Source organism: Polaromonas sp. JS666 (genome assembly GCF_000013865.1).
Classification (GTDB): domain Bacteria; phylum Pseudomonadota; class Gammaproteobacteria; order Burkholderiales; family Burkholderiaceae_C; genus Polaromonas.
Genome location: NC_007948.1, coordinates 4,683,245 through 5,140,212 on the forward strand (window position 1 = coordinate 4,683,245; position 456,968 = coordinate 5,140,212).

Consider the following 456,968-nt stretch of genomic DNA (forward strand, 5'->3'; position numbering starts at 1 on the left):
CGTTCCGGCTTGAGCAAAAAACGCGATTCGCCGGCACTCGCAATCACCTGGCCTGACGCGCTCCAGAGCACCACATCGCTGGCCGTGAGCTGGTCACGCAGGCGCTCCAGCGCCAGGCCGGCCATGGCATCGGGGGTTTCTGACAGTTGCGTGGCGGCCTGCTTCGTCTTGTTGGCCAGGTCGGCCGCCAGGGTGTCCAGCGTGACACGGCCCAGGTTCAGGCCGGCCGCCAGCGCCCCTTCGACCTCCACGTCAAACCAGCTCTCGATGGAACGGGACACGAACTGGTAGGACACAACATAAATCATCAGGCCAGGCAGCAGGCCCACCAGCGCGAAGATGGCCGCCAGCTTGACGAGCAGGCGGCTGCCGAAACGGCCACGGTGCAGCCGCAGCGCCAGGCGCAGCACGATCCAGCCGATCACCAGCAGCAGCAGCACGGCCACGGCCACGTTCAGGACAAAAAGCAGCGCGTAATTGCGTTCGTAGAGCTCGCGATTGCCGGTGGCCTGGGTCAGCAGGAACATCAACACCAAACCGAGGGCGGCCATGGTTCCCACACCCACGCCCACGGTCCAGCGGAAGGCCTTGCTGCTTTTGATCGAATCCACGTTGCGCGGACCGCTCACTTGGCGACCTCGGTGCTGCCGGCTGCGGGTGCCGCCGGCTCCAGCCTCAGCCTTTCCTTGAGTTGCGCGGAAACAGCCCACTCGCGTTGGCCGGCCACGCCGATCTGGAAGGGGCGTGGCAGCTGCGACAGGTCGAGCCGGAAGCTGAATTCGAGCTTGTGCGTGGCATCGAGATCGACATCGGAGGTCTCGGCGATTTTCCAGCGGGCCACGCGCTGGATGGCCGACAGGGCTTCGGGCAGGGTGTCGTAGTTCTGGTTCAGCGTAGCGCGCAGGCCGGCCGAGTTGCTGATCAGGCCCGAAGCCATGTTGACGCGCCAGCGCCGGGTCAGGGGCTGGTAGGCCAGGCGTATGGTGCGGGCAGCGCTGGCCACCCGCGGATCCGTCCAGTACCAGCGATCACGGTAGATGTCGGCCTCGAGCACAAAAAACATCGGGATACCCTTGAGCAGGGCGTCTTCCACCACCGGTGGTATGTCAAACCGGACCAGCGCCGACAGGTGGATGCCGTTATCGGCGCGTTCGACGCGCAGTTGGGATATCTCGGTGGCCGACGCCGCCCCTGCCCCGCAGGCCAGCAGCGCGCACAGGCAAAAACCCAGCAGGAAGCGCGCAACGGTGCTAAGGGTTGCGTTTTTCAAGAATGGCGTAATAAAAACCGTCGTGCTCACGCATCAAATTGTCCGGGAAGACTGTCGCTTCGGCCCCACTTTGGGGCAGCAAATGCCCTGGCGATGGCATTAATAAAGCATCTGTGTGGTGTGCAACAAACGTTTGTATCTGGTTGTCGCCTTCCGCCCGGAAAACCGAGCAGGTGCAATACAACAGCCGGCCACCCGGCTTGAGCAGCGGCCACAGCGCCTGGAGCAAATGCGCCTGGATGCCGGCCAGCTGGGCAATGTCGGTCGGCCGGCGCAGCCAGCGCACGTCGGGATGGCGCCGCACAATGCCCGAGGCAGTACAAGGCGCGTCGAGCAGGATGCCGTCGTAAGGCTGGCCGTCCCACCAGTCCTGCGGGCGGCCTGCATCGGCCACCTCGATGTGCGCCTGCAGGCCCAGGCGCCCCAGGTTTTGTGCGATGCGCGTGCAACGGCGGGCGTCGATGTCGAGCGCGGTGACCTCGCAGTCGGCCAGCTCCAGCAGGTGGGCGGTTTTACCGCCGGGCGCGGCGCAGGCGTCCAGGATCCTCGGGCGCGCCCCCTGCCCGTCGCCGGTGTTCAGCCCCTCGAGCAACAGCGGCGCGGCGAGCTGCGCAGCGGCATCCTGTACCGAAAAATGCCCCTCGGCAAAACCCGGCAGCGACGGCACAGGCTGGGCGCTGGCCAGGATCACACCCTGTTTTCCCACCGGGGTCGCTGCAATATTCACAGCAGACAGTGCCAGCAAATACTGGGCTTGCGTCGTCTTTCGTTCGTTGACCCGCAGAATCAGCGGTGCCCGGGAGTTGTTGGCCTGCAGGATGGCCTGCCATTGGCCGGGGTGATCCTTGCGCACCCGGTCTATCCACCACTGCGGGTGGTTCCAGACGGCCTGGGGACTTTTTTCGCTGCGCGCCACCAGGTCGTCCCGCTCGCGCAGGAAGCGCCGCAGGCAGCCATTGATGAAACTGGCCTGGTGCTGCGTGGCGTCGCCGCGCTTGGCCGCTTCCACCGCCTGGTCAACCAGGGTGTGCGCGGTGTAGGGCGCATCGTGCTCCGTCCAGATCAGCGCCAGGGCCACGCACAGCAAGGCATCGGCCTCGGGTGGCGGTGGGCGTTTGGCCAGTTGCTGGCGCAGCGCTTCGGCGCGGCCCAGCCAGCGCAGCGTGTGAAAGCCCAGCGACTGGACGCCGGGCCGCAGTGCGGCATCGACGTCTTCAAGCGCGGCTGTCATGGACTGGCCATCGCGCACGGCCATCAAAAGGGAAGCAGCCCCCTGAAGCTGGCGCCACAGGGGAATTGGGGTCGGGTTGTCTTGCATCGGGGTATTAGACCAGCCCCCACGGTTGCTCACTGCGTGTAGCGCCCTGCCCCCCGAGGGGGCCGCCCGCCTGTGGCCCGGCAAAGCCGGTTCCACGGCTCATGCTGGGTTTAAGAGTTCAGGGGACACTACCAGCGGGGGCCGCGGGACTGGCTCTGCCAGACCGCAGGCGCCGCCCCCTTGAGGGGGGAACAGGCTACACGCAGTGAGCCTGGACGGGGTGCCTTATATACATGCCTGCGGCCCGGCGAAGCCGGTTCCGCGGCCCCTGCTTGCACTTCGGGAGAGCCCCTCGGGAGCCGGTCTCAGGCCAAGGTATCTGCCCAGATATTGCTGGCCCAGCTCAGCGCGTAAACGCCTTCAAGCTCGGTAGGCCCGGCGCTGACACCGCCGGAGCCGGCCACGATTTTGAAGGTTTTTTCAGCGGCCACATACTCGTGCACGCTGGCCACGTGGATCACATTCTTGTTGTCGACGAAGCTGTAGCAGGTGTTGGTGAGCATGGGCGCGGGGTTCACGTCCCAGCCGGAGAGCTGCGCCACAATCGCGGCGGCAGCCACCTTGCCATGGTTGTTGGCCATGTGGCCGCTCTTGGGCATGGCAGGCGCCACCTGGATGGCGTCACCCAGCACGTGCACGTCTTTCGCAGCGGTCGACTCAAAGCTCAGGTAATTGACGCCGCACCAGCGGTTGTTGGCCTGGTTGTTGAGCCCCGCCAGCACGGCAATCGCGCCTGCACGCATGGGCGGCAACACGTTCAGCACGTTGGCCTTGACATCGTCCTGCACATCAAACTTGATGAGGCCCGCCTTCGCATCGACCGCAGTGACCTTGTGCTGGCCGCGGTACTCGACCATGCCCTTGTACTGCTCGGCCCAGACCTTCTTGAACAGGGGGCCCTTGGAAGTGACATCGGGGTTGGCGTCCAGGATCAGCACCTTGCTGCGCGGCTTGGCGGCCTTGAAGTAGCCGGCAATGACCGACGCACGCTCATACGGCCCGGGCGGGCAGCGGTAGGGAGCTTCGGGAATCGTGATGGCATACACGCCGCCGTCGGGCATGGCTTCGAGTTGCCGGCGCAGCGCCACGGTTTCGGCGCCGGCCTTCCAGGCCTGAAGAATCTGGCCGGAGGCATTGGCTTCCTTCAGGCCTTGCACGCTGCCCAGCAACAGCTCCACACCGGGCGAGACGACCAGCTTGTCATAGGCGATGGTGGCGCCGCTCCCAAGCGTGACGGTCTTGCGGACGGTATCGATGGCGCTAGCGTAATCCTTGACGACAGTGATGCCGTGGTTTCTGGACAGGCCCGTGTAGGGCGTCGTGAGGTCACCGAGCTGCTTGCCGCCGCTGAGCACCAGGTTGGAGATGGGGCAAGAGATGAAGACGTCCTGCGGCTCGATCAGCACCACATCAATCTTGTTGGCCGACAGCAGGCGCACATACTTGGCGGCCGTGGCCCCGCCGTAGCCGCCGCCAATCACCACCACCCGGGCTTTGGAAGGAGTGCCGGAGGTGCTGGCGCAGCCGGCCAGGCCCAGCAGCCCCACTGCGGCCGTCGATTGCAGGAAGGAACGGCGTTTGAAATGAGAGGTATTCATGGTGTTCGGTCCTGGCTGGCTTATTTCTTCCGGGCGGCGAAGTAGGCCGCCAGCGACTCGATCTGCGCATCGCTATAGCCTTTGCTGATCTGGTGCATCACGGTGGCCGGGCGGGTGCCTGCCTGGAAGGCCTTCAGCTGGGCAGTGATGTAATTCCTGTCGAGCCCCGCCAGTGAGGTGACGCTGGAGCCGTCGACCACCTTGCCGTTGGTGCCGTGGCAGTTGGCACAGGTCGCGGCCAGGCTCGCGGCGTACAGCGCCTCCTGGGGGCCGGGAGCCTGCGCCCACGCGCTTCCCGGCGGGCAGAACGCAAGGCACAGCAGGGACATCGTGAGGCTTGTGGCGGTTTTATTTTTCATGGCTTCTCCTGACGTTGCGACCAGCTGACAATTTAACGCGGTACCACCCGCACCCTATAGGGAGTATCCAGTACCTGGTGCGGTGTACACGCCCCGCATTCGAATCATGGGCCGCGTGCACATTCACAAGTCATGGCTTGTACTGGCCGGATTCAGAAGATGGCGTCGGGCCGCGTGACCGCCTCATCGTCACACCGCGCCGGCAGCGCGACCATGGGGCGGCCATAGATGCGGAGAATGCGCTCGGACAGAGGCGGGTGGGTGGCAAACCAGCGGGTCTGCGGGTTCGCGTTGATCAACAGCATGTGCTGTACCGCCGGGTGCAGACTGCGCCGCATGCCCAGGCCCTGCGCCTGCTCGCCCGCCACCTTGCGCAGCACGCCGCCCAGGCCATCTCTGCTGCGCGTGAACTGCACGGCCCGCGCATCGGCCAGATACTCGCGCTGACGCGACACCGCGGCCTTCAGCATCCGCCCCGCCAGCCAGCCGAGGGAGCCGGTGGCCATGATCGCGAAGCCCGGCAAGGCCATGAAGGAACGGCGGCCGTCGTCATCGGTCTCGCACATGCTGCGGCCCAGATTGAAAATCATCTCCAGCCCGAACACCATGCCGCCCAGCCGCATGTTCAGTCGGGTATCACCCTCGCGCAGGTGGCTGAATTCGTGGGCCACCAGACCCTGCAGTTCATCACGCGTCAGCTTGTCGAGGGCGCCGCGCGTGACGGCCACGACCGCGTCGTCCTCGTCCCAGCCGGTGGCAAAGGCGTTGATGCCCTCTTCCCGGTCCAGCACCATGGGCACCGGCGGCTTCATGCTGGCGGCAATCGCCAGTTCGCTGACGATGTTGCACAGCTTCTGTTCTGCCGCGCGGCTGGACGGCCAGGCCTCGCGCGCACCGGCGCGGCGTGCCAGCTTTTCACCGCCGCCCTGCAAGGCCGAGGTCTCCAGCCACCAGCCGCCCAGCACGAACAGCAGGGTCATGCCGGTGTTGACGGCAAAGAAATAGGCCGGGTAGCCACTGAAGCCCGGCGTCACCAGCCGCCAGCTCAGGGCCAGCGCGGCATTGACAGCCAGCACCAGCGCCAGCACCGTCAGGCCAAAGAGCAGCAGCAGCCGCGTGGTCTGCGCGCGGGCTGCTTCCTGCCGTTCAAAGAAACGCATTCATATTCCCACGGGTCACCTCACCCTTCGATACCTCAAGGCGATCGGGGAGACCTACGGAGGCTCCAAACCAGCCAGGGCCGCGGGAGCTACACGCAGTGAGCGAGCGTGGGGGCTCTTCATCCCAGCAGGGGCCGCGGGACTGGCTTTGCCAGACCGCAGGCGCAGCGGCCCCCGAGGGGCTGGAGCCCGCGGCTCCAAAGCTGCCTGCGCAGCTTTGGACGGGCGACAGAAGCGAAGCGTCTCGCGAGCCGCGGCCTGCAAGGCCTCGCGCAGTACGCGAAGCGACAAGCGTGGGGGCCATAACTACATCTGGATGCGGACGGCCTGGCGCTCGGCCGCGCTCTCCGTCGCGCGCAGCATGGCCGAAGGCGCAAAACCAAACACGCGGGCGATCAGCACGGCCGGGAATTGCCCCTGTGCGTTGTTGTAGTCCAGCACCGCATCGTTATAGGCCTGCCGCGCAAAGCCGACCTTGTTCTCGGTACTGGTGAGTTCTTCGCTCAGGTCGCGGATGGTCTGGTCGGCTTTCAGCTCGGGGTAGGCCTCGGCCACCGCGAACAGCTGCCCGAGGCTGCTGTCCAGGGCCTGCTCGGCGGCGGCCAGCGTGGTCACGGCGGCGGCATTGGCCGGGCGGCTTCGTACCGCATCGCTGGCGGTACGTGCCTGGTTGCGCGCGGCCATCACCGCCTCCAGCGTACTCTGCTCGTGCTGCAGGTATTTTTTGGCGGCCTCCACCAGATTGGGAATGAGGTCATAGCGCCGCTTGAGTTGCACGTCGATCTGGCCGAAGGCGTTGGCGATGAGATTCTTCAGGCGCACCAGTCGGTTGTACGCCCCCACCGCCCAGCAGACCAGCAGGGCGAGCACGGCGATGGACACCAGGTTACTGAGGGACATGGATCTTCCTTGAAGCAGAGTGATGGGTAGGCGAACCCGGGGGCCAGGCCAGCGCTTGCCGCGAGGTTACCTGTTTTTTCCTGGATCGGCAGAACCTCTGTCGTTGCCATCCTTTTACTATCATTTTTATAGCGAATTACCAGGGAAATATTTGAGCAAAAGCCTGCTTTCCCCTGAATGATTGACAAACCAACCACCCCATGATTCCCTGGCCTTCAGCGGGGCGGTGCAAGCCGAGGCGGCCAAAAAAAACCCCCTACCCTTGTGAGGTGGGGGGCATGATGCTTTTCGGGGCATCAGGGCTTGTGCAGCTTACTCGGTTGCAGGACTGTCGCCGCCCGCATCGGCAGGTGCCGTGGCTGTCGCAGCCTCCAGTTCAGCGGCTTCAGCTTCGGCAATGGCACGGCGCTCGGCGTCGTCCATCAGGTCCTTGGCTTTGCGTGCCTCGTGGTAGGCCATGCCGGTACCGGCTGGAATCAGGCGGCCGACGATCACGTTTTCCTTCAGACCGCGCAGCTCGTCGCGCTTGCCCATGATGGCAGCCTCGGTGAGCACGCGGGTGGTTTCCTGGAAGGAAGCCGCGGAAATGAACGAATCGGTCGACAGCGAGGCCTTGGTGATACCGAGCAGCAGGTTGCTGAAGGTTGCCGGGATCTTGCCCTCGGCGCGCAAGGCGTCGTTGGCATCCAGCATGGCCGAACGCTCAACCTGCTCACCGGCGATGTAGCTGGAGTCGCCCACGTTTTCGACGACGACACGGCGCAGCATCTGGCGAACAATCACTTCGATGTGCTTGTCGTTGATCTTCACGCCCTGCAGGCGGTAAACGTCCTGCACTTCGTCGACGATGTAGCGGGCCAGCTCTTCCATGCCCAGCAAACGCAGGATGTCTTGCGGGTCGGCCGGGCCGTCCACAATCGACTCGCCCTTGTTCACCACCTGGCCTTCGTGCACGAGAATGTTCTTCTCCTTGGGCACGAGGTCTTCCCAGACTTTGCCGTCCGGATCGGTGATCTGCAGGCGAACCTTGCCTTTGGTCTCTTTACCGAACGACACGGTACCGGTCATCTCGGCCAGCGTGCCCTTGTCTTTCGGCGTACGGGCTTCGAACAGCTCGGCCACGCGCGGCAGACCGCCGGTAATGTCGCGGGTCTTCTGGCCTTCGACCGGGATACGGGCCAGCACTTCGCCGGGGCCCACGTCCTGGCCGTCGCGCACCTGAACCAGCGCACCCACCTGGAAGCCGATCGTCACCGAGTGATCGGTGCCGGGGATCTTGACTTCGTTGCCGGTCGCGTCGATCAGTTTGACCTGGGGACGAATCACCTTGGTCGCGCCGCGGCGTTTCGGATCGATCACCACCAGGGTGGACAGACCCGTCACATCGTCAACCTGCTTGGCCACGGTGACGCCTTCTTCCACATTCTCGAACAGCACCTTGCCGGCGAATTCGGTAATGATGGGGCGCGTCAGCGGATCCCAGTTGGCCAGGATGGCGCCAGCCTTGATGGTCTGGTCGGCCTTGACCGTCAATGTGGCACCGTACGGCACCTTGTGACGCTCACGCTCGCGGCCGTGCTCGTCATGGATGACGATCTCGCCGGAACGGGCAATCACCACCAGTTCGCCCTTGCCGTTGGTCACATAACGCATCGGGGCATTGAAACCGATCACGCCGTTGGACTTGGCTTCGACGCTGGAGGCAATCGCCGCACGCGACGCAGCACCGCCGATGTGGAAGGTACGCATGGTCAGCTGCGTGCCGGGCTCACCAATCGACTGGGCGGCGATGATACCGACCGCCTCACCGATGTTGATCAGGCCACCGCGGCCCAGATCGCGGCCGTAGCACTTGGCGCACAGGCCGAAGCGGGTTTCGCAGGTCAGGGCCGTGCGCACTTTCACTTCGTCGACGCCGGCCGCTTCGAGTTCGTCGATCAGGTCTTCGTCCAGCATGGCACCGGCTTTGGCCAGAACCGAGCGGTTCTCGGGATGCAGCACATCTTCCACCGCGGTGCGGCCGAGGATACGTTCGCGCAGCGATTCGATCACCTCACCACCCTCGACGATGGCGCGCATCAGCGAGCCCTCTTGCGTGCCGCAGTCGTCTTCGGTCACCACCAGATCCTGCACCACGTCGCACAGGCGACGCGTCAGGTAGCCGGAGTTGGCCGTTTTCAGCGCGGTGTCAGCCAAACCCTTACGGGCACCGTGGGTGGAGATGAAGTACTCCAGCACGTTCAGGCCTTCGCGGAAGTTCGCGGTAATCGGCGTCTCGATGATGGAGCCGTCAGGCTTGGCCATCAGACCCCGCATACCGGCCACCTGGCGAATCTGCGCGGCAGAACCGCGGGCGCCGGAGTCGGCCATCATGTAGATGGAGTTGAAGGATTCCTGCTCGACTTCCTTGCCGTGGCGGTCGATGACTTTTTCTTTCGAAAGCTGGGCCATCATGACCTTGGAGACTTCGTCGCCGGACTTGCCCCAGATGTCAACCACCTTGTTGTAGCGCTCGCCGGATGTCACCAGGCCCGAGACATACTGCTGCTCGATCTCTTTGACTTCCTTCTGGGCACGCGAAATGATGTCGTGCTTTTCCTTGGGCACCAGCATGTCGTCGATACAGATGGAGATGCCGGCCTTGGTGGCCAGGCGGAAGCCCGACTGCAGCAGCTTGTCGGCAAACACCACCGTCTCTTTCAGGCCGCACTTGCGGAAAGACACGTTGATCAGCTTGGAGATTTCCTTTTTCTTCAACGCCTTGTTGATGTTAGAGAAAGGCAGGCCCTTGGGCAGGATTTCAGACAGCAGCGCACGGCCACCGGTGGTTTCCCACAGCTTGGTCGACGGGATGAACTCGCCGGTCTCCTTGTTCTTGGTCCATTCGGTCAGGCGCACGCTGATCCTGGCGTTCAGGTCCAGTTCGCCCGCATCGAATGCACGGCGCACCTCACCGGTGTCCGAGAACACGAGGCCTTCACCCTTGCCGTTGGTACGGTCGCGGGTCGTGTAGTACAGGCCCAGCACCACGTCTTGCGACGGAACAATGGAGGGCTCGCCGTTGGCCGGGAACAGGATGTTGTTCGAAGCCAGCATCAGCGTGCGGGCTTCCATCTGCGCTTCCACCGACAGCGGCACGTGAACGGCCATCTGGTCACCGTCAAAGTCGGCGTTGAAGGCCGAGCAGACGAGCGGGTGCAGCTGGATGGCCTTGCCTTCGATCAGGATGGGTTCAAAGGCCTGGATACCGAGACGGTGCAGCGTAGGCGCACGGTTCAGCATCACGGGGTGCTCCTTGATAACCTCTTCCAGGATGTCCCACACCACTGGCGTGCCGGATTCGACTTCCTTCTTGGCCGCCTTGATGGTGGTCGCGATGCCCATGGCTTCGAGACGCGAGAAGATGAAAGGCTTGAACAGCTCGAGCGCCATCAGCTTGGGCAAGCCGCACTGGTGCAGCTTGAGCGTCGGGCCCATGGTGATCACGGAACGGCCGGAGTAGTCGACGCGCTTGCCCAGCAAGTTCTGGCGGAAACGGCCTGACTTGCCCTTGATCATGTCGGCCAGCGACTTCAGCGCGCGCTTGTTGGCGCCCGTCATGGCCTTGCCACGGCGGCCGTTGTCCAGCAGCGAATCCACCGCTTCCTGCAGCATGCGCTTTTCATTGCGGGCAATGATCTCGGGAGCCTTGAGCTCCAGCAGACGGCGCAGGCGGCTGTTGCGGTTGATGACGCGGCGGTACAGGTCGTTCAGGTCGGAGGTCGCGAAGCGGCCGCCGTCCAGCGGCACCAGCGGACGCAGGTCCGGCGGCAGCACAGGCAGCACGTCCAGCACCATCCACTCGGGCTTGATGCCGGACTTCTTGAACGCTTCCATCAATTTCAAACGCTTGGCGTTTTTCTTGATCTTGATTTCGGAACCGGTCAGGTCGTTGCGCAGCTTGTCGATCTCGACGTCGAGGTCGAGCCCTTCGAGCAGGTCCTTGATGCCTTCGGCGCCCATCTTGGCGACGTACTCATCACCGTATTCCTTGCGCTTGGCGTCGTAGTCGTCTTCCGACATGATGCTGAATTTCTTCAGCGGGGTCATGCCGGGGTCGGTCACCACGTAAGCTTCGAAGTACAGCACGCGCTCGATGTCGCGCAGCGTCATGTCGAGCACCAGGCCCAGACGCGACGGCAGCGACTTCAGGAACCAGATGTGCGCGCAGGGAGCGGCCAGGTCGATGTGACCCATGCGCTCACGGCGGACCTTGGTCTGCGTGACTTCAACGCCGCACTTCTCGCAGATGACGCCGCGGTGCTTGAGGCGCTTGTACTTGCCGCACAGGCATTCGTAGTCCTTGATGGGGCCAAAGATCTTGGCGCAAAAAAGACCGTCGCGCTCTGGCTTGAAGGTGCGGTAGTTGATGGTTTCAGGCTTTTTGACTTCGCCGAAAGACCACGAACGGATCTTCTCGGGCGAGGCCATGCCGATCTTGATGGCATCGAAATGCTCATCCGGCGTGAATTGCTTGAACAGGTCGAGTAATGATTTCATGAGTTAAATCCTTTTCTTTCCTGTAATTAGCTGCGTTCCAGCTCGATGTCGATACCGAGCGAACGGATCTCCTTGACCAGCACGTTGAACGACTCGGGCATGCCTGCCGTGATCGCGTGCTCGCCCTTGACGATGCTCTCGTACACCTTGGTACGGCCCTGCACGTCGTCGGACTTGACGGTGAGCATTTCCTGCAGCGTGTAGGAAGCGCCATAGGCTTCCAGCGCCCAGACCTCCATCTCGCCGAAACGCTGTCCACCAAACTGCGCCTTGCCGCCCAGCGGCTGCTGGGTAACCAGGGAGTACGGTCCGGTTGAGCGCGCGTGCATCTTGTCGTCCACCAGGTGGTGAAGCTTCAGCACGTGCATGTAGCCGACCGTCGTCGTGCGCTCGAACTGGTCGCCGGTGCGCCCGTCATACAGCTGGGCCTGGGTACGCGTCGCCGTCAGGCCCTTGGCCTTGGCGATGTCGTCCGGATACGCCAGCTTCAGCATGGTCATGATGTCCTCTTCCGAGGCGCCATCGAACACCGGCGTCGCAAAGGGAACACCGGTCGTCAGGTTGCGGGCCATCTCGAGCACATCGGTATCGGACAGATTGGCCAGGTCCTCGACGCGGCCCGACTTGTTGTACAGGGTGTCCATGAACTTGCGCAGCTCGGCCACCTTGGCTTCGGCTTGCAGCATGTCGCCGATGCGCTGGCCCAGACCCTTGGCGGCCCAGCCCAAATGCACCTCGAGCACCTGGCCGACGTTCATGCGCGAAGGCACGCCCAGCGGGTTGAGCACGATGTCGCACGGCGTGCCGTCGGCCATGTAGGGCATGTCTTCGACCGGAACGATCTTGGACACCACGCCCTTGTTGCCGTGGCGACCGGCCATCTTGTCGCCGGGCTGCAGGCGGCGCTTGACGGCCAGGTAGACCTTGACCATCTTGAGCACGCCGGCCGGCAGTTCGTCGCCCTGCGTGAGCTTTTTGCGCTTCTCTTCGAAAGCCAGGTCGAAGCTGTGGCGCGTCTGCTCCATCGCGTTCTTGATGCTTTCCAGCTGCGAAGCCACTTCGTCGTCCGCCGGGCGGATGTCGAACCAGTGGTACTTCTCGACGTCGGCCAGGTAGGCCTTGTCGATCTTGGTGCCTTTGGCCAGCTTTTTCGGGCCGCCGTTGGCAACCTTGCCATTCAGCAGCTTTTCGATGCGGTCAAATGCATCGGCTTCCACAATGCGCAGCTGGTCGTTCAGGTCCAGGCGGAAACGCTTGAGCTCGTCGTCAATGATCTGCTGGGCGCGCTTGTCGCGCACAATGCCTTCGCGAGTGAAGACCTGCACGTCGATCACGGTACCTTGCGAACCCTGGCTCACGCGCAGCGAGGTGTCTTTCACGTCGCTGGCTTTTTCGCCGAAGATGGCGCGCAGCAGTTTTTCTTCCGGCGTCAGCGTGGTCTCGCCTTTTGGCGTGACCTTGCCCACCAGGGTGTCGCCCGGCTGGACTTCAGCGCCGACATAAATAATGCCGGATTCGTCGAGACGGTTGAGCTGCTGCTCGGACAGGTTCGGGATGTCGCGGGTGATCTCTTCAGAGCCCAGCTTGGTGTCACGCGCCATCACCACGAGTTCTTCGATGTGAATCGAGGTGTAGCGGTCTTCGGCCACCACGCGCTCGGAAATCAGGATCGAATCCTCGAAGTTATAGCCGTTCCAGGGCATGAACGCCACCAGCATGTTCTGGCCCAGGGCCAGCTCGCCGATGTCCGTCGATGCTCCGTCGGCGATCACGTCGCCCTTGGCCAGCTTGTCGCCGATCTTGACGATGGGGCGCTGATGGATGTTGGTGTTCTGGTTGGAACGCTGGTACTTGATCAGGTTGTAGATGTCCACACCGACTTCGCCGGCGAGGGCTTCCGCATCATTGACACGCACCACGATGCGGGTGGCATCGACGTAATCGACCACACCGCCGCGGTTGGCCGTCACCACCGTGCCGGAGTCCACTGCGGACACGCGCTCGATGCCAGTACCGACAAAGGCTTTTTCAGGGCGCAGCACAGGCACGGCCTGGCGCTGCATGTTGGCACCCATCAGTGCGCGGTTGGCGTCATCGTGCTCCAGGAAGGGCACGAGCGAGGCGGCCACCGAGACGATCTGCGCGGGCGACACGTCCATGTACTGGATGCGCTCTGCGCCGACCAGCACGGATTCGCCGTTCTCGCGCGCTGACACGAGGTCGCCGGTCAGTGTGCCGGAATCATCGAGCAGTGCGTTGGCCTGGGCAATCACGTACTTGCCTTCCTCAATGGCCGACAGGTAATCGATCTGGTCGGTGATCTTGCTGTCCACCACACGGCGGTACGGTGTTTCGATGAAACCGTACTCGTTGAGGCGGGCATACAGGGCCAGCGAGTTGATCAGGCCGATGTTCGGACCTTCAGGCGTTTCAATCGGGCAGACGCGGCCGTAATGGGTCACGTGCACGTCCCGCACTTCGAAGCCGGCGCGCTCGCGGGTCAAGCCACCGGGGCCAAGGGCCGAAACACGGCGCTTGTGGGTGATCTCGGACAGCGGGTTGGTCTGGTCCATGAACTGCGACAGCTGCGACGCACCGAAGAATTCCTTCAGGGCGGCGGAAATCGGCTTGCTGTTGATCAGGTCATGCGGCATCAGCGGCTCTTGCTCCGCCTGGCCCAGACGCTCTTTCACGGCCTTCTCGATACGGGCCAGACCGGTGCGGTACTGGTTTTCCGCGAGTTCGCCGACGCAGCGCACACGGCGGTTGCCGAGGTGGTCAATGTCGTCGACTTCGCCGTTGCCGTTGCGCAGGTCCACCAGGATCTTGACGACCGCGAGGATGTCCTCGTTGGTCATGACCATGGGGCCGGTGGAGTCGTCACGGCCCACGCGGGCGTTGAACTTCATGCGGCCGACCTTGGACAGGTCGTAGGTGTCCGGGTTGTAGAACAGGCGCTGGAACAGTGCCTGCACAGCGTCTTCCGTCGGCGGCTCGCCGGGACGCATCATGCGGTAGATGGCCACGCGGGCCGCAAACTCGTCAGCCGTTTCATCGGCGCGCAGGGTTTGCGAAATGTAGGCCCCCTGGTCGAGTTCGTTGGTGTACAGCACCTGCAGGTCCTGCACGCCGGCCAGGCGCAGCTTTTTCAGCAGCAGTTCGGTCAGCTCGTCGTTGGCCTTGGCGATGATTTCGCCGGTTTCGGCGTCGACGATGTTCTTGGCGACCACACGGCCGACCAGGAAGTCTTCAGGTACGCTGATGGTGGTGGTGCCGCTTTGCTCCAGCTCGCGGGTATGGCGAACCGTGATGCGCTTGTCTTTGGCCACGACGACCTTGCCGCTCTTGTCGGTAATGTCGAAACGGGCCACTTCGCCACGCATGCGCTCGGCGACAAACTCCATCTGCGCGCCGCTGTCCATCAGGCGGAAGTGGTCGAACACGAAGAAGTTGGCGAGGATGGATTCCGGGTTCAGGCCGATGGCCTTGAGCAGGATCGTGACCGGCATCTTGCGGCGACGGTCGACACGGAAGTACAGCACGTCTTTCGGGTCGAACTCGAAGTCGAGCCAGGAGCCGCGATAGGGAATGATGCGGGCCGAGAACAGCAGTTTGCCCGAGCTGTGGGTTTTGCCCTTGTCGTGTTCAAAGAACACGCCAGGGGAGCGGTGCAGCTGGGACACGATCACGCGCTCGGTCCCGTTGATGACGAAAGAGCCCTTGTCGGTCATGAGCGGCACTTCGCCCATGTAGACTTCCTGCTCCTTGACCTCCTTGACGACCTTGGACTGCGATGTGGATGACTCGCGGTCATAGATGATCAGCTGGACTTTGGCGCGGACGGCCGATGCAAAGGTCAGTCCACGGGTCTGGCATTCGCGCACGTCGAAGGCGGGCTTGGCCAGGTTGTATTCGATGAATTTCATCTCGACAAAACCGTTGTGCGAGACGATGGGAAATGCGTTTTCAAACGCTGCCTGCAGACCTTCTACAGTGCGCTTCTGGGGCGCACGATCGGCTTGCAGGAACGCCGTGTACGCGTCTTTCTGCATTTGCAGCAAATAGGGAACAGTCAACACGCTCTCGCGGTTGCCGAAGCTTTTGCGGATGCGTTTGCGTTCGGTATAGGAATAGGCCATGAGTTCTCCGCTTTGATGGGCTCTGGCGACTCTCGTGCCCGAATACACCACGTATTCAGGCAGGCTTGGTGGTTGGCCACTACCAACCATGGCGGACGGTGACGCATTGCACGTCACCCGAACCAAGGCGTTTTCTGCAGTCGGGGTTCAGAAAACACTGGAAAAAGGACTGATCTCAATCATTTTTCCAGTGTTTCTACGGGTACACCGAAAATGGCTTTAGCCGCTTTCAATGCACCGGGAGCATCGCAAAATCAGCTTTTTTACCTGCCTTGCGGCGTACTCCTTGAAACACGAAAGGCTGGAAGCCCGACGGGGTCTTCCAGCCTTTGCAAACACAAGCAATTACTTGAGTTCGACTTTCGCGCCAGCGTCTTCGAGCTTCTTCTTGGCAGCGTCTGCGTCAGCCTTGGGTGCGGCTTCCTTGACGTTCTTCGGAGCGCCGTCCACCAGGTCCTTGGCTTCTTTCAGGCCCAGACCGGTGATTTCGCGAACCGCTTTAATCACGGACACCTTGTTGGCGCCAGCTTCGAGCAGAACGACGTTGAATTCGGTCTTCTCTTCAGCAGCAGCAGCGGCACCGCCACCACCAGCAGCAGCGGGAGCGGCCATGGCGGCAGCGCTCACACCAAATTTCTCTTCGATGGCTTTCACCAGGTCGTTGAGTTCGAGGACCGTCATGCTATCCAGCGCGGTCAAAAATGCGTCTTTATCGAATGCCATTTTGATTTCCTAAAAAAGTTGGGTACAAATTACGCTGCTACAGCTTCTGCTGGCGCTGGGGTTTCGGCTGCGCCGCCACCCTTTTTCGCCGCCAGCGCGCCCAGCACAACGGCCGTACGCGACATGGGCGACATCAGCAAGCCACACACCTGGGCCAGCAACACTTCCTTGGAAGGAATGTTGGCCAGTTGCTTCACGCCGTTCACGTCCAGGAATTTGCCAGCAAATGCACCACCGCGAATCACCAGCTTGTCGTTGGTTTTCGCGAAGTCAGCCACTACTTTTGCAGCAGCTACAGCATCTGTGGAAAAGCCGTAGATCAGCGGTCCGGTCATCTGGTCGGACACGACTTCAAATGCGCTACCAGCCACGGCACGGCGAGCCAGGGTGTTCTTCAGAACACTCAGGTTCACGCCTTTGTCGCGGGCTTGGCTGCGCAGCTTGGTCATGTCAGCGACCGTGATGCCACGGTATTCCGCCATCACGAGCGTTTGAGCTTTAGCGGCGAGGCCGGTCACTTCATCAATGACGGCTTGTTTCTCACTGCGGTTGAGACTCAAGGTCTACTCCTTAAAAATGTGCTTTCAGGTTTTCAGCTTGCGCTGTCGGCCGTTCAGCACGCTCATATTCAGCGACCAACTGTTTCAGATTCTTTTCAAACCATCTGCAGCGGGACCGCCATCTGCGTTGGCTGTCTTTCGATTAAGTGCCAGCCTTACAGCCGACACACCAACGGTCTTGGATGACCTGCCGGAGCCCGAGAACTCCGGCAGCCCACCACATTGAACCGCCCTTGCGGGCCGTTCAAATTTTTGCGATTACGCCGCGATGGTTTGCGTGTCGACGCGAACGCCCACACCCATCGTTGACGAAACCGCGACTTTCTTCAAATACACGCCTTTGCTCGAAGCAGGCTTGGCTTTTTGCAGCGCATCGATCAATGCAGCCAGGTTGCCTTGCAGCTTGGCGGTATCAAACGAACGGCGGCCAATGGTGCCGTGCACGATACCGGCCTTGTCGACACGGAACTGGACCTGGCCGGCTTTCGCGTTTTTCACGGCGGTCGCCACATCGGGCGTCACGGTGCCAACCTTGGGGTTGGGCATCAGGCCGCGCGGGCCCAGGATCTGGCCCAGCGTACCCACGATGCGCATCGCATCGGGGGAGGCAATCACCACGTCAAAGTCCATCTTGCCGGCCTTGATTTCGGCGGCAAGGTCGTCCATGCCGACGATGTCTGCGCCGGCTGCCTTGGCCTCTTCAGCCTTGGCGCCCTGGGCAAACACGGCCACACGCTTGGTTTTGCCGGTGCCGTTAGGTAACACGACGGCGCCGCGAACGACCTGGTCGGATTTCTTGGCATCAATGCCGAGCTGCACAGCCACGTCGATGGACTCATCGAACTTGGCGACGGCGAATTCCTTCACGAGACCGATGGCGTCGGACAGGGCGTACAGCTTGTTGCTGTCGATCTTGTCACCGATGGTTTTTTGGCGCTTGGTCAGCTTGCTCATACAACACCCTCCACCGTCACACCCATGGAGCGGGCGGAACCGGCAATAGTACGGACGGCGGCGTCGAGATCGGCGGCCGTCATGTCTTTCATTTTGGTCTTGGCAATTTCTTCCAGCTGGGCGCGGGTGATCTTGCCGACTTTCGCGGTATGCGGCGTGGCAGAGCCCTTGTCGAGCTTGATGGCCTTCTTGATCAGCGTGACAGCCGGAGGCGTCTTGATGATGAAGGTGAAGCTTTTGTCTGCGTACGCGGTGATCACCACGGGCAATGGCAGGCCTGGCTCAACACCCTGGGTCTGGGCATTGAATGCCTTGCAGAATTCCATGATGTTCAAGCCGCGCTGACCCAGTGCCGGGCCGATCGGGGGGGACGGGTTGGCCTTGCCAGCTGGTACTTGCAGCTTGACGAAGCCGACGATTTTTTTCGCCATACTTTTCTCCTTGCGGGTCATAACGCCGGAGCACTGTCAACAACAGGCCCAGGCTCCCCGGGGGTTACACAACTCAATCAAGACTCCGAAGAACCTTCCGCGCCGAGTTGCAAAGCGCAGGACTTTTAAGGCCGACCGAAATTCAGGTTTTTTCGATCTGGCTGAATTCCAGCTCAACCGGCGTCGCGCGGCCGAAAATCGTGACCGAGACGCGCACCTTGTTCTTGTCGTAGTTGACCTCTTCCACCGTGCCATTGAAGTCGGTGAACGGACCATCCTTGACGCGGACATATTCGCCCGTTTCAAACTCAACCTTGTGACGCGGCTTCTCGGTACCGACCTGCATCTGGCTGACGATCTTCTGGACGTCTTCCTCGGAAATCGGGGCCGGGCGGTTCTTGGCGCCGCCGACAAAACCGGTGACCTTGTTGGTGTGCTTCACCAAGTGCCAGGTCTCGTCATCCATGACCATTTCGACCAGCACATAGCCCGGAAAGAAACGGCGCTCTGTGGTTTTCTTCTGGCCGTTCTTGATCTCGACCACTTCTTCAGTGGGCACCAGGAAACGGCCGAACTTGGCCTGCATGCCGGCGCGATTGATACGCTCCAGAATGTTGCGCTCGACCGCCTTTTCCATACCGGAATAGGCATGCACGACATACCACTGCATGCCGGGGGTCGGCGTGAGGGACGTACCCGCCGCCACTTCGCTGACTACCGTGCCGTTCATATCGCTCATCATCTTTTCCATCCCAGGATCAGGTCGTAAAACACCCATTCGAGCGTTTTGTCAGTCAACCACAAAAACAACGCCATCACCACCACGAAGCCGAACACGTAGGCCGTCATCTGAATGGCCTCCTTGCGGGCCGGCCAGACGACTTTTTTGACTTCGCGCCAGGAATCACGCCCAAAGGCCACAAACTGCTTGCCGGGCTCCGAGGTCAGAAACACCACTACCGCCGCAACCAGACCCGCGACCAGAGCACCCCACTGGGCGACCTGACCCTGCTTGCTCAACAGGTAAAAACCCGCCAGCGACGCCAGAACCAGGGCGACGGCCAAGCCCAGCTTGGCTTTGTCGGCGGTGGTGCTAACGGTTTCAACTTGAGAAGAGGCCATGGTTGCCGGATTTCCTGTTCAATCTTCATGCGTCTTTGCAGACGCTTAAGCCCACCGGGAGTTTTTGACTCCTGGCGGGCCTTGTTTGCTATCTTTTCAAACCACCTGCGGCTTCACATCTCTACGCATCAGCCGGGTGGCAGGGGCAGTAGGAATCGAACCTACAACCTTCGGTTTTGGAGACCGACGCTCTGCCAATTGAGCTATACCCCTCCATCAAACCTTCAAAACTCAGGCAATGATCTTGGCCACAACGCCAGCACCAACGGTCTTGCCGCCTTCGCGGATGGCAAAGCGCAGGCCCTCTTCCATGGCGATCGGGTTGATCAGCTTGACGGTGATCGACACGTTGTCGCCTGGCATGACCATTTCCTTGCCTTCTGGCAACTCGATCGCGCCGGTCACGTCCGTCGTGCGGAAGTAAAACTGGGGGCGGTAGTTGTTGAAGAAGGGCGTGTGGCGGCCGCCTTCGTCCTTGCTCAGCACGTAGATCTCGCCGGTGAAGTGGGTATGCGGCTTGATCGAGCCGGGCTTGCACAGCACCTGGCCGCGCTGCACGTCTTCGCGCTTGGTGCCGCGCAGCAAAATACCGACGTTGTCGCCGGCCTGGCCCTGATCGAGCAGCTTCCTGAACATCTCGACGCCGGTGCAGGTGGTCTTTTGCGTGTCGGCAATACCGACGATCTCGATCTCTTCGCCGACCTTGATCACGCCGCGCTCGACACGGCCGGTCACGACGGTGCCGCGGCCGGAGATGGAGAACACGTCTTCGACGGGCATCAGGAAGGCGCCGTCGACTGCGCGCTCGGGCAGGGGAATGTAGGTGTCCAGGGCGTCGGCCAGCTTCATGATGGCCTGCTCGCCCAGGGGACCCTTGTCGCCTTCCATGGCGAGCTTGGCGGAGCCGTGGATGATGGGGGTCTTGTCGCCAGGGAAATCGTACTTGTCGAGCAGCTCGCGCACTTCCATCTCGACGAGTTCGAGCAGTTCGGCGTCGTCGACCATGTCGCACTTGTTCAGGAACACGATGATGTAGGGCACGCCGACCTGGCGGGCCAGCAGGATGTGCTCGCGGGTCTGGGGCATGGGGCCGTCAGCAGCCGAACAAACGAGAATGGCGCCGTCCATCTGGGCCGCGCCGGTGATCATGTTCTTGACGTAGTCGGCGTGGCCGGGGCAGTCAACGTGGGCGTAGTGGCGATTGGCCGTCTCGTACTCGACGTGGGCGGTGTTAATCGTAATGCCGCGGGCCTTTTCTTCGGGGGCCGCGTCAATCTGGTCGTAACCTTTGGCTTCGCCGCCGAACTTGGATGCCAGCACGGTCGTGATCGCCGCCGTCAGGGTCGTCTTGCCATGGTCCACGTGGCCAATCGTGCCGACGTTGACGTGCGGCTTGGTCCGCTCAAATTTGCCTTTTGCCATTTTCAACTCCGAAAAGTTACAAAACCAGTTAACGCCTACAGCCGGCAACCGCGCACAGCGCGCCGCGCCGACTCAAAATGTGGTGCCCTTTGCGGGAATCGGACCCGCGACCTCTCCCTTACCAAGGGAGTGCTCTACCACTGAGCCAAAAGGGCTGAACTCAATCTATCTATCACTGCAACTCGCCACAAGACCGACCGGCCGAACCATAAAAAAGCTTTATGGAGCGGGAGACGGGAATCGAACCCGCGTCATTAGCTTGGAAGGCTAGGGTTCTACCATTGAACTACTCCCGCGCAGCTCTGCCAAATCGACTCGCACCCAAACATTGCAACAAATCCCACAACACAAAGCATGCTTTACAGCACTTGCCCCGCATCGGCCCGCTTGCCAAAAATCAACAAAAATCTGGTGGATGAGGCTGGATTCGAACCAGCGTAGGCGTTAGCCAACAGATTTACAGTCTGCCCCCTTTAGCCACTCGGGCACCCATCCATCAAGCGAACCTCGGATTATGCCACGGTTTTATGTCGCCGGGAATCCCGAGTGACTGCAAAAACCTTCAAAAAGCACCGTCTGCCCCGCCTTGAATGCGCTGGCAGGTTGCAGGCTACCAGTATCCGCCCTCTTTCAAACATCTGCAGCAATGAGGGTCAGAACGCTCACCCGACAGTGTGCACCAACTTATAAAACCCCATCACCGAAAAGTTGCTGCGAGTCAGATCACCGTCCAAGGCAGCCCGCCCCCATCGAGCCCGCCAACCGCCTGCGAAAAATGCCCGCAGCCGATAAAAGGCAATGGCGGCCGCAGCGCCGACAACGGTGACGGGTGGTTGGCCACCAGCACCTTGTGGCGGCCAACGTCGATCAGCGCACGCTTGCTTTGGGCATGCGCCCCCCACAGCATGAACACCACCGGATGGTCGCCCTGCGAAACCTGCCGGATCACCGCATCCGTCAGGACCTCCCAGCCGCGCCCCGCATGGCTGGCCGGCAGCCCCTCCTCCACCGTCAGGCAGGTGTTGAGCAGCAGCACGCCGTGGGTCGCCCAACGCACCAGGCTGCCGCCGGGCACCGGAAACGCCGGCGGTGGCGTGCCCAGGTCGCGCTGCAGCTCCTTGAAGATATTGCGTAATGACGGCGGCAGGGGCACGCCCGGCGCCACCGAAAAGGCCAGCCCTTCCGCCTGGCCGCGGCCGTGATAGGGGTCCTGGCCGAGGATGACCACGCGCACCTGCTCCGGCGACGTGAGTTCCAGCGCGCGCAGCGGCCGGGGGGGGAAGATCACGACGCCGTCCGCCAGCCGGCCACGCAGAAAATCCAGCAGCTTCTGGCCGGTCGCGCTGGAAAAAAACGCCTTGGTGACAGGCTCCCACCCGGGCGCTACCGGCCAGGCCAAGGGGTCCGCGCTGGTCAGGCGGTCCGCGACGCCCAGCGCCGACGCCTCATCCAGAAACAGGTCCGTCATGGCCGGCGCCAGTCAGTCCAGCCCGAAAAGTTGAGCCAGCGCGACGCCGGGATCTTCTGCCCGCATGAAGGCTTCGCCGACCAGGAAGGCGTTGACCCTGGCCTCACGCAAGCGCTTGACGTCGGCCGGGGTGGAAATGCCGGATTCCGTGACCAGCAGGCGGTCTGCCGGTACTTTGCCGAGCAGACTCAGGGTATTGTCCAGCGAGACCTCAAAGGTCTTGAGGTTGCGGTTGTTGATGCCGACCAGCGGTGTCCTGAGCTTCAGCGCCCGCTCCAGCTCGGCCTCGTCGTGCACCTCGACCAGCACCGCCATGTCCAGCGAGAACGCCAGCGCTTCCAGCGCCTTCATCTGCGCGTCGTCCAGGCAGGCGACAATCAGCAAAATGCAGTCGGCCCCCATCACGCGGGCCTCGTACACCTGGTAGGCGTCGACCATGAAATCCTTGCGCAGCACCGGCAGGGCGCACGAGGCCCGGGCCTGTTTCAGGTAGTCCACACTGCCCTGGAAAAACTGCCGGTCGGTGAGCACGGACAGGCAGGCCGCGCCATGCTCCGCATAGCTTTGCGCAATGTCGGCCGGAATGAAGTCGGCCCGCAGCACGCCCTTGGACGGGCTGGCCTTTTTGACTTCGGCAATCACCGCCGGCTTGCCCGCCGAGATTTTGGCGCGCAGCGCGCCGACAAAGTCCCGCGTGAGCACACGCGATTCGGCGTCTTCGCGCACCACGGCCAGCGGCTTGCGTTTGATGGCCTGCGCGATTTCTTCGCGCTTGACGGCAATGATCTTGTCGAGGATGTCGGACATGGTGTTCAGGCTGCCAGGGTTTGGGTGATGGAAACAAGCTGCGCGAGGCGGGCCTTGGCCGCACCGGACTCGAGCGCGGCACGCGCCTTGACGATGCCCTCCTGCATCGAGGAGGCCACATTGGCGGCATACAGCGCCGCGCCGGCATTGAGGATCACGATGTCGCGCGCCGCGCCCGGCTGGTTGTCCAGCACGCCCAGCAGCATGGCTTTGGACTGCTCTGGCGTTTCGACGCGCAGCGCGCGGTTGCTGGCCATGGTCATGCTGAAGTCCTCGGGGTGGATTTCGTATTCAGTGATCTCGCCGTTTTTCAGCTCCCCCACGATGGTGGCGGCGCCCAGGCTGACCTCGTCCATGCCGTCCTTGCCATACACCACCAGCGCATGCTCGGCGCCCAGGCGCTGCAGCGCACGGATCTGGATGCCCACCAGGTCGGGGTGGAACACGCCCATCAGGATGTTCGGGGCGCTGGCCGGGTTGGTGAGCGGCCCGAGGATGTTGAAAATGGTGCGCACGCCCAGCTCCTTGCGGATGGGCGCGACGTTTTTCATCGCCGGGTGGTGGTTGGGCGCAAACATGAAGCCCACGCCGGCTTCTTCAATGCATTTCGCAATCGCCTCGGGCATCAGGTTGATGTTGATGCCCAGGGCTTCCATGACATCGGCGCTGCCCGACTTGCTGCTGACGCTGCGCCCGCCGTGCTTGCTGACCTTGGCGCCCGCCGCCGCCGCCACAAACATCGAGCAGGTCGAAATGTTGAAGGTGTGCGAGCCGTCGCCACCCGTGCCAACGATGTCCACCAGGTGAGTTTTGTCGGCCACATGGACCTTGGTCGAAAACTCGCGCATCACCTGCGCGGCAGCGGTGATCTCACCGATGGTTTCCTTCTTGACGCGCAGGCCGGTGATCAGCGCCGCCATCATGACCGGCGACATCTCGCCGCTCATGATTAGCCGCATGATGTGCAGCATCTCGTCGTGAAAGATCTCGCGGTGCTCGATGGTGCGTTGCAGGGCTTCCTGCGGGGTGATTTTGTGGGTGTGGGGCATGACGCGTCTCGTTTCTTTACTCTGGGACTGGAGGGGACGACTCAGTCCGTTGGATTATCGGTAAGGGCCAGCTTGAGGCCAAACCCGATGAACATGACGCCGGCTGCGCGGTCCAGCCAGTGCATGCCGCGCTGCACGGCATCACGCCGGGCCATCCAGGCAGCTGCCAGGGCCCAGCCCGAATTGACCGGGATGGCGTTCAAATTGAACAGCACGCCCAGCAGCACAAAGGCCAGGGCCTTGTTGTCGGTGTCCGGTGCGATGAACTGCGGCACGAAAGCCAGGAAGAAAATCGCGACCTTGGGGTTCAGCACATTGGTCCAGAAGCCTCCCATGAAAACCACGTTCAGGCGCCGTGCCGGCTGTGCGGCAGCCGCCGCGACGAGGTCGGTGGTGGCCTGCGGCGCTTTGGACAACAGGATCTTCGCGCCTATCCACAGCAGGTAAGCCGCCCCTGTCCACTTGAGCACGGTAAAGGCGATGGCCGAAGTGGCCAGCAACGCGCCGACGCCTACAGCCGCCGCAAAAATATGGAGAAAACAGCCAGCCGTGATGCCGAGGCCCGCAACAATCCCGGCGCGCGCACCCGAGCGCAGCGAGTTGGTCACGATGTAAAGCACGTCGGGGCCCGGCGTCAGATTAAGCAACCAACCGGCCGCGATAAAAAGCAACAGGTGTTGAAAGTCAGGCATGGCTTTATCCTTGTTTATCCTTTGAGATGGAAGAACTGCCGGATCGCGGCCACGGCGCGGTCCACACCGGCAGCGTCCACATCGAGGTGCGTGACAAAACGCAGGCGATACAGGCCCGTGGCCTGAATGCCGTGATCGGCCAGGTACTTGAGCAGGGCGGCAGATTTGTCGCGGGCCGCGCCGCTCAGGTCGACAAAGAGGATATTGGTCTCGGGCGCTTCCACGTGCAAGCCCTCAATCCCCGCCAGACCGTCGGCCAGTTGCCGGGCCAGCGCATGGTCCTGCGCCAGGCGTTCAATGTGATGGTCCAGCGCGTAGCTGGCGGCGGCCGCCAGCATGCCGGACTGGCGCATCGCGCCGCCGGCCATCTTGCGGACGCGGCGCGCCCGCGCAATGAACTCGCGCGAGCCGCACAGCGCGGAGCCCACGGGCGCGCCCAGCCCCTTGCTGAAACACACCGACACGCTGTCGAAACACTGGGCGATGCGCCTGGCTTCGGCGACGGCACTGTCGCGGGTAACTTCCGTTCGCACTGAGCCTGTCGAAGTGCCTGCAGCGGCTTCGACAAGCTCAGCCCGAACGGACAGTGCGGCTTGCGCCACGGCGGCGTTGAACAGCCGCGCGCCGTCCAGATGGCGGCTCAGGCCTTTGGCCTGCGCCAACTGCGTGGCCTGCTGCACATAGCCAAACGGCAACAGCTTGCCGCCCAGCGTGTTTTCCAGTGCCAGCAGTCGGGTGATCGCAAAATGCGGGTCATCGGGCTTGATGGCAGCTTCGATCTCGGCGACCGCCAGCGTGCCGTCGGGCTGGTGGTTCAGCGGCTGCGGCTGCACGCTGCCAAACACCGCCGCACCGCCGCCTTCCCAGCGGTAGCAGTGCGCCATCTGGCCGACGATGTATTCGTCGCCGCGCTGGCAGTGGCTCAAGATCGCGCAGAGGTTGCTCTGCGTGCCGGTGGGTACAAACAGCGCGGCCTCAAAGCCCAGCATGCCGGCAATTTTCTCCTGCAGCGCGTTGACGCTGGGGTCGTCGCCAAACACGTCGTCGCCCAGCGGCGCGGCCTGCATGGCTGCACGCATCGCGGCGCTGGGCTGGGTGACGGTGTCGCTGCGCAGATCAACAACCATTTCGGCCTCCCTTCCAATAAATTGGCGAGCTTTCAGCTATCAAATTCAGGGCAAACGAGGTCATGCCCGCTGCTCCAGGAAGTTCTTCAGCATGGCATGGCCGTGCTCGGTCAGGATGGATTCGGGGTGGAATTGCACGCCCTGAATGGGCAGCTCCTTGTGGCGCACGCCCATGATCTCGCCGTCGTCCGTCCACGCCGTGACGGCCAGCACGTCCGGGCAGGACGACTTCTCGATGGCCAGCGAGTGGTAGCGGTTCACGACAAACTGCTCCGGCAGTTCGGCGAACACACCTTGCTGCGTGGTGGTGATCACGCTGGTCTTGCCGTGCATGAGCTGCCGGGCCCGGATGATCTTGCCGCCAAACGCCGCGCCAATGCTCTGGTGGCCCAGGCAGACGCCCAGGATGGGCAGCTTGCCGGCGAAGTGCTGGATCGCCGCCACCGAAATACCGGCCTCGGCCGGCGAGCAAGGCCCGGGCGACACCACCAGGAGATCAGGCGCGCGCGCGGCGATGCCCTCCAGCGTGATCTCGTCGTTGCGAAAGACTTCAACCTCGGCGCCCAGCTCACCAAAGTACTGGACGATGTTGTAGGTGAAGCTGTCGTAGTTGTCGATCATCAGGAGTTTCATGATCCTGCCCCTTCTTTCAGGCGTGCGAATTCGCCCTGCTCAAACTCGATGAATGCGGCAATCATGGCGCGGTAGGTCGCCTCCATGACGGCCTCGGGGGCACCGGCCTGCCTGGCCTGCGCACGCACGCGGTCGATGATGAAATCGATGCGCGCCTGGTCGTAAACCTGATCCGCGCGCTGCTTGATGCGCGCGGCCTGGGCCACATAGCCGCTGCGCTCGGCCAGCAGGGCCACGATGCGGTCATCGAGCGCATCGATGTGCCGGCGCACGTCGGCCATGGTGTCGCAATGTTGGACGACTACCGTGCTCATTCCAGGCCCTCCTCGACCAGTTCGCTGGCGCGCAGCAAGGCGCGCGCCTTGGCTTCGGTTTCTTTCCATTCCAGCTCGGGCACCGAGTCAGCCACCACGCCGGCCGCCGCCTGCACATACAGGGTCTGGTCCTTGATGATGCCGGTGCGGATCGCAATGGCCACGTCCATGTCGCCCGCATAACTGAGGTAACCGCAGGCGCCGCCATACAGGCCGCGCTTGGTGGGCTCCAGCTGGTCGATCAGTTCCATCGCATGCACCTTGGGCGCGCCGGTCAGCGTGCCGGCCGGGAAGGTCGCCTTGAGCACATCCATGCTGGTCATGCCATCGAGCAAGACGCCTTCGACGTTGCTCACGATGTGCATCACATGGCTGTAGCGCTCCACCGCAAAGGCTTCGGTCACCTTGACGGTGCCGGTTTTGGCGATGCGGCCGATGTCGTTGCGCGCCAGGTCGATCAGCATCACGTGCTCGGCGCGCTCCTTCGGGTCATTGACCAGCTCCTGCTCGACCGCCTTGTCAGCCTCGATGGACGAAGCGCGCGGGCGGGTGCCGGCCAGGGGCCGGATCGTGATCTTCTGCTCGAACTGGGCCCCCACGCTCGTCACTGGCGTGTACTCGCTGCCCCCCGAGGGGGCGTTCGCGTCTTGGGGCGGCCCGGCGACGCGAGCCACCTGCTCCTGCCGCACCAGAATCTCAGGCGACGCCCCCACCACATGGAAGTCGCCAAAGTGGTAGTAGTACATGTAGGGCGAGGGGTTGAGCGCGCGCAGCGCCCGGTACAGGCTCAGCGGCGACTCGGTGTAGCGCTTCTTGATGCGCTGGCCCACCTGCACCTGCATGAAATCGCCGGCCTCGATCAGCCGCTTGGCGCGCTCTACCGCGGCAATGTAGTCGGCCTTGGCAAAGTCACGCTCGGCCGGATAGCCCTGCGAGGGCTTGACGACCGGCGCGCTGACGGAGTATTTGAGCTGCTCCTTGAGCTCACGCAGGCGCTTCTTGGCGTTGGCAAAGGCCTCGGGCTGGGCCGGATCCGCGTACACGATCAGGTAGAGCTTGCCCGAGAGGTTGTCGATCACGGCCAGTTCTTCGCACTGCAGCAGCATGATGTCGGGGCAGCCCAGCGTGTCCGGCGGGCAGGAGGCTTCGAGTTTTTTCTCGATGTAGCGCACCGTGTCATAGCCAAAGTAACCGGCCAGTCCGCCGCAAAAGCGCGGCAGGCCGGGCCTGAGCGCGACCTTGAACCGTTTTTGGTAGTCACTGATGAAATCCAGCGGATTGACTCGCGAGGTTTCGATGACCCGGCCGTCCTTCACCACCTCGGTGAGCATGTCGGCCCCGAAGCCCGAGCAGCGTATCAGCGTACGCGCGGGCAAGCCAATAAAGCTGTAGCGGCCAAAACGCTCGCCACCCACCACCGACTCCAGCAAAAAGCTGAACTTGCCGCCGTCTTTGGCGTTGGCAAGCTTGAGGTAGAGCGACAGCGGGGTTTCGAGATCGGCAAACGCCTCCAGCATCAGCGGAATGCGGTTGTAGCCCTGGCTGGCCAGGCTTTTAAATTCGAGTTCAGTAATCACTGTGGGTCCTTCATCAGGGCGGCGCGTTGTGGACGCCTGCGCCTGTCATTCAAAACGCCCCGAAGTCCGGGGCCGGGATGCTCGTTGCGTGGCGCACGAGCGCATCAATTCAGGAGGGTGCGGAGCCTGCAGCAAAGGCACGGTCAGGCTATACGGCTGACACGTCTGCGCCTCAGGCGTGCGCGAGATGACAGGTACGCCAGGGCCAGGCTCCCCGGCCTGCACAACCTGTTTGAATGATGCGATGAATGAACATGTAGCCCAAAGTGTAGCAAAGAAGACCCTGACCGAAAGGGCCATCGTGGCAATTCGGGGAGTCCGGGAAATTTCGGTAAATGGGCAGACTCCCCTAATCAGCAGCAGGCAGCCCCACCCATCTGGCAAACCCTATAGCCGCCAGCGCGTCGCGGGCTTGAAAATAGCCCCACAAAAAAGAACGACCGTTCTATTTAACCCCGTTGGAGACTTTCATGACTTTGCCTTTGTCTTTGTATAAGCAGTGCATCACCGGCCTGGCCGGGCTGGTGCTGTCACTTGGCGTGCTGGCCGCGCCGGTGGAAATTTCGGGGGTCAAACTGGAGGACGCGCTGGACCTTCAGGGCACGAAACTCCAGCTCAATGGCGCGGGCATCCGCTACAAGGCGGTGTTCAAGGTCTATGTGGCGGGCCTGTACCTGGGCAAGAAGGCCGCCACGCCGGAAGAGGTGTACGCGGCACCGGGCCCCAAGCGCCTGAGCATCACGCTGCTGCGCGAGATTGATTCCAACGAGCTTGGCAAGGCATTCACCAAGGGCATTGAAGACAACACGCCCAAGGGCGAGATGTCCAGGCTGATCCCGGGCCTGATCAGGATGGGCCAGATCTTTGCCGACCAGAAAAAGCTGCTGCCCGGCGAAAATTTCACCATTGACTGGATTCCCGGCACGGGCACGGTGCTCACCGTCAAGGGCAAGCAGCAGGGCGAGCCGTTCCGGGAAATTGAATTTTTCAATGCCCTGATGCGCATCTGGCTGGGCCCGCAACCCGCAGACTGGAGGCTGAAAGAGGCCCTGCTGAGTAAAGGCTGAAAGCGATGTGCTGACCGCCTCCCGGTCGGCACACCTCTTCAGCGACCGGCTTGACGCCCGACGCTTAAATCGCGACACCCGCGGTGCTCGCCAGGTATTTCTCCAGCACACCCAGCTCTTCCGCCGTGGGCGCGCCTTTGCCGCTGATGACGGCATAGATGTTTCCCCGGAAGCCGTCGCGCGGGTAGTAGCTGAGGTAACCCCAGCCGATCAGCATCTGGTTGAAGGCGCTTGGCGAGAAACTTGCACTCGCGCCCGCCACCAGGGCAGAGTTCACACGCAGCTTTTGCGAGCCGGGCGCGCAGGTGAACGACACCACGGACGGCACATTGACGGGCAGCTTGGTGGAGCTGGCCAGTTGCACGGTCTGCCCGCTGGCATCCACCCATTTCGCGCCAGGGCAGCTGTTGGTGAAATTGAGCTCTGACGTGAAGCGGGCCTCGGCCTGTGACGCCTGAAACAGCACACCGGTGTTGTACTGGCCGGGCACGCTCACCGCCGCGATGACAAAGTGCGAATCCTCCAGGTTGTACGGCACCCGGTTTCTGGGGTTGGGCTGGATGCCTTGCATCTTGAGCGACTTCTTGCACCAGAAACCCCAGGTGTTGTAGACCGCATGGTCCGAGTTCTTTTTGCCGTTGGTCACGCGCATCACGGGCACCGACATCGCGCCCATGCCGCCATTGGCCTTGTTGACCCAGTTGATCATTTCCATGGCGTTGCCGGCGCTGGAGCCAAAGCCGGAGTCGGAGATGGCGCGCACCGGCTCGCCGGCGGCGGCGGGGGCGCCCTGCAGGTAGTCGGTGTACCCGTCGGCGAGATCCCATTTGGCGGCGCTGTATTTCGCCAGGATCGCCATCGCGGCGCCCGGCAGGCTGGTGGCCGCATAGGCGACCGGGTCATTGAGCGAATAGATTTTGCGCTGGGGCGGAACCTGGCCTGACAGCTGGCCATCGCTGGTATAGGTCAGCGTCGCGATGCGGTTGGACTCGGGCACGTAGGTGAACGTGTCCTGGCCGTTCGCGCCGGCGGGAATGATCAGCACCGTTTTGCTGAACGTGCCGCCGTTGTTCGACGACACCCCAATGCTCACGGGCGCCGCCAGATTCCCGCGGGCATAGACCGTGATGGTGATGGACGTGCCCGCCAGCGCATAACCCGGCCCGTCGTCAAACAGCACGGCTTTGGCGATCCCGGCGGACGCCTTCAGCGGGCCCGAGACCGACGGCTCCAGCGTCTTGTTCTGGTGCCAGCCCGGCACATGGTTGATCGCGTAATTGCGGATGGGCCAGTGGTTGCCACCCATCCAGCTGTAGATTTCGCAACCGGCTGCACGTGCATAGCTCACGGCCCTGGAGAACATGGCCTGCCACCGCAGGTCATCGATCGGCATGCCCGTTTCGGTCAAGGCCAACTTGACACCGTTGGCCTTGGCCCAGTCCGTGGCAATCTTGATGCGGTCGGCGCCAGTCGACTCCGTGATGGAGCCCACGCCAAAGCCTGCGCTGTAGTTCTTGGCCACTTCGGTGTCATAGTCAAAGGCAGCGCCATTGCTGTATGCATCCAGGTACATGTGGACTTCGTAGATGAGGTTGCGGCCCATCAGCGGGAAACCCGGATTCTTGATTCCGACGAACATCGCCGAGTCCCACAGATTCCCCGCCACATAGATGGGATTGGCGGCGTCGATGGTGCGAATCGCATTGATGGCGGCCTGCGCAAAGGCCGGCCAGATCGTCAGGTCTTCGGCGGTTTTGACGGCGTCTTCATTCCAAGCCACGATGCCGCCGGGCTGAGGCATGTCGTGCGGTTCGTTCATCAGGCCGTAACCGCCAAAACCGGGGTGGCTGCCCCACTTGGCCGCAACACGTGTCCAGAAATCCGTGAAGTGGGCTCGCGTGAGTGTGGCACCCGCGGCCAGCGCAAAAATCCGCTTGCGTACCTGCGTGTTGTCGGTCGTGTACGGCCTGATCAGCGGATCCGACGGAACCGTCAGACCAATCACGGAGCCATCGGCCTGGTACTTGAAGTCCTGGTAGCGGCAGTAGTTGTGGTTGTCGATGATGCATTTGGTGCCCGCTGCCGCATGCGCGTCCAGCACGCCGGTGATGTAGGACTCGTACCCCGCATGAAACGCGCCCGGGTTGCCGATGGCAGCGATGGCCGCGGCATTGGCATAGGTATCGGGCAGCATGGGCTGCAACAGCTCCCACTGGATGGGCAGGCGGTTCTTGGCGTAGCCATTGGCCGCCAGGTAAGCGACGTCCTGCGCACGGGGCACGGTGAAGTTCAGGTTGGGCGCCGTGCTCATGCCGTAGCGCAAACCAGGCTTGGCCCACTCCATGCCGGAGAGATTGGTGCCCATGGGCACGCCCGAAATCGTGGTCGTTGGAGGGGGCGTGGTGGTCCCGCCCGGGACGGTCTTGATGGGGCGGCCGGCCGAGGCCACGCCGAGGCCTCCGAGAGCGGCGACGGCAACGGCGGCCTTTGAAAATTCACGTCTTTGCATGGAAATCCTTAAATTTGCGGAACGGATGGGCGCTTCCTGCGCCAGGGGCCGGCCTGACAAATGGGTAAATCGACAAGTCAGCAAATTCACGCTTGTTACAGCGGGCCGGTGTACTGTGCAGCCATTCGCGCAAGCTCAGCAGTTGTGTGTGCTGGCGCACACTATTTGTAAGAATCCGCCTACGCGCGTTAAGGTCGTTTTGGCTTTGGTCGCGCGCCAGGTTGTAGGAGCATTCCTACGGCCCGTTTGAAGCTTTCGTGCTCGTTTTACAGTGGCGAACTTCTTCCATTCACCATAAAGTTCACGAATTCCGGAAAAATCTTTGTAGGAACAATCCTACAAACCATCTGGCACCGCAAACACTTGGGCGACACCGTGGATGTAGGACGAAACTTACAGACAATGAGCCACCGCAAGCTCATCAATAAAGTGCCGATAAACGAGCCAAATTCAGGAAAAGAAGGCCGGATTTGGGCTGGAAGCAACAGCCAAAATGTTATCAACCACAGATTTACGCAACATAACGTAATGAGTTCATTACAGTTTTAAAAGCTTTGTCACCCAAGCTGACCACTTTCCGGGGTCGGCCGGTGGAATGCGCGCCGCAAGGGCTTCAAGCAAGGCGTTAAATGCGGGGCTGAATTCCCCGCCTCGTTCAGGCCGAGGCCGCCCCCGCCACGGCGGCCATTGCAAACTGCAGTTGCGCCAGCGAGTCGATAAACCCATCCGCATCCACAGCGCGCACCGGCTCGCCGTGGTTGTAGCCGTAGGTGACCAGCACCACGGGACAACCGGCCGCGCGGGCCGCCTGGGCATCATTGCTGGAGTCGCCAATCACCAAGGTGCGGTCCGGGCGGGTTCCCAGGGCCTCGCAGGTTTTCAGCAGAGGCAGCGGATCAGGCTTCTTGCGCTCGAACGAATCCCCGCCAAACACCTCGGTGAAAAAACCGTCCAGCCCCTTGAGTTCGATCAGCGCGCGCGCAAAGGCAGCCGGTTTGTTGGTCACGCAGGCCAGCTTGAGCCCGGCCCGCTGCAGCACCCGCAGCCCTTCCGGCACACCGGGGTAAACCGCCGAGTGCAGGCCATTGATGCGGTCATAGTGCCCTTGGTAGCCGGCATAGGCGCGGTCGCAGTTTTCTGCTGAATTAACAGGGGGTGACATCCCGCTGTCCTGGGCCTGGAGGTGATTCAATACGGACCGGATCAGATGCTCAGAGCCCTTGCCGACCATGGAGCCCACCGTGGCGGCATCAACCCGACGGGTTTCGCCGCCCGGGACCGGCAGATCGGCCAGCATCAGGTTGAGCGCGGCCACAAAGTCTCCCACGGTGTCCACCATGGTGCCGTCCAGATCGACAATCGCGGCGTCAAAAGCACCGGGGTCCAGGTGAAAAGCGCGGTCGGCCATCAAAGAGAGTCCTTTCATTGGCGGGCTCGCCCGCTCCTGACGGCCCGGCGCAGGCAGTCGAGCATGTGCTGCTCATCGAGCGGCTTTTCCAGCCAGTCGGAAATCTCCAGCGCCCGCCGCTCGGCGCGCAACTGCACCTCTTCCGGCGTCACCGACAGCACCACGACGGGCAAGCCGGCGGTGCGTTTGTCCCGGCGCAACTCGGCAATCAGATCCAGACCATTTTCATGGGGCAGTTTGATGTCAACGGTCATTGCCGCATAGGACTCCATCTTGAGGTAGTCGCGTGCCTGCGCCGCCGTGTGGGCCACATCCGCATCAAAACCGCCTTTGTCCAGCATCATGCCAATCAGCTTTGCAACATCCGGATCGTCCTCACACACCAGAATCCGGGGCCGGGCCACCGCATCGAGGCTCATCGGGGCCGTCACGGGCGGCGCCTCCTTCCATTCCGGCAATTCGAAAAAGAAAGTCGTTCCCACGTTCTGCTCCGTCGTGAAGCCAATGCTGCCTTCCATGCGCTCCAGCATGGCCTTGGAAATGCTGAGGCCCAGGCCGGTTCCGCCCCGCTGGCGCGTGTCAGACGCGTCAGCCTGGGAAAACTTCTGGAAGATGTGCTGGCGAAACTCTTCAGGTATGCCAGGTCCCTTGTCGCTGATCTCGACGCGTACGCGCCCCGCCCCACTGCGCAGCAGAACCTGCACCGTACCTTCCGCCGGGGAGAACTTGATGGCGTTCGACAGCAGGTTGGTCACCACCTGGGTCAGGCGATCGCTGTCCACGTTGACGAGCACCGGACGACGGCCGGTACGCAGCACCAGCTTCACCTGGTGCTGCGCGGCGAAGCCCTCGTTCGCGGCAAGCACCTGCTCCAGCAGGGGATCCAGCTCCACCGGCTGCATCTCAAAGCGCATTTTTCCGGACTCGATTTTCTCGCTATCAAGAATGTCGTTGATCAGGCGTATGAGCCGTTCACAGTTGTTCTTGGCAATGCCCACCAGCGCTTTCGCCTTCTCCGGCAACTCGCCGGTGACGCCGCCCCAGACCAGCCCCAGCGAGCCGCGTATGGACGTGAGGGGGGTACGCAATTCGTGGCTGACGGTGGAGACGAACTCGCTTTTCATGCGGTCAATGCGCTTGAGTTCGGTGACATCGTTGCCCAGCGCGAAGAATCCGATGGCCTGGTCCCACGCCTTGCCCTCACCGTAGCGCGGAAAATAATTCATCACGTATTCGCGGCGCCCGCCGCCCACGCTCACCTGCTCACGCTCATACCGCACCGAATAACCCGCCAGCGCTTCCGCGACGTGGTCTTTCACCCCTGCGTAAAACTCCTCCCCCATCACCTCCAGCAGGGTTTTCTGGTGAATTTGCTCGTGTGTCAGGCCAAATGCCTCTTCATAGGCCTTGTTGTGGAACTGGAGGCGCTGGTCTTTGTCCACATAGGCAATCAGCGCAGGAACGGTATCCGTCAGCTGGCGCAGCTGCGCTTCGCTGTCGCGCAATGCCTGGCTGATCCGCCTGCTTTCGGTGATGTCGCGAATGATGGCCGTAAACAGCCGCTGCCCGCCCACATGGACATCTCCGAAAGACACATGGACCGGAAATTCGGTGCCGTCGCGGCGCACCCCGCTGACTTCGGTGCCGGACTCCCTGAAACCGCGGGGGCGGCTGGCCAGGGCCTCATAGAACGCGGTGAAATCAGACTGGTAGCGCGCCGGCAGCAGCGTAGCCACCTGGCGACCGATCAGGTCGTCAAGCGTGTAGCCGAAGAGAGTTCTCGCGGCGCTGTTGGCACCGACAATGACACCTTGCGGGGTGGCCGTCATCACCCCTTCCGCCATGCTCTCGGTGATGGCCCGGCTCATGGCTTCGCTGTCGGAGAGCCTCGCCTCCACAAGACGGCGCTGGGCCTGAAAACGGCCGATCATCTGGATGGCCCATGCCAGGACGGCGAGCGAGAGCACGCCACCTGACAGGATCAACCACTCGACAGTCTGGGCGCTCTGCCGGGCTTCTTCTTTTGAGCGCCCCAGCGTCAGGGTCTCAGCGCTTTTGATGCGCTGCGCCAAACCGTCAATCTCCTGGTGAAGCTGACGGTTCAGGTCACTGCCGACCAGGGCCGCGGCAGCCTCCAGCCCCGCCTGTTGCCGGGCCGCGATGGTCTGCTCCATCAGTTCAACCCGACGGGCGATCAGGTTTTTCAGCGCGAGCATATCCTGCCACTGACCCGTTGGCGTTTGCCCGGAGGACACGCGCAGCAGCACCTGTTGGATACCGGCCCGGGCCTGCCGGTACGTCATCAGGTCATTTGCCGTATGGGTGAGGAGGTAGCGCCGCTGCAGGGACTCCGCGGTTTTGAACTGGGAAACGACTTCCTCCAGAAGCAGTACTGTTTCCCGGGTTTGCGTCTCCTGCTGTGCATCACTGATCAGCGCATTGATCGTGAGGTACGACACCGCCGTGCTCAGGACGATCAGGGCCAGCCCCATGCCCAGGGCCAGGTTGACGGTTACGCGAAAGGGTAGCTTCATGGGTTTCGACCTGGTGATGGGACTCAATCAGCCAGGGGGTCGGTGACCGCGGAGCCCCCCCGAGCCGGCTCATCGGGACCGCGTTGTGCATCCGGCTGGATGCACCACCGCATCAAACGATGCATCGGCTGTTTATACACGTGTTATTCAGCTCATCAGGCCGATGGTGCTGGCGTCGGTCGCCGATCGCCCGGCGCCTGCATTACTGCGGCCCTACCACCGTCCGCACAGCCTCCAGCAGGGAATCGATCTCGACGGGCTTGGTGACATAGCCATTGGCGCCCCCCGCCAGGCCTTTCAGAACAGACTCCCGGGTTGCCTTGGCTGTCAGCATGATGACGGGCACATCCTTGAGTGCCGGGTGCGCACGAATCCTGAGCAGAATGTCAAAGCCATCGGCATCGGGAAGCATCACATCGAGAAGAACGAGATCGGGCCTCGGCGGTTTACGAAACTCGGCCACGACCTCGGCACGAGACCCGGCGACCCGCACATCAAACCCTTCAAAAGTCAGATACTGGCTCAGGAAGCTGGACAGAAGCGGGTCGTCATCCACAACAATGGCCGATAAGCGCTGCCCCGGAGCGCGCGGGGGAGGCAACGCGCGCTTGTGCGCAATCCGGACGTAGTAGCTGGAGTTCTTGAGTGACGCGGCGCAGGCATCGGCTTCAGCGTTGGCCCGGGTCAACGCCATGGCGCTGAACCGGAACTGCCGCGACGCGGCAAAGGAATCCGGATGGACCACCGCCGCAAGGTTCTTGAAGACCAGCATCCGGAGCGTGTCATCGAATGTCTCGAGAGCCGCCGCACTCATGCCCTGCCGAATCTGCGCCAGCGTCAAAACACCGTCAAGTCGCACCAGCAATTCGACCTCGGGCGGTGAAATGGTGGTGACCGAACCACGCAGCTCCTGTTCGCCTTTCGAAGTAACCCCGTAAACATCGGTGTAGTCCAAGGTAGTGGCTCCTATCGTGACATACGGCGTGACATGCGCCTGAGTGCTGTCAAATTCTGGTGCTTGAGGGCCCGCCCATTCGCAAGCGACTCCCCAAAGCACGCCCGCAGGTTCTGGCGTACCAGCGTCTGCATATTACCCCGACCCCGGCGTCGGAATGATCAGGGCGCGGCGGCTTCGGGCGGCAGCCCGGCATGCAGTGCGGCAATCAATTCCCCAAGAGACACCTCCAGCGCTGCCAGCCGCCCATCAATGGCTTCACGCGGCTGGCTGCCCCCCAGGGCCTGCTCAAGCGCTTCGGCATCATGCGGCACGCGCGTTGCACCAATCTGCCCTGCCACCCCGCGCAACGAGTGGCTCAGCAGCTCTGCCGTTTTCAGCTCGCCGTCTTCCAGCGCCTGGCGGATGCGCGCGATCGTTTCCTGGTGGCTTTGCTGGAAGCGGCGGAGCATCGAGACGTACAGCGGGTTGAGCCCCATCGCGCGAGACAGTCCCAACGCCAGGTCCAACCCCGCCATGTGTTCGGGCAATGAAACATCGGCCGCATCCGCTGCCGCGGGTTCGGGCACAGCGGCGGCATCGGGCAACGCTTCCAGGCTCACAAGCGCCTTGCGAATCTGGACGGCTGCTTGCGTCCGCTCTGCGCCTGTCAGCCGGCCCAGGTCGATGTCCATGCGCAGTCCCGGCCTGTCACACCGGATGATGCTGGCGTCGCCGTCCCCTTCCATCGCGGCTTTATCAACGGCATAGATGGCAATGGGCTCGGCAAAACCCTTGGCCAGCAAGGGCTCCCGCGCATCAGCCAGGATTTCGCCCCGCACCAGGGCATAGGTTTCACTGGAGATCAGTATCTCGCCGGGCTCGGCGGCCTGCTCAAGCCTGGCCGCGAGATTCACCTCACGCCCGATGATGGTGTATTCCATGCGCAGCGCACTGCCGAAATTGCCCACGTCGCAGAAGCCGGAATTGATACCGATACGTATCTCGAACGTCTTGCTGATGTCCATGCTGCGCCAGCGCCGCTGCAAATCCTGCATGCGCCTTTGCATCGCCACCGCCATCCTCACGCACTGCAAGGCATCCCGGCGCGGCCCCAGGCTGTGCGGGTCGCCAAAAAATATGACGATGGCGTCGCCGATGAATTTGTCCAGCGTTGCGCCGTATTCCGCAGCGATCTGCGACATCTCGGCGAAATAGCTGTTCAGCAGCAGCGTGACTTCTTCGGGCTGCCATTGCGCCGTCGAGGCGGTGAAGTTCTTGATATCGGAAAAAAACACCGTCAGCCGCTTGCGCTGCGTCTGAATTTCAGCCTGGCGGGAACCATCGAACAGCGACTGGTAGACCTGCGGCGCCAGGTAGCGCGACAGCTGCTCTGACAAATCCTTCAGGCGCCTGGCATTGGCGCTGCGCTCCAGATGAAGCCTAACGCGGGCCAGCAGAATGGGCGGACTGATCGGCTTGGTGATGTAGTCGGTGGCACCCAGATCCAGCCCTTTTTGCTCATCCGCCACGCTGCCAAGGGCCGTGAGGAAAATGACCGGAATCTCCGCCGTGCGCGGGTCCTTGGCCAGCTGGCGCATGACTTCATAGCCGTCCATGTCCGGCATCATGACGTCCAGCAGGATGATCTCGGGGCGGGGTTCGCCCGTCGCCATCTGCAGGCCGGTCTCGCCAGCAGAAGCTGCGGCGACCTCGTATTGATCCTTCAGCAGGGTTTCGAGGAAGTAGCGGATATCAGCCGTGTCTTCAACGATAAGGACGCGGGAACGGCGCTGCACGGGTGCACGCATGGCACCGGCGCTGGAATGGAGCGGCTCGCCCGCTCCCGGCCTCGCTACGTCATCCATGGTCCGGCTCTTCCATTAAAACCAGGCGCCTCGGCTTCGCGATGGCGGCCCGGCACGCGGCTTCAGCTCGCCAGCGCAGTCCGCATCGCGTCAATCACCGCCTTGTAGTCGGGCTTGCCAAAAATGGCGCTGCCGGCCACAAAGGTATCGGCCCCGGCAGCGGCCACGCGCGCGATGTTGTCGGTCTTGATGCCGCCGTCGACTTCCAGGCGAATGTCCCTGCCCGACGCATCAATGCGTTTTCGTGCCTGCTCGATCTTGCGCAGGGCAGAATCGATGAAACTCTGCCCGCCAAAGCCGGGGTTGACGCTCATGATCAGGATCAGGTCGATGTCGTCGATGACCCAGTCCAGCACATCCATGGACGAGGCCGGATTGAACACCAGCCCGGCCTTGCAGCCCCTGGCCTTGATGGCCTGCACGCTGCGGTGCACATGGCCGGATGCTTCAGGGTGAAAACTGATCAGGTCGGCGCCTGCATCGGCAAACGCGGCGGCCAGCGCATCGACCGGCTGCACCATCAGGTGCACATCGATCGGCACTGCGGAGCCATCGGCCTTTTTGGCATGGGGCTTCAGCGCCTGGCAAATCATGGGCCCGAAGGTCAGGTTGGGCACGTAGTGGTTGTCCATCACGTCGAAGTGGATCCAGTCGGCCCCCGCTGCGATGACGGTCTCAAGTTCAGCACCGAGGCGGGCGAAGTCGGCGGACAAAATGGAGGGAGCAATCCGGTAGGTGGGCGGTGTGGTTTTACTCATGGGATGATTGTCGCAGCAAGCCGGCCCCGCTGCCGCAGGATCGTTACACCGGCACGGGGTGAGGCGGTTAACATGGACGCCCACAGCTTTTCCAGCCATGTCCAAATACCATTTTTCCTGCGAAGTCATACCCCAGTACCAGCCTGGCCAGTCAGCGCCCGAGGACGGGATTTACGGGTTTTCCTACACCGTCACGCTCACCAATACCGGCGATGTGGCCGCCCAACTGATTTCCCGCCACTGGCTCATCAGTGACGCCAACGGCCACACCGAAGAAGTCAAGGGACTGGGCGTCGTGGGGCATCAGCCGCTGCTCAAGCCGGGCGAATCCTTCCAGTACACCAGCGGCTCGCGCCTGCGCACGCCCAGCGGCACCATGCACGGCAGTTATTTTTGTGTGGCGGAAGACGGCACGCGGTTTGAGGTCGCCATCCCCATGTTTGTGCTGGAGGCACACCAGGGGGGCAATCCGGCCGGCCGCGTCCTGCATTGAACCGGCTGATGAAAGACCTGCCCACCCTGCTCGGTGCGCTGGACCCTGAGGCCGACCTGACCGGGCGCCACGTGTGGCTGATCAGCCTGTTCGCGTGGATCCGCGGTGACCAGACGTCCGTCGCGGCCGCGGTGGCGCGGGTTCAGGCCTTTCTGGAGGCGGTCGAGGCCCAGCCGGAATTTCAGCGGCGCCTGCAGGCCTGGTGGCAACAACTGATACAGACCCTGGACATCACCACCTTGCTGGCGGACTTTGGCTTTGCGCCCCGCACGGCTTTTGTCAGCGAACTCGGCGAGCGCCTGCGCCGCAAGATGCTGCCAGGCACGCCGGAAACCTCCGACGCGTCGGAGTTGTTCCCGCTGGTGGCATCGCGGCGTTTTGATGCCCAGTGGATGGCTGCCCTGGAAGAGCCGCAAATCGAGCGGCTGGCCCGCCTGCTCTCGGCCAACCCTCAACTGGACACACTGCACTGGCAGTACAGCCTGGTGGACGCCCTGACCTACTGCACGGCGCAGATCCGTGCCACCGGTTTCGCGCCGGAATTGCGGCTGCGCATGGACCGGGCTACGCCCCACGCGCGGGCTTTTCATGCCTTGCCTTCCGACGTCGAGGAACTGCGCAGCATTTTTTTCAGACCCGAACGCGACGAGGCGCAACTTCAGGCCGCGCTCACGCAGTACCGCGGACGGCTCGACGCCTGCCGCCAGGCGGTCAACAGCGTCTATGCGCACATCGAGGAGAACGGCATCTCGGTCGGCATGGTGTTCCGGCTGCGCCAGCTGCGCGAGCGCATGATGCGCGTGCGGGAACTGCTGGACGCCCTGCTCTCGCCCAAGCCGGCCATGGCCGCGCTCAAGCTGCTGGTGCGGCGGGTGATCATCGGACACGACAGTAAAAGCATAGGCGCGCTGATCAGCGCCAATTCCACCTTGCTGTCCGCCAAGATGGCCGAGCGCAGCGCCGAGACCGGCGAGCGCTACATCACGCGCAACCGCGAGGAATACCGCGAGATGCTGGGCAAGGCGATGGGCGGCGGTGCGGTCACGGCCTTCACCACGCTGCTCAAATTCATGGTGGTGGGCATCGGACTGTCGGCTTTCTGGAGCGGCTTCTGGGCCAGCGTGGCCTACGCCGGCACCTTCGTCATGATCCAGCTGCTGCATTTCACGCTGGCCACCAAGCAACCGGCGATGACAGCGCCCGCCATGGCCGCCAAGCTCAAGGACATCGGATCGGCCGAGGCCACGAATGCCGTGGAGGATTTTGTCGATGAGGTGACGCACCTGGTGCGCTCGCAGGTAGCGGCCGTGTTCGGCAATGTGTTCATGGTCGTGCCGGCCGTGCTGCTGATCAACGCGCTGATCCTGCTGCTGCTGGGCCATCCGATGATCAGCCACGATGAGGCCCGCCATATCCTGGCCACGCTGACCCTGCTGGGCCCGACGCTGCTCTGGGCGGCCTTCACCGGTGTGCTGCTGTTTTCCGCCAGCATGATCGCCGGCTGGGCCGAGAACTGGTTTGTACTGCACCGCCTCGACTCGGCGATGCGCCACAATCCGCGCTTCACCAGCGCGCTGGGCACCGAACGGGCCGCCCGCTGGTCTGCCTTTATGCGCGAGAACATCTCCGGCTTTGCCTCCAACATCGCGCTGGGCTTCATGCTGGGACTGATCCCGGCGTTCACCGGCTTCTTCGGCGTCGAGCTCGAAGCACGCCACGTCACCCTGTCCACGGGGCAGCTCGCGGCAGCCGGCGCCTCGCTCGGTCTTGAGGCCTTCAGGTTCCCGGCGATCTGGTGGTGCATGGCCGCGATTCCCCTGATTGGCGCATTGAACCTCGGCGTGAGCTTCTACCTCGCCTTCCGCCTGGCCCTGCAGGCGCACAACGTCAGCGGTGTGGACCGCGCCCGCATCCGCGCAGCCATCTGGGCCCGCTGGCGCACCCATCCGCGCAGCTTTTTCATGCCAGCGCAGTACCGTTGACAGCAAACCGGCAACTACCCGCCAGCCACCCGGCGATTTCAGGTCTTGTCCTACAGGACAGGCGCCATGACACCTGTAAATTAGTGCAACGCATCGTTGCCTCCCGGGTAACGAACGGGCTTCAAGCTATAACTGCTGGCCAACCAACGCGCACCCGCCTTGCCCTTCACCGGGCGGGCGTGGCTGCAGAGTCCTGACCAGAGTGGAGACCCTCCCGCATGAATGAAATCCTGGCTATCTGGGCCGAGTGGATCAAGCCATCGGCTGGATTGCCTACCGTGCAGTGGTCCATCCTGCTGGCCCTGGCGGCAGCTTCCGGTCATCTGGTGAACCGTTACACCGGTCTGCCCAAGGTCATTGGCTATTCAGTCATCGGCGGCTTTGCCGGTTTCGCCGGATTCACGGGTGCGGCCTGGCCGTTACAGGGTATCGGGCTCTTCCTGCTGGAGCTGGGCGTTGCGGTGGTGCTGTTTGAAGCGGGCGGCCGCATTTCCCTGCGCTGGTTTCGCCACAACCCCATGGTGCTGGTGCAAAGCCTGGTCGAATCTGCACTGACCTACCTGCTGGTTCACTGGGTGCTGGGCCAGATGGAGGTGCGGGGCATGGTGGCCGAATCGCTCTCCCTGCTGGCCATGGCCGCCTCGCCGGCCGTGCTGTCACGCGTGGCCAGCGACACGCGGGCCGCCGGCCCGGTTACGGAACGCGCGCTGGTGCTGTCCACCCTCAGCACCTTGTATGCCCTGACGCTTTGCAGCGCCCGCGCGGGGATGATGCCGCGGGTCGAAGCCGACCTGACGAACACGCTCTACCCGGTGCTCGTCGTGCTCGGGCTGTCGGTGGTGGTCGGCGCCGTGCTGGCGCTCACGCTGCGCACCGCGCTGCGCGTGATGAGCCCCACCAGTGAGAACACGGCCATCTTGCTGCTCGCGCTGATTGCGGCCGGCGCCGCCCTGGCCGCCAACTTTGGCGGTTCCGCGCCGCTGGCGGCGCTGCTGGGCGGCATGCTGCTCAAGCAGCTCAATCCGCGGCCCTGGTCCTGGCCGCGGCAAATGGGCACGGCATCTTCCATGCTCACCATGCTGATGTTTGTGCTGGTGTCCGTGGTGGCGGCCCAGGCCGACTGGAGCAGGGCGGTAGCGGGCCTGGTGCTGGCACTGGTCGCGGCGCGCATGCTGGCCAAAATTGCCGGCGTGGCGCTGGGCAATGCTGGCAGTGGTGCCAGCTGGAAGCAGGCGCTGTGGGTCGGCTGCGCCATGTCCCCGATGTCCTCGGTGGCGCTGCTGCTGGTGTCACAGTATGTCGTGGCATCAGGCCCGCTCGGTCGGCAGATTGCGGGCGTGGCCCTGCCAGCCATTTTGCTGATGGAGGTGTTCGGTGCCATTTTGGCCACGGTGTCCATCTACCGCGCCGGGGAAAGTTCAACCCCCTGGCCGCCGCTTCGGCGCAGCCCCCCTGCAGGAGTCCAGCATGAGCCTTGAAGTCTTCCATAAATCCGCCGCCCTGTCGCTCGGCGTGGAGCTTGAGCTGCAGCTCGTGAACACCCACGACTACGACCTGGCCCCCTATGCCGAAGACATGCTGCGCCTGATGCACAAGATCCCGCTACCTGGCAGCGTGGTGCCCGAGATGACCTCGAGCATGATTGAAATCTCCACCGGGGTCTGCAGTTCGTCGTCGGAAGTCCTGGGCCAGTTGTCGCAGATTCGCGATGCCCTCGTGAAGAGCGCCGACAAGCTCAATATCGCCGTGGTCGGCGGCGGCACGCACCCGTTCCAGCAGTGGCATGAGCGCCGCATTTACGACAAGCCACGTTTTCGCGAGTTGTCCGAGCTCTATGGCTACCTCTCCAAGCAGTTCACGATTTTCGGCCAGCATGTGCATGTGGGCTGCCCCAATGCAGACAGCGCGCTGCTCACGCTGCACCGCATGTCACGCTACATCCCCCATTTCATCGCGCTGTCGGCCTCGTCACCCTATGTGCAGGGCCAGGACACGGCGTTTGACTCGGCACGGCTCAATTCGGTGTTTGCCTTTCCGCTGTCGGGCCGCGCCCCGTTTGCGCTCACCTGGGACGACTTCAAGGTTTACTTCGACAAGATGACACGCACCGGCGTGGTCAAGAGCATGAAGGACTTTTACTGGGACATCCGTCCCAAGCCGGAATTCGGCACCATCGAGATCCGGGTGTTCGACACACCGCTCACGGTGGAGCGTGCCACCGCGCTGGCGGGCTTCGTGCAGTCGCTGGCCTCGTGGTTCATGAACGAGCAGCCCTTCATGCCGACGGAAGACGACTACCTGGTCTACACCTACAACCGCTTCCAGGCCTGCCGCTTCGGTCTGGACGCCGTCTATGTGGACCCGGCCACCGGCGGCCACATGCCGCTGCGCGAACACATCCTGATGACCATGGAGCGGATTGCTCGCCATGCCGGCGCGGTGGGCGCCGGCGCTTCGCTGCACCTGCTGCAGACCAGCGTGGAGCGGAGCGACAACGACGCCCGCTGGCTGCGCGAGAAGCAGGGCGAGGAGCGCCTGCTGGCCGAGGTCATCCGGCAGGCCGCCCAGCGCTTTCGCGGCGGCGTGACGCATACCCAGCTGCCCTGACCAGGCTGGCGTACTGCCTGTATGCTTGGCCCCATGGGTGAGTTTGATCTGATTGCACGCTACTTCACACGACCTGCACGCCGCGCCGTGCTTGGCGTGGGCGACGACTGCGCGCTGCTGCAGCCTGCACCGGGCACGCAACTGGCCATTTCCTGCGACATGCTGGTCGAAGGCCGGCACTTTTTCCCGGATGTCGATCCTTTCAGGCTGGGCCACAAGGCGCTGGCGGTCAACCTGAGCGACCTGGCCGCCTGCGGCGCGACGCCGCTGGCCTTCACGCTGGCGCTCGCGCTGCCGCGCGCCGACGACGCCTGGCTGGAGCCCTTTTCGCGCGGCCTGCTGCGCCTGGCCGATGCGCACGGCTGCGAGCTGGTCGGCGGCGACACCACACAAGGGCCACTCAATATCTGCATCACGGTGTTCGGCGAAGTGCCTGTGGTGGGCGGCAAGGGCCAGGCCCTGCTGCGCTCGGGCGCCAGGGCCGGGGACGACCTGTATGTGAGCGGCACGCTGGGCGATGCGCGGCTGGCCCTCGAAGCCCTGCGCGGCGCCCTGCCGCTGCCCGCCGAGGCACTGGCGCAGGCCCGCACCCGCCTGGAGCAGCCGACGCCCAGGGTAGCGCTGGGTCAGGCCTTGCGCGGCATCGCCAGCGCCGCCATCGATGTGAGCGACGGCCTGCTGGGCGACCTGCGCCACATCCTGGCGGCATCGCGGGTCGGCGCCACCATCCAGACCGAACTCGCTACCAGTTTGATAGCCTCTGGCTCCCGTTCGGCAGGGGAAAGCGCCCACATTTCCGCGGATAAGCAGCTGGAACTCATACTCTCGGGCGGAGACGATTACGAGCTGGCCTTCACAGCGCCCGCGTCCGCCCGTGACGCAGTGGAGGCGGCTTCACAGCAGGCGCAAACGCCCGTCACACGCATCGGCAGCATCGAGACCGACCCCGGCCTGCGGCTGCTCAATGCCCAGGGGCAACTCATGCCCGGCAGGTTCGCTTCATTTGATCACTTTGCCTGATACGGCAGCAGCCCTTATTGGCTCAAAAATAGCTGCCACCAGCCTCTCCGGGCAGCAAGCCAGCGCTACCGCGCCCCCGCCTCGCAGTTACTTCGCATCCACCAGCGCGCGAATGTCCAGCAGGGTCAGCTCGTTGTCATCGGGCTTGCCGATCACACGGCCTGACGAGTACGGGAAGTTGTTGTCGTTGCCCAGCACGATGTGCGTAGCATCGACAATCGCCAGCCCTTCGGGGCCCAGGTGCGGCAGCACAAAATTGGCCTCATTCGGGCCCAGGCGGGCAAGCCGATTCGGGTTGGCGATACGGGTCAGGTCAATGTAGGCGACCTTGCGCACCAAGCCGTCGGCATCCACAGCCGTCAAGTCAATCTTGTAAACACGCTTGAAACGCGCCGGGCGGGTAAAACAGTCGGTGCGTGCTTCGTTGGGGCAAGCCGGCGCCTGGCCTTCGGTGGCGTCGTCGCGTTCAATCACCAGGCCGGTGGTGGCGTCCAGCATCTGGAAATCAGCGGCCACGTTACCCACATCTTCCAGCAGGTATTTCCACTGCTTGCCGGTGTAGCGGCGCGAGGCCACGTCGACTTCATTGATGCGTACATAGGTTTTGTCGCCCAGCTTCTCCACGCTTTTGGCCGCGGCATCGAACAGCGGGCCTTCAAACATGGGGTAGAGCTTGCTGCCATCGGGCGACTTGGCCATGGCTTCAAAACCATTGGAGCGGCGCACTTCAAACAATGCCTCGCCGGGCAGGTTGGGTAGTCGGCCCTGCATGTAGTGATCAGGGGAAGCCAGCAGCTTGCCATTGACGACCGTCTCGATCACACCCAGCACGCGGCCCTGAAAGTCGGTGCGCAGGATGTAAGAACCTGTTTACGATCTAAACGGGGCCGCGCAAGCACCTTCTCGGGATGGGATGCAAGGCGCGGCGCTTGCCCATAGCTTGGGCTATGGGCAAGCGCCGCAACGCCGCAAACCGCCCGAGAAGGCGCTTGCCCTTCGGGTTGGGGTGACGCAAACGCGGTCGCGTTTGCATCCCAACGCGGCCTCGTTTAGATCGTAAACAGGTTCTAAGGGCCGAACTCGTCGCCAATCCACCATTCATTGCCCACCACCTGGATCGACTCGGGATCGAAATCGATACCGGTGAGGTAGCGGCGCTGCGTGTTTTCATTCTGGATGTGAAAAGGCACGCGTTTATGGGGGTCGCTCAAAAAGATGGTGCCGCGGCGCACCACTTGACCCTTGCCCCAGTTCACCGACATCTGGTGCACCATCAGCAGCGCATCCTGCGAATTGACCTTGTTGCCAAAACCGTTGTCGGTCAGCACCAGAAATTCGCCCTTCCCCACCGACACAATGCCGGAAAAGCCCTGCACCGACTGGCCTTTCATCGGCAGCGTGCCGCCCGAGGCGCGCGGGTATTTGGCATCCCCCACAAAAGTGTTGGCCGCCTCAGAGCCCAGTTGCTCGTTGCGCTGGCGCCTGGCATTGGCAAATTTGCCGGCCGTCGCAAAAAAAGCACCGGCATCGCCCGGCGCTTTCACCGCGCCGGTGGCGGGGAGGGTGGCATGGCCCGCCAGGACGGCCTCCACTGCTGGCGCGGGCGCAAGCTCGGCACGGCTGCCGCCCGAGGCCAGGCACAGTGCACAGGCGGCCGCAATGGTCAACGCATTCATTTGTTTCAACACCGACATGCTCACCCTCCATTTAGTGGCTGAACTGTGCCGGGTCTGTGTGAAACCGGTATGACAAAAGGGCAACCAGCATCACGCCTGGTCGGTCTGTCTTTCAGGCCTCCGGCCGGTGCTCGGGCGCGACGCGACGCAGCAGCCACCAGGCGCTACGGCGCGCAGCTTGCAGCACTCGCACGGCGGCCCGGCCTGTCCCGCTCCAGAATTCCTCGCTCGCCTGGCGCCGCAACTGCTGAGCCTGAAGTTTGGCCGCATCCATCAGGCGGCCGTATTCGGCTGGATTGATCTTGCTGTTCATGACGCTTCCTTTCGCTGCGATGGGGATGAAGCCACTTTAGGCAAGGGCTGCCCTCCGGGAAACGGCAGGCGGCGCAAATGGGTTTTGCATCCACTGCAAAGCCGCTGGAGGCGTGCTGGTTACCATTGACCCATGCGCCACCTCGACTTCGACGACATGCACCTGTTCGCCCGCGTGGCCGAGCTGGGCACGCTCTCGGCCGTGGCGCGCGAGCGCGAAGTGCCAGTCAGTCAGGTCTCGCGCACCTTGGCGCGCATTGAAAAAGCCTGCGGCGCGCGGCTGATCCACCGCTCCACCCACGGCCTGGCGCCCACGGCCGAGGGTGAAACCTTTTTGCAGTACTGCCGCCGCATAATTGGCACGCTCGACGAGCTGGAAGGCGAATTTGCCCAGCAGACCCAGCAAGCCAGCGGCTGGGTGCGCGTGGCCGCCAGCACCGTGATGGCCGAATACCTGCTGGTGCCCAGCCTCGCAAGCCTGCACCAGCGCCACCCGCGGCTGTGCGTGGAGTTCCAGGTGGAAGACCGGCTGGTGGACATGGCGCACGACGGCATCGATATCGCCATCCGCACCGGTGTGCCACCCACTGACACCGTGGTAGCGCGGCAAATCGGCGCGCTGGGCCGCAGGCTGTATGCCACGCCGGGCTACCTGCAGGCGCATGGCACGCCCAGGCATCCCGATGAGCTGCGCCGCCACGAGCTGATCACAAACAGCGCCGTACCCATGCTCAACCGCTGGCCGTTCCAGAGCAAGGGCCAATCCAGCATGATCGCGGCCGAAGCCTGCTGGCGCTCGGACAGCACGGGCATCACCACCAAGCTCGCCCTGCACGGCCTGGGTATCTCGCGCATGGCCACCCTGGTGGCCGAGCCGCTGGTGCGCCAGGGCCTGCTGGTGCCGGTGCTGGCGGACTTCGTCGATGACCAGCCCAGCCCCGTTTACGCGGTTACTCTTACCAGCCGCCACCGCCTGCCCAAAATCAGGGCCTGCATCGACCACTGGACCGAATGGTTTGAAAAAACCAGAACTACCCCATGACCACCATGAGCGATCCCCCCCCTCCGCCAGAGCCCCTCAACCCGCCCGGAACCCGGCCCAACGCCCGGTTTCTGCTGGCGCATCCGGCGCATTTCATCGCCCTGGGTTTTGGCTCTGGCCTCAGCCCGGTGGCGCCCGGCACGGCCGGCACCCTGTGGGCCTGGCTATCATTTCTGGTGCTGCAGCGCTGGCTGGCGCCCGCAGAGATGGGCTGGCTGATTGCCGCCTCTGCGCTGGTGGGCTGGTGGGCCTGCACGGTGACCGCTAAAAACATGCGGGTGCTAGACCCCGGCAGCATCGTCTGGGACGAAGTGGTGGCTTTCTGGCTGGTGCTGTGGCTGGTGATGCCCGCGGGTTTCTGGGGCCAGCTGGTGGCATTTGGCCTGTTCCGGTTTTTTGATGCGGTCAAGCCGGGCCCCGTGGCCTGGGCCGACCGGCACTTCAAGGGCCTGGGTGCCCGTGGCGGCTTTGGCATCCTGTTCGACGACATCGTCGCCGCGTTCTGCACCCTGCTGGTGATTGCCCTCTGGAGATTCTGGTGAGCAGCGAATTGCCATCAAAAGATGAGCCATCTACCCTGGCACTGGTTGGGCTGGTGGCCGATTTACTGCTGAAAAAGCAATGGATGATGGCCACTGCCGAAAGCTGCACCGGCGGCATGATTTCCGCCGCGTGCACGGATCTTTCCGGCTCCAGCAACTGGTTTGAACGCGGCTTTGTGACTTATTCCGACGCCGCCAAAACCGAGTTGCTGGGGGTGGACGCGGCGCTGATCAAGAAACACGGCGCCGTCAGCGACGAGGTAGCCCGCGCCATGGCGCAGGGCGCCATCGCCCACGCCAGGGCGCAGGTGGCCGTGGCTGTGACGGGAGTTGCCGGGCCCACCGGCGGCAGCAAGGCCAAACCGGTGGGCACAGTCTGGTTTGGCTTTATGGTGGGTGGCCAGCTCATCAGCGAAATGAAATGCTTTGACGGCGACCGCGCGGCGGTGCGCACAGCCACGCTGAAGCATGCCTTGCAGCGGCTGGCGCAGTTGCTGGCTTGACCCCGACAAGGACGGGACGGCGGCGCCGGGTCGCCTGTGCTGTCAGGTTTATCCCAACTCCCTGCAGGTAATTCTTGCTCTGCGCAAACCCCGACGGCATCGACACGTGAAGTTTTTATGTCGATGTTTTTGAATTTAATCGACACAACTTGACCCTGCGTCGATAGCATCACCTCTTTAAGCGCCCGTCTTTCATATATGGAATCGCTATTTCTTGCTCACAAGGCCCCGCTGAAGGCACATGGCGAGCGGGCGACGGGCCAACTACCGCCAGGGGTATAAAGTCCTTGCACAACAGCAAAATACCCGCAACAAGCCGCATGCACCCCAACCAGACCACCCTTGAGAACTTCTACGCGGCTTTTGCGCGGCTCGACTCGGAAGCCATGGCCGTCTGCTATGCGCCCGATGCGCAGTTTGATGACGAGGTGTTTTCCCTGCGCGGCCGCTCACAGGTCACCGGCATGTGGCACATGCTCTGTGACGTGACCCAGGCCAAGGGGGCCGATGTCTGGAAGCTGGTGTACAACGGCATTGAAGCCGATGCGCGCAGCGGCAAGGCCCACTGGGAGGCCCAATACCGTTTCAGCGCCACGGGGCGCATGGTGCACAACGTCATCGACGGTGTCTTTGAATTCAATGAACAGGGCCTGATCACCCGCCACCACGACCGCTTTGACTTCTGGGCCTGGTCGCGCCAGGCCTTGGGCCTGCCCGGCCTGCTGCTGGGCTGGACAGCGTTTCTGCGCCGCAAAGTCAGGGCCCAGGCGGCGGCAAATCTGCAAAAATACCTGACATCACACGGGAGTTGAACATGACCTGGTTTGACGGCTTTGAGTCGCGCAGCTTCGAAGTCAACGGGGCCTCCATCCAGGCGCGCTTCTCCAGGGTGGCGCTCGGCGATGCGCCGCGCCCGGCGCTGCTGCTGATCCACGGCTTTCCGCAGTCGCATGTGATGTGGCACCGGGTCGCGCAGCGCCTCGCCCAGCACTACTTCCTGGTGATGCCCGACCTGCGCGGCTACGGCGACTCGTCCAAAACACCGGGCCTGCCCGACCACAGCAACTACAGCAAGCGCAACATGGCCCACGACATGGTGGCGGTGATGAGCGCCCTCGGTGTGGACCGCTTTTTTCTGTGCGGCCACGACCGCGGCGCGCGGGTGGCGCACCGGTTGGCGCTGGACCATGCAGCCCGCGTGATAAAACTCTGCGTCATCGACGTTGCCCCGACGCTGGACATGTACGAGGGCCGCGGCATGACCGAGCCCTACATGGCGTTTGCCCAAGCCTACTACCACTGGTTTCACATGCTGCAGCCGGCCCCGCTGCCGGAAATCATGATGGGCGCCAACCACCTGGAAACAGCCAAAGCCTATCTGCACGCCAAACTGGGCGGCTGGGGCAGCTCCGGACTCGGCTACATAGAACCGGAGGCGCTGGCCGAATACGAGCGCTGCTTCTGCAACGCCGAAGCGCTGCACACGGCCTGCGAAGACTACCGCGCCAGCGCCCGCATCGACCTGGAGCACGACCGTGAAAGCCGCGCGCACGGCCTCAAGGTGGCCTGCGACATGCTGGTGCTCAGCGGTGAACGCGGCGTGGTGCACCGGCTCTTCAACCCGATGGCGCTGTGGCAGGAGCAATGCAGCGGCATCGTGGCCGGGCATACCCTGCAGGCGGGGCATTTCATTCCCGAAGAGCAGCCCCAGGCGGTGGCGCAGGCCCTGCTGGAGTTCTTTGCTTTGCCTGAGCTGGATCGGGTTTGAACATGGCTCACTACACCGCAGAAGTTTTATGGTTGCGCAACGACGGCGATTTTCTGGGCAACCACTACAGCCGCCGCCATTTGCTGCGTTTTGACGGCGGCCTGCAGGTGCCGGGCTCCTCGTCGCCGCATGTGGTGCCGCTGCCGATGTCGGATGCGTCAGCGCTGGATCCCGAGGAAGCCTTTGTGGCCTCGCTGTCGAGCTGCCACATGCTCTGGTTTTTGTCGATTGCCGCCAAACGCAAATTTTGCGTCGACCGCTACTTTGATGCGGCCACCGGCATCATGGACAGGAATGCCGACGGGAAGATGGCCATGACCGTTGTCACGCTGAGGCCCGATGTGGCGTTTTCGGGTGAGCGCCTGCCGACACGCGAAGAGCTGGACAGGCTGCACCACGAAGCGCACGAGGCCTGCTTCATTGCCAACTCGGTCAAGACTGAGGTGCGCTGCGAGCCGGTGTACCCGGCTTGATCTGCCCTCAACTTATGCAAACGTCATATCTGATTTAGCCGCAGTGCCCTTCATGACCAGGCCGGGGGTCGCCCCGGCAGGCGAGTTACTTTTCTTTGTCTCGCCAAAGAAATCTAACGAAAAGAAAGGCGACCCTGCTGTCTGCGACCCTTCGCTGCGCTACGGGCACCCTGCGGTGCTCAGTCCAACCAGGGTCTCGCTCGAACTCGCTTCGCTCAGACAATCGCGAGCCCTGATCCGTCTGGACTTCCGCTCCTCGGCGCATACAGAAGGGGTGGGGGAAACACATACCAACAGCCAAATTCCGCAGAACGCGCTTTGCGCGTTCTGCTCCCCGATACCAATTTCTTTTGCTCCCAACCCGTCCTGGCTGGGCTGAGCAGCGCAGGAGGGAACGGATAAAAATTTTAGATGTCCGAAGGCGGCGAAGCCGACAAGTTTCTAAAATTTCCGTCCACTCCGAGCAGCGCAAGGTGCCCGGAGCGAAGCGCAGGGACCCAGACTGCGGGTCGCCTTTTGGTATTCGCGTAACTTCGCGTTGCGAAGTGAGCGAATCCCCACTGCGTGAACTTTGGGTACTTTCTTTTGGCGAAGCAAAAGTAAAGTGCCTCGCCCGCCGGGGCGAGTCCCGGCATGCTCGCTAAGAACATGGCGCTCAAATCAATGAAGGCCTCTACAGGTTCCTGCGGTAATAATGAACGTTATGCCCCCCGACTAGTGGACTGTAACGATTGAATCGGAAGCACTCTACACAGGGAAAAGTTCACTCTCTTTTCTCCGTTACAGGTCACTAGGTGAATCGATGAAAAGTTTGACCTTTCCATCGGGCACTTTGATGCCGTAAACCGCAAGTCTCACGACCTGCGGCTCGCTCGGGACGGGGAAGTCCCACATAGCATCTTTCATTCGTTGGGCCGCAAGGACACCGTCTTTATGACAACACGGAAAACCGATCGTGATTGGAAGCTGAACCTTCGCTATGGCAAGACTGCGACTGAGTTCCAGCATTTCTCCACAATCGCCGAAGGCTTGGCCGGAAACCTTGTCGAAGGCTTCACTTGCCCCACCGGACCCGCATTTATGGGCATGAAGGCGTGGGCATCCTCTGCGGAGGAGGCGGCAGACATGACTCGTTCGATAGGCGGTCAAATCGGATTCACGGTCACCGGGCGGATTCAAACTTACAAGACAGAACCGGCACAGCCTCCGAGAGAGAATCCGCATGGATATGACATCAACTTCACTCCCTTCACGAAAGAGTGAAGGCGTGCGGCCCAACGAGGCGCTTCCGCCCTTTAACAGCGGTCCCCAGTCGCTGCAAAATCAGAAGCACTCAGACCGGATCTTCAGGCGACCCCTTCCCATCACCCCGCCCCATGGCACTTCTTGTACTTCTTGCCACTGCCGCAATAGCAAAGATCATTGCGGCCAGGCGTGACTTCCTTGCGCACCGTCTCCACCTTGGGGCCCAAGGTCTTCCACAGTTCACGCAGGTCATACACCGCCCAGATCGCCTCGCCAAACGCATTGAGTCGGGCAATGCTGGTGCTGTGCGCACCGTCTTCGCTCAGGGGTGACACTTCGGGCGCGGCCTCGTCATCTTCGGTCATGGCCACCACGGCCTGCAGGGCGCCGTCCAGCCATTTGGCGGCGTCCTTGTCGCGCGGCGCGGCCCATTCCTCGGGCCAGCTTTCCACGGCAAACATGAAACCCAGCGCCCAGACCTGGGCAAAGGCGGGCAGCTCTTCGCCCTTGAAGGCGGCTCGCTCCTCGGGCGGCATGTCGGCCACGGCACCCCGAACGTCCATCACTTCAGGGTGGTAGCAGTTGTCGTCTTCCAGCGAGTCCACTTCGGTGTCGAGCGCCGTGGCCACTTCGTTCCAGCGCTGGTTCCAGAGTGTGAGAAAGCGCTCGCGCTGCGCCTCGCTGGCAAATGAGCCGCCTTCGGCGTCGGGCGCTTCGCCCTCGGCCGGCGTGGCCAGCAACACCGGCAGGTATTCATCGGCAGCAATCGGGCGGCGCGAACAAATCACCGCGGCCATGAAGCCTTCACAAAACTCCCACTGCGGCGTTTCGTCATAGCGGGTGCGCAGGTCGTCCAGGATGGTGTCGAGTTCGTCAAACGCCTCGGCTTCCAGCCAGGGCGTGGCGGGCGTTGTGGAGGCGGGGGGTGTGGAGGAGGTTTTCATGAAAAAAGTCTTGCGCTGGATGGAGGGCTCTTATAAGGCAAAGTGTATCTGCCGCGTCTTGCCTGGCTTGAGTTTCCTAGCCGCGCTGCGGCGCGGCAAATACCTCAGGGGCAGTGGAAATGGGAATGGGGATGGAGACGGAAATGGGTCAGCCTCAAATCACTCAAATTCGTCAAATCAGCCGAAAAGCGACAAATCCAGAATTTACGCCGATTCGCTCTGCATCAGATAGCTGCCTGCGCCCGTACACCATGGGCCAGAAGCCTTTTTGCCATGGAAATGACAGCCCGGTCCTTGCTCAGCAGCAGGGCTTCGCTGGCCACCGCGAGGTCGATGAATTTCTGGTCGTCCGCGTCGCTGCAGGTCACGCTGGCCTTGCCAGGCACCTCCCGCAGGCGCGCATGCCGGTCAAATGCGGCCAGCACGTCGTCGGCGCTCAATTGGTAAAACGCCAGGCGCGGCACGATTTGCGGGTAGGCCAGCACACGCGCCAGTTCATCGCGCATGGGCTGGGTGGCCAGCCAGTCGAGCTCGCCGGCTTCCAGCGCCTGCCTGACCGGAAGCGCCGCCGCGTCGTTGAAGACAAACACATCGAGCACGATGTTGGTGTCCAGGACGATGGATTGAGTGCTCATGCGCTGAAGGCCATGGGGCGCTTGGAGGCAAGCCTGTGATGCACCACCCTCACCCCGGCCCTCTCCCGGCGGGAGAGGGAGTAGAACCGGACGCGGGCTTGCCGCGTGCCGAGCCGGCCACCATGTCAAAGCGGAACAGCCGGCATTCGATCGGGCCGTTCCACATCGGCACGCGGCGCGATTCCTTCAGGCGCATCTTGCCGGGCAATTTCAGGTCGGGCGTGAGCACATGGGCCGTCCAGCCGGCGTAGTTCTTCTTCCAGTGCGCGGCCAGCCGGGGAAAGAAGTCGGAGGCTTCTTCGCCGGTTTCTGTCTGTGCCTGCTCGCGCCCCGGGTTGGCCGAGCGGTCGCGCGAACTGCCAGCCGGGCCGGCTTCGGATGCATCACGCGGCAGCGGCTGGCCAAACTCGTCGATGGCCTGGGTGCCGTCCCAGGCGCCGCTGATGCCAGTGTTCTGCTGGCGCCGCTGGTCGCGCCCCTGCACGCCGGTGATGCCTGCGACGCCGGCCACGTCAATGCGCTCGCCATACGGTGGGTTCACCAGCATCACACCCGATGGCGCAGGCGGCATGCGCTGCAGCGCATCGCCGCCGCGCAGTTGCACGGCGTTGGCCACGCCCGCGCGCTCGGCATTGCGCTCGGCAAAATCCACCATACGGAACGACACATCGCTGCCAAACACCGGTGCCGTCGGCTCCGTGATGGCGGCCTCGGCCTGGTCGAGCAGCCCCTCCCACACGTGGGCCTGGAAGGGCAAATACTTCTGGAAGGCGAAGCGGCGGTTGATGCCGGGCGCGATGTTGCAGGCAATCTGCGCCGCCTCGATCACGATGGTGCCGGAGCCGCAGCACGGGTCGTACAGCGGCACGCCCTCCTTGCACTGCTGGTCCCAGCCACTGGCGGCAATCATGGCGGCGGCCAGTGTTTCCTTCAGGGGCGCATCGCCCTTGTCTTCGCGCCAGCCGCGCTTGAAGAGCGGCTCGCCCGAGGTGTCGATATAGATGGTCACCGTGTCCGTCGTCAGGTGCGCATACACGCGCACGTCGGGCCAGCGCGTGTCCACATCGGGCCGCACATCAAACTTGGCACGGAAGCGGTCGGCAATGGCGTCCTTGATCTTGAGCGCCGCAAAGTTCAGGCTGGTCAGTGGGCTGTGCTGCGCGGTGATCTCGACCTTGAAGGTCTGCTTGGGCGTGAACCAGATTTCCCAGGCGACGCTGGCTGCCGCGTTGTAGAGGTCCTGCTCGCTGCGGTACTGGTTGTGCTGCAGCTCGATCAGCACGCGCTGGGCCAGGCGGCTGTGCAGGTTGAGCTGCAGGGCATCGCGCCACGAGCCCTGCAGCTGCACGCCGGCGCGCCAGGCCTTGCCGTCGATGCCGGTGATGCGTTTGACCTCGCTGGCCAGCAGGGCCTCGACGCCGGCGGCACAAGGTAAAAAGAGTTGAAGTTGGTTCATGAATGAAGACTCACGGCTGGCTGGGTGACGGTTCTTTTTCAAGCAGGGGCCGCGGAACCGGCTTTGCCGGGCCGCAGGCGCAGCGGCCCCCTCGGGGGGCAGGGAGCCACACGCAGTGGGCGACCGTGGGGGCTACTTTCAAAGCGATTTGCGCAGGTTGGCAGGCGCGATGCGCAAAGCTTCGCGGTACTTGGCCACGGTGCGGCGCGCGCATTCAATGCCCTGCTCCTTGAGCATTTCGGAAATCTGGTTGTCGCTGAGCGGTTTTTTCAGGCTCTCGGACGAGACAAACTGCTTGATCAGTGCGCGCACCGCGGTGCTGGATGCGTTACCACCAGTCTCGGTGCCCAGCGCGGAGCCGAAAAAGTACTTGAGCTCGAAGGTGCCGAACGGCGTGCTCATGTACTTGGCCGTGGTGACGCGCGAGATGGTGGACTCGTGCAGGCCCAGTTCGTCGGCAATTTCGCGCAGCACCAGCGGACGCATGGCCAGCTCGCCGTGGGTGAAGAAATTCTTTTGCCGCTCCACAATCGCGCTGCTCACGCGCAGGATGGTGTCAAAGCGCTGCTGGATGTTCTTGATGAACCAGCGCGCTTCCTGCAAGCGCTGCTGCAAGGCCTGCCCGTTCTGGCCCTTGTGCTGCTTCAGCGCATTGGCATAGATGTCGTGCACGCGCAGGCGGGGCATGACCTCGCTGTTGAGGGAGACCTTGAAGCCGCGGCCCGACTTGACGACGATCACGTCGGGCACGATGAGGTTGCGCTCGACGTTGACAAACCGCCGCCCGGGCTTGGGATCCAGCCGGCCGATCACGGCGATGGCGCCCCTGATCACGCTGTCCGGAAACCCGCACAGGTAGGACAGGCGCTTGACGTCCCGCTTGGCCAGCAGCTCCATGGGCTGCTTGCACATGGCGATCGCTGCGCGGGTCTCGTCGCAGTCCTTGCAGTCGAGCAGTTGCAGGCCGAGGCACTCGGCCAGGTTGCGGGCGCCGACACCGGCCGGCTCCATGTGCTGCAGCAGCTTCAGGGCCATGGCAAAGTGCTGTTCCAGCTCTTCGGCCTGCTCAAGGTCGTCGCCCGCCAGGCCAGCGGCCAGTGACGCGAGACTGTCTTCAAGGTAGCCGTCGTCATTGAGCGACTCGATCAGGAAATGCAGTGCCGCCTGGTCTTCCTCCGACAGGCGCAGGCCGAGCGACTGGCGATGCAAATGGTCCTGCAGCGACTCATGGCTGCGGGCCAGGTCGGAAGCCTCGGCCTCGCTGTCGTCCGCATTGCTCTTGCGGGCCGGCGCGTCGCCGCCCCATTCGCTGTCGTCAGGCGAGGACTCCACCGAGCCGTCGCCCTCCCAGCTTTCCTCCAGCTTGGCCTCGGAACTGACCTCGGGGCCAATGTCGGCATCATTTTGGCCTGCAGCCCTCGATTCATCGCCATTGACAGCTACTGAATCTGCAGCAAATTCGAACTCCCGGCTGTCCTGGCTGACCGGCGTGTCGGTCTGTTCCAGGCCAAATTCCTCGCGCGGGGCGGCTTCTTCAGACACCTCCAGAAACGGATTTTCATCGAGCATCTGCTCGACTTCCTGGCTCAGCTCAAGCGTGGACAGCTGCAGCAGGCGAATCGACTGCTGCAGCTGCGGCGTGAGCGCGAGATGCTGCGAGACGCGGAGAGAAAGCCCTTGCTTCACAACCCCTCCAGGTATCCACAAAAGCTGGGCGGGGTGGATTTTTCAAGCATGGGCCGCGGAACCGGCTCTGCCGGGCCGCAGGCGCAGCCCCCTTGAGGGGGGAGGGTGCTACACGAAGTGAGCAAACAACGGGGGGGAGCCATTACATCCTGAAATGTTCACCGAGATAAACGCGGCGCACATCGGCGTTGTTCACAATCTCGGAGGGGGCGCCGGCAGCCAGCACATGGCCGTCACTGATGATGTAGGCATGGTCGCAAATGCCCAGCGTTTCGCGCACATTGTGGTCGGTGATCAGCACGCCAATGCCGCGCGACTTCAGGAAACCGATGATGCGCTGGATTTCGATCACGGCGATCGGGTCGATGCCGGCAAAGGGCTCGTCGAGCAGGATGAAGCGCGGCTGGGTCGCCAGGGCTCGCGCGATCTCGACGCGGCGGCGCTCGCCCCCTGACAGCGCCGGCGCCGGCGAGTCGCGCAAATGATCGACCCGCAGGTCCTGCAGCAGCGCATCGAGACGCGCTTCAAGGTCTGCGCGGCGCAGCGGCTTGCCGGTGGCGTCCCGCTGCAGTTCCAGCACGGCGCGCACATTTTCTTCCACGGTGAGCTTGCGGAAAATCGATGCTTCCTGCGGCAGGTAGCTCAGGCCGAGGCGGGCGCGCAGGTGGATCGGCATGTGCTCCACCGACTGGCCGTCGATGGAGATTTCGCCCGCATCGGCACGCACCAGGCCCACGATCATGTAGAACGACGTGGTTTTGCCCGCGCCGTTGGGGCCCAGCAGGCCCACCACCTCGCCTTTTTGCACGGACAGCGAGACGTCCTGGACCACCTTGCGGCTGCCATAGGATTTCTGCAGCCCCTGGGCCACCAGACGGCTGGGCGGCTGGGTGTGGGTTGCCGGCGCGTCAGTCACCACATTCGCGGTTGGATTGTCCATTCTGTCCATGTTGGGAGTTTCGTCATTGCCCCAGCGTGGTGCTGGGACGCAGACTGGGCGCGGGCGCGGGCGCGGCGGCCGGCTGCGGTGCCGAGGCGGCACCGCGCGGCGACAGCATGGCGCGAATCCGCCCGGTGGGGTTGACGGCGGTGCGGTTTTGTGCGCCTCCGTCGACCGTGAACACATCGGTGTTGTTGTCGTAAACAATCAGGGAGCCGGTCGTTTCGTCGACCAGGGTCGCGCCGTTGTAGCGGCGCACCACGGCCTGCTTGATGAATTTGACGGTATCGGCACGGCTGTCGTATTCGATCCGCTCGCCCTCGCCTTCGATGTACTCGTCCACCCCGTCGCGCTTTTTCCGGTAAAAGGCCAGCTTGCCCGGTGCCGCCACGGCCAGGGCCTGCTGGTAGCCCTGGGGATCCTGGCTGACATCCACCCGCTCGCCCCGGACAATGGTGGTGCCCTTGGTGATCACCACATTGCCGGTGAACACGCTGGTCTGTTTCAGGTCGTCATAACGCAGGGCATCGGCCTCCGCGTTCATCGGCTTGTCGCGGTCAGCCCGCTCGGCAGCGACGGGAAACACGGCCCCGACCGCCAGTGCGGCCAGCACGATCAAGGAAAAAAAGGGGTGTTTCATAAAGGCACGAATCTTGCTGCTAAGGGTTTGGAGTGATTGTAGCCATGCCAGCCCCGGGATTGCCGGCGCCGGCAAATGGGCCCATAAAAAAACCCGCCACGGCTGGGCGGGTTTTTCGGCTGGTGGCGGGCGCCGGCGCCTGGCCTCACCCTTGCCGGGGGGTCACTTGGCCTTGCGCGATTGTCCGATCAGGTAGTCGGTGACCTGGAGCGCGCGGTCCATGTTCTGGGCCAGCTGGCCAGACGTGTAGAAACGCCCGCCGATGCCCAGGGCCGGCACGCCGTCCACCGCATAGGTATCCTGCAACTGGGTGGCCTTGCGGGCCTTGGTACTGACGGAAAACGAGTTGTACATCTCGACAAACCTGGCCTTGTTCAGGCCCTGCTTTTCCGCCCAGGCCGCGACCTGATCCCCGGTGTTCAGCGCCTGACGCTCCACATGGATTGCGTTGAACACCTTTTTGTGCAGGTCATTGAGCTTGCCCATGCCTTCGAGCACATAAAAAAGACGCTGCTGCGGCTCGAAGTCGGGACGGAAAGCCACCGGCACGCGCCGCACGGTCACGTCTTTGGGGGCTTTCTGGATCCAGGCCTCCAGCGCTGGCTCGAACGCATTGCAATGCGGGCAGCTGTACCAGAAGAATTCCACCACTTCGACCTGGCCGGCAGGCACGTCGGTGGGGGCGGGCTTGCCCAGCGTCAAATAATCCGATCCCTCCTTGAAGGCGCGGGCCTGGGCCTGCGCCGCCGTGGGCAGCGCAACGCCCCCCCAGGTGGCGGCGGCTGCCACGGTAGCGGCTGAAAGCGAAAACTCACGTCGTTGCATCAATTTTTCTCCTGATATGTCTGGGGGTTGCAAGGCAGCCGGTCTTTCCATGCGATGGCCACCGGCCGGCGATGTCGTGCAGGGGTTGGTACACCGCCGCCCGTAAAAGTTCACCCGGGCTAGCGCTGCACCCTGACGAGGGCTGTTTCTATCGAATTGCTGTCCAGCCGCTCCTTGACCTTGTCGGCGTCGTCCTTTTTGTCAAACGGGCCGACGCGCACGCGGTACACCGTGCGGCCCGACTGCTCGCGCTCACTTACCTTGGCCTGCACGCCCAGCAGCATGAGCTTGGCGCGCTGCTGCTCGGCGTCTTCCGGCGTGCGGAAGGCGCCAGCCTGGACAAAGTAACTGAAGGGATCCACCCCCGAAACGGCGGGCGCGGCATCCGCCCGGGCCTTGGCCAGATCGCCCAGGGGATCCGCCGACACAGCGGGCCTGGCGGGGGCCGACGGACCCGCCCTGGGCGCGGTCGCAGTGGCCGGGGCGGGCATATTGCCCACGTCGCCGGACGCGGCAGGGAGCGGCTTCACGGGCGTTTTCCCGGCCAGCGGGGCATTCGGATTCCAGTCCCGGTTCTTTTTGGCTTCCGCGGCGTCGCTGTCGGGATTGCGCGACTGGCTCTTGTTCATGAAAGGCACCGGCACCTTGGTGATATAGACCGCCACGGCCAGCGCGGCGCCCAATCCGATCAGCGCGCCAATAACCAAACCCAGCAGGGTTCCGCCTCGTTGTTTTCTCATGCCTTGCCCAATTTTCTTGCCTGTCTCTGAATCCAGCTCTGAATCCCGCTGCGTGTGCTTCATGGTTGCCTACATTTTGTGGGGCGCACTGACGCCCAGCACCTTGAGGCCATTGTGCAACACCTGCGCCGTCGCGGCGACCAGCGCCAGGCGCGCCAGCTTGATGGCTTCGTCGTCCACCAGAATCCGTTCGGCGTCGTAATAGCTGTGGTAGCAGGCGGCCAGCTCGCGCAGGTAAAAGGCCACGTCGTGCGGCGCCAGCCCGGCGGCGGCATTGCTGAGCATGTCGGGGTACTTGGCCAGCAGCAGCATGAGTGCCTGGGCCTGCGGGCCGTCCAGCGCTGACAGATCCACGCTTTTCAGCTGGCTCGCATCACCGCCCTGGGCAGCCCAGGTGCCGAGAATCGAGCAGATGCGGGCATGGGCGTATTGCACGTAGTACACCGGGTTTTCATTGTTTTTGGCCAGTGCCAGGTCAATGTCAAACACGTACTCGGTGTCGGGCTTGCGGCTGAGCAGGAAGAAGCGCACGGCATCCGCGCTGGTCCACTCGATCAGGTCGCGCAGCGTGACGTAGCTGCCGGCGCGCTTGGAGATCTTGACCTCTTCGCCATGGCGCACGACGCGCACCATGGTGTGCAGCACGTAGTCGGGGTAGCCCTGCGGAATGCCGGCGCTGGCGGCCTGCAGCCCGGCGCGCACGCGGGCAATCGTGCCGTGGTGGTCCATGCCCTGGATGTTGATGGCCTTGCTGAAACCGCGCTCCCATTTGGCCAGGTGGTAGGCCACGTCAGGCACAAAATAGGTGTAGCTGCCGTCGCCCTTTTTCATCACGCGGTCTTTGTCGTCGCCGTAATCGGTCGACTTGAGCCACAGCGCGCCGTCCTGCTCGTAGGTTTTGCCGGCGTCCTTGAGTTTTTGCACCGCGCTGTCGACCCGGCCCGAGCTGTACAGGCTGGACTCGAGGTAGTAGTTGTCAAACCGGACCGAGAAGGCCCGCAGGTCCAGGTCCTGCTCATGGCGCAAATAGGCCACGGCAAACTGGCGGATGGCATCGATGTCTTCGACGTCACCGCTGGCGGTGAACTCCCGGTCGTCGGATTTGACGGTCTTTTTGGCCAGAAAATCATTGGCAATGTCGGCAATGTAGTCACCGTTGTAGGCAGGCTCGGGCCAGCCGGCATCGCCCGGTTTGAGGCCTTTGGCGCGCGCCTGCGTGCTGGTGGCCAGGGTCTGGATCTGCACGCCGGCGTCGTTGTAATAAAACTCGCGCCACACATCCCAGCCCTGCGTGTCAAACAGGTTGCAGATCGCGTCGCCCAGCGCCGCCTGGCGGCCATGGCCCACGTGCAGCGGCCCGGTCGGGTTGGCCGAGACGAACTCCACAACCATGCGGTGCGGGCTGTCGGCCAATTGCATGCCGTACTGGTCTGCACCCTGCAGCACTTCCCGCACCACCTGCTGCTTGGCTTCGGGCTTGAGCCGGATATTGAGAAAACCCGGGCCGGCGATTTCAATCGCGTCCACCCAGCGCGCAAACGCGGGCGCCTGGAGCAGCAGCCCGCGCAGGTTTTCCGCCACCTGGCGGGGGTTGAGCTTGAGCGGTTTGGCCAGCTGCATGGCCGCGGTGGAGGCGAAATCACCGTGCGCCGCCACCTTGGGCGACTCGAACACGGCCGCCACGCCACTGTCAGGCGCCATGGTTTTGAGGGCCTGGCCCAGCGCGTCCAGCAAGTCTTGTTTGATTTGAAGCATGGGGAGATTTTAGGGGCGCGGCACTCACCCTTTTCCCTGTGTGACAAGCGCCGCCCCTTTGGCCGGACAGAAGCGGGGGCAGCGAGAGGAGCGCGCCATGGTTTCCATGGCCTCCTCCAGGGGCAGCCCTGCAGACATGCCATGCGCTGGCCGGTGCGCTACACCCGCGGGAAGAGCGTCGGGGCCCCAAGAACCCGGGCGGCCTCTTTCACCGCCCGCGTGAGCCGCTGGGCCGGCACGGGCTCGCGGGTCCAGTGCTGCCAGTACAGCGCCACATCGACCGTTTTGCCGGGCAGCACCTCGGCCAGCGGCGGGCGGTGCGCGCGCGCTGCCAGATGCTGCTCGGGCACCATGCCCCAGCCCAGGCCCAGCTCCAGCGCCAGTTCAAAGGCATCGACGGCGGGCACAAAGTGACGCGGATACAGCGCGTCGCGCAAATTGAAATGCTGCGCCAGGAAGGCGTCCTGCAGCGCGTCCTTGCGGTTGAAGATGACGGCCGGGCTGGCCAGCAGGCGCTGCGCTGCCACGGTTTCCTTGCCGGTGCGCCACTTGGCCACCAGCGCCGGTGCCGCCACACAGTGGTAGCGCATGACGCCCAGCGGCTCGGCCACACAGCCCCGCATCGACTGCGCCAGCGTCGTCACGCAGCCGCTCACATCGCCATTTTTAAGCGCGTCATGCGTGTGGTCCTGGTCATCCACCACGATGTCGAGCAGCAGCCGGTGTTTTTCAAGCGCCGGGGCCACGCCGGCCAGGAACCAGCCGGTCAGCGAGTCGGCATTGACGGCCACGCTCAGGCTTTGCAGCGGCACCGCCTTTGCGCCCGGACGGCGCCCTCCCTGCAGGTGGGCCAGCAGGTCCGCCTCCTGCAGCCTGAGCTGTTTGACATGCCCCAGCAGCGCCTGGCCCGCCGGCGTGGGGTGCAGCTGCTTGCCGCGCACCAGCAGGCGCTGGCCCAAAGCGTCCTCCAGCGACTTGATGCGCAGCGACACGGCGGCCAGCGTCAGGCTCAGGGCCTTGGCGGCTGCGCCAAAACTGCCGTGTTCGATCACGGCGGCGAGGGCATCGAGTTGGCGGGCATCCAGCATCGCAGGGTGTTCCTTGTTTGCTTTTATCAAGTATTTATTGACCAACACCAATTTAACTTAAATTCATTTAACTCAAGGCGATTTTCCGGAACACTTGGTGGATCCTTCCCCGAAGAGAACAGAAAATCACCATGTCCGCCTTCCCGACCCTCATCGTCCCGGCCCCGGCTTTCGTCGCCGGGCTGGCGCTCAGCCTGTCGCTGATCATGGCCATCGGCCCGCAAAACGTGCATGTGATGCGCATGGGCCTGCTGCGCCAGCATCTGTGGCTGACCATTGCGGTCTGCATCGCGACCGACGTGGTACTGATTGCGGTCGGCGTGCTGGGGCTGGCGCATCTGGGTGGCCTGTCGGACAAACTGCAGGGCGCCATGGTGGGCGCGGGCGCGGCGGTGCTGATCGCCTACGGAGGCCAGGCCATGCAGCGCTTTCTCAGGCCTGCCGCAGCGGCGGCAGTCATGGCCACCCCGGGCCAGCCGTTGAACCCGCCCGTCGGCACAGGCGTGTCACGCGGCCGAGCCATCACGCTGGCGCTCGCCCTGTCGTGGCTCAACCCACATGCCTGGCTGGACACCGCCGTATTGATTGGCTCAGCCTCGCTGGCCTACGCGCAACCCGAAAACGCGCTGTTTGGCCTGGGCGCGGCCGCGGGCTCGCTGCTGTGGTTCACCGCGCTCGGCCTGGCGATGTGGTGGCTGGGCCAGCGGCTCAACTCATCGCGCCTCTGGCGCGCGCTCGATGGCCTGGTGGCGCTGATGATGTGGGGCACGGCCGGCTGGCTGCTGATCGGCCTGCTTTAAGCTGGCGAACACAAAGCGCCCAAGCGGACTACGCGGGCGAGGCCGCCGCCGAGCGCCAGAAATCCGGCTGGCTGTAATGGTGCTTCAGGAAGTCTATCCAGAGGCGCACGCGCAGCGGCAAATGCTTGCGCTGCGGAAAGACGGCGTAGATGCCGTTGGGCGGCGCCGCAAACGCTTCCAGCACGGCCACCAGGTGGCCGCTGGCGATTTCCGATTCGACCTCCCAGGTGCTGCGCCAGGCAATGCCGTAGTCGGCCAGGCACCAGTCGTGCAGTACCTGACCGTCCGAGCAGTCCAGCGGCCCGCCGGGTTTCAGGTGTATCAGCTCGCCGTTGACCTGGAAGGCCCAGCCACGGGTTTGGGACGCGTCGCTGGACAGGGTGAGGCAGTCAAACCGGGCCAGCTCGGCGGGATGCTGCGGCGTGCCGTGGCGCTGGAGGTAGCGCGGCGTCGCGACACACAGGCGCCGGTTGTCGGCCATGCGCACGCTGACCAGCGACGAATCGGGCAGGTCGCCCACGCGCACCGCGCAGTCAAAACCCTCGCCCGCCAGGTCCACCACGCGGTCGCTCAGGTTCAGCGAAATCGTGACGTCCAGATGCTGCTCGCGAAACTTCGTCACCAGCGGCGCCACATGGCGCCGGCCAAAACCGGCAGGCGCGGTGATGCGCAAATGGCCACTGGCTTTCACCCCACCCGCCGACACGCTGGCCTCGGCGTTGGCCAGGTCGGCCAGCAGGCGCTGGCAATCCTCGAGGAAAGCGCTGCCTTCGTGGGTGAGCGTGATGCGCCGCGTGGTGCGCACCAGCAGCTTCACGCCCAGCCGCTCCTCCAGCGCATCCAGCCGCCGGCCCATGATGGCCGGGGCCACCCCCTCCGCCTTGGCCGCCGCCGTCAGACTGCCGCGCGCGACCACCGCCACAAATGATTCCAGTTGCTTGAGTTTGTCCATCCCATATTATGTATATAAATGTTCTGAATAGGACATTTTTTGAAGCTCATTAAAGCGTTTTTTGAGCGGCAAGTTACATGACGGGTACGGGACATTTGCGCTGCGGCGCGCAGGCGGATGGCGCAAGTGCGCGAGCGGCGCGAACCCGGTATTCAGCCCGAAGCGACCGGGTTCTCCCAGGGCGTTTGTTTACACTGGAACCATCTGAACACACCGAGAGACTGCGCATGGCAAGGGGCATCAAGGCCATTATTTTCGACTGCGATGGCACGCTGGTAGACAGTGAGACGCCGGGGCTGGATGTGCTGTATGAGGAGGCGGTCAAACTGGGCGTGGACCTGTCGCGCGAGGAGGTCCATGCCGAGTTTCGCGGCAAGCGCATGGCGCTGTGCATCGAGGCGATCGGCCGGCGCCTGGCACAGCGGCCCGCCAGCTTCGAGGCCGACTTCACCGCCCATGTGCGCCAGGCCATGGCGTTGCGCTTCAACGAAGGCCTGAACCCGATACTGGGCGCACTGGCGCTGGTGTCGCGCCTGCAGCAGCCGTTTTGCGTGGCCACCAATGGGCCGCGTGAAAAAGCAGAACTCACCTTGGGCCTGACCGGCCTGCTGCCTTACTTCGAGAACCGGATTTTTTCCGCTTACGACGTGGGTTTCTGGAAGCCTTCACCCGAGCTGTTTCTGCACGCGGCGCGAGCCTTCAGCGTCGAGCCGCGGCACTGCGCGGTGGTGGAAGACAGCCTGCCGGGCATTGAGGCGGGACTGGCGGCGGGCATGCAGGTGTATTCACTGTGCCAGCCCGAGACAGTGCCGCCGGAACTCGCTGGCCGGATCGAGCAGATCAGCAGCCTGGCCATGCTGGACCGGGTGCTGCACGGGTAGGGCTTTGGCACTCTGAGTGCATCCTCAGACTGATTACTGATTACCTGCTACAGATAACTCATAGTCTCTCCAAGCCCCTGGATCACGATCTCAACAGGGCCTGGCTTCCGGCGCGTTCCGGAACGAGCTGTAACGCACGGCCATATAGCCGGCCGCCATGATCAGGTAGATCGGCCCGGTGACAGAAAGTATTTGCAGCATGGGTGAAGGCGTGCCCTTGCCCTGTTTGCAGCGATGTTGCCCTGGGCCGTCATGATGGCGAATCCGTCAGCGCCTGCCATTCGCCATGGCCTGCTGCGCGCGGATGACGCTGCGCGCCCGGACGCCGCATGATGGTCAGTAACTGAGTTTCGCCACGGAACGCAGCACCTCGGGCGTGGTGGTCGGGAAGCCAAAAAATTCAAGATAGGCCGGGATCTGCTCGAACAGCATGTCCGAACCCACCTGGATGGGGCAGCCGCGTGCCTCCGCAGCATTGAGGAAAGCGGTCATCTCTGTCTTCATCACGACTTCGCCGACAAAGGTGGTCGGCGCGATGCGCGCAATGTCCATGGGCATCGGGTCGCCCTCGTTCATTCCCATGGGCGTGGCATTGACCACCAGGTCGTGGCCGGCCGGGTCATTGGACATGGTGCTGACCTGCAACCTGGGGTAGTGCTTTCTCAGCCGCGCGCCCAGGCCTTCGCAGGACGCGGTGTTCACGTCATGCAGGCTGATGGCGCCAATACCGGCCGCCGCCAGCGATGCGGCAATCGCCGATCCCACGCCACCGCTGCCGACCACCAGCACCCGGGCACCGTCCAGCGTCAGGCCCTTGCGCTGCACACCGCGCACAAAGCCTTCGCCATCGAACATGTCGCCTTCGAGCTTGCCATCGGCGCCGCGCCGCACGGCGTTGCACGAGCCCGCCACCGACACGGTGGGCGTGGCGCGGTCGAGCAGGTCCACCGTGGTGACCTTGTGCGGCATGGTGATCAGGGCGCCCCGAATGTTGGTCAGCGTGAACACCGCGCGCAGAAAGGCCGGGTAGTCAGCGCTCTGGCAGCCCATGGGCATCACCCGGGCATTGACGCCGATGTGGTCAAAGTAGGGGTTGTAGATCATCGGCGCCTTGAACGAATGCGTGGGGTAACCGATGTGGGCAATGAGTTCGGTGTTGCCGTTGATCATGTGCGTGTCCTGATGGTGAGTGGGGTGAGTGCGCCGGGGTGTCGCTGGGGCGTCGTTATCGGATTGGGTTGGATGGTGACCGCTGGATGATTCGGGTTGCGCGTGGTCAGGGCCGATCCTGGGACTCGCCCCGTGTCTGGCGCCACAATGCCATCGCTGCCAGGCGCGCCGGGGCATTCGGCGCACCGTAACCGGTGTAGCCGCCACGCCGCTCGGTCAGCTCGAAATGGAAGCGGTCGTCAAACGGCGTGAGGTACAGGTGCAGGAACTCGCCACCATTGGCTTCGCGGTCATACAGGATGCCCAGCTCGCGCATAGCCGCCAGCTCAGCGGCGTCGATGTCGTATTTGGCGGCCAGGTCGTCGTAGTAATTGGCCGGTACCGGCAACAGCGGCGCACCCGCGGCCTTGAGCGCGCGCGCCGTGGCAATCAGGTCACTCACGGCCAGCGCGATCTGCTGCATGCCGGCACCCCGGAAGCTGGACACGGCGCGAGACACCGAGGTGTTGTCGCGTTCGGAAACGGTGATCGACACGCGCACCGCGCGGTCGGCTGATTCAATCTCGCGGCTCCTGATCACGCCATAGGGGTCATGCAGCACCACGTTGCGCTCAGGCACCAGGCCCAGCACCGCGCGATGGAACAACACCCAGGGCTCGACCTGCCCTGCCGGCACGGCCTGTACCAGGTGGTCGATGCGCGCGGAGTCACCGAGCGCCCCACCGTGCAGCGCGGCTTCATCCATCACAAAATCGGCCTCGAACGGGTAGCGGCCACTCTGAGCCGTCTCGCAGAAATAAACGAGGCTGCCGTCCGGCGCGCGCACCGCCGGGATGGTCAACTCGTGCTGGCCCACGCGGCCGAGCACGCGCGGGCACTGCAGCGCCTCGGCACGCGCCAGCGCACCGGCCACATCCGGCGTGGCCAGCGCGACGGCGCAGACCGAAGTGCCGTGCAATTCGAAATGGCTGCGGGCGAAGGAATCCTCTTCCAGGTTGACGATGATGCGGACTTCGCCCTGGCCGTACAGGTCCACATTCTTGGACCGGTGGTGGCCGATGCACTGAAAGCCGCAGGCCCGAAGCCACGCGGCCAGACGCGCGCCGGCGGCCGGATCGACGGCGAACTCGATGAACGCCCACCCGGTGAAGGTCGGCGGGGCCGGCGGCGTGAACAGCGGCACCTTGTAAGGCTGTGCGTCCCTGGCGCGGCCCAGTTGCACCTGCTCTTCCAGCCACAGCAGCGAGCGCATGGCATCGACGGCGTTCGCTCGGGCCGGCGCGGCGCGGAATTCGTCGTTGAAAATTTCCAGCGACAGCGGGCCGCTGTAACCGGCATCGAGCACGGCCGCGGTGAACTTCGCCATCTCGAATTCGCCTTGGCCGGGAAAGCAGCGGTAGTGCCGGCTGTGGGTCAGCACGTCGGTATTGATCCAGGGGGCATCGGCCAGCTGGACGAAAAAGATTTTCTCGCCCGGCAGCTGGGCAATGCCGCTCGGGTCATCGCGCAGCGACAGCGTATGAAAGCTATCGAGCGCCAGGCCCAGATGCGGATGGCTGACCCGCTCGACCACGGCCCAGGCCTGCGACCAGAGCCTGACCTTGCTGCCCCAGGCCAGCGCCTCGTAGGCAATGCGCATGCCGCGCCGCCCGGCATGTTCGGCCAGCTGCTGGAACTGCTCGGCAAGCCGGTCGACATCACTCAGTGCGTCGGGCTGCACATTGGAACACACCAGGATCAACTGGGTCCCAAGCTCCTGCATCACGTCGAACTTGCGTTCGGCGCGTTCCAGGTTGCGCGCCAGTTGCGCGGGCGTGGTGCCGTCAAAGTCGCGGAAGGGCTGGAACATGTCGATGCTCAGCCCGAGGTCTTCGGCCATGAGGCGCACCTCGCGCGGCGACCCCGGGAACTGCAACAGGTCGTTCTCGAAGATCTCGACGCCATCGAAGTGCGCCGCAGCAGCGGCCTGCAGCTTCTCGCGCAGCATGCCGGAAAGGGAAACCGTGGCGATGGAACGGCGCATGGCTGGCTCCGTCAGATGGCTCAGGGCGTCAAGCCTTCGGGGCGGACTGGACAGCCGAGACCGCAGCACGCAGGCCCAGCAGGTAGCTGTCAGCACCAAAGCCGCAGATCTGGCCCTTCACGATTTCGGCAAACACCGACACGTGACGGAAGGCCTCACGGGCGTGAATGTTGGACATGTGCAGCTCGACCACCGGGCAGGTCAGGATGGCCAGCGCATCGCGGATGCCGTAGCTGTAGTGGGTCCAGGCGCCGGCGTTGATCAGCACGGCATCGACGCCATCGTGGTAGCCCTGGTGGATGCGTTCGCACATTTCGGCTTCGCTGTTGGTCTGAAAGCACTCCACCTCCGCACCCAATTCCTTGCCCAAAGTAGTCAGGCGGGCATTGATCTCGTCCAGCGTGATGGTGCCGTATTGCTTGGGGTCGCGCTTGCCGAACATGTTGAGGTTGATGCCGTTGAGCATGAGAACTTTCATGGGAGATCCTTGTGTGGTTGGGAAATTAGGAAATTAGGAAATTAGGAAATTAGGAAATTAGGAAATTAGGAAACTGTCAGGTTGCTAGTTTGTCAGGTGGACGATCTGGCCCGTCCTGGCCGCTTCGGCAATGGCTTCGGTGATGCGCAGGTTGAGCAGGCCGTCGCGCGCGCTGACCAGCGGCTGCGCCTCGCCGCGCACCACGGCGCCGAAGTGCTCGATCTGTTGCTTGAGCGGGTCGTCACGCACCATGCCGACCACGCCGACTTCGAATTCTTTCCACCAGGACCGGTCTTGCGGCCTCAGGTAGGTTTTCAGGCGCATGGTGGGCACCGACAGGCTGCCGTTGGTGCCGGAAATGACGTAGCAGTCCTCGTCGTCGTAGGTCGGGTAGGCCTTGTTTTCCTGGCTGGTCTGCTCCCAGCTGCGCGGGCAGGCGGCGGTGTCGGACAGCATGAAGGTGCCCAGCGCGCCACTGGCAAAGCGCAGGTTGATCGCCACAGTGTCTTCCACCGGAAAACCGCGGGTGGCGCTGGACGCAAAGGCCTGCACGGCGACGATGTCGCCGCACAGCATGCGCAGGTTGTGCACCTCGTGGATCATGTTCAGCAGGATGGGGCCGCCGCCGATCTCGCGGCGCCACGTTGCGTCGGCGTAGTACTGATCCGGTTTGAAAAAGGTGGCACTGCCCATCACCGCCACCAGCTTGCCCAGTTTGCCGGAGTCCACCACCTCTTTGGCCTTGGCCATGATGGGGCTGTGCGCGCGGTGGTGACCGATCAGCACCCTGGCGCCAGTCTCATCCACCACCTTGACCAGCTGCTCGCCCTCCGCCACCGTGGTGGCAATCGGCTTTTCCAGCAGGATGGGCAGGCCGGCAGCGATGCACTGCAGCGCTTGTGGCACGTGCAGCTGATTGGGCGTGGCCAAAACCAGGCCGTCGGGGCGGTCATTGGCCAGCAGTTCTTCCATCGAGGTGTACAGCGCCACGCCCGCCTTGGCCGCCACTTCGGCGGCGGCGGGCGACGGGTCAACGATGGCGGACAGCGCACAGGTCGGGCTGGCCAGCGCCACGCCCATGTGGGCCTGGCCGATGTAGCCGGCGCCGGCGACTGCGATGCGGGTTTTGCTCATGTCGGGAAAGCTCCAATGAATGGACAGCAGGAATTCAGATCGCAGATCGCACTCGGTATGGGTTGCCATCCCGGCGAAGGCCGGGATGGCAGAGTTTCGTTTCAGTCCTTGTTGAAAATCAAAATTACTTGCTGCGGGCCTTGGCCAGCTCGCCTTGCATTTCCGTGACGGTCTCCTGGCCGACGGATACGGCGTACTTGGCAATCACCGGGCGCATCTTGTCGCGCAGCTTGTCCATTTCGGGCGCGGGCAGCTCGTTGACCTGCATGCCGGCCTTCTTCAGTGCCGCCAGCGCAGTGCCCGAGGCTTCCCGCGCGACCTGGCGCTGGTATTTGCCGGCTTCCACGGCAGCGTCGCCCAGCAGTTTTTTCTCGACGCCGCTCAGCGTGTCCCAGAACTTCTTGCTGATGATGACGGACTGCGGGTTGTAGACGTGGTTGGTCACCGTCAGGTACTTCTGGACCTCATTGAGTTTGTTGGCCTGGATCACGGTGAACGGGTTTTCCTGTCCGTCCAGCGCCTTGGCTTCCAGAGCGCCATAGACTTCGGGGAAGGCCATGGGCGTGGGGTTGGCATCCAGCGCCTTGACCCAGTCCAGATTGATCGGGTTGGGGATCACGCGGATCTTCAGGCCGGCGAAGTCTTCCACCTTGTTGAGGGGGCGCTTGCCGTTGGTCATATTGCGAAAGCCCAGTTCCCAATAGGTCAGGCCCACAATGCCCTTTTCCCGCAGCTTGTCGTGCATTTTCCTGCCGAACGGGCCATCAACCACGGCATCGGCTTCCTTGCTGTTGGCAAACAGGAAGGGGAAGTCAAAAATGGCAAATTCCTTGACCTGGCTGGCCAGAATGCCCGAGTTCATGGACACCATTTCAATGGTGCCGCCCTGCAGCGCCGAGACGTTGGGTGCATCGCCACCAAGCACACCGCCGGGGAACAGGTTGACCTTGATCTTGCCGCCGGATTTGGCGGCAACGATCTCGGCGAATTTTTCCATGCCCGTCACGATCGGATGACCCTTGGGGTTCTGGGTGGCGAACTTGATGTTGCGCTCCTTGATGTCCTGTGCGCTGGCCATGCCGAAAGCGGTCAGTGCGGCAACGGCCACCACGGTCTTGATCATCAGACGTTTCATGCTTGTCTCCTAGTAAAAATCCAGTACGCAAACGATTGAGGTGCGGAGCTTGGCGTACCAGACACGCCCCACACCATGGAAATCAGGACTGGCGCCGGGCCGCCCCGAGCAAGTTCAGCCCCTTCCTTTGATGAATGGGGCAGCGCTACGCCGAGGGCACACGCAGTGAAAAGCGTGCGGGCCATAGTCCTAGCCATAGAACCAGCGTGCGGGCACCATGACCAGCTGCGGGAACAGCACCATCAGGAACATGATGGCGAACTGCGCGATCATGAACGGCCAGACGCCCTTGGTCACCTCGTCCATGCTAACCTTGCCCACGCCTGCGACGGTGTTGAGCACGGTTCCGACCGGTGGCGTGATCAGGCCGATCGCGTTGTTGATGATGAACAGCACGCCAAAGTACACCGGGTCAATCCCTGCCGCTTTCACGATCGGCATCAGCACCGGGGTGAGAATCAGGATAGTGGGGGTCATGTCCATCGCCGCACCCACCACCATCACCAGCACCATGATGGCCAGCATCAGCAGCTTCGGGCTGTCCAGCAGCGGTTGCAGCAGCGTGACCACCTGCGCCGGCAATTGCGCCACCGTGATTAGCCAGGCCGAGACCATCGCCGCGGCAACGAGGAACATGATCACCGCCGTCGTCTTGGCCGCCGCCAGAAACAGGCCGTACAACTGGTTGAGCTTGAGCTCCCTGTAGACCAGCGTCGAGATCAACAGCGCGTAAACCGCAGCCACCACCGCCGCCTCGGTGGGCGTGAACACGCCAAACTTCAGACCCACCACCACGATCACCGGCAAGACCATCGCAAAGGTGGTGTCCTTGAAGGCGGCGATCACGTCCGCACGTGACTTGCGGGGGGGCACCGCGACGGTTTCCTTGCGTGCGACATACCACCACGTGAACCACAAGGCGACCCCGAGCATGACGCCGGGCGCAATGCCGGCCATGAATAGCTTGGAAATCGAGACATTGGCCGCCACGCCGAAGATCACGAAGCCGATGCTGGGCGGAATAACGGGAGCGATGATGCTGGCCGATGCCAGCAGGCCGGCGGAGCGCGCCTTGTCGTGGCCGGCGGCCACCATCATGGGCAGCAACAGGGCCGACAGGGCGGCGGCATCTGCCACGGCGGAGCCGGACAGGGCGGCCATCAGCACGGCCGCCACAATGGCCACATAGCCCAGCCCGCCCTTGATGTGCCCCACCAGCGTCATGGCAAAGTTGACGATACGGCGCGACAGGCCGCCGGCGTTCATGATTTCCCCAGCCAGCATGAAAAACGGTACCGCCAGCAGCGGGAAGCTGTCAGCACCGTTGATCACGTTCTGCGCCAGAATTTGCGCATCGAACATATCCAGGTGCCACATCAATGCGGCACCGCACAGCAACAGGGAAAATGAAATGGGAATGCCCAGCGCCATGGCGGCGAGCAGGGAGCCCAGGAAAACTGCGATGGTCATGATAGTCGGTCCGGAGGGTTTAACGGGGAGGTTTGTGCGCCTGGTGCGGGAGATCCTCGGACTCCTGAACGCCGACCAGCTCATCGTCCGAAAGTTGCCCCGTGATCAGGCGCCAGAAGTCATTGAGCAGAATCACGGCGCCGGAGACGGCGAACACCAGGCCGCAGCCGTAGAAGATGGCCATCGACGTTTCCATCGCGGCGCTGGTGGAGTCCCAGTTGATCCTGACCTGGGCCAGCGTGCCCTTGAAGAGCAGCCAGCAGATGAACAGCATGAGCAGATGGCCCAGCGCCAGGCAGACCTTCTTGCCCCGCACCGACAGTCGGGCAACCACGGTGTCGGTGCCCAGATGGGTCCCCTCATTCAGGGCAACGATGCCGCCCAGAAAGGTCAGCCAGACGAACAACCAGCGCGACAGTTCCTCCGACACCGCAATGCCGGAGTTGGCTGCGTAGCGCAACACCACGTTGGTGAACACCAGCACCACCATCAACGCCAGGCTGGCGACCATCAGCCAGGACAGGGCCTGGCAGTACCTGTCGATCAGTTTTTGAACCATGGTTTTGTCTCCTTTATGGGCTACGGCTCATAATGTACGAACTAGTTAGTTTTCTACATATAGTAGTTACCCTAGGTCCTCCTTGACATAACGCCACCTTGCCCCCGGATGGCCGCGGGAGTCGATATTGAACCGTTCGCCATTCCGGCGATCAGTTGCCCGGGAGTCGCTCGCTAGGCGCGGACGAATCGCACAATCATTTCGACGATGTTCTGGCGACGCGTGGCAATCGTCTGCGGGGCATGCATGTCGTGCTTGAAGATCAGCCCGAAGGTGTGCTGGTTGGACACATTGAAAAATGTCAGCGCAGAGATGGACGCATGAATGTCCACCGGATCCAGCCCGGGCCGGAACACGCCGGAAGCCACGCCGCGTTCGTACAGGTTGCGGATGGCCTGGATCGCCGGGACGTTGAGCTCCTGGATGCTCTTGCTTTGCGCCAGGTAGGCGCCGCGCTCCATGTTCTCGGTCATTACCAGACGGATGTAGTCCGGATTGCCCAGATGGTGATCGAAGGTGAACTCCACCAGCCGGCGCAGGGCCTGTTCGGGCGGCAGGTCCTCGAGGTGCAAGCCGGCCTCGATGCTGCGCATGCGGCGGTAGGACTCTTCCAGTACCGCGACGTACAAGCCTTCCTTGCTGCCGAAGTAGTAGTAAATCATGCGCTTGCTGGTGCGCGTGGCCGCCGCAATTTCGTCGATGCGCGCGCCGCTCAGGCCCTTGTTGGCGAATTCCGCGGTCGCCACCTCCAGAATGCCCGCCATGGTGCGGGCCGGGTCGTTGGTGCGGGGGACGGGCGAGGTCTTCGCCGCCGTTCTGGTCGCAGCCTTGCCCGCCGGCCTGGTTGCTGTTTTGATTGCTGTTTTGGCCTTGGGGACGGAATGTACTAACTCGTTCATTCCCGAAGTATAGAGGGCCGGTGCAGCACATGGAAGGGGTCATCCGGAAGGGTTGGACAGCGCACGACAGCCGGTTATTTACACCAGCGGAACCGTCAGCTTCCCGATCACCGCAAGGGTGTCGGGACGCACGCCACGCCACCAGGCAAAAGCTTCGGCGGCCTGCTCGGCCAGCATGCCCACACCGTCGGCCAGCTGTTTGACGCCAGCGTTTTGCGCCAGGCGCAGGAAGGGCGTCAGGCCCTTGCCATACGCCAGCTCATACGCCAGGGCGCAATTGGAAAATACGCCGGCCGGTACCGGCGGCAGCTCGGCACGCAGGCTGGCCGAGGTGGCGTTGAACACCACATCAAAGGTTTGCCCGACCAGGTCGGTGTAGGCACAGCCCCGCACCTTACCTCTGGCCGCGCCAATTTTTGCCAGCTCCAGTGCCTTGTCCACGCTGCGGTTGGCGATCACCAGCTCTGCCGGTGCCTGCTCCAGGAGGGGCAGCAGCGCGCCTCGGGCTGCGCCACCAGCACCCAGCAGCAACACGCGTTTGCCCTTCAGCGGGCAGCCCAGGTTATGGGTCACGTCGCGCACCAGGCCGACACCGTCGAAGTTCTCGGCCAGCACGCGGTCTCCGTCAAATTTCAAGGCATTGACGGCACCGGCGAGCTGCGCCCGCGCGGAGCGTTCGGTGGCGTAGGCAAAGGCGTCGAGCTTGAATGGCGCAGTGATGTTCAGGCCCAGGCCGCCCGCAGCGCGGAAAGCATCGACAGCACCCGCGAAGCCACCCGATGGCCCCTCGATCGCGGTGTATTCAATGTCTTGCCCTGTGGCTTGCGCAAACATGCCGTGGATCAGCGGCGATTTGCTCTGCTGGATGGGGTTGCCAATGACGGCATAAAGAGATGTGGCCCCCACGCTTTTCGCTTCGCGTAATACGCTGCCCCTATCATTGGAAAAAGGGGCCGTGCCTTGCTTGGGGCGGCCCGGCGCTGCGGCAGTAGTCATGTTTGTGACTCCGAATACAGAACGCCGTCGCGTTCCATGGCGTCGATCTCGACCGAACTGAAGCCCACGCTCGCCGCGATCTCGCGATTGTGCTGACCCAGCAGTGGCGCCGGATAGCTGAGCGAGGTGTCGCATTCGGAGAAGCGAAAGGGCAGATTGGGCAGCCTGATCTTGCCCAGCACCGGGTGATCTTGCTCCACCACCATGCCCCGCGCAATGGTTTGCGGGTCGCTGAGCACCTGGTCAATGGTTTGCACGGGCGCGGCCGGAACACCGGCAGCGTCCAGCGCCGCGCAACAGGCCTGAACCGAATGGGCCTTCGTCCAGGTTGTCACCCTGGCCAGGATGGCCTCGCGGTTGGCATTGCGCCCGGCCTGGTCGTGCAGGCGGGTGTCCGCCGCATAGTCCTCGCCGCCTATCAGCCGGGCCAGGCTCTTCCAGGTGTCTGTCATCTGCGCAGCAATCACCAGATAACCATCGTTGGCGGAAAACGCGCCATACACCGTGCTCTGCGGCAGGTCGTGGCCGGTCTGCACCGGCAACTCCTTGCCGCCGCTCATCAAATAACTCTGGGCGGCGAAGTCGTGCATGGAGATCATGCAGTCGTACAGGGCAATGTCAATGTGCTGCCCGCGGCCGCTGTTCACGCGGCCAAACAGCGCGGCGCAAATCGCCGACACACCATGCATGCCGGCATACATGTCGGCGATCGGCATGCGAAACAGCGGCGGCGGCTCGCCCGGCACACCGATCAGCGACATGGCGCCGCTCTTGGCTTCGGCGATCAAACCGAAGCCGGGTCGGTGAGAGTCTGGCCCTGTGTGCCCATAGGCCGAGACCGAGCAATAGACGAGTTTGGGGTTGCGCCCGGAAAGCTCTTCATACCCCAAGCCCAGTTTGTTCAATGCACCGGGGCGGTAGTTCTCGACAAACACGTCGGCGCTGTCGGTGAGCTTGTGCATCATGTCCAGGCCGCGCGGGTCACGCAGGTTGATGCACAGGCCCTGCTTGCCCGTGTTCTGCTGCATGAAGTAGCCGCTCTGCCCCTGGACGATGGTCGGGCTGGCACGCCCGGCATCGCCCGCCACGGGCCGCTCGACCTTGATGACCTCGGCACCCATCGCGCTCAGGCAACGCGACATGTGCGGGCCGGCCAGAAAGTGGCTGTAGTCGATGACGCGTATGCCTGCCAGCGGCAGCGCTTGCGCGGGTTGGGTGGGTGATGGTTCAGTCATTTAAAAGTCCTCTCGGCCCAAATGGAGCGGGCGCAATAAGCTATTTGTGATGGTGTTGGTGGTGTTGATGGCGATTGAAGGGGGTTCAGGAAGCCGCTGCGCCGGGCCGGCGCGGCACCATCAGCCGGTGTTCGCCCTTTTGCACCACCTGGCCGTGCTGGTTGATCAGCTCGGCCGGCAGCACCACGATGCCCCAGCCAGGCTTGCTTTTGGAGGGGCGCATGCTCTCGACCCGAAACCGCACCTGCAGCACGTCGTTGATCTTGATCGGCAGCACAAAGTCCCAGGTCCAGCCCAGCGACATGCCGGGCAGAAAGCGGTACTCGCACTGCGTCTTCAGGCCGTCGGCGACCGACAGGCCCATCAGGCCGTGCGCCACGCGGCAGCCAAAGTGCGAAGCGTTGGCGTACTCCTCGTCCACATGCACGGGCGTGAAGTCGCCGGTGAGTTCGGCATAGGCGTCGATGCGCTCGGCGGTGACGGTGTAGGTCGGGCTGGTGCATTCGTCACCGATCTTGGCGTCGTCCCAGTATTTTTCCGGGGTGCTGAACTGGATGTCGGGTTTTGGCATGGGAGTTTCTTTCAGTCTGTTTGTCTGTCAAATCGGATCAGCCGCGCGGACTTCATGCTCTCGGGTTCACCGCAAGGGCCTCGGCCACGCTGTTGCCGCGGGCCTGGATCAGCTCGATCGCCAGGCCATCGGGCAGCTGCAGCCAGTTGCGGCCCTGCGGCAGTTCTTTCACGCCCCAGCGTTGAGCCGCATTCAGCGCGCCGTCGAGGTCGGCCACCATGATGCCTAGATGCGCCAGCCAGCCCGCGTCGTTGGAGGGCGGCGCCTCGAAGCCGGGCGTGCTCATCAGCTGCATGCCGCCTATCGTCCAGTACTGGTTCGGTGCGTCGACGGGGCCGTCGATCTCGCGCACATCCATGCCCAACACTTCGTAGAAGAAGTTGATGTACCACTGGATGTCCCTGACGCGCACCGCGACATGCTCGACATATGCCTGGTTCGAATATGCCATGACTCGTTATTTCCCTTGTTGGTTAGTGCGACGATGAACCGGGCAAGCCCAGCTCAATGCCCTTGATGCAGGCCACCAGCGCCTGGTTGACCGGCGTGGGCACGCCGCATTTGGCGCCCCAGCGCACCACCGAGCCGTTGACAAAATCGATCTCGGTGACCGAGCCCTTTTCCAGGCTCTGCAGCATCGAGGTCTTGAATTCATCCGGCAGGCCGGCACCGGCCTTGAGCCAGGCATCGCGCGGGTCGGTGATGCTGAGGCGGATGCCGCTGGCTTCTGCCACCGTCATGGCCTCGGCCACGGCCGCCACGCCACAGGCCTCGAGCTCGGGTTGCCGGTACAGCTGGCCATACGTCAGGCGCGTGATGCCGGTGAGTGCACCGGTCGCCACGTTGATCAGCAGCTTGTCCCAGATCGTGCCCATGATGTTGTCACTGACGGTGGTGTCCAGCCCGGCACGGTTGAAGGTGTCGGCAATGCGCTGCACGCGCCCGGTGATGCGGCCGTCCAGCTCGCCAATGTGGGTGTCTTTGCCGCGGGTGCCGACGATGACATGGCCAGCGGCCAGCTGCGTGCCGCCCACATAGGTCTTGCCGGCGAGCACGCGTTCGCGGCCCACGATCTCCGCCAGAATGCCTTCATGCCCGAGGCCGTTTTGCAGCGACAGCACGGCGGTGTCCGGCCCGAGCAAAGAGGTCGCCGCTTCCATGGCCTGGCGCGTATGGAAGGACTTGACCAGCACGATCACCAGGTCCACGGCGCCCGTGTCCATGTTCACGCCCTGGGCGGTGGTGGCGGCATGCACCTGCACGGCGCGGTCGGCACCGTCGTCGCGCAGGATCAGCCCGCGGCTGTTCATGGCGTCGACCTGCTCCGCATTACGGTTGATCAGCCACACCTCATGGCCGGCCTCGGTCAACACACCGCCGATGGCGCAACCCAGCGCGCCGGCGCCCAGAACACAAATCTTCACCGCGACTCCTTCTTGATCCAGGCGTGAATTCTGGACAGACCCATCCATGTTGTCCATGCAGTAGCACCAATAGATTCCATTACGCATCACAATAAAGGTATGAGCAAAGATCTCGAACTTCTGGACATCAGGCTGCTGCGGTTGCTGGACCAGCTGTATGCCACCCACAGCGTCACGCGTGCCGCCGAAGCGCTGGGGCAAAGCCAGCCCACGGTCAGCATCTGGCTGGCCCGGCTGCGCAAGCAGCTGAACGACCCGCTGTTTGTGCGCACGGCCGAAGGCATGCTGCCGACGCCGCGCACCGATGCGCTGATGGGCACAGTGCGCGAGGTGCTGGCCGGCTTGAAGCGGCTGTCCGAGTCGGGCACCGCATTTGACCCGGCCACGGTGCAGCGGCGCTTCTCCATCTGCATGACGGACGCCAGCCACATCACCCTGTTGCCGCGGCTGCTGGCGCATGTGCGGGCACTCGCACCCGGTGTGGCGCTGGAGGCGAGTCGTATTGATACCAACCTGGCGCACGCCCTGCAGGCGGGCGAGGCCCACCTGGCCGTGGGGTTTCTGCCCTGGCTGGACGCCGGCTTTTACCAGCAGACCCTGTACGCGCAGGACTGGATTTGCCTGGCCAATGCACAGCATCCGCGTGTCATCGACGAAACCCGGGCGAACTGGAACCTCGCGGTGTATCAGGCCGAAGCGCACATCGGCATCAGTTCCGGCACGGGCTACCAGCTGCTCGACAACACCGTGGCGTCACAGCGCATCACACGCCAGATACGGCTGGAGCTGCCCGGTTTTCTGGGCCTGTCGGCCATTCTCTCGACCAGCGACCTGATCGCCACCCTGCCCCGCCACATCGGCGAAACCCTGGCCCACGCCGCCGGACTGCGCGTGCTGCCCTGTCCGTTCGAGATTCCGGGCTTCACCGTCAAGCAATACTGGCATGCCCGGTACCACCACGACGCAGCCTGCCGCTGGCTGCGCGGCGTCTGCGCCGAATTGTTCATGAAAAATGCCTGACCCCAGACAATGCGGGTGTAAGCGGCTATTTCAAAAAATGCGATGACAAAAAGTCGGGTGAAATACAGGCAATGATGGCGCACGCGTCCATGCCATCGGGAACATGGCATACATTGCGAAACGACATAGGCCCATCTCCCCCATGACATGGACGACATGACCCCCATCACCCACTGAAAACTTCCTTACTTGCATCAAACATGAGCCCCTCCGTTTTCAACCGCAGCACCGAAGACGTCGGCAACATCGTCGAGTTCGGTCACGTCAATGTCCGCGTGCCAGACCAGCAGCAGGCGATCATCTTCTACATCATGGGCCTGGGCCTCACCCGCGACCCCTACCTGATGACCGGTGTGGACAACGCCTGGATCAATGTCGGCACCTGCCAGTTCCACTTGCCGGTTGGGCCGGCGCAGGTGCTGCGCGGCGTGACCGGTCTCGTCCTGCCCGATCCGGACGCTTTGGTCGCACGGCTGACGCAGGTGGCGCCCCGGCTGAAAGGCACGAAGTTTGCCTTTGCCCGCACCGGCGAATGCGTGGATGTCACCTGTCCCTGGGGCAACCGCATCCGCGTGCACGCGCCAGACCCCTCACGTTTTGGCCGCATGACGCTGGGCATGCCCTATGTGGAGATTGACAGCGCCCCCGGCACCGCCGCAGGTATCACCCGCTTCTACCGCGAGATCCTTGCGGCGCCGGCCCACCGTGGCCACGACGCCGGCGGCGTTTTCGTGCGCATTCCCATCGGCCTCGGCGAGAGTCTGGTGTTTCGCGACACCGCACGCGCGCTGCCGCCCTTCGACGGCCATCACGTGCAGATCGCCGTCGCCGATTTTTCGGGCGTGCACCGGCGTCTGCTCGAACGCGACCTGATCACCGAGGAAAGCAACCAGAGCCAGTACCGCTTTCAGGACATCACCGACCTGGACACCGGCGAGGTGCTGGCCACCCTCGAGCACGAGGTACGCAGCATGCGCCACCCCCTGTACGCACGCCCCCTGGTCAATCGAAGCGCATAAGCAGCGCAGACAACACCCCCACGCAGGCGCCATCAGGAAGCGGCCCGTTCCGGCCTTGCGCCCGACTTGCCGCAGTTGTCGAAGTTGGTGCCGCCGGTAGCGCGCGGCCTATCCCGATCGCTCGCCCAAACCCGTGAACTGCGGATGTTGACAGCGGTTTGTTTAACAGCAAACCGCAAAAGAAACGATGCGTAAAAAGCGGGCAAATGGCCGGGCACTACGCTCACGCCCTGTCCGGTCATGCGCCTACGTCCGACGGACCGGCTGCCAGTTACAAAGGAGTAACTTCATCCGTAAAGGTTGGCCATGCGAGTTCACCGCTTTCTTTCATTCCTCGCTCCGTTGCTGGCCGTCGGCTTCATCGCCACGGCGCCGCAGCCTGCAGGTGCGCAGCCCAAGGCGCGCTTTGCGCCGGAGATCAGCAGCTTCCAGGTCGACGTGACCGACCAGCTTGCACCCGGCAGCGACCTCAGCTTCACGCTGGAAGGCTCGCCGCGCGGGCAGGCCAGCGTCCGGCTGAGCGGCATCAACAAAAACATCGTGCTGCGCGAAGTCGAGCGCGGTGTTTATGAAGGCTCCTACACGTTGAGCCGGCGCGACCGGCTCGGCCCGCAGCCGACCGCGACCGCCACCCTGCGTGTGCGTAATGCCTCCAAGGTCGTGACCCAGGCCTTGGCCGCAGGCCCGCCCCCGGTGGCCAGCCCGCCGCCGCCTCCCGCCGCCCCACCCCTGGCGATCGAACGCTTCACCGTCACACCGGTGGCCCGCATCGAGCCCGGCGCCGAACTGCGCTTTGCCGCTGTCGGTACACCCGGCGCGCGCGCCACGCTGAGCATCGACGGCGTGGTGCAGGGCGTGCCCATGCAGGAGGTGCGCCCGGGCCGCTATGAAGGCGCCTACACCATACGCCGCAACGACAACTTCCCGCCCTCGCTCAACATCGTCGCCACCCTGGAGGGCAACGGCCAGACGATCCGCTCGCGGCTGAACCAGGCGCTGCTGGTGGACGCCCGCCCGCCCACCGTGCGAAACCTTGCACCGCAAAACAATGAGACCGTCGCAAGCGGCCCGGTGTCGGTGTCCGCAACGTTTGATGACAGCGGCGGTGTCGGCGTGGACCCCAAGACCGTGAAGATCATGATCGGCGGCCAGGACGTGACGCGCAATGCCAGCATCACGCCCCAGTTCCTGACCTGGCGCGGCGATTTGCGGCCCGGCGCCCACTCGGTGGAAGTCACCGCTGCCGACATGGCCGGCAATGCCGTGCGCCAGACCTGGGTGTTCAATGTGGCCAGCCCGCAAACCCCGCCGCCGGCCGCCATGCTGCCCCTGCAGATCACCAGCCACGCCAACAATGCACAGATCAGCAGCGGCACCGTCGAGGTACGCGGGCGCACCGCCCCGGATACCAAGGTGGAGGTGCAGGTCCAGGTGATCGCCTCGGTGGCCGGCTTTTTCGGCATCAACCAGCAGGTGCTGAACCAGACCCTGCGTTCGGATGCCGGCGGCAACTTTGTTTTCAGCTTCAAGCCGCAAGTGACCGTACCCGGCGCGCGCTACGAAGCCACCATCACGGCGACCAGAGGCGACCAGCACAACGAGACCCGGCTGGTGCTGTTCCAGCAACGTTGAGATCAAGGAATTTGCAGCGGAAGCAGGCCCTGCGCGGGCCGTTCCGGGCAAACAGGGAAGCGGGGTGACGTGCGCCGTCGAACGGAACCGCATGCGGATAGCGTATTTTTGACATGCAACGCGGGACGGCCACTCGCCTGTTCAGACGGGCAGCCCGCCGCAAACAACCCAAAGGAATTTTCATGAACTACTCCATCATTTTTTCAGCCGCATTGACGGCCCTGGCCCTGACCGCATGCGAGAGGCCGACTACTGTCGTGACTCCTGCGGCTCCTCCGGCAGTAGTCACGGTTCCCGGACCCGCTGGCCCGACAGGCGCGACAGGCGCGACTGGCTCCACGGGCTCCGCTGGCTCGACCGGATCAACCGGGTACACCGGCGCAACGGGTTCCACGGGCTCCACTGGCTCGACCGGGTACACCGGTGCAACTGGAGACACTGGCGCAACGGGTGATACCGGGGCCCAAGGCCAGCGCGGCAAAACCGGTGATACCGTGGTCATCGTTCCGGCTCCGGCGAAATGAGTTCCCGATACGCCCGGACGGTATCGGGCGAAGCTATCGGGCCATGGACAGTGCGGTCTTCGCGCAGATGACCCGACTGCACATCCCCGCCACAGCCCAGGTTGTGGCGGGGATTTTTGCTTTTGGCTTCACCCTGAATACAAAGGCGCTCCCGACGCCGGCAAATCCGCCATCAGCAGCGTGCCGGTGGCCGACTCGGTCATCACGATCTGGTGGGTCCCGGGGCGATAGGCCAGATTGGTCACCGTGCTGCCGGTCGGGCTGCGCACGAAATGGGTGACCTCGCCGCGGGCGTTAAGCACAAAGGCGCCGCCCAGGCTGGCATGCGCCACGACCAGCCGTCCCTCGACATCGACCGCCATCCCGTCCGGACCGCTGGTGCCAAAGAAAGTCTGGAACGCCCCCATTTTCGACAGGGAACCGTCGGGCAGCAGCGGGGCGCGCCACACCGCGTTGCCGCGTGTCACGGCGACAAACAAGACCCGGCCATCAGGGCTCAAGGCAATTCCGTTGGGGCTGGGCGCATTGTTCAACAGCAGGTCGAGCTGGCCGTTGTCGCGCAGCCGGTAGACGCGCCCAGTGGGGTCATGCAGTCCGCTCTGCCCCTGATCGGTGAAGTAGCAGTGACCCTGCGCGTCGAAGGTCAGATCATTCACGCCCTTGAAGGACTCGCTGTTGCGGTGGCCCAGCACGGTGCTGACCTGCCCGGTGGACGGATCCAGCCGCAGCAGGCCGCAGCGGTAATCGGCAATCCACAGCGAGCCGTCTGCATGCAGCGCGGTGCCATTGGGCCAACCGTCGTACTCGGCGACCAACTGCCACTCCAGCGCGGGATCGATACGAAAGATGCGGCCATGCGGAATGTCGGTCACATACAGGTTGCCGGCGCGATCGAAGGACGGGCCTTCGAGAAAGCAGTCAACGATGTGGCCGGGCTTGTTGGCATCGGACCAGTCGCTGCGTTGCGGCCGGCGCAGCACGTCGGGCAGGCGCGTCAGCACGCGGGCTTCAATGAGTTCGGGAGGCGTGAAGGACAAGTTCCACATGATGAAGGTGCCGTGTTGAGTGCCTGCTGCGGTGCCAGCTTACTCGGGCTTGACGCTCGCCAGCTTCGCGACGGCACTCCAGATGACGGTTTCCTGCTTGATGAAGGCCGCAAAATCGGCAGGGCTCATGCCGCCAGGCTGTGCGCCCTGCTGGGCAAAGCGCTCACGCAAGGCCGGATCGGCCAAGGCCTTTTTTATCTCGGCCTGCAGCTTGTCCACGATGGCGGGAGGCGTTCCCCTCGGGGCTGCCAGGCCAAACCAGTTGGTGACCGTGTAGCCGCGCAAGCCCGCTTCCTTGAAGGTCGGCACATCGGGCAGGCTGGGCAGGCGTTTGTCGCCGGTGACGGCCAGTGCGCGCACCTTGCCACCCCTGATCTGCGGAATCGCCGTGGGGCTGGCGGTGATAAGCAGGTCCACCTGGCCGGACATCACGCCCAGCATAGCGTCGCCGGCCCCCTTGTAAGGGATGTGTGTGATGAAAAGCCTGCCTTCCTTCTTGAGCAGTTCCGCCGAAAGGTGGGTGGAGCTGCCCGCGCCGCCCGAGCCAAAGTTGAGCTTTCCCGGATTTTTTTGTGCATGGGCAACCAGTTCGGCCAGCGTTTTAAAAGGCGAGGCGTTGCCCACCACCAGCACTACCGGCGTCTGCGCGATGGTGGTCACGGGCACCAGGCCGTTGGCGTGATCCCAAGGCAGTTTGGCAAACAGCGAAGGCAGCATCGCGTACGTGGTGTCGTTGGTCAGCAGCGTGTAGCCGTCGGGCGCCGCCTTGGCCACCAGGTCGGTGCCTATGGTGCCGCTGGCACCAGCCTTGTTCTCGACATAGAAGGACTGCCGGGTCTGCTCCGTCAGCTTTTGCGCTATTTGACGGGCGGCGTAGTCCGTCGTTCCGCCCGGTGCATAAGGCACCACAATGCGCACCGGCTTGTCGGGCCAGGCCTGTCCTGAGCTTGTCGAAGCGGCGGTTTGGGCGGTGGCCGCGCCGTTCAGGCTGGCCAGGCCAGACAGTGCCGCCGTCATCAGGGTCGTGGTCATCAGGGTGCGTCGTTTGAAGTTCAAGGGTGTGTCTCCGGGTGTGGTTTCTTGGGGGTGGGGGTCTGGGGTTTAACGGTTGCTTTGAGCGATGCTTTCGGCGGAATTCTGGAAAGCCTGGATGGCGTCTTCGCCATAGCCCAGCTCCAGCAGCAATTCGCGGCTGTGCTCGCCCAGCAGCGGCGGCTGCAGCCGGATACCGGGCCGTTTGCCGCCCAGCGTGAAGGGCATCAGCGGCACTTTGGACTGGCTGCCGTCGTTCATCCGGACGGGCGCCAGGCCACCGGTCGCGTTCAGGTGCGGATCCCCAAAAAGCTCTTCAGGCCGCACGATGGGTGCAAAAGGCAATTCGTTGGCTTCAAACACCGCGCGGAGTTCAGCCGCGCTGCGCTCGGCCAGGTGCGAGCGCAGGATGGGCATCATCCACTCCCGGGCGCGCACGCGGTCGTTGTTGGTTTTGAGGCGCGGGTCGACCAGCAGCTCGTCCAGCCCAAAGGCCTTGCAGAAAATCGCCCATTGCTTGTCGCTGACGGCCGCCAGAAAAATCTGTTCGCCGTCTTTCACGGTGAACACGTCGTACACCGCCCACGCCGAAATGCGGCTGGGCATGGGCGCGGCGGCATGGCCGGTGGCGGCGAACTGCATCATGTGCTGGCCCACCAGGAACACATTGTTTTCAAACAAGGCCGACTGCACCTCCGTGCCCAGCCCGGTGCGTTCGCGCTGGCGCAAGGCGGCCATCGCCCCTATGGCGCCAAACATGCCGCCCATGATGTCGTTGACGCTGGTGCCTGCGCGCAGGGGGTCGCCGCTGCGGCCCGTCATGTAGGCCAGCCCGCCCATCATCTGCACCACTTCATCCAGGGCGGTGCGATGCTCGTAAGGCCCGGGCAAAAAACCCTTGTGACTGACATAGATCAGGCGCGGGTGGCGCTGCTTCAGCGTCTCGTAGTCCAGACCCAGCTTCTTCATGGTGCCGGGTTTGAAGTTCTCGCTGACGATGTCTGCCGTGGCAATCAGGCGCAGCGCGGCCTCCACGCCTTCGGGCGTCTTCAGGTCGAGCGCAATGCTTTTCTTGTTGCGGTTGAAGGTCGGGAAAAATCCGGCGCCCGAGCCCAGCAGGCGGCGCGTGCTGTCGCCCTCGACCGGCTCCACCTTGATGACCTCGGCGCCCAGGTCGCCCAGCAGCAGGCCGCAGGTCGGGCCCATCACCATGTGGGTGAATTCGACGACGCGGATGCCGGCGTAGGGCAGCGGTGTGTCGCTGATCTCGCTGTTGCTGCTGTTGTTGCTTTCGTCAGGGATGGGTGTGGCAGTTGCCGTCATGCGTGCGCCCTGGACAAAGCCCCTGGGCAGGCCGGCCTCGGGTGTCATGCCATACACCGGCTCGCCCGGCAGCCCGGCCATCAGCGGCGCGCGCGCGGCCATGAGTTTTTCGAGATCAATGCCGGTCGGCACGCCCATGGCCTCGAACATGAAAACCAGGTCTTCGGTGACGACGTTGCCCGACGCGCCCGGCGCATAGGGGCAGCCGCCCAGGCCACCGAGCGACGCGTCGAAGGTGCGAACGCCTTCGTCATACGCGGCCAGGCAATTGGCCAGGCCCAGGCCGCGGGTGTTGTGCATGTGGGCCGCGCCGGCGTGGCGGCCGATTTCGGCACGCAGGCGCCGGAACAGGCGGCGCACCTGCGCCGGGTTGGCATAGCCGACGGTGTCCGACAGGCCCGACTCGTCGGCACCGGCCGCAATGCATTGCGCGGCCAGCCGGATCACGTCGTCTTCGGGCACCTCGCCCTGCAGCGTGCAACCGAAGGCGGTGGAAATGGCGGCTTCGAGCCTGACGTGAGGCGCGAGATCGCGGCGCAGGTCAGAGATGGCGCGCACTTCCTCGACCATCTCTTCGCGCGTCTTGCGCACATTGGCCAGCGAATGCGCGGCACTGGCCGACACCGGCATCGTCAGCTTGTGCACGCCGGCCGCCAGCGCCGCCTCCGCGCCGCGGCGGTTGGGCACCAGCGCCATCACCGTGAGGCCGGGCAGCGTGATCGCATGGCGCACCACCTCAGCGGCATCGGCCATCTGCGGCAGCAGCCGGGCCGGCACGAAGGAAGCCACTTCAATTTCGCGCACGCCGGCTTTGTAAAGCGCGTCAATCCAGCGCAGCTTGTCGGCTGTCGGCATGGTGGCCTTGACCGATTGCAGACCGTCGCGGGGGCCGACTTCACTGATCAATACGTGAGAATTTGACATGGTTGCATTCATTAAATAATTCTGTAAGATAGAACGTCGTTCTTTCTGTTGAAATAATCACTGAAGCTCGGACGCTTGTCAAGCGTCCAGCGGCAAGGTCCGCTTCATGATCAGGAGTTACCGATGCCCCGCAAAGCCCACACCGAATCCCTGGCCGACAGCCATGCCGCGCCCGGTGGCGCCGCGGCGGTAGACCGCGCGCTGACCCTGCTGTGCGCTTTTCAGCAGGGCGATACCGCCTTGAGCCTGGCCGAACTGGCCAGCCGCACCCAGCTCTACAAGAGCACGGCGCTGCGTTTGTTGGCCTCGCTGGAACACGCGCGGCTGATTCAAAAACTGGAGGACGGCCGCTACGGGCTGGGCAGCGAGGTGGCGCGGCTCAATGCGATTTACGCCGCCTCCTTTTCACTGGATCGCGTGGTGCTGCCCGTGATGCGGGCGCTGGTGGCGGCCACCCGCGAGAGCGCCGCCTACCATGTGGCGCAGGGCGATGCGCGGCTGTGCCTGTACCGGGTGGATTCACCCCACCCGATCCGCGACCACATCAAGGCCGGTGACGTGCTGCCGCTGGACCGCGGCACGGGCGGCCGGGTGCTGATGGCCTTTGGCCCCCGGCGCACCACCGGCCTCAGCGCCAAAGACAAAAACCTCCATGCCCGCATCCGGGAGCAGGGTTACTTCTCGGCCATGGGCGACCGCCTGGCCGGCGTGGCCGGCATTTCGGCGCCGGTGTTCAAGGCCGACGGCAGCCTGGCGGCAGCCTTGACGCTGACCATGCCGACAGAGCGCTATGACGAACGCCACGTTCAGAAGGTGCTGGAGGCCGCCCGCAAGCTGAGCGGCCAGGTTTGAGCCGCACGAACAAAAAAACCACCAGACACTACTTTTCAATAGCAGCAGGACCCGCAATACCGTGGATTGGCGGCGACTGTTTCTTCATCGAGGTGTTGACGAGCCGGGCTGGCAGGTCACTCTGGCTGCGCATACCCCCTGCACAGACTCATCAAGAACGAGTTAAATAGCACTGAATGAGCCTTGAATTTCTTCAGACACTCCATCAAACTACCCGGATAAAAGTCACAAATAAAACGATATTCAGTTAATTAATAACCAGCCTTGTATCAAATAAAGTAGAGCCTATGGAAAAACCCCGTGCGCTCGCCCCTGTCCCGATCCGGGGCGTGCTGTTTGATGCCTATGGCACGCTGTTCGACGTCTACAGCGTGGGCCTGCTCGCGGAGCAGCTCTTTCCGGGCCAGGGGCAAACCTTGGGGCTGCTGTGGCGCGACAAGCAGATCGAGTACACACGCCTGGTCACCACCTGCAATGACGGTGCGCATTACCAGCCTTTCTGGGACCTGACCCGCTCCAGCCTGCGCTATGTCTGCAAGCGCCTGGCGCTGGACCTCACGCCCGAGCGCGAGCAGCGGCTCATGAACCAGTACCGGCACCTGTCGGCCTTTCCGGAAAACAAGGGCGTGCTGCAGGCGCTGAAAAAGCGCGGCATCGTCACCGGCATCCTGTCCAACGGCGATCCGTCGATGCTCGACGTGGCCGTGAAATCCGGCGGACTGGAAGGCCTGCTGGACCACGTGATCAGCGTGGACAGCATCCGCAAATACAAGACGCACCCCGATGCCTATGCCTTGGGCCCGCAACACACCGGGCTGGACGTGCGGCAGATCGCTTTTGTCAGCTGCAACGGCTGGGACGCGCTGGCCGCCACCTGGTATGGCTACCAGACGCTCTGGATCAACCGCTACCAGTTGCCGTTTGAAGAGCTTGGCACCGCGCCCACGTACACCGGCAGCAGCCTGCGCGACGTGCTGACACTGCCGGGCATGAACCTGCCTGGCGCTGCGGCATGACACCGCCTTCATACCCTCCAACGTTTTATTTTTTACAAGGGACGACCCACCATGACCACCACGACCACTGAACGCACGCCCGCCCACCGCCTCCAGGTGGCCACCGGCCTCTACCGCTTTATTGAAGACAAGGTGCTGCCCGGCACCGGCGTTGACAGCGCGGCCTTCTGGCAGGGCTTTGACGCCATCGTGGCCGACCTGGCGCCCAAAAACATTGCCTTGCTGGCCGAGCGCGATCGCCTGCAAAGCGAGATCGACAGCTGGCATCAGGCCCATCCCGGCCCCATCACCGACATGCCGGCCTACCGCGCCTTTCTGGAACAGATCGGCTACCTGGTGGCGCAGCCCGCCAACGTGACCACCACCACCGCTGATGTCGACGCCGAACTGGCCGAGCAGGCCGGCCCGCAACTCGTGGTGCCCATCCTGAATGCCCGCTACGCGCTGAACGCGGCCAATGCCCGCTGGGGCTCGCTCTATGACGCGCTGTATGGCACGGACGCCATCTCCGAATCCGGCGGCGCCGAGAAGGGCAAGGCCTACAACCCGCTACGCGGCGCCAGGGTGATCGAGTTCGCGCGCACCTTCCTCGACCAGGCCGCCCCGCTGGAGGCTGTGTCGCACAAGGAGTCGGCGGGCTACACCGTCGTGGACGGCAAGCTGGTTGTGACGCTGACGAACGGCGGCCGCAGCAGCCTGCAGGACAACACCCAGCTCATCGGCTACCAGGGCGACGCTGGCGCCCCCTCGTCGGTGCTGCTCAAGCACAACGGCATCCACATTGACATCCAGATCGACCGCAGCACACCGATTGGCCAGAGCGATGCGGCCGGCGTCAGCGACCTGGTGCTGGAGTCCGCGCTGTCCACCATCCTGGACCTGGAAGACTCGGTCGCCGTGGTGGATGCCGAAGACAAGGTGCTGGCCTACAGCAACTGGCTGGGCATCCTGCAGGGCACGCTGACCGAAGAAGTCAGCAAGGGCGGCAAGACCTTCACGCGCGGCCTGAACCCGGACCGCCGATACACCGGCGCGCAGGGCGGTGAAGTCACGCTGCACGGCCGCTCGCTGATGTTTGTGCGCAATGTTGGCCACCTGATGACCAACCCGGCCATCCTGTATGAAGGCGGCAGGGAAATTCCCGAGGGCATCATGGACGCGGTCATCACCACGACCATTGCCATGCACGACCTCAAGCGCAAAGGCCAGCCCGGCATCAGGAACTCGCGCGCCGGCTCGGTCTACATCGTCAAGCCCAAGATGCATGGCCCCCAGGAGGTCGCGTTTGCATCCGAGCTGTTCAGCCGCGTCGAGGCACTGCTGGGCCTGCCCGAGAACACCGTGAAGCTCGGCATCATGGACGAAGAGCGCCGCACCAGTGTCAACCTGAAGGCCTGCATTGCCGCGGCCGGCGCCCGCGTGGCTTTCATCAACACCGGCTTCCTGGACCGCACCGGCGACGAGATGCACACCGCCATGCTGGCTGGCCCCATGATCCGCAAGGGCGATATGAAGACCAGCGCCTGGATTGGCGCCTATGAAAAGAACAACGTGCTGGTGGGCCTGTCCTGCGGCCTGCGCGGCAAGGCGCAGATCGGCAAGGGCATGTGGGCCATGCCCGACCTGATGGCCGCCATGCTGGAGCAAAAGATTGCGCACCCCCGCGCCGGCGCCAACACCGCCTGGGTGCCCTCACCGACTGCCGCCACCCTGCACGCGCTGCACTACCACCAGGTGCTGGTGTCGGATGTGCAGAAGGAACTCGAGAAGATCGATGCCAATGCGGAACGCGACAACATCCTGAATGGCCTGCTGCAAATTCCGGTGGTCGCCGAAGCCAGGTGGCCGGCGACGGAAAAGCAGCAGGAGCTGGACAACAATGCACAGGGCATCCTGGGCTACGTGGTGCGCTGGATCGACCAGGGCGTGGGCTGCTCCAAGGTGCCCGACATCCACAACGTCGCGCTGATGGAAGACCGCGCCACGCTGCGCATTTCGAGCCAGCACATCGCCAACTGGCTGCACCATGGCGTGGTGACGAAGGATCAAGTCATCGAAACCTTCCAGCGCATGGCCGCCGTGGTCGACAAGCAGAACGCCAGCGACCCGCTCTACCAAAACATGGCGGGCCACTTCGACACCTCAGCGGCTTACAAGGCCGCCTGCGACCTGGTGTTCAAGGGGCTGGAACAGCCGAGTGGCTACACCGAGCCGCTGCTGCATGCCTGGCGGTTGAAAGTCAAGGCGGGTACGGCTTCGGCTTGACGACGCCATCTTCCCGATAGCGATAGCTAACGGCGAGTTGGGGCGAGTTGGCCGTTGATCATTTCGCCAGCTTGCGGTAGAGCGTTGCGCGACCGATATTAAGCAAGGCAGCCGCGGCGGTGACGTTGCCGCCGGTTTGCCGCAGCGCCGCATCGATGGCCTGCTGTTGCGTCTGCCGCCAACTCAACCCGTCGTCGGGTGCACCGGTGCGCGGACGAGCAGAAGGCACTCCCAGGCTGGATTCATGGTCGGGTTCATGGTCGGGAAAATGACTCAGGGTGAGCGCTTCATCGGCTTCCAGCAGCGCCAGTGCCAGTCGAAGCGCATGGCGCAATTGGCGCACGTTGCCCGGCCAGCGTCTGCTTTTTAGCGCCCGGCGCAGCCCGGCGTCGAGCAGCCGCGGCGCGCAGCCCTGCTCCGCCAGCAAGGCGTCAAGGACTGCGTTGAAATCACTTCTCATGCGTAGCGGTGGTATCTGCAACTGAAAACCACTGATGCGGTAATAGAGATCCTCGCGAAAGAGCCCCGAAGCCACCAGCGCGCGCAGATCGCGGTGGGTCGCGCAGACGAAGCGCACGTCCACCCGCACCGCCCGGGTCGCACCGACGCGCAGGACTTCGCCACTGTCGAGCATGCGCAGCAGGCCGACCTGCAACTCAAGCGGCATGTCGCCGATTTCGTCAAGCAGCAAGGTGCCGCCTTGGGCCGCTTCGATTTTGCCGGCGCTGCCGCCACGCCGGGCGCCAGTGAAGGCGCCTTCGACATGGCCGAACAGCTCGGCGGCCATCAACTGGGGAGCGATGGCGCCGCAGTTGATCGCTATTAACGGGCCGTCGTGGCGATGACTCACTTCGTGCAGGGCGCGGGCTGCGACTTCCTTGCCAGCACCGGTTTCGCCCGTTACCAAAACCGGCAAACCGGCATTGAAGGCGCGCAGCGCGCGTTCAAAGTCGGCGGCAAAGGACACATCGCCGAACTCAGGCCTCGGCGCGGTGCGCGGCGGCGCTGAACGGTTGGGCGTGGCAACGGATCGCGCCATGGGCGGCACGCCCGAGGCGCGGGCGCGCAGCTGCACCCCGCCACGCAGACGCAGGCTCAGTTCGCCGCTCGCCTGGCTTGCCGCAGCGGCGAGCGTATCGAAACGGCCGTCAAACAGGTCGCTGAAGCCCAGCCCCTGCGGAACGAAAGGGACATCGATCAGATGGCGCGCGGCGATGTTGGCCGCCAGCAGGCCGCCATCGCGGTTGAAGGCGAGCCAGGCTTCATCGCTCGCATCCTGCGTCTCCAGCCGCAGCCGCACGAATGCCGGGAGCGCCTCGAAAAGCTTGCGCTCGATGCGGCGGGCGCAGCGCTGGGTCAACGCCACGGCACCGGCCGCCAGGCCCGGCATGTCGCGCGAGATATCAACCGCGCCGACCACGCGCCCCTGCGGGTCAAACACGGGTGCAGCGCAACAGTGAAAGATCTGGTTGTCGGCAAAAAAATGCTCGGGCCCGAGCACGCGGACCACCCGCTGCTCGGTCATCGCCGACGACATCGCGTTGGTGCCAATCACCGCCTCAGACAGGTCTACCCCGGGACGAAAGGCTTGCCGTAGCGGCTCGCTACGGCGGTCGGTGCAACCCTCGACCGCCAAGGCTCGTCCCTGGACATCGGTCAGCAGCACGGCATAGCCGGCGTCCGACACCGCGCGGGCGAGCGCATCCAGCTCGGGGCGTGCCGCCTCCAGCAATGTGCGCTGGGCCTCCAGCAAACGGGCCAGTGCGAGACGGTCCACGGGATCGAATTCCACCTGTTCCGAGGCGCCGCGACCCTGACCCCGGCAGCGTTGCCATGAACGCAGCACTGGGTCGTCAATCAGGCCCGCAGGCGCGCTGCCGTCGTCAAAGAAGGCCCGACGCGCTTGCCAGATGCGTTCGGGAGCGTAGAGGTTCGGCTCAAAAGTAATCGCTTGTTGCACAGGTTGTCTCCAGGGCTGCCAGCACGTATGCGTTTCTCTGGTCGTCTCGATTTGAGACCCCTCGTCTCGTTTTGAGGCGGTATCCCGGTGGGTCGACATGCAGTTTAGTTCATGAAAATACCGCCCAACATGGTAATTACCCGGACGACACCACCACTTTATGCAGTTAACTGCCTTTGTGGCACGCCCCTTGCGGAAGAGGCTGCGTTGGACGGCAGCACTGGTGGCGCCGAACAGCCGGCAAATCCATCAAAAAACACAAGCATTGGAGACAAACACATGGACACCCTTCTTTATCCGCCGCCGAACTCAGGGCACTGGACGGGAAAGATTTACAGCGACGGTTGGGTCGCGGCGCAAGGCGGCACCGCTGCGGTGATGGAGCCTGCCACCGGCGGCACGCTGGGCCAGATCGGTATCGCCTCGACCGCAGACGTTGACCGTGCCGCGCGGAGTGCCCAATCGGCCCGCGCCGCGTGGGCCGCGACCCCCTTTGACCAACGCGCGGCCGTGATGCGCGAGGCCGCGCGGCTGCTGAAGGAGCGCGCCGGCGAAATCAACGGCTGGAATGTGCGCGAATGCGGCTCCATCATGCCCAAAGCCGAATGGGAGCTGAGCGCCACCTACGAACAAATGCTGATGGCCGCCGCGCTGCCGATGCAGGCCAACGGGCAGATGTTCCCCTCGACCATGCCCGGGCGAACCAACTTGTGGCGGCGCGTGCCGATCGGCACGGTGGGCGTGATTGCCCCGTGGAACTTCCCGCTGCTGCTCGCCATGCGCTCGGTGGCGCCGGCGCTGGCGCTGGGCAACGCGGTGCTGCTCAAGCCCGATGCGCAGTCCGCCGTCACGGGTGGCATGTTGATCGCCCAGGTGTTTGCCGACGCCGACCTGCCGGCGGGCGTTTTGCATGTGCTGCCGGGCGGCCCCGCCACGGGCGATGCAGTCGTGCGGCACCCGGCGGTCAACATGATCTCCTTCACCGGCTCGACGGCGGTGGGGCGGCAAATTGGCGAAGTATGCGGTGGCTTGCTCAAAAAGGTGGCGCTCGAGTTGGGCGGCAACAACGCCATCGTCGTGCTGGACGATGCCGACCTGGACGCCGCCAGTTCCTGTGGCGCCTGGGGCGCTTTTTTGCATCAGGGGCAAATCTGCATGCAGGCGGGCCGCCACCTGGTGCACCGCAGCGTGGCCGAGGCCTATTCCCAGCGACTGAAGCAGCGCGCCGAGGCGCTGCATGTGGGCAACCCGCACGCCGGCCCCGCACATTTGGGACCTGTCATCAACGCCAAACAGCGCGACCGCATTGACCAGATCGTGCAGGCCTCGGTGGCGCAAGGCGCGCGCGTGGTGACTGGCGGCACCTACGAGGGCTTGCTCTACCGCCCGACCGTGCTCACCGAGGTGCAGCCGGAGATGCCGGCGTTCACCGATGAAATTTTTGGCCCGGTCGCCCCCATCACCGTATTCGACACCGACGAGGAGGCGGCGGCGCTGGTCAACGCCTCGGCCTACGGTCTGGCGGCGGCCATCCACAGCAGCAACATTTCGCGCGCCATGGCGCTGGCCAACCGCTTGCACACCGGAATGATTCACATCAACGACCAGACGGTGAACAACGAATTCCACGTGCCCTTTGGCGGCATGGGCGCCTCGGGCAATGGCGGGCGCTTTGGCGGTCCGGCCAACCTGGAGGAGTTCACCCAAAGCCAGTGGGTCAGCGTGATGGACAAGCCCATCGTGTACCCGTTCTGATCCCTTTCCTGAGCCCTTTCCCATCGACAACATACCCCCAGGAGACATAAATGAATATCCCCAAAATTTCCCATCGCACCCTCGGCACCTTGCTGATCGGCGCCAGCCTCACCATCGTGGCCGGTGCGGCCCGGGCTATTGACATTGACGCTGGCGACTACACCGCCTTGCCAGAGGGCACCAACGTGGGCTTGCTCTACATGCAGCACGCCAAGCGCAACAGCCTGTACGCCAACGGGCAACAAGTCCCCGGCAACAACGGGCTGGACTCGGACATTGGCATCCTGCGCCTGATCCACTTCACCAAAATTGGCGGCTATGTGGTCGATCCCCAACTGCTGCTGCCTTTCGGCCACCTCAAAGCCACGGGTGCGCTTGGCCCGGTGCTGGGCAAGGGTTCAGGCACGGGCGACCTGATCCTGGCCGCCACGGTGTGGACCATCAATGAGCCCGAGAACAAGCGCTATTTGGGCATCACACCTTTCCTGTTTGCCCCCACGGGCACTTATGACGCGGCCAAGGCGCTGAACCTGGGTGAGAACCGCTGGAAATACGCGCTGCAGGTGGGCTACATCCAGGGAGTCGGCGACAAGCTGACTTTCGATCTGGCCGCCGATGTGACGGCTTATGGCCACAATGACCGCGCCAACCCGGCGGGCCAAACGCTCACGCAGGCACCCAGTTACCAGGTGCAAGGGTTTATGCGCTACGCACTGAGCCCCGGCTGGGACCTGCGGGCCGGTCTCTCGCGAACCCGCACCGGCGAAACCAAGCTCGATGGCAACAGCAGGGCAGACGCCTCGACCATTGACAAACTGCAACTGGGCACGGCAGTCTTCCTGACCCCGAAGACGCAATTGCTGGCCACCTGGGGACGTGACCTGTCCGTCAGCAATGGCTTCAAGGAAGCCTCGCGGGTGAACCTGCGCCTGCTGCAAGTATTCTGAGCATTCCTCACTTCCATACCCCCTCCAAGGAGACAAGAGATGCCCTCCATGCAACACCAGGCCGCAGGCCCAGGCGATGCCTTCCTGCCCGCCATCAACGCCCTGCGGGGACTGTCACGGCGCGACTTTTTGCGTTTCTCCGGCGCCGGCGCCGCCGCTGCGCTGGCGGGCGGTGCCAGCTTCGCGGCACTGCCCGCCGGCGTGAAGTTCATCAACGAAGCAGAAGCCGCCATCTTCACGCGGCTGGCCCAAGTAGTGCTGCCGGTGGCCGGTAGTCCACTGGTCCCGTGGACGCCTGACGGCTTGCTGCAAACGCTGGACGGCGCGCTGCTGGCCACCATGGCGCCACATATTTTGACGGGCCTCAAAGGCGGCATGCAGTACTTCAACGACGGCCCCGTGGCCCTGTACAAAAAGCGTTTCACCGCGCTCGACGACGCCGAAGCCACGCAGTTCTGCGATGCCTGGGGCAATTCCAATCTGCCGCCGCAGCGCGGCCTGACGATGGGGCTGAAGAAGTTGATTCAACTGTCGTACTGGGCCAACCCGGCAAGCTGGGAACCCTTGGGTTACGACGGACCAATGACCAAGCGCCTGGGCCTGAAGTCCCTGGGCAACGCACCGCTGCCGACACGCTGAACATCACCATTCGAGGACACACCACATGAAAAAATCCATTCCCGTGAAGCTCGCCAAGCAGGGCCTCAAGGTCACGCAGGCCGGTGACATCACGCAGGAAAAACTGCACCTGAAGGCCGATGCGGTGATCATCGGTTCGGGCGCTGGCGGGGCCATCGCCGCCTACGAACTGGCGCGCGCGGGCAAGACGGTCATCGTGCTGGAGGCCGGTCCGTACATCCCGTCGGAGAAGTTCACCGAGATGCTGGCCGTCTCGATGGGAACGCTCTACCAGGACCACGGCGGGCAGTCCAACATGCATGGCGATATTGCCATCCTGCAAGGCGCCTGTGTTGGCGGCTCCACGGTGGTCAATGCGGCGCTGTGCTTTCGCACGCCCGATTACTACCTGAAGCTGTGGGCCAAAGAGTTCGGCCTGAGCAACCTCACCAAGGCGGTGATGACGCCGTACTTTGAGAAGATAGAGCGCAACCTGCACATCCGCACCGTCGCCTCGCACGAGACCAGCCCCGGCGCGGAACTCATCGGCATTGGCATGCGCAAGCTCGGCTACCCGCCAGGCAAGGCGCGGCGCAACATCAAGGACTGCGCACTCACCGGCGCCTGTTTCAGCGGCTGCACTTCCGACCGCAAGCAATCCATGCTGGTGACCTACCTGCCCTGGGCCGTGGCGCATGGCGCGACCATCTTCGCCGACACGCGTGTCACGCAAGTGCTGGCCGAGGGTGGCAAGGCCAGTGGCGTGCTGGCCGAGGTCATCGACCCGGCTACCGGAAAGAAGAAGGCCGATGTGCGCGTTGATGCCCCCATCGTCGTGCTGGCGGCCGGGCCGATCCAGACGCCGCTGCTGCTGCTCAAAAGCGGGCTGGCCAATAGCAGCGCACAAGTGGGCAAGAACTTCGCCTGCCACCCGACCTTGTCGGTCACCGCTGAATTTCCCCACGAGGTCAACGACTTCCACGGCGCCACCCACTCGCTTTATATGGACCAGCACACACTGCCCGAGAAAGGCGGCTACCTGTTGCTCAACGCGATCCAGGAGCCGGTGGAGGCTGGCTTTCAGGCCGAGCCCGGCACCGGCAAGCCCTACGTGGCCTACATGACGGGCTACAAAAATACGATCCGCCTGATCAGCCTGATCCACGACAAGAATGTAGGCGAGGTGCGCTGGGAGAACGGTCAGAAGCAGATCCATTACACGGTAGACAACGATGACTTCGATGCGATGAAGAAAGGGCTGGTCGCCACGGCGCGCATTTTGTTTGCCTCCGGGGCGAGCAAGCTTTACCTGCCGTCATCCAACAAGGCGGTGGTCGAGAGCGCCGATCAGGTGGAAAGCGTGATCGGCGCGTTGAAGAACGAACCGGCACGCTACAAATACACCTCCTTCCATCCGCAGGGCACCTGCCGCATGGGGCGCAACCCGAAGACCACCGTAGTCAACCCCTACGGCGAAACGCACGACGTGAAAAACCTGTACGTGGCCGACGCCAGCCTGCTGCCGACCTCGATCGGCTACAACCCCTCGGAGACGGTGTACGCACTGGCAAGCTACATCAGCGACCGCATCGTCAAGGCGCACGCGTAAGCATCTGTTGTGACTCTACTTTTCGTTACTGCCTGCACCATGACGTGCTCATCGAAGCGCAGGTCAATGCAACTTTTGAATGCATGGCGGCTGTGTTGGACAGCCGCAACGCAGGCGATCCGCCCTATCAGCCGATGGCAATCAGCGACGGCGTGAAGGTCTGCAATTGGCTTGATTCAATAGCTATTGGCGTAATACTGGCAGAGACTACTGACCAAATTAACTTGAAGAGTTAATGGAAAAAAGAACGGCGCCCTCGGGCGCCGTTCTTTCAGGGCACTGCGGCTTGTTCACACCAGAAAGCGTTGCGCCAGCAGCACCCAGTAGGCCGCGCCCACGGGCAGGTTGGCATCGTTGAAGTCGTAGCCTGGGTTGTGCACCATACAGGCGCCGGCGCTGTCGCCATCGCCGTTGCCGATAAACAGATAACTGCCGGGCACGCGCTCCAGCATGAAGGCGAAGTCTTCACTGCCGGACACGGCCGGGCCCTGCAGGGTCACGCGCCCGGCGCCGACCAGCTCCAGCGCCACCTCGCGGGCAAAGGCGGTTTCGCCGGGTGTGTTGACCAGCACCGCGTAACCGGGCCGCCAGGCTATCTGCGCCTGCACCTCAAAGCTTTCGGCCTGCGCGGCGATCAACGCCCTGATGCGCTGCTCCAGCTTGCTGCGCACCTCTCGGTCCAGCGCGCGCACGCTGAGCTCCAGCGTCGCGCTTTGCGGGATCACGTTGTTGGCCTTGCCGGCGTGCAGCGCGCCCACCGTGACCACCGCCATCTGCAGCGGGTCGATGTTGCGCGAGACGATGGTCTGCAGCGCCATCACGATGCTGGCGGCCGCCACAACGGGGTCGGCCGCGCGGTGCGGCATGGCGCCATGACCACCCACGCCGGTCAGCGTGACGGTGGCGTAGTCTGACGAGGCCATGGCCGGGCCTTCGCGCAGCACCAGCCGGCCCTGCGGTATGCCGGGCATGTTGTGCATGGCGAAGACCGCATCGCAGGGGTACTTCTCGAACAGGCCGTCGTCCATCATGTGCAGCGCGCCGCCGCCGCCTTCTTCGGCCGGCTGGAAGATCAGGTTCAAGGTGCCGGAAAAGCGCCCATGCTCGGCGAGGTGGCGCGCGGCGGCCAGCAGCATGGCGGTGTGGCCGTCGTGGCCGCAGGCGTGCATCACGCCCGCATGGCAACTGGCGTGCGGCAGGCCGGTGGCCTCGTGGATGGGCAGGGCGTCCATGTCGGCGCGCAGCCCGAGCCGGCGCTGGCCGTCGCCACGCACCAGCCGGCCGACCAAGCCGGTGCCGCCCAGGCCGCGCTCGACCGCGTAGCCCCAGCCTTGCAGCTTCTCGGCCACCAGGGCCGAGGTGCGGTGCTCGTCGAAGGCCAGTTCGGGGTGGCGGTGGATGTCGCGCCGCAGGCCGATGAACTCATCGGCCTGCGCGTGCAGTTCTTCAAGCAAGGGGCTCATGGGCGTGCCTCACTGCGGCTGCAGATTGATCGATTTGGCGATACTGCGGTAGCGCGCGGTCTCGGCCTCGAAGAACTTCGCCGATTCGGCCAGCGACAGGGGCGGCGATACCTGGGCCGCCTGCGCCTCCAGTTGCGTGCGCACAGAGGTATCTTTCAGCGTCTCGCCGATGGCCTTGTGCAGCCGCTGCACCACGCTTTCCGGCGTGTTCCTCGGCACCATGAGGCCGCTCCAGATCTTGTACGAGAAGTTCTTCAGCTCCTTGCCTTCGCTGGCGGCCGGCACGTTCTTCAGCAGCTCGGACCGCTGCGCGCCCAGCTGGCCTATCACCTTGAGCCGGCCCTGCTCGGCCAGCGCGCCCATGCCGGCGCTGTACACCAGCACGGCGAAGTCGACCTGGCCGCCGCCGATGTCCTGCAGCAGCGGCGCATTGCCCTTGTACGGCGCATGCGTGAGCTTGATGCCGGCGACTTGCTGCACGTTCTCGAGGATCAGGTGGTACAGCGAGCCTATACCCACGCTGCCGTAGGTCAGCGGCTTGTCGCCCGACTTGCGCGCCAGCGCGATCAATTCGTCAACGCTGTTGGCCGGCAGGTCCTTGCGCGCGACGAACACCATCACCGACTCGGCCACCGGATGCACCAGGCGGAAGTCTTCGGCCTTGAGTTTGACGGCCGCGTTGGCCAGCGGCGAAAGAATCACCTCGTTCGGCGACCCCTGGAACAGGTAGTAGCCGTCTGCGGGCGCCGCCAGCACCTTCTGCGCGGCCAGCGCGCCGGCGACGCCGCCCAGGTTTTCCACGATCACCTGCTGGCCCAGCTCCTTGCCCAGCGGCACGGTGAAGATACGCGCGATCGCATCGGATGGCCCGCCCGCCGGGTAGGGCACCATCAGGTTGACCGGCTTGGTCGGGTAGGTTTGGGCGAGGGCGCCGCCGGTGGCCAGCAGCAGACCTGCCAGCAGGGCGCCGAATTTCTTGAATGTGTTCACGGGATGTCTCCTTGGAATGAGTGCATGGGGGATGCACTTGAGGATGCTAGACATCCCGAACTAATGTGTCCAATGCATTATTTTTGTGATTAGTATTCGTATTACTCATTCAATTCGCCTGCACCATGAACCTCCAACACCTCGAACACCTGCTCGCCGTGGCCGAGACCGGTTCTTTCAGCCGCGCTGCCGAGCAGCAGCATCTGACGCAGTCGGCCCTGAGCCGCAGCATCCAGACCCTGGAAGGCGACCTGGGCGCGCGCCTGATCGACCGCACTGGCAAGCGCAACGAGCTCACGCCGCTGGGCCAGGCCGTCGCCGTGCGCGCCCGGCGCATGGTGTTCGAGGCGGCCGAGCTGCGCCGCAGTGCCGAGCTGCTCAAGCAAGGCGACCTGGGCGCCATCCGCATCGGCCTAGGTTCGGGGCCGGGCGTGATGCTGATGACGCCGTTTCTCGTATACATGGCCCAGCACCATCCGGGCGTGCAGGTCAGCGTGTCGCCGGGCGCGACGGAGTTGCAGCTGATGCTGCTGCGCCAGCGCACACTTGACGCGCTGGTCATCGACGTTCGCCGCATCGCGCCGGCACCCGACCTGGCCATCGAGAACCTGACCGAACTGCGCGCAGGCTTTGTCTGCCGCAGCGGCCACCCCTTGCTGCAGGCCGGCAGGCCCGTGTCTTTTGACGAGATGCTGCGCTACCCGCTGGCCTCGACGCCGCTCAGCGCGGAAGTGGCGCATAGGCTGGTCAACCGCTTCGGGCCGCGGGCCGACCCGCAGCAGGCCGTGAGCCTGCGTTGCGACGACATCACGAGCCTGATCGAAACGGTCAAGGCCTCGGACGCGATCTACCAGGGCATCGTGGCGGCTGCACGCGCCGGCATCGAGGCTGGACAGCTGGCCGAACTGGCGACCGAGCCGCCGTTGGCCATTGGCGCGCGCTTTGCGTTCGTCACGCTGGCCGGGCGCACCGAGGCGCCGTCGATGGGTTTGTTTCGCCAGTTTGTGGCTGAGCGGCTGCGCGACTGAATGTCAGCAGACATCCGATCAGGTGCAACCCAGCGGCAGCATCGGGCCGCTGCTGCATGCATGGCACCGAGTCCCGGCGCGGTTCCCGTATCAGCTTGCTGTCGCGCCGGACTTCTTCACGAGCTCGGCCCAGCGCGCGATCTCGGACTTCATGTGCGCCGCGAGTTCTTCGGGCGAGCTGCCCACGATCTCCATGCCGAGCTGGTCGGTCAGCTTGGCCGCCACGTCCGGCATCTTCAGGATTTTGACAATCTCGACATTGAGCCGCTGCACGATGGGCTGCGGTGTTCCCTTGGGCGCATACACCGCCTGCCACGAGGCCATCTGGAAGTTCTTGATGCCCGCTTCCATCATGGTGGGCAGGCTGGGTGCCAGCGCCATGCGTTTGGGGGTGGTCACCGCGAGCAGCTTGAGCCGGCCGGCCTGGGCCAGCGACACGGCGGCCGTCATCTGGTCAAACATGAAGGTCACCTGGCCGGACGAGACATCCAGCATGGCGGGCGGTGTGCCTTTGTAGGCGATGTGGGTGAGCGGCACGCCAATCAGGTCGGCAAACATCTCGCCGGCCAGATGGGTCGAAGTGCCCGCGCCCGAGGAGGCGAAGTTGCGCCGGGACGGTTCGCGCTTGAGCAAGGCCACCAGGTCCGCCACCGAATTGATGCCCAGGTTGGGGTTGACGATCAACACATTGGGCAGCATGGCGACCAGTGCCACCGGCTCAAAGTCCTTCACGGGGTCGTACGGCAGGTTTTTGTAGAGGCTGGCATTGATGGCGTGCGTGCTGATGGTGCCACCCAGCAGCGTGTGGCCATCCGCCCTGGCCTTGGCCACGTAGGTCGCGCCCACGGCACCGGCGGCCCCCGGCTTGTTGTCGACGATCACCGGCTGGCCCAGTATTTCGGCCAGCTTCTGCGACAGCGTCCGGCCAATCACGTCGGTGGAACCACCCGGCGTGAACGGAACAACATAGGTGATGGGCTTTGAGGGCCAGCCCGGGGTGGGGAGGTCCGCGGCGCTCACCGTGGCCGGCAATGGGAGCAAACCGCCCAGGCCCAGGCCACCCAAACCAAGAACGGCCTTGCGGCGAGAGAGATGTGTCGTCATCACGGTTTCCTTATGAAGAGCGTTGCATACAGGCAACAAGATAGATGCGCCGAAAAACAGAATGTTAGCGCTAACAATTTATTATAAAACACGAACCTGGCGCACTCAGGTCAGGCGCTGCCTCTTTGGATGATGGAAAACCCGATATCGCGCACCGGGGGGCCGACATCGCGGTTTGCCACCCGGTCCAGAATGAAGTTGGCGGCCTGCCGGCCGATGGCGGTGCCGTCGATGCTTACGGTGCTCAGTTGCGGATAGGTGAAGGCGGCGAACGGCAGGTCGCCAAAGCCCATCACGGCGATATCTTCCGGCACGCGCAGCCCGGTGGCGTGGGCCTCGGTGATGACGCCATGGGCAATCACGTCGGAGCTGCAAAACACCACGTCAAGGCCGGGATGGCTGGCGCGCAGCTCGGCAAATCCGGCCCGCCCGTTGCCAAGCGAAGACGGCGACGGCACCACACACGCCGGAATGCCCGGCACACCCAGCTCGGCAAAACGCTGCTCGAATCCGACCCGGCGCCGCGTCGCGCGCTCATCGCTGGCACTGACGATGCCGGGCCGGTGAAAGCCTCGCCCATGAAGGTAATCGGCCACCGCGGCGCCCACTTTCTCGTGGGAAAATCCCACAATCATGTCGAGCGGCGTGGGCGTGATGTCCCAGGTTTCAACCACAGGTATGCCGGACGCCAGCAGGCGCCGCCGCCCTTCGGCGGAGTGCATGATGCCGATCAGCACGATGCCGTCGGGCCGGCGCCCGATGATGGCGTCCAGCAGGGCGTCTTCCCGCGCGCCGCCATAGCCGCTCTGGCCCAGCATCAGCTGGCAGCCAGCCTCGGCGAGGGCATCGGTCAGCGCCTGGATGGTTTCCAGAAACACCGGTCCGGCGATCGTCGGCACCAGCGCAGCCACCAGCCGGCTCCGGTTCGATGCCAGTCCGCCCGCGACAAGATTGGGCACATAACCGCTGCGCGCGATCGCGCCGCGCACGCGCTCCAGCGTGTCGGGCGACACGGCGGCGGGCGTGTTGAGGGCGCGCGAAACGGTAATGGCCGACACGCCGGCAAGCTTGGCCACATCATTGAGCGTGATGCCGCCCGTGCCTGGCCTGGCGGCCCGGCCTGGCTTTTTCAGGGAATCCATGCGCTGATGTTAACGCTAACTTGCACGGACCTTGACTGCTGGCCCAGCGCCAGGGGAGATACGTGGCGCAGGCGGTGACGGCAACCCTGAACATGCCGCAAGGGGATATCCGGCAAGGAAAAAAGAGAGGCCGGTTAAGAGAGGCCGGTTTGTCTGTGTAAAGTAGAAACCAATTGAAACACTTTGCAAGTGTCGCAATGAATTGGCCGTTGCCCTTTAACCTCGGAGCTCTCCGTTCAGGCATTGGCGGTTGCAACCAGCCCGGCTGAGTGTCATTATCCAAAAAATTTTCCCGCAAACCCGCTCTAGATGGCCTCGCAACCTGAAGTTCTTCAATCCTGCATAGAGGAAGCCGCAAAAGCAGCCAAGCCGGCACTGGAACGCTGCATCGAGGATGCAGTTGCAGCGCTGGAGCTCGCGCAAAGTCAAAGTGCCAGTGCGGCAGAGCGCGAGGAACTCACTGCAGCCTGCCGCGCCTTGCTGGAACACAAGACAAACTGGAGCACGCAGTACAGGGCCGACCTGCTTGTGGTTTTCAGGACCCAGGCCGCAGAGGCAGCGCAAGCGACCTTGACGCCGGCCGGTGTATCGCCGCGCAGCCCGGGCGTCGCCTCGACAAGCTCGCTCTCCTCCATCGAAGCGTTTTCGCTGGTCGAGGACGCCGATGTGTCCCTGGCGATTGAGTCGTCGCGGCTGCTGCAGCTGGTTTTACCGGCGGTAGAGCAAAGCCTCGCTGAACTCAACACGCTGATCAGCGCCGTACAAGGCCTGCCCAATGTGCGGCCTGAACTCAACCCGCTGCGGCCGGAGGTCTTTGCGCAGACGCTTCAGCAAATGATTTTTGCGGCGCCCGTCGATCGGGCCGTCTGCACACTGTGGATCAAATACCTGGCCGCCCCGCTCGGGCGCGAACTCAAGCTGGTGTATGAACGCCTGATCAACCAGCTTGAGCTGGCCAATGTACAGGGCGCTGGCTACCGCGTGCTGCAAACACCTGCCAGTGGCGGCAGCAAAAGCAGGGGCAACCCGCAGACAGGGACCGGCCAGGGCGCTGGCCGCGCAGAGGAGTCGTTCCGCCCCCCGCCGGTCGGCTATGTGTCTGACGAGCCCCTGCGGCCCTCGCAGTTTGCCGACCTGACCGACCCCGAGGTCAAGAGCGACCTGTTCCATGATTTCCTGTTCAATGGCGCAAGCAACGCCCAGCGCGGCCTGGCACCCGCCTACTACGACAGCATTGAAGAAGAACTGAAGGCGCTGAAAGCAGCGCGCGAGACGGCACAGGCTCCGCTGGAGTCACGCTCTGCACCGCTTTCCGGCTATCAGAAAGTGCCGGCCGTCGACCGCCCCCAGCGGGTGGTCGATGAACGCAGCCAGCTGAGCCAGCAGGTCTGGGGCGCTTATGGGCGCCCCAGGGAACGCGACATTGTCCGGACCCAGCTGAAGAAGGAAGCCAGGCAGGTCGGCCAGGTGATGGGGCTGGAGGTGGTGCGCAAGCTGGTCAGCCATGTGGCACAGGACCCGCGCCTGCTGGCGCCGGTACGCGAGGCCATCGTGGCGCTTGAGCCGTCGCTGATGCGACTGGCCATGGTGGATCCGCATTTTTTCAGCGACGAGGACCATCCCGGCCGGCGCCTGATGGAGCGCGTGGCCCAACGCAGCTTCAGCTACAACGACGAGTTCAGTACAGAGTTCTCGGAGTTTCTCCAGCCGGTCATACGCGCCTTCAACAAACTCAACGGACGGGACATCCAGGACGCCCAGCCTTTCGACTCCGCGCTGGCCACACTGGCCCAGCACTGGGACGAACAGGACCAGTTCGAAGCCAAAAACCGCGACAACCTGCTGCAGGCCCTGCGATTTGCGGAGGAACGCCAAACCCTCGCCGATGAGATTGCCCTGGAGCTGAGCAGGCGTTCGGACCTGGGGGATGTACCGGCTCTGGTACTGGACTTCCTGTTCGAGTCCTGGGCGCTCGCCATGGCCCATGCCCGGCTCACCGACACGCGCAATCAGGTCGACCCGGAAGGTTTTGGTTCGGTGGTGCCCGACCTGCTGTGGAGCGTCAAACGGGAAGTGACCCTGAAGCGCCCCGCCAAACTGTTCGAGATGCTGCCGGGCCTGCTGGGCAAACTTCACGCCGGGCTGGCCTTGCTGGGCCAGGACCCGCGCGAAAGCGAGACATTCTTTGAAGAGCTGATGAAGCTGCACCGGCCGGTACTCAAGCTGCGCCGGCTCAAGAGCCAGCGTGACGCGGAGGAGTCCGGTGCCATGCCGCTGGAGCCTGAAGAAGCCCCGGCCCCCACATTCATCACCGACACCAGCACCGAACCCCGCCAGGCCCGATCAGCCGCGCCCCCCTGGCTGGGCCGCGATGACCTGGATGCTGCCGGATTTGAGGATACGCTGCCCACCGCGCCCGGAGAACTCGCGCCGCTGGAAGACGACACCCCTGCCGTGGCCGAGTCAGCGACAACCGACGATCCGGCCGGGACCCCAGAAACACAGCCGGCGCAGCAGCAGGGCGTTCCATCTCCAGCAACCGGCCCAGCCATCGCCCCGGCCGAAGCCGAGCGCCTGCTGCGCGGCCTGCAGGCGGGCCACTGGGTCGACCTGTATTCCAAGCACCGCTGGCTGCGCGCCCAGCTGATCTGGGCCGGCACCAAGGGCACGCTCTTCATGTTTGTGAGCCATGGCGGGCAACCCCATTCCATGACACGGCGAAGCTGCGAGCGACTGATCCGGGACCGCCTGCTGCGGCCCGTCGATACCCAAGGCGTGGTCGGCCAGGCGCTCGACGCGCTGGCCCTGGAGGCGGATGCCTCCGCCGGCGCGCCCGGGGATGTCTCGGCACCAGCAGACCTCATGAACGCTTGAGCGCCTGAGCACTTAAGCTCGCAAGCGCTTTTTCCTGGTCCGCCAACCCGCAAGGTTGCGGTATGGTCGGCGCTAACGACCTCGACCGGCATGCAGGGGCCAGGGTTTCCTGAAACAATTTCAGGTGTAACGCCCCTGAACTTGTCACAATAATTCCTCTCTGATCGAATCAGATCGAATCATGAAGTCCAGCCACCCACGGCCCCCACCCTTGCCCGGCGGCCCACCGGTCGATGATCCCGACGAGCCGCCCAGCCTGCCGGTGCAGCCTGACGACAGGGACCTGCCCGCGCCGGGCATCCCCGACGACGAAGATCCGGTCCGCAAGACGCCACTTTGAGCCTGACGGAGACATCCGCCACGGCGTGTCCACCCGCTGCCTGTCCGCCCGCTCCTTGGTTCCGCGGAGCAGGATACACATGGATGCAGATCGCAGCGATAACTTCCAGTTCCCATCGATGGAAAGGCCTAGACTGGGGCTGCCGACGGCTTTCCGTGAGAGCCAGCAGGAGGTAGCTCGTTGCTTCAAAAAGATCTGTCTCTGGCCAACCGGCTGATCTCAGCACTGCCAGCGTACGAACGCGCGATGTTTATCGAACATAGCGAACTGGTGGAACTCAAACCCCAAACCGTGCTGACAGAAGCTGGCCAGTTGTCCGAGCACGCCTACTTTCCTGTGGAAGGCTTTGTGTCGATCATCCTGCCCGTGGAACAAGCCCACGCCCCGGGCCTTGGCATTGCCCTAGTGGGCAACGAGGGCATGTGCCACACCTCGCTGACGCTTGGCGTGGAAATCTCTTCGTTTACCAGTCTGGTGCAAGGCGCAGGGCGGGCCTTCAAGATCCACCGTAATGCATTGCGGCTGCGGCGCACTGAAGATGCCTGCCTGCGGACTGTCCTGCACCGCTACGTCGACGTTTTTGCAAGCCTCATGGCACAGCAGGCGGCCTGCCTGCACTACCACACGGTACCGCAACGCCTGGCGCGCTGGCTGCTGATGACACGTGACCGGGGCCATTCCCGGGAGCTCTTTCTCACCCATGAAACGCTGGGCCTGATGGTGGGCGTGCGGCGCGAGAGCGTGTCGCAGGCAGCCAGCATGTTCCAGAACAATGGACTGATCAGCTACAGCCGGGGCTACCTGATGCTGCTCGATGAGGCCAGGCTGGAAGCACAAGCCTGCCCCTGCTACCGGGCCGACCTGATGGCCTACGATCGCAAACTGACGCAGCCGCTGAAGGCGCTTGAGGACAATTTTCCGGGTGGCCCGCCCCGGGCAGGCGCGGCCCTTTTCTAGTGTGGTGTTGCATGCTTGATGGCGGATGCAGCGCAACGCTCCCGACTCACGGAGCAGCAGGCGCGGTGACCAACTGGCGTTCAAGCCTGCCAGACGCCATAGCCGGACTCCCGCAAACCAATGCCCAGTTCGACCTCCATGTCACGTGCACCTTCGTATGGCATGGGGTTGTACATGGCGTACAGCTCGGGCATCAGGCGCACACCAAAATCGCGCACAAAGCGGTTCGACTGGATGCCTGCCTTGTGTTTGTCAAAGCGTACGTCCGGATCCAGCCCGGTCATGCCGACATACACAAAGGGCCTGCCCAGCTGGTAGTCGGGGTTGGCGCGGCGAAACCGGGCTGCATCCCAGACCTTGGGCGCCAGCTCGATCACATACACGCTGTAATGGTGGCCACGTGGCTTGCCGGGCATGGAAGATGGAAACAGTGTGGGCACACTGTAACGCATGCTGCGGCCGTCCCGTCAGCTGCCCGAGGTCACCACCAGGTGGATGAAATGCAGTTTTCCCACCACATTAAGGGGCAACGCAAATGGATAGAAGTCGGGCTGACCCATGCTGCGCGACATTTCGTTGAGCATGGTGGTGAGCCGCGTCCAGTGGTTCAGGAATGCCAGGAACTGCCCCGCCTCGGGATGCTCCGGCTGATACAGGGCGTCAAGGGTGAAGGGCGTGAACTCCAGGTCGAAGCGGTCCACGCTCAGGCCAAAGCTCAGTGCGGTGTCAATCGCATCGCGCATGTGCAGGTAGTGAGCCCAGCATTCGGCCCAGTCTTCCCACGGGTGGGCGCTGGCATAGGCGCTCACGAAATGCATGGGCCAATCCGGCGGCGGACCTTCGTCGTAGTTGCGCTGCAGGCTGGCCAGGTAATCCAGGGACTCATCGCCAAAGAGCCGGCAAAAGCCCTCATGCCAATGCGTGCCGGCGATCAGGCGGCCCCAGTAGTAGTGGCCGACCTCATGGCGCAAGTGCCCCAGCAGCGTCCGGTAGGGTTCGCGCAGGGCTTTGCGCACCGCCTCCCGTTGGGCATCATCGGCTTCGTCAATGTTGAGCGTGATGAGGCCGGTGTCGTGGCCGGTCACGATGTGCGGGCCGTTCATGGGTGAGCGCAAAAAATCAAACATCAGGCCGTGCGCGGGGTCCTCGCTCATGCGCGACGCCACGGGCAGCTTCAGGAGGATCAGCGACGACACCAGGCGGCGCTTGGCCAGCTCCACCTGGCCCCACAGATAGCCGTTGTCCGGCAGGGCCGGATCGGTGAGGTCAGGGATGGTGCGGTTCAGCCTGCAGGCCCTGCACATGTTGTGCGGGTCTTCGACGGCGATCAGCCAGTTGCAGGAAGCCGGTGTCGAGAGATTCAGACAGCGCTTGTACACCGGCGAACCCGTTCCATCCGACACGGTCCTGGGAATGCGTTGCCCAGGCGCCACCGTTTCGGGTCTGGCGGATTCCTGCCCCGGGATGTCCTGCAGCAACGGCGGGTGCGCGTCGTCGGGCGGCGGCGCTACCGGCGCGGCCTGCGCCTGCCACTCCCGCCAGCTGCCTTCCCAGGGCCCCGGCATGAGGGGCAGCAACATGCCGCGCTCAGGGTCATAGCCCAGCGGGGTCCCGCAAGCCAGGCATTTGCTGTTGCGGAAAAAGACCGGCTGGCCACATTGACAGCGGTAGTTACGCCCGGCCCGCAGGGGCAGGGGTTGATCCGCAGTGTTTGAAAACGTATTGAATGACAAGGACATTGCCCGCTAACGAGAATGGGGAGGTGCAGGGAAGTACAGGGCCCTGCGCTTCAACCGCATCCAGTGTCCCACGTTTGCTTGCGGCGGCCTGAGGCCGAGGGCCTTGTGCGCGTGTAAGCGCCTGCTGACATAAGCGATAAGCGATAAGCGGCATTGAGCACATTCCAGGCACAAACCAAAGCACAACGGTCGAATCCCGAGACCGTTCCTGTTTTTTTTTATTTCCCCGATGTCTGCAGGCGCGGCATTTTCCGCAGACTTCCGCCTGCCGGCCTGCCCTTGCTTTTATCATCTACCCATCCTCCACTACCACCCAAGGAACCCATGCCCACATACCATGTAGAAATGATGGAAGGCCGCACCGTTGAGCAAAAGAAAAAGCTGGTGGATGCCATCACCCGCGTCAGCGTCGAGATTCTCGGCGGCCAGCCCGATTCGGTCGACATCATCATCACCGACATCAAGCGCGAGAACTGGGCCACCGGCGGCAAGCTCTGGTCCGAACCCAGAAGCTGAGCGTCAGGAAATTTTCAAGTCCGTCCGTATCCCCTGCCTCGCTCGCCGACCGGCAGACGCGCTGCGGCCGGCATGCAAGTTAGTCGCTTAATAGCTTGCAGCGCCCATCTCGCCCGGGCTAGGGCCCGATTGATGCCTTGACCCGGTAACCCAGCCGCAGCGACACATCCGCCGCCGCCTGGCGCACGGCGCGGGCGATATCGGAGTCCCAGTTCGCTGGAAAATTGTCCTCATGCCCCAATGCCGTGATCACCAGTACGGCTTTGCCCTCGTGATCAAAGGCGGCGGCGCTGAAGGCATTGACGCCGGGAATCGGACGACCTGCGGCGCGCACCACGCCATGCTGGCGCAGTTCCGCCTGAATATCCTGGATTTCCTGGGCCACGTCTTTTACGGCGCTGCGGTCGAGCCGCCGTGGGCCATCGCCGAAAGCGCCCTGCATGGCTTGCTCCAGTTGATGCCGGGGCAGCGTGGCGGCAAAGGCCCGTCCAGTAGCCGTGCCCAGGATGGACATGACCGTTCCCATGCGCATGCTGACATGCAGCGGCTGGCTGGCCTCGATATAGCGCACGATCGTCGGGCCGAAATTGGCCCACACCGCGATGGCCACCGTCTGGTCGATGGCCAGCGCCAGCGCCTCGGCAATCGGCGTGGCGGCTTTCAGAGGATCGAGCTGATGCAGGCAGCTCAGGCCCACCTGCAGCGCCGCCGCGCCCAGCGCGTAGCGGCCCGTGACCGCATCCTGCTCGATCAAGCGCAGCCTGCCAAAACTCACCAGATAAGTGTGCGCGCGCGACGCCGGCAGGCCGGCCTTGGCCGCCAGATCCTTGAGCGTCATGGGGCCCGGGTGCTCGGCCAGCGCCAGCAGCAATCGCCCGCCGATCTCGACCGACTGCACGGCCCGCTGTTCTTTATGTTCTTTCTGGTGATCGTGTTCGTCCTTGTCCATGACTGGCTTCCCGGTTGAGGTGGTGAAGGGGTGGCTGGCGGCCACAAGCGCCAATCATTTCACAAATGGATTTGACAATAGCAAACTTTTGCATAAAATTAACAAATTGATTTGCAATGGACAAACTCTAATCCTGCCCGCCAACTCCGGAGATCTCATGAGCAGCCCCAAGAAATTCGCCTCCCAAGCCGACCTCGACGAGAAACAGGTCACCTTCACCAGGCTTTCGGACAACGCCTATGCCTATACGGCCGAAGGCGACCCCAACACCGGCATCGTCATCGGCGACGACTGCGTGCTGGTGGCCGACACCCAGGCCACACCGGCCATGGCGGCCGACGTGGTGCGCCGCATCCGCGAGGTGACCGACAAGCCCATCAAGTACGTGGTACTGACGCATTACCACGCGGTGCGTGTGCTGGGCGCCAGCGGCTACCAGCCCGAGCACATCCTGGCCAGCCAGGACACCTACGAGCTGATCGTCGAACGCGGCGAGCAGGACAAGGCCAGCGAGATCGGCCGCTTCCCGCGCCTGTTCCGCGATGTGGAATCAGTGCCGCCCGGCCTGACCTGGCCGACCCTGACGTTCACCGGAAAAATGACGCTGTGGCTGGGCCAGCTCGAAGTGCAACTGATCCAGCTCGGGCGCGGCCACACCAAGGGGGACACAGTGGTCTGGCTGCCCAAGGACAAGATCCTGTTTTCGGGCGACCTGGTCGAGTTCGACGCGACGCCCTATGCCGGCGACGCCTACTTCAAGGACTGGCCGAAGACGCTGGACAAGCTGGCGGCGCTCAAGCCGGCGGCACTGGTGCCCGGCCGCGGCGCGGCGCTCACTACCCCCGAGGAAGTGCAGAAGGGTCTGGCCGGCACGCGCGATTTCATTGCCGACGTGTACGCCAGCGTCCAGGCCGGCGTGAAAGCCGGGAAGGACCTCAACGCGGTCTACAAGGAAACCTACGCCAGGCTCAAGCCCAAGTACGGCCACTGGGTGATCTTTGACCACTGCATGCCCTTCGACGTGACCCGCTGCTACGACGAGGCGACACAGTACCCCGACCCGCGCATCTGGACGGCCGAGCGCGACCAGCAGATGTGGGAAACGCTGGAAGGTTGACCCCCTGAGGAGACAAAGATGAAACTGCAAGAACTGCAAGAACTTCCAAACACCCGGGGTCGCGGCGTTGATTACCAGAAGCTGGCGTTCGACTTTGAGCGTCATGCCGACCAGGACGCCCACCCGCCCGCGCGCCACCCGGTGGTGGTGGTCGGTGCCGGTCCGGTGGGCCTGGCGCTGGCCATCGACCTGGCACAGCAGAACGTGCCGGTAGTGCTGCTCGACAACGACTGCACGCTCTCGACCGGCTCGCGCGCCATCTGCTTTGCCAAACGCACGCTCGAGGTGTTCGACCGCCTCGGCTGCGGCCAGCGCATGACGGACAAGGGCGTGTCGTGGAATGTCGGCAAGGTGTTCTTCAAGAACGATCAGATCTACAGCTTCAACCTGCTGCCCGAAGCGGGCCATGAACGGCCCGCCTTCATCAACCTGCAGCAGTACTACGTCGAGGGCTACCTGGCCGAACGCGCGGCTGGGCTGCCGCTGATCGACCTGCGCTGGAACAACAAGGTGGTGGGCATCGAGCAGCAGGCCGACCATGCCTTACTGAGCATCGAAACGCCCGAGGGCAACTACCAAATCGCCGCCGGCTACGTCGCCGCCTGCGACGGCTCGCGTTCTTCGGTGCGCCAGCTCATCGGGCAGGAGAGCAAGGGCCGAGTCTTCAAGGACCGTTTTCTCATTGCCGACGTGAAGATGAAGCTGGACCGGCCAGCCGAACGCTGGTTCTGGTTCGACCCCGAGTTTCATCCGAACCAGAGCGTGCTGCTGCACATGCAGCCCGACAACGTCTGGCGCATCGACTTCCAGCTCGGCTGGGATGCCGATCCCGAGCACGAGAAAAAGCCCGAGAACATCATTCCGCGCGTCAAGGCCCTGCTGGCCAGGTCGGCGATGAAGGACGCGCAGTTCGAGCTCGAATGGGCCAGCGTCTACACCTTCGCCTGCCTGCGCATGGACAGTTTCCGCCATGGCCGCGTGCTGTTCGCCGGCGACTCGGCGCACGGCGTGTCGCCCTTCGGCGCCCGCGGCGCCAACTCGGGCGTGCAGGACGCCGAGAATCTGGCGTGGAAACTGGCGGCGGTCGTGCATGGTGACGCGCCCGATGCGCTGCTCGACAGCTACGCCAGCGAGCGCGAATACGCGGCCGACGAGAACATCCGCAATTCCACCCGCGCCACCGACTTCATCACGCCCAAGAGCGAGATCAGCCGGCTGTTCCGCGACGCGGTGCTCGAACTGGCCAAGCGCCACGGCTTTGCGCGCACGCTGGTCAACAGCGGCCGGCTCTCGGTGCCGTCCACGCTGCACGGCTCCGTGCTGAACACTGCCGATACCGACGTCTTCGACAGCCAGCTGGTGCCCGGCGCACCGGCCGCCGACGCGCCTGTCGCTTGCACCGACGGCAGCGCCGGCTGGCTGCTGCGCGAACTGAACCCAGCCGGTTTCAGTGCACTGGTGTTCGGTGACGACAGTGGTGGCGGTGATCTGGCCGAGCGCAGCGTGCGCGCGGTCACCAAGGCCGACCCAAGCGTGAAGGTGGTGCGCATCGCGTTGAACAAAAGTCATGCACTCGCCGCGCAGCGCTACGACGCGCGGCCCGGCACCGTCTACCTGCTGCGGCCCGACCAGCATGTTTGTGCGCGCTGGCGGCGGCCCAGCGCACAAGCCATCCGCGCCGCACTGGACCACGCACTCGCCAAGGCATGAAGGAGCCCGCCATGAATCTGATCACCTCCCCGAACCTCGACGCGCCCGACGATTTTTACGAAGCGCTGATCGAAGCGAACCAGGGACTCTCGACCGAAGAGAGCCATGCCTTCAACGCGCGCCTTGTGCTGGTGCTGGCCAATCACATCGGCGCGCTGTCCGTACTGCGCGAGGCCTTCACCGCGGCGCAGCGCGCCTGATTCCTGCACCCCAACCCCAAGGAGACATTCATGAAATTCACTTCCCGCATTCTCGCCCTGGCCCTGTCGTTCACCGCCTTCGCGGCCCCGGCGCAAGACAGCAAACCGATCGAATGGGTGGTCGGCTATGCGGCCGGCGGCGGCTCGGACGCGGTGGCACGCGCCACCGCCGAAGCCATGTCAAAGAACCTCGGCCAGACCATCATCATCAACAACAAGCCCGGCGCGGCGACCAACATCGCAGCCGACTATGTGGCACGCTCGAAAGACTATGGCCATATGCTGTTTACGGCCGACTTCGCCACGCTCGCGGCCAACCCATTTTTGTTTTCCAGGCTCAGCTACAACGCCGAGAAGGACCTGATGCCGGTCGGCCTGCTGGCGCGCTTTCCGCTGGTACTGGTGGTGGGTGCGAACGTGCCGGTGAAAAACTTCAAGGAGTTCCTGGCCTGGGCCAAGGCGCAGCCGAACGGCATCAACTACGCCTCGGCGGGCGCGGGCAGTCCGCACCACCTGGCGACCGAAATGCTGCGCGAGAAAACCGGCCTCAAGATGACGCACGTACCCTACCGTGGCGCGGCGCCGGCGATGCAGGACATCCTGGGCGGCGTTGTCCCCTTCATGCTGGTCGACACCGCGAGCGGCAACCAGTTCGTGCTGTCCGGCAAGGTCAAGGCCATCGGTGTGGCAAGCGCCCAGCGCATCGCCACGCTGCCTGACGTGCCGACGCTCGCCGAGCAGGGGCTGACCGGCTTCGAGGCCTATGCCTGGCAAGGTCTTTCGGTGCCCGCCGGCACGCCGCCCGAGGCAGTCAACAAGCTCAACAAGGCGCTGGTTGACGCGCTGAACTCGACCACGGTCAAAGCACGCTTTCAGGCGCTCGGTGTCGAGAGCCTGCCCGGCACGCCGGCGCAGATGGCCAGCTACGTCAAGAGCGAGCGCGAGCGCTGGGGACGGTTGATCCGCGACAACGGCATCAAGGTTGACTGAACATACGGAAATAGCTCTGCGGCTCCTATCCTGATTGCGCATCCGGGCCTGGAAATACCAGCCGTTCCAGCCCTTCCGCGCGAAGTTCGAGCGCGCCCGCGCCAGGCGCGTCGGGCCGGGCGAAGTCAGCGAATCGGTGCTGGGCCAAGGCCGTACCCATGACATAAGAGTCGCAGGCCTCCTCCGTCCCGGAACCCGGACAGCGACGCAGGCAGCTGGCACAATCGGCTGGCATACATCCGACGGATCTTTTTGTGACCGCCCCCGCCGCCCCCTCCTCGCTCGCCGACATGCAGGCGCGCTACGGCCCGCGTTACCGCTGGCTGTTGCTGCTGTCGGTGATGATAGGCACCATGGCCTCGATCATGTCGTCGACCATCGTCAATGTGGCGATTCCCGACATGAGCCAGCATTTCACGCTGGGGCAGGAGCGTGCGCAATGGGTCAGTTCCGGCTTCATGGCGGCCATGACGGTCTCCATGCTCACCACGCCGTGGCTGCTGGCGCGCTATGGCTACCGCCGCACCTACGCCGGCACCATGCTGCTGCTGATGGCCGGCGGCATGGTCGGCGGCCTGGCCAACAGCTTTGGCCTGGTGCTGGGTGCGCGCGTGGCCGAGGGGCTGGCCGCCGGCATCGTGCAGCCGATTCCGGCCATCATCATCATGCGCGCCTTCGGTCCGCACGAGCAGGGCCGCGCCAGCGGCCTCTTCGGCATGGGCGTGGTGCTGGCCCCGGCCCTGGGGCCCAGCATCGGCGGCATCCTCGTCGACCTGTTTGGCTGGCGCTCGATTTTCTTCATGGTGGTGCCGCTGTGCCTGGTGTCGCTGTGGATGGCCTGGCGCTATGTGCCGGTCACCGCACCCGGCGGCGTGGCGGCCAACCGCAACGGCGTCATGATTGACTGGCGCGGCCTGCTGCTGGCCGCCGTCGGCACGCTGAGCCTGCTCAACGGCATGGTGGAACTGCATGGCGGCAACCGGCTGGCGGCGCTGGGGCTGCTGGGCGCAGCCGCAGCCGCGCTGCTGGTATTTGTGGGGTGGCAGCGCCGCCTGGCCGCCGCGGGCGGCGCGCCGCTGATGAACCTGGCCCTCTTCGGCTACCGCCCCTTCGCCATGGGCAGCATCGTGGCCTTTATTTACGGCACGGCGCTGTTCGGCTCCACCTACCTGCTGCCGGTATACATGCAGCTGGGCCTGAACCTGTCGGCCTCGCATGTGGGCACCATCCTGTTGCCCGCCGGCCTGGTGCTGGCCGCCACCATCGCCGGCGTGGGCCGGCTGGCCGACCGGCACCCGACCTGGCTGCTGGTCAGCATCGGTCTGGCGCTGCTGGCTGCGTCGTTCGCGCTGATGCTGAGCGTGACCCTGGCGTCGGCGCTGTGGCTGCTGATGCTCTGGGCAACACTGGGGCGCATCGGGCTGGGCTTCATCCTGCCCTCGCTGAACCTCGGCTCGCTGCGGCCCCTGCATGAACACCTGCTGTCCCAGGGTGCCAGCGCCATCAATTTCCTGCGCATGCTGGGCGGTGCGATCGGCGTGAGCCTGTGCGGCATTGTGCTGGAGTCGCGGCTGGCCGCGCATGGCGATTCACTGGCCAACCCAGTCGGCAGCGCCGCGCGACTGGCGGCCTTTAACGAGGCATTCCTGATGCTGGCTGCCCTGTGCGCGCTGGCCATGGTGGCGGCCTGGCAACTCAAGGCGCCGGCACCTGTGCCAGCGCCCTTGCCCCAGCCCTCGAAGGCGGATTGACCATGTGCCAATTGCTGGGAATGAACTGCAACACGCCGACGGACGTGACCTTCAGCTTTCGTGGTTTTGCGCAGCGTGGCGGGCACACCGACCAGCACGCCGACGGCTGGGGCATTGCATTTTTTGAAGGCTCGGGCAGTGCAGACAGTGACAAGGGCCTGCGCCATTTCGTCGACCACCAGCCGGCCTGCGAGTCGCCGGTGGCAGACCTGATTCGCCGCTACCCGATCAAAAGCCGCAACGTCATCGCGCACATCCGCAAGGCCACGCAGGGCCGGGTGGCGCTGGAAAACTGCCACCCCTTTGTGCGCGAGTTGTGGGGCCGCTACTGGGTGTTTGCGCACAATGGCGACCTGAAAGATTTTGCGCCGCGGCTGCATGGCAGTTTCCGGCCCGTCGGCACCACCGATAGCGAACGGGCTTTTTGCTGGATCATGCAGGAGTTGGCCAAGTCCCATGCCGGCGTGCCCAGCGTGCGGGAGCTGAGCATCACGCTGCGCGAGCTGGCGGCGCAGATTGCGCCGCACGGCACCTTCAATTTCCTGATGAGCAACGGCCAGGCGCTGTGGGCCCATGCGTCGACCAGTCTGTGCTACGTGGAGCGCCGCCACCCGTTTACCCATGCCACCCTGAGCGACGAAGACGTGAGCGTCAACTTTGCCGAGCAAACCAGCCCGAACGACCGGGTGGCCGTGGTCGTCACGGCGCCGCTCACCACCAACGAAAACTGGACGGCTTTTGCCCCCGGCGAACTCAAGGTGTTCGAGGACGGCGCTCTGATCAACGCCTGATCAACGCCTGATCAGCGCCGGCAAGGGGTTGCCGGTCAACTTTTCAGCGCCTGCTCCAGGGCGTCGATAAACATTGCCGGGACGTCAAAGCCGGTCTGGTCGTGGATTTCCTGGAAGCAGGTGGGACTGGTGACGTTGATCTCGGTCACATAGTCGCCAATCACGTCCACGCCGGCCAGCAGCAGGCCGCGCGCAGCGAGCACCGGACCCAGCGCATTGGCAATTTCAAAGTCGCGCGCGGACAGGGGCTGCGCCACCCCCAGGCCGCCGGCGGCCAGGTTGCCGCGCACCTCGCTGCCCTGCGGAATGCGCGCCAGGCTGAAGGGCACCGGTTTGCCGCCAATCACCAGCACGCGCTTGTCGCCCTTGGCGATCTCGGGCAGGAACTTCTGCACCATCACGCTTTGCGCGCCGTTTTTGTTCAGCGTCTCGGTGATGCTGCCCAGGTTCAGGCCGTCTTCCTTCACGCGGAAGATGCCCATGCCGCCCATGCCGTCGAGCGGCTTGAGGATGATGTCCTGGTGCTCAGTGTGAAAGCGCTTGATGTCCGACGCGCTGCGCGTGACCAGCGTCGGCCCGCTGAACTGCGCGAACTCCAGGATGGCGAGCTTTTCAGGGTGGTCGCGCAGGGCACGCGGCTTGTTGAAAACTTTCGCCCCTTCGCGCTCGGCCTGCTCCAGCAGGTGCGTGCTATAGAAATACTCGCTGTCAAACGGTGGGTCCTTGCGCATCACCACGGCATCAAAAGCCGCCACAGCCTCGCGTCGGTCGGGCCGTGCCGCATCCTGCACAAACCAGATATCGGCGTCGCCGGTCAGCCTGATGTGGCGCACCTGGGCCGTCACCCGGTCGCCGGTTTGCCAGCTCATGTCCTGCGGCTCGCAGGCGCTGATGCGGTGCCCGCGCCGCTGCGCCTCCCGCATCATGGCAAACGTGGTGTCTTTGTAGATCTTGAAAGATGCCAGCGAATCGGCAACAAAAAGTATGTTCATGGCATGGAGATGGTCGGTGAATCTGTTGCGGGGTGCGGCAAGGGCGCACGGCGCGCTTGCCCGTATTGTTGTACAAACAGCGCCATCGCGCCGGCGACCACACCCCAGAAGGCCGAGCCGACGCCCGCGATGACCACGCCCGACAGCGTCGCGAGAAATGTGATAAGCGCCGCTTCACGATGGGACTCTTCCCGGACCGCGGCCGCCACCAGCTCCTTGGGAAAGGCGGTCAGCAAACCGGTGATGGCCGCGAGATTGAGGTCTTTGAAAAACTGCATTCCTGGAATTCTGGCAGGGTTGGGGGATGGGTGCCGGCTCACCCGGTTCAGGTCGAGGTGATTCCGGGCGCACCGCTGTGTCTTGCCCAGGTAGCAGGCCGCGAGACAACCCGCCCGCCAGATCTCAGAAAAGCTCTCAGCCCAACCAGTACGAGTACGGAATACGACGGTCGCAACCGGCGATTTTGTTTACAGCGAAATCAACAATCGCTCAACAATCACATGGGCGTAATGGCGCGCCACTTCCTTCACAAAGCGCGGAAAATCGACGTGAGCGCTGTCGTCTGCACGGTCTGAAATCGTGCGGACTGCGGCAAACGGCACGCCATAGTCATGGCAAACCTGTGCCACGGCCGCCCCCTCCATCTCCACCGCCAGCACCTCATGGCCGGCAGCGGCCAGCGCCGCGCGCAATGCGCCGGATTCCTGGGCGCCTGAGACAAACCGGTCACCACTGGCCAGCAGGCCCCGGTGGACGCGGGCACCCGGAAATGCCTGGCTGGCGTGGCCACTTGCCAGCGCCGTGCGGGCGGCATCGAACAGCAGGGCCGTCAAGGCGGGGTCGCCTTCGAAACGGGTCTTGCCGTACAGCGGCACCTCGTAGCGCGGAAAGAGCGGCGAGGCATCCAGGTCATGCTGTACAAAATCGGTAGCGACCACGACATCACCCACGTTAACGCCGTTACCCAGGCCGCCCGCCACGCCGGTAAACACGATACGGCTGACCGCGAAGCGTTCGATCAGGGCTGTGGCGGTGGTAGCGGCGGCTACCTTGCCAATTTTGGACAGGGCCAGTACCACCGGCCGGCCGTGCAGGTCGCCCAACCAGAAGTCACGTCCCGCGTGGGTCACCTTGTGCGGTTGCTGCAGCAACTCCATGAGGCCGTGCTGCTCCTCAAGCAGTGCACTGAGGATGGCAATCGGTACGGCGGGAGGGAGGGCGTTGAGCGGCATGGGCAGATTTTGCACACAAAGGCCGGGGTAAAACCGCGCAGGCATAAAAAGGGGCGACTTGCGCCGCCCCGTAGAAAACCTTTGCAGGCTCTAAAACTTGTTCGCGCCGCTCACTTTTTGTCGCGCAGCTCGCGGCGAAGGATTTTGCCAACCGGCGTCTTGGGCAGGTCGGCCCGAAACTCAACCACCTTGGGCTGCTTGTAGCCGGTAAGGTTGGCCTTGCAGTATTCGCGCACCTGGGCTTCCGTCAGTTCAGGGTTTTTCTTGACGATCACCAGCTTGACGGCTTCACCCGATTTTTCGTCGGCCACCCCCACGCAGGCGCACTCCATCACGCCATCGAGCCTGGCAACGACGTCCTCGATCTCGTTGGGGTAGACATTGAAACCGCTCACCAGGATCATGTCTTTCTTGCGGTCAACGATCTTGAAGAAGCCATTTTCATCAAGCACGCCGATGTCACCGGATTTGAAGTAACCGTCGGGCGTCATGACCTTGGCGGTCTCGTCCGGACGCTGCCAGTAGCCAGCCATCACCTGCGGCCCCTTGATGGCAATCTCGCCGGGCTGGCCGGGCGGCACTTCATTGCCGTCGTCGTCGATGAGCTTGAACCAGGTGCTGGGAATCGGCACGCCGATGGTGCCGGTAAAGGCCTTGCTGTTCGTCGGGTTGCAGCTGGCAGATGGCGAGGTTTCGGACAGGCCGTAACCTTCGCAGATGGGGCAACCGGTTTTTTCCAGCCACAGCTTGGCCACCGAGCTTTGCACGGCCATGCCGCCGCCGACCGAAATCTTCAGGTGGGACCAGTCGACGGTGTTGAAGTCGGGGTGGTTGGCCAGGCCGTTGAACAGTGTGTTGACAGCAGGAAAGCTGTTGATCGTGTGCTTGGAGAGCTCCTTGAGCACGGCCGGCAGATCGCGCGGATTGGGGATCAGGATGTTTTTGGCGCCGGTGCGCATGCCCAGCATCATGTTCACCGTGAAGGCGAAGATGTGGTACAGCGGCAGCGCGCAGACATAGGTGGGCTGCTCGCCCGCGGGCAGGCTGGCCATGGCCGGGCCATTCCAGGCTTCGGACTGCAGCACGTTGGCAATCACATTGCGGTGCAGCAGCACCGCACCCTTGGAAACGCCGGTGGTGCCGCCGGTGTACTGCAGCACGGCCACATCGTCGGGCTTGATGTCCGGGCGCTTGAGCGTGCCACGCGTGCCCTGGGCCACGGCGTCGTTGAAGCGCACGGCGCCGGGCAGGTTGAAGGCGGGCACCATCTTCTTGACGTTGCGCACCACATAGTTGACCAGCGCGCCCTTGAGCATGCCCAGCTGGTCGCCCATGGCGCACAGCACCACGTGCTTGATTGGCGTGGTGGCGATGCACTGCTCCAGCACGTGGGCAAAGTTCTCGATGATGACGATGGCCTTGGCACCGGAGTCCTTGAGCTGGTGCTCCAGTTCGCGCGGCGTGTAGAGCGGATTGACGTTGACCACCACATAGCCAGCGCGCAGGATGGCGGCCACAGCGACCGGATACTGCGGCACATTGGGCATCATGATGGCGATGCGGTCACCCTTGAGCAGGCCCAGGCCCTGCAGATAGACAGCGAAGGCGACAGACAGGCTGTCCGTCTGGCCGAAGGTGACATCTTTGCCCATGAAGCTGTAAGCCACACGGCTGCCATACTTCTGGAAGCTTTCCTCCATCAAGGCCACCAGCGACGGGTATTGCGAACTGTCAATGTCCGCAGGCACGCCCGCCGGGTAGGCTTTGAGCCACGGGCGATCAAGGGTCGCTGCATTCATGCTTGTCTTCTCCATCACGGTTGTCTGTGCCACGAATTCTCATGGCCCGCCCTCTTCGTGGCTAGTGCGTTTTCCCTAGGAAACCGGAGAAATCAGAAGGGGAAGCCCTCTAATCCGGGGGCCTTGGCGCCCTTCATCCAGCGGGTGGGAAGGAGGAACCCTCGCTGTCCGGGAGCCGGCATGGATGGCCCCCGGTGCGGCCACAGCCCGCTTTTACTCGCCCGTTTCCGTTTACTCGCCTGTTTACTCGATCGCCTTGCCCATGTCCTCAATCACCTTTTTGGCATCGCCAAACACCATCATGGTTTTGTCCATGTAGAACAACTCGTTGTCCAGGCCCGCGTAGCCGGCCGCCATGGAGCGTTTGTTGACGATGACGGTCTTGGCCCGGTACGCCTCGAGAATCGGCATGCCGTAGATCGGGCTGCCCTTGGTGAGCGCGGCCGGATTCACCACGTCGTTGGCACCCAGAATGATCGCCACGTCGGCCTGCCCAAACTCACCGTTGATGTCTTCCATCTCGAACACCTGGTCGTAGGGCACCTCGGCCTCGGCCAGCAGCACGTTCATGTGGCCCGGCATGCGGCCGGCCACCGGGTGGATGGCGTACTTCACGTTGACGCCGCGGTGAATGAGTTTTTCGGCCAGCTCGTTCACCGCATGCTGCGCGCGCGCCACCGCCAGGCCGTAGCCGGGAACGATGATCACGGTTTCGGCGTTGCCCAGGATGTAGGCGGCGTCATCGGCCGAGCCGGACTTGACCGGGCGCTGCTCTTTCGTGCCGGCCACGGCAGTGCCCGCCTCGCCGCCGAAGCCGCCCAGGATCACGTTGAAGAAGGAGCGGTTCATCGCCTTGCACATGATGTACGAGAGAATCGCACCCGACGAGCCGACCAGCGAGCCAGCAATGATCAGCATCGAGTTGTTCAGGGAAAAACCGATGCCGGCCGCGGCCCAGCCCGAATAGCTGTTGAGCATGGACACCACCACCGGCATGTCGGCGCCACCGATCGGGATGATGATGAGCACGCCCATCACGAAGCTCAGCGCCAGCATCGCGAAAAAGGCTGGCCAGCTGCCCGTGAACATGAACACCAGCCCCAGGCCGATGGTCAGCAGGCCCAGGATCAGGTTGAGCTTGTGCTGGCCGGCAAACTGCACCGGCGCGCCCTGGAACAGGCGGAACTTGTAAGTGCCCGAGAGTTTGCCGAAGGCGATCACCGAGCCGCTGAAGGTGATGGCGCCAATGGCCGCGCCGAGGAACAGCTCCAGCCGGTTGCCGGTGGGGATGGGGCTGCCTTTGGCCGCGATGCCAAAGGCGTAGGGCTCGGCGACGGCGGCCACGGCGATGAAGACCGCGGCCAAGCCAATCATGCTGTGGAAGAAGGCGACCAGCTCGGGCATCTTGGTCATTTCGACCGTCTTGGCGCGCCAGGCGCCATAGCCCCCGCCGACCACCAGGCCCACCAGTACATAAGCCATGCCGAGGGCCTTGCCGCCCGAGATTTCGACGATCAGCGCGGCCGTGGTCAGCATGGCAATGGCCATGCCGACCATGCCGAACAGGTTGCCGCGGATGGAGCTGGTGGGGTGCGACAGGCCCTTGAGCGCCTGAATGAAGCAAACAGAGGCCACCAGGTACAGCAGCGTGACGAGGTTCATGCTCATTTGGCGGCTCCTTCAGCGGGCGCGGCCACTTTCTTTTCTTTCTTGCGGAACATCTCCAGCATCCGGCGCGTCACCAGAAAGCCGCCGAAGATGTTGACGGCCGCCAGCGCCACGGCCAGTACGCCCATGGTTTTGCCCAGCGGCGTTTCGGTCAGTGCAGCGGCCAGCATGGCGCCGACGATCACGATCGCCGAGATGGCATTGGTGACGGCCATCAGCGGCGTGTGCAGGGCGGGCGTCACGGTCCAGACCACGTGGTAACCCACGTAGATGGCCAGAACGAAAATAATCAGGTTGATGATGGTGGGTGACACTGCATCCATGGTCTTCTCCGTGAGGTGGCGGTAGCGGTAGCGGGCTTGAGACTGGTGTGGCCCGGCTGGCCCGATTGATTCCGAAATGGTTTTGTTTCTTGCTGGCGTTGCCGCCAGAGCCTACTTGCGCTTGACTTCACCGCCCTGCGTCATCAGGCAGGCCGCCACGATGTCGTCTTCCAGGTCGACATTCAGGGCGCCCTCTTTCGTGATGATGAGCTTGAGGAAGTCGATCAGGTTGCGGGCGTAGAGCGCGCTGGCGTCGGCCGCCACGAGTGCCGGCACATTGGTCTGGCCAACCAGCGTGACGCCGTGCTTGATGACGGTCTGGCCGGGCTCGGTCAGCGGGCAGTTGCCGCCCTGCGGCGCTGCCAGATCGACGATCACGCTGCCGGGCTTCATGGCTTTGACCATCTCTTCGGTCACCAGCACGGGGGCGGGGCGGCCTGGAATCAGGGCGGTGGTGATGACCACGTCGGCCTGGGCCACGCGTTTGGCCACTTCGGCCTTTTGCCGCTCCAGCCAGCTGGGCGGCATGGGTTTGGCATAGCCGCCCACGCCGACGGCGGCCTCGCGTTCCTCGTCGGTTTCATAGGGAACGTCGATGAATTTGGCGCCGAGTGACTCGACCTGTTCTTTCACGCTGGGGCGCACGTCGCTGGCCTCGATCACGGCGCCCAGGCGCTTGGCCGTGGCAATCGCCTGCAGCCCGGCGACACCGACGCCCAGGATCACCACGCGAGCCGCCTTGACCGTGCCGGCCGCGGTCATCAGCATGGGAAAAAACCGCTGGTACTGTTCAGCCGCCATCATCACGGCCTTGTAGCCGGCAATGTTGGCCTGCGAAGACAGCACGTCCATGCTTTGGGCCCGGCTGGTGCGCGGCGCCGCTTCCAGGGCAAAGGAGGTCAGCCCCGCGGCGGCCAGCCGCTGCAGGCCGGTCGCATCAAAGGGGTTGAGCATGCCGACCAACACGCCGCCGGCCTTGGCATGCGCCATTTCGCCGTCCACCGGGCAGCGCACCTTGAGCACGATGTCCGCCGCATAGGCACCCGCGGCGTCGGTGATCTCGACCCCCACCGCGGTGTAGGCATCGTCTGGAACGCTGGCGGCGACGCCGGCGCCGGACTGGACGCGAACGGTGTGCCCCTGAGCCTTGAGCTTTTTGGCCGTTTCCGGCGTGATGGCAACGCGAGTCTCTCCGGCCGTGATTTCGGCAGGTACCCCAATCAGCATGGGTCTCTCCTCAGTGGATTAGTTTTTTTGGCGCGATTATTTACTTCAGCTCACCCAGGAGCCTGACAGGGAATTTAAACCTGTCGGCAAGCTTACATGAGATTTCTGAAAATTTGGCCCGGGCAGTCTACAGTTTTTTGATGCGGCGACGCCACACCCCATGTCCACCAGACCCATCGGACAAACGGGTGCGGGGGCCGGGCCCGCACCCTTGAGAGAACTGGTTTGGCGGCCACGCAGAGGCAGACGTGCAGAGACACGTCTGCGCCACCTGCCGGCTTATTTGGCGGTCGGCATCACAAACTCGGCGCCCTTGCCAATGCTCTCGGGCCAGCGCTGCATGATGGACTTCTGCTTGGTGTAAAAGCGCACACCTTCTTCCCCGTAAGCGTGCATGTCGCCAAACAGGCTCTTCTTCCAGCCACCAAAGCCGTGCCAGGCCATGGGCACCGGAATCGGCACGTTGATGCCCACCATGCCAACCTGGATGCGCCGGCTGAACTCGCGCGCCACGTGGCCGTCGCGCGTAAAGCAGCTCACGCCGTTGCCAAACTCATGGGCGTTGATCAGGTTGACCGCCTCGCCAAAATCCTTCACGCGCACGCAGCCCAGCACCGGGCCGAAGATTTCTTCCTTGTAGATGCGCATGTCGGGTGTCACATGGTCAAACAGCGTGCCACCCATCCAGAAGCCCTGGTCACACCCGGGCCCCGCGCTGGCGCCGGTGAACGTGCGCCCATCCACCAGCAGTTTGGCGCCTTCCTTGACACCCTGGTCGATGTAGCCGGTGATGCGCTGGTGCGCCGCGGCCGTGACGATGGGGCCCATTTCCGCATCAAGGTTCACGCCATTCTTGACGACCAGTGTTTTGGCGCGCGCCTGCAGCATGGGAATGAGCTTGTCGGCCACGTTGCCGACCAGCACCGCCACGGAAATCGCCATGCAGCGCTCGCCGGCCGAGCCGTAGCCCGCACCGATCAGCGCGTCCACCGCCTGTTCCAGGTCCGCATCCGGCATCACCACCATGTGGTTCTTGGCACCGCCCAATGCCTGCACGCGTTTGCCATGGCGGGCGCCGGTTTCATAGATGTAGTTGGCAATCGGCGTCGAGCCGACGAAGGACACGGCCTTGACATCCGGGTGCACCAGCAAGGCATCGACCGCCTCCTTGTCGCCCTGGACCACATTGAATACGCCGTCCGGCAGGCCCGCCTGCTTGAGCAGCTCGGCCATGAAGAGGCTGGGGCTGGGGTCGATCGGGCTGGGCTTGAGGATGAAGCTGTTGCCAGCGGCAATGGCCACCGGGAACATCCACATGGGCACCATCACCGGGAAGTTGAACGGCGTGATGCCGGCCACCACACCCAGCGGCTGGCGCAGCGTCCAGTTGTCGATGCCGGTAGAGACCTGGTCGGTGAAGTCGCCTTTCAGGAGCTGCGGGATGCCGCAGGCGAATTCCACGATGTCGATGCCGCGCGAGACTTCGCCCTGGGCATCGGTGAACACCTTGCCGTGTTCGGCGGTGATCATGTGGGCCAGCTTGTCCTTGTTCGCGTTGAGCAACTCAAGAAACCGGAACATGACGCGGGCACGGCGTATCGGCGGCGTGTCGGCCCAAGCGGGAAAGGCAGCCTGCGCGGCGGCGACTGCCGTGTCCACATCCGCCGGGCTGGCCAGCGCCACGTGGCCCGACACGGCGCCCGTGGCAGGGTTGAAGACTTCCTGGCTGCGACCGGACGCGCCCGCGGTGATGCGTCCGTTGAGGTAGTGGCCAATCGCCTGAGGAGCGCTTGCTGAAGGAGATAAAGACATGTGCAATCCTTTAAGGCCTGATTCGGCCAAGTCTGGGCGTTGATGGGAGGCTTGAACCAAGTCTAAGACTCTCCGCCCAATTTGATAATGCCCTGTTTACTGATTACATTGTTCATATTCCTGAACAATGCCAGATACTGGAGCCTCGCCATGTCGTCAGACCAGCTCTCCCCGCTTGTGGCCGACCTTCACCTCCTGACGGTCCTAGCGGCCACCCGCAGCTTCACCGAGGCGGCACGCCGCCTGGGCGTCTCCAAGGCCTCGGCCAGCACGCGCATCAGCGAGCTGGAGCGCGCCGCCGGCGTTTCGCTGGTACGCCGGACCACGCGCTCCGTCGGCCTGACCGAGGCGGGCCAGCAGCTGGTCAATGAGATGCAGCCGGCATTCAACCGGATCAGCGAGAGCTACACCGCGGTCCGGGACCTCGTCGGCACGCCGCGCGGCCTGATCCGGGTCACCGCGCCGGTGGCACTGGGCCGCCAGCACCTGGCACCCTGCGTAGCCGCCTTCCTGAAGCGCTTTCCCGATATCCACATCGAGCTGGAACTGACCGACCGCTTCGTCAACCTGGCCAACGAAGGCTTTGACCTGGCCATCCGGCACACCAACACGCCGCCCGAGACGCATGTGGCCTGGGTGCTGTGCGAAACCCGTTCCTTCCTGCTCGCCAGCCCCGACTACCTGCAGCGCCGGGGCACGCCGTCGCACCCGTCCGAGCTGACCTCGCACGACTGCCTGCTGTACCTGGGCGGCAGCCATGCCGGCAGCTGGACGTTTGTGCGCAACAGCAAACGCAAATCGGGCGAACGGGTGGGCGTGACCATCACCGGCACGCTCAAGGCGAACAACAGTGAAGTGCTGCGGGACGCCCTGCTGGCAGGCCTGGGCATAGGCCTGCTGCCCGACTTCAGCCTGCCGGAAGGATGTGCCCCCACGCTTTTCACTTCGTGTAATACGCTGCCCCCCGAGGGGGCTGCGCTTGCTCGGGGCGGCCCAGCGCGGCGCGCGGCCCGCGAAAAACACCCACCGCTGGTGCAGGTGCTGCCTGACTGGCAGGCGCAGGGATTCTTTGGCGAACGCATTTATGCCCTGCGGCCCTGGTCGCCGCAGGTGCCGAAGGCCGTCCAGTGCTTTGTCGAACACCTGCGCCAGAGTTTTGCCCAGGGGTTTGCCGGCGTGGCGGGTGGCCAGCCTCCGGCCAGAAGCTGATCCGGAGCAGCTTGCCGGCCAGGGGTTCACCGCGGCGGGACGGGAACACGGGGGGGGGGGGTACGGGCGACACGGATAATCACCCCATGAACAAACGATGGAAACCCAGCGTCACGGTCGCTGCGGTGATTGAACGCGATTTCGGCGGCGCCCGGAAATTCCTGCTCGTGGAAGAGCAGACCCGGGACGGCCTGCGGCTGAACAATCCGGCGGGCCACCTGGACCCCGGGGAGAGCCCCGAGCAGGCCTGCGCCCGCGAAACCCTGGAAGAGACCGCCTTTCATTTCAAGCCCACGGCCATCGTCGGCATCTACCTTTCGCGCTTTGAGCAGGCCTCGGCCGGACGGGCCTCGCCGCTGGACATCACCTACCTGCGCTTTGCCTTCTGCGGAGAACTCGGCGAGCATGTGCCCGGCCAGGCGCTGGACGAAGGCATTGTGCGCACGGTGTGGCTCACCGCCGACGAGATCCGGGCCTGCGCCCACCTGCACCGCAGCCCCCTGCTGCTGACCTGCATGGAGGACTATCTGGCCGGACGGCGTTACCCGCTGGACCTGATCACCACGGACTCCTCGGTATTGCTACAGTATTCATAGCTTCCCGTACCCGCCCCATAATGGCTACAGGTCAGTTCAATTTCTTACTCCGGGCGCTTCCAACACAGCAAGCCCATGCGCTCAGCGCCGCGCCTTGAGCGCGGCGCGCAGGTAGTCGTGGAACATGGCCGCCGGCGCGCGCAGGGCCGCGCCGCGGCGGGTGGCCAGACCCAGCACGCGGGACACCGACGGCCGGCGCAGTGCGATGCCGACCAGCGCCGGATGCGCGGGCGGCAGCGCCAGGCGCGGCACCGCGGCCAGGCCCAGCCCCGCCTCCACCATGCCGAGCAGCGTGGCGATATGGCTGACTTCAAAGTGGTAGGACGGATTGATGCCGGCCTTGGCCAGCGCATCGTCCAGCAGCTGGCGGTTGCCGCTGGAGCGCGCCACGGCAATCAGCCGCTCGCTCTCCAGCTCCGCCCAGGCCAGGGTTTTGCGCGCCGCCAGCGGGTGCTCGCAGCACAAAGCCTGCACGCCGGGCACCGGGCTGCCCATAAAGCTGACCACCTCACCACCGTCCATGCGCGTTGATTGGTGCACGCGACGCACCAATATATTCAAAAAATGCAATTTACAACGCAGCACCACTTGCGAACAATGCACCTGTCATCAACGCCCTTGTGCGTGCCCGCCGTAGTGGCAATGCAATTGGCGACACCCTTCACCTGAAACGCCGGGAGCATCAGGCCCAGCCATACAAAGGAAACCAGATGTTGAAACCAATCGCCGCTTTTAAATGCCGGTGGCCCCAAGACCCGCCATGCTGAACCGAAAAATACCCTGCGTCCTGATGCGCGCCGGGACCTCGCGCGGCCCCTTCTTTTTGCGGGAATGGCTGCCCGAGGGCGATGAAGCCCGCGACCAGGCCCTGATTGGCGCGATAGGCGCATCGGACCCGTTGCAACTCGACGGTTTGGGGGGCGGCAGCACGCTCAACAGCAAGGTCGCCATCGTGTCACGCTCCAGCCAGCCCGGTTGCGATCTGGACTACCTGTTTGCCCAGGTTGGTGTCGGCCACCAGTCGGTGGACACCCGGCCCAACTGCGGCAACATGTTGTCCGGTGTCGCCCCGTTTGCCATAGAACAGGGCTTGATCCCGGCACAGGACGGCCACACCACGGCGCGAATTTTCAATGTCAACACGGGCGCCCGCATTGACGTCACCGTCTGCACGCCGGGCGGACGGGTCAGCTACGAGGGCGATGCTCGGATTGATGGCGTGGCCGGGACCGCCGCCCCGATTTTGCTGAACTTTCTGGATGCCTGGGGCGCCATCACCGGCAAGCTGTTCCCGACCGGGCAGCGCATTGATGTGATCGACGGACTGGAACTCACCTGCATCGACGCGGCCATGCCCTTGATGATCCTGCGTGCCAGCGACCTGGGCCTGACGGGCCGCGAGCGGCCTGCACAACTCGATTCCAATACGGCACTGCTGGAGCGAATCGAGGCCCTGCGCCGCATTGCCGGTGCCCGCATGGGCCTGGGTGATGTGTCAGACAGCGTGATCCCCAAACCGGTGCTGGTCAGCGCCGGCGACGGCCCGCTCAGCATCACTTCGCGCTACTTCACCCCCAGGCGCTGCCATGCGTCGCATGCCGTCACCGGTGCTATCGGCGTGGCGACCGCCTTTGCCTTGCCCGGCACCGTCGCCAGCGGCATGAACCGGCCGCCTGGCAAACACCCGCTGACGGTGTTGCACCCGGCCGGGCAAATTGACATTGAAGTCGAGCTGGAAGGCCAAGGGCAGGACGCCACGATACAGCGTGCCGCGCTGGTGCGCACCGCCCGGAAAATCATGCAGGGCGAACTGCACCTGCCCGACTATGTGTTTCCCCGGTCCAGCCCGGAGCCCACAGCAAGCGTCGAGGTGGCCAGGCCATTCCCCAGCAAAGACATCCTCATCATCGTGCCCACCAGCGCCGGTGGCGGCAACGACACCATGGCCCGCACGCTGACACGCAAACTCGGCCCCTTGCTGGGCCAGGCCGTGACGGTGGACAACCGCGCCGGGGCCAATGGCAGCATTGCCAGCGAATATGTGGCGCATGCCCAACCCGACGGCCATACCCTGATGTTTGGCTACATTGCCACCCATGGCATCAACCCGGCGTTGCAGGCGCTGCGTTATGACCCGGTGGCCGATTTCTCGCCGGTCGGCCTGGTCGGCCACTCGCCCACGCTGCTGGTCGTCCATGCAGACCTTCCGGCGCGTAGCGTGGCGGAGCTGATTGCCCTGATTCAGGCCCAGCCCGGCCGCTTCAGCTATGCCTCGGCCGGCGAAGGCACGGCACCTCACCTGGCCGCCGAATTGTTCAAACTCCACACCGGCATCACGCTGCCCGGCATGGGCTATGCCGGCGCTGCGCCCGCCATTGCCGACACCGTACGCGGCAACGCCCAACTGATGTTCCCCAGCCTCTTTACCGCCCAGCCTTATTTGCGCAGCGGCAAGCTCCGGGCGCTGGCGGTGGCCGGGCCGGCGCGCCTGTCCAGCCTGCCCGACCTGCCCACATTGGCCGAGGCGGGGGTCGCAGGGGTCGAGTTGACACAGTGGTATGCCTTGTTTGCGCCGGCCAAAACGCCAGCGCCGGTGCTGGCGCAGTTGAACCACGCGCTCAACACCGTGTTGCAAGACCCGGAAATCATGGCCCGCTTCGACGCTGACGGTGCCCATGTGCAGACCAGCACCCCGGCGGAGTTGCACAGCCTGCTGCTCACCGAACGGCATAAGTGGCGGCAGGTTGTCCAGCAGACGGGTCTGCGGATGGAAACGCAGATGGTCGAGTAGCCAGCAGATTGCCCCCTGCTGCGCATGCAGCTTTAAACGGTGCTACACGGTCCCAGCCCTCAGGCCGGATCGGCAGTGGCCGATTTACGGGTCTTCAGTGCCCTGCGCAGATGCTGGTGAAACATCTCGGCTGCTGGCCGCAGCTTGACGCCGTGGCGTGTCAGCAGACCCACCCTGCGCACGGTTTGTGGCTGACGCAAGGGCAGCCCCACCAGAGTGGCGTGCGTGCTTGCCAGCGCCATGCGTGGCACTGCCGCCAAACCCAGGCCAGCCTCCACCATGCCCAGCAAGGTCGCAACGTGGCTGACCTCGAACGCGAAGCTCGGGTTCAAACCTGCCTTGGTCAGTGAATCATCCAGCAGCTGGCGGTTGCCGCTGCTGCGGGCCACGGCAATCAGGCTCTCCTTCTCCACATCCGCCCAGTTCACCGACTTGTGCCTGGCCAGCGGATGTTCACGCCGCATCGCCAGCACAAATGGATCGTTGTGGATGGACTCGAAGGCGATCTCGGGCACCAGCGTATTCATGAAGCCGATGCCAAAGTCGGATTCGCCTGACAGCACGCTTTGCAGCACCTGGTTCATCGTCTCATCCACCACCCGTACCCGGATGCCGGGATAGTGCTGAGAAAAATTGCTCACCACCGTCGGTAAAAAGTACAAGGCGGCCGACGGCACGCAGGCTACCGTCACGCGCCCACCCCGGTGAGTGGCGATGTCGGCAATACCGAGCATGGCCGATTCCAGGTCGTCCAGCGCGGTGCGCGCGCGCTCCAGGAACACCCGGCCCAGCGGCGTGAGTTCAACCTCGCGCGTGGTGCGGTTGAACAGGCGCGCCCCCAGGATGGTTTCGAGTTTGTCGATGCGCCGGCTCAGCGCCGGGGACGACAGGTTGATGTGCTCGGCCGCCGCGCGAAAGCTGCCCCGCTCGGCCACGGCCACAAAACCCTGCAATTGCTGCAAATCAAAATTAATGCGTGCCATGCAGCAATCGTAGCAAAAATTGCAATTTACACGCAAGCAGGATAACCGGATGATTAAGTCCAAAGCACGGGTCAACCTCCTGACCCGAAGCCCAACCGAAGGAGACTCACATGCCGCATCCACACATCGCCCTGCCCCTCTCATTGACGCCTTCCAGGCAATCAATGCCCTTCACGCCCTGGTTGACCGGGCTTTCCATGGCGCTTCTCGCCACGGCTTCCGGCCAGGTGCTGGCACAAGCCTGGCCCGAAAAAACCGTCACCATTGTGGTGCCCACCGCCGCCGGTGGCGCCAATGACGCGATGGCGCGCATCATTGGACAAGGCCTCAGCACACGGCTTGGAAAAGCTGTCATTGTTGAAAACAAGGCCGGCGCCAACGGCGCCATTGCCAGCGAATTTGTGGCACGCGCCGCGCCCGATGGCTACACCATCATGTTTGGCTATATCGCCACCCACGGCATCAACCCGGCGCTGCAAAAACTCAAGTACGACCCGGTGACGGATTTCGAGCCGATCGGCATGGTGGCTGCTTCGCCGACCGTGCTGGTCGCTCACAATGGAGTCGCCGCCAAGAACGTCAAGGAACTGGTGCAACTGATCAAGGCCAAGCCGGGCACCTTCAGTTATGCCTCGGCCGGCAACGGCACCGCACCGCACATCGCCGGTGAGCTGTTCAAACTGTCGGCCGGGCTGGACGTGGTGAGCGTTCCTTACAAGGGCTCGGCCCCCGCCGTGGTGGACACCATTGCGGGCAACACGCAGTTCATGTTCCCCAGCCTGTTCACGGCCTACCCGCAAGTCAAGGGCGGCAAACTCAAGGCACTGGGTATTGCAGGCGACAAGCGCTCGGCCATATTGCCCGATGTGCCCACACTGGCCGAACAGGGCATAGCCAATGTCAGCATGTCACAGTGGTACGCCATGTTCGCACCCGCAAAAACGCCCAAGGCCGTGATCGACCGGCTCAACCGCGAAATGAACAGTGTTCTGGCCGACAAGGCGGTTCAGAAAAAAATCGAGGACCAGGGCGCTGAAGTCGAAACCGGCACACCCGAGCAGTTGAAAACCCTGGTGCAGAAAGAAGTTGCGCGCTGGAAAGGCGTTGTCGCAGCAGCCAAAATCAAAGTCGAATAAGCGGTAGATCAGAAAGATCACGCAGGGAATTTTCATGAACTTGCAAAACTGGATTGGCCGCAGCGAAACGGTGGAAGACATCGCCACCGCCACACCTTACGCAGCGTTGTCCGCCACGCTGGACTGGCCCACTGCGTCCGGCTCGCTTCGCCCGGCACCCGGCACACCGCTGCCCAGCCTGTGGCACTGGCTGTACTTTCTGCCCATCTATCCGCAGTCAGAAATCGGGGCGGATGGTCATGCCAAACGCGGCGGCTTTTTGCCGCCCGTGCCGCTGCCGCGCCGCATGTGGGCCGGCAGCGACTTTGAGTTTCATGAGCCGCTGCTGGTTGGCGACACGCTGACCCGCACATCCACCATTGCCGACGTGAAGGAAAAGTCAGGCCGTACCGGCAGCCTGATTTTTGTGCGCGTGCGTCACGAGGTCCGTCGCAATGGCGCGGCGGCCGTGGCGCTGACCGAGCACCACAATATCGTCTATCGCGCTGCGCCGACCCCCGACGACGTGCCACCGCCGCCGCAGGCCGCACCGCTTGCGTCCGCCTGGGAACGACGCATCGTGCCCGACGACGTGCTGCTGTTTCGCTACTCGGCGCTGACCTTCAACGGCCACCGCATTCACTATGACCGCAAGTACGTCACCGAGGTAGAGGGCTATCCGGGCCTGATCGTGCACGGGCCCCTGATTGCCACGCTGCTGATGGATTTGCTGCGTCGCCAGCAACCCGGTGCGAAGGTGCTGCGCTTTGAGTTCAAAGCTGTACGGCCGACCTTTGACATCAACCCTTTTTCTGTCCACGGCCAGCCGTCAGCTGATGGCAAAACCGTGCGTCTGTGGGGCCGCGACCATGAAGGCTGGCTCACGATGGATGCCACCGCCACCCTGGCTTGAATACGAAACGAACCATGCAACCTCTCAAAGGCATTACCGTCGTCACCCTGGAGCACGCGATTGCTGCGCCCTTTGCCACGCGCCAGCTGGCCGACCTGGGCGCACGCGTCATCAAAATCGAGCGCCCCGGCGTGGGCGACTTTGCGCGCGGCTATGACGAACGCGTGCGTGGCCTGGCCTCGCATTTCGTCTGGACCAACCGTTCCAAGGAAAGCCTCACGCTCGATGTGAAGCATGACGAGGCACAAAAAATCCTGCGGCGCCTCATTCTGGAAGAGGCCGACGTGGTGGTGCAAAACCTCGCACCCGGCGCAGCAGCGCGTCTGGGCTTGTCGTATGAAGCGCTGGCCAAACTCAAGCCCGGCATCATCGTCTGCGACATCTCGGGCTATGGCAGCGACGGGCCCTACCGCGACAAAAAAGCCTATGACCTGCTGATTCAAAGCGAAGCGGGTTTTGTGTCGGTCACTGGCACACCCGACACGCCCTCCAAGGCTGGCCCCTCGATCGCCGACATTGCCGCAGGCATGTACGCCTACACCAACATTCTGGCGGCACTGATGCATCGCCAGCAAACCGGCGAAGGCCAACGCATCGACGTGTCCATGCTGGAGTCGCTCACCGAATGGATGAACTACCCGCTGTACTACGCCTTTGAGGGCGCTGCCCCGCCACCTCGCGCCGGTGCCAGCCACGCCACCATTTATCCCTATGGCCCCTTTCCTGCGGGTGACGGCAAGACCGTGATGCTGGGTCTGCAAAACGAGCGAGAGTGGAAAGTGTTTTGCGAAAAAGTCTTGTTGCAGCCCGCGCTGGCCAGCGACAAACGCTTTTTAAGCAACGCCAAGCGCAGCACAGAGCGAGCCGTGCTCTCTGCCTTGATCATCGAAGCCTTTTCACATCTCACGGCCCAGCAGGTGGCGCAGCGGCTGGAGCAGGCCGGTATTGCCAACGCGCAGGTCAACACCATGAGCGAGGTGTGGGCGCACCCGCAGCTCAGGGCTCGCGATCGCTGGCATGAGGTGGCCACACCCGCAGGGCCGATTCCTGCCCTGCTGCCACCGGGCTCCTGGCAACATGGCGCGCCGCGCATGGATGCCGTGCCCGCACTGGGCCAGCACACCGATGCGATCCTGGGCCACTATGGTTACAGCGCAGAGCGCATTGCGGATCTGCGCGCTGAAGGTGTCGTGTGACCATGCCTGACTGCGAACCCCTGATCTACCTGTTCGTGCCCGGCAACCGCCCCGAGCGCTTCACCAAGGCGCTGGCCTCGGGGGCTGACCGCATCATCATCGACCTGGAAGACGCTGTAGCGCCCGAATGCAAAGCGGCGGCTCGCACCGCGATTGGGGAATGGATGGCTGATAGCGATGCGCCGCGCGAGCGGGTGCTGATACGCATCAATGATGCTGCCACCCCCTGGCATGCCGACGATCTAACGCTGGTCAGCACGGTGCGAGCGCTTTGCGTGATGTTGCCGAAATGCGAAACACCCAATCAGGTCGCTGCGGTGCTGGCCTGTTTACCCAAGGATGCAACCGTGCTGCCGCTGATTGAAACCGCACGCGGCGTGGTGGCCTTGCATGAGATTGCCGCAGCGCCCGGCGTGACGCGGCTGGCCTTTGGGTCACTGGATTACATGGCGGACCTGGATATTCCCGCAGGCAGCCTGGCACTCCAGTTCGCCGCCGCACAAATTGCCATCGCCTCGCGCGCTGCAGGCATTGGATCGCCCGTAGCCGGCGTCACGCCCGATCTCGACGCCACGCGCGTGGCCACCGATATGGCGAACGCCCGCACTTTGGGGTTCGGCGCCAAGATGTGCATTCACCCTTCGCAAGTAGCTGCGGCGCGTACCGCCCTGGCGCCCAGCGCCCAGGAGCTGGCTTGGGCACAGCGTGTACTGCAAGCCTGGAATACGTCTGCCGGCGACGCAATACAGGTGGACGGCAAAATGGTGGACCGCCCAATCGTCCTGAAAGCTGAGCGCATCGTTGCACAAGCAGCCCGAACGAATTAAGTCCAGGCCCCAATAAAAACATCAATCCAAACGGAGAACCCCATGCCCGCAAGCATCATTGATTCCAGAATTTTCGGCGACATGTTCAGCGACGCCAAAATGCGCCAGGTCTGGTCCGACGAAAACCGTACCGCCAAGTACCTCGACATCGAACGCGCGCTCGCCAAGGTGCAGGGCGAACTCGGCCTCATCCCCAGGGAAGCGGCCGACGAGATCGTCAAGAACTGCAATATCGACCAGATTGACTGGGCCCAGCTGAAGACCAAGACCGAACAGATCGGCTATCCCATCATCGCGGTAGTCAACCAGATCAATGCCAACTGCAGGGACAAGCTGGGCGAATACTGCCACTGGGGCGCCACCACACAAGACATCACCGACACGGCCGCCGTGCTGCAAATCCGCGAGGGCCTGGCGCTGGTCGAAGAAGACCTGAAAGACATCTCGGCGGCCCTCGCCAACCTGGCCCGCACGCACCGCAACACACCCGTCATTGGCCGCAGCAACCTGCAGCAGGCCACGCCCATCACCTTCGGCTACAAGATGGCCAGCATCCTGGCCGGCATTGAACGCCATCGCGAGCGCCTGCAGCAACTCAAACCCCGCGTGCTGGTGGGTGAGTTTGGCGGTGCGTCGGGAACCCTGTCCTCGCTGGAAAAAGGCGCCATGGAAACCCAGGCCGGGCTGATGAGAGAGCTGGGCCTGGGCCAGCCGCTGATTTCATGGCACACGGTGCGTGACAACTTCGCCGAAGTCGGCGCCTTCCTCGGGCTGGTCGGCGGCTCGCTCGGCAAGATAGCCATGGACGTCAAGCTGATGATGCAGACGGAAGTGGCCGAGGTCTATGAGCCCTTCGCGCCGGGGCGCGGCTCGTCGTCCACGATGCCGCAAAAGCGCAACCCGATCTCGTGCCTCTACATCCACGCCAACATCTCGGTCGTGCGCCAGCTGGCCGCCTCCCTGATGGATGCCATGGTGGCCGACCATGAGCGCTCGACCGGGCCGTGGGAAATCGAATGGGTCGCGATGCCCGAAATCTTCTGCCTCATGTCGGGCGCGCTCAAGCAGACGAAATTCATCCTGAGCGGCCTGGAAGTCGATGCGGTGCAGATGCGCCGCAACATCGACATGACGCACGGGCTGGTGATGTCCGAGGCCGTGATGATGGGCCTGGGGCCCTTCATTGGCCGCGAATACGCCCACGACCTGGTGTATGACATCTGCCGCGAGGCGCTCAAGCTCAAACGCCCACTGATCGAACTGCTGGCCGAGCACCCTGAAATCAATAAACATGTCACGCGCGAACAGCTGGCCTCCTTCTGCGACCCGATGAACAACCTGGGCCAGGCCGGCGTCATGGTGGACCGGGTATTGGCGGCGCGCAAAGCCTGATCTCAAGAATTTTTAACCCTCAGAAAAAAGAAAGAGACAAACGCATGAAAACTCACTCCACCGGCTGCCGCATCCCGCTGCTTGGTCTGTCATTGCTGGCATTAACCAGCGCGGGCCATGCCCAAAGCAGCGTCACCCTCTATGGCGTGGCCGATGCGGGCGTGCGCTACGGCAGCGGGCTGACCGCCGCCTATGCCGGATCGGCAGACTCCAGCAGCGCCGTGAACAGTGGCATCAACACCACCAGCCGGTTCGGCTTTCGGGGGTCGGAAGACTTGGGCGGCGGCCTGAAGGCCATTTTCAACCTCGAATCGGGCGTCAACCTCGACACCGGTGCCTCGGCCAATGCCACCAAGCTGTTCGACCGCGCGGCCATCGTTGGCCTGCAAGGCAGTTGGGGAACCGTCACGCTGGGCCGGCAAACCACGGTGCTGGCCGACGTGGTGAGCGCCACCGACCCACTGGGCAGCCGGTTTGCCAGCTTCAACCCCAACATCGGCATTGCGGCCCTGAGCGCGCACCGGCTGGCCACCGAATTCGGCCCCGCAGGCTCCACCACCGGCGCTTACCGGCTGGACAACTCGGTCAAGTACGTGGGCCGCTTCAGTGATTTCAGCGTGCGGGCCATGCATGCCTTTGGCGAACAGGCCGGCAATTCGTCGCGCCTAGCGTCTTCGGGCCTGGGCGCGGGCTACCAGTCGGGCGGCTACACCGCCGCGCTGTCGTATGCGCAGTTCAGGAACGCGGCCGGCTTGAGTCTCAAGGGTTATCTGGGCGGCGCCAGCGCCATGATTGGCGGCAACAAGATTGCGCTGACCTATGGCAGCCATGAGGCCGAAACCTCCGCCACCGCCAAGACCCGCAACCGCACGCTGGGCGTGGGCGGCACCGTGCCGCTGGGCGCGAGCGTGGACCTGATCCTGGCGCATTACCAGGTCAAGCGCACACGCACCGCGGCCGTGGACGACGGCTTCAACCGCAGCGTGGCTTTCCTGGAATACAAATTCTCCAAACGCACCCGCGCCTATGCCGAGCTTGATCACACCCGCTGGAAAAACGGCTACCAGGGCGCGGCCTTCAAGAGCAGCGCGTCCGGTGTTTCGGCGGGCGTCGTCCACAGCTTTTAAGCGCCCGGGCCAGCCTGGCGGAAGAGGTCACTCAGCCGGTATCTTCCGCGCGCGGACGCGCTGGCCCTGTAGCGGGGCCAGCGATTGAATTCATATCAAATAGGCGTTTAGCCCACACCAGTCGTGCGCAAGTAGCTCTTTAATTCATAGCAAGCAGCGTTTTTAACGCCAAGGCTGTATTTTTCCGCCGCTCGCACCGCCCGGCTGACGCTGGCGGGTAAGCGGCCATTGCTGAACGATGCGGACGAAATACCGCATTGAAGTGGGAATTGCATCATCGCGGGATAATCGCACACCTATGGACAAGCAACACAGCAAGCAACGGATCGTGGTGGGTTTAAGCGGCGGCGTCGATTCAGCGGTGACGGCTTACCTGCTGAAACAGCAGGGCCATGAGGTCATCGGCATCTTCATGAAAAACTGGGAAGATGACGACGACAGCGAGTACTGCTCCTCCAATATCGACTTCGTGGACGCCGCAGCCGTGGCCGATGTGATCGGCATCGAGATTGAGCACGTCAACTTCGCGGCCGACTACAAGGACCGGGTGTTCGCCGAGTTCCTGCGCGAGTACCAGGCCGGCCGCACGCCCAACCCCGACATCCTGTGCAACGCCGAGATCAAGTTCAAGGCCTTCCTGGACCATGCGATGCGCCTGGGCGCCGAAAAGATCGCCACGGGGCATTACGCCAGGGTTCGCAGAAATGAAAGCACCGGACTGCACGAACTGCTCAAGGGCCTGGACCCGGCCAAGGACCAGAGCTATTTTCTGCACCGCCTGAACCAGGCCCAACTGTCCAAAACGCTGTTCCCGGTGGGCGAGCTGCACAAGACCGAAGTGCGGCGCATTGCCGACGAGATTGGCCTGCCGAACGCGAAGAAAAAAGATTCGACCGGCATCTGCTTCATCGGCGAGCGGCCCTTCCGCGACTTCCTGAACCGCTACATCGCCAAGGCGCCCGGCCCGATTAAAAATGACCGGGGCCGCGTGCTGGGCAAGCATGTGGGCCTGTCTTTTTACACGCTGGGCCAGCGCCAGGGCCTGGGCATAGGCGGCGTGAAGGCCCGAGGCGCAGAACTCAAGGCCGCCCAGGCGCGCGGGCAGCGCGGCGTCGGTGAACATGAGCCCTGGTTTGTGGCGCGCAAGGACCTGGACACCAACACCTTGTGGGTGGTACAGGGCCACGATCATCCGTGGCTGCAGTCCACGGTGCTCAGCGCGCAGGACTGCAGCTGGGTCGCGGGTACCGCGCCGGCCGCGGGCTTGATGGCCGCCAAGACCCGCTACCGGCAGGTGGATGCCACCTGCGAGCTGCGCAGCGCGACGACCGCGAATTGCGAACTGGTATTTGCCGAGCCCCAGTGGGCCGTGACGCCCGGGCAGTCGGCCGTTCTGTACCAGGGCGATGTCTGCCTGGGTGGCGGGGTGATTGCGGCCAGCAACGTGCCCAATACCCTGCCGACGGTGTCGACCCGGTCAACGCCGGAACTATTGGTCAAATAATGCGCTTGGCCCGATTTACCGCTCAAAACGCGCGATTCAAAAGATAGCAAAAAGCCCGCACGAAGCGGGCTTTTTCAAAAGCGGCCGCCCCACGTCAGCGCCCCGCCATGTCGCTGTTCACTGCTCGTCAGCCCACCAGGCTTCCCCGAACTGCCCCTGCAGCCAGGCTACGAAGCCGCTGACCTTGGTGGGCACCAGTTGCGGCGAGGGATAGACCGCATGGATCTCCTGCTGGGGCAGCGTCCAATCCGTCAGCAGCGGCCGCAGTACGCCGCTGCGGATGGATTTGTGCGCCACATACCGGGGCAGGGCTGCCACGCCCATGCCGCCGCGCGCCGCCGCCAGCAGCGCCGACAGGTTGTTGGAGCGCAGCGGGCCCTTGACCGGCACCGGCAGCGTCAGCCCGTCGGTCCCCGTGAAGTGCCAGCGGGCATCGCCCTGCACGGTGCTGTAGATCAGGGCCTCGTGGGCCGCCAGGTCCGCCGGAACCGACGGCTCGCCACGCCTTTCAAGGTATTCGGGCGACGCGACCAGCACCCACGGATTGACCCCCAGATAACGGGCGCCCAGCGTTGAATCGGCCAGCGGCCCCATGCGGATGGCGACGTCGATGCCCTGCTCGACCAGGTCGACGTAGCGGTCCTCGAAATTCAGCTCGATCTGCAGCTGGGGATGCAGCTTCATGAAGCGCATCACCAGCGGCACCAGCACGCGCCGGCCGAAGGCGACCGACGTGCTGATGCGCAAGCCGCCCTGCACCTGCGACTGCAGCAGGGCGGCCACCGTCTCGGCCTCCTCGATGTGGTGCGCGATCAGCTTGCATTTTTCGTAGTACAGCGCGCCAATTTCGGTGGGCGTCACGCCGTGCGTCGAGCGGTGCAGCAGGCGGGACCCCAGCTGTTTTTCCAGCTGGGCCACGAGCTTGGTGGCCGACGGCTGCCCGATGCCCACGTCGGCCGCGGCCTTGCTGAACGAGCCGAGGTCCACCACGCGGATGAAAAGTTGAATGGCTTGAATCCGGTCCATGGCCTGAAGTAGACCACGGCCAGGCCCTGCTCGGGAGACTTTATTCCATTCTGGAATAACCGTAATGCATGCCTTGGGGCTTCCGCGCAAGCGGCAGGCGGGCGACCATCAAGCCAGTTCAAAGCCACCCCAAGGAGACTCTCAATGGCAAAAATGAAGGCTGCAATGGCCGCCGTGCTCGTGATGGAAAAAGAAGGCGTGACCCAGGCCTTTGGCGTGCCGGGCGCAGCCATCAACCCGCTGTACGCCGCGCTGCGCGAGCGCCAGTCGATTACCCACATCCTGGCGCGTCACGTGGAAGGCGCCTCCCACATGGCCGAGGGCTACACCCGCGCCAAGGCCGGCAACATTGGCGTGTGCATAGGCACCAGCGGCCCGGCCGGCACCGACATGATCACCGGGCTGTACTCGGCCATTGCCGACAGCATTCCGATTTTGTGCATCACCGGCCAGGCGCCGCGCGCACGGCTCTACAAGGAAGACTTCCAGGCGGTGGACATCGAATCGATTTCCAAGCCGGTGACCAAGTGGAGCGTGACGGTGCGCGAGCCGGCCCAGGTGCCGCGCGCCTTCCAGCAGGCCTTTCACCTGATGCGTTCGGGCCGCCCCGGCCCGGTGCTGATTGACCTGCCGTTCGACGTGCAGATGGCCGAAATCGAATTCGACATCGACACCTACGAACCGCTGCCGGTCTACAAGCCGGCCGCCAGCCGCAAGCAGATCGAAAAGGCGCTCGACATGCTGGCCGCCGCCTCCAAGCCGCTGATCGTCGCCGGCGGCGGCATCATCAATGCCGATGCGACCGACCTGCTGGTCGAGTTCGCCGAGCTGACCGGCGTGCCGGTGATTCCCACGCTGATGGGCTGGGGCAGCATTCCCGACGACCACCCGCTGATGGCGGGCATGTGCGGCCTGCAGACCAGCCACCGCTACGGCAACGCCACCATGCTGGCCAGTGACTTCGTGTTCGGCATCGGCAACCGCTGGGCCAACCGCCACACCGGCTCGACCGAGGTCTACTGCAAGGGCCGCACCTTTGTCCACGTCGACATCGAACCGACGCAAATCGGCCGCGTGTTCAGCCCCGACTTCGGCATCGTCAGCGACGCCAAGGCCGCGTTGACGCTGCTGGTCGAGGTGGCCCGCGAGCGCAAGGCGGCCAAGCGGCTGCGGGACTACAGCGAATGGGCGGCACGCTGCGCCGAGCGCAAGAAACTGATGCACCGCAAGTCGCACTTCACCGAGACACCGATCAAGCCGATGCGGGTGTACGAGGAGATGAACAAGGTGTTTCCGCGCGACACGATTTATGTGACGACCATCGGCCTGTCGCAAATTGCCGGCGCGCAGTTCCTCAACGTCTATGGGCCGCGCCAGTGGATCAACTGCGGCCAGGCCGGCCCGCTGGGCTGGACGATTCCGGCCGCGCTGGGCGTGGTGGCGGCTGACCCGACGCGCACGGTGGTGGGCCTGTCGGGCGACTACGACTTCCAGTTCCTGATGGAAGAGCTGGCCGTTGGCGCGCAGTTCAACCTGCCCTATGTGCAGGTGCTGGTGAACAACAGCTACCTGGGCCTGATTCGCCAGAGCCAGCGCGGCTTCGACATGGACTACTGCGTGCAGCTGGCATTTGAAAACCAGAACGTGCCGGCAGGCGAAGGCGATCTGCGCAGCTACGGCGTCGATCACCAGGCAGTCGTGCAGGGCCTGGGCTGCAAATCCCTGCGCGTCACCGATCCCGAGAAGATTGAATCGGCGATGGTCGAGGCCCAGGCCATGGCGCGCAAATACCGCGTGCCGGTGGTGGTGGAAGTGATCCTGGAAAAAGTCACCAACATTGCCATGGGCACCGAAATCGACAAGGTCAATGAGTTTGAAGACATTGACTGCCGCCATCCCAAGGGCCGCGAGGGCCTGGAACTGGCCGGCCTGCTGGAGTAAGGCCGCGGCAACGCAGTCATCAACGCCCCCCTACTCACTTATACCCACCCACAGACAAGACATGCCAAGATTTTCCGCCAACCTCAGCATGCTCTTCACCGAGCATGCTTTCCTCGACCGCTTTGAGCCTGCCGCGAAAGCCGGCTTCAAGGCCGTGGAGTTTCTTTTCCCCTATGCCTTCAGCATCGAAGACATCAAGTCCAGGCTGGACCGCCACGGCCTGAAGCTGGTGCTGCACAACCTGCCGGCCGGCAACTGGGAGGCCGGCGAGCGCGGCATCGCCTGCCACCCCGATCGCGTCGAGGAGTTTCGCGCCGGTGTGGCGCAGGCCATCACCTATGCCCAGGCGCTGGGCGTGCGCCAGCTCAACTGCCTGGCGGGCAAGGCGCCCGCGGGTGTCGACAACGCGCTGCTGCGGCAGACCTTTGTGGACAACCTGCGCCATGCGGCGGCGGCGTTGAAGAAGGCAGGTCTCAAGCTGCTGATCGAACCGATCAATACCTTTGACATCCCGGGCTTTTACCTGAACCGCACGGCGCAGGCGCTCGAAATTCTGGACGAAGTGCGGGCCGACAACGCCTTCGTGCAGTACGACATCTACCACGCGCAGCGCATGGAGGGCGAGCTGGCGGCGACCATGCAAAAGCATTTGCCGCGCATTGGCCACATCCAGCTGGCCGACAATCCGGGCCGCAACGAGCCGGGCACGGGCGAGATCAATTACGCGTTTCTGTTCGCGCACCTGGACCGCATCGGCTACGACGGCTGGATTGGCTGCGAATACAAGCCTGCGGGCACCACGGAAGCCGGCCTCGGCTGGCGCGAACGCCTGGCAGCCTGACCTTCATTTTTTTCGACAAGTTTTCGACAAGGACTTTCTGATGACTTCCCAACCCCTGAAAATCGGTTTTATCGGCCTCGGCATCATGGGCGCGCCCATGGCGGGCCACCTGATCAACGCAGGCCACCAGCTGTTTGTATTCTCGCAGGCCAAACTGCCCGCCAGCATTGCCAACAGCAACGCCACCCAGTGCCTGAACGCCCGCGGTGTGGCCGAACGCGCCGACGTCATCATCGTCATGGTGCCCGACACACCCGATGTGGAAGCCGTGCTGTTCGGCGAGACCGGCGTGGCCAGCGGGCTCGCCATGCCGCCTCACGCATCGGACGCTCCCCGCAAGACGGTGGTGGACATGAGCTCCATCTCGCCGATCGCCACCAAAACCTTTGCGCAAAAGATCAACGCGCTGGGCTGCGATTACCTCGATGCGCCGGTCTCGGGCGGGGAGGTCGGCGCCAAAAATGCCACGCTCTCCATCATGGTGGGGGGTGACGAGGCGGTCTTCGGGCGCATCAAGCCGCTGTTTGACCTCATGGGCAAGAACATCACGCTGGTGGGCGGCAACGGCGATGGCCAGACCGCAAAAGTCGCCAACCAGATCATCGTCGCGCTCAACATCGAGGCCGTGGCCGAAGCGTTGCTGTTTGCCGCCCGTGCCGGTGCCGACCCGGCGCGTGTGCGCCAGGCGTTGATGGGAGGTTTCGCCTCGTCAAAAATCCTGGAAGTGCATGGCGAACGCATGGTCAAACGCACGTTTGACCCAGGCTTTCGCATTGAGCTGCACCAGAAGGATTTGAACCTGGCTCTGTCCAGTGCCCGCGCGCTCGGCGTCTCGCTGCCCAACACCGCCACAGCCCAGGAGCTCTTCAACTCCTGCGTGGCGCATGGCGGCAAAGCCTGGGACCATTCGGCCATGGTCCGCGCGCTGGAGAAGCTGGCCAACTTCGAGATCGGGCAAAAGGCGGAGTGATGGGGCGGGCCGCGCAGGAAGCCGTCAACTCGATGGCATCTTGCGCCCCAGCCATGACGTTCCCCAACCGCTGCTCACTCCTCACTACTGACCACTGACTATTGCTTCAGATACCAGGCCGCTCTCAAAGCGCCGTCTCGACATAGGTGTAGATGTAGTTGGAGCCGCCGTTGACGCTGCCCAGCAGGCGTGACGCGCCAAAAATGCCGGAGCGGTGCGACACGCCGAAACCGATATAGGTATCTTTCAGCATGCGCGAGCCCAGCAGGTCGCCCAGGCTCACATCAATCGTCGGGTCCAGGTAATTGAGCAGGCGCGAAGCCGTTCTCCCGCCAGCGGCCTGGCTGGACGCCTCGATATAAGGCGCCCGTTGCGCCGCGGACAGGCCCACGCCCAGCCCCAGCCGCGTCTTGACCCGGTGGCTCCACGGAAAGCCGGAGTAGACGGCTTTCATGAAGAGGTCCAGTTGTGCCCCGTTGGCCTGCAGTCCGCGCTCGTTGTGCTGCGTCAGGCCCACATAGCCGACAAAATCAAGCGGCCAGCCATTGACGTTCCGGATGAAGGGCTTGCCGACCTGAATGCCGGTAATGGTGGTCGCGTTGGTGGTGGCCGTTGACAGGCAGCGTGCCGTGAGTATCTTGATCAGGTGGCAGCCGTCTTCCGTTGATTTGCCATAGAGCAGCTTGAAATACGTGGGCGAGCCGTCTTCGGCCCACTCACGCTTGTGGCCGCCGAAGTCATAGGCTGCGCCCACATAGACGGCGGGCAGCGCACTTTTCTGCACAATGGGGCTGTCCTTGATCTTGCCGCTCAGCACCGTGGCGGACACACCAGCCAGCAGGCGCCAGCGCTGCGACACATCGTAGGAACCATACAGGCCCATCGAGGTGTTGATGCCGGCACCCGGCGAATAGGCTGGGCGGTCAGGCGTGGCCTCACTGGCCCGCACGCCGTAGTAATAATTGTTGAGCTTGGCATCACGCAGCGCCACGGTCACGCTGGGACGCAGCATCCAGGGCCCGGAGCGCCAGTCATAGGTGTAGCTCAGGCGAAACTCGCTACCCTTGGAGGTGTTGCCGATGTCATGCAGCAGCTCGGCCTGCAGCGCGCCCCAGGGTTGGCTGTAGCGGTAAGACAGGCCGCCGTCCAGGCCGGAGTCGCGGTTCGCCATGCCTGCCAGCCCGGCGGGCAGACGATTAGCCGGGAAGCCCTCCAGGCGCTGCTCCACAAACAGGTCCAGCCGCTGCTCACTGCCGTTGAGCATTTTCACGCCGACCCGGTTGGCATGCAGAAACAGCCGCTCGCCCTCGTACAGATAAAGCGGCAACAAGTCGTAGCGGGTGCCGCCGTCCCGGTAGGGTGAGCGCTCGACGCGTGTGACCAGGCCGAGCCCGGCGCTGCCGGGGGTCGACAGGATATTCGTCAGCGGCTCCAGGTCAGGGGCCGCACGGACGGGCATCATGGCCAACAAACCAGCCGCCACCAAAGCCGTGCCCCAAAAACTGCGCGAAAGTAAGATGCTTTTCATCGTTGATCTTGTTTTTTGAAGATTTTTTGATGCCCAAGCTTCAAAGCAGCAAGCTGACCTTGACCGACCCTGACTGACCTTGAAATTCATTGCCTACATGCTATCGGCGAACAGCCCTGGCAGCGCGCCGCGCTTGTAAGGAAACGCGCCATCCATGCCCAAGCCAGCATCCCGCATTGCCCCGCTGCGCGGCCGGCCCTGACCGTCCCACCCTGTCAGCCCCGCAAAACAGCCAGATTCAGCTATTTATTCAAGAGCGCCCCAGCATCAACAAAGCCCGCCAAAGCGGGCTTTTAGAGGATTCTCAAGGCCGGTAGCCGATGCCTCAAAACGGAATGTCGTCATCCATGTCGTCGAAGCCGCTGGCCGCCTTGGTCGGCGCGGGAGCCTGCCGCGGCGCGGCAGCGGGTGCCCGAGCAGCGGGACGGGCCGGCGCCTCATAGCCGCCGCCATCGTCGCCCCCGGGGCCGCCCATACCCTGGCGGCTGCCCAGCATCTGCATCTGGTCGGCACGGATTTCGGTGGTGTACTTTTCCTGGCCGTCCTTGTCGGTCCATTTGCGCGTGCGCAGCGAACCCTCGACGTAGACCTGCGAGCCCTTGCGCAGGTACTGGCCGACGATTTCGGCAAGGCGGCCGTTGAACACCACGCGGTGCCATTCGGTGGCCTCTTTCATTTCGCCGGACTGCTTGTCCTTCCACTTGTCGGTGGTGGCGATGGTGACGTTGGCCACCTGGTCGCCGCTGGGAAAGCTGCGCATTTCGGGGTCGCGCCCCAGATTGCCGACGATGATGACTTTGTTGACGGATGCCATGACGTGTTCTCCTGATCTATCTGTCAGAGTTTAACTGGCTGGCCAGCACGAGGGCTCGAGTCGAATCGCTTAGAAGTTATCCGTAAATAGTACACTCTCGTCCTGAGCCGTACTTCACACGGCGTCGGGGCGAATGTATGGCGACACGCAAGCGAGTCGAATCGTGGGTGGTGACCGATGAATTCTGGCAGCGTGTTGAGCCGTTGATTCCGGTGCGCGAGCGCAGCGCGGACAAGGCGTACCTGCGCAAGGCGGGAGCGGGGCGGCCACCCAAGCCAGCACGACAGGTGTTCGAGGCAGTCGTATATGTTTTGCGCACGGGCTGCCAATGGAAGGCGCTGCCCAAGGAACGCTTTGGCAGTGCCAGCGCGGTCCACAAGCGCTTCCTGGAGTGGGAGGCCGCGGGCGTGTTCGAGGCCATCTGGAAAGCCGGGCTTGCCGAGTACGACCAGATGGAAGGCATCGCTTGGCGATGGCAGAGCATCGATGGGGCCATGTTCAAGGCGCCCTTGGCGCAAGAGGCGGTCGGACGCAACCCGACCGATCGGGGGAAAAAAGGGGAGCAAGCGCCACCTGCTGGTGGACGGCCGTGGCGTCCCGTTGTCGCTCGTCGTGACCGGGGCCAATGAGCATGACGTGACGCAACTCGATGCTGTGCTGCAGGCCATCATGGTCAAGCGCAAGACGCCCAGCACGCGGCGCAGCAAGCACCTGTGCGCCGATGCCGGTTACCGAGGCCGGCGCGCGTTGGAGATCATCGAATCGCATGGCTATATTCCTCACGTCGTTGATCGCGCCAAGGAGGCCGATGCCAAGCGGCGCGACCCGACCAGGAAGGCTCGGCGCTGGGTGGTCGAGGTCTGCCACAGCTGGTTCAACCGCTTTCGCAAGCTGCTGGTGCGATACGAGAAGCTCGAACGCAGCTTCGTCGCGCTGAACCACATAGCCGCGGCCATCATCGCGTTCCGTAAAGTGACGCTCAAGGTAAACATAATTTACGGATAGGCTCTTAGTCGGCAGAGCGGGAATTTTCCGCAGGGCCGCCCCAAGGAAAATTAGCCCCCCCGGGGGGCAGCGTAGTACGCGAAGCGACAAGCGTGGGGGCCTTCCTTCCCGGCGCCCTCATGGGCCAGGCGACCAGCAGCCACAGCAGCATCAGGCCGCCGCACAGCAGGAAAAGCCCCTGGGCGCCGTGTGTCTTGGTCACCCAGCCGCCCACCGCGCCGCCGGCAAAAAAGCCCAGCGACTGCAGCGTGTTGTACACCCCCAGCGCCGCCCCCCGGGCATGCGCCGGCGCCATGCGCGAGGCCATGCTGGGCTGGCTGGCTTCGAGCACGTTGAAGCCGCAAAAAAACAGGAACAGCAGCAGGGCGAGCCAGCTGAGGCTGTGCGCCTCCGGCGCGGTGTGGGACGCAGCCCAGAGCAGCCCCAGTTGCACCACAAAAACAAGTCCCACGGCCCCCAGAAACACCGCACGCAGGTAGCCCCGCCTCTCCAGCGGGAAGAGCGTCATACCCATCACGCCGAACGAAGCCAGCACCGCCGGCAAATAAACCTGCCAGTGCTGGCTTTTGTCCAGTCCGGCGGCTACCAGCAGGGCGGGAATGGCCACCCACATGGCGAGTTGCACCGCATGCAGGACGAACACGCCAAAGTCCAGCCGCAGCAGCGCCGTATTCTTCAACACCTCCGCCACGCTGCCGCGCGGCCGGTTGACATGGTCCAGAGGCTCAGGCGGCACCCACCACAGCACGACGGCGATACCGCCCAGCGCCAGCGCACCCGTCAGCGCGAACAGGCCGTGCAGCCCGATGTAGCCCGCCAGCAGCGGCGCGATCACCAGCGACAGGGCAAACATCAGGGCAATGCTGGCGCCGACCAGCGCCATGGCCTTGGTACGCACTTCGTCACGGGTGCTATCTGCCAGCAAGGCCGTGACCGCGGCCGAAATCGCCCCTGCGCCCTGCAGCGAGCGGCCGGCGATCAGCCAGTCCAGGTCTGGCGCCCAGGTGGCCACAAAGCTGCCCAGCGCGAATAGCAGCAGCCCGGCGATGATCACCCGCTTGCGGCCCCACCAGTCGGAGGCGATGCCAAACGGAATCTGCAGCACGCCTTGGGTCAGCCCGTAAATCCCCATGGCCAGCCCGACGCGCGCGGGGTCGTCCCCGCCAGGGTATTTGGCAGCTTCGAGCGCAAACACCGGCAGCACCAGAAAGAGGCCCAGCATGCGCAGGGCGAAAATCGAGGCCAGCGACGCGCTGGCACGTCGCTCGGTTGCGGTCATCGGGAATGACAAAGAGGCAGAAGACACGGCAAAACGGCTAAAAAAGGGACGAAAAGGGAGAAAAAAGGGCGAATCAACCGGCCAAAGTCCAAAAACGGGCGCCGGAGTCGGTGCGAAGCCGTCTATTGTGCTTCAAACGGCTCTTCGGTCTATGATGGAGAGTTTTGCGGCCCCCTTCCCTGTGAACTCTCCTGACGATAGCAAATACCTTGCCAGCGTGCTCGCCGCCCAGCGCATCAGCATCCGCGGGGCGCGCACGCACAACCTCAAGAACATCGACCTCGACATTCCGCGCAACCAGCTGGTGGTGATCACCGGGCTGAGCGGGTCGGGCAAGTCATCGCTGGCCTTTGACACCCTGTATGCCGAGGGCCAGCGCCGCTATGTGGAAAGCCTGTCCACCTACGCGCGGCAGTTTTTGCAGCTGATGGACAAGCCCGATGTGGACATGATCGAGGGCCTGTCGCCGGCGATTTCCATCGAGCAGAAAGCCACCTCGCACAACCCGCGCTCCACGGTGGGCACGGTGACGGAAATCCACGACTACCTGCGCCTGCTGTTTGCGCGCGCCGGCACCCCCTATTGCCCCGAGCACGACCTGCCGCTGCAGGCGCAAAGCGTCAGCGAGATGGTGGACGCCGTGCTGGCCCTGCCCGAAGACACCCGGCTGATGATCCTGGCGCCCGTGGCGCGTGAACGCAAGGGCGAGTTTGTCGAGGTATTCGCCGAGATGCAGGCCCAGGGCTATGTGCGCTTTCGCGTCGACGGCACGGCTTATGAATTTGACGACCTGCCCAAACTCAAGAAGGCCGAGAAGCACAACATCGACGTGGTGATTGACCGCCTCAAGGTGCGCAGCGACATGCAGCAGCGGCTGGCCGAAAGCTTTGAAGCGGCGCTGCGCCTGGCCGACGGCAAGGCGATTGCGCTGGAAATGGACACGGAGAAGGAGCACCTGTTCAGCGCCAAATTCTCCTGCCCGGTTTGCAGCTACTCGCTCAGCGAGATGGAGCCGCGGCTTTTCTCGTTCAACTCGCCCGTGGGCGCCTGCCCGAATTGCGACGGCCTCGGTCACCGGGAGTTTTTCGACCCGGCCCGCGTGGTGGCCTTTCCCTCCCTGAGCCTGGCCAGCGGCGCCGTCAAGGGCTGGGACCGGCGCAACGGCTATTACTTCTCGATGCTGGAGAGCCTGGCCCGGCATTACCAGTTCGACATTGACACGGCCTTTGAAGACCTGCCGGTCAAGGTGCGGCAGGTGGTGCTGCATGGCTCCGGTGAGGAAGAGATCAAATTCAGCTACGTGATGGACTCGGGCAATTCCGCGGGCAAGAAAGTCAGCAAGAAGCATGCGTTCGAAGGCGTGATCACCAACTTTGAACGCCGCTACCGCGAGACCGACTCTGCCGCCGTGCGCGAAGAACTGGCGCGCTACCGCGGGGTGCAGCCCTGCCCCGACTGCGAGGGCACGCGCCTGCGCACCGAAGCCCGCCACGTCTACCTGGTCAGCGCACCGGACGAGGGCGCCGAGGCCTCTGCCTCTGCGCGCGGCCAGCGCAAGGCCATCTACGAAATCAGCCGGACCACGCTGCGCGAAAGCTTTGACTACTTCAACCAGCTGAAGATGCAGGGCGCCAAGGCCGAGATTGCCGCCAAGGTGGTGCGCGAGATCGGCCTGCGCCTGAAGTTCCTCAACGACGTGGGGCTCAATTACCTGAGCCTGGACCGCAGCGCCGAGACCCTCTCGGGCGGCGAATCGCAGCGCATCCGGCTGGCCTCGCAGATCGGCTCGGGGCTGACCGGCGTGATGTATGTGCTCGACGAGCCCAGCATCGGCCTGCACCAGCGCGACAACGACCGCCTGATCGGCACGCTCAAGCACCTGCGGGACATCGGCAACAGCGTGCTGGTGGTCGAGCATGACGAAGACATGATCCGCGCGGCCGACCATGTGATCGACATGGGGCCAGGCGCCGGCATTCACGGCGGGCGCGTGATGGCGCAGGGCACGTTTGAAGAAGTCAAGGCCAACCCGGACTCGCTGACCGGCCAATACCTGGCGCAGACCCTGAAGATTGCCGTGCCCACGCGCCGCACCCCCTGGCTGCCCACCGTGAAGGCGGTGGAGGCTGCCGAGAAAAAGAAGGTCTCGCGCTTTCCGCAAAGCCCCGCCGCAGAGCGCCGCGCCGCGCGCGAAGTCGTGCATCAGGCCACGCTGGGCGACATGCAGGCCTTGCGCGTCGTCAATGCCACGGGCCATAACCTGAAGGGCGTGAATGTCGAATTCCCCGTGGGCCTGCTCACCTGCGTCACCGGCGTCTCGGGCTCGGGCAAGTCCACGCTGGTCAACGACACGCTGTACGCCGCCGTGGCGCGCACGCTGTACCGGGCACACGAAGAGCCTGCAACCCACGACGCCATTGAAGGCATAGAGCACTTCGACAAGGTCATCAACGTCGACCAGTCACCGATTGGCCGCACGCCGCGCAGCAACCCGGCCACCTACACCGGCCTGTTCACGCCCATCCGCGAGCTGATGGCCGAAATGAACACGGCGCGCGAACGCGGCTACGGCGCCGGGCGCTTCAGCTTCAACGTTGCCGGCGGCCGCTGCGAAGCCTGCCAGGGCGACGGCGTGGTGAAGGTCGAGATGCACTTCCTGCCCGACGTCTATGTGCCCTGCGACGTCTGCAAGGGCATGCGCTACAACCGCGAAACGCTGGAAGTGCAATACAAGGGGAAAAACATCGCGCAGATCCTGGACCTCACGGTCGAGGTGGCCGCCGAATTTTTCAAAGCCGTCCCGACGATTGCGCGCAAGCTGCACACGCTGCTGGATGTGGGCCTGTCGTACATCAAGCTGGGCCAGGCCGCCACGACGCTGTCGGGCGGCGAGGCACAGCGCGTCAAGCTCGCGCTGGAGCTGAGCAAACGCGACACCGGCCGCACGCTGTACATCCTGGACGAGCCGACCACCGGTCTGCACTTTGCCGATATTGATTTGCTGCTCAAGGTGCTGCACCAGCTGCGCGACGCGGGCAACACGATTGTGGTGATCGAGCACAACCTCGATGTCATCAAGACCGCCGACTGGCTGATCGACATGGGGCCTGAGGGAGGAGCCGGGGGTGGCACCGTGGTGGGCGTGGGCACGCCTGAAGCCATTGCGGCCAACCCGGAGAGCCACACCGGCCGCTATTTGAAACGCCTGCTTTGACCCGATCGATGTGTCGCCGCCAACCCGGGCCGGACGTGAATTTCACGCCACGAGCGGAGCCTTCGCGCGAGTTCAGGCGTTGAGTTTGCGGTAAAGCGTTTGCCGGCTGATCCCGAGGCGCCTGGCGGCTTGCGAGATATTGCCGCAACTGCTCTCCAGCGCCTGCCGGATGGCCGCGCGGGACAGTTCGTCGAGGTTTTGTGATGGGCCCCCTGCGCTCGGGGAGGTGACCGGTTGCGTCAAGGCGGCGAGTTCTTCCTTGATGTCATCTGGCAAGTGCTGCCAGTCGATACATTCCTCATGCGGGTCCAGCATGGCGCTGGCGGTGCGCAGCATACTGGCGTACTGGCGCAGGTTGCCAGGCCATGCATGCCGGCTCAATCGCGCCAACAGATCAGGTGCGAGGCGAATATCGCATTCGGGATTGAAGCTGGCCAGCAGGCGCTCGGTCAGCACCCCAAAATCGCTGCGTTCGCGCAGGGGCGGGAGATGGACAGTCAGGCCGTTGATGCGGTAGTAGAGATCGCTGCGGAAACTGCCCTTGTCGGCCGCTTCGCGCAGATTGCGGTGGGTGGCGCAGATCAGGGCGAAATCGACATCAACCGGCCGGCCGCCGCCGAGCGGGGTGACCTGCCGCTCCTGCAGCACGCGCAACAGGCGGGTCTGCATGCTCAGCGGCATGTCGCCGACTTCATCGAGAAAAAGCGTGCCGCCGTGGGCTTCACGCAGACGGCCCGCGCTGCCTTCACGCCGCGCGCCAGTAAACGCTCCTGGTGCATAGCCAAACAATTCTGCTTCGATCAGGTTTTCCGGCACGGCGGCGCAGTTGATGGCCACGAAGGGGCCGTCACGGCGGGGTCCGCTGTCGTGCGTGGCGCGGGCGAAAAGCTCCTTGCCCACCCCCGATTCACCCTGGATCAGCAGCGGGATGGGCTTACCGGCCACGCGCCGGGCTTTCTGGGCAGCGCTGAGCCAGCGCAGGTCGCCGGTGTCGAGGCGGGCCAGCGCATCGGGCTGCGTGGCGCCGACCTTGCCAGTGCCGGACGCCGGGGCGGCGACCAGTCCTGACGGCTCGGCATGCACCTGCACAAAGAGCGTGGTGCCGTCGTGCAGCTGCACCTGCGTCGGCTGGCCGGGACGGCGCTTGTGCCGGGACAGCAATTCGTCAAGGCGCACATCGATCGCGCGGGCCAGCGGCGTGGCGCCCAGATCAGACCATGCCAGATGAAGCAGGGCCAGACCCTTGCGGTTGGCGCCAACGATCCAGCCGTCGTCCGAGAGGGCGATGATGCCCTCGGCCACGCTGCCTATGCCCTCGAAGTGAGCGTGCAGGTGCAGGCGGATGTATTGCCGGCAGCTGGAAATGACCAGGCGGTTTTCGATCATGCACGCCGCCGTGCTGACCAGCCCCAGGGCAAACGGATGCCGGCTGCGCTGGCCGCCGGACAGGTCGAGAATGCCCATCAGCTCGCCGCTGGCCGACATGATGGGCGCGGCCGCGCAGGTGAGAAATCCGTTGCGCTCGAGAAAGTGCTCGCTGCCGTGAATTTCGACGCCGCTGCCTTCGGCCAGCGCGGTGCCAATGGCGTTGGTACCGCGGTGCTGCTCGTGCCACGAGGCGCCGGAGGTCAGCGCCGCGCGTTCGGCCTTGTCGAGAAAATCGGCATCGCCCAAGGTGTTGATCAGCGTGCCACGCGGGTCGGCCAGGACGACCATGCTCTGGCTGTGCCGCACCTGCTCGAAGAGGTATTCCATCACCGGCAGGGAATGTGCGAGCAGATCGTGGTTGAACGCCAGTGCGCGGCGCAGATTGCCGTCGCTGGCGTGTTCGGTGTCGGCCAGGCGGTCGGTGGGCGACAGGCCGGCTGCCAGGCTACGCCGCCACGAACGGGCAAGCCGGTCGTCGATGCCGGCTGACGGGCAGTCACCGTGTTCCAGCAGATGCAGCCGCGCCTGACGCAATGCCAACGCGGTTGATGTTGTTCGCACTTTGTCTCCTGGCCGAGTGTTGTCCGTTCCTGACCAAGTGTAGCGAGATGGCAGGCCGACGCAATGGCTGTGAATGACAGTGAAGGCTGCACGAACCAGGGCGGCCCAACTGTACCGTTTTGGTACGGGTGTTGCGATATGGAACGTTGCACGGCCCACGATGCGCCTTGCCCGGTTTGGCAAAAACTGTTTTGAATCAATGGTCTGGCATGCCTCAAGGTACTGGCACGGGACTTGAAGGGAAGCTTGGCCCGCAAGGGCAACTTTGATCAACGGCAAATAATCAGGAGACAAGATGCTTTACTCAGCCCCCGGCACCACTGGCGCCAACATCGCTTACAAGGCCCGCTACGACAACTTCATTGGCGGCGAATTCGTCGCCCCGGTCGAAGGTGAATACTTTGATGTCATCACCCCCATCACTGGCAAGCCTTACACCAAAGCGGCGCGCTCTGGCGCCAAAGACGTCGAACGGGCACTGGACGCGGCGCACGCCGCCGCCGACAAATGGGGCCGCACGTCGCCCACCGAGCGCTCCAACATACTGCTCAAAATCGCCGACCGCCTGGAAGCCAATCTGGAACTCCTGGCCTACGCCGAGACCGTGGACAACGGCAAGCCGATCCGCGAAACATTGAACGCCGACATCCCGCTCACCATCGACCACTTCCGCTACTTTGCCGGCTGCGTGCGCGCCCAGGAAGGTGGCCTCTCCGATATCGACGGAGACACCGTTGCCTACCACTTCCACGAGCCGCTGGGCGTGGTCGGCCAGATCATCCCCTGGAACTTCCCTATCCTGATGGCCGCCTGGAAACTGGCCCCTGCCCTTGGTGCCGGCAATTGCGTGGTGCTCAAGCCCGCCGAGTCAACGCCCATCAGTATCCTGATCATGGCCGAGCTGATCGCCGACCTGCTGCCGCCCGGCGTGCTCAACATCGTCAACGGCTTCGGTCGCGAAGCCGGCATGCCGCTCGCCAACAGCAAGCGCATCGCCAAAATCGCTTTCACCGGCTCCACGGCCACCGGCCGCCAGATTGCACAGGCAGCCGCCAGCAACCTGATTCCGGCCACGCTGGAACTGGGCGGCAAGTCGCCCAACATCTTCTTTGCCGATGTGATGGACAAAGACGACGGCTTCCTGGACAAAGCCATCGAAGGCATGGTGCTGTTTGCCTTCAACCAGGGCGAGGTTTGCACCTGCCCATCGCGCGCACTGATTCACGAATCCATCTACGACAGATTCATGGAGCGCGTGCTCAAACGTGTGGCGGCCATCACACAAGGCAATCCGCTGGACACCGACACCATGATGGGCGCGCAGGCTTCCAAAGAGCAGATGAGCAAGATCATGTCCTATATGGACGTGGGCAAGCAGGAAGGCGCGCAGTTGCTGATGGGTGGCAAGCAGGCGCGCCTGGGTGGCGATCTGGAAAGCGGCTACTACGTGCAGCCCACGCTGTTCAAGGGCCACAACAAAATGCGCATCTTCCAGGAAGAAATCTTCGGCCCGGTGCTGGCAGTGACCACCTTCAAGGATGAAGCTGACGCGCTGGCGATTGCCAATGACACGCTGTACGGGCTCGGTGCCGGCGTCTGGAGCCGTGACGGCAACGTGGCGTACCGCATGGGCCGCGCCATCAAGGCCGGTCGCGTCTGGACCAACTGCTACCACGCCTACCCGGCGCATGCCTCGTTCGGCGGCTACAAAGAGTCGGGCATCGGCCGCGAAACCCACAAGGTCATGCTCGATCACTACCAGCAGACCAAGAACCTGCTGGTCAGCTACAGCGAAAGCAAGCTCGGCTTCTTCTGATCCTGCGCAAAGAGGCGGTGGCCGCGAACGCGCTCAAGGATGCCTGCGGCCTGACCAATCCGCGCAAGGCCAGCCAGGCCGCTCTCGAAGTGGCCGTCTGACGCCATGCACGACAGCGTCATGCATGCCGGCCACCCCGGCTGCGCTGATGCTGGTCGGGCAGCTGCGGCGGCAACAGCACCGCCAACCGGTGAAGCCATCGTCATTGAAGGCCTCAACCCCTATCCGACGCGCGCAATCAGCTACATTTTTATAGCGACTGTCTAAAACCCGTACAGCTGTGCCGGGTTGTCCACCAGGATTTTCTGGCGCGCCGCGTCGCTGGCTGCCCAGGAAAACAGCAGGTCGTACATCGCAACATTCGACGGCGCGGGGTTGCGCCCCGGATGCGGCCAGTTGCTGGCCCAGAGGCAGCGCTCGGGAAACTTCTCGGCCAGGGTGCGCGCCAGCAGGCTGACATCGTCATAGCCGGGCGCGCCGGTTTGGGAAGTTTCGTAAGGCGCCGACAGCTTGATCCAGGCGCGGCCGGTATCGAGTATGCGCAGCAGCGACTGGAAGGAGGCATGGTCCGGACTGACGGGCTCGAGGAATTTGCCGTTGTGATCAATCACCACCTGGCAGGGCAGGCGTTTCAGCACCGCCTCATGGTCCGGCAGCTTGCGGCCATCGAGCTGCAGGTTGATCATCCAGCCGAAGTGCTCCAGCCGTGCCGCCATGGGCTCCAGCGATTCCCAGGGCAGCATGCCGCCCAGCATCATGAAACGCACGCCGCGCATGCCGCCGTCATGCAGCCGCTGGAACTCCGCGTCGGGCGCATCCGGCGCGACCAGCGCAATGCCGCGGGCAACGTCACCAAGCTGGGCCAGCGCATCCAGGGTGCAGCTGTTGTCAAAACCGTAGCCCGTGGGCTGCACGATGATGGCACGCGAAAGGCCCAGCGCCTGCTGCACCTCGCGGTAGCTTGAGACCGGCGAGTGCGGCGGAATCACCGCCACATTCGGGATCAGGGGGTACTTGTCTTCGTAAATGTGCACATGGCAGTCGCAGGCGCCGTCGTAGGTGGTGTTGTGGGTGGCTTGCATAAAAGTCTTCCGGGATTTGCGTGGAGGTCAAAAAAGTCTGACCGGCCGTGAGCGCCCGGGCTCAGGCTGGCTGCGTCGTGCCAAACGCCTGTTGCCAGCGGTGCGCCTGCGCCGCATTCACCGCGCCCTGGGGCACGCATCCCTGCAGGATGTCGGCGACCTGCGCCACCGTTTCCAGGGCCTGGTGCTCCACCGCCGGCGGCGTCAGGCCACCGATGTGCGGCGAGGCGATCACACGTGGATGCGCCGCCACCCGGGGCGAGGGCATCTGGTCAGGCGCGCGGCCCACGTCGACGGCGCAGCCAGCCATCGTGCCGGCGTCCAGCGCGGCCAGCAGCGCCGACTCATCGACCAGGTTGCCGCGCGAGGCGTTGATGAAAAACGCGCCGGGCTTCATCAGGGCAAAGGCCTGGGCGTTCATCAGGTTTTCGGTGGCCTCGGTCGCAGCGGCCAGGCAGACCACATAGTCGGCTTCCGCCAGCAGCGGTGCGAGGCCGGTCTGCACCAGTTCCTGGCGGCCGGTGCGGGTGTAAGGGTCGTGCACCACGATGCGCATGCCCAGGGCCAGCGCCACATCGCACAGATAGCGGCTGATCTGGCCATAGCCAATGACGCCCAGCGTGGCGCCGCGCAACTCGCGCCCCATCAGCGGCGCCACCGGGCGGCCCGCATGGTAGAGCGCAGCCGAGGCGCTGATGTGCCGGCTCAGGTCAATCATCACGCCGATGATCCACTCGGACACCGAGGCAATAAAGCCGGCGCTGGCCTGTGTCACCAGGACGCCGTGGCGGCTGGCGGCGGGGACATCGATATTGCGGATGTCGATGGCGCAGCGGACAAAGGCCTTGAGTCGCGGCAGCGCGGCAAACAGCGCTTCATCGCCCTGCGTCTGCCGGTAGGAAATGATCACATCGCAGTCCTGCGCCAGCGCAGCCAGCTCCCGCGACGACAGGTCGGTGTCGCCGGGATTGAAGCGCACGTCGGCCAGCGCCTGCAATGCAGCGGTGGCGCGGGCGCCGAAATAGTGGCCCAGGCTGGTTCGGGGGTGGCTTACAAAAACCGTTGTCATTCCATGCCTTGTTCAATTGTTCAATCGTCAAAAGTTCACAAAAAATTCAATGCTCAAAAGGACTTCACTGTTCGGAGCTTCGGGCTGCCACGGAGCCCCTGACCACCAGGCTGGGCTGGAAGATGAACTCGCCGGTCGGCAGGCTGGGGGCGGCCAGCCGGCTCATCACGCGCTCGACGATGGTGTGGGCCATCTCCGGCACGGGCAGGCGCACCGTGGTCAGGGCCGGATGCATCAGCGCCGACAAAAACACATCGTCCATGCCCACCACCGACACGTCGGCCGGCACGGACAGCCCGGCCTCGCGAAAACCGGCCATCAGGCCCAGCGCCATCATGTCGTTGACCGCCACAACGCCGGTGGGCCGCTCCGCCGGGTCGCGTCCGGCGAGCTTTGCCGCCTCGATGCGGCCCAGCTCGCTCATCATCGAGTCGCCGTATTCATTGAGCGGCGTGCCCTCGATCACCTGCGCGCTGGCAACCAGGCCGGCGCTGGCCGCGGCCGCCATGAAACCGTTGATCTTTTCACGCCGGCTCATGGTGATGCCGGCGGCCGTCACAAAGGCCAGCCGCCTGTGGCCCTGCGCTATCAGGTGCTCGGTGGCGATGCGGGCCGCCTCGAAGTTGTCGACCGACACGTGGTCAATGCCCGACTCGACGCCAGGCGTGGCGCGGCGGTCATAACTGACCACCACCAGGCCGCGCTCGCCGGCGGATTCGAAGTGCTGCTCGTCGACGAGCGAGGAGATGATGATCACGCCGCGCACGCCATGCGCCATCAGGTCGTCGAAGAAGCGGGCTTCCTTGTCCTTGTCGCGATAGGTGTTGCCCATCATGATGCGAAAGCCGTAGCGCTCCTGTGCCTGGGTTTCGATCTCACGGGCAATGAAGCCGTACATGGGGTTGGCGATTGACGGCACCAGCAAACCCAGCATGGGCGTGTGGCCGGTCTTGAGCTGGCGCGCCGTGGTGTTGGGCCGGTACCGGAGCTCGGCAATCGCCGCCTCCACACGCGCCAGCGTCTCTTTGGCCATGCGGTTGCTCCGGCCATTGAGCACGTTGGACACCGTGCTGGTTGACACGCCAGCACGGCTGGCCACATCCTGAATCTTGCTCACGCGGTTTCTTTCCTATAAGCCCATGCGGGTGGGCAGCCACAGGGAAAACGCCGGCACCAGAACCAGCACCATCAGCGTCACAAACAAGACCACAAGATACTTCATCATGGGCCGGGCCACGTTTTTGACTTCGGTGCCGGTGATGGCGCAGGTGGCAAACAGCCCCAGGCCGATCGGTGGCGCGAACAGGCCAAAGCCCATGGCGATCACCATCACCGTGCCGAAGTGCAGCGGGTGCACGCCCAACTGGGCCGCAATCGGGGTGAGCAGCGGGCCAAAGATGATCAGCGCCGGTGCGCCTTCGAGCACCGCGCCAAACACGATCATGATCAGCACCGACAGCAGCACGAACATGGTGCTGCCGTAGTGATGCGCAAAGGTGATCATGAAGTCGGACAGGTACTGCGGAATCTGCTGGATGGTCAGCGCAAACGACACGCTGGAAGCGGCCGCGACGATGAACAAAATACCGCCCGCCATGGAGGCTGAACGCACGAAGAGCTGCGCCACCGAACGCATTGTCAGCTCACGAAACGCCAGCGCGCCCACCACCAGGGCATACATCACGGCGAAGGCCGACACCTCGGTGGAGGTGGCCACACCCGAGGTCACGCCCTTGCCGATCATCGCCACCATCACCAATGCCACCAGTGCGCCACCCAGCAGGCGGAGCATGGGCTTCTTCACATCGAAGGCTTCATCGGGGTTGATGCGGGTGCCCACATACACCGTCACCGCCGCCAGCGACAGCGCCAGCACCGCGGCCGGCACCAGCCCGGCCATGAACAGGCCGGCAATCGAGATGTTGGCGACAAAGCCCATGATGATCATGTTGATGCAGGGCGGAATGGTTTCGGCCATGACGGCCGTGCAGGCCAGCAGGCCGGCCGTTTCGTTCGGGTCCTGTCTGGTCTTGCGCACGGCGGGCATGATGATGCCGCCGACGGCCGCGATATCGGCCAGCTTGGAGCCGGAGACACCCGAAAAGAAGGCCGTGGCCGTGATGGTGATCAGGCCCAGCCCGCCGCGCACGCGGCCGAACATGCGCAGCAGCAGTTCAATCAGGCGCGACGACATGCCGTTGGACTCCATCAGCAGACCGGCCAGCACAAAGAAGGGAATGGCCAGCAGCACGAAGTGGTCCATGCCCGCCATGACCTGCTGCGAGTACACCAGCATCGGCAGCGACGGATCGGCCATGAAAAAAAGGGTTCTTCATCAATTTCACTGTGATTTTTTGCTCGCTGCGGGACAATCCAGTGATTCAAAATTACCAGCTTGAACATGAAAGATACGGCGCTGTATGAGCAGCTTCTTGGACTGAAGGCACCCTGGTCGGTCAAGAAGGTAGACCTTTCTTTGACAGACCAGCGCGTGGTGGTCGAAGTCGTGTTGAAGAAGGGTCAGGTATGGGCTGACTCCACCGATGCGACCAAGAGGGCTCACATCAATGGCTGGAGCGAGCGCCAATGGCGTCACCTTGATACATGCCAGTTTGAGACGATCATCAGGGCACGTATTCCCCAGCTCAAATTCAGTGACGGCACTGTCGAAGAGTTGATGGTGCCCTGGGCGGAGCGCTACAGCCGGGTCACCACCTTGATGGCTGCGTTCGTTATCAAACTGCTTGAAGCCTGTCCCACCACGCAAGCCGTATGTACGCTCACACGACTGTCCTGGAGCACGGTCAACGCCATCATGGTCAGCGCCGTGGCGCGAGGCATGCTGCGGCGTACCGAGGAAGAGATTTCGTACCTTGGCATCGATGAAAAGAGTTCGGAGAGAGGCCACACCTACGCCAGCATCCTGACCGACATTGACCGCTCGCGGGTGCTGGACTTGGTGCCAGACAGGAAGCTGGGAGCGGCCGTGAGCTTGCTGGAAACGCTTTCTCCGGCGCAACGCATGTCGGTCAAGGCGGTGGCCATGGATATGTGGCCGGCGTACATGAGTGCGGCCAGGCAATGCATGCCGCAGGCGGACATCGTGCATGACAAGTTTCACATCTCCAAGTACCTTGGTGAGGCAGTGGATGCTGTGAGAAAACAGGAGCACCGCAAGTTGTCCCAAGCAGGCACCTCGCCATTGGCAGGCAGCAAATGGGCGTGGTTGAGAAAGTATCCCGATGGCCGTAGCGCTGAAGCCGTCTCGTTTCGGGCCTTGAACCAGCTCAACTTGAAGACAAGCCGGGCCTGGTGCATCAAGGAGAACTTTACCCAGTTCTGGAGCTACAGCTACAAAGGAGCTGCCAAGCGCTTCTTCAAAGCCTGGTCGAATAACGCGATGAGGAGTCGCCTGGAGCCTGTGAAAAAGGTAGTCAGGATGCTCCGACGCCACGAGGAAGGACTGCTGAACTATAGCCAACATGGAATCAGCAACGCCTGTGCAGAAGGCTTCAATAGTGCCATCCAGCTCATCAAAGCCAATGCGCGCGGGTTTCGCAACTTCACCAACTACCGGGCAAGGATTCTGTTTCATTGTGGAAAGTTGAACTTGGCTATGGCCTAGGAAAAGCTCCCAGTGAATTCAACGAAGCTCCAAAAAAAGCAGCGAGGACAGCGCCAGTACAAAGGCGATCGGCACGCCCAGCATCAGCCCGCCGAAGAAGCCGACGGTCAGCAGCACCCACGGTTTGACGGCCTGCTCCGGCAGCAGCGTGTTCCACAGCGTGACGGCTGCCACCAGCCCGACGCCGACCGCCAGCGTGAGCCAGACGGTGCGGCGCGGGCCGCTCAGCGCGTTAGCCGCGCCAAACAGGGTCATGAAGAGGCTGCCGATCACCACCGGGTAAATGTAGATCCACTGCGGAAAGCCGATGGAGGTGGTCATGCCATTGGAGTCCACCAGCAAGGCGCACGACGACAGGAACAGGCTGAACGACACCCCCACGATGATCCAGCTGCCCGACTGCAACAGCGCAGGCTGCCACGAGTCGGGGAAGAAACCCCGGAACAGGTCGATGCCGACATGCTGGCTGCGCGCCAGCACCGTGGCCGCGCCAATGAACACCAGCACCACCATCAGCGCCCGGGCGACCTCTTCAGCCCAGTCAAAGGGGGCATGCAGAAAGTAGCGAAAGACCACCGAGGCAAATACCACCAGCACGTCCAGCGCCAGCACGGCACCGGCGAGGTATTCGGTCCAGCGCATCAGGGTGGCCAGCCAGCGCCCGGGCGCGCGGGCCACGCTGAAGCCGGTGACAGAAGGCAGGGGGATATGCGGCAGGTCCGGCGACAACTGGGCGCTCACGACTCACACCCTCGCCGCGGAGATCGCGGTGAACAGCGGCGCGGTGGCCGGATGCTCCTTGGCAAAGGAGGACCAGAGACGGGCCTCCATGTCCTTGCGCACGGCATCGCGCTCGGCTTTGGCCATCGGGTTGAACACCATGCCCAGCTTCGTTAGCGCGTCGATAGCCTGCGCGCCCTTGTCGGTGGCAATGGCGCGCTGCTGGGCGGTGGCGTCCGCCGCGGCCTTCAGGAAGGCCGGGCGCAGGTCTGCCGGGATCTTGTCCATGCCGCGCTTGCCCATCACCACCACCAGCGGGCTGAAGAGGTGTTCGGTCAGCCAGCAGTTTTTGGCAACTTCATTGAGCTTGCTGGCCAGCACGGTGGCGGCGTCATGCTCGAAGCCGTCCACCACACCGGTCTGCGCGGCCATGTAGAGCTCACCGAACGGGATCGGCGTCGGGATGGCGCCCATGATCTTGAAGGTTTCAATGAAGGCCGGCGTGGGCAGCACGCGCAGCTTGACGTTTTTCACCTCGGCGAGCGACTTGACCGGCTGCCGGGTGTACACGCTGCGCGCCCCAAAGTGCGAAGCCCAGGTGATGACCTGGCAGCCCGTGCTCTTTTGCAGGATGTCATTGAGTTTGGCGCCCACGCCCCCGTCCAGCGCCCTGGCCGCATGGGCATAGCTGTCAAACAGGTAACCGAGGTCCAGCATGCCGAACTGCGGCGCGGCCGTGGCCCAGATCGACGAGCCGGTGACCATCATGTCAATCGAGCCGACCTTGACCTGCTGCACCACATCGCTTTCCTTGCCGAGCTGGTTGTTGGGAAAGTAGTCGATCCGGATCCGGTCGCCGACGGCGGCCTTCAGGTTGGCGTCCAGGCGCTGGTACCAGACGTAGTGGGCCGAATTCTGGTCGGCGACCAGCGAGGACGAAAAGCGCAGCGCAACGGGCGCCTGCGCCCGCGCCAGGCTGGGCAAGCCGGAGGCAAGCGCCACGGAGGCGGCGGCGGTGGACTGGACAAAGCGGCGGCGGGAAAGTGAATGTGAATGCATGGTTGTCTCCTGATGACTTGACGTTGTAGGGATGCATTGGCGTGCATCGGTGGGGCGCTTGTATAACGATTTACTGTATCGTTACACCAATTCGCCGGTCAAGCCTGTTTGGCTAGGTGTTTTCCTCCGTAAACACAGGTTTCACTCATTTTTTGCCCATTTTTTGCCCGTTCGCGCCGTTTCCGGCCGAAATTTGCTGGCAGCGGCGACCGCCAGCAGACCGCCCCGACTGGCGATAATCAGGCCCTCACGCATAGCAAAGGAAATTCACCATGTCATCCATCACCCTGCGCTTTCTGGCCGAGCCCAGCACCGTCAACTTTGGCGGCAAGGTGCATGGCGGCACCGTCATGAAATGGATTGACGAAGCGGGTTACGCCTGCGCCACCAGCTGGGCCAAACGCTATTGCGTCACCGTGTCGGTAGGCACCATCCGCTTTCAGCGCCCCATCATGATCGGCGACCTGGTGGAAGTGCAGGCCCGCCTGGCCTACACCGGCAGGACCAGCATGAACATCTCGGTCGAAGTGCGGGCCGGCGACATGAAAACCGGCCATATGGAGGTCATCACCGACTGCCTGGTGGTCTTTGTGGCGGTGGACGCCGCTGGCCAGACCATTCCCGTGCCGACCTGGCAACCCGAAACACCCGGCGACATTGCGCTGGCCCAGCACGTCAAGGCCTACCTGGATGCGGCCCGGGCCATGCACCCCGGCGCCTGACCGGGCGGTGCCGGCGGCCTGCACGGGCGCCGTCCTGATGGATCGGTCTCAATCCACGTGCGGTCGCAGCGCACCGGGAATGCGCGGACGCTGCAGGCCGCCACTCTCAAGCCAGCGCCGGGTATTGTGCTCGGCCCGTTCAATCAGCTCACGGGCACGCGAAAAGTCGTAAGCCGATGCTGACAGCGGACACAGCGGCGGCACCGTCAGCACTTCGAAGCGATCCGCCAGCAACTCCAGGTCTCGCACCAGCTGGTGCGCAATCAGCATGTTCAGCGCATGCAGCGCGCTGGCGATGGCACTGACCGGCGGCGCGGTCAAGGCACAGGCATAGCCGGTGGGCAGCACGATCAGCCGGGTCGCACCCAGTGCGATCGCCGCCGTGACCGGCGTGTTGCTGGCAATGGCCCCGTCGATCAGGTACTCCTTGCCGACCAGCACCGGTGGAAAGATCGCCGGGATCGCACAACTGGCCAGGATCGCCTCCACGGCCGGACCGGACGACAGGCAGACCAGGTTGCCGTGCAACTGCTCGGTGGCGACCACATGGAGCGGCAGCGCCGCCTGCTCCAGCAGGCTGTAGGGCAAATGGGCTTCGATCAACGCGCGCAGCCCACTGGAGTCGACGAGCGACGGCGAACGTGAAAACAGGCCGGCGATGCGGCTGAAGGTCATCGGGAAGATCTCGCGGCGCTTCAGCTGGCACCAGAGCTGCTCGAGCTGCATGACACCGGCCAGCGTCGGATTGCCGGCGAAATACGCGCAATTGATCGCGCCCACCGAAGCGCCCACCACCAAATCAGGCAACACGCCATGGGCGAGCAGCGCATGCAGCATGCCGACCTGAATTGCGCCAAAACTGCCGCCGCCGGCAAATACAAAGGCGGTCTTGCCATTGGCCTTCGCGTTGGCCCTCGGTTCCATTTGCGCCTCCGTGCTGCCAGCACCGTCGCGGCTGTCCCTGCGTGCGGCAGATCACCCATCCATCTTACTGCCGCGTCTGCGTCACGCAAGGCACGGCAGGGCCGCCTGTAAATCCGACACCGGCCGCAGCCCGGAAAGACGACATTGCGGCATCGGCAACAGCGGCGGGAGCTGCGTCATGCCGAAGCAATTCGTCAGGAGTGAAAGGCAGTGGCAGTGTGCGCCGCAGCCGCGCCGCCCGCGTCGCCCGCGTCGCCCGCGTCGCCGAAGTACAGTGCCAGCACGTCCAGCGCATGGCGCACCTTGGCCGGCTGCTCACCGCGCCGCGGGGTCACCGCATACACCGGCAAGTCAGCCAGACGCCAGCCGGGCAGCACCGGCAACAGGCGCCCGTCCGCCAGCGCTTTCTGGTCGTCGTCGCTCACGCCCAGGCTGATGCCCCAGCCCGCCACACACAACGCGTGCAGGGCCGTCACCTGGGAAGCCTGCACCCGGCCCTCGAGCCGCAGCGTCTCGCGTTCGCCGGCAGGTCCTTGCAGCTCCAGCATGTCGGCGCCGGCGTTGGCCGGTTTGCTGCCGAGCCAGTCATGCTGCAGCAGATCACGCGGCTGCGCAGGCCAGCCGCGCTCGGCCAGGTAGGCCGGCGACGCACACAGCTGGCGCGCCATGCTGCCCAGCTTGCGCGCCACCAGGCCTGAATCGGCCAGCACGCCAATGCGAAGCGCGATATCCACGCGCTCCCCGATCAGGTCAATCAGTGCGTCATCGAGCAGCAGGCGCAGCGTGAGCCTGGGGTAGCCCCGCAGCGGCGCCAGCGCGGTGGCCAGGACGCTGCCAAAGCCGGCGGGCGCGGCCAGCCGCAATTCGCCTTCGGGCTCATCGCGCAGGCGCGCCAGGGCCTGCTCGGCCGAGCGCGCCGCCGCCACCATCGCGGCGCAGCCTGCGTGGTAGCGCTCGCCCGCCTCGGTCAGGGTGAGCCGCCGGGTGGAGCGGTGCAGCAGCGCCAGCCCCAGCGCCTGTTCCAGCTGGCGCAAATGCTGGCTCACCGCCGAGGGCGTCATGCCCAGTTGCCGCGCCGCCGCAGTCAGGGAGCCTGCCGCCACGACTTCGGCAAAGATGGCCATGCGCTTGAGTTGATCCATGGTTTAGAGGCCCATTAGTTAGCTGTACTTCACAGTGTTAGCCAATTAAGCCATCTATTCAGCAACTTGTGAAGCAATCAAACTGGAGCCTCTTCTACTTTTTTATATCTTTTTTATATCCTCAGGAGTTTTTGATGAACATCGCACTGATTGGCGCTACCGGTTTTGTCGGCTCGGCCATCCTTCCCGAACTGCTCGACCGGGGCCACCAGGTCACCGTGCTGGCCCGCACGCCCTCCAAACTGGCCCCACAAAGCGGTCTGCGCGTGGTGGCTGCCGATGTGCTGGACACGGCCCAGGTCGCCCAGGCCGTGGCCGGTCACGACGCGGTCATCAGCGCCTACAACCCCGGCTGGGGCGAGCCGAAGATTTACGAGTTGTTCCTGCAAGGCAGCCAGGCGATCGTTTCCGGCATGAAACAAGCCGGCGTCAAGCGCCTGCTGGTCGTCGGCGGCGCGGGCAGCCTGTTTGTGGCGCCCGGGCTGCAGCTGGTCGACACACCAGAGTTTCCGGCCCAGTACAAGCAGGGCGCGCTGGCGGCACGCGAACTGCTCGACCAGCTCAAGGCGGAGACGGCGCTGGACTGGAGTTTTATCTCGCCCCCCATCGGCCTGGCGCCCGGCGCACGCAGCGGCAAATACCGCTTGGGCACGGACGATCTCCTGTCTGGCCAGGGCGACCAGCCCGCCGGTATCTCGGTGCCCGACCTGGCTGTGGCCATCGTGGACGAGATTGAGCAACCGCGGCATGTGAAGCGCCGGTTTACTGCGGCGAACTGAGCGTTTCCTGCCCGGTGCCCGGGAGGGGCCGGGCCCTGGTGGCGCGGGTCATTCGCTATCCATTCAGCAGCTGTTCACGGCCGCCCAAGGGCCTCGTGGCCCTCGTGGCCCTCGCGGCCAGCGTCAAATCTCGATCTTGCTGCCCAGCTCCACCACGGAGTTATTGGGCAGGTTGAGAAAGTCCGCCGCCCCACTGGCGTTATGGTGCATCTGCGCAAACAGCTTCTCGCGCCAGGACGCCATGCCGCGGCCAATCGTCGGGACCACGGTGTCGCGCGAGAGGAAGTAACTGGTGGTCATGGACTCCAGCTCACAGCCCCGGCCCTTGATTTGCTGCAGGGCTTTTGGCAGGTCCAGGTCGTTCTTGAAGCCGTAATGAACAGTGACCTGCCAGCAGTCGTGGCCCAGCGATTCAATTTCGAGCCGTTTGTTCATGCCTATCCACGGCACCTCGTGGTAGCGCACGGTCACAAACAGATTCTGCTGGTGCAGCACCTTGTTGTGCTTGAGGTTGTGCAGCATCGCATTGGGCACGGTGCCCGGCTCGGCGGTCAGGAAAACAGCCGTGCCTTCCACCCGCGCCGGTGGGCTGACAAAGACGGCGTCGAGAAAGCTCGGCAGGTCGATGGCGTCGGAGCGCAACTTGTCATTGAGCAGGCCCCGGCCTTCCTTCCAGGTCATCATCAGGGTGAAGACCGCGCCGCCGATCAGCAGCGGGAACCAGCCGCCGGCAAAAAGCTTCATGAGGTTGGACGCAAAAAACGCAAGGTCCACCAGAAAGAAAACACCCGTGGCGGCAATACACAGGCTGAGCGGGTAATTCCAGCTGTAGCGAATGACAAAGAAGGTGAGGGTCGTCGTGATCAGCATGTCCAGCGTCACGGCGATACCGTAAGCGGCCGCCAGATTGCTGGACGAGCGGAACATCACCACCGCCAGCACAATGGCCACGAACAGGCTCCAGTTGACGAAGGTGATGTAGATCTGCCCCGTGTCTTTCACACTGGTGTGCTGAATGTTCAGGCGCGGCAAATAGCCCATTTGAACGGCCTGCTTGGTCACGCTGAAGGCGCCGGTGATCATGGCCTGCGAGGCAATCACGGTCGCCATGGTGGCCAGCCCCACCAGGGGCAGCAGCGCCCATTCGGGGGCCATCAAATAGAACGGATTCTTGACGGCGGCGGGGTTGTTGAGCAGCAGCGCGCCCTGGCCGAAGTAATTGAGCACCAGCGAGGGCATGACCACTGAAAACCAGGCCAGCCGGATCGGCCGCTTGCCGAAATGGCCCAGATCGGCATACAGCGCCTCGGCACCGGTCACGCAGAGCACCACGGCGCCCAGGATGATGAAGGTGGTGCCGGGGTTGTGCCACATGAACAGCAGCGCGTAATGCGGGCTGATCGCCTTCAGAATCGCCGGGTTGGTCACAATCTGGGAAATGCCCAGCAGGGCAATCACGACAAACCAGATCAGCGTGATCGGGCCGAAATACCGGCCGATGCCGGCGGTACCGTGCTTTTGAAGGGCAAAGAGGCAAAACAGGATGACCAGCGTGATCGGGATGACGCCCTCCTTGAAGGCGGGCGACACCACTTCCAGCCCCTCGACGGCCGACAGCACCGAGATGGCCGGGGTGATGACGCCGTCGCCGTAGAACAGCGAGGTGCCAAAAACACCCACGATCAGCAGGATGCGCCTGAGCTTCGGCTTGTCCTTGACTGCCGTGGAGGCCAGCGCCAGCATGGCGATCAGGCCTCCCTCGCCGTTGTTGTCGGCGCGCAGCACCAACACCACGTACTTGATGGAGACAATGACCGTCAGCGTCCAGAAGAAGATGGACAGGATGCCGTAAATGTTGCCTGGGGTGAAGGGAACATGCCCCGAGCCAAACACTTCCTTGATGGCATACAGGACGCTGGTTCCGATGTCGCCGTAGACGACACCGATGGCGCCCAATGTGAGCGCCGCAAGTGATGATTTTTTACTTGACACAAAAACTTCCCGCCTTGACCCTGACCGGGCCGGGCACGGTCAGGGGGTGGCGGGAATGGGTTACCTGGGGGAACGCTATTTTGCGCCCAGGCAGGGGGCTTGCGGGTCGGCGAACACCCCTAAATTGAACAAATCCGGATTTTGTTGCGATGCAACAACTTGTAACAAAAACTGGCTGATTTATCGGACCACCGCTCGGCCCGGCCACCCAATTGCTATTATTTTTATAGCCAACAATCTCCGCAGGTCAAGGGGTTCAATCCCCACAATCCAGCACCCCAGAGCACCCGTCAGTCGTAGACCTCGGCATCCGGATCGGTCGCTTCCAGTTCATAGCTGGCAGCCAGCATGGCCAGCCGGGCAATCACGCCATACATGTAGAAGCGGTTGGGGCTGCTGGAGCCCGGTTTTTCACCAGGCTGGGGCAGGCGGCCGCTTTCGGCAAAGGCCAGCGGCACAAAGCTGGCGCCGGGGGCGTTGAGGTTTTCATCGACGCCGCGCTCGGCATGCACGCGGTAGAAGCCGCCGACCACATAGCGGTCCATCATGTAGACCACCGGCTCGGCCACCGCATCGTTGACGCGCTCATTGGTCAGCACGCCTTCCTGGATGATGACTTCCGACAGCGTCTGGCCATCCTTGGTCACGCCCATCTTGTTTTTGGTCTTGCGGTTCAACACCTCAAGGTCTTTCACATCGCGCACCGTCATGATGCCCATGCCATAGGTGCCGTTGTCGGCCTTGACCACGACAAAGGGCTTTTCGTTGATGCCGTATTCCTTGTACTTTCGCTTGATTTTGGTCAGCAGCGCATCGACGTTGGTGGTGAGGCACTCCAGGCCCACGCCCTCGGCAAAGTTGATTTCACCGCATTGCGTGAACATCGGGTTGATGAGCCAGGGGTCGATGCCCAGCAGCTTGCCGAAGCGCTTGGAGACCTCTTCGTAGGCCTTGAAGTGCCTGGACTTGCGCCGTACCGACCAGCCGGCATGCAGCGGTGGCAGCAGGTACTGCTCGTGCAGGTCTTCCAGCATGCCGGGAATGCCCGCCGACAGATCGTTGTTCAGCAAGATCGTGCAAGGGTCGAAGTTTTTCAGGCCCAGCCGCCGGTCGGTGCGGATCAGCGGCTCGATCGTGATGGTCTCGCCGGTCGGCAGGTTCAGCGTGGTGGGCTCCTTGATCTCGGGACTGAGCGAGCCAAAGCGCACGTTGAGGCCCGCCTGGTGAAAGATGCGCTTGAGTTGCAGCACATTCGACAGGTAAAAGCTGTTGCGCGTGTGGTTCTCGGGCACCACCAGCAGGTTGCGGGCTTCGGGGCAGATTTTTTCAATCGCGGCCATCGCCGCCTGCACCGCCAGCGGCAGCATCTCGGGCGACAGGTTGTTCCAGCCGCCGGGATAGAGGTTGGTGTCCACCGGCGCGAGCTTGAAGCCCGCGTTGCGGATATCGACGGAGCTGTAAAAGGGCGGCGTGTGCTCCATCCACTCCAGCCGGAACCAGCGCTCGATCGCGGGCATGGAGTCAAGAATGCGCTGCTCAAGTTCGTTGATGGGGCCGTTCAGGGCGGTGATGAGATGCGGAACCATGCGGCCACTTTCAAAGGGGAGTTTTGTTATCAAATCCGGCAATATCTGACCGAATCCTAGGGATATTGGGATGCGCAGGGCGGTTACAAGGTGCACAGCCAAAATCTCAAAAGACGGATGGCAACCGCCGCTGGCCAGGGGTGCGGCGACTCAGGTCCGCACTTCCCCGTTGCCCAGCACCACATACTTGAGGGAGGTCAGGCCCTCAATGCCGACCGGCCCGCGGGCGTGGAACTTGTCGGTGCTGATGCCGATTTCTGCGCCCAGCCCGAACTCGAAACCATCCGCGAAGCGGGTGCTCGCATTCACCATGACGCTGGCTGAATCCACCTCGCGCAAAAATCGCTGGGCGTGCATGTGGTCGCGCGTCAGGATGGCGTCGGTGTGGTGGCTGGAGTACTGGTTGATGTGGGCGATCGCTTCGTCAATGCCGGCCACCACCTTGATGCTGATGATGGGTGCCAGATACTCCTCATACCAGTCCTGCTCGGACACGGGCTGGAGGTTGGCGCCCGCCACGCCGGCAAGAAGGGCCCGGGCTTCGGCATCGCAACGCATTTCCACACCCTTGGCCGCATAAACTGCGCCGATTTTTGGCAGGAAGCCGGCGGCCACGCCGCGCGCCACCAGCAAACCTTCGCTGGCGTTGCAGGGACTGTATTTCTGGGTCTTGGCGTTGTCGGCCACCCGGACCGCCATGTCGATGTCGCAGGGGTCGTCGACATACACATGGCAGTTGCCGTCCAGGTGCTTGATGACCGGCACCTTGGCCTCGCGGCTGATGCGTTCAATCAGGCCCTTGCCGCCGCGCGGAATGATGACGTCCACATACTGCGGCATCGCGATGAGCAGGCCCACGGCTTCGCGGTCGGTCGTCGGCACCAGTTGCACCGCGTCTGCCGGCAGCCCGGCGTCAAGCAGCGCCTGCTGCACCAGCGAGGCCAGCGCCTTGTTGGACTCGATGGCCTCGGAGCCGCCGCGCAAGATGCAGGCGTTGCCGCTCTTGATGGCCAGCGACGCCGCTTCAATCGTCACGTTGGGGCGGCTTTCATAAATCATGCCGAACACGCCGATGGGCACGCGCATCTGCCCGACGCGGATGCCGCTGGGCTGCTCTTTCATGCCGATGATCTCGCCAATCACGTCGGGCATGGCAGCAAGCTGCTCGCAGCCCAGGGCCACGGTCTCTATGTCTTTGGGGCTCAGCCTGAGCCGGTCCAGCAGGGGACCGGCCAGCCCGGCCGCCTGGGCGCGCGCCAGGTCACGCTGGTTGGCGTTATCCAGGGCCTTGACATTCTGGCGGAGCAAGGTGGCCAGCTTTGACAGCGCCCAGTTTTTAACAGCCGCTGACGCACGCGCCATGTGGGCTGACGCCACTTTTGCCCCGGAACCCATGCGCTGCATCAGGTCCGTGAGTTCGCTGCGGGCTGCCAGGGCGTTGGGGGAGTCGGGCGCGTTCATCCCGCTATTTTGCCTCTAATCAGGATCGCCAGAACATCGCTTGCCGCAAACCGCGGCCGCCACGGCATCAGGATGCGGCAAGTACGCCGCGGCGCTGCATCATGTCCCGGCTCATGGCCTGCAGGGCATCCGCCGCAAGCACCGCCTGCGCCGCGGGATAGGCCAGATGGTCTTCGTCCGCCAGATGCCGGCCATACAGCGCGGCAAAGCGGTTCAGGGCCTCGGTCTGGGGCGGCCCCAGCGGCGTCCAGTCCGCGGCAGGGCTTTTGGCGACAGCCTTCAGCACGCAGCGCGCCGCTGGCCAGGCCGCTTCCATGTCCCGGTGATCCTGCAGCAGCCGCTGGACCAGCGCACGCAGGCCGGCATCCGGCCCGGCCAGCAGCAGCGGAAACACGTGCAGCTCTTCATCCAGGTGATGCTGGGGCGCAGCCATGTCGAAATAACGCATCACATCGCGGGCGGCCTGGCGCGCGGAATCGTCGCAGCCGTGCTCCCGCAGGTGCTGCTGCAAGCGCCCGATGAGGGCCAGCATGCGCTCCACCCGCTCATGGCAGGCCGCCAGCATTTATGAAGGCCGGGCAGCGCCCCGGCGCGCGCTGTCCGGCGCACGATGCCCATGTCAGCCGATCTGCACCGGCTGCCCTTGCGGGTCAAACGGAATGAAACCGCCAATTCGCCCCTGCTTGATGGACTCGACCATGCGCTGCAACGGCTCCTCGGCGTCTGCGCTGGTCGGCGCACGGCTCACCGAGCCCGCCAGGGCGGCGGCAAACACCAGGCCCCAACGGCGTCCGAACTGGCCGGATTCCTGCACCAGCGCGGCAAACGAGGTCAGCTCTTCGGGACGCTTGTCCACACACATCAGCGGCACCAGCGCACCGCCCTGGCCGGCTTTAAAACGCTCCCGCTGCACGGGTGTGCTGTCCTCGGGCAGTTCCACACCGGCAAACACAAACAGCAGGCGCTGCGGCTCGGGCTGGGCCCGGGCCGCCTGCAGCAGGTCGTCAAAACTCAGGATGTCCATGGGTAGTTCCAGTCACAGGGAATAAAAAGAGTCCGCCGGGTCGCGACCCGGCGCAGCCCCCTCGGCAGCAAGGCAGGTCACAAAATTGCCGGGCACCGGGCGCAAGCGGGCGGGTTTGCGCGACTGCGCGGTGCCGATGCTGACAAAACACAGCGCCTGTTCGCCGTCTGCCAGGCCAAACAGCGCACGCAGTCCACTGGACTTCAGGGCCTTGCCGCTCGTCAGCGCCGAACCATAACCCAGCGCCGTGGCCATGAGCAGCATGTTCTGCACCGCACAGCCGGCAGAAACGATGCGTTCGGACAGGTCAACCGCTGCATCGCCGCGCCGGCCATCAACCACCACCAGCATCAGCAGAGGGGCGCGATGCGCCTTTTCGCGCGCCTGGCCGACCTGTTCGGGGGTGGCCTGTGCGTCACGCGCCATCAGCGCGGCACCAAACACCTCGGCGAGCCGGTCGCGCGCAGCATGGGGTACAAGCACAAAGCGCCAAGGCAGCAGCTGCCCGTGGTCGGGGGCGGTGGCCGCGGCATTGAGGATCATGCCGAGCTGTTTCGCATCGGGGCCGGGCGCCACCAGGCGTTTGGGCAAAATGGTTTGGCGCGATTGCATCAGCGCCGCCGCAAAGGCCGCCGCATCGTTGTCCGCCAGTGCGGACGCAACAAGCGGGAGCGGGACAGGGACAGCACGCAGGCTCATCAGGGCTCACCTCCGTCGGAGCATCCATCGGCACGCAGGCGGCCAACGCGCCAGCGACAGTCAACCTTCGCCTGGCCGCTCATCCGCAAACGCCCAGATGGCCGCACTGGGTGCAATAGTCGCAGCCATCCTTGCGGATCACGGCATGGGCGCCGCACTCGCTGCACTTCTTGCCCGCCATCACGGGCGGCGCAAGTGCGGGGTCGACCTGGGGCTCCACCACGGGTGTCGTGCCGGCAGCAGGCTGCCGGGCGCGCCGCGCGATGATATTTTGCACCGCATAGGCAATGGCCGCGACCTCGGAATCGTGCCACAGCGGTACCCGTGTACCGTCGGCCTTCTCATAGGTTCCCAGCCGCACCGGGCCACGGTCCCAGGCCACCTTGCGCATGTCGCTGAGTGCGCGCTCGAGAAAGCCGCCGCGCGCGGCCAGCGACAGCATGCGCATGCTGGAGGTGATCCACTGCTGCGACTCGCCGCTCTGGCCCACCGGCATGAAAAACTCGATGGCGCGCTCCACCGTGCCTTCCCCGCTGGCCGCTGGCACCGGCAAAAAGGACACCACGATGTACAGCGTCTTGTGGCCCTCCTGCGTCCAGTATTCGACCTTTTCAGCCACCGCCGACAGCGCGCCCTTGGGCCGGCTTTCGATCACCGTGCGCATCGGATCCACAGGTGTCGGCGCTGCCGGCGGCGTTGCTGCGGCGCTTGCATGGGTTTCCAGCACCGCGCCGAGGATCGCATTGGGCCGGTAGGTGGCCAGGCCCTTCAGCCGTGCGCGCCAGGCCTGCTGGTACAGGCCCTTGAAGTCGTCATAAGCGTAGTCCACCGGCACGTTGACGGTCTTGGAGATCGCCGTGTCCACAAAGGGCTGCACCGCTTCCATCATGGCGATATGGCTGGCCGCGGACATCTCAAGCGCCGAGACAAAGTAGCCGGGCAACCTGTCCACGTCGCCACCGAGCTCCCGGTACAGCCGCCAGGCGTGGTCTTCCACGGCGTAATCGGTGGTGCTGCCGTCGGACTCGCGCTTCCTGCGCCGGTACATCCACGAAAACGACGGCTCGATGCCGTTGGAAGCGTTGTCGGCAAAAGCCAGGCTCACGGTCCCGGTGGGCGCAATCGACAGCAGGTGGCTGTTGCGGATGCCGTGCGCGCGAATGGCCTGCTGCAACCCGGCCGGCAGCCGGTTGGCGAAGGTACCGGGTGCGAGGTAGCCCTCGGCGTCAAACTTCAGAAAAGCGCCTTTTTCCTTGGCCAGCGCCACCGACGCGGCGTAGGCGGCATCACGCATGCACACGGCAATGCGTGCAGCCATCTCGCGGCCCTCGGGCGCGTCGTAGCGCAGGCAGAGCATGACCAGGGCGTTACCCAGGCCGGTAAAACCGACGCCAATGCGCCGCTTGGCAGCCGACTCGGCCTGCTGTTGCGGCAGCGGCCAGAAGGTCAGGTCCAGCACGTTGTCGAGCGCCCGCACCTGCGTGGTCACCGACTTGCCGAAAGCGTCGAAATCGAAGTCCGGCACGCCATTGAAGCCGAAGGGGTTCCGCACAAAACGCGTGAGGATGATGGGCCCGAGGTCGCAGCAGCCGTAGGGCGGCAAGGGTTGCTCGCCGCAGTTGTGCACGTAGAGGCCGTTGGCGTCAAATGCATGGATGTCAGCCACAGTCACGTCGAAGACGTCCTCGGAGCCCTCCTCGGTCAGCGATTCGACCGTGACCGTGAAGCGCTCGCGGTTGAGGCTGCGGTTGTAACTGCCCAGGGCCTGGTCCAGCCGGTCAGCCTTGTCGGTATCTGCAAAACCGATGCGCTCTGCGTAGATCCGCAGGTTGTCCGCGCTGATGACCAGTTCGTGCTGCGAGGCCGTCTCATAAACCCTCAACCCGCCGCGTCCGTCGGGCAAAGGCCGCGCCTGTGCCAGGCGCCGGTTTGGGTAAATCGTCGAGGCGATGCCCAGGCGCAGCAACATGCGCTGCGCCGTCTGCAGCAAGCTCAGATCACTTTGCGACAGCCTCAGACTGACGCCTTTTTCCTGCGAGCCCTGCACAGATCCATCGGCATCAAACAGGCCACGCAAAAGCCCTTCGGTGAACACGGAAGAGGCTTTTTCCATCGCGGTGGTGATCGTCTTGTGCCCTGGACGCATGCCCATTTCATGGGCCAGGTGCCGCACAGCACCAGACGCCATGCGAGCCTCACCCCGTCCCGAGATGGAGCGCTGAAAACCCCGGAAGTCGACCCGATGCGACAAGGTGGCGGCCGCAGCCTCGGCGGCCTGCACGATACCGCCTGCACCTGTTTGCGCATACGCCACGGCACCACCGCCTGCCACTTTGAGCTCGGGCGCCCAGACCGAAATAACGGCTTTGTCACTCTTGAGTGTTCCATCGCCGATCAACAACCCAAGCAAATAGCCCTCAGCGTGCGTGCCGGCGCCCTCCCAGCCACCCAGTGCGCGATGATCATGCAACAGGATTTCGTCACCGGGCTGCAGCTGTCCGGCTTCGGTCCACTCGGCCTCCAGCGTGTAACGGGTTCTGCGGGCCACGCGACGCACCCGGTGGTCGGCCGTGAGGCGCAAAGCCGGCCCTTCTCGCGTGCGCAAAGCGAGCACGGGTTTGTGGCCCGTTCTGAAAAAGCCGTCGCTCGTCACGGCATACGCCTTGCCATCGACCACTGCGCTGAAAGACCGGCCCGTCAGCTCCGACACCTGCGCCGGCCCGGCTGTCGTCATCACCCACGTATCGGCGGTGACGCAGGGATTGGTCGCCTCGATCGACTCGCAGTAACGCAGGTTGTTGTCCTGATTGATGTGGTCCAGGAAAAGAATGCCGGGCTCGGCGAAATCGTAGGCCGAGCGCATCACGGTGTCCCACAGTTCGCTCGCAGCCAGGGTCTGATAGACCCACAGGCCGTCGGCTCGCTGGAATGCTCCTTGCGCGATGAGCCTGGCGCCGGGTTTGGCACGATGCACCAGCTCCCAGGGCTGGTCGTCTCCCAGGGCCTGCATGAAGGCGTCGGATACACCAACCGACACGTTGAAATTGTTCCAGCGCCCCGGGGTGCGTTTGGCGGTGATGAACTCGAACACGTCGGGGTGGTCAATGCGCAGCACGCCCATTTGCGCGCCACGCCGCGCACCGGCGCTCTCCACCGTCGAGCAGGACTGGTCGAACACATTGATGTAGCTGCACGGACCCGACGCCATGGAGGCCGTCGCCTTGACCTCGGCGCCGCGCGGCCGGATGCGTGAAAAGTCGTAGCCCACGCCGCCGCCGCGCCGCATGGTTTCAGCCGCCTCGCGCAGGGCCTCGTAAATGCCAGGGTAGCCGCCATCATCCATGCCCTGGATGCAATCGCCCACGGGTTGCACGAAGCAGTTGATCAGGGTGGCCTGGATGGACGTGCCGGCCGCGCTCATGATGCGGCCGGCGCCGATCGCACCGGCGTGCAGGTTCTCGAGGAACAGCGCCTCGTGTTCGGCGCGCGCGGCTTCCGGTTCGACCGAGGCCAGCGCCCGCGCCACGCGGCGGTACAGGTCTTCCACCCCGTTCTCGCCGGGCTTGAGGTATTTTTCCTTCAGGACATCGTGGCTGATGGGCTGCGTGGCTGTCACGTCGTGTGGCTGGCCAAAATGCTCGCGTTTCATGTCTGCGCTCCGGTGGTAAGCGCTGCGGGGCGAATGCCGCCCAGCAGCCACTGCAGCAATTCTTGCACCGAACGGATCTGGTTGCCAAACGGCAGGTGGCCGGCGCCCCGGAAAAAAAGGCCTTTGTGAATGTCGCCATCCAGCGCATGGCCGAGCTGCTTGTCGATGCAGAACTGGCCTATGCTGGCATCGCCATCGCGCAGCCCGCAGTGGGACAGGCAATCGAACGACATGTTGCATTTGGCCTTGACATGCGCCACGGCCTTGAGCCTGGGCTCCAGCCGGATGTATTTGTCCAGCCAGGGCGTGCGCACCGCACGGGCCGGCAGGCCAGCCACGCTGATGAACTCAATGAGGTCTTCGGGCTTTGCGTCGGCCAGCACCTTTTTGAAAGCCGGATCGGCATCACACTCCAGGGTGACAGCAAACGCCGTGCCCAGCTGCACAGCCGAGGCACCCAGGGCCTGCAGGCGCAGGATGTCGTCCCGGCAATTGATGCCCCCGGCCGCGATCAGCGGAATCTCGCGCTCGATGCCCGCGGTCTTGAAAAACTCCAGCACCTGCGGGATGACCACCTCGAAATCGAAACGCGCATCGTGCAGATCGGCAACTTTCGCGGCGCCCAGATGGCCGCCTGCCAGGCCGGGGTGCTCAATCACGATGGCATCGGGCAAGCGCCCTTTCTTTTGCCACTTGCGCACCAGCAATTGCACGCCGCGTGCATCGGAAAGAATGGGGATCAACGCGGTTTTGGGATAGTCACGCGCCAGTTCCGGCAAATCAAGCGGCAGGCCGGCACCCACCACCAGCGCATCGGCCCCGCTGGCAAGCGCCTGGCGCACACAGGCCTCGTAGGCACTGAGCGCCTTCATCACGTTGACGGCAATCAAACCGCGGCCCTGCGCGAGTTCTCGGGCCCGGCGGATTTCGCGGTCCAGGGCCTGCAGATTGGCCGCATCAATCAGCTGGCGCGCGTCGGGCTCCTTGTCAAGGTGGCCGGTCCGGGCCATCAGGTCGGGGTGCAGGCGCCGCAGATCCACCGAGGAAAGCGTGCCCACCCCGCCCAGGCGCGCCACGGCACCAGCCAGCCCGCCGGCAGAAACACCCACGCCCATGCCGCCCTGCACCACGGGAATCAGGCTCTTGTTGCCAAGCTGCCAGGGCCGCAGGCCCGAATCGCGCGAAAGCGCCTGCAAAGCGGCAGCCACCGCCGCTGCGTCGACACCGGCCGTCTCGGCCGGGTCAGCTGGAAAAGATTTGTCCATCGCGCTCCACATAAGGTTGGTACGGGCCAGTGCCGCTATTCGAGGCTACAGAAGCCGGCACAAAATTTCCTTGTCGTACATCAAAGGTATGGACTTCACCATCTTCAATCACGTAATGCCAGCCATGCAGCGTGAGCCTGCCGTTTTCCACCTCGCGCCTGACCATGGGATAGCCCATCAGGCGCTCCAGCTGCAGCACCACCGCGCGCTGCTCGGTGCGGCGCAAGGCCTCGGGGCTGGACTGCACGGGCAGCAGGGCTTCACGGGCCAGCTTGAGCCAGGCCTGTAGCGCCACCGCCTCCGCCGAAACCCCGTCGTAGGCAGCGCGGATGGCGCCGCAATGGCTGTGCCCACAGACGATGATGCGCTCCACATGCAGATTCAGCACCGCGAACTCAATCGCCGCCGTGGTGCCATGCAGGCCCACCCACTGCCGGGCGGCCTCCAGACGCGCACGCCCTCCCGGCGGGCAGCCGCCACCGGGCTCATGCGGGTCGGTGACGTAGCCGTCATAAGGGGGAATGAAGGCCCCCACGTTGCGCACAATGAACAGCTCCCCGGGGCCGGCACCGGTCAGCAGGTAAGGCACCAGACGCGAGTCCGAGCAGCCGATGAACAGCGTCTTGGGATGCTGTCCCTGGGCCACCAGGTCCTGGAAGCGCTGCTGGTGCAGCGGAAAATAGTCGGAGTGGAAACGCCGCAGACGCAACAGCAGTTCGTCCGCGGGGTCCGCGTTTTCATTCATTGCACCAGAGGCGAATCAGCCCCTTCCAGCGTGATGCCTTCGACCTCGGCCTCACCCACCAGCAGGCACATGTACTGGTGCAGCGCCCTGGCGCGCGACTGCATGGTCAGCAGCGCCGCAATGCGCTCGCGCACCTCCTCATAGGCGGGCTGCCTGCCGCTGCGGCGCTCCAGCACGTCGATGATGTGAAAGCCGAAGCGGGTGTGAAACAGGCGTGGATGCACACCCGTGCCGGTCTGCGCATGCTGGAGGTGAAACAGTTCCGTCGCCAGCTCGGGCGCACAGTCGTCCGGACCGATCCAGCCCAGGTCGCCGCCCTGCGCGCTGCTGGGACAGTTGGACAGTTCGGCGGCCAGTTGCGCAAAGCGCTCCGGGCGCACGCCCTTATGCGAGAGCTCCAGCAAGGCGCGCTCGGCATGCACCGTGAGCGCCTGGACATTCACGCCGGGGGTGACGGCAAACAGGATGTGCCGCACGTGCAGCGCCTGGCCCACGACAAACTGCGGCTTGTGGGCTTCGTAATAACGCCGGCCCTCTTCTTCAGTGGGCTGAGGGGTGGTCACTTCGCGGTCCACCATGGTTTCGATCACGGTGCGCTCGGCTTCGGTCAGCTCCGGTGCGCTGAGCGCGTCTGGCCCGGTATGACGCGGCAACAGACCTTGCCGAACCGCCTGCTGGCGCAGCAGTTCGGCGTAAGCCAGCTCGCGCAGCGTGGCCGTGTCCGGACACTGCCCGGGTGCATGCAGGGCGATGCCATTGACCAAAGCCTCCGGCACTGCGGGCTGGGCTGCGGTAGAAGCACACTGGCAGGAACCGCTGCCACAGCCCTGGGCGGCGGCGGGTGAAGAAAGCGTTTGTGTAGTCATGGAGGGAGCCTCGTTTCTTGCAGTGCGTACCTAGCGGCCGTCGGGCGACTTGGCCCCGGGAACGCCCAGGCGCCGGCTACGCACCACCTGGTAGGGACGAAGCAGATAGCCCACCGACGCGAACCCGCTCCAGACATGCACGAGGCGGCTGAACGGAAACAGCAGGAAAATCGTCATTCCGAACACGATGTGAAAAAGGTAAGGCCAGGGCAGACCGGCCAGCGCCGCAGAATCCACCGTCCGCAGCGTGAGGATGCGCTGCGCCCAGTCGGCCAGGATCAGCATCACGCTGCCATCCGAATGCGCCCACGAATACGGCAGGGTAATCAGCCCGACCACCAGCTGCACCCACAAAATCAGGAGGATGGCCAGGTCGGTTTTGTGGCTGGTGTAACGGATGCGCGGATCAAAGACGCGGCGATAGATCAGCATCGACAGGCCGATAAAACACAGGATGCCGAACGCACCGCCCGAGTAAATGGCGATCTTCTGCTTGACTGACGCTTCGAGAAAATGCGCGTAAAAGGCGTGCGGTGCCAGCAAACCCACCAGATGGCCGAAAAACAGGAAAAGGATGCCGACATGGAACAGGTTGCTGCCCCAGCGCAGCAAGCCGCTGCGAAGCAGCTGCGAGGAATCGCTTTTCCAGGTGTACTGGTCGCGGTCAAAGCGGATCAGGCTGCCGAGCAGAAACACCGTCAGGCAGATGTAGGGGTAGACACCAAAAAGAAAACCGTGCAGCGTGGTCATGCTTGTACTCCTTGGGTGGGACGCACCTTGCGCACAATGTGAATCGGTTGCGCCTGGTCGGGCCGGGCCTGGCCTTTGGAAGAGCAGCCGTCAAAAACCACCGGCTCTTCCCAGACCGCATCTATCGGTTCCTCGGCTGCAACCTGAACCGGCTGGGCCTTTTCTCCGGCCAGCTCCAGCAACGCGCCCAGCACGCAGGCATAAGCACTGCCGCGCTGCTGCAGCGCCGAGAAGATCGCGTTGAAAATATGCGCCATCTCGGCCAGGAACTCGCGTGCCTCGCACGGCGGCTGCGTCGAGGTGAACTCGAGCACCACCGGCAAAAAGTCGGGCATCTCGCCTTCGGCCAGAAAAAGACCAGCCTTCTCGTAGGTCTGCGCCAGGTCAATCATGGCCGGCCCGCGGTCGCGCGAGTCGCCGTGCACATGCTCGAACAGGTGCAGCGAGGTGGCACGGCCGCGGTCGAAGAGCTCCACATAGGCGGCTTCGGTATCGAGCGGCGCGGCGAGCGCCAGCGAATCGATCAGCGCGTCAAGCTCTGCCAGGCGCTGCTGCGGCAAGGCACGCTCACCGTGCAGTGCCTCGCGCAGCGCTGCCAGGTCGCCGCGCAACCCGGCGTCGGGATAACCGAGCAGCCTGGCCAGCACGCGCAGGCTTCTCGAAGCCATAGTGGGGTTGTTAAAAAGTGCCATGGTTCAGACCTCCACCTTGATGGGAATAGTTCGTTTGCGGTTGCCGCCAAACAGGCTGACGTCGCTGGCGCCGTCGGAGCAGCCGTTGCCGAAGGTGAAGCCGCAGCCACCGCGCATGTCGAACGCGTTCTCGGCGTATTCGCGATGGGTGGTCGGAATCACGAAACGGTCTTCGTAGTTGGCAATCGCCATGATGTGGTACATCTCCTCGACCTCGGCCACCGAGAGCCCGGCCTGCTCCAGCACGGCCAGGTTCTGCACCTGGTCCACATGCTTGCTGCGCTGGTAGGAGCGCATGGCCAGCATGCGCTGCAGCGAACGGATCACCGGCGCAGTGTCGCCTGCCGTCAGCAGGTTGGCCAGGTACTGCACGGGAATGCGCATCTGCGCGATGTCGGGCAGTTCGCCATTGATGCCGATCTGTCCGGCATTGGCCGCCGAGGTGATAGGCGACAGCGGCGGCACATACCAGACCATGGGCAGCGTACGGTACTCGGGATGCAGCGGCAACGCCACCTTCCATTCCACAGCCATCTTGTAGACCGGACTGCGGCGGGCGCCTTCCAGCCAGGCTTCTGGAATGCCGTCCTTGCGCGCCTGTTCAATCACTTTCGGATCGTTCGGGTCCAGGAAGATGTCGAGCTGGGCCTGGTACAGGTCCTTGTCGTCTTCCACACTGGCCGCTTCCTGGATGCGGTCGGCGTCATACAGCACCACGCCGAGGTAACGGATGCGTCCGACGCAGGTTTCGCTGCACACGGTGGGTTGCCCGGCTTCGATGCGCGGATAGCAAAACGTGCACTTCTCGGCCTTGCCGCTTTTCCAGTTGTAGTAGATTTTTTTGTACGGGCAGCCCGACACACACATGCGCCAGCCGCGGCACTTGTCCTGGTCGATCAGCACGATGCCGTCTTCCTCGCGCTTGTAGATGGAGCCCGAAGGACAGGAGGCCACGCAGGCCGGGTTCAGGCAATGCTCGCACAGGCGCGGCAAATACATCATGAAGGTGTTTTCGAACTGACCCACCATGTCTTTCTGGACCTGGTCGAAGTTCGCCAGATTGGCGTCCTTGCTGCGCTTGGAGAATTCACCGCCCAGGATTTCCTCCCAGTTCGGGCCCCATTCGATTTTCTCCATGCGCTTGCCGGTGATCAGGCTGCGCGGGCGCGCCGTTGGTGCGGCCTTCATCTCGGGCGCCGACTGCAAATGGTCGTAGTCGAAGGTGAAGGGCTCGTAGTAGTCGTCGATCTGCGGCATGTTCGGGTTGGCAAAGATGCGCATCAGCAGCTTCCACTTGCCTCCCTGGCGCGGCTCAATCGAACCGTCGCTCTTGCGAATCCAGCCGCCGTTCCACTTGTCCTGGTTTTCCCACTCCTTCGGGTAACCGATGCCGGGCTTGGTTTCAACGTTGTTGAACCAGGCGTACTCCATGCCGGTCCGGCTGGTCCAGACGTTTTTGCAGGTGACTGAGCAGGTGTGGCAGCCAATGCACTTGTCCAGGTTCAGCACCATGCCGATTTGCGCGCGTACCTTCATGCTGCTTCTCCCAGTTGTTGCACGGCGAACGCACGCTCGTCATCGCGCGGCGTATCCAGCCAGTCCACCTTGTCCATCTTGCGCACCACGACGAATTCATCGCGGTTGGTGCCTATGGTCCCGTAGTAGTTGAAGCCCCAGGAAAGCTGCGCGTAGCCGCCAATCATGTGGGTCGGCTTGAGCACAATGCGCGTCACCGAGTTGTGGATGCCGCCACGCTGGCCGGTGATCTCCGAGCCCGGTGTGTTGACGATTTTTTCCTGCGCGTGGTACATCATCACCATGCCGGGCTTGACGCGCTGGCTGACCACCGCACGCGCGGAAATCGCGCCGTTGACGTTGTAAAGCTCGATCCAGTCGTTGTCTTCAACGCCGATCAGCCTGGCATCATCTTCACTGAGCCAGACGATCGGCCCGCCCCGGCTCAGGGTCAGCATGAGCAGGTTATCGGTATAGGTCGAATGGATGCCCCACTTCTGGTGCGGCGTGATGAAGTTCAGCAATATCTCGGTGTTGCCATTGGTACGGATGCCGTGCACGCCCGCTGTCGCCTTCAGGTTCACCGGTGGCCGGTAGCTGGCCAGGCCCTCGCCAAAAGCCAGCATCCACGGGTGGTCCTGGTAGAACTGCTGGCGGCCCGTGAGGGTACGCCAGGGGATCAACTCATGCACATTGGTGTAGCCGGCGTTGTACGACACGGTCTCCGATTCAATGCCGCTCCAGGTCGGCGAGCTGATGATCTTGCGCGGCTGCGCCTGGATGTCGCGGAAACGGATTTTTTCATCCTCGCGGTGCAGCGCCAGGTGCGCGTGCTCGCGGCCGGTCTGCTTGCCGAGCGCCGCCCAGGCTTTCACCGCCACATGGCCGTTGGTTTCCGGGGCGAGCTGCAGCACCATTTCGCAGGCGTCGATGTCGCTGTTGATGCGGGGCATGCCCTGCGTCACGCCGGGTTCGGTCACCAGGCCGTTGAGTTCACCGAGCTGTCGCACTTCGGTCTCGGTGTTCCAGGCGATGCCCTTGCCGCCGTTGCCCACCTTGTTGAGCAAGGGGCCGACCGCTGTGAAGCGTTTGTAGACATTGGGGTAGTCGCGTTCAACCACCTGCATTTGCGGCGCCGTCTTGCCGGGTACCAGGTCGCATTCACCACGCTTCCAGTCCTTGACTTCAAAGGGCTGGGCCAGCTCACCGGGCGAGTCGTGCATCAGCGGGGTCAGGACCACTTCCTTCTCGACACCGAGGTGACCCTCACACAGCTCGCTGAATTTTTTCGCGAAGCCCTTGTAGATTTCCCAGTCGCTTTTCGATTGCCACACCGGATCCACCGCCGTGGACAGCGGATGGATGAAGGGGTGCATATCGCTGGTGTTGAGGTCGTTCTTTTCATACCAGGTCGCCGTCGGCAGCACGATGTCGGAATACAGGCAGGTCGTGCTCATGCGGAAGTCGAGCGTGACCAGCAGGTCGAGCTTGCCTTCGGGCGCCTTGTCGTGCCAGACTACTTCCTCGGGTTTGCCTTGGCCGGCGCCGGGCCGCCCCAAGCCGGTCGTGCCCCCAGTGGGGGAGGCGCGCAGCGCTTCGGGGGCGTCCAGTTCTTCACCCAGGTCCTTGCCCTGCACGCCGTTGTCCGTACCGAGCAAATGCTTGAGGAAATACTCGTGCCCCTTGCCCGACGAACCGATGATGTTGGAACGCCAGACAAACATGTTGCGCGGCCAGTTATCCGGATGGTCCGGGTCCTCGCAGCTCATCTTGAGCGAGCCGTCCTTGAGCGACTTGACGACATAGTCTTTCGCATCCAGCCCCTGGGCCTGCGCGTCCTTCACCACCTGCATCGGATTGGTCTGCAGCTGCGGCGCGCTCGGCAGCCAGCCCATGCGTTCGGCACGCACGTTGTAGTCGATCATGCTGCCGCCGTAGAGCTTTTTGTCCGCCAGCGGCGACAGCACCTCGTCCACACCGAGCTTCTCGTAGCGCCACTGGTCCGTGTGCGCGTAGAAAAAGCTGGTCGAGTTCATCTGCCGCGGCGGTCGGATCCAGTCGAGCGCGAAGGCGAGCGGGGTCCAGCCGGTCTGCGGGCGCAGCTTTTCCTGGCCGACATAGTGCGCCCAGCCGCCACCGCTCTTGCCGATGCAGCCGCACATCATCAGCATGTTGATGACACTGCGGTAGTTCATGTCGCTGTGGTACCAGTGGTTCATGCCGGCGCCGATGATGATCATCGAGCGGCCTTCGGTCTTCTCGGCATTGTCGGCAAACTGGCGTGCGACGGTGATCACCTGATCGCGCGGTACACCGGTGATCTGTTCCTGCCAGGCCGGTGTATAGGGCGTGTTGTCGTTGAAATCAGCCGCTGCCAGCTCGCCGGGCAAGCCGCGGGGAATGCCATATTGCGCGGCCTGCAGGTCGAACACGGTCGCCACCAGGGCGGCACGCTCCTCGCCCGCCTTGCCGAGCGAAATGCGCTGCACCGGCACCGTGCGCACCAGCACATCACCCTGTTCGTTGTTCGGAAAGTGCTCGTGGTGGATGCCGCCGAAATACGGAAAGCCGACTTTGGCGCTGTCCTGGCTGGGCGCATCACCCTCCATCACCGACAGCTTGAGCCTGACCTCGTCGCCCTGGCGCGCCTCTCTGGATTCAAGGTTCCACTGGCCAGCGTCGGCCCGGCCGTCCGGGCCCCAGCGAAAGCCGATGGCACCGTGTGGCAACACGACCTTGCCCTGCGCGTCGAAGGCCACCGTTTTCCACTCGGGGTTGTTCGCCTGGCCGAGCTTGCCGTTGAAGTCTGACGCGCGCACATAGCGGTCTGGCACCATGACGGTCTCGCCATTTTCCAGCAGGTGCTCCTTGAGCATCACGAGCATGGGCAGGTCGGTGTAGCGGCGCGCGTAGTCGTCGAAATAGGCCGAGCGCGGCTTGCCGTTGCCGCCGAAATAGAAGTCTTTCAGAATCACATGCCCCATGGCCATGGCGACGGCGGCGTCGGTGCCCTGCTTGGGGTGCAGCCAGAGGTCGGAGAGCTTGGCGACCTCGGAATAGTCGGGCGTGATGGCGACGGTCTTGGTGCCCTTGTAGCGGACTTCGGTGAAAAAGTGTGCATCCGGGGTACGCGTCTGCGGCACGTTGGAGCCCCACGCGATGATGAAGCCCGAGTTGTACCAGTCGGCCGATTCCGGCACGTCGGTCTGCTCACCCCAGACCTGCGGACTCGACGGAGGCAGGTCGCAGTACCAGTCGTAAAAACTCATGCACACGCCGCCAATCAGCGACAGGTAGCGCGAGCCCGAGGCGTAGCTGACCATGGACATCGCCGGGATAGGCGAGAAGCCGATGATGCGGTCGGCGCCATGTTTCTTGATCGTGTGAATGTTGGAAGCGGCGATGATCTCGTTGACCTCGTCCCAGCTTGAGCGCACAAAACCGCCGAGGCCACGCACGCTCTGGTAGTCGCGCCGCCTGGCGTCGTCCTGCACCACCGCCGCCCAGGCCTCGACCGGCGCCAGCGTCAGGCGTGCTTCGCGCCAGTGCTTGAGCAGCCGGGCGCGCACCATGGGGTACTTGACCCGGTTGGCGCTGTACAGGTACCAGCTGTAGCTGGCGCCGCGCGAGCAGCCGCGCGGCTCGTGGTTGGGCATGTCCCAGCGCGTGCGCGGGTAGTCGGTCTGCTGGGTTTCCCAGGTCACGATGCCGCCCTTGACATAAATCTTCCACGAACACGATCCCGTGCAGTTGACGCCGTGGGTGCTGCGCACAATCTTGTCGTGCGCCCAGCGGTTGCGATAGGCGTCCTCCCAGGTGCGGTCTTCCGCGGTGGTGACACCGTGGCTGCCAGAAAAGGATTCCCGTGGATTTGAAAAGTGATTCAGTCGATCAAGAAAATGACTCATTTGGTTCTCCGGTAAGGCGGTAAAAAACGGATGGGCGGTGAGTCAGGGGTTCTTGATCTCGGCGCCGCGGCGCAGGTAGAACCACCAGTTGAGCACCAGGCACAGGGCATAGAAGATGGCAAAGCCATACATCGCGTTTTCCGGCGTGCCGGCCTTGATCTGTGCACCGATCACCACCGGGGCGATGAAGGCGCCGTAAGCGGCAATGGCCGAAGTCCAGCCGAGCACAGGGCCGGCCTGCTGGCGGTCGAAGATGACGCCAATGGTGCGGAAGGTGGAGCCGTTGCCGATGCCGCTGGCCGCAAACAGCACGACGAACAGCACCATGAAGAGCAGGAAGTACTGCTCGGGCGCGGCCGACTTGTAGGCCAGCAGCATGACGTAGCCGACCGCGGCCGAAGCGACGACCATGACAGCGGAAATGATTTGGGTCACGATGGAGCCGCCGACCTTGTCCGACACCCACCCTCCCACGGGCCGGATCAAGGCGCCGACAAAGGGGCCTATCCAGGCGAAGGTCAGTGCCGAGGGTGCGTTCGGATTTTTCAATGTGTGCTGAATGACGCCTGCCGCGTCCGGCACGTGGCTGATGCCGAAGATCACCGTGATGGCGAGCGGCAAGGCCATCGAAAAGCCGATGAACGAGCCGAAAGTCACGATGTACAGCAGGGTCAGCGACCAGGTGTGCTTGTTGCTGAAAATCGCGAACTGCTTGGCAATGTTTTCCTTCATCGGGCCAAAGGCCGTGACCTTCAGCACCATCAGGGTGCTGGCCACGATCAGGGGCATCGCAATCCACATGTTCAGCAGGCCCAGCCCGGTGGGCTTGGGCAGGTAGAGATACAGGCCGATGCCGGCCGGCACAAACGACAGCGTGTACAGCCAGATGATCTTGAGAAAGGCCGGGATCGTGCCGCCAATCGCGGGCGACACCGTCGTGAGGTTGTTCATGCCGAAGAAGCAGAGAATCGACAGCGGCACCAGCGACAGCAGCCAGGTGAAGCCGGCGTTCTGGATCCAGGTGGGCGTGCCGGCGACGATTTTTCCGAAAATCCAGCCGCTGTCCTTCACCAGGGTCATCGAATCTCCCCCGAAGCTGCCGAAGACGCTCAGCGTCATCACCAGCGGGATCACGACCTGCATGGCCGTGACACCGAAATTGCCCAGTCCCGCATTGAGCCCCAGCGCCGTGCCCTGCAAGCGCTTGGGGAAAAAGGTGCTGATGTTGGACATGGAGCTGGCGAAATTTCCGCCACCCACCCCCGACCACAGGGCCATCAGCTGGAAGGACCACAAGGGCCATTCGGGGTGCTGGAGCACGATGCCGGTGCCTATCGCTGGCGCCAGCAGCATGGAGGTCGTCAGGAAAATGGTGTTGCGCCCGCCGGCCAGCCGGATCAGGAAGGACGCCGGAATGCGCATGGTGGCGCCAGCCAGGCCCGCAATGGCCGTCAGCGTGAACAGCTCGGCCTGGGTGAATGGAAAGCCCAGGTTGAGCATCTGGACCGTGATGATGCCCCACATGCCCCAGACGGCAAAGCCGCACAGCAGGCTGGGCACGGAGATCCAGAGGTTGCGGTAGGCGATGCGTTTTCCCGTGCTCTCCCAGAACTGGTCGTCCTCGGGACGCCAGTCGATGATGTCAACACCGGAAACGGTGGAACTGGTGGAAGCGGTGCCGGAAATGGTTTTTGTATTCATGGTGATTTCTCGAAAAGGGTTCCGTTTCAGGCCTGAGCGCCAGCCGCGTTCCTGCCCATGACTTCAGTACCGCGGACTTCGGTCCAGTACATCCACATCAGTGAAACGCAGACCACGCCGTACATGAACATGAAGGCGCTGGAGCGGATGCCGGTCAGGTCCATCAGCCCACCGAAGATGATGGGCAGCACAAAGCCACCCAGGCCGCCTGCCAGGCCCACGATGCCGCTGATGCCGCCGATGTTCGCGCCGTAGTCTTCGCTGATGTACTTGAAAACACTGGCCTTGCCGAAGGCCCAGGCGATGCCCAGCGTGAACATCAGCGCGGTGAAGGTGTAGACGTTCAGCCCGATGTGAAAGCTTGCGGGTCCGTTGACCGTGAGGATGGTGAAGTCGGTCTGCGGGTAGGACAGCAGGAACAGGCAGACCCAGCTCACCCACATCACCCACCAGGTGACGCTGTGCGCGCCGTATCTGTCGGACAGCACGCCGCCGAAAGCGCGCAACACGCCGCCCGGCAGCGAGAAGCACGCCGCCAGCAAGGCCGCCACACGGATATCCAGGCCAAATTCACCGACGTAGTACTGAACCATCCAGAGCGACAGCGCCACATAGCCGCCGAACACGATGCTGTAGTACTGGCAGTACTTGATCACCTTGGGGTCTTTCAGCGCCTTGAGCTGGTCGCTGAACTTGACGTGGCTGGGCACCAGGTGCGAAGGGTCGCTGTAGCTGAACAGCCAGAACAGCACCAGCGCGCCCAGCATGATGACGGCATACACCTGCGGCACCATGGCCCAGCCGAAAGCCACCAGCAACACGGGCGCCACAAACTTGTTGACGGCAGCGCCCGAATTGCCGGCGCCATAGACGCCCATCGCCATGCCCTGGCGGTTTTTCGGAAACCAGCGCGCCACATAGGGCGTACCCACAGAGAACGAACCGCCGGCCAGGCCCACAAACAGGCCGATCACCAGAAAATGCCAGTACGCGGTGGCGTAACTCATGAGCCAGATCGCGGGGACCGTGACAGCCATCAGGATCGCCATGACCATGCGCCCGCCGTAGCGGTCGGTCCAGATACCCAGCGGAACGCGGATCAGGGAGCCCGTCAGCACGGGCGTGGCCGCAAGCAGGCCGAACTCCGTGGCGTTGAGGTTGAGCATCTTCTTGATCGGTATGCCGATGACGCCGAACATCATCCAGACCATGAAGCAAACGGTGAACGCCAGCGTGCTGACAATGAGCACCGACCACGCTTTTCTTGAATTACCCAGTTCAGAGGTCATGCATGTTTCTCCAGACACATGGCATGACTGTCGACCTTTCCCGCCCCCTTGAACATCCTCCTTTGGAACGTGCAGATCAGGCAGAAAAGGCGATGGCGGCCGGGCCGCCATCGTTCTGAAGAACTACTGCCGGATCAATCAGCCCCGGCGTTGATCTTTGTCAACCCAGGTCATGGGCGGCCGCGTATACGGCGGCCTGCACCCGCGAACTGAGCTGAAGCTTGCGCAGAATGTGCTGCACGTGAATCTTCACCGTGGTCTCCGCGATGTCGAGCTTGCGCGCAATCACCTTGTTGCTGTCACCGTGCGAGATCCGGGCCAGAACCTCGCGCTCACGCGCCGAAAGCAGCGCAATGGCCGAATCGTCCTGCCTGCCCGGTACCGGTGCTGCCTCGTCGTGGCCTTCCTCGTTCGCTGCGGTCTCGCCGGTTGCAGACGACAGCGCCCGGGACCGGAAGGCGGCCACCAGCTTGGTCATCATTTCCGGACTGACAACGGATTCACCGTCCAGGACCTTGATGATGGATTCGGACAGGCTGTCGAGTTCCACGGTTTTCAGCAGATAGCCGTCAGCGCCGGCCTGCAGCGCCGCAGCCAGATCGTCCTCGTTTTCGCTGACGGTCAACATCAGGATGCGGGTGCCCGGGGCCGCGTCCTTGAGCGCTGCGATGCCATCCACGCCAAGAACGCCCGGCAGGTGGTTGTCCAGCAGGATCAGGTCCGGCTTGCTGCGCTCCACGCAACGCAGCGCCTCGCCGATATCGCCGGCCTCGCCAGCGACTTCGAAGCGCCCATCCTGCGACAGCAGCGCAACGAGTCCGCGGCGAAACAGGGTGTGGTCGTCGACTACCAGCAATTCAACAGCTTTCATCGTGTTCATTCCTCAGTCGGCGGGTGCCGGATCCGGTATCTTCGTCGCCACACCGCCGCTCACCTCCGGATGCGGCGGCAGTGTCAGCGTCACCGTGGTTCCCTGACCCGCCGTGGAGACAATGTCCACCTCGGCACCGATGCGCCCGGCACGCTCGCGCATGATGTTGAGGCCGACATGCGACTCTCCCGGGTGCTTTCCGGTATCGAAACCGGCACCGTTGTCGCGCACCACAAAACGCCAGCGCGCGCCCTTGGCCACTTCCAGGTCGACCTGCGTGGCGCCGGCATGCTTGCGCACATTGGACAGCGCCTCCTGCACCACGTGCAGCACCTGCACCTGAACGTCGGACGGCAGCGGGAGACCCTGACCCTGGACCTGCAGCTGTGCAGGCAAAGCTGTCTGGCTCTGGAATTTCTGCAGCGTTTCCTGCAGCGCCTGCTCGATGTCGTCGGTGTTGGTGCGCGTGCGGAAATGCACCAGCAGTTCGCGAACGTCGCCAATGCTTTCGCGCAGCCCGAGGTCCAGTTCGTCGAGTGCGCCCTGCACCTGGGGCTCCTGCCCCTTCTGCACGGCTGTCCGCAGCAGCTGCACCTGGATCTTGAGAAATGCCAGCGACTGCGCAATCGAGTCATGCAGGTTGCGCGCCAGCAGCGCGCGCTCCTCCGCAACCGCCGCCTCCCGGTCCAGGGCGTCGGCGCGCAAACCTTCCAGCGAACTGGCCAGGTGGCTGGCCAGCGCATCCAGCAGTTCGATTTCGTCGGCGCTCAGCAGGACAGGCGCGCGAAAGAACAGGTTGAACTCGCCGAGCAGGCGCTGCTGCAGCCGTATCGGCACGCTGACCACGCTTTCGTAGCCCACCTTGGCGCAATGGCGAACGGGCGCTTCGTCGTGGCTGAGAATCGGAATCACGCGGGTGCGCGCGTCCGGCCGCAGGTTGCCGCAGGCACAGGCCCCGGCCAGCAGGCTGCGCTCTTCCTCCACCAGGTCCTGCGGAAAGCAGTCGGAAGCCAGCATCAGGTAACGCTGGTTGGCATCGTCAGACCAGCGGACCGCTGCCGCGTCGGCCTTCATCACGGCGCGCACGCGCTGGGCAAACCCGCGCGCCAGCTCGTCAATGCTCCCGGCCTGGGCCAGAAATGCGCTGACCTTGTAGAGCGCCTCGAGCCGGGCGTGTTGCGCCTCGATGCGCCGCGTCTTGGCCTCGACCTTGGCTTCCAGCCCTTCATAGAGCGACTGCAGGGTCGCCGCCATGTGGTTGAAGCCGGCCGCTACCTGGCCAAACTCGTCCACGGTGTCGACCTCGATACGCGTCCTGAAATCCCCGGACTCCAGCTTGCGCAAGCCCTGGCGAAGCTGCCCCAGGGGGTTGATCACATACATGTACCCGGTATAGAGCATGATGACCGCCCCACCAATGGCCAGTGCCAGCAGCAGGAGCTGAAACAGGTTCAGGATGGCGGTCAGCCGGGACTGGTGCTGCTCGATCACCAGCACCAGGCGGTCGCTGGCCGCCACAAACTCCTCCCCGGCCTTCTGCAGGACCTGCACCTGCGGAGCCGGTTCGGCCAGCCACAACGGCCGCTGATCGCGCCACAGGGACTCGACTTCGGCAAAACGCTGGCGCACCTGGTCGTCCCAGGGCACGAACAGCGGCCTGGAAGGGTCCCCCTCGCGCAGCACGGCCAGACTCTCATCGAACCGGACCACGAGGCCCTGCAGCTCGGCGCGCTCCACGCCGGCCTGCACCGCGCTGACCAGCCGCCAGGTCTGCATGCGCATGCGCCCGGCCTCATTGACGGCCGCTGCGCCTCCCTCGAGCTGCCACGTCACCCAAAGGGTCAGCCCGATGGAGATCAGCGAAACGACCAGCAGGCTGGCGCCTATGCGAACGAGTTTTTTGGAGAGCGAGGCCGTGTGCTGCATGCCTCTAGCCCCGTGCGATCTCCACCGGATTGCGCAACCCGCGAGGCGCAGCGGACGGTGCCGCGCACTCCCGGCAGACCATGCCGGCCAGCCGGTGCAGGGCCTGCCAGCCGTCGGCCGGCCAGTCGGGCTGCTTCAGGCCCTTGACGATGCCGTCGACCTTGTGCGCGGCATGCAGCAGGTTGGCCAGCGTGGTGTCGCCCATCTGGGGCAGCACACGTTCAAACAGTTTTTCCTTGATGCCCCAGACGCGGTTTTCGCGCAGGGCCATCGGCATGGGCCGGCCGGCCTGGATCGCGTCTTTCACCCGCTTCATGCTGCGGATGTCTTCACTCAGCGCCCAGTGCACCAGCACTTCAGACTCGCCCTCGGACTGCAGGCCGTCGAGCATGCGCGCCACGCGCACCGCCTGGCCGCCAAGCACGGCCTCCGACAGCTTGAACACGTCATAGCGCGCCACATTCAGCACCGCGTTTTCCACCTGGTCAAAACTGAGGATGCCGTCTTCCTGGGCGGGGTACAGCAAGCCCAGCTTCTGGATCTCCTGGTGCGCGGCCAGCAGGTTGCCTTCCACCCGGTCGGCAAAAAACTGCAGGGTGCGCTGGCCTTCTTCACCTGCCGCCACGCGCTGGCCCTGCTGTTGCAGGCGCTGGGCAATCCATTGCGGCAGGTTGCGCCGGTCAATCGGGTCGAACTTCACCGTGACGCCAAAGCTGTCGAGCGCGCCAAACCAGGCGCCCTTGGCGGTCATGCTGTCCAGCCGGGGCAGCAGCACCAGCGTGAGCGTGGAGTCGTCGCCCTGGGCGCGCTCGGCCAGCTGCTGCAGCGCGACCGACCCGTCCTTGCCGGGTTTGCCGCTGGGAATGCGGATCTCGACAATCTGCCTGTCGGCAAACAGGCTCAGCGAGCCGCCACTGGCCAGCACCTCGCTCCAGTCGAAATGCGCCCCGGCCACCGTGTGTACGGTGCGTTCGGTGTAGCCCTGCTCCCGGGCCGCCGCGCGCAGGGCATCGGCGAACTCCTGCACCAGCAAGGGCTCATCGCCATGCAGCGTGTAAAGGCTTTTCAAGCCGCGCTTGAGGTGCTCGGACAGTTGCGCGGGGGCCAGGTTGGAGGGTAGGGATACCATCTCTCGATGATATCCCCCCCATCGAACCGAGCTTGCGACTTTCACCGCACACGGCTCACGTACGACCACTGACTACACAGCTTCAACAGGTTGCATAACCTTCGACTGCTTCGCCAGATTAAAGTCCCCCGTACCGGGGACCGGCTTGATAACCTTCAAACCTAGGGCGTGGACACGCCTGTGACATACCGGATGTAACAGCACCCGGTTGGAGAGAGCATCACTCCCTCCAAACTGCCTATAGACGATATGGTGATCGTCCATGTTTTCATCAGCCAAGTCGATTTCTTGCTGACAGAGAGCGCATTTACCACCTTGGTCGAACCACAGAGAGGCCCTTTGAGCGCTCCAGATGATTTCACCCATCCTTCGTACTCGCAGTTTCTCTCCGTAGGCAACCCAGTCCGGGTGGAAGGGGTTGTAATCCCCCTTGACCTTGATGTGCCGGACAATTTTCATGTCCGACAGGAGATACAGCGGCAGCGGTATCCTTTCATCACTTCCGGACGGGTCATCCTGCAATCCCGCGAATTGTTTGCGTGAACCACACTGTTTCCAGTAATGGCCGTACACCCAGCCCGCCGTCTTGCGCGGATGCGTTCGCAAGCCCCAGCGCATCAGTCTCCAATAAATCAGAAAATCCATTTTGCTGAAAGTCTGTTTTGCAACCGTGCCCTTGTGGTACTGAGCCCAACCTTTGAGGATTGGGTTCAGGCGCTTTATCAACGTTTCTACCGGAACCTTCGATAGCGATTCAACGATTTCCTTTTTTACCTTGGCATAGAACGCTTTCACGTTTTTCTGGCTCGGTTTGATGAGTAGCTTGCCCCCGTATTTACGGAAGTTCCACCCCAGAAAATCAAAACCTTGGTCAATGTGCACAATGCGCGTCTTTTCCTGGTTCAGTGTCAACCCCCGCTCGCGCAGGAATTCAACAATCCAAGGTCGGACGGTCGTCTCAAGGAAGTCTTTTGAACTACCCGTTATCACGAAGTCATCTGCGTACCTTACCAAGTTCACCTTCACCTTTTCTGCCTGCTTGACGCCCAACTTTTCCCGGAGGAATTGCGTGAGCCCCGTTTCCAAACCATTCAGGGTGATGTTCGCTAACGCCGGCGAGATGACCCCGCCCTGCGGCGTACCGTCATCCGTGCGCTGGAGCTGACCCGCGTCAACGACTCCAGATTTCAACCACTTGCGCAGCATCACCTTGTCCATGTGGACGTGGTTCAGCAGCCACTCGTGGTTGATGTTGTCAAAGAACCCAGAGATGTCCGCATCCAATACCCATTGGGCCGAAGCCTTTTGGGATAGTGTTACGAACAGCTGGCTCCGCGCATCATGTGTTGATCGCCCTTTCCGAAAGCCGTAGCTGTTCGGGTCAGACGCACATTCCACAGCCGGTTCCAGCGCAAGCAGATAAAGTGCTTGCATCGCTCTGTCCTTCATAGTCGGCATGCCCAGGGGGCGTTCCTTTCCGCCGGCCTTCGGGATATAGACCCGCCTTAGGGGGCGAGCCCGATACCCTTTGGGGTTCAGACAACCTATCGCATTCCATTTCTTTGTTGGCGTGTCCCAAAGTACGTAATCGACGCCACTCGTTCGCTTCCCTTGGTTTTCCGTTACTCTCCTGACGGCCAATGCCTTGGCTTGCCAGGATCGAATCAAACCCCTTCCGAGTCTTGCGACTCGTCGGAAGTCCTTTTCTGCTTCTGCCTGCGCTATGCGCATCTGCGCCTTTCCTACGAATTGCATGACGGCTTTCCAATCGATGGAGTGCCATTCACTTGATTCGCCCGGAGACGCAGCATCCTTTCGGATGTGTTCCATACCATTCTCCAGTGAGGTTGACCCATTGAAGAAGGCACTGACCCAGAGGGTCAGATACCCTCTGGGTCGTTGACAAGTCGCAACGGCTTTACGCTGTCGCACCTGAGGCAAGTCTGCCGGCTTTCACCGCAGGTCATGAGCCCTATCCTGTCCATTACAGACAGGCATTTGCTTTTTGCCTCTTCCTCTACCCCCTCCACCATGGCCCTTGATTACTCGCAGGTTGCCAACCCCTTGCGGGGCTGGCGGTGAGTGGGGCTTACCTCGTTTCCCTCTGTGCCCAGTCTGGTGGCTGCCAGACCGATGGGGTTAGGGACTCTCTATCCACCGGAAGTCGTTTGGGAACGATGCGCAGTCCATGACAGGCGCATCCTGACTTCGTGCCTTTTGGCCGCAGCTCCTCCCTTGTGGGAGAGACAAGCGTTAGCTGCTCACTTCTAGCGATGGTTCGAACGAGAGTTCACATTACATTTCCCATACCCTATACCTCGGCAACCTTCCCGCGTCTTGTTCGTGGGATTGGGACTGACTCACGTCAGCCTTGTGTGCTTGCGCACGGGTTGTTTAACCGTAGCTCCGCACCCCCGGATTACTCCAGACGCACGTACGGTCGAGGTCACGTCGTTCCAGACGTGGTTTTGGTGGAAAACAAGACACAGAGAGCGGTAGCGCTCTCATTACCAGTACTTCCCATTGCAAAGTTATTTGCAACAAGAGGCAACAAAGCCTTTCCTTGCGGAAATATGTCTCTAATTGGCAACGAATTGCGTCCCTTAGGGACGCAATTCACCATTACCGCACCCTGAAAGCGCGGGCTGGAGCAGCCAAATTAGAGCCATTTGGCTGCTACAAAGTTAACCCTTTTGAGGGGGCTGAATGGAACCTCCTGAGAGGGAAACCATCCACTGATAAAGACGATCACAAGGATCGAATGAAGCGACTTCGAGTCGCACCATGGCTGAAGTTTAGCGCCCTCTGTCCGTGGGCCGGAATGGGTGGAACCCATCAAAATGACAATTTTTTCTGCCACTTTGATCGATTAACCGCTTAAATTGCAAGGTTTTCTGTCTTTTCTTTATCACCGCTCCTTCAGACAATGGAGCCTTGAACGGGTTTGAGGGGGCCTGAATGGGCGACATCCCCTGTTCCCGCCCGGGAAGCCGCCCGCCATCGACACCGCACAGGCGACACCGTGCAGACACAAGAAAGACAGACCATGGTTGACTATATTGGCATTGCAAACATCCAGAAAATGGTGGGCGCGCTGGGCCCCGCTGTATTCATTGAGGGCCTGGCCGCCGAAATCGAGGCCGACTACCGGCGCTGGGGGGAATTTGACAAGTCCGCCCGCCACGCCATTCATTCACCGGTGGGTGTCATCGAGTTGATGCCGACCAGCGACGGCCAGATGTACTCCTTCAAGTATGTCAACGGTCATCCCAAAAACACCGCGCTCGGCCTGCTCACAGTCACCGCCTTTGGTGTTCTGGCGGACGTCAAGACCGGCTACCCGCTGCTGCTGTCCGAGCTGACGGTCACCACCGCGTTGCGCACGGCGGCCATGTCGGCGCTGGCCGCGCGCTGGATGGCACGGCCGGACAGCCGCGTCATGGCGCTGATCGGCAATGGCGCGCAAAGCGAATTCCAGGCCATCGCGTTCCACCACATGCTGGGCATTCGGGAGATACGGCTCCATGACGTGGACCGCAAGGCAATGGACAAGCTGGCGCGCAACCTTCACGAACTGGGCCTGCGCGACCTGCAGGTCAGGCTGTGCAAGTCTGCCGCCGACGCCGTGCAGGGCGCCGACGTTGTCACCACCGTCACAGCCGACAAACGCAATGCCATCATCCTGACCCCCGAGATGATTGCGCCCGGCATGCATCTGAACGCCGTGGGAGGCGACTGCCCGGGCAAGACCGAGTTGCACGCCGACATCCTGCGGCGCACCGACGCACGCGTGATCGTGGAGTACGAGCCCCAGTCGCGCATTGAAGGCGAGATCCAGCAAATGCCGGCCGACTTTGCGGTGACGGAGTTTGCCCAGGTACTCAGCGGTGAGGCCGCCGGCCGCGCCTCGCCGGCTGAAGTGACGATTTTTGACTCGGTGGGCTTCGCGCTGGAGGATTACTCGGCCCTGCGCTATTTGTATAAACTGCAGCAGGTGCAAAGCCTGCGCCAGGAGATCGATTTGGTTCCCGATCTGGACAATCCGAAAAACCTGTTTGGCCTGTTGGCAGCCGCCCCCGGGGGCACAACCCAGGCGGCCCCGGGACTGGTCAAACCCTTCGCTGCCGAATTGACCTCGACATGACCAGACGCATCCGGCTGATTGGCGCCCCGACCGACATTGGCGCCAGTACCCGAGGCTCGTCCATGGGCCCAGAAGCGCTGCGCGTCGCGGGACTGCAGGCAACGCTGGAAGGCCACGGCCTGACCGTCGCGGACCAGGGCAATCTGGTGGGACCGGCCAACCCCTGGCAAGCATCCGTTAACGGCTACCGCCACCTGGCCGAAGTGGCTGCGTGGAACCGTTCGGTGCATGAGGCCGTGCATACCGCGCTCAGCGAAAACGACATGCCGATTTTGCTGGGAGGCGACCATTGCCTGGCCATTGGCTCCATCAGCGCGGTGGCGCGCCACTGCCGCAAGACCGGTCAGAACCTGCGCGTGCTGTGGCTGGACGCCCATGCCGACTTCAACACCAACGACCTGACGCCCACCGGCAACACGCACGGCATGCCGGTGGCCGTGCTGTGCGGCCACGGGCCTGCCGAGCTGACCGGCATAGGCGGCGTGGTGCCCGCCATCCAGCCCTCGGCCGTGCGGCAGATCGGCATCCGCAGCGTGGACCAGGGCGAAAAGCGCTTTGTCCGGGAATTGGGCCTCGAAGTGTTCGACATGCGTTACATCGACGAAATGGGCATGCGCCACACCATGCAGGCGGCACTGGCCGGCATGGACGACAACACCCACCTGCATGTGAGTTTTGATGTCGACTTTCTGGACGCCTCGTTTGCGCCCGGTGTGGGCACCGCCGTCAAGGGTGGGCCGACCTACCGCGAGGCCCAGCTGTGCATGGAGATGATTGCCGACACCGGCCGGCTGGCATCGCTGGATGTGATGGAGCTCAACCCGGCGCTGGATGTGCGCAACGGCACGGCCGAAGTGGCACTGGACCTGATGGAAAGCCTGTTCGGCAAGAGCACGCTGATGCGGCGCTAGTGCGAAGGGCCGGCGCCCGGTAGCGCCTAGATTTCCGTCACGGCCGCCAGGCGGCGCAGGACCTGCTGGACGATGTCGCTTTGCATGTCGCGGTAAAGCAGGTTCTCCTCCGCCTCCTTGGCCAGCACGGCGGACTCGTTGAAGCTGATGTCGCGCTGCTGCAGGATCTCGGTCTCCGGAATCAGCTCCTTGCCCGCCAGCGTGCGCAGCTTGAAACGAAAACGCATGCGCAACTGGAACTCGCGCACCTGGCCGGAGGCGTTGCGGCTGAGCACCTGCTTTTCCCGCTGGTCGCCCAGCACATCCAGAATGACCTGCGCATCCTTGATCTGCCGGCCGTCGGTGATCACCTTGACCTTGCGGGTGGACTCCAGCGAGCGCCGCAATTCCACGCCCAGCGGCGATGATTCGGGAAGGCCGCTGAACAGGGTTGTGAAGGCGTAGTCGGGCGCCTTGCGCAGCTGAAAACCACAGCCAGCCAGGCTCAGGGCGGCGGCGGAAGCCGTCAGTGACAGTAAAGCGCGACGCTGCATGGTTTGCCTTGTCTTGGGATTATCTTGGGACTATCTTGGGGTGATCTCAGACAACGATGTTGACCAGCCGGCCAGGCACCACGATGACCTTTTTGGCCGGCGCGCCGGCCGCCTGCTTGAGGAAAGCCTCCGACGCCAGCGCTGCGGCCTCGATGGTGGCCTTGTCGGCCCCGGCGGGAACCGTGACCGAACCCCGCAGCTTGCCATTGACCTGCAGCACCAGCTCGATCACATCCTGCTGCAGGGCGCCGCTGTCCACTTCAGGCCAGGGCGCATCCAGCAGATCGCCCTGCTGGGCCGCATAGCCCAGCTCTGACCACAGGGCGTGCGCCAGGTGCGGCGTGGCGGGGTAGAGACAGCGCAGCAGGATGCCGAAGCTTTCATGCAAAGCTTTATGGCTTCCAGCCGCACCGTCATTGGTGAAGTTTTCAAGCGCGTTGAGCAATTTCATGTTGCCCGATACCACCGTGTTGTATTGCATACGCTGGTAGTCGTAGTCGATCTGCTTGAGCACTGTGTGGATCTCACGGCGCAATTCTTTAGCTTCCTTGCCGTACTCGGCTACAAACCCTGCAGCCTGCGCAGCAGCTGCAGCAGTTTTGGCGGCACTCAGCTTGACTCCGAAATTCCAGACACGGCGCAAAAAGCGGTAAGAGCCTTCCACCGCCGCATCATTCCACTCCAGCGTGGCTTCGGGCGGTGCGGTGAACATGGTGTACAGGCGCGCGGTGTCGGCGCCGTATCGCTCGATCAGGTCCTGGGGGTCGACACCGTTGTTCTTGGATTTGCTCATGGTGCCCACGCCTTCGTAGTTCACCAGCAGGCCGTCGCTCTTGCGCTTCGCGCCGGTCACCTTGCCCGCGGCGTCATGGATGTCTTCCACTTCGCTGGGCCAGAAATATTCGATACCGCCTTTGTCACCCTTGCGCGAGTAGATGTGGTTGAGCACCATGCCCTGCGTCAGCAGCTTGGTAAAGGGCTCATCGATCTTCACCAGGCCCAGGTCGCGCATGACCTTGGTCCAGAAACGCGCATACAGCAGGTGCAGGATGGCATGCTCGATGCCGCCTATGTACTGGTCCATCGGCATCCAGTAGTCGGCCCCTCCGGCGACCATCTGCTGGTCGTTCTTCGGGTCGCAGTAGCGCATGTAGTACCACGATGAATCGACAAAGGTGTCCATGGTGTCGGTCTCGCGGCGCGCCGGCTTGCCGCACACCGGGCAGACGACACCCGCGTGAAAACCTTCGTGCCTGTGCAGCGGGTTGCCCGAGCCATCGGGCACGCAGTCCTGCGGCAGCACCACCGGCAGGTCTTTCTCGGGAACCGGCACGGCGCCGTGTTCATCGCAATGAATGATGGGGATGGGCGTACCCCAGTAGCGCTGGCGGCTGACGCCCCAGTCGCGCAGGCGCCAGGTGGTTTTCTTCTCGCCCAGGCCCTTGGCGGCCAGGTCGGCGGCCACGGCATCGACGCAGGCCTTCAAGCCCAGGCCGTCGTACTTGTCGGAGTTGATCGCCACGCCCTGCTGCTTGTCGCCGTACCAGTCCGCCCAGGCCTCCAGGCTGTAGGCCTGGCCTTTCACATCGGTCACCTGTTTGATGGGCAGGCCGTATTTTTTGGCGAACTCGAAATCACGTTCGTCATGCGCGGGCACGCCCATCACGGCGCCGTCGCCATAGCTCATGAGCACGTAGTTGCCGACCCAGACCTCGACCTGCTCGCCCGTCAGCGGGTGCGTCACAAAGAGGCCGGTGGGCTTGCCTTTTTTCTCCTGCGTGGCCAGCTCGGCCTCGGTGGTGCCGCCGGCCTTGCATTCCTCAATGAACGCGGCGAGCTGCGGATTCAGGGCGGCGGCATGCAGCGCCAGCGGGTGCTCGGGGGCGACCGCGCAGAAGGTGACGCCCATGATGGTGTCGGCTCGGGTGGTGAACACATACATCTTCCCGCCGCCGATCAGCGCGCCGGAGGCATCCCTGATGTCGTGCGTGAAGGCAAAGCGCACCCCTTCGCTTTTGCCGATCCAGTTTTCCTGCATCAGCCTGACACGCTCGGGCCAGCCCGGCAGCTGGTGCTGCACGTGGCCCAGCAGCTCTTCAGCGTAGTCGGTGATCTTCAGGTAGTAGCCGGGGATCTCGCGCTTTTCCACCGTCGCGCCGGTGCGCCAGCCCTTGCCGTCGATCACCTGCTCGTTGGCCAGCACGGTCTGGTCGACCGGGTCCCAGTTGACGACCTGGGTCTTGCGGTAGGCAATGCCTTTTTCCAGCATCTTCAAAAACAGCCACTGGTTCCACTTGTAGTAGCTTGGGTCACAGGTGGCCACCTCGCGGCTCCAGTCGATGGCCAGCCCCATCGCCTGCATCTGCTTTTTCATGTAGGCGATGTTGTCGTAGGTCCACTGCGCCGGTGGCACGCCGTTTTTCATCGCGGCGTTTTCGGCAGGCAGGCCGAAGGCATCCCAGCCCATGGGCATGAGCACGTTGTAGCCCTTCATGCGCAGGTAGCGCGTGAGCATGTCGTTGATGGTGTAGTTGCGCACATGGCCCATGTGCAGCTTGCCGCTCGGGTAGGGCAGCATGGAGCAGGCGTAGTACTTGCCCCTCGGCTTTTTGCCGCTGGTGTCTTCGGTGACGCGGTAGGCGTCCGCGGCGATCCATTGGGCTTGAGCGCTGCGCTCGACGTCGAGGTGGTTGTATTTGTCTTGCATGGGGATAGCGCCCGAAAGTTTGGCTTCCTTCGGTCGCACAATAAGTTCGGGCGGTAAAAGGGGCGGTTAACAACAGTGAAAAAAGCCGGGCAGCCCCGTCGCTTTTTCCAGATCTTCAGAAATGGTGGCTGGCCGTAATTTTACGGGCGCGCTGCGGGCTTGGGCTCGGCGACAAAACCGATGCGGCTGAGCCCGGCTTTTTGCGCCACACCCATCACCTCCACCACCCGGCCGTAGGGCACGGCCTCATCGGCGCGCAACTGCACCTCGGTATCGGGGTTGCGGCCCGCGGTTTGCGCCAGGTCCCGCGCCAGCTCGTCCAGCTTCACGGGCTTGTCGTTCAGAAAGACCTGGCCCGATTTGTCGACCACCAGCGTGACAAACCGGGGCACGTCACTCGACTGGGCCCCCTCGGCCTTGGGCAGGTCGAGCCGGATGGTGCTGGCCAGCAAGGGCGCCGTGATGATGAAAATGACCACCAGCACCAGCATCACGTCCACCAGCGGCGTGACATTGATATCGCTCATGGGCTGCGGGCCCTGGATGCGTTCGAGTCGGCCAAATCCCATGGTGCATGCGTTCCTGGTTTGAGGGCTCAGCCCCGATGGCCCGCCAGCAACTCCCGCAAATCGCGCGCAAACCCTTCCAGGTCGGCTTCGATGCGGCCAATGTGGCGGCCAAAGATGTTGTAGGCCAACACGGCGGGAATCGCGACCGCCAGGCCGGCGGCCGTCATGATGAGCGCCTCGCCCACCGGCCCCGAGACCTTGTCTATCGTGATCTGGCCAGCCGACGCGATGCCAATCAATGCATGGTAAATGCCCCAGACGGTGCCGAGCAGGCCCACGAACGGTGCAGTCGAGCCGACGGTAGCCAGCAAGACCTGGCCGAACTGCAGCTTGTGCAGGATGGCGTGCAGGGCATCGCGCAGCACGCGGGTTAGCTGCTGGGCGCGGTCGCCGGCAGCGCCCAGGGTGCCAATGGCCCTTAACTTCGTGGCATCAATCAAGGGCAACACCAACGCTTCACGGTCAAAAGCGGCAACTTTCTGGCTGGCCTCCTCGATCGACACCGACTGCCAGAAAACAGCGGTACTGCGCGCCACATCGCCCAGCGCGCGGTGCAGCAGCCAGGCCTTCCACAGGATCACCACCCAGCTGGCCACCGACATGGCCAGCAGCAGCACCGCGACCAGCTGGCTGACAACGCCGCCCTGGGTCATGAGGCTGAAGAAATTCATACCAGCCCTTCACGAGGAGATGGGGCTGAACTTGCTCGGGGCGGCCCTTCGCGGCGTTCGTTGGCCCCCACGCTTTTCACTGCGTGTAATGCGCTGCCCCCCAGGGGGGCTGAACTTGCTCGGGGCGGCCCTTCGCGGCGTTCGGCGGGGCTCATTTCAGGTTGAGGACGTCAAACATGTCAAACAGGCCGCTGGGCTGGCCGGCCAGGAAACGGGCGGCGCGCAGGCTGCCCTGCGCGTAGGTGGCCCGGCTCGATGACTTGTGGGTGATCTCGATGCGCTCGCCGGTGCCGGCAAACAGTACCGTGTGGTCACCCACGATGTCGCCGCCGCGGATGGTGGCAAAGCCGATGCTGGAGGGGTCGCGTTCGCCGGTGACGCCTTCGCGGGCGTAGACGGCGCAATCCTTCAGGTCGCGGCCCAGCGCGCCGGCAATCACTTCGCCCATCTTGAGGGCGGTGCCCGAGGGCGCATCCACCTTGTGGCGATGGTGGGCCTCAATGATTTCGATGTCGTAGCCTGTGGACAGCGCCCTGGCGGCCATCTCCAGCAGCTTGAGCGTGACGTTGACGCCCACGCTCATGTTGGGGGCCATGACGATGGCAATGTCTTTGGCGGCTGCGGCTATCTCGGCCTTCTGCGCTTCTGAAAAGCCGGTGGTGCCTATCACCAGCTTGACGCCGAGTTCACGGCACACCTTCAGGTGCGCCAGCGTGCCTTCGGGGCGGGTGAAATCGATCAGTACGCCAGCGTTTTGCAAACCCTGGCGGACATCGGCACTGATGGGAACACCGCTGGTCAGTCCGGAAAATGCCGCTGCATCCATACCGATGGCCGGGCTGGCGGCCACGTCGAGCGCGCCCGTCAGCAGGCAGTCGCTGCTGGCGCTCACCGCTTCAATCAGCATGTGGCCCATGCGGCCACTGGCGCCGGCTACCGCGATACGGTGGGGGCGAGCGTCCATCATGCCCCCGCTCACTGTTTCGGGCTTTCGAGCGGTGGGTAGACCGTGGTTTGCGGGCTTGCCGGCGGTGCGGCAACGGCGGCGGCAGACCCTGCGGCGGGCTTGGCAGCAGACGGCTTCTCGGCGGCCTTCAATTGCTCTTCGGTGGCTTCCAGCGGAGGGACTTTGCCCAGTTTGCGCTTGTTGTCCAGCTTGGCGATGAACTCCGCCTCGCTGGGCATGGCGTCGCCGGCAAAGCGCTCGAGCTGGTCACCGTTGAAGAACACGGTGTATTTGTAGGTCTGGGAGTCAACGCCTTGCCGCTTCAGCGTGAAGACATAGTCCCAGCGGTCGGCATGGAAAAGGCTCGCCATCAGGGGCGTACCGAGAACTGCCCGGACCTGGTCGCGGCTCATGCCGGGCCGCAGCTGCTCAACCTGCTCACTGGAGATGAAGTTGCCCTGGATCACATCCACCTTGTAGGGGGTCACCCAGTTGACCGGATTGATCGCGCTGCTGCAGGACGCCAGCACCGCGCATGCCAAGACGATGGAAGCTGTTTGGATGCTGTAATGATGATTTGCAGACATGGAATTGGGTGTAGCGATATGATTGATCATTGTAGCGGCTGGGTGCATCCCGACCCCGGATCCGGCCGCCAGGGGCCGTGCGCCCTGTCCCCGAAAGAGATTCCCATGAGCAACATTGACGAGTTAAAAAGCACCGGCCTCAAGGCCACCTTGCCGCGCCTGAAGATCCTGGAGATTTTTCAGGCTGGCAAGCAGCGCCACATGACGGCGGAAGACGTCTTCCGGGTACTGCTGGAAGACCGGTCGGATATCGGCCTAGCCACCGTCTACCGCGTGCTGACCCAGTTCGAGCAGGCGGGGCTGCTCAATCGCAGCAATTTCGAGTCGGGCAAGGCGGTCTACGAGATCAATGAAGGCCAGCACCACGACCACCTGGTGTGCCTGGATTGCGGCAAGGTTGAGGAGTTTTACGACGCCGAGATTGAAAAACGCCAGCATGCCGTGGCCAAGGCCAAGGGGTTTGCCATCGCCGACCACTCCCTCTCGATGTACGCCAATTGCACCAAGGACAACTGCCCCAACCGGGGAACCGCGCCCGTGCGCCATCACCACCACCACCTCTGAGTTTTCAGAGAAGAGGCCGTACCGGCCCAATCGGAACAGGCGCAGCCGGCTATTAATTCAGTGGCACATCAGCCCCCGAGGGGCTGGAGCCTGCGTGGGGGCTTTTCCCTCCAGCAGGGGCCGCGGAACCGGCTTAGCCGGGCCGCAGGCGCAGCGGCCCCCTCGGGGGGCAGCGAAGCACTCGCAGTGGCGGGCGTGGGGGCTCAATCATCCTGCTCCATCGCCTTGCGATGCCGCTCCACGAACTCCTGGTAGGTATTGATGCCGCGCAGCTGCAGGATGGCATTGCGCACGGCGGCCTCTACCAGCACGGCGATGTTGCGGCCGGCTTCCACCTGGATGATGACCTTGCGCACGGGAATCCCCAGCACGTCCTGGGTCAGCGGCTCGTAGGGGATGCGCTCGTAGTCGCGCTCCAGGGTCTCGCGGCGCACCAGGTGGACGATCATCTTCAGGCGCATCTTGCGGCGAACCGCCGTCTCGCCAAAAATTGCCTTGATGTCCAGCAGGCCAATCCCCCGCACTTCGAGCAGGTTTTGCAGCAACTCGGGGCAGCGCCCCTCAATCGTGGTCTGGTTGATGCGGTAAAGATCCACCGCGTCGTCAGCCACCAGGCCATGCCCCCGCGAAATCAGCTCCAGCCCCAGCTCGCTTTTGCCCAGACCGGACTCGCCGGTGATCATGACGCCCATGCCCAGAATGTCCATGAAGACACCGTGCATGGAGGTGCGGTCGGCAAAGTGCTTGGACAGGTAGGCCCGCAACACGTCAATCACGAAGGCGGCCGACTCCGGCGTGGCAAACATCGGCAGCTGTGCGCGCTCGCACATCGACAGCAAGGTGTCGGGCGCCGTCTGGTCGTCGGCCACCACCAGCACCGGCGGCTCCAGCGTGATGATGCGGGAGATGCGACGGGCACAGTCGTCGGGACTCTCGTTGGTCAGGTAAGCGACTTCGCGCTCGCCGAGGATCTGCACGCGGTAAGGGTGGATGTAGTTGAGGTAGCCCACCAGGTCGGCGCCGGAGCGCGCTGCGCGCACGGCCACTTCGTCAAAACGCCTTTCGGAGGCGCCCAGGCCAGCCACCCACTGCCACTTCAGGGCGGCGCGGTGGTCCTCAAACAGAACGTCTGCGCTGACAACGGTGGGCTTCATGCCGGCCTGTTACTCAAGATCACGACTCAAACCGCCCCAACCTAGGAGCTGACTTCATGGACAGAGTGCCACGATGCAATCAGGTGGTGTAGCGCCGCAGCATCCGTGCTCGTCTTGAGCTGCTCGCGCAGCGTGCTGTCACTGAGCAGCTCGGCAATTTCAGAGAGGATTTCAAGGTGTTTTTGCGTGGCGGCCTCCGGCACCAGCAGAAAAATCAGCAAACCGACGGGCTGCTCATCGGGCGCATCGAAACCGATGGGGGCCTGCAGCTGGAAAACTGCGGCCATCGGGGCCTTCAGGCCCTTGATGCGGCCATGCGGAATGGCCACGCCATGGCCAAGACCGGTCGAGCCCAGGCGCTCACGCGCGAACAGGCTGTCGGTGATCAGCGCGCGATTCAGACCGTGCTGGTTCTCAAACAACAGACCGGCTTCTTCAAAAGCACGCTTTTTGCTGGTTGCTTCAACACTGACCAGCACTTGAGAGGGGGGCAAAATTTGCGAAAGACGGTTCATAACGATCTTTTAGTCGCCGAATTATGCACTTTACAGCGGGTTTGAAGGCAGAAGGGGCATAAAAAAGCCGCTTGCGCGTACAAGCGGCTCGTCAGAACACACACTAACTTACCCAATGACACAAGGGGTGCCCGAAGGGCAGGGCCAAGTGCCAACGACGGGCTGCCTTTCGGCGCAACCCCGCGGGAGTCAGGCTTGTCGCTTGGCGGCAACGTGGTGGTGATCCTTGGTTTTGGTTTTGTAGCGCCCGACCTGACGGTCAAGCTTGTCAGTCAATTCATCAACGGCGGCGTAAAGATCAGCGTGAGAACTCTCGGCAAACAGATCGCGGCCCTTGACATGCACATTGCATTCGGCCCGCTGGCGTCTTTCCTTTTCCTTCATGTTGTCCACTGTCAACAGGACTTTTACATCTACTACCTGGTCGAAGTGCCGGGTAATTCGATCCAGCTTGCTTGTCACATAACCGCGCAGCGCGGGGGTAACTTCAAGATGGTGACCGCTGATCGTCAAGTTCATAAAGAGACTCCTTTTCCAAAGTTGGAGCTGGGTTGAAAACACCGCCCGACCGGAGAAGGCAGGACGGCAGACGGGGACAACTCTCTTGGATTCACTATGCGCCCGAAGCCCTGTAATTGCAAGCCAGCCTGGTAATAACCCGTGAAGCGCGCCCGCCGCCGACCGGACAGCCCCCAGACAGGCCCTGCACCGGGCCCAGCCACCTGGCGCCGCTCGCCGGGTCCAAGTCCTTGATTTGCCGGGATTTCCGAACAGAGCCGAACCGTGGCCGGCCACCCGACAGTTGTGCCGGACTTTCTCCCGCGATCAAGCGCGGACGGCAAAAGAAAGGTCGATAACCGCTGGATTTACTCAGGTTTTGAGGGACTGCAGCGTGATGCTGCTGTGGCCAGGACAAAACACTTGATTGGCCAGGTGAACAGCTGGCCTGCAATTTATCGTTTTCCACAGCCCGGGTGATGTAGGCTCCACGAAATGGTGCGTCATGGGATATTCGGGAATCACGCTTTATTGCACCCTCGCACGATGACAGTCGCACCGATCGGCTCAGCATGTCACTAGAATCCATCCTCTCCGGCCTGGCGGACCCCAAGGAAGAGCTCAATGCCCTGGTGCTGATGGGCGGGGGTGCGCGTACCGCCTATCAGGCGGGCGTCCTCCACGCCCTGTCCAGCATGCTGAGCCTTCAGGGCGACACGTTCAACGAGCGTTTTCCCTTCAAGATCCTGGTGGGAACGTCTGCCGGCGCGCTTAACGCCGCCTTCCTGGCCAGCCGCGCCGACGAAGGATTGCGGGCCTTTGGTCAGCTGGCCAGCTTCTGGACGACGCTGCGTTCGTCGCACGTGTACGATCTCAAAGTTCCAACCTGGATACGCTCGAACCGGATTGTGGCGGCCCTGTTTTTGTCGCAGCAGGTGCGCGCCCAGCAGTCGCTGCTGGACAACACGCCGCTGGTAGACACGCTGCACCGCAGCATTTCGCTGGAACGGATTGACCAGGCACTGCAGGACCGGACGCTGCACTCGCTGGCGATCTCCGCCTCCAGCTACAGCAGCGGGGTGCACTGGACGTTTTGCCAAATGGACCCGTACCGGCAGATCGATTTGTGGAGCCGGCCGGGCCGGCGCGCCGAGTTCCAGCCCATCACCATCGAGCATCTGATGGCCTCCAGCGCCCTTCCCTTCCTGTTTCCGTCCACACCGCTGTGGGTGGATGGCCATCGCGAGTTTTTTGGCGATGGCTCGATGCGCCAGAGTTCGCCGCTGTCGCCCGCCCTGCACCTGGGTGCCGGCAAGGTGCTGGTGATCGGGGTCGGGCAGCCCGAGCGCGCCAGCTTTGCCGGCAACAACGGTCAGAGCGTCAGCGGCCGGCCCACCTTGGGGGCGATTGCCGGCCATGCCATGGCCAGCGTGTTTCAGGACACGCTGCAGGCCGATGTGGAGCAGGCCCAGCGGGTGAGCAGAACCATGCGCCAGCTGCCACGGGAAATCGCCGCCCTGTTGCCTTACCGGCCGGTCGAGGTACTGGCGATGGCCCCTTCGCAGTCGCTCGATGCACTGGCGCAGGCACATGCCGGTGAGCTGCCCACCGGCGCATACAACGCACTGGCGGGCCTGGGCGCGCTCGGCGCCAAAGGCAGCCCGGGTGGCGCAGCCCTGGCTAGCTACCTGTTGTTCGAGCCGGGCTTCGTCAAGGCACTGATGGCGCTGGGCGAGCAGGATGCCTATGCCCGAAAAGACGAGTTGCTGGCTTTTTTCGGCCTGGCGGGCGCTAGATAAATCGGCCTTGAAATGCCATAATCGCCGCTGATTCATTACGGAGAAATCCTTGGAAAGCAGCCCTAGTCGCTAGCTTTCAACACCGCAGACTGACGTGAAGTGTCGTTGGGGGGTTGAAAGCGATAGCGCCATCCACCTCCCCTTGCCCAAGGCGCGCATGCTCCTTGCGCTGACCCTTGAACCGATAGGCAGTCAGTCATGCTCAATATTTTCACGCTCGCCAACGGGCGGCTGTTCCAGGAAGAAATCGAGTCCCTGGAAGAACTCTCCAAATTCCAGCCCATCTGGGTGGACCTTGAGGCTCCTACCCTGGAAGAAAAGCGCTGGATCAAGCAGTACTACGGCCTGTCCATCCCTGAAGACGCGATGGACGAGGACATCGAGGAGTCCGCGCGCTTTTACGAAGAAGACAACGGCGAGTTGCACATCCGCTCCGACTTCCTGATTGCCGACGACGCGGAACCGCGCACGGTGCGGGTGGCCTTCATCCTGAACCTGGTGAATGACGACCTGAAAAGCAAGGGCGTGCTGTTTTCCATCCACGACGAGGATGTGCCGGTGTTCCGGCTGCTGCGCATGCGCGCTCGCCGCGCGCCAGGGCTGATTGAAGACGCCAAGGAAGTGCTGCTCAAGCTGTTTGACGCCGACGCCGAATACTCCGCCGACACCCTGGAAGGCATTTATGTCGAGCTGGAAAAAGTCAGCACCCAGGTGCTGTCGGGCGATGTGACCGACGCCCTAGCCGGCGAAGTGCTGGGCGCCATTGCGCGCCACGAAGACTTGAACGGCCGCATCCGCCGCAACATGATGGACACGCGCCGCGCGGTCAGCTTCATGATGCGCAGCAAGATGCTCAATGCCGAGCAGTTCGAGGAGGCGCGGCAAATCCTGCGCGACATTGACTCGCTCGACTCGCACACCGCCTTCCTGTTCGACAAGATCAACTTCCTGATGGATGCCACGGTCGGTTTCATCAACATCAACCAGAACAAGATCATCAAGATCTTCTCGGTCGCCAGCGTTGCGCTGCTGCCGCCCACGCTGATTGCCAGCGTGTATGGCATGAACTTCAAGCTCATGCCCGAGCTTGACTGGGCGCTGGGCTACCCCTATGCAATCGGACTCATGGCGGCCAGCGCGGTGGTACCGATGTGGTATTTCCGCAAACGCGGCTGGCTGAAGTAGCCTGCCGGCCAGCAGCACTCGGCAATACCCATACGCTATCAATTCAATAGCAATTGACGCCCGTTTTCACTCGCCAAAACCCTTACACCGCTTTACACCTCAAGACGCGCCGCCTCCAGCACATTGCGCGTCCTCACCGCTTCACGCCGTGCCGCCTCCGCAAAATCCTCTGCCGAAGACGCATACAGGATCGCCCTGGAAGAGTTCACGATGATGGACGCACCGGGCCGCCAGCCGGCGCGCACCGTCGCCACCGCATCGCCGCCCTGCGCACCGACGCCGGGAATCAGCAGCGGCAGCGTGGGGGCCACGCTGCGCACGCGCTCGATTTCCGCCGGGTAGGTGGCGCCCACCACGAGGCCGAGCTGGCCATTGAGGTTCCACGGTCCCTGGGCCAGGCGGGCCACGTGTTCGTAGAGCAAGGGCTGGCCGTCGATGCTGGCCAGGCGCTGGTTCTGCAGGTCGTCGCCGCCGGGATTCGAGGTGCGGCACAGCAGGAAGGCGCCCTTGCCCTCGTATTTCAGGTAGGGCTGCACCGAATCAAACCCCATGAAGGGTGACAGCGTCACCGCGTCGGCGCCATAGCGCTCGAACGCTTCCCTGGCGTACTGCTCGGCCGTGCTGCCGATGTCGCCGCGCTTGGCGTCGAGGATGATGGGCACCTGCGGCGCCACCCGGCGCATGTGCTCCATCAGGCGTTCGAGCTGGCCCTCGGCGCGGTGCGCAGCAAAGTAGGCGATCTGCGGCTTGAAAGCGATCACCAGGTCGGCGGTGGCATCGACAATGGCGGCGCAAAAGTCGTAGATCTTGTTGGCGTCGCCCTTGAGCTTGCCGGGGAATCGGGTGGGCTCCGGGTCCAGGCCCACGCACAGCATGGAGTTGTTCTGGCGTTCTGCGGCGCCCAGCATGTCGAGGAAGGTCATGGGCTTATTGGAGGGTAGGGATACCATCTCTCGATGATATCCCCCCCATCGAACCGAGCTTGCGACTTTCACCGCACACGGCTCACGTACGACCACTGACTACACAGCTTCAACAGGTTGCATAACCTTCGACTGCTTCGCCAGATTAAAGTCCCCCGTACCGGGGACCGGCTTGATAACCTTCAAACCTAGGGCGTGGACACGCCTGTGACAGATCGGATGTAACAGCACCCGATTGGAAAGAGCATCACTCCCTCCTAGCTGCCGATAGACGATATGGTGGTCGTCCATGTTTTCCTCAGCCATGTCGATTTCTTGCTGACAGAGAGCGCATTTACCACCTTGGTCGAACCACAGAGAGGCCCTCTGAGCGCTCCAAATGGTTTCACCCATCCTTCGTACTCGTAGTTTCTCTCCATCGGCGACCCAATCCGGGTGGAAGGGGTTGTAATCCCCCTTGACCTTGATGTGCCGGACAATTTTCATGTCCGACAGGCGATACAGCGGCAGCGGTATCCTTTCATCACCTCCGGAGGGGTCATCCTGCAAGCCCGCGAACTGTTTGCGTGAGCCACACTGTTTCCAGTAATGTCCGTACACCCAGCCCGCCGTCTTGCGCGGGTGCGTCCGCATACCCCAGCGCATCAGTCTCCAATAAATCAGAGAATCCACTTTGCTGAAAATCTGCTTGGCAACCGTGCCCTTGTGGTACTGAGCCCAACCTTTGAGGATTGGGTTCAGGCGCTTTATCAACGTTTCTACTGGAACCTTCGATAGCGACCCAGCGATTTCCTCCTTCACCTTGGCGTAGAACGCTTTCACGTTCTTCTGACTCGGCTTGATGAGTAGTTTCCCTCCGTATTTACGGAAGTTCCACCCTAGGAAGTCAAAACCTTGGTCAATGTGCACAATGCGCGTCTTTTCCGTGGACAGTGTCAACCCCCGCTCGCGCAAGAATTCAACAATCCAAGGTCGGACAGTGGTCTCAAGGAAGTCTTTTGAACTACCCGTCACCACGAAGTCATCTGCGTACCTTACCAAGTTCACCTTCACCTTTCCTGCCTGATTGACGCCCAGCTTTTCCCGGAGGAATTGCATGAGCCCCGTTTCCAGACCATTCAGGGTGATATTCGCTAATGCCGGCGAGATGACGCCGCCCTGCGGCGTACCGTCATCCGTGCGCTGGAGCTGACCCGCGTCAACGACTCCAGATTTCAACCACTTGCGCAGCATCACCTTGTCCATGTGGACGTGGTTCAGCAACCACTCATGGTTGATGTTGTCAAAGAACCCCGCGATGTCCGCATCCAATACCCATTGGGCCGAAGCCTTTTTGGATAAGCATACAAACAACTGAGACCGCGCGTCATGTGTGGATCGTCCTTTCCGGAACCCATACGAGTTCGGATCGGACGCACATTCCACAGCCGGTTCCAGCGCAAGCAGATAAAGTGCTTGCATCGCTCGGTCCTTCATAGTCGGCATGCCCAGGGGGCGTTCCTTTCCGTCGGCCTTCGGGATATAGGCCCGCCTTAGGGGGCGAGCCCGATACCCTTTAGGGTTCAGACAACTGATCGCATTCCATTTCTTTGTTGGCGTGTCCCAAAGTACGCAATCGACGCCACTCGTTCGCTTCCCTTGGTTCTCCGTTACTCGCCTGACTGCCAATGCCTTGGCTTGCCAGGATCGGATGAGACTTCGTGTGAGTCTTGCAACTCGTCGGAAGCCCTTCTCCTGTTCTGCCTGCGCTATGCGCATCTGCGCCTTCCCGACGAACTCCATGACTAGCTTCCAATCAATCGAATGCCATTCACTTGGTCCGTCTGGAGACGCAGCATCGTTGCCGATGTGTTCCATACCTTCTCCAGTTTGGTTTGACCCATTGAAGATGGCACTGACCCAGAGGGTCAGATACCCTCTGGGTCATTGATAAGTCGCAACGGCTTTACGCTGTCGCACCTGAGGCAAGTCTGCTCGCTTTCGCTTAGGCATGACCTATCCGATCCATTACAGACCGGCATTCGCTTTTTGCCTCTTCCTTTACCCCCTCCACCATGGCCTTTGATTGCTCGCGGGTTGCCAGCCCCTTGCGGGGCTGGCGGTGAGTGGGGCTTACCTCGTTTCCCTCTGTGCCCAGTCTGGTGGCTACCAGACCGACGGGGTTAGGGACTCTCTATCCGCCGGAAGTCGTTTTGGGAACGATGCGAAGTCCATGACATGCGCATCCTGACTCCGTGCCTTTTGGCCGCAGCTCCTCCTTTGCGGGAGAGACAAGCGTAAGCTGCTCAATAGTCACGACGGTTCAAACGAGAGTTCACATTACATTTCCCATACCCTGTACCTTCGCGTCTCCGCACAGTCTTGTTCTGTGAGTCGGCCAAGCTCGCGCATGACCTGTGTGCCGGGGCACGGGACGTTTAACCACAGCTCCGCACCCCCCGATTACTCAGGACGCACGTGTGGTGAAGGTCACCCCGTTCCAGGGGTGGTTTTGGTGGAAAACAAGACACAGAGAGCGGTTACGCTCCCCTACCAGTACAACCTGCTACAGATAAATTTGCAGCAAGAGGTAACAAGGCCTTTCCTTACGGAAATATGTCTCTAATTGGCGACGAATTGCATCCCTTGGGAACGCAATTCACCATTCCCGCGCCCTGAGGGAGCGGGCTGGAGCAGCCAAATAGAGCCATTTGGCTGCTACAAAGTTAACCCCTTTTGAGGGGGGCAGGATGGGACCTCCGGAGAGGGAAACCATCCACTGATAAAGACGATCACACGGATCGAATGAAGCGACTTCGAGTCGCACCATGGGCTTATTGTAAGAAGTGTGGCCCCCACGTTCGCTCTACTAGCGTGTAGCTCTCTGCCCCCCGAGGGGGCCGCTGCGCCTGCGGCCCGGCTAAGCCGGTTCCGCGGCCCCGGCTGGGTTGGAGAGCTGCCACTTCCGGCTAGTAGGGCCTCCACCCCGATTCGCTTCGCGGAGCAGAACCACAGGCGCCCAGCACGTCTGCACACAAACCGGGACAATCCACACCCACCCATCCGACGTTCCTCAGCGCCGGCCCTCCAGTACACCGGCGCATCCGCATGCAACTCAATCGCCAGCAGCTCCTGCTCCTTTGCCTCCTGACGCTCGCCTGGGGCCTGAACTGGCCCGTGATGAAAGTGGGCGTGGCCGACTTTCCTCCGTTGACGTTTCGCGCCATCTCGCTGTGGCTGGGCATCCCGGTGCTGGGCCTGGCCATGGTGCACCTGAGAGTTCCTTTTCTGATACCGAAAGGCAACTACCGCGAGCTGTTCTGGCTGGCGTTTACCAACATGTTCGTCTGGCATGCGCTGATCATCCTGGCGGTGAAAAACCTGAGCAGCGGTCGCGCCGCGATCCTGGGCTACACCATGCCGATTTTCTCGGCGCTGCTGGGCGCCTGTTTTTTTGGCGCACGCCTGAAGGCGCGCCACTGGCTAGGTGTGGCGGCCGCCGCCCTCGGCGTGGCCCTGCTGCTGTGGACCGAGCTGACCCTCCTGTCGGGCCGGCCGCTGGGGGTGTTGTGCGCGCTGGTGGCCGCCGCCGTGTGGGCCTTCGGCACGCAGCAGCTGCGCAACACCACGATCGCGGTCGCCACCCTGACCCTTTCGTTCTGGATGACCGTGATGACAGCCGTGGTGATGACGGCCCTGGGCCTGGCGTTTGAACAGGCGCAGTGGCGGGCGCCGTCGCCGCAGACCTGGGCGGCGATTGCCTACAACGCCGTGCTGATATTCGGTTTTGCCCACGCCGCCTGGTTCACGCTGGCGCGTGCCCTGCCGCCGGTCGCGTCCAGCCTGAGCGTGATGATGATTCCCGTCCTGGGCGTTTTCTCGGGGGCGCTGGGCTTGGGCGAAGTGCTGCACTGGCAGGATTGGACTGCCGTGGTCTTGATGGTGGTCGCCATCGCGTCGGTGCTGGTACCCGGCCGCTCGTCCGAAGCCGAAAAAGCAGGCTGAGAAATCAGTTGTCAGGGGATGCCGAACTGCGGGCCAGGCGCATGGCCAGGCACAGGTCTTCCCAGGCCTTGGCTTTGTCGGCCGGGTTGCGCAGCAGGTAGGTGGCGTCGTAGGTCACGACGGTGTTCGCACCGAGCACGCTGTGTACCTGGCCCCGGAGCCGGCCCAGGGGCTCGGTGGACTGCAACACCGCCTGCGCCGCCAGGCGGCCCATCACCAGCACCACGTCGGGCAGCGCATGGGCAGCCAGATCCGCCAGCGCCGCCTGCAGGCCGGCCGCCGCCGAGCCGGAGGCCGCCAGCCGGACCAGCGGCGCCAGCAACACGACGCCGGCCTGGTTCAAGCGGGCCGCGCGCAGCATGTTGTCGAGCAGCTTGCCAGCATCGCCGAGGAAGGGGCTGAAGGGCTCGGCCTGCAGGGCCGCGGCTGGCGTTTCGGCGAGCACCAGCCAGCGTGCGCCATGCGCCTGGGCTCCTTCCGCGTACAGCGCCTGCGCGGCGCCGACGCGCCAGCCCACCGGCCCGCCGCCCGGCTGCGCCTCGGCCCGGGGCGCTGAGGGCGCTTGGGGTGCTTGCGCAGGCACGGGGCGCTCTCGCACCGCAACCGGCCTGTTTTCAGGGAAATGAACCGCAGCCCCCGCCAACCCGGCACCAGGGACTACCGCATCCATGGCAGATTCGACCTCGGCTTGCACCGTTACGGGCCGGTCTGGCGCTTGCGGCAGCCAGACCCGCACCCCCATTTCGCGCAGCATGGCGCGCTGGCGTTTGTCGAGGGTCAGGCTCATTGGAGGGCTTTCACCATGAGGACTCACAGCGCCAGACTCATGACAATGGCGTCTTCGCGCCGCGCCGCGCCGGCCGGGTAGTAGTTGCGACGCGTGCCGACATGGCGAAAACCATAGCGTTCATAAACGGCCTGGGCGCGCACGTTGCTCATGCGCACTTCCAGCCACAGCCACTGCGCGCCCTGCCCGCGCGACCACAGGGCCAGCGCGTCCAGCATGACCTGCGCCCACCCCTGGCGCTGATGGGCTGGGGCCACGGTGATGTTGAGCAGATGCACCTCGTCCACACCCTTCATGGCCACAAAATAGCCCAGCAACTCGTTGTACGGGGGGCCACCGGCAGTCGGGCCCGCGTGGTTGCCGCCCGTCAGCAGCTGCGCCTGGTAGCCGGCCTTGAGCGAATCGGCGAAATTGCCCTGCGTCCACGGATGCTCGTAGGCGCTTTGCTCCACCCGCACGACCGCCTCCAGCCACGCGGGTGTCATGGCTTCGAACTGGGCTTCGAGGGGTTTGAAAACAGCGTTCATGGAAGGATGGCCAGCGGCTTCAGGCGGAGTTGGCGGCCGACAGGGCTGCAAGCGCCGCCCGGGCCTTGACCTCGGCCCGTTCGTCGGTGGTCAGCGCTACTTTATCGCGAACATAGATCGGCAGGGCCCCGGCCGCGTCCACGCAATACCCGGCGGCGGCCAAGGCCGGGGCCAGGCGCAGCATGGCGGTGGCGGTGGGCAGGGCCTCCAGCCGGGTGAGCGACGCGAGCCCCATAGGCAGACGGTCGGCATACACGCCGAACACATTCCCGACCCACAAGCCGGCGCCCGGCTCCAGCACCAGGTTTTCCGGCCGTACCAGTTCACAGTCGCCCAAGGGCGCGCAGGCGTCACCCCGGAACTCATAGCGTTGCACATACATTTCATCCATGCGTGCATCGAGCAGCGCCGTCACTCGCAGGATAGAGGACGCGCCAGGAGGGTTGCCGGCAGCCTGATGCCGCTGGAAGCGGGCCTCCTCCGCCACGGCCATCAGCGTGTCGATGGGCAAGACCGGAATACCGGCCCCGCCGTTGGCGCCAAACGCCAGGCCTTGCGCCACCGCGCAGGCCGTACGCAAGCCGGTGAACGAGCCGGGGCCGCGACCAAACGCAATCGCATCCAGCTGGCCCAGCGCCAGGCCCGCATCGGCCAGCAGGGCCAGGATCGCAGGAATCAGGGTGGCCGAGGCCTGTGCGCCACCCGCGCCACTGTGCTGCCAGACGCGCACGCCGTCCGTCAGCGCAATCGACATGCGATCGGTGCTGGTGTCAAACGCGAGGAATTTCCGGATTTCAGGCATCAGGCAAGGCCCAGAGCCAAATATTGGGGGCAAAAGTAGCTATCAAAATCATAGTTAATATCGTTGCGCCTGTTCGGCCCTGGCACCTGCCAGCCTGGTTGGCAGGCCGCCGTCGGCGAACACGCATCCGTTGATTATCCGGCCTGGCGGCCCACCCGGGGTTTTGCAGGGTCGGACCAACGCAGATAATCACCCCATGCTTTTCCACTCACCCCGCGCCCGCTTGAAGGCGCACCTGGCCGCCGGCCTGCTGGCCGGGCTGATCAGTCTGACAAGCATCCCGGCCGCCGCCCAGACAGCGGCCCAGGCCCTGCCCCCCGAAGTGGCGGCCCTGCTGGCGCAAGCCAGGGTGCCGCGCGACGCACTGGCCGCCGTGGTGGTGGACGCCGCACCGGCCCTGAATGGCCAGTCCGCCCCCCTGCTGAGCTGGCGCGCCAGCGCCGCCATGAACCCGGCCTCGGTCATGAAGCTGGTGACCACTTACGCCGCCCTGGAGCTGCTGGGCCCGTCATTCACCTGGAACACACCGGTGTATGTCGACGGCACCGTCGCGGATGGTGTGCTGCAGGGCAACCTCATCATTCAGGGCAGGGGCGACCCCAAGCTGGTGCTGGAGCGGCTGTGGCTGCTGCTGCGCCGGGTGCAGGGCCTGGGCATCAAGAGCATCACCGGCGACATCCTGCTGGACCGCAGCGCGTTTGCCCTCACCGCGCAAAACTCGGGCGACTTTGACGGCGAACCGCTGCGGCCCTACAACGCGGCGCCCGATGCGCTGCTGATCAACTACAAATCGGTGGTGATGACCTTTGCGCCCCATCCCGGCAGCGGCATCGCCAGCGTGAGCTTTGAGCCGCCCCTGGCCAATGTGCAGATGCAGGCCAGCGTGCCGCTGTCGGCGGGCCAGGGTGCAGGCGCTTCGCTGCTGGAGTGCGGCGACTACCGGGGACGGCTGAAAGCCGACTTCAGCGACCCGTTTCGCATCACCTTCAGCGGTAGCTACCCGGCAGGCTGCGGCGAAAAGGTCTGGCCCGTGGCCTACATCGACCCGACGAGTTATGCGGAGCGGGCCGTGGCGGGCCTGTGGCAGGACATGGGCGGGCGCCTGGGCGGCCGGGTCCGCGAGGGCCGCGCGCCCCTGGGCGTGAAGCCGGCCTTCGAGGTGGTGTCGCCGACGCTGGCCGAGGTGATTCGCGACATCAACAAATACAGCAACAACGTGATGGCGCAGCAGCTGTTCCTGACCCTGAGCCTGGTGCCGGGCCAGCCACGCCCGGGTGGCCTGGACGATGCGGCCAGCAATGAGGCCTCGCGCGAGGTGGTGCGCAGCTGGTGGCGCGAGCGCCTGGGCGAACAGGACATGCCGGTGCTGGACAACGGCTCAGGCCTGTCGCGGCTGGAGCGTGCCACTCCGCAGGGGCTGGCGCGGCTGCTGCAGACCGCCTATGTCTCGGGCGCCATGCCGGAGCTGATGGCCTCGCTGCCGATCAGCGGCGTGGACGGCACGCTCCGGCGCAGCAAATCGCGCATGTCGCAGGGCTGGGCTCACCTGAAATCCGGCTCCCTGCGCGACGCCAATGCGCTGGCCGGCTATGTGCACACGCCAAGCGGCCGGCGCCTGGTGGTGGTGGCCATCGTCAACCATCCGAATGCGCCGGCAGCGCGGCCCGCCCTGGAAGCGCTGGTGAACTGGGCGCTGAAGGAGGGCAGCAAATGAGCCTGCCGATCGACCTGACCGACCTGGTGGGCACGCTGGCCGCCTGCCTGACCACCCTGAGCTTTTTGCCGCAGGCCTGGCTCACCTTCAAGACGCGCGACGTACGGGGCGTCTCACTGGGCATGTACAGCGTTTTTGCGATCGGGGTGGCCCTGTGGCTGGCCTACGGCCTGCTGCTGCGCGCTTGGCCCATCGTGATCGCCAATGCGGCGACGCTGGCCCTGGCGCTGGCCATCCTCGGCATGAAACTAAGGTACCGCCGGAACCCTTGAAGTTATTCCAGCCTGGTGTGGACAAGCCTGTTGATGACCGGCGCACAAGCAGGTCACAATGCCATTTGGCGCGGGTCGCGCCTGTGCTGCCTGAATTTCGGGCAGTCGGCGGACCTGCGAATCCGGCAAGGTCCCAGCTTATTCCAGGAGGCCAGGATGCCGCTTGACACGCAAACCGGAATACAGGGCGCGACGCCCTACTGCATCGTGCTGACCACCACGGCCGACCTGGCGCAGGCCGAAACCCTGGCCCGCCAGATCGTCGAGGCGCGGCTGGGCGCCTGCGTCCAGCTTCAGCCGATCGAGAGCTTCTATGTGTGGAAGGATGAGCTGTGCCGATCACCCGAATACCGGCTGTCCATCAAGACGCGCCAAGACAGGTTCGAGGCGCTGGCGCAGTTCATCCGCGCGCACCATGGCAATGAAACGCCCGAGATCGTGCAGATCCCCATCACCGCAGGCTCCACCGACTACCTGCAATGGGTGGACGCGGGGACGCAGGAGTAGGTCCGTGCTCCTTCAGCTGGCGGCAGCCCGTGCCAGCCGGTCGCGCACACCGTCCCACGCTGCCGTGGCGGGCAGGTGTTCAATCCAGATCAGTTTCACGCCCTGGGCGTCAAAGTCGCGCAGCACGGCAAACAGCTGCTGCGCGGTGGCCGCTGCGTCGTCCGGCATGCGCCGGTACAGCACCTGATCGGACTTGATGCGCACGATGCTGCGGGCATAGATCGCGATGTGGGCGGCGTCCGCGCCCAGTAAATCCAGCGCGGTCTGTATCGCGCCGGCATCCATCAGGCGCACCTTGGCATGGGGCGCGTAGTGCGCCTCCAGCGTGCCGGAGGCGCGCGGCGCATCACCCAGGCCGGCCGCTTCCCGCGCCAGTTCGTCCTTGTCCAGCACCGGCTCGCCGCACGCGGCCTCCAGCTGCGCGCGCGTGAGCACGCCGGGGCGCAGCAGCACCGGGCGGCCGCGCGTGCAATCGACAATGCTTGACTCGATGCCGACCTCGCACGGTCCGCCATCGAGCACCAGCAAGCTGTCCCCAAACTCCTGCTGCACATGCTGCGCCGTGGTGGGGCTGACGCGGCCAAAACGGTTGGCGCTCGGCCCGGCCACGCCGGTGGCGCACGCCCGCAAAAAAGCCAGCGCCACCGGATGCGCGGGGCAGCGCAGCCCGATCGAGCCCTGGCCACCGGCAGCGGCTGCGGCCACACCTTCCCGGCGCGGCAATATCACGGTGAGCGGCCCGGGCCAGAAGGCCTGCATCAGGCGGGCCGCAAACGGCGGCACGCTGCTCGCGTAATCGGCCACCTGCTGCGCATCGGCCACATGCACGATCAGCGGATGGTTTGCGGGACGGCCCTTGGCTGAAAAAATGCCGGCCACGGCCTGGTCGCTTGAGGCATCGGCGCCCAAGCCATACACCGTTTCGGTCGGAAAACCCACCAGCCCGCCGGCCTGGATGCGGCGGGCGGCTTCATGAATGGCTTGGGGGTCGGTGCCGGGCAGGATCATCAGTGGTCTTCGAGGCCCGGCAGGCCGAGGATGGCAGCCGCCTTGCGCGCCGTGGCCTGCACGCCCGCGACATCGGCACCCGTGATGTTGAGGTGGCCCATCTTGCGGCCCGCACGCGCGTGCAGCTTGCCGTACAGGTGCAGATGGGCACCGGGCAGCGCCAGCACGGCCTGCCAATCGGGTGTGTGCTCCTTGCCCTGGGCATCGAACCACAGGTCGCCCAACAGATTGAGCATGATGGCGGGCGAATGCTGACGCGGTTGCGGCAGGGGCAGGCCGGCCATCGCATGCACCTGCAAGTCAAACTGCGAGACATCGCAGGCGTCCAGCGTGTAATGGCCGCTGTTGTGCGGGCGCGGCGCCATTTCATTGACCACCAGCGCGCCATGCTCGCTGCCGTCGTCAATCACGAAAAACTCGACGCACAGGATGCCGACATAGCCCACATGATCCGCTATGGATTTGGTCGCCGCAAGCGCCTGTACGGCAAGAGCCGAAGACATGTTTGACGCATAGGCATGGGTCACGGCCAGAATGCCGTCGACATGCACATTGCGCTGCGGCGGGAAGCTGACGATGCTGCCGTCCCAGCCTCGTGCCACCAGCACCGAGCATTCGGCCTTGAGCGGCAGCAACTGTTCGAGCACGCAGGGCACCTGCTTGAGCGCCGTCCAGGCGGCCAGAAGTTCCTCGCGGGTCCTGATGCGCATCTGGCCCTTGCCGTCGTAGCCCAGGCGGGCGGTTTTCAAAATGCCGGGCAACAGGGCATCGGGCACCGCCTCGACCGCGGCCGCACTGTCGATCACCGCGAAGGGCGCGCAGCTCACGCCCGAAATGCCGGCGCAGGCCACGAAGTGGTCTTTTTCGGCGATGCGGTCCTGCGCAATCGCCACGGCGGCGGCACCCGGTGCCACCGGCCGCGTGGCGGCCAGCGCGGTCAGCGCCTGGGCGGGCACGTTTTCAAATTCGGTGGTGATGGCGTCGCACTGCGCGGCCAGCTGCGCCAGCCCGTCGGCATCGTCGTAGGCGGTTTGAATGAAGTGGTGGCTCACATAGCCAGCCGGGCTGTGCGGGTCCGGGTCGAGCACGGTAGTGAAGTAACCCAGCCGCTGGGCGGCATGCACAAACATGCGGCCCAGCTGGCCGCCACCCATCACGCCAAGCGTGGCCGGACGGCCGTCGGCCGACACCGTACCGGGAAGCACAGGCAACAACGGTGCCGCGCTCATGCGGGAGGCAGCGTCATGGCGCGCGCGGCGGCGGTCTGCTCGGCGCGGAAAGCCTGCAGCTTGTCGGCCAGGGATTTGTCGTTCGTCGCCAGCATGGCCACCGCAAACAGCGCCGCATTGGCCGCCCCGGCATTGCCGATGGCAAACGTCGCCACCGGCACTCCCCTGGGCATCTGCACGATGCTGTGCAGCGAATCAACGCCCTGCAGGTGGTTGCTGGCCACCGGCACGCCCAGGATGGGCACCGCGGTTTTGGCGGCCAGCATGCCGGGCAGGTGCGCCGCACCGCCGGCACCGGCAATGATGGCCCGCAGGCCGCGCCCGGCAGCCTGCTCGGCATAGGCAAACAGCTCGTCGGGCATGCGGTGGGCCGACACCACGCGGGCCTCGTGCGCCACGCCGAACTGCTGCAGGATTTGCACGGCATGCTGCATGGTGGTCCAGTCGCTGCTGGAGCCCATCACCACGCCCACGAGGGGGCCGACCGGATTGTGCGTTGTCATAGTGGACTTTCAAGCCAAGAATTCTGCAAGTTCTGCGGGCGACTGCGCGCCCGGAACCTTTGATTTTAAGGGCTCGGGCCATGCCGCGATGCATGCTATCGTCTGACCTGCCGTGGATGGCCCCCGCCCGGGTGCGCGCCACAAAGCATTTGACAAGCCGCCCGCCGGCTGAAAACATCCTTCTAACCCCCATTTTTTGCCGCATCATGATTGACGTCACCCTTGCCAACTTTGAAGCGGAAGTCGTTGCCGCTTCCATGACCACCCCCGTGCTGATTGATTTCTGGGCGCCCTGGTGCGGCCCCTGCAAGTCGCTCGGGCCCATCCTGGAAAAGGTCGAGGTGGCCTACGCCGGGCGCTTCAAGCTGGTGAAGATCGATTCCGACCAGGAGCAGCAACTCGGCGCGGCCTTCGGCATCCGCAGCATTCCCACCTGCATCCTGATGATGAACGGCCAGCCGGTGGATGGCTTTGCCGGCGCCCTGACCGAAGGCAAGGTCAAGGAGTTTCTGGACAAGCATTTGCCGCCGGCGGAGGAACAGCCTGAAGAGCAGGAGCTTCAACTTGAAGAAGAAAGCACAGACCCCGCCGCCATCCTCGAAAAACTGCAACATGCCGTGGCGACCGACCCCGCCGACCACAACGCCCGCTTCGACTACGTCAAGCTGCTGCTGACCCTGGGACACGAAGACGACGCCAAGGTGGCCTTTGCACCGGTGATTTCCCAAACGTCGGTGGTGCGGCGTTTTGACTCGCTCAAACGCTGGATGGATGCTATTGATTTTGTAGCCATTAATGCACTCGGAGAAAGCGCATCAGCCGGATTTGATGCAAAAATCGCCGCCAACAAGCGGGACTTTGAAGCCCGCTTTGACAAGGCCCGCTGGCTGATGACGCAACAGCACTGGACCGAGGCACTGGACGAGCTGCTGGAGATCCTGATGCGCGACAAAAGCTGGAACGAGGAGCTGGCGCGCAAGACCTACATCGCCGTGCTCGACATCATGGAAACGCCCAAACCCAAGGTGGCCGACGGGCAGATTCCGCCCGAGGACCCCACGGTGGCCACCTACCGGCGCCGCCTGAGCAGCGTGATCTTGAGTTAACCCCCGTGGAGGCCTTCGGCCTCCTCCCCCTCGCAGGGGGCGGCGCCTAGGGCCGGCAAAGCCGGACCCTGGCCCCCACTGGGTTTGATGTCTTGTTAAGCAGGGGCCGCGGAACGGGCTTCGCCCGGCCGCAGGCGCCGCCCCCCTTGGGGGGTTCCGGCTACACGAAGTGAGCCGAGACAGGGGGGCTCTTTAACCCGCCAAGCGGGTTAAAGCCTCCTGATATTTGGCCGCGGTTTTTGCCACCACATCGGGCGGTAGCTGCGGCGAGGGCGGGGTCTTGTCCCAGGGCTTGCCGTTGATGCGCACGGCCTCCAGCCAGTCGCGCACGAACTGCTTGTCATAGCTGGGCGGGTTCAGCCCGGCTGCATAGGCGGCTTCGTAGCCTTCGATGGGCCAGTAGCGTGACGAATCGGGTGTCAGCACCTCGTCCATCAGCGTCAGCGTGCCGTTTTCGTCCAGGCCGAACTCGAACTTGGTGTCGGCAATGATGATGCCCTTGGTCAGCGCAAAGGCCGCCGCGGTCTTGTAAATTTCGATGCTGATCTTCTTGATCTGCGCGGCAAGCTCGGGGCCCACCACCTTCTCCACCTGCTCGTAGCTGATGTTCTCGTCATGCTCGCCGACCTCGGCCTTGGCGGCCGGCGTGAAGATGGGCTCCGGCAATTTGCCGGCGTTTTTCAGACCGGCAGGCAGCGGTACGCCGCAGACGGACTGGCTCTCCTGGTATTCCTTCCAGCCGCTGCCAGCCAGGTAGCCGCGCACCACGGCTTCCACCGGCAAGGGCTTGAGGCGCTTGACCAGCATGGACCGGCCGGTGACCTGGGGCAGCTCCGCGGCCGTGACCACGCTCTCGGGCGCCTCGCCCGTGAGGTGGTTGGGGCAGAGGTGGCCCAGCTTGGCAAACCAGAACAGCGCCATCTGGGTGAGCAGCGCGCCCTTGCCGGGAATCGGCTCGCCCAGGATCACATCAAACGCGCTCAGGCGGTCGCTGGCCACCATCAGCAGCCGGTCTTGGCCCACGGCGTAGTTGTCGCGCACCTTGCCGCGGGCAAGCAGGGGCAGGGAAGTCAGAGCGGAGGTGTGGAGCGCAGCAGTCATTGCTTGGTGTCTTGGTGGGTGGAAAAGTGAAAAAGCCCGCGCGGCTCAAGGCATGCACGGGCTTTGAATTATCGCCAATCCGGAGAAGGCGGGAAAGCGGAAAAAGACGGAAAAGGGGCGAAAACAGGCAGCGACAGTTGCCTTAATGCACGACCTGGGCCAGTTCGCCCTTGGCGTATTTGGCCGCCACGACCGACAGGCTCTCGCCCTTGATCTTGCTGGCCTGGCCCTCGCAGCCGAACTCGATGTAACGCTGCTTGCAGATGGCCTTGGCGGCGGCGGTGGCCGGCTTGAGCCATTCGCGCGGGTCGAATTTGCTGGGGTTCTCGGCCATGAATTTGCGCGTGGCAGCTGTCATCGCCAGGCGGATGTCGGTGTCGATGTTGATCTTGCGCACGCCGAACTTGATGGCCTTCTGGATTTCTTCCACGGGCACGCCGTAGGTTTCCTTCATGTCGCCGCCGTAGTTGCGGATGATGGCCAGCAGGTCCTGCGGCACGCTGGACGAGCCGTGCATCACCAGGTGGGTGTTGGGGATGCGGCGGTGGATTTCCTTGATGCGCTCGATGGCCAGGATGTCACCGGTGGGCTTGCGCGTGAACTTGTAGGCGCCGTGACTGGTGCCGATGGCAATGGCCAGCGCATCCAGCTGGGTGCGCTTGACGAAATCGGCCGCCTGCTCGGGGTCGGTCAGCAGCTGGTCGTGCGTCATGACGGCATCGGTGCCATGGCCATCTTCCTTGTCGCCCTGCATGGTTTCCAGGCTGCCCAGGCAACCGAGCTCGCCCTCGACCGAGACGCCGGTCGCATGGGCCATTTCAACCACCTTGCGGGTGACATCGATGTTGTAGTCGTAGTCGGCAATGGTCTTGCCGTCGGCCATCAGCGAGCCGTCCATCATGACCGAGCTGAAGCCCAGCTTGATGGCGCCCAGGCACACATCGGGGCTCTGGCCATGGTCCTGGTGCATCACCACGGGGATGTGCGGAAAACTCTCGACAGCGGCCTGGATCAGGTGCTTCAGGAAACCTTCGCCGGCATACTTGCGCGCACCGGCGCTGGCCTGCATGATCACCGGGGCGTTGACTTCGTCCGCCGCCTGCATGATGGCGGTGACCTGCTCAAGGTTGTTGACGTTGAAAGCCGGAATGCCATACGTGTTGACTGCCGCATGGTCCAGCAGCTCGCGCATCGAAACGAGTGCCATGTTCGAATCCCCAGAAAGTTAAAACACTGTAAAAAACGGTGGGTCCTGCGGCCGCCAGACAGCGCAGGCGCTGTGTTCAGGGGCTGTAACCGCGAAGTAACCAAGGGCCTGATTCTACCGTTTGCCGGGGGTCGGCCTGTGTAGGTCAGGGACGACAAAAGTCAGGCGATAGCAGCGTCCGCCGGCCGTAGAAGGTGAGGAGGCGGGCGCCAGCGCAAAGCTGCCGCCATGGATATCCATGACGCGGCCCGCGATTTTATGCCCCAGCCCCAGCCGTTCGGTGGAGCGTGGCCGGGCACTCTGCCCGGTGCCGCCGCGGCCGGCGCCGTCATCACACACCTCCAGCCAAGCCTGCCCGGCTGCGGCACCCCACCGGACAGACACGGCGGTGCCACCCGGGGTGTGCTGCAGGGCGTTGTCGATCAGGTTGCGCAGCGCCAGTTCCAGCAACAGCGGGTGCGCAAGCACCTGCAGCCCCTCATCGCCGTGCACGCTCAGCTGGTGGCCGCTTTTCCAGGCCGCCTGCGCATAGCCGGCCACCACCTGGCGGGCCCATGCGCCCAGGTCCAGCAGGGTCATCTGCTGCTGCAGATCGGCCCGGCTGGCGCGCGCCAGCGCCAGCAGCTGGGTGATGACATGGCCGGCCCGCATGGCGTCAGCGCTGATTTGCTGCAGCGCCTCCTCATGGGCCTGCGCGGTCAGCGGTTTTCTGAGCGAAGCGGCCTGCAGCGCGATGGAGGACAGCGGTGTCCTCAATTCATGGGCAATTTCACTGGCAAGTTGCCGCTCCCGTTCCAGTGCCGCCTGCTGCTGGCCCACCAGCCGGTTGATGGACAGGACCACCGAATTGAATTCACGGTAGGGATGGCGTGCCTGCAGACGCTCCGCCTTGTCGACCTCCAACTCGGCGACATCGCGCGACAGGGCCTGCAGCGGGCGCAGACCGCGCCAGATGGCGGCGCCCAATGCCAGCGCCACCACCGGCAGCAGCCACAGCCCGGGTTCGGCGACCTGGCCCGCCAGGTCAGCGGCCAGCTCGTCACGTTCCTCGGCCTTCACCAGCACCATCACCTGCCGGCCACCGCTGCTGTCCCATTGCGAAAAGCTTCGCCAGGCCACAGCCGGCGTGCCCAGCTGCAGGTCCGCAAAACCGTCACGCCTGGCAAAGGGCGGCAGCGGCGCTTCCCCGGAGCGGCTCAGCAATCGCCCGCTGGCGTCCCAGGCGACAACACTCAGCGAGGGCTGGTAGTCGTGGCTTTTCAGTGCCGGACTGGCCGTCCGGTCCGTTTCGTGAGCCGTCTCGATGAACGGCGGCAGGTTCAAGTTGATCATCAGGGCCGCCGTGCCGACGAGGTTCCCGTCGGTCAGCTCGGCCGCTTCATGGATACCGGTGCGGTAGCCGACCACGATGAAGCTGCCCCAGACCAGGAACAGCGCTGCCAGCACCCACAGCAGCAGGCGACGCGTCAGCGAGGCCTGCCGGCTCGCCGTACGCTTCATGCCCGGTCATCCTGGGGTATGAAATAACCCACGCCGCGCAGGGTCTGGATCAGCCCCTCGCCCAGCTTGCGGCGCAAATGGTGGACATGCACCTCCACCGCATTGCTGCCAACCGCATCCTCCCAGTTGTACAGGCGCGCTTCGAGCTGCTGGCGCGACAACACCCGGCCGCGCGACTCCAGCAGGAGCAGCAGCAAGGTGAATTCACGGGGCGCCAGCTCGACCGCCTGGCCGGCGCGCAGCACGGTGCGGGCTGCGGGGTCAATCACCAGCTCGCCATGGACCAGCAAGGGATGGGCGCGGCCCGCGGCGCGGCGCAGCAGCGCGCGCATGCGGGCCTCCAGTTCATCCAGGTCAAAGGGCTTGACGAGGTAGTCGTCGGCGCCCAGGTTCAGCCCCGAAATACGGTCAGCCACCTGGTCGCGCGCCGTCATGATGAGCACCGGCGTCAGCGGATCCGGCAGCCGGCCATCGGCGCTTTTGACCTGCCGGATACGCTGCAACAGATCGCCGCCGTCCCCATCCGACAGGCCAAGGTCGAGCAGGACCAGGTCGAAAGGCTCGCTGCACAGGGCCATCCAGGCGGACGCTACCGTGTCGCACACATCGACCGCATAGCCGCGTTGCTGCAGATTGGTCCGCAGCCCCGCGGCAATACCGGCATCGTCTTCGACCACGAGAATTCGCATATTCCTATTGTCGACGCTCCGGCGCATTGCCGGCCGTCCGCATGCTTGGGTGCTTTGGTTGCTTCAAGTAGCTCATGTTGAGCTCATATTGGCTTGTCCAGCTTAAGGATTGGTTAAGGCGCCCCGGCTATCGTGCGGTCTCCGCCTGGCACTCAACCCCTGCATGACCCCCTCACCCCCCGCCCCACTTCCCGGTCGCCCCGCTGCGCCCCATCTTTTCCTCTGGTCCGTGTGCAGCCTCCTGTTGCTGATGCTCTGGGACTATTCGGGACTGGACCTGTGGCTGGCGCACTGGTTTGGGTCGGCCCGGGGATTTCCCCTGCAAGACCACTGGCTGTGGCGGGGACTGCTGCATGACGGCATTCGTCCCCTGCCGTGGCTGCTCGAGCTGGGCTTGCTGGCGGCCATTGTCTGGCCGGTGGTCGCCCTCAGGCAATTGGCACCCGAACGGCGGGCTCAGCTGGCCCTGACCACGCTGCTTGCATTGCTGGCGATTTCCGGCATGAAGCTGCACAGCCATACCAGTTGCCCCTGGGACCTGCAGCAATTTGGCGGCGTGGCCAAGCATGTGTCGCACTGGGCCTGGGGCGTTTCGGATGGCGGCGGCGGACACTGCTTTCCGGCGGGGCATGCCTCGGCGGGCTTTGCCTTTCTGGGCGGCTTTTTTGCCTTTCGGCATGCCCTGCCCGCTACGGCACGCCGCTGGCTGGCCGGCGCGATGCTGGCCGGTTTTGCGCTGGGCCTTGCACAGCAGGTGCGCGGCGCCCACTACATGAGCCACACCCTCTGGACCGCGTGGCTTTGCTGGGCCACGGCGGCCCTGGTGGAGAACATCGTCAGCCAGATGCTTTCACAAAGGCCGTCACCGGCTCGGGCACAGGCGCCCACGCTCGCAACATTGAAGCCATAGATCCCAGCAGGGGCCGCGGGACTGGCTTCGCCAGACCGCAGGCGCAGCGGCCCCCTCGGGGGGCAGCGACCCACACGAAGTGGGGGAGCGTGGGGGCTAAGCTACTCTGCAGATCTTGAGCATGTTGGTACCGCCGGGCGCACCCATCGGCTCACCGCAGGTGATGGCATACACGTCGCCACTCTGCACGATATTGCGGCGCAGCAGGTGGCCTTCGGCCTGTGCCAGAGCGGTGTCGCGGTCGGCGCTGGTGTCCATGAGCAGGGGACGCACATTGCGGTAAAGCGCCATCCTGCGCTGCGTGGCCAGGTGCGGGGTCAGGGCATAGATGGGTACGCGGATGTCATGGCGGCTCATCCAGAGAGGCGTGGAGCCGCTGTCCGTCAGCGCCACGATCGCCTTGGCCCCCAGGTGGTGGGCCGTGAACAGGGTGCCCATGGCAATCGATTGGTCGATACGGGTGAAGGTCTTGCCGGTGAAGTCCGCTTCCAGTTCCTTGTACTCGGCTTTCTCGGCTTCCTCGCAAATCTTGGCCATTTCCTCCACCGTCTCGAGCGGATATTTGCCGGCTGCGGTTTCGGCGCTGAGCATCACCGCGTCGCTGCCGTCGAGCACGGCATTGGCCACGTCGCTGACCTCGGCGCGCGTGGGTACCGGATTGACGATCATGCTTTCCATCATCTGCGTGGCAGTGATGACGACCTTGTCGAGCGCCCGGGCCATCTTGATCATGCGTTTTTGCAGGGCCGGCACTGCCGCGTTGCCCACTTCAATCGCCAGGTCGCCGCGGGCCACCATGATGGCGTCACTGACGCGCAGGATTTCTTCCAGCTTGGGAATGGCTTCGGCCCGCTCGATCTTGGCGATCAGGCCGGGCTTGTGCTTGTAGGGCGCGGCCGCCACATCGCACAGCTGGCGCGCCATTTCCATGTCGGTGGCATTTTTTGGAAAGCTCACGGCCACATAGTCGGCCCGAAAGCTCATCGCGGTCTTGATGTCTTCCATGTCCTTGGCCGTCAGCGCGGGGGCCGTCAGGCCGCCGCCCTGCTTGTTGATGCCCTTGTTGTTGGACAGGTCGCCGCCGAGCTTGACGATGGTGTGCACTTCCTCGCCGCGCACCGCCTCCACCGTCAGCACAATCAGGCCGTCGTTGAGCAGCAGCACATCGCCCGCCTTCACATCCCGCGGCAGCTCTTTGTAGTCCAGACCCACACCCTTGAGGTCGCCGGGTTCGGTGCGGGAGGCATCGAGGATGAATTTCTCGCCGGCCTCGAGCCGCACCTTGCCTTCGGCAAATTTGCCGACACGGATTTTCGGGCCCTGCAGGTCGGCCATGATGGCCACTTCACGGCCGGCGCGCTGGGCGGCTTCGCGCACCAGCTTTGCCCGGTCGACATGGTCCTGCGCCGTGCCATGGCTGAAATTCAGGCGCACCACATTGACACCTGCGCGAATCATTTTTTCCAGCAGGACAGGGTCGCTGGAAGCGGGCCCGAGGGTGACAACGATCTTGGTAGCGCGACTTGGCATGAATGTCTCCTGTAATTTAGTTCCCGATTTTCACACGAAAAAGTTACCAAACCGGTACCAACTGCGGCGCGCACGCGGGCTTGCGGGATCGCAGCCCCCTTCAGGCCGGTCGGTACAAGCCAACCATGCGGTGCAGAAAAAAGGGTGCCGAAGCACCCTTTTTTGGGAAGAAAAGATCGATGGCGCCCATTAAACCTTGGCTTATCGCTACCAAATCAGGAGCGCAAAGACTCTAGCCGGCGGCCCGCTTCTGCAGGATTTCGAAGGCTGGCAGCGTCTTGCCTTCCAGCACCTCCAGGAATGCGCCGCCCCCCGTGGAGATGTAGCCCACCTGTTTCTCGATGCCGTATTTGGCGATGGCAGCCAGCGTGTCGCCACCACCGGCAATCGAAAAGGCGCTGCTGTCGGCGATCGCCCGGGCAATGCCTTCGGTACCGCGCGAAAAAGCATCAAACTCGAACACGCCCACCGGGCCATTCCAGACAATGGTGCCAGCCGCCTTGAGCTGCGCCGCCAACCGGGCCGTGGTCTCGGGGCCGATGTCCAGGATCAGGTCGTCGTCTTCCACGTCGGTGGCGGCCTTGACGGTGGCCGTGGCATCGGCCGCGAAGGTCTTGGCCGTGACCACGTCGGTGGGGATGGGCACCGCAGCGCCGCGTGCCTTCATGGCCTCGATCACGGCACGGGCCTCGGGCAGCAGGTCGGCCTCCGCCAGGCTTTTGCCAATCTTCAGGCCGGCCGCCAGCATGAAGGTGTTGGCGATGCCGCCGCCCACGATCAGCTGGTCCACATTGCTGGCCAGGGACTTGAGGATGGTCAGCTTGGTCGAGACCTTGCTGCCCGCGACGATCGCGACCAGCGGCCTGCGCGGGTTGGACAGCGCCGTCGAAATCGCGTCCATCTCGGCGGCCAGCAGCGGCCCGGCGCTCGCTACCTTGGCGTATTGCGCAATGCCATAGGTCGAGGCCTCGGCGCGGTGGGCGGTGCCAAACGCGTCGTGCACAAAGATGTCGCACAGGGCGGCCATCTTGCGGGCCAGCGCTTCGCTGTTTTTCTTCTCGCCGGGGTTGAGGCGGCAGTTCTCCAGCAACACCAGCTGCCCGGGCTGGACGTCCACGCCGTCCACCCACTGGGTGACCAGCGGAATCTCGCGCTTCATCAGCTCGCCCAGGCGTTTGGCCACCGGGGCCAGCGAGTCGGCCGGCTTGAATTCGCCCTCCACCGGACGCCCGAGGTGGGAGGTCACCATCACGGCCGCACCCGCGTCCAGCGCCATTTGCAGGCAGGGAATGGAGGCACGTATGCGCGTGTCTTCGGTGATGGCGCCGCTGTCATCCTGCGGCACGTTCAGGTCGGCACGGATGAAAACGCGCTGGCCGGCGGCCTTGCCGCTGGCACACAGGTCGGAAAAACGGATGAAATTCATGGATCGCTCGCAAGTGAAATAAGCTGGCCAACACGGCCGAAGCCTTAAATTGTAGGTCGGTGTATAGGCCCACCCCCGTCCAGTCTCACTTCGTGTAGCCTGTTCCCCCCTCAGGGGGCGGCGCCTGCGGTCTGGCAAAGCCAGTCCCGCGGCCCCTGCTGGCGTGAAATCGGGCGACGGCTGAAGTTAGGGACTCTTCAACCAAGCATGAGCCCCGGAACCGGCTTTGCCGGGCCGGAGGGCGGGCGGCCCCCTCGGGGGGCAGGGAGCTACACGCAGTGAGCGACCGTGGGGGTCATCCTCACCAGCCCATCCCCATGTGCAGCGGCAGGTAAACCGCCATGCCGGCGAGGATGGTGCCCAGCACGCCGTGGCGCCAGTAGTACCAGGCGGTGCCGGCCACCACGGCAAACAGTCTGGCGTCTTTCCAGCTGGCGATCAGGTGGCCTTGGGTCATAACCATTTCGGGCACGATCACCGCCGCCAGCGCTGCGATGGGCGCATAGTGCAGCCCACGCTGCGCCCAGGCGGGCAAAGTCCAGGGTTTGCTGGAGAGAAAAAAGAAGGAGCGGGTGATCACGGTCATCAGCGCCATGCCGACGATGGTGGCCACGGTCCAGAGATCGGTCTTGCTCATACCGCTCCTCCCGTTTCACCAGCTTCACCCGATTTCGCGGGCTTGGGCGAGGCAGTCCGGGCCCGCACCGGCTTTTCCAGCATCAGGCAGACCGCCACCGCCGCCGCGATGGCCACCAGGATGTTGAGCTTGAGCGGCAGGGCAAAAGCCGCGACGGCAGCCGCACCAGCCACCCCGGCAGACACGACGCGCAGCCGCGTGGTGGCCAGCGAACACAGGATGCCGAGCAGCGCCAGGATGCCGGCAAAGCCCAGCCCCCACGACAGCGGAATGGCGTTGGCCAGCGCAATGCCGAGCAGGCTGGCGCCCACCCAGCTGGCCCAGTTGATGGCCGAGTTACCGGCCAGGTACGCCTCCTGCGCACGCCGGGCGACCGGATCCGTCGTGGGATGCGGAAAGCGCCTGGTGAACAGCACATAGCTGAGATCGGCCGTCAGGTAGCCGCTGAGCATGCGGCGCCAGATGTTCTGGTGCATCACGTAGGGGCGCAGGTGCGCGCTGAACACCACAAAACGCAGGTTGACGCAAAACGCCGTGGCCAGGATGACCCACATGGGCGCACCGACGGCAATCAGGGGAACGGCCGCCAGCTGCGAACTCCCGGCAAAAACCAGTACCCCCATGAGCAGTGCTTCGGTCAGGCTCAGGCCCGACTTGATCATCGCCACCCCGGTCATCAGTCCCCAGGCGGCAATACCGGGCGCGACTGGAGCCAGGTCGCGCACACCCACCCGAAACTCCGGGTGCTTGAACAATGAACTCACAAAAACCTCATTCCGTCTGAGTGGGATTGAACACCATGCCGGGACGGATCTCGAACCCGCGCAGAAAATCGGCCGCCTCCAGCGCCTTGCCGCCCGCTTTTTGCAGGCGGGTCACACGCACCAGGGCATCGGCAGCGCAGATGTCGATACCCTCGGGGCCGGCGGCGACCACCTGGCCGGGCAGCACGCCCACCGGCCGCAGCGCACCGGCCGGCACCGCCGCGCGCCAGAATTTGATGGTTTCGCCGTCCAGCACACCGGCGGCGCCGGGGAAAGGATTGAAAGCGCGAATGCGGCGCTCCAGCGCGGCTGCGCTGCGGGTCCAGTCCAGCAGGGCCTCGTTTTTTTCGATCTTGTGGGCGTATGTGATGCCTTCGGAGGGCTGGACAAGGGGCCGGAGCGCGCCGCCTGCGGCTAGTTCCAGGGCGTTCACAATCAGTCGCCCACCCAGCCCGGCCAGCCTGTCGTGCAGCGATGCCGTCGTGTCCTCCGGGCCAATGGTCAGCTTCTCCAGCAGCAGCATGTCACCCGTGTCGAGGCCGGCATCCATCTGCATGATGGTGACGCCGGTCTGTGCGTCACCGGCTTCGATGGCCCGGTGAATCGGTGCGGCGCCGCGCCAGCGCGGCAGCAGTGATGCGTGGATATTCAGGCAGCCGAGCCGGGGTGCATCAAGCACCCATTGCGGCAGGATCAGTCCGTAGGCTGCGACCACCATCACGTCGGCGCGCGCCGCCTCGATGGCAGTTCTGGCGGCCGCCGCATCGTCGGGGTATTTGCCGTCCAACCGCAGGCTGCGGGGCTGCGCTACCGGGACCTGATGGCTCTGCGCCCACTGCTTCACGGCTGACGCCTGCAGCTTCATGCCGCGCCCGGCGGGCCGGTCGGGCTGCGTCAGCACGAGCGGGATGTCAAAACCGGCGGCCTGCAGACTTGCCAGTGCCACGCGGGCAAACTCAGGGGTACCGGCAAAAATGACGCGCATGAAGCAGGATTCTAAAGACTCACCGGGGAAAACCCGGAGGGACGCCTGCAAAGCCCCGGCAATACGGTCCCCCGGGCAGATCCCGGCCGGGAACATAACCAGCGGAAGGCCCCTTGGCGGTACCGCGGTGGCGCGTCAGCGGGCGGACTCCCGCTCCTCGTCTTTTTTCTGCTTGATCATCTTGGTCTTGATGCGGTTGCGCTTCAAGGGAGACAGGTATTCCACGAACACCTTGCCCATCAGGTGATCCATCTCATGCTGGATACAGACCGCCAGCATGCCCTCGGCGGCATGAACCTGCAGCTTGCCGTCCAGATCCAGCGCCTGCACCTTGACCGCGACCGAGCGCTCGACGCCGTCATAAATGCCGGGCACCGACAGGCAGCCCTCGTCGCCCACCCGGGTTTCGGGGCTGGCCCACAGGATCTCGGGGTTGATCAGGACCAGGGGTTGGTCGCGGTCTTCGCTCACGTCGATCACAATCAGGCGCTCGTGCACATCGACCTGCGTGGCTGCCAGGCCGATGCCTGCCGCTTCATACATGGTGTCAAACATGTCGCTGGCAAGCTGGCGCAGGCGGGCATCTACGGCGCCCACGGGTTTGGCAATCGTGTGTAAACGCGGGTCGGGATAACGGAGGATGGTCAATTGAGTCATGGATGCAAATGGTCAGGTGTCGCTATTTTCGCCACTTTTCCCTGTTTTTGCGCATTCCGATATTCCCAGAATCGCGTAATCGTTGCTTAATCAAGGGCTTAGGTACAGAATCGTTAGTAATTTATCAAGATAAGAACACGGCTTTTTTCATCCAGGGAGAACCGTGCCAGCCTGGTTTTAGCGCTTAAGGCCTTCAAGATGCAAACTATTTTTGGTCGTTTCAGTCATATTTCAATAGCCGCCTCCCTGGTCGGCACGGCCCTCTGGGGTGTCACCCCCGGCCTTCAGGCGCAGAATTTCCCCATCACCCCCGGCCAGAAGGCCACGGCCACCCAGGTTGCCGAGGCCGGCGTTCCCCTCAGCGAGCTGGCACCCAATGCGCCGGACGAGTACACCGTCAAGCGGGGCGACACGCTATGGGCCATTTCGGGCATGTTCCTGAAAAGCCCATGGCGCTGGCCCGAACTCTGGGGCATGAACCTGCAGGACATCCGGAATCCGCACCGTATTTACCCCGGCCAGCAGCTTTACCTGGACAAGACCGGCGGACGTGCCACGCTGCGCGCACGCCAGGCGGCAGACGGCCCGCCCACCGATACCATCCGTGTCTCGCCCCGGACCCGCTCCGAAGCACTGGCTGACGCGGCGATCCCGACCTTGCCGGCCAATGTGATCGAGCCCTTCCTGGCCGAACCCCTGATTGTGGATGCAGCCACCTTCGCCACCGCTCCGCGCATTGTGGCCGCCCAGGAAGGCCGCGTCCTGCTGAGTCGGGGCGACCGCGCCTACGCACGCGGCGCTTACAGCGATGGCGTCACCGGCAAAACCCTGAGTGATGCCAAAGGCGAACCGCTGGACTACCGCGTGTTTCGCAATGCCACGCCCCTCAAAGACCCCACCACCAAGGAAATCCTGGGCTACGAAGCCCAGTTTGTCGGCAAAGCCGAACTGGTTCGCGGCGAATCGAGCCACAGCGCCAGCAGCGACGGCAAGACGCCCGCCGAAATCGTGCCTGCCACCATCGACATCGTGGTTGCCAAGGAAGAAATGCGGGTGGGCGATCGCCTGATTGCCGAGCCGCCGCGTGAACTGCTCAGTTACGTGCCCCATGCGCCCGTCCTGCCGATGGAGGGCCAGATCGTCTCTGTCTATGGCAGCGCAGTCCAGTACGCCGCAGAAAACCAGGTGGTGGTCATCAACCGGGGCATCCAGGACGGGCTGGAGCGCGGCAATGTGATGGCCATCCTCAAGAATGGCGAGCGCCTGACCGATCGCACCGATCAGGCCAAGCCCCAGATCAAGCTGCCCAACGAGCGCAACGGCCTGCTGATGGTTTTCAAGACCTTCGACAAGCTGTCCTACGCGCTGGTGCTGCAAATCGTTGACGGCGTCAAGGTAGGTGACCGTTTCGTCAACCCCAACTGAGCACCGACCCCGACCCAGCCTCCACAGCGGAATCCTGCAGCGTCCAGTGGCCTGAGCGGCCATTGACGCCACTTTGCTGGCCGGACGGGTTTACTTTCCTTGGACACACAAGAACTCCGCGCCTGGTTGCGCCTGACCCTGACGCCCGGTGTTGGCAACGAGACCGCGCGCCAGCTGCTGGCCACGTTCGGATCTGCCCAGGCGGTTTTCGGTCAGACCACGGCCACCTTGCGGGCGCTGGGCTCCGAGCGGCTCGCCAGCGCCATTCAGACGGAACCCGCGCAACTGGGCAAGCTGCTGCAGACCACACTGGACTGGCTGCAACAGGCCGACGACCGCCGTGTAGCCACCCTGGGGGATGCCGGCTACCCGTCGGCCCTGCTCAACATCGAAGACCCCCCTTTGATGCTCTACATGATGGGCAGCCTGGTCAGATCGTCGCAGGCAGCCGCACAGGGCATGGCAAACAACCTGGCCATCGTCGGCAGCCGCAATCCCACGCCGCAGGGCGAGGCGAATGCCCGGCAGTTTGCAAAAGCACTGAGCGGCGCAGGCCTGTGCATCGTGTCCGGTCTGGCGCTGGGCATAGACGGCGCCGCTCATGACGGGGCCCTGCTCGGAGGCGGGCAGACGATTGCCGTGGTGGGCACCGGACTCGACCGGGTTTATCCGAAGCGGCACCTGGCCCTGGCGCACCGCATTGCGCAGCAAGGGATGCTCATCAGCGAATTCCCGCTGGGCACGCCGCCGCTGACGCCCAACTTTCCGAAGCGCAACCGCATCATCTCCGGGCTGTCCCGGGGGACGCTGGTGGTGGAAGCGGCGCTGCAATCGGGCTCGCTGATCACGGCGCGGCTGGCGGCAGAGCAGGGCAAAGAGGTTTTTGCCATTCCCGGCTCGATTCATTCGCCCCAGTCTCGCGGTTGCCATGCGCTGATCAAGCAGGGCGCCAAGCTGGTCGAGGTGGCACAAGATATCCTCGAAGAGTTGAATCTGCCACTGCCCGGCGCGGCCACCAGCCGACACACGTCCGGGCAGACGGTGGACGATGCCGAAGACCCGCTCATGACTGCGCTGGGCTTTGACGCCGTCAGCCTGGACGCCCTGCAGGCCAGGACCGGGCTGGACACTGCCCGGCTTCAGGCGGACCTGCTGGAGCTTGAGCTCAGCGGCCAGGTCACACGCCTGCCAGGGGGCTTGTTCCAGCGCATGGCGGCTAGCTAGTGCAGTTGCACGCTATCTGGAACATAAAACCGCGTGGTTTGCGCCTTGCCCTGACTCAAAATCCATCGCTTTTATTGGTTCCATCAAGCATGCAACACTGCACTAGTCGGGCAATTCCCCCACCATCCAACGAGGGTTGACACCGGCGCACGTATCTGCGTTATATTGAGGCATATGTTTGAAGTACTGGTGTACGTTTACGAGAATTACTGGCAAGGTGATGCCTGCCCCGAACTTCAAAAACTGGGGCGCAAACTCACCGCGGCAGGATTCGATGCCGAAGAGATCCAGGCGGCCCTGGTATGGCTTGAGGGCCTGAATACGGCGGCCCAAGGCACGCAGATCAACCTTCCCGCCAAGACTTCTTCCGGCCTTGCTGACGTCACGATTGCTGCCTCTGCCCTCTTTCAGCCGCAGTCGGCCAACAGCCTGCGAATTTTTTCGGTGTCCGAGCAGATGCATCTGGGTGCCCAATGCCTGGGATTCATCAATTTCCTGGAGACCTCGGGCGTTCTGCCTCCGCACATGCGGGAGATTGTCATTGACCGCGCGATGGCAGCTCCGGGTGACCCGGTCACGCTGGATGACCTGAAAATTATCGTCCTGATGGTGTACTGGAGTTTTGGCGAGGAGCCCGATGCACTGGTTCTTGACGAATTGTGCGACGACACGGAAGGTCGGCTTGCGCACTGAGTGGCTGAGGCCCCCACGGTTGCTCACTGCGTGTAGCTCCCTGCCCCCCCGAGGGGGCCGCTGCGCCTGCGGCCCGGCTAAGCCGGTTCCGCGGCCCCTGCTGGGTTGGAGTGCCCCCCAACGCTCGCTCACTGCGTGTAGCTCCCGAGGCCTTGCAGGCAGCGGCTCGCGGGACGCTTCGCCTCCGTCGTTTGATTGGAGCCGCAGGCTCCAGCCCCTCGGGGGGCTGAACTTGCTTGTTGGGGCGGCCCTTCGCTGCGTTCGGCCTGAGACCCCACCCCTGCTGCAATGGGTTCATCCTGAGGCATCCGAAAAGAGCGCCCAGGCGTTTTAGCTGAGAAGGCGCTCCGGATTGGCGTCCAGCTTGGCCAGGGCATCGCGCGTGGCGCGCACTGTGAGCGCCTCTTCTTCGGTTGGCACCAGCAAACCAGCTTGCATGTAGGCGGCCAGGCGACGCGCCTGGATCAGGAAGTTGCGGCCATCGGACGCCGCAAACAAATGCAGCTGCTTGCGATCACTGCACCAGGCAAACTGAACATGGCTGATTTTTCCGCTGTGGTCCAGACTGAACCAGCTTCCCAGTTGCAGTTCCTGGACCCAGGCGCGCATCGCTTCCGTGGGCTGGCTGCCGCCATCGGTGATCACCTCGATATCGGCCGCATCAATGCCGATCATGGTGACCAGGCTCTCGGTGTCGAGCGGCAGATCACCGACATCCTCGTCCGACAAATAGTCCTCCAGATTGGCCAGGCGCTTGGCCATGGCATCGATCCGCTCCATCGAAATCGCGTCGGTTTTCGACATGAACGCATCGGCCAGCGTGTCGCTGATGACCTTCAGATGCTGATCCTGGTCAGGCGTCGCCAGGCCAAGCATGGACATGCCCAGGCGCAGGAGTTGCAGCAGCTTGGGCAAGTCGGCAATCACACGGGCACGGTCGTTGCGGTTTGGCTTGGCGCTGGCGGCCCAGACCAGATCAGCCGCGGCCTGCTTGAGCGTGATGGTTTCGGTGTGCTGGGGGCCGTTTTTCATCGCCGCAATGGCCAGGACTTCAGCCCAGACCTTGAACAGGAATTCGCGGATTTCACTGCGGACCGGCATGTCATTGAGCATGCTGCGCATCTCAATGGTGTACTGGATGACCATGGTCTCTTTTTGCTCGACCTGCTGGGCTACGCTCACCACGCGCGCGGCACTTCCCTGTTCCGATAGAAATTTGGACAGGAACTTCTCGAACTCGTCATAGACCAGCTGAAACACCCGCCGCCCGGTTTCGGGATACTGCTCGATCACCTGCACGACCCGCCGGATCTCCGCCTCCATGGCGCCGCCGGACACCGTGACGTCGAACCCCAGCACGCAGGAGCCCATGCGGTCAATCAGCCGGCGCGTGGGATGTTGCAGGGAGCCAAAAAACTCCGGCTCGGAAATTGCGACCCGCAGCACAGGCATTTGAAGCCGCGCAAACCAGACACGTATTGCGGGCGGAATCCGGTCCTCGGCCAGGATGCTCTGGAACATCAAGGCGACGATTTCAATCGTCGCCTTTTCCGATGAAGTAGATGCGGCCTGCTTCAGTGCGCTGGTACGTTCCCGCAGTACGCCAGCTGCACGGTCGACATGCGTCTGGTCATACACCTGGCCCGGCGCATCCAGCAGCAAGGTGCGCTCATGGCTGCTTTCTTCCGCCCGTTGCACTGTGGCCATGGCCTGGGCCAGTCGCGGGGAGGCCTGGTGGGACCGCGTGTCATCAAAACCGGCCACCTGATCGGACAGCAGACGCTTGAGGTGCCCCATCACGCCCTGAGCCCGCATACGCGCTCTGGCCAAGGGCGTGGTCGCGGTCTGCATACGCGTTTCTTCATGGATTTGGTGGCCCGAGGTCGAAGTCTCCGCTCCCCGTGCTGCACCGCCCCTGCCTTGGCCGCCGCTGCCGCTGCCGCTGCCGCTGCCGCTGCCGCTGCCGCTGCCGCTGCCGCTGCCGCTGCCGCTGCCGCTGCCGCTGCCGCTGCCGCTGCCGCTGCCGCTGCCGCTGCCGCTGCCGCCAGATTGTTCATGACTCCTGGCCTGCTCAGCAGCTGTTTCTGAGGGCGCATTCGTCCCCGGGGCAGAAGGTGTGCGTTTGACGAGTCCCCGCAGATCGATTTCAGCCATCACACCCTGCTGAACCAGGAACTCGTTGGTGGCGCGATAGGTCTCGAGCAAATGCGCAGCCAGGTTTTTCTGGATGAGGTCCTGAACCGTCAGCCACAGGTCCCGCGGCAAAAGCGCCTGGCCCCACTGTTCAACCAGGTGCTGCGCCAGTACTTCGGGCCGCAGGATGTCCTGCTTGTGCAGCTCGGCAATACCTTCGAGGTTCTGCACCCGCAGGCGGAGATCGTTGAGCTCCCAGCTCGCAACATCGAGCAGGCGCAGGGCCAGGCGAGAGGCGAGAATCTTGTCCTCCATCACCTCATTGCCCATGAGCTCAAATTTGATGCTGCTGTTCGTGAATTTTGCCTGGCCACCCGCATGCGGGACGGATTGGGCTTCGGTCCATGCGCGCGTGGTGCCGCGGACCCAGGCTGAACTGCTTTTCTGGAAGGCCTGCCAGGCTTCGCGCCGGTCCTGCATTTCGCGGGCGCCACCCGGTTCGTCCCTCAATGCCGCCAGCCGGTTTTGAATGGCTTTGGCCAGCTCGGGCAATATTCCTGCGGCACGCTCCGTGAACAAAGCACGTGCCTGCTCGACCAGAAGAGTGTTCTTTTTGTTACTTGGAGCCACGACCGCCCTGAATAATTAGCCTATAGCTTACACCGTGGCACCTGCGTTGGGGTCGTTGGGATCTTCTTCTTTTTTTGCCGGCCCCTTGACCAGATCTTCACGCCGGATGCCCAGCCACATGGCGATGGCGGCGGCCACGAACACGGAGGAGTAAATGCCGAACAAAATGCCGATGGTCAGCGCCAGGGCGAAGTAAAACAGGGTCGGCCCGCCAAACAGCAGCATGGACAGCACCATGATCTGCGTTGAGCCGTGGGTGATGATGGTACGGCTGATGGTCGAGGTGATCGCGTTGTCGATGATCTGCACCGTGTTCATCTTCCGGTAGCGGCGAAAGTTCTCGCGGATCCGGTCAAAGATCACCACGGACTCATTGACGGAATAGCCCAGTACCGCCAGCACGGCGGCCAGTACCGCGAGGGAAAACTCCCACTGGAAGAACGCGAAAAAACCGAGAATGATGACGACGTCATGCAGGTTGGCAATGATGGCCGCCACCGCATACTTCCACTCAAAGCGGAAGGCGAGGTAGACCATGATGCCGAACACCACCATGGCCAGGGCCTTCAGGCCATCGTGGGCCAGCTCCTCCCCGACCTGCGGGCCGACAAACTCCGTGCGGCGCAGTGTCACATCGCTGCTGGCCGCCTTCAGCGCCACCAGCACTTTTTCGCTTTGCTGCGCGGTGCTGACACCCTTCTGGGCCGGCAAACGGATCATCACATCACGCGACGTTCCGAAGTTTTGCACTTGCACATCGGTCAGCCCCAGCCCTGCCACGGTCGCCCGGATTTTCCCCACATCTGCCGCCTGGGCGTAATTGACCTCCATCAGCGTGCCGCCAGTGAACTCCACTGACAGGTGCAGGCCGCGTGAGAACAGGAAAAACACCGCCAGCGCAAACGTTGCAAAGCTGATGACATTGAAGATCAGGGCGTGCCGCATGAACGGAATGTCACGCCGGATTTTGAAAAATTCCATCGAGGGTCCTTGGGAAGCTCAGAAACAAGAAGCCGGGGTCATTTCGCCACAGCGCCGGACGCGTCGGGCCGCCACACCGTGCCGATGGACACCGTCTTGAGCTTTTTCTGCCGGCCATACCAGAGATTGACCAGGCCACGCGAGAAAAATACCGCAGAGAACATGCTGGTCAAAATGCCGATGCAGTGCACCACCGCAAAACCGCGTACCGGGCCGGAACCAAAGGCCAGCAATGCCAGGCCCACAATCAGGGTCGAGGTGTTGGAGTCCAGGATGGTGGCCCAGGCCCGCTCATACCCCGCATGAATGGCCGCCTGGGCCGAGGCGCCATTGCGCAATTCCTCGCGCACGCGCTCATTGATCAGCACGTTGGAGTCGATGGCCATGCCCAGTGCCAGTGCCATGGCCGCCATGCCGGGCAAGGTCAGGGTCGCCTGCAGCATGGAAAGCACCGCGACGAGCAGCAGCAGGTTCACCGCCAGCGCCAGGCCGGAGATCAGGCCGAACAGCATGTAGTAGGCCGCCATGAAGGCCACGATCACGACAAAACCCCAGGACACGCTGTGAAAGCCCTTGGAAATATTGTCGGCACCCAGCGTCGGGCCGATGGTGCGCTCTTCAATGATTTCCATGGGCGCGGCGAGGGAGCCCGCGCGCAGCAGCAAGGCCAGGTCATTGGCTTCGCTCACACTCATGGAGCCGGAAATCTGGAAGCGGTTGCCGAGTTCACTCTGGATGACCGGCGCGGTCAGGACCTCGCCCTTGCCTTTTTCAAACAGCAGGATGGCCATGCGTTTCTTCAGGTTCTCGCGGCTGGTGTCGCGCATGATGCGGCCGCCCTTGGCATCGACCGTCAGATCCACTTTGGGCTGCTGGTTCTGCGAGTCAAAGCCGGGCTGGGCATCCGTCAGGTTCTCGCCGGTCAGGATCACCTGTTTCTTGACAATCACCGCCTGCCCGTTGCGCTCGAAAAAGCGCTCGGTGCCAAACGGCACGGCACCGGTGTTGTTTTCCGCAGCGCGCGCCTCGGCGCTGTCTTCCACGAGACGCATCTCCAGTGTCGCTGTACGCCCCAGGATGTCCTTGGCCTTGGCCGTATCCTGAACACCCGGCAATTGCACCACGATACGGTCCAGGCCCTGCTGCTGAATCACCGGCTCGGCCACGCCCAGCTCGTTGATCCGGTTGTGCAGCGTGACCATGTTCTGCTTGAGCGCCTGATCCTGGATCCGGCGCGCCGCCTCGGGCTTGATGCTGGCCGTCAGCTTGTACTCCGTGCCCTCCGGGACATCGACGGTCTGCAGGTCCGGAAACTGATCCTGGATCAGCGCCTTGGCAGAGGCCAGGGTCTCGCTGTCGCGAACCTTGATGTCAATGGCCTGGGCATTGCGGCTGATGCCACCATGGCGGATATTTTTTTCGCGCAGCGACAGGCGAATGTCGCCCGACAGGGACTCGGCCCGTTTGGTCAGCGCCGCCTGCATGTCCACCTGCAGCATGAAATGCACGCCGCCACGCAGGTCCAGCCCCAGGTACATGGGAAACGCGTGCAGCGAAGTCAGCCAGGCGGGTGAGCGCGACAGCAGGTTGAGCGCGACCACATACGACGGATTCGCGGGATCGGGCGACAGCGCCTTCTGGACGGCGTCTTTCGCCTTGAGCTGGGTATCGGTATCGCCAAAGCGTGCCTTGACCGAAGTACCCTCCAGGGCGATGACATCCGCCGTGATGCCCACATCCTTGAGCGCCTGTTCCACCCTCGCCATCGTCGTCGTGTCAATCTTGACCGTGGACTTGCCGCTGGAAATCTGCACTGCCGGCGCTTCGCCAAAAAAGTTGGGCAGCGTGTACAGGGCTGCGATCAATAGCGCGACCACAATAATGGCGTACTTCCAGGCCGGATAACGATTCATGAGGGGGCTGTTCCTGGTGGACGGATGAACAAAGTGAGGCCCTGCGGGCCTCAGGGGGTCAGCAAGACCTTACTTCGCGGCGCCGATAGCGCCCTTGGGCAGCACCTGGATGATGGCGCTGCGCTGCAGTTGCACTTCAACGCCGGGCGCGAGCTCCAGGGACAGGTACACATCACCGAGCTTGGTCACCTTGCCAAGCAAGCCGCCTGCGGTAGCGACTTCATCGCCTTTGGCCAGCGCGTCGATCATGGCACGATGTTCTTTTTGCTTTTTCATCTGTGGACGGATCATCACGAAATACAGCACCACAAACATCAGCACCAGGGGAAGCATGCCCGTCAGCGACGACAACATGTCGCCTCCCGCGGCGGCGGCAGGAGCGGTTTGGGCAAAAGCAGAAGAAATGAACACGGCAAACTCCACAACGATTTAAGGAAACACTGGCAGGCGCTCCGGCCGACAGGCCAGAGCGCACAGTCCGTGATTGTATGCGGCGGGCGGCCGACAGGAAGGTGTACCCGGCAGCTTGCCGGGCATTTTCAGGCCATACCGGCAAGCAGAAGCCGCCCGTTGAGGGGCTACCGCGCCTTCCGGCGGCAACGGCCCGGGCGGTTGCCGTGCTCGTCCGGCGCGGCGCGGCGTGCCTAGGCGGCCTGCTGCGCGGTGGCTGCCGGCTGGCGGAAGGACTGCATCAGTGCCGCCCATTGCGGCCGCGCGGTTTGCAGGTGGCGCTCCTTGACGTGGCCGTAGCCCTTGATCAGCTCGGGAATCCGGGCAATTTCCACGGCCATGGAGTGGTTTTGGGCGGTCAGACCGGCCAGCACTTCCTCCAGGCTGGCGCGGTACTCGTCAATCAATGCGCGCTCCATTCTGCGCTCCTCGCTGCGGCCAAACACATCCAGCGGCGTGCCGCGCAAACCCTTGAGCCGGGCCAGCACCTTGAAGCCGGCCAGCATCCAGGGGCCGAACTGCTGCTTTTGCAGCTCGCCCTTGTCGTTTTTGGACGCGATCAGCGGGGGCGCCAGGTGGTAGTTGAGCTTGAAGTCGCCCTCAAACATGGCATTGACCTTGCCGAGAAATCCGGCATCGGTGTGCAGCCGCGCCACTTCATACTCGTCCTTGTAGGCCATCAGCTTGAACAGGTACCGGGCCACGGCCTCGGTCAGCATGGTCTTGCCGAGGGGCGCTTCCGCCAGCCGCACCTTGTCCACAAACGCCTGGTAGGTCCGGGCGTAAGCGGCGTTCTGGTAGGCCGTCAGGAAATCCACCCGCTTGGCCAGCATCTCGGCCAGGGAGGGCTTTTTCACAAACTCGATCACCTGCGCCGCCTTGAACAAAGCCTGTACCGCGGCCAGGTCATGCGCGCAGCGACGGCCCCATTCAAAGGCCGCCCGGTTGTTCTCGACCTGCACGCCGTTGAGTTCAATGGCCCGCATCAGCGAGGCATGGGACAGCGGCACCCGGCCTTTTTGCCAGGCAAAGCCCAGCATCAGGGGGTTGGTGTAAATCGAATCGCCAATCATCTGCACGGCCACCTGCTCCGCATCGAAGCTGCCCAGCAAGTCAGCGCCCACTGCGGCCGTCACGGCACTTGCGCAATTGCCGCCCGGAAATTGCCAGTCGGGGTTCGTCACAAAGGCCGCCGTCGGCGTGCCGTGCGAGTTCATCGCCACGTAGGTGCGGCCCGGCTGCATGACCGTAAGTGTGTACTTGCTGGCCGCCACGATCGGATCGCAGCCGATCACCAGGTCGGCCTTGGCGGTGTCCACCTTGGTGGTGTAAATCGCCTCGGGCCGGTTGGCGATCTGGATATGACTCCAGGTGGCGCCGCCCTTTTGCGCCAGCCCGCCGGCATCCTGCGTGACCACCCCTTTGCCCTCGAGGTGGGCAGCCATGCCCAGCAACTGGCCAATCGTGATGACACCGGTGCCGCCGACGCCTCCCACCACGATGCCCCAGGCGTTTTCAGCCACGGGCAGCACCGGTTCGGGAATCGCGGGCAGGCTGCTCAGGCCGCCCTTTTTTTCCTTCTTCGGCTTTTTCAGCTGGCCGCCTTCCACCGTGACAAAGCTGGGGCAGAAACCCTTGACGCAGGAGTAGTCCTTGTTGCAGGTGTTCTGGTTGATGCGGCGCTTGCGGCCAAATTCGGTTTCGAGCGGCTCCACCGACAGGCAATTGGACTGCACCGAGCAGTCACCACAGCCTTCGCAGACCAGCTCGTTGATGACCACGCGCTTTTCCGGATCCGCCAGGGTGCCGCGCTTGCGGCGCCGGCGCTTTTCCGTCGCGCAGGTCTGGTCGTAAATGATGGCGGTCGTACCCTTGAGCTCGCGGAATTCGCGCTGGATGCGGTCGAGTTCGTCGCGGTGATGCACCGTCACCCCTTCGAGTAACCTGGCGCCCTGGTACTTTTGCGGCTCGTCGGTGACGATCACCAGTTTGGCCACGCCTTCGGCGAGCAGGCTCTGCATGATCTGCAGCACGGAATGGCCCTCGGGCCGCTCTCCCACCTGCTGGCCGCCGGTCATGGCGACCGCATCGTTGTAGAGGACCTTGTAGGTGATGTTCACCCCGGAAGCGATGGCCTGGCGGATCGCCAGCAGGCCGCTGTGAAAGTAGGTGCCGTCGCCCAGATTGGCAAACACATGCTGGTCGGTCGTGAACGCCGCCTGGCCGACCCAGGTCACGCCTTCACCGCCCATCTGGGTGAAGGTGGAGGTGGAACGGTCCATCCAGGTCGCCATGTAGTGGCAGCCAATGCCGGCCACGGCGCGCGAACCTTCGGGCACGCGGGTGCTGGTGTTGTGCGGGCAGCCGCTGCAAAACCAGGGGGCCCGCTCGCCGGTGTCGACTTTGACTTCGGTCAGCGCGCGCTCCCGCGCCTCGATGACGGCCAGGCGCGCATCCATGCGCGAGATGATGTCGGCGGGCACGCCCAGCTTCTTCAGGCGTTTGGCAATCGCCTTGGCGATGATGGCCGGCGTCAGGTCGACCTTGGCGCGCAGCAGCCAGTTGTCGCTCGGGTTGGAACGGCTCCATTCGCCGCCGGACTGGTCGCCCTCCGGCTCGTCAAACTTGCCCAGCACATTCGGCCGCACGTCGGCGCGCCAGTTGTAGAGCTCTTCCTTGATCTGGTATTCAATGACCTGGCGCTTTTCCTCGACCACCAGGATTTCCTGCAGGCCTTCGGCAAAGTCACGCGTGATGGTGGCCTCCAGCGGCCACACCACATTGACCTTGTGCAGGCGAATGCCGAGCTGGTGGCAGGTCTCCTCGTCCAGGCCCAGGTCGGCCAGCGCCTGGCGTGTGTCGTTGAAGGCCTTGCCGCTGGCGATCACCCCGAAACGGTCTTTCGGCCCGGCAATGACGTTGTAATTGAGCTTGTTGGCCCGGATGTAGGCAAGCGCGGCATACCACTTGAAGTCCATCAGGCGCGCCTCCTGCTCCAGCGGCGGGTCGGGCCACCGGATGTGCAGGCCGCCCGGCGGCATCTGGAAATCTTCGGGGATGACGATCTTCACGCGGTCCGGATCGACCAGCACCGAGCTGGACGACTCCACCACCTCCTGGATGGTCTTCATGCCCGACCAGACGCCCGAAAAACGGCTCATGGCAAAAGCATGCAGCCCCATGTCGAGGATGTCCTGCACGCTGGACGGAAAAAACACCGGCAGGCCGCAGGCCTTGAAGATGTGGTCGCTCTGGTGCGCCGCCGTCGAGCTCTTGGACACATGGTCGTCGCCCGCAATGGCGATCACGCCACCGTGTTTGGCGGTGCCGGCCATGTTGGCATGCTTGAACACGTCCGAGCAGCGGTCCACGCCCGGCCCCTTGCCGTACCAGATGCCGAACACGCCGTCGAATTTCTTGCTTTGCGGATACAGGTCCAGCTGCTGCGTGCCCCAGACCGCGGTGGCGCCCAGTTCTTCATTGACGCCGGGCTGGAACACGATGTTTTGCGCTGCCAGATGCTTTTTGGCCGCCCACAGCGCTTGGTCATAGCCGCCCAGCGGCGAGCCGCGGTAGCCGCTGATAAAGCCGCCGGTGTTCAGGCCGGCGATAGCGTCGCGCGTGCGCTGCAGCATGGGCAGGCGAACCAGCGCCTGCACGCCGCTCATGAAGGCGCGGCCGTGCTCCAGGCTGTATTTGTCGTCCAGCGTGACGGTTTCCAGCGCCTTGCGAATGTGTTCAGGAAGTGGGGCGTTCATTCGGCAACTCCCGTACGAACAAGCTCGACGACAAATACAGCACAGCTGGCTTCGCCACCTGTGTATTTGTGCCTTCGGCGAAACCCGCTTTGCGGGTTTTCATCCAGCGTGCCCATCTCGAGGGCCTTGCGAATGTGCTCGGGAAGCGGGGCGTTCATGTGGGGTCTCCTGGCTGTGGGTAATGCCGCCTCATGGGCAGGTCTGGACAAGGCAGGGCCCGGATAGGGTCATGCCTCTAACTGTCTGCAAAGTGTAGGGCGGGCGGCCAGATATGTCTTTGCTTTCTTTGCCTGATTTAGGGTGTACAAAGAAAGGATCTTGCTGGAAAATACGATAAATGGAACATTTAGACAAGTTTGACATTGCCATACTGAATGAGTTGCAGCGTGAGGCGCGTCTGACCAATACCGAACTCGCGTCCCGCGTCGGCCTGTCGGCTGCACCCTGCTGGCGGCGCGTGCGGGCGCTGGAGGAAGCCGGGTTCATCACCGGCTATCGAGCCGAGATCAACCGCCACAAGATCGGTTTGGGCGTGCTGGCCTTTGTCCGGCTGGACGCGGACCGCAACAGCGGGGACGCCACGCGGCAACTGGAAGAAGCCATCAAGAAACTGCCTGAAGTCATCGCCTGCCACTACATCAGCGGCACCGGAACCTTCGAGCTGCAGGTGGTGGCCCAGGACCTTGAAGCTTTCAGCAAGTTTGCGCTGCAGAGCCTGATCAACCTGCCCAATGTGAAAGACCTGCACACCAGTTTCTCGCTGGGGGAGGTCAAGGCCAGCAGTTCGCTGCCGCTGGGGCATCTGGCACGCACGGCACCTTCATCATAAAAATACCCGTTAGCCCCTATATTGACCGGATCACAAGCTACTAATTTCATAGCAAAATATCCTGAACCGACACCTTCTCGCGCCAACCCACCGCAGCGCTACTCACGGCGCGACTCCCATGACCCACGCCCCACATCCTTCCCGGCTTTCCTTCCTCATGCGGTTTTTCCTCGCGTTCCTGACGCTGCTGGGCCCCGCCCTGCATGCGCAGCCCGCGGGGTATTCGAACACGAACCCGGATCCCCTGCCGATGCGCAACCTGCAGATCGAGGTGCGTCAGGTACGGGGCGGCAGCCAGGCCCAGGGCATGGTGGGCGCCCAGGGCGGCGTGCTGCTGCAACCGGGCCATTCCGGCGCCACAGTCAACATCACCGCGCAAAGCAGCCAGCGCAGCGACGCGCGCGACCTGGTGCAGCGGGTGCTGGTGCTCAACGGCCGTCCCGTCGCCATCAACCTGGGCAACACCACGCCGCTGCGGCTGACGCAGGCCTTTGTGCAGAACGGCGTGTTGCGCTACGTGGGAAGCACCGTGCTGATCGACACCAACAGCGGCTTTTCAGCACGGCCCGTCTGGCGCGGCGGCAGCAGCGCGGAGCTTGAGCTGGCCGCCATGCAATCGCGTCCTGGCACGGCCGGGGCAGTGCCGTCTTCGTCGTCCGCCAGCACCTCGGTGGCCTTGGTGCTGGGTGAATGGGTCACCGTGGCGCAATCGGATGATGCGGCGACGGCCAACAGCAGCGGCGTGGCCGGCGCTGGGCAGACTTCAGGCCAGGAGGCCCTGACAGTCGAGGTGCGGATCTCCGTGCGCTAGGCGCCCCACGTCAAGCGCCCTGGGGCTCAATCCCGCACACAGCGCGCGGCCAGCGGCAACAGCGGATAGCGCAGCACGGCCTCGCGCCCGCTGGCGCCCAACCCGAACTCGGCCCGCATTCGCGGGTTGCTGTAGACCGTCTGCTGCGGACTCTGGCCACCGGCATCACGGTACAGCACGTCATAGCCGCGCGTGCCATCCAGCACCGCCGTGTCGTCGATGAACCGGGCCGTGAACTCAATGCCTTGCTCGCAGCGGTACAGCGGCACCGGCGACTGCCAGCCCTGCCCCGCGCAGGCCGCCAGCACGGACAGCCCAGCCACCACCATCAGCCCCGCGATCCGCCTGCCTGCACGCTTGTTCATGATGCGCATCCTGTGCCCCCTGTCCTCTGTGTGTGTCCGGCGTGGCAACTCTTTGGCCTGTTTGACCATTCTGGCTATTTTGGCCAGAGCACCCAAAGCCGCAGCGGCTGGTTGAACCGCGCGGCCAATTCGCCGGCTTCGGCGCCGGTCCCCGCAAAATAGTCGGCGCGCACCGCGCCCACGATGGCACTCCCGGTATCTTGCGCAAACACCAGCTTCTGCAACTGGGCCGCGCTACCGCGGGACGCCAGCCACACCGGTGTGCCATAAGGAATGCTGCCCGGATCGACTGCAATCGAGCGGCCCGCCGTCAACGCCACACCCTGGGCGCCCTTCGGCCCGAATGCGGCGTCCAGATCGCTCAGGGGCTGCTCCTGGAAAAACGTGTAGCGCGGATTGCTCCACAGCATCTGCTGCACGCGCTGCGGATTTCGCGCCGCCCACGCCTTGGTGGACTCCATCCAGGGCGCCGTCATCCGGCCCTCGCCCTGATCCTGGAGCCATTGGGTTACGCTGCGAAAGGGTTGCTCGTTGGATCCGGCATACGCCACCCGCACGACCCGCTGCGAACCATCCGCTTCCGTGATGTTCAACCGGCCCGAGCCCTGGATGTGCAGCGACATCGCCTCGATCGGATCTGCCAGCCAGGCAATTTCCCGGCCCCTCAGGGCAACACGGGCCTCCGGCAGCGTATCGATTTCATGCCGCGAGAACCAGGGCTTGCGGCTGCCCAGCGACGCCGGCACCCGGTACAAGGGCACCTCGTAACCACTGCCCGGCTGACGGCTGGCCTTGAGCACCGGTTCGTAATAACTGGTCAGCAAACCTTCGGCACCGCCCTGAAGTGTTTCGACCCGGTAAGGCTGCAATCGAGCGACCATCCAGGCACGCTGGTCTTCGGCCCGGGCAATGCTCAGGCGCCGCACCTCGCCGCACAGCGGGGCAAATGCCGGCCCCGGCCGCTCGCAGCTTTTGAGCCAGGCGTTCCAGGCCTCGAACAGCGCGTCCTCGTCAAACCCCGGCAGGTCCGCCCAGCGAACGGCAACCCAGCGGCTTTTGCCCTGCACCATGGGCTCCGGCAACGCCCCGGTATCACCCGGACGGGGCCCCGCAGCCGAAGTGGCAGGCGCTGCGGCCGGTGGCATGGGCGAGGGCGATGAGGGCGGCGGCGTGCGGTAGGGCGGACTGGCACAGGACGCCAGCAGCATGATGATGGCGGCGGCTGTGGCGATAATTGACCTGAATCGCACCGGCTCCCGCGAAACGGTGTTTGCAATCCAAGGAAATGTCATGGCCCTACTTTTGCTCGAAGCCCTGGGGGCGTTGCTGCTGCTGGTGTTCATTGTGTGGTGGACGATGTTTTCAGGCCGAAAAAATGGCGAACTGAAAGCCGATTCGGTGCCCCCTGCATCAGACGCCGGCGCCGACAAGGAATAAACCCAACCCGCTACAGGTTTCGTAGCAGGTTCGCAAGCTCTACCGCCGACTTGACTCCCATTTTGTCAAAAACGCGGGCACGGTGAACTTCCACCGTCCGCACACTGATGTCGAGCTGGTCGGCCACCAGCTTGTTGGGCAGGCCGCCCACCACCAGCCGCATCACATCCCGCTCGCGGTCGGTCAGCCCGTCCAGCCGCGCCTGCCGGCTGATCGATTCGCTGTGCTGGGCCAGCGCCGCCGCGGAAAACTTGAGCGCCTGCTCGATGCGGTCGACGAGTGCGTTGTCCGAAAACGGCTTCTCGCAGAAATCAAAGGCGCCACGCTTGACCGCATCGACGGCCGTCGGCACATCCGCATGGCCCGTCAGGAAAATCACCGGCAGGGTCGGCAGCAGGCCGTAGCCAATCAGTTTCTCAAACATGGCCAGACCACTCAGGCCCGCCATCCGCACGTCCAGCAGGACGCAGGAAGGCGACTTCACCTCAAACTGCTGCGACACCCGCGCATCGAAGGCCTCGGCGCTGTCGAAGGTCTCACTGGGCAGACGACGCGACCGCAACAGCCAGGCCAGCGCATCGCGTACGCTGGCGTCATCGTCGACGATATAAACCGTGGCATTTTGAATGGGTTCCATGGTGCGTACTCTAGGCCATTTCCTTGGCGGTACCAGCGGCATCGACATCGGCATGGCCATCCCGCGCCAGCGCCACCGGCAAGGTGAAACTGAAAATCGTGCCACGCGGCTGCGCTGCTTCAAATCCCAGGAATCCGCCATGCTGCTCTATCACCGTGCGGCACAGGCTCAGGCCCAGGCCCATGCCTTCCTCCTTGGTCGTGAAGAAGGGCGTGAAAAGCTGGTCCGCCACCTCACGGGGAATGCCCTCACCGCGGTCAATCACCGCAAATTCAACCCAGCGGCTGTGCGCATTGGAGGCTGCCGGCCGGATACGCAAGGTGAGCACTCTGGCCTGCTGGTTGGGCGCCTGCGTTTCGTCTATACCCTGCATGGCCTGCATGGCCTGCATGCCATTGCGCGACAGGTTGAGCAGCACCTGCTCGACCATGGTGCGGTCGCACAGCACCGGCTCGCAGGCCGCGTCCACCTCGATCACCACGCGCACGCCCAGCTTGCGGGCCTGCAGGCTGACGAGCGGCATGATGGCGTCCAGCAAGGCCCGCGGCTCCACGGCTTCGCGTACCTGGTCGCGCCGCCGGACAAAATCGTGCACGCTCTTGATCACCTTGCCGGCCCGTTCGGCCTGCTCGGCAATGCGCCGCATCGCCAGTTGCAGGTCTTCGGACAGGGGCGGTGCCGTCGGGCCTGCATCCGGCCCGCCCGGGGAAGACGTCGCGGCAGGCGCCATTTCGCCCTGCAGCAGGTTGAGCGAGCCGGTGGCATAGCTCGAAATGGCCGCCAGCGGCTGGTTGAGTTCGTGGCTGAGCAGCGATGCCATCTCTCCCACCATCGCCAGCCTCGCCGTGGCCTGCAGGCGGTCCTGGCTGGCGCGCGAGAGCTCTTCAATGCGGCGCTGTTCGCTGACATCCAGAATGGCGCTCATCCAGCCGGTGTGCTTGCCGACCGCGTTGATCAGCGGCGCCTCCATGATGAGCACCGGAAACCGTGTGCCGTCCTGCCGCATGAACACGGACTCATGGCCCTCACGCGGCAGGTTGCTGCCGGACAGGCGGATTTCCTGGCGCTGCTGGTACATGGCTGCGAGCTCGGGCGGCCAGTAGGGCGCAGGGACGCTCTGGTTGAGCAGGTCCTTGGCATCCACCCCCACCATCTTGCAGAACGCCGGATTGACGTAAGTGATGCGCCCCTGCAGGTCCCGCGCCCGCAGGCCCGTCAGGACCGAGTCTTCCATGGCCTTGCGAAAGGCCAGGGCCTCGCCCAGGTCGTGCTCCACCTTGAGGCGCCGCCGCATGTCGCGGGCCAGCAGGAACAGCACGGCCAGCAAGGCCACCGACATGGCTGTGACCAGCGCCGTCAGCACATTGGGGAACAGCGCGGGGGTGCCGAGCCGGCTTTCCATCCTGACGACCAGCGTGTTGCCCGGCAGGTCGAGCAATTGCTGGGCGACGTAAACCCGGCTGCCGCGCGACACCACGCCATGCAGCGCCAGGCGCGTGCCATCGGCCTCCGTGAACGAGAGGCCGACGCCGCGGGCCAGCTGTTTGCCCACCAGTTCGCCCAGAATGTCCTGCAGGGAATAGGTGGCCACCACATAGCCCATCAGTCGGCCCGCCGCCACAATCGGCAAGCACATGTCCATGACTTCCAGACCCAGGCCATCGTTTTGCGGCATGAAGTAACTGGTGGAATAGGCCGACCCGCTCAGGCGGCGAGCCGTGGTGCAGGTCAGGTTGACATCGGCCTCCATGCCGTGACGACCCAGGCGCTCAAACACCGAGGACCGGTAGGGCGTCTCGACAAATCCCAGCACCTCCAGCGTCTCGCTGCGCCACTCCAGCCGCATGATCTCGCGATGCTCGCGCAGCAGCTCGGCGGCGGGTGCATGCCAGGCGGCGGGCGGGCGCTCCGTGGACTGCAAGGCCTGGAACGTCTGGATGTTGCGGGTCAGCCCCGAACGGATGTCCGTGACGGTCTCTCCCGCATCGTGCTCCAGCCGGCTTTGCACCATGCTGGACTCGTAGCGGCCCGACAGCCAGACAAGAATCGCCAGCAGCGTCACCACCAGCGCCAGCAGCAGGGCCCAGAGCGACCAGCGCCGGCTGGCCCAGCTGACACCGTTCAGAAGAGGAAATTTCACGCCAGCCGCTTTCACAACACGCCGTGGCGCAAGGCGGGCAAGCGGCTGCGCACGCCCTCCAGGCCGGCGCGGAGAACCTCGGCCATCACCACGGCCGCGCCCTCGGCATGCTGGGCCAGAACCTGGCCCCACGGGTCGACCACCATGCTGTGGCCCCAGGTTTGGCGGCCGTTGTCGTGCGTGCCGCCCTGCGCCGCAGCCACCACATAAGCCTGATTCTCGATCGCGCGCGCGCGCAGCAGCACCTCCCAGTGCGCCTGCCCGGTGGTGTAGGTGAACGCACTGGGCACCAGCAGCACATCCGCCTTCAGCGCGCGGTACAGCTCCGGAAACCGCAGGTCGTAGCAAACGCTCATGCCAATGGTGTAGGCATGGCCGTCCCGCGAGGCCAGCTCAAAACGGACCGGGGCAGTGCCCGGCTCGAGGACGCGGGTTTCGTCGTAGTCTTCCTTGCCGTGTGCAAAACGGAACAGGTGGATCTTGTCGTAGCGCGCCACGCATTCCCCCGAGGGGGCGTAAGCCAGTGAGCAGTTGCGGGCACGGCGCGGATCGGTGGTCGCCATCGGAAGCGTGCCGCCGACGATCCACATGCCGAGTTCGCGCGCAGAGTGGCTCAGGAAATCCTGGATCAGCCCCTGGCCGGCGGTCTCCTGAACCTGGAGCTTGTCGGTGTCCTTCAAGCCCATAATGCAGAAGTATTCGGGCAGAACCGCCAGTTCGGCGCCCTGTGCGGCGGCCTGGCCCAGCAACTGACCGGCCATGTCCAGGTTGTCCTGCAGCTGGACGCCTGAAACCATCTGGATGGCTGCGACTTTCATGATCAGCGGGTCTCCGTGGAGGTGTCGCCAGCCTTGCTGTCCGCCGCGGCCTTGCGTTCAAGCTTGGTGATTTTGGGATCGGACCAGGTGCCGTGGATGTGGAATTCCTGGGTGGCGGCCTGCATCAGGGGACGGCGCAGGAACATCTGTGCCAGGAAGCTGCCCAGGCCTATGGCCGGATTGATGGCCGTGGCGATCAGCGAGGCCGTCCCGGCGTTGAGTTCAGGCACGACGACCACCTTGATGTCCTGCGTCTCGCGGGCGATGTCGGCGCTGCCCTCCATCAGCACTGCGGCATTCACGCCACTCATCTGCAGGTTGTTGGTGTGGGCCAGTCCCTGGTTGATATTGACGTCGCCGCGGACAAAATCAAAGGCAAAACCTTCGGAGAAGACATCGCGGAAATCCAGCGTCAGGCGCCGGGGCAGGGCCTGCAGGCTCAGCACGCCCAGCAGCTTGGCGATGCCCGGATCCGCCTTGACAAACTGCCCCGATTCGACATTCACGTTGAACTGCCCGCTCATGCTCGGATAGTCAAAGCTCAGCGGCGAGCCTATCCAGGCTACCTGGCCTTCCAGCTTGCCCTTGCCGCGGCGTATCACTTCACCCATGCCAAAGCGCTTGAGCAACTCACCCGAATCGGCAATGTCCAGCCGGAAGTTCATCACCGTGCGGCGACGCTCCGCGCTGGCCCGCGCGGCGCGCGGCGCGCCTGCCGCAGTCGGCGCGGTGCCGGCCGGTGCGCTCACCGCCGCCCAGTTGCCTGTCGCCGTGAACACGGCTTCGGGCAGGGTCACATTGAACTTGTTCAAACGCCACTCACGGGTGCCGTCGCGGACTGCGGCGGAGGCTCCCCGGTTGACCGCATCAATTTCAACCCGTCCCAGCTTCTTGCCGCGCAGCTCCAGATCCTCCACCACGATATCCAGCGCCGGGATGTTGGCCGGCTGCTCATTCAGGATGGCCTCCACGTCGCTGGCCGTGCCCGGCGCCAGGCTCAGCCGCGCCAGCCTCGCAAAGACACGACCCGGGCCACCCCCGCCAGGCTGGCGGTATTCGACATAGCCATTGAGCTCGGACGCATCGATATTGGCGCGCCAGGTCAGGCCTTCGCGCGACCCGCCCACCACCACATTGTTCAGCTTGCGGCCTTCCACCAGCAGCTCCCTGGCGCGTATCGCCATCACGGTGGGCAGGTAAGCCTGGCCGGTACTTCCGATAGCCTGATTGGCGGTCCCTGTGGCTGATGTGGGTGTGGATGTAGATGTGGGTGGAGTCGCCGCCTCGCCGCCACTCGCTGAGCTGACAAGGATTTTCTGCCAGGCATCGAGATCGACCCGGGCCAGGCTGATGTTGGCCAGCACGCCGGTGTCCGGCAGGGGAGCCGTTTCACCGGCGTCCAGCCCCACACCGATGGCGCCGCGTATCACGCGGGGTTCAGCGCCACTCACGTCGCGAACATAGCTGATGGACGCGAGCCGCCCGATAGTGACTGACAGCTGGTCCTGCAGCTTTTGCCCCGGGTTCAGGGAATCGCGCAGCAGGACATTTTCAAAACGCAGTGGCAACTCGGCATCGGCTGTTTTGCCCAGAGGTGCCGGCAAATTCAGGGCCAGGCCCTGAAGATTGCTGGAGACCGCGACCTCGGCGACGCCTCGCCTGAAACCCAGTGAGGCGGAATAAGCCGTTGCGCCACTGGCATTTTCCGCCAGGCGTGAGACAAAACCCAGGTCATGCGCCTGCCGCAGCCCCTCGGCCGAGAGCGTGCCCTGGGCCTTGAAGATCGCACCGCTTTCGGCCTCGGCACTACCCGCAACAGGACGTGCGCCGCCCCGCGTGCCACCGTCGAAGCGGATGTCGCCGCCCAGCAGGCGAGCCTGGGCTCCCGTCACCGCGAAACCGCGTTCGCTCACGGTCACCGAGCCCCGGAGTTTCGTCAGCAGGGGCGTGGCCGGCGAGAACTGCACGTCATTGCCAGGCAGGATGACGGTGCCCTCTACCCGCGACTTGTCGATCGAATTGATGGGCAGACTCAGGCGGAAGCGGTAGTCGCCCACGCCGGTTCCCGTGGCCTTGGCCAGCGCCTGGTCCGTCATGTCCCCCACGGGTGAGGTGTTGACAAAGCCCAGCGCGTCGGACAGGGCCCCCTTGAGATCGATTGCCACTTCGACCATGGCGTCTTTCATCAGGTCAGGAATCCGCGCCGCGCCCTTGACCAGTTGCAGGCCCGGCAGGCCGGCCACCCGGCCGGTAGCGCCGTTCACCTCCAGCGCCGCCCGGTTGAAAACCAGTTCGCCATTGAGCTCGGTGAGCGCCGGCCAGGCGGGCGCGTTCGGCCCCTGCAGGGATTTCGGTACATAGGCAAAGTGCCCATTGCGCACCTTGGCGGACACCCGGAAGTCTCCCTGGGCGGGGTTGGCGAACGGCAGGTGATTGACCGGCCCCCGGACCTTGAATTTGACATCGCTGACCTGGCCCTGCACCACGGCATCCCGCACATAGTGCCGCACCGGCGCGGACAGCACCAGCGGCAAATACCGATGGACCCGCGCGCCGTCGCCGCGGCTCAGGCTGCCCTGCAGATCCAGTACGCCCGGAAACCGGTGGTCGGTGCCAGTCGCTGTCCCCGCGGCTGCCGCGCGCGGTGCCGCATCGCCGGTATGCCAATGGACTTGCGCTTCGCCCTGTGCATCCGCATTGGCAAACTGCAGGTTGCGCAATTGCACGTCGATTTTCGGGCCTGAGAATTTCCACTGGGAATCCACCGACAGCTGGTCCAGCTGCACCAGCGACTCCTCAAATACGCCCGGCAGGTCCAGCGCGCCCTGGAGTATTTTCACCCGGGCCTGCCCACCCTCGTGCGTCAGGTCGAAGTCGACGGCTGCGCCACTGATGCCGGGCCGGCCCGGCACCGGCGACAGCGCGCCGCCTGCCGGCCCAGCGGCTGCCGGCAAGGCGTCAAGGCTCAGCCCTGTCACGCGGCCTCTCGCGGCAAAGCTGACGGGCGCCTCCAGCGGCCCCTGCCAACGGGCTTCCACCGCTTCAACCAGTCCCCGCGGCGCAAAAGACGCGATGAGCGCATGCGTTGCGCTGTCCAGCGGCAGACGGTTGGCAATCTGGGCCAGCGCGGCCAGGTCAAGCTTGTCGGCCTTGAGCTGGCTATGCGCTGGCGCCCCCGCTTCTGCGCCGGTATGCACCAGCGCCATGTTGCCGCCCGGCCACTGCACGCCGTCCCGGGTGCGAAAGCGCAGGCCCTCGGTGTTGAAATCAAAGCCGTTGACCCGCTGCCTGCCGCCAAAGCGCCCGGCCACCGAGTCGAATGCCAGGGGCTCAAGCTTGCGCCCCAGCCGGGCATCCACGTCCTGCAGGGCCACATCGGCCGTTCCGCCGGTGATCTGCCCCTTGCTGACCTCGGCCCAGGCACGAAGGGCACCGTGACCCCGTGTCAGATCCAGGCCTATCGATTCGAGGCCTGCATACTGCTTGATGCGCGAGAGGTCGACCCGGCCGGACTCGGCATACAGCTGCCCCGCCCAGGCACTGAAGTCGCCCGCGTCGCGCGACAACAGTGACTGCCGGAAGATGCCCCGAAGGGTAAAGCGGTCGCCCCACCCGGCGGGCGGCGTGGCGTCCAGCCGCATCAGATGCCGGTGCCGGGCGTTTTTCATGACCCAGTCCACCTGCGTCAGGGCCAGCGGCGGGGCCTGGCGCAATTCGTCGGTCCAGCGCACGGTGCCACCCCGTATGACGAACTCGGTCTGGGAGAAAAACCAGTCGGCCATGGCACGATTGCCGGCCGTCTGATCGCGGGAGACGTCCAGCCCGCCCACGTAGATCTTGCCGTCGGCAGTGCGCAGGATCTCCAGCTCGGGCTTGTCGATGTATAGCTGCTCGAAACCCAGCCCCAGCAGGGAAGTCGGCGACAGGGTTCCCAGCAGGCGCGGCAGCCGCAAGGCCTCGCGCCCCTGCGCATCCAGCAGCGCCACGCCCTGAAGTTCAAACGAGGGAATCATCCCCTGCGAGTGGGCCGTGATCTGGCCAATCCGCACGGGCACCCCCAGCGCCTTGCTGGCCTCTAGTTCCAGCCGCGGACGGAATTCTCCAATTCGCGGCACAATCCAGCCATGCAACACCAACCAGCTCAGGCCAAAGAGCAGCCAGGCCGACGCGACCAGCCACAGCGAGAAGCGCGTGAACAGAGCGATCCATCGCAGGCGTCGGGACGACAAGACTGGCGGGGCGGACGGGCTGGGTATGGTGGACTCCATTGACATGAGAATTATGACCGCCGGTGCCATGGTTCGCCCGGCAGCGCGGTGGAAGACCATGAAGTTTTGTGAACTAGTGTGATGACCGTCGCTTCAACCGCCCGCCCGGAAACCCCCGCCGACCCCGAGTCGCCAGCCTCGGCTTATTCCCGATTTGTCCAGCGCATTCGCCGCCGCTACGCAGAGCAGATGCACCTGCTGCCCGACGGCGCCCCGGTGCGTTCCACCATGCAGGTCGCCCTGGATGCGCTGCTGGCCAGCGGCCTGGAGACCGGCGCGGCACTGCGCGTGCTGCGGCAACTGGTGATGGAAAGGCTGGTGGTGCTCGACTGCGATGGTCAGATGGCCCCCACGCTCCCCACTGTGTGTGGTTCGCTGCCCCCCGAGGGGGCTGGCCTTGCTTGGGGCGGCCCGGCGCTGGCGGCCGTTGCCACCGCGAGTACCCCCGGCGTTGCGCTGCACGTCGTGACCCGGGCCATGACCGAACTGGCAGAACTGGCGCTCGACGTGGCCATGCGGGACTCCGCCGACATGCTGGACGCCCTGCACGGTGCGCCGCAAACCCCCGAAGGCGGCCGCGCCCACATGTGGGTGGTGGGCATGGGCAAGCTGGGAGCGCGGGAGCTCAATGTCTCCAGCGACATCGACCTGATTTACGTGTATGACCAGGACGGCGAAACAAGCGGCCGCAGCGACGGCCGCGGCCAGATATCGAACCACGAATATTTTGCGCGCCAGGTGAAGGCCGTCTTCGGCCTGATCGGCGATGCCACCGAACATGGCTTCGTGTTCCGCGTGGATCTGGCACTGCGGCCCAATGGCAATTCCGGGCCGGCGGCCGTCTCGCTCAGCGCGCTGGAAGAATATTTCCAGGCCCAGGGGCGCGAATGGGAACGCTTTGCCTGGCTCAAAAGCCGGGTGGTCGCGCCCCTGGAATGCATCCAGAGCGGCTCGGCGCAGGCCCTGCGCGGTTCCGTGTTGCCTTTTGTCTTCCGGCGCTACCTGGACTACAACGTGTTTGATGCGCTGCGCATCCTGCACCGGCAGATTCGCGAGCACGCGGCCAAGCGCTGCGCCGGCCACCCCGAGCGCGCCAACGATGTGAAGATATCGCGCGGCGGCATCCGTGAAATTGAATTTACCGTGCAGCTGCTGCAGGTCGTGCGGGGCGGGCAGTTCCCCGAACTACGCACCCGTCCCACCGTCGACGCGCTGCAGCGCGTCGCACGCGCCGGTCTGATGCCCCAGGAGACGGCCGATGCGCTGGCGCGGGCGTATGACTTCCTGCGCCGCGTCGAGCACCGCATCCAGTATCTGGACGACCAGCAAACCCACGTCCTGCCGACCCGCGACGACGATCTGGGCTGGATTGCGCACACCCTGGGTTACAGCAACTGCTGCCCGTTTCTCAGCGAACTGGATGCCCACCGCGAGCTGGTTGCCGGGGAGTTTGACAAATTGCTGGGCGGCAAGCCCGACTGCAAGGGCTGCGGCAAGGCGGCCGGAACCAACGGGTCAGCGCCGCAGCAGCTCGACGAACTGCTTGAGCAGCTGTCAGAGCAGTGGCCGGAACAGTTTCGCGCCCGTCTGGCGCTGTGGCGCCAGCACCCCAGGGTGCTGGCCTTGCGCGAGGAGTCACGTGCCCGCCTGGTGCGCCTGGTGCAGCGCACCGCGCTGTGGCTGCGCGAAGGCAGCGTGACGGAGGAAGCCGCCATCCGCATCATCGACTGGATAGAGCCCCTGCTCCGGCGGGAAAGCTATCTTGCGCTGCTGCTGGAGCGCCCGGCGGTGCATGAGCGCCTGCTGCGGCTGCTGGGTGCCGCCAAATGGCCCGCCCGCTACCTGCTGCGGCACCCGGGCGTGATTGACGAGCTGGCCAGCGATGCGCTGCTGCACGAGCGCTTCGACAGCACGGCCTTCATGCAGGAGTTGCAGCAGCGGCTGGCCGCGCTCAGGCGCACCGGCGAAGACGATGAGGAAACCTGCCTGAACCTGCTGCGCCGCGCCCACCATGCCGAGGTTTTCCGCACGCTGGCACGCGATGTGGAAGGGGTGCTCACGGTCGAGCAGGTGGCCGACGATTTAAGCGCGCTGGCCGAGGCCGTGCTGGCAGTCACGGCGGACTGGTGCTGGCAGCGCCTCAAGAACAGGCACCGCGAAACGCCGCAGTTTGCCATCATTGCCTACGGCAAGCTGGGCGGCAAGGAGCTCGGCTATGGCAGCGACCTGGACATTGTGTTTGTCTACGAAGATGAGGCCGAGCAGGCGCCCGAGGTCTATGCCGCGTTTGTGCGCAAACTGATCAACTGGCTGACCATCAAGACCGCAGAGGGTGACCTGTTCGAGATCGACACCGCCCTGCGCCCCAACGGCAACTCGGGGCTGCTGGTCACCAGCTTTGAAGCCTATGCCAGGTACCAGCAGCAGCGCGGCAGCAACACCGCCTGGACCTGGGAACACCAGGCCATGACACGTGCCCGTTTTGTGCTGGGGGATATGGCCCCCACGCTTTTCACTTCGTGTAATGCGCTGCCCCCCGAGGGGGCTGAACTTGCTCGGGGCGGCCCTTCGCTGCGTTCGATGCCCCCCACGCCTGCCACTGCGTGTGCTGCGCTGCCCCCCGAGGGGGCGCCCGCTTGCTCGGGGCGGCCCAGCGCGGCGCGCTCCCTGCGCCAGCGCTTCGACCAGGTTCGCGAGGCGGTGATCACCGCACCGCGTGACGCCCATGCCTTGCGCCATGAAATCATGGCCATGCGCGAGAAAGTGCGCGCCGCGCATCCGGTCAAGAAAGACAAATTCGACGTCAAGCACAGCGCCAGCGGCATGGTCGACGCCGAATTTGCGGTGCAGTTTCTGGTGCTCTCCGAATCTGCGCGGCACCCGGAACTGATTGACAACGTCGGCAACATCGCCCTGTTGCAGCGGGCGGAAGCCGCCGGCCTGCTGCCGCCGGGTGTGGGCCAGCGCGCCGCCAGTGCCTACCGCGAGCTCAGGCGCATCCAGCACCGCGCCCGCCTCAACGAGGAACCGACGCAGGTCACGCCGCCTGCGCTGCAGGCCGAGCGCGCTGCCATACAGCAGCTCTGGAGCGCCATCTTTCCATCCGCCGACTGATCAAGGTGTAGTATCCGGTCAGGGGGCTGACCGGATTTTCTTGACCAGGGCCGTCGTGGAGTAGCCATCCACAAAAGGAATTGCCAGGGCCTTGCCGCCGTAGGCTTTCACCACGGCGGTTTCGGCCAGCGTGTCCATGTCGTAGTCGCCGCCCTTGACCAGCAGGTCGGGCTGGAGTTCGGTGATCAGCTCCAGCGGCGTGTCTTCGTCAAACCAGGTCACCAGGCTGACCGATTCGAGCGCCGCCATCATGACCGCGCGGTCTTCTTCGTTGTTCAGGGGGCGGTCGGGGCCTTTGCCCAGGCGTTTGGCCGAGGCATCGGTATTGAGCGCCAGCACCAGGCTGCCGCCCAGTTCGCGGGCGCGCGCCAGGTAAGTGGCGTGACCGCGGTGCAGCACGTCGAACACGCCATTGGTGAACACGACCGGCCGGGGCAGCATGGCCACCCGGGCCGCGGCATCCTGGCGCGAAACGATTTTGTCCAGAAAGGCAGGCTGGCTCACACTGGTTGCGGCTTGCCGTCCGGCGTGATGACGGCAGCCAGTTCCTTGCCGATTTCCTTGCGGTAGCGGTTCAGCTCCTGGACGCTCTTGAAGCTCTGGTTCATCAGCAGGCTCAGGTTGTGCAGGATGCGCTCGACCACCTTGCCCTCCCACACCGCGTCAAACTTGATCTGTGTGTCGAGCCAGTGCTCCAGCCATTCGGGGTTGGGCAGGCGGCTCTGGATGGTGTCGCGCGGAAACAGGCTTTTGTTGACATGCAGGTTGGTCGGGTGCAGGGCCTGCGCCGTCCGGCGGGCACTGGCCATCAGCACGCCTACCTTGGTAAAGGCTGCCTTGGCTTCGTTGCCGAAATTGTTGATAGCGCGTTTCATGTAGCGCAGGTAAGCGCCGCCATGGCGCGCTTCATCCTGGCTGAGCTGGGTGTAAATCTGCTTGATGACCGGCTCGGTGTGCCACTCGCTGGCCCGGCGGTACCAGTGGTTCAGGCGAATCTCGCCGCAAAAATGCAGCATCAGGGTTTCCAGCGCGGGCGCCGGCTCGAACTCGAAACGCACCTCATGCAGCTCCTCTTCGGTGGGGGCCAGGTCGGGCCGAAATCGCTTCAGGTATTCCATCAGCACCAGCGAGTGCTTTTGCTCCTCAAAGAACCAGATCGACATGAAAGCGGAAAAATCACTGTCGTCCTTGTTGTCCCGCAGGAACATCTCCGTGGCGGGCAAGGCCGCCCATTCGGTGATGGCATTCATCTTGATGGTCTGGGCCTGCTCATCGGACAGTTTGGAGGCGTCGAAGCTGGCCCAGGGAATGTCTTTGTCCATGTCCCAGCGGACGGATTCGAGTTGTTTGAACAGTTCAGGGTAAAGCATGTGAACTCCTTGGCCAGCGAATACGCAGACAAATCTGCCCTGGATGTCTCTTGCATCCGGTATCCCGCGATTTTAGGCGGCGAATGTGACAAGTAGTGACTTACCGGCCATTTGGCAGCAAATCGGGATGATTTCCGGCCGGATGGCGGGCTATTTGCTGTCAAAAGACCTTTCATTTGAAGACGCCCTGAATCTGGCGGGTCAACCGCCGCGTACCCCGACGGCATGTGCCAGGTGCGAGCCGTGCTGGATGGCTACCGCGAACGCCAATAGCGCCATAATTGTTTGACTCCAAAGGAATTTCTGGCATGCACAACCTGTGGACTCCCCTCTCCCGGCCACTGCCGCGAATTGCCCTGCTGACCGGCCTTGCGCTCTCGACAATCGCCGCGAACTCGGCAGCGCCGGCTCCGTCGGCATCGGTTGCCGGATCCGTTGCCGCAGACGCGTCGGCCTGCCCAGGCCTGTTGCAGCACAACTTCCTGCGACTGCAGGATGAAAAACCGCAATCGCTTTGCCAGTACCAGGGCAAGGTCGTGGTGGCGGTCAATACCGCCAGCTTTTGCGGTTTTACGTCCCAATACCAGGGCCTGGAAGAGCTTTATGCGAAATACAAGGACCGTGGGCTGGTGGTCCTGGGCTTTCCCTCCAACGACTTTTCGCAGGAAACCGGCAGCAACAAGGAGATTGCCGACTTTTGCGAAAACACCTTCGGCGTGAAATTCCCGATGTTCGCCAAAACCAGCGTCAGCGGCAAGGACGCCAACCCCCTTTTCAGGCAGCTGGCCGCCAAAACCGGCACCACACCACGCTGGAACTTTTACAAGTATGTGATTGCGCGGGACGGCACCAGTGTCGCCAGCTTCAACTCCCTGACCGCCCCAGGAAGCCGCCAGTTCGTCAAAGAAATCGAAAAGCAGCTGGCCCGCCCCTGAGCCCTTGGGTCGGTCAACCCTGACATAAAAATTACCATCTGGTCTCAATTTTGACTATGTGGTAATTTAACCCTTATGATGGGGGAATGCGCAGACTTTGTTGCCCCCCACCCCCTGCCCCCGCCTTTCTGCGGATGTCCCGCCTGCAGCGCGGAATTCGCCCTGCCCGGCTTTACGCGGGCCGCGGCGTGCGGCCAGGCGCCATTTCGTTAACAAAAATTTACCAGGCGGAACCTCCCCCGGCCGGGAACTACCGGTGCACTGGCGTCCTCTTACACAGGTAAGTGCAGTCTGGAACTCCCAGCAGCGCCAGCAAAATAACAGTTTCACTGTTGCGAAGCCTTCCGGATCGATCTGGTCCGCCTGCAATCCCGGTGCGCCCCTCCTCCTCCCTCCCTCCCTCGTTCGCACCGGGGCGCTTCGCAGCATTTTTATCTTCCGGGCGCCGGCATGAGCAGCGCCTCCGTCCTGCGAGCCATGGGGTGGACACCGGTTTTCTGGTGTTTAACGAGCACACCTCCCCCAACCTCATCAAACCTGTTTGCGGCGGTTCGCACCTGAAGTTCATGGCCAGCGGCCTGATTGATTTTCACCGGGACTATTGGGATGCCTCCTAGGAGCTTTATGAAAAGCTGCCCTGGATCGGCGGCCTGATGCGCCGGCTGAAGCAACGCGCCCGGCAGTGAGCGCGGGTGACCGTCGCCGGATTTCCCCGGGAGCCGTGTTGCACGAGGCGAAAAAAAGCCCGGGAGGCCGGGCTTCTGTCAGATTCAGGTGGAATTTCAGCCCGGCTGGGTTTCCGTGAAGCTGGGACGTAGAACCAGTTTTTCCTGCAATTTGGCCAGATTGGGATAGCTCTCGCGCCAGTTCACCTGGGCAAACCGCAGATCCAGATAGCCCAGCGCACAGCCCACCGCGACATCCGACAGGCTGAAATGGATGCCACTGCAAAAAGCCTTCTCGCCAAGCCCCGTGCTCATGGCCTTGAGGGCGGCCTCGATTTTGCCCATCTGCCGCTGTATCCACGCGTCGCTGCGCTCATGGGCGCTGCGGCCTGCCCAGGTGGCCTCCAGCCGGGCCAGGATGGCCGCATCCACCAGGCCGTCGGCCAGGGCTTCCCAGGTTTTGACCTCGGCACGCTCGCGGCCCTGGGTGGGAATGAGCTTGCCCACGGGTGAGAGGGTATCCAGGTATTCGACAATCACGCGGGAATCAAACACGGCCTCGCCGCCCTCCATGACCAGGCAGGGCACCTTGCCCAGCGGGTTCGAGGCGGTGATGGTGGTATTGGCCGCCCAGACATCTTCCAGCACCATCTGGTAGTCGAGCTTTTTCTCAGCCATCACGATACGTACCTTGCGTACGTAGGGGCTGGTGGCGGATCCGATGAGTTTCATAGCGTGTGTAAATCGTGGTGCGTGGAAAAGCCATTCTATCGAGTAAGCACCCGCTCCGGCCGACACGGCCCGAAGGCGAGCAAATCTGCCAGGTTTTGGGCACCCCCGCTGCCACCGCGCGACCGGGCCATTCCCCGGGCGACCAGCCTACAATTGCGGCATGAGCTTTTCTACCATCAACGCCTTGTCTCCGCTGGACGGCCGCTACGCCGGCAAACTCAGCCAGTTACGTCCCCTGATGTCCGAGCAAGGCTATATGCACCGCCGGGTCCAGGTGGAAGTGGCCTGGTTCATCGCCCTTTCGGACGCGAAGTTTGCCGAATTCAAGCCGCTCAGCCCCGGGGCGCGCACTTACCTGCTGGGCCTCGTCAAGAATTTCTCGGAAAACGATGCGGTGGCCATCAAGGAGATTGAAAAAACCACCAACCACGACGTCAAGGCCGTGGAGTACTGGATCAAGTCCAAATTCGAAGCGCGGCCGGAATTGCAGGCGGCCGGTGAGTTTGTGCATTTCGCCTGCACCAGCGAAGACATCAACAACACCAGCCATGCGCTGCAGCTCAAAAGCAGCCGCGAGCTGGTACTGCTGCCGGCCCTGGACAAGGTGATTGCGCAGATGCGCAAGATGGCGCACACCTACGCGGCGGAGCCCATGCTCAGCCGCACCCACGGCCAGACCGCCAGTCCGACCACGGTAGGCAAGGAAATCGCCAACGTGGTGGTGCGCCTGCAGGCGGCGCGCGAGAAAATCGCCGGCATCAGGCTGATGGCCAAAATGAACGGCGCCGTAGGCAACTACAACGCCCATCTGTCGGCCTGGCCCGACTTTGACTGGGAAGCCTTCAGCCGCAACGTGATTGAAACGCCCGAGCCACTGGGCCTGGGCCTGACCTTCCAGCCCTACAGCATCCAGATCGAGCCGCATGACTACATGGCCGAGCTGTTTGACGCCGTCGCCCGCACCAACACCATCCTGATCGACTTTGCGCGGGACGTCTGGGGTTATGTGAGCGTGGGCTATTTCAAGCAGCGCCTCAAGGAGGGCGAAATCGGCTCCTCCACCATGCCGCACAAGGTGAACCCTATCGACTTTGAAAACGCCGAAGGCAACCTGGGCCTGGCCAATGCGCTGCTCAGGCACCTGAGCGAAAAGCTGCCGGTGTCCCGCTGGCAGCGCGACCTGACCGACTCGACCGTGCTGCGCAACATGGGCGTGGCGCTGGGTTACGCCGTGCTGGCCTACAACTCACTGGGCGTGGGGCTGGGCAAGCTGGAACTCAACCGGGAAGCGCTGCAGGAGGACCTGGACAGCTCGTGGGAGGTGCTGGCCGAACCGATACAGACCGTCATGCGCCGCTACGGCGTGCAGGGCGCCTACGAAAAGCTCAAGGAAGTAACGCGCGGTAAAACCGTCAAGGCTGAAGACCTGCATGCCCTGATCCGGTCCCTGCAAATTCCTGATGCAGAAAAACAGCGCCTGCTGGCCATGACACCGGCCAGCTACGTCGGCCTGGCTGCCACCCTGGCCAGACGGGTTTAACGCCCCTTGTCGTTGTTGTCGCTGCTGCAGCGGCAGCGCTAAACCGGCATGGCTGCACCGCAATGCCAGCACTGCTCGAACCCGCCTTCGACGGTTTCCCCGCAGGCGCACAGCCAGCGCCGCTGCGGCAGATTTTGCAGGGTGTGCAGCAACTCGCGTGCCCGGGGCTCATCCTCATCATGGGTGAGCCACACCTCGGGCAGGCACTGGTCGGGCGGCAGCTCACCGGCGACGCCACCCAGGTAGTAACGCTGCACACTGGCAGCCACACCCGCCTGCTGCAGGGCGTCAGCCCACAGCGCGGCAATTGCAATATTGGGAGCACGGGTCAACCGGAGCATGCGCCAGTGTACCCCGTTTTGCTATGAACTTGATAGCTACCCCTCTTCATCCTTCAGGGGGAAAAGCGCCGAAATCATACAAAGGTTCAGCCCTTTTCCGGCACGGGTGCCACCTCTTTTTCAAGCGCCCGGTCCGCATAACGGCCAAAGCGCCACGCCGTGGCTTCCAGCGTAATGCGCCTCCAGGTGCTGCGTTTTTCGGCCGGTGTCATCTCAGGCCAGCGCTGCACTTCCTCGAAGGTCCGGCCACATCCCTTGCACAGCGAGTCGCCCTGGCTGGTCGAACAGATCGCGATGCAGGGCGTATCGGCCGTGGTGTCATACCAGGTGCGCCAGGCTGCCTGCGCTTTTGGCGGAAAGCTCTTTTCGTCGGCCTCATCCTCATGGTAGAAAACCATCAGGGCATAAACCTCGGCCAGCGCGCGCAGCTCAGGCGCCAGCGTCACGCCATCGGGTGATGGCTTTTTGTCACGCCAGTAGTTGATGGCGGCTTCGATGTCAGTGATGTGGATGCCGGGCATGAAGAAAGAAGAAAAAACGAAGGCTGCTTCTGCCTGGTGGGCTACGAGCGAGGCCGAGCTGTTCATTATCAGCCACAGACAAAACACCTCATTCCTCGTTGGATAAGGCTGGGGCTTGCCAAAAATCTTTTTTTATTGTCCAATCGCCTTAAGAAGGGGAGTAACTCCCTCGTTTTGCTGACATATTCGATAACAGACACCACAGCAAAATCGCTAACAGCAAGTCGTCATTCCGAAGTTCGCACTTCCGGCTTGCTGGGTATGCAGCGACACTGCATATCGAGCCAGACCTTCGATTGAAACCTGTACAGGTTTGATCGAGGCGTTTGCGGCATAACCCTATCCGCACCACTCACATACCTGTCCGGTTTGAACGAAGCCGGAAATCCGCGCGTCGGATTTCCATGTCCGAACTTGATATGGAGTGTGAAAATTGGAACTATTTACAGCCCCCTGGTGGTCGGCCCTGCTGGCGATCATTCTCATTGACCTGGTGCTTGCCGGCGATAACGCCATCGTGATTGCGCTGGCCGCTCGCAATCTGCCACCCAACCTTCAGAAAAGAGCGATTGTCTGGGGTACGGTCGGGGCCATCGTGGTGCGCTCCGCCATGACGGTGGGCGTCGTGTGGCTGCTCAAGATCCCCGGCCTGATGCTGGTGGGCGGCCTGGGCCTGCTGTGGATCGCCTACAAGCTGCTGGCTGACGAGGGCGGCGGAGAACACCAGGGCCCTGTCGCGACCACATTCTGGGGCGCGATGAAAACCATCGTCGTGGCCGACGCCCTGATGGGTATTGACAACGTTCTGGGTGTGGCCGGCGCCGCGCACGGTGCCTTTGACCTGGTCATCATCGGCCTGCTGGTGAGCGTGCCTATCGTGGTTTTCGGCAGCACGATGGTGCTCAAACTGGTGTCGCGTTTCCCCATCATCATCAACCTCGGGGCGGCCGTTCTGGCGATTACCGCAGCCAACATGATCATCGGCGAACAACTGCTTGACCCGATCTACGGCGGCCCGAGTGCTTTGCCGTCTGCCGAGACCCTGCACACCGCAGCTCAATGGGTTACCTATGCGTTCGCTGTAGCGGGTGTGCTGGGCGCGGGCTGGAGGGCCACCCGACGCAACAAGTCCGAACACTATGCAAACGAGAAAGACCTGATTGCACATTGAAAGTGAAAGGCATCACCGAAGGCCACTGGGAGGTCCAGGGCTTTTTGTTTCACCCAGCGAAGCTTCTATAACCACGATAACTGAAGGAGAACTTTATGGACAACATCATTGTTTATATTGACGATGCCGGCTATGCCCTGCACATGCTGCAACCCATGCTGCCAGAGGGCAACGCGCGCAGTCCGACCCGCTGGATTCTGGTGGCCTGCGCACCGCGCGTGACGCACCATGCCAGCAAATGGGTAACACACAGTGCGCGGGAGAGTTGGCGCGGCAAATGGGCGGCGAAAGTATTTGCGCAACTGGTGCCTCTCCTGCAAAAAGAGGGCAATACCGTGGTGACACGGATGGCCCAGACCACATTGACCACCCAGACGGAAGCCTTGATCAAGGAACATGGCGTTGCACGTGTGCTGGACGCCCGCCGACCCAAATTTGGCCAGGACCTGCAACCCGTCACGACCGAGCAGGCCCAGGAACACCACGGCGTGCTGGGCTATGCCGCAGCGCTGGCAAGCGCAGGGCTGCTGGTTGCGACAGATTGAGCATTAAGCAAGGCTCCCGCGCCTCTCGCTTCATATGATGCACGGCCCCCGTAAGGGGGCTTTTTTCTGGGAGAAGCCCGGCTGAAGGCACTCGCCCCCGTCGGTCCGGGTTTACCGTCCTCCGGGGCGTATCCGTCGAAAGATCGAAGCCCCTGTCGAACGCCCGCGGCCAGTTCCCAGGCTCGATCAACCCCGGGGAGTTGCCCCCCGGGACGGGAGCAGGAAGCCTCTTTGCAAGTGGTATTCTCGAGCGATGAAACTCATCATCAACTGGCTTTGCAGCGCTGTCGCCTTGCTGGCGGTAGCTTATCTTTATTCCGGCGTGGTGGTGACCAGCTTCACCGGGGCGCTGATTGCGGCGGCCGTCCTCGGCGCACTGAACATGGTGGTGCGTCCTGTTCTGGTGTTGTTGACCCTGCCCGTGACGGTGGTGACGCTCGGCCTCTTTCTGTTCATCGTGAATGCGCTCATGTTCTGGGCCGCCGCCAGTCTGGTCAGCGGCCTGAACGTCAAGGGTTTTGGTGCCGCACTGATAGGCTCCCTGATTTATTCAGTGCTGCAACTAGCGATCGACTTTGTCCTGGAGCGCCTGCTCTTTAAGGACTAGCTCGATCTGGCGGGCACGGGAGTCGATGATCGAGCCTTCCACGTAATCGGCGCTGGCCGGGTTGCTGCGCATGAATGCCTGCGCGGCCTTCAGGCGATCCAGAGCCGCCGCGTAATCAAGCTGCGCCGCCCGGCTTTCCGCTTCCGCGCGAATCGAACGGACTGTCTGGTTCTGGTTACCGTAGGCCGCGGCGAGCAATTGCCAGGCCGCCGCATCTTTCGGATGGCTGGCTACCCAGGTTTGCAGCCTGCCAGACACCTCTCGCGCCCGTCGAGCGGCCATCAACGCCCGACCCTGGGTCAGCACATCGGCCCGCGCGGTAGCCTTGGCCATGTCAAAGGATGATGCCGAGGGCGGCACCATCCCCGCCAGCAGATCAATCTCGATGGACAGCAAGTCCAGCGCATGGCTGGCGGGCGGGATTTCGGCAACGGCAGGTTTGAGCCGGGCCAGAAAGGTTCGCGCACCTGCAAAATCACGCAGCTGGGCCGCCGCCAATGCACCGCCATACAGGGCGCCCGCATCGCGAATGTTCGCCGCCGTGGCGGGGGACTCCAGCAGCGGCAACGAGGTAGGTCGCCGCTGGGCTTCGGCCACCATGGCACGCAGCGCATCGACCCCCGGGCCCGCCAGGATTCGGGCGCGCAGGGCCATCATGGCATGCAACACACGCGCCTTGCCGGCGTCGGACTCGCTTTGCCTGGAGGGCTTGGCGCTTGCCCTGGCGTCCAGCTGCAGGCGGGACTGTGCTTCGGCTATTCGCTCGGTGGTCAGCGGGTGTGACCGCAAATAGGGAAAAGACCCGTTGTCGTTCAACTGCGAGGCCTGCTGCAGCTTCTCAAACATGCTCGCCACGCCACGGCTTGCAAAGCCGGCATCAGTCATGACACCAAAACCCACCCGATCGGCTTCCCGCTCCATGTCCCGGGAAAAGTTGAGCTGGTTCTGCACTGCGACAGCCTGTCCACCGACGATGGCCGCACTGGCAGCGTTGGGGTTCTTGCTGGCGGCCAGGGCCCCCAGAACCATGGCGGCAATCATCCACGGAGCCTGCCGGTTCTGTTGCGTCATCAATCGGGAGATATGCCGCTGTGTGACATGGCTGAGCTCATGGGCCAGGACAGCGGCGAGTTCGTCCGCGCTTCCCACCGCGCCAATCAAACCCAGATGCACGCCAAAGTAACCCCCAGGCAAGGCAAAGGCGTTGACGCTTCGGTCGCGGACCAGAAAAACCTCCCAGGCAAAACGCTCATCCAGTTCGGCATTGAGCTCGCCACGCGCCCGCGCGGCGGCCATCAGGGGCTGCCAGATGTGCTGCAGGTAATCCCCGAGCACCGGGTCATCGAGATAGTCCGGATCACGGTAAATGCTGACGGCGATGCGGTCCCCGATGCGGCGCTCCGCAGCGGCCGACAGCTCGGAGTTGTCACCCAGAGACGGCAAGCTGCCAGTCGCCGCGCCCGGTGCCTGTGCCAGCGACAAACTGGCAGCCGTGGCCATAAAAACCACGGTTGCCAGCGTCAATGGGTAAGTCCTAGAACGAATCGATGGGAACAAAAGCAATCACCTCCGTGGTGTTGGTATCGATGAGGACGGTCCAGAAAGTGCTTCGACTCGCCAGGGGGACATAGCCCACCGAGGTGGTGGCCCGGACCGTGGAAGACGCAGACTTCAGGGCTTGGTCAATTTCGGCGGCACGGCCGGGAAAGCGGCTTTTCAGCTCGCTCACGGGGCGCGCGCGTGCCTTGATTTGCGGTTTCGCCTGTTCGTAGCTTTGCCACAAATCAGGCCGGGCGCCGAGTGCCACGCCTTGTATCGCCGCCATGGTGGTCTCAAAGCTTTCCTGGGCGCTCTTGAACTCACGCACAGAAAGCTGTGTGGGCCCCGCCAGCGGCAGGTGCCGCAACTCTGCTGGCGCGCGGTCCAATAATTCCGGTGGAACGTCAATCGCATGCACCACCCGAAAACGGTCAATTTCAAACACCAGATGCACCGGCCGAGCCACCGCTACGGTCCACAGGCCGTAGGCCAGCGCTGCCAGTTGCAACAAACCGATGACAGCCAGGTCAAGGCGCAGCTCGTTGAGCGGCTTGCTGCGGTTGAAGACGGCCAATGTCAGCAGCGGGCCCATGATCACGTCGACGGTAATCACCAGCAAAAACAGGCTGCGCCCGCCGGAAATTTCGCGGTAAGGGTAGGGGTACCAGACGGCAAACACCAGCAGTGCCGCCAAACCGGCCACCAGCAGGCTGAGGCCCAAATGAATGCCCGAGGCATAGAGGCGATGGCCCCAGGAAGATGAACGTGAAAGCATGCTCGTATGATGAGGGATGGTTGTAAAGGTTTCGTAACAGGATGACAACGACTTCTCCGCTGACTCACTTCGACGCGCAAGGCCAGGCCCATATGGTCGACGTGGCCGGCAAGGCCGCAACGCACCGTGTTGCCGTTGCCCAGGGTCGCATCACCATGAATCCTGCCACATTGAATCTCATCGTGGAAGGCACGGCAAAAAAAGGCGACGTACTGGGCGTGGCCAGACTAGCAGGCATCATGGCTGCGAAAAAAACCAGCGAGCTGATCCCCCTGTGCCATCCGCTGGCGCTCACGCGCGTGGCGCTTGATTTCAGGGTCGACGCCGCAAGCGCCAGCGTCACCTGCGAGGCGACTGTGGAAACCGTCGGCCCGACCGGTGTGGAAATGGAAGCATTGACCGCGGTGCAGGTGGCCTTGCTGACGATTTACGACATGTGCAAGGCGGCGGACCGGGCGATGATCATGACCGATGTGCGCGTGCTTGAAAAGCATGGCGGCAAATCGGGAAGCTTTGTCAACCCCTGAGCCGCGTCACTTCAGGTGCTGAAGACGCTCCGGCGCCGCCGCAGCTTCTTGCGCCCAGCGCGCATGCTCCACTGGAAAGGCCGCCCGATAGCGCGCCAGATGCATCAATGCCTCGTCATCCCGGCCGAGCATGACCGCGCTCTCAATCACCTTTTCGATGATGCGAGGCTCCGGTGAGTAGTGCAGCAGCGCCCTCGCCGTGTCGAAGGTCCATTGCGCATTGTCACGCGTGAGCGGCGTGATGGTCAGTTCTGCAAAGCGCACCTGGTCGCGAAACAGCCAGGAGCCGCGAATCTTGGGGAGGGTATCGTCCCGGTATGCCGCGTCGCGATCTTCGGGCGTCAGGTAAATCTGACTGATGCGGTGATAGTCCCAGCCGGCATAGCCCACGATAGCTATCAGAATAGTAGCGGCCAAGGCTTGAAAAATAGACACGGGTGACTCCTCCGGCGGAGATTCCAGCGGGCTCGCCTGCGCCCTGCGGCTTCCCCAGAGCAGGCCCAGGGACAGGCCAAACGCCATCTGGAACGGGCCGTACCATAGGGGGTATTCCAGCATGCTGTGCAAAAGAATGACGGCGAGTACACCCCACGCCATCTGGCGGGTCGGGTCGGTCTCGCGCCAGGGCCGTTGCCGGAAGACCCACCAGACGAAGCCTCCACATACTGCCAACGCCACCGGAATGCCCAGCTCCACCGCCAGGTGCAGCGGCAGGTTGTGCGCGTTGTCCAGGATCTCGCAAAAGCGGGGACCATCGTAAAGTATGCTGTAGTGCGCATAGTCGAGTTCGCCCCAGCCCCAGCCCAGCCATGGCTTTTGGGCAATCAGGTGCAGCACGTTAGACCAGAGCGTGAGGCGACTGCTGCATATCTGGTCCCCGGCACGCAAGCGGGCGAACATGCCGTGCGCAGACGGATCCAACCCGGCCAGCCAGGGCAGCGCCAACGTTGCCAGCGCGTAGGCCACCACCGCCGTCAAGAGCACGCGGCGAACAGCGGGCTGGCGCCACCCTAGCCATACCCAGACCATCAAACACAGCAAACCGATCTGCAGCAGCCCCGTCCGTGACGAGGAAGCAGCATTACCCGCCGCGAGGAGGCCCGCCGCGGCCAACGCCAGCCACTGGCCGCGCCCGATGAAGCGGCCAGTCGCCCCGAGCCAAAGCAGGGCCGCCAGGGACGTATTGATCAAGGTCGCGAACTGATTGCGCTGACGCAGATTGGCAAACGCCTCTCCCATTTCAGTCTGGTTCATCCAGGGAGAAAAGTTGCCGGCCGCACCAAAGTACTGGCACAAGCCAATCACGCTGCTGAGCAGTCCGGCACTCAGCCAGGCCCACGCGATGGCAGGCATCAAGCGCCCAACCCACAACCGGCCGGGCACACGAGCGCATACGCCAAGCAAAGCTGCAGCGCAAGCCCACGAGAACAGCAGCGGCACGACGGCAGGCGTTGGCCCCGGGGCGAATGGATTGAGCCAAGGCAGTGCTATGAGCAAAAAAACAGCAATGAAGTGCACAAGTAAGAAGAGTGAGCGAACGACGCGCTACGGTTAAGGGTTACGGACCAAGCCCCTTATAGCCATTTGGGTCTGTTCATTGTGGTGTAAGCCACACTGAGCGAACGAAAATTTGAGTCGGACTCCAATTACCGGGATGCACGCTCAGGGTGTCACTACCTTGGAAAGTTCCGGATATTTTTCTTGCTGTACCGCTCGCAATACGCTCACTGCGGCCTGGTAATAATATTCACCGTACATGCCACGAACAACCGCCATCTGGCGAGTCGCACCCGCCGGATCCCCGTTGAGCCCTAATGCCAGGGCATAACGCAAGCCAAGGCTACCATAGGGAAAGCGCAACGATGCCTTGCGAAGATTCTCCAGATCGTCCGGTTTCATGCCGGGCAGCGCCTGCTGGCGTCCCGCCTTTAGCATGGACGCCATATGCGAAAAAACCCAGACATCTGGCACCTTGTATTCCGCCGGAGTCTGACCTATGCGCAAATTTTCGAAACGGACTACGCGAAAGTCTTCCTCGATTAATAGGTATTCATAAACCATGTAACTGCCAAGCACAAACCAGACAGCCAATGCACAACCAACCCAACGCAGGTTGAGCCTGATGGTATGAATCCCGCGATGGGATGCCTCGACTATGCCCACCATCAGCCCCGCGGTGAGCAGAAAGTAAGAATAGGCAAACGGATATTCCACCATGCTGTGTACAGCAATAGGCAACAAGCAAGCCATTGCGTAAATCGCACTGGACCGCATTGCACCGTGCATGCGCGACACAAACCAGTAGGCGCATGCCGCAGTCAACACCAAGCCCAGCGGCACCCCATTCCATGCCAGAATATCCAGCACGATGTTGTGTGCATTGGTATATGTCATGGAACCGGGTACCGCCAAACTGCCAGCTGCGTGGGCGGTGGGAGTCTGGTTCCATCCATAGCCCAGCCATGGAGACTGGCCTATGCCGCTAAGCATCTGCTTCCAAATAGTGACACGCGCGCTATCAACCCCCAGATTCATACTGCGACCGCCTCCCATCAGCAGAAAATCCTGGAAATATGGAAGCATTTGCACCGCAGCGCCATACGCCAGCAGCCAGGCAAACACATACCTTGGCGCTATCCGTTCTGGCGCTGCGTTGTTCTTCCAGATCAGAAAAATTGCCCCCACAAGCGCGCTCAACATTCCCGCGCGCGACTGGGCAAGGACCAGAGCCACCGACATAAAAGCGATGCCAACGATCAGCCCCAAACGCCCGATGCGCTTGCGCTCAAAAGTCCATGCCAAGGCAGCCATGCCCATCAGCAGCAAAGTCGCCAATTGATTAGGCTGGCCCAAGTTGCCCATGGCACGGTCACCGGCGTCGGTTTGCACCACGTACATGGCCAGAGGACCCTGCAAATTCAGCCACTGCAGCAAGCCTATTGCCGCCGATACCAGGGCGGCAAACCAGAGCATATAAAACACTGAGGTTAATGCTGCATCCTTTTCAGGCGGAGCCACTACATAGCTGTAACCGAGCCAAATAGCTGCGCCGAGACCGCTGAGGTACAGCGATGCGAGAAGCGCATCCCCTGCAAACAAGCTGATGCCCATTGCATATTGAAGCCATGGCAGGAGCCCTGCGGCCATTACCCACCAAACTATGCGAGGCGCTGCTTCGGCGTCCAGGCAACTGCGAACCAGGCAGCGGCTGGCCACCAGCAAGCCTATGCCTAGCAGCGCCAGCGCCTCTGAATGAAAGTTCACCCAGGGACGGTAATGGTCATACGCCAGCCAGGCCCACGCAAGACAAAGAACCCCGAAGGCATGGAAACGTGAAGCTGTCATAAAAAAAAGCGGCCGGAGCCGCTTTTTGAATCATCCGAGCTTATTGGCCGGTGCGGCAAGAACCAGGCAAGAACTTGGGATTAACACCACCAGACGCTGCAGGACCGCAAACCCAGCTATTAACCGTCGAAGCCAACGCAGGTTGCAAGCAGGTTCCAAAAGTTGTAGCAGCCGTGCTGCAAGGCGCCAAAGACACCCCGCCATTTGCATCGGAAGCAATGTTTTGGGCAGTCACGGTAATCATCGCGCCGCCGGCAGCACCAGGATTATTAGCCGTGGTTTCCATAGAGGCGACATACTTGGTACCCGAACCTGTAGACACCTCGCAACCCCAGCCATTCGCAGCGATGGTACTGCCAGAGGCCGCAGACTGGATGGTTTCAGTAATACTGGTACGGCAGGAAGAAGCCGCCAAAATCACTTCAGACATCTTGGCGCGCTTCGTGTAATCCTGGTAAGCAGGCAAAGCCACGGCAGCCAGAATACCGATAATCGCCACAACGATCATCAACTCGATCAGGGTGAAACCCTTTTGCATGGAACGCTTCATTGAAAACTCCTTGGTTGAAAAAGCAATGAAATAGAGCAGGTTTCGGGCCAGCTCGCCAAAGCCTCCAATTCGAGAACTTTTTCCTGCTTTTTAACCAGTCCCCGTCAGCACGACCGCTCTTTTTTGGCACGAAGCGCCCTCTCTCGCGACATTTTTGTCACTTGATGCAGACGGATCGCACCCGCTTGAGGACCGTCACGCCCATCAGGACTTCTCCATGCCGTCCATTTTCAGGGTGCGCATGCTGCTGCTGACAGCGCAAGAGAATCGCATTCCTTCGACCACCCGGCCGTCGTATCTGGTCGCCCTAAGGGCTCGTTCGGGAATAGGTTGTGCATTTGGCCGTCGGATTCGGGATGCGCTGCCAGGCGCGGGGAGCGCCGTGTGGCCAGGCCACACAAGCGAGTCGCAACAACGCAGCGCGCCCGAAGCTGGCGAGTCAAATGTGCAAGTTATTCCCGAACGAGCCCTAAACAAGGACTTTCACAGTTCAAACTCCTGACCCGCCCGCAGCCACCGGATGTCATGCGAAATGTGGCGCGCCAGGGTGCGCGTCTGGTCGAAGCGCTGGATCTCGGCCATGATGAGCTCTGTCTCGGCGGGCTTGGTGTGGGTGATGTAGATGGGATAGCTCTTGCCGCTTGCAATGCAGTCAAGTTCGCTGGCAAGCGCATGGGGCGCCAGATGCAGGCTGCGTTTGGCCAGGTCACGCTCGCGGTTGCTGAAGGCGGTCTCGATGACCAGCATCGCGACGTCCAGCTGGTTAATGCGGGCCCACAGCGCAGGATTGCGCTCGGTGTCGCCGGTAAACACCCAGCAGCCCTTGCCGGCGCTCACCGCATATCCGACGGCTGGCACCGTGTGCACGGCGGGAAGCACTTCAATATGCTTGCCGGCCAACTCCAGGGTTTGACCCAGCTCCAGCGGATGAAAACTGATGAAAGGTGTTGCCGGATCTGGAATTCTTGAGAAATCGGGCCAGATCGTGTTGTTGAAAATGTGGGCCTTCAGCGCGTCGATCGTGCCTTGCAGGGCATGGATCTGTATCGGCCTGGTTTTCTGACCGGCGATCGCGTCCACCATCAGCGGCAGCGCGGCCACGTGATCCAGATGGGAATGTGTCAGCAGGACGTGGTCAATGCCACGCATTTCATCGAGGGTGAGATCCCCGACACCCGTACCCGCGTCGACCAGCAAATCATGGTCCAGCAAAAAAGACGTGGTGCGGCAGTCCCTGGCAATGGCTCCCGAACAGCCCAATACACGTACTTTCATGAGGTTTCCACCCTGGCTTGAGGTTACATGGTTTCGAAACTGGTTGCGCCATCCCGCTTGGGGTCAAAAAACAGCCAGCTCGTGGAGACTACACGCTTCACACAGGCGCGGTAAAGGAACTTTTTGGCGTTTATCCCCGGCAAATTGAGCAACTGAGCAATTGAGCGTCGCGTGGATACCGGGTGGCGCACGTCCAGCCCCCCCCGGAGGACGCGTCGGATGCGGTCATCCGAAGACGCACCACGTCGATGTCATCACGGCTTTGCCATCGCACATGAAGGCAGCGTATGCCGCAGTCATCCATCAACGCAGACACCCGCGGGATCAACACGCCACGGATGAGGCCCCTGTCCGGGCAAGCGCTTCACCGGAGCTTTGTGATGAAGAAGCCCATCATCTGGTCTCCCGCTGGCGGCGGGCAAGAACATGGCTCAGAGGCTGAGAGTTTTTTGGTCGTGCCCGAGTAGCGCGTCAAAACGTGCCCAATCGAGGCGCAAAGCACAGCCATAGCTCGGGCTATGGCGCGCATTTGCAACAACGAGTGGGTGCGTTTTGGCGTGATAAGCGGGTATGAACAAAAGACTCTCAGCCTCTCAGTGCTGCACGAACTGCATCTGCGTGCCGGCCAGTTCAAGCATGTCGCCATTTTTCAGACTGACAGGTTCGGCGCCAATGGGAACGCCATTGAGCGTGGGCTTGCCGGCGCCCTCCACATGGGCCACCACAAAACCCTGAGGCCTTTTGGTAATGGCCGCTACGGCCACGCCGGGCTTGCCGATGGTGGTCACGACTTTGACCAGGGCCACTTCCCGGCCGGCGGCCGCGCCGGACATGACCTTGATCGCCCCTTGCAGACCCACGCTGGCCGCATCTGCCGTCGCGGGGGCCGCCGCAGGAGCACCGGCGGCACCAGCGGCAGCCAGTGCCGCGAGCGCTGCGGATGCCGGCTTGATGATCATTGTTTTCTCGTAATCAGGCGCCGCCGCTTCGTTCACATACTTGATTTTGTACTTGCCGATTTCGACCAGATCACTGTTTTGCAGCAGCCGCTTCTTGACAGCCTTGCCGTTGACATAGGTGCCGTTGGTGCTGTTGAGGTCTTCGAGGTACACCTCGTTGCCGGACATTTGCAAAACCGCGTGCTCACCGCTGACAGCCAGGTTGTCAATGACGATATCGTTGTAGGGCCTGCGACCCAAAGATGTCCGGTCTTTCGTCAACTGGACTTCCTTGATCACGACGCCATCGATAGAGACGATCATTTTCGGCATGGCCGACTCCTGTGTAGTATTTCAGTCACCGTTTCATTTTCCCAGTATTCTGGACAGAAGACCGCGCTTGGCCGAGTCTTCTTTCGCGTGCGCCAGCACGACTGAAATATTATCGCGCCCGCCACCTTCATTGGCCGCGACCACCAGTTGCCTGGCCTTGTGCTCCAGCGTTCCGGCGCCGAGCAGGATGGCAGCGATGGCTTCATCAGCCACCATGTCCGACAGGCCATCCGAGCACATCAGGTAAGTGTCGTCGGCCTCCACGCGGAACTCGTTGACATCAACCAAAACCGTGTCTTCAACGCCAAGGGCGCGTGTGACCAGGTTCTTGTTCAACGAAGTAAGGGCCTGCTCCGGGGTGATCAGGCCGGCGTCAAGCTGCTCCTGCAGCAGGGAGTGATCCTTGGTGAGTTGCCGGAGCTCCCGGCCACGCAAGCGATAGCAGCGCGAATCGCCAATATGTCCCAGCATCAGGCGGCTGTCCTGAAAAACACCCACCACCAGCGTCGTGCCCATGCCGGTGTATTGCGGGTTGGAGTTGGCGGCATTAAAAATCGAGTGGTTCGCATTCTCCACGCAAATCTCCATGGCCCGGCGTACTTCCTTGGCATTGGCGTAACGGCCGGCCTGGGACAGCCAGCGCCCCATCTCGGACTTGATGAAGGCTGCAGCCATGCCGCTGGCAATTTCACCGGCGTTATAGCCACCCATCCCGTCGGCCAGGATACAAAGCCCCGTCAGGGCATCCACGGCCACGGCATCTTCATTGTTGTCCCGCGTCAAACCTGGGTCTGTTTGAGTACAAATCTCGTAAATCATCTTTTTCGTGTTATCGCTTGGAATTTCAGTCGTCAGCGCAAGCCGGGGTAGCGGATATTTTCAGATCCCTGCACGGGCGTGGACCGTCATAACCTGGACTTGCATCATAGGCCCTTGACCCCCAGACCACGGTCGCAACCAGCAAAGAGCGGATGACGGAGTATGAAATTGGGTCACGGTCACCCCTTGTCAGGCCAGCCATTGGCCCGGTAGCGGCGGGCACCGGCCAACCAGGCACGCAAGAAAGGCAGCAGACACCCGGCCCGAGCCCACCCATCCGGCAATGCCAATGATGGCATCCCTTGCCGGAGGATTGGGCCGCCTCCCATTGCTTGCCCTGATTTGCCGTTGATAGACATAGCCCGCTTTTATCGCTTGTTCTTTGCGCGCCTGCAGATTCCCACCAACCAACTGTATCAGCCAGCTTACAAGTCGCCCTGAAGCTGACATTAACAGACGGGGTGCGGCCGGACAAGGCACTTTTACACGCCAGCGGCACTTACTGTTGCAAATTGGTGTTTTTTGGCAAGGCGCGACAGCGCGGCCATTCGCGGCGCAAGTGGCGGGAGATCCGCCACGCCGGCTATTTGAGGGCCGATTGACAAGCCCCCGACCCGTCAGCTGAACAGCGAACGGGCCAGGTCATCCCCTGAACTCAGGTGGCAGAGTGCTTGCTTTGCTGGCGCTTGGTCAGGTAAGTCCCCAGCGCCACGACCAGGATAGCCCCGAGGATGCCGCCAAACGTCACCATTTGCTCGCCGACGGCGCCAAATTGGGCCGTGACAGCCGGATCGGTCAGCAGCATCTCACCTGCCAGGAATCCCAGCAGTGCCGCACCAATGGTGATGATGATCGGAAAGCGCTCCATGACCTTGGTCAGCAGCGTCGCGCCGAAAATAATCAGCGGAATGCTCACCAGCAGGCCCAGTACCAGCAACGGCAGGTTGCCCTTGGCGGCTGCGGCCACGGCCAGCACGTTGTCCAGGCTCATCACCAGGTCGGCAATCAGGATGGTACGGATGGCGGCCATCATGCCGTTGATTTCATGGCCCGCACCGTCTTCGTCTTCCTCGCCCTTGAGCAGGTCCACGCCAATGTAGACCAGCAGGACGGCGCCAATCATCTTCAGGTAGGGCAGGGTCAGCAACTGGATGGCAACAATCGTCAGGACGATACGCATCACGATGGCTGCGGCACTGCCCCAGAAAATGGCTTTGCTGCGCTGATGCGGCTCCAGCGTCCTGGCTGCCATGGCGATCACCACAGCGTTGTCGCCCGACAGGACAATGTTGGCAATCATGATGGAGCCGAAGGCGCTCCAGAAAAGAGGGGAAGCTAAGTCGAGGCCGAAAAACATGGGATCTCCTGTTATGAATTAAAAAAGCGCCTGGAAAGCGCTTTTTTGTTTTTGTGAGTCTAAGCCCCATTGGGGCTTACCACGATGCGTATTACTGCTTACGCGCTTGACCGTGGTCAAGTTTCCCGAATCGAGTTGGGCGTAAACAGCTTGCCAGCCCTAGAGCAGCGCCTTGAGCAGCTTGGCCATCTCGGAAGGATTGCGCGTCACCGTGAAGCCGCACTCTTCCATGATGGCCAGCTTGGCGTCGGCCGTGTCGGCGCCACCGGAGATCAGCGCACCTGCATGGCCCATGCGTTTGCCGGCCGGTGCCGTCACACCAGCGATGAAGCCGACGATGGGCTTTTTCATGTTGGCCTTGCACCAGACAGCCGCTTCGGCTTCATCGGGGCCACCAATCTCGCCAATCATGATGACGGCATCGGTGTCAGGGTCGTCGTTGAAGGCTTTCATCACGTCGATGTGCTTCAGGCCATTGATCGGGTCGCCACCAATGCCGACAGCGCTGGACTGGCCCAGGCCGATTTCGGTCAGCTGTGCCACGGCTTCATAGGTCAGCGTGCCGGAGCGGCTGACCACGCCAATGCGGCCCTTGCGGTGGATGTGGCCGGGCATGATGCCGATCTTGATCTCTTCGGGTGTGATGAGACCCGGGCAGTTGGGGCCCAGCAGCAGCGTCCGCTTGCCGCCAGCGGCTTCCTTGGCCTTCATGCGGTTGCGCACTTCCAGCATGTCCCGCACGGGAATGCCTTCGGTGATGCAGATCGCCAGATCGAGGTTGGCTTCCACGGCTTCCCAGATGGCGGCTGCCGCGCCGGCGGGCGGCACATAAATCACCGACACCGTCGCACCGGTGGCCTGGGCGGCTTCGGTGACGTTGGCATAAATCGGGATGCCTTCGAAGTCTTCGCCGGCTTTCTTCGGGTTCACGCCAGCGACGAAGCACTCTTTGCCGTTGGCGTAGTCGCGGCACATGCGGGTGTGGAACTGCCCGGTCTTGCCGGTGATGCCTTGCGTGATGACTTTGGTGTGTTGGTTGATGTAAATGCTCATGCTGTCCTCACAAGGTGAATGCTATTGTCAAGTGACCGCAGCGGAACCGGCTTTGCCGGGCCGCATGTGGTCGCCCCCTTGAAGGGGGAGCGCCAAAGGCGCTTCGGGGGTGGTTCATTTGACGGCGGCGACGATTTTGGTCGCGGCTTCGGCCATGGTGTCTGCGGCAATGATGGGCAGACCGGAGTCGGCCAGCATTTTCTTGCCCAGGTCTTCGTTGGTGCCCTTCATGCGCACGACCAGCGGAACCGACAGGTTCACGGCCTTGCAGGCGGTGATGACGCCGTCGGCGATGGTGTCGCACTTCATGATGCCGCCGAAGATATTGACCAGGATGCCCTTGACCTCGGGGTTCTTCAGCATGATCTTGAAGGCTTCGGTGACTTTCTCGGCGGTGGCGCCGCCGCCCACGTCCAGGAAGTTGGCCGGCTCGCCGCCGAACAGCTTGATGGTGTCCATGGTGGCCATGGCCAGACCGGCGCCATTGACCAGGCAGCCGATGTTGCCGTCCAGGCTGATGTAGGCCAGGTCGAACTTGCTGGCTTCAACTTCGGCAGGATCTTCCTCGTCCAGGTCGCGGTAGGCCACGATTTCAGGGTGGCGGAACAGCGCGTTGGCGTCGAAGTTGAACTTCGCGTCCAGGGCCATGATTTCGCCCTTGCTGTTGCGGTTCAGGGGGTTGATTTCAACCAGCGACGCGTCGGTCTCCATGTAACACTTGTAGAGCTTTTGCAGGACGTCGACGGTCTGCGCCACGGAGTCGGCAGGCATGCCGATGCCGGCGGCGACTTCCTTCGCCTGGGCGTCTGTCATGCCGACCAGCGGGTCGACAAACACCTTGATGATTTTTTCAGGGTTGGAATGGGCCACCTCTTCGATATCCATGCCGCCTTCGCTGGAAGCGATGAAAGCCACCTTTTGCGACTCGCGGTCGGTCACGGCCGACACGTAGTATTCCTTCTGGATATCGGCGCCGTCTTCAATATAGAGGCGGCGGACTTTCTGGCCTTCAGGGCCGGTCTGGTGGGTTTTCAGCTGCATGCCGAGGATTTCACCGGCAATGCGCTTGACGTCGTCGATGGTTTTGGCAACCTTCACGCCGCCGCCCTTGCCGCGGCCTCCCGCATGGATCTGCGCCTTGACCACCCAGACCGGGCCGCCGAGCTTTTGTGCGGCTTCGACCGCTTCCTGCACGGTGAACGCAGGAATTCCCCGCGGCACTGGCACACCAAAATTGCGCAAGATTTCCTTGCCTTGGTACTCGTGAATTTTCATGAAAAACCTTCAGAATTCAGTAAAAGAGGAGTGCAACAGGAATTTGGAAAGAGACTGTTGAAAATAGGAAACAGGCCCCAAAACGCCATGTTAGCGGTCACTGCAGGCAGCAATATGGAACTGTATCATGCTGCGATGCACAATCATTGTGCGGTTCCTACTTAGCAATTTAGACCCCGACAGGCGCTCCCGGGCAGTCACCGGTAACCCGTCCGTCCCCCTGAAAGTTCTTATGCCCAAAGTTTTTATTGATGGAGAAGCCGGCACCACCGGCCTGCAAATCCGCGAACGGCTGCAAGCCATGCCCCAAATCGAACTGGTCAGCATCGCACCCGAACTGCGCAAGGATGCGGCGGCCAAGCGCGACCTGATGGCACAGGTGGACCTGGTGATCCTGTGCCTGCACGACGACGCGGCACGCGAATCAGTGGCCATGATAGACGCACTGCCAGGCAATGGAGGCAAAAAACCCAAGATCATCGACGCCTCCACCGCCCACCGCACCACGCCAGGCTGGGTCTATGGCTTTCCGGAACTCACCGCCGCACAGCGCGCCGCCGTGGTGGCGGCGGATCGCGTCGGCAACCCGGGGTGCTACGCGACCGGCGCGATTGCATTGATCCGGCCGCTGGTGGATGCCGGCCTGATCCCGGCCGACTTCCCCCTGAGCCTTCCCTCGGTGAGCGGCTATTCCGGCGGCGGACGGCAGATGATCGAGGCTTATGAGGCCGGCACTGCGCCTTTGTTCGAGGTGTACGGTCTGGGCCTGGAACACAAGCACCTGCCTGAAATCATGAAATACACCGGCCTGTCGCGCCGCCCGGTGTTCATCCCGTCGGTTGGCAACTTCAAGCAAGGCATGCTGGTGCAGCTGCCGCTGCACCTCGACCTGCTGCCCGGCAAACCAACGGCCGCGCAGTTGCACGACGTGCTGGCCCGGCATTACGCCGGCAGCGAATGGGTCTCGGTAGAGGCCGCGCCCGCCTCGGGCAAGCTGGATGCGCTGGCGCTCAATGACACCAACAAGATGGAGTTGCGCGTGTTCGGCAATGAAACCTATCGCCATGCGGTGCTGATTGCGCGACTGGACAACCTCGGCAAGGGCGCCTCCGGCGCGGCGGTACAAAACCTCAAGCTGATGCTGGGGATATAGAGCCCCCACGCTTTTCACTGCGTGTAATGCGCTGCCCCCCGAGGGGGCGCTGCGCCTGCGGTCTGGCAAAGCCAGTCCCGCGGCCCCGGCTGGAGGGGGATGGCCCCACGTTCGCTCACTGAACTCCGTTCGTCCTGAGCCTGTCGAAGGATGCCCCCGAGGGGGCGCTCTGCGCCTGCGGCCCCGGCCGGGGGGCAGAGAGAGTCTCACGTTTGCTATTAATTCAGTAGCTGCTTACCCTCGTGTTGATTGGGCTAGCTCATTTTTTCTTATCGGGTAGGGGTTCAAGGGCGCCTTAGTCCTCGTCCGCCTGCGACACCACGCGGCGAATGACCTCGCCGCCAAAGCCCCGCGCCGCCAGAAAGCGCATCTGCTTGGCTCGCCCGGCCGCGTCGGGCGCCGGCCCCTCAAACTTTTTGCGCCAGATGTCGCGGGCGCGCTCCAGCTCGCTGCCTTTGAGGCTGTCCATCGCCCCGGCCACCACCTCCGCGCCCAGCCCCTTGTTCAGCAGCTCGTGGCGTATGCGTGCCGCGCCGTAGCGGCTGGCGCGCCGGTTGATCACCGACTCGACCACCCGCGCTTCGCTGATGAAGTCTTTGGCCTGCAGGTCATCGAGGACCTGAGCCAGCTGGCCCGGCGTTTCTTCGTGGGGTGCCAGCTTGCGTTCCAGCTCGGCCCGCGAATGCTCGCGGGCCGCCAGCAAGCGCAGGGCGCGGCCCTTGAGCGACAGCTTGAAGCCCGCCGGGGCCACCGGTTTGGCTGAAGTCATGGGTCGGTGTCAGCAGGCGCAGCGCACAGGTGCCGCCGGGGGAGGGCGTCGACTTGCTACTATTTTCATAGCAACCAACCCCTTTCTCTTAAGATTCCGGGCGTGATTTTGTCCAGGTCCCGGGTCAGGCTGCGGCTTTGGCGGGTTTTTCGGACTTTTCGACCTTGGCAGCCTTGTCCGATTTTTCGCCCGTCTCGGCGGCCACGGCGATCAGCGGCACGCCCAGCGACTCGCGCACCTTGTTTTCGATTTCAATCGCGAGATCAGGGTTCTCCTTGAGGAATTCGCGCGAGTTGTCGCGGCCCTGGCCGATTTTTTCGCCGTTGAAGGCATACCAGGCGCCGGCTTTTTCGACGATGTGGCCGGCCACACCCAGGTCCAGGACCTCGCCCAGGCGGCTGATGCCTTCGCCATACAGGATGTCAAACTCCGCCGTCTTGAAGGGCGACGCCACCTTGTTCTTGACCACCTTGACCCGGGTTTCGTTGCCGATCACCTCCTCGCCCTTCTTGATGGAGCCGATGCGGCGGATGTCCAGGCGCACCGAGGCGTAGAACTTCAGCGCATTGCCGCCGGTGGTGGTTTCGGGCGAGCCAAACATCACACCGATCTTCATGCGGATCTGGTTGATGAAGATCACCATGCAGTTGGCCTTCTTGATGGTGGCGGTGAGCTTGCGCAACGCCTGGCTCATCAGGCGGGCCTGCAGGCCGGGCAGCGAATCACCCATTTCGCCTTCCAGTTCGGCCTTGGGCGTGAGCGCCGCCACCGAGTCGACCACGATCAGGTCCACCGCGCCGGAGCGGGTCAGCGAATCAACGATTTCCAGCGCCTGCTCGCCGGTGTCGGGCTGGCTGATCAGCAGGTCCTGCAGGTTGACGCCCAGCTTTTGCGCATACTGGATGTCCAGCGCGTGCTCGGCGTCGACGAAGGCGCAGGTGCCGCCCAGTTTTTGCATTTCGGCAATCACCTGCAGGGTCAGCGTGGTTTTGCCCGACGACTCCGGGCCGTAAATCTCCACCACCCGGCCGCGCGGCAGGCCGCCAACGCCCAGCGCAATGTCCAGGCCCAGCGAGCCGGTGGAGACCACCTGGATGTCCTCGATCACCTCGCCGGCACCCAGCTTCATGATGGTGCCCTTGCCAAACTGCTTCTCAATCTGGGCCAGCGCAGCCTGCAGGGCCTTGGCTTTTTCGGTGTTCAGGGCGGCGGTTTGCACAGGGTTTTGGGCGGGATTCAGCTTGCTGGTCAGTTCCATGAAAACTCCTTGAAAATCAACGATTTAAAACAATTCAAACTCTTTGCAGGGTTTCCAGTCGTCTCTGCTTTTAATCACAGCGCTGGATGCATGATCAGTACTTTATGGGCGCTATAAAAATAAGTAAACCCTATTTTTAGTCAGTTTGCCTGATTAACTGCCGCCCTGCGCTACCATCTCCGGATGCCCAACATGGATGCCCAGGCGATGACCAGCCCGCTTGGCGTTGCCGAACCTGGCTGGCGCCTCACCCACCTGGGGCGCCTCCTGGGCCACGCCCTGCGCCGATTTGACGAACGCGTGCTGTCCCTGATGGCCAGCAATGCGGACGTGCCGCTGGCCCTGTCCAACCTGGCGGCGCGCGACCAGGTGGGCGCAGCCCATATCCACATCACCCGGCACCTCGCCGTCGGCGGCTCGCGCCTGACAGACCTGGCGCTGAGCGCCGGCATGAGCAAACAGGCCATGGGCGACCTGGTCGACCAGTGCGAGGCCTGGGGACTGGTCACGCGCCAGCCCGATCCCCATGACAAACGGGCGCGCCGCGTGGTGTTCACCGAATCCGGCCTGCTCTGGCTGGATGCCTTCCAGCGCGCGGTGCGTCAGACCGAAGAGGAGTTCCGGCAGGCGGTGGGGGCCGATGTGGCGACGGTGGTGGCGCTGGGACTGGAGGCGTATGCGGGGGCGTGAGCGCCAAGCAGCGAATATCTGGAGTCAAGCTTTCCGCCGGACCGTACACACCAGCAGGGGCCGCGGAACCGGCTTTGCCGGGCCGCAGGCGCAGCGCCCCCTCGGGGGGCAGAGAGTTACACGCAGTGAACGAACGTGGGGGCTCTAACGTGGGGGCTCTATTTCGTAAGCAAACCCCTGACCGCAAAAGCCTAGAATTTGATAGAGAACAAAAAAATACCGTCTGCTGGCCCTGCCGCGGGCCAATATCTGGAGACAGCCATGCGTATTCTGATTGCCGAAGACGACCAGGTTCTGGCCGATGGCCTGTTGCGCACCCTGCGCGCGTCAGGCGCCGCGGCGGACCATGTAGCGAGCGGCACCGAGGCCGATGCCGCATTGCTCACCAACACGGAATTTGATTTGCTGATTCTCGACCTGGGCCTGCCGCGCATGCACGGGCTGGAAGTGCTGAAAAGGCTGCGCGCGCGCGGCTCGGCACTGCCGGTGCTGATACTCACCGCGGCCGACAGCGTGGAAGAACGCGTCAAGGGCCTGGACTACGGCGCGGACGACTACATGGCCAAACCGTTCTCGCTGCAGGAGCTCGAAGCGCGCGTGCGCGCCCTGATACGCCGCGGCATGGGCGGCGCCAGCAGCACCATCAAGCACGGGCCGCTGGTCTATGACCAGGCCGGGCGGGTCGCCACCATTGACGGCCAGATGCTGGAGCTGTCGGCGCGCGAGCTGGGCCTGCTCGAAGTGCTGCTGCAGCGCGCCGGCCGCCTGGTGAGCAAGGACCAGCTGGTCGAGCGCCTGTGCGAGTGGGGCGAGGAAGTCAGCAACAACGCCATCGAGGTCTATATCCACCGTCTGCGCAAGAAGATTGAAAAGGGGCCGATACGCATTGCGACGGTGCGCGGGCTGGGGTACTGCCTTGAAAAAATCCCGTGAATGTAGCCCCCACGCTTGCCACTTCGTGTGCTGCGCTGCCCCCCGAGGGGGCGCTGCGCCTGCGGCCCGGCAAAGCCGGTTCCGCGGCCCTGACTTGCAGGCCCATACTTATCCAACCGCGCGAATCCGCCTTCGCAAGCTCAAGCCGCAGGGCCGGCTTTGCCGGACTGCAGGCGGGCGGCCCCCTCGGGGGGCAGGAAGCTACACGCAGTGAGCGACCGTGGGGGCCCATTTGGCCCTGAGACTCTTCCAGCGCGAGCGGCGCAGCCTGTTTGGCGAGATCCTCGACTGGATGCTCACGCCGCTGCTGCTGCTGTGGCCGATCAGCCTGGCGCTGACCTGGCTGGTGGCGCAAAACATTGCCGGCAAGCCTTTTGACCGCGCGCTGGAATACAACGTGCAGGCGCTGGCCAAGCTGGTGGTGGTCAAGAACAACCAGGTGCAGTTCAACCTGACCGGGCCCGCACGCGAAATCTTGCGCGCCGATGACACCGACCTGGTGTATTACCAGGTGCTCGGAACGCACGGCGAATACCTGAGCGGCGAACACGATTTGCCGCTGCCGCCGGACGATGACAAGGCCATTGACGGCGAGGTGCGGCTGCGCGAGGGCTTCATTCAGGGCGAAGAGGTGCGTGTGGCCTACACCTGGATCAAGGTGGATGTGCAGGGCACCAGCAACACCGTGTTGGTTCAGGTCGCCGAAACGCTGGAAAAACGCAAAACCCTGGCCACCGAAATCGTCAAGGGCACGATGGTGCCGCAGTTCGTGACCCTGCCGCTGGCCGTGCTGCTGGTGTGGCTGGCGCTGGTACGCGGCATCAAGCCGCTGGCGCAGCTTGAAAAGCGCATCCGCGCGCGCAAGTCCGACGACATGAGCCCGCTCGACGAAACCGCTGTGCCGGAGGAGGTGGCGCCGCTGGTGTCCTCCATCAACGATTTGCTGAGCCGGCTCAAGGTCTCGCTCACCACGCAAAAACGCTTTCTGGCCGACGCAGCGCACCAGCTGAAAACGCCGCTGGCGGGCCTGCGCATGCAGGCCGACCTGGCGCAGCGCGAAACCGATACCGACGAGCTCAAAAAATCGCTCAAGCACATCGGCCGCGCCAGCATACGCGCCACCCACACCGTCAACCAGCTGCTGGCGCTGGCGCGCGCCGAGACCACCGGCCGCAGCCTGGCCAAGCAGCATGTGGACCTGGTGCTCATCGTCTCGGAAGTCATGGCCGACTCGGTACCGCGCGCACTGGAAAAGCAGATCGACCTCGGCTACGACGGCCCGCCCGCCGGCGAGCCCTCCTTCCAGCTCGAAGGCAACCCGACGCTGCTCAAGGAGCTGGTGCGTAACCTGCTGGACAACGCCATCAACTACACGCCCGAGAAAGGCCAGGTCACGGTGCGGCTGATGACCGACCGCTTCAGCGGCGTGCGGGTGCTGCTGGTGGAAGACTCGGGGCCCGGCATTCCGGAATCGGAACGCGAGCTGGTGTTCCAGCCCTTCTACCGCGCGCTTGGCACCAACGTGGATGGCTCGGGCCTCGGGCTGGCGATCGTGCTGGAGATCGCCAAGCAGCATGACGCCACCATCACCATTGAGGACGCGGCGCTCCCAGGCCACCCGCAGTCACCGGGCACGCGCGTCGCCGTGCGCTTTGTCGGCATGGACCTGCCCGAGGCCGGCTGACCAGTCGCCGGTAACCGGTGTGCGACTTGTCAGGCCAGCCGTATCGCCATCACGCCACCCACAATGACGCAGGTGCCGAGCAGCCGGCGCAGCGTGAACGCCTCCTTCAGCAGCCAGGTGCCCAGCAGCACGGCGAACAGCACCGAGGTTTCGCGCAAGGCCGCAACGGTGGCCACCGGCGCCCGCGTCATGGCCCACAGCGCAATGCCGTACGAGCCCAGCGAGGCCAGGGCGCCGACTGTGGCCAGCGGCCAGCGCTGCAGCGCATAGTGCCCCATGGCCCGGCCGCGCCGCGCCAGCATCAGGAGGCCAAACGGCCAGCCGTCCAGCAGGAACAGCGTCGCCACATACTGCAGGGCATTGCCCGAAGCGCGCACGCCCAGTGCATCGACCACCGTGTAAATGGCAATGATGACCGCGTTGGCGAGCGCAAACCCGACCGCCTTGCGCGCATGCAGCGCGTGCCGGCTCAGGCCCAGCACCAGCACGCCGCAGCAGATGCCGAGGATGCCGGCCCAGGCCAGCGGTGACAGGGTCTCGCCCAGCGTGAAGGTGGCCGACAGGGCCACCAGCAAGGGGGCCACGCCGCGCATCAGCGGGTAGGTCAGGCCCAGGTCGCCATGGTGGTAGGCCTGCGTGGTGGCGATGTAGTAGCCGATATGAATCACCACCGAGGCGGCGATGAACGGCCAGGCTTCCGGGCGCGGCCATCCCGCCAGCGCGACCAGCGGCACGGCCAGCACGGAGCCGATCAGGTGGATCACCGCCATGTCCAGCGCCTTGTCTGCGCTGGATTTGACCAGGGCGTTCCATCCGGCGTGTAGCAGGGCGCCGAACAACACGGCGCCCAGCACTGGCCAGGTCAGCGCCAGGATGTCAGAGGGCAACAGCGGGCCTTGATGGGGAAAGGGCACAGCGCTGCGCGCGCGCGAGGAAATGCGTCAACGGCGGGGTAATTCTGCTGGCGTCCTTCGCCAGGTCGTCCCAGAGGCGCAGCTTCGCCGCATCCACAGCGCCGGGCTGCTCAATGAAGCGCGCGGCTTCTTCGGCCGAGAAAATCCCCCCTTGCAGCAGCAGGCTGCGCTTGGAGTCCGCCGAGAGGCTGGCATGGTAGCCGGGGCGGGTGGCGCACAGGTAGCGCTTGGCGTCCACATGCAGCTTGATGGCGTCCAGCACCTCGTCGGGGAACAGGCCGCGCAGGAAGGGAAGGGCGCGGTACTGGTGCACGTCGTCCACGCCGCGCAGCGAAGGCGTCTCGCCGAGGTCGTGCAGCAAATGCCCCAGGTCGTGCAGCAGGGCGGCGGTCACCAGCGCGTCGCTGGCGCCTTCGGCCTCGCCGAGTGCAGCGGTCTGCAGCGCGTGCTGCAGCTGCGTGACCGGCTCGCCGCTGTACTGCTCGCCGCCGCGCTCGGCGAAGAGGTGTTCAATGTCGTCAAAGCTCAGCACACTGACTCCTCGTAGTGTGGATAAGGAAAGAAGCAAGCCAGTGGCCGCCGCGGAACCGGCTTAGCCGGGCCGCTGGTGGCCGCCCTTGGGGCTGAGGGCCGCGGCGCCAAGCCTGCCTTCGCAGGCTTGGACGGCCTCGAAGAGCTTCGGCCTCTGGCCGTTGCACGGGGCGCCGAAGGCGCTTCGGGGAGAGCGTCATGTTCGGAGAACTTTTACCCACTCCATGGGAGCGAATAAGTTTTCAGGTTGGTAAAACTCTTGATCGCTTCCTGCACGCCTTCCTTGTAGCCCAGCCCCGAGTCCTTGATGCCGCCGAAAGGGGTGAGTTCGAGCCGGTAGCCCGGCACTTCGCGGACATTGACCGTGCCCACCTGCAGTTCACTCACAAAGCGCGTGATGTAGTCCATGCGGTTGGTGCAGACCGCGCTCGACAGGCCGTAGGCGGTGCCGTTGGAGATCTGTATCGCTTCATCGATGTTTTTGAAGCGGATCACCGGCGACACCGGGCCAAAGGTTTCTTCCCGGGCCACCGTCATCTGCGGCAGGACATGGTCCAGCAGCGTGGGCGAATACAGCGCGCCGCGGCGCTGGTTGCCGGCCAGCAGCTTGGCGCCCTGCGCCACCGCCTCGTTGACGCGCGACTCGAACAGCATGGCGGCGGCCTCATCAATCACCGTGCCCATGTCGTTGGCCCGGTCGGTGGGGTCGCCGTATTTCCAGGCCAGGGTCTTGGCCAGCACCTGTTCCACAAACTGGCCGGCCACGGCCTCGTGCACCAACAGGCGTTTGATGGCCGTGCAGCGCTGGCCCGAGTTCTTGTACGAGCCCTGCACCGCCAGCGTGGACGCTTCGTCGATGTCGGCATCTTCCATCACGATGATCGGGTCGTTGCCGCCCAGCTCCAGCACCACGCGGCGGTAGCCGGCTTTGGACGCTATGTATTTGCCAATGGCCACGCCGCCGGTGAAGGTCACCAGGTCGACCAGCGGGTTCGTGATCAGCTCGTCGGCGATTTCGCGCGGGTCGCCGGTGACCACGCTGAGCATCTCGGGCGGCAGGCCGGCCTCGTACAGGATGTCGGCAAACAGGATGGCCGAGAAGGGCACTTTTTCGGAGGGTTTCAGCACCATGCGGTTGTTGCTCGCGATGCTGGGCACCACCTTGTGCGCCACCTGGTTCATCGGGTGGTTGAAGGGCGTGATGGCGGTGATGACGCCCAGCAGCGGCGAACGCTGCGTGTACACGCGGCGCTTCCTGCCGTGCGGCGTCAGGTCGCAGCTGAAAATCTGCCCGTCGTCCCGGAGCGCTTCGCTGGCGCCGAACAGCAGCACGTCGCTCACGCGCCCGGCTTCGTGCATCGAGTCCTTCAGGCACAGCCCGGACTCGGCGGTGATGAGATTCGCGACCTCATCCAGCCGCGACTGGATGATGGCTGCTGCACGGTTGAGAATCGCAGCGCGTTCGTAGCGGGTGAGTTGGGGCTTGTAGGCATGCGCCCTGGCGAAGGTCTCCCGCACCTCTTCGAGCGTGGCCTTGGGTACCGTACCGATCAGCGCTTCGGTGTAGGGGTTGAAGACCTGGATCGCGCGCTCGCCGCTCCGCTCGGCGCCGAGCTTGCGGCCGGCCAGGCGCATGGCATTGAGCTGGTGGTCTTGTACATATTCGCTTGTCACGCGGCACCCTTCGGTCTTTCTCCCTCTCCCTCTGGGAGAGGGCAGGGGTGAGGGCGGCCGGCGCCCGAAAGACACAGGCCTTCGGATGCGGGAACCGCCCTCACCCTAACCCTCTCCCAGAGGGAGAGGGGACAGGATTCAGCCTTGCGCATAGTTCAGGGCCAGTTCAAAGGCATCGAAGTTGCGGAACCGCCGGGCACGATCCAGCCCCGGCAGCTTGCGGTTCACGATCAGCGGCACGCGCTGCTCGCTGAGGCCACCGTGCGAGCGCAGCGGCACCTCCAGTGCGGAGAGGTCGTGGCGCGACGCCGACGTGCCGATCACGGTGAAGCGCTCCGAGACGGCCACGAGGTCGCCAATGCGGTCAGCCGGCAACTCAAAGCGCCGGGCGGCCTGTTCGCGGGTCAGCACGACTTCCATGCCCTTGAGCTGCGCCAGGCGTTCGCAGGCTGCGGCCACGTCCACACCATCCGGCAGGTAGACCGTGGCAAACGAGCCGAGCGCGCCATGGTGCATGACATACGGGTCGGTGATGGGCAGGATCACGCGCGCTTTCGCCGTGCCCAGCCAGGCGTCAAACCAGTCCTGCAGATAGATCACGTCGGGTGTGCCGTCCAGGGCGACCTTGGCATTCATGCCGTGGTCGGCGGTCAGCACGATCACGCAGCCCAGCGCATCCAGCTGGGCCAGGTAGCCGTCCATCATGCGGTAAAACGCGTTGGCGCCGTCGGTACCCGGCGCATGCTTGTGCTGCACATAGTCGGTGGTCGACAGGTACATCACGTCGGGGTGGTATTTCTGCATGATCTTCACGCCGGCGGCAAATACAAACTCGGACAGGTCTGCGCTGTAGACGTCCGGCAGCGGCCGCCCCACCAGCCCCAGCACGTCCTCAATCCCGTTTTCCGCCAGCGTCACCTGGTCGGCCTTCTCGGACGAAAAGCAGATGCCCTTCATCTGGTGGCCGAGCAGCTTGCGCAGCTTGTCCTTGGCCGTCACCACCACCAGCGACTGGCCCGCATCGGCCAGCGCGGCGAGCAGCGTGGGCGCGCGCAGCCACTTGGGGTCGTTCATCATGACCTCCGTGCCGGTTGCGGTGTCGAACAGGTAGTTGCCGCAAATGCCGTGCACGCTGGGCGGCGCGCCGGTGACGATGGACAGGTTGTTGGGATTGGTGAAGCTGGGCACCACGCAGTCGGCCATCAGGCCCGAACCCAGCGCGAGCGTGCGCTGCAACCAGGGCATGTGGCCCGTGGCGACGGCCTGGGCCAGGTAATCGGGCTCGCAGCCGTCGACGCACACCACCACCGTGGGCTGCGTCGGCAGCGCGTACGACCGGCCGTTCACATGCAGTTCAGCACGAACCTTATCGGTTACCACGTTTGGGCCTTTCTTTTTCGGTGCCCGGCGCGTCGGGCAGATGGATGGCCCTGGCCGCGCCCTGCCCCGCGCCCGTACCCGCGCCGCCACCCTGCAGCCGTGCCTGACGCCGCAAATCGTTTTCGATCGTGCGTTCCTTGCTTTCGATCACATGGTCGAACATGGCACGACCGGCAATATCCGCGTCGCCCGAGGCGATGGCCTTGACGATCTGCCGGTGCTCACTGGCCGAAATGGGCATGAGCCAGCCGTCGGCCAGGTTGAGACGGCGAAACAGCGACAACTCCTTGATCAGCTTGCGGTAAATCGCCGTGAGCTTGCGGTTGCCGGCCATCTCGACCAGCCGGTCGTGGAACTTGAGGTTCAGCAGGTGGTAGTTGTAGGCGTCTTCGGCCTTCACCGCCTTTTCCATCTCGTCGACCAGGCCCTTGATTTCCTTGAGCTGCGCCGGCGTGATGTTCCTGGCGAGCTGGCGGCCCACCAACTCGTCCATCGCCGCGCGCAGGTCAAAAATCTCTACCGCCTCGTCGATCGGTATGTCGCGCACAAAGACGCCGCGGTTTTTTTCGTTGCGCACCAGCCCCGCTTCCTCCAGCATGCGAAAGGCTTCACGCACCGGCCCGCGAGAGACACCCATCTTCTCGGCCAACGCCGCTTCAATCAGCTTGCTACCGGGTTCGTACTCGCCGACAAGAATGGCCCGCTCGATTTCCTGCTGCACTACCGTGGTGAGGGAACTGTTTTGGAGGAGCGCGATGGTGGGGTGAAAGACTGCATTCATGCCCTGCATTGAAGCACAAAACAAAAAAATGTCAACAATCTGCAAAAAACAATTGACAAGTAAAAAGGGTCGGCGTCCAATTCACCCGAGCTGGATCGATATGGCCTGAGCGCAGGTTGCGCCGTCACATGTCATCCCGCTGACACGATCAGGTCACAACATGGCAGGTTTTTCACAAAGGACGATGTATGCAGCTGGCTCTCCATTTCAAACCCCTCGGCAAGGCACTCGCCGCAGCAGGCCTGCTGGCCATCGCCGCGTCTGCCTCGGCGCAAAAAGCCCAGTTGCTGGTCTATACCGCCCTGGAAACCGACCAGCTCAAGGCCTACCAGGAAGGCTTCAACAAGGCGCATCCCGACATCGACATCAAGTGGGTGCGCGACTCGACCGGCGTGATCACCGCCAAGCTGCTCGCTGAAAAAGCCAACCCCCAGGCCGACGCGGTGATGGGCGTGGCGGCTTCCAGCCTGGCCCTGCTGGACAAGCAGGGCATGCTCGAGCCCTATGCGCCGCTCAACCTCGACGGCATCATGAGCCAGTACCGCGACAAGAAAAAAGTCCCGGCCTGGTTCGGCATGGACGTGTGGGGCGCCACCATCTGTTTCAACACGGTCGAAGCCCAGAAAAAGAACCTCCCCAAGCCCGAAACCTGGCAGGACCTCACCAAGCCCATCTACAAGGGCCAGATCGTCATGCCCAACCCCGCCTCCAGCGGCACGGGTTATTTCGACGTGACCGCCTGGCTCACGCTGTTTGGCGACAAGGACGGCAAGGGCGGTGGCTGGAAATACATGGATGGCCTGCATGAAAACATTGCGCAGTACACCCACTCCGGCTCCAAGCCCTGCAACATGGCTGCCGCCGGTGAGTTCCTGATGGGCATCTCGTTTGAATACCGCGGCAACGCCAACAAGGCCAAGGGCGCCCCCATCGACCTGGTCTTCCCGAAAGAGGGCCTGGGCTGGGACCTGGAGGCGTTTGCCATCCACAAGGGCACCAAAAAACTGGATGCCGCCAAAAAACTGGCCGACTGGGCTTCCAGCAAGGACGCCATGATGCTGTACGGCAAGAACTTCGCCATCACGGCGCAGCCCGGCCTGGCGCCGCCACTGGCCAACGTGCCCAAGGACTATGAAGCGCGCCTCGTGAAGATGGATTTCACCTGGGCCGCCGACAACCGCGAACGCATCCTGAACGAATGGACCCGGCGCTATAACAGCAAAACAGAGAAGAAGTGACACCCCTGTCTCGGCTCACTGCGTGTAGCCGGAACCCCCTCAAGGGGGCAACAGCTGTGGCCCGGCAGAGCCGGTTCCACGCTGTTTTGAGTTTCCCCCGTCTCGGCTCACTGCGTGTAGCCGGATCCCCCTCAAGGGGCAACACCTGCGGCCCGGCAAAGCCGGTTCCGCGGTGTTACTGGAAAGGTAATTTTTTGCGACGGTACTCCCACGAATGACCCACGACATTTTTCTTGCGCTGCGCCATATCCGCAAGGAATTCGGCGGTTTTACTGCGCTCCAGGACATCAACCTGGATATCCGCAAGGGTGAGTTCATCTGTTTCCTCGGGCCATCCGGCTGTGGCAAGACCACCTTGCTGCGCATCATTGCCGGCCTGGAAGTGCAGACCGCCGGCGAAGTGCACCAGGGCGGCCGCGACATTTCCCGCCTGCCGCCCGCGCTGCGCGACTACGGCATCGTGTTCCAGAGTTATGCGCTGTTTCCCAACCTCACGGTGGCCGACAACGTCGCCTATGGCCTGGTCAACCGCAAGACCCCGCGGGCCGAAGCCGCCAGACGGGTGAGCGAGCTGGTCAGGCTGGTGGGACTGCCGGGCAGCGAGGCCAAATACCCCAGCCAGCTGTCGGGCGGCCAGCAACAGCGCATTGCGCTGGCGCGGGCCCTGGCCACCTCACCGGGCCTGTTGCTGCTGGACGAGCCCCTGTCGGCCCTGGACGCGCTGGAACGCGTGCGGCTGCGCCAGGAGATCCGGGCACTGCAGCAAAAGCTGGGCGTGACCACCATCATGGTGACGCACGACCAGGAAGAAGCCCTCAGCGTGGCCGACCGCATTGTCGTGATGAACCAGGGGTTCATCGAGCAGGTAGGCACGCCGATGGAGATTTACCGCGAGCCGGCCTCGCCCTTCGTGGCCGATTTTGTCGGCAAGGTCAATGTGCTGCCGGCCCGTGTCAGCGGTGGCGAAATGAGGTTTGGCGCGCTCTGCCTGCCCTGCGATGGCGCCGACCGCGACGTCAAGGTCTACCTGCGGCCCGAGGACGTGCTGGCCCGTCCCATTGCGGAGGGCGACGCCCATGTGTTCAACGCCACCATCGAGAAAATCGAGTTTCTCGGGTCTTTTTGCCACGTGCATGTGACATCCCCCGCGCTGGACAAGCACAAGCTCACGGTGTACCTTTCGCTCAACTTCCTGTCCGAGCAGTCGCTGCAGATCGGCTCGACCCTGCCCCTGCGGCTGCTGCCCGAACGCATCAAGGTGTTTTGATGCCCCTGTCCACCGCCGCCAAACTCCCGCTGGTCAGGCAGCGCGTGCACTGGATTGACCACCTGGCCTACGCCGCACTGGCGCTGGTGGCGGTTATTTTGATAGCGTTTCTCGCGGCGCCGCTGATCACCATCCTGCAGCAGGCCGTGCAAGACAAGGCCGGCGATTTCGTCTGGTTGGACAACTTCATTGACTACGCGAAGACCCCGGCGCTGCTGGAAAGCCTGTGGAACAGCATCTGGGTGTCCGTCGCCGTCACCGTGATCACCGTGCCGCTGGCTTTCGGCTTTGCCTATGCGCTGGCGCGCTCGTGCATGCCTTACAAGGCGCTGTTTCGCGGCATCACGCTGATCCCGCTGCTGGCCCCGTCGCTGCTGTCGGCCATTTCCCTGATTTACTGGTTCGGCAACCAGGGCGTGCTCAAGGGCTGGTTGCAAGGCCTGGGGATAGAGCAGATCTACGGCGCGCCCGGCATCGTGATTGCGGAATGCTTTGCCGTGTTCCCGCACGCGCTGATGATTCTGCTCACCGCGCTGAGCCTGGCGGATGCACGGCTGTATGAGGCGGCCAATGCCATGGGCACCAGCGCCCGCCGCAAGTTCTTCACCATCACGCTGCCGGGCGCCAAGTACGGCCTGATCTCGGCGGCCCTCGTCACCTTCACCCTGGTCATCACCGACTTCGGCATTCCCAAGGTCATCGGCGGCAACTTCAATGTGCTGGCCACCGACGTCTTCAAGCTGGTGATCGGCCAGCAGGACTTTGCCAAGGGCGCCGTGGTGGCGATTTTGCTGCTCGCACCGGCCGTGCTGACCTTCGCCGTCGACAACTACGTGAGCAAGCGGCAGACCGCGATGCTCACCGCGCGTGCGGTGCCCTACCGCCCCACGCCCGCGCGCGGCTACGACGCCCTCATGACGCTGTATTGCTGCGCGATCGCCTTGCTGGTGCTGGCCATGCTGGCCATGGCCGTGTTTGCCTCGTTCGCCAGCTTCTGGCCCTACAACCTCACACCCAGCCTGCGCCACTACACGCTGGGCCTGGTCGATGCGGAAGTGGGCGTGGGTTTCATCAACAGCCTGAAGATGTCGGCCGGCACGGCCCTCTTCGGCACGGCGCTGGTCTTTTGCACCGCCTACCTGCTGGAAAAAACCAAGGGCATGGACAGCCTGCGCGGCTTCGTGCGCATGCTGGCCATGCTGCCCATGGCCGTGCCCGGCCTGGTGCTGGGCCTGGGCTATATCTTCTTTTTCAATGCGCCAGACAATCCCCTGGGCGGCCTGTACCACACGCTGACCCTGCTCACGCTGTGCACCATCGTGCATTTCTACACCACCGGCCACCTCACCGCGGTGACGGCGCTAAAGAGCCTGGACAGCGAATTCGAGGCGGTCAGCGCCTCGCTCAAGGTGCCGTTCTTCAAGACCTTCTGGCGCGTGACCTTGCCCATCTGCACGCCGGCGCTGGTGGACATTGCGCGCTACTTCTTCATCAACGCCATGACCACCATTTCGGCCGTGGTGTTTTTGTATTCACCCGAAACCAAGGTGGCGTCGATTGCCATCCTGAACCTGGACGAAGCCGGCGAAATGGGCGCTGCTGCGGCCATGGCCGTGCTGATTGGTATTGCGTCAACCATCGCCACCCTGCTGTTCATGGCCCTTGCCTGGTGGATCAACCACCGTACGCAAGCATGGAGGAAATAGTGCCCCCACGCTTTTCACTTCGTGTAATGCGCTGCCCCCCGAGGGGGCGCTGCGCCTGCGGTCTGGCGGAGCCAGTCCCGCGGCCCCTGCTGGTGAAGACCACTATCCCCCACGCTCGCTCTGTGCGTGTAGCTCCCTGCCCCCCGAGGGGGCGCTGCGCCTGCGGTCTGGCGGAGCCAGTCCCGCGGCCCCTGCTGGTGAAGACCACTATCCCCCACGCTCGCTCTGTGCGTGTAGCTCCCTGCCCCCGAGGGGGCGCTGCGCCTGCGGTCTGGCGGAGCCAGTCCCGCGGCCCCTGCTGGTGAAGACCACTATCCCCCACGTTCTCTCATTGCCTGAGGTCAACACTGGAACCGAAAGTTAGAAATGGACAGAGACAAAATCCTCCTCACTCCCGGCCCCCTCACCACCACGCTGCGCACCAAGCTGGCCATGCTGAAGGACTGGGGCTCGTGGGACACCGACTTCAACGCCGTGACGGCCAGCGTGCGGCGCAGCCTGCTGGACATCATTCATGGCCACGATTCGCATGTGGTGGTGCCGTTGCAGGGCAGCGGCACCTTCAGCGTCGAAGCCGCCGTCGCCACCCTGGTGCCGCATGACGGCCATGTGCTGGTGCTGGACAACGGTGCCTATTGCAAACGTGCGGTGCGGCTCACCCAACTGATGGGCCGCCGCTGCACCGTGCTGCCGTTCGACGAGGCGGCGCCGGTGTCTGCCGCCGCGCTGGCCGACCAGCTCAAGGCCGATGCCAGCATCAGCCATGTGATCCTGATCCACTGCGAAACCGGCGCCGGCGTGCTCAACCCGCTGCAGGAAGTGGCCGACGTGTGCGCCGCCCACGGCAAGGGTTTGATCGTCGATGCCATGAGCTCCTTTGCCGCGCTGGAAATCGACGCGCGCAAGGTGCGCTTCGACGCGCTGGTGGCGGCCAGCGGCAAATGCCTGGAAGGCGTGCCCGGCATGGGCTTTGTCTTTATCCGCAAGGCCATCCTGGAGGGCTGCGCCGGCCGCAGCCAGTCGCTGGCCATGGACCTGTACGACCAGTACATCTACATGGAGAAGACCACGCAATGGCGTTTCACGCCCCCCACGCACGTCGTGGTAGCGCTGGCCGAGGCGATTGCCCAGTTCGAGGAGGAGGGCGGCCAGCCCGCCCGCCTGGCGCGCTACCAGCGCAACTACAGCACGCTCATCACCGGCATGGCCCGGCTCGGCTTCAGGCCCTTTCTGGATCCGGCCATCCAGGCGCCCATCATCGTGACCTTTCACGCGCCGGCCGATAGCCGCTATGAATTCAAGAGGTTCTATGCCTCCGCGCGCGAACGCGGCTTTGTCCTATACCCCGGCAAACTCACCCAGGTGGAAACTTTCCGTGTAGGCTGTATTGGTGCGATCGGCCCGCGGGAAATGGAGCAGGCGGTCCATGCGATCGCCGGGGCGCTGCAGGACATGGGCATTTCCTCCGCCGCGCCAGCGCATTGAGCGCACTGAACGCACCGATAAAAAACCAGGAGTCAGCATGGCCAGCAAAGCATCCGGCAAGACCCACCCCGCTGTAGAGGCGGTTCGGAAATCAGGTGCGACCAAGGTCAAGGTGGCCGTCAGCGACATCGACGGCGTCCTGCGCGGCAAGTACCTGCACCGCGACAAGTTTCTGGGCACCGCCGAGCCCTACCCGGCGGGCGGCTTCGGCTTTTGCGACGTGGTGCTGGGCTGGGACATGACGGACAGCTGCTACGACAACACCACGGTCACCGGCTGGCAGCACGGCTTTCCCGATGCGCTGGCCAGGCTGGACCTGAACACCGCGCGCCATGTGCCCTGGGACGATGGCGTGCCCTTCTTTCTCGGCGAATTCGTCAACGCGGACGGCACACCGCATGCCGTCTGCCCGCGCCAGACGCTCAAGCGCGTGCTCAAGCGCGCCGAAAAAATGGGCTTCATGGTGATGACCGGCATGGAATTCGAGTGGTTCAATTTCCTGGAGACACCGCACAGCTGGGCCGCCAAAAAAGGCGTCGGGCCGGAGCAGCTGACGCCTGGCATGTTTGGCTATTCGGTGCTGCGCATGAACCAGAACCGCGAATTCTTCAAGGCCATCATGGATGAGATGCTGGCCTTTGACATCCCGATTGAAGGCCTGCACACCGAGACCGGGCCCGGCGTGTACGAGGCGGCTATCGGCTTCAGCGAAGCGCTGGCGCAGGCCGACCGCGCCATCCTGTTCAAGACCGGCACCCGGGAAATCGGTGCCCGCTTTGGCATCATGCCCAGCTTCATGGCCAAGCCCAACCAGCACCTACCCGGCTGCAGCGGGCATATCCACCAGAGCCTGTCCGACGGCAAAAACAACCTGTTCTACGACGCGAAAAACCCGCGCAAGATGAGCAAGCTGTTTGAAAGCTACGTGGCCGGGCAGGTCGCCTGCATGATGGATTTCGGCCCGATGATCTGGCCCACCATCAACAGCTACAAGCGCCTGGTCGACGGTTTCTGGGCGCCGGTCAAACCCACCTGGGGCATGGACAACCGCACCGCCAGCTTCCGCGTGATTGCCGGCAGCCCCAAGGCCACGCGGCTGGAAACCCGCTGCCCGGGCGCCGACGTGAACCCCTACCTCGCCATGGCGGCCGTGATTGCGGCCGGGCTGGACGGCGTTGAAAAAGGTCTCAAACTCACGACCCCGCCCATCACCGGCACCAACCAGGGCGCCGAGCACATTGCGCGCGCACCGCGCACCCTGATCGAAACCACCCGCATCTTCCAGCAGTCCAGCATTGCCCGCGACTGGCTGGGCGATACCTTTGTCGACCACTTCGCCGCTACCCGCGACTGGGAATGGCGGCAATGGCTTGACGGGGTGACCGACTGGGAATTAAAACGCTACTTCGAGATCATCTAGGCATGGCAGGCATGGAAATTCGACCACTTGAAATCTCCGATGCACCGGTCTACCGGGCCTTTCGGCTGCGCGGCCTGCGCGAGCACCCCGATGCCTTCACGTCGAGTTTTGAGGAAGAAACCCTGCGCCCCCTGGCCGACACCGAAAAACGGCTGGCCGCCAGCACCAGCGAAAAACTCTGGGGTGCTTTTGCAGACGGCGACCGGTCCGTCATGGCCGGCATGGTGGGGCTCAGCCGTGAAACCCGCCTGAAAAACCGCCACAAGGCCTCATTGGTGAGCATGTATGTGGCGGAGGAATACAGCGGCCAGGGTTTGGGCCGCGCACTGGTCGACACCGTGCTGCGAGCGGCAAAAACCTGGGGCGTGGAACTCGTCATCCTCACCGTCACTGACAGCAACCGGCAGGCCGTGGCGCTCTACGAAAGCGCCGGCTTTTCGTCCTTCGGCACGGAGCCCGACGCGATACGGGTCAACGGCAGCAGTCTGGGCAAAACCCATATGTACCGCCGGCTCACGCCCTCCCGACCTTCCCAACCCGCCTGGCCCTCCTTGACATCCGGACTCCCATGACCATCACCAGCTTTTCCTTTCCCACCGCCATCAAATTCGGCCCCGGCGCCCGCAAGCTGGTGGCCGAAACCCTGCTGGCGGCCGGCTGCAAGCGCCCGCTCATCGTGACCGACAAGGCCCTGGCGGCCCTGCCGGTGCTGGCCGAGTTCAGGACGCACCTGGCGGGGCTGGAGGTGGCGGTGTTCTCGGGTGTGTTCGGCAACCCGACCTGCAGCCAGGTGATGGATGGCGCGGCGGCCTACAAGGCGCACCGGGCCGACTGCGTGATCGGCTTTGGCGGCGGCGCGGCGCTGGACGTGGCCAAGGTGGTGGGCGTCGCGGCCACCCATGAGGGCGACATCCTCGAATACGTGTGGGACCATCCGCAGGTGCGCGCCATCACGGGCGAGCTGCCTTACTTCGTCGCCCTGCCCACCACGTCCGGCACCGGCTCCGAAGTCGGCCGCTCCAGCGTGGTCAGCGAAAACGACACCCACTTGAAACGCGTGGTGTTCAGCCCCAAAATCCTGGCCAAGGTGGTGTTTGCCGACCCCGAACTCACCTTGGGCCTGCCACCGCATGTGACCGCCGCCACCGGCATGGACGCGCTCACCCACAACATCGAAAGCTACCTGTCGCCCGCCTACCATCCGCTGTGCGACGGCATTGCGCTCGAAGGCACGCGCATCGCTGCCCGGGCCCTGCTCACCGCGGTGAAAGAGCCGGGCAACCTGCAGGCTAGAGGCGACATGATGATGGCCTCGATGATGGGCGCGATTGCCTTCCAGAAAGACCTGGGCGCCGTGCACTCATGTGCGCATGCGCTGGGCGCGGTGTGCGACCTGCACCATGGCCTGGCCAACGCGCTGATGATAGACACGGTGCTGGCCTGGAACTACGAAGCCGCACCGGCCAAATTTGACGAGCTGGCCCATGTCTGCGGCGTGGCCGGCGGCGGCCAGGCCTTTGTGCCTTGGCTGAAGGCGCTGAAGGCCAGCATCGGCATCACCGGCCCGCTATCGGCCCACGGCGTCAAGCGTGAACACCTGCCACGGCTGGTGGAAATCGCCACCGCCGACATTTGCCACCAGACCAATCCGCGACCGTGCAAGGCTGAGGACTTCCAGAAGTTATTCGAGGCAGCGTTATGAACGCCGGTATAACAACTCCCGCGATGGAGTCCACACTTCCAGCAGGGGCCGCGGAACCGGCTTTGCCGGGCCGCAGGCGCAGCGCCCCCGAGGGGCTGGAGCCTGCGGCTCCAAAGCTGCTTGAGCAGCTTTGGACAGGCGACAGAGGCGACGCGTCTCGCGAGCCGCGGCCTGCAAGGCCTCGCGCAGTACGCGAAGCGACAAGCGTGGGGGCCACATGACCGCCGCCAGCCGACTCAAGATTGGTCTGTCGGCCTGTTTCTCGCATGCCGACCCGGGCCGTTCCTTCTTCACCGGCAAGACCCTGCAGTATGTGGAGCAGTCCATCGCGCACTGGCTGATGTCCTCGGGCGCCATGGTCGTGATGGTGCCCTGCCCCACCGGCAGCACCCAGCGCGGCGACGTGACCTACGAGCATTACGCCCAGTGGCTGGACGGCCTGGTGCTGCATGGCGGCGCCGACGTCTGGCCCGGCAGCTATGGCGAGGCGCCGATGGAAGACAGATGGTCCGGCGACCGGGTACGCGACGAATACGACAAGGCGCTGGTCACCGCCTTCGAAACCATCGGCAAGCCCATCTTTGGCGTGTGCCGCGGCCTGCAGCTGCTCAATGTGGCTTTCGGCGGAACGCTCTACCAGGACATCCAGACCCAGGTGCCCGAATCCTTTCTTCACCGCGATGCCGCGACCTACGACCAGAATTTCCATAGCGTGGACATCGTGCCGGGTACCCGGCTTTCCGCGCTGTACCCGGGCGTGGAGCGGGTGCGCGTCAACAGCATCCACCACCAAGGCATCAAGGAGCTGTCGCCCGAATTTGAAGTCGAGGCCTACAGTGTCGGCGACGGCATTGTGGAAGCCATACGCCGCAAGGACCCCTCCAAAAGCTATATCGCCGCGCTGCAGTGGCATCCCGAATTCCACCAGCCCGGCTCCGAAACGATTGACGACGCCGCCGTGCTCGAAGACTTCCTGTCGGCCGTCGCTGCCGCCAAACACAACCATCACAACCATTCCCGAAAAAGCAGGCCATGACGCAGATCCCCGTCCACAACCCCGCAACCGGCGCCCTGATCACGGACCTGCCGGCCGATGACGCCGTCTCGGTGGCCACCAAGGCACAGCAGGCACGCGCCGCACAGCCTGGCTGGGCCCGGGTGCCACTGGCCGAACGCAAGGCCTGCATCACGCGGTTTCGCGCCGGCATCGTGGCCGAACTGGAGGCGCTCGCCACGACCATGACGCGCGAAACCGGCAAGCCCGTCAAGATGTCGCGCAGCGAACTCAACGGTTTGTTGCGGCGCATCGACTTCTTCCTGGCAGAACTCGATGCGGTCACCGCCACACAGACCGTCTACAACGAAGGCGGCATGACCGAGCAGATCGAGCACACGCCGCTCGGCGTGGTGGCCAATATCTCGGCCTGGAACTACCCCTGGTTCGTCGGCGGCAATGTGTTCATCCCCGCCCTGCTCACGGGCAATGCCGTGCTCTACAAGCCTTCCGAGTACGCCGCCATGACGGGCCTGGCCATCGCACGCCTGCTGCACGCCGCCGGCGTGCCGGCCGACGTGTTTGTGCCGCTGATCGGTGGCGGCGCCGTCGGCGCGGCCCTGCTGGAGCAGAAGGTCGACGGCGTCTTCTTCACCGGCTCCTACGCGACCGGCGCGCGGATTGCCCGTGCCATGGGCCCGCGCATGGTGAAGCTGCAGCTGGAGCTGGGCGGCAAGGACCCAACCTATGTCTGCGACGACGCCGATCCGCGCACCGCCGCGGAGTCGCTGGCGGACGGCGCGATGTACAACACCGGGCAGAGCTGCTGCTCGGTCGAGCGCATTTACGTGCACGAAAAGATTTACGACGCCTTCGTGGCCGCCTTCGTCGACACGGTCAAGACCTTCAAGGTCGGCGACCCGATGGCCGAGGACACCTACATCGGCGCCATCACGCGGGCACCCCAGCTGGATGTGCTGGACGCACAGGTGCGTGACGCCAAGGCCAAAGGCGCCACGCTGCTGGCCGGCGGCCAGCGCCTGCCGGGCCCTGGTAACTGGTACGCCCCCACCGTGTTTGCCAACGTCAACCACGGCATGGAGCTGATGCGGGAGGAAAGTTTCGGCCCCATCATCGGCATCCAGAAAGTGGCCGGCGACGAGGAGGCCGTCAGGCTCATGAACGACACGCGCTACGGCCTGACCGCGGGCGTTTTCAGTCCGGACGAGGCACGGGCCAGGGCACTGCTGGCGCAGGTGAATGCCGGCAGCGTCTACTGGAACTGCTGTGACCGCGTGAGCCCGCGCCTGCCCTGGAGCGGCTACGGCGACTCGGGCGTCGGCCTGACGCTGTCCACCTATGGCATCCAGACCTTCACCCGCCCCAAGGCCTGGCACCTGCGCCAACCCTAGAAATATGGCCCCCACGCTTGTCGCTTCGCGTACTACGCTGCCCCCCGAGGGGGCCGCTGCGCCTGCGGCCCGGCAAAGCCGGTTCCGCGGCCCCTGTTGGGTTAAGACCTCACCTTACCTTGATACCCCTCCACGCCTGTCGCTTCGCGTACTACGCTGCCCCCCGAGGGGGCCGCTGCGCCTGCGGCCCGGCAAAGCCGGTTCCGCGGCCCCTGTTGGGTTAAGACCTCACCTTACCTTGATATGCCCCCCGCGCCTGTCGCTTTGCAAACCACGCCGCTCGCCGGGGGCGGCCCATCGGGAGACTCACCATGCGCCTGACCCTTTTCGACCTCGACCACACGCTGCTCAACGGTGACAGCGATGTACTCTGGTGCGACTTCCTGATGGAAAAAGGCGTGCTCGACAAAGCGCATTTTGCGGCGCGCAATGCCGACATCGAAGCGCGCTACAAGGCCGGCACGGTGGACCTGAAGGAGTTTGCCGATTTTTATGTGGGAACACTGGCCGGGCGCACCGCGCGGGAATGGGAACCGATGCGGCAGGAATTCCTGTCGGAATGGATTGTGCCGCGCATCACGCCGCAGGCCGTCGCACTGGTCGACAAGCACCTGGAAGCCGGCGACCTGGTCGTCATGACCACGGCCACCAACCGCTTCCTCACCGAGCTGACGGCCATCTACCTGGACATCGAGCACCTGATTGCCACCGAGCCCGAAGTGCATGACAGCCGCTTTACCGGCAACACCACCGGTACGCTGAACATGCGCGCCGGCAAGGTCACGCGCCTGCATGACTGGCTCACGGCACGTGGCCTGCGCTTCAAGGACTACAAGACCACCGCGTACAGCGACTCCATCAATGACCTGCCGTTGCTGGAAGCGGTGAAGCACCCGGTGACGGTGAACGCCGACGCCCAGCTGGCCGCCATCGCGGCCCAGCGGGGCTGGTCAACGCTGAACCTGCGCCCTATCGGGTGAGACTGCCCCAAGAAGCCTGCTCAAGCATCAAATACGGCTCCAGCCCACTCAATACGGGCGCAAGAAGCCATCAAAGGGGTTCTTGCAAAGACGGAATCAGCGGGCAGGTAATCTCAAGCAAAAACAGACGTTTCAACACTACGCAGCCGGGAGCGTTCACTCGGGCTCGATGTTCGCTGCTTGAATGACCTTGCCCCACTTTTGCGCCTCAAGGAACTGAAATCGTGAAAGTTCCTCAGGCGTGGTGGTCCAAGACTCGGTGCCTGAAGTGCTAAAGAACGACTTGGCCTGAGCGCTGTTGACCGCGTCCACCAGGAGCTCACGCAGGCGACCTGCCACAGCCGGTGGTGTTGCCGCGGGGACATAGGCCGCGAACCAATAGCCTATGTCATAGCCCTTGATGCCCGCCTCTTCGATCGTGGGAACACTTGGGAGCACGGAAAGCCGCCTTGCGGTGGAGACCCCCAAAGGTCGAAGCTTGCCTGCTTCAATCTGAGGCAAGCCAGTAACTGTATTGTGGTGGTCTAATTTAAACAGACACAACGATAGGTTTTTTCAAACCTAAATGGCGCAAGACGTGAAAAATCAGAAATCCCGAAGAACCTTTGATGCGAGCTTCAAGCTCCAGGTGGTTCAGATGATCAAAGCTCAAGGACTGAGCATCGGCCAGGTCTGCAAGGACATGAATCTGGGGGAAAGCGCCGTCAGACGCTGGCTCACTCAGTTTGAAGCCGAGCAATCGGGCCAGAGTGGCATTGGCAAACCCATCACGGCAGAGCAACAGCGCATTCGTCAGCTGGAGTGCGAGAACAGGCAACTGCGAGGCGATGTCGAAATCTTAAAAAAAGCGTCGGCCTTCTTTGCCCGCGAACTCAAATGAGCTACCAGCTCGTTGAGGACTTGCAAAAGAAGGCTACCCCCCAAGTGCCCGTTAGCCAGACGTGCCGAATTCTCGAAATTAGCCGCTCCGGCTACTACGCGGCGCGTAAGCGCAGCCAGCAGGCACCCGTGGTGTGCGCAGCCAGCGTTCATTTGCAAGCCGCTTTCGCGGCCAGTGGCCGCGCTTACGGTAGCCGCAGATTGCGTGCTGCGCTGCACGCACGAGGCGTGACCGTGGGACGTCACCGGGTACGTAGCCTCATGCGTGCCCATGGGCTGCGCTCGGTCTGGAGGCGCAAGTTTGTGCACACCACGAACAGCAAGCACGGTCTGGCCGTCTCGCCGAACGTGCTGGACCGGCAGTTCGAGCAAACGGCACCTGATCGGGCTTGGGTTTGCGACATTACCTATATTCGCACGCGTAGTGGCTGGCTGTATCTGGCTGCAGTGCTGGACTTGCATTCGCGCAGGATCGTGGGCTGGGCTACTGCTGGAGATATGCAGGCTACGCTGGTGACGACGGCCTTGCAGATAGCCATTGCGCAGCGCAATCCCAGTCCTGGGCTAATCGTGCACTCAGACAGGGGCACGCAGTACGCGAGTAGCGCGCATCAGGCGCTGCTGAAAAAGCATGGGCTGGTAGGTAGCATGAGCCGAAAAGGCAACTGCTGGGATAACGCTGTGATGGAGCGTTTCTTCCTGAATTTGAAAATGGAACGGGTCTGGCAAAAAGACTACGCAAATCACAGTGAGGCCACAAACGACGTTGCTGACTACATCGTCGGCTTCTACAACTGTGAACGACTGCATTCAAAACTGGGCAATTTGTCACCCATTGCCTTCGAGCAAAAATCGGCAACTCAACAACCTATCGATGTGTCCGAAATAACTTGACCACCACAGTATCGATCACCATAAGGTCGATCTGGCCACCCAGGAGATCCGTCATTGCGTTGGGGTTACTTTTGTAGGGCACGTAGAGAATGTCCGTTTTACTCAACTGCTTAAACATCTCTCCTGCTACGCGGCTCGATGAATTTCCGGCGCCAAAGGTGAGCTTTCCCGGCTCCTTGCGCGCCAGGGCAACAAGGTCCGAGACGGTCTTGAGAGGAGACGCGGCCCGCACGACCAGTACCTGCCCGCCCCGGCCCAAAGCCGTTAGCGGGCGAAAGTCTTTCACTGGGTCATAGGGAAGCTTTTTGTAAAGGTGCAGATTCGCTGCCTGAGTCGTATTCGTGGTAATCAATACGGTGTAGCCATCAGGTGCGGCCTTCGCCACAGCCTGCGCTGCAATTATTCCGCTCGCACCAGCTTTGTTTTCGACGATTACCGGCTGCTTCGAGCGCTCCGTAACAGCCATTCCCAGCGCGCGGGCCAACTGATCCGTCGCACTGCCTGCGGAAAACGGAATGACGAATGTCACGGGCTTGTCTGGATAGTTGGTAGCCTGAGAAAATACGGGGCCCGCCAATGTGGCGATGGCCAAGGCGATTGCGGTAGTGCGGCGCGTCAATTTCATTTGGAGGTCTCCTGTGTCAAAGTTAGTGCGATTCAAGTGGTAGAAATCAGCTCTTTGGGGCAGCTTCCAGAAAGCGGTTCACGGCTCCCTTATGTTCTTCCCCACAAAGCAGGATCGCTTGCATGGAGGCTGCCAGTTCCAGAGCGGACGACAGGTCTGAACTGGCCGACGCCCGCACGAGTTGCTTGGCCATCCGAAGAGCGGTAGGGGGCGAGGACGCGATCCTTTCGGCCATTTCCGCGACGACTTGGTCAAGTTGCGCATCAGCAACGACTTTGGAGACGATCCCGTGCCTGAGCGCCGACTCGGCGTCCAGGAACTCACTCGTCAGCGTCATTTCCATGGCTTTCGAGGGACCAACAAGCCGGGTCAAAAACCAGGCGCCTCCGATGCCGGAAACCAGGCCAAGCCTGAGGAAGCTTTCCGCAAACTGGGCCCGTTCACTGGCGATCCTGATGTCACACATCAAGGCCAGGTCGCATCCCGCACCGATGGCCATCCCGTTGACGGCGGCAATCGTGGGAACTTCCACGGAATGCATCGCGCGTGTAATCCTGTGCAAGGTCGAGCGTAGCTTTTCACGGACATCCGCAACGGAGCCCTCCATGAGATCTTTGCCATCGCGCATATCCTTGACATTGCCACCCGTGCAGAAGTGCTTGCCGGTGCTTCTTAAAACAATGGAGTTCACTGCGGGCCAACCGTTGGCTTTCTCCAGGGCGTCTGCCAATTGGTCGGTCATAGCCACGGTGAGGGCGTTTCCCGCGGCAGGCGCGTCCATGGAAATCACAAGTACTGCGCCGCGCACTTCAGTGCGCACGAGGATGGGTGTTGTTTCGGTAGTTGTCATCAAATTGCCTCAGGTGTTGGTAAATGCAGGAGATCGCCTGGCCAGAAACGCGGCCATGCCTTCTTTCTGGTCTGACAAAGAGAAGCCGGCGTGAAAGAGACGGCGCTCGAACAGAAGCCCTTCAGCCAGAGATGATTCGAAAGAACGGTTCACGGCTTCTTTGATCGCGATCGCGACCGGTGAGGATTGCGACGCGACGGTCCTCGCGAGAATCAGCGCTTCGTCAAAGACCTTCTCCGCAGCAACCACGCGAGAGACAAGACCTGCCGCGTAGGCCCTCGCAGCGGTTATTGTTCCTCCAGTGAGGCACATTTCCATGGCCAGGGACTTTCCCACTGCGCGTGGCAGCCTCTGGGTCCCACCGGCGCCTGGCACGATGCCGAGCCTGATTTCAGGTTGGCCAAAAACTGCGGAGTCCGCTGCAACAACGATGTCGCACATCATCGCAAGCTCGCACCCGCCGCCCATGGCGAAACCACTCACTGCCGCAATGATCGGCTTGCGGTGGAGACGGATGCATTCCCAATTTCGTCCGATGTAGTCTGTCTTAAAGGCTTCGGCATATTCCATGCGGGACATGGCAACGATGTCGGCGCCGGCCGCAAACGCCTTATCTGAGCCGCGGATCGGCGAGCCTGACTCAGCGCCGTCCAAGGTGTCCATTCCAATTGCCGATATGGCCACCGGCTACCTGGCGACCATCACCATACTGGCCGCGCTCCAGCAAGTGTCACGGACACAGCTGGGGCAGCAACTGGACGTCAGTCTTTACAACTCGACGCTGATGCTGCAGCAAGTGGGTTTGTCGTCCTATTTCGCCACAGGCGAAGAGCCAGAGAAGTGCGGCAGCGCTGCCCCCTACGCAGCGCCCAATGAAGCATTTCCGACCCAAGACGGCTGGGTCATGGTTGCGGCATACCAGCCGCAGCGGTGGAGGAAACTTTGTGAAATGCTGGGTCTGGAAGGGCTTGCGTCGGATGAAAGATTTGCCAGTAATTCCCTGCGCGTGGCGAATCGGGCCGAGCTGAACGAGGTATTGGGTGCAGCTTTCAAGACGCGTACGACGCACACCTGGATTGGCACGCTGAGCGCACTCGACATTCTCTGCGCGCCCATCGCCACGTATCGGGAGGTCACGCGCTCGGCGCAGTATCGTCAAAGCGGCGTCGAAACCTATGTAGATCATCCGGTCGCTGGCCGGGTTCGAATGCCCGCATTTTCGATTGGCGATGCCCAGACAGCAGCAATGCCAAACTTGCCGCCTCCTCTCTTGGGCGAGCACTCGGCGACAGTATTGGCGGAGTATGGGCTTACGGCGGAAGAGATTGACACTCTTGTTTCACGCGGCGTAGTCAAGACTACAAGCCTGCCTATGCCAGACCTGGTTGGAGCCCGCTCATGACACGCCAGCATGTTGTGATGGAAGTCTTGCAAGAGGTGGCAGTCCTGACCTTAACCGGGCTCAACTCCCTCAATCCGCTCACGGACGAGCTGGTGGATGCGCTTGGCGATGCGCTCAAAAGCATCGAGGCCGATCCACTGCTTCATGTCACGGTGAGCGTACTCATCAAGCCCGTGACAGCCTGAATGACTCCATCAACGCCGGGCTTGTCCCGTTGGGGCCCCGTTTGTCCATAAGCGGAAATAGAGCAATAAATGATTCGCGGATTCGCCTCGGCAATGTCTTCATAAGCCAGCCCGAATCTCTGCATGACGCCCGGGCGAAAGCTTTCAATGATCACGTCCGCGCAGCTGGCCATGCGTAATACGGCATCGCGCCCCGCCGGGTCCTTGAGGTTGACGGCCAGACCGCGCTTGTTCCGGTTCACACTGAGTGCGACAACGCTTTCCCCGTTGAGCCACGGAGGGCCAATGGCTCGACCCAGCTCGCCCTCGGGGGATTCGATCTTGACGACGTCCGCGCCCAGATCCCCGAGCAGCATGCCGCAAACGGGACCGGCCACGACATGGGAAAAGTCGAGGACACGGATTTTCTTGAGACTGTCTCTCAGCATTCTGCGGCACCTTTACCCTGCTGCCTTTGACAGTCAGGGAGTAAGTTAAGTAGGTGCTAAGAATAGACAGTCAGGCACGCCATCACAAACGAGTTTTCTTGCGCTGAGGATTGACTTTTTGTTAACCACCTCGCGCCTGCTGCTGTAGTAACCGGCGAAAGTGAGAGCCGACCTCGGTGCAGTCAAACGTCTCCAATCACAGAGGCAAGCCACTGGGTGAATGCACGAAGCGCGTCAGACTCCGGTTTGGTGCTCGGCCACACAAAGTAGTACGTGTGTGCGCCACGATCCAGCACGAAATCGAAGGGCATGATGAGGGCACCCTCAGCAAGATCCCTTTCTACCAAGGCTTTCTGTGCGATCGCTACTCCGTGCCCTTCGGCTGCCGCTTGATAAGCGAGCAACGACGTCTCGTATTTCATTCCACGGTAGGCGTTGACGTCGGCGCTGCCTACAGCCTTGAGCCAGGAATGCCAGTCATCCGGGCGAGCCATTGAATGCAAAAGGGTTTCGTTGCCAAGCTGAGACGGCTTGGTCAGTTTGGTTTGGCCCGACTTTACGCGTGGGGCCATCACCGGGGTGAGCTCATTACGCACCAGGCGTTGCAGCTTGACTTTCGGCCAGTCCCCCCCTCCCAACTCGACTCCGGCGTCAATTTCTTCCCGCTCGAAGTTCAGGGGTGCAGGTGACGTGGAGAGCTGTACGTCAATGTCCGGATGCGCTTGGTGAAACGTAGCCAGACGGGGAATCAGCCAGCGGACCGCAAAGGTTGCAGGGGATCTGATCTTCAACACGTGCCGGCGATATGCGCCCCCCATCGCAATGTTCGTAGCCTCGCGCAAGGAAAGGAAGAGTGGGTGGATGTCTGAGAGATAGCGGGCGCCTGCCACAGTGAGTTCCAGGCCACCGGCAAGCCTCTTGAACAGGAGAACGCCGAGAAAATCCTCCAGCGCCTTGATCTGTCGGCTTACCGCCGCCGGCGTGACGTAGAGCTCTTGCGCAGCCTTGGAAACACTTAGGAGTCGGCCGGCGACCTCGAATGCTTTTAGCGGATTAAGCGGCGGCAGCGGATTCATTGGAGGGTTTTGGAGCAGTGGAAGTTTGAGCCGCCCGGTTTCAGACGTTTGCACGATAGACCGGCCCTCATTCGACCATGCACAAGCAGGAGGCCCGTCTGTTTGAATTCCTCGTCAGCACTTTCAAGGGGCAGCGCATTCAGCCTCAGTGGGCTATTTGACCTGGGTAGCTGCGAATTTTCTGCATCAAATAGGGCTACAACCCAATCAGCACGGGCAAAAACAGCTATCAAAACAATAGCGTTTGCAGCTTCACCAGCGTCAGCTCAAATGCTTGCCCACAATCCCGGCCAGTTCGAACATCGTCACCTGCGGCTTGCCGAACACCGGCAGCAGCTTGGCGTCGGCATTGATGGCGCGCTTGTTGGCGGCGTCCTGCAGGCCCTCGGCCTTGATGTAGTCCCACAGCTTCTTGATCACCTGGGTGCGAGCCACCGGTTCGGCGCCAATCACCGCGGCGAGCGAGTCGCTGGGCTTGAGGCCGGCCCCCGGCTTTGGAGTCGCGGCCTTGCGCGCCACCTTGGGTGCGGCCGTCTTGGCCGGCGCCTTTTTGGCGGCGACCTTTTTGGCCGCAGCTTTCTTCGCCGCCGGCGCCGCATCGCCCGCGGCCCCTTTGGCCGCCACCGTCTTGCCGAATGGCGTCTTCACGACCCCCGTCTTGGCGGCCGCCGGTTTGCGCGGCGGGAACTTGGACGGCGCGAACTCGAAGTTCACCTTGTCGGCCTCCTTGTCCCAGGCCAGCATGGCCTTGAACGGGCGGCGCGTGCGCATCGAGACAAACTTGTCCAGCAGGTCGGTCTTGCCGGTTTCCAGCAGCTTGTGCATTTGCTCGCGCTCGATGGGCTGCTGCAGAATCACCTGGCCGGTCTTGAAGGTGCAACTCGGCGTGGGCTGTTCCAGCGTGGGCACGGACTTTTCGCAGACGTAGTTCTTGCCGAGCTCGAACACCCGGGCGGCGCAGCGCGGGCAGGGGCCCAGCGACTGCTGATCGCCGAAGTCCACAATCTCGCCGGTCTCGCCGTTCTTGTCGTCACCAAAATCAAATTCGAGCTTGTAGTTCTTCGTTTCCTCGTCGAACTTGATCACCATCTCGGCGGTGAAGGGCCAGCCCGCCTTGGAGCGGAACCCCTCCAGCGGCCCGATCTTGCGGTCACGCAGGAACTGCTCGACCTCGGCCGTTTCAAAGGTGCGGCCGGCCGGCGTCTTGCCGAAGGAAAAGCCGCAACCATCGCCGCCGTTTTTGCCGGTGCAGGTGTAGCGGCGGTAGTTCTCCTTCACCACGCCGCCGCAATTGGGGCAGGGCGTTTGCAGCGTCGTGTAGTCGCCCGGGATGGTGTCCTTGTCGTAGCCCTTGGCCTTGTTGACCAGGTTTTCCGTCATGGCGGCAATTTCGGCCATGAAGGTTTCGCGGCTCAGCTTGCCGTGCTCCATCTGCGCCAGCTTGTATTCCCATTCGCCGGTCAGCTCGGCTTTGGAGAGCTCTTCCACGCCCAGGCCGCGCAGCAGCGTCATGAGCTGAAAGGCCTTGGCGGTCGGGATCAGTTCGCGCCCTTCGCGCAGCATGTACTTCTCGGCAATCAGGCCCTCGATGGTGGCGGCGCGCGTAGCCGGCGTGCCCAGGCCTTTTTCCTGCATGGCTTCACGCAGCTCGTCGTCGTCTATGGTCTTGCCGGCGCCTTCCATCGCGCCCAGCAGGGTGGCTTCGCTGTAGCGTGCCGGCGGCCGGGTCTTCAGACCCTTGGCCTCGACCACCTCGGCGCGTACCATTTCACCGGGCTTGACCGGCACCAGGCTCTGGCCCTTGTCGCCGTCCTTGGCATCGGCCACTTCATCGGCCGCTTCCTTGCCGTAAATTGCCAGCCAGCCGGGCTTGACCAGCACCTTGCCTTCGGTCTTGAAACTATAGCCCACGGCCTGGGAAATACGGGTCGTGACCAGGTATTCGGCGCTCGGGTAGAACACCGCCATGAAGCGGCGCACCACCAGGTCGTACAGCTTTTGCTCGGCCTCGCTCAGCCCACTGGGCGCCTGTGTGGTTGGGATAATAGCGAAGTGATCGCTCACCTTGGCGTTATCAAAAATCCGCTTGCTGGGCTTGATGTAGTTGCCTTTGATGGCCGTGGCCGCGTGCGGCGCCAGGTGGCGCATACCGCTGTCGGCCAGCATCTCAAAGGTCTGCTTCACCACCGGCAAATAGTCTTCGGGCAGCGCGCGCGAGTCGGTACGCGGGTAGGTCAGCGCCTTGTGGCGCTCGTACAGGCTTTGCGCAATCGACAGCGTGGTCTTGGCGGAAAAGCCGAACTTGCCGTTGGCTTCGCGCTGCAGCGAGGTCAAATCGAACAGCAGGCCGGCGGCCTGCGTGGTCGGCTTGGACTCTTCCGTGACCGTGGCGGCCTTGCCGCGCACCGCCTCGGCAATGGCCAGCGCTTCGCGCTCCGACCAGACGCGGTCGGCCCGCAGCTCGGCGTCGGGCTCGGCATTGTCGGCATTCGCCGCGGCCTTTTTCCATTTCGGGTCGAACCACTTGGCCGGGTATTCGCCGGCTTCGGCCAGGAAAGATGCATGGATCTCCCAGTAGTCGCGGCTGACAAATTTGCGGATTTTCTCTTCGCGCTCCACCACCACCGACAGCGTCGGCGTCTGCACGCGGCCCACGGTGGTCAGGAAGAAGCCGCCATCGCGTGAATTGAAGGCGGTCATGGCGCGGGTGCCGTTGATGCCGACCATCCAGTCGGCCTCGGAACGCGAGCGGGCGGCATCGGCCAGGCCCTGCATCTGTTTTTCGCTGCGCAGGCTGTCAAAGCCCTCGCGGATCGCGGCCGGCGTCATGGACTGCAGCCAGAGGCGCTTGACCGGGTGCTTGCTGTTGGCGTACTGCTGGATCAGCCGGAAGATCAGCTCGCCCTCACGCCCCGCGTCGCAGGCATTGACGATGGCGCCCACGTCCTTGCGCTTGGCCAGCTTGACGATGGCGTTGAGCCGCGTCCTGGTCTTGTCAATGGGCTTGACCTCAAAGTACGGCGGAATCACCGGCAGGTTGGCAAAGCTCCACTTGCCGCGCTTCACGTCAAACTCCTCGGGCGCCTGGATCTCCACCAGGTGTCCCACGGCCGAGGTGACCAGCCACTCGTCGCTCTCGAAGTACTCGTCGTGCTTCTCGAACTTGCCCGCAGTGGGCGTGATGGCACGCACAATGTCCTGTGCCACCGAGGGTTTTTCTGCAATCACCAGAGTTTTCATAAGTACTTCTTCAAACCTTCCACATCTTCGGAGAACATCTCTCCGCTTTCCGCAAATACGACTTTTCCATTCCGCCCGGTCACCTTCATGACCACCACGACCGGCAGACCCGCCGGCTTGGGCAGCAGTTTGCCGACCTCGGGGGTCAGCATTCCCGCGGGAAAACTGTAGCCTTTGGCTTTCAGGTAGCCGGCCGCCGCTGCAGGCTGCCTGTCAATCGACAAGGCCAGCACTTCCAGTCCCTGGTCCTTTTGCGCGCGCCACAAAGCCTCTATATGAGGCGACTGCAGCGCACAAAAAGGGCACCAGCTGGCCCACCAGTACACCACAAGCACCTTGCCCTGGGCATCGGCGGGGGTCCAGCGGCGACCATCCAGCAGCGTCAGGGACGGCAAAGGCAGCGTGCTGCCCACCTTCGGCAAAGGCCCTTCCGGCTCCCTGGCCCACGCCGGCAGGCCCACGCCCGGCGCGGCCAGCGCGGCCATGGACTGAATGACGTTTCGGCGCTTCAACACAGCAGACTCCCTGAATGCATCACTACAATAACCACTTCACGCGCAGGTACGCGCGCGGGTGCGCACGCACGCCTGTGCGCGCACATGCATGAATTAACCATACCAAAAAATTACCCCGTGTCAAAAAACCAGGCCGCTGCGAGCCCTTCCGCACTTTCTTCCCTGGCGCCCGAGGGCGCGTCTGGCGCCGACGGTCGCCGCATCCAGACCCGCCGCTCCGGCGTGCACGGCAAGGGCGTGTTTGCCCTGCAGGACCTGGCCGAAGGCGAGACGCTGATTGAATACGTCGGCGAGGTCGTGACCTGGAAGGAGGCCCTGCGGCGCCACCCGCACGACCCGAAAGACCCCAACCACACCTTTTACTTTCACATCGATGAAAAGCATGTGATCGACGCCAAGTACGGCGGCAATTCCTCGCGCTGGATCAACCACAGCTGCAAGCCCAACTGCGAGGCCGACGAAGACGAGGGGCGTGTCTTCATCAAGGCGCTGCGCAACATCAAGGCCGGCGAAGAGCTGTTTTACGACTACGGCCTGATCATCGATGCCAAGTACACCAAAAAGCTGAAGGCCGAATACCCCTGCTGGTGCGGCGCCAAAAACTGCCGTGGCACGCTGCTCGCGCCCAAAGACAAGGACAACGGCAAGAACGCTGCCAAGGACAAGCCGAAGGCAAAAGACAAGGCAAGCGACAGGGCTGACGGCAAGGCCAAAGCCAAAACCAAGCTCGACAGCAAGAAATCCCAGGCCAAAAAGAACAAAAAGAAGAAGGACTGAACCGGGCAGGCGGCTTCACCGTCACCTTCCCATTTCACCACTTCACCGTCTCACCGTTCCACCCTTCCCATCCTCCACGTTCAACCCCTCGCCGTGACCTCCTCCCCGACGGCCGCCCCGGCCTCCCCCCTCCTATGGCCCGCCGAGGCCATCTGGGAGGCTGTAGCCCCCACCTTGCCGGGGTTTACCGTGGAGGTCCTGCCGGAGATCGACTCGACCAACAGCGAGCTGATGCGGCGCTTTCGCGGCAGCGCCGGTGCGCCGCCCCGGCCCGAGCCCCTGCTGCTGGTGGCCGAACAGCAAACCGCCGGGCGCGGGCGATCCGGCCGCAGCTGGGAAAGCCGGCGTTCAGACAGCCTGACTTTTTCCCTGGGCCTGCCCTTGCAGCCGGCCGACTGGTCGGGCCTGTCGCTGGCCGTTGGCATCAGCCTGGCGGAAAGCCTGGATCCCCGGACCGCAGGCCCGCCGGCCATCGGCCTGAAATGGCCCAACGACCTCTGGCTGCGCAGCCAGGCTGGCGAGAGCGAGCGCAAACTGGCCGGCATTCTGGTCGAGACCGCCAGCTGGGGCGGTATTCGCTATGTGGTGATCGGGGTCGGCATTAATATCTTGCCGGTGCAGCTTTCCGCTCCCACCTCCGGTTCGCCTGCCACCATGGCCCCCGGCTGCCTGCAGGAGCTGCTGCCCGGCGTGGACGCCGGCGAAGCGCTGCTGCGCGCGCTGCCTCCGCTGGTGCAGGCCGTGCAGGCTTTCGAGCAGTTCGGCTTTGCGCCCTTCCAGGCGCGTTTTGCGGCGCGCGACGTGCTCGCCGGCCGCGCCGTGAAGCTGTCGGACGGCACCGAAGGCACGGCGCACGGCGTCAGCGAAAGCGGCGCCCTGCTGGTGCATACTGCGGCTGGCATGAAAGAAATCACCAGCTCCGAAGTCAGCGTTCGGCCGGTGTCGGCAGCGCAGGACAGCCGCCCATGCTGAGGCTGCTGGTGCTGGCGCTGCTTCTGGCCAACGCGGGCTACTTTGCCTATACCCAGGGTCTGCTGGCCGACTACGGATGGACCCCCGCCATTCAGGCCGAGCCCCAGCGCCTGGAGCAGCAGATCCGGCCGGAAGCCATGCAGCTGCTCAGCGCGGCTGAAACCCGGCAATATGAAAGCGCCGCGCCATCCGCTGCCGCCGAGTGCCTGCAGGCTGGCCTCTTCAGCGACGAGCAGGCCAGCACGCTCCGCCCACGCCTGCAGGCCAGCCTGCCCGCCGGCAGCTGGTCGCTCGAAAGCAGCGTCGAACCCGGCCGCTGGATCATCTACATGGGTAAATACAGCAGTGAAGAAGCCCTGGCCAAAAAGCGCGGCGAGCTGCGCCAGCGGGGCGTGTCTTTCGAGCCGCTGCTCAACCCGGCGCTCGGCCCCGGCCTCTCACTGGGCCACTTCGGCTCGCAGGCCGAAGCCGAACGCGAACTGGAGAGAGCCTCCTCCCGCGGCGTGCGCACTGCGCGGGTCGTGCTGGAACGGCCGGAAACCCGCGGCCAGTTGCTCAAGGTGGCCGCGGCCGACGCCACGCTGCGCGCCCAGCTGGAAACCCTCAAGCCCCAGCTGGAAGGCAAGGCCCTGCAGGCCTGCAGATAATAAAAGCCCCCACGCTCCCCACTTTGTGTGGTTCGCTGCCCCCCGAGGGGGCCGCTGCGCCTGCGGTCTGGCAAAGCCAGTCCCGCGGCCCCTGCTTGAAAATACAGGCCCCCACGCTCCCCACTTTGTGTGGTTCGCTGCCCCCCGAGGGGGCCGCTGCGCCTGCGGTCTGGCAAAGCCAGTCCCGCGGCCCCTGCTTGAAAATACAGGCCCCCACGCTCCCCACTTTGTGTGGTTCGCTGCCCCCCGAGGGGGCCGCTGCGCCTGCGGTCTGGCAAAGCCAGTCCCGCGGCCCCTGCTTGATTAAAGAGCTCTCACGGTTAGTCGCGGCGCAAAGCCATTGCTATTGATTTAGGAGCTTGTCACGCTCGTTTTGCGCGGCCTGCAGGCATTATTTGCTTAAGAAATGCCCCTGAGTCACGAGGGTTGTTTACACCGCCCGCCAGTGGCGCAGCGGCACGCAGGTCTGCAGCCGCGTCACGGCCTGATCCATCAGGGCCGGATGCAGCTCATGGCCCACGGAGGCCGCCACGTCCAGCGTGGCATCGGCGTTCAGGGCCATCAGTACCTCAAAACCCTCCCGCGCGCGGCTGACCGGCACCACCGGGTCGTTCTGGCCGTGCAGCAGGTGCAGCGTGGTGAGCGCGGGCGCCTTGTCGGGCCAGGCCTGGTAGCTGCCGCCAAACGCCAGCACGCGCCCCACCAGGCCATCGTGTGCGTCGCTGAAGGCCAGGGCCAGCGTGGCGCCGGCACCAAAGCCCACCAGCGCCGTGTCCGACTGCAGCACGTCAAAACGCTGCTGCTGGCCCCGCAGATAGGCCGCCAGGGCCTCCACCCGGGCCGCCAGGCTGCCGTGGCCGTTGCCCGTACCCTGCGGGCCCACCAGCCCCTCCGGAATCAACACGGCGGATTCGGCAAACGCATCGCCCAGCAGGTTGCCCATGACGAGCATGTCGGCGGCCACACCGCCTTCATCGTGCAGCAGCACAAACAACGGCCGGGGGGAGGCGGCCGCAGACAGCAGTTCGATGGCTTCAGTGTCCAGTGGATTCATGGCGTGGGCCGGCTCCTGTCCGGTGAGGTGTTGTTGAGCCGCTATTGTCAGACCCGACAGGCCCCGGCGTCCAGCGCCGGCTGGTAACCCATCATTGCTAAGATTACCCATTGACGCATGAAGCATCCAGCCCGATGCGGCGCCCTGAAGCTCCGAAAGCACCCACCATGAAAATCGAAAAAGACACCGCCGTCACCCTGAACTACAAAGTCGCTGACGCCCAAGGCAAGCTCATCGAGGAAAGCTCGGGGCCCATGGTCTACCTGCATGGCGGCTACGGCAACACCCTGCCCAAGATCGAGGAAGCGCTGGACGGCAAGGAACCCGGCTACCAGGTCACGCTGAACCTGCAGCCGGAGGACGCCTTCGGCCTGCGCGATGAAAGCCTGGTGCGCAGCATCCCCAAATCCCAGTTCCCGCCGGGCGTGAAGGTGGGCGGACAGCTGGAAGGCCGCGGCGACGATGGCCGCGAGCAGCTGTTCCATGTGATGAAGATCAAGGGCAACGTCGTCATGCTGGACGGCAATCACCCGCTGGCCGGCAAGGCGCTGCGCTTCACGCTGAAGGTCACCGACGTGCGCGCCGCGTCCGAAGAAGAGATTGCGCACCGCCACGTACATGGCGAGCACGGCCATCACCACTGACACCGACACTGACGCGCAAGGAAACGCGACCCGCGGAGACGGTACTTGACGGTCCCTGCAAGGCCTCGCGTGATCCGCAGCCGCGTTCTTTCGTCCCCGCTCGCTCTCTTTGGCTCGTTGCAATGCCGTGTCACCGATGCCGCGCATGCAAGAGATCGCCTCGCTGAAGTTCGTCGGCCATGCGGATACCGAGGAGGCTGCCAGGCGTCGGCTTGACGCCAACGGTGGCCGTTGGAGCCTGGCCATTGTTGGCCCTTTCCTCGCGGGGGCTCCTGCTTTGGCAGGCTGAAAGATTGCCACGCGCGCCAGCCCGGGCAAAAAACGGTTGTGCTCACAGCCCCCATTGAGCCAGACATCCCGCAGCACTGCAGGGAACCCGGCGCCGACTCGGTGTTCGACAAATCGCATGATGTGGACAAACTGGTGGACTTTTGCAAAGCCCATGCGGCAAGCCCGGGCGGCATGGCCCACCTCGCGCAATAAACCGGCCTCCAGCGACAGGCAGGCACCGCGTACCCCCCACCTGACTGCAGACGCCTTTTACATGGCGCTGGGCACACAGGCCGCTTGAGCACGCCTGAGCAATCAGGGCCTGTCGACCGGCCCAAAGAACCCCGGCCCGCGACGACCGTGCTTGATATGGATCAATAACACGCGGGGCTTCGATGGCTAGCATAGGTGCATCTCAAATACACCTTATAAACCCGCCATCGCTTCCCTTCAAACGGAGTATCCATGACACATACCGCTTCCCAAGCCAAGGTCGACGTCCGCCCGCTCCCGCCGCGCGAGCGCCATCCGCTGATCTTCTCGACATTCAAGCAGCTCGGCACCGGCCAGGCCATGGAATTGATCAACGACCACGACCCAAAGCCGCTGCATGACCGGTTCCTGGCCGAGCTGCCCGGCCAGTTCATCTGGGACTATCTCGAGCAGGGGCCCAACACCTGGCGCATCGCCATCACCAGGCTCCCGTCCGCTCACGCCAACGGGCAATGCTGCGGCTCCTGCGGCGGCGCCTGACTTCTTTCCCGGAATCCACAAGGAATATGCGATGAAAAACAACACCACGCTGTGGCGCTGGCTCGGCTTTATTTTCGTGCTGTCATTCGGCGCGCTCGGCCACCTCGGGTGGCAGATCTACCTCACAGCGCCGCCCATCCCCAAGGCTGTCGTCACCACGAGCGGCGACATGCTGTTCACCGGCGAACAGATCCAGCATGGCCAACAGGCCTGGTTATCGGCCGGCGGTCAGCAATTGGGCAGCGTCTGGGGCCATGGCGCCTATGTGGCGCCGGACTGGTCCGCCGACTGGCTGCACCGTGAAGCGCTGGCGCTGCAGGCGATCCGCACACAGGACCTGCGCAAAGACCCTGCCGCACTCACGGCCGCGGACCACGGCGCGATCAACGCGGCGCTCAAGGAAGAAATGCGCCGCAATACCTATGATGAAGCCAGCGGCGCCATCACGGTCTCGCCCGAGCGTGCCCAGGCCATCCGCGAAGTGGCGCACCACTACGAAGGCCTGTTCGGCAACGATGCTTCTCTCGACAAGTTGCGCGACCAGTACGCCATGGCCGAGGGCTCGCTGCCCGAACGCGCCGACCGCCAGGCACTCACCGCCTTCTTCTTCTGGACGTCCTGGGCCGCCACCACCGACCGGCCCGGCGAAGAGAACCTGTCTTAGAACCTATCCGTAAATTATGTTTACCTTGAGCGTCACTTTACGGAACGCGATGATGGCCGCGGCTATGTGGTTCAGCGCGACGAAGCTGCGTTCGAGCTTCTCGTATCGCACCAGCAGCTTGCGAAAGCGGTTGAACCAGCTGTGGCAGACCTCGACCACCCAGCGCCGAGCCTTCCTGGTCGGGTCGCGCCGCTTGGCATCGGCCTCCTTGGCGCGATCAACGACGTGAGGAATATAGCCATGCGATTCGATGATCTCCAACGCGCGCCGGCCTCGGTAACCGGCATCGGCGCACAGGTGCTTGCTGCGCCGCGTGCTGGGCGTCTTGCGCTTGACCATGATGGCCTGCAGCACAGCATCGAGTTGCGTCACGTCATGCTCATTGGCCCCGGTCACGACGAGCGACAACGGGACGCCACGGCCGTCCACCAGCAGGTGGCGCTTGCTCCCCTTTTTTCCCCCGATCGGTCGGGTTGCGTCCGACCGCCTCTTGCGCCAAGGGCGCCTTGAACATGGCCCCATCGATGCTCTGCCATCGCCAAGCGATGCCTTCCATCTGGTCGTACTCGGCAAGCCCGGCTTTCCAGATGGCCTCGAACACGCCCGCGGCCTCCCACTCCAGGAAGCGCTTGTGGACCGCGCTGGCACTGCCAAAGCGTTCCTTGGGCAGCGCCTTCCATTGGCAGCCCGTGCGCAAAACATATACGACTGCCTCGAACACCTGTCGTGCTGGCTTGGGTGGCCGCCCCGCTCCCGCCTTGCGCAGGTACGCCTTGTCCGCGCTGCGCTCGCGCACCGGAATCAACGGCTCAACACGCTGCCAGAATTCATCGGTCACCACCCACGATTCGACTCGCTTGCGTGTCGCCATACATTCGCCCCGACGCCGTGTGAAGTACGGCTCAGGACGAGAGTGTACTATTTACGGATAACTTCTTACACCAGCAACTGGCCGCATGAGCCCTTGGTCGGCAACAAGATGACCGACTCGGCCGCCATCTGGTCCATGGTCAGCATCGTGCTGCTGCTGGCCGCCATCGCCGCCATGCTGTGGCTGCACGGTGGCGGCAAGCACGAGCCCGAAGCGCAGCCGCCCAGGGCCGACCCGCTGCTGGGCGCCGTTGCCACGCCTTCGATGAAGGCCACGCGCAAGTATTTCTTCGCCGTGATCGGCCTGATGCTGCTGCAGATCGCCATGGGCGTGATCACAGCGCACTATGCCGTCGAGGGCCAGTCTTTCTTCGGCATGCCGCTGGCGCAGGTGCTGCCCTATGTGGTCAGCCGCACGGTGCACACGCAGGTGGGCATTTTCTGGATCGCCACCGCCTGGCTGGCCACCGGCCTGTACATCGCGCCGCTGCTGTCGGGGCGTGAACCCAGGCTGCAAAAGCTCGGCGTCGACGTGCTGTTCTGGGCGCTGATCGCCATCGTCGTCGGTTCCACGGTCACCGGCTGGCTGGGCACGCTGCAGCATCGCGGCGTCGACTTCAGCTTCTGGCTGGGCAACCAGGGCCTGGAATTCACCAGCATGGGCCGGGTGTGGCAACTGCTGCTGTTCGTGGGCCTGCTGTTCTGGGTCTTCCTGCTCGGCCGCGCGCTGTGGCCCGCGCTGAAGACGCCTTCGGAAACCCGCGGCCTGATCGCCATGGTGTTCCTGTCGGCCACCTGCATCGGCGGCTTCTACGCCACCTCGCTGACCTGGGGTCAGCACACCCACTATTCGATGGTCGAATACTGGCGCTGGTGGCTGGTCCACCTGTGGGTGGAAGGCTTCTTTGAAGTGTTCGCCACCGCCGTGGTGGCGCTGATCTTCACCCGCCTGGGTCTGGTACGCACCGCCAGCGCCAACCGCGCGATCATCGCCGAGACCATCGTCTTCCTGTTCGGTGGCATCCTGGGCACCCTGCACCACCTGTACTTCACCGGCACGCCGACCTCGGTGATCGCCGTCGGCGCGGTGTTCTCCGCGCTCGAAGTGGTGCCGCTGACCCTGATCGGCCTGGAAGCCCTGCAAACCTACCGGCGCTCCAAGGCCATGCCCTGGCTTGCCACGTACAAGTGGCCCGTCATGTGTTTCGTGGCCGTCGGCTTCTGGAACACCGTGGGAGCCGGCGTGCTCGGTTTCGCCCTCAACCCGCCGGCCTCGCTGTATTACGTGCAGGGCCTGAACATGACCGCTGCCCACGGCCATGCCGCCCTGTTCGGTGTCTACGGCATGCTGGGCATCGGCCTGATGCTGTTCTGCCTGCGCGGCCTGTATGCGCGCCACCTGCACGCCGACAATCTGCTCAAGCCCGCGTTCTGGAGCCTGAACATCGGCCTGGCGATGATGGTCTTCCTGTCGCTGCTGCCGGCCGGCATCTACCAGGCCTGGGCCAGCGTCAGCAAGGGCCTGTGGTACGCCCGCTCGCCGGAGATCGTCCACTCGCCCGTGATGGAAACGCTGGTCTGGATGCGGGTGCCCGGCGACATCCTGTTTGCCATCGGCGCCGTGTTCCTCTCCTGGTATGCCATGCGCCTGCTGCGTCGCCCTGCGGTGCAGCACACCAGCGGTATCGCAGCGACAGCAACGGCAACGGCAAGGCGCTGACCTCCCGCGAAGTGCCGGCCGGGCTGGCTCTTCGCTTTTTTGACACTGTTTTCAGGAGTCTTTTCATGAGCGATATCCAGCCACGCAACAACGTCCACGCCTTCGATGCACGCGGCGTGGCCAGGCGCTTGCGCCACGCGGCGATCTTCGGCGCCCTGCAAAGCCTCGATGCCGGCGAAACCATGCGCTTCGTCAATGACCACGACCCACTGCCCTTGCTCGCGCAATTGCGGCAGGCATTCGGCGAAGCGCTGGGCATCGACTATGTCCGGCGCGAGCCGGGAGAAATCGTCATCGACTTCCAGGTGCGCGGCTGAAACCTTACATTCACCCTTATGAAACTCACCGCCTTCACCGACTACAGCTTGCGTGTGCTGATCTACCTGGCCGCGCAGCCGCAGCAGCGCGCCACGATCGCCGAGATCGCAACGGCTTTCGATGTCTCCGAAAACCACCTGTCCAAGGTCGTGCACTGCCTCGGCAAGAACGGCTGGCTGGCCAATGTACGCGGCAAGGGCGGCGGACTGGAGCTGGCGATGCCGCCAGAGCTGATCGGCGTCGGTGCGGTGGTGCGCCAGACCGAGGGAGTGGCTGTGGTGGCCGAATGTTTTTCCGACAAGGGCAACCACTGCTCGATCACCCGCGTCTGCCGGCTGCGCGGCGTGCTGGGCGAAGCGGTCGAGGCCTTCCACGCCGTGCTGGACCGGTATACCCTGGCCGACCTTGTCCAGAACCGGCAATCGCTTGCGAGGGTTCTCTTCATCGACCGGGCGGCGCCCGCGCCCGTGGCAAAGCGCGCCGCGTGAGCGCGGGCCCCGTGGACACAGGAGTTGCAGCGATGGAATCCAGACCGCCATTTCCCTACAAGGGGCCCGAAGCGCTGCGCCAGGCCATTGTCGATGCGCTGACGCGGGTGGTCGACCCCGAAGTCGCCATGACCATCGTCGACGTCGGGCTGATCTACGGTGTCACCGTGACCGATGAAAAATTGCATGTGCTGCTGACGATGACTTCGGCCGCATGTCCTGTAACCGACCTCATCATCGAAGAGGTCGAGACCGAGCTGGACCGCGTCACGCCGCCCGAACTCCTGATCAAAGTCGAACTGGTATGGGAGCCGCCATGGTCCACCGATCGAATGAGCGAGCGCGCCAAGCGCTTCATGGGCTGGTGAACCCCTCGCGCCTGCGCCTGACTTCGCAGCGCAGGGGCGCGCCGTCCTGGGCCGCCGTTGTTGCGCGGCTGCTGCTGTTGGCGGTGGTGGCTCTGTCGCTGCTCGCCGGCATCGCCGGCGGCCTGCTGCGCCTGGGCGTGGCCCTGCCCGCAACGACCCATGCCGCATGGCTCGGCCACGCCGCCCTGGCCCATGCAGCGCTGATGATCTGCGGTTTCCTGGGCACCGTCATCGGTATCGAGCGGGCTGTGGCGGTCAAATTACGTGCCGCCTTTCTCGCCCCCCTCGCTTCGGGCCTGGGCGGCCTGTGCCTGCTGCTTGGGCTGGCCCAGGCGGGCGCCTGGCTGGGCGTGGCCGCGGCGGTCGCTTTTACTGCCGTCAATGTCGTGGTCGTGCGGCGCCAGCGGGCGGCCCACACGCTGTTGCTGCTTGTCGGCGCGCTGGCATGGCTCATCGGCAACCTGCTGTTCGCGCTCGGCCTCGACGGCGTCGCGATACTGCCGTGGTGGTTCGCCTTTCTTGTGATGACCATCGCGGCCGAGCGACTGGAGATGACACGGCTGATGCGCCGCCGCCCGGCAGCACAATGGTCGCTCTACGCCGTGCTGTCGGCGCTGCTTCTCGGTGCTGCCTGCTCGGCCGTAGCGCCTGCAGCCGGTGGCGTGTTGTACGGCACGGCGCTTGCGGCGCTGGCATTGTGGCTCGGGATATTCGACATCGCCCGCCGCACCGTGTTTTCCCACGGGCTCAGCCGCTACATGGCGGTGTGCCTGCTCGGCGGCTACGGCTGGCTGGCGGTGGCCGGCGCGGCGTGGGCAGCGACGGCGCTTGGCCTGGCCGCGCGCGACCTTGCCCTTCACGCGCTCGGGCTGGGTTTCATCATCAGCATGATGATGGGCCACGCACCGGTGATCCTGCCGGCCATCGCCCGCATCAAGCTGCAGTTCGGCGCCTTCTTCTACGTGCCGCTCGCGGCACTTCACCTGTCCCTCATCCTGCGGCTCGGTTTCGGGCTGCTCGACCCGCCGCTGCGCGCCGCCGGCGCCACCTTCAACGCCGTGGCCATCGCGCTGTTCGCTGCGACCATCGCCGGCGCCGCTGTCGCGTGGCATATCAACGACGACCCGCCGGACACCACGCAACCCGGAAAGGCTACGTAATGGCACAGCCCATCGAAATCAAAAAATCGCCTCGCCCAGTGGCGGCAACGCCGGGCTTCGCCCTCTGGCAGCTTGGCTTTCGCCCTTTCTACCTGCTCGCGAGCGTGTTCGCCGCACTGTCGATCGGCCTGTGGGCTCTGCAGTTCGCCGGCTGGCTGGGCCGGCCCTACCTGCAGGGGCCGATGTGGCATGCGCACGAGATGCTGTTCGGCTTCGCGCTGGCCGTGGTGGTGGGCTTCCTGTTCACGGCGGGGCGCAACTGGTCCAACCGCCCCACACCCACCGGCCTGCCCCTGGCCGCGCTGGCGGCGCTCTGGGTCGCCGGGCGCGTGCTCGTGCTCACGCCCTTTGGCTGGGCTGCGGCGGTGGTCAATGTCGCGTTTCCGCTGGCCGCGGCGATCGCGCTGGCGATTCCCTTCATCGCCGCGCGCAATCGCCGCAACTACTTCTTCATCGGCCTGCTGCTGCTGATGTCGGTGGCCGTGCTGGCGGTGCACCTTGCACAGCTTGGGGTGATGCAGCTCCCCGGCTGGATCGGCATCCAGCTCGCCCTCGACGTCATGCTCTTCATCATGGCCGTGATGGGCGGCCGCGTGATCCCCATGTTCACCAACAACGGCGTGCCGGGTGCCACCGCGACCCGCCGCCCTGCGCTGGAGAAAGCGGCGCTTGGCTCGGTGCTGGCGCTGCTGCTGGCCGATGCCCTGCAACTGCAGGGCGCGCCGCTGGCGGCACTGGCCGGCGTTTGCGCGGCCGCGCACCTCGCCCGCTGGACGCTGTGGCAGCCGTGGAAGACGGGGCGCGCGCCGCTGGTCTGGGTGCTGCATGCCGCTTACTTCTGGATTCCGGTGCATCTGGCGCTGCGCGGCCTGGCCGCGGCCGGATGGGTCGCGCCCTCGGCGGCGACCCATGCGTTGACGGTGGGCGCCATCGGCGGGCTCATCATCGGCATGATGACCCGCACCGCGCTCGGCCATACCGGCCGGCCGCTGCAGGCGGGCCGCACCGAGGTCGCCTGCTACGTGCTCATCCTCGCTGCTGCGCTGGTCCGCGTGTTCGTGCCGCTCATCGCCCCGGCCGAAACCATGCACGCCGTGCTGGGCTCGGCCGCGCTGTGGTCCGCCGGCTTCGCGCTGTACGCCGTGTGCTACTGGCCGGCACTGACGCGCGCGCGCCTGGACGGGCGCCCCGGCTAGTGCAGTGTTGCATGCTTGATGGAACCAATAAAAGCGATGGATTTTGGGTCAGGGCAAGGCGCAAACCACAGCGATACCCGCAGGTATCGCGCGGATTTGCAACGCCGCCATGGCGCAAAAGACGCGGTTTTATGTTCCAGATAGCGTGCAACACTGCACTAGGTTCCAAGCCATGGACTACCTCGCCCTCAAAACCGTCCACCAGGCCGCCGTCGCGCTGTCGCTGGCAGGCTTCTTCGCACGCGGCCTGGCTTCGCTGCTGGGCGCCGCCTGGGTGCGCGGCCGGCTCGCCAGGACGCTGCCCCACATCGTCGACTCGGTGCTGCTGGTCTCGGCCCTCCTGCTGGCCTGGAGGCTGCAGCTCACGCCGGGCGCCGCGCCCTGGCTGATGGCCAAGATCGCCGGGCTGCTGGTCTACATCGGGCTCGGCGTGGTGGCCCTGCGGCCTGGCCGGCCGGCGGCCGTGCGCGCCGCCGCCTGGGTCACCGCGCTGGCAACTTTTGGCTGGATCGTTTCAGTGGCGATCACCAAGAACCCGCTCGGTGTCCTGGCCTTCGTTTAGGGCCTGTTCACCTCGCGGGCAGCCGTGCGCGGCGCGCGCCCTACCGCGAAACAACCGCTACACCCGCTACAACTGGGCGGCATTGTGCCCATGGGTTGACCAGGATCAGAAATTGCGGCCGCAGTCTGGCGTATGGTTCCATGCAGTGCGATGGCTCCACTCAGCCCCACTCGGCTCCACTCAGCGGCCCGCACCAGAACAAAACCCTCACCGCATGAATACCTCAACCCCACTTGCCGCTGCCGCTGTTGACAGCGGCGCCAGCTGTGTTTTCCCGGGCCTGTGCGAAGCAGCCAATGCCCGCAATTTCGCCGGTCTCAACTTCGACGAAGCCGCCATCGCCGCAGGCATCCGCCATGCCCATGCGCGCGGCCGCAATGTGTTCATGGCGCTCAACACCTACCCGCAGGCCTGACTGCCATGTACCACGGCGAGCGGTTCAACAGCATCAGCCACCTCGTTGGTGCCGGGCTGGCCGTGGCCGGCTCAGCGCTGCTGATCGTGCTGGCGGCCCGTCTGGGCGATCCCTGGAAGATCGTGGGCTTCAGCGTCTACGGCGCCATGCTGGTGGCGCTGTACGTGTTCTCCACGCTGTACCACAGCGTGCGCGGCCGCGCCAAGGACGTGCTGCGCAAGTTCGACCACTGCGCCATCTACCTGCTGATCGCCGGCAGCTACACGCCGTTCACGCTGGTGTCGCTGCGCGGCGCCTGGGGCTGGTCGCTGCTGGGCGTGGTGTGGGGGCTGGCGCTGCTGGGCATCCTGCAGGAAATCTGGCTCGCCAAAGGCGCACGCGTGCTCTCGCTGCTCATCTATGTGCTCATGGGCTGGCTGGCGCTGGTGGCGGTGTCTCCGCTGTGGCTGGCGCTGACGCCCGCGGGCTTTGCCTGGCTGGCCGCGGGTGGTGCCTGCTACACCGTGGGCATTATTTTCTATGCCACCGACCACAAGCTGCGCCACGGCCACGGCCTGTGGCACCTGTTTGTGCTGGGCGGCAGCAGCTGCCATTTCTTCACTTTGCTGCTTTATGTGGCCTGACTGCCCGGGCCTGGCGCACCACCTGTACCGGCAAGCCTGCAACACCCCACTGGCAACGCGGTATTTTTCGGCCTAAACTGATTAAAGCCTGCACGGGCCGTTGCCCTGTTTGGTCCCGGAAGGTCTATTTATTCCAGGAGGCTGCCATGTCCATTTCTTCGAATCTAGCCAACTACCTCGACCAGCGCGGTGCGCGCTATGAGATTCTTGCGCACGCGCACACCCGCACCAGTGCGGAGACAGCCCGCAGCGCCAACGTCATACCCGATCACCTGGCGAAGTCGGTCGTCCTCGAAGACGACACCGGCAGCGTGATGATGGCCGTCATCCCCGCCGACAAGGCCGTGATGGTGGATGAGCTTGGGCGCATGCTCGGCCGCAAGTCATTGCGGCTGGCCGATGAAGAGCGCGTTGCCATGCTGTTCAAGGACTGTGAGCCCGGTGCCGTGCCCTCCATCGGCATGCCCTGGGGCATTGAAACGGTTGTCGATGACGAGCTTGAGGCGTGCGAGGCCGTGTACATGGAAGGCGGCGACCACGAACGCCTGCTGCGCATGTCGCACGACCAGTTCCACGCGCTGATGAGTTCGCAGCGGCACGGCCAGTTCAGCAAGGCCCCGGCGCATTGGGGCCGGGCAGCGAGTCTTTAATCAGCAACCGTCACCACATTGTTGGCAAAGGTGATCTGGTCGGCCACCGCCGGAACCGTTTTGATCGGTGGCACATTGGCCGGTGTGATCGGGTTGACCACCGCGCCCGTCAGCCCGCGCGGCACGGTGCGCACCACCTGGCTGGCCGGCAGCGCGGCGCCGGTTTTCAGGTTGGCGTACATCATGTCCATCGCCTGGATGAAATAACGGTGCGCCGGAACGAAGCGCTCGCCATAGCCCGGGAATGCCAGGAAAGCGTCGAAATGCTGGGCATTCGTCACTTCAATGTAGGACAGCCTGCTGTTGGCGCCTTCCACGATCTTGTTGCGGCCGAAATAAGGACGCGATGAAAAGGCCACGGGCACCTGCGCGTCCGCGCGGCCATGCACAATCAGCGCCGGCTTGCCCTGCAAATCACCGGTGCGCAACACCTCGTTGATGCCCTGCTGCACCTTCAACGCGTTCGCGCTGCTTCCCCCCAACAGCTCGCGCAGGCACAGCGCGCCGGCGATGTTGTAGTCCAGCACACTGCCGGCAGACAGCGAGGCGGCATCCAGCAAGGGGCCGCCCACGCTGTTGTTGTTGACGATGTTGATGCCCACCGTCGGCGGAATGCCGTTGCTGGCGCCAAACGAGGTGGCCAGCGCTGCGGCGGAAGCTGCTACCGGCGCATTCGGGGTGGCCGAGCCTGCCGCTCCGGTGGCCGCAAAACTGAAACCACAGAGGTTGTCCTTGACGCTGAAACGCCCATAGCTGTTGGCAAAGGTCACGGCCACCGCCGGTGTCGCAAAGGAGTAATGCGATGCCTGCAACACACTGCTTTCCGGCTGATGCCCTGCTGCCAGCAGTCTGGCCATGGCATCGGCTGCCAGTTCGGCTGTGGTGTTGCCGACAATGAGGCCGCTCGCCTGGAGCGCATTGCAGCGGTTGGTGGCAATGGTCGTATTGACCGTGTTGAACACATTCGTGGTGGGCGATGCCAGCGCCGCACAGGGTTGCAGCAGATTGCCCAGGCTGGCATAGTCAAACAGGCTTCTTCCGGTTCCGCCCAGCGTGCTTGCGCCACGCCTCACGCTCAGCCGGGTGTCAGGTACCACCTGGATCTGGGGTTCAGCCACCGCAACGCCGGTGATCAGGCCTTTCGTATCGAGTTCCGCCGCGGCCAGCGCCGCGCCCGCGCCGTTGGACGCACTTGACGCAATCACGATGGTATTGGCGGGTTTCAGTTTGACGAGGCGCGACACGCCGTCTTTCGCCGCGTCGCCATAGTTCTCATTCAGCACAAAGTAGGCGAACTCGACCGCTTGCAGCGTCCACTTGCCCCAGTCCTTTTCCGTGTTCTGCTGCGAATGCGCATGCTTGACGGCAAACCGGTTCGGCGTTGCCGTATTGAATGCGGCGCGCTCGGTGCTGGTCAGGCTGGCGGTGAAATTCGAGGCCTTGCCGGCCGCGGTGGCCGTCGCGCGCTCGCCACGTTGCAGGTTGACCGTGTCGTTCTGCAGGTCGTGGATGCCGGTGCCGGTGCCTTTGTCGGTATAGGCCACGGCACAGCCATTTTTAAGGCCCCATTCGCCGGAAGTTCCGATGGCGCCATACACCCCGCGCGACCCGCTCGATGTGCCGGTGACGATGCACGGGCTGGCTGGGTTGAACGTGGTTGGCACCTGCACCAGCATCGTGATGTTCTGGTTGCCGGTGCCGTCATCCGAGTAGGCCATGTACTCGGTGCCGGCAATCTTGCCTTCGCTGGTGGTGATGACGCCGCTGGCGTCCACATTGGGTCCATACAGGCTGCCGTAACCGCCGGCCACCGAGATGTCGAGCAGCGCGCGGTAATTGTTGAAGATGGCAATTCTCCGCAGCTCCGCCGCCGTCGGATTCAGGGGATCCGCCGCCACCGGCGCGGTTGCGCCCAGACCGGTTTTGCCGAGACCCGCGGTGAGCAAGTCATCGCTGGCGCCGTCGTAGTTGACCGACACCACCGTGCCCAGATAGGTCGGCTTGCGGTTGATGTTTTCACCTGCACTGCCACCCCCGCAGGCGCTGAGTACCAATACGGCTGCGACGGCTGCGGCTATAGACGTCAGCGTCAAACAGTTTTTGCTTGTAGTTGTCATGTCATCCCCGTTGTGTTGATCTGGCAATTCATCGAGTCATCACACACTCATCACACACACCGGTTCCAGGCCATCCCGTTATGTCGGCGAGTTTGTCACTCAAGCGTGCGAACCCTCAGCAGCCCGAAGCGCATCGCCCGGCTGATGGGGAGGGCCTGATGATGGGCGCTTAGCCTTGCGCCTTCAATTCAGTACAACTACCTACCGGGGCAATCGAGCTTGACATCGCGGAAAAACAGGATGCCGCGCGCGAAGCCACGGCCCTGCACTCACACGGCCTCCGCGCGCAGCGGCCGCCTGAACAGCTGCTGCACCAGCGCGCGCATCCACTGGTGCGCCGGATCGTTGTCGGTGCTGCTGTGCCAGACCAGGCGCACCTCATAAGACGGTGCGCCGGGAATCCCCCAGACCCGGAAGTCATAGCGCTGGCGCAGGTTGCGCGCATACATCTCGGGCACGATGGACAGCAGGTCGGTCGCCAGCGCCAGGTCGGGCAGCGCGCCGAAGTGACGGGCCCTGAGCACGATGCGGTCTTGCAGCTTCATGCGCACCAGCATCTGCTCGACGCTGCCGTGAAACGTCGCCGTGGGTGAGGCCACCACAAAGGCGGCTTCGGCCAGTTGCTGCGTGGTCAGGGTGCGGCCGCTGCGTCCGGATGCGGGCCGCCATTGGGGTGAGGCCACCGCCACATAGTTCTCGCGAAACAGCAGCTCGGTGCGTATGCCGCGCTGCCGCGGCTGCAGGATGCCAATGGCCAGGTCGATCTCGCGCGCCTCCAGCGCGGCCGCCACATCATTCGCCGCCACCGAGATATTCGACAGGCGCGCGCCCGGCGCCTGGCTGCGCAGCGCGCCCGCCAGCGCCGGCAGGAACAGCATCTCGCCCAGGTCCGACAGCGACAGGCGCCAGTGCATGTCGCTGTGGGCCGCCTCAAACTCTTCGTGGCCGGTGACCACGGTTTCCAGCGCCAGCAGCTGGGCCAGCACCGCGGGGGCAAGCTGCTCGCACAGGCGCGTGGGTTTGAGGCCCGAGGGCGCGCGCACAAACAGCTCGTCGCCGAAAAAGTCGCGCAGCCGGGCCAGCGCATTGCTGGTGGCGGGCTGCGACAGCGACAGCGCCTTGCCGGCGTGGGTGACCGAACCGGTGCGGTGAATGGCCGCCAGCACACGCAAGAGGTTGAGGTCGAGCTGGCGAAAGTTCATGGCGGCATCTCCAACAGGTTCGGCAAGGTCCCCAAAATGACGCTCAGGGTTCTCCCGGATTATTCACCAGATGGATGTGCTCCATCTGAACAATCCATTTGCCGGATGAATTAGACCTGCGTAAATTCCCGTCAATATACGGATGCCGCCAGCCGCAGACGGGCAGCCGGCCCCCAGTAGCACGGACGCAGAGACACACATATATCGAGACCCACGGTGACACGCATGCAGCAACAACCCACTCCTCCGGCGAACGCCGCACCCGGCGCCTTCCATGGCTGAGCGTTCATTCACCAACGAAGTCCAGAAACTGCGCCTGGGCGACGGCGACGAGTTTCGCGGCGAAGGCATCCTGGCCGTCACCAAGGCCCTGCTGCAGTCCGGCGTGTCGTATGTGGCCGGCTACCAGGGTGCGCCGATCTCGCACCTGATGGACGTGCTGACCGACGCCAACGACATCCTGCAGGAGCTGGGTGTGCGCTTTGAGCACAGCGCCTCGGAGGCCACCGCCACCGCCACGCTGGCCGCCTCCGTCAACTACCCGCTGCGCGGGGCCGTGACCTTCAAGTCCACCGTCGGCACCAACGTGGCCTCCGACGCGCTGGCCAACCTGGCGTCGGGCGGCGTGACCGGCGGCGCGATGCTGATCGTCGGCGAGGACTACGGCGAGGGCTCCAGCATCATGCAGGAACGCTCGCACGCCTTTGCGATGAAGTCGCAGGTCTGGCTGATAGACCCGCGGCCCAACCTCGAAAGCATTGTGCGGGCCGTGGAGATGGGCTTCGAGCTGTCTGAAGCCAGCCGCACGCCGGTGATGCTGGAGCTGCGCATACGCGCCTGCCATGTGCACGGGCGCTTTGCCACCAAGGCCAACAAGCGGCCGTCCTTCACGCTGAAGGACGCGATGGAAAACCCGCAGCGCGACGCCAGCCGCATCGTGCTGCCGCCCGCCAGCTACGCGCAGGAGCAGGAAAAGATCACCGAGCGCTGGCCGGCCGCCGTGAAGTTCATCCAGGAGCACCAGCTCAACGAGTTTTTTGCCGAAGGCGCCAAAGACTTCGGCATCGTCATGCAGGGCGGCCTGTACAACAGCGTGCTGCGCTCGCTGGAGCTGCTGGGCCTGGCCGATGCGTTTGGCAACTCACAGGTGCCGCTGTATGTGCTCAACCTCACCTACCCGCTGATCGACGACGAGTTCAAGCGCTTTTGCGCCGGCAAGCGCAGCATACTGCTGGTGGAAGAAGGCCAGCCGGACTTCATCGAGCAGAGCGTGAACTCGATGTTGCGCAAGGCCGATGTGCAGACGAAGGTGCACGGCAAGGACGTGCTGCCCATGGCCGGTGAGTACACCGGCGGCGTGGTGCTCAAGGGTGTGGCGCGCTTCATCGACATCTATGCGCCCGAATTGCTGCAGGGCCGCGAGTTGCCCGTGGCGGCGCGGCCCGCTTCCAGCGGCCTGGCGGTGCTGGACGGCAACCCCAAGGCCTTTGCCATCAAGGCCGCCTCCGACGAAGTGCAGGGCCGCCCGCCCTCGTTTTGCACCGGCTGCCCCGAGCGCCCCATCTTCACCGCGATGAAGCTGATCGAGCGCGAGCTCGGCAAGCACCACATCAGCTGCGACATCGGCTGCCACCTGTTTTCCATCCTGCCGCCCTTCAACATCGGCGCCACCACCATGGGCTACGGCCTGGGCTGGGCCGGTGCCTCGGCCTTCAACACCCCGGAAACCTCCAAGCGCACGATAGCCATGATGGGCGACGGCGGCTTCTGGCACAACGGCCTGACCAGCGGCGTGGGCAATGCGGTGTTCAACCAGACCGACAACGTGCTGCTGGTGGTGGACAACGGCTATTCGGCCGCCACCGGCGGGCAGGACGTGCTCTCGTCCAAGTCCAGCAACCCCTCACTTAAACCTGGCAGCACCAACAACCCGATTGAAAAGGCCGTGCGCGGCGTCGGCGTGAAGTGGGCCAAAACGGTGACCAACACCTACAGCCTCACGCAGATGAAGGACGTGCTGCGCGAGGCGCTGACCACCAAGGAAAAAGGCCCCAAGGTCATCGTGGCGCAAAGCGAATGCATGCTGAACCGCCAGCGCCGCGTCAAGCCGCAGATCCGCAAACGCATTGAAGGCGGCGAACGCGTGGTGCGCGAGCGCTTTGGCATAGACCCCGACACCTGCACCGGCGACCACTCGTGCATACGCCTGTCGGGCTGCCCTTCGCTGACCATCAAGCCCAACCCCGACCCGCTGCGGCGCGACCCGATTGCCACGGTGATCGACAGCTGCGTGGGCTGCGGCCTGTGCGGCGAAGTGGCGCATGCCGCGGTGCTGTGCCCCTCGTTTTACCGCGCCGAAATCATCAACAACCCGACCGCCTGGGACCGCTTCAAGCTGCGGCTGCGCACCGCCGTGATCAGCGCACTGCAAAACCGCATCGAGCGCCGGCTGGAAGGGATTGCCGCATGAACGCACCCATGAACAATGATCGCGCGATTACGATCGCCATCCTCGCCATGGGCGGCGAAGGTGGCGGCGTGCTGGCCGACTGGCTGGTCGACCTGGCCGAGCAGAACGGCTACTTTGCCCAGACCACCTCGGTGCCCGGCGTGGCGCAGCGCACCGGCGCCACGGTCTACTACCTGGAGCTGTTTCCCGAAGCCGGCGCACCGGCGGGCCGCCTGCCCGTGCTGGCGCTCGGCCCGGTGCCGGGCGAAGTCGACATCGTGATTGCGTCGGAACTGATGGAAGCCGGCCGTGCGCTGCAGCGCGGCCTGGTCTCGGCCCGGCGCACCACCTTTATCGCCTCCACCCACCGCGTGTATTCGATGACCGAGCGCACCGCGATGGGCGATGGCCGCGTCAGCTCCGCCAAGCTGCTCGAAGGTGGCCGTGCCGCTGCCCAACACTTCATCAGCGCCGACTTTGCCCAGCTGGCCGAAGACACCGGCAGCCTGATCAGCCCCACGCTGTACGGCGCGCTGGCCGCCACCGGGCGCCTGCCGTTTAGCCGTGCACAGTTTGAAGCCACCATCTCGCGCGGTGGTGTCGGCGTGAAGTCCAGCCTCAAGGCCTTTGCCGCCGGCTTTGCCGTGGCGCAACAGGCCATGACGCCACCGGCCGTTGCGGCGCCTCCCGTTCAGGCCGCGCCCCCCATGCCGCCGGTCGGTGCGCGGCTGGCGGCCCTGGCCCAGCGCATTCAAGACAGCTTTGCGCCGGCCAACCACGCCACGCTGGCCGCCGGCATTGTGCGCACGGCCGACTACCAGGACGTGGACTATGCCGCCAGCTACCTGGACCGCCTGCAGCCGCTCACGGCCTGCCTGCCCGCAGACCCCACGCTCGCCGCCGAGCTGCTGGATGAAACCGCACGCCACCTGGCGCTGTGGATGAGCTACGAAGACACGGTGCGTGTGGCCGACCTGAAGACCCGGCGCTCGCGCTTTGACCGCGTGGGCGGCGAGGTCAAGCTGAGCCAGGCGCAGCACCTGGGCATCCATGAGTTTTTGCATCCACGTGTGGAAGAGATTGCCGACACACTGCCGGCCGGCCTCGGCCGCTGGCTGCTGGCCACGCCCTGGGCGCGCGCCTGCGTGGAGCCCTTCACCCGCAAGGGTCGCATCGTGCAGACCAGCTCCATACGCGGCTACCTGCTGCTCTACACCATTGCCGCCCTGCGCCCGCTGCGCCCCAAGTCGCTGCGCTTCCAGGTGGAGCAGCAGCGCATCAGCGACTGGCTCGCCACCATCGCCCGACTGGCGCCCGCGCAACCGGCGCTGGCGCTGGAGGTGGCGCGCTCGCAGCGGCTGGTCAAAGGTTATGGTGACACGCATGCGCGCGGCTGGCGCAGTTTTCAGCGTGTAATGGCCAAGCTGCCGCAGTTGCAGGCCATGCCGCAGGGCGCGGCGCAACTGAAGGCGCTGAGCCAGGCCGCGCTGGCCGACGACACCGGCCAGGCGTTGGAGCACATGCTGGCGGCCACGGTGTAGTGCCATGCAGTGCCGCGCAGTGTGTAGTGATTAGCACGCATTGACGCGGCAGCATGCAGACCGGATCATCGATTTCAACCCGATCACAGGAGACAAGACCCATGAAAACACGAACGCTCAAAGTTCTCAAACCCACGTTGGCCCTGCTGCTGGCGGCCAGCTTTTCGGCCGGCGCGCTGGCGCAGGAGGTCACGCTGCGGCTCGTCAGCGCCTTCCCCGAGAACGGCATCTACGTGCAGCGCCTGCTGCCCTGGATCGCCAAGGTCAATGCCGAGGGCAAGGGCGTGCTGCAGATCAACTTTCTGGGCGGCCCCAAAGCCATTCCGACGTTTGAGGCCGGCAATGCGGTGAAAACCGGCGTAGTGGACATGGCGATGAACACAGGCGCGTTTTACACCAACGTCATGCCCGAGGCCGACTTCCTGAAGCTCACGCAGATCCCGGTGGCCGAGCAGCGCAAGAACGGCGCCTTTGACGCCATCAACAAGGTCTGGAATGAAAAGGGCAACACGCAATACCTGGCCCGCATGGTCGAAAACCAGCCCTTTCACATCTACACCAACAAGAAGATCGACAAGCCCGACCTGAGCGGCCAGAAGATCCGCATCTCGCCGGTGTACCGCGACTTCTTCCAGGCGCTCAACGCCAATGTGGTCACCACCCCGCCGGGCGAGGTCTACACCGCGCTGGAGCGCGGCGTGGTCGATGGCTACGGCTGGCCCATTGGCGGGATTTTTGACCTGAACTGGCAGGAGAAAACCAAGTTCCGCGTAGACCCCGGGTTTTATGACGCCGAGGTCTCACTCACCATGAACCTGCCGGCCTACAAAAAGCTCACCGATGCGCAGCGCAACTACCTGCAAAAGCAATTGCTGGTGCTGGAGGCCGAGAACACGTTCTGGACACGTTACGGCAATGTGGAAACCGCCCGCCAGGAGACCGCCGGCATCCAGACCATCAAGTTTGATGCCGCCACCTCCAAGGCCTTCCGCGAGAAGGCCTACGAAGTGGGCTGGGCCGGCGCCATGAAGCAAAGCCCCGAGGTGGCCGCGCGCTTTAAAACGCTGTTCTCCAAATAAGCACCGCGCCCCGTCGTGATAGACCCGTTGTCCGAGGCCTATGGCCGCTTCCTGGCCAGCCTCGCCCTGCTGGGCTGCGCCATCCTGATGGCCATGATGTTCATCATTGTGGGCGATGTGGCGCTGCGCAACATCCCCTTCCCCGGCCTGCCGCGCGGCCTGGCGTGGAGCAATGAGATCTCCGAGCTGATGCTCTACCTCATCACCATGTGCGTGGCGCCCTGGCTGCTGCGCCAGGGCCAGCACATCCGCGTCGATATCGTGCTGCAGGCGCTGCCGCCGCAGCTGGCCTGGAGCCTGGAATGGGTGGGCGACCTGATCGGTTTTGTTTGCTGCCTGGCGATCGCCTGGTTTGGCACGCAGGCGGCCTGGTCCAGCTATGTGTCGGGCGCCGTCAACATCAAGACCCTGGTCACGCCCGAGTGGTGGGCGCTGGCGCCGCTGCCGCTGGTATTTGTTTTGTTGGGAATTGAAATGATCTTTCGCATGATCCGGCTGCAGCGCGGCCCGCGCGGCCCGCGCCATGACGCGGTGAGTGCAGCATGAGCGGTTGGGGCATAGCCGCCTGGCTGATGCTGGGCGGCTCCACCGTGCTGCTGTTCATCGGCATGCCGGTGGCGCTGACCTTCATCACCATCAACATCATTGGCGCCTGGCTCTACATGGGCGGCGAGCCCGGCCTGGTGCAGCTGGCGCGCAGCAGCGTGAGCTCGGTCACGGCGTTTTCATTGACGCCAATTCCGCTGTTCGTGCTGATGGGCGAGATCCTGTTTCATACCGGCCTGGCCATCAAGGTCATCGAAGGCGTCGAGCGGCTGATCAAGCATGTGCCCGGCCGCCTGGCGGTGGTCGCCGTGGTGGCCGGCACGGTGTTTTCGGCCATCTCGGGCTCCACCATTGCCACCACCGCGATGCTCGGCTCGCTGATGCTGCCCATCATGCTGTCACGCGGCTACCACCCGACCCTGGCCACCGGGCCCATCATGGCCATTGGCGCGGTCGACATGCTGATACCGCCCTCGGCGCTGACCGTGCTGCTGGGCTCGCTGTCGGGCATCTCGATTTCCAAGCTGCTGATTGGCGGCGTGGTGCCCGGCGTGATCCTGTCCGTCGCCTTTGTGCTGTGGATCGTCATTCGCGTCACCATCAGCCCGCAGCTGGCCCCCGTCGACAAGGACGATGCGGTGCAGTACCGCGGCTGGGCGCGCTGGAGCCTGTTCTTTGGCTATGTGCTGCCCACGCTGTCGATCTTTGGCGTGGTGGTGGGCGCGCTGGCCGCCGGCTGGGCCACGCCCACCGAGTGCGCCGCGCTGGGCGCCTTTGCCACCATGCTGCTGGCGCTGTGCTACCGCGTCCTGACGCGGGACGCCGTGCTCAAGGCGCTCAAGGGCACGGCCGGCATCTCGGGCATGATTTTGTTCATCATCCTGGGCGCCACCACGTTTGCGCAAATCCTGTCGTTCTCGGGCGCCAGCAACGGCCTGGTGCAGTTCATCACCGGCCAGGGCCTGTCTACCGGCATGATCGTGGTCGGCATGATGCTGATGCTGATCTTCCTGGGCATCTTTGTCGACCAGGTCAGCATGATGATGATCACGCTGCCCATCTTCATGCCGGTGGTGCAGGCGCTGGGCATAGACCCGGTCTGGTTTGGCGTGATGTTTCTCATCTGCATGCAGCTGGGCCTGCTGCTGCCGCCGCACGGCCTGCTGCTGATGACCATGCGCGGCGTGGCCCCGCCGGCCGTCACCATGGGCCATATCTTCATGGCGGTGGTGCCCTATGTGGTGATGAGCCTGATACTGCTGGCCGCCGTGTTCTGGATTCCCGCGATTGCGACCTGGCTGCCCCGGATGATTGGGTAGGCGGGGAGGTTCGGCCGGGCAGGCGACGACCTCCGTTTCCGGCCCGCACCCCGGGGGAATCCCCTGCCGGGGGCGGGTGACTTGCGATCCGGCGCGCCAAGGCGCATAGTATGAAGTTGACGGGCACGAACGGCTTCATTGTTGACGCTGCTCTGACCATGGCCTGTCGCTTTTGCACCAGGAGGCTGTCATGTCGATTCCCTCACGTCTGTCCAGCTATCTCGATGAGCGCGGCGCGCGCTACGAAATCCACACACACCAGCCCAGCCACAGCAGCGCGGAAACCGCCCGCACGGCGCAGGTGCTGCCCCACCAGCTCGCCAAGTCGGTGATCCTTGAAGACGACACCGGCTACGTGATGGCCGTCATACCGGCCGACAAGACCGTCATGCTGGGCCATCTGTCCCTGCTGCTGGGCCGCAAGGAGTTGCGGCTGTCCGATGAAAGCCGCATCGCAAGCATGTTCCTGGACTGTGATCTCGGCGCCGTGCCGCCGGTCGGCATGGCCTGGGGCATGGAGACCGTCGTCGACGACGAACTCGAAGCCAGCGACGTGGTTTACATGGAAGGCGGCGACCACGAGCGCCTGCTGCGCATGTCGCACGACCAGTTTCACGACCTGATGAGCGTGGCGCAGCACGGGCACTTCTGCAAAGCGCCGTTGCATTGACTCCGAGACCCCGGAACACACGGCAACAAACCGCAACGCACCGCAAAACAGGAGCCCCTGATGGACGAAGAAACATTCAACCTCAGCACCCGCAAGTTTCTAAAAATGGTCGGTGTCAAGTCGCAGCACGAGATCGAGCAGGCCGTCGCGCGGGCTCAGGCGAGCGGGGCCATCAACGGCACCGAGACGCTGCCGGCCACGATGACGCTAGAAGTTGCCGGCGTGCAGCTCAAGGTCAAGTTTGACGGCGACATCTCGCTGCAGTAGGCAATAACCAATAACCAATAACCAATAAAACCAATAACTTGTCATGACGCAAGGCGAATTGCAGGCAACCATGCACGCCCTTGTGCAAAAGGGCAAGGGCATTCTTGCCGCCGACGAAAGCGGCCCGACCATCGCCAAACGATTCAAGACCATCAACGTGGAGTCGACCGAAGAGAACCGGCGCGCCTGGCGCAGCCTGCTCCTGACGACGCCCGGGCTTGGCGAGTTCGTCAGCGGTGTCATCCTGCATGAGGAAACGCTGGGCCAGGCCACTGACGACGGCACGCCTTTGCCGCAATGCGCCGCGCGGCAGGGCATCGTGGCCGGCATCAAGGTCGACGCGGGCAAGATCCCGCTGGCGGGCGCACCGGGGGACGAGATCACCCAGGGGCTGGACGGACTCGCAGGGCGCCTGGCCGCCTACCAGCGGCAGGGCGCGCGCTTTGCCAAATGGCGCGCCGTCTACAACGTCTCCGACACGTTGCCAAGCCGGTTGGCGCTCGAAGCCAACGCGGAAGCCCTGGCGCGTTACGCCGCGATCTGCCAGGAGCAGGGCATCGTGCCCATCGTCGAACCCGAGGTACTGATTGACGGGGACCACACGATGGCGCGTTGCGCCGAGGTGACCGAGGCCGCGCTGCACGAGGTCTTCCACGCGCTGCACAGGCACCGGGTCGTGCTTGAGCATATGCTGCTCAAGCCGAGCATGGTGGTGCCCGGCAAGACCCACGCGCATCAGGCGGCGCCGGCCGAGGTGGCGGTACAGACCGTCCGCATCCTGCGGCGCACAGTGCCAGCGGCGGTGCCGAGCATCAATTTCCTGTCGGGCGGCCAGACGCCCGAAGAGGCGACGGCCAATCTCGATGCGATGAACCTGCTCGGCCCCCAGCCGTGGCAGTTGAGCTTCTCGTACGGACGCGCGCTGCAGGAGCCCGCCCTGCAGGCCTGGAAGGGACAAGCCGCCCATGCGCGCAGCAGCCAGGACGCGCTGCTCAAACGCGCCCGACTGAACGGCGCGGCCTGCCGCGGGCGGTACAGCGCTGCAATGGAAGCGGCCGACTGACCGCACCCCGGTTGGCGTAACGCCAGCCTTCAAGGTAGAACAGCACGGGTGCCGCCCGGTTTTCCCCGAGCTACCCAGCCACCACCACCGTCCACCATCATCATCACGTGTAGGAAAGCACCTACCTCCGAAAGTGAACGGCGACCACCCGATCCCGGCTGCGCCTGCGGTAACTTCACACATTAGCCAAAGGGATGGAACAGGGAGCAAAGGAACTTCATGTTGATGAGCGTGTTTCTTGTGGAGGACATAGCCGCTATCCGCGACTCATTGATCGAGGGCATGGAAGAGCTTGCGCCGCTCCAATTCGTGGGCCAGGCGGGCGGTGAAACGGCGGCCAGGCAATGGTTTGACGCCAATCACGACAACTGGGACCTGGCCATTGTTGACCTCTTCCTGGCCGAAGGCTCGGGCTTTGGCGTGCTGAAGGTTTGCCAGGCGCGCCATCCCTGGCAGAAAGTGGTCGTACTCACCAGCCACAGCCAGAAGAACATCCTGGACCATTGTTGGGATCTCGGCGCAGACGAGGTGTTTCACAAAGCCGCCGACGTGGACAAGCTCGTCGACTTTTGCAGGGCCCACGCACAACACCTCGCCACCATTCCCCGGACCGTGCAGTAAACGGCTTCGGGCGGCGCCGTGGTGATCAGCAGGAAGTAAGACGCGGCAAGCCGCGGTTCGCCTTTGCTCCCTCTCCCCCTGGGAAATGGCAGGGGCTGAGCGCTGCGGCTCCAGATGCGCCCGCGCGCATTTGGACAGCGCGAAGAAGCCCAGGCTCTGACTGGGCTGCGGTCTGCAAGACAGGGCCAACAGCCTTCAAACACGCCCGGCGAAACATCAGGCGCTGCCCGTTGAGCAGAACAACCACCAGGGTGCGGCGCGTGCCGTGAAGCGTTGTCTTGCAGGTGCAGGGCAGCAGGTTCATTGACAAATGGATTGCTCGTTGCGACTATTTTCATAGCTGCATGCACCCGTGCTCTATGGGCTGGTGGCCATTTCCATGCTGAATAGCTCTCTGGCACATCGACACTGCCGACGCAGCTAGGCAACCATCTTTTGGTGAATATTCACACCAAATATTTTCACAAATGAATACCTTCGGGGTACCGCCTCCTCAATACTGACTAGAACCGACGCGCTTTCCCTGTGATGATGGTTGTCACAAAGTGTTCAATGAGTCAGCACTCCCCGGGCGGAGTGTACCGAGGAGGCCAGAAAAGAATGAGCTACGGACTTTTAGGGAGCATGCAACCGATTCATCCTGAGATCAGGCACAAGGTATTTGTGACCTATCACCATGGTGGCGACCAATCGTATTACGACGATTTTTCTAACGCGTTCCACGATATCTACGACGTTATCTACGACAACTCGCTAGAACGGCGAGTTGACAGTGACGACATCAACTATGTGATGCGGCGTATCCGCGAGAATCACATTGCCGGCAGTTCCTGCACGATCGTTCTCGTCGGCAAAGATACTTGGGGCCGCAAATACGTCGACTGGGAAATTATGGCAACGCTCGAAAAGGAGCATGCACTGATCGGAGTTCAATTGCCGACGGCGGCCCGATCTGACGAAAACCAGATCATCGTTCCTGGTCGGCTATATGACAACATTCAATCTGGATTCGCACTATGGCTAACCTGGCAGCAGATCACGGCTAGTGCCACCCAGCTCCAGCAATATGTTGCCGAGGCAAAAACTCGCGGCACGGGGCTTATCGACAATGCGCGCGACCGTCGCCTGCGCAACGCCTGAGGCCGACGATGCACGACCCAACCCGTCCATTCCTCGTCATTTACGTAGCTTGGCATCCTGACTTCGCTGGGGGTGCGGAAATCGCCGAGGCGCTCCGGGAACATTTTCGCCGCAAGCATTATGAGAACGTCGCTGGGGGTACCGGCCTGAGCATAATTTTCCGCTCAACCCCGGCGCATAACGCCAGTGCACCGATACCCATAGATTTGGACGAAGCAGAAACAACCGCTATCGTCGTCCTAGTGGAGTCGAATCTTTCCGCTGACACGAACTGGATTCACTATGTACGGGAATTAGAAGACCGGGCAGAAGCTGTAGGCCTCGGGTCGCGTGTATTTCCCGTAGCGCTGGAGGCGTCAGCAGTAAAGACAGGGATTAGCGCGCAGGCATTGCGCTGGGATAAGTGGAACGGAACACCAGCTGAACTTCGGCAGCGCCTCATTAGAGAGCTCACTTACCAGTTCTGCCGGATGTTGCGACATTACCTTGAACATCTGAAGCGGCCGGAGGAGGAAGACGCAGCGCTGGAGGCTTATTTGAAGAAGGTACAGGTATTCCTCAGCCACTCTAAACATGACGCCGACGGAGAGCGGATAGCGCATGCGATCAGAGACCGGCTACATGATGGACAAGGGGGAACTGGCTTGTCGAGCTTTTTCGACGTGCACGATATTCCTCCAGGCCTCCGCTTCCAAAAAGTATTGTTTCTTCAGGTGAAATTGAGCGCAGTCGTAGCGGTTCACACAGACTCCTACTCGTCACGAGAATGGTGCCGTCGGGAGATTATTGAGGCGAAGCGGTGGAACGTCCCGCTGGTGATTGCCAATTGCATTAGCAGTATGGATGAGCGCGGCTTTCCCTACATGGGTAACGTACCAGTCGTGCGCATGGACCCTCACGGCACGGGCCGTATCGACTTCGTGATCGGCCGCCTTCTCGACGAGGTGCTAAAGGATTTCCTGTGGCATTGCCGAATCGAGCTGACGGGCGCGGCCGCAGGTCCTGCAGTAATATTTCTTCCGCGGCCTCCGGAACTCATTTCGCTTGCGGGCTTGCCAGCGGCAACAGCCGTACCTGAACCCGTGATCGTATACCCCGATCCCCCATTGAGCGCAGAGGAAGAGCGCCTGTTCGAGGAAGTGGCTCCACACGTGCGTTTGCGAAGTCTGACTGAATGGCTAGCCGGAGCAACACTATGAGTTACAGGGAAGCGCTCAGCCAATGCACGGTTGCTATATCGATATCGGAAAGTCCGGATATGCCAGCCCTGGGATTAAGTAACGAGCATCTTCGTGACGCCATGACAGAAATCGCTCGCCATTTGCTCGCGCTGGGCGCTCGCCTCGTCTATGGTGGCGATCTGCGCGCTCACGGTTTCAGTGACTTGCTGTTCGAGTTGATCGCCCGCCACCGTCGCGATGCGAACGATGGCGACGATCGAACGGGCGTTACCAATTATCTGGCATGGCCTGTCCATATCAGTATGGCAGCACCCAATCTGAAGAAGATCTCCGCAGACCTCGTCGGTTCTGCAGAACTCATCTATCTCGCACTCAATGGTGACCTACTAACCCCCGCCGAGCGCCAGACCTTGGCGCTCGGTCAGCCTACGGAAGAAGAGTGGGCAATAGGACTAACCAGTATGCGTGACGTTATGCGCAACTCCACGGATGCTCGCGTAGTGCTAGGCGGCCGGGTGGACCAATATAAGGGCCTCATGCCTGGCATCGCAGAGGAAGCATTGATGTCGCTTCAGGTTGGGCAACCGATTTTTCTGCTGGGCGGCTTTGGCGGATGCACGCGCGACATTGCTGAGACTCTTGGTCTCGCGCCGCCTTGGGCCGCTTCGCGTCTGGCGTGGCCGGGTAGGCATGAGTTTGAAGCCTTCCAAGTATCCAATCTGAACAACGGACTTACTGCCCAGGAAAACACTACGCTCGCGCGCACTCCGCATGTCGATCAGGCTATCGCGCTTGTTCTTAGAGGATTGTTGCGCATCAGTGAATCTCCGGAATCCCACGTAATAACCAACTAAGGAGAAGAACTATGGCTGGACCTAGGAATATATTTATTAGCCACATACACGCGGATGACAGCAGATTGCAACCACTAAAAGACCTTTTGAATCAAAGTGGGTTCGAGGCGCGTGACGGATCCATCAACAGCAGCAACCCCAACAACGCTTCCAGTCCGGACTACATCAAGTCATCAATCCTTGCGCCCAGGATTCAGTGGGCTAGCGTGTTAGTTGTACTAATCTCGCAAAACACCCAACACAGCGAATATGTAAATTGGGAAATTGAGTACGCAGAAAAGCAAGGTAAACGCATCGTTGGCGTTTGGGACCATGGTGCTGGACAGTGCGACATACCAGAGGCATTGGATAAATATGCAGACGCCATAGTAGGCTGGCAGGGTGATCGAATCAAAGACGCCATCAACGGCGTTATCAACAACTTTGAGTCGCCCGAAGGCATGCCTCCCCCGCAGCGTCCCGTCCCACGCTACACCTGCTGATAGTTCCAATGCGATTGTTCTCATATGTCGTTGCGCGGGACTACGGCTTCGCGCCCAACCCCTTCGGAAAATCGTGCACGCTAGCAACATGCAAACCGCAGATACGGCAGAGCGCCGCAAAAGGGGATTGGATCATTGGTCTTTCAGCGAGGCAGGACAACCCGGATTTGAGCATCGTTTACGTCATGAGGGTCGATAACGTCGTTACCTACAACGAGTACTGGAGCGATGAGCAGTACAGCTATAAAAAGCCCAGCCGATCCGGCAGCTTGAAACAAGTATTCGGCGACAACATCTATCACCGAATCGAACCCGGGGGATGGCAGCAGGTTGACTCTCACCATAGCCTAGAGGATGGATCTCCTAACCCCCGCAATATCGCAAACGACACCCAATCCGAACACGTCTTGATCGGAGACAGATTTGCTTATTGGGGCAGTCGAGGCCCAAAGGTACCTTCCGCATTTTTGAACTTCAATGACTGCACGATTCAGGTTGGTAGAGGGCATAAGAACCGATTTCCTTCCGAGTTCGTCGACGAATTCGTTGCGTGGTTCGAAGCACAGCAAGAGCAGGGATACCTCGGACCCCCATATCGCTGGGGAAGGCAGAAAGCCAAGTGGTCCAAGCCTCCTACCTGAAACCGAAGTTGTCTTAATTTTTCCCTTGTAACACTCGAGAGAACACCTATGGCTTCAGCGATCGCTCAACACCCGGCACTAACGCTTGCCGATTACGCGTCTGCCGCGAATGAGACAGATCGCTTTGCAAAGGTACCTCAAAGGTACGACCAACTTCGATTCGGTTTTTTTGGCGAGGTGGGTGGACTACTCGCGGCATTGAAGAAAGTCAATCGTGACCAACTTAAAGAATCGGAAACCGAGGTGGCCGGCGAAGAGATCGGAGATGCGCTGTGGTACCTAGTCGCGGTAACCCATACTCAGGGTGTCAATCCAGAACAACTTGGAATCTCATGCCTTCGTACTTTACGGTCAAGATTTTCTGAACGTGATCGCGATAGCGTCGGACCTATAAACTTCCGGCAGTTCGATGGTATCGTCGCCCTTCACGGACACGAGTTGGAAGCTAAGCGAACAGAGCTCCTCGGCGAACTGGCTAACGCAAGCGGTGAATTTGTTGGTCATAGCATCGCCTCACAGCGAGGTATTAACGAATCTTCACTTCCCGATCTCTTCGGCGCTCTACTCGCTCTTCTTGCGCTGGTCTCCGCCTCATTTAACCTGAAACTTGAGGATGTGGCCCGCGATAATCTGGTCAAAATTCTTGGCCGTTGGCCGGGTCTTACCCCGCAATACGTCAGTCCCTTTGATGAGCAATTCGACGCCCATGAACAGCTGCCTAGAGAGTTTCGCATCGAGTTCATAGAACGGGGTGGGATTGAAGCCGGTCATGTTGTGCAGCGGCGCAACGGCGTCTTTATCGGAGATCGCTTGACCGATAACAGCAATGAGCCAGACGACTACCGCTTTCATGACGTGTTTCACCTCGCGTACGTCGCCCATCTCGGCTGGTCCCCTGTCATCCGAGCGCTTTTTAAGATGAAGCGCAAATCGAGGCCGGAGATAGACAAGAACGAAGACGGCGCGCGGGCAATGATCATTGAAGAAGGTATCGCCACTTGGATTTTCAATCACGCCAAGAAGCGCGGTTTCTATGAAGACATCCAGGTTGGCAAGCTTGACTACAGCCTCCTGAAACAGGTTCACAGCATGGTCAGCGGTTACGAAGTTCGCGAGTGTCCGATGTGGCAATGGGAGCAAGCGATACTTGAGGGTTTCCGGGTGTTCCGTGAACTGCGGCATCCCGATCATCGCGGCGGCGTGGTAATCGTAAATATGATTGCCCATAAGCTGTCTTTTGAGCGTACAGACAATACAACATGACTCCAAGCTCGTTCGTTAAAGATCTTGCAGCGATCTCGCTCTCGAACGTCTTTAATCCATACTCGGATATCTGTCCGATCCATGATCTGGCAGATGCTCCCGTTGCACGTCGCAGGAACCTCCGTACGTATTTGGCCGCAGCTGCAACGCTAGGCGTAGACACTATTTGGATGGGCCGGGACCTCGGGTACAGGGGCGGCAGGCGGACCGGACTGGCTCTGACGGATGAGTGCCATCTCGCTGAGCTTGGGAAACTTTTTCCTGGATCTCAGTTGTCACAAGCTACACGTGGGCAAGCTGTAGCAGAACGAACGGCTGCGGAAATTTGGGCACTACTTCGCGTATTACCTCTTCCTCCTCTGTTATGGAATGTCTTTCCGTTCCATCCCCATGAGGATGGCAATCCCCTTAGTAATCGCAAGTTCAGTGCGAGAGAGCTAAAAGAGGTCGACGAATTGAATGGGGCCTTAGTATCCTGGCTCAAGGTGAGGCGCATCATCGCAATTGGTCAGGATGCTGCTCAATACGCTACCCGTTTCGGGGTTGAGGTGACCACGGTGCGGCACCCGAGTTATGGCGGCGTGATGGAATTTAGGCAGGGAATTCGCAATCTGTATGGTCTTGCTGACGTTGGTGATTCCTCCCGACCTCAAGAATCGCTTTTTTAGGTTCGATGCCAATGTAAGCTATTGTTGCGCGTCCAAACCATCCGCATGACCCACGCCGTCTCCCGCCTGCGCACCGCGCGCCTGGCGCGTAGCTCCAAACCCTTTCTGGCCCGTGGCGGTCCGCGCGGGGAGCGCTGTGCCGGGTGCCGCCTGGTGCTTAGCCACTGCCTGTGTGCCTTGCGCCCGGCAGTGCCTGTGCGCGCGGGGGTGTGCCTGATCATGGCCGACATTGAGCCGCTCAAGCCCAGCAACACGGGCTGGCTGATTGCCGATGTGGTCTCTAGCACCTTTGCCTTTGGCTGGGCGCGCACCGAGGTGGACCCTGCGCTGCTGGCCCTGCTGGCCGACACGCAGTGGCAGCCGTATCTGGTGTTTCCAGGGGAGTTTGTGGCGGCCGGGCGGGTGGTGACAGAGGTGCCGCCCATCGAAGCCGAGGACGGCAACGAAGTTCGGCAGGGCAAGCGGCCACTGTTTGTGTTGCTGGACGCCACTTGGCCCGAGGCGCGCAAGATGTTTCGCAAGAGCCCTTACCTGGACCACCTGCCTGTGCTCAGCCTGCAGAGCGAGCAACTCTCTCGCTATAAGCTGCGCCGCTCGAAGCGCCAGATTGGGGAACAGAGCCACTTTTGCACTTCTGAAGTAGCCGCCCTGTGCCTGGAGCTGGCCGGTGAAACGCATGCGGCGCAGACGCTGGAGGCTTATCTGGATGTGTTTACCAACCACTACCTGAATGCCAAACAGCAGTTGCCGGTGGACATGGAGGGCGCTGCGCACCAGCGTTTGCGTGCCTTGCGCAACGTGTAGGGCGATGCGTGGCATGGATTGCGGGTCAGGCCCGCAATGACAGACGGGGTGGGTAACGCGCCTGCTTTGATAGCTGGTTGCGTCCGCTCGTAAAGCGGCTGGAGGCCGATTTTGCTTCAAGCCACGGCATGGCGGCCTCCTGCGTCGCGTGGGGGTGACGCGTTGCATGGATGGCGGGTCGGGGCCCGCCATGACAGGCAAGCGGTCAAGGCGCGACAATGGAGCCCAACACGCCCAGCCCCGATACCCGCACCGGGGGGCCAGGCGTCACCCCCACATCAAGAGCAGCACCATGACCGAAGACACGAACCGACAAAACGAATTGAAGAAGATGGAGCTGTGCGACTCGTGCGCCGGCATCCAGCGCAACTGGCGCAAGGCCCCCGGGCACCCGGAGCTGGTGCAGGGCAACAACCGGCAGGAAAAGCGTGGCGGCCATCTGGTCACCATCACCAAGTACCGCTGTGACCGCTGCGGCACCGCGTGGGAGTACGAGAACGACAAGGCCAACCTCAAGGCGGGTTGGTCGGTGGTGGGCCGATAAGCGGCGTTTACTGCAACGGCATCAGCCGCTGCACTTCATGTCGCTTTATGTCGCTTTATGTCGCTTTATGCTGCTTTAGCGTTGCAGCCCGGCGCGCTTGACGGCCTCGTCGCACGCCGAGCGAAGTGTCTGCAGCTTGCCTTTCTCGGCATGAAAGACCTGGTCATCCAGCGTACGGGTGGCCTTCATGCCGGAGAGCCCGGCGACGGCTGAGGCCTGTTCGAGCGCGCTTTTGCAGGCGCGGAATCTGTCTGACGGGTCCGGGCTGCCGTCGGCAACCGTGGGCCATTGCTTGTGCTGCCCGTCCAGGGCGGCCTTGGTCAATTTCAGGCGCTGGGCGTACTTCATGGCCTCCGGCTCCACTGCCCCGACTGAGTATTCGTTCAGGATTTGTTGCGACTTGATCGCCAGGGCCAGGGCGTCCTGCTCGCCCCTTGTCGCCTGGGCATGGACCAGCATGGAGGCCGAGAGCAGCAGAAGTGTTGGAAGGATTCGCATCACGCTGACCATACATCAGTTGAGGCCACGGCTCTCTTGCGGGTTGCTCGGTGGTGGGCCGATAGACGGCACACACTTTTCTGCCAGCCCTTTCGATTTTGAAGCGCCCATAAAAAAAGACAGGCCCGGCCTGTCTTTTTGAGAGTGGCAAGACGGCTTGCAGCCGTCGCGTGGCAATTACTTGCTGCCAGCCGCTTTCACGTCGGCCTTGGCTTCTGCCTTGACTGCGGTGGTTTCGGCGCTGGCGGTGGCCTTGTCGGCTGCAGCCTTGATGCGCACGGTGTCTACCTTGGTGTCGGCTTTGATGACGGCCTTGTCGGCTTTGACATCGGCATTGGCATCGGTCTTTTCAGCTTTGGCGGTGGCCTTGGTTTTGTCTTCAGCGCCGGCCTTGTCGGCTTTGGCCTGTGCCTTGGCTTTGGTCGTTGCGGATTTGGTCAGGGCTTTGGTTTTCTTTTCAGCCGCGTTCACTTCTGCCTTTTCAACCTTGACGTCAGCCTTGGCGTCCACCTTGGCTTCGCTGGTCACAGCCGCAGCTACAGACTTCTCGGCCTTGGCTTCTGCCTTGACGACAGCCGGGGTGGCAGGTGCCACGGGCGCAGGCGTCTGTGCAAATGCAGCGCCGGCAATCAGGGTGGTCATCAGGGTAGCGAGCAATTTGTTCATGAGGGTCCTTTGAATACAGTTGATAAATCACCATGGTTTTTGCATGGCTTCGTGTTCAACGGCGTATATCGGCACACTGTTGACCCGCCTCACACAACGTTGCACCCCATACCCAAGATTTACATTCAGCGCGGTCTTTTGCTGCACCCTATCAGCTATCCGCACGGCGGTGCCGGGCCACAATGGGTCAACGAAAGGCATGAATGAAACGAGGACTGTTGCTGACTTTGGCGATATGGATGGGCTTGGGCGGGGCCGGACTGTTGGCCCTGCCGCAGGAGGCGCGCGCCCAGCCGAAGTACACGGTGTCAAGCGAACAACTGCAGGAGGCCGTGGCGCAAAAATTCCCGATGCGTTACCCGGTCGGCGGGCTGCTGGACCTGACCCTGCAGACACCGCGCCTGCGCCTGCTGCCCGAGCAGAACCGCCTGGGCACCGAGATGGTTGTCGATGCGGCTGGCCCGGCATTGGCGAACAGCTCTACCGGCATCTTCGACGTGGACTTTGCACTGCGTTATGAGGCGAGCGACCAGTCGATACGCGCTCATAAGCTGCGCGTTAATTCACTGCGGCTGTCGGGCCTGCCGCCTGGGCCGGCTGCGCTGCTGGAGGCTTATGCGCCGGCCATTGCCGGGCAGACGCTGCTGGAGGTGGTGGTGCACCGGCTGCGCCCGCAGGATCTGATGCTGGCCGATGGCCTGGGGCTGGAGCCGGGCACGATTACCGTCACGGCCAAGGGGTTGGTGATTGGCTTTGTGACGAAGCAGCCGCGCTGAAAATGCGGGCTGTTGGCGCAGCTGCCGTCAGCGCGGCGCGGCATTCAAGAGTGCGGGCGCCACCGCGTGCAGTGCCGATCATCTCCTTCCCCCGCTGGGGGAAGGCCGGGATGGGGGCTCACGGTGTGGGCGTCGGGCCGCCGTGCTTGGCTGGTCGCCGCTGGCCCTCACCCCAACCCTCCCCCAGCGGGGGAGGGAGCTTCATGGGTCCTTGACTGAACCGTGTTGGGGCCAGAGGCAATACGGTTCAGTTAACACACCGCGTGCGGTGCTGATCATCTCCTTCCCCCGCTGGGGGAAGGCCAGGATGGGGGCTCACGGCGTGGGCGTCGGGCCGCCGTGCTTGGCTGGTCGCCGCTGGCCCTCACCCCAACCCTCCCCCAGCGGGGGAGGGAGCTTCACGTGCGCCCTGCACCGCCCGGCGCAGCGCCGCCCGCGCGAGCAGGCGCGTGGAGTCGAGCGTCGGCAGCGGAGAGTTGGCGTCGTTCATGATCAGCGGGATCTCGGTGCAGCCGAGGATGACGGCATCGCAACCCTCGGCCTTCATGCGCGCGATGACTTGCTGAAAATAGGCCGTGCCCTCGGGCTTGATGACGCCGCACACCAGCTCGCTCATGATGATGCGGTTGATCTCGTCTCGCTCAGCATGGTTCGGGCGCATATAGGACAGCCCGCGCGCGGTGAGCTTTTGCGGATAGACCTCGCTGTCGACGAGCCAGCGGGTGCCGGTGATGCCGAGGCGGCGAAAGCCGCGCCGGGCGGCCTCTGCGGCCACGACCTCGGCGATGTGCAGCCAGGGCAGCGGCGAGCGCGGCTCGACGTCGGCAAACGCCTGGTGGATGGTGTTGTCGGGGCAGATCAGAAAATCGGCGCCGGCCGCGGCGAGCTTGCGGGCCGAGGACAGCATCAACTCGCCCACGCCTTTCATGTCGCCTGCGTCGAGGCAAGTCACGTAGTCGGCCAGCGAGTGGGTGTGCATCGACACCTCGGGATGCGCGTGCGGGCCGAGCAGTTGCGCGCCTTCGATGCAGATGGTTTTATAACAAAGCGCTGCGCCTTCGGCGGAGCAACCGACGATTCCGATGTGTTGGGGCATGACGGTGGTGTTCCAGGACGTAGGGGGTAGCCGTTGCGCGGTTACCGGCGAAGGGTGGTGAGTGATGAGTGGCGAATCACCTGTGCTTTGGATTATTGTGGCGGACGGCGGGAGATTCAAGGCCGGCTCAGAGGCTGAGAGTTTTTCGAAGCGACGGCATTTCCTCCCTCGCCCCTTTGGGGAGAGGGTTGGGGTGAGGGGCTGTGCTCCAGCGTTGTGGCCACTCGCCGACCCTCACCCCCGCCCTCTCCCAGAGGGAGAGGGAGTGAAATCGAAAAACTCTCACTCTCTCAGTCGCGCACCAGCGTGGCCGACCGTGCGAAGGTGTAGGTCAGGCCGACGCCGACGCTGGTGCCCGCGGTTCTTTGCACCAGCGGGCTTGCCCTGTTGGCGGCGCCTGCAACGGAGTCGAACCAGGCAAAACCGAAGAGGCGCAGGTTGGGCGTCATGTCGCGCGACACATTGAGCCCAAGGCGCCAGTTGATCAGGCCGCTTTCGGCCGCGTAGGCCGGCCGGCCCGGCAGGGCATAGGCGGGCGCCACGCCGTAATAAGTGTCGGCCAGCCGCCGGTTGCCCATCACGGCGCCGACGTTGGTGCCGTAGCTCCAGCCGCCGCTGCCCTGCCACTCGTAGATCAGCCGGGGCTCGAAGGAGATGCCTTTGTGGCTGAGCCTGTCATCCAGGTCAAACACGCCGCGCAGCGCAAACTCGGCCCGCAGGCGGCCATTGGCCGGCCCCTGGCCCAGGTGCCACTTGAGGCGGGGCCCGAACTCCACCAGGGTGCCCAGGTCGGGCATGCCGCGGCGCGCGTCCACTTCGTCCGAGCGGGAGCCGAAAGCGGCGGCAAAACCCACATCGAGCTCAAACTGCGGCGTGCTGAAGGCGCGCAGGCCCACGCTCTCGCGGTCGGCGCGCAAGTACTTGCCGCGGTAGATCAGGTAAGGCAGCGCCAGGCCGCGGCTCACGTTCTGCGATGCGCCCGGGTAGGCCTGCTGCGACATGGCCAGGCCCACCCCGCCGATCTCCCACAGCGGCAGCAACGCAGGTGCCTGTTCCTGCGCCTGCCCGGCCGTGGGCGCGGCCAGCAACGCGGCAGCAAGCACGCAGCCGCAGAGGGGAAGCTTGACTTTCATGGGGACTCCTGGCTGGGCAAGGATGAAAGGACAACACACCGCGAGGCAAAGACAATCATACAGAGGGAGCCGCTGCAACTTCATTTCAGAAACTCCCTGTTTACCCCATTGCCAGCTGCTTGCGGGCGGCGCCACCGTGGGCGTGGCTTGCCGGTAGGATGATCACTATCTAACCAGGATGGGAGCAGTAAAAGATGAGCCAGGCAACGCAGAGAGTGGTCATCGCCGGTGGTGGCGTGATCGGCAGCGCACTCGCGTATTTCTTGGCAACGCACCCGCGCTTTCGCGGCGACGTCACCGTGGTGGAGCGCGACCCGACCTATGCGCAAGCCTCTTCGGCGCTGTCGGCCAGCTCCATACGCCAGCAGTTCTCGGCGCCGGTGAACATTGCGATCTCGCAGTTCGGCATTGAGTTTTTGCGCAACATCAAGCAGCACCTGGCGGTGGATGGCGACGTGCCCGATATCGGCCTGACAGAAAAGGGCTATTTGTATTTGGCCACTGAAGCCGGTGCGGCCACCTTGCGCGAGAACCACGCCACCCAGCGTGCGCATGGCGTGGAGGTGGCGCTGCTGGAGCCGGCCGTGCTGCAGCAACGCTTCCCCTGGCTGCAGGTGAGCGATCTGGCACTGGCCTCTTTGGGCTTGAATGGCGAAGGCTGGTTTGACGGCTACGGCCTGCTGATGGCCTTCAAGCAAAAGGCGCGCAGCCTGGGCGTGCAGTATGTGAAGGCGCAAGCCACCGGTTTTGCGCACAGCCAGGGCCGCGTGCATGCGGTGACGCTGGAAGGCGGCGCGCAACTGCCGTGCGACTGGGCCGTGAACGCGGCCGGCGCCTGGGCCCGGCCCCTGCTGGCTGGCACCGGGCTGGACTTGCCGGTGTATGGACGCAGGCGCTGTGTGTATGCGTTCACCAGCCCGGCCAGGACGCCCGATTGCCCGCTGGTGATTGACCCGAGCGGGCTGTGGTTTCGGCCTGAAGGCGACATCTGGATTTGCGGCCTGCCGCCGCCGCAAGACGACAACGACGCGCCGCTGGAAGTCGACTACGACTTGTTCGACCAGGCCTGGCTGGCGCTGGCGCACCGGGTGCCGGGCTTTGAGGCCGTGCGCCAGCAGCGCGCCTGGGCCGGCTACTACGAGTACAACACCCATGACCAGAATGCCCTGCTGGGGCCGCACCCGGCCCTGCCCAATCTGCTGCTGGCCAACGGCTTCAGCGGCCACGGCCTGCAACAGGCGCCGGCCGTGGGGCGCGGCCTGGCCGAATGGATAGCCGACGGCGCCTACACCAGCCTGGACTTGTCGCCGCTGTCGGTGCAGCGGCTGGTGGAGGGGCGGGCGTTGGTGGAAAAAAATGTGATTTGAGGTGCGCCTCTTGCTCTTGCTCTTGTTCGTGCTCCTTCCCGCCTTTGGGGGAAGGTGGGGATGGGGGCAACGCGGCCCGCAAGAATCGCTATTTATTTCATGGCAGCTTGCGCACATCTTTGTTGGGCTGGACCGGGATTAATAGCAATGCGGTTCAGTTCAGCCCCAAACCCCGTTCGCCCTGAACTCCGCCTGCCCTGAGCTTGTCGAAGGGTCGAAGGGTCGGGTCGCAGGCAGGCCAACAAGGCTTCGACAAGCTCAGCCCGAACGGGGTTTGGGGCTAATAGCGCGTTCGCACATGCTGCGGGGAGCCCTCATCCCCACCTTCCCCCACAGGCGGGAAGGAGTAGAGCGGGGGTCCTCAACTCACACGCCGCCGGCCTTTCGCGCGGGCCGGCTGCTCGCTGCCGGGGGCCTCAGTTTTCGGTCAAGCCATACCCCGTGCTCCGCCCGCCACCCTCCAGCTTGCGCAACACTCCGCGCGCCAGCAAATCGCTGATATCCCGTAGTGCGGTATCCGCAGAGCACTTGGCAATGGCCGCCCATTTGGCGGTGGTGAGTTTGCCCTCAAAACCGTCGAGCAGGCGGTTGATCAGTTTGATTTGCCGCTCGTTCATGGGCGTGCCCGCCCAGCGCTGCCAGAACTGTGCCTTGCCCAGCACATTGGCCAGGGTGTCCTCTGCGCCTTGCACGGCGCGCAGGAGGCAGCCGAGAAACCAGGCCAGCCAGGGGCTCACGTCCAGCGGGCCTTTTTGGGTGGCCTCGAGTTGGTCGTAATAGTCTTTGCGTTCGCGCTGGATTCGGGCACTGAGGCTGTAGAAACGCTGGTGGGTGCCCTCCGCGCGCGCCAGCGCCATGTCGCCCACGGCGCGTGAGATGCGGCCATTGCCGTCGTCAAACGGGTGCAGCGTGACCAGCCACAGGTGGGCCAGGCCGGCTTTGATGAGGGCATCGCCCGTTGCACTGGCGTTGAACCACTGCAAGAAGGTGTCGGTCAATGCGGCCAGCGTGTGGGCGGGAGGCGCTTCGTAGTGCACTTTTTGCCGGCCGATGGAACCCGAGACGACTTGCATGGGGCCGCTGGCATCATCGCGCCACGCGCCGACGCGGATGCGCGTCATGCCGCTGTAGCCGGTGGGAAACAGGGCGGCATGCCAGCCAAACAGGCGCTCAGCTGTCAGGGGCTCATCGAACCGGCTGGTGGCGTCCAGCACCATGTCCACCACGCCGTCCACCTGCCGGTCGCCAGGCGCCAGCGCACCGATGTCCACGCCCAGCCGGCGCGCGATGGACGAGCGCACGGCCTCCAGGTCAAGCCGCTCGCCTTCAATTTCACTGGTTTTGATGACCTCTTGCGTCAGCACCTGCAGGGTGGCCTGCTCGCGCTGCGCCAGCCCCAGCTCGGCCATGCGCCCCAGCAGATGGCCCTGTGCGCGGTGCACCTGCGCCAGCGGCTCAGCCAGGGCAGCGGCGTCAAAGCGCCAGTGCGGCCAGTCGGGTTGCTGCCAGATGTAGAGCGGCTCGGCATTGTGGGACATGCGGTGATTATGGCTTATTCACCGCAAATTGTGCGGCGAATATCCTGAATAATCACCGCATGACAACGGCCACGGCTTGCAGCCGAAAGAAATTTCTCTACTTTTTGATAGCTGCATGCGTTGCGAGGAGCAGGCCGACAGGAGAAGGCCGGTGGCCAGTAAAAAGACCGAAGCGTAGGTGCGCATGGTGTGGTTGGGATACGTTCAGCGGAGCAACGTGGACCACTCTAACCCAGGGTGATGGGCGCCATCCTTCATGGCGCAGCCAGCTCCGGCACATCACCGCGCTCTGCCAGGGCAGGCTTGGCAAATTCCAGCGCCAGGAAATCGATCAGCTCACGCACCGCCGGCAGCAGGCCGCGGCGCGACGGAAACACGGCGTGCACGATGGCCGCCCGCGGCCGCCACTGGGGCAGCAGGTCAACCAGCAGCCCCTGCGCCAGGTCTTGCCGCACCATCATCGTCGGCAGCTGCAACACGCCCACGCCTTGCAGCGCGGCCAGGCGCAAGGCCAGCCGGTCGTCGCTGATGAGGCGCGGCGTGTGGTGCACCACCGCGCTGGCGCCGTTGGGGCCCAACAGGTGCCAGGCATGCTCGCGGTGCGGCGGGCCTTCATCGAGGCTGGGCAGGTGGCCCAGGTCGGCCGGCAGCAGCGGCGCGACCAAGCCGCGGGCCTTGAGCAGCCCGGGGCTGGCCACCAGGCGCTGGGTGCTCTCGCCCAGCACGCGCATGACGAGGTCGGTGTCTTCGAGCGGCGGAAAGCGCACGCGAATGGCGATGTCAAAACCCTCGCCAATCACGTCGACGCGGCGGTTGGTGCTCTCCAGCTGCACCTGCACGCGGGGGCAGGCGGCCATGAAGCGCGCCAGCACGTCGCCGAGCTGGTAGTCGAGCAGGGCCGTGGGGCAGCTCATGCGCACGGTGCCCTGCGGCTCGGAACTGACGCGGTCAATCACCTCCTGCGCCGCGTTGGCCTCGACCAGCATGGCCAGGCAATGCCGGTAGTACTCCTGGCCGATCTCGGTGACGGCAAAGCGGCGGGTCGAGCGCTGGATCAGGCGCACGCCCAGGCGCTCTTCCAGCAGGGCGACGCGCCGGCTCAGCTTGGACTTCGGGCTACCCAGCGCACGGCCTGCGGGCGCAAAGCCCTGGTGCTCGACCACCTGCACAAAGTAATAAAGGTCGTTGAGGTCCTGCATGCTGTCATTGTTCCTTAAATAGAACGCTGATGGCAAATTTAGCCAACTACCGGATTCATCGTTCCGGAACTATCTTTCGTGCATGGCAGTTTTTTCTGCAGTCACTTTTTTAGGAGCAGGTCATGAAGAAGGTTCTGGGTATTTACAGCAGCCCCCGCCCGCACTGGGTGGGCAATGGTTTTCCGGTGCGTTCGCTCTTCAGCTACGACACGCTGGGCCAGCATGTGAGCCCGTTTTTGTTGCTCGACTACGCCGGTCCGGCGGAGTTCAAGCCCGCCAGCACGCCCGGCGAGCGGCGCGGTGTGGGCACGCACCCGCACCGGGGTTTTGAAACGGTGACCATCGTTTACAAAGGCGAGGTCGCGCACCAGGACTCCACCGGCAGCGGCGGCGTGATCGGCCCGGGTGATGTGCAGTGGATGACGGCGGCCTCGGGCATCCTGCATGAGGAATTTCATTCGCCCGCATTCACGCAGCAGGGCGGCACGCTGGAGATGGTGCAGCTGTGGGTCAACCTGCCCGCCAAAGACAAGATGGCCGCGCCGCGCTACCAGGGCATCGTGGATGAGCAGATCCCGTCAGTGGCCCTGCCCGATGCTGCGGGCAGCGTGCGTGTCATCGCCGGGCGTTACGAAGGCGCACAGGGACCCGCCCAGACCTTCACGCCCATCAATGTGTGGGATGTCCGGCTGGGAAGGGACCAGCAAGCCGAACTGACTTTGCCCCCAGGCCACACCGCCGCCGTGGTGGTGTTGCACGGCACGGTGCTGGTCAACGGCGAGGTGGTGCGCGAAGCGCAGATGGCGCTGCTGGAGCGCGAGGGCGATGGCTTGAGCCTGGAGGCGAACAGCGACGCCGTGCTGCTGGTGCTGAGCGGCGAGCCGATCAACGAGCCCATCGTGGGCCATGGCCCCTTCGTCATGAACACGCAGGCCGAAATCACCACCGCCATCAACGACTTCAACGCCGGCCGCTTCGGGCGGATCAGCCAGACGGCGCACTGAGCAAGCGGATCCGGCCCTGCGATGGGCCGGGCCACAGCCCCGCCTGCGGGCGGGTTTCCCCCGGGCATCTCGCCCATCGCCCAGCCGGGCTTTGTCACTTTGTCAATCAACCCTTGTTTATCACTTCAGGAGAATAGCCATGTCAAATCCATACCGTCGTCTCGACAAAAACCAGGCCGCCGTGCTGCTGGTCGATCACCAGGCCGGCCTGCTGTCGCTGGTGCGCGACATCGAGCCCGACAAGTTCAAGAACAACGTGCTGGCGGTGGCCGACATCGCCAGGTACTTCAAGCTGCCGACCGTGCTGACCACCAGCTTCGAGGACGGCCCCAACGGCCCCCTGGTGCCCGAGCTGAAGCAGACGCTGCCCGATGCGGCCTTCATTCCGCGGCCGGGCCAGATCAATGCGTGGGACAACGAAGACTTCGTGAAGGCGGTCAAGGCGACCGGTCGCAAGCAGCTCATCATCGCCGGCGTGGTAACCGAAGTCTGCGTGGCCTTCCCCGCGCTGTCGGCACTGGCCGAAGGCTTTGAAGTGTTCGTGGTGACCGATGCGTCGGGCACGTTCAACGAAGTCACTCGCCACTCGGCCTGGAACCGGATGTCGGAAGCCGGCGCACAGCTGATGACCTGGTTTGGCCTGGCCTGTGAGCTGCACCGCGACTGGCGCAACGATGTGGAAGGCCTGGGCACCCTGTTTGCCAACCACATTCCCGATTACCGCAACCTGATGACCAGCTACAGCGCTGTCAAGGCTCCACGGTAGAGCCCACCGCCAGGACCGCCAATGCGCGGGCCTCGGTAGTCTTTTCTAAACCATATTTTTGGCATGGGCAGGCAGAGCGACGGTGCGCTTGCCGCAACCAGCAAGGCCTGCTCCATCAGATCAAGGTCAAGGCCTCACGCAGCAAGTCGGCGGTGAGGGGCAAGCCACGTTTCTCGAACGCCGCAATCAACTCTTCTGCGGGCCGTACAGGATTCGTCCATCGGCTGCGCATTTTTTTGATGGCGCTTAGCGCAGATATCTTTTGCAACTGCAACTGATTCATCACGAACTCATCCGGGTGCTGCACTTCAATACCATAGGGCTGCAGAACGGCTTCAGGAAAGTCCTTGGTGTTGAACGTGACGATTGCGTCTGCATGGCCAACGATAGCGGCAGCAACCACATGCCGGTCGTCGGCGTCTGGCAATTCGATATTGTTTGCAAGCTGCTCGTAATTGGTCACCAGGCAGTCGGGAACGCTGGCATTCATCAACGCGATCACTGCCGGCAGCTTGGCGGCCAGGTCGGGACGATCTTTTGCGAGATTACGGGTCCACTCGTCGTGAATCGTGACACTCCATCGCGCGTGATACAGGCGCTCCACGGCCAGGCTCAGAAGCGTGTCACGAAGCAACTGGGGATAGAGAACATTGGCGTCGAGTATGGCCGTGTACCGCGATGAGCCCGCCAATTAAAACTCCAGCCCCAGATCTTCGGACAGTTTGGTAAGGGCTTGAAGCGCCTGTTCCGATTTCTGTTGCTGCTCAAGCTGGTAGCGACGCAGCTCTTCGAATTCAATGCGGCGGTGACGGTTGACCTTGCGGCACTTCAACCGATTCGCTTCGATCTCCTTGATGACGAAGGGACGCGACACGTTCAAAAAATTGGCCGCTTCCTGCGTCGTGAGTTCGTGTTTTTGGGGGACCAGCAACATCGGTTCGCGCTTTGCCATCTGGCGCAACACATCGGCAAAGAACTGCAGCGCGCGCGGCGGCAGTTTCAAAACAGGCGTCTCGTGCCTATGGTCGCCGTCCGGAGGCAGTTCGAGAATCACTTCGATCTGATCGGCCTTCGAGTGATCCAAGGCCGTGACAAGGCATTGATGAGCGACCGCCGCCATCTCAGCTTCGGCCTCGCTGGCCGGGTCAAGAACTTCTTGATCTCTCATGGGAATTTCCTTCGCGCAGTTGACTTTGCGGCTTGGAATTGATAGTAGCACTTATTCGAATTAAACGAAATATTCGAAATAAACGAATCCTGCTTGCAAATAAGGTCTTACACAGACTCGGCCAGGCTCGTGGCCAGCAAGCTTGCAGCCTGGAGACAAGTCCAAGCCACAGCAGGGCATCACTTGCCGTGTCTCTTAACGCTGCGCTGGATACGTCACCTGCCCATCAACCGCGGCGAACATGATGAAAGCACCCGCAAGCGCAACATTTTTGAAAAAATGCAGCAGCTGGTTGCGCTGGTCCTGCGGGATGGCGCTCCAGAAGGCGTGCGCCAGGAAGGCGTCCACCACCAGGAAGAGCGCCGCCGCCAGCGCCAGCCAGCGGACCTGCCATCCGAACATCAATGCCAGGCCGGCCGAGACCTCGACGGCGCCAATGGCGGCCTGGACATGGTTGCGTTGCCGCAGCGAATCGATGAGGTGGGCCGCACCGGGCCCGACGAAGGCCAGGGCCAGCAAGACCCGGCCGAGGATGAGGGTTGAGAGGGTGTTCATGGTGAGCTCGCCGTTGGGTTGATTTATTGCATTGCTGGGTTGTGGGGCAAGGCTAGCGGGCGGCAGCCCATGCCGCCGCCCCGAGGCCGAAGCGGATGGCTCAGGCCTGCTGCGCTTCCCGCAGCACGGTGGGCTTCAGCATGTCGGCGATCCCGATGCGGTGCGCAAACTCCTCGCGCACGCGTTCCGCCACCTCGGTCACGGCAGCGGCGCCGTCGTCGATGAAATCGATCACCGAGCGGAAGGGCCGGGTGCCGTGCGGCAGGCCCACGATGCGGGCGATCTCGTCGGCCACGGCTTGCGGGTCGGCATTGTCGGGCGTCAGCGCTGACAGCCGTTCGCCCACCTGGTCCATCACGCCGTCGTACCGCGCATAGGCGCCGGCCGTGGCGGCGTCGGCGGGTTTGCCGGCGTTGGGGAAGTGCGCCGTGCCGCGGGTGAAAGCGCCGGGGACGACGATGGAGGTCTCGATGCCGAAGCGGGCCAGCTCATAGGACATGGTGACCGCCATCGAATCCATGGCGGCCTTGGCGGCCGCATAAGGGCCGAGGAAGGGCGGAAAGCCGCCGCGCACCGTGGTGCTGCTGACCCACAGGACGAGGCCGGCTTCCTTCTGCCGCATGCCCGGCAACACGGCGCGGTTGACGCGCTGGCTGCCGAGGAAGTTGGTGTCCATGACCTTGATGATTTCTTCCGGCGTGAAGGCCTCGGTGGGGCCGACGACCAGGTGGCCGGCGTTGTGCACCACGACGTCGAGGCGGCCCTGCTCAGCCAGGATGTGGGCCACGGCGGCATCGGCCGAGGCCTGTGACAGCACGTCGAGTTCGACGGCGCGCAGGTCATGGCCGTTGGCAAAGCTCCAGTCGCGCAGCTCCCGCACCTTGGGTGCGTTGCGGCCTTCGGTGTCGCGCATGCTGGCATAGACCGTGTGGCCGGCCCGGGCCAGTGCGCGGGAGGTGAGGTGGCCAATGCCGGTGGAGGCGCCGGTGACGAGGATGACGGATTTCATGATGAGGATCTTTCTGAAAATTTACGTGATTGAAGTGATTGAAGTGATTGGAGGGAATCAGGCTGCACGGGTCATGCGGTGTTGCAGCGCATGGGCAATCCAGGCCGCCAGAGAGCCCAGAGCAACCGCGCTTGCCAGCTCCGCAAAGGCCGCCGGTGACGGTTGCAGGTGCGAGGCAAAGAAGGCAATCAGGCCAAGGAAGTAGCACAGGATGTTGTTGAACACCGGCGCGGCGCGCAGCGAGACGACCACCACCGCCACCGCGAACACCACCAGTGGCAAGGCCAGCGCACCCAGCGCGGGGCCCAATGCGCCCAGCCCCAGCGCAGCGGCCATGCCGAAGCCCAGGCCGAGCGCAACGCATAGGGCATTGACCGCGCCGTCCCGCGCACTGATGCCGCGCGTAAAAAACGCGACCCAGCCGATGAACATGGCCCAGACCGGCAGCGCCAGCATGGCGGTGAGCCCGGCAGCCAGTGCTGCCGTCACGGCCGCGGCGACGGTCAGCATCAGGAACAGCGCAGGCGACGGCGCGCGGCGCGCAGTGGAGGTAGAGGTAGATGTCATTGATAAGTCCTTGGTTGCGAGTGCTTGGTGTCGAGCGGTGACGAGAGGGCGTGAAGATTTCGTAGCGAGCGGGCCGAGGTCGGGTCGAGCACCGCAGCCGTACTCACGTACGGCGAGGAGCACAGGCCCGAGATCGGTCCGCGCAGTAGAAAGATTCATGTCCTCTCAGACCACGCCACCGTTGGCGCGCAGTGTCTGGCCGTTGACCCACCCGGCGTCTTCGCTGACCAGGAAAGCGACGGCGCTGGCGATGTCTTCGGGCGTGCCGAGGCGCTCGAGCGGCGCCATTTTGGACATGCGCTCAATCGTTTCGGGCGTCTTGCCGTCCAGGAAAAGCGCGGTGGCGGTGGGGCCGGGTGCGATGGCGTTGACGCGGATGTTCTTGCCGCGCAGCTCCTTGGCCATGATGTTGGTGAAGGTTTCCACCGCGCTCTTGGTGGCGCCGTACACCGCATAGCCGGGCAGCGCCAGGCCGATCACGCTGGTCGAGAAGTTAACGATGCGCCCGCCGTGCTGCAGGCGGGCGCCGGCTTCGCGCAGGGTGTTGAAGGTGCCCTTGACGTTGACAGCGAAGAGACGGTCAAAGGTGTCGTCGTCGGTGTCGGCCAGCTGCGGCAGGGTGGGCGGCATGATGCCGGCGTTGTTGATGAGCACGTCGACGCGGCCGAAGGCCTGGATGGTTTCGTCAAACAGGGCTTTGACGGCGGCGGAACTTGACACGTCGGCCTGCACGGCGACGGCTTGGCCGCCGGCGGACGTGATGGATTGCACCACGGCCTGGGCTTCGTCTGCCTTGCCGGCGTAGTTGACGACGACGGCGTAGCCTTCTTTGGCCAGGCGCTGGGCGATGGCAGCGCCGATGCCGCGCGAAGCGCCGGTGACGATGGCGGTTTGGGTGGCTTGGGTAACCTGATTTGCTGAAGCGGTCATTTGGAACTCCTGAGATTGATAAAGATTGGTTGGCTCTGATCGCCCGAGGCGCCTGGTGTGTTGTGCGCTTTTGGTGAGTCAGTGAAGGTATTGTTCTATTCAATCCACATGCGATAAATACCGTAAACTTGCCATCACTGTTCAATAAATACCAACAATTCGATGAACAAAATGATCGACAGAGCGCGCTCAGCCAACAGCCACCGGGAAGACCCGACATGCAAGCAGGGGCCGCGGAACCGGCTTCGCCGGGCCGCAGGCGCAGCGGCCCCCTCGGGGGGCAGGGCGCTACACGCAGTGAGCAACCGTGGGGGCGCTAGCTAGTGGACCGGTTTCATTCCATGCAGCTCTTCACCCGCATCGTGGAGCTGGGCAGTTTCACCAAGGCGGCCGACGACCTGCAGCTGCCGCGCGCCACGGTGACGCATGCGGTGCAGCAACTCGAAAAGCGCCTGGGCGCGCGGCTCTTGCATCGCACCACACGCCATGTGAGCCCCACGCAGGACGGCGCGGCTTACTACGAACGCTGCCTGCGCCTCCTGACCGATCTGGAAGAGGCCGAGTCGGCTTTCGTCAACGTGGGCAGCAAGCCCCGGGGCAAGCTGCGCGTGGACCTGCACGGCACGCTGGCCAAGCATTTTTTGCTGCCGGTCATTGGGCAATTCTTTGAGCGCTACCCGGACATCGAACTCGAAATCGGCATGGGCGACCGGCTGGTGGATCTGGTGCGCGAGGGCGTGGACTGCGTGCTGCGCGTGGGCGAGCTGACGGAGTCCAGCATGGTGGGGCGCCGCGTGGCTTTACTGGAGCAGGTCACCTGCGCCAGCCGCGAGTACCTGGCCCGGCACGGCACGCCCGACACGGTGGAGGCGCTGCGCGGGCACCGCGCCGTCAACTTCCTCTCGACCCGCACCGGCAAACCTTTGCCCTTTGACTTCCTCGTGGAGGGTGCTGAGCGCCAGCTGCAGCTCAAGGGCTCGGTGGCGGTGACCGACGCCGACGCTTATGCGGCCTGCTGCGCCGCGCACCTGGGCCTGATCCAGGTGCCGCGCTATCACGTGGCGGCGCGGCTGAAAGAAGGCACGCTGGTGGAGGTGCTGCCGGCCTTCAGGCCCGCGCCCATGCCGGTGTCGGTGCTGTACCCGCACTCGCGCCAGCTGTCGCCGCGCGTGCGGGTGTTTGTGGACTGGGTGGCGGATGTGATGGGGCGGGCGGGTTGACGGAGCGGCGACTTTGCCGGCGGCCCCAAACGCTCGGTGCGCGAGGCCAACCGGCGCGTGTATGCCGCGGCCTATGCGCAGGAAGGCGGCCTGCGCGCGAGTAAGAGGATCAGTGGGATCGGTAAGGGGAGAAAGACTTCTGCGCGGGCACTTGCTTGCGCCTCGCGTCGCTGGAGTCCCCTTACAAACCTTTTTCCACCATGTCCAGCAGGCGCTGGCCGATTTGCTGCATTTGCGGGCCGATGACGGGCCCTAGCGGGCCGTCAATGACCAGCATGGCCAGGCCGTGCACCGCCGACCACGCCAGGAACTCGGCGCCGGGGCGGCGTTCCGGAGGCAGCACGCCGGCGTCCACCAGTTTGTCGAGCGCGGCGCCCAGCAGCTCGAACGGGTCCAGGCCGCTCTGCCCGGACCGCTCGGCATCGGCAGGGCGGCCCTGGGCTCTTTCCTTCAGGTCGTCGGATGCGGCAAAGGCCGTGCGAAAGAGGCCTGTTTCGGCCTGCGCAAACCGCAGGTAGCCCGTGCCCACCGCGCGCACATTGGCGCGGGCGAATTCGGCCGGCGGCAAATCCTGCGGCAGCGCGGCCAGCTCGGCTTCCATCGCTCGGGCCACGGCCGCCAGCGCAGCCGAACGCACGGCCCGGAGCAAGGCCTGCCGGCTGTCGAAATGCCGGTAGGCGGCGTTGGGCGCCACCCCGGCGCGCCGCGTGGCTTCGCGCAGCACCACGGCCTCGGGCCCGCCCGCGCGCGCCAGCGCCACACCCGCCTCCAGCAGCGCGCGCCGCAGGTCGCCGTGGCGGTAGGTACTGCGTGCCGCAGGGGGCTTGGACGCGGTTGTCATGGCTTGTTACGCATTTATGTGGACAGCGTCCATTATCTTTGCTATTCTTTTGTGTACGGTGTACACAATACTTCCGTTTTACCCGCCACGCAACCCACGGCCAGCCCGAAAAACCAGGACACCAAGGAGCAGACCCATGCAGAAAATCACCCCCTTCCTGTGGTTTAACGACCAGGCCGAGGAAGCCATGAATTTCTATGTCTCCCTCTTCAGGAACTCGAAGATCACCATGCTGAGGCGCTATGGCGAGGAGGGCCCAGGGCCGAAGGGAACGGTGATGACCGGCACCTTCCAGCTCGAAGGGCAGGAGTTCATGGCGCTCAACGGTGGCCCGCACTTCAGTTTCACGCCGGCCATCTCGCTGTTCGTGAACTGCCAGACGCAGGAAGAAGTCGACGAGTTGTGGGACAAATTCTCCGAAGGCGGCGTGACCAACCAGTGCGGCTGGCTGCAAGACAAATACGGCGTGTCGTGGCAGATCATTCCCACCGCCCTGGGCGAGTTGTTGGGCGACAAGAACCCCGCCAAGGCGGGCGCCGTGATGAAAGCCATGCTGCAGATGCGCAAGATTGACATCAAACGCCTGCAGCAGGCCTATGAGCAGGCTTAAAGCAGTGAGCAGTCCGGATTCGTTAAAGCCGGGGCTCTTCAAAGGGAATTGACATGGGCGTCTTCGAATTACTCAAGTGGCAGTGGAGCGGGTACTCAAGGTACCACCGCTCGCGCGCAAACCTGCTTCTTCATATCGCCGTCGTACCACTGTTCCTGGCGGGCAATGCCGGGCTTGTTGCCTCGCTCGCTGAACGCTCATGGTTCTGGGGTCTGACTTCGCTTGCCGCAATGGTTGTCTCCGTTGCGCTCCAGGGTCGGGGGCATCGCCAGGAAGAAAATCCACCCGAACCATTCACAAGCGCTGCGAACGCGGTCTGTCGCATCTTCCTTGAGCAGTGGATCACCTTCCCACGGTTCGTTGTTTCCGGAGGCTGGCTTCGGGCATGGCGTCAGGGGTCGCCGGAGCGCACCGAACCCGGTGACTTCAAGAAGCTGAAAGGTTGAAAAGTGCGCCTTCGAAACGCGAACCCTGACCCCACTACGGTTCAGTCAAGCCCCTGCCCCTGGTTTGTCATCCCGGACCCCGGATCAAGTCCGGGGCAGGCCCGATCCGGGATCCATGGATTGCGGGTCAGGCCCGCAATGACAAGTCAAGGTTTTGATCATTCCGATTCAGGGTGAATAACTTGACTGAACCGTATTGACCCTAACCCTCAAAAAACTCAGAAGGGAGAACCCATGCCCATTTTCACCGAGCAGGCCGGCAAGACCGGGCTAACCGTTCGCCTGCGTTTCGCAACAGCCGCCAAGGTCACCCACTCACCACTAACCACTAACCACTAACCACTGACAAAGGAGATAGCCATGCTAGTCCAACCCTACCTGTTTTTTAACGGCCGCTGCGAAGAGGCGCTGGCGTTCTACCGCTCGGCGCTGGGCGCCGACGTGAAGATGATGATGCGCTTCAAGGAAAGCCCCGAGCCGCCCACCGCCGAGTGCGCCTCCATTCCCGGCGACAGCATCATGCACGCCAGCTTCCGGATTGGCGACACGGAGCTGATGGCTTCTGACGGCATGGCCGCGGGTCCGCTGGAGTTCAAAGGCTTTTCGCTGTCGCTCACGGCGCCGACGGACGCCGAGGCGCAGCGCCTGTTCAAGGCCCTGAGTGAAGGCGGGAAGGTACAGATGCCGCTCACCAAGACCTTTTACGCCTCGTCTTTCGGCATGGTGGCCGACCGCTTCGGCGTGTCGTGGATGGTGATCAAGCCTCTCCCCATGCCCTGACGTGGGCAGTACCGCATGCCACTGCTGATCATCTGCGGTTCAAAGGGTCGACGGGGTTAACGGGGTCAAAGGAGCCAGCCTTGAAGCTTTATTTTTCCGACACGCTGAACCCGCGCAAAGCCTGCGCCGTCGCGAAGCACCTGGCGCTGCCGGTGGAATTCATCTACGTCGAGCTGGGCAAGGGCGCACACATGACGCCGGTGTTCCGCGCGATGAACCCCAATGTCAAGGTACCCGTGCTGGTGGATGGCGGCATGACGCTGTGGGAGTCGAACGCGATCATGTGCCACCTGGCGGACAGGGCCGGCTCGGACCTGTGGCCGCGCGACGCGCGCCAGATCGAGGTGATGCGCTGGCTGATGTGGGACGCGACCGAGTTCGCGCCGCAGGCCTCCACGTTTTATTTCGAGTACATCATCAAGCCGCGTTTCAGCATGGGCGAGCCCGATCCGGTGGAAATCAGCAAGGCCACCGAGGGCTTCATGCGCTACGCCGCTGTGCTGGAAGGCCATCTGCGCGGGCGCAGCTACCTGGTGGGCGAGGCCTTGAGCGTGGCCGACTTTGCGGTGGCGATCACACTGCCCTACGCGCAGAAGGCCAGGCTGCCGCTGGAAGGGTTTCCGGAAATCCGGCGCTGGCACGCGCGCCTCAATGAACTGGAGGCCTGGCGCGAGCCTTTCCCTACCCTGCAGGCGGCGTAATTCACGGCGTAGTTCAACTTCAATCATCAAGGAGAGTTTGATGAAAACAGAACCGCAAAAGGAACACCAGTGGCTACAGCAGCTGCGGGGCGACTGGACTTATGAGGCCGAGATGCAGATGGGCCCGGATCAGCCGCCGACGAAAAGCAGGGGCCAGGAAAGCGTGCGCACCCTCGGCGGCCTGTGGCTGCTGTGCGATGGCAGCGGCACCATGCCGGGCCTTGAAGGAATCGGCACCACGTTGATGACGCTGGGCTACGACACGCAAAAGCAGGCGTTCGTCGGCAGCTGGGTCGGCTCGATGATGGCCAACATGTGGATCTACCGGGGCCAGCTCGACCCTGCGCAAAAAGTGCTGACGCTAGACACCGAGGGGCCGAGCTTTGCCGGCGACGGCAAGCTGGCCAGGTACCAGGACGTGATCACCCTCAAAAACAGCCAGGAGCGCGAGCTGAGCTCCCAGGTGCTGCAAGGCGACGGGACATGGAAGCGCTTCATGACGGCGAGATACCGGCGCGTGAAGTAGCGCCTGGAGACCGGGTAGCGCAGGAGTCCGGCAGGCGGCGGCGAGGAGCGGTTGAAAGACGGCGGAGCCGCCTTAGCTGTATTCTTTGCATTCCAGACTGAAAGGCCGCTCATGTCCAGTCCCATCCTCCAGCTCAAGCCCCTCGGTTTTCCGTGGGAAACCATAGACCCTTTCCTCTTCTGCGCCTACCACGACGACGCCTACCCCGAGGCGAATGCGCAGATGGGCCCGGCCAGCTCGCTGGCGGGCCGCGACATCGGGCAGGACTTCAGCCGCAAGGACGGCTGGAGCATGTACCACGGCAGCACGGTGCCGGGCTTCCCGCCGCATCCGCACCGCGGCTTTGAAACCGTGACCATCGTGCGCAAGGGCCTGATTGACCATTCCGATTCGCTGGGTGCCACGGCGCGCTTCGGCCAGGGCGACGTGCAGTGGCTCACGGCCGGCCGGGGCGTGGTGCATTCCGAGATGTTCCCGCTGCTCAATCAGGACAGCCCCAACCCGCTGGAGCTGTTCCAGATCTGGCTGAACCTGCCGGCGCGCAGCAAGATGTCGGACCCGCACTTCACCATGTTCTGGTCGCAGGACATTCCGCGCCTGACCGCCACCGATGCCGGAGGCCATCGCACCGAAGTGGCCGTGGTCGCCGGGCGGCTGGGCCAGGAGGGCAGCGCCGCGGCTGCACCGCTGGAGCCGCCGCCCGACTCATGGGCCGCGCAGGCCGACGCCGACGTGGCGATCTGGACGATTCGCGTGGCGCCCGGCGGGCACTGGACGCTGCCCGCCGCCACCGGACAGGGCACGCGGCGCAGCCTGTATTTCTTCAAGGGCGCGCGGGTGTCCGTGGCCGGGCAGCCCATGGCCGACCATGCGGCGCTCGAATTGCGCGCGGCCGATCCCGTCGAGCTGGTCAACGGCGGCAGCGAGGCTGCCGAGTTTTTGCTGCTGCAGGGCAAGCCCATCGGCGAGCCGGTGGCGCAGTACGGCCCGTTTGTGATGAACACGCAGGCCGAGATTGCGCAAACCCTGGACGACTACCGGCGCACGCAGTTCGGCGGCTGGTCGTTTGCCGACGACGCGCCGGTGCATGGCCGCGACCCGGCGCGCTTTGCGAACCACCCGGGCGGACGCGAAGAACGGCCAACGAGCGGTGACGATCACGCTGCAGCCCCTGCCGCAGACGACGACGTCGACGTCGAGTAACCCTGGAAACGGCAGTTGGATGCGTCCGAGTGCGCCGTGATCGGCGTGGCAGGCAAGGCGTGACAACGCAGTGGGCTTGTGCCCACAAGGCGGAGCAACGCCGCATGGCGCGTCGAGCACGGTGCAATCGGACGCATAGCGCTGTTACCCAGAAGGTGAACGCAATCGAAGAGGGGAAAGTCAATGGGCATGTGGCTTTCCTGAAGTTTGCGAGCGGTCAACTGCTGTTTCCAGGGTAAAACACCCACGGAATCTCGGCGCATTGCCAGCGCGGGTAGTTGAACCCTACACTACCCAAGCAACCGTCATGGCGGCAGTTCAGTTCCACCAGGTTTACCTGCCGCAAAGGGAGGTCTCATGGTCTTCGCGCGCCTTTCGCACGCCCTTGGTACGCTGTCTCCGGCAGACAAGCGCCGGTCATTCAGCGACGCACATTCACACGCGCCAGCGCACGTTTTGGCCATGTCATGAAGAAAACCCTGCTGCTCATCGCATCCTATGCCGTGGCGGTTGCCGCGGGCTTCGCTCTTGGCATCTACGCGTTGCCCATCCTCACGGCGCCACCGGCACCCACCGCCGCCGAGATCGCCTCCCAGACAAGCCTGGCCAGGTATACGGGCCAGTTTCGCCGGGACCTCAAGGACAGCGACCCGCTTCACTGGGGCGAAGGTACGGTCTCGGTCAGCCCGCAAAGCATTGCCCTGTCGGGAAAGCTTGCGCCGGGGCCGGACTACAAGCTGTATCTGTCGCCCGAGTTCGTCGAAACAGAGGCGGACTTTGCGCGCCTGAAGGCACGCATGACGCGCGTCGGGGACGTCAAGACCTTCGAGAACTTCGTGGTTCGGGTCCCGGAGTCGGTCGACATCTCACGCTACAACACGGTGATCGTCTGGTGTGAGTCTTTCAGCCAGTTCATCACGGCCGCGAGGTATCGCTAGGTGCCTGTTTCTGCGGGTTTTTACACGAATCCCTGCCGACCCTCGGCACCGCTGCGCGCGGCGCGGGGTTTGTACCGCTGAGTTTCGAGCTGGGTGAGGCGTTCCAGTTCGACTGGAGCTGCGAGTAGCCGGAGGTATTCACAGGCAAAATCGTGGCGTCATGCCGGGTATCACTGCGCCACGAAAGAGCTGCGGCTCGATCACGCAGTCAAAGTCCGGTTTAGCAGCCCTTGAGACCGCCTGTAAGCGGCGTGACCCGTGGCCTGGCGCTGACGGGATCGGTGTCGACATGGCAGGCCAAGCCGAAAATCGCCTGCATCATCGCAGCGGTCATCACCCGTTGTGGTGGTCCCTGGTCATAAATACGCCCATCAGGGCTCAGTGCCACCATCACGTCCGCATAACGGGCGGCTTGGTTGAGATCGTGCAGCACCGCCACGAGTGTTCGCCCCTGCCGCCGCAATCCGGCCAACAGCTCCATCAGCTCGTGCTGGTGGTTGATGTCCAGGAAGGTTGTTGGTTCGTCCAGTAACACGATGGGTGTTTCCTGCGCAAGCACCATCGCCAGCCACGCGCGTTGACGCTGACCGCCGGATAACTGATGCAGCGGACGCTCGGCCAATTCCGTCACACCCGTGTGCGCCATCGCCTGCGCCACAGCCGATCGGTCTTTGTGGTCAGCGCGTCCCCACCACGACTGATAGGGCGCGCGCCCGTAGTGCACCAGCTCTTCTACGGTGAGTCCCTCCGGCGATTCCGCCCCCTGCGGCAACAGCGCAATCTGTCGCGACACCGTCCGGGGGGAGATGTCCGTCAGGTCGTGCCCGTCCAGCAGTACCTTGCCTTGCCTTGGCACCAGCAGCCGCAGCAGGGTCTTGAGCAGCGTGGACTTGCCGCAGCCGTTGGGGCCTACGATCGCGGTAAAAGTACCATCTGCGATTGCCAGAGTGACGTCGTCGAGTACGCGCCGCGGGCCGTAATCCAGTGTCAGGCGCTCGACACATAGCCTTGCTTTCATATCACCCTCCGGTAGCGCGACAACAGATAAAGGAAATACGGCGCGCCAAGAAGCGCCGTCATGATGCCCGCCGGCACCTCCAGTGGCGACAGCAGGCCGCGGCCCAGCGTATCGGCCACCAGGAGCAGCAAGCCACCAAGCAACGCTGACAACGGCAATAGCCGGCGGTGATCGGCACCGACCAGCAAGCGCGCCAGGTGCGGTGCCAGCAGCCCGATGAAAGCTACGGTGCCAGCAACGGCCACCGCGCCGCTGGCCAGCAGCACCGCCAGCAGCAGGGCCTGCTTGCGGGTATTGTTGACGGACACGCCCAGCGCCTGTGCTGCTGCGTCGCCCAGCGCCAGCAGATTGAGGCGTTGGGCGAGCAACAGCGCCGCCGGCACCAGCGGGACCAGCGGCAATGCCAGCATCAGATGGTCCCAATTGCGCCCCCACAGCGAGCCACGAAGCCAAATCACCGCCAGGGCTACCCGGTCTGCCCGGGCGCTGGCCAGGTAGTCGATCCCCGCTGCGAACAGTTGCGTCACCGCGACGCCAACCAGCACCAAGTGCATTGGGCTGACACCGCCGCGCCAGGCCAGCCGGTACACCAGCAGCGCTGCGGCCAGGCCACCGGCGAACGCCGACAGCGGCAGGGTCCACAGTGGCATGTCGCCGAGCACCAGCACCACGAAGGCTGCGGCCAGGCCGGCACCGCTGGTGACGCCGATCACGTCCGGCGCAGCCAGCGGATTGCGTGTCACCCCTTGCACCAGTGCGCCGGAGACGGCCAGCGCGGCGCCGACCGGCCATGCCAGCAGGGCGCGCGGCAATCGCAGTTGCAGCACCAGATGGCTGTAGGGACTGGTGTTGGACCAGGCGGCATGCCAGGTGTCTTGCAGTGTCAGCGGGACCGCGCCGACAGCCAGCGATAGCAGCGTCAGCAACAGCACGCCCGGCAACACGGCAGCCATCAGCAGCGGGGCATAGGTGGATGTTCCTCTCATCGCCGCTGCTTCCAGGTCAGGTAGAGAAAAAACGGAGCGCCGATCAGGGCGGTAACGATGCCAACCGGCGACTCGAAGGGGTAGCTGACCAGGCGAGACAGCGCATCGGAAAGCAGCATCAGCACACCGCCCAGCAGACCGGCCAGTGGCAGCACCAGTCGGTAGTCCTGCCGCCCAAGCAATGCGCGCGCCGTATGCGGCACGATCAGGCAGACGAACGGAATGGCGCCCACATAGGTGACGATAGCGCCGGCGACCACCACGACCAGCAGCGCGCACAGTACGCGCACAGTGGGAGTCTTCAGGCCCAAGGCATGAGCGGCTTCATCGCCCAATTGCAGCAAGTTGAGCGGGTGAGCGAGCAACAGCGCGCCCAGGGTGGCACAGAGAACCCACGGCCATAGCCCGGCTACATCTTGCCAGGTCATGCCATCCACCGAGCCGGCCATGAAAGCGACGATACTGACGCCCAGCTCGTCGTTGAGCATCACCGCGCCGTCAGTCATCGCCGCAAGCAGCGACGACAACGCCACACCGGACAGCACCAGTCGCACCCCACTGGCTCGGCCGCGGTGCAGGCCGGAAAGTAACATCACCAGTGCACCGGACAGCGTTGCACCGGCGCAGGCCATCGCCAGAGTCGGCAATTGCCAGCGCTGCAGCACGCCCAGCGACAGCGCAACGAACAGTCCCGCGCCCTGGTTGATGCCCAGCACGTGGGGGGAAGCCAGCGCGTTGCGGGTCACGGCCTGGAGCAGACTGCCCGCCATCCCCAGCCCCACGCCCACCAATGCGCAGACCAACATACGGGGCAGGCGGACGTCGCGCACGATCAGCGCCGACATGTCGTCGCCCTGCCACAGCCCAGACAGCATCAGGGGGTGCTCGGAAAACGCCAGCAGCGACAACCAGGCCGCCAGCAACAGCGCCATCAGCGTCAGCAAATAGACCCGCAGCGCGCGCGTCATTGCCGCAGCAGGCCATGCAGCTGCGCCGTCATCAGTTCGGCGGAAATCAGGCCGCGCGAGCGCGCCCACACATTGCCGTCCACCCAGTACACACGCTTATTCTGTACCGCCTTCAGCCCTCGCCACAGCGGACTTTTCGCCCAGTTGTCGATCTGGGCTGGCTGGCTGTAGCGCCCGAGCAGCAGGATGTCTGGGTTGGTCGCCAACAATTGCTCCAACCCTGTTTTGACGTAAGGCTCGGACCCCATCCGATTGCGACCGCGCTTCAGTGGTGTGTCGAAACCGAGTCGCTTGAGCACTCCGGCGGCATAAGTCGCCTCGGTGTGCAGCCAACTGCCTTTGTCGCTGGAGACGCCAAACACCGCAGTGAGCTTCTGATCGTTCTCTATTGAGCGGGCGTACTTGTCCATCACCTCCGCGTGGCGCCGCAGCCGTTGCCGCATCTGCTCCTCCTTGCCCAGCGCTCGCGCCACCACCTGCAGTGTCTCCAGGTCCTCCTGGTAGGTGGAAGAACGAACGTCGACGATCAATGTCGGAGCAATGGCCTGCAACTCGCTGTACACCGCCTGGTGCAGCCGCTGGTCTGCGATGATGAGGTCGGGCTTGAGCGCGGCAATCGCCTCCAGGCTTGGCTGGTAGCGACTGCCAACCGAGGCATAGCCCTTCACTGCGTCGCGTAGCGGCCCAATGATGCGTTCGGGCTGACGGTCGTCAGCGATACCGATCGGCGCCATGCCGACCGCCACCAAGGCGTCGACGAAGGAAAACTCCAGCGCCACCACGCGCTTGGGCGGCTGCGGCAAGACCAGCTCGCCCTGGGCGTGCCGGATGCGTATCTCGGCGCGGACAGGCGTCAGCCACGCGCTCGCCAGCGTCAGCGCCGGCAGCAGAATTCGTATGCAACGTGCGTTCATTTAATCGTTCTCGTTCAAATTCAGACTTGCGTCCCGCCGTGTTCAGGTGACCGATTTCTGCCCTCGGTGGTTCGCCTCGACGCGCGGACTGGATCAGACGCGCATGAGTCGGGTGCGGTGTACCTCGTTGGTCTTTCCCGTTCCGCGCTCGGGCGCCAAGCCGACCTGTCCTGTCCTAGTGTGGTGTTGCACGCTATCTGGCACATAAAAATGCGTCTTTTCGGCCATGGCGGCGTTGCAAATCCGCGCGATACCTACGGGTATCGCTGTGGTTTGCGCCTTGCCCTGATCCAAAATCCATCATTTTTATTTGTGCCATCAAGCATGCAACACCACACTAGGTTGGGCATTGCTTGCACTAATTCACGCCTTCAGGAGGCCGGTAGATGCCCAGATGCGCCTTGATCGCACGGAAACTCAGGCCACGGTCGTCGCCGAGCAGAAAGGCCCTGACACCGGCTTCGCACCACGCCTCATGCTGGCCGTCGGCCCGCGGAATCGCGCAGAACGGCAGCGCGTGCGCCGCGCAGGCCGCGGCCACTCGGCGGATCGCCGACTGCACTTCGGGATGCTGCACCTGCCCGGGAACACCCAGGGACTGGGACAGGTCGACCGCGCCCTCCAGAATCATGTCGAGGCCGGGCACGGCCGCGATGGCGTCGATGTTCTCGACGCCGGCCCTGTCCTCGATCATCGCCACCACCATGATCTCGCGGTTGGCAAGCGCCATGTAATCCTGCAGGCCGAGGGTCCCGAAGCCCGTGGTGCGACCGCCGCTGATGCCGCGCTCACCCAGCGGGTGGTAGCGGCTCGCCAGGACCGCCTGCCGCGCCTGTTCGCCATCCTGCACGCAGGGCACCACGATGCCCTGGGCGCCGGCGTCGAGCACGCGCAGGATGGTCTTGAGCTCGACGCCCGGCACCCGGACCAGCGGCGTGAGCCCGCAGCCCTCGGCGGCGCGGATCATGTTCTCCAGTGTCTGCGGATTGACGCCCGCGTGCTCCAGGTCGAGGATCACGAAGTCGTAGCCCGCGTAACCGATCATTTCCACCAGCAGCGGCGCGGGAATCGAATTGAGCAGCCCGTACACCCGCTGCCCCGCTTCGAGCCGGGCCCTGAGCTTATTCGTCTGCAGCATCGGCGTGCTCCATCGGCAGGTACCAGTGCTGCGGATGCGGGTGGCGCAGGAAGTCATGGTGCGAGATGTGCCAGGCGTAGGCGCCGGCATACGGGAAGACCAGCAGGTCGCCCACCCGCACCCGTTCCACCGGCGCGTCGAAAGCCAGCAGATCCTTGGGCGTGCACAGCTGGCCGACCACGTGGACGGTGGCGTCGCGCAGTTCGGGCCGGGCCCAGGGATACGGCCAATGCTCGACCGGCAGGACGTGGAACGGATGGCTGTGGCCCTGCGCGTAGGGCGTGCGGAAATGGTGGGTGCCGCCGCGTGCGACCACGTAGTCGCGGCCGAACGTGTGCTTGAGGTCCAGCACCTGCATGGCGTAATAGCCGCAGGCGGCCGTGATGTAGCGGCCACATTCGAAGCGCAGGCGCGGCAGGCCCGGCCGGCTTGCCCGCAAGCGCTGCAGTCCGGCGCCGAAGGCCGCGAGGTCGAACTGCTGCTGCGGCTGCCGGTAGTTGACGCCGATGCCGCCGCCAACGTTGACATGGTCGATGTCGAGCCCGTACGCCCCGCACCAGCGCTCGACCTGCTCGAGGTAGGCGGCGATCAGTTCGACGTGGGCAGCGGCGTCGAGCTGGTGCGACAGCAGGTGGAAATGAAAGCCGCGCAGGCGCAGGCCCGGTGCCTCGCGCAGGCTGGCCAGGCAGGCGGGCAATTGGTCGACGGCGATGCCGAACGGTGTCGCTTTGCCACCCATCATCAGCGTCGTCGCGGCCAGCCCGGGCAGCGGCAGGTTGACGCGCAGCAGCACGGGAGCGGTCCTGCCGGCGGCCTCGGCCAGCCAGGCGAGCCGCCGCAGTTCGTGCAGACTTTCCACGTGGATGGCCTCGACGTCGCTGTCCAGCGCCAGCCGGAGCTCGGCGTCGGTCTTGCCGGGGCCGCTGAAGATCAGCGGCGTGCTGGGGAAATGCTCGCGCACCCAGGCCAGCTCGCCGCCCGAAGACACCTCGAAGCCGGCCACGCGCGGTGCCAGCGTCCGCAGGATGGGCAGGTCCGAATTGGCCTTGATCGCGTAGAACAGCTCACAGCCTGCGGGCAGCGCCGCGACCACGGCCTGGCTGTGCCGGCGCAGCGCCTCGAGGTCATAGACATAGGCGCACAGCGGCTGCGTGGCGTCAGCCAGCGCCGCCCTCAGGTGGCGCGCCACCGTGTCCACTCTCAGTTCCATGGGGAGCCCTCGCCGGCGGCAGCGATCGGGTTGCCGACCGGCACATAGGTGGATGCGCGGTCGGCGCGCTGGAAAAAGCGGTTGCTCAGATTGGTCTTGCCGGGGAAGGGCTCACCGGCCAGCAACGCGTTGATGCGCCGCGCCGAGGCCGGGCTGCCCCACTGCGCCTGGTAGCGCTGCAGGTGATGCCGGACCAGGGCCCACAGCCTCGGCTGCAGCGCCGGCTGGTCGGCCGAGAGCTGGCCGATGGCCTCGGCGAAATTGTTGACGAAGAGGCAGTAGGCGATGCGCTTCCAGCCCTGCTCCTCGTCATACCACAGCGCCTGCCGCGCACGTGCGCTGATCTCGTTCAGCGCCTGCGCCGGGTAGTGCCCGGGCAGCAGCTTGACGCCCTCGAAATCGCGCAGGAACAGCTGGCATGGCCAGCCAGCCTGCAGCCCGACCAGCACGTTCTGCAGATGCGGCTCAAACACCAGTCCGTGCGCGAAATAGCAGTGAAGCACCGGGTACATCAGCTGTGCGACGTAGTCGGAAAACCAGCGCTCGGTCACGCTGGCGAGCGGGCTGTGCTCGCGTGCGGCGATGTCGCCGAGCAGATGGCGCATGCGCATTTCACCGTACACATGGTTTCCGAACAGCGCGCCAACCAGCAAGGCGGTCGCGCCGGGCCGCAGCAAGGCCTCGACGTTGCGGCGCAGGATCATGCCGAATCCCTCGGTCACCTCGCGGTTGCCCGCCGGGTCGGCATCGCGCAGGTCAACCGACAGGAACGCCGGCTCCTCCAGCACCTCCAGCCCCGCAAACTCGCGCTGCAGCCCGGGCAGCAGGCCGCGCATGATGCGGCTCACCTGGATCGCCCCCTCCAGTTCGTACCAGGCGTTCTTGCGCACACAGTTGGTCAGCCGGACGTTCAGCGAGAACTTGTAGAAATAGGGATTGCCCGGCTGGTACAGCGTGCGCACCGACGAGGTCGCGTAAAACGGCGCGCCATGTGCGCCGAGGTGGCGCAGCCGGCCCTCGTGGATGGCCTGCCTGACCAGCGGGTGCGTCAGCAGATGGCCCGCCTGCCAGGGATGCACCGGGACCGCGACGCAACCGGGTTCGACCGCCGGCGCGCCCGCCGCGACAAGCTCCTCGCAGCGCTGCCCCAGCAGCGACTGCTGCACGACGTCCTCGGCGCGCACCGCGAAGTAATGCAGCGGGAAGCACGCCCCCAGCTCCGGCGAGAAGCGGCCCAGGTCCCCATCGGTAAAACCCTGGCGGCTCTTCGGCGCGGGGTGAAAGGGGTGGCCGAACACCAGCGACTGCTCGGAATCAATATAGGCTTCGACCGGGTCGGCGGGCAGGCGCGCAGCCGGCGGGCACAACAGTGCTCGCGTGGTCATGGCCACGCTGTTGCGAACCTGCTCCATCAGCTCGGTATTGGGCGGCAAGCCGTGCCTGAGCGCCATCTCGCGCAGCAGCAGCGCCGCCTGCGCCGCCCAGTCGAGCAGGGCCCAGGGCTTGCCGGGCGCCTTGTGAAAAAACGGCGAATGGTAGCGGTAGTTGCCGGTGAGCGAGGCTGCCGCAACCACCACCAGCAAGCGCTCGCCGGTGTGCGGCAGTTGCACGTGCAGCACCTGGCCGCCTTCGCGCTGCAACGCCATCTTGACCGCGGCTGGCCAGTCGTTTTGCCAGAACAGCGGACCGACGCTGAGTTCGCCGGCGGGACCGGCCACTTCGCGGCAATAGCAGTTGAGCAGCGTCTCCTGGCTGCGCTGGCCGGCTTCGTGTGCAGCCGGGCTCGTCAGTTCGGCGTGCTGGGCATTGGATGTGTGTTGCATGGATGTTCCTGGGTAGGGATGAGTCAGGTGCTGGCGCGCAACCGGTGGCGCGGCGCCAGTGTCAGGTAAGCCGCCGCGCAGGCCACCATGGCTGCGCCGAGAAAAAACGGCGCGGCCAGACCGAAAGCCTGGGCGACGAAGCCGGCCGACAGGCCTGCCGCCACCGCGCCCCATTTGGAGCTGCTCTCAAACCAGCCGAAGGCGCGACCGGCGCTGCTGCCATGCACCACCCCGGCGATCAGCCCGTGCAGCGCAATAAAACCGGCGGTCATCGCCAGCCCCATCACCCCTCGCCACGCGACCAGCGCGGCGAGCGAGCCGGCCAGGGCCTGGCCCACCAGGCACAGCGCCAGCGCGGCAAACGCCGCAGCCAGGATGACGGTCTGCCTGCCGCGGGCGAGCCAGCGGGTCAGCGGCAGCGCCGCGAGCAGGTAGACGGCATGCGGCAGGCCGAACAGCAGGCCGGCCATGCCGGTGGACAGTCCGGCGAAGCGCTGCTGCACATGCGGCGCGAAGTAGGGAAAGGTCACCACCGTCGCGAACACAAAGGCGAACTGCAGCGCATAGACCTGCCGTGGCGTGGCCTCGGCCACCGCCGCAGCTTCGTGCGCGGCTGGCGTTTTCTGCGCTGCGGCGCCCGCAGGCAGGCAAACGGCCAGCGCCGCGGCGGCCAGCGGCAGCAGTGCCAGCCAGCGGTACATCTCGATCGGCGAACTGGCGCCCGCCTGCAACGCCAGTCCCAGCGCCAGCGGCGCGGCCACCAGCGCGGCGCGCGCCGACCACTGCATGGCGGTCAGGCCGCGTGCCAGCGCCGGGCCGCTGGCGATGGTCGCCAGGTAGGCATTGGACGCCGCAAAGGTGCCGCCCAGCACGCCTTGCAGTGCCAGTGCCGCGAAGAACACCCAGGTGTTCGTGGCAAAGCCGGCCAGCAGAAAGCTCGCGGCCAGCCCGAGCTGGGCGCGGATCAGCAGCCTCTTCTTGCCATACCGGTCCGCCAGCCGGCCCCACCAGGGACTGCTCAGCGCGGCGAACGCGGTCGGCACCACGTAGAACCAGCCGGCCAGGTAGCGCGCCTCGTTGTGCAGCGACTGCTCCAGGATCAGCGCGAAGAACGGCGGCATGCCGAGCGCGGCGAAAGCGGCCACGAAATGGCCCGCCATCACCGCCAGCACGATGGCGCGCGGCACAGGCGACGGCGTCATCATGCGGCCTTCAGGAAGTTGGGCGCGCTCTTGCCATAGAACTTGTTGACGTCCGCCGCGCCGGTCGCGCCCTTGTCGAGCAGGGTCGCCGCGGTCAGCAGGTACTTGATGTACAGCCAGTCGTCGTCGAGAAGGGTCTGGCGCGCCAGCGCCACGTCCTCCCCCTCGGCCGCCAGTTCGTCGAGGATGGCGGCCGTACGCTCGCGCAGCCGGGCATAGGTCTGTTCACGGTTGAATCCCGGCACGCACCCGGCCAGCCCCTCGGTCGGCACCGCCAGGTTCAGCTGCAGCGTGATGGTGGTGAACATCTGCGCCAGCGGCAGTTCGTGGTCGACCACCAGGCGCGCGTCCTCCAGGGCCTCGATGTGCGCGGCCAGCGCTGGCGCGACACGTTCCAGCCGGGCGCGGTGCAGGCGCGCCGCGTCGTTGTCCTTGAGCAGCAGCCGCAGCCGCGGCGCCTCGTCGGCAAACACCAGCACCGAGTTCTGCTGGTTGGACTCCAGGGCAATGCCGTAGCGCACCCACAGGGTCAGATGCAGGCGCAGCGTCAGCGCCAGGTAGTCGTCGAACAGCGCCACCGTATCACCGCCATAAAAGCGCGCCGCAAGCTCTTCGGCCACGCAGCCGCCGGCCGGACTCGGCGCCAGCAGGCCCGCCACCGGAACCAGCGTGGCGTGCCGCAGGGCGGCTTCGGGGTAGCGGCGCACGATGTAGCCGAGAAAGGTCTTGCCATCGACGTGCGCGCCGGTATCCTCGGCGGTCAGCAACAGGCGTCCCCGGATGGCCGGCTCGCGCTCGGCGATAGCGCCCAGCAAGTCCTGCACGCGCTGCCCATCGCGAATCGTGCTGGGCTTGATGGTGCGAATGTTCTTCGCGCCCAGGGTGCGTATGGTCAGCGGCAGCTTGAGGTGCCAGGCCGGAGCCTCGGCCAGCACCAGCGAACGCACCGACAGCGTGGGCGCCACCCACAAATGGCTGCGCGGGGCGCGGATCACCTGGTCGCTCAGGCCGCTGCCGGCCAGGAAGGCGTCCAGCTCGCCTTGCCAGACGAACGGGTGCACCGGCACCAGCGCGTGGTCCGCGGCCAGCGTGCCGGGCAGTCCGACATCGGCGAAACCAGGCCAGCCGGGTGGCAGGCGATCGCCGCTCGGGTGGTACAGCGCGCGCGGCACGGCCAGCCAGTTCAATTCGAAGGTGCAGGGAAATTCCGGTGCGTAGCGGCGCAGGTGCTCCACCTCGAAGCCCAGCTTGGCGCGCGCGGTCGGATAGAGCGGATGGTCCAGGTAGGACGCCAGCCGGTCGTAGCGCAACATGCGCTCGTGCCAGTGAACGGGTTCGTGCGCGGGCCCCGCCTCGAACCAGTCACGCCGCGCCGCCTCGGCCGCGTGGCGGTGTTCTACCGCCGCCGCGCATTCGCGCTCGAAGTCGGCAAAACGCGCGCGGGTGTCGCTGTCCGCCCCGGCACTGAAGCTCGCCAGGATGTCGGCCACATGGAACAAGGCCTGCACCTGGCCGCACTCCTCGACCAGCAAGGGCAGCCGGGTGAGCCGCCAGCTCTGCATGAAACGCTCCGGCGTGACCGCGATCCACATTCGCCCCGCCCCGAAGTGGCTGATCTCCAGCCAGCGTTGCGCCGGCGGGAATCCGGCGCCGGCCGTCAACGCGTCGCCGCGCACCAGGCGGGCGCGCGTGACACAGCCGCGCACGTCCTCGCGCAGCAGGGCGTCGACTACGCGGGTGCAGACATAGGCTGCGTCGGTGTCCGGCAGGCATTGCCCATCCATGGCACGCTGGTTCATGCCGTGATCTCCCAGGACAGGCGTTCTGCGGCAGCGTCCATGGCCAGGGCCAGCGTGCCGGCGTCAGGGCCGGCGCCGCGCAGCACGCCCAGGTAGTCCTTGTTCGAGTGGGTCAGCGCGATCGCGTCGCCGACCGCGCGCAGCGGCTGGTAGGTCAGGCGCAACGCGTCGCCGCGCTCGGTGAAGGCCGCCGGCGCCCGGGCCACCGTCCCCGCTTCGCAGGCCACGAAATAGCGGATGTGCGCGGCACGATCGGCCAGCTGCAGCGCAGGCAGCGGCTGACCCAGATAAAGGCGCAGCACCGTTTCGAACAGCGCCATGTCCAGCGCGTCCTGCAGCAGGAACTCGCGGTAGTCACCGATGTTGCGGTAGTTGATCTCGATCAGGCGCGGCCCCTTAGCGCTCATCACGAACTCGGTGTGGCAGGCACCGAAGCCGATGCCGAAGGCGCGCACGATCTCGAGCACCCGGGCCGCCTCGCCCCGCGGCGGGCCGGGCATCCACACGGCTTCGTGCTCGATGAAGTGCGGCGGCGGCGACAGCCGCACCTGGAAGCCGCCCAGCACCACCAGCGACTTGCCGTCGCCCAGAGTCTCCAGCGTGTGGAGCGGACCGTCGATGTACTCCTCGATCAGCATCGGCCGGCCCGGATGATCGGCCCACACGGCCGCGCACTGTGACTGCAGTTCGGCGCGATCACGGGCGAGGCTGACCTGCAGGCTGGCCACGCCCTCGCGCGGCTTGACCACCGCCGGGAACGGCACCTCGGGCAGCGCCGACAGCATGGCCGGGTCGCAGACCGTCGCGTGCCACAGCGTGTCGATACCCAAGGCCTGCAGGTGGACACGCATTTGCGCCTTGTTCTTGGCGCGGTAGGTGGTGTGCCAGTCCTTGCGCGGCAGGCCGAAATAATCGGCCGCCACCGAGGTGCTGGTCTGCAGATGGTCGCTGTTCGAAAAAATCGCGGCCGGACGAACCGCGCGCTGGGTCAGCGCATCGATCACCGCCAGCGGGTTGAACACATCGCAGGACAGGATTTCGTCGGGATAGGCCGGCAGCCCGCTCCTGGCGAAATGCGCGCGATGCGCATCGGCACAGTCGGTCAGCAAGGTCACCGACAGGCCGAGCGACCTGGCCGCCGGCAAGAAGCCCTCGTTCACCGAATCGGTGGGCACATGGGCCAGCACAATCATATTTTGCACAGTCAACCTTTGTCTTGTGTGTATTTACAGATCCATCTGCAGGCTCGCCAGAACCGCTCGGCCCGGTTGCGGCATGCGACCCTGGCTGTAGTCCACCCCCCGGAAGTAGTAGTCACGGTTGAACAGGTTGTTGAGCGCAAGACCGGCCTTCATGCGCGTGCCGTTCCACTTGAAGGCATAGCCGACTTGCGCATTCCACAGCCAGTAGGACGGGATTCGACCCACCGAGCCGCTCGCGTTCTCGGCGACCGTGTTGGCGCCGTCACTGAACATCCCGCTCTGGTAATGCCCGTTCAGGTTCCAGGTCCAGCCCTGGCTTCGGTAAGTGGTGTCCAGTGCCAGCTGGTGGCGCGGCGCGTAGGGCAGCTCATTGCCCTTGAACGAACCGGACTGCTGCTCGGTGTCCACCTGCGTGTAGGCGGTCTTGAACTCGAGCCCACGAACCGCCTGGGGTCGCCACTTCATCTCAAGTTCCGCACCCTGGTGACGCGCCTGGCCGAGGTTGCGGAATCCGACGGTGGCGTTGACGAATTCCAGCTTGTTGTCGAACTGGAAGCGAAACCCCGTCAGCGCCAGATCCAGCTCGGGCGTCGCGGCCCAGCGTGCGCCGGCTTCAAGGTTTTTCGCACGCTCTGCCGCCAGGTCGCCACCGTAGGTGATTTGGGTGAACTGGACCGGTCGCAGGGACTTGTGGGCATTGGCAAACAAAAACACATCGTTGCTCGCCTGATAGCCCACATCGAGGCCCGGCAGCCAGTCCTTGGTCGTGTCACGCGTCTGCGCGCCAGTGGCGTTGTTGCGGTAGGAAAGCCTGACGTCCTCGTGACGCACACCCGGGGTGATCTTCAGCTTGCCGTTCAGCAACGAAAAGGTGTCGCTGACGTAGGTCGCGTAAGCGTCGTTTTCGAAGCGCCAGTCGCGGGTGACGGAGTAGGCGCCGCTGACCAGCGTGGTGCTGTCAACCTTGTAGTCCACCTCCTCGCGCATGTAGCGCATGCCAAGCATGATTTTTTGCTTGACCGGCCCATTGACGTCGAAGCTTAGCCTGGGCTCGGTGCCGTACACCCAGAATTCCCGCGGCGATGACTGCCGCTGGGTGGATGCCGTGTCGGCGTTGCTCGCATTGCCGAAGGCGAAGGTGCGCAGGCTGCGATGGCCGAAATTGTTCCAGCTGAGTTCGGTGCCATCGCCGAATTGATGCGTGTAAGTCGCGTAGGCGCGCGTGGTCTCACCATCGAAACGGTCCTGCGGGCGAGTCGATTGCGTGCGATCCTGGGCATAGGCTCGCGGGGTGAGCGCGCCGGGCAGTTCGTTACGGGTCGTGTACCGCTGCAGTCCCGCCTTGATCTCTGTCGCATCGCTCGCAAACCAGTCGGCATCGAGCATCAGGTTGCGGGTTGAGGTGTCGGAATGTGCGCGCTCGCCCTGCCCGTCGATCACATTCGCCTGCACCTGCAGCCCCAAACGGTCGCTGACGAAGCCGCCGGCCCTCGCGTAGCTGTCGCTCAATATCCGGCCGTTTTTGGCAATGGACAGCGTCTCCTTGAGCGTGAACGAGGGCTTCACCGGAATACGCTTGGTCACAAAGTTGATCACCCCGCCGACGTTGTTGGGGCCGTAGTGCACCGCCACGCCTCCACGCGCCACATCCACCGCCTCGACAGCATTGAGCGTGAGGGGGAACAGCGAGGCGCCGGTTTGGCCGTAGGGTGCGAGCGTCATCGGGATGCCGTCCTGCAACAACAGCACCTGTTCGCTGCGCAGCGGATTGAGGCCGCGCAAGCCGATGTTCGGCAATACACCCGTACCACTCTCGTCGAGGACGGTCACACCGGGCACTTGCCGCAGGGTTTCGTCCAGGGTGCGTGCACCGGTGTTTGCCAGGTCACCTTCGCTGATGACGGAGCGGGCGCCGGGGTGCTTCTTCGCGGCACTGGAATCTGGCGCCCCCAGCCAGTCAGTGGTGACATGCACCGTTGGTAGCGTCACTGCTGGCGAAGTTTCCTTCGCCGTTTCAGTTTCAGTCAGCTCGGCAGCCCCGGCATGCGCCCCGATGAAACCGAGCATCAAGTGGATGGCGACCACTACGGGATGGCGGGCAAAGTTACTACGCATTTTTCTCCAGGTATCGGTTGTTTTGAAAGATTTCTGCCACCAGTCAGGTCTACCCCTCCAGACAAGCGCATGGTGTACTTTACGACTGCAAATAAGAATGATTCGTATTAATGAATGATAGCATGTCCTTTTTTCCGAAGGACACTCAACTCAAGAAGAGTTGGCGCACGCATGGCGCATGCTTGCCGATCAGGCTTGACGGCTTGACGGCTTGATCAGAAAATCACGGCTGCGCAGGGCCGACCACACCGCATCGGTGGTGCGTTGGCGAACGCAAGTCGTCGCTACTTTTTATTTGAATGAGAACCGGGACGCACTGGCGTTGTCGATGCGACGAGGCAAGGCGCAAACCGCCCCTGGTTTTCGTTGACGTCCAGCGCGCCGCCCATGAACGGAAATGCGCGTTGCGGGCAGGCTTCGCGTTCGCAGCCCTTGCAGCCCATACCGATGGGCGTGGGCGCGGCTCATCTGTGCGGGCTACCTCATCCAGCGCTGCCGCAGCAGGTGGTCGAGGGACCAGGCGCCGGCCCCCCGGCACAGCAGCACCAGCAGCATCGCGGCCCACTGGATATGCGTGGGCCACGCTTGCGGGTAGACGAATATCTCAATGACCGTCGTCATGCCGAGCAGCACCAGCGCCACGGGCCTTGTTGCCAATCCGAGCAGCAGCAGCACCGGCGCGGTCAACTCGATCGACACGGCCATGTAGGCGGCGACTTCCGGAGGCAGAAACGGGACCTTGTACTCCTCGCGGAACAACTCTATCGCGGTGTTCCAGTTCGCCAGCTTGGTCATGGCGGAATTCCAGAACACCGTGGCAACGGCGATCCGTAGCGGGACGGCGAGGAGCGCGTAGGGCACGCGGTCCAGCCACCGGACAAGACGCACCAGCAGCTTGTCATTTGCCGCCAGCGGCGTAACGGATTGAGGCGAGCGTGTCATGTGCGAATCCTCCGCAGGTTAAAGTGCCAGCGACTCGTGGGCCAAACTGAAGTTCGTGAAGCATCCGCGCGCAAGATGCGCAGCGAGCAAGGCGTGCGGCTCGGCGCAAGATACCGCCGCCAGCGCCGCGCCCAACAACTGCCCGGAAAACAGCGCTGCGGCAACGCGCCATTCGGGCTCGCTCAGGCGCACCGCACGGACATCGCCGTGCGTTCGCTGAACCAGCAGCCAGACCGGGCCGTCTGCGAGGTCGATCGCCGCCATGGCGTCCTCATCACGCTCCAGGACCGCGTGCCAGATGGTGTCGGCCGGGAACCCGCAGCGCAGCAATTGCGCCGCCGGATGCGGCTCGAAGCGCAGGTCTTCCAGCTCGGCTTCGCCCAAGGTCGCCAGGCGCGCGATCTCCAGCGGTTCGGCGTCAGCCGCGTGCAGGACGAGGTTGACTTTCCATTCGAGCCGGGCCAGGTCCGGCAGATAAGGCACCGACGCCGCCTGCGCAAGTTGCGCCAGAAATTGCGGGAAGTCCGCGCCATACGCATCCAGCCAGGCACTGCGTGGCGGGGCCTCAGCCGCGAACAGGCGCGCCGCTCCCTCGAAGAACTCCGGCCCGACCACATGCTGCACGGCCGGAAATGCCAGCTGGAGCGCTGTCACGAGCACGCCGGCCGACGTGTTGCGGTAAATGCCGAGCCGCTCGCCCGCGCCCAATCCTTCGTTGACGACAAAGGCGGACGCAGCCCCGTCCACGCCGCTTTGCAGGCTTTGGCGAATCGCGTGCTGAAGTTCAATCAGCGTTGGCATCAGCGTTGGCGTATGCGACTTCATTGGCGTGTTCCTCGAGAATGGCCTCGGCGATGGCGGCTTCCTCCATCAGGACTTCCAGCGCTGGCACGTTGCTATCCCATTCGATCAGTGTCGGAACCGGCCCGAAGCGCTCGAGTGCCTCGCGGTAGAGCGCCCAGACCGGCGGCGCGACGCGCGAGCCGTGGTCGTCGATGCGCAGCGTCCTGCCTTGGCCGAGCTCGCGGACGCTGTGTCCGGCAAGATGGATTTCTCCGATCGCCGCTGGCGGCAAGGCGGCCAGGTAGGTCCGCGCATCCCAGCCGTGGTTGCTGGCGCTGACGTAGATGTTGTTGACGTCACACAGAATGCCGCAACCCGTGCGTTGCGCGACCTGCGCCAGGAACTCCCACTCCGGAATGGTCGAGTGCCGGAAACGCAGATAAGTCGACGGGTTTTCGATGAGGATGCGCCGCTTCAAGTGCGCCTGGACCTGGTCGACGTGGCGGCAGACGATGGCCAACGCCTCTTCCGTCAGCGGGAGCGGCAACAGGTCGGCCAGATAGGTGCCGCCGGTGACACTCCACGACAGATGTTCGGAGACCAGGCCAGGCTCGACCCGGTCAACGACATTTCGCACACGCTCCAGATGGGCGGCGTCGAGCCCGTCGGCACTGCCCAGCGACAGCCCCACGCCGTGCAGCGAGATCGGGTAGTCGCGGCGAATCGTGTCGAGATAGCGTGGCACCGTGCCACCGCCCATGTAGTTTTCGGTATGCACCTCGAACCACGCGACATCGGGACGCGCCTGGGCGACCGGCTGGTGGTGCCGAAAGCGCAGCCCGATCCCGGCTTTCGCCGGTATCGGGCCCGGCGCAGCCTGCGGCATGACCCCGGAGACATTCATACGCCGGTGTCCGCTCAACTGGCTTTCAGCTTGCCGCCCTGGATCTTGGCGCAGTCACCTGCCGGCAGCATCACGAAGGACTTCGGATCGCGCGCCTGCGTGGCCTGGCCGGCACACGAGTGCGCGCCTTCCGCACAGTCGTTCTTGGCCACGGCACTGATGCCGTAGCATTTCTCCAGCTTGCTTTTTTCCATCTTCGCCATGTTGTCCTTGACGATTTGCGGCATCTCCTTCGTTCCCTGCGCCTGTCCCGGAAATGCCAGGAATGCGAGGGCGAGACCGACCGTTGCAGACAGCGTCGAAGCTGCCAATAACTGCTTGCTCATTTGGGTTTCTCCTAAAGGTGGAAAAGACAGGTTCACGGGCGCAGAATTGCAGCCCTGAAAGGAGATTCGACCGACAGCAGTCAAAGGTTACGCGGCACACTAAAATTATTGGTTCTTCATCAATTTCACTGTGATTTTTTGCTCGCTGCGGGACAATCCAGTGATTCAAAATTACCAGCTTGAACATGAAAGATACGGCGCTGTATGAGCAGCTTCTTGGACTGAAGGCACCCTGGTCGGTCAAGAAGGTAGACCTTTCTTTGACAGACCAGCGCGTGGTGGTCGAAGTCGTGTTGAAGAAGGGTCAGGTATGGGCTGACCCCACCGATGCGACCAAGAGGGCTCACATCAATGGCTGGAGCGAGCGCCAATGGCGTCACCTTGATACATGCCAGTTTGAGACGATCATCAGGGCACGTATTCCCCAGCTCAAATTCAGTGACGGCACTGTCGAAGAGTTGATGGTGCCCTGGGCGGAGCGCTACAGCCGGGTCACCACCTTGATGGCTGCGTTCGTTATCAAACTGCTTGAAGCCTGTCCCACCACGCAAGCCGTATGTACGCTCACACGACTGTCCTGGAGCACGGTCAACGCCATCATGGTCAGCGCCGTGGCGCGAGGCATGCTGCGGCGTACCGAGGAAGAGATTTCGTACCTTGGCATCGATGAAAAGAGTTCGGAGAGAGGCCACACCTACGCCAGCATCCTGACCGACATTGACCGCTCGCGGGTGCTGGACTTGGTGCCAGACAGGAAGCTGGGAGCGGCCGTGAGCTTGCTGGAAACGCTTTCTCCGGCGCAACGCATGTCGGTCAAGGCGGTGGCCATGGATATGTGGCCGGCGTACATGAGTGCGGCCAGGCAATGCATGCCGCAGGCGGACATCGTGCATGACAAGTTTCACATCTCCAAGTACCTTGGTGAGGCAGTGGATGCTGTGAGAAAACAGGAGCACCGCAAGTTGTCCCAAGCAGGCACCTCGCCATTGGCAGGCAGCAAATGGGCGTGGTTGAGAAAGTATCCCGATGGCCGTAGCGCTGAAGCCGTCTCGTTTCGGGCCTTGAACCAGCTCAACTTGAAGACAAGCCGGGCCTGGTGCATCAAGGAGAACTTTACCCAGTTCTGGAGCTACAGCTACAAAGGAGCTGCCAAGCGCTTCTTCAAAGCCTGGTCGAATAACGCGATGAGGAGTCGCCTGGAGCCTGTGAAAAAGGTAGTCAGGATGCTCCGACGCCACGAGGAAGGACTGCTGAACTATAGCCAACATGGAATCAGCAACGCCTGTGCAGAAGGCTTCAATAGTGCCATCCAGCTCATCAAAGCCAATGCGCGCGGGTTTCGCAACTTCACCAACTACCGGGCAAGGATTCTGTTTCATTGTGGAAAGTTGAACTTGGCTATGGCCTAGGAAAAGCTCCCAGTGAATTCACCGAAGCTCCAAATTATTTATTCGAAATTGCACCCGTCCAGAGCGCAAAATTCGGGCATGTCTTCGAAAACTCGGCGGCCCGGCCCTACCCTGAGCCTTGTACCGGAGGCCCGGGATCCAGCCGCGCCCGACCGTGGCGCCACGGCGCCGGATACCCGCGCCGACGGCAGGCTGGATTGGTCCATCTCCATGGCCAGTGCACAAGCGGGCGATCGTGATGCCTACCGGCGCCTGCTCGAAGCGGTCACGCCCTATTTGCGGGCGCTCGCGGCCCGCCACATCGGAAATCGAAGTGACGTCGAGGATACGGTTCAGGATATTCTGCTGACCATCCACACGGTGCGCCACACGTACGACCCGGCTCGCCCGTTTGGCCCCTGGCTGGTGACGATTGCCAACCGGCGCATCATCGACGTGCTGCGGCGACAGGGACGTTGCAGCGCGCATGAAATACCGGTTGAGCCTGAACATGAAACCTTGTCGGCCTCTGAAGCGAACTTACAGGAAGAGGCTGTAAGCGCCCGCATGCTGCGCGACGCAGTGGAGTGCCTGCCAGCCGGACAACGGGATGCCATACGAATGCTGAAACTTGAAGAGATGTCGTTGCTGGAAGCATCTGCGGCCAGCGGAATATCGGTCGCCTCGCTGAAAGTGGCAACGCACCGGGCCTTGAAGAGGCTGCGCGACGTTATCGAAAAACCGGGGAACAGGACATGACGTCAACCCCCGACCTGATCGATTCGCTGGTTGCGGACGCAAAACCGGTGCGGCGCCTGCAGCCGCCTGCGGTGCGGGCTTTGTGCTGGCTGCTGTTTGCGGCGCTGGTGCTGGTGCTGGTCGCCGTCGGACATGGCGTTCGACCGGATCTCATGCTCAAGCTGCGTGAACCGGTTTTTTTCGCCGGCGTTTTGGCAGCCTTGATGACCGGCGTTCTCGCGGCGCTGGCGTCGTTTATGGTGAGCATTCCCGGCCGATCGCGGCGCTGGCTGCTGTTGCCGGCACCCGCGCTGGCCGCGTGGATTTCCACGATTGGTTACGGCTGCCTCACGAACTGGGTCAGCATTGGACCGGACGGCATATCTCTCGGCGAAACCGCACGCTGTTTTGCCACGCTGGCGGTCACCAGCGTCCCGCTGTCGCTGGTGATGCTCATCATGCTGCGCTACGTGGCGCGTCTGGCGCCGGCGCCGGTAGCGATGACGGGCAGTCTCGCGGTCGCCGCGATGACGGCGGTCGCGCTGTCGCTGTTCCATCCGCTCGATGCAACGGTCCTGATTTTGTTATGGAACTTTGGCGTTGCAGCGCTGTTCCTGGCCTTCAGCGGACTCTACGGCAAGCGCCTGTTTGAGTGGGTTGCGCGGTAAGGAGATGCGTGTGCCTTACCAGGGCGCCGATCAGACGCAACAACTCCCCTGCTGACCGCGCTCCTGGATCGGCGGACACGGCACCGTTCCATGCGAGCAGAAGACACAGCAGTCACCCGGTTTCGGTCGCAGGATCGCGTGACAGGCGGCGCACTCATAGAACCATTGACAGGCATCGGTGGGCATGCGTTCCGTTTTGACATGCCCACAGTACGGACAGGTCAAGGTCGAATCCAATACCACGGCGCTCACTGCGTACCCCCTGCGAGGGTTGACGGATAGCCCGCATTCCGGGTGGCTTGCGTCAGGGCTTCGACGCCGGTTCTGGCATCGTCAAACGTGACAATCGCCACGCGCTTGTCGAAGTTCACCTCGACCTGACTGACACCGGCAACACGGGTGAGCGCCTTCCTGACGGTGATCGGGCATACCGGGCAATCCATGCTCGGCACGGACAGCGTGATGGTCCTTGGTGCAGCCTGGACCAGGGTCGTCAACACGGCCAGGAGAGCCACGGCGAATAGTCTGTTCATGGTTTTCCTCTCTCAGTAGAAGAATGGGGCAAGGTATGGGAAGGCCAGTGCGACCAGCACCAGGACGGCCACCAAACCGAACAGCAGCTTGTACGCACGGCTGATCGATGGAATGGCGCAGGCTTCCCCCGCAGCGCAGGCGGCGGCCGGCCGCCAGATGCGTCGCCAGGCAAAGAACATCGCCACCAGCGCTGCGGCAATGAAAACGGGCCGATACGGTTCGAGCAGCGTCAGGTTGCCAATCCACGCGCCAGAAAAGCCGAGCGTGATCAGCACCAGCGGCCCCAGGCAACAGGTCAAGGCGAGAAGGGCTGCCAGGCCGCCCGCGAGCAGTGCGCCACCACCTCGTGGAGTGGGCGGAGTGTCTTCCTGGAATGAATTGGGTGACATGGAGGGCGGCATGAAGTAAGCTTACTTCCGTACTTAAGTACGGAGTCAAGTGGCATGCAAATACCATCGCAAATTCTCACCATCGGCGCGCTGGCTGCCGAGGCAGGCGTCAATGTCGAAACCATTCGTTTTTACCAGCGCAGGAAGCTGCTGCCCGAGCCTGAGCGCCCTTTCGGCGGCATTCGCCGCTATGGCCCAGCAGAGGTATCTCGTCTGCGCTTCATCAAGGCGGCCCAGCGCATCGGATTCACGCTGGACGAGATCGCGCAGTTGCTGCAGCTTGAAGACGGCACACATTGCTCGCAGGCCAGAACCATCGCAGAGCACAAGCTCACCGATGTCCGCCATCGGCTCGAAGATCTGCAGCGTATCGAAACAGCCCTGGCGCAACTCGTCAAACGTTGCGCCGCCGGCCGGGGCAAGGTCACCTGCCCGCTGATTGCGTCTTTGCAGGAGACGGCCTGACAGAGGATTAACTGAAGCAAATACCCGATGCCGCATTCGAGGCCGCATTAGAGGCCACGTGGGCAGCACGCTGCATGATCGACCCGGCTACATCGAAGGTTCCGAACGCACCGCTATTGATCAAGGCCTGGACCGTTCCCAGCAGACCGCCCCAGACGGTCAGCAAGATGACTTGTTCGGTTCGGGCACGTGGTCCGTTCTCCCTCTTACTGAAATAGTCGCTCATCGGCCCCCCTTTGCACGGGCGATGCTGCAGGGGAAGCGTTATTGACGATGTTGTTCAGCACCTCGACACTGGCAAGCACAGCCTCCAGCGAAGGCACATCACCAAAGATCATTCCTGCCGTCGCCTCGTAGTCTTTGACAAGGGCATCGCGCATGGCCGGAGTCGGCACCAGCAACCCGCCGGGCCGCTGCGGGTCAATACGGCCTCGCCCTTCATGCTTCACGCCGTGGTGCCGGCATTCAGCGCGCTGTTTCCCAAATCCACCCTGAGCTCAACACGGATGACCTGAACGTCGACCTGCTGGAGCAGCGCACCGACATTGCCATCCGCATCGGGCCGCTGCGCGACTCGACCCTGCATGCGCGGCTACTGTGCAGCAGCCGGCTGCGCGTGCTGGCCAGCCCCACCTATCTTGAAAAGCACGGCAAGCCCAAACGCGCCGCAGATCTTGCTGGCCACCAGTTCATCGGCAACAGCCAGCTGCCCGCGCTGAACGAGTGGCCACTGCGCGGGCCGCAGGGCGACAGCTTCGCGGTGACGCCGACGATGAGCGCGTCCAGCGGCGAAACCATGCGCCACCTAGCTCTGGCAGGCATGGGCATCGTGTGCCTCGCCGACTTCATGACCGAGGCCGACCGCGCGCGCGGCGACCTGGTGCAGCTGCTGGTGCGCGGCACCGTCGAAGTGCGGCAGGCCGTCAACGCGGTGTACTACCGCAACACGGCGCTGTCCTCGCGCATCACGGCGTTTCTGGACTTTATGGCCGAGCGCCTGCAGTGACACCACCGCACAGGTTGAGGTCATCGCGGCAGAGGATGCACTGTACTGAGTGCGTATTCCGATGCAGTTGACCACTTGTGCCGGTAGAAGCGGCCCCCTGCTGCGGGTATTCATTGACCAGGCCTAAACGCACATTTCTCCGTAAAAAATGGCGATGCATCGCTCTCGGTTTGCTGCTGGGGCATGCCCTAAGCTGAGGCAGAATACGGTCAAATACCGGTCCCTCCCTCGGGCCTCAGAATCAGGAGCTGGCGTCGCTCGGTGTCGATTTTCCGCAAGCTGATTCGTCGTGTCAGTTGAGGGTCATCCTCTGCACTTCAGGAGAACACAACCATGGCTACCAACTCCGTCCGGCTGCACCGCGTGTTGCGCACCTCACCGGACCGGCTCTACCGCGCCTTCGTCGAACCAAGCGCTTTCGAGCGCTGGCTGCCACCATTCGGATTTACCGGCCAAGTCCACAGCATGGAGCCCGTGGTCGGGGGCGCTTGGCGCATGTCCTTCACCAACTTTGGTACCGGCCACAGCCACTCGTTCGGTGGGAAGTACCTGGAACTTGTCCCCGGCCAGCGCATTGCGTACGATGCGACGTTCGACGACCCCAACCTGCCGGGCACCATGAAGACCACGGTGACGCTGACCCCAGTTTCCTGTGGCACCGAAATGTCCGTCGTGCAGGAAGGCATCCCCGATGTGATTCCTACCGAAATGTGCTACTTGGGCTGGCAGGAGTCGCTTCTTGCGCTGGCCCAGTTGGTCGAGCCGAATATTCCGGGCTGAGGAGTCCGCTCTTGGCCGACGTAAAAAACCGACCTTCGATAGCCGGCTCCGGTAAACCTCATCCGCATGTTGAATCCAACAGGACTTACCCCCGAGATCATTCCAACGCGACTGTTGGAAAGGGGCTGAAGATGGGCGACCGGCTACAGCCGGCCAAAAGCGGAAATTCAGGACCAGCGGCCAGCACAATCAGTAAAACACCACCAACCCAATGCCAAGAGTGCTCTTCATTTGCAGTCGAAACAGGTTGCGCAGCCCCACAGCGGAGCGTATCTTTTCTGCCGTGCCTGGCGTTGAGACGGATTCCGCTGGCTTGGCATCCGATGCGGATTGCCCGCTAAGCTCTGACCAGATTGATTGGGCTGATGTCATCTGCGTCATGGAAAAACGGCATCGGCTGCAGCTGACGCAGAGATTTAAACGATATTTGTCAGGTAAAAAGGTTGCTTGCTTGGACATTCAGGACAACTATCAGTTCATGCAGCCAGAGCTAGTCTCACTTTTGGAAAAACGTGTACCTCCACACTTGCGCTTGCGGTAGATTTGGGCCCATGCGTGAGATGCCTGACCGACGCCAATCCGGCAGAATGCGGCCAGAAGCAGTCGTCGCAAGCAGGCGCTCTAATGAACGCTCGACATGACCTATAGCAAGCAGTTCTTCGACCTTCAATTTCACTTCGCTTCCAGCGTGGCGGCGCTGTCGGGAATGCCTCTGGCAAGCGCGCTCCTCGACTACACGAACTTTTATGTTCGATTTGGCCTCGGCCGCGAGTTCGACGCTACCCATCCAGCTTGGCGGGAATATCTGAATGGTCTCGAGCGCTCGACCAACCAGGAAGACTGGACATTCAGCTTCTATCGGGCTTGTCTCCAAGATGTCAGGCCGCCATCGGTCATTGCGAGCGTTGGCTGCTTCTCATACGCCCGCTTGGGTAGCGACTACATCCGCCTTCACTTCCAGAACACTGAAACAGAGGGGCATTCCCCGTTGGCGTTGGAGCGTCGCGAGCACAGGCTGGCAGAGCTACAGACACTATTTTCGATGGTCCTCCAAAGTGAGCGTCCGCAGGCGCGGGTGGTGGGGACGTCGTGGTTGTACAACCTTACTGCCTATCGCCGGCTCTTTCCGGAGGCGTATCTCGCTACGGCAGCGGTGACCGGACCACGATTTCGAAACATGCCGCTGTGGGGCCAGTTTCTGGATAGACATGGGGCGGTAAAGCAAGGCTTGGTGGCTCCTTTCCTGCGTCAGCTTGCCAATCAATCGAGTCTGGATGGGCTTTCCCAGTGCTTTCCATTCCAAGTTCTCGAGCTCGAAGCGCCCGTGTCTGCGTTCTATGACTTTCATGGGCTGTAGACGCCCCGGAAGACAAGGGCAGAATACGGCCAGAAGCGGACATTGACGACGTTGCAGAATTACAAAAACTGAGCGTCTTCAAAAAGTCCTTGACTCTGCCCCTGCGGCCACGTTGATAAAGGCACTTCTGCTAATCAATGGGGTGAAAACTTGAACTGTAAGAAACGATTTTTAAGCTCTTCTCAAGCGTCCAGGCAATTGGGCGTGTCAGCCAAGGCCTTGCGGCTATACGAAGAGCGTGGCCTGCTTACCCCAGCCCGAAATGAGGCTGGATGGCGATCATATGGGCCAAGTGAAATGATCCGGGGCAGCGAAATCGTCGCCTTACGGGCGCTCGGTCTCAGCCTTTCACAAGTTGCCCGCGTGCTTCAAGGGAATGCCGACGGCCTTGAATTTGCTCTAGCAGCGCATCAAGCCAATTTGGAAGTGGGAGTTAGGCAGTTAACAGGCACCATCGAGAAACTCCGTCAGATTCGGAAAGATGTAACTCTGGGGCGCACGCCGACAGTTGAAGAACTGACATGCCTATCCGTATACGAGCAAAGCTGCGTTGAATTTGAGCTCCCTTGGCCCTGGGGTGGTGAGCGGTTCGTCGTCCCAATAGACCGGCCACTCAGTTACATAGTCGGTCCACTGGGAAGCGGGAAGACTAAGCTTGCGTTGTGCTTGGCTCAGGAAATACCAGGCGCAGCATTCATAAGCCTTGATCGATTGCAGGACGGCAGCGCTGCCGCGAAACTTGAGGGCGATCCTGAATTTAAATACCGTGTAGATATAGCGTTGCAATGGCTGATTGAAGATGGCGCAATCGCGTCGGACGCATTGACCTCATTAATTACAGTTTTCGAAACGGAAGGGCCGACTGCCTTGGTCGTCGACCTGGTGGAGCAGTCGCTTGAACAAGAGACACAGCAGGCGTTGATTGCCCATCTCCGCCGTCGTGGAGTGAACGGTCGCCCGCTTTACTTGCTCACACGATCCTCCGCGATCCTTGACTTGGCAGCGGTAGGTTCTGATGAATTAATCATCTTCTGCCCTGCCAATCATTCCCCGCCGACAATCGTAGCCCCATATCCGGGCGCTGCAGGTTATGAGGGTGTCGCGACGTGTTTGGCTTCTCCAGACGTGCGTGCACGAACGCAAGGCGTCATAGCTTGGCGCCCGACTGGGACGTGATGCGCTGTTCACCGGATATGTCCGCTTAGGGCCCAGTCCAGCAGGAGTTACCATGACGCAAATTGTTAAGGGTTGTCCGATACCTGCCCATCGCGCGAGGCGAGCGAACGCACGACAAGGTGTGAGGGCAGGTGTTGGACAAGCCTCGGGGGAGGAAACCGCGGGGCACGCCCCGTAGGAGTCTACCGCCAGAGCGGCTATGGCGAATTGGCAGTTCGCGCGCCCCTTGTCGAGCGTTCGGCCGATGCACCCAAGAGACTGAGCATGAGTGTCATACCGCACCGATACCGGCAACGCGAGCCCGCGCGATGAGCGCAGCGCTGCCACCATGCGCTTGAACGGACATCCCGGTGTGAAAGGGCAAGCCTGCCCCACACCGACTGCTGGCAACGCATGGCCGATGGACGTTTGGTTCCTTGAACGACGCGGGGAGTCATGGTGCACATGCGCGTGGCGGCGGCGCGCGGATCGACTCGCCGCGCACGAAGGTCTGCAGGATCGTCATGGGTCGCGCGCAGCGCATGCACACGAAGATGGGCCGGGGTGAGGCAGGCTCGGTGGCTGCTTGGGCGTTGGCCGTCTGCGCTTGCACCGTGGCTTCGGCTGCACCCAGCAGCAGCTCGCGCGCCAGCCCCAGGCATTCCTTGCGGTTGCCATTGGCCAGCAGCCCATAGTGGCGAATGCGATGCAAGCCGGCGGGCAGCACGTGCAGCAGGAAGCGGCGCATGAACTCCTGGGCATCCAGCGTCATGGTCTTGTGGCGCGTGCGCCCCTTGACCCGGTAGTCCTTCCAGCGGAAGGTAACCCCGCGCTCGTCCAGGCACAGCAGCCGGCTGTTGGAGATCGCCACGCGGTGGGTGTAGCGCGACAGATAGGCCAGCACCGCCTGGGGACCGGCGAATGGGCGCTTGGCGTAGACCACCCATTCGCACTTGCGCAGCGGCGCGAGCCAGTCGGCAAACGCCTTGGCGTCGGCCAGCGCGGCGTGCTCGCCGAAGAAGTTGAGCTGCCCGGCACGATGGGCCAGGTGGAGCTCTTCGAGAAAGCGCCTCCTGAACAAGCGCGACAGCACGCGCACCGGCAGGAAGAACCCCGGCCGGCAGGCCACCCAGGTCTTGCCGTCGGCAGCCAGGCCACCGCCGGGCACGATGCCGTGCACATGCGGGTGATGCGTCAGCGCCGAGCCCCAGGTGTGCAGCACCAGGGTGGCGCCGATGCGCGCACCCAGGTGCCTGGGGTCGGCGGCGATGGTTTGCAGCGTCTGGGCGGCCAGGTCAAACAGCATTGCGTAGATGACGGCCTTGTTCTGGTAGGCGATGTCGGCAATGCGCGCGGGCAGCGTGAAGACCACGTGGTAGTACTCCAGCGGCAGCAGATCGGCCTGCCGGGCCTGCAGCCAGCGCTGCGCAGCGGCGCTCTGGCACTTCGGGCAATGCCGGTTGCGGCAGGAGTTGTAGGCGATCTGGTCGGTGCCGCAGCCTTCGCAGCGCAGCACGTGTCCCCCCAGCGCCGCGCTGCGGCACTGCTCAATGGCCGACATGACCTTGAGCTGGCCCAGACTCAGGTGACCGCGTTGCGCCTGACGCCAGGCCGGCCCATGGGTGCGAAAGATGTCGGCGACCTCCAGGGCGGGGTGCGCCATGGAGAAGGCCTACGGGGCTGGCAGGCTCTCCAGTGGGCTGATCACCTCGCGCAGCACTTCGGTAGCCACATGGGTGTACATCGAGGTCGTCTCCAGCTTCTTGTGGCCCAGCAGCACCTGGATCACCCGGATGTCCACCTTCTGCTCCAGCAAGTGGGTGGCGAAGCTGTGCCGCAAGGTGTGCATGGACACGCGCTTGTCGATCTTGGCGTCCTGGGCTGCGGCGTGGATGGCGCGATTGAGTTGCCGGGTGGTCAGCGGCTGCACGGGGTCCAGGCCGGGAAAGAGCCAACCGCCGGGCAGCATCTTGCCCTGGGCATGGCCCACGCGCCACCAAGCGCGCAGGCGCTGCAGCAGCACCGGCGCGAGCATGGCGTAGCGGTCCTTGCGGCCCTTGCCTTGCTCCACGCGCAGCGTCATGCGCTGGCTGTCGATGTCGCCGACCTTCAGCGCGATCACTTCGCTGGCGCGTAGGCCCGCGCCGTAGGCCACCGACAGCGCTGTTTGGTGCTTGAGGTTCGCGGTTGCGGCAATCAGGCGCGCGACCTCTTGCGGGCTGAGGACAACCGGCAACTTCTGCGGCACGCGCACCGACTGCATTCTGGCCATCAGATCGGCGCGCTCCAGCGTAACCTCAAAGAAGAACTTCAAGCCGGTGATGGTCGCGTTCAGGGTGATCGGCGAGGTGCCCTGATCGACCAGGTGCAACTGAAAGCGCCGCAGATCCTCGACTGTGGCGGTGTCGGGCGAGCGCCTGAGAAAGCCAGCGAGCTTGCGCACGGCGCGGATGTAGCTGCTCTGGGTCTTGTCTTCGAGTTTGCGCAAGCGCATATCGTCCAGCATGCGCTGGCGCAGCGGCGTAACAGCCGCAGTCGATGGGTTCATGATCGTGCTCCTGTTGAAGAACGAGGCGGATTGCCTCGCTCAACAACATCGCAGAACCCCCGGTTCTATGCACCTATGGCGGCTTCGCCGTGGGGCCTACCGCGTAGCGGTTTAGTCCTCCGGCCAGAAGCGGATGCTGGTGAAGAGGCCATATCCCATCAGGCAGCCAAGTGAAACTTACCTATATGCAAGTTAAGCATGACCCCTCCCGGTTGGCATCGCTCCCGTTGCGATGTGCGTGTTCAGGTCCTGCTTAGGGCCGTGCTTGCCGCAGCACGGGGTCGAGCAGATCAATATGCAACGCGCGCACGTCGTCCCAATCTTTATCGTGCGCCACGATGATGCCGGTGAACCCTTGCTCTTGCAGTAACCTCCGCCCAGTGGCGTCGTGCTTGAGATCGACCAGTACGCGCTGCAACTGTTCGACGACCGCGCGCGGCACGCGGGGATGGGCGGCGATGGCGTGTGGCGTGACGGGCGGAGCGGCCCACAACACGCGCAGTTCGGCGCGCATTTCCGGCACCATTCGTTCGAACGTCCGGCGTACACCTCCGCCCGCCGGATACATTCCCCTGATGATCGCCAGATACACCGACTCGTGCGAATCCACAAACTTGGGCGTAACGGCGACGCCCTGATCACGTAAATGCGCGAGTGGCAGCACCGTTGCCGCGAATGCGGCGGGCACAAGCGCCAACGTCCGTCCCTGCAGATCGGAAAGTTTTTGAATGTTGCCGTCGCGCCGCACGACGATCAGCGCCTCTAGCTTCCCCTCCTCGCGCGCAAACGCCTGATAACCCGGCGCGCGATGGTACACCGTATATTCATATGGATTCATGTAAACGAGATCGAACTCGCCGGCCGCGAGCCGTTGTTCGAATGTGGGAATATCCTGCGCGGGTTTGAGTTCGATGCGATAACCGCTGCGGCGCCCGATTTCCTCGAGCAGCCCCGACCATAAGTTCACGGTGCGCGTTGACGATTGCTGCGGGACGACGCCGAGGCTCAACGTTACAGGCCGCATGGGGGGCACCTGCGCGGTGGACGCGGCACTCGACAGCAACAATACCGACAGCCACCATCTGCTGTGCTTTTTCCTATGTAGCATCCTTGACTGGCCTTCCTGATTGGGATTACTTAAAGTTAGCACACCACCGGGTACTGAGCTCCCTTTGTTTTCGGCTTCCAACCGATCGGCATTACCCCCTTAATCTGCCAAACCGCCGTATACGTGACCCGTTCGTACGGTGGTGTGGGGCGCGAGGCTTCTCCCTATCCCGAATGAAAGACCGATTTTGCAACCCTGACAGACCGCTTTGGGCCCTAAGGGGAAGTTCGTTCTTCTCCGAAGCCGACATTCAGTGGCCAACACCCGCATAGCGGTCAGCCTCTACCGGAATGGTGCTCAATGATTGCCAGCATTCGCACACTGAGGCCGGCCACGATCACCGGTCGTCACACCCCCATCAACCCTGCGTTGACCACCGCCTCGTCCAGCACGGCAAAGGTCATGTTGTGGCGGTTCGTCAGCGGTCCGCCGCCGGGCACCACCTGGCCCTCGGCGGTGTAGCCAACCGCCTTGAACTTCCACACGCCGCCAATCAGTTTGAGGTTGCCCACCAGCTCGCCGCTGTCCAGATGAACACTCACCACCTGGTCGTTGAGTTTTTTGAAAGACAAGGGAGTCGACATCATTTACCTTCTTGCGTGATTGATTCCATTTCTAAATCATCCGTGCACTTTGTCGGCTTCGCTTGCCGTACGTCTGTACTGTCTGCGCTTCACCTTCGCGTTCACAAATGATTTAGAAACGGAATGAGTGATCGGGTACTGAGTCGCCATAAAAAACGCGCTCGGAGGCGCGTTTTTTATTGCCACAAGCAGCGCTTACTTCGCGACCACGCGCACCATCTCCAGGCGCCTGTTGGAGTAGCCTCGTTCATTGTCGTACCAGGCAACGATCTTGACGAAGGTGCCGTCGAGCGCAATGCTGGCGTCGGCGTCGAAGATCGAGGTGCGGGCATCGCCGCGGAAGCCGGTGGCCACCACCTTGTCTTCGGTGTAGCCGAGCACGCCCTTGAGCGCGCCTTCGCTTTGCGCTTTCATCCCGGCGTAGACTTCCTCGTAGCTGGCTTCACCTTAGTACGGCGCGGCGCTCCCAAGACAGCGCTGCCACCAGCACAAAGCCGCCGACCAGCCCCAGGTGTTCGAGAAAGGCGTTGCGGTTGTGAAACTGCTCCATGCCGCTCATGGTCCAGAACGGGTGACCGATGACCGTGGCGATCACGGTGAACGCGGCCAGCGCGAGCGCGCCCAGGGCCGACCACAGGCCGCGGCCCAACAGCATCAGCGCCGCGCCGACCAGCTGCGTGGCGAGCACCGCGGCGGCAAACAAGGGCGCCGGGCTCAGGCCGAAATGATTCGCCTCGCCGATCGCTGCGTCGAAATTCAGCAGCTTGGACACGCCGCTGTAGACGAAGGCGATCGCCAGCAGGACTTTGGCGGCCCAAAGCGCCGGTGTTGAAAATTGTGGGTTGCGGGTGTCCATGGCGTTGTCCGTGGTGATCATTCTTATCATTCTTTATTTATAGCCAGCAGGCGCAGCCCAGCGCGCCCCAGAAGCTCTTCTCGTCCGACACCGGCGTGCTTGCCAGCCAGCTTTGCGTGTGCGCATGGCCATGAACGGCGCAAGGCTTGACGCAGCAATCGGCAAACGGCAACAGGGCTCTGCGTTGCGCGGTTGGAGCGGCGCGGCCCGGCTGGTTGCCACCCAGTGCAGGTTCGCGCCAGTAGCCACCGTAGGCGTTGGTCGGCGCCCAGTCGTTGGCGGCTTTGGGCATGGGCGGTGCAAGCCTGGCGAAGTCGCCGTCGCCATGCACGATGCGGCCGCCAACCACTGTCAGGTGCGAGACCAGGTCCTTGATGTCGGCCTCGGGTACGCCGAAGAAGTCGCGCGAGGGCACGATGAAGTCGGCCAGCTGGCCGGCCTTGATCTGGCCCTTTTGTCCGTCGGCATTGGCGAACCAGGCGCTGCCGGTGGTCCACAGCCGCAGCGCGGTGTCGCGGTCGAGCAGGTTGTCGGGCCGGTACATCGTGGTGCCGCCGACGGTCTGGCCGGTGACCATCCAGTGCAGGCAAACCCAGGGGTTGTAGCTGGCGACGCGGGTCGCATCGGTGCCGCCACCGACGGGCACCCCCGCATCAAGCATCTTGCGGATCGGCGGCGCGTGCTCGGCGGCCCTGGCGCCATAACGCTCGATGAAATATTCGCCCTGATAGGCCATGCGGTGCTGCACGGCGATGCCGCCGCCCAGCGCCTTGACGCGCTCGATGTTGCGCATGCTGATGGTTTCGGCGTGATCGAAAAACCAGTGCAGGCCATTGAACGGGATCTCGCGGTTGACCTTCTCAAACGTGTCGAGTGCGCGGCCTATCGATTCGTCGTAGGTCGCGTGCAGCCGGAAGGGCCAGCGCTTTTCGACCAGCAGGCGCACGACACGTTCGAGCTCGTCCTCCATGCTGGCGGGCAGGTCGGGGCGTGGTTCGCGGAAGTCCTCGAAATCGGCGGCGGAGAACACCAGCATTTCGCCCGCACCGTTGTGGCGGAACATGTCGTTGCCGGACAGTGGCGGCAACATGTCGGTCCACTGCCTGAAGTCGTCTACCTCTTGCTTGGGCCGCTGCGTGAACAGGTTGTAGCCGATGCGTACCGTGAGCTCGTCGGCGTCACGCAGCTTCTCGATGACCCGGTAATCGTCGGGGTAGTTCTGGAAGCCGCCGCCGGCATCGATCACCGAGGTGATGCCCAGCCGGTTGAGCTCGCGCATGAAGAGCCGGGTCGAGGCCTCCTGCGCGTCGGGGTCGAGCTTGGGGCCTTTGGCCAGCGTGGCGTAGAGAATCATCGCGTTGGGCCTGGCAAGCAGAAGGCCGGTCGGGTTGCCACTGGTGTCGCGCACGATCTCGCCGCCGGGCGGGTTCGGCGTGTCCTTGCCGTAGCCGACGGCGCGCAGCGCCGCGCCATTCAGCAGCGCGCGGTCGTACAGGTGCAGGATGAAAACGGGGGTGTCGGGCGCGACGGCGTTGATTTCCCCGATCGTCGGCAAGCGCTTTTCGGCGAACTGCTGCTCGGTGAAACCGCCGACCACGCGCACCCACTGCGGCGCCGGCGTGCGCGCCACCTGCGCCTTGAGCATGGCCATCGCATCGGCCAGCGAGGGCACACCGTCCCAGCGCAACTCCATGGTGTAGTTCAGGCCGCCGCGGATCAGGTGCGTGTGGCTGTCGTGCAGGCCGGGCAGCGCGGCGGCGCCACCGAGGTCCATCACCTGCGTCTTGCCGCCGGCGTGGCGCATGACCTCTTCGCGGTCACCGACGGCGATGAACCTGCCGCCGGCGATGGCCACGGCCTGGGCCACCGGGTTCTGCCGGTCCAGGGTGGTGAAGCGGCCGTTGATGAAAATGATATCGGCAGTCGTGGGGGCGGCGGTCATGAATGTCTCCGGGATGTGGCCAAGGGAAGGACAGCTATACAGTGCATTCGCGCTGGCTAATTGTCACGAACTCGTGTGTCATGAACTCGTGCGGTCTCGAGGACTACTCCTTGCGGAACAGCCAGCCATGGACGAGCTGCGTGTAGCGCGGCATGATCACCCACACGACCAGCGCGACGATCACGGCGGCAAGCACGCCGTGTTCCACCCCGTACACACCGAGCACAGGCAGCGCCTTGAACACAGGCCCAAACGCCCACGGCACGATCATGGTCAGCGGCCAGATCACCGAGGTCGTGATCAGCCACTGCTTCCAGGCCGGTGGCTTCATCGGCGGCTCGCCGGCAGCACCGTGCTCGGATGGGAACCAGTAGTCGATGCCGGCGCCGACGCTGACCTGTTCGGCGACCTCCAGTTGTGGCCGCACGGCCTCGATCAGGCGCGCGCGCTCGGCCGACTGGTGCCAGCGCGTCGCCTCCTCGCACGAAGCAAAGCGCACGACGATGGTGTAGTCGGCGCCGCCCGCGGCCGGACGCACGACGTGCACCCCCTGGTGACCGGGAAAGCCCGCGGCCACCCGCATGGTCTCGGCAAGCCAGCTCTCGTAGGCGGCCTGTGCGCCGGCGCGCACACGGTGGCGCACCACCAGGCTGACGCTTTCAGCGGAGGCGTCATTCCCGGCGCTTGCGGGTGGAAGCTCGTTGCTCACGGCGCTGCTCATGGCGTGCTCAGCCCAGCTTGCGCGCCGGCATCTTGTGCACGTGCGTGATCGCGTAGTCGATGCCTGCGCCGTAGGCGCCGGAGTGCTCCACAACGATGCCTGTCGTGCCGGCATAGGTTTCCTTGCGTGCCCAGTCACGCTGCATTTCCAGCAGGAACTGCTGCCAGGTGACCGGTACGGCGCCGGCCTGGATCATGCGTTGCACCGACATGTTGTGCGCCGCGACCGAGGTGCCGCCGGAGGCGTCTTCCACGAAGTAGACCTCGTAGCCGTCGGCCATCGCCTCGAGCACCGGGAAGTTCAGACAGACCTCCGTCCAGAGCGCAGCGAACACCAGCTTTTTGCGGCCTATCTTCTTGAGCTCGGCCTTCACGGCCACGTCGTCCCAGGTGTTCATGCTGGTGCGCTCAAAGATCTTGTTGTCGGGCAGCACGGCGAGCAGCTCGGGCCAGATGTTGCCCGAGAATGACTCGGTCTCCACTGACGTCAGCACCGTCGGCACCTTGAACACCTGGGCCGTCTTGGCCAGCGCGATGACGTTGTTCTTCAGCAGTTGCCGGTCAATATTGGCCACGCCGAAGGTCATCTGCGGCTGGTGATCGATCAGGATCAGCGCGCAGTTTTGCGGGGTCAGCAGTTCGAGTTTGCCTTGCGTCATGATGCTTCCTTTCTGGGAACGTTCCGGGGATGGTGAGGGACAAGGTTCGAATCCTAAATTGCGTACCAACTATTGACTAGCCTGCAATCTGGAATCAGACTGCATCCGGATTGGAATCAATAGAAACCAATCGAAAATCCATCGGAATCACCAGGAACCCACAGGAAGCAATGGCTCAACTCGATGCCCTTCAGGCGCTCGTGCTCTCAAAACAGCTCGGCAGCTTTGCCGCGGCCGCTCGCGCGCTGGGCGTGACGCGCTCGCAAATCAGCAAGCTCATTGCCTCGCTGGAGGCCGATTACGGCACCGCCCTGTTCGTGCGCTCGACGCGCGCCATTGCCCTGACCGGCGCGGGGGCGACCCTGCACGACTATGCCGTGGACCTGCTGGCGATTTCCGCCGAGGCCCGCGAGGCGATGGCGGCGCTGCGAGGTACCGTGGCCGGACCGCTGCGCGTCAACGCACCGATGTCGTTTGGCAAGCTGGTGCTGGCGCCGCTGCTGCCGCAGTTTCTGGCGCAGCATCCCAAAGTCGAATTGCGCGTGGAACTGAACGACCGCCTGATCGACCCCTTTGAGCATGGCTTTGACCTCACGCTGCGCATCGCGCAATTGCCGGATTCTTCGCTGGCGGCGCGGCGAATGTGCGCCGTGCCCCGGGCCATTTACGCCGCCCCGGGCTACCTGCAGGCGCATGGGGTGCCCGACTCGCCAAAAGCACTGAAGACGCACCGCTGCCTGAACTATGCCCACGCCAATACCGGCCATGTATGGCACCTCGGCAAGGGCCGGGAAAAGGCCAACGTCGCCGTCGGCGGGCCACTGTGCTCCAACAACGGCGACCTGCTGGTGGAGGCGGCGGTTGCCGGGGCCGGCCTGATTTTGCAACCTGGATTTCTGGCGGCCCGGCACATCGCCGCAGGGCGCCTGGTACCGGTGCTGCCGCAATGGCAGGAGTTCCCGGAGATCTCGCTGTACGCGCTGTATCCGGCCACCCGCCGGGTGCCGACCACGGTGCGCGCCCTGGTGGACTACTTGGTCACCGCGCTGCCGCCCGCCATGACGGCGGCCGTGCCCTGAAGGGTTCACCCCACGCGCGCCGCCTTGCGCCAGGGCGGCACGGGCTGAAAGCGCGCCTGCAGGAAGGCCAGAAACAGCTTCACGCGCGCTGACACGCCGTGGCGCTGCGGAATCAGGGCGACGATGTCGGCGTCGGGCAGGCGCCAGCCGTCAAGCAGGCGCACCAGGCGGCCCGCTGCGAGGTGTTCGGCCACGTCCCATTCCGAACGCATGATGATGCCCTTGCCTGCCAGCGCCCACTGCCGCGTGACATCGCCGTCGTTGCTGCTCATCGCCGGCGCGATGCGCACCGCCGCGTCGGTGCGGCCCTTGCGAAAGCGCCAGAGCGAAACGTCCTCTTCGTTTTCCCGCAGCACCAGGCACTGGTGGCCGGTCAAGTCCTCCGGCCGCTGCGGCGGCGCATGGCGGGCCAGGTAGTCGGGCGAGGCGCAGAGGATGCGGGTGTTGGGGGCAATCGGGTAGGCGACCATGCTGGAGTTGGCAAGGTCGCCGATGTGCACGATCAGATCGAACCGGTCGGCGTCGGCGGCGGGGGGCACATCGCTGAGCGTCAGCGCGACCACCAGCTTCGGGTGTTGTGAATGGAAGTCGGCCAGCGCCCCGGCCAGGTGCTGCCGGCCAAAGCCCAGCGGGCCGCGCACATGCAGGGTGCCGGCCACTTCACCGGAACGCGCACGCAGGCTGTCGATCAGCGCATCCAGCTCGGCCAGCAGGGTGAGGGCCTTGGTGTAGAACAGCTCGCCCTCGTCGGTCAGGCTGAAGCGCCGGGTGCTGCGCTGGACCAGCTGAACGCCGAGGCGGTTTTCGAGCTGCCGCAGGCGCTGCGAGACAGCCGAGGCCGTGACGTCCATGCGCCGCGCGGCTTCGGCCAGCGCGCCGCTTTCGGTCAGCGTGACAAAAAATCGCAGGTCGGTGGTGTCGCTCGACATTCGTTAAAGCGTCCGTTAGTGCATCCGTTAATAAATCCATTAAAGGATTCGTTAAAACTGCTTAGGGCAAGTGTTAGCACTGTTCAGTAATTCTACGCAATAGTGCTACTAAACTGAAGTCTCCGCAACCCAGCGCCGAGGCAAGACATGAGCGAGCATTACGACCTATTGATCCGCAACGCCGCCATTGTTGACGGAACCGGCGCTGCCCGTTTCAGTGGCGATGTGGGCGTCCGCGGCGACCGCATTGCGCGCATTGGCGACCTGCGCGGCGCCAGCGCCACCACCGAGATCGACGCCGCCGGCATGGTGCTGGCCCCCGGCTTCATCGACGCCCACACCCACGACGACCGGCTCATGCTCTCGGGCGGCGACATGGCGCCCAAGGTCAGCCAGGGCATCACGACGGTGGTCGGCGGCAACTGCGGCGTATCGCTGGCCCCCATGCCGCGGCCCATTCCCGACCCGGTGACGCCGCCGCTGAACCTGCTGGACGGCACCGGCGCGTGGTTTCGCTTCCCCGATTTCGCCAGCTACCTGGACGCCTTGCGTGCCCAGCCCGCCGCCACCAACTGCGCCATGCTGGTGGGCCACACCACGCTGCGCGTGGCCACCATGGACGACCTGACGCAGCCGGCGAGCGCCAGTGAGATTGACGCGATGCGCGCGCTGGTCGAGGAAGCCATGCAGGCCGGCGCCATCGGCGTGTCGACCGGGCTGTTCTATGAGCCGTCGATTGCCGCCCCGACCGAAGAGGTGATTGCCATCTGCGAGCCGCTGCGCGCGCACGGCGGCGTGTACTGCACCCACATGCGCAACGAGGGCGACGACGTCATCAAGTCACTGACCGAGACCTTCCGCATTGGCCGCGAGGTGGATGTGCCGGTGGTGATCTCGCACCACAAGGTGGTCGGCGTGAAGAACTACGGCCGATCCACCGAGACGCTGAAGTTCATTGCCGACAACATGGCGCTGCAACCGATCTGCCTGGACTGCTATCCCTACCCGGCCTCGTCCACCATTTTGTCGGCGCACCGCGCGGTCAATGCCACGCGCGTGACCGTGACCTGGTCGGAGCCCATGCCGGAATGCGCCGGCATGGACCTGGCCGACATCGTGGCCCAGCAGGGCGGCACGCTGGAGGAAGTGGTGGACCGCCTGACACCGGCCGGCGCGATCTACTACATGATGGACGACCGCGATGTGCAGCGCATCCTGCAGTTCGACCAGACCATGATCGGCTCGGACGGCCTGCCGCATGACGAGGCGCCCCATCCGCGCCTGTGGGGCAGCTTTCCGCGCGTGCTGGGCCATTACGGCCGCACGCTGGGCCTGTTCACCCTGGAAACAGCCATCCACAAGATGACGGGCCTGACCGCGAAGAACTTTGGCCTGGCGGGGCGGGGCCTGGTCCAGGAGGGCGCTTTTGCCGACCTCACGCTGCTCAACCCGGACACCGTGGACGAGGGCGCCACCTTCAAGAAACCCATTGCCCCGGCCATCGGCATTGACACCGTGCTGGTGAACGGCCAGATCGTCTGGCGCAACGGCCAGCCCAGCGGCGCCCGGCCGGGCCGCGTGCTCAAACGCGAAACCGCATGACACACGGGACACACATGACATCTTCCGGACAACAGACAACAAACCCGCATGAACACCAGCCCCTTTGAGCCTCTCGAAACCCCCGCGCTGCTGCTGGACACAGCGCGCATGGACCGCAACATCGAACGCATGCGCGGGCGCATGACGCGCCACGGCGTTCACTTCCGCCCGCACGTCAAGACCAACAAGTGCATGGACGTGACGCAGCGCCTGCTTGACGCCGGCGCCCGCGGCATCACGGTCTCCACCCTGCGCGAGGCCGAGTATTTCAGCGAGCGCGGCATCACCGACATCCTGTATGCGGTGTGCCTGTCGCCCAACAAGCTGGCGCATGCGCTGCGCCTGCGCCGGCAGGGCATCCGGCTGACGGTGATCGTGGACAGCGTGGAGATGGCGCTGCAGCTCAACCCGGAAAGGATTCAGGGAGACGACCGGCTGGATGTGCTAATCGAGATCGACTGCGACGGACACCGCTCCGGGGTTCAGCCCGACTCGCCCGCGCTGCTGGCCATTGCCCAAGCGCTGCAGTCACAGGGACTGGCGGTGGGCGGCGTGATGACCCACGCAGGCGACTCCTACATCTGCCGCAGCACCGAGGCCATCGTGGCCATGGCCGAGCAGGAGCGCGCCGGCGCCGTGCAGGCGGCGAGGCGCCTGCGCGCGGCCGGCCATGCCTGCCCGGTGGTCAGCGTGGGCTCCACGCCGACCGCGCTGTTTGCCGAGAACCTTGATGGCGTGACCGAGGTGCGCGCCGGCGTGTTTGTCTTTTTTGACCTCGTGATGGCCGGCCTCGGCGTTTGCCGCACCGACGAGATTGCGCTGTCGGTGCTGACCACTGTGATCGGCCACCAGAAGGACAAGGGCTGGACGGTGACCGACGCGGGCTGGATGGCCATGTCGCGCGACCGGGGCACATCGCGGCAAAGCCTTGACCAGGGCTACGGCGTGGTCTGCGGTGTCGATGGCGCTCCGCTGGAAGACCTGATCATGGTCGATGCCAACCAGGAACACGGCATCATCGCCCGCCGGCCGGGCAGCACGGCGGGCCCGTCACCCTTCCTGCCGATTGGCAGCCAGCTCCGCATCCTGCCCAACCATGCCTGCGCCACGGCGGCACAGTTCCCCTGTTATCAGGCGCTGGACGGGGAGCAGCGGCTCGCCGGCACCTGGCAACGCTTTTACGGCTGGTAGGCGACTGCAAGGACAAGAGCAAGGGCAAGAAGGACACTGCGATGAAACTCATTTCCTGCGGCGAGGTGCCGGCGCCCGGCGGCCACTATTCACATGCGGTGGAAGCCGGCGGCCTGGTGTTTGTCTCGGGCATGCTGCCGTCCGGCAACAACCAGCCGCCCGCGCCCTTCGAAGCCCAGGTGCAGTCGGCGCTGGACCACTGCAGCGCCGTGCTGGCTGCGGCGGGCTGCGGGTTCGATGATGTGGTGCAGGCCACGGTGTACCTGGTGGGCGTGGAGCACTGGCCGGCGTTCAACCAGTTGTATGCCGAGCGCTTCGGCAGCCACCGCCCGGCGCGGGCCGTGGTGCCGGTGCCGGCGCTGCACCACGGTTTCCTGGTCGAGATCCAGATGGTGGCCGAGCGGCCAGGCCGGGCCTGAGCCCGGCCCGCCCCGGCTGACGCATGTCAGAGCAGCGCACCGCGCGCTGCGACCGGCCACAGCGCCTCGACGCGCTGGCCGCGCACACACACCAGTTCGTCATAGAGGTTGACGGTCGGATCGCAATGGCCGGGCACCAGCATCAGCGCGTCGCCCAGCGACAGGGCAGCCGCATCCGGCGTCAGGATGACGCCGTGCTCGTCGGCAGCCTTGGCATAACGCAGCTCGGGCCGTTGCCACACGACGGGCAGGCCGGAATCGATGCTGGACGCCTTGAGGCCGCTGTCGACCACGGCGCGCTCGGCGGTGGGCCGGCTCATCACGGTGGTCTTGATGAACAGCGCATGTTCAAACGCGACATCGCCTTCGCCGCGCTGGTTGTCACCATAGTCGCGGTCCATGAACACATAGGAGCCCGCCTGCAGTTCGTTGTAGACGCCCGAGTCCCGTTCGTGCAGAAAGGTGCCGGTGCCTGCGCCGGTGACACACTTCACGGCAATGCCGCAGGCCTCAATCGCCGCCAGCGTCTGGCGAACCCGCCGGACGGCATCGCCAATGGCCTGGGCACGTTCCCGCGGCGTGCGCAGATGCTGCGCAGGGCCGTGATAGCACTGCAGGCCGGCAAAGCGCAGGGGCGGCGAGGCGACCACCAGGCGGGCCAGCTGCGCGGCCTCGGCCCCTGGCGCCACGCCGCAGCGGTGCGCGCCCACATCCACCTCCACATACACATCGAGCGTGACGCTGTGCGCCTGCGCGGCGGCAGCCAGCGCCGGCACCTGCGACGCATGGTCGACCAGCACGCCCAGGTGCGCGGTGCGCGCCAGCTCCATCAGGTGGCGGATCTTGACCGGGCCGACCACCTCATTGGTGATCAACACATCGCGCACACCGGCCGCGACAAACACCGCCGCCTCGCTGACTTTCTGGCAGCAGACGCCGACGGCACCCAGCGCGATCTGGCGCAGCGCAATCTCCGGGCACTTGTGGCTCTTGGCGTGCGGGCGCAGGCGCACCTGGCTTCCCTTGAGGGCATCCGCCATGCGGTGCAGGTTACGCTCGAACGCGTCCAGGTCCAGGACCAGCGCGGGCGTGTCCACCGCGTCCAGCGAATCGCCGGGCTGTGCAGCCCTCCATGGCGTCATCGGTTTCTTTTAACCTAGAAACGGCAGTTGGATGCGCCCGAGTGCGCCGTGATCGGCGTGCCAGGCAAGGGTGAGCGCTGCGGCTCCGCTGGCACCTGCGTGCCAGCGGACAGCGCGAACGGGCTCAGGCTGCGACTGAGCCGCGCCCTGCAAGGGTGACAACGCAGTGGGCTCCTGCCCACAAGGCGGAGCAACGCAGCATGGCGCGTCGAGCACGGTGCAATCGGGCGCATAGCGCTGTCACCCGGAAGGTGAACGCGATCGAAGAGGGAAAAGTCAATGTGCATGCGGCTTTCCTGAAGTTTGTGAGCGGTCAACTGCGGTTTCTAGGTTTAAGGCAGGCAGCAGGCATCAATCCACTTTCGCGCCGGATGCCTTGATCACGCGGGCCCACTTCTCGGTCTCACGCCGCGACAGTTCGCGGAACTCCTCGGGCGTGCTGGGGTCGGTCTCCGAACCCAGGGTACGGAAGCGTTCCTTGACGGCCGGGTTGGCCAGCGCCGTGCGGATCTCCGTATTGAGGCGGGTGACGATGTCCTTGGGCATGTTGGCCGGCCCGATCAGGCCACCCCAGGCCACCACTTCAAAACCCGGCACGGTTTCCGCGATGGCCGGAATCTGCGGGTAGGTAGTGGAGCGCTGGCTGCCCGAAATGCCCAATGCCCGCACACGGCCGGCCTGGGCATGCGGCCCGGCCACCGGCGAGTTGATCATCATCAGCTGCACGCCGCCGCCGATCAGGTCGGTGACGGCCGACGTCGCGGCCTTGTACGGCACATGCAGCATGTAGGTGTTGGTCATCGACTTGAACAGCTCCACGCCCAGGTGGGCGGTGGTGCCGTTGCCATCCGAGGCAAAGGCCAGCTTGCCGGGGTTTTTCTTCGCGTAGGCGATCAGTTCCGGCACGGTGCTGGCCGGCACGCTGTTGTTCACCACCATCAGGTTGACCACGCGTACCGCATTGGAGATCAGGGTCAGGTCCTTGTCAATGTCGTAGGGAATGTTCGGCAGCAGCGAGCGGTTGGTAGCCAGGGACACCACGTTGCCATAGGCCAGCGTGTAGCCATCCGCCGGCGAGCGCACCAGGTCCATGGTGCCGATCACGTAGGAGGCGCCCGGCTTGTTGTCGATCACGAACGGCACGCCCATCTGGACCGACAGCTGCTGGGCCAGCGCCCGCATCAGCACGTCGGGCGCGCCCCCCGGCGCCGACGGCACGATCAGGCGGATGGGCTTGTCCGGATAGGCGGCATGGCCGGGCAGGGCGAAGGCCGCAAGCGCGGCGAAGAAAATGCTGGCTAGCAGGGATTGGCGACGCATTGTTCGGACTCCAGGAGGTGAAAGCAGGGCTGATGCAGCAGGCTGGCAAGGCGCACGGGTGCGGGCTTTTCAGGCAAATTCATTCTAGGACCGCGCCCTCCGAATGTCGCTTACTCAGGCTACAGCTAGAGTTAAGCAGGACTTAGCAATGTGCCCGCTTTGGGGGCGCGCATGCATTCAATTCGATTCAGTTCGGTGCGTGGGCACGGACCGCAAGCGATCACGTCGACCAGCCTTTCCCCACCCCCACATCGGCGGCATGCGGTGCTGAAACAGGGTTGTTTGGGCCAGGATTTTGTCCAAATCGGTTTTTTTACCCAAGGAAGACAGGCACAAGGAAACGTTTTCTTGCACAATGTTCGCAAATTGCTCGCAAATACAGCCAGGCAGAAAACAGCTTATCAAGTACACGGCTGACAAGCCGTGAAGTGTGTCTGATCCGTATTTGAAGACGACGCCAGCAAAACTGGCAAGACAACAGGGTTGGAAAAAAAGAACGACGACCATGTCTGCGGTCCGTACAACCATGCAAACAACGACATCGAGCATGTTGAAGCTCGTGATCGTCATGGTCGTCTGGGCATCCCAACCCGCCACTGCGGCCTTGCTCGATGAGCCGATCCAGCCGATTCCGCCGACCCTGAAGCAGGATCCGGCTCGCGCCGACATCGGGCGCCTGCTGTTTCGCGATGCGCGCCTGTCCGGCAATGGCCGTGTGTCTTGCGCCAGCTGCCACGATCTGGGCAAGGGCGGTGTCGATGGTCGCGCGCGTTCCATGGGACTGAATGATGGGCTGACCGACATCAACACCCCGACCGTGCTCAATGCCGCGCTCAATTTCAAGCAGTTCTGGAACGGCCGTGCCGACTCGCTGGAAGCACAAATTGATCACGTCATGCAGAGCCCGGTGGAGATGGGTTCAAAATGGGAAGAAGTCGTCCAGAAAGTGTCGCAGGACGCCGGGTACAAGAGCGCATTTGCGGCTGCCTACAAAGACGGGGTCACCAAAGCGAATATCCAGAACGCCATCGCGACTTTCGAGCGAACCCTGATCACGCCAAATTCGCGCTTTGACAAATTTCTGCGTGGTGACGCCAACGCCATTTCCGCCACCGAGAAAGCCGGATACGCAAAGTTCAAGCAGTATGGATGCGTCGCCTGCCACCAGGGCGTGAATGTGGGCGGCAACATGTTTCAGAAGTTTGGCGTCATGGGCAACTACTTCGAGAAGCGCGGCAATCCGACGCAGGCCGATCTTGGCCGCTATCTCGTCACCAAGGTGGAAAGCGACAAATATGTCTTCAAGGTGCCCAGCCTGCGCAACGTCGCGCTGACCGCGCCCTACTTTCACGATGCCTCGGCGAAGACGCTGGAAGATGCCGTTGACATCATGTTCAGGTACCAGCTCGGCCGTGTCGCCTCCAGCGAGGACAAGGAATCGATCGTCAGGTTTCTGGGCACGCTGACCGGTGAACTGGGCACAAAGCCGTGAGAGTGTCCCATCGATTGACCTGGTTACCGATGGCGGCTGCAACCGCCATCCTGATGTCTGTTCTGGTTTTCCTCTATGACAAAACGCAAAGCTTTGGTGGACCCGATTACTTTGAGAATGTCGTCCTGCTAAGGCATCTCAAGCAACTGGATGCCGAATGGGAACTGGACGTTATGAAGTCCAAGGTCGGCATCAACACGCACTACGATCCCCTGGCCGACTCCCTGATCGAATTGAACCGGCTGCTGGAGAAACTCAAGGCGGACATGGGGACCCAAAAACACGCCGACGCCGCTGCGTTGGCAGAGGGCCATGCGGCGCTGTTCCGCGCCATCCAGGAAAAATCCGTCCTGATCGAACAGTTCAAATCGAACAACGCGGTTCTGCGTAACTCGCTGGCCTTCTTGCCGACTGCGGCAACGGACGTCGAACAGTCGGTCGGGCAAACCAGTGAAAGCGCGCAGTCGGCAGCCAGACGCGCCTTGATCAGCGTGAACAAGCTGCTGCTCGCCAGCCTGCTGTATAGCCAGAGCGCATCGGATGACAAGGGTTCTGAAATCCAGGCTGAGTTGAGCCAGCTTGAAGCCGGTTTGCATGTTCTTCCATCGGATGTCAGGGAGAGGCTGGAAATTTTCGGCGCGCATGTCCGCACCATCCTGCGCGAGCAAAAGGTCGTCAATCAACTTCTCGGCAGTATTACTGTCGTGCCGACGGCAACCCGTATCGATGAGCTCAACAACACGTTGAGCGCTGAACAGCAACGCGCCACGATACAGAGCGGGCAGTATCGTGGGTACCTGCTGATTTTCTCGGCGGTGATGGTGGCGCTGCTGCTGTATGCGGCGATCCGCCTGGTGCGCAGTCACGCCGTGATCAACCGCGTCAACGAGGAACTCCAGGACGCCAATGAAAATCTGGAGCAACGGGTTCAGGAACTGCACCAGACGCAAAGTGAACTGGTCGCCACGGCGCGCCAGGCCGGCATGGCGGAGATGGCCACCAACGTGCTGCACAACGTGGGCAACATCCTCAACAGCGTCAACGTCTCCGCCGACCTGGTCGGCAGCACGCTGCGCACCTCCAGGACCCATGGTTTGACGCGGGCCGTGCAATTAATGAACGAGCACGCGGCGGACCTGGGCGATTTTCTGACCCGTGACGACAAGGGCAAGATGCTGCCCGACTACCTGAGCGGGATTGCGCGAGCCCTGACGCAGGAGCAGCAAGACATGCTTAAGGAACTGGGGCACCTCACCCGAAGCATCGATCACATCAAGGACGTGGTGGCCACCCAGCAATCCTACGCAGGGGTGTCCAGCATCATCGTGCCGGTCCAGATATGCGATCTGGTGGAGGATGCCCTGCGCATGAATGGCGGAGCACTCGCGCGCCATCAGGTGACCGTGGTCAAGGAGTTTGCGCAGGTACCGGTGGTACGGCTCGACCGGGCGCGCGTGCTGCAGATCCTGGTGAACCTGATCAGCAACGCCAAGAATGCCATGGCGGGCATGACGGGTGGATCGCACCGGATCACACTGCGTGTGGACGTCGCCGCCGGCTCCAGTTTGCGGGTATCCGTCAGGGATGAGGGCGAGGGCATCATGGAGGAGAACCTGACGCGGATCTTCGCGCACGGATTCACCACCCGCAAGGCAGGCCACGGCTTCGGGCTGCACAGCTGCGCGCTGGCGGCCAGGCAGATGGGCGGCGCCCTCACGGCCCTCAGCGACGGCCCCGGCAAGGGCGCGACCTTCACGCTGGTACTGCCGATCGACGCAGTGCAGGCCGAGTCATGAAAGAGCAGCGCCCGCCGGAGTCCCCCATCGGCCCCGCCCCTGCGGTCCGGAAAACCGGGCTCGCAGAGAAAGGCCGATTCTCGCGGCTTGACGCGTCCATGAACGGATTTGGCATCAGAGCCAAAGTCGCCGCGCTGACTGGGTTTTGCCTTGTGTTTGCGCTGATCGCCACGCTGGTTCTTCTGTCGTGGATGCAGGTGAATGTCAATCGCGACCGTGAGGTTCTTGCCTCGTACATGCGCCGGACGGAGTTGGCGAGAGTCCAGCAGGTGAATTTCAGAAAGCAGCTGCAAGAATGGAAAAACATCCTGCTAAGAGGCCATCGCCCGGAGGATTTCGAGAGCAACCGTCGATTGTTTTTGGAGCAGGAACGCCTGGTTCAGGAAAACGGGAAAGCCTTGACAGGCATGCTCACCCAACCCGCCCTCCGCGCCAGGGAGGTCGAATTTTTGAAAGCGCATGAAGAACTTGGCCGCCGCTATCGAAACGCCCTGGGGGTCTTCGAGCAAAGCGGAAGACTGGATTTTCAGTCGGCGGATCGCCTGGTTCGCGGGATGGATCGCGTGCCGACCGACTTGATCGACGGGCTCGTGGCATCGACCGCCAACGACTTTGAGCAATACAAGACCTCCCATGCTGCCGTCCTTCTCGATGAACAGCGTTACGCGCTAGGGGTGGCCCTCAGCGTGTTCCTGGGACTCATGCTGGCGAGCCATCTGCTTGCCAGGCGCATCACCCGGTCCATTCATCACCTGACGCAGACGGTAGCCAGAATTTCGGCCGAGAAAGACTATTCGCTCCGCGCGCAACGAAGCAGCCGCGATGAGCTTGGCCAGCTCACGGACGGGTTCAACGAAATGCTCGCCCAAATTCAACAAAGGAATGCCGCTTTGCAGCAGTCCCACGACGATCTCGCGGAGCGGGTCGCCGAGCGCGACCACGCCGAAGAAGCGTTGCTGGTGTCGCAGGCGCTCTATCACTCGCTGGTCGTGCAACTGCCGGTCGGGATTTTCCGCAAGGACGCCGCCGGGCGTTACGTTTTCGTCAACCCCCGGTTTTGCGAGCTCAAACACATGCCGGCGGATCAGATTCTGGGCTGGACCGCGCCGGAGATTTGCGTGCGCGAATCACAGAACGCGACAAGCATGTGGCGCTCCGAGCTGGCCGTCCAGGGGACGATGCACCACGAGCAGATCATGCGAAGCGGGCAGCCGGTCGCACTGGAGGAAACCTACACCGGCCCGGACGGCCAGCCGCAGCACTGGCAGGTTGTCAAATCGGCGGTGTTTGGGCCTGACCAGGCCATCATTGGCAGCCAGGGCGTCGTCCTTGACATCACCGAGCGCATGCGGACGGAGCGCGCCCTGCGCGAGAGCGAAGAACACTTTCGCTTTCTGAACGATCTGGCCAAAGCGACGCGCGCGCTGGCCGATCCGGAGCAGATCATGGCAGTGACGGCGCGCATGCTGGGCGAGCACCTGGGCGCCTCCCGCTGCGCCTACGCAGACGTGGAAAAGGACGGCGAACAGTTCGCCATCCTGCACGACTACACCGACGGCTGCATGAGCACCGTGGGCAATTACCAGCTTTCGCTCTTTGGTGCGCGGCCCGTGGCCAAGCTCCAAAGCGGGCAGACACTGGTCATTCGCAATGTGGAGACGGAGCTTTTGCCGGGCGATGGCGCAGAGATGTTCAATGCCATCGGCATCCAGGCGATCATCACCTGCCCGCTGGTCAAGGATGGCATTCTTCGCGCCATGATGGCCGTGCATCAGACGACACCGCGCGACTGGACCCCGGGCGAAGTCGCCATCGTTCAGGAAGTCGTCGAACGTTGCTGGGCGACGATAGAGCGCAGGGCCGCGGAGGAAAACCTTCGCCAGAGCGAAGCCCTGCTACATATCGCCGGCCGCACCGCCCGGCTGGGCGGCTGGACCGTTGACCTGCCGGAAGTCCGCATCACCTGGTCGGATGAGATGTGCGCCATCCACGACGTGGCACCCGGCACCGTGCCTGAATTTGAGCAGGCCCTGAGTTCCTACGCCCCGCAGTCGCGTGAGCCCCTCCGCAAAGCCTATGAGGCCTGCGTCCGGGAGGGCACGCCCTTCGATCTCGAAGCGGAACTCATCACCGCCAAAGGACGGCATGTCTGGGTTCGCGCCATCGGCGAGGCCGAACGCAATGCCGCCGGCACGATCACGCGGGTGCAAGGGGCGCTTCAGGACATCACCGCACGCAGGCAGGCGGCGCTTGAGCTGGAGCAGGCCCACGCTCAACTGCTGGCAGCATCCCTCAAGGCCGACATGGCGGAATTCGCCACCGGAATCCTGCACGACATCGGCAATGTGCTCAACAGCGCCAATGTCGCGTCTTTTTGCGTGGCTGACAGCCTCAGAAAATCGAAGGCAGGCAATTTGTCCAAAGTGGTCGCGCTGCTGCGGGAGCACGAGAACGATTTTGGCGACTTCTTCACCAACAACCCCAAAGGCAGGCAGGTGCCGGTTTACCTGGCGCAACTGGCCGGGCAACTGGCCGAAGAGCAAGCCGGCGCGCTCAGGGAACTGGCGCAACTGCAAAAGAACCTCGAGCACATCAAGGAGGTTGTGGCGAGGCAGCAGGGGCTGGCCAAAACGCCCGGCGCGACGGAAGCCGTCAATGTGCCCGAGTTGGTGGAAGACGCCTTGCGGATGAACCTGAGCGGGGCGGCGCAGCACGACATTGAAGTCATCAGGGATTTCAAGGCCGTGCCGCCTGTCAGGGTGGAAAAACACAAGGTGCTGCAAATCCTGGTCAACCTGGTTCGCAATGCCAAACAATCCTGTGAAGTTTCAGGCCGCCACGAGAAAAAATTGGGCATCCATACGACCCGTGACAATGATCACATTCGAATCGCGGTCAGTGACAACGGTGTGGGCATACCGCCCGAAAACCTGGCGCGAATCTTTTCCCACGGCTTCACCACCAAAAAGGACGGCCACGGCTTCGGGTTGCACAGCTGCGCACTGGCGGCCGCGGAGATGGGTGGCACCCTCACGACCCACAGCGACGGGATCGGCCAGGGCGCGACCTTCACACTCGAACTTCCGATCAACGCTGCGCAGGACCAGCCATGAACCCGCAGCAGAACCGGCGCATTTTGCTGGTCGATGACATGCCCTCCATCCATGAGGACTTCCGCAAGATCCTCGCGGCCAGGCCGGCGGCGCGCGATCTGGACGATGCCGAAGCGGCCCTGTTTGGCCAGGCCGCAGCGCCGTCCGGTGACGGCTTCGAACTGGACTCGGCCTACCAGGGGCAGGAAGGCGTGGCCAGGGTCGAAGCCTCCGTTCAAGCCGGCCGTCCTTATGCCATGGCCTTTGTGGACATGCGCATGCCCCCGGGCTGGGACGGCGTGGAGACGGTAGAGCGGCTCTGGCGCATCGACCCGCGGGTGCAGGTCGTGATCTGCACGGCCTATTCCGACTACCCCTGGGAGGAAGTGCTGGCGCGGCTGGACGTGCAGGATCGCCTGCTCATCGTCAAAAAGCCGTTCGACATGATCGAGGTCAGCCAGCTGGCCAGGACGCTGACCGCCAAATGGGACCTGGCGCGCCAGGCGGCGTTGCAGATGAACAGCCTGGAAGAGGCCGTGCGGGAGCTCACGGCAACCGAAGCGGCCCTGCGCCAATCCAACAAGGAGCTTGAGGCGTTTGCGTACGCCGTATCGCATGACCTGCGCACGCCGCTGAGCATCATGAATGCGTTCAGCAATCTGCTGGCCAGGGAACTGGACGGCCATGCCAGCGAGACGGTGCTGCACTACCTGTCCAGAATTCAGGCCAGTGCCGTGGTGGGGTCGCAACTGATCGAAGCCCTGTTGTCCCTGGCCCAGGCATCGCGTGTCGAGCTGCACATGGAGCCAGTCGATCTGAGCGCCATCTCGCGCCAGCTCCTGGGCGAATACCGCAACGTTGGTCCGCCGCGCGAGGCGTCCATCACCGTTCAGGATGGCTTGTGGGTCCACGGCGACCGACGCCTGATCCGAACCGCGATGCAGCACCTGCTGGACAACGCATGGAAGTTCTCGTCCCTGCGGAGCCATGCCGAGATCGAGGTCGGCAGGCTGGACGGCGCCGACGGCGAGGCGGTGTTCTTCGTGCGAGACAACGGTTGCGGTTTCGACATGGCTTATGCCGGCAAGCTGTTCGGCACCTTCCAGCGGCTCCACGCGGTCCATGAGTTTCCCGGAACCGGCGCGGGACTGGTCACCGTGAGCCGGATTGTCGGCCGGCACGGCGGCCGGGTCTGGGCCGATTCCAGACCTGACGAAGGTGCCACGTTTTACTTCACGCTCCCTTCGGCCTCCCGGCAAGGCCCGACCCGTGAAAGCCACACCGAACCACAAGAAAACAGGAGCGCGCCATGACCCCGCAGCAGAACCGGCACATTTTGCTGGTCGACGACATGCCCTCGATCCACGAGGACTTCCGCAAGATCCTCGCGGCCAAGCCGGGGGCGCGCGATCTGGACGATGCCGAAGCGGCCCTGTTTGGCCAGGCCGCTTCGCCGTCCGGTGAGGGCTTCGAACTGGACTCGGCCTACCAGGGGCTCGAAGGGGTGGCCAGGGTCGAGGCCGCCGTTCAGGCCGGCCGTCCTTATGCCATGGCCTTCGTGGACATGCGCATGCCCCCGGGCCTGGACGGCGTGGAGACGATAGCGCGGCTCTGGCGCATCGACCCACAGGTGCAGATCGTGATCTGCACGGCCTACTCCGACTACCCCTGGGAGGAAGTGCTGGCGCGACTGGACGCGCAGGACCGCCTGCTCATCATCAAGAAGCCGTTCGACATGATCGAGGTCAGCCAGCTGGCCAGGACGCTGACCGCCAAATGGGAACTGACGCGGCAGGCGACGCTGCAGATGGGCGGCCTGGAGAACGCCGTCAAGGAGCGGGCCAGGGCATTGCGCGCCAGCGAATCGCAGTTGCGCCAGATCACGGACACCGTGCCGGCCTTGATTGCCTACGTCGACGCTGAACAGCGCTTTCAGTTTCACAACCTGGCCTATGAAGAAGGCTTTGGCCTGAAGCGCGATCAGATCCACGGCAAGACCATGCGCGAGATGATGGGTGATGCGCTTTACGAAAAAGAGCGCGGCAAGATTGAAGAAGCCTTGTCGGGTTACGCGGTGCAGTATGACCGCGTGCAGAAAACTGCGGATGGCCAGCTGCGCGACTACATCATGCAGTACTTTCCGCGCTATGGCGAAGACCAGGATGAAGGCAAGGTGGTTGGACTTTTCTCGCTGGGCACCGATGTGACCGAGCTCAGACGCATCGACCGCATGAAGAGTGAATTTGTCTCTACCGTCAGCCATGAGCTGCGCACGCCGCTGACCTCCATCCGCGGCTCGCTGGGCCTGATTGCCGGTGGTGTTGCCGGAGAGCTGCCGGCCATGGCCAAGAGCCTGGTTGGCATTGCCAGCAACAACTGCGAGCGCCTGATCAGGCTCATCAACGACATTCTTGACAGCGAAAAAATCGAGTCGGGCAAGATGCACTTTGAGCTGCAGCAGGTGGAACTGCAGCCCCTGCTGGCGCAGGCCCTGGCGGCCAATGAAGGCTTTGCAGGCCAGCACAACGTCAAGCTGGCCCTCGATGCCCCGGCAGACGCGGTGAGGGTCAGCGTCGACAGCGACCGGCTCACCCAGGTCGTCACCAACCTGCTGTCCAATGCCGTGAAATTTTCACCGCCGGCGTCCTGCGTACATATCAGGCTGCTGCGCAGCGGCGGGCGGGTCCGGGTTGAAGTGGCCGACAGCGGCCCCGGCATCCTTGAAGAATTTCGCAAACGCATCTTCCAGAAATTCTCGCAAGCCGACACATCGGACACCCGGCAAAAGGGTGGCACGGGCCTGGGCCTGAATATCTCGCGCGCCATCGTGGAGCAGATGGGCGGCAGCATGGGGTTTACCACCAAGGCCGGTGTGGGGACCGTTTTCCACTTTGAACTGCCCGAAGCGAGCCCGCTGCCGGTTGAAGACCGGGACAGCGCCGCGCCGCGGCCCCGTATCCTGATTTGCGAAGATGACCCCGACATCGCGCGCCTGCTCAACCTGATGCTTGAAAAAGGCGGCTTTGATTCGGACATGGTGCACAGTGCTGCGCAGGCGCTGGAACAGGTGGCGCGCCGGCCCTACGCCGCCATGACGGTCGACCTGAACCTGCCCGACCAGGACGGCGTCAGCCTGATCCGTGCGCTGCGCCGCGACAGCCGCACGCGGGACCTGGCCATTGTGGTGGTTTCGGCCAATGCCAGAGAAGGTGAACTCGAATTCAACAGCCAACCGCTGGCGGTTTCGACCTGGCTCGAGAAACCTATCGACGAAAACCTGCTGATCCTCAGTTTGCACCGCGCCATTGACAACATGGCGGAAGGCAAGCCGCGCATTCTGCACGTCGAGGACGACCTGGACATCCAGCGCATTGCCGCTGCCATTGCCCAGAACTTCGCAACCTTTGAATTCGCCTGTACCCTGCAGGAAGCGCGGGACCAGCTGGCCAGCCATCATTACGATCTGGTACTGCTCGACCTGACGCTCAAAGACGGTTCGGGCTGGGAACTGCTAAGCACCATCGAAGCGCTGGACCCCGCACCGCCGGTCGTCGTGTTCTCTGCCAGCAAGCTGAACATGATGGAAAGCCAGCGCGTAGAAGCGGTGCTGGTAAAAGCAGATACCTCCAACGAGGAGCTGATCAGGGTCCTGCAGCGGGTGCTCGACGACAGCTTGTGGGGAACGGTCGATTCACCCCTGAGTACTTAGTACTCCGACCCAGAAATATCGAAACATGAAAGCGCGCCTTCGAGCCCATGCCGTCGTTGCAAATCCTCGCCATAGCTACGGCTATGTCTGCGGTTTGCGCCTTGGCCTGGGCCTGGGCCTGGGCCCGAATCCATCGCTTTCATTGTGTTCCGATACCTCTGTGTCGAAGTACTAGAACTTGCCCGTGAATAATTTGGGATCGCGCAACCGCCACCCATAAAAAAACGCGCCCGAAGGCACGTTTTTTATGGAGAGCGAAAGCGAATTACCCCGCCACCACCCGCACCATCTCCAGGCACTTGTTCGAGTAGCCCCATTCGTTGTCATACCAGGCCACGACCTTGATGAAGGTGCTGTCGAGCGCAATGCTGGCATCGGCGTCGAAAATCGACGTGCGGGCATCGCCGCGGAAGTCGGTGGCCACCACCTTGTCTTCGGTGTAGCCGAGCACGCCCTTGAGCGCACCTTCGCTTTGCGCTTTCATCTCGGCGCAGATTTCCTTCAGCGTGGCTTCCTTGCTCAGCTCGCAGGTCAGGTCCACCACCGAGACGTCGGAGGTGGGGACACGGAAGGACATGCCGGTGAGCTTTTTGTTGAGCTCGGGAATCACCACACCCACGGCCTTGGCGGCACCGGTGGACGACGGGATGATGTTTTCCAGGATGCCGCGGCCGCCGCGCCAGTCCTTGTTGCTCGGGCCGTCCACGGTCTTCTGCGTGGCAGTCGCTGCGTGCACGGTGGTCATCAGGCCGCGCTTGATGCCCCATTTGTCGTTGAGCACCTTGGCGACGGGCGCCAGGCAGTTGGTGGTGCAGCTGGCGTTGGAGATGACGGCTTCGCCCTTGTAGGTCTTGTCATTCACGCCGAAGACGAACATGGGGGTGTCGTCTTTCGAGGGGGCGGAAATGATGACCTTTTTGGCGCCGGCGGCCAGGTGTTTTTCAGCCGAGGTCTTGTCGAGGAAGAGGCCGGTGGATTCGATCACGACCTGCGCGCCGACGTCATTCCATTTCAGGTTGGCAGGATCACGCTCCTGCGTGAGGCGGATTTTCTTGCCGTTGACGATCAGCGTGTTGCCGTCGACCGATACCTCGCCCTTGAAGCGGCCATGCACCGAGTCGTACTGCAGCATGTAAGCCAGGTACTCGGGCTCGAGCAAATCGTTGATGCCCACGATTTCAATGTCGCTGAAGCTCTGCACCGCCGAACGGAACACATTGCGGCCGATGCGGCCGAAACCATTGATGCCTACTTTGATCGTCATGACTGTCTCTCCTGAAGTTAACTTACATCATCCGTTCGCCCTGAGCCCGTCGAAGGGTTTTCCGCACTGGCGCAGAGAGGCTTCGACAAGCTCAGCCCGAACAGCTATTTTCACAACCGGTTTATTTCTTCAACACCTTGCGCACGGTGTCGGCCACGTTCTCGGGCGTGAAGCCAAAGTGCTTGAACAGCGCCGCCGCGGGCGCCGACTCGCCGTAGGTGTCGATGCCGACCACGGCGGCGCAGCCGTATTTCCACCAGCCGTCGGTCACGCCCATCTCGACCGCAATGCGCGGAATGCCGGCCGGCAGCACGGACGTCTTGTACGCGGTGCTTTGCTTGTCAAACGTGGTGGTACTGGGCATGGAAACCACGCGAACCGCGATCTTTTTGCCGGCCAGCAGCTCCTGCGCCTTGAGCGCCAGCTGCACTTCGGAGCCGGTGGCAATGATGACGGCCTGGGCTTTTTTGTTCAGCCCCACTTCGGCGGGCTCGGCCAGCACGTAAGCACCCTTGCTGATCTCGCCAAGGTCGTTCTTCGGCGCGTACGGCAGGTTCTGGCGGCTCAGCAACAAGGCGGTGGGCTTGTTTTTGTTTTGCAGCGCCACGGCCCAGGCCACGGCGGTTTCAGCCGTGTCACCCGGACGCCAGACGTCGAGATTGGGAATCAGGCGCAGGCTGGCGGCGTGCTCGATCGACTGGTGCGTCGGGCCGTCTTCGCCCAGGCCGATGGAGTCGTGCGTGAACACGTGCACCACGCGCAGCTTCATCAGCGCGGCCATGCGGATGGCGTTGCGGCTGTAGTCGCTGAAGGTCAGGAAGGTGCCGCCGTAAGGGATGAACCCGCCATGCAGCGCCACGCCGTTCATGATGGCGGCCATGCCGAACTCGCGCACGCCGTAGTTGATGTGACGGCCACCGACCAGGCTGCCGTTGGCCGCTTCGGTCTGCACCACCTCGCCGTTCGGGTCAAAGCGCAGGTTGGGCGTTGACTTGGTGTTGGTGAGGTTGGAGCCGGTCAGGTCGGCCGAGCCGCCCAGCATCTCGGGCAGGCCGGCGGTGAAGGACTCCAGCGCAATCTGCGAGGCCTTGCGCGACGCCACGGTTTCGGCCCGGGTGTGCGCACCAATCACCGTATCGACGGCCAGCTGCGAAAAGCGTTTGGGCAGTTCGCCCTTCATGCGGCGCGTGAATTCCGCGGCCAACTCCGGGTGGGCGGCCTTGTAGGCGGTAAATTTCACGTCCCAGGCCGCCTCTGCGGCCAGGCCGGCGGCCTTGGCGTCCCAGGCGTCGTAGCTTTCCTTGGGAACTTCGAACGGGGTGTGCGGCCAGTTCAGTTCGTCGCGCGTGAGCTTGATTTCTTCGGCGCCCAGTGGCTCGCCATGGGCCTTGGCGGTGTTGGCACGGTTGGGGCTGCCTTTGCCGATGTGGGTTTTGCAAACGATCAGCGTGGGCTTGTCGGTGCTCTCTTTTGCTTCAGCAATCGCGGCCGACACGGCTTGCGCGTCGTGCCCGTCGAGGGGGCCGATCACGTTCCAGCCGTAGGCGGCGAAGCGCAGTGGCGTGTTGTCGATGAACCAGGGGGTGACCGGGCCGTCAATCGAAATGCCGTTGTCGTCGTACAAGGCAATCAGCTTGCCCAGCTTCCAGGCGCCGGCGAGGGCGGCAGCTTCATGGCTGATGCCTTCCATCAGGCAGCCATCGCCCATGAAAACATAGGTGTGGTGGTCGACCACGCTGTGGCCGTCACGGTTGAACTCCTTGGCGAGCAGCTTTTCGGCCAGCGCCATGCCCACGGCATTGGTCAGGCCCTGGCCCAGCGGGCCGGTGGTGGTTTCCACGCCGGGGGTGTAGCCGTGCTCGGGGTGGCCGGGGGTTTTGCTGTGCAGCTGGCGGAAGTTTTTCAGCTCACTCATCGGCAGCTTGTAGCCGGTCAGGTGCAGCAGCGCATAGAGCAGCATGGAGCCGTGGCCGTTGGACAGCACGAAGCGGTCGCGGTCAAACCACTGCGGATTGTGCGGGCTGTGCTTCAGGTGGCGGCCCCACAAGGCAACGGCGATATCGGCCATGCCCATGGGCGCGCCAGGGTGGCCGGAGTTGGCCTGCTGCACGGCATCCATGGCCAGCGCACGAATGGAATTGGCCATGAGGGATGGGGAGGTGTCAGCCAGTGCAGTCATTGACGTAAGGTCCAGGGTAGGTGAAGGTCGCGCCCGGCAACTGGCTTGGCATTACGGAAAAACCAACCAGCGCGGGAAAACCCGTGATTTTACGGGATGCGACCGGCAGGCAGGCCGGGCGACCGGGCGCGCCCCCGGGCCCCGGCCGTGTTTCAGCGTCGGGGCGGGAGTCACAGCAGCGGCAGCAGCTATCAATTCCATAGCTGGTTACGCCCGCATAAAGCTGGCTGCGGCCCGGTTTTCTGCTTAAAAAGGCCATAATCGCAGCCTGTATGACCACCCAAGTGACCACCCAAGCCCTGATTCTGGCCGCCGGTCGCGGCGAACGTATGCGCCCGCTGACCGACACCTGCCCCAAGCCCTTGCTCAGGGTGCAGAGCAAACCACTGATCGTCTGGCATCTTGAGGACCTGGCACGCGCCGGGGTGACCGACGTGGTGATCAACACCGCGTGGCTGGAGGAGCAGTTTCCCGCCGCGCTCGGCGATGGCCGCGCATGGGGCCTGCGCATCCGCTACTCGCACGAAGGCGCGCGCTTTGGCGGCGCGCTGGAAACCGCCGGCGGCATTGCCACCGCCCTGCCGCTGCTGGCCGATGCGCCGTTCTGGCTGATGGCGGGCGATGTCTACATGCCCGGATTTGAGTTTTCGCCCGCCGCCGCCGCACCGTTCGCCGCGTCTGATTCACTGGCCCATCTTTACCTGGTGCCGAATCCACCGCACCACCCCCAGGGCGACTTCGGCATCTCGGCCGACGGCCTGGCGCTGGACGAGGCCGCGGAAAAGTTCACGTACAGCACCTTGGGCCTGTATCGCCCGGCGCTTTTCAACCACACGCCCGCCGGTCAGAAGGCCGCACTGGCGCCGCTGCTGCGCCAGGCCATGCGGCGCGGCCTCGTCTCGGCGGCGCTATATTCAGGCCCATGGACCGATGTGGGAACGCCAGAGCGCCTCACTGAACTCAACGAGTAACTCCACGAGCCCAACCAACCCCGCCGACCAGCAACACCACCATGACCACCAGCATTTACCAGAAGCGCCGCGCCACCATTGCCCGCGCCCTCAAAGCGGCCGGCGGCGGCATTGCCCTGCTGCCCACCGCCCCCGAAGTGCCGCGCAACCGCGACAGCGACTTTCCGTACCGGCACGACAGCTACTTTTATTACCTGACGGGCTTCAGCGAGCCCGACAGCTGGCTGGTGATTGAAGCGACCGGGAAGACCACGCTGTTTTGCCGGCCCAAGGACCTGGAACGCGAGATCTGGGACGGCATTCGCCTGGGCCCCAAGGCCGCGCCGGCCGGCCTGGGGGTGGATGCCGCCTTCAGCGTCGAAACGCTGGACGAGAAAATGCCGGCGCTGCTGGCCAACCAGAAGGCCGTGTGGTTTCCGTTTGCCACGCACAAGGGCCTGGAAAGCCGGGTCGATGGCTGGCTGAACAGCGTGCGTGCGCGCGTGCGCTTTGGCGCCGAGTGCCCGCAAAGCCAGCACGACCTGTGCAAGCTGCTCGATGAAATGCGGCTGATGAAGGACAGCCACGAGATTGCGATCTTGCGGCGTGCCGGCAAGATTTCGGCCGGTGCCCATGTGCGCGCCATGCAGACCTCGGCGGCCATGTTGCGCAATGGCGTGAACGGCGGCCTGCGTGAATACCACCTGGAGGCCGAACTGCTGCACGAGTTCCGCCGCCAGGGCTCGCAGTTTCCGGCTTACGGCAGCATCGTCGCAGCCGGCGCCAACGCCTGCATCCTGCACTACCGCGCGGGCGACACCGAGCTCAAAGCCGGCCAGTTGTGCCTGATTGACGCCGGTTGCGAACTCGACGGCTACGCCAGCGACATCACGCGCACCTTCCCGGCCGACGGCCAGTTCACCTCGGCCCAGCGCACGCTGTATGACATCGTCGTGGCCGCGCAGGACGCCGCAGTAGCCGTCACCAAACCCGGCAAACGCTTTCTGGACCCACACGAGGCCGCGACGCGGGTGCTGGTCGAAGGCATGCTCGACACCGGCCTGCTGCCCAAAGCCAAACACGGCAAGGTCGACGACGTGCTGGAGTCGGGCGCCTACCGCCAGTTCTACATGCACCGCACCGGCCACTGGATGGGCATGGACGTGCACGACTGCGGCGATTACACCGAACCTTCGGCCAAGCCACGCGAAGAAAAAGACGCGCTGGGCCAGACCGTGATGCGCAAGCCCTCGCGCGTCCTCAAGCCCGGCATGGTGCTGACAATCGAGCCGGGCATTTATGTGCGCCCCGCCAAGGGCGTGCCCAAGGAGTTCTGGAACATCGGCATCCGCATTGAAGACGATGCGCTGGTCACCGCCAAAGGCTGCGAGCTGATGACGCGCGGCGTGCCGGTCAAGGCCGATGAGATTGAGGCCTTGATGCGCGGGTGAAGGCCGGCTACGGCCAACAACGAACCTTGCACATGAACCCCTGGGTTGTCTACTGTGACGGCAGCGCCGTGCCCAACCCCGGTCGTATCGGCCTTGGCGCAGTGTTTACCGAGCCTGATGGCACGCGCCACACTCTTTCGCAAGCGGCGCATGAGAACGGCTGCAACAATGAAGCGGAGCTAAGAGCGCTGCTGGCGACGCTTCGGGAACTGAAACTACGTGGTGCGGGCACGCTTCTCATACACTGCGACAACAGTGTGGTTGTCGAACAGGTCGGCGGCGCCGCAGCAAAGCCGATAGCCCGGCTGGCCTCCTTGTTTGATGAGGCGCGAGCACTGCTCCATTCGTTCGACCAGGCAAACCTGGTGTGGATACCGCGCCATCGCAACAGCGAAGCCGATGCACTCGCTCGTGCTGCATTAGGGATTGCTGAAAAGCGCGTTGTCAAAATATCCAGGAAGCGGCGTTAGTTGCAGACGAGCTGAGGCTGCAGCCGGCCAGAACCGGTAGTAGACCGCTGTCTGCTTCCGGGCTTCGAATCAAACCTGAATTTAAATAATGGCAAGCAACCGTTCATTAGCGACGTGGATTGACAATTCCTGACGTTGGTGATGATCGGTGGCCGACGGCAGCGCAGCGGAAGCGACCGGTCACGGAGCCATGCTGCCAAGCGTGTCTAGCGGTTGTGCGTTCACACCGACACCCTGCGCTCGTTGGCGAGCATCGTCAGGAACTGCGTCACCTCAGCACCATCCATGCTACGGGGGTGCCGCATCTGCCCATCACGCCCATGCCAGCGAACGAAAAAGCGAACCCAGTAGAGGTAAGCCTGCTCAGTTTTCAGACTATAGTGTTTGTAACGTAGCACCTCACTCACCTGCTCCAGCAGGCGCTTGGATTGGGGAAGATAGGCGACAGAGTTCATAGAATCAAAACTATGTATAAGAACACCGTATTTTCGCCAAGAGACAAGATGTCAAGCGGGTTACAGGGCTTTGGCTGGGTTAGTTGCAACCCGGCGTTCCAGCTTATCCAGTCGGATAAACTGGATTCCCAGAATATCCGACGATCTACATCACGTTGAACTAAACCGCTGACGCGGTGGCTGGTCCTCACAGGCCGCCACCGCGTTTTGCATTGCGGCTGGTGTTGCGGTCCGGGTCGTTCAGGCGAAGCCTTCGGGCTGGGGAATGTTCCCCGGCATTGAAGGAGATTTGCCATGACACCCTTGCGCCAACGCATGCTCGACGCCATGACCGTACGCGGCCTGGCCGAGCGCACCCAGGAATGCTACGCCGAAGCCGTCTCGCGCATGGCGCGCCACTACCACCGCAGCCCCGATCTGCTCAGCCCCCAGGAGGTCGAGGCCTACTTGCTGCACCTGGTCAAGGACCGCAAGCTTTCCTACAGCAGCGTCAACCACGCCGCCAGCGCCAGTCGCTTCCTGTTTGAAACCGTCCTGGGGCGCAAGAGCGATGAGCACCTGCGCCCACCCATGGCCAAGGTGCCGCAAAAACAACCTCACCTGCTCGCCCGCGAAGAAATCGCCCGCCTGTTTGCCTGCTGCGCCCACCCGGCCTACCGCATGGCGCTGCAAACCCTCTACGCCACGGGCCTGCGCGTCTCGGAAGTCGGCCGCCTGCGTGTGAGCGACATCGATAGCGCGGCCGACCGCATGTGCGTGCGCGTGAACGCCGGCAAAGGCGGCGCCGACCGCTACAGCATCCTGAGCCCAAGCCTGCTGGCGCTGCTGCGCTTGTACTGTCAAACCTACGCGCCGCAACGCAACCCAGGCAAATGGCTGTTCGCCAACGGCACGGGCGAACGCGGCGTCGGCATCGAGAGCCTGCAACGCGCCTACCAGGCAGCCAGGCACTGCGCCGGCATCACCAAGAGCGGTGGCACCCACACCCTGCGCCACTGTTTCGCCACCCACCTGCTCGAAAGCGGCGTGGACCTGTACACCATCAGCCGCCTGCTGGGCCACCGCCACATCAGCACCACCAGCCGTTACCTGCACCTGATCAGCCCGCAGTTCCGGCCACCCAAGAGCATCGACCCGCTGGATCTGCTGGCCGGCCTGCCGCGCCTGTAGACGATCCCCCGGTTCATCCCCCGAAGCCGCATGGCCACGTTGGCCCATGGCGTGGCTGAGGTGCTGCGCCGCCACGGCGCCGCGTACTTGGCGCATCACACCCTGTCCACCCCGCAGGCCAAGGCCTGGCGGGCCATCGTGGCTTGCCGCACGGCGGCCTTGGGCGGCCAGCAGCTGGCCTGCGAGTCCTGCGGCCACAGCCACTGGCAATACCACTCCTGCCGCAACCGCCACTGCCCGCAGTGTGGCGCGCGCGCCAAGGACGCCTGGCTGCAAGGCCGTCTTGCCGAGGTGCTGCCCGTGCCCTATGCGCACCTGGTCTTCACCTTGCCGCACAGCCTGAACAGTTTGTACGGCACGCATCCGCGCTGGGTGATCGACACCTTGTTCGCCTGCACCGCGCAGACCTTGTCGGAGTTCGCCGCCAGCCCCCGATGGATGGGAGCGGCCAAGGGAACACCGGCCTTCAGCCTGGTGCTGCACACCTGGACGCAGGACTTGCAGCGCCACATTCATGTGCACGCGGTGATGGCCTGCGGGGCGCTCGCGCGGGATGGGCAATGGCAGACACCGGCGCGCAAGCCGGACTTCCTGTTCCCGGTGCAGGCGCTGTCCAGGGTGTTTCGCGGTAAGTTCATGGCGGCGCTGGCGGCGGCACGCCGTGATGGCAACATCGAGCGTGACCCCCAAGGGCAAGACGCAGCTTGGCGGGCACGGCACCGGGCGCTGTATCAGCATGACTGGGTGGTGTATGCCAAGACGCCCTTGGGTGGCCCGGCCCAGGTGCTGGAGTACCTGAGCCGCTACACGCACCGCACGGCCATCAGCAACGAGCGCATTCGCAGCGTTACCCCCGACGAGGTGGCATTCACGGTGCGTGCCGACGACAAAGGGGGCAAACGCCTGATGCGCCTGCCGGGTGCGGAGTTTGTGCGCCGCTTCCTGCTGCATGTGCTGCCCACGGGGATCAAGCGGATTCGGCACTACGGGGTGTTGGCTGCGGCGTGCAAGGGCGTCAAGCTGGATGCCGCACGCCTGGCGCTGCAGATGCCCGCCACCAACCCGCAAGCGGTCGAATCTGCGAAAGACTTCATGGCACGGGTGGCCAAGCTCGATGTGTTGCAGTGCCCGTGTTGCCAGCAGTCTTGCTTGCGGGTGGTGGCCCGGTTGCCCGCCTCGGGACGTTTGCCCGCACCGGGGCGGGCGCCGATGCCAGCCAGCCGGGGGCCGCCGTGATTGAGCGGAGCCGAAAAACCAGAGACGAACACGGCACTTCAGGCCGTGTTGTGGCGATGCTTGCGCCCATCGCTCAAAACCCATTACGCCATGGACTCAAGCACCCCCCTGCCATCAGGGCGTCGTCAACGCAAGATGCATTCGGGCAATAAATCACAGCGCACGGCAATCCAAAGCTCAGTCATAATTTGATCCGCTTGGCCGCCTGGAAATTACAAACCCCTATAGGCCATCAGATCAACATTCAACCGCCGCGCCGGGCGGTTCAGTCCAACAAGGTTTATCTGCCGCGTATGAGTCCAGCGCTTCTTTCATGCATCGCCTCGCGGCAGATAAACGCTATTCGTTAAAGCTCATTCATGCGTCGCCGTCGACTTCTCGAACTAAGTGCGGTTGGGTCTGCTTGCATAGCGTCGCGGCGTGCCGCCGCGAGTTCAACGGGAGCGCCTATGACAAACCAGCGTGGTTCCGTCGGAGTCTGGATTGACAATCCTCCTCCGCCGGGAAGTCATGACCGAATTTCTACTCGCCTTGTTGGCGCAGAGTTGGTTGAGAGTAGCCTGACTAAGGGGCTTTACGGTCTCGCGCGACCGCTCGTGGCAAAACTTCCATCCGGTCTACTTGTCGAAGTAAGCTGCGAACGCATCGTGACTGGACATTTTCATGTTGGCATATCTCATAGCGGCAAGCTCCACTCGATGGGGAAGTACACCGGCCCCTTCGATGTACGCATGTTCCCGGAGCGCCACTCCTCTTACGTCATAAGCATTGAATGGAAGGGGTGAGGAATGAGGAATGAGCTTTAACATGTCGGTCAACTCGGACGCCCAAGCGCGTCCGCGCGCTGCGCGCGCACCTGGCCTTGGGCGCCGGTTACCTTCACGTTAGCCCTCAGTGCCATGGACCCACTTGGCGTGCTCGACGCTCCCATTCCTCCCACCTCGGTCGCATTAAATCTGTACGAGCGCGCCACGCGTTCATTGCTCCGCACCGTCCGCTTGGTTGTGGAAGACGTTGGGGCGTTCGAAAAGGCCGTGGGCATAGATTTGTCCGCACTGTCCTCGGGCGCCGTTTCTTATTTCTTGGATGACTCGGATGTAGATTGGTTAAATAGAACCTTTGATCTTGGAATCCAGCGCGAGGATTTCTACGTGGCGGTTGAGTCTGTTGATGACAACCACAACAGTCCCTATGAGATTCACACCAGGAGGGAGTTACGCCTCATGTTGGCAGGGACAAAGCCACTGTCCGTCTTTTCAGATGTATACCCTGCAGACCCGAATCCTTGGGTTTTCCCCGAAGACGTGTTCCTGCCCCACGTGCAAAGTGGTCGCATCATTCAGCGCGAGTACACGGAGATTCCCGAGCATCCTCTTCCTAGCCCGTATCGAGGCGTTAGAGTCTTGATCTATGCTCTTGCCGCAGAAGTGTGGCGCATTGACGCATACATATTGATGCGCAGCATCGCTTCAAAATCAGGGTGGCATGAGGGGTTCGAGCGTTTAGAGGGCGCGCTTCTCGGCTATCAGGAGTGGCAAACAGATGTGCATTTGCAGACACACGGGCGGTGGTGGGAGCGTGTCCCTCAGGTTCGCCGTGAGGGCTAACAGGTCAATCGACTCGGACGCACAAGTGCGTCCGTGCACTGCGTGCACTCGCCCCGTGTGCGCCGGTCATCTCCAACGTTGGGCGTAATATGGCTGGCGGATTCATCTTGGCCGCGCCGTACGCTTTTCCACCTCACCATGGGGATCGTCATGATCTTACTGCGCTACATCGTAGTTTCTGCCTCCGTCATGCTCCTTGGGGCCACTTCCCTCCCATCACTCGCCGCCGATGGGCTAATCACAAGTCCGAGTGCGAATTCCGTTGACGCGACAATGGACAAATTTGAGGCCGCCGTAAAGAAGCGCGGTTTCATAGTCTTCGCGCGCCTCGACCATACGGCGGGGGCCGAATCCGTTGGTCTGAAGATGCCGCGCTCGACTGTCATCGTATTCGGCAATCCGCGCGCGGGTACCCCGGTCTTCATCAAGACCCCCACCGTCGCAATTGATCTTCCGCTTAAGGCGCTGGTGTGGGAAGACGCGAACGGGAAGGTATTCTTGAGTTACAACTCGGCCGAGTATCTCTTCGGCACGATCTATGTGCGACACGGAGCGCCTCACGATAAGGAGGCGGTAGGAAATATCGAAGGCGCACTTAAAGCCATCTCTGACGAGGCGACAAAGTAAGTCCTCAACTCGCTGGCCCTGACTTGTGCGAGGACACCAGGAAAGATTTTGATTCAAGCTCTCGATCGCACGGGCAGACGGTGAGTGCGGTGATCGAGTGGCCCAACCATCCGATTCAGCGGACCGCTTCGAAGCGGGCTTGCGCCCGTTTCTTCGCGGCCGCTGATCGGAGGCGTTGAGGCTGTAAAAAAACTCCTGGCACGACGTTTGCGATACATCCGGCCAAGGAGATCGCAACCATGGCTCGCTACAAACCCCAAGACCACAACAGCCTGCTGCTACCCGTGGTCTTGTCTGAGCAAATCATCCCCGGCAGCTTTGCCTTTGCGCTGAACTATCTGGTCGATCACGAACTCGACCTGAGCGCACTGGACGCCCAGTTCAAGAACGACGCAGTTGGTGCCAGCGCCTACGATCCCCGCGTCATGCTCAAGATCGTGCTGCTGGCCTACAGCCAAGGCCTCATCTCCAGCCGGGTGATTGAACAAGCGTGCCAGCGCAACGTCCAATTCATCGCCATCAGCGCAGGTAGCCAACCCAGCCATACCCACATCGCCAAATTCGTGGCCAACCTCAGCGCCCAGATCAAACCCCTGTTTAGCCAGGTTCTGATGACCTGTGATGCGCAAGGCCTGATTGGACGCGACATGTTTGCCATCGATGGCGTCAAACTCCCATCCAACGCCAGCAAAGAGCGCAGCGGCACCCATGAAGAATTGCACCATCGGGCCGATCGACTGGAGCAGGCAGCCGACAAGATCATGGCCCTGCACCAAGCCCAAGACAAGCGCGGCGCAGATGACACACTGGAGCCCAAGCGCCAAGCCCGCGCAGCATCCACACCACAGCAACTGGTTTGTACTACCAGACATACACAGCCAAAGCGGTGGATTGCAACGCCTGCAAACTCAGTGGCCAGTGCCTCAAGGGAGCGCTCAAACCCAATGATGGACGGGGCCGCCAAGTGACCCGCTTTGAGCCCAAACCCAAAGACCCGATCAACCCCAGTGCCCGCATGCGCCGGGCCATCGATTCACCTCGGGGCAGGCAGCTCTACAGCCAGCGCATTGGCACGGTGGAGCCGGTGTTTGCCAATATCCGGCACAACAAGCGACTGACCCGTTTGAATCACAGAGGGCGCGCCAAGGTCAACACCCAGTGGAACCTGTACTGCATGGTGCACAACATCGAGAAGTTGGCGAAGACGGACCTGGGACAGAGGAAGGACCGATAGGGCAGCGTCCACGCTCTGAACCTCCATCGGGGGCAGAAGGAGCTGAAATTGCGGCACACTGTGGGTATGAACTTCCAATTCACGACACTCGATCCGCGCAAGGCGCACCACCAGAATGGAGTGCATGGAAAACGAGTTTTTTTACAGCCTCGTTAGGCAGCAGACCATGGTCATCACTCGTCGAGAAGTTGCAGCAACCGCAGGAGCATTTGCTATTGGTATCGTCGGTCCTTCTTACGCCTCAACGAAAGCAGCAACAAACATGTACGGTCTGATCGGCAAGATGAAGATTGTCCCAGGGCAACGCGATGCACTAATTTCCATCCTGCTTGAGGGCCTCCGCGGCATGCCTGGGTGCCTTAGCTACATAGTTGCTCAAGATCCAACTGATCCGGACGCCATCTGGGTAACTGAAGCGTGGGATAGCAAGGAGAGCCACCGGGCCTCTCTGTCGCTGCCGTCAGTCCAACAGGCAATTTCGCGCGGCAGGCCGCTCATTGCCGGGTTCGGCGAGCGATTCGAGACCATGCCAATCGGGGGGCAAGGACTTGGAGCTGGCCACAGTGCTGCCTAACTTGGCAGTCAACGCGGACGCCCAGTGGCGTCCGGCCGCTACGCGGCCCACCTTGAGTGGGCGCCGGTTACTTTTACGTTAGCCGGCATAAACCCATGCACCCCAAGCTCAGTTCCATCCTGCTCTCGATCTTCTTGCTACCGCCGGCAGTTGCCTATGCGCAGGTTCCACCTGTGGAAGCAACCATGGAATCTGCAGAGTCTGTGGCTTTTGGCGAATGCTGGTGGCTTGGAGAAAATGCAACAACTCCAGTTTCCAACAGAACGGAGTTCGAACGAGAGTGCAGAGCATCTTTGATACCGAAGATAACGGAGCAACGGCAATCACTTACCGAAGTCGAGCAACAGATGGCCATCGAGTACAGGCAGTTGCTCGCCATGCTTCAGCAGCAAGGCCGTATCCGAACGAATTCGCTAGTACTAAGCCAACGTACTTGGGCCAAGTTTCGAGAATCTCACTGCACACTTGAAGTAGAGAGAGTCATGGGCAACTATCGGTCGCCGCATCGACTTGCGGCTTGCCTCGAAGCAGAAGCCAGAAAGCGGAGCGAGTATCTGAAAGGCTTTACCAAGTGAGCGCGATGCCGGCTAACCCTTTACTGGGACTCCCCCACAACGGCAAGAAACTGACCCCGCCGCTTCTGGCCGACTGCGCGCTGAAGGCTGCCGGACCTCGCCGACTGCAATCAGTTTTGAAACCCGCCATCAAATACCCCTGACTTACTGCCAGGTCAGATGGTTTCTCACAGCAGACTCTGCTGCTCTGGAGGTGGCATCTTCGGCTTGCCCTTCGCCGGTTTCAATGCCTCGCGGGCCCAGTCCAGCGCCTTCTGCCGGTCCCAGAATTCACGCATCTTGCTGACATACAGCCAGGCCTCGTACTTGCCGCCCACGGCGATGCCGTAAGCGCCATCGGGCTTGACGGGTTTGGGTGCTGCGTCCAGCAGCATCTTCACGGCTACAGGGTGGTCTTTCCCGGCCAGCCTGATCATCTTCTGGGCTGCTGTGGTGTCCCCTGAGGCAAATGTTGCCAGCACGGCGTTGAGCGCCAGCGCGGGCTGCATGTCATCGGGGTACCGGTCGTTGAGGGCCAGCATGTCGGTCCAGCGCTCAAACCTGACATAGGCACACGACAAATCATCGCGAAGCCCGTGGTTGTCGTTGGAGTTGAGTTCAAACACCAGCCAATGGGCCAGCTCCATGAAGCGTTGCCAATTGCCGGTATCGTTGCAGATGTAAGCCAGGTGGGCAATGGGCCGCAGCATGGGGCGATGGCTCAGCACGCCCCACGGGCATTCCACCGGACCACCGCCTTGGGATTCGAGCGTGAGCCGCAGCTGTTCGGCCGCCCGTTCGGCCATGGGCACCAGCAACCGTTGCTCGACGCCGGCCCAAGGGACCGTGTCCACGGCCATGACCAGATCGTCCAGCACGTCAAAGCTGAACCACAAGGCAGGATGCTTTTGCAGCAGGGCTAGCCACGCTGGCGCGTTGTCCCAGACTTCCTCCGCGTCGTTTTGCAAGGCGGTCAGACTTGGCTTGGCCTGAGGGAAGACTTTTCGCCAGCGCGTCTCCAGCTTGACCAACTCAGCATCCGGGACGAATTCGGACGCCACGGCTTGGGCGGCACGGTGCTCGCTTTCTTCCATGAAAAAGTCAAACCGGTGTCGCACCGCAGGGGGCGGGGCTGCCAGGAACAGATCATGCAGCCGCTGCAGGTCTGCATTGGCCGATGTGGCAACGCCCATCATGCCGGCATGGGGGTCTTTGGCCATCTCGCGCAAACCATCCACCAGGTCGGCCAGTTGCGGGTCGCGTTGCTTGGCCAGAAAGGCCGCCCACCATTGGGCGCGCGACTGGGCCTCGCTCACCCGCCCTTCGCTCAGCAGCGTGGTGACTTCCAGAAAACTCAGCGCCGGGTCATTGGGATTGAGTTCGCTGGCCTGCTTGAACGTGCGCCAGGCACCGGCGTGGTCACCGCGGTCGGCCAGCATGGTGGTGCGCCGCTGCAGCGCATCGCTTTTGAGGGGTCGGTCGCCACGCTGCAGGATGGTGTCAATCAACCGCTCGCGCTTGGTGCTGCGGCCCAGCTCCAGCCAGCTGTCCATCAGCAGGTTGAACAGCGGCGCCACCCTGACCGTCAAGGGCCCTGAGCCTGAGAAATAGGGCTCCAGCAGCGCGCTGGCGCGGGCCGCATCACCGCCATCGAGCCATTGGTAAGCGGTATCTGCCACTGCATCAATGCTGGCCTTGCTGGCAGCAACTTCGCCAAGACGTGACTTGGGGTAGGCATCCAGCACATAGCGCAGCAGGTTCAGATTGCCAAACAGCGGCGGCATCGACATGGCACCGCAGCAATGCTTGTATTTTTGCCCCGACCCGCATGCACAGGGGTCATTGCGCGCCTGCTTGGGTTGACCCACCGGTTGCAAATCGTGGCCTGGCATGGGCAGCTCGGCAAACAGGTTGAGGGCCGCAAATCGCAGAAATCGATCGATTTCCGCAGGCTCTGGCGGTATCCGCTCCAGCAAGGCCGGCATCACCACCGGCACCGCCAACTTGAACCATTGCGTAAACGCGACCGGCGTCGGGTCTGATAGGGCTTGCCGACCCGCCAGGCTCAGCAGCGTTTCAATCTGGTGTTCAAAGTCAGGTGGGAGCGTTGTGTCCATGTTCAGGCCCGTTTGCAATCCGGGAATCATATTGGGATTCCGCTGCATCACGGTCATTCAACCTGGAAACAGCAGTTGACCGCTCGCAAACTTCAAGAAAGCCGCATGCCCATTGACTTTCCCCTCGTCGATGGCGTTTACCTTCCGGGTGACAGCGCTATGCGCCCACTCCGGCAGTGGATTGACTTTCTCCTGAGCCCTGTCACGCTTGCAGACCGCCACTGCGGCATGCGTCCCGGCGTCAAGACGAGAGCTCATCATGAACCAGTCCTTACCATTCGCGGTCAATGCGTCCCGCTACGAGTTGCGCTTCACCAGTCTGTTCAACCGGGGGCGCGGGTATGCCTTTCCCTGTGACGCCGACGGATCCGTGGAGATGGGCACCCTGAGTGACCATGGCCGCAGCAACTATCTGTATGCCCGGGTCGTCGTCGGAAACGAGCTGGCGATTCCCATCGTGGTCCACCTGGCCTGAGCCACCGCCCTTCGCGCGCACAAGGCAATTTATCCAGCCATTCGGGCCGGCTGTTCAGTTTCCGCTTCAGCGTCGATTCGCCTTCGCTCAGGCGCACGCCTGAACTGAAAAATACCCGCTCTCGACCTGCAGCAGGCTAGCTGCTAATATTCCAAGGTGGCTCTGCTCCAGAGCGCCGGGCGGGCTGCCGCCGACCAACAGGCGCTGAAGGAATAGTCATGTCTTTGCGCATCAACGACACCGCCCCTGACTTCACAGCCGAGACCACTCAGGGCACGGTTCGCTTTCACGAATGGATAGGGGACGGCTGGGCGATCCTGTTCTCGCATCCGAAGGACTTCACGCCCGTCTGCACGACGGAGCTCGGCTACATGGCGAAGATCGAGCCCGAGTTCACGCGCCGCAACTGCAAGCTGATCGGCCTGTCGGTGGATCCGGTGGACAACCACACGCGCTGGGCCCGCGACATCGAAGAGACCCAGGGCCATCTGCCGAAGTACCCGATGATCGGCGACACCGACCTGGCGGTTGCCAAGCTCTACAACATGCTGCCGGCGGAAGAAGCCGGTACCTCAGAGGGCCGCACCGCGGCCACCAACGCGACCGTCCGCTCGGTCTTTGTCATTGGCCCCGACAAGAAGATCAAGCTGATGATGACCTACCCGATGACCACCGGCCGCAACTTCGACGAGATCCTGCGTGTGCTCGACTCGATGCAGATGACGGCCAAGCACAAGGTCGCCACACCGGTGAACTGGAAGCACGGCGACGATGTGATCATCGCCGGCTCGGTGTCCGACGACGATGCGAAGACGCTGTTCCCGCAGGGCTGGAAGGCGCCCAAGCCCTACCTGCGCATCGTCAAGCAGCCGTCGTGATTTTCGAACAAGTCGCCACCGGGGGTTGCCAGTCCTACCTGTTGGGCTGCCCTGACACCTGCGCCGGGGCGGTGATCGATCCCGAGGTCAGCCAGGTCGACCGCTACCTGGCGCTGGCCTCGCGTGACGCGCTGCGCATCCACTTCGTGATCGACACGCACACGCACGCCGATCACTTCTCGGCCGCGCGCCAGCTGGCCGACCGGCTCGGCGCGATGACCGTCATGCACCGGGCCAGCCCGGCGCCCGGCGTGGACCTGCGCGTCGATGACGGCGAGATGATCGTGCTCGGCAAGTTGCGGCTGCAGGTGCTGTACACGCCCGGGCACACCGTGGACTCGATGTGCCTGGTTGCCGACGACCGGGTCTTCACCGGCGACACGCTGCTCATCGGTGGCACCGGGCGCACCGACCTTCCCACCGGCGATCCCGAAGCGCTGTACGACAGCCTGTTCGGGCGGCTCCTGAAGCTCGATCCGGCGCTGCTGGTGTACCCGGCCCACGACTACAAGGGCCGCAGCCACTCGACCATCGGCGATGAAATCGCCACCAACCCACGTCTGCAGCGGACAGACCGGGCGGCGTTCGTGGAGATGATGAAGAGTCTCGACCTGTCCATGCCCACCCACCTCACGGAAGCGCTGCGCACCAACATGAGCGGTGGCAAGACCGTGGCGCAGATGCTGGCCGAGGCTGCCGCCTGCGTGCCCTTCATGTCCATGGCCGAGTTGCGATCTCGTGTCGAGGCAGCACCGGCCGGTCTGATCGTGCTCGATGTACGCGAACGTGACGCCTACGAGGCCGGGCACATTCCCGGCGCGCGGCTGCTGCCGCGCGGCCAGCTGGAGCTGCGCGTCGACAGCGAGCTGCCCGACCCGACGGCCCGCATCGTCACCTGCTGCGAGTTCGGCCGTGTCTCGACGCTGGCCGCGGCCACGCTGCGCACCATGGGCTTTCAGCGCGTGGTTGCGCTTGACGGCGGCATGAAGAGCTGGCGCGAGGCGGGCTACCCGGTGCGCGCGGGGCCGGCGGCCTGACGGTGGTCCTGAATCACCCAGGCGCCTTGCGTGCAGCGCAGCGGGAATTTTTTCTCAGGGCGCCTTGACGCAGTAGCAATAGATGAACTGCTGCGTGGTCCCAAACGGGGTTTCATGGACTTCGGTGGCGCTTTCGACGAGCTGGAAGGCCGCGCCAAATTCCCCGTGCAGCCCTTCCGCGTCATAGCGAACCACATCCAGACCGCTGCACTGAGCCGGCCCCTCCGGCCCGAACGTGGCCACGATGACATGGCCTCCCGGCTTGACCGCCCGCATCACCTGCCGCACATAGGCTTGCCGCTGCCCGGCGTCGGTCAGGAAGTGGAAAACCGCCCTGTCGTGCCATACGTCATACCGCGCGGCGGGGAGGGCCACCTGGGTGACGTCGCCGACCCACCACGTCACCGCCTGGCCGGCGGGGCCGAGCCGTTGCCGGGTGGCATCAACGGCGGCCGGTGAAATGTCGAGCACGCTGACGTCGCGGTAGCCCGCCGCCAGCAAGTCATCGACCAGCGTCGACTCGCCACCGCCGACGTCGATGACGGACATGGCGCGGTCGGGCGCCGCTTTTTCGATCAGCGACAGGGATCGCTCCAGATGTGGGCGAAACCAGCTGACCGCGTCGGCGGCCTTGTGTTGATAGACCTGGTCCCAGTGATGCTGTGTGTTCATGTTTGCCTCTTTCAGAAAGACGCCCAACCCATCCGGGCCGGAGCGCGCTGACGATGTCCTTTATGTCCTTTATCGGGTTGGCGCGCCCAGCGTGTTGACCGGGATCTTCAGATACCGGATGCCATTGTCCTCGGGCGGCGGCATGTCGCCGGCGCGGACGTTGACCTGGATGGACGGAAGGATGAGGGTGGGCATGTCCAGCGTAGCGTCGCGGGCGGTCCGCATGGCGACGAAGGCCTCTTCGGAGATGCCGTCGTGCACATGAATGTTGTGGGCGCGCTGCTCGCCCACGGTGGTCTGCCATTGCGGCGCCCGCGACGCGGGGGGGTAGTCGTGGCACACATACATCATGGTCTCGGCCGGCAAGGCCAGCAGGGTGCGGATGGAGCGATACAGCGCATGCACATCGCCGCCAGGAAAGTCGGCCCGCGCCGTGCCCACATCGGGCATGAACAGCGTGTCACCGACAAAGACCGAATCCTCCACCCGGTACGCCATGTCCGCGGGGGTATGGCCGGGAACCAGCATCGCGGTGGCTTCGACGTCCCCGATCCTGAAGGTCTCGCCGTCCTTGAACAAATGGTCGAACTGGCTGCCGTCGGGCAGGAAGGAGCGCTCCAGGTTAAAGACTTTCTTGAAGGTCGACTGGACCGCCCGGATGTTCTCGCCAATCGCGATGCGCCCACCCACATGCTCCTTTAGATAGCGCGCTGCCGACAGGTGGTCGGCGTGGGCGTGGGTTTCCAGGATCCAGTCGATGTGCAGCTGCTGCTCCGCGACATAGGCCAGCACCCGGTCTGCCGAGGTCGTGCTGGTGCGTCCGGCCTTGTAGTCGTAGTCAAGCACCGGGTCGATGATGGCCGCGCGTCGGGTGCTGGTGTCCGTCACCACGTAAGTGACCGTCCAGGTGGGGCTGTCAAAAAAAGCTTGGACTGTGATGCGAGCACTCATGGCTGACTCCGTGGGTTAATTACAATCTACTTGCTAATAATATATATGTTTGTATAATGTTGTCAAGTAACCCACAGACAAACAGACAGAGCCATGCAACACACCCATCCCGTCATCGATCCCGAGTTGCTGCGCGGCGCGGCCGCGCAGGCAGTCGGCGTGCTGAAACTGCTGGCCAATGAAGACCGGCTGCTGCTCCTGTGCCAGCTGTCGCAGGGCGAGCGCTGCGTCAGCGAGCTGGAAGACGAGCTGAGCATCCGCCAGCCCACGCTGTCGCAACAACTCGGCGTGTTGCGCAATGAAGGCGTCGTCGACACACGCCGGCAGGGCAAGAACATTTACTACAGCGTGGCCGATCCGGCCATGCTTGAAATCCTGGCGGTGCTGTACCGCCTGTATTGCCCCGAGAACCCCCAAGACCCCGAAAGCCCCGAAGGAGAAATCTGATGTCCATCGACTGGAATGCATTCACCCCCTGGTCCGCCCTGCTGGGCGGCATGCTGATCGGCCTGGCCGCCGCCATGTTCGCGCTGCTCAACGGGCGCGTCGCGGGCATCAGCGGTGTTCTGGGCGGCCTGTTGAAGCCCGCGCGGGGCGATGTAGGTTGGCGCGCCGCGTTCATTGCGGGGCTGGTTGGCGCTCCGCTGGTGTACGCGGCGTTCTCCGTGCTGCCCGCCGTGCAGATTGATGCCGGCTATGGCGCCCTGGTCGCGGCGGGCCTGCTCGTGGGCATAGGCACCCGCTACGGTTCGGGCTGCACCAGCGGCCACGGTGTCTGCGGCCTGTCAAGGTTCTCGCTGCGGTCGCTGGCGGCGACAGCCACCTTCATGGGCGCAGGTTTCGTGACGGTGTTTGTGCTGCGCCACCTCTTCAATAGTTAATAGTTACGTAGTTAAGGAGCAGATTCATGTTTGTCTTGACATCACTACTCGCCGGCCTGGTGTTCGGCCTGGGACTCATTGTGTCCGGCATGGCCAATCCGGCCAAGGTACTGGGTTTCCTGGACCTGGCGGGCCGGTGGGACCCCTCGCTGGCACTGGTCATGGCGGGTGCCATCGCGGTAGGCTCTGTCGCCTTCCTGTTGGCAAAAAACCGTACCCGGTCTCTGCTGGGCGCCGAAATGAAACTGCCCACCGCCAGCCACATAGACCGCCGGCTGGTGGTCGGCAGCGCGCTGTTCGGCATGGGCTGGGGCATTGCAGGGTTCTGCCCGGGCCCCGGCCTGGTCGCCCTCGGCATGGGCGAGTCCAAAGCGCTGCTTTTTGTCGCCGCGATGCTCGCCGGCATGGTGGTGTTCGAGATCCTGGAAAAGCGCCGGCAGACGATAACGCATCGCACCGCGTGAGCGCCGCATCATGACGAGCACCACCACCTGGCTGGCGAGCCTGATCACCGTTGCGATACTGCTGGTCTATGAGGCTGCGCTGCTGCTGGTCCAGCGGCGCAACCCGGCACGACTGGCGCGCTCGGCACATGCGAACCTGCGCGAGGAATGGCTAGCGGCCCTGTCCCGGCAGCGTGGCTCCGAAATTCTGGCGGTGCAGACCCTGCGCAATTCGCTGATGTCGGCGACGATGACCGCGTCAACGGCGGCGCTCGGACTGATGGGCGCGGCCACGCTGGCCGCGCCCTCGCTGAACGCCTCGCTGGCCGACGGGGAAGCCCTCTTCGGGCAGTTCACGGCGCGGCTGGCGCTGGAACTGGTGCTGATGACCGTGCTGTTTGCCTCCCTGGTCTGCTCGGCGATGGCGGTGCGCTACTACAACCATGCCGGCTTCATCAGCTCCATGCCGGTGGACTCGGATGAGCGCCACCGGTGGACGCCTACCGGCGTGGTCTATCTGCGCCGCGCAGGGCTGCTCTACAGCTGGGGCCTGCGACACCTGCTCATGGTGGCGCCGCTCCTCGCGTCCATCGTCTACCCGCTGGCCGGCCCCGTGGCGGCGGTCATCGTCGTGGTCGCGCTGCTCGGTTTTGACCGGTTCACCCCCGCCTGAGCCTCGCATCGGCCCCGGCCCTCAGCGGCGCGCTGGCTGATTTATTGCTAGGTTGCGGTCATGGCCACCTCTGCCCGCACACCGCCCCCTTCAAGCAAATCGTCCGCAGACCCCCAGTGGCGCGCGCAGGAGCTGCTGCTGATGAGCGAGGTCATGCGGCTGGTCGGCAAAAGCCTGGCGCCCGAGGTGGTGCTGCGGGAAATGCTGCACCTGATGTCGGAACTGCTGGGGCTGAACCGGGGCCGCATTGTGCTGGCCGATTTTGTCGGCGACATTGCGTTGCAGGGCCTGGCTGATCGCAAACCGGCGACCCGGGCTGCCGGCGCGCCGGCGCCACAATCGGCCATTCGTTATGCCTACGGCCTGACGCGCGAGGAAATGGCGCGCGGCCGCTACGGCCCGGGCGAAGGCATCACCGGCCGGGTGCTGGCCACGGCGCAGCCCATCATCGTGCAGGACATCGATGCCGAGCCGCAGTTTCTGGCGCGCTCGGTGGCGCGGGCCCAGCTGCCGCCCGACACCGTGGCCTTCATTGCGCTGCCGATCGAGGTCAACCGCGAGGTGATCGGCGTGCTGGCCTGCCACCGCATCAGGAGCCGCGACCGGCAGCTCGCCGACGATGTGGCGGTGCTGAAAATCCTGGCGACACTGGCCGGCCAGCTGCTGCAGCTGCAGGCGCTGGTGGCGGAAAAAACCCGCGCGCTGCAGGCCAAAAACCAGCTGCTGACGCGCGCGCTGGAGACCGCCGCCGCCCGCTACGGCATCATCGGCACCTCGCCGGCGCTGCTGCAGGCACTTGGCGAACTGGAACGGGTGTCAGAGGCCACCGCCAGCGTGCTGCTGCTGGGCGAGTCGGGCACCGGCAAGGAGCTGTTTGCGCGCGCGGTGCACCTGTCCAGCCAGCGCCGCGACCAGCCTTTCATCAAGGTCAATTGCGCGGCGATTCCCGACACCTTGTTCGAGTCGGAACTGTTCGGCTACGAGCGCGGCGCCTTCACCGGCGCACAGAACGCCCGCGCCGGCTGGTTCGAGCAGGCCGACCGCGGCACGATATTTCTCGACGAGATTGGCGAAATGCCACTGGCCATGCAGACCAAGCTGCTGCGCACGCTGCAGGAGGGCACCATTGTGCGGCTGGGCGGCAAGCGCGAAATCCGCGTGGAAGTGCGCGTGGTGGCGGCCACCAACCGCGACCTGGCGCAGGAGGTGCAGCGCGGCAGCTTCCGGCGCGACCTCTTTTACCGGCTCAATGTGATTCCGATCCGGCTGCCCTCGCTGCGCGAGCGTCCGCAGGACATTCGCGCGCTGGCCGTGCATTTTTTAAGCCGCATCAACCAGGCCAACCAGCGCAACGTGAGCCTGTCGCCGGCGGCCCTGGCCCGGCTGGAGCAGCACCCCTGGCCCGGCAACATCCGCGAACTGGGCAACGTGATCGAACGGCTGGTGCTGCTGACCGACAGCGCCATGGTGTCCGCGCCAGAGGTGGAACGTTTTCTGCCGCCCGAACAGGAGGATGCTGCAGCAGCGGCCCGCCCGCCCGCGTTGGCCTCCGCCGGCCAAGCCCACGCGCCACCCGGTGCGGCGGCTCCCGCCGTGCGCGAGTACCAGCCCGCCCGGTCGCACTCGGCCGCGCAATTGCAGCAGGCGCTGCTGGCCCATGGCGGCAACCAGTCGCGCGCCGCGCAGGCCCTGGGGCTGACGGTGCGGCAGTTCTCCTACCGGCTGCGCAAGATGGGCCTGCACAATGTCGACAATTTGTAGACATTGTGCGAGGTCGCGTCGGCCCGTCCAACACCGAATGCTACTGATTCAATAGCATCAGACTCTCGTTTTTATTGGGCTTATCGCCTGTTTTTCACAAACCTTCAGAAAGCGGAAACGCTGGCATGTCCGTTGCAATAAGGACAGGGACGGCATGTGCCGTGACCTCATCTGGAGAGTTTCATGACGACCGAAAACGCGCTTCCCCCCGTCCTCGTATCCCCCGAACAACTGTCGGCCATGATGGGCACCGAGCCGGTAGTCATCATCGACACCCGCGATGCTGACACCTATGCCGCCGGCCACCTGCCCGGCGCCGTCAACCTGCGCGAGATCTTCACCTTCCTGGCGACCTCGACGGCCGAAGGCCTGACCGCTCTCCAGTCCACGTTTGCCGAGCACTTTGGCGCGATCGGCCTGTCAGGCAACGAGACGGCCGTGTTTTACGAAGACGCGCTCAACAGCGGCTACGGCCAGTCCTGCCGCGGCTACTACCTGCTGACCTGGCTGGGCTACCCGAAGATCAAGGTGCTCAATGGCGGCTTTTCTGCGTGGAAGGCCAGGGGCCTGCCCGTCAGCACCGACCCGGTCACGCCGGCGGCCGCCACCTTCCCGGCCAAGCTCGCCATGGCCGACGTGATGCTGACCAAGGACGAGGTGGCCGCGGCGCTGGGCACCGACACCGTGCTGCTGGACGTGCGCGACATCGACGAGTGGACCGGCGAAAGCTCCTCGCCCTACGGCAAGGACTTCGCCCCGCGCAAGGGCCGGCTGCCGGGCGCCAGGTGGATCGAGTGGTACCGCTTCATGAAGCCTTCGGCGCAGGGCCCGGTGTTCAAGTCGCCGCTGGAAGTGCAGGCCGAATGCGCGACCGCCGGCATCGCGACCGACGACACGGTGTACCTCTACTGCTTCAAGGGAGCGCGCGCGTCCAACACCTTCCTGGCCCTCAAGCAGGCCGGCTTCTCGGACGTCCGCATGTACTTCGGCTCCTGGAACGAGTGGTCGCGCGACGACTCGCTGCCGATCGAAACCGGGGCGCCGGTGATCAAGCCCAAGGCGCCGGCGCTGGCCCTGGCGGCCTGAATTGCTGAATTTTCCTGACCTTTTTGACCTTTTGATTTTTTTTAGGAAACACCATGTCCGAGGCCACTGTCATCGAACCCACCGCACCCACCACCGTGAAGGCCTTTCTGAAACCCATTGACGGCGAGGGCCTGGCCGCCTTTGCCGCCAAGGGCCGTGCCAACCCGGCCTCGCGTGGCACCAACAAGGTCCGCACCGTGATGCAGGGCATGTACCGCTCGCTGAGCTACGTGGGCGACCACCAGCCCGTGGTGGTGGACGAGCCGCTGCACCTGTTCGGCGAAAACACCGCGCCGGCGCCCGGCGAGATTGTGCTGTCGGGCCTGGGCGGCTGCCTGGCCGTGGGCATCACGGCGGTAGCCACCTGGAAGAAGGTCAGGCTGTCCCGGCTGGAAATCTTTCTGGAAGGCGACATCGGCAACCCGGCCGCCTGGGGTGCGGACGGCGCGCTCAAGCAAGCGCCCGAGATGGGCTTTCAGACGATCCGGGTGAAGGTGGTGGTCGAGGGCGATGCCAGCCGGGAGGTGCTCGACGGGATCGTGCAGCATGCGAATTTCTACTCCCCGGTGGCCAACAGCATGCGCAACCCGATCCCGTTCGAGATTGCGCTGGCCTGAATGGCCTGAAGCCCGTCCACCCCCATACGGAGAGATCATGGAAGTCCTCGAACGCGCCCCAACAGATGCTGACATGGCCGCCAACGCCGGGATGCCCGCCGAAGCGGCGTTGATCCAGGCGGTCCGGTCGCTGGCCGACGGGCCGCTGGCCGAGTTGGCCGACGACATCGACCGCCGCGGCGTCTACCCGAAGTCCATCCTGCAGCGGCTCGGCGAACTGGGCGCGCTCAAGGCCCACATCGCCGAGCCGGGCCGCCCGTCGGACTACGCGCTGGCGATACAGGCGATGACCGAGGTCTCCCGCGTCTGCGGCGCCACCGGCTTCATGGTCTGGTGCCACGCGGTGTGCGGCGTGTACATGGAGCAGTCGGGCAACCCGGCACTGACGGGCGCGCTGCTGGCGCAGCACGGCAACGGCCAGACCCTTGGCGCGACCGGCATGTCCAACCCGATGAAGACCTTTGCCGGCATCGAGACTTTCTTGCTGCATGCACGGCGGGTTGAAGGCGGCTTCCGCGTGAACGGCACCTTGCCCTGGGTCAGCAACCTGGGGCCCGACCATTATTTTGGCGCTGTTGCGGATATTGACAGCATTGAAGGCGCCGACGACACCGAGGCGGCCACGCCACAGCAGGAAATCATGTTCCTGGTGCGCTGCGACGCGCCGGGCGCGGCCTTGCGCAACTGTCCCTCGTTCTCGGCCATGGAAGGCACCAACACCTGGGCGGTACGGCTGACGGACTATTTTGTCGGCGCGAACGACCTGATCGCCGACCCGGTGCGCCCCTTCATCGGCCGCATCCGCGCCGCCTTCATCCTGCTGCAGACCGGCATGGGGCTGGGCGTGGCGCAGGGCGCGATCGATTCCATGTGGAAGGTCGAGCGCCAGCTCGGCCACGTCAACGAGTTCCTGGAGGACCGGCCCGACGCGCTGCAGCAGGAGCTGGACGAGTTGACGGCCCGCATCATGACGCTGGCGCAGACCCCGTTTGGCACGGGGCACGAGTTCCTGATCGACGTGCTCGACGCCCGCGCCCATGCGTCCGAACTGGCGCTGCGCGCCGCGCAGTCCGCGCTGCTGCACCAGGGGGCACGCGGCTACCTGATGACGTCCGATGTGCAGCGGCGCGTGCGCGAGTCGCATTTCGTCGCCATCGTGACGCCGGCGATCAAGCACCTGCGCAAGGAGATTGCCCGCCTGAGCGCCGAGGAGCAGCCGGCATGAACACCCCAGCGGCATCACCGCCTGCACCCGCTGCTGCCGGGCTGCAAACCGACGGCTCCGGGCTGCCATGGGAAATTTTCATCTGCCGCGCCTGCGGCTTGCTGTACGACGAAGCCAGGGGCGACGAAGACAGCGGCCTGGCGCCGGGCACCCGCTTTGCCGACATTCCCGAGGACTGGGCCTGCCCGCTCTGCGGCGTGACCAAGGCGGACTTTGAACCCTATGTTCGCGAGGAGCCGGTCCGGCAGGCCCGGCCGTCCTCATCCGCCACGCCGCATCGGCCGGCCGCCCGACGTGACGCGGGCACGGTGATCGTCGGTGCGGGGCGCGCCGGCTGGCAAATGGCCGAGGCGCTGCGCGCGCGCGATGCCGGCCTGCCGATCACCCTGGTCACCGCCTGCAACGGCGATGTGTATGACAAGCCGTTGCTGTCGGTCGCCCTGGCCCGGGGCCTGGCACCCGACAGGCTGGCGCATGAAACCGGCCTGCAGGCCGCCGCACGGCTGGGTGTCCGGTTGATGGCGCACACGCAGGCGGTGCGCATCGTGCCGGCCAGCCGGCAGCTGCGCACCAGCCGCGGCACGCTGCAATACCGGCATCTGGTGCTGGCGCATGGCGCCCAGGCGCGTTCGCTGCCGCAGTTTCCGGCCGCGCTGTGCTGGCGCATCAACCATTTGCAGGCCTATTCCCGCTTTCGCGCCTGCCTGGGCGAGGCGGCGCAACGCATCGCAGTCGTGGGCGCGGGCCTGATCGGCTCCGAACTGGCCAATGACCTGGCGCTGGCCGGCCATAACATCACGCTGCTGGATGTGGCGGCGCGCCCGCTGGCCGCCTGCCTGTCCGAAGCGCAGTCGCAACAATTGCTGGAGGCCTGGCGCACGCTGCCGCTGCGCTTTGTTGGTGGCGTGCAGGTCAGCCAGGTGACGGA

412 protein-coding genes, 4 tRNA genes and 13 pseudogenes (2 of these 429 running past the window's edge) are annotated in these 456,968 nt (G+C 63.5%); 186 read left to right on the top strand and 243 right to left on the bottom strand.

The features are described from left to right. The 28 genes from BPRO_RS22170 to BPRO_RS22305 all read right to left on the bottom strand — a co-directional run. Positions 1-629, bottom strand: the beginning of a protein-coding gene (locus BPRO_RS22170; protein WP_011485310.1) for a sensor histidine kinase. Its footprint begins 1,669 nt before the window's first position; 629 of the gene's 2,298 nt are visible here — the first part of the coding sequence; it begins with the start codon at positions 627-629; the stop codon falls past the left edge of the window. Next, entirely contained in the window at positions 626-1,270 is a 645-nt protein-coding gene (locus tag BPRO_RS22175; RefSeq protein WP_011485311.1) for a DUF4390 domain-containing protein, read from the bottom strand. Before BPRO_RS22175 ends, BPRO_RS22170 begins: the two co-directional genes overlap by 4 nt. Next, a complete protein-coding gene (gene rsmB / locus BPRO_RS22180) occupies positions 1,251-2,588 on the bottom strand; it encodes a 16S rRNA (cytosine(967)-C(5))-methyltransferase RsmB (protein WP_011485312.1) in 1,338 nt (445 codons plus the stop codon). Before rsmB ends, BPRO_RS22175 begins: the two co-directional genes overlap by 20 nt. Positions 2,589-2,893: 305 nt before the next feature. Then, positions 2,894-4,186 carry an NAD(P)/FAD-dependent oxidoreductase gene (locus tag BPRO_RS22185; RefSeq protein WP_011485313.1) on the bottom strand — a complete coding sequence of 431 codons (1,293 nt, stop codon included), beginning with the start codon at positions 4,184-4,186 and terminating at the stop codon, positions 2,894-2,896. Positions 4,187-4,206: 20 nt separating this feature from the next. Next, positions 4,207-4,545 carry a c-type cytochrome gene (locus BPRO_RS22190; RefSeq protein WP_011485314.1) on the bottom strand — a complete coding sequence of 113 codons (339 nt, stop codon included), beginning with the start codon at positions 4,543-4,545 and terminating at the stop codon, positions 4,207-4,209. Positions 4,546-4,697: 152 nt separating this feature from the next. Then, on the bottom strand, positions 4,698-5,705 hold the full coding sequence (locus BPRO_RS22195; protein WP_011485315.1) for a M48 family metalloprotease: 1,008 nt from the start codon (positions 5,703-5,705) through the stop codon (positions 4,698-4,700). A 306-nt stretch (positions 5,706-6,011) separates the two neighbouring features. Continuing rightward, complete coding sequence (locus BPRO_RS22200) at positions 6,012-6,605, bottom strand: LemA family protein (protein WP_011485316.1); 594 nt, start codon at positions 6,603-6,605, stop codon at positions 6,012-6,014. Between the two features lie 312 nt (positions 6,606-6,917). Then, on the bottom strand, positions 6,918-11,144 hold the full coding sequence (gene rpoC, locus BPRO_RS22205; RefSeq protein ID WP_011485317.1) for a DNA-directed RNA polymerase subunit beta': 4,227 nt from the start codon (positions 11,142-11,144) through the stop codon (positions 6,918-6,920). A gap of 26 nt (positions 11,145-11,170) precedes the next feature. Beyond that, on the bottom strand, positions 11,171-15,283 hold the full coding sequence (gene rpoB, locus BPRO_RS22210) for a DNA-directed RNA polymerase subunit beta (RefSeq protein WP_011485318.1): 4,113 nt from the start codon (positions 15,281-15,283) through the stop codon (positions 11,171-11,173). Between the two features lie 345 nt (positions 15,284-15,628). Further along, positions 15,629-16,006, bottom strand: a complete 378-nt coding sequence (gene rplL, locus BPRO_RS22215) for a 50S ribosomal protein L7/L12 (protein ID WP_011485319.1) — start codon at positions 16,004-16,006, stop codon at positions 15,629-15,631. Between the two features lie 29 nt (positions 16,007-16,035). Further along, positions 16,036-16,566, bottom strand: a complete 531-nt coding sequence (rplJ, locus tag BPRO_RS22220) for a 50S ribosomal protein L10 (protein WP_011485320.1) — start codon at positions 16,564-16,566, stop codon at positions 16,036-16,038. A gap of 258 nt (positions 16,567-16,824) precedes the next feature. Beyond that, positions 16,825-17,520 carry a 50S ribosomal protein L1 gene (gene rplA / locus BPRO_RS22225; protein ID WP_011485321.1) on the bottom strand — a complete coding sequence of 232 codons (696 nt, stop codon included), beginning with the start codon at positions 17,518-17,520 and terminating at the stop codon, positions 16,825-16,827. Then, positions 17,517-17,951 (bottom strand): 50S ribosomal protein L11, encoded by a 435-nt coding sequence (gene rplK / locus BPRO_RS22230; protein WP_011485322.1) that lies wholly within the window; start codon positions 17,949-17,951, stop codon positions 17,517-17,519. The genes rplA and rplK overlap by 4 nt, the downstream gene beginning before the upstream one ends. A 142-nt stretch (positions 17,952-18,093) precedes the next feature. Then, positions 18,094-18,681 (bottom strand): transcription termination/antitermination protein NusG, encoded by a 588-nt coding sequence (nusG, locus tag BPRO_RS22235; protein ID WP_086003130.1) that lies wholly within the window; start codon positions 18,679-18,681, stop codon positions 18,094-18,096. Positions 18,682-18,689: 8 nt separating this feature from the next. Further along, positions 18,690-19,073 carry a preprotein translocase subunit SecE gene (secE, locus tag BPRO_RS22240; protein ID WP_011485324.1) on the bottom strand — a complete coding sequence of 128 codons (384 nt, stop codon included), beginning with the start codon at positions 19,071-19,073 and terminating at the stop codon, positions 18,690-18,692. A 137-nt stretch (positions 19,074-19,210) separates the two neighbouring features. Continuing rightward, positions 19,211-19,286 (bottom strand) — tRNA-Trp (locus BPRO_RS22245). An 18-nt stretch (positions 19,287-19,304) separates the two neighbouring features. Continuing rightward, a complete protein-coding gene (tuf, locus tag BPRO_RS22250) occupies positions 19,305-20,495 on the bottom strand; it encodes an elongation factor Tu (protein ID WP_011481228.1) in 1,191 nt (396 codons plus the stop codon). 80 nt (positions 20,496-20,575) lie between these two features. Further along, positions 20,576-20,650: transfer RNA gene (locus BPRO_RS22255), tRNA-Thr, on the bottom strand. 67 nt (positions 20,651-20,717) lie between these two features. Next, positions 20,718-20,791, bottom strand: a tRNA-Gly gene (locus tag BPRO_RS22260). A 113-nt stretch (positions 20,792-20,904) separates the two neighbouring features. Then, positions 20,905-20,990 (bottom strand) — tRNA-Tyr (locus BPRO_RS22265). A 223-nt stretch (positions 20,991-21,213) separates the two neighbouring features. After that, positions 21,214-21,963, bottom strand: coding sequence for a uracil-DNA glycosylase (locus tag BPRO_RS22270; protein ID WP_011485325.1), 750 nt, complete (start codon positions 21,961-21,963; stop codon positions 21,214-21,216). A gap of 12 nt (positions 21,964-21,975) precedes the next feature. Continuing rightward, a complete protein-coding gene (trpC, locus tag BPRO_RS22275) occupies positions 21,976-22,770 on the bottom strand; it encodes an indole-3-glycerol phosphate synthase TrpC (RefSeq protein WP_011485326.1) in 795 nt (264 codons plus the stop codon). A gap of 5 nt (positions 22,771-22,775) precedes the next feature. Then, positions 22,776-23,819 (bottom strand): anthranilate phosphoribosyltransferase, encoded by a 1,044-nt coding sequence (gene trpD / locus BPRO_RS22280; RefSeq protein ID WP_011485327.1) that lies wholly within the window; start codon positions 23,817-23,819, stop codon positions 22,776-22,778. A gap of 41 nt (positions 23,820-23,860) precedes the next feature. Continuing rightward, positions 23,861-24,511: a LysE family translocator gene (locus BPRO_RS22285; RefSeq protein ID WP_011485328.1), complete on the bottom strand. Its 651-nt coding sequence runs from the start codon at positions 24,509-24,511 to the stop codon at positions 23,861-23,863. A gap of 14 nt (positions 24,512-24,525) precedes the next feature. After that, the gene (locus BPRO_RS22290) at positions 24,526-25,638 is read right to left on the bottom strand and encodes a GntG family PLP-dependent aldolase (protein ID WP_011485329.1); all 1,113 of its coding nucleotides are present in this window, start codon (positions 25,636-25,638) and stop codon (positions 24,526-24,528) included. Positions 25,639-25,698: 60 nt separating this feature from the next. After that, positions 25,699-26,271, bottom strand: a complete 573-nt coding sequence (locus tag BPRO_RS22295; RefSeq protein WP_011485330.1) for an aminodeoxychorismate/anthranilate synthase component II — start codon at positions 26,269-26,271, stop codon at positions 25,699-25,701. Then, on the bottom strand, positions 26,268-26,585 hold the full coding sequence (locus BPRO_RS22300) for a chorismate mutase (RefSeq protein WP_011485331.1): 318 nt from the start codon (positions 26,583-26,585) through the stop codon (positions 26,268-26,270). The genes BPRO_RS22295 and BPRO_RS22300 overlap by 4 nt, the downstream gene beginning before the upstream one ends. Then, the gene (locus tag BPRO_RS22305; protein ID WP_011485332.1) at positions 26,582-28,162 is read right to left on the bottom strand and encodes an anthranilate synthase component I family protein; all 1,581 of its coding nucleotides are present in this window, start codon (positions 28,160-28,162) and stop codon (positions 26,582-26,584) included. Before BPRO_RS22305 ends, BPRO_RS22300 begins: the two co-directional genes overlap by 4 nt. A 470-nt stretch (positions 28,163-28,632) precedes the next feature. Between BPRO_RS22305 and BPRO_RS22310 the strand changes: the two genes are divergently transcribed. Beyond that, positions 28,633-29,229 carry a chalcone isomerase family protein gene (locus BPRO_RS22310; RefSeq protein WP_041389020.1) on the top strand — a complete coding sequence of 199 codons (597 nt, stop codon included), beginning with the start codon at positions 28,633-28,635 and terminating at the stop codon, positions 29,227-29,229. A gap of 64 nt (positions 29,230-29,293) precedes the next feature. Here the strand turns inward: BPRO_RS22310 and BPRO_RS22315 are convergent, their stop codons facing one another. From BPRO_RS22315 to rpe, 6 genes are all read right to left on the bottom strand, one after another. Continuing rightward, entirely contained in the window at positions 29,294-31,738 is a 2,445-nt protein-coding gene (locus BPRO_RS22315) for a glycoside hydrolase family 5 protein (RefSeq protein ID WP_011485335.1), read from the bottom strand. Between the two features lie 655 nt (positions 31,739-32,393). Beyond that, the gene (gene gph / locus BPRO_RS22320) at positions 32,394-33,164 is read right to left on the bottom strand and encodes a phosphoglycolate phosphatase (RefSeq protein ID WP_232291447.1); all 771 of its coding nucleotides are present in this window, start codon (positions 33,162-33,164) and stop codon (positions 32,394-32,396) included. Beyond that, the gene (locus tag BPRO_RS22325; RefSeq protein ID WP_011485338.1) at positions 33,161-35,680 is read right to left on the bottom strand and encodes a PAS domain S-box protein; all 2,520 of its coding nucleotides are present in this window, start codon (positions 35,678-35,680) and stop codon (positions 33,161-33,163) included. Before BPRO_RS22325 ends, gph begins: the two co-directional genes overlap by 4 nt. A gap of 202 nt (positions 35,681-35,882) precedes the next feature. Then, positions 35,883-36,635, bottom strand: coding sequence for a response regulator transcription factor (locus tag BPRO_RS28110; protein WP_011485339.1), 753 nt, complete (start codon positions 36,633-36,635; stop codon positions 35,883-35,885). Positions 36,636-36,796: 161 nt separating this feature from the next. Continuing rightward, complete coding sequence (locus BPRO_RS22335; RefSeq protein ID WP_011485340.1) at positions 36,797-38,482, bottom strand: adenylate/guanylate cyclase domain-containing protein; 1,686 nt, start codon at positions 38,480-38,482, stop codon at positions 36,797-36,799. Between the two features lie 62 nt (positions 38,483-38,544). Continuing rightward, entirely contained in the window at positions 38,545-39,240 is a 696-nt protein-coding gene (gene rpe / locus BPRO_RS22340) for a ribulose-phosphate 3-epimerase (RefSeq protein WP_011485341.1), read from the bottom strand. Positions 39,241-39,337: 97 nt separating this feature from the next. Here rpe and apaG point away from each other — a divergent pair, with 97 nt between their 5' ends. From apaG to thiL, 5 genes are all read left to right on the top strand, one after another. Next, positions 39,338-39,733, top strand: coding sequence for a Co2+/Mg2+ efflux protein ApaG (gene apaG / locus BPRO_RS22345; RefSeq protein ID WP_011485342.1), 396 nt, complete (start codon positions 39,338-39,340; stop codon positions 39,731-39,733). Between the two features lie 8 nt (positions 39,734-39,741). Continuing rightward, positions 39,742-41,715, top strand: coding sequence for a site-specific recombinase (locus BPRO_RS22350; RefSeq protein WP_011485343.1), 1,974 nt, complete (start codon positions 39,742-39,744; stop codon positions 41,713-41,715). Between the two features lie 218 nt (positions 41,716-41,933). Beyond that, the gene (locus BPRO_RS22355) at positions 41,934-43,193 is read left to right on the top strand and encodes a cation:proton antiporter (protein ID WP_011485344.1); all 1,260 of its coding nucleotides are present in this window, start codon (positions 41,934-41,936) and stop codon (positions 43,191-43,193) included. Then, positions 43,183-44,322, top strand: coding sequence for a YbdK family carboxylate-amine ligase (locus BPRO_RS22360; protein WP_011485345.1), 1,140 nt, complete (start codon positions 43,183-43,185; stop codon positions 44,320-44,322). Before BPRO_RS22355 ends, BPRO_RS22360 begins: the two co-directional genes overlap by 11 nt. Before the next feature lie 33 nt (positions 44,323-44,355). Continuing rightward, entirely contained in the window at positions 44,356-45,342 is a 987-nt protein-coding gene (gene thiL / locus BPRO_RS22365; RefSeq protein WP_041390153.1) for a thiamine-phosphate kinase, read from the top strand. Between the two features lie 87 nt (positions 45,343-45,429). Here the strand turns inward: thiL and BPRO_RS22370 are convergent, their stop codons facing one another. From BPRO_RS22370 to BPRO_RS22380, 3 genes and pseudogenes are all read right to left on the bottom strand, one after another. Continuing rightward, the gene (locus BPRO_RS22370; RefSeq protein ID WP_232291448.1) at positions 45,430-46,173 is read right to left on the bottom strand and encodes an esterase-like activity of phytase family protein; all 744 of its coding nucleotides are present in this window, start codon (positions 46,171-46,173) and stop codon (positions 45,430-45,432) included. A 239-nt stretch (positions 46,174-46,412) separates the two neighbouring features. Further along, positions 46,413-47,036: pseudogene (locus BPRO_RS22375) on the bottom strand (esterase-like activity of phytase family protein); the annotation flags it as partial. A gap of 94 nt (positions 47,037-47,130) precedes the next feature. Beyond that, a complete protein-coding gene (locus BPRO_RS22380) occupies positions 47,131-47,331 on the bottom strand; it encodes a hypothetical protein (protein WP_041389021.1) in 201 nt (66 codons plus the stop codon). Positions 47,332-47,463: 132 nt separating this feature from the next. Here BPRO_RS22380 and BPRO_RS22385 point away from each other — a divergent pair, with 132 nt between their 5' ends. The 7 genes from BPRO_RS22385 (at position 47,464) to BPRO_RS30190 (ending at position 52,921) form a co-directional block, all read left to right on the top strand. Next, positions 47,464-48,372, top strand: a complete 909-nt coding sequence (locus BPRO_RS22385) for a LysR family transcriptional regulator (protein WP_011485348.1) — start codon at positions 47,464-47,466, stop codon at positions 48,370-48,372. Beyond that, positions 48,369-48,914, top strand: a complete 546-nt coding sequence (locus BPRO_RS22390) for a phosphatidylglycerophosphatase A family protein (RefSeq protein WP_011485349.1) — start codon at positions 48,369-48,371, stop codon at positions 48,912-48,914. Before BPRO_RS22385 ends, BPRO_RS22390 begins: the two co-directional genes overlap by 4 nt. Then, positions 48,911-49,417 carry a CinA family protein gene (locus BPRO_RS22395; protein ID WP_011485350.1) on the top strand — a complete coding sequence of 169 codons (507 nt, stop codon included), beginning with the start codon at positions 48,911-48,913 and terminating at the stop codon, positions 49,415-49,417. The genes BPRO_RS22390 and BPRO_RS22395 overlap by 4 nt, the downstream gene beginning before the upstream one ends. 320 nt (positions 49,418-49,737) lie before the next feature. Further along, on the top strand, positions 49,738-50,229 hold the full coding sequence (locus tag BPRO_RS22400) for a nuclear transport factor 2 family protein (protein WP_041389022.1): 492 nt from the start codon (positions 49,738-49,740) through the stop codon (positions 50,227-50,229). Positions 50,230-50,231: 2 nt separating this feature from the next. Next, the gene (locus BPRO_RS22405) at positions 50,232-51,185 is read left to right on the top strand and encodes an alpha/beta fold hydrolase (RefSeq protein ID WP_011485352.1); all 954 of its coding nucleotides are present in this window, start codon (positions 50,232-50,234) and stop codon (positions 51,183-51,185) included. 2 nt (positions 51,186-51,187) lie between these two features. Beyond that, the gene (locus BPRO_RS22410) at positions 51,188-51,658 is read left to right on the top strand and encodes an OsmC family protein (RefSeq protein WP_011485353.1); all 471 of its coding nucleotides are present in this window, start codon (positions 51,188-51,190) and stop codon (positions 51,656-51,658) included. Between the two features lie 933 nt (positions 51,659-52,591). Continuing rightward, entirely contained in the window at positions 52,592-52,921 is a 330-nt protein-coding gene (locus BPRO_RS30190; protein ID WP_198140962.1) for a hypothetical protein, read from the top strand. Positions 52,922-53,022: 101 nt separating this feature from the next. On the opposite strand, the gene BPRO_RS22420 is transcribed toward BPRO_RS30190, so the two are convergent. The 10 genes from BPRO_RS22420 to BPRO_RS22465 form a co-directional block, all read right to left on the bottom strand. Next, the gene (locus BPRO_RS22420; protein WP_011485356.1) at positions 53,023-53,847 is read right to left on the bottom strand and encodes a UPF0149 family protein; all 825 of its coding nucleotides are present in this window, start codon (positions 53,845-53,847) and stop codon (positions 53,023-53,025) included. A 224-nt stretch (positions 53,848-54,071) separates the two neighbouring features. After that, positions 54,072-54,482 carry a putative toxin-antitoxin system toxin component, PIN family gene (locus BPRO_RS22425; protein ID WP_011485357.1) on the bottom strand — a complete coding sequence of 137 codons (411 nt, stop codon included), beginning with the start codon at positions 54,480-54,482 and terminating at the stop codon, positions 54,072-54,074. A gap of 49 nt (positions 54,483-54,531) precedes the next feature. Beyond that, the gene (locus tag BPRO_RS22430; protein WP_011485358.1) at positions 54,532-55,938 is read right to left on the bottom strand and encodes a THUMP domain-containing class I SAM-dependent RNA methyltransferase; all 1,407 of its coding nucleotides are present in this window, start codon (positions 55,936-55,938) and stop codon (positions 54,532-54,534) included. Positions 55,939-56,076: 138 nt separating this feature from the next. Further along, positions 56,077-57,624, bottom strand: coding sequence for an RNA polymerase factor sigma-54 (locus BPRO_RS22435; protein ID WP_011485359.1), 1,548 nt, complete (start codon positions 57,622-57,624; stop codon positions 56,077-56,079). Positions 57,625-57,766: 142 nt separating this feature from the next. Beyond that, positions 57,767-58,564, bottom strand: a complete 798-nt coding sequence (lptB, locus tag BPRO_RS22440) for an LPS export ABC transporter ATP-binding protein (RefSeq protein ID WP_049764160.1) — start codon at positions 58,562-58,564, stop codon at positions 57,767-57,769. Positions 58,565-58,586: 22 nt separating this feature from the next. Then, positions 58,587-59,204 (bottom strand): lipopolysaccharide transport periplasmic protein LptA, encoded by a 618-nt coding sequence (gene lptA / locus BPRO_RS22445; protein WP_011485361.1) that lies wholly within the window; start codon positions 59,202-59,204, stop codon positions 58,587-58,589. A 162-nt stretch (positions 59,205-59,366) separates the two neighbouring features. Beyond that, a complete protein-coding gene (locus BPRO_RS22450) occupies positions 59,367-60,029 on the bottom strand; it encodes a thiol:disulfide interchange protein DsbA/DsbL (RefSeq protein WP_011485362.1) in 663 nt (220 codons plus the stop codon). Positions 60,030-60,148: 119 nt separating this feature from the next. Next, the gene (locus BPRO_RS22455) at positions 60,149-60,769 is read right to left on the bottom strand and encodes an SPOR domain-containing protein (protein ID WP_011485363.1); all 621 of its coding nucleotides are present in this window, start codon (positions 60,767-60,769) and stop codon (positions 60,149-60,151) included. A 69-nt stretch (positions 60,770-60,838) separates the two neighbouring features. Beyond that, complete coding sequence (gene argS, locus BPRO_RS22460; RefSeq protein ID WP_011485364.1) at positions 60,839-62,524, bottom strand: arginine--tRNA ligase; 1,686 nt, start codon at positions 62,522-62,524, stop codon at positions 60,839-60,841. 158 nt (positions 62,525-62,682) lie between these two features. Further along, positions 62,683-63,612 carry an HTH-type transcriptional regulator ArgP gene (locus BPRO_RS22465; protein WP_011485365.1) on the bottom strand — a complete coding sequence of 310 codons (930 nt, stop codon included), beginning with the start codon at positions 63,610-63,612 and terminating at the stop codon, positions 62,683-62,685. 131 nt (positions 63,613-63,743) lie between these two features. On the opposite strand from BPRO_RS22465, the gene BPRO_RS22470 reads away from it, so the two are divergent. Further along, complete coding sequence (locus BPRO_RS22470) at positions 63,744-64,412, top strand: LysE/ArgO family amino acid transporter (RefSeq protein WP_011485366.1); 669 nt, start codon at positions 63,744-63,746, stop codon at positions 64,410-64,412. A 28-nt stretch (positions 64,413-64,440) separates the two neighbouring features. On the opposite strand, the gene BPRO_RS22475 is transcribed toward BPRO_RS22470, so the two are convergent. Further along, the gene (locus BPRO_RS22475) at positions 64,441-65,364 is read right to left on the bottom strand and encodes a LysR family transcriptional regulator (protein WP_011485367.1); all 924 of its coding nucleotides are present in this window, start codon (positions 65,362-65,364) and stop codon (positions 64,441-64,443) included. 227 nt (positions 65,365-65,591) lie between these two features. Between BPRO_RS22475 and BPRO_RS22480 the strand changes: the two genes are divergently transcribed. Then, on the top strand, positions 65,592-66,245 hold the full coding sequence (locus BPRO_RS22480) for an HAD family hydrolase (protein ID WP_011485368.1): 654 nt from the start codon (positions 65,592-65,594) through the stop codon (positions 66,243-66,245). Positions 66,246-66,581: 336 nt separating this feature from the next. Here the strand turns inward: BPRO_RS22480 and BPRO_RS22485 are convergent, their stop codons facing one another. From BPRO_RS22485 to BPRO_RS22545, 13 genes are all read right to left on the bottom strand, one after another. After that, positions 66,582-67,415 (bottom strand): shikimate dehydrogenase family protein, encoded by an 834-nt coding sequence (locus tag BPRO_RS22485; RefSeq protein ID WP_011485369.1) that lies wholly within the window; start codon positions 67,413-67,415, stop codon positions 66,582-66,584. Positions 67,416-67,521: 106 nt separating this feature from the next. Continuing rightward, a complete protein-coding gene (locus BPRO_RS22490; protein ID WP_011485370.1) occupies positions 67,522-69,438 on the bottom strand; it encodes a bifunctional sugar phosphate isomerase/epimerase/4-hydroxyphenylpyruvate dioxygenase family protein in 1,917 nt (638 codons plus the stop codon). A 28-nt stretch (positions 69,439-69,466) separates the two neighbouring features. Continuing rightward, entirely contained in the window at positions 69,467-69,916 is a 450-nt protein-coding gene (gene aroQ, locus BPRO_RS22495) for a type II 3-dehydroquinate dehydratase (protein ID WP_011485371.1), read from the bottom strand. Positions 69,917-70,000: 84 nt separating this feature from the next. After that, entirely contained in the window at positions 70,001-71,050 is a 1,050-nt protein-coding gene (locus BPRO_RS22500; RefSeq protein WP_041390160.1) for a Gfo/Idh/MocA family protein, read from the bottom strand. 124 nt (positions 71,051-71,174) lie between these two features. Beyond that, on the bottom strand, positions 71,175-72,185 hold the full coding sequence (locus BPRO_RS22505) for a TRAP transporter substrate-binding protein (RefSeq protein WP_011485373.1): 1,011 nt from the start codon (positions 72,183-72,185) through the stop codon (positions 71,175-71,177). Between the two features lie 189 nt (positions 72,186-72,374). After that, on the bottom strand, positions 72,375-73,655 hold the full coding sequence (locus BPRO_RS22510) for a TRAP transporter large permease subunit (protein ID WP_011485374.1): 1,281 nt from the start codon (positions 73,653-73,655) through the stop codon (positions 72,375-72,377). 19 nt (positions 73,656-73,674) lie between these two features. Beyond that, the gene (locus BPRO_RS22515) at positions 73,675-74,214 is read right to left on the bottom strand and encodes a TRAP transporter small permease (RefSeq protein ID WP_011485375.1); all 540 of its coding nucleotides are present in this window, start codon (positions 74,212-74,214) and stop codon (positions 73,675-73,677) included. Between the two features lie 173 nt (positions 74,215-74,387). Then, complete coding sequence (locus tag BPRO_RS22520; protein ID WP_011485376.1) at positions 74,388-75,113, bottom strand: TetR/AcrR family transcriptional regulator; 726 nt, start codon at positions 75,111-75,113, stop codon at positions 74,388-74,390. A gap of 78 nt (positions 75,114-75,191) precedes the next feature. Continuing rightward, a complete protein-coding gene (gene aroE / locus BPRO_RS22525; protein ID WP_011485377.1) occupies positions 75,192-76,019 on the bottom strand; it encodes a shikimate dehydrogenase in 828 nt (275 codons plus the stop codon). Between the two features lie 86 nt (positions 76,020-76,105). Beyond that, positions 76,106-77,344 carry a CaiB/BaiF CoA transferase family protein gene (locus BPRO_RS22530; RefSeq protein ID WP_011485378.1) on the bottom strand — a complete coding sequence of 413 codons (1,239 nt, stop codon included), beginning with the start codon at positions 77,342-77,344 and terminating at the stop codon, positions 76,106-76,108. A gap of 85 nt (positions 77,345-77,429) precedes the next feature. Then, positions 77,430-77,915: a MaoC family dehydratase gene (locus BPRO_RS22535; RefSeq protein WP_011485379.1), complete on the bottom strand. Its 486-nt coding sequence runs from the start codon at positions 77,913-77,915 to the stop codon at positions 77,430-77,432. A gap of 52 nt (positions 77,916-77,967) precedes the next feature. After that, positions 77,968-78,366: a VOC family protein gene (locus BPRO_RS22540; protein WP_011485380.1), complete on the bottom strand. Its 399-nt coding sequence runs from the start codon at positions 78,364-78,366 to the stop codon at positions 77,968-77,970. 22 nt (positions 78,367-78,388) lie between these two features. Then, complete coding sequence (locus BPRO_RS22545; protein ID WP_041390161.1) at positions 78,389-79,339, bottom strand: ketopantoate reductase family protein; 951 nt, start codon at positions 79,337-79,339, stop codon at positions 78,389-78,391. 99 nt (positions 79,340-79,438) lie between these two features. On the opposite strand from BPRO_RS22545, the gene BPRO_RS22550 reads away from it, so the two are divergent. The 3 genes from BPRO_RS22550 to BPRO_RS22560 all read left to right on the top strand — a co-directional run bounded on the left by BPRO_RS22550 (position 79,439) and on the right by BPRO_RS22560 (position 83,010). Continuing rightward, positions 79,439-80,359 (top strand): LysR family transcriptional regulator, encoded by a 921-nt coding sequence (locus BPRO_RS22550; protein ID WP_011485382.1) that lies wholly within the window; start codon positions 79,439-79,441, stop codon positions 80,357-80,359. Between the two features lie 200 nt (positions 80,360-80,559). After that, on the top strand, positions 80,560-81,378 hold the full coding sequence (locus BPRO_RS22555) for a VOC family protein (protein ID WP_011485383.1): 819 nt from the start codon (positions 80,560-80,562) through the stop codon (positions 81,376-81,378). Positions 81,379-81,684: 306 nt separating this feature from the next. Further along, the gene (locus BPRO_RS22560; RefSeq protein ID WP_011485384.1) at positions 81,685-83,010 is read left to right on the top strand and encodes an Ig-like domain-containing protein; all 1,326 of its coding nucleotides are present in this window, start codon (positions 81,685-81,687) and stop codon (positions 83,008-83,010) included. A 652-nt stretch (positions 83,011-83,662) separates the two neighbouring features. Here BPRO_RS22560 and BPRO_RS22565 read toward each other — a convergent pair. The 4 genes and pseudogenes from BPRO_RS22565 to BPRO_RS30580 all read right to left on the bottom strand — a co-directional run. Further along, entirely contained in the window at positions 83,663-84,580 is a 918-nt protein-coding gene (locus tag BPRO_RS22565; protein ID WP_011485386.1) for an SMP-30/gluconolactonase/LRE family protein, read from the bottom strand. A gap of 39 nt (positions 84,581-84,619) precedes the next feature. Then, positions 84,620-85,636: a Bug family tripartite tricarboxylate transporter substrate binding protein gene (locus BPRO_RS22570; protein ID WP_011485387.1), complete on the bottom strand. Its 1,017-nt coding sequence runs from the start codon at positions 85,634-85,636 to the stop codon at positions 84,620-84,622. Positions 85,637-85,681: 45 nt separating this feature from the next. Beyond that, on the bottom strand, positions 85,682-86,824 hold the full coding sequence (locus BPRO_RS30575; RefSeq protein WP_232291586.1) for a CaiB/BaiF CoA transferase family protein: 1,143 nt from the start codon (positions 86,822-86,824) through the stop codon (positions 85,682-85,684). A gap of 120 nt (positions 86,825-86,944) precedes the next feature. Continuing rightward, positions 86,945-87,859 (bottom strand): annotated as a pseudogene (locus BPRO_RS30580) (hydroxymethylglutaryl-CoA lyase); the annotation flags it as partial. Between the two features lie 123 nt (positions 87,860-87,982). Here BPRO_RS30580 and BPRO_RS22580 point away from each other — a divergent pair. The 3 genes from BPRO_RS22580 to BPRO_RS22590 all read left to right on the top strand — a co-directional run bounded on the left by BPRO_RS22580 (position 87,983) and on the right by BPRO_RS22590 (position 91,992). Further along, the gene (locus BPRO_RS22580) at positions 87,983-88,711 is read left to right on the top strand and encodes an IclR family transcriptional regulator (protein WP_011485389.1); all 729 of its coding nucleotides are present in this window, start codon (positions 87,983-87,985) and stop codon (positions 88,709-88,711) included. 287 nt (positions 88,712-88,998) lie between these two features. After that, positions 88,999-89,727 carry a haloacid dehalogenase type II gene (locus BPRO_RS22585; RefSeq protein WP_011485390.1) on the top strand — a complete coding sequence of 243 codons (729 nt, stop codon included), beginning with the start codon at positions 88,999-89,001 and terminating at the stop codon, positions 89,725-89,727. A gap of 51 nt (positions 89,728-89,778) precedes the next feature. Next, a complete protein-coding gene (locus tag BPRO_RS22590; protein WP_011485391.1) occupies positions 89,779-91,992 on the top strand; it encodes a malate synthase G in 2,214 nt (737 codons plus the stop codon). 58 nt (positions 91,993-92,050) lie between these two features. Here BPRO_RS22590 and BPRO_RS22595 read toward each other — a convergent pair whose 3' ends face one another. Continuing rightward, entirely contained in the window at positions 92,051-93,952 is a 1,902-nt protein-coding gene (locus BPRO_RS22595) for a sigma-54-dependent Fis family transcriptional regulator (RefSeq protein ID WP_011485392.1), read from the bottom strand. A gap of 279 nt (positions 93,953-94,231) precedes the next feature. On the opposite strand from BPRO_RS22595, the gene BPRO_RS22600 reads away from it, so the two are divergent. The 5 genes from BPRO_RS22600 to BPRO_RS29795 are packed head-to-tail and all read left to right on the top strand — an operon-like array spanning position 94,232 to position 99,117. Further along, positions 94,232-95,707 carry a benzaldehyde dehydrogenase gene (locus tag BPRO_RS22600; RefSeq protein WP_011485393.1) on the top strand — a complete coding sequence of 492 codons (1,476 nt, stop codon included), beginning with the start codon at positions 94,232-94,234 and terminating at the stop codon, positions 95,705-95,707. A gap of 50 nt (positions 95,708-95,757) precedes the next feature. Continuing rightward, positions 95,758-96,654 carry a transporter gene (locus BPRO_RS22605; protein WP_011485394.1) on the top strand — a complete coding sequence of 299 codons (897 nt, stop codon included), beginning with the start codon at positions 95,758-95,760 and terminating at the stop codon, positions 96,652-96,654. A 39-nt stretch (positions 96,655-96,693) separates the two neighbouring features. Continuing rightward, complete coding sequence (locus tag BPRO_RS22610; RefSeq protein ID WP_011485395.1) at positions 96,694-97,293, top strand: twin-arginine translocation signal domain-containing protein; 600 nt, start codon at positions 96,694-96,696, stop codon at positions 97,291-97,293. 25 nt (positions 97,294-97,318) lie between these two features. Beyond that, a complete protein-coding gene (locus BPRO_RS22615) occupies positions 97,319-98,881 on the top strand; it encodes an FAD-dependent oxidoreductase (RefSeq protein WP_011485396.1) in 1,563 nt (520 codons plus the stop codon). A gap of 44 nt (positions 98,882-98,925) precedes the next feature. After that, complete coding sequence (locus BPRO_RS29795) at positions 98,926-99,117, top strand: hypothetical protein (protein ID WP_157045855.1); 192 nt, start codon at positions 98,926-98,928, stop codon at positions 99,115-99,117. A 54-nt stretch (positions 99,118-99,171) separates the two neighbouring features. On the opposite strand, the gene BPRO_RS22620 is transcribed toward BPRO_RS29795, so the two are convergent. Next, positions 99,172-100,344, bottom strand: a complete 1,173-nt coding sequence (locus BPRO_RS22620; RefSeq protein ID WP_011485397.1) for a M20 aminoacylase family protein — start codon at positions 100,342-100,344, stop codon at positions 99,172-99,174. A 9-nt stretch (positions 100,345-100,353) separates the two neighbouring features. Further along, complete coding sequence (locus BPRO_RS22625; protein WP_011485398.1) at positions 100,354-101,388, bottom strand: tripartite tricarboxylate transporter substrate binding protein; 1,035 nt, start codon at positions 101,386-101,388, stop codon at positions 100,354-100,356. A gap of 71 nt (positions 101,389-101,459) precedes the next feature. Here BPRO_RS22625 and BPRO_RS22630 point away from each other — a divergent pair, with 71 nt between their 5' ends. Further along, a complete protein-coding gene (locus tag BPRO_RS22630; protein WP_011485399.1) occupies positions 101,460-102,362 on the top strand; it encodes a LysR family transcriptional regulator in 903 nt (300 codons plus the stop codon). A 90-nt stretch (positions 102,363-102,452) separates the two neighbouring features. Here the strand turns inward: BPRO_RS22630 and BPRO_RS22635 are convergent, their stop codons facing one another. Both BPRO_RS22635 and BPRO_RS22640 read right to left on the bottom strand, forming a co-directional pair. Beyond that, entirely contained in the window at positions 102,453-103,466 is a 1,014-nt protein-coding gene (locus BPRO_RS22635) for a Bug family tripartite tricarboxylate transporter substrate binding protein (RefSeq protein ID WP_011485400.1), read from the bottom strand. Positions 103,467-103,576: 110 nt separating this feature from the next. Further along, positions 103,577-104,608 (bottom strand): LacI family DNA-binding transcriptional regulator, encoded by a 1,032-nt coding sequence (locus BPRO_RS22640; RefSeq protein ID WP_011485401.1) that lies wholly within the window; start codon positions 104,606-104,608, stop codon positions 103,577-103,579. A 309-nt stretch (positions 104,609-104,917) separates the two neighbouring features. On the opposite strand from BPRO_RS22640, the gene BPRO_RS22645 reads away from it, so the two are divergent. Beyond that, the gene (locus BPRO_RS22645; RefSeq protein ID WP_011485402.1) at positions 104,918-107,482 is read left to right on the top strand and encodes a DUF1631 family protein; all 2,565 of its coding nucleotides are present in this window, start codon (positions 104,918-104,920) and stop codon (positions 107,480-107,482) included. Between the two features lie 586 nt (positions 107,483-108,068). Continuing rightward, positions 108,069-108,779 carry a Crp/Fnr family transcriptional regulator gene (locus BPRO_RS22655; RefSeq protein ID WP_157045856.1) on the top strand — a complete coding sequence of 237 codons (711 nt, stop codon included), beginning with the start codon at positions 108,069-108,071 and terminating at the stop codon, positions 108,777-108,779. A gap of 80 nt (positions 108,780-108,859) precedes the next feature. Here the strand turns inward: BPRO_RS22655 and BPRO_RS22660 are convergent, their stop codons facing one another. Both BPRO_RS22660 and BPRO_RS22665 read right to left on the bottom strand, forming a co-directional pair. Beyond that, positions 108,860-109,195 (bottom strand): hypothetical protein, encoded by a 336-nt coding sequence (locus BPRO_RS22660; RefSeq protein ID WP_041389025.1) that lies wholly within the window; start codon positions 109,193-109,195, stop codon positions 108,860-108,862. Positions 109,196-109,246: 51 nt separating this feature from the next. After that, positions 109,247-110,518: a zinc-binding metallopeptidase family protein gene (locus BPRO_RS22665; RefSeq protein WP_011485405.1), complete on the bottom strand. Its 1,272-nt coding sequence runs from the start codon at positions 110,516-110,518 to the stop codon at positions 109,247-109,249. 324 nt (positions 110,519-110,842) lie between these two features. On the opposite strand from BPRO_RS22665, the gene BPRO_RS22670 reads away from it, so the two are divergent. Beyond that, entirely contained in the window at positions 110,843-111,034 is a 192-nt protein-coding gene (locus BPRO_RS22670; protein ID WP_011485406.1) for a 4-oxalocrotonate tautomerase, read from the top strand. 118 nt (positions 111,035-111,152) lie between these two features. Here the strand turns inward: BPRO_RS22670 and BPRO_RS22675 are convergent, their stop codons facing one another. Beyond that, positions 111,153-111,983, bottom strand: coding sequence for an IclR family transcriptional regulator (locus tag BPRO_RS22675; protein ID WP_011485407.1), 831 nt, complete (start codon positions 111,981-111,983; stop codon positions 111,153-111,155). 157 nt (positions 111,984-112,140) lie between these two features. Between BPRO_RS22675 and BPRO_RS22680 the strand changes: the two genes are divergently transcribed. The 6 genes from BPRO_RS22680 (at position 112,141) to BPRO_RS22705 (ending at position 118,542) form a co-directional block, all read left to right on the top strand. Next, positions 112,141-113,100, top strand: a complete 960-nt coding sequence (locus tag BPRO_RS22680) for an MBL fold metallo-hydrolase (RefSeq protein ID WP_011485408.1) — start codon at positions 112,141-112,143, stop codon at positions 113,098-113,100. Between the two features lie 18 nt (positions 113,101-113,118). Continuing rightward, positions 113,119-114,810 carry an FAD-dependent oxidoreductase gene (locus tag BPRO_RS22685; RefSeq protein ID WP_011485409.1) on the top strand — a complete coding sequence of 564 codons (1,692 nt, stop codon included), beginning with the start codon at positions 113,119-113,121 and terminating at the stop codon, positions 114,808-114,810. 11 nt (positions 114,811-114,821) lie between these two features. Further along, positions 114,822-115,010: a DUF2783 domain-containing protein gene (locus BPRO_RS22690; protein WP_011485410.1), complete on the top strand. Its 189-nt coding sequence runs from the start codon at positions 114,822-114,824 to the stop codon at positions 115,008-115,010. A 30-nt stretch (positions 115,011-115,040) separates the two neighbouring features. Beyond that, positions 115,041-116,000 (top strand): Bug family tripartite tricarboxylate transporter substrate binding protein, encoded by a 960-nt coding sequence (locus tag BPRO_RS22695; protein ID WP_011485411.1) that lies wholly within the window; start codon positions 115,041-115,043, stop codon positions 115,998-116,000. A 290-nt stretch (positions 116,001-116,290) separates the two neighbouring features. Further along, positions 116,291-117,751 (top strand): MFS transporter, encoded by a 1,461-nt coding sequence (locus tag BPRO_RS22700; protein ID WP_049764291.1) that lies wholly within the window; start codon positions 116,291-116,293, stop codon positions 117,749-117,751. A 2-nt stretch (positions 117,752-117,753) separates the two neighbouring features. Continuing rightward, positions 117,754-118,542 (top strand): class II glutamine amidotransferase, encoded by a 789-nt coding sequence (locus BPRO_RS22705; RefSeq protein WP_011485413.1) that lies wholly within the window; start codon positions 117,754-117,756, stop codon positions 118,540-118,542. Between the two features lie 35 nt (positions 118,543-118,577). On the opposite strand, the gene gshB is transcribed toward BPRO_RS22705, so the two are convergent. The 8 genes and pseudogenes from gshB to BPRO_RS22745 form a co-directional block, all read right to left on the bottom strand. After that, the gene (gene gshB / locus BPRO_RS22710; protein ID WP_011485414.1) at positions 118,578-119,534 is read right to left on the bottom strand and encodes a glutathione synthase; all 957 of its coding nucleotides are present in this window, start codon (positions 119,532-119,534) and stop codon (positions 118,578-118,580) included. Beyond that, positions 119,531-119,785: pseudogene (locus tag BPRO_RS22715) on the bottom strand (benzoate/H(+) symporter BenE family transporter); the annotation flags it as partial. The gene gshB and the pseudogene BPRO_RS22715, both read right to left, overlap by 4 nt. 216 nt (positions 119,786-120,001) lie before the next feature. Continuing rightward, positions 120,002-120,766 carry a 5'-methylthioadenosine/adenosylhomocysteine nucleosidase gene (locus BPRO_RS22720; RefSeq protein WP_049764162.1) on the bottom strand — a complete coding sequence of 255 codons (765 nt, stop codon included), beginning with the start codon at positions 120,764-120,766 and terminating at the stop codon, positions 120,002-120,004. A 110-nt stretch (positions 120,767-120,876) separates the two neighbouring features. Beyond that, entirely contained in the window at positions 120,877-122,565 is a 1,689-nt protein-coding gene (locus BPRO_RS22725; RefSeq protein WP_011485416.1) for a long-chain-fatty-acid--CoA ligase, read from the bottom strand. 243 nt (positions 122,566-122,808) lie between these two features. Beyond that, complete coding sequence (locus tag BPRO_RS22730; RefSeq protein WP_011485417.1) at positions 122,809-124,233, bottom strand: NAD(P)(+) transhydrogenase (Re/Si-specific) subunit beta; 1,425 nt, start codon at positions 124,231-124,233, stop codon at positions 122,809-122,811. Continuing rightward, the gene (locus tag BPRO_RS22735) at positions 124,230-124,556 is read right to left on the bottom strand and encodes an NAD(P) transhydrogenase subunit alpha (protein WP_011485418.1); all 327 of its coding nucleotides are present in this window, start codon (positions 124,554-124,556) and stop codon (positions 124,230-124,232) included. The genes BPRO_RS22730 and BPRO_RS22735 overlap by 4 nt, the downstream gene beginning before the upstream one ends. Before the next feature lie 111 nt (positions 124,557-124,667). Further along, positions 124,668-125,783 (bottom strand): Re/Si-specific NAD(P)(+) transhydrogenase subunit alpha, encoded by a 1,116-nt coding sequence (locus BPRO_RS22740; protein WP_011485419.1) that lies wholly within the window; start codon positions 125,781-125,783, stop codon positions 124,668-124,670. 279 nt (positions 125,784-126,062) lie between these two features. Next, positions 126,063-127,595 carry a CoA-acylating methylmalonate-semialdehyde dehydrogenase gene (locus BPRO_RS22745; protein WP_011485420.1) on the bottom strand — a complete coding sequence of 511 codons (1,533 nt, stop codon included), beginning with the start codon at positions 127,593-127,595 and terminating at the stop codon, positions 126,063-126,065. Between the two features lie 150 nt (positions 127,596-127,745). On the opposite strand from BPRO_RS22745, the gene BPRO_RS22750 reads away from it, so the two are divergent. After that, entirely contained in the window at positions 127,746-128,804 is a 1,059-nt protein-coding gene (locus BPRO_RS22750) for a LysR family transcriptional regulator (protein ID WP_011485421.1), read from the top strand. Positions 128,805-128,890: 86 nt separating this feature from the next. Next, positions 128,891-129,400 carry an NUDIX hydrolase gene (locus tag BPRO_RS22755; RefSeq protein ID WP_041389027.1) on the top strand — a complete coding sequence of 170 codons (510 nt, stop codon included), beginning with the start codon at positions 128,891-128,893 and terminating at the stop codon, positions 129,398-129,400. 81 nt (positions 129,401-129,481) lie between these two features. Here BPRO_RS22755 and BPRO_RS22760 read toward each other — a convergent pair whose 3' ends face one another. Further along, positions 129,482-129,940, bottom strand: coding sequence for a LysR substrate-binding domain-containing protein (locus BPRO_RS22760; protein WP_232291449.1), 459 nt, complete (start codon positions 129,938-129,940; stop codon positions 129,482-129,484). A 220-nt stretch (positions 129,941-130,160) separates the two neighbouring features. On the opposite strand from BPRO_RS22760, the gene BPRO_RS22765 reads away from it, so the two are divergent. Beyond that, entirely contained in the window at positions 130,161-132,191 is a 2,031-nt protein-coding gene (locus tag BPRO_RS22765; protein ID WP_232291450.1) for a 4-oxalomesaconate tautomerase, read from the top strand. A gap of 59 nt (positions 132,192-132,250) precedes the next feature. Here BPRO_RS22765 and BPRO_RS22770 read toward each other — a convergent pair whose 3' ends face one another. Then, a complete protein-coding gene (locus BPRO_RS22770; RefSeq protein WP_011485424.1) occupies positions 132,251-133,174 on the bottom strand; it encodes a LysR family transcriptional regulator in 924 nt (307 codons plus the stop codon). Between the two features lie 110 nt (positions 133,175-133,284). Between BPRO_RS22770 and BPRO_RS22775 the strand changes: the two genes are divergently transcribed. From BPRO_RS22775 to mnmA, 7 genes are all read left to right on the top strand, one after another. After that, entirely contained in the window at positions 133,285-134,310 is a 1,026-nt protein-coding gene (locus tag BPRO_RS22775) for a Bug family tripartite tricarboxylate transporter substrate binding protein (RefSeq protein WP_011485425.1), read from the top strand. Between the two features lie 34 nt (positions 134,311-134,344). Then, on the top strand, positions 134,345-135,202 hold the full coding sequence (locus tag BPRO_RS22780) for an FAS1-like dehydratase domain-containing protein (protein ID WP_011485426.1): 858 nt from the start codon (positions 134,345-134,347) through the stop codon (positions 135,200-135,202). A 14-nt stretch (positions 135,203-135,216) separates the two neighbouring features. Next, on the top strand, positions 135,217-136,398 hold the full coding sequence (locus BPRO_RS22785; RefSeq protein WP_011485427.1) for a CaiB/BaiF CoA transferase family protein: 1,182 nt from the start codon (positions 135,217-135,219) through the stop codon (positions 136,396-136,398). A gap of 2 nt (positions 136,399-136,400) precedes the next feature. Further along, on the top strand, positions 136,401-137,225 hold the full coding sequence (locus tag BPRO_RS22790; protein WP_011485428.1) for an HpcH/HpaI aldolase/citrate lyase family protein: 825 nt from the start codon (positions 136,401-136,403) through the stop codon (positions 137,223-137,225). A 42-nt stretch (positions 137,226-137,267) separates the two neighbouring features. After that, positions 137,268-138,617 (top strand): class-II fumarase/aspartase family protein, encoded by a 1,350-nt coding sequence (locus BPRO_RS22795; RefSeq protein WP_011485429.1) that lies wholly within the window; start codon positions 137,268-137,270, stop codon positions 138,615-138,617. Positions 138,618-138,661: 44 nt separating this feature from the next. Next, on the top strand, positions 138,662-139,744 hold the full coding sequence (locus BPRO_RS22800; RefSeq protein ID WP_011485430.1) for a porin: 1,083 nt from the start codon (positions 138,662-138,664) through the stop codon (positions 139,742-139,744). 298 nt (positions 139,745-140,042) lie between these two features. Beyond that, positions 140,043-141,248, top strand: coding sequence for a tRNA 2-thiouridine(34) synthase MnmA (gene mnmA / locus BPRO_RS22805; RefSeq protein WP_041389029.1), 1,206 nt, complete (start codon positions 140,043-140,045; stop codon positions 141,246-141,248). Positions 141,249-141,365: 117 nt separating this feature from the next. Here the strand turns inward: mnmA and BPRO_RS22810 are convergent, their stop codons facing one another. Next, a complete protein-coding gene (locus BPRO_RS22810) occupies positions 141,366-142,274 on the bottom strand; it encodes a LysR family transcriptional regulator (RefSeq protein ID WP_011485432.1) in 909 nt (302 codons plus the stop codon). 144 nt (positions 142,275-142,418) lie between these two features. Between BPRO_RS22810 and gcl the strand changes: the two genes are divergently transcribed. The 3 genes from gcl to glxR all read left to right on the top strand — a co-directional run bounded on the left by gcl (position 142,419) and on the right by glxR (position 146,026). Next, positions 142,419-144,215, top strand: a complete 1,797-nt coding sequence (gene gcl, locus BPRO_RS22815) for a glyoxylate carboligase (RefSeq protein WP_011485433.1) — start codon at positions 142,419-142,421, stop codon at positions 144,213-144,215. A 61-nt stretch (positions 144,216-144,276) separates the two neighbouring features. Then, positions 144,277-145,056, top strand: a complete 780-nt coding sequence (gene hyi / locus BPRO_RS22820; RefSeq protein WP_011485434.1) for a hydroxypyruvate isomerase — start codon at positions 144,277-144,279, stop codon at positions 145,054-145,056. A gap of 40 nt (positions 145,057-145,096) precedes the next feature. Next, positions 145,097-146,026 carry a 2-hydroxy-3-oxopropionate reductase gene (gene glxR / locus BPRO_RS22825; protein WP_011485435.1) on the top strand — a complete coding sequence of 310 codons (930 nt, stop codon included), beginning with the start codon at positions 145,097-145,099 and terminating at the stop codon, positions 146,024-146,026. Between the two features lie 124 nt (positions 146,027-146,150). Here glxR and BPRO_RS22830 read toward each other — a convergent pair whose 3' ends face one another. Continuing rightward, positions 146,151-147,554: a MipA/OmpV family protein gene (locus BPRO_RS22830; protein WP_041389030.1), complete on the bottom strand. Its 1,404-nt coding sequence runs from the start codon at positions 147,552-147,554 to the stop codon at positions 146,151-146,153. A 325-nt stretch (positions 147,555-147,879) separates the two neighbouring features. Further along, positions 147,880-148,368, bottom strand: coding sequence for a single-stranded DNA-binding protein (ssb, locus tag BPRO_RS22835; RefSeq protein WP_011485437.1), 489 nt, complete (start codon positions 148,366-148,368; stop codon positions 147,880-147,882). Positions 148,369-148,505: 137 nt separating this feature from the next. Here ssb and BPRO_RS28775 point away from each other — a divergent pair. Beyond that, a protein-coding gene (locus tag BPRO_RS28775; RefSeq protein ID WP_086003100.1) for an IS5 family transposase occupies positions 148,506-149,373 on the top strand; the annotation gives its coding sequence in 2 pieces (ribosomal slippage) (positions 148,506-148,927 and positions 148,926-149,373; 870 coding nt in all). Between the two features lie 4 nt (positions 149,374-149,377). On the opposite strand, the gene BPRO_RS22850 is transcribed toward BPRO_RS28775, so the two are convergent. After that, the gene (locus BPRO_RS22850) at positions 149,378-150,652 is read right to left on the bottom strand and encodes an MFS transporter (RefSeq protein WP_011485438.1); all 1,275 of its coding nucleotides are present in this window, start codon (positions 150,650-150,652) and stop codon (positions 149,378-149,380) included. A gap of 154 nt (positions 150,653-150,806) precedes the next feature. Between BPRO_RS22850 and uvrA the strand changes: the two genes are divergently transcribed. Next, a complete protein-coding gene (gene uvrA / locus BPRO_RS22855) occupies positions 150,807-153,866 on the top strand; it encodes an excinuclease ABC subunit UvrA (RefSeq protein ID WP_011485439.1) in 3,060 nt (1,019 codons plus the stop codon). Positions 153,867-153,938: 72 nt separating this feature from the next. Here uvrA and BPRO_RS22860 read toward each other — a convergent pair whose 3' ends face one another. Beyond that, positions 153,939-155,855 carry a sigma-54-dependent Fis family transcriptional regulator gene (locus BPRO_RS22860; protein WP_011485440.1) on the bottom strand — a complete coding sequence of 639 codons (1,917 nt, stop codon included), beginning with the start codon at positions 155,853-155,855 and terminating at the stop codon, positions 153,939-153,941. A gap of 295 nt (positions 155,856-156,150) precedes the next feature. Here BPRO_RS22860 and adh point away from each other — a divergent pair, with 295 nt between their 5' ends. Further along, positions 156,151-157,671: an aldehyde dehydrogenase gene (adh, locus tag BPRO_RS22865; RefSeq protein ID WP_011485441.1), complete on the top strand. Its 1,521-nt coding sequence runs from the start codon at positions 156,151-156,153 to the stop codon at positions 157,669-157,671. Between the two features lie 263 nt (positions 157,672-157,934). Here the strand turns inward: adh and BPRO_RS22870 are convergent, their stop codons facing one another. From BPRO_RS22870 to BPRO_RS22885, 4 genes and pseudogenes are all read right to left on the bottom strand, one after another. Beyond that, on the bottom strand, positions 157,935-158,753 hold the full coding sequence (locus tag BPRO_RS22870) for an amidohydrolase family protein (protein WP_011485442.1): 819 nt from the start codon (positions 158,751-158,753) through the stop codon (positions 157,935-157,937). A 61-nt stretch (positions 158,754-158,814) separates the two neighbouring features. Continuing rightward, on the bottom strand, positions 158,815-159,822 hold the full coding sequence (locus tag BPRO_RS22875) for an NAD(P)-dependent oxidoreductase (RefSeq protein WP_011485443.1): 1,008 nt from the start codon (positions 159,820-159,822) through the stop codon (positions 158,815-158,817). A 64-nt stretch (positions 159,823-159,886) separates the two neighbouring features. Beyond that, positions 159,887-160,939 (bottom strand): LacI family DNA-binding transcriptional regulator, encoded by a 1,053-nt coding sequence (locus tag BPRO_RS22880; protein WP_011485444.1) that lies wholly within the window; start codon positions 160,937-160,939, stop codon positions 159,887-159,889. Positions 160,940-160,951: 12 nt separating this feature from the next. Beyond that, a pseudogene (locus tag BPRO_RS22885) lies at positions 160,952-162,148 on the bottom strand (TRAP transporter large permease); the annotation flags it as partial. A 75-nt stretch (positions 162,149-162,223) separates the two neighbouring features. Between BPRO_RS22885 and BPRO_RS22890 the strand changes: the two are divergent. Beyond that, positions 162,224-163,447 (top strand): ISL3 family transposase, encoded by a 1,224-nt coding sequence (locus BPRO_RS22890; RefSeq protein ID WP_011483646.1) that lies wholly within the window; start codon positions 162,224-162,226, stop codon positions 163,445-163,447. Between the two features lie 18 nt (positions 163,448-163,465). On the opposite strand, the gene BPRO_RS22895 is transcribed toward BPRO_RS22890, so the two are convergent. After that, the gene (locus tag BPRO_RS22895; protein WP_011485446.1) at positions 163,466-164,188 is read right to left on the bottom strand and encodes a TRAP transporter small permease; all 723 of its coding nucleotides are present in this window, start codon (positions 164,186-164,188) and stop codon (positions 163,466-163,468) included. Between the two features lie 3 nt (positions 164,189-164,191). Continuing rightward, entirely contained in the window at positions 164,192-165,226 is a 1,035-nt protein-coding gene (locus BPRO_RS22900; protein WP_011485447.1) for a TRAP transporter substrate-binding protein, read from the bottom strand. A 272-nt stretch (positions 165,227-165,498) separates the two neighbouring features. Here BPRO_RS22900 and BPRO_RS22905 point away from each other — a divergent pair, with 272 nt between their 5' ends. Beyond that, positions 165,499-165,948: an acyl-CoA thioesterase gene (locus BPRO_RS22905; RefSeq protein ID WP_011485448.1), complete on the top strand. Its 450-nt coding sequence runs from the start codon at positions 165,499-165,501 to the stop codon at positions 165,946-165,948. 48 nt (positions 165,949-165,996) lie between these two features. Here BPRO_RS22905 and BPRO_RS22910 read toward each other — a convergent pair whose 3' ends face one another. Together BPRO_RS22910 and BPRO_RS22915 are read right to left on the bottom strand one after the other, a co-directional pair. Continuing rightward, positions 165,997-166,872 (bottom strand): patatin-like phospholipase family protein, encoded by an 876-nt coding sequence (locus BPRO_RS22910; protein WP_011485449.1) that lies wholly within the window; start codon positions 166,870-166,872, stop codon positions 165,997-165,999. Between the two features lie 194 nt (positions 166,873-167,066). Then, positions 167,067-168,014: a LysR family transcriptional regulator gene (locus BPRO_RS22915; protein ID WP_011485450.1), complete on the bottom strand. Its 948-nt coding sequence runs from the start codon at positions 168,012-168,014 to the stop codon at positions 167,067-167,069. Positions 168,015-168,148: 134 nt separating this feature from the next. Between BPRO_RS22915 and BPRO_RS22920 the strand changes: the two genes are divergently transcribed. Next, on the top strand, positions 168,149-168,793 hold the full coding sequence (locus tag BPRO_RS22920) for an NAD(P)-dependent oxidoreductase (protein ID WP_011485451.1): 645 nt from the start codon (positions 168,149-168,151) through the stop codon (positions 168,791-168,793). A 123-nt stretch (positions 168,794-168,916) separates the two neighbouring features. Here BPRO_RS22920 and BPRO_RS22925 read toward each other — a convergent pair whose 3' ends face one another. The 20 genes from BPRO_RS22925 to ltrA (BPRO_RS23020) form a co-directional block, all read right to left on the bottom strand. Next, positions 168,917-170,785, bottom strand: coding sequence for a potassium transporter Kup (locus tag BPRO_RS22925; protein ID WP_011485452.1), 1,869 nt, complete (start codon positions 170,783-170,785; stop codon positions 168,917-168,919). 290 nt (positions 170,786-171,075) lie between these two features. Then, positions 171,076-172,371, bottom strand: coding sequence for a glutamate--cysteine ligase (gene gshA / locus BPRO_RS22930; RefSeq protein WP_011485453.1), 1,296 nt, complete (start codon positions 172,369-172,371; stop codon positions 171,076-171,078). A 150-nt stretch (positions 172,372-172,521) separates the two neighbouring features. Beyond that, the gene (locus BPRO_RS22935) at positions 172,522-173,832 is read right to left on the bottom strand and encodes a glutamate-5-semialdehyde dehydrogenase (protein ID WP_011485454.1); all 1,311 of its coding nucleotides are present in this window, start codon (positions 173,830-173,832) and stop codon (positions 172,522-172,524) included. Between the two features lie 67 nt (positions 173,833-173,899). Continuing rightward, complete coding sequence (locus tag BPRO_RS22940) at positions 173,900-174,397, bottom strand: hemerythrin domain-containing protein (protein ID WP_011485455.1); 498 nt, start codon at positions 174,395-174,397, stop codon at positions 173,900-173,902. 54 nt (positions 174,398-174,451) lie between these two features. Then, on the bottom strand, positions 174,452-174,856 hold the full coding sequence (locus BPRO_RS22945) for a hypothetical protein (protein ID WP_041389031.1): 405 nt from the start codon (positions 174,854-174,856) through the stop codon (positions 174,452-174,454). Positions 174,857-174,868: 12 nt separating this feature from the next. Beyond that, positions 174,869-175,555 carry a nitroreductase family protein gene (locus tag BPRO_RS22950; RefSeq protein ID WP_011485457.1) on the bottom strand — a complete coding sequence of 229 codons (687 nt, stop codon included), beginning with the start codon at positions 175,553-175,555 and terminating at the stop codon, positions 174,869-174,871. Between the two features lie 79 nt (positions 175,556-175,634). Further along, positions 175,635-179,204 (bottom strand): LAGLIDADG family homing endonuclease, encoded by a 3,570-nt coding sequence (locus BPRO_RS22955; RefSeq protein WP_011485458.1) that lies wholly within the window; start codon positions 179,202-179,204, stop codon positions 175,635-175,637. Then, entirely contained in the window at positions 179,201-180,469 is a 1,269-nt protein-coding gene (locus BPRO_RS22960) for an NAD(P)H-dependent flavin oxidoreductase (protein WP_011485459.1), read from the bottom strand. The genes BPRO_RS22955 and BPRO_RS22960 overlap by 4 nt, the downstream gene beginning before the upstream one ends. After that, complete coding sequence (locus tag BPRO_RS22965; protein WP_011485460.1) at positions 180,447-181,214, bottom strand: carbonic anhydrase; 768 nt, start codon at positions 181,212-181,214, stop codon at positions 180,447-180,449. The genes BPRO_RS22960 and BPRO_RS22965 overlap by 23 nt, the downstream gene beginning before the upstream one ends. Next, positions 181,211-182,080, bottom strand: a complete 870-nt coding sequence (locus tag BPRO_RS22970) for a peptidylprolyl isomerase (protein WP_011485461.1) — start codon at positions 182,078-182,080, stop codon at positions 181,211-181,213. Before BPRO_RS22970 ends, BPRO_RS22965 begins: the two co-directional genes overlap by 4 nt. Positions 182,081-182,110: 30 nt before the next feature. Continuing rightward, positions 182,111-182,830, bottom strand: coding sequence for a respiratory nitrate reductase subunit gamma (gene narI, locus BPRO_RS22975; protein ID WP_011485462.1), 720 nt, complete (start codon positions 182,828-182,830; stop codon positions 182,111-182,113). After that, positions 182,827-183,522 carry a nitrate reductase molybdenum cofactor assembly chaperone gene (gene narJ, locus BPRO_RS22980; RefSeq protein WP_011485463.1) on the bottom strand — a complete coding sequence of 232 codons (696 nt, stop codon included), beginning with the start codon at positions 183,520-183,522 and terminating at the stop codon, positions 182,827-182,829. Before narJ ends, narI begins: the two co-directional genes overlap by 4 nt. 3 nt (positions 183,523-183,525) lie before the next feature. Next, positions 183,526-185,058, bottom strand: a complete 1,533-nt coding sequence (narH, locus tag BPRO_RS22985) for a nitrate reductase subunit beta (protein ID WP_011485464.1) — start codon at positions 185,056-185,058, stop codon at positions 183,526-183,528. Continuing rightward, the gene (locus BPRO_RS22990) at positions 185,055-188,945 is read right to left on the bottom strand and encodes a nitrate reductase subunit alpha (protein WP_011485465.1); all 3,891 of its coding nucleotides are present in this window, start codon (positions 188,943-188,945) and stop codon (positions 185,055-185,057) included. Before BPRO_RS22990 ends, narH begins: the two co-directional genes overlap by 4 nt. Positions 188,946-188,987: 42 nt before the next feature. Continuing rightward, positions 188,988-190,646, bottom strand: coding sequence for an antiporter (locus BPRO_RS22995; RefSeq protein ID WP_011485466.1), 1,659 nt, complete (start codon positions 190,644-190,646; stop codon positions 188,988-188,990). A gap of 26 nt (positions 190,647-190,672) precedes the next feature. Then, positions 190,673-191,935 (bottom strand): MFS transporter, encoded by a 1,263-nt coding sequence (locus BPRO_RS23000; RefSeq protein WP_011485467.1) that lies wholly within the window; start codon positions 191,933-191,935, stop codon positions 190,673-190,675. A 160-nt stretch (positions 191,936-192,095) separates the two neighbouring features. Continuing rightward, the gene (locus BPRO_RS23005) at positions 192,096-192,815 is read right to left on the bottom strand and encodes a response regulator (protein ID WP_041389033.1); all 720 of its coding nucleotides are present in this window, start codon (positions 192,813-192,815) and stop codon (positions 192,096-192,098) included. A gap of 3 nt (positions 192,816-192,818) precedes the next feature. After that, positions 192,819-194,732, bottom strand: a complete 1,914-nt coding sequence (locus BPRO_RS23010) for a type IV pili methyl-accepting chemotaxis transducer N-terminal domain-containing protein (RefSeq protein WP_011485469.1) — start codon at positions 194,730-194,732, stop codon at positions 192,819-192,821. A gap of 4 nt (positions 194,733-194,736) precedes the next feature. After that, on the bottom strand, positions 194,737-195,861 hold the full coding sequence (holA, locus tag BPRO_RS23015) for a DNA polymerase III subunit delta (protein WP_011485470.1): 1,125 nt from the start codon (positions 195,859-195,861) through the stop codon (positions 194,737-194,739). 72 nt (positions 195,862-195,933) lie between these two features. After that, a complete protein-coding gene (gene ltrA, locus BPRO_RS23020; RefSeq protein WP_011485471.1) occupies positions 195,934-197,691 on the bottom strand; it encodes a group II intron reverse transcriptase/maturase in 1,758 nt (585 codons plus the stop codon). Positions 197,692-198,907: 1,216 nt separating this feature from the next. On the opposite strand from ltrA (BPRO_RS23020), the gene BPRO_RS23025 reads away from it, so the two are divergent. Then, complete coding sequence (locus BPRO_RS23025; protein WP_011485472.1) at positions 198,908-200,005, top strand: ornithine cyclodeaminase; 1,098 nt, start codon at positions 198,908-198,910, stop codon at positions 200,003-200,005. Then, positions 200,002-200,916 carry an arginase gene (rocF, locus tag BPRO_RS23030; protein ID WP_011485473.1) on the top strand — a complete coding sequence of 305 codons (915 nt, stop codon included), beginning with the start codon at positions 200,002-200,004 and terminating at the stop codon, positions 200,914-200,916. The genes BPRO_RS23025 and rocF overlap by 4 nt, the downstream gene beginning before the upstream one ends. Positions 200,917-200,942: 26 nt before the next feature. Here rocF and lptE read toward each other — a convergent pair whose 3' ends face one another. The 6 genes from lptE to BPRO_RS23060 all read right to left on the bottom strand — a co-directional run bounded on the left by lptE (position 200,943) and on the right by BPRO_RS23060 (position 206,929). Next, positions 200,943-201,449 carry an LPS assembly lipoprotein LptE gene (lptE, locus tag BPRO_RS23035; protein WP_011485474.1) on the bottom strand — a complete coding sequence of 169 codons (507 nt, stop codon included), beginning with the start codon at positions 201,447-201,449 and terminating at the stop codon, positions 200,943-200,945. 46 nt (positions 201,450-201,495) lie between these two features. Then, positions 201,496-204,156 (bottom strand): leucine--tRNA ligase, encoded by a 2,661-nt coding sequence (gene leuS, locus BPRO_RS23040; RefSeq protein WP_011485475.1) that lies wholly within the window; start codon positions 204,154-204,156, stop codon positions 201,496-201,498. 140 nt (positions 204,157-204,296) lie between these two features. Then, on the bottom strand, positions 204,297-204,725 hold the full coding sequence (locus tag BPRO_RS23045; protein WP_011485476.1) for an ExbD/TolR family protein: 429 nt from the start codon (positions 204,723-204,725) through the stop codon (positions 204,297-204,299). Between the two features lie 26 nt (positions 204,726-204,751). Next, positions 204,752-205,396, bottom strand: a complete 645-nt coding sequence (locus BPRO_RS23050; RefSeq protein WP_011485477.1) for a MotA/TolQ/ExbB proton channel family protein — start codon at positions 205,394-205,396, stop codon at positions 204,752-204,754. 151 nt (positions 205,397-205,547) lie between these two features. Further along, positions 205,548-206,363 (bottom strand): 4-hydroxy-tetrahydrodipicolinate reductase, encoded by an 816-nt coding sequence (gene dapB, locus BPRO_RS23055; RefSeq protein WP_041390177.1) that lies wholly within the window; start codon positions 206,361-206,363, stop codon positions 205,548-205,550. Positions 206,364-206,371: 8 nt separating this feature from the next. Next, a complete protein-coding gene (locus tag BPRO_RS23060) occupies positions 206,372-206,929 on the bottom strand; it encodes an outer membrane protein assembly factor BamE (RefSeq protein WP_041389034.1) in 558 nt (185 codons plus the stop codon). A 105-nt stretch (positions 206,930-207,034) separates the two neighbouring features. On the opposite strand from BPRO_RS23060, the gene fur reads away from it, so the two are divergent. Then, on the top strand, positions 207,035-207,493 hold the full coding sequence (gene fur / locus BPRO_RS23065; protein ID WP_041389035.1) for a ferric iron uptake transcriptional regulator: 459 nt from the start codon (positions 207,035-207,037) through the stop codon (positions 207,491-207,493). 203 nt (positions 207,494-207,696) lie between these two features. Here the strand turns inward: fur and hprK are convergent, their stop codons facing one another. The 3 genes from hprK to hpf form a co-directional block, all read right to left on the bottom strand. Beyond that, complete coding sequence (hprK, locus tag BPRO_RS23070) at positions 207,697-208,647, bottom strand: HPr(Ser) kinase/phosphatase (protein WP_011485481.1); 951 nt, start codon at positions 208,645-208,647, stop codon at positions 207,697-207,699. 41 nt (positions 208,648-208,688) lie between these two features. After that, complete coding sequence (gene ptsN, locus BPRO_RS23075; RefSeq protein WP_011485482.1) at positions 208,689-209,162, bottom strand: PTS IIA-like nitrogen regulatory protein PtsN; 474 nt, start codon at positions 209,160-209,162, stop codon at positions 208,689-208,691. A 189-nt stretch (positions 209,163-209,351) separates the two neighbouring features. Next, complete coding sequence (gene hpf / locus BPRO_RS23080) at positions 209,352-209,681, bottom strand: ribosome hibernation-promoting factor, HPF/YfiA family (protein WP_011485483.1); 330 nt, start codon at positions 209,679-209,681, stop codon at positions 209,352-209,354. A 551-nt stretch (positions 209,682-210,232) separates the two neighbouring features. Between hpf and BPRO_RS23085 the strand changes: the two genes are divergently transcribed. Together BPRO_RS23085 and corA are read left to right on the top strand one after the other, a co-directional pair. Next, complete coding sequence (locus BPRO_RS23085; RefSeq protein WP_011485484.1) at positions 210,233-211,459, top strand: patatin-like phospholipase family protein; 1,227 nt, start codon at positions 210,233-210,235, stop codon at positions 211,457-211,459. Positions 211,460-211,657: 198 nt separating this feature from the next. Next, entirely contained in the window at positions 211,658-212,644 is a 987-nt protein-coding gene (corA, locus tag BPRO_RS23090; protein WP_011485485.1) for a magnesium/cobalt transporter CorA, read from the top strand. A gap of 92 nt (positions 212,645-212,736) precedes the next feature. On the opposite strand, the gene pyrF is transcribed toward corA, so the two are convergent. Further along, positions 212,737-213,567, bottom strand: coding sequence for an orotidine-5'-phosphate decarboxylase (gene pyrF, locus BPRO_RS23095; RefSeq protein ID WP_198140963.1), 831 nt, complete (start codon positions 213,565-213,567; stop codon positions 212,737-212,739). Between the two features lie 99 nt (positions 213,568-213,666). Beyond that, positions 213,667-215,424, bottom strand: a complete 1,758-nt coding sequence (gene ltrA / locus BPRO_RS23100; protein WP_011485487.1) for a group II intron reverse transcriptase/maturase — start codon at positions 215,422-215,424, stop codon at positions 213,667-213,669. A 1,230-nt stretch (positions 215,425-216,654) separates the two neighbouring features. Here ltrA (BPRO_RS23100) and BPRO_RS23105 point away from each other — a divergent pair. Continuing rightward, positions 216,655-217,551: a DMT family transporter gene (locus BPRO_RS23105; protein ID WP_011485488.1), complete on the top strand. Its 897-nt coding sequence runs from the start codon at positions 216,655-216,657 to the stop codon at positions 217,549-217,551. A 4-nt stretch (positions 217,552-217,555) separates the two neighbouring features. On the opposite strand, the gene BPRO_RS23110 is transcribed toward BPRO_RS23105, so the two are convergent. From BPRO_RS23110 to tsaB, 3 genes are read right to left on the bottom strand one after another with little or no spacing between them, the layout of a single operon-like run. Continuing rightward, positions 217,556-218,338: a uracil-DNA glycosylase family protein gene (locus BPRO_RS23110; RefSeq protein WP_011485489.1), complete on the bottom strand. Its 783-nt coding sequence runs from the start codon at positions 218,336-218,338 to the stop codon at positions 217,556-217,558. Positions 218,339-218,361: 23 nt separating this feature from the next. Then, positions 218,362-218,865: a ribosomal protein S18-alanine N-acetyltransferase gene (gene rimI, locus BPRO_RS23115; RefSeq protein ID WP_011485490.1), complete on the bottom strand. Its 504-nt coding sequence runs from the start codon at positions 218,863-218,865 to the stop codon at positions 218,362-218,364. Positions 218,866-218,884: 19 nt separating this feature from the next. Further along, positions 218,885-219,667, bottom strand: coding sequence for a tRNA (adenosine(37)-N6)-threonylcarbamoyltransferase complex dimerization subunit type 1 TsaB (tsaB, locus tag BPRO_RS23120; RefSeq protein WP_011485491.1), 783 nt, complete (start codon positions 219,665-219,667; stop codon positions 218,885-218,887). Positions 219,668-219,863: 196 nt separating this feature from the next. Between tsaB and dacB the strand changes: the two genes are divergently transcribed. The 3 genes from dacB to cutA all read left to right on the top strand — a co-directional run bounded on the left by dacB (position 219,864) and on the right by cutA (position 222,160). Beyond that, a complete protein-coding gene (dacB, locus tag BPRO_RS23125; protein WP_011485492.1) occupies positions 219,864-221,381 on the top strand; it encodes a D-alanyl-D-alanine carboxypeptidase/D-alanyl-D-alanine endopeptidase in 1,518 nt (505 codons plus the stop codon). Further along, positions 221,378-221,653 carry a SemiSWEET family sugar transporter gene (locus BPRO_RS23130; protein WP_011485493.1) on the top strand — a complete coding sequence of 92 codons (276 nt, stop codon included), beginning with the start codon at positions 221,378-221,380 and terminating at the stop codon, positions 221,651-221,653. The genes dacB and BPRO_RS23130 overlap by 4 nt, the downstream gene beginning before the upstream one ends. Before the next feature lie 156 nt (positions 221,654-221,809). Beyond that, positions 221,810-222,160, top strand: coding sequence for a divalent-cation tolerance protein CutA (gene cutA / locus BPRO_RS23135; RefSeq protein ID WP_011485494.1), 351 nt, complete (start codon positions 221,810-221,812; stop codon positions 222,158-222,160). A 12-nt stretch (positions 222,161-222,172) separates the two neighbouring features. Here cutA and BPRO_RS23140 read toward each other — a convergent pair whose 3' ends face one another. From BPRO_RS23140 to purE, 3 genes are read right to left on the bottom strand one after another with little or no spacing between them, the layout of a single operon-like run. After that, positions 222,173-223,168, bottom strand: a complete 996-nt coding sequence (locus BPRO_RS23140) for an L-threonylcarbamoyladenylate synthase (RefSeq protein ID WP_011485495.1) — start codon at positions 223,166-223,168, stop codon at positions 222,173-222,175. After that, entirely contained in the window at positions 223,168-224,397 is a 1,230-nt protein-coding gene (locus BPRO_RS23145; RefSeq protein ID WP_011485496.1) for a 5-(carboxyamino)imidazole ribonucleotide synthase, read from the bottom strand. Before BPRO_RS23145 ends, BPRO_RS23140 begins: the two co-directional genes overlap by 1 nt. Continuing rightward, on the bottom strand, positions 224,394-224,900 hold the full coding sequence (gene purE, locus BPRO_RS23150; protein ID WP_011485497.1) for a 5-(carboxyamino)imidazole ribonucleotide mutase: 507 nt from the start codon (positions 224,898-224,900) through the stop codon (positions 224,394-224,396). Before purE ends, BPRO_RS23145 begins: the two co-directional genes overlap by 4 nt. A 206-nt stretch (positions 224,901-225,106) precedes the next feature. On the opposite strand from purE, the gene trxA reads away from it, so the two are divergent. Next, complete coding sequence (trxA, locus tag BPRO_RS23155; protein WP_041389036.1) at positions 225,107-226,006, top strand: thioredoxin; 900 nt, start codon at positions 225,107-225,109, stop codon at positions 226,004-226,006. Between the two features lie 192 nt (positions 226,007-226,198). On the opposite strand, the gene BPRO_RS23160 is transcribed toward trxA, so the two are convergent. The 4 genes from BPRO_RS23160 to BPRO_RS23175 all read right to left on the bottom strand — a co-directional run bounded on the left by BPRO_RS23160 (position 226,199) and on the right by BPRO_RS23175 (position 230,503). After that, positions 226,199-227,107: a phosphoribosylaminoimidazolesuccinocarboxamide synthase gene (locus BPRO_RS23160; RefSeq protein ID WP_011485499.1), complete on the bottom strand. Its 909-nt coding sequence runs from the start codon at positions 227,105-227,107 to the stop codon at positions 226,199-226,201. Positions 227,108-227,249: 142 nt separating this feature from the next. Continuing rightward, entirely contained in the window at positions 227,250-228,314 is a 1,065-nt protein-coding gene (fba, locus tag BPRO_RS23165) for a class II fructose-bisphosphate aldolase (RefSeq protein WP_011485500.1), read from the bottom strand. Between the two features lie 114 nt (positions 228,315-228,428). Continuing rightward, positions 228,429-229,814: a two-component sensor histidine kinase gene (locus BPRO_RS23170; RefSeq protein ID WP_011485501.1), complete on the bottom strand. Its 1,386-nt coding sequence runs from the start codon at positions 229,812-229,814 to the stop codon at positions 228,429-228,431. After that, complete coding sequence (locus tag BPRO_RS23175) at positions 229,811-230,503, bottom strand: response regulator (protein WP_041389037.1); 693 nt, start codon at positions 230,501-230,503, stop codon at positions 229,811-229,813. Before BPRO_RS23175 ends, BPRO_RS23170 begins: the two co-directional genes overlap by 4 nt. Positions 230,504-230,753: 250 nt before the next feature. On the opposite strand from BPRO_RS23175, the gene BPRO_RS23180 reads away from it, so the two are divergent. Then, the gene (locus BPRO_RS23180; RefSeq protein ID WP_232291588.1) at positions 230,754-231,413 is read left to right on the top strand and encodes a phosphatase PAP2 family protein; all 660 of its coding nucleotides are present in this window, start codon (positions 230,754-230,756) and stop codon (positions 231,411-231,413) included. Positions 231,414-231,509: 96 nt separating this feature from the next. On the opposite strand, the gene pyk is transcribed toward BPRO_RS23180, so the two are convergent. The 6 genes from pyk to def form a co-directional block, all read right to left on the bottom strand. Then, entirely contained in the window at positions 231,510-232,943 is a 1,434-nt protein-coding gene (gene pyk / locus BPRO_RS23185; RefSeq protein WP_011485504.1) for a pyruvate kinase, read from the bottom strand. Between the two features lie 232 nt (positions 232,944-233,175). Beyond that, positions 233,176-234,369, bottom strand: a complete 1,194-nt coding sequence (locus BPRO_RS23190; protein ID WP_041389038.1) for a phosphoglycerate kinase — start codon at positions 234,367-234,369, stop codon at positions 233,176-233,178. A 301-nt stretch (positions 234,370-234,670) separates the two neighbouring features. Further along, positions 234,671-235,006 (bottom strand): AzlD domain-containing protein, encoded by a 336-nt coding sequence (locus BPRO_RS23195; protein ID WP_011485506.1) that lies wholly within the window; start codon positions 235,004-235,006, stop codon positions 234,671-234,673. Beyond that, positions 235,003-235,770 carry an AzlC family ABC transporter permease gene (locus BPRO_RS23200; RefSeq protein ID WP_011485507.1) on the bottom strand — a complete coding sequence of 256 codons (768 nt, stop codon included), beginning with the start codon at positions 235,768-235,770 and terminating at the stop codon, positions 235,003-235,005. The genes BPRO_RS23195 and BPRO_RS23200 overlap by 4 nt, the downstream gene beginning before the upstream one ends. Before the next feature lie 7 nt (positions 235,771-235,777). After that, the gene (gene fmt, locus BPRO_RS23205; protein ID WP_041389039.1) at positions 235,778-236,755 is read right to left on the bottom strand and encodes a methionyl-tRNA formyltransferase; all 978 of its coding nucleotides are present in this window, start codon (positions 236,753-236,755) and stop codon (positions 235,778-235,780) included. Positions 236,756-236,890: 135 nt separating this feature from the next. Further along, positions 236,891-237,412, bottom strand: coding sequence for a peptide deformylase (def, locus tag BPRO_RS23210; RefSeq protein WP_011485509.1), 522 nt, complete (start codon positions 237,410-237,412; stop codon positions 236,891-236,893). Positions 237,413-237,610: 198 nt separating this feature from the next. On the opposite strand from def, the gene BPRO_RS23215 reads away from it, so the two are divergent. The 3 genes from BPRO_RS23215 to BPRO_RS23225 all read left to right on the top strand — a co-directional run bounded on the left by BPRO_RS23215 (position 237,611) and on the right by BPRO_RS23225 (position 240,754). Continuing rightward, positions 237,611-238,837 (top strand): LysM peptidoglycan-binding domain-containing protein, encoded by a 1,227-nt coding sequence (locus BPRO_RS23215; RefSeq protein ID WP_011485510.1) that lies wholly within the window; start codon positions 237,611-237,613, stop codon positions 238,835-238,837. A 99-nt stretch (positions 238,838-238,936) separates the two neighbouring features. Further along, the gene (gene dprA, locus BPRO_RS23220; RefSeq protein WP_011485511.1) at positions 238,937-240,061 is read left to right on the top strand and encodes a DNA-processing protein DprA; all 1,125 of its coding nucleotides are present in this window, start codon (positions 238,937-238,939) and stop codon (positions 240,059-240,061) included. A gap of 174 nt (positions 240,062-240,235) precedes the next feature. Continuing rightward, positions 240,236-240,754, top strand: a complete 519-nt coding sequence (locus BPRO_RS23225) for a DUF494 domain-containing protein (protein WP_011485512.1) — start codon at positions 240,236-240,238, stop codon at positions 240,752-240,754. A 330-nt stretch (positions 240,755-241,084) separates the two neighbouring features. On the opposite strand, the gene BPRO_RS23230 is transcribed toward BPRO_RS23225, so the two are convergent. From BPRO_RS23230 to BPRO_RS29800, 6 genes are all read right to left on the bottom strand, one after another. Further along, entirely contained in the window at positions 241,085-243,517 is a 2,433-nt protein-coding gene (locus BPRO_RS23230; protein ID WP_011485513.1) for a DUF1631 family protein, read from the bottom strand. A gap of 27 nt (positions 243,518-243,544) precedes the next feature. Next, positions 243,545-244,498, bottom strand: a complete 954-nt coding sequence (secF, locus tag BPRO_RS23235; protein WP_011485514.1) for a protein translocase subunit SecF — start codon at positions 244,496-244,498, stop codon at positions 243,545-243,547. A 38-nt stretch (positions 244,499-244,536) separates the two neighbouring features. After that, entirely contained in the window at positions 244,537-246,411 is a 1,875-nt protein-coding gene (gene secD, locus BPRO_RS23240; protein ID WP_011485515.1) for a protein translocase subunit SecD, read from the bottom strand. A 69-nt stretch (positions 246,412-246,480) separates the two neighbouring features. After that, on the bottom strand, positions 246,481-246,822 hold the full coding sequence (gene yajC, locus BPRO_RS23245) for a preprotein translocase subunit YajC (protein ID WP_041390185.1): 342 nt from the start codon (positions 246,820-246,822) through the stop codon (positions 246,481-246,483). Between the two features lie 233 nt (positions 246,823-247,055). Beyond that, the gene (locus BPRO_RS23250) at positions 247,056-250,619 is read right to left on the bottom strand and encodes an indolepyruvate ferredoxin oxidoreductase family protein (RefSeq protein ID WP_011485517.1); all 3,564 of its coding nucleotides are present in this window, start codon (positions 250,617-250,619) and stop codon (positions 247,056-247,058) included. Next, on the bottom strand, positions 250,616-250,777 hold the full coding sequence (locus tag BPRO_RS29800; RefSeq protein ID WP_157045858.1) for a hypothetical protein: 162 nt from the start codon (positions 250,775-250,777) through the stop codon (positions 250,616-250,618). Before BPRO_RS29800 ends, BPRO_RS23250 begins: the two co-directional genes overlap by 4 nt. A gap of 179 nt (positions 250,778-250,956) precedes the next feature. Here BPRO_RS29800 and BPRO_RS23255 point away from each other — a divergent pair, with 179 nt between their 5' ends. Both BPRO_RS23255 and BPRO_RS23260 read left to right on the top strand, forming a co-directional pair. Then, the gene (locus BPRO_RS23255) at positions 250,957-251,448 is read left to right on the top strand and encodes an Lrp/AsnC family transcriptional regulator (protein ID WP_011485518.1); all 492 of its coding nucleotides are present in this window, start codon (positions 250,957-250,959) and stop codon (positions 251,446-251,448) included. 118 nt (positions 251,449-251,566) lie between these two features. Then, positions 251,567-252,259 carry a hypothetical protein gene (locus BPRO_RS23260; protein ID WP_011485519.1) on the top strand — a complete coding sequence of 231 codons (693 nt, stop codon included), beginning with the start codon at positions 251,567-251,569 and terminating at the stop codon, positions 252,257-252,259. Between the two features lie 26 nt (positions 252,260-252,285). Here BPRO_RS23260 and BPRO_RS23265 read toward each other — a convergent pair whose 3' ends face one another. Together BPRO_RS23265 and BPRO_RS23270 are read right to left on the bottom strand one after the other, a co-directional pair. Further along, entirely contained in the window at positions 252,286-252,624 is a 339-nt protein-coding gene (locus BPRO_RS23265; protein ID WP_041390188.1) for a hypothetical protein, read from the bottom strand. A 74-nt stretch (positions 252,625-252,698) separates the two neighbouring features. Continuing rightward, positions 252,699-253,967 (bottom strand): murein transglycosylase A, encoded by a 1,269-nt coding sequence (locus BPRO_RS23270; RefSeq protein ID WP_011485521.1) that lies wholly within the window; start codon positions 253,965-253,967, stop codon positions 252,699-252,701. Between BPRO_RS23270 and BPRO_RS30195 the strand changes: the two genes are divergently transcribed. Further along, positions 253,915-254,061 (top strand): hypothetical protein, encoded by a 147-nt coding sequence (locus BPRO_RS30195; protein WP_198140964.1) that lies wholly within the window; start codon positions 253,915-253,917, stop codon positions 254,059-254,061. The genes BPRO_RS23270 and BPRO_RS30195 overlap by 53 nt on opposite strands. Before the next feature lie 10 nt (positions 254,062-254,071). On the opposite strand, the gene BPRO_RS23275 is transcribed toward BPRO_RS30195, so the two are convergent. The 4 genes from BPRO_RS23275 to BPRO_RS23290 are packed head-to-tail and all read right to left on the bottom strand — an operon-like array spanning position 254,072 to position 261,924. Next, positions 254,072-254,698 carry a response regulator transcription factor gene (locus BPRO_RS23275; RefSeq protein ID WP_011485522.1) on the bottom strand — a complete coding sequence of 209 codons (627 nt, stop codon included), beginning with the start codon at positions 254,696-254,698 and terminating at the stop codon, positions 254,072-254,074. A gap of 10 nt (positions 254,699-254,708) precedes the next feature. Then, the gene (locus tag BPRO_RS23280; protein ID WP_011485523.1) at positions 254,709-256,838 is read right to left on the bottom strand and encodes a two-component system sensor histidine kinase NtrB; all 2,130 of its coding nucleotides are present in this window, start codon (positions 256,836-256,838) and stop codon (positions 254,709-254,711) included. Positions 256,839-256,849: 11 nt separating this feature from the next. After that, the gene (locus BPRO_RS23285; RefSeq protein WP_011485524.1) at positions 256,850-257,656 is read right to left on the bottom strand and encodes a carbon-nitrogen hydrolase family protein; all 807 of its coding nucleotides are present in this window, start codon (positions 257,654-257,656) and stop codon (positions 256,850-256,852) included. A 2-nt stretch (positions 257,657-257,658) separates the two neighbouring features. Next, on the bottom strand, positions 257,659-261,924 hold the full coding sequence (locus BPRO_RS23290) for a YhdP family protein (RefSeq protein ID WP_041390190.1): 4,266 nt from the start codon (positions 261,922-261,924) through the stop codon (positions 257,659-257,661). 81 nt (positions 261,925-262,005) lie between these two features. On the opposite strand from BPRO_RS23290, the gene glnE reads away from it, so the two are divergent. Next, the gene (gene glnE, locus BPRO_RS23295; protein WP_011485526.1) at positions 262,006-265,038 is read left to right on the top strand and encodes a bifunctional [glutamate--ammonia ligase]-adenylyl-L-tyrosine phosphorylase/[glutamate--ammonia-ligase] adenylyltransferase; all 3,033 of its coding nucleotides are present in this window, start codon (positions 262,006-262,008) and stop codon (positions 265,036-265,038) included. 18 nt (positions 265,039-265,056) lie between these two features. Here glnE and rfaE2 read toward each other — a convergent pair whose 3' ends face one another. Both rfaE2 and BPRO_RS23305 read right to left on the bottom strand, forming a co-directional pair. Then, on the bottom strand, positions 265,057-265,542 hold the full coding sequence (rfaE2, locus tag BPRO_RS23300) for a D-glycero-beta-D-manno-heptose 1-phosphate adenylyltransferase (protein ID WP_011485527.1): 486 nt from the start codon (positions 265,540-265,542) through the stop codon (positions 265,057-265,059). Continuing rightward, positions 265,539-266,408 carry a ferritin gene (locus BPRO_RS23305; protein WP_011485528.1) on the bottom strand — a complete coding sequence of 290 codons (870 nt, stop codon included), beginning with the start codon at positions 266,406-266,408 and terminating at the stop codon, positions 265,539-265,541. The genes rfaE2 and BPRO_RS23305 overlap by 4 nt, the downstream gene beginning before the upstream one ends. A 308-nt stretch (positions 266,409-266,716) precedes the next feature. On the opposite strand from BPRO_RS23305, the gene BPRO_RS23310 reads away from it, so the two are divergent. Together BPRO_RS23310 and BPRO_RS30740 are read left to right on the top strand one after the other, a co-directional pair. Further along, positions 266,717-267,343 (top strand): glutathione peroxidase, encoded by a 627-nt coding sequence (locus BPRO_RS23310; RefSeq protein WP_011485529.1) that lies wholly within the window; start codon positions 266,717-266,719, stop codon positions 267,341-267,343. 482 nt (positions 267,344-267,825) lie between these two features. Beyond that, on the top strand, positions 267,826-267,960 hold the full coding sequence (locus BPRO_RS30740; RefSeq protein WP_255349054.1) for a hypothetical protein: 135 nt from the start codon (positions 267,826-267,828) through the stop codon (positions 267,958-267,960). A 165-nt stretch (positions 267,961-268,125) separates the two neighbouring features. Here the strand turns inward: BPRO_RS30740 and BPRO_RS23315 are convergent, their stop codons facing one another. Next, positions 268,126-268,740 carry a glutathione S-transferase family protein gene (locus BPRO_RS23315; RefSeq protein WP_011485531.1) on the bottom strand — a complete coding sequence of 205 codons (615 nt, stop codon included), beginning with the start codon at positions 268,738-268,740 and terminating at the stop codon, positions 268,126-268,128. 160 nt (positions 268,741-268,900) lie between these two features. Here BPRO_RS23315 and purB point away from each other — a divergent pair, with 160 nt between their 5' ends. Further along, entirely contained in the window at positions 268,901-270,280 is a 1,380-nt protein-coding gene (gene purB / locus BPRO_RS23320) for an adenylosuccinate lyase (RefSeq protein ID WP_011485532.1), read from the top strand. A 38-nt stretch (positions 270,281-270,318) separates the two neighbouring features. On the opposite strand, the gene BPRO_RS23325 is transcribed toward purB, so the two are convergent. Both BPRO_RS23325 and BPRO_RS23330 read right to left on the bottom strand, forming a co-directional pair. Beyond that, positions 270,319-270,621 carry a putative signal transducing protein gene (locus BPRO_RS23325; protein ID WP_011485533.1) on the bottom strand — a complete coding sequence of 101 codons (303 nt, stop codon included), beginning with the start codon at positions 270,619-270,621 and terminating at the stop codon, positions 270,319-270,321. Between the two features lie 86 nt (positions 270,622-270,707). Further along, positions 270,708-271,142 carry a DUF3717 domain-containing protein gene (locus tag BPRO_RS23330; RefSeq protein WP_011485534.1) on the bottom strand — a complete coding sequence of 145 codons (435 nt, stop codon included), beginning with the start codon at positions 271,140-271,142 and terminating at the stop codon, positions 270,708-270,710. Positions 271,143-271,575: 433 nt separating this feature from the next. Between BPRO_RS23330 and BPRO_RS23335 the strand changes: the two genes are divergently transcribed. The 3 genes from BPRO_RS23335 to BPRO_RS23345 all read left to right on the top strand — a co-directional run bounded on the left by BPRO_RS23335 (position 271,576) and on the right by BPRO_RS23345 (position 273,465). Continuing rightward, entirely contained in the window at positions 271,576-272,313 is a 738-nt protein-coding gene (locus tag BPRO_RS23335; RefSeq protein ID WP_011485536.1) for a TerC family protein, read from the top strand. Between the two features lie 95 nt (positions 272,314-272,408). Then, positions 272,409-272,858, top strand: coding sequence for a hypothetical protein (locus tag BPRO_RS23340; RefSeq protein ID WP_011485537.1), 450 nt, complete (start codon positions 272,409-272,411; stop codon positions 272,856-272,858). Between the two features lie 253 nt (positions 272,859-273,111). Then, a complete protein-coding gene (locus tag BPRO_RS23345) occupies positions 273,112-273,465 on the top strand; it encodes a phage holin family protein (protein WP_011485538.1) in 354 nt (117 codons plus the stop codon). On the opposite strand, the gene BPRO_RS23350 is transcribed toward BPRO_RS23345, so the two are convergent. Both BPRO_RS23350 and tfpZ read right to left on the bottom strand, forming a co-directional pair. Continuing rightward, positions 273,421-274,965 (bottom strand): M48 family metalloprotease, encoded by a 1,545-nt coding sequence (locus tag BPRO_RS23350; RefSeq protein ID WP_011485539.1) that lies wholly within the window; start codon positions 274,963-274,965, stop codon positions 273,421-273,423. The two genes, BPRO_RS23345 and BPRO_RS23350, sit on opposite strands and share 45 nt — an antisense overlap. Before the next feature lie 34 nt (positions 274,966-274,999). Beyond that, the gene (gene tfpZ / locus BPRO_RS23355) at positions 275,000-275,779 is read right to left on the bottom strand and encodes a TfpX/TfpZ family type IV pilin accessory protein (protein WP_011485540.1); all 780 of its coding nucleotides are present in this window, start codon (positions 275,777-275,779) and stop codon (positions 275,000-275,002) included. Between the two features lie 41 nt (positions 275,780-275,820). On the opposite strand from tfpZ, the gene moaC reads away from it, so the two are divergent. After that, complete coding sequence (moaC, locus tag BPRO_RS23360) at positions 275,821-276,306, top strand: cyclic pyranopterin monophosphate synthase MoaC (RefSeq protein WP_011485541.1); 486 nt, start codon at positions 275,821-275,823, stop codon at positions 276,304-276,306. 6 nt (positions 276,307-276,312) lie between these two features. On the opposite strand, the gene BPRO_RS23365 is transcribed toward moaC, so the two are convergent. The 9 genes from BPRO_RS23365 to sucC all read right to left on the bottom strand — a co-directional run bounded on the left by BPRO_RS23365 (position 276,313) and on the right by sucC (position 287,251). Next, on the bottom strand, positions 276,313-277,824 hold the full coding sequence (locus tag BPRO_RS23365) for a PglL family O-oligosaccharyltransferase (RefSeq protein WP_011485542.1): 1,512 nt from the start codon (positions 277,822-277,824) through the stop codon (positions 276,313-276,315). A gap of 144 nt (positions 277,825-277,968) precedes the next feature. Further along, positions 277,969-279,651: a PglL family O-oligosaccharyltransferase gene (locus BPRO_RS23370; protein ID WP_011485543.1), complete on the bottom strand. Its 1,683-nt coding sequence runs from the start codon at positions 279,649-279,651 to the stop codon at positions 277,969-277,971. 40 nt (positions 279,652-279,691) lie between these two features. After that, positions 279,692-280,201 carry a pilin gene (locus tag BPRO_RS23375; RefSeq protein ID WP_011485544.1) on the bottom strand — a complete coding sequence of 170 codons (510 nt, stop codon included), beginning with the start codon at positions 280,199-280,201 and terminating at the stop codon, positions 279,692-279,694. 483 nt (positions 280,202-280,684) lie between these two features. Further along, positions 280,685-281,476 (bottom strand): MBL fold metallo-hydrolase, encoded by a 792-nt coding sequence (locus BPRO_RS23380; RefSeq protein WP_011485546.1) that lies wholly within the window; start codon positions 281,474-281,476, stop codon positions 280,685-280,687. A 593-nt stretch (positions 281,477-282,069) separates the two neighbouring features. Further along, entirely contained in the window at positions 282,070-282,747 is a 678-nt protein-coding gene (locus tag BPRO_RS23390; protein WP_011485547.1) for an FHA domain-containing protein, read from the bottom strand. Positions 282,748-282,780: 33 nt separating this feature from the next. Further along, complete coding sequence (locus BPRO_RS23395; RefSeq protein ID WP_011485548.1) at positions 282,781-283,566, bottom strand: Stp1/IreP family PP2C-type Ser/Thr phosphatase; 786 nt, start codon at positions 283,564-283,566, stop codon at positions 282,781-282,783. Positions 283,567-284,221: 655 nt separating this feature from the next. Beyond that, complete coding sequence (locus BPRO_RS23400) at positions 284,222-284,923, bottom strand: TerC family protein (protein WP_011485550.1); 702 nt, start codon at positions 284,921-284,923, stop codon at positions 284,222-284,224. A gap of 159 nt (positions 284,924-285,082) precedes the next feature. Continuing rightward, positions 285,083-285,976: a succinate--CoA ligase subunit alpha gene (gene sucD / locus BPRO_RS23405; RefSeq protein ID WP_011485551.1), complete on the bottom strand. Its 894-nt coding sequence runs from the start codon at positions 285,974-285,976 to the stop codon at positions 285,083-285,085. Positions 285,977-286,090: 114 nt separating this feature from the next. After that, complete coding sequence (gene sucC / locus BPRO_RS23410; protein ID WP_011485552.1) at positions 286,091-287,251, bottom strand: ADP-forming succinate--CoA ligase subunit beta; 1,161 nt, start codon at positions 287,249-287,251, stop codon at positions 286,091-286,093. A gap of 232 nt (positions 287,252-287,483) precedes the next feature. On the opposite strand from sucC, the gene argC reads away from it, so the two are divergent. Further along, complete coding sequence (argC, locus tag BPRO_RS23415; RefSeq protein ID WP_041389041.1) at positions 287,484-288,404, top strand: N-acetyl-gamma-glutamyl-phosphate reductase; 921 nt, start codon at positions 287,484-287,486, stop codon at positions 288,402-288,404. Positions 288,405-288,699: 295 nt separating this feature from the next. On the opposite strand, the gene recX is transcribed toward argC, so the two are convergent. Continuing rightward, positions 288,700-289,173, bottom strand: a complete 474-nt coding sequence (gene recX / locus BPRO_RS23420; protein ID WP_011485554.1) for a recombination regulator RecX — start codon at positions 289,171-289,173, stop codon at positions 288,700-288,702. Positions 289,174-289,297: 124 nt separating this feature from the next. Beyond that, positions 289,298-290,431 (bottom strand): recombinase RecA, encoded by a 1,134-nt coding sequence (recA, locus tag BPRO_RS23425; RefSeq protein ID WP_011485555.1) that lies wholly within the window; start codon positions 290,429-290,431, stop codon positions 289,298-289,300. 183 nt (positions 290,432-290,614) lie between these two features. Here recA and BPRO_RS23430 point away from each other — a divergent pair, with 183 nt between their 5' ends. The 3 genes from BPRO_RS23430 to BPRO_RS23440 all read left to right on the top strand — a co-directional run bounded on the left by BPRO_RS23430 (position 290,615) and on the right by BPRO_RS23440 (position 293,738). Beyond that, positions 290,615-291,121: a MarR family winged helix-turn-helix transcriptional regulator gene (locus tag BPRO_RS23430; RefSeq protein WP_011485556.1), complete on the top strand. Its 507-nt coding sequence runs from the start codon at positions 290,615-290,617 to the stop codon at positions 291,119-291,121. Positions 291,122-291,382: 261 nt separating this feature from the next. Further along, a complete protein-coding gene (locus BPRO_RS23435) occupies positions 291,383-292,054 on the top strand; it encodes a response regulator (protein ID WP_011485557.1) in 672 nt (223 codons plus the stop codon). A gap of 238 nt (positions 292,055-292,292) precedes the next feature. Further along, positions 292,293-293,738, top strand: a complete 1,446-nt coding sequence (locus BPRO_RS23440) for a sensor histidine kinase (RefSeq protein WP_041390196.1) — start codon at positions 292,293-292,295, stop codon at positions 293,736-293,738. Between the two features lie 29 nt (positions 293,739-293,767). On the opposite strand, the gene BPRO_RS23445 is transcribed toward BPRO_RS23440, so the two are convergent. The 5 genes from BPRO_RS23445 to BPRO_RS23465 all read right to left on the bottom strand — a co-directional run bounded on the left by BPRO_RS23445 (position 293,768) and on the right by BPRO_RS23465 (position 299,018). Further along, the gene (locus BPRO_RS23445; protein ID WP_011485559.1) at positions 293,768-294,625 is read right to left on the bottom strand and encodes a DMT family transporter; all 858 of its coding nucleotides are present in this window, start codon (positions 294,623-294,625) and stop codon (positions 293,768-293,770) included. After that, a complete protein-coding gene (locus BPRO_RS23450; RefSeq protein ID WP_011485560.1) occupies positions 294,615-295,184 on the bottom strand; it encodes a phosphonate degradation HD-domain oxygenase in 570 nt (189 codons plus the stop codon). The genes BPRO_RS23445 and BPRO_RS23450 overlap by 11 nt, the downstream gene beginning before the upstream one ends. 212 nt (positions 295,185-295,396) lie before the next feature. After that, complete coding sequence (gene phnY, locus BPRO_RS23455; protein WP_049764166.1) at positions 295,397-296,818, bottom strand: phosphonoacetaldehyde dehydrogenase; 1,422 nt, start codon at positions 296,816-296,818, stop codon at positions 295,397-295,399. 177 nt (positions 296,819-296,995) lie between these two features. Next, positions 296,996-298,237, bottom strand: coding sequence for a phosphonoacetate hydrolase (phnA, locus tag BPRO_RS23460; RefSeq protein WP_011485562.1), 1,242 nt, complete (start codon positions 298,235-298,237; stop codon positions 296,996-296,998). Beyond that, complete coding sequence (locus BPRO_RS23465; protein WP_157045859.1) at positions 298,224-299,018, bottom strand: phosphonate utilization associated transcriptional regulator; 795 nt, start codon at positions 299,016-299,018, stop codon at positions 298,224-298,226. Before BPRO_RS23465 ends, phnA begins: the two co-directional genes overlap by 14 nt. 188 nt (positions 299,019-299,206) lie before the next feature. Here BPRO_RS23465 and BPRO_RS23470 point away from each other — a divergent pair, with 188 nt between their 5' ends. From BPRO_RS23470 to BPRO_RS23515, 10 genes are all read left to right on the top strand, one after another. After that, on the top strand, positions 299,207-300,256 hold the full coding sequence (locus BPRO_RS23470; RefSeq protein ID WP_011485564.1) for a putative 2-aminoethylphosphonate ABC transporter substrate-binding protein: 1,050 nt from the start codon (positions 299,207-299,209) through the stop codon (positions 300,254-300,256). A 214-nt stretch (positions 300,257-300,470) separates the two neighbouring features. Next, a complete protein-coding gene (locus BPRO_RS23475) occupies positions 300,471-301,523 on the top strand; it encodes a putative 2-aminoethylphosphonate ABC transporter ATP-binding protein (RefSeq protein WP_011485565.1) in 1,053 nt (350 codons plus the stop codon). Beyond that, on the top strand, positions 301,523-303,229 hold the full coding sequence (locus BPRO_RS23480) for a putative 2-aminoethylphosphonate ABC transporter permease subunit (RefSeq protein ID WP_011485566.1): 1,707 nt from the start codon (positions 301,523-301,525) through the stop codon (positions 303,227-303,229). The genes BPRO_RS23475 and BPRO_RS23480 overlap by 1 nt, the downstream gene beginning before the upstream one ends. Positions 303,230-303,595: 366 nt before the next feature. Beyond that, positions 303,596-304,714: a 2-aminoethylphosphonate--pyruvate transaminase gene (locus BPRO_RS23485; protein WP_011485567.1), complete on the top strand. Its 1,119-nt coding sequence runs from the start codon at positions 303,596-303,598 to the stop codon at positions 304,712-304,714. 37 nt (positions 304,715-304,751) lie between these two features. Then, positions 304,752-306,134, top strand: coding sequence for a glutamine synthetase family protein (locus BPRO_RS23490; RefSeq protein WP_011485568.1), 1,383 nt, complete (start codon positions 304,752-304,754; stop codon positions 306,132-306,134). Between the two features lie 11 nt (positions 306,135-306,145). Continuing rightward, complete coding sequence (locus BPRO_RS23495; protein ID WP_041390200.1) at positions 306,146-306,706, top strand: GNAT family N-acetyltransferase; 561 nt, start codon at positions 306,146-306,148, stop codon at positions 306,704-306,706. Beyond that, on the top strand, positions 306,703-307,836 hold the full coding sequence (locus BPRO_RS23500; protein WP_011485570.1) for an iron-containing alcohol dehydrogenase: 1,134 nt from the start codon (positions 306,703-306,705) through the stop codon (positions 307,834-307,836). The genes BPRO_RS23495 and BPRO_RS23500 overlap by 4 nt, the downstream gene beginning before the upstream one ends. A 217-nt stretch (positions 307,837-308,053) precedes the next feature. After that, positions 308,054-308,872, top strand: a complete 819-nt coding sequence (locus tag BPRO_RS23505; RefSeq protein WP_011485571.1) for a gamma-glutamyl-gamma-aminobutyrate hydrolase family protein — start codon at positions 308,054-308,056, stop codon at positions 308,870-308,872. Beyond that, complete coding sequence (locus tag BPRO_RS23510; RefSeq protein WP_011485572.1) at positions 308,869-310,242, top strand: aldehyde dehydrogenase family protein; 1,374 nt, start codon at positions 308,869-308,871, stop codon at positions 310,240-310,242. The genes BPRO_RS23505 and BPRO_RS23510 overlap by 4 nt, the downstream gene beginning before the upstream one ends. Before the next feature lie 311 nt (positions 310,243-310,553). Beyond that, positions 310,554-311,222 carry an HAD family hydrolase gene (locus BPRO_RS23515; protein WP_011485573.1) on the top strand — a complete coding sequence of 223 codons (669 nt, stop codon included), beginning with the start codon at positions 310,554-310,556 and terminating at the stop codon, positions 311,220-311,222. A 156-nt stretch (positions 311,223-311,378) separates the two neighbouring features. On the opposite strand, the pseudogene BPRO_RS23520 reads toward BPRO_RS23515, so the two are convergent. Next, a pseudogene (locus tag BPRO_RS23520) lies at positions 311,379-311,738 on the bottom strand (Bug family tripartite tricarboxylate transporter substrate binding protein); the annotation flags it as partial. A 49-nt stretch (positions 311,739-311,787) separates the two neighbouring features. Between BPRO_RS23520 and BPRO_RS23530 the strand changes: the two are divergent. Continuing rightward, positions 311,788-312,995 (top strand): IS3 family transposase gene (locus BPRO_RS23530; protein WP_232291426.1). Its coding sequence is split into 2 segments (ribosomal slippage): positions 311,788-312,073 and positions 312,073-312,995, totalling 1,209 coding nucleotides; the frame shifts between segments, so codons are not numbered across the junction. 7 nt (positions 312,996-313,002) lie between these two features. Here BPRO_RS23530 and BPRO_RS23535 read toward each other — a convergent pair. The 3 genes and pseudogenes from BPRO_RS23535 to BPRO_RS23545 form a co-directional block, all read right to left on the bottom strand. Further along, positions 313,003-313,620: pseudogene (locus BPRO_RS23535) on the bottom strand (Bug family tripartite tricarboxylate transporter substrate binding protein); the annotation flags it as partial. A 46-nt stretch (positions 313,621-313,666) separates the two neighbouring features. Beyond that, on the bottom strand, positions 313,667-314,470 hold the full coding sequence (locus tag BPRO_RS23540; RefSeq protein ID WP_011485575.1) for an enoyl-CoA hydratase-related protein: 804 nt from the start codon (positions 314,468-314,470) through the stop codon (positions 313,667-313,669). Positions 314,471-314,479: 9 nt separating this feature from the next. Beyond that, entirely contained in the window at positions 314,480-315,133 is a 654-nt protein-coding gene (locus tag BPRO_RS23545) for an enoyl-CoA hydratase-related protein (RefSeq protein ID WP_081430555.1), read from the bottom strand. A gap of 13 nt (positions 315,134-315,146) precedes the next feature. Between BPRO_RS23545 and BPRO_RS23550 the strand changes: the two genes are divergently transcribed. Then, on the top strand, positions 315,147-315,872 hold the full coding sequence (locus BPRO_RS23550) for a CaiB/BaiF CoA transferase family protein (RefSeq protein WP_232291454.1): 726 nt from the start codon (positions 315,147-315,149) through the stop codon (positions 315,870-315,872). Next, positions 315,869-316,057, top strand: coding sequence for a hypothetical protein (locus BPRO_RS28785; protein ID WP_041389043.1), 189 nt, complete (start codon positions 315,869-315,871; stop codon positions 316,055-316,057). Before BPRO_RS23550 ends, BPRO_RS28785 begins: the two co-directional genes overlap by 4 nt. On the opposite strand, the gene BPRO_RS23560 is transcribed toward BPRO_RS28785, so the two are convergent. From BPRO_RS23560 to BPRO_RS23575, 4 genes are all read right to left on the bottom strand, one after another. Further along, positions 316,015-316,485: a CaiB/BaiF CoA transferase family protein gene (locus BPRO_RS23560; protein ID WP_011485576.1), complete on the bottom strand. Its 471-nt coding sequence runs from the start codon at positions 316,483-316,485 to the stop codon at positions 316,015-316,017. The two genes, BPRO_RS28785 and BPRO_RS23560, sit on opposite strands and share 43 nt — an antisense overlap. Before the next feature lie 182 nt (positions 316,486-316,667). Beyond that, positions 316,668-317,561, bottom strand: a complete 894-nt coding sequence (gcvA, locus tag BPRO_RS23565) for a transcriptional regulator GcvA (protein ID WP_011485577.1) — start codon at positions 317,559-317,561, stop codon at positions 316,668-316,670. Positions 317,562-317,822: 261 nt separating this feature from the next. Next, a complete protein-coding gene (locus BPRO_RS23570) occupies positions 317,823-320,801 on the bottom strand; it encodes a DNA topoisomerase III (RefSeq protein ID WP_011485578.1) in 2,979 nt (992 codons plus the stop codon). Continuing rightward, complete coding sequence (locus BPRO_RS23575) at positions 320,798-321,316, bottom strand: TlpA disulfide reductase family protein (protein ID WP_157045860.1); 519 nt, start codon at positions 321,314-321,316, stop codon at positions 320,798-320,800. The genes BPRO_RS23570 and BPRO_RS23575 overlap by 4 nt, the downstream gene beginning before the upstream one ends. A gap of 84 nt (positions 321,317-321,400) precedes the next feature. On the opposite strand from BPRO_RS23575, the gene BPRO_RS23580 reads away from it, so the two are divergent. From BPRO_RS23580 to BPRO_RS23590, 3 genes are all read left to right on the top strand, one after another. Further along, entirely contained in the window at positions 321,401-322,093 is a 693-nt protein-coding gene (locus tag BPRO_RS23580) for an SET domain-containing protein (RefSeq protein ID WP_011485580.1), read from the top strand. Positions 322,094-322,186: 93 nt separating this feature from the next. Then, entirely contained in the window at positions 322,187-323,065 is an 879-nt protein-coding gene (locus BPRO_RS23585; protein WP_011485581.1) for a biotin--[acetyl-CoA-carboxylase] ligase, read from the top strand. Continuing rightward, the gene (locus tag BPRO_RS23590; RefSeq protein WP_011485582.1) at positions 323,059-323,712 is read left to right on the top strand and encodes an SPOR domain-containing protein; all 654 of its coding nucleotides are present in this window, start codon (positions 323,059-323,061) and stop codon (positions 323,710-323,712) included. The genes BPRO_RS23585 and BPRO_RS23590 overlap by 7 nt, the downstream gene beginning before the upstream one ends. Positions 323,713-324,142: 430 nt before the next feature. Here the strand turns inward: BPRO_RS23590 and ypfH are convergent, their stop codons facing one another. Then, complete coding sequence (gene ypfH, locus BPRO_RS23595) at positions 324,143-324,766, bottom strand: esterase (RefSeq protein WP_011485583.1); 624 nt, start codon at positions 324,764-324,766, stop codon at positions 324,143-324,145. Between the two features lie 167 nt (positions 324,767-324,933). Here ypfH and BPRO_RS23600 point away from each other — a divergent pair, with 167 nt between their 5' ends. The 5 genes and pseudogenes from BPRO_RS23600 to BPRO_RS23615 all read left to right on the top strand — a co-directional run. Next, positions 324,934-325,410 (top strand): FKBP-type peptidyl-prolyl cis-trans isomerase, encoded by a 477-nt coding sequence (locus tag BPRO_RS23600; protein ID WP_041390209.1) that lies wholly within the window; start codon positions 324,934-324,936, stop codon positions 325,408-325,410. A 145-nt stretch (positions 325,411-325,555) separates the two neighbouring features. Beyond that, positions 325,556-325,699 (top strand): hypothetical protein, encoded by a 144-nt coding sequence (locus BPRO_RS30585; RefSeq protein ID WP_232291455.1) that lies wholly within the window; start codon positions 325,556-325,558, stop codon positions 325,697-325,699. A gap of 38 nt (positions 325,700-325,737) precedes the next feature. Beyond that, a complete protein-coding gene (locus tag BPRO_RS29810) occupies positions 325,738-325,893 on the top strand; it encodes a hypothetical protein (RefSeq protein ID WP_157045861.1) in 156 nt (51 codons plus the stop codon). Between the two features lie 252 nt (positions 325,894-326,145). Next, a complete protein-coding gene (locus BPRO_RS23610; protein WP_011485585.1) occupies positions 326,146-326,433 on the top strand; it encodes a DUF2249 domain-containing protein in 288 nt (95 codons plus the stop codon). Positions 326,434-326,464: 31 nt separating this feature from the next. Further along, positions 326,465-327,094, top strand: a pseudogene (locus BPRO_RS23615) (nitric-oxide reductase large subunit); the annotation flags it as partial. A gap of 6 nt (positions 327,095-327,100) precedes the next feature. On the opposite strand, the gene BPRO_RS28790 reads toward BPRO_RS23615, so the two are convergent. Continuing rightward, positions 327,101-327,968, bottom strand: a protein-coding gene (locus BPRO_RS28790) for an IS5 family transposase (RefSeq protein ID WP_086003100.1) whose coding sequence is annotated in 2 segments (ribosomal slippage) — positions 327,101-327,548 and positions 327,547-327,968 — 870 coding nt in all. Because the reading frame shifts where the segments join, the coding sequence is not laid out codon by codon here. A 60-nt stretch (positions 327,969-328,028) separates the two neighbouring features. Between BPRO_RS28790 and BPRO_RS23630 the strand changes: the two are divergent. The 10 genes and pseudogenes from BPRO_RS23630 to BPRO_RS23675 all read left to right on the top strand — a co-directional run. After that, positions 328,029-329,687 (top strand): annotated as a pseudogene (locus BPRO_RS23630) (nitric-oxide reductase large subunit); the annotation flags it as partial. A 65-nt stretch (positions 329,688-329,752) separates the two neighbouring features. Continuing rightward, positions 329,753-330,004, top strand: coding sequence for a DUF2249 domain-containing protein (locus BPRO_RS23635; RefSeq protein ID WP_041389046.1), 252 nt, complete (start codon positions 329,753-329,755; stop codon positions 330,002-330,004). A gap of 18 nt (positions 330,005-330,022) precedes the next feature. Continuing rightward, positions 330,023-330,493, top strand: a complete 471-nt coding sequence (locus tag BPRO_RS23640; RefSeq protein ID WP_011485588.1) for an Rrf2 family transcriptional regulator — start codon at positions 330,023-330,025, stop codon at positions 330,491-330,493. A 32-nt stretch (positions 330,494-330,525) separates the two neighbouring features. Continuing rightward, positions 330,526-330,861: a metal-sulfur cluster assembly factor gene (locus BPRO_RS23645; protein WP_041389047.1), complete on the top strand. Its 336-nt coding sequence runs from the start codon at positions 330,526-330,528 to the stop codon at positions 330,859-330,861. After that, positions 330,858-332,021, top strand: a complete 1,164-nt coding sequence (locus BPRO_RS23650; RefSeq protein WP_011485590.1) for a hypothetical protein — start codon at positions 330,858-330,860, stop codon at positions 332,019-332,021. Before BPRO_RS23645 ends, BPRO_RS23650 begins: the two co-directional genes overlap by 4 nt. Next, complete coding sequence (locus BPRO_RS23655) at positions 332,021-333,217, top strand: NnrS family protein (RefSeq protein WP_011485591.1); 1,197 nt, start codon at positions 332,021-332,023, stop codon at positions 333,215-333,217. Before BPRO_RS23650 ends, BPRO_RS23655 begins: the two co-directional genes overlap by 1 nt. A 145-nt stretch (positions 333,218-333,362) precedes the next feature. Continuing rightward, positions 333,363-333,779, top strand: coding sequence for a SirB2 family protein (locus BPRO_RS23660; protein ID WP_232291456.1), 417 nt, complete (start codon positions 333,363-333,365; stop codon positions 333,777-333,779). Positions 333,780-333,993: 214 nt separating this feature from the next. After that, positions 333,994-334,191: pseudogene (locus BPRO_RS23665) on the top strand (U32 family peptidase); the annotation flags it as partial. 8 nt (positions 334,192-334,199) lie between these two features. Continuing rightward, entirely contained in the window at positions 334,200-334,817 is a 618-nt protein-coding gene (locus BPRO_RS23670) for a PAQR family membrane homeostasis protein TrhA (protein ID WP_011485594.1), read from the top strand. A gap of 146 nt (positions 334,818-334,963) precedes the next feature. Continuing rightward, positions 334,964-335,467, top strand: coding sequence for an aminoacyl-tRNA deacylase (locus tag BPRO_RS23675; RefSeq protein WP_011485595.1), 504 nt, complete (start codon positions 334,964-334,966; stop codon positions 335,465-335,467). Here the strand turns inward: BPRO_RS23675 and BPRO_RS23680 are convergent. Together BPRO_RS23680 and BPRO_RS23685 are read right to left on the bottom strand one after the other, a co-directional pair. Beyond that, the gene (locus BPRO_RS23680) at positions 335,464-337,584 is read right to left on the bottom strand and encodes a D-(-)-3-hydroxybutyrate oligomer hydrolase (RefSeq protein WP_011485596.1); all 2,121 of its coding nucleotides are present in this window, start codon (positions 337,582-337,584) and stop codon (positions 335,464-335,466) included. The genes BPRO_RS23675 and BPRO_RS23680 overlap by 4 nt on opposite strands. Positions 337,585-337,853: 269 nt before the next feature. Further along, positions 337,854-338,786, bottom strand: coding sequence for a LysR family transcriptional regulator (locus BPRO_RS23685; RefSeq protein ID WP_011485597.1), 933 nt, complete (start codon positions 338,784-338,786; stop codon positions 337,854-337,856). Between the two features lie 274 nt (positions 338,787-339,060). On the opposite strand from BPRO_RS23685, the gene BPRO_RS23690 reads away from it, so the two are divergent. The 18 genes from BPRO_RS23690 to BPRO_RS23770 all read left to right on the top strand — a co-directional run bounded on the left by BPRO_RS23690 (position 339,061) and on the right by BPRO_RS23770 (position 355,918). Continuing rightward, positions 339,061-341,256 carry an indolepyruvate ferredoxin oxidoreductase subunit alpha gene (locus BPRO_RS23690; protein WP_011485598.1) on the top strand — a complete coding sequence of 732 codons (2,196 nt, stop codon included), beginning with the start codon at positions 339,061-339,063 and terminating at the stop codon, positions 341,254-341,256. An 8-nt stretch (positions 341,257-341,264) separates the two neighbouring features. After that, complete coding sequence (locus tag BPRO_RS23695; RefSeq protein WP_041389049.1) at positions 341,265-342,776, top strand: indolepyruvate oxidoreductase subunit beta family protein; 1,512 nt, start codon at positions 341,265-341,267, stop codon at positions 342,774-342,776. 101 nt (positions 342,777-342,877) lie between these two features. Continuing rightward, complete coding sequence (gene dctP, locus BPRO_RS23700) at positions 342,878-343,855, top strand: TRAP transporter substrate-binding protein DctP (protein WP_011485600.1); 978 nt, start codon at positions 342,878-342,880, stop codon at positions 343,853-343,855. A gap of 15 nt (positions 343,856-343,870) precedes the next feature. After that, positions 343,871-344,401 carry a TRAP transporter small permease gene (locus BPRO_RS23705; RefSeq protein WP_232291457.1) on the top strand — a complete coding sequence of 177 codons (531 nt, stop codon included), beginning with the start codon at positions 343,871-343,873 and terminating at the stop codon, positions 344,399-344,401. Further along, positions 344,398-345,720: a TRAP transporter large permease gene (locus BPRO_RS23710; protein WP_011485602.1), complete on the top strand. Its 1,323-nt coding sequence runs from the start codon at positions 344,398-344,400 to the stop codon at positions 345,718-345,720. Before BPRO_RS23705 ends, BPRO_RS23710 begins: the two co-directional genes overlap by 4 nt. A gap of 190 nt (positions 345,721-345,910) precedes the next feature. Continuing rightward, positions 345,911-346,390 carry an aminoacyl-tRNA deacylase gene (locus tag BPRO_RS23715; protein ID WP_011485603.1) on the top strand — a complete coding sequence of 160 codons (480 nt, stop codon included), beginning with the start codon at positions 345,911-345,913 and terminating at the stop codon, positions 346,388-346,390. A gap of 60 nt (positions 346,391-346,450) precedes the next feature. Beyond that, positions 346,451-346,657 (top strand): DUF6494 family protein, encoded by a 207-nt coding sequence (locus BPRO_RS23720; RefSeq protein WP_011485604.1) that lies wholly within the window; start codon positions 346,451-346,453, stop codon positions 346,655-346,657. A 43-nt stretch (positions 346,658-346,700) separates the two neighbouring features. After that, the gene (locus BPRO_RS23725) at positions 346,701-347,720 is read left to right on the top strand and encodes a class I fructose-bisphosphate aldolase (protein ID WP_011485605.1); all 1,020 of its coding nucleotides are present in this window, start codon (positions 346,701-346,703) and stop codon (positions 347,718-347,720) included. A 225-nt stretch (positions 347,721-347,945) separates the two neighbouring features. After that, entirely contained in the window at positions 347,946-348,341 is a 396-nt protein-coding gene (locus BPRO_RS23730; RefSeq protein WP_232291458.1) for a response regulator, read from the top strand. 600 nt (positions 348,342-348,941) lie between these two features. Next, on the top strand, positions 348,942-349,481 hold the full coding sequence (locus BPRO_RS23735; RefSeq protein ID WP_011485607.1) for a TIR domain-containing protein: 540 nt from the start codon (positions 348,942-348,944) through the stop codon (positions 349,479-349,481). An 8-nt stretch (positions 349,482-349,489) separates the two neighbouring features. After that, positions 349,490-350,680, top strand: a complete 1,191-nt coding sequence (locus tag BPRO_RS23740; protein ID WP_011485608.1) for a toll/interleukin-1 receptor domain-containing protein — start codon at positions 349,490-349,492, stop codon at positions 350,678-350,680. Then, positions 350,677-351,516, top strand: a complete 840-nt coding sequence (locus tag BPRO_RS23745) for a hypothetical protein (protein WP_011485609.1) — start codon at positions 350,677-350,679, stop codon at positions 351,514-351,516. The genes BPRO_RS23740 and BPRO_RS23745 overlap by 4 nt, the downstream gene beginning before the upstream one ends. An 11-nt stretch (positions 351,517-351,527) precedes the next feature. Beyond that, positions 351,528-351,998: a TIR domain-containing protein gene (locus BPRO_RS23750; RefSeq protein ID WP_011485610.1), complete on the top strand. Its 471-nt coding sequence runs from the start codon at positions 351,528-351,530 to the stop codon at positions 351,996-351,998. Positions 351,999-352,006: 8 nt separating this feature from the next. After that, a complete protein-coding gene (locus tag BPRO_RS23755) occupies positions 352,007-352,639 on the top strand; it encodes a hypothetical protein (RefSeq protein WP_011485611.1) in 633 nt (210 codons plus the stop codon). A 48-nt stretch (positions 352,640-352,687) separates the two neighbouring features. Further along, positions 352,688-353,902, top strand: coding sequence for a nucleoside triphosphate pyrophosphohydrolase family protein (locus BPRO_RS30200; RefSeq protein WP_011485612.1), 1,215 nt, complete (start codon positions 352,688-352,690; stop codon positions 353,900-353,902). 272 nt (positions 353,903-354,174) lie between these two features. Then, entirely contained in the window at positions 354,175-354,570 is a 396-nt protein-coding gene (locus tag BPRO_RS30590) for a hypothetical protein (protein WP_232291460.1), read from the top strand. 45 nt (positions 354,571-354,615) lie between these two features. After that, complete coding sequence (locus BPRO_RS23765) at positions 354,616-355,374, top strand: tRNA-uridine aminocarboxypropyltransferase (protein ID WP_011485614.1); 759 nt, start codon at positions 354,616-354,618, stop codon at positions 355,372-355,374. Positions 355,375-355,666: 292 nt separating this feature from the next. Continuing rightward, positions 355,667-355,918: a hypothetical protein gene (locus tag BPRO_RS23770; RefSeq protein WP_041389051.1), complete on the top strand. Its 252-nt coding sequence runs from the start codon at positions 355,667-355,669 to the stop codon at positions 355,916-355,918. A 75-nt stretch (positions 355,919-355,993) separates the two neighbouring features. Here BPRO_RS23770 and BPRO_RS23775 read toward each other — a convergent pair whose 3' ends face one another. Continuing rightward, entirely contained in the window at positions 355,994-356,416 is a 423-nt protein-coding gene (locus BPRO_RS23775) for a hypothetical protein (protein WP_157045863.1), read from the bottom strand. A gap of 177 nt (positions 356,417-356,593) precedes the next feature. Next, positions 356,594-357,082 (bottom strand): hypothetical protein, encoded by a 489-nt coding sequence (locus BPRO_RS23780; protein ID WP_011485617.1) that lies wholly within the window; start codon positions 357,080-357,082, stop codon positions 356,594-356,596. Positions 357,083-357,285: 203 nt separating this feature from the next. Between BPRO_RS23780 and BPRO_RS23785 the strand changes: the two genes are divergently transcribed. Next, the gene (locus tag BPRO_RS23785) at positions 357,286-357,858 is read left to right on the top strand and encodes a hypothetical protein (RefSeq protein ID WP_011485618.1); all 573 of its coding nucleotides are present in this window, start codon (positions 357,286-357,288) and stop codon (positions 357,856-357,858) included. Positions 357,859-358,222: 364 nt separating this feature from the next. Here the strand turns inward: BPRO_RS23785 and BPRO_RS23790 are convergent, their stop codons facing one another. Next, the gene (locus tag BPRO_RS23790; protein WP_011485619.1) at positions 358,223-358,954 is read right to left on the bottom strand and encodes an aspartate/glutamate racemase family protein; all 732 of its coding nucleotides are present in this window, start codon (positions 358,952-358,954) and stop codon (positions 358,223-358,225) included. Positions 358,955-359,244: 290 nt separating this feature from the next. Further along, positions 359,245-360,087, bottom strand: coding sequence for a MipA/OmpV family protein (locus tag BPRO_RS23795; protein ID WP_041389052.1), 843 nt, complete (start codon positions 360,085-360,087; stop codon positions 359,245-359,247). 194 nt (positions 360,088-360,281) lie between these two features. On the opposite strand from BPRO_RS23795, the gene BPRO_RS23800 reads away from it, so the two are divergent. Beyond that, a complete protein-coding gene (locus tag BPRO_RS23800; protein WP_011485621.1) occupies positions 360,282-361,454 on the top strand; it encodes an NAD(P)/FAD-dependent oxidoreductase in 1,173 nt (390 codons plus the stop codon). Positions 361,455-361,870: 416 nt separating this feature from the next. Here BPRO_RS23800 and BPRO_RS23805 read toward each other — a convergent pair whose 3' ends face one another. Both BPRO_RS23805 and BPRO_RS23810 read right to left on the bottom strand, forming a co-directional pair. Then, entirely contained in the window at positions 361,871-362,992 is a 1,122-nt protein-coding gene (locus tag BPRO_RS23805) for a Fic family protein (RefSeq protein ID WP_011485622.1), read from the bottom strand. A 254-nt stretch (positions 362,993-363,246) separates the two neighbouring features. Then, positions 363,247-364,191 (bottom strand): LysR family transcriptional regulator, encoded by a 945-nt coding sequence (locus tag BPRO_RS23810; RefSeq protein WP_011485623.1) that lies wholly within the window; start codon positions 364,189-364,191, stop codon positions 363,247-363,249. Between the two features lie 122 nt (positions 364,192-364,313). On the opposite strand from BPRO_RS23810, the gene BPRO_RS23815 reads away from it, so the two are divergent. Both BPRO_RS23815 and ycaC read left to right on the top strand, forming a co-directional pair. Beyond that, positions 364,314-365,195 carry a pirin family protein gene (locus BPRO_RS23815; protein ID WP_011485624.1) on the top strand — a complete coding sequence of 294 codons (882 nt, stop codon included), beginning with the start codon at positions 364,314-364,316 and terminating at the stop codon, positions 365,193-365,195. Between the two features lie 139 nt (positions 365,196-365,334). Further along, entirely contained in the window at positions 365,335-365,961 is a 627-nt protein-coding gene (ycaC, locus tag BPRO_RS23820) for an isochorismate family cysteine hydrolase YcaC (RefSeq protein WP_011485625.1), read from the top strand. Positions 365,962-366,076: 115 nt separating this feature from the next. Here the strand turns inward: ycaC and BPRO_RS23825 are convergent, their stop codons facing one another. From BPRO_RS23825 to BPRO_RS23850, 6 genes are all read right to left on the bottom strand, one after another. Beyond that, positions 366,077-366,652, bottom strand: a complete 576-nt coding sequence (locus tag BPRO_RS23825) for a PIN domain-containing protein (protein WP_011485626.1) — start codon at positions 366,650-366,652, stop codon at positions 366,077-366,079. Then, the gene (locus BPRO_RS23830; protein ID WP_011485627.1) at positions 366,653-367,129 is read right to left on the bottom strand and encodes a helix-turn-helix domain-containing protein; all 477 of its coding nucleotides are present in this window, start codon (positions 367,127-367,129) and stop codon (positions 366,653-366,655) included. Between the two features lie 195 nt (positions 367,130-367,324). Next, complete coding sequence (locus BPRO_RS23835; RefSeq protein WP_011485628.1) at positions 367,325-367,684, bottom strand: hypothetical protein; 360 nt, start codon at positions 367,682-367,684, stop codon at positions 367,325-367,327. Positions 367,685-367,784: 100 nt separating this feature from the next. Then, positions 367,785-368,693: an SDR family oxidoreductase gene (locus tag BPRO_RS23840; RefSeq protein ID WP_011485629.1), complete on the bottom strand. Its 909-nt coding sequence runs from the start codon at positions 368,691-368,693 to the stop codon at positions 367,785-367,787. A gap of 57 nt (positions 368,694-368,750) precedes the next feature. Then, the gene (locus BPRO_RS23845) at positions 368,751-369,260 is read right to left on the bottom strand and encodes a DUF1097 domain-containing protein (RefSeq protein WP_011485630.1); all 510 of its coding nucleotides are present in this window, start codon (positions 369,258-369,260) and stop codon (positions 368,751-368,753) included. Between the two features lie 165 nt (positions 369,261-369,425). Next, the gene (locus BPRO_RS23850; protein ID WP_011485631.1) at positions 369,426-370,190 is read right to left on the bottom strand and encodes a glucose 1-dehydrogenase; all 765 of its coding nucleotides are present in this window, start codon (positions 370,188-370,190) and stop codon (positions 369,426-369,428) included. A gap of 323 nt (positions 370,191-370,513) precedes the next feature. Here BPRO_RS23850 and BPRO_RS23855 point away from each other — a divergent pair, with 323 nt between their 5' ends. Next, positions 370,514-371,410, top strand: coding sequence for a LysR family transcriptional regulator (locus BPRO_RS23855; RefSeq protein WP_011485632.1), 897 nt, complete (start codon positions 370,514-370,516; stop codon positions 371,408-371,410). A gap of 181 nt (positions 371,411-371,591) precedes the next feature. Here the strand turns inward: BPRO_RS23855 and BPRO_RS23860 are convergent, their stop codons facing one another. Then, positions 371,592-372,251 carry a TetR/AcrR family transcriptional regulator gene (locus tag BPRO_RS23860; protein WP_011485633.1) on the bottom strand — a complete coding sequence of 220 codons (660 nt, stop codon included), beginning with the start codon at positions 372,249-372,251 and terminating at the stop codon, positions 371,592-371,594. Between the two features lie 136 nt (positions 372,252-372,387). On the opposite strand from BPRO_RS23860, the gene BPRO_RS23865 reads away from it, so the two are divergent. From BPRO_RS23865 to BPRO_RS23895, 7 genes are all read left to right on the top strand, one after another. Then, positions 372,388-372,861 carry a VOC family protein gene (locus BPRO_RS23865; protein WP_011485634.1) on the top strand — a complete coding sequence of 158 codons (474 nt, stop codon included), beginning with the start codon at positions 372,388-372,390 and terminating at the stop codon, positions 372,859-372,861. A gap of 53 nt (positions 372,862-372,914) precedes the next feature. Continuing rightward, a complete protein-coding gene (locus BPRO_RS23870; RefSeq protein ID WP_011485635.1) occupies positions 372,915-373,307 on the top strand; it encodes a hypothetical protein in 393 nt (130 codons plus the stop codon). A gap of 360 nt (positions 373,308-373,667) precedes the next feature. Then, positions 373,668-374,087, top strand: a complete 420-nt coding sequence (locus BPRO_RS23875) for a VOC family protein (RefSeq protein ID WP_011485636.1) — start codon at positions 373,668-373,670, stop codon at positions 374,085-374,087. Positions 374,088-374,167: 80 nt separating this feature from the next. Next, positions 374,168-374,788: a glutathione S-transferase family protein gene (locus tag BPRO_RS23880; RefSeq protein ID WP_011485637.1), complete on the top strand. Its 621-nt coding sequence runs from the start codon at positions 374,168-374,170 to the stop codon at positions 374,786-374,788. Between the two features lie 40 nt (positions 374,789-374,828). Further along, positions 374,829-375,314, top strand: a complete 486-nt coding sequence (locus BPRO_RS23885; RefSeq protein ID WP_041389053.1) for a DUF1579 domain-containing protein — start codon at positions 374,829-374,831, stop codon at positions 375,312-375,314. Positions 375,315-375,425: 111 nt separating this feature from the next. Next, positions 375,426-376,517, top strand: coding sequence for a pirin family protein (locus tag BPRO_RS23890; RefSeq protein ID WP_011485639.1), 1,092 nt, complete (start codon positions 375,426-375,428; stop codon positions 376,515-376,517). Positions 376,518-376,984: 467 nt separating this feature from the next. Further along, on the top strand, positions 376,985-377,455 hold the full coding sequence (locus tag BPRO_RS23895) for a DM13 domain-containing protein (protein ID WP_011485640.1): 471 nt from the start codon (positions 376,985-376,987) through the stop codon (positions 377,453-377,455). 220 nt (positions 377,456-377,675) lie between these two features. Here BPRO_RS23895 and BPRO_RS23900 read toward each other — a convergent pair whose 3' ends face one another. From BPRO_RS23900 to BPRO_RS23970, 16 genes and pseudogenes are all read right to left on the bottom strand, one after another. Then, positions 377,676-378,473 (bottom strand): ABC transporter ATP-binding protein, encoded by a 798-nt coding sequence (locus BPRO_RS23900; RefSeq protein WP_011485641.1) that lies wholly within the window; start codon positions 378,471-378,473, stop codon positions 377,676-377,678. Continuing rightward, positions 378,470-379,459 carry a FecCD family ABC transporter permease gene (locus BPRO_RS23905; RefSeq protein ID WP_011485642.1) on the bottom strand — a complete coding sequence of 330 codons (990 nt, stop codon included), beginning with the start codon at positions 379,457-379,459 and terminating at the stop codon, positions 378,470-378,472. Before BPRO_RS23905 ends, BPRO_RS23900 begins: the two co-directional genes overlap by 4 nt. Next, entirely contained in the window at positions 379,456-380,427 is a 972-nt protein-coding gene (locus BPRO_RS23910) for a FecCD family ABC transporter permease (RefSeq protein WP_011485643.1), read from the bottom strand. Before BPRO_RS23910 ends, BPRO_RS23905 begins: the two co-directional genes overlap by 4 nt. Next, positions 380,424-381,341 carry an ABC transporter substrate-binding protein gene (locus tag BPRO_RS23915; protein ID WP_011485644.1) on the bottom strand — a complete coding sequence of 306 codons (918 nt, stop codon included), beginning with the start codon at positions 381,339-381,341 and terminating at the stop codon, positions 380,424-380,426. Before BPRO_RS23915 ends, BPRO_RS23910 begins: the two co-directional genes overlap by 4 nt. A 358-nt stretch (positions 381,342-381,699) precedes the next feature. After that, positions 381,700-382,479: an HpcH/HpaI aldolase family protein gene (locus BPRO_RS23920; protein ID WP_011485645.1), complete on the bottom strand. Its 780-nt coding sequence runs from the start codon at positions 382,477-382,479 to the stop codon at positions 381,700-381,702. After that, a complete protein-coding gene (locus tag BPRO_RS23925; protein WP_011485646.1) occupies positions 382,463-383,689 on the bottom strand; it encodes a type III PLP-dependent enzyme in 1,227 nt (408 codons plus the stop codon). Before BPRO_RS23925 ends, BPRO_RS23920 begins: the two co-directional genes overlap by 17 nt. Next, positions 383,680-385,512, bottom strand: a complete 1,833-nt coding sequence (locus tag BPRO_RS23930; protein ID WP_011485647.1) for an IucA/IucC family protein — start codon at positions 385,510-385,512, stop codon at positions 383,680-383,682. The genes BPRO_RS23925 and BPRO_RS23930 overlap by 10 nt, the downstream gene beginning before the upstream one ends. Positions 385,513-385,535: 23 nt before the next feature. After that, positions 385,536-386,717 carry an MFS transporter gene (locus BPRO_RS23935; RefSeq protein ID WP_011485648.1) on the bottom strand — a complete coding sequence of 394 codons (1,182 nt, stop codon included), beginning with the start codon at positions 386,715-386,717 and terminating at the stop codon, positions 385,536-385,538. Further along, entirely contained in the window at positions 386,714-388,276 is a 1,563-nt protein-coding gene (locus BPRO_RS23940; protein WP_232291461.1) for an IucA/IucC family protein, read from the bottom strand. The genes BPRO_RS23935 and BPRO_RS23940 overlap by 4 nt, the downstream gene beginning before the upstream one ends. A gap of 233 nt (positions 388,277-388,509) precedes the next feature. Further along, positions 388,510-389,706: an ATP-grasp domain-containing protein gene (locus BPRO_RS23945; protein WP_011485650.1), complete on the bottom strand. Its 1,197-nt coding sequence runs from the start codon at positions 389,704-389,706 to the stop codon at positions 388,510-388,512. A 33-nt stretch (positions 389,707-389,739) separates the two neighbouring features. After that, positions 389,740-391,830: a TonB-dependent receptor family protein gene (locus tag BPRO_RS23950; RefSeq protein ID WP_011485651.1), complete on the bottom strand. Its 2,091-nt coding sequence runs from the start codon at positions 391,828-391,830 to the stop codon at positions 389,740-389,742. Positions 391,831-392,114: 284 nt separating this feature from the next. Further along, positions 392,115-392,291: pseudogene (locus tag BPRO_RS28805) on the bottom strand (short-chain fatty acyl-CoA regulator family protein); the annotation flags it as partial. Positions 392,292-392,307: 16 nt separating this feature from the next. Continuing rightward, the gene (locus BPRO_RS23955; protein WP_011485652.1) at positions 392,308-392,772 is read right to left on the bottom strand and encodes a DoxX family protein; all 465 of its coding nucleotides are present in this window, start codon (positions 392,770-392,772) and stop codon (positions 392,308-392,310) included. A gap of 18 nt (positions 392,773-392,790) precedes the next feature. Beyond that, positions 392,791-393,597: an HvfC/BufC N-terminal domain-containing protein gene (locus tag BPRO_RS23960; RefSeq protein ID WP_041389054.1), complete on the bottom strand. Its 807-nt coding sequence runs from the start codon at positions 393,595-393,597 to the stop codon at positions 392,791-392,793. After that, entirely contained in the window at positions 393,557-394,459 is a 903-nt protein-coding gene (locus BPRO_RS23965; RefSeq protein ID WP_011485654.1) for an MNIO family bufferin maturase, read from the bottom strand. Before BPRO_RS23965 ends, BPRO_RS23960 begins: the two co-directional genes overlap by 41 nt. A 14-nt stretch (positions 394,460-394,473) precedes the next feature. Then, entirely contained in the window at positions 394,474-394,785 is a 312-nt protein-coding gene (locus BPRO_RS23970) for a BufA1 family periplasmic bufferin-type metallophore (protein WP_011485655.1), read from the bottom strand. Positions 394,786-394,970: 185 nt separating this feature from the next. Between BPRO_RS23970 and BPRO_RS23975 the strand changes: the two genes are divergently transcribed. From BPRO_RS23975 to BPRO_RS23985, 3 genes are all read left to right on the top strand, one after another. Continuing rightward, positions 394,971-396,194, top strand: coding sequence for an ISL3 family transposase (locus tag BPRO_RS23975; RefSeq protein ID WP_011485656.1), 1,224 nt, complete (start codon positions 394,971-394,973; stop codon positions 396,192-396,194). Between the two features lie 210 nt (positions 396,195-396,404). Next, entirely contained in the window at positions 396,405-396,932 is a 528-nt protein-coding gene (locus BPRO_RS23980) for a sigma-70 family RNA polymerase sigma factor (protein WP_157045864.1), read from the top strand. Continuing rightward, on the top strand, positions 396,929-397,579 hold the full coding sequence (locus BPRO_RS23985) for an NrsF family protein (RefSeq protein WP_011485658.1): 651 nt from the start codon (positions 396,929-396,931) through the stop codon (positions 397,577-397,579). The genes BPRO_RS23980 and BPRO_RS23985 overlap by 4 nt, the downstream gene beginning before the upstream one ends. A gap of 30 nt (positions 397,580-397,609) precedes the next feature. On the opposite strand, the gene BPRO_RS30595 is transcribed toward BPRO_RS23985, so the two are convergent. From BPRO_RS30595 to merT, 3 genes are read right to left on the bottom strand one after another with little or no spacing between them, the layout of a single operon-like run. Then, on the bottom strand, positions 397,610-397,831 hold the full coding sequence (locus tag BPRO_RS30595) for a GDCCVxC domain-containing (seleno)protein (RefSeq protein ID WP_011485659.1): 222 nt from the start codon (positions 397,829-397,831) through the stop codon (positions 397,610-397,612). Then, positions 397,828-398,112, bottom strand: coding sequence for a mercury resistance system periplasmic binding protein MerP (gene merP / locus BPRO_RS23990; RefSeq protein WP_011485660.1), 285 nt, complete (start codon positions 398,110-398,112; stop codon positions 397,828-397,830). Before merP ends, BPRO_RS30595 begins: the two co-directional genes overlap by 4 nt. Before the next feature lie 12 nt (positions 398,113-398,124). Further along, positions 398,125-398,502 (bottom strand): mercuric ion transporter MerT, encoded by a 378-nt coding sequence (gene merT / locus BPRO_RS23995; protein ID WP_049764295.1) that lies wholly within the window; start codon positions 398,500-398,502, stop codon positions 398,125-398,127. Between the two features lie 54 nt (positions 398,503-398,556). Here merT and merR point away from each other — a divergent pair, with 54 nt between their 5' ends. Beyond that, a complete protein-coding gene (gene merR, locus BPRO_RS24000; protein WP_011485662.1) occupies positions 398,557-398,967 on the top strand; it encodes an Hg(II)-responsive transcriptional regulator in 411 nt (136 codons plus the stop codon). A 7-nt stretch (positions 398,968-398,974) separates the two neighbouring features. On the opposite strand, the gene BPRO_RS30600 is transcribed toward merR, so the two are convergent. Further along, positions 398,975-399,193 carry a hypothetical protein gene (locus tag BPRO_RS30600; protein WP_011485663.1) on the bottom strand — a complete coding sequence of 73 codons (219 nt, stop codon included), beginning with the start codon at positions 399,191-399,193 and terminating at the stop codon, positions 398,975-398,977. After that, positions 399,174-399,347 (bottom strand): hypothetical protein, encoded by a 174-nt coding sequence (locus BPRO_RS29820; protein WP_157045865.1) that lies wholly within the window; start codon positions 399,345-399,347, stop codon positions 399,174-399,176. Before BPRO_RS29820 ends, BPRO_RS30600 begins: the two co-directional genes overlap by 20 nt. A gap of 6 nt (positions 399,348-399,353) precedes the next feature. Between BPRO_RS29820 and BPRO_RS28120 the strand changes: the two are divergent. The 5 genes and pseudogenes from BPRO_RS28120 to BPRO_RS24025 form a co-directional block, all read left to right on the top strand. Further along, a pseudogene (locus BPRO_RS28120) lies at positions 399,354-399,973 on the top strand (LysR substrate-binding domain-containing protein); the annotation flags it as partial. A 333-nt stretch (positions 399,974-400,306) separates the two neighbouring features. Then, positions 400,307-400,753: an SRPBCC family protein gene (locus BPRO_RS24015; RefSeq protein ID WP_011485664.1), complete on the top strand. Its 447-nt coding sequence runs from the start codon at positions 400,307-400,309 to the stop codon at positions 400,751-400,753. Positions 400,754-400,964: 211 nt separating this feature from the next. Then, the gene (locus BPRO_RS30605) at positions 400,965-401,294 is read left to right on the top strand and encodes a low molecular weight protein tyrosine phosphatase family protein (protein ID WP_011485665.1); all 330 of its coding nucleotides are present in this window, start codon (positions 400,965-400,967) and stop codon (positions 401,292-401,294) included. A 96-nt stretch (positions 401,295-401,390) separates the two neighbouring features. Next, a complete protein-coding gene (locus BPRO_RS24020) occupies positions 401,391-402,110 on the top strand; it encodes a hypothetical protein (protein ID WP_011485666.1) in 720 nt (239 codons plus the stop codon). Positions 402,111-402,260: 150 nt separating this feature from the next. Continuing rightward, positions 402,261-403,286: a MerR family transcriptional regulator gene (locus BPRO_RS24025; protein ID WP_011485667.1), complete on the top strand. Its 1,026-nt coding sequence runs from the start codon at positions 402,261-402,263 to the stop codon at positions 403,284-403,286. Positions 403,287-403,719: 433 nt separating this feature from the next. Here BPRO_RS24025 and BPRO_RS24030 read toward each other — a convergent pair whose 3' ends face one another. The 9 genes and pseudogenes from BPRO_RS24030 to BPRO_RS24070 form a co-directional block, all read right to left on the bottom strand. Next, on the bottom strand, positions 403,720-404,928 hold the full coding sequence (locus tag BPRO_RS24030) for an IS91 family transposase (RefSeq protein ID WP_011485668.1): 1,209 nt from the start codon (positions 404,926-404,928) through the stop codon (positions 403,720-403,722). Between the two features lie 9 nt (positions 404,929-404,937). Then, on the bottom strand, positions 404,938-405,813 hold the full coding sequence (locus BPRO_RS24035) for a tyrosine-type recombinase/integrase (protein ID WP_011485669.1): 876 nt from the start codon (positions 405,811-405,813) through the stop codon (positions 404,938-404,940). A gap of 253 nt (positions 405,814-406,066) precedes the next feature. Further along, the gene (locus BPRO_RS24040) at positions 406,067-406,822 is read right to left on the bottom strand and encodes a phosphate/phosphite/phosphonate ABC transporter substrate-binding protein (RefSeq protein ID WP_232291462.1); all 756 of its coding nucleotides are present in this window, start codon (positions 406,820-406,822) and stop codon (positions 406,067-406,069) included. A gap of 446 nt (positions 406,823-407,268) precedes the next feature. After that, on the bottom strand, positions 407,269-407,508 hold the full coding sequence (locus BPRO_RS24045) for a hypothetical protein (RefSeq protein ID WP_232291463.1): 240 nt from the start codon (positions 407,506-407,508) through the stop codon (positions 407,269-407,271). Positions 407,509-407,700: 192 nt separating this feature from the next. After that, positions 407,701-407,946 (bottom strand): annotated as a pseudogene (locus BPRO_RS24050) (type I glyceraldehyde-3-phosphate dehydrogenase); the annotation flags it as partial. A 1-nt stretch (position 407,947) separates the two neighbouring features. Beyond that, positions 407,948-408,382: a DoxX family protein gene (locus BPRO_RS24055; RefSeq protein WP_232291464.1), complete on the bottom strand. Its 435-nt coding sequence runs from the start codon at positions 408,380-408,382 to the stop codon at positions 407,948-407,950. A 16-nt stretch (positions 408,383-408,398) separates the two neighbouring features. Next, positions 408,399-410,303 (bottom strand): amidohydrolase, encoded by a 1,905-nt coding sequence (locus BPRO_RS24060; RefSeq protein WP_011485673.1) that lies wholly within the window; start codon positions 410,301-410,303, stop codon positions 408,399-408,401. A 103-nt stretch (positions 410,304-410,406) separates the two neighbouring features. Beyond that, a complete protein-coding gene (locus BPRO_RS24065; RefSeq protein WP_011485674.1) occupies positions 410,407-411,024 on the bottom strand; it encodes an antibiotic biosynthesis monooxygenase in 618 nt (205 codons plus the stop codon). A 7-nt stretch (positions 411,025-411,031) separates the two neighbouring features. Continuing rightward, a complete protein-coding gene (locus tag BPRO_RS24070) occupies positions 411,032-411,682 on the bottom strand; it encodes a hydrolase (RefSeq protein WP_011485675.1) in 651 nt (216 codons plus the stop codon). A 170-nt stretch (positions 411,683-411,852) separates the two neighbouring features. Here BPRO_RS24070 and BPRO_RS24075 point away from each other — a divergent pair, with 170 nt between their 5' ends. Next, on the top strand, positions 411,853-412,761 hold the full coding sequence (locus BPRO_RS24075) for a LysR family transcriptional regulator (protein WP_011485676.1): 909 nt from the start codon (positions 411,853-411,855) through the stop codon (positions 412,759-412,761). A gap of 5 nt (positions 412,762-412,766) precedes the next feature. Here BPRO_RS24075 and BPRO_RS24080 read toward each other — a convergent pair whose 3' ends face one another. Next, positions 412,767-413,690, bottom strand: coding sequence for a LysR family transcriptional regulator (locus BPRO_RS24080; protein ID WP_011485677.1), 924 nt, complete (start codon positions 413,688-413,690; stop codon positions 412,767-412,769). Between the two features lie 147 nt (positions 413,691-413,837). Here BPRO_RS24080 and BPRO_RS24085 point away from each other — a divergent pair, with 147 nt between their 5' ends. The 3 genes from BPRO_RS24085 to BPRO_RS24095 are packed head-to-tail and all read left to right on the top strand — an operon-like array spanning position 413,838 to position 416,902. After that, a complete protein-coding gene (locus BPRO_RS24085; protein WP_011485678.1) occupies positions 413,838-415,292 on the top strand; it encodes an N-acyl-D-amino-acid deacylase family protein in 1,455 nt (484 codons plus the stop codon). Between the two features lie 48 nt (positions 415,293-415,340). Next, complete coding sequence (locus BPRO_RS24090; RefSeq protein ID WP_011485679.1) at positions 415,341-416,483, top strand: DSD1 family PLP-dependent enzyme; 1,143 nt, start codon at positions 415,341-415,343, stop codon at positions 416,481-416,483. Between the two features lie 41 nt (positions 416,484-416,524). Continuing rightward, positions 416,525-416,902 carry a RidA family protein gene (locus BPRO_RS24095; protein WP_011485680.1) on the top strand — a complete coding sequence of 126 codons (378 nt, stop codon included), beginning with the start codon at positions 416,525-416,527 and terminating at the stop codon, positions 416,900-416,902. Between the two features lie 26 nt (positions 416,903-416,928). On the opposite strand, the gene BPRO_RS24100 is transcribed toward BPRO_RS24095, so the two are convergent. Continuing rightward, complete coding sequence (locus tag BPRO_RS24100; protein WP_011485681.1) at positions 416,929-418,044, bottom strand: DSD1 family PLP-dependent enzyme; 1,116 nt, start codon at positions 418,042-418,044, stop codon at positions 416,929-416,931. A 351-nt stretch (positions 418,045-418,395) separates the two neighbouring features. After that, complete coding sequence (locus BPRO_RS24105; RefSeq protein ID WP_011485682.1) at positions 418,396-419,364, bottom strand: Bug family tripartite tricarboxylate transporter substrate binding protein; 969 nt, start codon at positions 419,362-419,364, stop codon at positions 418,396-418,398. Between the two features lie 547 nt (positions 419,365-419,911). On the opposite strand from BPRO_RS24105, the gene BPRO_RS24110 reads away from it, so the two are divergent. Genes BPRO_RS24110 through BPRO_RS28130 form a run of 5 tightly spaced genes read left to right on the top strand, consistent with a single transcriptional unit; the run spans position 419,912 to position 429,453 of the window. Further along, entirely contained in the window at positions 419,912-420,856 is a 945-nt protein-coding gene (locus BPRO_RS24110) for a cytochrome-c peroxidase (protein ID WP_041389057.1), read from the top strand. A 14-nt stretch (positions 420,857-420,870) separates the two neighbouring features. Further along, a complete protein-coding gene (locus BPRO_RS24115; protein ID WP_232291465.1) occupies positions 420,871-422,652 on the top strand; it encodes a DAHL domain-containing protein in 1,782 nt (593 codons plus the stop codon). Further along, positions 422,649-425,765, top strand: a complete 3,117-nt coding sequence (locus BPRO_RS28125; RefSeq protein ID WP_049764171.1) for an ATP-binding protein — start codon at positions 422,649-422,651, stop codon at positions 425,763-425,765. Before BPRO_RS24115 ends, BPRO_RS28125 begins: the two co-directional genes overlap by 4 nt. After that, positions 425,762-427,057 carry a sensor histidine kinase gene (locus BPRO_RS24125; protein WP_011485686.1) on the top strand — a complete coding sequence of 432 codons (1,296 nt, stop codon included), beginning with the start codon at positions 425,762-425,764 and terminating at the stop codon, positions 427,055-427,057. The genes BPRO_RS28125 and BPRO_RS24125 overlap by 4 nt, the downstream gene beginning before the upstream one ends. Further along, positions 427,054-429,453 (top strand): response regulator, encoded by a 2,400-nt coding sequence (locus BPRO_RS28130; protein ID WP_011485687.1) that lies wholly within the window; start codon positions 427,054-427,056, stop codon positions 429,451-429,453. The genes BPRO_RS24125 and BPRO_RS28130 overlap by 4 nt, the downstream gene beginning before the upstream one ends. Before the next feature lie 265 nt (positions 429,454-429,718). Here BPRO_RS28130 and gap read toward each other — a convergent pair whose 3' ends face one another. Both gap and tkt read right to left on the bottom strand, forming a co-directional pair. Further along, positions 429,719-430,717 (bottom strand): type I glyceraldehyde-3-phosphate dehydrogenase, encoded by a 999-nt coding sequence (gap, locus tag BPRO_RS24135; RefSeq protein ID WP_011485688.1) that lies wholly within the window; start codon positions 430,715-430,717, stop codon positions 429,719-429,721. Positions 430,718-430,838: 121 nt separating this feature from the next. After that, positions 430,839-432,896 (bottom strand): transketolase, encoded by a 2,058-nt coding sequence (gene tkt, locus BPRO_RS24140; RefSeq protein ID WP_081430556.1) that lies wholly within the window; start codon positions 432,894-432,896, stop codon positions 430,839-430,841. Between the two features lie 272 nt (positions 432,897-433,168). On the opposite strand from tkt, the gene murU reads away from it, so the two are divergent. The 3 genes from murU to BPRO_RS24155 are packed head-to-tail and all read left to right on the top strand — an operon-like array spanning position 433,169 to position 435,767. Then, positions 433,169-433,867: an N-acetylmuramate alpha-1-phosphate uridylyltransferase MurU gene (gene murU, locus BPRO_RS24145; RefSeq protein ID WP_011485690.1), complete on the top strand. Its 699-nt coding sequence runs from the start codon at positions 433,169-433,171 to the stop codon at positions 433,865-433,867. A gap of 41 nt (positions 433,868-433,908) precedes the next feature. Further along, a complete protein-coding gene (locus tag BPRO_RS24150) occupies positions 433,909-435,297 on the top strand; it encodes an aminopeptidase P N-terminal domain-containing protein (protein WP_011485691.1) in 1,389 nt (462 codons plus the stop codon). 32 nt (positions 435,298-435,329) lie between these two features. After that, positions 435,330-435,767: a ribonuclease HI family protein gene (locus tag BPRO_RS24155; RefSeq protein ID WP_011485692.1), complete on the top strand. Its 438-nt coding sequence runs from the start codon at positions 435,330-435,332 to the stop codon at positions 435,765-435,767. Positions 435,768-435,988: 221 nt separating this feature from the next. Here the strand turns inward: BPRO_RS24155 and BPRO_RS24160 are convergent, their stop codons facing one another. Further along, positions 435,989-436,222, bottom strand: coding sequence for a phage integrase N-terminal SAM-like domain-containing protein (locus BPRO_RS24160; protein ID WP_011485693.1), 234 nt, complete (start codon positions 436,220-436,222; stop codon positions 435,989-435,991). 294 nt (positions 436,223-436,516) lie between these two features. On the opposite strand from BPRO_RS24160, the gene BPRO_RS24165 reads away from it, so the two are divergent. From BPRO_RS24165 to BPRO_RS28820, 8 genes are all read left to right on the top strand, one after another. Continuing rightward, on the top strand, positions 436,517-437,392 hold the full coding sequence (locus BPRO_RS24165; RefSeq protein WP_011485694.1) for a tyrosine-type recombinase/integrase: 876 nt from the start codon (positions 436,517-436,519) through the stop codon (positions 437,390-437,392). Between the two features lie 30 nt (positions 437,393-437,422). Then, positions 437,423-438,628: an IS91 family transposase gene (locus tag BPRO_RS24170; protein WP_011485695.1), complete on the top strand. Its 1,206-nt coding sequence runs from the start codon at positions 437,423-437,425 to the stop codon at positions 438,626-438,628. Positions 438,629-439,527: 899 nt separating this feature from the next. Next, a complete protein-coding gene (locus BPRO_RS28135) occupies positions 439,528-440,235 on the top strand; it encodes a hypothetical protein (protein WP_011485696.1) in 708 nt (235 codons plus the stop codon). Between the two features lie 273 nt (positions 440,236-440,508). Beyond that, positions 440,509-440,862, top strand: coding sequence for a DUF302 domain-containing protein (locus tag BPRO_RS24180; protein WP_198140967.1), 354 nt, complete (start codon positions 440,509-440,511; stop codon positions 440,860-440,862). A 239-nt stretch (positions 440,863-441,101) separates the two neighbouring features. After that, entirely contained in the window at positions 441,102-441,830 is a 729-nt protein-coding gene (locus BPRO_RS24185) for a transposase (protein WP_049764173.1), read from the top strand. Then, positions 441,749-442,096 (top strand): transposase, encoded by a 348-nt coding sequence (locus BPRO_RS30210; RefSeq protein WP_198140968.1) that lies wholly within the window; start codon positions 441,749-441,751, stop codon positions 442,094-442,096. The genes BPRO_RS24185 and BPRO_RS30210 overlap by 82 nt, the downstream gene beginning before the upstream one ends. Before the next feature lie 124 nt (positions 442,097-442,220). Then, positions 442,221-442,670 (top strand): putative quinol monooxygenase, encoded by a 450-nt coding sequence (locus BPRO_RS24195; RefSeq protein ID WP_232291466.1) that lies wholly within the window; start codon positions 442,221-442,223, stop codon positions 442,668-442,670. A 95-nt stretch (positions 442,671-442,765) separates the two neighbouring features. Next, positions 442,766-443,245: a lysozyme inhibitor LprI family protein gene (locus BPRO_RS28820; protein ID WP_081430557.1), complete on the top strand. Its 480-nt coding sequence runs from the start codon at positions 442,766-442,768 to the stop codon at positions 443,243-443,245. Between the two features lie 1,763 nt (positions 443,246-445,008). On the opposite strand, the pseudogene BPRO_RS30960 reads toward BPRO_RS28820, so the two are convergent. Together BPRO_RS30960 and BPRO_RS24210 are read right to left on the bottom strand one after the other, a co-directional pair. After that, positions 445,009-445,104: pseudogene (locus BPRO_RS30960) on the bottom strand (SEC-C metal-binding domain-containing protein); the annotation flags it as partial. Between the two features lie 294 nt (positions 445,105-445,398). Continuing rightward, positions 445,399-445,602 carry a hypothetical protein gene (locus tag BPRO_RS24210; protein WP_041389060.1) on the bottom strand — a complete coding sequence of 68 codons (204 nt, stop codon included), beginning with the start codon at positions 445,600-445,602 and terminating at the stop codon, positions 445,399-445,401. Here BPRO_RS24210 and BPRO_RS24215 point away from each other — a divergent pair. The 3 genes from BPRO_RS24215 (at position 445,601) to BPRO_RS24225 (ending at position 447,731) form a co-directional block, all read left to right on the top strand. Then, on the top strand, positions 445,601-445,816 hold the full coding sequence (locus BPRO_RS24215; protein WP_011485701.1) for a hypothetical protein: 216 nt from the start codon (positions 445,601-445,603) through the stop codon (positions 445,814-445,816). The genes BPRO_RS24210 and BPRO_RS24215 overlap by 2 nt on opposite strands. Before the next feature lie 218 nt (positions 445,817-446,034). Beyond that, complete coding sequence (locus tag BPRO_RS24220) at positions 446,035-446,694, top strand: peroxiredoxin (protein ID WP_011485702.1); 660 nt, start codon at positions 446,035-446,037, stop codon at positions 446,692-446,694. Beyond that, on the top strand, positions 446,691-447,731 hold the full coding sequence (locus BPRO_RS24225; RefSeq protein WP_011485703.1) for an MBL fold metallo-hydrolase: 1,041 nt from the start codon (positions 446,691-446,693) through the stop codon (positions 447,729-447,731). Before BPRO_RS24220 ends, BPRO_RS24225 begins: the two co-directional genes overlap by 4 nt. A 54-nt stretch (positions 447,732-447,785) precedes the next feature. Here the strand turns inward: BPRO_RS24225 and BPRO_RS24230 are convergent, their stop codons facing one another. Together BPRO_RS24230 and BPRO_RS24235 are read right to left on the bottom strand one after the other, a co-directional pair. After that, positions 447,786-448,403, bottom strand: coding sequence for a class I SAM-dependent methyltransferase (locus tag BPRO_RS24230; protein ID WP_011485704.1), 618 nt, complete (start codon positions 448,401-448,403; stop codon positions 447,786-447,788). A 69-nt stretch (positions 448,404-448,472) separates the two neighbouring features. Further along, a complete protein-coding gene (locus tag BPRO_RS24235; protein ID WP_011485705.1) occupies positions 448,473-449,354 on the bottom strand; it encodes an MBL fold metallo-hydrolase in 882 nt (293 codons plus the stop codon). 93 nt (positions 449,355-449,447) lie between these two features. On the opposite strand from BPRO_RS24235, the gene BPRO_RS24240 reads away from it, so the two are divergent. The 9 genes from BPRO_RS24240 to BPRO_RS24280 all read left to right on the top strand — a co-directional run. Then, the gene (locus BPRO_RS24240; RefSeq protein WP_011485706.1) at positions 449,448-449,801 is read left to right on the top strand and encodes an ArsR/SmtB family transcription factor; all 354 of its coding nucleotides are present in this window, start codon (positions 449,448-449,450) and stop codon (positions 449,799-449,801) included. Next, on the top strand, positions 449,801-450,235 hold the full coding sequence (locus BPRO_RS24245) for a YeeE/YedE family protein (protein WP_011485707.1): 435 nt from the start codon (positions 449,801-449,803) through the stop codon (positions 450,233-450,235). The genes BPRO_RS24240 and BPRO_RS24245 overlap by 1 nt, the downstream gene beginning before the upstream one ends. 26 nt (positions 450,236-450,261) lie before the next feature. Beyond that, the gene (locus tag BPRO_RS24250) at positions 450,262-450,699 is read left to right on the top strand and encodes a YeeE/YedE family protein (RefSeq protein ID WP_011485708.1); all 438 of its coding nucleotides are present in this window, start codon (positions 450,262-450,264) and stop codon (positions 450,697-450,699) included. Between the two features lie 10 nt (positions 450,700-450,709). Continuing rightward, positions 450,710-451,351, top strand: coding sequence for a DUF599 domain-containing protein (locus BPRO_RS24255; protein WP_011485709.1), 642 nt, complete (start codon positions 450,710-450,712; stop codon positions 451,349-451,351). A gap of 60 nt (positions 451,352-451,411) precedes the next feature. Further along, the gene (locus BPRO_RS24260; RefSeq protein ID WP_011485710.1) at positions 451,412-453,112 is read left to right on the top strand and encodes a sigma-54 interaction domain-containing protein; all 1,701 of its coding nucleotides are present in this window, start codon (positions 451,412-451,414) and stop codon (positions 453,110-453,112) included. 183 nt (positions 453,113-453,295) lie between these two features. Next, positions 453,296-454,198, top strand: coding sequence for a sulfurtransferase (locus BPRO_RS24265; protein ID WP_011485711.1), 903 nt, complete (start codon positions 453,296-453,298; stop codon positions 454,196-454,198). Between the two features lie 53 nt (positions 454,199-454,251). Continuing rightward, positions 454,252-454,815: an OsmC family protein gene (locus tag BPRO_RS24270; protein WP_011485712.1), complete on the top strand. Its 564-nt coding sequence runs from the start codon at positions 454,252-454,254 to the stop codon at positions 454,813-454,815. 37 nt (positions 454,816-454,852) lie between these two features. Continuing rightward, positions 454,853-456,040 carry an acyl-CoA dehydrogenase family protein gene (locus BPRO_RS24275; protein WP_011485713.1) on the top strand — a complete coding sequence of 396 codons (1,188 nt, stop codon included), beginning with the start codon at positions 454,853-454,855 and terminating at the stop codon, positions 456,038-456,040. Continuing rightward, positions 456,037-456,968: the 5' portion of an FAD-dependent oxidoreductase gene (locus tag BPRO_RS24280; RefSeq protein ID WP_011485714.1), read on the top strand. The gene runs 406 nt beyond the window's last position; 932 of the gene's 1,338 nt are visible here — the first part of the coding sequence; the start codon lies at positions 456,037-456,039; its stop codon lies off the right edge, out of view. The genes BPRO_RS24275 and BPRO_RS24280 overlap by 4 nt, the downstream gene beginning before the upstream one ends.

Bases quoted from the DNA above. Each gene is read 5' to 3' on its own strand.
- rsmB (WP_011485312.1), bottom strand. From the start codon at position 2,588: ATGCAAGACAACCCGACCCCAATTCCCCTGTGGCGCCAGCTTCAGGGG.
- BPRO_RS22185 (WP_011485313.1), bottom strand. From the start codon at position 4,186: ATGAATACCTCTCATTTCAAACGCCGTTCCTTCCTGCAATCGACGGCC.
- BPRO_RS22190 (WP_011485314.1), bottom strand. From the start codon at position 4,545: ATGAAAAATAAAACCGCCACAAGCCTCACGATGTCCCTGCTGTGCCTT.
- BPRO_RS22195 (WP_011485315.1), bottom strand. From the start codon at position 5,705: ATGCGTTTCTTTGAACGGCAGGAAGCAGCCCGCGCGCAGACCACGCGG.
- BPRO_RS22200 (WP_011485316.1), bottom strand. From the start codon at position 6,605: ATGTCCCTCAGTAACCTGGTGTCCATCGCCGTGCTCGCCCTGCTGGTC.
- rpoC (WP_011485317.1), bottom strand. From the start codon at position 11,144: ATGAAATCATTACTCGACCTGTTCAAGCAATTCACGCCGGATGAGCAT.
- rpoB (WP_011485318.1), bottom strand. From the start codon at position 15,283: ATGGCCTATTCCTATACCGAACGCAAACGCATCCGCAAAAGCTTCGGC.
- rplL (WP_011485319.1), bottom strand. From the start codon at position 16,006: ATGGCATTCGATAAAGACGCATTTTTGACCGCGCTGGATAGCATGACG.
- rplA (WP_011485321.1), bottom strand. From the start codon at position 17,520: ATGAGCAAGCTGACCAAGCGCCAAAAAACCATCGGTGACAAGATCGAC.
- rplK (WP_011485322.1), bottom strand. From the start codon at position 17,951: ATGGCGAAAAAAATCGTCGGCTTCGTCAAGCTGCAAGTACCAGCTGGC.
- nusG (WP_086003130.1), bottom strand. From the start codon at position 18,681: ATGAACGGCACGGTAGTCAGCGAAGTGGCGGCGGGTACGTCCCTCACG.
- secE (WP_011485324.1), bottom strand. From the start codon at position 19,073: ATGGCCTCTTCTCAAGTTGAAACCGTTAGCACCACCGCCGACAAAGCC.
- tuf (WP_011481228.1), bottom strand. From the start codon at position 20,495: ATGGCAAAAGGCAAATTTGAGCGGACCAAGCCGCACGTCAACGTCGGC.
- BPRO_RS22270 (WP_011485325.1), bottom strand. From the start codon at position 21,963: ATGACGGACCTGTTTCTGGATGAGGCGTCGGCGCTGGGCGTCGCGGAC.
- trpC (WP_011485326.1), bottom strand. From the start codon at position 22,770: ATGTCCGACATCCTCGACAAGATCATTGCCGTCAAGCGCGAAGAAATC.
- trpD (WP_011485327.1), bottom strand. From the start codon at position 23,819: ATGCCCCACACCCACAAAATCACCCCGCAGGAAGCCCTGCAACGCACC.
- BPRO_RS22285 (WP_011485328.1), bottom strand. From the start codon at position 24,511: ATGCCTGACTTTCAACACCTGTTGCTTTTTATCGCGGCCGGTTGGTTG.
- BPRO_RS22290 (WP_011485329.1), bottom strand. From the start codon at position 25,638: ATGGTTGTTGATCTGCGCAGCGACACCGTCACCCAGCCCAGCGCCGCG.
- BPRO_RS22295 (WP_011485330.1), bottom strand. From the start codon at position 26,271: ATGAAACTCCTGATGATCGACAACTACGACAGCTTCACCTACAACATC.
- BPRO_RS22300 (WP_011485331.1), bottom strand. From the start codon at position 26,585: ATGAGCACGGTAGTCGTCCAACATTGCGACACCATGGCCGACGTGCGC.
- BPRO_RS22310 (WP_041389020.1), top strand. From the start codon at position 28,633: ATGACTTTGCCTTTGTCTTTGTATAAGCAGTGCATCACCGGCCTGGCC.
- BPRO_RS22315 (WP_011485335.1), bottom strand. From the start codon at position 31,738: ATGCAAAGACGTGAATTTTCAAAGGCCGCCGTTGCCGTCGCCGCTCTC.
- gph (WP_232291447.1), bottom strand. From the start codon at position 33,164: ATGAAAGGACTCTCTTTGATGGCCGACCGCGCTTTTCACCTGGACCCC.
- BPRO_RS22325 (WP_011485338.1), bottom strand. From the start codon at position 35,680: ATGAAGCTACCCTTTCGCGTAACCGTCAACCTGGCCCTGGGCATGGGG.
- BPRO_RS22335 (WP_011485340.1), bottom strand. From the start codon at position 38,482: ATGGATGACGTAGCGAGGCCGGGAGCGGGCGAGCCGCTCCATTCCAGC.
- rpe (WP_011485341.1), bottom strand. From the start codon at position 39,240: ATGAGTAAAACCACACCGCCCACCTACCGGATTGCTCCCTCCATTTTG.
- apaG (WP_011485342.1), top strand. From the start codon at position 39,338: ATGTCCAAATACCATTTTTCCTGCGAAGTCATACCCCAGTACCAGCCT.
- BPRO_RS22350 (WP_011485343.1), top strand. From the start codon at position 39,742: ATGAAAGACCTGCCCACCCTGCTCGGTGCGCTGGACCCTGAGGCCGAC.
- BPRO_RS22355 (WP_011485344.1), top strand. From the start codon at position 41,934: ATGAATGAAATCCTGGCTATCTGGGCCGAGTGGATCAAGCCATCGGCT.
- BPRO_RS22360 (WP_011485345.1), top strand. From the start codon at position 43,183: ATGAGCCTTGAAGTCTTCCATAAATCCGCCGCCCTGTCGCTCGGCGTG.
- thiL (WP_041390153.1), top strand. From the start codon at position 44,356: ATGGGTGAGTTTGATCTGATTGCACGCTACTTCACACGACCTGCACGC.
- BPRO_RS22380 (WP_041389021.1), bottom strand. From the start codon at position 47,331: ATGAACAGCAAGATCAATCCAGCCGAATACGGCCGCCTGATGGATGCG.
- BPRO_RS22385 (WP_011485348.1), top strand. From the start codon at position 47,464: ATGCGCCACCTCGACTTCGACGACATGCACCTGTTCGCCCGCGTGGCC.
- BPRO_RS22390 (WP_011485349.1), top strand. From the start codon at position 48,369: ATGACCACCATGAGCGATCCCCCCCCTCCGCCAGAGCCCCTCAACCCG.
- BPRO_RS22400 (WP_041389022.1), top strand. From the start codon at position 49,738: ATGCACCCCAACCAGACCACCCTTGAGAACTTCTACGCGGCTTTTGCG.
- BPRO_RS22405 (WP_011485352.1), top strand. From the start codon at position 50,232: ATGACCTGGTTTGACGGCTTTGAGTCGCGCAGCTTCGAAGTCAACGGG.
- BPRO_RS22410 (WP_011485353.1), top strand. From the start codon at position 51,188: ATGGCTCACTACACCGCAGAAGTTTTATGGTTGCGCAACGACGGCGAT.
- BPRO_RS30190 (WP_198140962.1), top strand. From the start codon at position 52,592: ATGACAACACGGAAAACCGATCGTGATTGGAAGCTGAACCTTCGCTAT.
- BPRO_RS22420 (WP_011485356.1), bottom strand. From the start codon at position 53,847: ATGAAAACCTCCTCCACACCCCCCGCCTCCACAACGCCCGCCACGCCC.
- BPRO_RS22425 (WP_011485357.1), bottom strand. From the start codon at position 54,482: ATGAGCACTCAATCCATCGTCCTGGACACCAACATCGTGCTCGATGTG.
- BPRO_RS22430 (WP_011485358.1), bottom strand. From the start codon at position 55,938: ATGAACCAACTTCAACTCTTTTTACCTTGTGCCGCCGGCGTCGAGGCC.
- lptB (WP_049764160.1), bottom strand. From the start codon at position 58,564: ATGGACAATCCAACCGCGAATGTGGTGACTGACGCGCCGGCAACCCAC.
- lptA (WP_011485361.1), bottom strand. From the start codon at position 59,204: ATGAAACACCCCTTTTTTTCCTTGATCGTGCTGGCCGCACTGGCGGTC.
- BPRO_RS22450 (WP_011485362.1), bottom strand. From the start codon at position 60,029: ATGCAACGACGTGAGTTTTCGCTTTCAGCCGCTACCGTGGCAGCCGCC.
- BPRO_RS22455 (WP_011485363.1), bottom strand. From the start codon at position 60,769: ATGAGAAAACAACGAGGCGGAACCCTGCTGGGTTTGGTTATTGGCGCG.
- argS (WP_011485364.1), bottom strand. From the start codon at position 62,524: ATGCTTCAAATCAAACAAGACTTGCTGGACGCGCTGGGCCAGGCCCTC.
- BPRO_RS22465 (WP_011485365.1), bottom strand. From the start codon at position 63,612: ATGCTGGATGCCCGCCAACTCGATGCCCTCGCCGCCGTGATCGAACAC.
- BPRO_RS22470 (WP_011485366.1), top strand. From the start codon at position 63,744: ATGTCCGCCTTCCCGACCCTCATCGTCCCGGCCCCGGCTTTCGTCGCC.
- BPRO_RS22475 (WP_011485367.1), bottom strand. From the start codon at position 65,364: ATGGACAAACTCAAGCAACTGGAATCATTTGTGGCGGTGGTCGCGCGC.
- BPRO_RS22480 (WP_011485368.1), top strand. From the start codon at position 65,592: ATGGCAAGGGGCATCAAGGCCATTATTTTCGACTGCGATGGCACGCTG.
- BPRO_RS22485 (WP_011485369.1), bottom strand. From the start codon at position 67,415: ATGATCAACGGCAACACCGAACTCATTGCCCACATCGGTTACCCCACG.
- BPRO_RS22490 (WP_011485370.1), bottom strand. From the start codon at position 69,438: ATGCGCCGTTCCATCGCCACGGTTTCCCTTTCCGGCATGCTGCGCGAG.
- aroQ (WP_011485371.1), bottom strand. From the start codon at position 69,916: ATGAAAGTTCTCATGCTCAACGGCATCAACCTCAACATGTTCGGCAAG.
- BPRO_RS22500 (WP_041390160.1), bottom strand. From the start codon at position 71,050: ATGAGCAAAACCCGCATCGCAGTCGCCGGCGCCGGCTACATCGGCCAG.
- BPRO_RS22505 (WP_011485373.1), bottom strand. From the start codon at position 72,185: ATGAAACGTCTGATGATCAAGACCGTGGTGGCCGTTGCCGCACTGACC.
- BPRO_RS22510 (WP_011485374.1), bottom strand. From the start codon at position 73,655: ATGACCATCGCAGTTTTCCTGGGCTCCCTGCTCGCCGCCATGGCGCTG.
- BPRO_RS22515 (WP_011485375.1), bottom strand. From the start codon at position 74,214: ATGGTTCAAAAACTGATCGACAGGTACTGCCAGGCCCTGTCCTGGCTG.
- BPRO_RS22520 (WP_011485376.1), bottom strand. From the start codon at position 75,113: ATGAACGAGTTAGTACATTCCGTCCCCAAGGCCAAAACAGCAATCAAA.
- BPRO_RS22530 (WP_011485378.1), bottom strand. From the start codon at position 77,344: ATGACTGAACCATCACCCACCCAACCCGCGCAAGCGCTGCCGCTGGCA.
- BPRO_RS22535 (WP_011485379.1), bottom strand. From the start codon at position 77,915: ATGCCAAAACCCGACATCCAGTTCAGCACCCCGGAAAAATACTGGGAC.
- BPRO_RS22540 (WP_011485380.1), bottom strand. From the start codon at position 78,366: ATGGCATATTCGAACCAGGCATATGTCGAGCATGTCGCGGTGCGCGTC.
- BPRO_RS22550 (WP_011485382.1), top strand. From the start codon at position 79,439: ATGAGCAAAGATCTCGAACTTCTGGACATCAGGCTGCTGCGGTTGCTG.
- BPRO_RS22555 (WP_011485383.1), top strand. From the start codon at position 80,560: ATGAGCCCCTCCGTTTTCAACCGCAGCACCGAAGACGTCGGCAACATC.
- BPRO_RS22560 (WP_011485384.1), top strand. From the start codon at position 81,685: ATGCGAGTTCACCGCTTTCTTTCATTCCTCGCTCCGTTGCTGGCCGTC.
- BPRO_RS22565 (WP_011485386.1), bottom strand. From the start codon at position 84,580: ATGTGGAACTTGTCCTTCACGCCTCCCGAACTCATTGAAGCCCGCGTG.
- BPRO_RS30575 (WP_232291586.1), bottom strand. From the start codon at position 86,824: ATGGTGATGGGCCCGACCTGCGGCCTGCTGCTGGGCGACCTGGGCGCC.
- BPRO_RS22580 (WP_011485389.1), top strand. From the start codon at position 87,983: ATGCCCCGCAAAGCCCACACCGAATCCCTGGCCGACAGCCATGCCGCG.
- BPRO_RS22585 (WP_011485390.1), top strand. From the start codon at position 88,999: ATGGAAAAACCCCGTGCGCTCGCCCCTGTCCCGATCCGGGGCGTGCTG.
- BPRO_RS22590 (WP_011485391.1), top strand. From the start codon at position 89,779: ATGACCACCACGACCACTGAACGCACGCCCGCCCACCGCCTCCAGGTG.
- BPRO_RS22600 (WP_011485393.1), top strand. From the start codon at position 94,232: ATGGACACCCTTCTTTATCCGCCGCCGAACTCAGGGCACTGGACGGGA.
- BPRO_RS22605 (WP_011485394.1), top strand. From the start codon at position 95,758: ATGAATATCCCCAAAATTTCCCATCGCACCCTCGGCACCTTGCTGATC.
- BPRO_RS22610 (WP_011485395.1), top strand. From the start codon at position 96,694: ATGCCCTCCATGCAACACCAGGCCGCAGGCCCAGGCGATGCCTTCCTG.
- BPRO_RS22615 (WP_011485396.1), top strand. From the start codon at position 97,319: ATGAAAAAATCCATTCCCGTGAAGCTCGCCAAGCAGGGCCTCAAGGTC.
- BPRO_RS22620 (WP_011485397.1), bottom strand. From the start codon at position 100,344: ATGAGCCCCTTGCTTGAAGAACTGCACGCGCAGGCCGATGAGTTCATC.
- BPRO_RS22625 (WP_011485398.1), bottom strand. From the start codon at position 101,388: ATGTCTAGCATCCTCAAGTGCATCCCCCATGCACTCATTCCAAGGAGA.
- BPRO_RS22630 (WP_011485399.1), top strand. From the start codon at position 101,460: ATGAACCTCCAACACCTCGAACACCTGCTCGCCGTGGCCGAGACCGGT.
- BPRO_RS22635 (WP_011485400.1), bottom strand. From the start codon at position 103,466: ATGACGACACATCTCTCTCGCCGCAAGGCCGTTCTTGGTTTGGGTGGC.
- BPRO_RS22640 (WP_011485401.1), bottom strand. From the start codon at position 104,608: ATGGATTCCCTGAAAAAGCCAGGCCGGGCCGCCAGGCCAGGCACGGGC.
- BPRO_RS22645 (WP_011485402.1), top strand. From the start codon at position 104,918: ATGGCCTCGCAACCTGAAGTTCTTCAATCCTGCATAGAGGAAGCCGCA.
- BPRO_RS22655 (WP_157045856.1), top strand. From the start codon at position 108,069: ATGTTTATCGAACATAGCGAACTGGTGGAACTCAAACCCCAAACCGTG.
- BPRO_RS22660 (WP_041389025.1), bottom strand. From the start codon at position 109,195: ATGCCCGGCAAGCCACGTGGCCACCATTACAGCGTGTATGTGATCGAG.
- BPRO_RS22665 (WP_011485405.1), bottom strand. From the start codon at position 110,518: ATGTCCTTGTCATTCAATACGTTTTCAAACACTGCGGATCAACCCCTG.
- BPRO_RS22670 (WP_011485406.1), top strand. From the start codon at position 110,843: ATGCCCACATACCATGTAGAAATGATGGAAGGCCGCACCGTTGAGCAA.
- BPRO_RS22675 (WP_011485407.1), bottom strand. From the start codon at position 111,983: ATGGACAAGGACGAACACGATCACCAGAAAGAACATAAAGAACAGCGG.
- BPRO_RS22680 (WP_011485408.1), top strand. From the start codon at position 112,141: ATGAGCAGCCCCAAGAAATTCGCCTCCCAAGCCGACCTCGACGAGAAA.
- BPRO_RS22685 (WP_011485409.1), top strand. From the start codon at position 113,119: ATGAAACTGCAAGAACTGCAAGAACTTCCAAACACCCGGGGTCGCGGC.
- BPRO_RS22690 (WP_011485410.1), top strand. From the start codon at position 114,822: ATGAATCTGATCACCTCCCCGAACCTCGACGCGCCCGACGATTTTTAC.
- BPRO_RS22695 (WP_011485411.1), top strand. From the start codon at position 115,041: ATGAAATTCACTTCCCGCATTCTCGCCCTGGCCCTGTCGTTCACCGCC.
- BPRO_RS22700 (WP_049764291.1), top strand. From the start codon at position 116,291: ATGCAGGCGCGCTACGGCCCGCGTTACCGCTGGCTGTTGCTGCTGTCG.
- BPRO_RS22705 (WP_011485413.1), top strand. From the start codon at position 117,754: ATGTGCCAATTGCTGGGAATGAACTGCAACACGCCGACGGACGTGACC.
- gshB (WP_011485414.1), bottom strand. From the start codon at position 119,534: ATGAACATACTTTTTGTTGCCGATTCGCTGGCATCTTTCAAGATCTAC.
- BPRO_RS22720 (WP_049764162.1), bottom strand. From the start codon at position 120,766: ATGCCGCTCAACGCCCTCCCTCCCGCCGTACCGATTGCCATCCTCAGT.
- BPRO_RS22725 (WP_011485416.1), bottom strand. From the start codon at position 122,565: ATGAATGCAGCGACCCTTGATCGCCCGTGGCTCAAAGCCTACCCGGCG.
- BPRO_RS22730 (WP_011485417.1), bottom strand. From the start codon at position 124,233: ATGAGCATGAACCTCGTCACGCTGCTGTACCTGGTGGCCTCTGTTTGC.
- BPRO_RS22735 (WP_011485418.1), bottom strand. From the start codon at position 124,556: ATGGATGCAGTGTCACCCACCATCATCAACCTGATTATTTTCGTTCTG.
- BPRO_RS22740 (WP_011485419.1), bottom strand. From the start codon at position 125,783: ATGCTGATTGGGGTACCTGCCGAAATCACGGCCGGAGAGACTCGCGTT.
- BPRO_RS22745 (WP_011485420.1), bottom strand. From the start codon at position 127,595: ATGTCTTTATCTCCTTCAGCAAGCGCTCCTCAGGCGATTGGCCACTAC.
- BPRO_RS22750 (WP_011485421.1), top strand. From the start codon at position 127,746: ATGTCGTCAGACCAGCTCTCCCCGCTTGTGGCCGACCTTCACCTCCTG.
- BPRO_RS22755 (WP_041389027.1), top strand. From the start codon at position 128,891: ATGAACAAACGATGGAAACCCAGCGTCACGGTCGCTGCGGTGATTGAA.
- BPRO_RS22765 (WP_232291450.1), top strand. From the start codon at position 130,161: ATGCTGAACCGAAAAATACCCTGCGTCCTGATGCGCGCCGGGACCTCG.
- BPRO_RS22770 (WP_011485424.1), bottom strand. From the start codon at position 133,174: ATGGCACGCATTAATTTTGATTTGCAGCAATTGCAGGGTTTTGTGGCC.
- BPRO_RS22775 (WP_011485425.1), top strand. From the start codon at position 133,285: ATGCCGCATCCACACATCGCCCTGCCCCTCTCATTGACGCCTTCCAGG.
- BPRO_RS22780 (WP_011485426.1), top strand. From the start codon at position 134,345: ATGAACTTGCAAAACTGGATTGGCCGCAGCGAAACGGTGGAAGACATC.
- BPRO_RS22785 (WP_011485427.1), top strand. From the start codon at position 135,217: ATGCAACCTCTCAAAGGCATTACCGTCGTCACCCTGGAGCACGCGATT.
- BPRO_RS22790 (WP_011485428.1), top strand. From the start codon at position 136,401: ATGCCTGACTGCGAACCCCTGATCTACCTGTTCGTGCCCGGCAACCGC.
- BPRO_RS22795 (WP_011485429.1), top strand. From the start codon at position 137,268: ATGCCCGCAAGCATCATTGATTCCAGAATTTTCGGCGACATGTTCAGC.
- BPRO_RS22800 (WP_011485430.1), top strand. From the start codon at position 138,662: ATGAAAACTCACTCCACCGGCTGCCGCATCCCGCTGCTTGGTCTGTCA.
- mnmA (WP_041389029.1), top strand. From the start codon at position 140,043: ATGGACAAGCAACACAGCAAGCAACGGATCGTGGTGGGTTTAAGCGGC.
- BPRO_RS22810 (WP_011485432.1), bottom strand. From the start codon at position 142,274: ATGGACCGGATTCAAGCCATTCAACTTTTCATCCGCGTGGTGGACCTC.
- gcl (WP_011485433.1), top strand. From the start codon at position 142,419: ATGGCAAAAATGAAGGCTGCAATGGCCGCCGTGCTCGTGATGGAAAAA.
- hyi (WP_011485434.1), top strand. From the start codon at position 144,277: ATGCCAAGATTTTCCGCCAACCTCAGCATGCTCTTCACCGAGCATGCT.
- glxR (WP_011485435.1), top strand. From the start codon at position 145,097: ATGACTTCCCAACCCCTGAAAATCGGTTTTATCGGCCTCGGCATCATG.
- BPRO_RS22830 (WP_041389030.1), bottom strand. From the start codon at position 147,554: ATGAAAAGCATCTTACTTTCGCGCAGTTTTTGGGGCACGGCTTTGGTG.
- ssb (WP_011485437.1), bottom strand. From the start codon at position 148,368: ATGGCATCCGTCAACAAAGTCATCATCGTCGGCAATCTGGGGCGCGAC.
- BPRO_RS22850 (WP_011485438.1), bottom strand. From the start codon at position 150,652: ATGACCGCAACCGAGCGACGTGCCAGCGCGTCGCTGGCCTCGATTTTC.
- uvrA (WP_011485439.1), top strand. From the start codon at position 150,807: ATGGAGAGTTTTGCGGCCCCCTTCCCTGTGAACTCTCCTGACGATAGC.
- adh (WP_011485441.1), top strand. From the start codon at position 156,151: ATGCTTTACTCAGCCCCCGGCACCACTGGCGCCAACATCGCTTACAAG.
- BPRO_RS22870 (WP_011485442.1), bottom strand. From the start codon at position 158,753: ATGCAAGCCACCCACAACACCACCTACGACGGCGCCTGCGACTGCCAT.
- BPRO_RS22875 (WP_011485443.1), bottom strand. From the start codon at position 159,822: ATGACAACGGTTTTTGTAAGCCACCCCCGAACCAGCCTGGGCCACTAT.
- BPRO_RS22890 (WP_011483646.1), top strand. From the start codon at position 162,224: ATGAAAGATACGGCGCTGTATGAGCAGCTTCTTGGACTGAAGGCACCC.
- BPRO_RS22900 (WP_011485447.1), bottom strand. From the start codon at position 165,226: ATGCATTCACATTCACTTTCCCGCCGCCGCTTTGTCCAGTCCACCGCC.
- BPRO_RS22905 (WP_011485448.1), top strand. From the start codon at position 165,499: ATGTCATCCATCACCCTGCGCTTTCTGGCCGAGCCCAGCACCGTCAAC.
- BPRO_RS22910 (WP_011485449.1), bottom strand. From the start codon at position 166,872: ATGGAACCGAGGGCCAACGCGAAGGCCAATGGCAAGACCGCCTTTGTA.
- BPRO_RS22915 (WP_011485450.1), bottom strand. From the start codon at position 168,014: ATGGATCAACTCAAGCGCATGGCCATCTTTGCCGAAGTCGTGGCGGCA.
- BPRO_RS22920 (WP_011485451.1), top strand. From the start codon at position 168,149: ATGAACATCGCACTGATTGGCGCTACCGGTTTTGTCGGCTCGGCCATC.
- gshA (WP_011485453.1), bottom strand. From the start codon at position 172,371: ATGGTTCCGCATCTCATCACCGCCCTGAACGGCCCCATCAACGAACTT.
- BPRO_RS22935 (WP_011485454.1), bottom strand. From the start codon at position 173,832: ATGAACGCGCCCGACTCCCCCAACGCCCTGGCAGCCCGCAGCGAACTC.
- BPRO_RS22940 (WP_011485455.1), bottom strand. From the start codon at position 174,397: ATGCTGGCGGCCTGCCATGAGCGGGTGGAGCGCATGCTGGCCCTCATC.
- BPRO_RS22945 (WP_041389031.1), bottom strand. From the start codon at position 174,856: ATGGACATCCTGAGTTTTGACGACCTGCTGCAGGCGGCCCGGGCCCAG.
- BPRO_RS22950 (WP_011485457.1), bottom strand. From the start codon at position 175,555: ATGAGCCTGCGTGCTGTCCCTGTCCCGCTCCCGCTTGTTGCGTCCGCA.
- BPRO_RS22955 (WP_011485458.1), bottom strand. From the start codon at position 179,204: ATGAAACGCGAGCATTTTGGCCAGCCACACGACGTGACAGCCACGCAG.
- BPRO_RS22960 (WP_011485459.1), bottom strand. From the start codon at position 180,469: ATGGACAAATCTTTTCCAGCTGACCCGGCCGAGACGGCCGGTGTCGAC.
- BPRO_RS22965 (WP_011485460.1), bottom strand. From the start codon at position 181,214: ATGAATGAAAACGCGGACCCCGCGGACGAACTGCTGTTGCGTCTGCGG.
- BPRO_RS22970 (WP_011485461.1), bottom strand. From the start codon at position 182,080: ATGACTACACAAACGCTTTCTTCACCCGCCGCCGCCCAGGGCTGTGGC.
- narI (WP_011485462.1), bottom strand. From the start codon at position 182,830: ATGACCACGCTGCACGGTTTTCTTTTTGGTGTCTACCCCTACATCTGC.
- narJ (WP_011485463.1), bottom strand. From the start codon at position 183,522: ATGGCACTTTTTAACAACCCCACTATGGCTTCGAGAAGCCTGCGCGTG.
- narH (WP_011485464.1), bottom strand. From the start codon at position 185,058: ATGAAGGTACGCGCGCAAATCGGCATGGTGCTGAACCTGGACAAGTGC.
- BPRO_RS22990 (WP_011485465.1), bottom strand. From the start codon at position 188,945: ATGAGTCATTTTCTTGATCGACTGAATCACTTTTCAAATCCACGGGAA.
- BPRO_RS22995 (WP_011485466.1), bottom strand. From the start codon at position 190,646: ATGAATACAAAAACCATTTCCGGCACCGCTTCCACCAGTTCCACCGTT.
- BPRO_RS23000 (WP_011485467.1), bottom strand. From the start codon at position 191,935: ATGACCTCTGAACTGGGTAATTCAAGAAAAGCGTGGTCGGTGCTCATT.
- BPRO_RS23005 (WP_041389033.1), bottom strand. From the start codon at position 192,815: ATGAACACGATGAAAGCTGTTGAATTGCTGGTAGTCGACGACCACACC.
- BPRO_RS23010 (WP_011485469.1), bottom strand. From the start codon at position 194,732: ATGCAGCACACGGCCTCGCTCTCCAAAAAACTCGTTCGCATAGGCGCC.
- holA (WP_011485470.1), bottom strand. From the start codon at position 195,861: ATGGTATCCCTACCCTCCAACCTGGCCCCCGCGCAACTGTCCGAGCAC.
- ltrA (WP_011485471.1), bottom strand. From the start codon at position 197,691: ATGGAACACATCCGAAAGGATGCTGCGTCTCCGGGCGAATCAAGTGAA.
- BPRO_RS23025 (WP_011485472.1), top strand. From the start codon at position 198,908: ATGGTTGACTATATTGGCATTGCAAACATCCAGAAAATGGTGGGCGCG.
- rocF (WP_011485473.1), top strand. From the start codon at position 200,002: ATGACCAGACGCATCCGGCTGATTGGCGCCCCGACCGACATTGGCGCC.
- lptE (WP_011485474.1), bottom strand. From the start codon at position 201,449: ATGCAGCGTCGCGCTTTACTGTCACTGACGGCTTCCGCCGCCGCCCTG.
- leuS (WP_011485475.1), bottom strand. From the start codon at position 204,156: ATGCAAGACAAATACAACCACCTCGACGTCGAGCGCAGCGCTCAAGCC.
- BPRO_RS23045 (WP_011485476.1), bottom strand. From the start codon at position 204,725: ATGGGATTTGGCCGACTCGAACGCATCCAGGGCCCGCAGCCCATGAGC.
- BPRO_RS23050 (WP_011485477.1), bottom strand. From the start codon at position 205,396: ATGAATTTCTTCAGCCTCATGACCCAGGGCGGCGTTGTCAGCCAGCTG.
- dapB (WP_041390177.1), bottom strand. From the start codon at position 206,363: ATGATGGACGCTCGCCCCCACCGTATCGCGGTAGCCGGCGCCAGTGGC.
- BPRO_RS23060 (WP_041389034.1), bottom strand. From the start codon at position 206,929: ATGTCTGCAAATCATCATTACAGCATCCAAACAGCTTCCATCGTCTTG.
- fur (WP_041389035.1), top strand. From the start codon at position 207,035: ATGAGCAACATTGACGAGTTAAAAAGCACCGGCCTCAAGGCCACCTTG.
- hprK (WP_011485481.1), bottom strand. From the start codon at position 208,647: ATGAAGCCCACCGTTGTCAGCGCAGACGTTCTGTTTGAGGACCACCGC.
- ptsN (WP_011485482.1), bottom strand. From the start codon at position 209,162: ATGAACCGTCTTTCGCAAATTTTGCCCCCCTCTCAAGTGCTGGTCAGT.
- hpf (WP_011485483.1), bottom strand. From the start codon at position 209,681: ATGAACTTGACGATCAGCGGTCACCATCTTGAAGTTACCCCCGCGCTG.
- BPRO_RS23085 (WP_011485484.1), top strand. From the start codon at position 210,233: ATGTCACTAGAATCCATCCTCTCCGGCCTGGCGGACCCCAAGGAAGAG.
- corA (WP_011485485.1), top strand. From the start codon at position 211,658: ATGCTCAATATTTTCACGCTCGCCAACGGGCGGCTGTTCCAGGAAGAA.
- pyrF (WP_198140963.1), bottom strand. From the start codon at position 213,567: ATGACCTTCCTCGACATGCTGGGCGCCGCAGAACGCCAGAACAACTCC.
- ltrA (WP_011485487.1), bottom strand. From the start codon at position 215,424: ATGGAACACATCGGCAACGATGCTGCGTCTCCAGACGGACCAAGTGAA.
- BPRO_RS23105 (WP_011485488.1), top strand. From the start codon at position 216,655: ATGCAACTCAATCGCCAGCAGCTCCTGCTCCTTTGCCTCCTGACGCTC.
- BPRO_RS23110 (WP_011485489.1), bottom strand. From the start codon at position 218,338: ATGAGCCTGACCCTCGACAAACGCCAGCGCGCCATGCTGCGCGAAATG.
- rimI (WP_011485490.1), bottom strand. From the start codon at position 218,865: ATGAACGCTGTTTTCAAACCCCTCGAAGCCCAGTTCGAAGCCATGACA.
- tsaB (WP_011485491.1), bottom strand. From the start codon at position 219,667: ATGCCTGAAATCCGGAAATTCCTCGCGTTTGACACCAGCACCGATCGC.
- dacB (WP_011485492.1), top strand. From the start codon at position 219,864: ATGCTTTTCCACTCACCCCGCGCCCGCTTGAAGGCGCACCTGGCCGCC.
- BPRO_RS23130 (WP_011485493.1), top strand. From the start codon at position 221,378: ATGAGCCTGCCGATCGACCTGACCGACCTGGTGGGCACGCTGGCCGCC.
- cutA (WP_011485494.1), top strand. From the start codon at position 221,810: ATGCCGCTTGACACGCAAACCGGAATACAGGGCGCGACGCCCTACTGC.
- BPRO_RS23140 (WP_011485495.1), bottom strand. From the start codon at position 223,168: ATGATCCTGCCCGGCACCGACCCCCAAGCCATTCATGAAGCCGCCCGC.
- BPRO_RS23145 (WP_011485496.1), bottom strand. From the start codon at position 224,397: ATGAGCGCGGCACCGTTGTTGCCTGTGCTTCCCGGTACGGTGTCGGCC.
- purE (WP_011485497.1), bottom strand. From the start codon at position 224,900: ATGACAACGCACAATCCGGTCGGCCCCCTCGTGGGCGTGGTGATGGGC.
- trxA (WP_041389036.1), top strand. From the start codon at position 225,107: ATGATTGACGTCACCCTTGCCAACTTTGAAGCGGAAGTCGTTGCCGCT.
- BPRO_RS23160 (WP_011485499.1), bottom strand. From the start codon at position 227,107: ATGACTGCTGCGCTCCACACCTCCGCTCTGACTTCCCTGCCCCTGCTT.
- fba (WP_011485500.1), bottom strand. From the start codon at position 228,314: ATGGCACTCGTTTCGATGCGCGAGCTGCTGGACCATGCGGCAGTCAAC.
- BPRO_RS23170 (WP_011485501.1), bottom strand. From the start codon at position 229,814: ATGAAGCGTACGGCGAGCCGGCAGGCCTCGCTGACGCGTCGCCTGCTG.
- BPRO_RS23175 (WP_041389037.1), bottom strand. From the start codon at position 230,503: ATGCGAATTCTCGTGGTCGAAGACGATGCCGGTATTGCCGCGGGGCTG.
- BPRO_RS23180 (WP_232291588.1), top strand. From the start codon at position 230,754: ATGCTCTGGGACTATTCGGGACTGGACCTGTGGCTGGCGCACTGGTTT.
- pyk (WP_011485504.1), bottom strand. From the start codon at position 232,943: ATGCCAAGTCGCGCTACCAAGATCGTTGTCACCCTCGGGCCCGCTTCC.
- BPRO_RS23190 (WP_041389038.1), bottom strand. From the start codon at position 234,369: ATGAATTTCATCCGTTTTTCCGACCTGTGTGCCAGCGGCAAGGCCGCC.
- BPRO_RS23195 (WP_011485506.1), bottom strand. From the start codon at position 235,006: ATGAGCAAGACCGATCTCTGGACCGTGGCCACCATCGTCGGCATGGCG.
- fmt (WP_041389039.1), bottom strand. From the start codon at position 236,755: ATGCGCGTCATTTTTGCCGGTACCCCTGAGTTTGCCCGCGTGGCACTG.
- def (WP_011485509.1), bottom strand. From the start codon at position 237,412: ATGACTCAATTGACCATCCTCCGTTATCCCGACCCGCGTTTACACACG.
- BPRO_RS23215 (WP_011485510.1), top strand. From the start codon at position 237,611: ATGCAAACTATTTTTGGTCGTTTCAGTCATATTTCAATAGCCGCCTCC.
- BPRO_RS23225 (WP_011485512.1), top strand. From the start codon at position 240,236: ATGTTTGAAGTACTGGTGTACGTTTACGAGAATTACTGGCAAGGTGAT.
- secF (WP_011485514.1), bottom strand. From the start codon at position 244,498: ATGGAATTTTTCAAAATCCGGCGTGACATTCCGTTCATGCGGCACGCC.
- secD (WP_011485515.1), bottom strand. From the start codon at position 246,411: ATGAATCGTTATCCGGCCTGGAAGTACGCCATTATTGTGGTCGCGCTA.
- BPRO_RS23250 (WP_011485517.1), bottom strand. From the start codon at position 250,619: ATGAACGCCCCACTTCCTGAACACATTCGCAAGGCGCTGGAAACCGTC.
- BPRO_RS29800 (WP_157045858.1), bottom strand. From the start codon at position 250,777: ATGAACGCCCCGCTTCCCGAGCACATTCGCAAGGCCCTCGAGATGGGC.
- BPRO_RS23255 (WP_011485518.1), top strand. From the start codon at position 250,957: ATGGAACATTTAGACAAGTTTGACATTGCCATACTGAATGAGTTGCAG.
- BPRO_RS23260 (WP_011485519.1), top strand. From the start codon at position 251,567: ATGACCCACGCCCCACATCCTTCCCGGCTTTCCTTCCTCATGCGGTTT.
- BPRO_RS23265 (WP_041390188.1), bottom strand. From the start codon at position 252,624: ATGAACAAGCGTGCAGGCAGGCGGATCGCGGGGCTGATGGTGGTGGCT.
- BPRO_RS30195 (WP_198140964.1), top strand. From the start codon at position 253,915: ATGGCCCTACTTTTGCTCGAAGCCCTGGGGGCGTTGCTGCTGCTGGTG.
- BPRO_RS23270 (WP_011485521.1), bottom strand. From the start codon at position 253,967: ATGAACACCAGCAGCAGCAACGCCCCCAGGGCTTCGAGCAAAAGTAGG.
- BPRO_RS23275 (WP_011485522.1), bottom strand. From the start codon at position 254,698: ATGGAACCCATTCAAAATGCCACGGTTTATATCGTCGACGATGACGCC.
- BPRO_RS23285 (WP_011485524.1), bottom strand. From the start codon at position 257,656: ATGAAAGTCGCAGCCATCCAGATGGTTTCAGGCGTCCAGCTGCAGGAC.
- BPRO_RS23290 (WP_041390190.1), bottom strand. From the start codon at position 261,924: ATGGAGTCCACCATACCCAGCCCGTCCGCCCCGCCAGTCTTGTCGTCC.
- glnE (WP_011485526.1), top strand. From the start codon at position 262,006: ATGACCGTCGCTTCAACCGCCCGCCCGGAAACCCCCGCCGACCCCGAG.
- BPRO_RS23305 (WP_011485528.1), bottom strand. From the start codon at position 266,408: ATGCTTTACCCTGAACTGTTCAAACAACTCGAATCCGTCCGCTGGGAC.
- BPRO_RS23310 (WP_011485529.1), top strand. From the start codon at position 266,717: ATGCACAACCTGTGGACTCCCCTCTCCCGGCCACTGCCGCGAATTGCC.
- BPRO_RS23315 (WP_011485531.1), bottom strand. From the start codon at position 268,740: ATGAAACTCATCGGATCCGCCACCAGCCCCTACGTACGCAAGGTACGT.
- purB (WP_011485532.1), top strand. From the start codon at position 268,901: ATGAGCTTTTCTACCATCAACGCCTTGTCTCCGCTGGACGGCCGCTAC.
- BPRO_RS23325 (WP_011485533.1), bottom strand. From the start codon at position 270,621: ATGCTCCGGTTGACCCGTGCTCCCAATATTGCAATTGCCGCGCTGTGG.
- BPRO_RS23330 (WP_011485534.1), bottom strand. From the start codon at position 271,142: ATGCCCGGCATCCACATCACTGACATCGAAGCCGCCATCAACTACTGG.
- BPRO_RS23340 (WP_011485537.1), top strand. From the start codon at position 272,409: ATGGACAACATCATTGTTTATATTGACGATGCCGGCTATGCCCTGCAC.
- BPRO_RS23345 (WP_011485538.1), top strand. From the start codon at position 273,112: ATGAAACTCATCATCAACTGGCTTTGCAGCGCTGTCGCCTTGCTGGCG.
- BPRO_RS23350 (WP_011485539.1), bottom strand. From the start codon at position 274,965: ATGGCCACGGCTGCCAGTTTGTCGCTGGCACAGGCACCGGGCGCGGCG.
- tfpZ (WP_011485540.1), bottom strand. From the start codon at position 275,779: ATGCTTTCACGTTCATCTTCCTGGGGCCATCGCCTCTATGCCTCGGGC.
- moaC (WP_011485541.1), top strand. From the start codon at position 275,821: ATGACAACGACTTCTCCGCTGACTCACTTCGACGCGCAAGGCCAGGCC.
- BPRO_RS23370 (WP_011485543.1), bottom strand. From the start codon at position 279,651: ATGACAGCTTCACGTTTCCATGCCTTCGGGGTTCTTTGTCTTGCGTGG.
- BPRO_RS23375 (WP_011485544.1), bottom strand. From the start codon at position 280,201: ATGAAGCGTTCCATGCAAAAGGGTTTCACCCTGATCGAGTTGATGATC.
- BPRO_RS23380 (WP_011485546.1), bottom strand. From the start codon at position 281,476: ATGAAAGTACGTGTATTGGGCTGTTCGGGAGCCATTGCCAGGGACTGC.
- BPRO_RS23390 (WP_011485547.1), bottom strand. From the start codon at position 282,747: ATGCCGAAAATGATCGTCTCTATCGATGGCGTCGTGATCAAGGAAGTC.
- BPRO_RS23395 (WP_011485548.1), bottom strand. From the start codon at position 283,566: ATGATTTACGAGATTTGTACTCAAACAGACCCAGGTTTGACGCGGGAC.
- BPRO_RS23400 (WP_011485550.1), bottom strand. From the start codon at position 284,923: ATGTTTTTCGGCCTCGACTTAGCTTCCCCTCTTTTCTGGAGCGCCTTC.
- sucD (WP_011485551.1), bottom strand. From the start codon at position 285,976: ATGAGCATTTACATCAACCAACACACCAAAGTCATCACGCAAGGCATC.
- sucC (WP_011485552.1), bottom strand. From the start codon at position 287,251: ATGAAAATTCACGAGTACCAAGGCAAGGAAATCTTGCGCAATTTTGGT.
- argC (WP_041389041.1), top strand. From the start codon at position 287,484: ATGCCCAAAGTTTTTATTGATGGAGAAGCCGGCACCACCGGCCTGCAA.
- recX (WP_011485554.1), bottom strand. From the start codon at position 289,173: ATGACTTCAGCCAAACCGGTGGCCCCGGCGGGCTTCAAGCTGTCGCTC.
- recA (WP_011485555.1), bottom strand. From the start codon at position 290,431: ATGGAACTGACCAGCAAGCTGAATCCCGCCCAAAACCCTGTGCAAACC.
- BPRO_RS23430 (WP_011485556.1), top strand. From the start codon at position 290,615: ATGCCCAACATGGATGCCCAGGCGATGACCAGCCCGCTTGGCGTTGCC.
- BPRO_RS23435 (WP_011485557.1), top strand. From the start codon at position 291,383: ATGCGTATTCTGATTGCCGAAGACGACCAGGTTCTGGCCGATGGCCTG.
- phnY (WP_049764166.1), bottom strand. From the start codon at position 296,818: ATGCGCCTGGCCGGCCGCAAGCTCGGCGCCGAGCGGAGCGGCGAGCGC.
- BPRO_RS23465 (WP_157045859.1), bottom strand. From the start codon at position 299,018: ATGAATGCAGTCTTTCACCCCACCATCGCGCTCCTCCAAAACAGTTCC.
- BPRO_RS23470 (WP_011485564.1), top strand. From the start codon at position 299,207: ATGCAGCTGGCTCTCCATTTCAAACCCCTCGGCAAGGCACTCGCCGCA.
- BPRO_RS23475 (WP_011485565.1), top strand. From the start codon at position 300,471: ATGACCCACGACATTTTTCTTGCGCTGCGCCATATCCGCAAGGAATTC.
- BPRO_RS23480 (WP_011485566.1), top strand. From the start codon at position 301,523: ATGCCCCTGTCCACCGCCGCCAAACTCCCGCTGGTCAGGCAGCGCGTG.
- BPRO_RS23485 (WP_011485567.1), top strand. From the start codon at position 303,596: ATGGACAGAGACAAAATCCTCCTCACTCCCGGCCCCCTCACCACCACG.
- BPRO_RS23490 (WP_011485568.1), top strand. From the start codon at position 304,752: ATGGCCAGCAAAGCATCCGGCAAGACCCACCCCGCTGTAGAGGCGGTT.
- BPRO_RS23495 (WP_041390200.1), top strand. From the start codon at position 306,146: ATGGAAATTCGACCACTTGAAATCTCCGATGCACCGGTCTACCGGGCC.
- BPRO_RS23500 (WP_011485570.1), top strand. From the start codon at position 306,703: ATGACCATCACCAGCTTTTCCTTTCCCACCGCCATCAAATTCGGCCCC.
- BPRO_RS23505 (WP_011485571.1), top strand. From the start codon at position 308,054: ATGACCGCCGCCAGCCGACTCAAGATTGGTCTGTCGGCCTGTTTCTCG.
- BPRO_RS23510 (WP_011485572.1), top strand. From the start codon at position 308,869: ATGACGCAGATCCCCGTCCACAACCCCGCAACCGGCGCCCTGATCACG.
- BPRO_RS23515 (WP_011485573.1), top strand. From the start codon at position 310,554: ATGCGCCTGACCCTTTTCGACCTCGACCACACGCTGCTCAACGGTGAC.
- BPRO_RS23540 (WP_011485575.1), bottom strand. From the start codon at position 314,470: ATGACAACTACCGAAACAACACCCATCCTCGTGCGCACTGAAGTGCGC.
- BPRO_RS23545 (WP_081430555.1), bottom strand. From the start codon at position 315,133: ATGGACACCTTGGACGGCGCTGAGTCAGGCTCGCCGATCCGCGGCTCA.
- BPRO_RS23550 (WP_232291454.1), top strand. From the start codon at position 315,147: ATGGCCACCGGCTACCTGGCGACCATCACCATACTGGCCGCGCTCCAG.
- BPRO_RS28785 (WP_041389043.1), top strand. From the start codon at position 315,869: ATGACACGCCAGCATGTTGTGATGGAAGTCTTGCAAGAGGTGGCAGTC.
- BPRO_RS23560 (WP_011485576.1), bottom strand. From the start codon at position 316,485: ATGCTGAGAGACAGTCTCAAGAAAATCCGTGTCCTCGACTTTTCCCAT.
- gcvA (WP_011485577.1), bottom strand. From the start codon at position 317,561: ATGAATCCGCTGCCGCCGCTTAATCCGCTAAAAGCATTCGAGGTCGCC.
- BPRO_RS23570 (WP_011485578.1), bottom strand. From the start codon at position 320,801: ATGAAAACTCTGGTGATTGCAGAAAAACCCTCGGTGGCACAGGACATT.
- BPRO_RS23580 (WP_011485580.1), top strand. From the start codon at position 321,401: ATGCATGAATTAACCATACCAAAAAATTACCCCGTGTCAAAAAACCAG.
- BPRO_RS23590 (WP_011485582.1), top strand. From the start codon at position 323,059: ATGCTGAGGCTGCTGGTGCTGGCGCTGCTTCTGGCCAACGCGGGCTAC.
- ypfH (WP_011485583.1), bottom strand. From the start codon at position 324,766: ATGAATCCACTGGACACTGAAGCCATCGAACTGCTGTCTGCGGCCGCC.
- BPRO_RS23600 (WP_041390209.1), top strand. From the start codon at position 324,934: ATGAAAATCGAAAAAGACACCGCCGTCACCCTGAACTACAAAGTCGCT.
- BPRO_RS30585 (WP_232291455.1), top strand. From the start codon at position 325,556: ATGCAAGAGATCGCCTCGCTGAAGTTCGTCGGCCATGCGGATACCGAG.
- BPRO_RS23610 (WP_011485585.1), top strand. From the start codon at position 326,146: ATGACACATACCGCTTCCCAAGCCAAGGTCGACGTCCGCCCGCTCCCG.
- BPRO_RS23635 (WP_041389046.1), top strand. From the start codon at position 329,753: ATGAGCGATATCCAGCCACGCAACAACGTCCACGCCTTCGATGCACGC.
- BPRO_RS23640 (WP_011485588.1), top strand. From the start codon at position 330,023: ATGAAACTCACCGCCTTCACCGACTACAGCTTGCGTGTGCTGATCTAC.
- BPRO_RS23645 (WP_041389047.1), top strand. From the start codon at position 330,526: ATGGAATCCAGACCGCCATTTCCCTACAAGGGGCCCGAAGCGCTGCGC.
- BPRO_RS23655 (WP_011485591.1), top strand. From the start codon at position 332,021: ATGGCACAGCCCATCGAAATCAAAAAATCGCCTCGCCCAGTGGCGGCA.
- BPRO_RS23670 (WP_011485594.1), top strand. From the start codon at position 334,200: ATGTACCACGGCGAGCGGTTCAACAGCATCAGCCACCTCGTTGGTGCC.
- BPRO_RS23675 (WP_011485595.1), top strand. From the start codon at position 334,964: ATGTCCATTTCTTCGAATCTAGCCAACTACCTCGACCAGCGCGGTGCG.
- BPRO_RS23680 (WP_011485596.1), bottom strand. From the start codon at position 337,584: ATGACAACTACAAGCAAAAACTGTTTGACGCTGACGTCTATAGCCGCA.
- BPRO_RS23685 (WP_011485597.1), bottom strand. From the start codon at position 338,786: ATGAACTTTCGCCAGCTCGACCTCAACCTCTTGCGTGTGCTGGCGGCC.
- BPRO_RS23690 (WP_011485598.1), top strand. From the start codon at position 339,061: ATGGCTGAGCGTTCATTCACCAACGAAGTCCAGAAACTGCGCCTGGGC.
- BPRO_RS23695 (WP_041389049.1), top strand. From the start codon at position 341,265: ATGAACAATGATCGCGCGATTACGATCGCCATCCTCGCCATGGGCGGC.
- dctP (WP_011485600.1), top strand. From the start codon at position 342,878: ATGAAAACACGAACGCTCAAAGTTCTCAAACCCACGTTGGCCCTGCTG.
- BPRO_RS23710 (WP_011485602.1), top strand. From the start codon at position 344,398: ATGAGCGGTTGGGGCATAGCCGCCTGGCTGATGCTGGGCGGCTCCACC.
- BPRO_RS23715 (WP_011485603.1), top strand. From the start codon at position 345,911: ATGTCGATTCCCTCACGTCTGTCCAGCTATCTCGATGAGCGCGGCGCG.
- BPRO_RS23720 (WP_011485604.1), top strand. From the start codon at position 346,451: ATGGACGAAGAAACATTCAACCTCAGCACCCGCAAGTTTCTAAAAATG.
- BPRO_RS23725 (WP_011485605.1), top strand. From the start codon at position 346,701: ATGACGCAAGGCGAATTGCAGGCAACCATGCACGCCCTTGTGCAAAAG.
- BPRO_RS23730 (WP_232291458.1), top strand. From the start codon at position 347,946: ATGAGCGTGTTTCTTGTGGAGGACATAGCCGCTATCCGCGACTCATTG.
- BPRO_RS23735 (WP_011485607.1), top strand. From the start codon at position 348,942: ATGAGCTACGGACTTTTAGGGAGCATGCAACCGATTCATCCTGAGATC.
- BPRO_RS23740 (WP_011485608.1), top strand. From the start codon at position 349,490: ATGCACGACCCAACCCGTCCATTCCTCGTCATTTACGTAGCTTGGCAT.
- BPRO_RS23745 (WP_011485609.1), top strand. From the start codon at position 350,677: ATGAGTTACAGGGAAGCGCTCAGCCAATGCACGGTTGCTATATCGATA.
- BPRO_RS23750 (WP_011485610.1), top strand. From the start codon at position 351,528: ATGGCTGGACCTAGGAATATATTTATTAGCCACATACACGCGGATGAC.
- BPRO_RS23755 (WP_011485611.1), top strand. From the start codon at position 352,007: ATGCGATTGTTCTCATATGTCGTTGCGCGGGACTACGGCTTCGCGCCC.
- BPRO_RS30200 (WP_011485612.1), top strand. From the start codon at position 352,688: ATGGCTTCAGCGATCGCTCAACACCCGGCACTAACGCTTGCCGATTAC.
- BPRO_RS23765 (WP_011485614.1), top strand. From the start codon at position 354,616: ATGACCCACGCCGTCTCCCGCCTGCGCACCGCGCGCCTGGCGCGTAGC.
- BPRO_RS23770 (WP_041389051.1), top strand. From the start codon at position 355,667: ATGACCGAAGACACGAACCGACAAAACGAATTGAAGAAGATGGAGCTG.
- BPRO_RS23775 (WP_157045863.1), bottom strand. From the start codon at position 356,416: ATGCGAATCCTTCCAACACTTCTGCTGCTCTCGGCCTCCATGCTGGTC.
- BPRO_RS23780 (WP_011485617.1), bottom strand. From the start codon at position 357,082: ATGAACAAATTGCTCGCTACCCTGATGACCACCCTGATTGCCGGCGCT.
- BPRO_RS23785 (WP_011485618.1), top strand. From the start codon at position 357,286: ATGAAACGAGGACTGTTGCTGACTTTGGCGATATGGATGGGCTTGGGC.
- BPRO_RS23790 (WP_011485619.1), bottom strand. From the start codon at position 358,954: ATGCCCCAACACATCGGAATCGTCGGTTGCTCCGCCGAAGGCGCAGCG.
- BPRO_RS23795 (WP_041389052.1), bottom strand. From the start codon at position 360,087: ATGAAAGTCAAGCTTCCCCTCTGCGGCTGCGTGCTTGCTGCCGCGTTG.
- BPRO_RS23800 (WP_011485621.1), top strand. From the start codon at position 360,282: ATGAGCCAGGCAACGCAGAGAGTGGTCATCGCCGGTGGTGGCGTGATC.
- BPRO_RS23805 (WP_011485622.1), bottom strand. From the start codon at position 362,992: ATGTCCCACAATGCCGAGCCGCTCTACATCTGGCAGCAACCCGACTGG.
- BPRO_RS23810 (WP_011485623.1), bottom strand. From the start codon at position 364,191: ATGCAGGACCTCAACGACCTTTATTACTTTGTGCAGGTGGTCGAGCAC.
- BPRO_RS23815 (WP_011485624.1), top strand. From the start codon at position 364,314: ATGAAGAAGGTTCTGGGTATTTACAGCAGCCCCCGCCCGCACTGGGTG.
- ycaC (WP_011485625.1), top strand. From the start codon at position 365,335: ATGTCAAATCCATACCGTCGTCTCGACAAAAACCAGGCCGCCGTGCTG.
- BPRO_RS23830 (WP_011485627.1), bottom strand. From the start codon at position 367,129: ATGAGAGATCAAGAAGTTCTTGACCCGGCCAGCGAGGCCGAAGCTGAG.
- BPRO_RS23835 (WP_011485628.1), bottom strand. From the start codon at position 367,684: ATGAACACCCTCTCAACCCTCATCCTCGGCCGGGTCTTGCTGGCCCTG.
- BPRO_RS23840 (WP_011485629.1), bottom strand. From the start codon at position 368,693: ATGAAATCCGTCATCCTCGTCACCGGCGCCTCCACCGGCATTGGCCAC.
- BPRO_RS23845 (WP_011485630.1), bottom strand. From the start codon at position 369,260: ATGACATCTACCTCTACCTCCACTGCGCGCCGCGCGCCGTCGCCTGCG.
- BPRO_RS23850 (WP_011485631.1), bottom strand. From the start codon at position 370,190: ATGACCGCTTCAGCAAATCAGGTTACCCAAGCCACCCAAACCGCCATC.
- BPRO_RS23860 (WP_011485633.1), bottom strand. From the start codon at position 372,251: ATGACAACCGCGTCCAAGCCCCCTGCGGCACGCAGTACCTACCGCCAC.
- BPRO_RS23865 (WP_011485634.1), top strand. From the start codon at position 372,388: ATGCAGAAAATCACCCCCTTCCTGTGGTTTAACGACCAGGCCGAGGAA.
- BPRO_RS23870 (WP_011485635.1), top strand. From the start codon at position 372,915: ATGGGCGTCTTCGAATTACTCAAGTGGCAGTGGAGCGGGTACTCAAGG.
- BPRO_RS23875 (WP_011485636.1), top strand. From the start codon at position 373,668: ATGCTAGTCCAACCCTACCTGTTTTTTAACGGCCGCTGCGAAGAGGCG.
- BPRO_RS23885 (WP_041389053.1), top strand. From the start codon at position 374,829: ATGAAAACAGAACCGCAAAAGGAACACCAGTGGCTACAGCAGCTGCGG.
- BPRO_RS23890 (WP_011485639.1), top strand. From the start codon at position 375,426: ATGTCCAGTCCCATCCTCCAGCTCAAGCCCCTCGGTTTTCCGTGGGAA.
- BPRO_RS23895 (WP_011485640.1), top strand. From the start codon at position 376,985: ATGAAGAAAACCCTGCTGCTCATCGCATCCTATGCCGTGGCGGTTGCC.
- BPRO_RS23900 (WP_011485641.1), bottom strand. From the start codon at position 378,473: ATGAAAGCAAGGCTATGTGTCGAGCGCCTGACACTGGATTACGGCCCG.
- BPRO_RS23905 (WP_011485642.1), bottom strand. From the start codon at position 379,459: ATGAGAGGAACATCCACCTATGCCCCGCTGCTGATGGCTGCCGTGTTG.
- BPRO_RS23910 (WP_011485643.1), bottom strand. From the start codon at position 380,427: ATGACGCGCGCGCTGCGGGTCTATTTGCTGACGCTGATGGCGCTGTTG.
- BPRO_RS23915 (WP_011485644.1), bottom strand. From the start codon at position 381,341: ATGAACGCACGTTGCATACGAATTCTGCTGCCGGCGCTGACGCTGGCG.
- BPRO_RS23920 (WP_011485645.1), bottom strand. From the start codon at position 382,479: ATGCTGCAGACGAATAAGCTCAGGGCCCGGCTCGAAGCGGGGCAGCGG.
- BPRO_RS23925 (WP_011485646.1), bottom strand. From the start codon at position 383,689: ATGGAACTGAGAGTGGACACGGTGGCGCGCCACCTGAGGGCGGCGCTG.
- BPRO_RS23930 (WP_011485647.1), bottom strand. From the start codon at position 385,512: ATGCAACACACATCCAATGCCCAGCACGCCGAACTGACGAGCCCGGCT.
- BPRO_RS23935 (WP_011485648.1), bottom strand. From the start codon at position 386,717: ATGATGACGCCGTCGCCTGTGCCGCGCGCCATCGTGCTGGCGGTGATG.
- BPRO_RS23940 (WP_232291461.1), bottom strand. From the start codon at position 388,276: ATGCAGAGCTGGCGGCTCACCCGGCTGCCCTTGCTGGTCGAGGAGTGC.
- BPRO_RS23945 (WP_011485650.1), bottom strand. From the start codon at position 389,706: ATGATTGTGCTGGCCCATGTGCCCACCGATTCGGTGAACGAGGGCTTC.
- BPRO_RS23950 (WP_011485651.1), bottom strand. From the start codon at position 391,830: ATGCGTAGTAACTTTGCCCGCCATCCCGTAGTGGTCGCCATCCACTTG.
- BPRO_RS23955 (WP_011485652.1), bottom strand. From the start codon at position 392,772: ATGACACGCTCGCCTCAATCCGTTACGCCGCTGGCGGCAAATGACAAG.
- BPRO_RS23960 (WP_041389054.1), bottom strand. From the start codon at position 393,597: ATGAAGTCGCATACGCCAACGCTGATGCCAACGCTGATTGAACTTCAG.
- BPRO_RS23965 (WP_011485654.1), bottom strand. From the start codon at position 394,459: ATGAATGTCTCCGGGGTCATGCCGCAGGCTGCGCCGGGCCCGATACCG.
- BPRO_RS23970 (WP_011485655.1), bottom strand. From the start codon at position 394,785: ATGAGCAAGCAGTTATTGGCAGCTTCGACGCTGTCTGCAACGGTCGGT.
- BPRO_RS23975 (WP_011485656.1), top strand. From the start codon at position 394,971: ATGAAAGATACGGCGCTGTATGAGCAGCTTCTTGGACTGAAGGCACCC.
- BPRO_RS23980 (WP_157045864.1), top strand. From the start codon at position 396,405: ATGGCCAGTGCACAAGCGGGCGATCGTGATGCCTACCGGCGCCTGCTC.
- BPRO_RS23985 (WP_011485658.1), top strand. From the start codon at position 396,929: ATGACGTCAACCCCCGACCTGATCGATTCGCTGGTTGCGGACGCAAAA.
- merP (WP_011485660.1), bottom strand. From the start codon at position 398,112: ATGAACAGACTATTCGCCGTGGCTCTCCTGGCCGTGTTGACGACCCTG.
- merT (WP_049764295.1), bottom strand. From the start codon at position 398,502: ATGTCACCCAATTCATTCCAGGAAGACACTCCGCCCACTCCACGAGGT.
- merR (WP_011485662.1), top strand. From the start codon at position 398,557: ATGCAAATACCATCGCAAATTCTCACCATCGGCGCGCTGGCTGCCGAG.
- BPRO_RS30600 (WP_011485663.1), bottom strand. From the start codon at position 399,193: ATGAGCGACTATTTCAGTAAGAGGGAGAACGGACCACGTGCCCGAACC.
- BPRO_RS29820 (WP_157045865.1), bottom strand. From the start codon at position 399,347: ATGCGCGATGCCCTTGTCAAAGACTACGAGGCGACGGCAGGAATGATC.
- BPRO_RS24015 (WP_011485664.1), top strand. From the start codon at position 400,307: ATGGCTACCAACTCCGTCCGGCTGCACCGCGTGTTGCGCACCTCACCG.
- BPRO_RS30605 (WP_011485665.1), top strand. From the start codon at position 400,965: ATGCCAAGAGTGCTCTTCATTTGCAGTCGAAACAGGTTGCGCAGCCCC.
- BPRO_RS24020 (WP_011485666.1), top strand. From the start codon at position 401,391: ATGACCTATAGCAAGCAGTTCTTCGACCTTCAATTTCACTTCGCTTCC.
- BPRO_RS24030 (WP_011485668.1), bottom strand. From the start codon at position 404,928: ATGGCGCACCCCGCCCTGGAGGTCGCCGACATCTTTCGCACCCATGGG.
- BPRO_RS24035 (WP_011485669.1), bottom strand. From the start codon at position 405,813: ATGAACCCATCGACTGCGGCTGTTACGCCGCTGCGCCAGCGCATGCTG.
- BPRO_RS24045 (WP_232291463.1), bottom strand. From the start codon at position 407,508: ATGATGTCGACTCCCTTGTCTTTCAAAAAACTCAACGACCAGGTGGTG.
- BPRO_RS24055 (WP_232291464.1), bottom strand. From the start codon at position 408,382: ATGATCACCACGGACAACGCCATGGACACCCGCAACCCACAATTTTCA.
- BPRO_RS24060 (WP_011485673.1), bottom strand. From the start codon at position 410,303: ATGACCGCCGCCCCCACGACTGCCGATATCATTTTCATCAACGGCCGC.
- BPRO_RS24065 (WP_011485674.1), bottom strand. From the start codon at position 411,024: ATGAGCAGCGCCGTGAGCAACGAGCTTCCACCCGCAAGCGCCGGGAAT.
- BPRO_RS24070 (WP_011485675.1), bottom strand. From the start codon at position 411,682: ATGACGCAAGGCAAACTCGAACTGCTGACCCCGCAAAACTGCGCGCTG.
- BPRO_RS24075 (WP_011485676.1), top strand. From the start codon at position 411,853: ATGGCTCAACTCGATGCCCTTCAGGCGCTCGTGCTCTCAAAACAGCTC.
- BPRO_RS24080 (WP_011485677.1), bottom strand. From the start codon at position 413,690: ATGTCGAGCGACACCACCGACCTGCGATTTTTTGTCACGCTGACCGAA.
- BPRO_RS24085 (WP_011485678.1), top strand. From the start codon at position 413,838: ATGAGCGAGCATTACGACCTATTGATCCGCAACGCCGCCATTGTTGAC.
- BPRO_RS24090 (WP_011485679.1), top strand. From the start codon at position 415,341: ATGAACACCAGCCCCTTTGAGCCTCTCGAAACCCCCGCGCTGCTGCTG.
- BPRO_RS24095 (WP_011485680.1), top strand. From the start codon at position 416,525: ATGAAACTCATTTCCTGCGGCGAGGTGCCGGCGCCCGGCGGCCACTAT.
- BPRO_RS24100 (WP_011485681.1), bottom strand. From the start codon at position 418,044: ATGACGCCATGGAGGGCTGCACAGCCCGGCGATTCGCTGGACGCGGTG.
- BPRO_RS24105 (WP_011485682.1), bottom strand. From the start codon at position 419,364: ATGCGTCGCCAATCCCTGCTAGCCAGCATTTTCTTCGCCGCGCTTGCG.
- BPRO_RS24110 (WP_041389057.1), top strand. From the start codon at position 419,912: ATGTTGAAGCTCGTGATCGTCATGGTCGTCTGGGCATCCCAACCCGCC.
- BPRO_RS28125 (WP_049764171.1), top strand. From the start codon at position 422,649: ATGAAAGAGCAGCGCCCGCCGGAGTCCCCCATCGGCCCCGCCCCTGCG.
- BPRO_RS24125 (WP_011485686.1), top strand. From the start codon at position 425,762: ATGAACCCGCAGCAGAACCGGCGCATTTTGCTGGTCGATGACATGCCC.
- BPRO_RS28130 (WP_011485687.1), top strand. From the start codon at position 427,054: ATGACCCCGCAGCAGAACCGGCACATTTTGCTGGTCGACGACATGCCC.
- gap (WP_011485688.1), bottom strand. From the start codon at position 430,717: ATGACGATCAAAGTAGGCATCAATGGTTTCGGCCGCATCGGCCGCAAT.
- tkt (WP_081430556.1), bottom strand. From the start codon at position 432,896: ATGACTGCACTGGCTGACACCTCCCCATCCCTCATGGCCAATTCCATT.
- murU (WP_011485690.1), top strand. From the start codon at position 433,169: ATGACCACCCAAGTGACCACCCAAGCCCTGATTCTGGCCGCCGGTCGC.
- BPRO_RS24150 (WP_011485691.1), top strand. From the start codon at position 433,909: ATGACCACCAGCATTTACCAGAAGCGCCGCGCCACCATTGCCCGCGCC.
- BPRO_RS24155 (WP_011485692.1), top strand. From the start codon at position 435,330: ATGAACCCCTGGGTTGTCTACTGTGACGGCAGCGCCGTGCCCAACCCC.
- BPRO_RS24160 (WP_011485693.1), bottom strand. From the start codon at position 436,222: ATGAACTCTGTCGCCTATCTTCCCCAATCCAAGCGCCTGCTGGAGCAG.
- BPRO_RS24165 (WP_011485694.1), top strand. From the start codon at position 436,517: ATGACACCCTTGCGCCAACGCATGCTCGACGCCATGACCGTACGCGGC.
- BPRO_RS24170 (WP_011485695.1), top strand. From the start codon at position 437,423: ATGGCCACGTTGGCCCATGGCGTGGCTGAGGTGCTGCGCCGCCACGGC.
- BPRO_RS28135 (WP_011485696.1), top strand. From the start codon at position 439,528: ATGGACCCACTTGGCGTGCTCGACGCTCCCATTCCTCCCACCTCGGTC.
- BPRO_RS24180 (WP_198140967.1), top strand. From the start codon at position 440,509: ATGGACAAATTTGAGGCCGCCGTAAAGAAGCGCGGTTTCATAGTCTTC.
- BPRO_RS24185 (WP_049764173.1), top strand. From the start codon at position 441,102: ATGGCTCGCTACAAACCCCAAGACCACAACAGCCTGCTGCTACCCGTG.
- BPRO_RS24195 (WP_232291466.1), top strand. From the start codon at position 442,221: ATGGAAAACGAGTTTTTTTACAGCCTCGTTAGGCAGCAGACCATGGTC.
- BPRO_RS28820 (WP_081430557.1), top strand. From the start codon at position 442,766: ATGCACCCCAAGCTCAGTTCCATCCTGCTCTCGATCTTCTTGCTACCG.
- BPRO_RS24215 (WP_011485701.1), top strand. From the start codon at position 445,601: ATGAACCAGTCCTTACCATTCGCGGTCAATGCGTCCCGCTACGAGTTG.
- BPRO_RS24210 (WP_041389060.1), bottom strand. From the start codon at position 445,602: ATGATGAGCTCTCGTCTTGACGCCGGGACGCATGCCGCAGTGGCGGTC.
- BPRO_RS24220 (WP_011485702.1), top strand. From the start codon at position 446,035: ATGTCTTTGCGCATCAACGACACCGCCCCTGACTTCACAGCCGAGACC.
- BPRO_RS24230 (WP_011485704.1), bottom strand. From the start codon at position 448,403: ATGAACACACAGCATCACTGGGACCAGGTCTATCAACACAAGGCCGCC.
- BPRO_RS24235 (WP_011485705.1), bottom strand. From the start codon at position 449,354: ATGAGTGCTCGCATCACAGTCCAAGCTTTTTTTGACAGCCCCACCTGG.
- BPRO_RS24240 (WP_011485706.1), top strand. From the start codon at position 449,448: ATGCAACACACCCATCCCGTCATCGATCCCGAGTTGCTGCGCGGCGCG.
- BPRO_RS24245 (WP_011485707.1), top strand. From the start codon at position 449,801: ATGTCCATCGACTGGAATGCATTCACCCCCTGGTCCGCCCTGCTGGGC.
- BPRO_RS24250 (WP_011485708.1), top strand. From the start codon at position 450,262: ATGTTTGTCTTGACATCACTACTCGCCGGCCTGGTGTTCGGCCTGGGA.
- BPRO_RS24255 (WP_011485709.1), top strand. From the start codon at position 450,710: ATGACGAGCACCACCACCTGGCTGGCGAGCCTGATCACCGTTGCGATA.
- BPRO_RS24260 (WP_011485710.1), top strand. From the start codon at position 451,412: ATGGCCACCTCTGCCCGCACACCGCCCCCTTCAAGCAAATCGTCCGCA.
- BPRO_RS24265 (WP_011485711.1), top strand. From the start codon at position 453,296: ATGACGACCGAAAACGCGCTTCCCCCCGTCCTCGTATCCCCCGAACAA.
- BPRO_RS24270 (WP_011485712.1), top strand. From the start codon at position 454,252: ATGTCCGAGGCCACTGTCATCGAACCCACCGCACCCACCACCGTGAAG.
- BPRO_RS24275 (WP_011485713.1), top strand. From the start codon at position 454,853: ATGGAAGTCCTCGAACGCGCCCCAACAGATGCTGACATGGCCGCCAAC.